This is a genomic window from Neoroseomonas marina (genome assembly GCF_012927745.1).
GTDB classification, from domain to species: domain Bacteria; phylum Pseudomonadota; class Alphaproteobacteria; order Acetobacterales; family Acetobacteraceae; genus Neoroseomonas; species Neoroseomonas marina.
In genome coordinates, this window is sequence record NZ_JABBKX010000002.1 from 1 (window position 1) to 445,339 (window position 445,339).

Annotated in this window: 431 protein-coding genes, 1 tRNA gene, 4 pseudogenes and 1 riboswitch (1 of these 437 cut by a window edge); of the genes and pseudogenes, 213 read left to right on the forward strand and 223 right to left on the reverse strand. The window is 71.5% G+C overall.

Annotated features, from left to right (window positions below; translation table 11 throughout):
• The 14 genes and pseudogenes from GWK16_RS05240 to bchF form a co-directional block, all read right to left on the reverse strand.
• A pseudogene (locus tag GWK16_RS05240) lies at positions 1–187 on the reverse strand (5-aminolevulinate synthase); the annotation flags it as partial.
• Positions 184–1,029, reverse strand: a complete 846-nt coding sequence (puhE, locus tag GWK16_RS05245; protein ID WP_170052916.1) for a putative photosynthetic complex assembly protein PuhE — start codon at positions 1,027–1,029, stop codon at positions 184–186. The gene puhE and the pseudogene GWK16_RS05240, both read right to left, overlap by 4 nt.
• A gap of 6 nt (positions 1,030–1,035) precedes the next feature.
• Entirely contained in the window at positions 1,036–2,109 is a 1,074-nt protein-coding gene (gene acsF / locus GWK16_RS05250) for a magnesium-protoporphyrin IX monomethyl ester (oxidative) cyclase (protein ID WP_170052917.1), read from the reverse strand.
• A complete protein-coding gene (locus GWK16_RS05255) occupies positions 2,106–2,426 on the reverse strand; it encodes a hypothetical protein (protein ID WP_168042781.1) in 321 nt (106 codons plus the stop codon). Before GWK16_RS05255 ends, acsF begins: the two co-directional genes overlap by 4 nt.
• The gene (puhC, locus tag GWK16_RS05260; RefSeq protein WP_170052918.1) at positions 2,423–2,866 is read right to left on the reverse strand and encodes a photosynthetic complex assembly protein PuhC; all 444 of its coding nucleotides are present in this window, start codon (positions 2,864–2,866) and stop codon (positions 2,423–2,425) included. Before puhC ends, GWK16_RS05255 begins: the two co-directional genes overlap by 4 nt.
• 12 nt (positions 2,867–2,878) lie before the next feature.
• Positions 2,879–3,529: a photosynthetic complex putative assembly protein PuhB gene (gene puhB, locus GWK16_RS25510; RefSeq protein WP_170052919.1), complete on the reverse strand. Its 651-nt coding sequence runs from the start codon at positions 3,527–3,529 to the stop codon at positions 2,879–2,881.
• Positions 3,526–4,287 (reverse strand): photosynthetic reaction center subunit H, encoded by a 762-nt coding sequence (gene puhA, locus GWK16_RS05270; RefSeq protein ID WP_170052920.1) that lies wholly within the window; start codon positions 4,285–4,287, stop codon positions 3,526–3,528. The genes puhB and puhA overlap by 4 nt, the downstream gene beginning before the upstream one ends.
• A 16-nt stretch (positions 4,288–4,303) precedes the next feature.
• The gene (locus tag GWK16_RS05275) at positions 4,304–5,743 is read right to left on the reverse strand and encodes a PucC family protein (RefSeq protein ID WP_170052921.1); all 1,440 of its coding nucleotides are present in this window, start codon (positions 5,741–5,743) and stop codon (positions 4,304–4,306) included.
• Positions 5,740–6,423: a magnesium protoporphyrin IX methyltransferase gene (gene bchM / locus GWK16_RS05280; protein ID WP_170052922.1), complete on the reverse strand. Its 684-nt coding sequence runs from the start codon at positions 6,421–6,423 to the stop codon at positions 5,740–5,742. Before bchM ends, GWK16_RS05275 begins: the two co-directional genes overlap by 4 nt.
• Entirely contained in the window at positions 6,423–7,316 is an 894-nt protein-coding gene (bchL, locus tag GWK16_RS05285; protein ID WP_170052923.1) for a ferredoxin:protochlorophyllide reductase (ATP-dependent) iron-sulfur ATP-binding protein, read from the reverse strand. The genes bchM and bchL overlap by 1 nt, the downstream gene beginning before the upstream one ends.
• Complete coding sequence (locus GWK16_RS05290) at positions 7,313–10,885, reverse strand: magnesium chelatase subunit H (RefSeq protein ID WP_170052924.1); 3,573 nt, start codon at positions 10,883–10,885, stop codon at positions 7,313–7,315. Before GWK16_RS05290 ends, bchL begins: the two co-directional genes overlap by 4 nt.
• Positions 10,860–12,374 carry a ferredoxin:protochlorophyllide reductase (ATP-dependent) subunit B gene (bchB, locus tag GWK16_RS05295; protein WP_170052925.1) on the reverse strand — a complete coding sequence of 505 codons (1,515 nt, stop codon included), beginning with the start codon at positions 12,372–12,374 and terminating at the stop codon, positions 10,860–10,862. Before bchB ends, GWK16_RS05290 begins: the two co-directional genes overlap by 26 nt.
• A gap of 3 nt (positions 12,375–12,377) precedes the next feature.
• Positions 12,378–13,667 carry a ferredoxin:protochlorophyllide reductase (ATP-dependent) subunit N gene (locus tag GWK16_RS05300; RefSeq protein WP_170052926.1) on the reverse strand — a complete coding sequence of 430 codons (1,290 nt, stop codon included), beginning with the start codon at positions 13,665–13,667 and terminating at the stop codon, positions 12,378–12,380.
• On the reverse strand, positions 13,664–14,194 hold the full coding sequence (gene bchF, locus GWK16_RS05305) for a 2-vinyl bacteriochlorophyllide hydratase (RefSeq protein WP_338144414.1): 531 nt from the start codon (positions 14,192–14,194) through the stop codon (positions 13,664–13,666). The genes GWK16_RS05300 and bchF overlap by 4 nt, the downstream gene beginning before the upstream one ends.
• A 364-nt stretch (positions 14,195–14,558) precedes the next feature.
• Here bchF and GWK16_RS05310 point away from each other — a divergent pair, with 364 nt between their 5' ends.
• The 6 genes from GWK16_RS05310 (at position 14,559) to hemC (ending at position 21,423) form a co-directional block, all read left to right on the forward strand.
• Positions 14,559–15,413 (forward strand): cobalamin B12-binding domain-containing protein, encoded by an 855-nt coding sequence (locus GWK16_RS05310; RefSeq protein WP_170052928.1) that lies wholly within the window; start codon positions 14,559–14,561, stop codon positions 15,411–15,413.
• A gap of 89 nt (positions 15,414–15,502) precedes the next feature.
• Positions 15,503–16,930: a transcriptional regulator PpsR gene (ppsR, locus tag GWK16_RS05315; RefSeq protein WP_170052929.1), complete on the forward strand. Its 1,428-nt coding sequence runs from the start codon at positions 15,503–15,505 to the stop codon at positions 16,928–16,930.
• A 2-nt stretch (positions 16,931–16,932) separates the two neighbouring features.
• Entirely contained in the window at positions 16,933–17,853 is a 921-nt protein-coding gene (gene chlG, locus GWK16_RS05320; protein WP_170052930.1) for a chlorophyll synthase ChlG, read from the forward strand.
• A complete protein-coding gene (locus tag GWK16_RS05325; RefSeq protein WP_170053755.1) occupies positions 17,853–19,154 on the forward strand; it encodes a BCD family MFS transporter in 1,302 nt (433 codons plus the stop codon). Before chlG ends, GWK16_RS05325 begins: the two co-directional genes overlap by 1 nt.
• A gap of 11 nt (positions 19,155–19,165) precedes the next feature.
• Positions 19,166–20,359 carry a geranylgeranyl diphosphate reductase gene (locus GWK16_RS05330; RefSeq protein ID WP_170052931.1) on the forward strand — a complete coding sequence of 398 codons (1,194 nt, stop codon included), beginning with the start codon at positions 19,166–19,168 and terminating at the stop codon, positions 20,357–20,359.
• A gap of 26 nt (positions 20,360–20,385) precedes the next feature.
• Complete coding sequence (gene hemC, locus GWK16_RS05335; RefSeq protein ID WP_170052932.1) at positions 20,386–21,423, forward strand: hydroxymethylbilane synthase; 1,038 nt, start codon at positions 20,386–20,388, stop codon at positions 21,421–21,423.
• Here hemC and ispH read toward each other — a convergent pair whose 3' ends face one another.
• The 3 genes from ispH to GWK16_RS05350 form a co-directional block, all read right to left on the reverse strand.
• Positions 21,424–22,407: a 4-hydroxy-3-methylbut-2-enyl diphosphate reductase gene (gene ispH / locus GWK16_RS05340; protein ID WP_211187148.1), complete on the reverse strand. Its 984-nt coding sequence runs from the start codon at positions 22,405–22,407 to the stop codon at positions 21,424–21,426.
• A gap of 12 nt (positions 22,408–22,419) precedes the next feature.
• Positions 22,420–22,809, reverse strand: coding sequence for a hypothetical protein (locus tag GWK16_RS05345; protein WP_170052933.1), 390 nt, complete (start codon positions 22,807–22,809; stop codon positions 22,420–22,422).
• Positions 22,810–22,969: 160 nt separating this feature from the next.
• A complete protein-coding gene (locus GWK16_RS05350) occupies positions 22,970–23,266 on the reverse strand; it encodes a hypothetical protein (protein WP_170052934.1) in 297 nt (98 codons plus the stop codon).
• A gap of 51 nt (positions 23,267–23,317) precedes the next feature.
• Between GWK16_RS05350 and GWK16_RS05355 the strand changes: the two genes are divergently transcribed.
• From GWK16_RS05355 to GWK16_RS05365, 3 genes are all read left to right on the forward strand, one after another.
• Positions 23,318–23,710, forward strand: coding sequence for a c-type cytochrome (locus tag GWK16_RS05355; protein WP_170052935.1), 393 nt, complete (start codon positions 23,318–23,320; stop codon positions 23,708–23,710).
• A 6-nt stretch (positions 23,711–23,716) separates the two neighbouring features.
• Positions 23,717–24,190, forward strand: coding sequence for a TspO/MBR family protein (locus GWK16_RS05360; protein WP_170052936.1), 474 nt, complete (start codon positions 23,717–23,719; stop codon positions 24,188–24,190).
• 67 nt (positions 24,191–24,257) lie between these two features.
• Entirely contained in the window at positions 24,258–25,193 is a 936-nt protein-coding gene (locus GWK16_RS05365; protein ID WP_170052937.1) for an NAD(P)H-dependent flavin oxidoreductase, read from the forward strand.
• On the opposite strand, the gene GWK16_RS05370 is transcribed toward GWK16_RS05365, so the two are convergent.
• Genes GWK16_RS05370 through GWK16_RS05380 form a run of 3 tightly spaced genes read right to left on the reverse strand, consistent with a single transcriptional unit; the run spans position 25,190 to position 27,847 of the window.
• Positions 25,190–25,684: a MarR family winged helix-turn-helix transcriptional regulator gene (locus GWK16_RS05370; RefSeq protein ID WP_170052938.1), complete on the reverse strand. Its 495-nt coding sequence runs from the start codon at positions 25,682–25,684 to the stop codon at positions 25,190–25,192. The genes GWK16_RS05365 and GWK16_RS05370 overlap by 4 nt on opposite strands.
• Positions 25,681–26,643: a Bug family tripartite tricarboxylate transporter substrate binding protein gene (locus tag GWK16_RS05375; protein ID WP_170052939.1), complete on the reverse strand. Its 963-nt coding sequence runs from the start codon at positions 26,641–26,643 to the stop codon at positions 25,681–25,683. Before GWK16_RS05375 ends, GWK16_RS05370 begins: the two co-directional genes overlap by 4 nt.
• Positions 26,644–26,656: 13 nt before the next feature.
• Entirely contained in the window at positions 26,657–27,847 is a 1,191-nt protein-coding gene (locus tag GWK16_RS05380; RefSeq protein ID WP_170052940.1) for a CoA transferase, read from the reverse strand.
• A gap of 135 nt (positions 27,848–27,982) precedes the next feature.
• Here GWK16_RS05380 and GWK16_RS05385 point away from each other — a divergent pair, with 135 nt between their 5' ends.
• Genes GWK16_RS05385 through GWK16_RS05430 form a run of 10 tightly spaced genes read left to right on the forward strand, consistent with a single transcriptional unit; the run spans position 27,983 to position 37,768 of the window.
• Positions 27,983–29,143 (forward strand): acyl-CoA dehydrogenase family protein, encoded by a 1,161-nt coding sequence (locus tag GWK16_RS05385; protein WP_170052941.1) that lies wholly within the window; start codon positions 27,983–27,985, stop codon positions 29,141–29,143.
• Positions 29,144–29,168: 25 nt separating this feature from the next.
• Complete coding sequence (locus tag GWK16_RS05390; protein WP_170052942.1) at positions 29,169–30,353, forward strand: thiolase C-terminal domain-containing protein; 1,185 nt, start codon at positions 29,169–29,171, stop codon at positions 30,351–30,353.
• The gene (locus GWK16_RS05395; protein ID WP_211187150.1) at positions 30,350–30,796 is read left to right on the forward strand and encodes a Zn-ribbon domain-containing OB-fold protein; all 447 of its coding nucleotides are present in this window, start codon (positions 30,350–30,352) and stop codon (positions 30,794–30,796) included. Before GWK16_RS05390 ends, GWK16_RS05395 begins: the two co-directional genes overlap by 4 nt.
• A gap of 5 nt (positions 30,797–30,801) precedes the next feature.
• A complete protein-coding gene (locus GWK16_RS05400) occupies positions 30,802–31,254 on the forward strand; it encodes a MaoC family dehydratase (protein WP_170052943.1) in 453 nt (150 codons plus the stop codon).
• A complete protein-coding gene (locus tag GWK16_RS05405; RefSeq protein WP_170052944.1) occupies positions 31,251–32,132 on the forward strand; it encodes an HpcH/HpaI aldolase/citrate lyase family protein in 882 nt (293 codons plus the stop codon). The genes GWK16_RS05400 and GWK16_RS05405 overlap by 4 nt, the downstream gene beginning before the upstream one ends.
• 14 nt (positions 32,133–32,146) lie before the next feature.
• Positions 32,147–33,010, forward strand: a complete 864-nt coding sequence (locus GWK16_RS05410; protein ID WP_170052945.1) for a MaoC/PaaZ C-terminal domain-containing protein — start codon at positions 32,147–32,149, stop codon at positions 33,008–33,010.
• Entirely contained in the window at positions 33,007–34,527 is a 1,521-nt protein-coding gene (locus GWK16_RS05415) for an acyl-CoA synthetase (RefSeq protein WP_170052946.1), read from the forward strand. Before GWK16_RS05410 ends, GWK16_RS05415 begins: the two co-directional genes overlap by 4 nt.
• A gap of 39 nt (positions 34,528–34,566) precedes the next feature.
• Positions 34,567–35,550: a Bug family tripartite tricarboxylate transporter substrate binding protein gene (locus GWK16_RS05420; RefSeq protein ID WP_170052947.1), complete on the forward strand. Its 984-nt coding sequence runs from the start codon at positions 34,567–34,569 to the stop codon at positions 35,548–35,550.
• A 54-nt stretch (positions 35,551–35,604) separates the two neighbouring features.
• The gene (locus GWK16_RS05425; RefSeq protein WP_170052948.1) at positions 35,605–36,570 is read left to right on the forward strand and encodes a tripartite tricarboxylate transporter substrate-binding protein; all 966 of its coding nucleotides are present in this window, start codon (positions 35,605–35,607) and stop codon (positions 36,568–36,570) included.
• Between the two features lie 7 nt (positions 36,571–36,577).
• A complete protein-coding gene (locus GWK16_RS05430; protein ID WP_170052949.1) occupies positions 36,578–37,768 on the forward strand; it encodes a CaiB/BaiF CoA transferase family protein in 1,191 nt (396 codons plus the stop codon).
• A 6-nt stretch (positions 37,769–37,774) separates the two neighbouring features.
• On the opposite strand, the gene GWK16_RS05435 is transcribed toward GWK16_RS05430, so the two are convergent.
• From GWK16_RS05435 to GWK16_RS05475, 9 genes are all read right to left on the reverse strand, one after another.
• Entirely contained in the window at positions 37,775–39,106 is a 1,332-nt protein-coding gene (locus GWK16_RS05435) for an NAD(P)/FAD-dependent oxidoreductase (RefSeq protein WP_170052950.1), read from the reverse strand.
• Positions 39,107–39,155: 49 nt separating this feature from the next.
• Positions 39,156–40,670, reverse strand: coding sequence for an ATP-binding protein (locus GWK16_RS05440; RefSeq protein ID WP_170052951.1), 1,515 nt, complete (start codon positions 40,668–40,670; stop codon positions 39,156–39,158).
• A gap of 135 nt (positions 40,671–40,805) precedes the next feature.
• Entirely contained in the window at positions 40,806–43,142 is a 2,337-nt protein-coding gene (locus GWK16_RS05445) for a penicillin acylase family protein (RefSeq protein ID WP_211187152.1), read from the reverse strand.
• A gap of 60 nt (positions 43,143–43,202) precedes the next feature.
• Entirely contained in the window at positions 43,203–44,384 is a 1,182-nt protein-coding gene (prpF, locus tag GWK16_RS05450; RefSeq protein ID WP_170052953.1) for a 2-methylaconitate cis-trans isomerase PrpF, read from the reverse strand.
• 30 nt (positions 44,385–44,414) lie between these two features.
• Positions 44,415–47,027, reverse strand: a complete 2,613-nt coding sequence (gene acnD, locus GWK16_RS05455) for a Fe/S-dependent 2-methylisocitrate dehydratase AcnD (protein WP_170052954.1) — start codon at positions 47,025–47,027, stop codon at positions 44,415–44,417.
• Complete coding sequence (locus GWK16_RS05460) at positions 47,024–47,734, reverse strand: GntR family transcriptional regulator (RefSeq protein WP_170052955.1); 711 nt, start codon at positions 47,732–47,734, stop codon at positions 47,024–47,026. The genes acnD and GWK16_RS05460 overlap by 4 nt, the downstream gene beginning before the upstream one ends.
• A gap of 94 nt (positions 47,735–47,828) precedes the next feature.
• Positions 47,829–49,406 (reverse strand): ABC transporter substrate-binding protein, encoded by a 1,578-nt coding sequence (locus GWK16_RS05465; RefSeq protein WP_170052956.1) that lies wholly within the window; start codon positions 49,404–49,406, stop codon positions 47,829–47,831.
• Positions 49,407–49,437: 31 nt separating this feature from the next.
• On the reverse strand, positions 49,438–50,856 hold the full coding sequence (locus GWK16_RS05470; protein WP_170052957.1) for an amidase: 1,419 nt from the start codon (positions 50,854–50,856) through the stop codon (positions 49,438–49,440).
• Between the two features lie 68 nt (positions 50,857–50,924).
• On the reverse strand, positions 50,925–52,496 hold the full coding sequence (locus GWK16_RS05475) for an ABC transporter substrate-binding protein (protein WP_170052958.1): 1,572 nt from the start codon (positions 52,494–52,496) through the stop codon (positions 50,925–50,927).
• Positions 52,497–52,600: 104 nt separating this feature from the next.
• On the opposite strand from GWK16_RS05475, the gene GWK16_RS05480 reads away from it, so the two are divergent.
• Positions 52,601–54,034, forward strand: coding sequence for an amidase (locus tag GWK16_RS05480; protein WP_170052959.1), 1,434 nt, complete (start codon positions 52,601–52,603; stop codon positions 54,032–54,034).
• Here GWK16_RS05480 and GWK16_RS05485 read toward each other — a convergent pair.
• Both GWK16_RS05485 and GWK16_RS05490 read right to left on the reverse strand, forming a co-directional pair.
• The gene (locus tag GWK16_RS05485; RefSeq protein WP_170052960.1) at positions 54,031–55,275 is read right to left on the reverse strand and encodes an aminotransferase class III-fold pyridoxal phosphate-dependent enzyme; all 1,245 of its coding nucleotides are present in this window, start codon (positions 55,273–55,275) and stop codon (positions 54,031–54,033) included. The two genes, GWK16_RS05480 and GWK16_RS05485, sit on opposite strands and share 4 nt — an antisense overlap.
• Positions 55,276–55,291: 16 nt before the next feature.
• Positions 55,292–56,038 carry a GntR family transcriptional regulator gene (locus tag GWK16_RS05490; RefSeq protein WP_170052961.1) on the reverse strand — a complete coding sequence of 249 codons (747 nt, stop codon included), beginning with the start codon at positions 56,036–56,038 and terminating at the stop codon, positions 55,292–55,294.
• Positions 56,039–56,118: 80 nt separating this feature from the next.
• Between GWK16_RS05490 and GWK16_RS05495 the strand changes: the two genes are divergently transcribed.
• From GWK16_RS05495 to GWK16_RS05510, 4 genes are read left to right on the forward strand one after another with little or no spacing between them, the layout of a single operon-like run.
• Positions 56,119–58,428, forward strand: a complete 2,310-nt coding sequence (locus tag GWK16_RS05495) for a penicillin acylase family protein (RefSeq protein ID WP_170052962.1) — start codon at positions 56,119–56,121, stop codon at positions 58,426–58,428.
• 30 nt (positions 58,429–58,458) lie between these two features.
• On the forward strand, positions 58,459–58,788 hold the full coding sequence (locus GWK16_RS25515) for a hypothetical protein (protein WP_170052963.1): 330 nt from the start codon (positions 58,459–58,461) through the stop codon (positions 58,786–58,788).
• Entirely contained in the window at positions 58,706–59,065 is a 360-nt protein-coding gene (locus GWK16_RS25845; protein WP_170052964.1) for a hypothetical protein, read from the forward strand. The genes GWK16_RS25515 and GWK16_RS25845 overlap by 83 nt, the downstream gene beginning before the upstream one ends.
• 15 nt (positions 59,066–59,080) lie before the next feature.
• A complete protein-coding gene (locus GWK16_RS05510; RefSeq protein ID WP_170052965.1) occupies positions 59,081–60,652 on the forward strand; it encodes a GMC family oxidoreductase in 1,572 nt (523 codons plus the stop codon).
• A gap of 3 nt (positions 60,653–60,655) precedes the next feature.
• Here GWK16_RS05510 and GWK16_RS05515 read toward each other — a convergent pair whose 3' ends face one another.
• Positions 60,656–61,558 (reverse strand): LysR substrate-binding domain-containing protein, encoded by a 903-nt coding sequence (locus GWK16_RS05515; RefSeq protein WP_170052966.1) that lies wholly within the window; start codon positions 61,556–61,558, stop codon positions 60,656–60,658.
• A 105-nt stretch (positions 61,559–61,663) separates the two neighbouring features.
• On the opposite strand from GWK16_RS05515, the gene GWK16_RS05520 reads away from it, so the two are divergent.
• Both GWK16_RS05520 and GWK16_RS05525 read left to right on the forward strand, forming a co-directional pair.
• Positions 61,664–63,319 carry a hydantoinase B/oxoprolinase family protein gene (locus tag GWK16_RS05520; RefSeq protein ID WP_170052967.1) on the forward strand — a complete coding sequence of 552 codons (1,656 nt, stop codon included), beginning with the start codon at positions 61,664–61,666 and terminating at the stop codon, positions 63,317–63,319.
• A gap of 5 nt (positions 63,320–63,324) precedes the next feature.
• The gene (locus GWK16_RS05525) at positions 63,325–65,424 is read left to right on the forward strand and encodes a hydantoinase/oxoprolinase family protein (protein WP_170052968.1); all 2,100 of its coding nucleotides are present in this window, start codon (positions 63,325–63,327) and stop codon (positions 65,422–65,424) included.
• 48 nt (positions 65,425–65,472) lie between these two features.
• Here GWK16_RS05525 and GWK16_RS05530 read toward each other — a convergent pair whose 3' ends face one another.
• The 4 genes from GWK16_RS05530 to GWK16_RS05545 are packed head-to-tail and all read right to left on the reverse strand — an operon-like array spanning position 65,473 to position 69,984.
• Complete coding sequence (locus tag GWK16_RS05530; RefSeq protein WP_170052969.1) at positions 65,473–66,435, reverse strand: tripartite tricarboxylate transporter substrate binding protein; 963 nt, start codon at positions 66,433–66,435, stop codon at positions 65,473–65,475.
• A 41-nt stretch (positions 66,436–66,476) separates the two neighbouring features.
• Positions 66,477–67,235 carry an SDR family NAD(P)-dependent oxidoreductase gene (locus GWK16_RS05535; RefSeq protein ID WP_170052970.1) on the reverse strand — a complete coding sequence of 253 codons (759 nt, stop codon included), beginning with the start codon at positions 67,233–67,235 and terminating at the stop codon, positions 66,477–66,479.
• Complete coding sequence (locus GWK16_RS05540; protein ID WP_170052971.1) at positions 67,232–68,263, reverse strand: zinc-dependent alcohol dehydrogenase; 1,032 nt, start codon at positions 68,261–68,263, stop codon at positions 67,232–67,234. Before GWK16_RS05540 ends, GWK16_RS05535 begins: the two co-directional genes overlap by 4 nt.
• Positions 68,264–68,265: 2 nt before the next feature.
• Positions 68,266–69,984 carry an acetolactate synthase catalytic subunit gene (locus GWK16_RS05545; protein WP_170052972.1) on the reverse strand — a complete coding sequence of 573 codons (1,719 nt, stop codon included), beginning with the start codon at positions 69,982–69,984 and terminating at the stop codon, positions 68,266–68,268.
• A gap of 87 nt (positions 69,985–70,071) precedes the next feature.
• On the opposite strand from GWK16_RS05545, the gene GWK16_RS05550 reads away from it, so the two are divergent.
• Positions 70,072–70,746: a GntR family transcriptional regulator gene (locus tag GWK16_RS05550; protein ID WP_170052973.1), complete on the forward strand. Its 675-nt coding sequence runs from the start codon at positions 70,072–70,074 to the stop codon at positions 70,744–70,746.
• On the opposite strand, the gene GWK16_RS05555 is transcribed toward GWK16_RS05550, so the two are convergent.
• The 4 genes from GWK16_RS05555 to GWK16_RS05570 all read right to left on the reverse strand — a co-directional run bounded on the left by GWK16_RS05555 (position 70,743) and on the right by GWK16_RS05570 (position 75,002).
• The gene (locus tag GWK16_RS05555) at positions 70,743–72,032 is read right to left on the reverse strand and encodes an NAD(P)/FAD-dependent oxidoreductase (protein WP_170052974.1); all 1,290 of its coding nucleotides are present in this window, start codon (positions 72,030–72,032) and stop codon (positions 70,743–70,745) included. The genes GWK16_RS05550 and GWK16_RS05555 overlap by 4 nt on opposite strands.
• 56 nt (positions 72,033–72,088) lie before the next feature.
• Entirely contained in the window at positions 72,089–73,132 is a 1,044-nt protein-coding gene (locus GWK16_RS05560; RefSeq protein WP_170052975.1) for an L-idonate 5-dehydrogenase, read from the reverse strand.
• Positions 73,133–73,236: 104 nt separating this feature from the next.
• The gene (locus tag GWK16_RS05565) at positions 73,237–74,022 is read right to left on the reverse strand and encodes an IclR family transcriptional regulator domain-containing protein (protein ID WP_170052976.1); all 786 of its coding nucleotides are present in this window, start codon (positions 74,020–74,022) and stop codon (positions 73,237–73,239) included.
• Positions 74,022–75,002: a Bug family tripartite tricarboxylate transporter substrate binding protein gene (locus GWK16_RS05570; RefSeq protein ID WP_170052977.1), complete on the reverse strand. Its 981-nt coding sequence runs from the start codon at positions 75,000–75,002 to the stop codon at positions 74,022–74,024. The genes GWK16_RS05565 and GWK16_RS05570 overlap by 1 nt, the downstream gene beginning before the upstream one ends.
• A 134-nt stretch (positions 75,003–75,136) precedes the next feature.
• Between GWK16_RS05570 and GWK16_RS05575 the strand changes: the two genes are divergently transcribed.
• From GWK16_RS05575 to GWK16_RS05590, 4 genes are read left to right on the forward strand one after another with little or no spacing between them, the layout of a single operon-like run.
• On the forward strand, positions 75,137–76,303 hold the full coding sequence (locus GWK16_RS05575) for an acyl-CoA dehydrogenase family protein (protein WP_170052978.1): 1,167 nt from the start codon (positions 75,137–75,139) through the stop codon (positions 76,301–76,303).
• Positions 76,304–77,569, forward strand: a complete 1,266-nt coding sequence (locus GWK16_RS05580; protein WP_338144416.1) for an acetyl-CoA hydrolase/transferase family protein — start codon at positions 76,304–76,306, stop codon at positions 77,567–77,569.
• Entirely contained in the window at positions 77,566–78,798 is a 1,233-nt protein-coding gene (locus GWK16_RS25170) for a CaiB/BaiF CoA transferase family protein (RefSeq protein WP_248291190.1), read from the forward strand. The genes GWK16_RS05580 and GWK16_RS25170 overlap by 4 nt, the downstream gene beginning before the upstream one ends.
• Positions 78,795–79,967: a CaiB/BaiF CoA transferase family protein gene (locus tag GWK16_RS05590; RefSeq protein WP_338144417.1), complete on the forward strand. Its 1,173-nt coding sequence runs from the start codon at positions 78,795–78,797 to the stop codon at positions 79,965–79,967. Before GWK16_RS25170 ends, GWK16_RS05590 begins: the two co-directional genes overlap by 4 nt.
• On the opposite strand, the gene GWK16_RS05595 is transcribed toward GWK16_RS05590, so the two are convergent.
• The 7 genes from GWK16_RS05595 to GWK16_RS05625 are packed head-to-tail and all read right to left on the reverse strand — an operon-like array spanning position 79,936 to position 88,181.
• Positions 79,936–80,883: a Bug family tripartite tricarboxylate transporter substrate binding protein gene (locus GWK16_RS05595; RefSeq protein ID WP_211187154.1), complete on the reverse strand. Its 948-nt coding sequence runs from the start codon at positions 80,881–80,883 to the stop codon at positions 79,936–79,938. The two genes, GWK16_RS05590 and GWK16_RS05595, sit on opposite strands and share 32 nt — an antisense overlap.
• 41 nt (positions 80,884–80,924) lie before the next feature.
• Positions 80,925–82,760 carry a CocE/NonD family hydrolase gene (locus GWK16_RS05600; RefSeq protein ID WP_170052979.1) on the reverse strand — a complete coding sequence of 612 codons (1,836 nt, stop codon included), beginning with the start codon at positions 82,758–82,760 and terminating at the stop codon, positions 80,925–80,927.
• A gap of 42 nt (positions 82,761–82,802) precedes the next feature.
• Positions 82,803–83,771 (reverse strand): ABC transporter ATP-binding protein, encoded by a 969-nt coding sequence (locus GWK16_RS05605; protein WP_170052980.1) that lies wholly within the window; start codon positions 83,769–83,771, stop codon positions 82,803–82,805.
• The gene (locus GWK16_RS05610) at positions 83,764–84,642 is read right to left on the reverse strand and encodes an ABC transporter permease (RefSeq protein ID WP_170052981.1); all 879 of its coding nucleotides are present in this window, start codon (positions 84,640–84,642) and stop codon (positions 83,764–83,766) included. The genes GWK16_RS05605 and GWK16_RS05610 overlap by 8 nt, the downstream gene beginning before the upstream one ends.
• Positions 84,639–85,580: an ABC transporter permease gene (locus GWK16_RS05615; RefSeq protein WP_170052982.1), complete on the reverse strand. Its 942-nt coding sequence runs from the start codon at positions 85,578–85,580 to the stop codon at positions 84,639–84,641. Before GWK16_RS05615 ends, GWK16_RS05610 begins: the two co-directional genes overlap by 4 nt.
• A gap of 19 nt (positions 85,581–85,599) precedes the next feature.
• Complete coding sequence (locus tag GWK16_RS05620; protein WP_170052983.1) at positions 85,600–87,141, reverse strand: ABC transporter substrate-binding protein; 1,542 nt, start codon at positions 87,139–87,141, stop codon at positions 85,600–85,602.
• Between the two features lie 20 nt (positions 87,142–87,161).
• Complete coding sequence (locus GWK16_RS05625) at positions 87,162–88,181, reverse strand: ABC transporter ATP-binding protein (RefSeq protein WP_248291191.1); 1,020 nt, start codon at positions 88,179–88,181, stop codon at positions 87,162–87,164.
• A 119-nt stretch (positions 88,182–88,300) separates the two neighbouring features.
• On the opposite strand from GWK16_RS05625, the gene GWK16_RS05630 reads away from it, so the two are divergent.
• The gene (locus tag GWK16_RS05630) at positions 88,301–89,650 is read left to right on the forward strand and encodes a formimidoylglutamate deiminase (RefSeq protein WP_170052984.1); all 1,350 of its coding nucleotides are present in this window, start codon (positions 88,301–88,303) and stop codon (positions 89,648–89,650) included.
• A 2-nt stretch (positions 89,651–89,652) separates the two neighbouring features.
• Here GWK16_RS05630 and GWK16_RS05635 read toward each other — a convergent pair whose 3' ends face one another.
• Positions 89,653–90,468: an IclR family transcriptional regulator gene (locus GWK16_RS05635; RefSeq protein WP_170052985.1), complete on the reverse strand. Its 816-nt coding sequence runs from the start codon at positions 90,466–90,468 to the stop codon at positions 89,653–89,655.
• Positions 90,469–90,626: 158 nt separating this feature from the next.
• Between GWK16_RS05635 and GWK16_RS05640 the strand changes: the two genes are divergently transcribed.
• The 24 genes from GWK16_RS05640 (at position 90,627) to GWK16_RS05755 (ending at position 116,023) form a co-directional block, all read left to right on the forward strand.
• Complete coding sequence (locus tag GWK16_RS05640) at positions 90,627–92,696, forward strand: hydantoinase/oxoprolinase family protein (protein WP_170052986.1); 2,070 nt, start codon at positions 90,627–90,629, stop codon at positions 92,694–92,696.
• Positions 92,693–94,342, forward strand: a complete 1,650-nt coding sequence (locus GWK16_RS05645; protein ID WP_170052987.1) for a hydantoinase B/oxoprolinase family protein — start codon at positions 92,693–92,695, stop codon at positions 94,340–94,342. Before GWK16_RS05640 ends, GWK16_RS05645 begins: the two co-directional genes overlap by 4 nt.
• 40 nt (positions 94,343–94,382) lie before the next feature.
• Positions 94,383–95,912, forward strand: a complete 1,530-nt coding sequence (locus GWK16_RS05650) for an ABC transporter substrate-binding protein (RefSeq protein WP_170052988.1) — start codon at positions 94,383–94,385, stop codon at positions 95,910–95,912.
• Positions 95,913–95,916: 4 nt separating this feature from the next.
• The gene (locus GWK16_RS05655; protein ID WP_170052989.1) at positions 95,917–96,870 is read left to right on the forward strand and encodes an ABC transporter permease; all 954 of its coding nucleotides are present in this window, start codon (positions 95,917–95,919) and stop codon (positions 96,868–96,870) included.
• Positions 96,870–98,723, forward strand: coding sequence for a dipeptide/oligopeptide/nickel ABC transporter permease/ATP-binding protein (locus tag GWK16_RS05660; protein ID WP_170052990.1), 1,854 nt, complete (start codon positions 96,870–96,872; stop codon positions 98,721–98,723). The genes GWK16_RS05655 and GWK16_RS05660 overlap by 1 nt, the downstream gene beginning before the upstream one ends.
• A complete protein-coding gene (locus GWK16_RS05665; RefSeq protein ID WP_170052991.1) occupies positions 98,720–99,706 on the forward strand; it encodes an ABC transporter ATP-binding protein in 987 nt (328 codons plus the stop codon). The genes GWK16_RS05660 and GWK16_RS05665 overlap by 4 nt, the downstream gene beginning before the upstream one ends.
• A gap of 22 nt (positions 99,707–99,728) precedes the next feature.
• A complete protein-coding gene (locus GWK16_RS05670; RefSeq protein ID WP_170052992.1) occupies positions 99,729–100,424 on the forward strand; it encodes an SDR family NAD(P)-dependent oxidoreductase in 696 nt (231 codons plus the stop codon).
• On the forward strand, positions 100,421–100,696 hold the full coding sequence (locus GWK16_RS05675; RefSeq protein WP_170052993.1) for a 2Fe-2S iron-sulfur cluster-binding protein: 276 nt from the start codon (positions 100,421–100,423) through the stop codon (positions 100,694–100,696). Before GWK16_RS05670 ends, GWK16_RS05675 begins: the two co-directional genes overlap by 4 nt.
• Positions 100,693–102,075, forward strand: a complete 1,383-nt coding sequence (locus GWK16_RS05680; protein ID WP_170052994.1) for an FAD-dependent oxidoreductase — start codon at positions 100,693–100,695, stop codon at positions 102,073–102,075. The genes GWK16_RS05675 and GWK16_RS05680 overlap by 4 nt, the downstream gene beginning before the upstream one ends.
• Entirely contained in the window at positions 102,072–103,190 is a 1,119-nt protein-coding gene (locus GWK16_RS05685) for an NAD(P)/FAD-dependent oxidoreductase (RefSeq protein ID WP_170052995.1), read from the forward strand. The genes GWK16_RS05680 and GWK16_RS05685 overlap by 4 nt, the downstream gene beginning before the upstream one ends.
• On the forward strand, positions 103,187–104,359 hold the full coding sequence (locus GWK16_RS05690) for a mandelate racemase/muconate lactonizing enzyme family protein (RefSeq protein ID WP_170052996.1): 1,173 nt from the start codon (positions 103,187–103,189) through the stop codon (positions 104,357–104,359). Before GWK16_RS05685 ends, GWK16_RS05690 begins: the two co-directional genes overlap by 4 nt.
• On the forward strand, positions 104,359–105,237 hold the full coding sequence (locus GWK16_RS05695) for an N-formylglutamate amidohydrolase (protein WP_211187156.1): 879 nt from the start codon (positions 104,359–104,361) through the stop codon (positions 105,235–105,237). The genes GWK16_RS05690 and GWK16_RS05695 overlap by 1 nt, the downstream gene beginning before the upstream one ends.
• 76 nt (positions 105,238–105,313) lie before the next feature.
• Positions 105,314–106,081, forward strand: coding sequence for an ABC transporter ATP-binding protein (locus GWK16_RS05700; RefSeq protein ID WP_170052997.1), 768 nt, complete (start codon positions 105,314–105,316; stop codon positions 106,079–106,081).
• The gene (locus tag GWK16_RS05705) at positions 106,078–106,836 is read left to right on the forward strand and encodes an ABC transporter ATP-binding protein (RefSeq protein WP_170052998.1); all 759 of its coding nucleotides are present in this window, start codon (positions 106,078–106,080) and stop codon (positions 106,834–106,836) included. The genes GWK16_RS05700 and GWK16_RS05705 overlap by 4 nt, the downstream gene beginning before the upstream one ends.
• Positions 106,833–108,020 carry an ABC transporter substrate-binding protein gene (locus GWK16_RS05710; protein ID WP_170052999.1) on the forward strand — a complete coding sequence of 396 codons (1,188 nt, stop codon included), beginning with the start codon at positions 106,833–106,835 and terminating at the stop codon, positions 108,018–108,020. The genes GWK16_RS05705 and GWK16_RS05710 overlap by 4 nt, the downstream gene beginning before the upstream one ends.
• Positions 108,020–108,886 carry a branched-chain amino acid ABC transporter permease gene (locus tag GWK16_RS05715; protein WP_170053000.1) on the forward strand — a complete coding sequence of 289 codons (867 nt, stop codon included), beginning with the start codon at positions 108,020–108,022 and terminating at the stop codon, positions 108,884–108,886. Before GWK16_RS05710 ends, GWK16_RS05715 begins: the two co-directional genes overlap by 1 nt.
• Positions 108,886–109,782: a branched-chain amino acid ABC transporter permease gene (locus GWK16_RS05720; protein ID WP_170053001.1), complete on the forward strand. Its 897-nt coding sequence runs from the start codon at positions 108,886–108,888 to the stop codon at positions 109,780–109,782. Before GWK16_RS05715 ends, GWK16_RS05720 begins: the two co-directional genes overlap by 1 nt.
• Complete coding sequence (locus tag GWK16_RS05725) at positions 109,779–110,294, forward strand: GAF domain-containing protein (RefSeq protein WP_170053002.1); 516 nt, start codon at positions 109,779–109,781, stop codon at positions 110,292–110,294. Before GWK16_RS05720 ends, GWK16_RS05725 begins: the two co-directional genes overlap by 4 nt.
• A 33-nt stretch (positions 110,295–110,327) precedes the next feature.
• Positions 110,328–111,566 (forward strand): metal-dependent hydrolase family protein, encoded by a 1,239-nt coding sequence (locus GWK16_RS05730; RefSeq protein WP_170053003.1) that lies wholly within the window; start codon positions 110,328–110,330, stop codon positions 111,564–111,566.
• A 25-nt stretch (positions 111,567–111,591) separates the two neighbouring features.
• Positions 111,592–112,803, forward strand: coding sequence for an ABC transporter substrate-binding protein (locus GWK16_RS05735; protein WP_170053004.1), 1,212 nt, complete (start codon positions 111,592–111,594; stop codon positions 112,801–112,803).
• A 4-nt stretch (positions 112,804–112,807) separates the two neighbouring features.
• Positions 112,808–113,668, forward strand: coding sequence for an ABC transporter permease subunit (locus tag GWK16_RS05740; protein WP_170053005.1), 861 nt, complete (start codon positions 112,808–112,810; stop codon positions 113,666–113,668).
• On the forward strand, positions 113,668–114,558 hold the full coding sequence (locus tag GWK16_RS05745; protein WP_170053006.1) for a branched-chain amino acid ABC transporter permease: 891 nt from the start codon (positions 113,668–113,670) through the stop codon (positions 114,556–114,558). Before GWK16_RS05740 ends, GWK16_RS05745 begins: the two co-directional genes overlap by 1 nt.
• Positions 114,555–115,316 (forward strand): ABC transporter ATP-binding protein, encoded by a 762-nt coding sequence (locus GWK16_RS05750; RefSeq protein WP_170053007.1) that lies wholly within the window; start codon positions 114,555–114,557, stop codon positions 115,314–115,316. Before GWK16_RS05745 ends, GWK16_RS05750 begins: the two co-directional genes overlap by 4 nt.
• Positions 115,313–116,023: an ABC transporter ATP-binding protein gene (locus GWK16_RS05755; protein ID WP_170053008.1), complete on the forward strand. Its 711-nt coding sequence runs from the start codon at positions 115,313–115,315 to the stop codon at positions 116,021–116,023. The genes GWK16_RS05750 and GWK16_RS05755 overlap by 4 nt, the downstream gene beginning before the upstream one ends.
• A gap of 3 nt (positions 116,024–116,026) precedes the next feature.
• Here GWK16_RS05755 and GWK16_RS05760 read toward each other — a convergent pair whose 3' ends face one another.
• Both GWK16_RS05760 and GWK16_RS05765 read right to left on the reverse strand, forming a co-directional pair.
• Entirely contained in the window at positions 116,027–116,809 is a 783-nt protein-coding gene (locus GWK16_RS05760; RefSeq protein WP_170053009.1) for a class II aldolase/adducin family protein, read from the reverse strand.
• 14 nt (positions 116,810–116,823) lie between these two features.
• Positions 116,824–117,597, reverse strand: coding sequence for an MBL fold metallo-hydrolase (locus tag GWK16_RS05765; RefSeq protein WP_170053010.1), 774 nt, complete (start codon positions 117,595–117,597; stop codon positions 116,824–116,826).
• A 115-nt stretch (positions 117,598–117,712) separates the two neighbouring features.
• Between GWK16_RS05765 and GWK16_RS05770 the strand changes: the two genes are divergently transcribed.
• The 3 genes from GWK16_RS05770 (at position 117,713) to GWK16_RS05780 (ending at position 121,121) form a co-directional block, all read left to right on the forward strand.
• Complete coding sequence (locus tag GWK16_RS05770) at positions 117,713–118,465, forward strand: SDR family NAD(P)-dependent oxidoreductase (RefSeq protein WP_170053011.1); 753 nt, start codon at positions 117,713–117,715, stop codon at positions 118,463–118,465.
• A 26-nt stretch (positions 118,466–118,491) separates the two neighbouring features.
• A complete protein-coding gene (locus GWK16_RS05775; RefSeq protein WP_170053012.1) occupies positions 118,492–119,643 on the forward strand; it encodes an MFS transporter in 1,152 nt (383 codons plus the stop codon).
• 77 nt (positions 119,644–119,720) lie between these two features.
• Complete coding sequence (locus GWK16_RS05780) at positions 119,721–121,121, forward strand: aminotransferase (RefSeq protein WP_170053013.1); 1,401 nt, start codon at positions 119,721–119,723, stop codon at positions 121,119–121,121.
• 141 nt (positions 121,122–121,262) lie between these two features.
• Here the strand turns inward: GWK16_RS05780 and nth are convergent, their stop codons facing one another.
• A complete protein-coding gene (gene nth, locus GWK16_RS05785) occupies positions 121,263–121,973 on the reverse strand; it encodes an endonuclease III (RefSeq protein ID WP_170053764.1) in 711 nt (236 codons plus the stop codon).
• Between the two features lie 39 nt (positions 121,974–122,012).
• On the opposite strand from nth, the gene GWK16_RS05790 reads away from it, so the two are divergent.
• Positions 122,013–122,522 (forward strand): DUF2244 domain-containing protein, encoded by a 510-nt coding sequence (locus GWK16_RS05790; protein WP_170053014.1) that lies wholly within the window; start codon positions 122,013–122,015, stop codon positions 122,520–122,522.
• Positions 122,523–122,633: 111 nt separating this feature from the next.
• Here GWK16_RS05790 and GWK16_RS05795 read toward each other — a convergent pair whose 3' ends face one another.
• The 6 genes from GWK16_RS05795 to GWK16_RS05820 form a co-directional block, all read right to left on the reverse strand.
• Positions 122,634–122,948, reverse strand: coding sequence for a phosphoribosylamine--glycine ligase (locus GWK16_RS05795; protein ID WP_170053015.1), 315 nt, complete (start codon positions 122,946–122,948; stop codon positions 122,634–122,636).
• Entirely contained in the window at positions 122,945–123,868 is a 924-nt protein-coding gene (gene nudC / locus GWK16_RS05800; RefSeq protein WP_170053765.1) for an NAD(+) diphosphatase, read from the reverse strand. Before nudC ends, GWK16_RS05795 begins: the two co-directional genes overlap by 4 nt.
• 164 nt (positions 123,869–124,032) lie before the next feature.
• The gene (locus GWK16_RS05805; RefSeq protein WP_170053016.1) at positions 124,033–125,289 is read right to left on the reverse strand and encodes an aminopeptidase; all 1,257 of its coding nucleotides are present in this window, start codon (positions 125,287–125,289) and stop codon (positions 124,033–124,035) included.
• Positions 125,286–126,941: a flavin-containing monooxygenase gene (locus GWK16_RS05810; RefSeq protein WP_170053017.1), complete on the reverse strand. Its 1,656-nt coding sequence runs from the start codon at positions 126,939–126,941 to the stop codon at positions 125,286–125,288. Before GWK16_RS05810 ends, GWK16_RS05805 begins: the two co-directional genes overlap by 4 nt.
• Positions 126,942–127,028: 87 nt before the next feature.
• The gene (locus tag GWK16_RS05815; RefSeq protein WP_170053018.1) at positions 127,029–127,250 is read right to left on the reverse strand and encodes a helix-turn-helix domain-containing protein; all 222 of its coding nucleotides are present in this window, start codon (positions 127,248–127,250) and stop codon (positions 127,029–127,031) included.
• Positions 127,251–127,253: 3 nt separating this feature from the next.
• Positions 127,254–127,766 carry a hypothetical protein gene (locus GWK16_RS05820; protein ID WP_170053019.1) on the reverse strand — a complete coding sequence of 171 codons (513 nt, stop codon included), beginning with the start codon at positions 127,764–127,766 and terminating at the stop codon, positions 127,254–127,256.
• Between the two features lie 66 nt (positions 127,767–127,832).
• Here GWK16_RS05820 and GWK16_RS05825 point away from each other — a divergent pair, with 66 nt between their 5' ends.
• Positions 127,833–128,378 (forward strand): hypothetical protein, encoded by a 546-nt coding sequence (locus GWK16_RS05825; RefSeq protein ID WP_170053020.1) that lies wholly within the window; start codon positions 127,833–127,835, stop codon positions 128,376–128,378.
• A gap of 12 nt (positions 128,379–128,390) precedes the next feature.
• Here the strand turns inward: GWK16_RS05825 and typA are convergent, their stop codons facing one another.
• The 8 genes from typA to GWK16_RS05865 form a co-directional block, all read right to left on the reverse strand.
• The gene (typA, locus tag GWK16_RS05830; protein ID WP_170053021.1) at positions 128,391–130,229 is read right to left on the reverse strand and encodes a translational GTPase TypA; all 1,839 of its coding nucleotides are present in this window, start codon (positions 130,227–130,229) and stop codon (positions 128,391–128,393) included.
• A gap of 193 nt (positions 130,230–130,422) precedes the next feature.
• Complete coding sequence (locus tag GWK16_RS05835; RefSeq protein WP_170053022.1) at positions 130,423–130,854, reverse strand: hypothetical protein; 432 nt, start codon at positions 130,852–130,854, stop codon at positions 130,423–130,425.
• A 240-nt stretch (positions 130,855–131,094) separates the two neighbouring features.
• On the reverse strand, positions 131,095–131,493 hold the full coding sequence (locus tag GWK16_RS05840) for a hypothetical protein (protein WP_170053023.1): 399 nt from the start codon (positions 131,491–131,493) through the stop codon (positions 131,095–131,097).
• A gap of 92 nt (positions 131,494–131,585) precedes the next feature.
• A complete protein-coding gene (locus GWK16_RS05845; protein ID WP_170053024.1) occupies positions 131,586–132,563 on the reverse strand; it encodes an adenosine kinase in 978 nt (325 codons plus the stop codon).
• A gap of 131 nt (positions 132,564–132,694) precedes the next feature.
• A complete protein-coding gene (locus GWK16_RS05850; protein ID WP_170053025.1) occupies positions 132,695–133,381 on the reverse strand; it encodes an ATP-binding cassette domain-containing protein in 687 nt (228 codons plus the stop codon).
• A 244-nt stretch (positions 133,382–133,625) separates the two neighbouring features.
• Entirely contained in the window at positions 133,626–134,897 is a 1,272-nt protein-coding gene (devC, locus tag GWK16_RS05855) for an ABC transporter permease DevC (RefSeq protein ID WP_170053026.1), read from the reverse strand.
• Positions 134,894–135,937 carry an HlyD family efflux transporter periplasmic adaptor subunit gene (locus GWK16_RS05860; protein ID WP_170053027.1) on the reverse strand — a complete coding sequence of 348 codons (1,044 nt, stop codon included), beginning with the start codon at positions 135,935–135,937 and terminating at the stop codon, positions 134,894–134,896. The genes devC and GWK16_RS05860 overlap by 4 nt, the downstream gene beginning before the upstream one ends.
• Positions 135,934–136,515, reverse strand: coding sequence for a TetR/AcrR family transcriptional regulator (locus tag GWK16_RS05865; RefSeq protein ID WP_170053028.1), 582 nt, complete (start codon positions 136,513–136,515; stop codon positions 135,934–135,936). Before GWK16_RS05865 ends, GWK16_RS05860 begins: the two co-directional genes overlap by 4 nt.
• Positions 136,516–136,647: 132 nt before the next feature.
• Here GWK16_RS05865 and GWK16_RS05870 point away from each other — a divergent pair, with 132 nt between their 5' ends.
• A complete protein-coding gene (locus GWK16_RS05870; protein WP_170053029.1) occupies positions 136,648–137,622 on the forward strand; it encodes a tripartite tricarboxylate transporter substrate-binding protein in 975 nt (324 codons plus the stop codon).
• Positions 137,623–137,629: 7 nt separating this feature from the next.
• Here the strand turns inward: GWK16_RS05870 and GWK16_RS05875 are convergent, their stop codons facing one another.
• The 6 genes from GWK16_RS05875 to GWK16_RS05900 all read right to left on the reverse strand — a co-directional run bounded on the left by GWK16_RS05875 (position 137,630) and on the right by GWK16_RS05900 (position 144,365).
• Positions 137,630–138,445 (reverse strand): TonB family protein, encoded by an 816-nt coding sequence (locus GWK16_RS05875; protein WP_170053030.1) that lies wholly within the window; start codon positions 138,443–138,445, stop codon positions 137,630–137,632.
• 63 nt (positions 138,446–138,508) lie between these two features.
• Positions 138,509–138,946: an ExbD/TolR family protein gene (locus GWK16_RS05880; protein ID WP_211187158.1), complete on the reverse strand. Its 438-nt coding sequence runs from the start codon at positions 138,944–138,946 to the stop codon at positions 138,509–138,511.
• 4 nt (positions 138,947–138,950) lie between these two features.
• Positions 138,951–139,721: a MotA/TolQ/ExbB proton channel family protein gene (locus GWK16_RS05885; RefSeq protein WP_170053031.1), complete on the reverse strand. Its 771-nt coding sequence runs from the start codon at positions 139,719–139,721 to the stop codon at positions 138,951–138,953.
• On the reverse strand, positions 139,718–140,404 hold the full coding sequence (locus tag GWK16_RS05890) for a Fe2+-dependent dioxygenase (protein WP_170053032.1): 687 nt from the start codon (positions 140,402–140,404) through the stop codon (positions 139,718–139,720). Before GWK16_RS05890 ends, GWK16_RS05885 begins: the two co-directional genes overlap by 4 nt.
• The gene (locus tag GWK16_RS05895; RefSeq protein ID WP_170053033.1) at positions 140,404–142,551 is read right to left on the reverse strand and encodes a TonB-dependent receptor; all 2,148 of its coding nucleotides are present in this window, start codon (positions 142,549–142,551) and stop codon (positions 140,404–140,406) included. The genes GWK16_RS05890 and GWK16_RS05895 overlap by 1 nt, the downstream gene beginning before the upstream one ends.
• 140 nt (positions 142,552–142,691) lie before the next feature.
• Positions 142,692–144,365: a M3 family oligoendopeptidase gene (locus tag GWK16_RS05900; RefSeq protein WP_170053034.1), complete on the reverse strand. Its 1,674-nt coding sequence runs from the start codon at positions 144,363–144,365 to the stop codon at positions 142,692–142,694.
• Positions 144,366–144,475: 110 nt separating this feature from the next.
• Here GWK16_RS05900 and GWK16_RS05905 point away from each other — a divergent pair, with 110 nt between their 5' ends.
• Complete coding sequence (locus tag GWK16_RS05905; protein ID WP_170053035.1) at positions 144,476–145,150, forward strand: substrate-binding domain-containing protein; 675 nt, start codon at positions 144,476–144,478, stop codon at positions 145,148–145,150.
• Between the two features lie 14 nt (positions 145,151–145,164).
• Here GWK16_RS05905 and GWK16_RS05910 read toward each other — a convergent pair whose 3' ends face one another.
• The gene (locus GWK16_RS05910) at positions 145,165–146,397 is read right to left on the reverse strand and encodes a type VI secretion system contractile sheath domain-containing protein (protein ID WP_170053036.1); all 1,233 of its coding nucleotides are present in this window, start codon (positions 146,395–146,397) and stop codon (positions 145,165–145,167) included.
• A gap of 100 nt (positions 146,398–146,497) precedes the next feature.
• Between GWK16_RS05910 and GWK16_RS05915 the strand changes: the two genes are divergently transcribed.
• Positions 146,498–147,649 carry an MFS transporter gene (locus GWK16_RS05915; RefSeq protein ID WP_170053037.1) on the forward strand — a complete coding sequence of 384 codons (1,152 nt, stop codon included), beginning with the start codon at positions 146,498–146,500 and terminating at the stop codon, positions 147,647–147,649.
• On the opposite strand, the gene GWK16_RS05920 is transcribed toward GWK16_RS05915, so the two are convergent.
• Positions 147,571–148,344 carry a hypothetical protein gene (locus tag GWK16_RS05920; RefSeq protein ID WP_170053038.1) on the reverse strand — a complete coding sequence of 258 codons (774 nt, stop codon included), beginning with the start codon at positions 148,342–148,344 and terminating at the stop codon, positions 147,571–147,573. The genes GWK16_RS05915 and GWK16_RS05920 overlap by 79 nt on opposite strands.
• A 12-nt stretch (positions 148,345–148,356) precedes the next feature.
• Here GWK16_RS05920 and GWK16_RS05925 point away from each other — a divergent pair, with 12 nt between their 5' ends.
• Entirely contained in the window at positions 148,357–149,751 is a 1,395-nt protein-coding gene (locus GWK16_RS05925) for a glycosyltransferase family 4 protein (RefSeq protein WP_170053039.1), read from the forward strand.
• Between the two features lie 33 nt (positions 149,752–149,784).
• Here GWK16_RS05925 and GWK16_RS05930 read toward each other — a convergent pair whose 3' ends face one another.
• Together GWK16_RS05930 and GWK16_RS05935 are read right to left on the reverse strand one after the other, a co-directional pair.
• Positions 149,785–151,182: a glycosyltransferase gene (locus GWK16_RS05930; protein ID WP_170053040.1), complete on the reverse strand. Its 1,398-nt coding sequence runs from the start codon at positions 151,180–151,182 to the stop codon at positions 149,785–149,787.
• Positions 151,183–151,342: 160 nt separating this feature from the next.
• The gene (locus GWK16_RS05935; RefSeq protein WP_170053041.1) at positions 151,343–151,561 is read right to left on the reverse strand and encodes a hypothetical protein; all 219 of its coding nucleotides are present in this window, start codon (positions 151,559–151,561) and stop codon (positions 151,343–151,345) included.
• Positions 151,562–151,709: 148 nt separating this feature from the next.
• Between GWK16_RS05935 and GWK16_RS05940 the strand changes: the two genes are divergently transcribed.
• From GWK16_RS05940 to GWK16_RS05955, 4 genes are all read left to right on the forward strand, one after another.
• Positions 151,710–152,831: a glycosyltransferase gene (locus tag GWK16_RS05940; protein ID WP_170053042.1), complete on the forward strand. Its 1,122-nt coding sequence runs from the start codon at positions 151,710–151,712 to the stop codon at positions 152,829–152,831.
• Entirely contained in the window at positions 152,819–154,075 is a 1,257-nt protein-coding gene (locus tag GWK16_RS05945) for a glycosyltransferase family 4 protein (RefSeq protein ID WP_170053043.1), read from the forward strand. The genes GWK16_RS05940 and GWK16_RS05945 overlap by 13 nt, the downstream gene beginning before the upstream one ends.
• A gap of 14 nt (positions 154,076–154,089) precedes the next feature.
• Complete coding sequence (locus GWK16_RS05950) at positions 154,090–155,028, forward strand: FkbM family methyltransferase (RefSeq protein ID WP_170053044.1); 939 nt, start codon at positions 154,090–154,092, stop codon at positions 155,026–155,028.
• A 63-nt stretch (positions 155,029–155,091) separates the two neighbouring features.
• Positions 155,092–155,841 (forward strand): SDR family NAD(P)-dependent oxidoreductase, encoded by a 750-nt coding sequence (locus tag GWK16_RS05955; protein ID WP_170053045.1) that lies wholly within the window; start codon positions 155,092–155,094, stop codon positions 155,839–155,841.
• Positions 155,842–155,941: 100 nt separating this feature from the next.
• Here the strand turns inward: GWK16_RS05955 and GWK16_RS05960 are convergent, their stop codons facing one another.
• Positions 155,942–156,481: a YIP1 family protein gene (locus tag GWK16_RS05960; protein ID WP_170053046.1), complete on the reverse strand. Its 540-nt coding sequence runs from the start codon at positions 156,479–156,481 to the stop codon at positions 155,942–155,944.
• Positions 156,482–156,589: 108 nt separating this feature from the next.
• On the opposite strand from GWK16_RS05960, the gene GWK16_RS05965 reads away from it, so the two are divergent.
• Positions 156,590–157,855, forward strand: a complete 1,266-nt coding sequence (locus tag GWK16_RS05965) for an AmpG family muropeptide MFS transporter (RefSeq protein ID WP_170053047.1) — start codon at positions 156,590–156,592, stop codon at positions 157,853–157,855.
• Positions 157,852–159,873 carry an FUSC family protein gene (locus GWK16_RS05970; protein WP_170053048.1) on the forward strand — a complete coding sequence of 674 codons (2,022 nt, stop codon included), beginning with the start codon at positions 157,852–157,854 and terminating at the stop codon, positions 159,871–159,873. The genes GWK16_RS05965 and GWK16_RS05970 overlap by 4 nt, the downstream gene beginning before the upstream one ends.
• Here GWK16_RS05970 and arsC read toward each other — a convergent pair.
• On the reverse strand, positions 159,865–160,293 hold the full coding sequence (arsC, locus tag GWK16_RS05975; RefSeq protein WP_170053049.1) for an arsenate reductase (glutaredoxin): 429 nt from the start codon (positions 160,291–160,293) through the stop codon (positions 159,865–159,867). The genes GWK16_RS05970 and arsC overlap by 9 nt on opposite strands.
• A gap of 134 nt (positions 160,294–160,427) precedes the next feature.
• On the opposite strand from arsC, the gene GWK16_RS05980 reads away from it, so the two are divergent.
• Positions 160,428–160,772: a DMT family protein gene (locus tag GWK16_RS05980; protein ID WP_338144419.1), complete on the forward strand. Its 345-nt coding sequence runs from the start codon at positions 160,428–160,430 to the stop codon at positions 160,770–160,772.
• Here GWK16_RS05980 and GWK16_RS05985 read toward each other — a convergent pair.
• Positions 160,769–161,839, reverse strand: coding sequence for an acyltransferase family protein (locus GWK16_RS05985; protein ID WP_170053051.1), 1,071 nt, complete (start codon positions 161,837–161,839; stop codon positions 160,769–160,771). The genes GWK16_RS05980 and GWK16_RS05985 overlap by 4 nt on opposite strands.
• A 137-nt stretch (positions 161,840–161,976) precedes the next feature.
• Between GWK16_RS05985 and ald the strand changes: the two genes are divergently transcribed.
• From ald to GWK16_RS06000, 3 genes are all read left to right on the forward strand, one after another.
• Positions 161,977–163,083: an alanine dehydrogenase gene (gene ald, locus GWK16_RS05990; protein ID WP_170053052.1), complete on the forward strand. Its 1,107-nt coding sequence runs from the start codon at positions 161,977–161,979 to the stop codon at positions 163,081–163,083.
• A 144-nt stretch (positions 163,084–163,227) separates the two neighbouring features.
• Entirely contained in the window at positions 163,228–163,506 is a 279-nt protein-coding gene (locus GWK16_RS05995) for a metal/formaldehyde-sensitive transcriptional repressor (protein WP_170053053.1), read from the forward strand.
• Between the two features lie 11 nt (positions 163,507–163,517).
• Positions 163,518–164,627 carry a nickel/cobalt efflux transporter gene (locus GWK16_RS06000; protein ID WP_170053054.1) on the forward strand — a complete coding sequence of 370 codons (1,110 nt, stop codon included), beginning with the start codon at positions 163,518–163,520 and terminating at the stop codon, positions 164,625–164,627.
• 40 nt (positions 164,628–164,667) lie between these two features.
• Here the strand turns inward: GWK16_RS06000 and rsmD are convergent.
• From rsmD to GWK16_RS06015, 3 genes and pseudogenes are all read right to left on the reverse strand, one after another.
• Positions 164,668–165,240 (reverse strand): annotated as a pseudogene (rsmD, locus tag GWK16_RS06005) (16S rRNA (guanine(966)-N(2))-methyltransferase RsmD); the annotation flags it as partial.
• A 114-nt stretch (positions 165,241–165,354) separates the two neighbouring features.
• Entirely contained in the window at positions 165,355–166,248 is an 894-nt protein-coding gene (locus GWK16_RS06010; RefSeq protein ID WP_170053056.1) for a pseudouridine synthase, read from the reverse strand.
• Positions 166,245–166,955 carry a gamma-glutamyl-gamma-aminobutyrate hydrolase family protein gene (locus GWK16_RS06015; protein WP_170053057.1) on the reverse strand — a complete coding sequence of 237 codons (711 nt, stop codon included), beginning with the start codon at positions 166,953–166,955 and terminating at the stop codon, positions 166,245–166,247. Before GWK16_RS06015 ends, GWK16_RS06010 begins: the two co-directional genes overlap by 4 nt.
• A 200-nt stretch (positions 166,956–167,155) precedes the next feature.
• Here GWK16_RS06015 and GWK16_RS06020 point away from each other — a divergent pair, with 200 nt between their 5' ends.
• From GWK16_RS06020 to GWK16_RS06045, 6 genes are all read left to right on the forward strand, one after another.
• The gene (locus GWK16_RS06020) at positions 167,156–167,788 is read left to right on the forward strand and encodes a TetR/AcrR family transcriptional regulator (RefSeq protein WP_170053058.1); all 633 of its coding nucleotides are present in this window, start codon (positions 167,156–167,158) and stop codon (positions 167,786–167,788) included.
• A 166-nt stretch (positions 167,789–167,954) separates the two neighbouring features.
• The gene (locus GWK16_RS06025) at positions 167,955–168,446 is read left to right on the forward strand and encodes a DUF2852 domain-containing protein (protein WP_170053059.1); all 492 of its coding nucleotides are present in this window, start codon (positions 167,955–167,957) and stop codon (positions 168,444–168,446) included.
• A gap of 141 nt (positions 168,447–168,587) precedes the next feature.
• A complete protein-coding gene (locus GWK16_RS06030; RefSeq protein WP_170053060.1) occupies positions 168,588–169,703 on the forward strand; it encodes a THUMP domain-containing class I SAM-dependent RNA methyltransferase in 1,116 nt (371 codons plus the stop codon).
• Between the two features lie 166 nt (positions 169,704–169,869).
• Positions 169,870–170,151, forward strand: coding sequence for a BrnT family toxin (locus GWK16_RS06035; protein WP_170053061.1), 282 nt, complete (start codon positions 169,870–169,872; stop codon positions 170,149–170,151).
• Positions 170,126–170,482 carry a helix-turn-helix domain-containing protein gene (locus GWK16_RS06040; RefSeq protein WP_170053062.1) on the forward strand — a complete coding sequence of 119 codons (357 nt, stop codon included), beginning with the start codon at positions 170,126–170,128 and terminating at the stop codon, positions 170,480–170,482. Before GWK16_RS06035 ends, GWK16_RS06040 begins: the two co-directional genes overlap by 26 nt.
• Positions 170,479–170,820, forward strand: coding sequence for a BrnA antitoxin family protein (locus GWK16_RS06045; RefSeq protein ID WP_170053063.1), 342 nt, complete (start codon positions 170,479–170,481; stop codon positions 170,818–170,820). Before GWK16_RS06040 ends, GWK16_RS06045 begins: the two co-directional genes overlap by 4 nt.
• Before the next feature lie 76 nt (positions 170,821–170,896).
• Here GWK16_RS06045 and tcmP read toward each other — a convergent pair whose 3' ends face one another.
• A complete protein-coding gene (gene tcmP / locus GWK16_RS06050) occupies positions 170,897–172,105 on the reverse strand; it encodes a three-Cys-motif partner protein TcmP (protein ID WP_170053064.1) in 1,209 nt (402 codons plus the stop codon).
• Entirely contained in the window at positions 172,089–172,883 is a 795-nt protein-coding gene (locus GWK16_RS06055; RefSeq protein ID WP_338144420.1) for a DUF5131 family protein, read from the reverse strand. Before GWK16_RS06055 ends, tcmP begins: the two co-directional genes overlap by 17 nt.
• Before the next feature lie 127 nt (positions 172,884–173,010).
• Between GWK16_RS06055 and GWK16_RS06060 the strand changes: the two genes are divergently transcribed.
• The 3 genes from GWK16_RS06060 to GWK16_RS06070 all read left to right on the forward strand — a co-directional run bounded on the left by GWK16_RS06060 (position 173,011) and on the right by GWK16_RS06070 (position 174,662).
• Positions 173,011–173,592 (forward strand): transposase, encoded by a 582-nt coding sequence (locus tag GWK16_RS06060; RefSeq protein WP_170053065.1) that lies wholly within the window; start codon positions 173,011–173,013, stop codon positions 173,590–173,592.
• A 107-nt stretch (positions 173,593–173,699) separates the two neighbouring features.
• The gene (locus GWK16_RS06065; RefSeq protein ID WP_211187160.1) at positions 173,700–174,140 is read left to right on the forward strand and encodes a nucleoside deaminase; all 441 of its coding nucleotides are present in this window, start codon (positions 173,700–173,702) and stop codon (positions 174,138–174,140) included.
• A 51-nt stretch (positions 174,141–174,191) separates the two neighbouring features.
• The gene (locus tag GWK16_RS06070; protein WP_170053066.1) at positions 174,192–174,662 is read left to right on the forward strand and encodes a DUF4214 domain-containing protein; all 471 of its coding nucleotides are present in this window, start codon (positions 174,192–174,194) and stop codon (positions 174,660–174,662) included.
• A gap of 147 nt (positions 174,663–174,809) precedes the next feature.
• On the opposite strand, the gene GWK16_RS06075 is transcribed toward GWK16_RS06070, so the two are convergent.
• Positions 174,810–176,393, reverse strand: a complete 1,584-nt coding sequence (locus GWK16_RS06075) for a bifunctional metallophosphatase/5'-nucleotidase (protein WP_170053067.1) — start codon at positions 176,391–176,393, stop codon at positions 174,810–174,812.
• A 130-nt stretch (positions 176,394–176,523) separates the two neighbouring features.
• Between GWK16_RS06075 and GWK16_RS06080 the strand changes: the two genes are divergently transcribed.
• From GWK16_RS06080 to GWK16_RS06090, 3 genes are read left to right on the forward strand one after another with little or no spacing between them, the layout of a single operon-like run.
• Positions 176,524–177,438 carry a sulfite exporter TauE/SafE family protein gene (locus GWK16_RS06080; RefSeq protein ID WP_170053068.1) on the forward strand — a complete coding sequence of 305 codons (915 nt, stop codon included), beginning with the start codon at positions 176,524–176,526 and terminating at the stop codon, positions 177,436–177,438.
• Entirely contained in the window at positions 177,435–178,181 is a 747-nt protein-coding gene (locus GWK16_RS06085) for a TIGR02186 family protein (protein WP_170053069.1), read from the forward strand. Before GWK16_RS06080 ends, GWK16_RS06085 begins: the two co-directional genes overlap by 4 nt.
• A 6-nt stretch (positions 178,182–178,187) precedes the next feature.
• Entirely contained in the window at positions 178,188–178,694 is a 507-nt protein-coding gene (locus GWK16_RS06090) for a universal stress protein (protein WP_170053070.1), read from the forward strand.
• Positions 178,695–178,756: 62 nt separating this feature from the next.
• On the opposite strand, the gene GWK16_RS06095 is transcribed toward GWK16_RS06090, so the two are convergent.
• The 3 genes from GWK16_RS06095 to GWK16_RS06105 form a co-directional block, all read right to left on the reverse strand.
• Positions 178,757–181,345 carry a TIGR02302 family protein gene (locus GWK16_RS06095; protein ID WP_170053071.1) on the reverse strand — a complete coding sequence of 863 codons (2,589 nt, stop codon included), beginning with the start codon at positions 181,343–181,345 and terminating at the stop codon, positions 178,757–178,759.
• A complete protein-coding gene (gene lysA / locus GWK16_RS06100; RefSeq protein WP_170053072.1) occupies positions 181,342–182,682 on the reverse strand; it encodes a diaminopimelate decarboxylase in 1,341 nt (446 codons plus the stop codon). The genes GWK16_RS06095 and lysA overlap by 4 nt, the downstream gene beginning before the upstream one ends.
• 121 nt (positions 182,683–182,803) lie before the next feature.
• On the reverse strand, positions 182,804–183,748 hold the full coding sequence (locus tag GWK16_RS06105) for a tripartite tricarboxylate transporter substrate binding protein (protein ID WP_170053073.1): 945 nt from the start codon (positions 183,746–183,748) through the stop codon (positions 182,804–182,806).
• Between the two features lie 536 nt (positions 183,749–184,284).
• On the opposite strand from GWK16_RS06105, the gene dnaK reads away from it, so the two are divergent.
• Both dnaK and dnaJ read left to right on the forward strand, forming a co-directional pair.
• The gene (dnaK, locus tag GWK16_RS06110; RefSeq protein WP_170053074.1) at positions 184,285–186,225 is read left to right on the forward strand and encodes a molecular chaperone DnaK; all 1,941 of its coding nucleotides are present in this window, start codon (positions 184,285–184,287) and stop codon (positions 186,223–186,225) included.
• Between the two features lie 212 nt (positions 186,226–186,437).
• A complete protein-coding gene (dnaJ, locus tag GWK16_RS06115; protein WP_170053075.1) occupies positions 186,438–187,586 on the forward strand; it encodes a molecular chaperone DnaJ in 1,149 nt (382 codons plus the stop codon).
• 42 nt (positions 187,587–187,628) lie between these two features.
• Here the strand turns inward: dnaJ and GWK16_RS06120 are convergent, their stop codons facing one another.
• A complete protein-coding gene (locus GWK16_RS06120; protein WP_248291194.1) occupies positions 187,629–188,015 on the reverse strand; it encodes a PRC-barrel domain-containing protein in 387 nt (128 codons plus the stop codon).
• Between the two features lie 190 nt (positions 188,016–188,205).
• On the opposite strand from GWK16_RS06120, the gene dapB reads away from it, so the two are divergent.
• Positions 188,206–188,973 carry a 4-hydroxy-tetrahydrodipicolinate reductase gene (gene dapB, locus GWK16_RS06125; RefSeq protein ID WP_170053076.1) on the forward strand — a complete coding sequence of 256 codons (768 nt, stop codon included), beginning with the start codon at positions 188,206–188,208 and terminating at the stop codon, positions 188,971–188,973.
• A 48-nt stretch (positions 188,974–189,021) separates the two neighbouring features.
• On the opposite strand, the gene GWK16_RS06130 is transcribed toward dapB, so the two are convergent.
• Complete coding sequence (locus GWK16_RS06130; protein ID WP_170053077.1) at positions 189,022–189,726, reverse strand: class I SAM-dependent methyltransferase; 705 nt, start codon at positions 189,724–189,726, stop codon at positions 189,022–189,024.
• A 69-nt stretch (positions 189,727–189,795) separates the two neighbouring features.
• Between GWK16_RS06130 and gloB the strand changes: the two genes are divergently transcribed.
• The 3 genes from gloB (at position 189,796) to GWK16_RS06145 (ending at position 191,733) form a co-directional block, all read left to right on the forward strand.
• Positions 189,796–190,521, forward strand: coding sequence for a hydroxyacylglutathione hydrolase (gene gloB / locus GWK16_RS06135; protein ID WP_170053078.1), 726 nt, complete (start codon positions 189,796–189,798; stop codon positions 190,519–190,521).
• Between the two features lie 145 nt (positions 190,522–190,666).
• Positions 190,667–191,266 (forward strand): glutathione S-transferase N-terminal domain-containing protein, encoded by a 600-nt coding sequence (locus GWK16_RS06140; RefSeq protein ID WP_170053079.1) that lies wholly within the window; start codon positions 190,667–190,669, stop codon positions 191,264–191,266.
• Positions 191,266–191,733 (forward strand): cupin domain-containing protein, encoded by a 468-nt coding sequence (locus GWK16_RS06145; protein ID WP_170053080.1) that lies wholly within the window; start codon positions 191,266–191,268, stop codon positions 191,731–191,733. The genes GWK16_RS06140 and GWK16_RS06145 overlap by 1 nt, the downstream gene beginning before the upstream one ends.
• A gap of 115 nt (positions 191,734–191,848) precedes the next feature.
• On the opposite strand, the gene GWK16_RS06150 is transcribed toward GWK16_RS06145, so the two are convergent.
• Entirely contained in the window at positions 191,849–192,889 is a 1,041-nt protein-coding gene (locus GWK16_RS06150; RefSeq protein ID WP_248291195.1) for an amino acid ABC transporter substrate-binding protein, read from the reverse strand.
• 142 nt (positions 192,890–193,031) lie between these two features.
• Here GWK16_RS06150 and GWK16_RS06155 point away from each other — a divergent pair, with 142 nt between their 5' ends.
• The 5 genes from GWK16_RS06155 to GWK16_RS06175 all read left to right on the forward strand — a co-directional run bounded on the left by GWK16_RS06155 (position 193,032) and on the right by GWK16_RS06175 (position 199,836).
• Positions 193,032–194,051 (forward strand): alpha/beta fold hydrolase, encoded by a 1,020-nt coding sequence (locus GWK16_RS06155; protein WP_211187163.1) that lies wholly within the window; start codon positions 193,032–193,034, stop codon positions 194,049–194,051.
• 1 nt (position 194,052) lies between these two features.
• Entirely contained in the window at positions 194,053–195,603 is a 1,551-nt protein-coding gene (locus GWK16_RS06160) for a D-aminopeptidase (protein ID WP_170053081.1), read from the forward strand.
• Positions 195,604–195,697: 94 nt separating this feature from the next.
• Positions 195,698–196,543 (forward strand): universal stress protein, encoded by an 846-nt coding sequence (locus tag GWK16_RS06165; RefSeq protein WP_170053082.1) that lies wholly within the window; start codon positions 195,698–195,700, stop codon positions 196,541–196,543.
• Between the two features lie 96 nt (positions 196,544–196,639).
• Positions 196,640–199,048, forward strand: coding sequence for an ATP-binding protein (locus GWK16_RS06170; protein ID WP_338144421.1), 2,409 nt, complete (start codon positions 196,640–196,642; stop codon positions 199,046–199,048).
• Entirely contained in the window at positions 199,045–199,836 is a 792-nt protein-coding gene (locus tag GWK16_RS06175; protein ID WP_170053084.1) for a hypothetical protein, read from the forward strand. Before GWK16_RS06170 ends, GWK16_RS06175 begins: the two co-directional genes overlap by 4 nt.
• A 5-nt stretch (positions 199,837–199,841) precedes the next feature.
• Here GWK16_RS06175 and GWK16_RS06180 read toward each other — a convergent pair whose 3' ends face one another.
• Together GWK16_RS06180 and GWK16_RS06185 are read right to left on the reverse strand one after the other, a co-directional pair.
• The gene (locus GWK16_RS06180) at positions 199,842–200,774 is read right to left on the reverse strand and encodes a polysaccharide deacetylase family protein (RefSeq protein ID WP_170053085.1); all 933 of its coding nucleotides are present in this window, start codon (positions 200,772–200,774) and stop codon (positions 199,842–199,844) included.
• On the reverse strand, positions 200,771–201,682 hold the full coding sequence (locus GWK16_RS06185) for a polysaccharide deacetylase family protein (RefSeq protein WP_170053086.1): 912 nt from the start codon (positions 201,680–201,682) through the stop codon (positions 200,771–200,773). Before GWK16_RS06185 ends, GWK16_RS06180 begins: the two co-directional genes overlap by 4 nt.
• 181 nt (positions 201,683–201,863) lie before the next feature.
• Here GWK16_RS06185 and GWK16_RS06190 point away from each other — a divergent pair, with 181 nt between their 5' ends.
• Both GWK16_RS06190 and GWK16_RS06195 read left to right on the forward strand, forming a co-directional pair.
• Positions 201,864–203,294: an ABC transporter substrate-binding protein gene (locus tag GWK16_RS06190; RefSeq protein ID WP_170053087.1), complete on the forward strand. Its 1,431-nt coding sequence runs from the start codon at positions 201,864–201,866 to the stop codon at positions 203,292–203,294.
• An 85-nt stretch (positions 203,295–203,379) separates the two neighbouring features.
• On the forward strand, positions 203,380–204,084 hold the full coding sequence (locus tag GWK16_RS06195; protein ID WP_170053088.1) for an ABC transporter permease: 705 nt from the start codon (positions 203,380–203,382) through the stop codon (positions 204,082–204,084).
• Positions 204,085–204,125: 41 nt separating this feature from the next.
• On the opposite strand, the gene GWK16_RS06200 is transcribed toward GWK16_RS06195, so the two are convergent.
• A complete protein-coding gene (locus tag GWK16_RS06200; RefSeq protein ID WP_170053089.1) occupies positions 204,126–204,956 on the reverse strand; it encodes a substrate-binding domain-containing protein in 831 nt (276 codons plus the stop codon).
• Between the two features lie 22 nt (positions 204,957–204,978).
• Positions 204,979–205,698, reverse strand: coding sequence for an ATP-binding cassette domain-containing protein (locus tag GWK16_RS06205; protein ID WP_170053090.1), 720 nt, complete (start codon positions 205,696–205,698; stop codon positions 204,979–204,981).
• A 148-nt stretch (positions 205,699–205,846) separates the two neighbouring features.
• Here GWK16_RS06205 and GWK16_RS06210 point away from each other — a divergent pair, with 148 nt between their 5' ends.
• Entirely contained in the window at positions 205,847–206,731 is an 885-nt protein-coding gene (locus tag GWK16_RS06210; protein WP_170053091.1) for a helix-turn-helix transcriptional regulator, read from the forward strand.
• Here GWK16_RS06210 and GWK16_RS06215 read toward each other — a convergent pair.
• Entirely contained in the window at positions 206,689–208,413 is a 1,725-nt protein-coding gene (locus GWK16_RS06215) for a glycerol-3-phosphate dehydrogenase/oxidase (protein ID WP_170053092.1), read from the reverse strand. The two genes, GWK16_RS06210 and GWK16_RS06215, sit on opposite strands and share 43 nt — an antisense overlap.
• Positions 208,414–208,504: 91 nt before the next feature.
• Between GWK16_RS06215 and GWK16_RS06220 the strand changes: the two genes are divergently transcribed.
• The 3 genes from GWK16_RS06220 to GWK16_RS06230 all read left to right on the forward strand — a co-directional run bounded on the left by GWK16_RS06220 (position 208,505) and on the right by GWK16_RS06230 (position 210,381).
• Entirely contained in the window at positions 208,505–209,602 is a 1,098-nt protein-coding gene (locus GWK16_RS06220) for a mandelate racemase/muconate lactonizing enzyme family protein (RefSeq protein WP_170053093.1), read from the forward strand.
• Between the two features lie 69 nt (positions 209,603–209,671).
• Complete coding sequence (locus GWK16_RS06225; RefSeq protein ID WP_170053094.1) at positions 209,672–210,142, forward strand: ureidoglycolate lyase; 471 nt, start codon at positions 209,672–209,674, stop codon at positions 210,140–210,142.
• 62 nt (positions 210,143–210,204) lie between these two features.
• The gene (locus GWK16_RS06230; RefSeq protein WP_170053095.1) at positions 210,205–210,381 is read left to right on the forward strand and encodes a M20/M25/M40 family metallo-hydrolase; all 177 of its coding nucleotides are present in this window, start codon (positions 210,205–210,207) and stop codon (positions 210,379–210,381) included.
• Between the two features lie 37 nt (positions 210,382–210,418).
• Here GWK16_RS06230 and GWK16_RS06235 read toward each other — a convergent pair whose 3' ends face one another.
• From GWK16_RS06235 to GWK16_RS06260, 7 genes are all read right to left on the reverse strand, one after another.
• Positions 210,419–211,303, reverse strand: a complete 885-nt coding sequence (locus GWK16_RS06235) for a polysaccharide deacetylase family protein (RefSeq protein ID WP_170053096.1) — start codon at positions 211,301–211,303, stop codon at positions 210,419–210,421.
• A complete protein-coding gene (locus tag GWK16_RS06240; protein WP_170053097.1) occupies positions 211,300–212,073 on the reverse strand; it encodes an ABC transporter ATP-binding protein in 774 nt (257 codons plus the stop codon). Before GWK16_RS06240 ends, GWK16_RS06235 begins: the two co-directional genes overlap by 4 nt.
• On the reverse strand, positions 212,066–212,914 hold the full coding sequence (locus GWK16_RS06245; protein ID WP_170053098.1) for an ABC transporter permease: 849 nt from the start codon (positions 212,912–212,914) through the stop codon (positions 212,066–212,068). Before GWK16_RS06245 ends, GWK16_RS06240 begins: the two co-directional genes overlap by 8 nt.
• 12 nt (positions 212,915–212,926) lie before the next feature.
• Complete coding sequence (locus GWK16_RS06250; RefSeq protein WP_170053099.1) at positions 212,927–213,880, reverse strand: ABC transporter substrate-binding protein; 954 nt, start codon at positions 213,878–213,880, stop codon at positions 212,927–212,929.
• Positions 213,881–213,906: 26 nt separating this feature from the next.
• A complete protein-coding gene (locus GWK16_RS25175; RefSeq protein ID WP_248291196.1) occupies positions 213,907–214,311 on the reverse strand; it encodes an allophanate hydrolase-related protein in 405 nt (134 codons plus the stop codon).
• The gene (gene atzF / locus GWK16_RS06255; protein WP_248291197.1) at positions 214,308–215,660 is read right to left on the reverse strand and encodes an allophanate hydrolase; all 1,353 of its coding nucleotides are present in this window, start codon (positions 215,658–215,660) and stop codon (positions 214,308–214,310) included. Before atzF ends, GWK16_RS25175 begins: the two co-directional genes overlap by 4 nt.
• Before the next feature lie 120 nt (positions 215,661–215,780).
• The gene (locus tag GWK16_RS06260) at positions 215,781–216,476 is read right to left on the reverse strand and encodes a GntR family transcriptional regulator (RefSeq protein ID WP_211187164.1); all 696 of its coding nucleotides are present in this window, start codon (positions 216,474–216,476) and stop codon (positions 215,781–215,783) included.
• A 164-nt stretch (positions 216,477–216,640) separates the two neighbouring features.
• On the opposite strand from GWK16_RS06260, the gene GWK16_RS06265 reads away from it, so the two are divergent.
• Together GWK16_RS06265 and GWK16_RS06270 are read left to right on the forward strand one after the other, a co-directional pair.
• On the forward strand, positions 216,641–216,991 hold the full coding sequence (locus GWK16_RS06265; protein WP_248291198.1) for an ArsR/SmtB family transcription factor: 351 nt from the start codon (positions 216,641–216,643) through the stop codon (positions 216,989–216,991).
• Positions 216,992–217,224: 233 nt separating this feature from the next.
• Positions 217,225–218,469 (forward strand): MFS transporter, encoded by a 1,245-nt coding sequence (locus tag GWK16_RS06270; protein WP_170053101.1) that lies wholly within the window; start codon positions 217,225–217,227, stop codon positions 218,467–218,469.
• Between the two features lie 39 nt (positions 218,470–218,508).
• Here the strand turns inward: GWK16_RS06270 and hslU are convergent, their stop codons facing one another.
• Together hslU and hslV are read right to left on the reverse strand one after the other, a co-directional pair.
• Positions 218,509–219,834 (reverse strand): ATP-dependent protease ATPase subunit HslU, encoded by a 1,326-nt coding sequence (hslU, locus tag GWK16_RS06275; RefSeq protein WP_170053102.1) that lies wholly within the window; start codon positions 219,832–219,834, stop codon positions 218,509–218,511.
• Positions 219,835–220,137: 303 nt separating this feature from the next.
• Positions 220,138–220,704 (reverse strand): ATP-dependent protease subunit HslV, encoded by a 567-nt coding sequence (gene hslV / locus GWK16_RS06280; RefSeq protein ID WP_170053103.1) that lies wholly within the window; start codon positions 220,702–220,704, stop codon positions 220,138–220,140.
• Between the two features lie 531 nt (positions 220,705–221,235).
• On the opposite strand from hslV, the gene GWK16_RS06285 reads away from it, so the two are divergent.
• Positions 221,236–222,447, forward strand: a complete 1,212-nt coding sequence (locus tag GWK16_RS06285) for a PQQ-dependent sugar dehydrogenase (RefSeq protein WP_248291199.1) — start codon at positions 221,236–221,238, stop codon at positions 222,445–222,447.
• A 2-nt stretch (positions 222,448–222,449) separates the two neighbouring features.
• Entirely contained in the window at positions 222,450–223,034 is a 585-nt protein-coding gene (locus GWK16_RS06290) for a c-type cytochrome (RefSeq protein WP_170053104.1), read from the forward strand.
• A 2-nt stretch (positions 223,035–223,036) separates the two neighbouring features.
• On the opposite strand, the gene pqqE is transcribed toward GWK16_RS06290, so the two are convergent.
• The 7 genes from pqqE to GWK16_RS06325 form a co-directional block, all read right to left on the reverse strand.
• The gene (pqqE, locus tag GWK16_RS06295) at positions 223,037–224,104 is read right to left on the reverse strand and encodes a pyrroloquinoline quinone biosynthesis protein PqqE (RefSeq protein ID WP_170053105.1); all 1,068 of its coding nucleotides are present in this window, start codon (positions 224,102–224,104) and stop codon (positions 223,037–223,039) included.
• A complete protein-coding gene (gene pqqD / locus GWK16_RS06300; RefSeq protein ID WP_170053106.1) occupies positions 224,101–224,358 on the reverse strand; it encodes a pyrroloquinoline quinone biosynthesis peptide chaperone PqqD in 258 nt (85 codons plus the stop codon). Before pqqD ends, pqqE begins: the two co-directional genes overlap by 4 nt.
• A complete protein-coding gene (gene pqqC, locus GWK16_RS06305; RefSeq protein ID WP_170053107.1) occupies positions 224,355–225,077 on the reverse strand; it encodes a pyrroloquinoline-quinone synthase PqqC in 723 nt (240 codons plus the stop codon). The genes pqqD and pqqC overlap by 4 nt, the downstream gene beginning before the upstream one ends.
• Positions 225,074–225,976 (reverse strand): pyrroloquinoline quinone biosynthesis protein PqqB, encoded by a 903-nt coding sequence (gene pqqB, locus GWK16_RS06310; RefSeq protein ID WP_170053108.1) that lies wholly within the window; start codon positions 225,974–225,976, stop codon positions 225,074–225,076. The genes pqqC and pqqB overlap by 4 nt, the downstream gene beginning before the upstream one ends.
• Before the next feature lie 25 nt (positions 225,977–226,001).
• Entirely contained in the window at positions 226,002–226,151 is a 150-nt protein-coding gene (gene pqqA / locus GWK16_RS24965) for a pyrroloquinoline quinone precursor peptide PqqA (RefSeq protein ID WP_211187165.1), read from the reverse strand.
• 235 nt (positions 226,152–226,386) lie between these two features.
• Positions 226,387–227,244 carry an alpha/beta fold hydrolase gene (locus tag GWK16_RS06320; RefSeq protein ID WP_170053109.1) on the reverse strand — a complete coding sequence of 286 codons (858 nt, stop codon included), beginning with the start codon at positions 227,242–227,244 and terminating at the stop codon, positions 226,387–226,389.
• 106 nt (positions 227,245–227,350) lie between these two features.
• Positions 227,351–228,244, reverse strand: a complete 894-nt coding sequence (locus tag GWK16_RS06325; RefSeq protein ID WP_170053110.1) for a 2-keto-4-pentenoate hydratase — start codon at positions 228,242–228,244, stop codon at positions 227,351–227,353.
• A 561-nt stretch (positions 228,245–228,805) separates the two neighbouring features.
• On the opposite strand from GWK16_RS06325, the gene GWK16_RS06330 reads away from it, so the two are divergent.
• Both GWK16_RS06330 and GWK16_RS06335 read left to right on the forward strand, forming a co-directional pair.
• Complete coding sequence (locus GWK16_RS06330) at positions 228,806–230,305, forward strand: tripartite tricarboxylate transporter permease (RefSeq protein ID WP_170053111.1); 1,500 nt, start codon at positions 228,806–228,808, stop codon at positions 230,303–230,305.
• Between the two features lie 190 nt (positions 230,306–230,495).
• Positions 230,496–231,242 (forward strand): hypothetical protein, encoded by a 747-nt coding sequence (locus GWK16_RS06335; protein ID WP_170053112.1) that lies wholly within the window; start codon positions 230,496–230,498, stop codon positions 231,240–231,242.
• Between the two features lie 19 nt (positions 231,243–231,261).
• Here the strand turns inward: GWK16_RS06335 and GWK16_RS06340 are convergent, their stop codons facing one another.
• Both GWK16_RS06340 and metE read right to left on the reverse strand, forming a co-directional pair.
• Entirely contained in the window at positions 231,262–232,383 is a 1,122-nt protein-coding gene (locus tag GWK16_RS06340) for a hypothetical protein (protein WP_170053113.1), read from the reverse strand.
• A gap of 145 nt (positions 232,384–232,528) precedes the next feature.
• On the reverse strand, positions 232,529–234,844 hold the full coding sequence (metE, locus tag GWK16_RS06345) for a 5-methyltetrahydropteroyltriglutamate--homocysteine S-methyltransferase (protein WP_170053114.1): 2,316 nt from the start codon (positions 234,842–234,844) through the stop codon (positions 232,529–232,531).
• A 62-nt stretch (positions 234,845–234,906) separates the two neighbouring features.
• A riboswitch (cobalamin riboswitch) is annotated at positions 234,907–235,144 on the reverse strand.
• Between the two features lie 280 nt (positions 235,145–235,424).
• On the opposite strand from metE, the gene GWK16_RS06350 reads away from it, so the two are divergent.
• Positions 235,425–235,838 carry a DUF6525 family protein gene (locus GWK16_RS06350; protein WP_170053115.1) on the forward strand — a complete coding sequence of 138 codons (414 nt, stop codon included), beginning with the start codon at positions 235,425–235,427 and terminating at the stop codon, positions 235,836–235,838.
• Positions 235,839–235,887: 49 nt separating this feature from the next.
• On the opposite strand, the gene GWK16_RS06355 is transcribed toward GWK16_RS06350, so the two are convergent.
• Entirely contained in the window at positions 235,888–236,058 is a 171-nt protein-coding gene (locus tag GWK16_RS06355) for a hypothetical protein (protein WP_170053116.1), read from the reverse strand.
• A 16-nt stretch (positions 236,059–236,074) separates the two neighbouring features.
• Complete coding sequence (locus GWK16_RS06360) at positions 236,075–236,377, reverse strand: PepSY domain-containing protein (protein ID WP_170053117.1); 303 nt, start codon at positions 236,375–236,377, stop codon at positions 236,075–236,077.
• Positions 236,378–236,505: 128 nt separating this feature from the next.
• Here GWK16_RS06360 and GWK16_RS06365 point away from each other — a divergent pair, with 128 nt between their 5' ends.
• The 8 genes from GWK16_RS06365 (at position 236,506) to GWK16_RS06400 (ending at position 247,605) form a co-directional block, all read left to right on the forward strand.
• Positions 236,506–236,820, forward strand: a complete 315-nt coding sequence (locus GWK16_RS06365; RefSeq protein ID WP_170053118.1) for a PepSY domain-containing protein — start codon at positions 236,506–236,508, stop codon at positions 236,818–236,820.
• Positions 236,820–237,479, forward strand: coding sequence for a response regulator (locus GWK16_RS06370; RefSeq protein WP_170053119.1), 660 nt, complete (start codon positions 236,820–236,822; stop codon positions 237,477–237,479). Before GWK16_RS06365 ends, GWK16_RS06370 begins: the two co-directional genes overlap by 1 nt.
• A complete protein-coding gene (locus GWK16_RS06375; protein WP_170053120.1) occupies positions 237,476–238,870 on the forward strand; it encodes a sensor histidine kinase in 1,395 nt (464 codons plus the stop codon). The genes GWK16_RS06370 and GWK16_RS06375 overlap by 4 nt, the downstream gene beginning before the upstream one ends.
• A gap of 137 nt (positions 238,871–239,007) precedes the next feature.
• The gene (locus GWK16_RS06380; protein WP_170053121.1) at positions 239,008–240,285 is read left to right on the forward strand and encodes a glycosyltransferase; all 1,278 of its coding nucleotides are present in this window, start codon (positions 239,008–239,010) and stop codon (positions 240,283–240,285) included.
• Positions 240,286–241,608: 1,323 nt separating this feature from the next.
• Positions 241,609–243,006 (forward strand): amidohydrolase family protein, encoded by a 1,398-nt coding sequence (locus GWK16_RS06385; protein WP_170053122.1) that lies wholly within the window; start codon positions 241,609–241,611, stop codon positions 243,004–243,006.
• Between the two features lie 65 nt (positions 243,007–243,071).
• Positions 243,072–244,598 carry an ABC transporter substrate-binding protein gene (locus GWK16_RS06390; protein ID WP_248291200.1) on the forward strand — a complete coding sequence of 509 codons (1,527 nt, stop codon included), beginning with the start codon at positions 243,072–243,074 and terminating at the stop codon, positions 244,596–244,598.
• Positions 244,598–245,986 (forward strand): amidohydrolase family protein, encoded by a 1,389-nt coding sequence (locus GWK16_RS06395; RefSeq protein WP_170053123.1) that lies wholly within the window; start codon positions 244,598–244,600, stop codon positions 245,984–245,986. Before GWK16_RS06390 ends, GWK16_RS06395 begins: the two co-directional genes overlap by 1 nt.
• 41 nt (positions 245,987–246,027) lie before the next feature.
• Complete coding sequence (locus GWK16_RS06400) at positions 246,028–247,605, forward strand: ABC transporter substrate-binding protein (RefSeq protein ID WP_170053124.1); 1,578 nt, start codon at positions 246,028–246,030, stop codon at positions 247,603–247,605.
• Positions 247,606–247,613: 8 nt separating this feature from the next.
• Here GWK16_RS06400 and GWK16_RS06405 read toward each other — a convergent pair whose 3' ends face one another.
• Positions 247,614–248,564, reverse strand: a complete 951-nt coding sequence (locus GWK16_RS06405; protein ID WP_170053125.1) for a LysR family transcriptional regulator — start codon at positions 248,562–248,564, stop codon at positions 247,614–247,616.
• A 30-nt stretch (positions 248,565–248,594) separates the two neighbouring features.
• On the opposite strand from GWK16_RS06405, the gene GWK16_RS06410 reads away from it, so the two are divergent.
• Complete coding sequence (locus GWK16_RS06410) at positions 248,595–248,963, forward strand: tripartite tricarboxylate transporter substrate-binding protein (RefSeq protein ID WP_170053126.1); 369 nt, start codon at positions 248,595–248,597, stop codon at positions 248,961–248,963.
• A gap of 150 nt (positions 248,964–249,113) precedes the next feature.
• A complete protein-coding gene (locus GWK16_RS06415) occupies positions 249,114–250,559 on the forward strand; it encodes an amidohydrolase family protein (RefSeq protein ID WP_170053127.1) in 1,446 nt (481 codons plus the stop codon).
• Between the two features lie 1,795 nt (positions 250,560–252,354).
• Here GWK16_RS06415 and GWK16_RS06420 read toward each other — a convergent pair.
• The 8 genes from GWK16_RS06420 to GWK16_RS06455 all read right to left on the reverse strand — a co-directional run bounded on the left by GWK16_RS06420 (position 252,355) and on the right by GWK16_RS06455 (position 260,714).
• A complete protein-coding gene (locus GWK16_RS06420; RefSeq protein WP_170053128.1) occupies positions 252,355–254,181 on the reverse strand; it encodes a hypothetical protein in 1,827 nt (608 codons plus the stop codon).
• A gap of 10 nt (positions 254,182–254,191) precedes the next feature.
• Complete coding sequence (locus GWK16_RS06425; protein WP_170053129.1) at positions 254,192–256,198, reverse strand: phage tail protein; 2,007 nt, start codon at positions 256,196–256,198, stop codon at positions 254,192–254,194.
• Positions 256,199–256,219: 21 nt separating this feature from the next.
• Positions 256,220–256,573, reverse strand: coding sequence for a DUF6950 family protein (locus GWK16_RS06430; RefSeq protein WP_170053130.1), 354 nt, complete (start codon positions 256,571–256,573; stop codon positions 256,220–256,222).
• Positions 256,573–257,151 carry a hypothetical protein gene (locus GWK16_RS06435; RefSeq protein ID WP_170053131.1) on the reverse strand — a complete coding sequence of 193 codons (579 nt, stop codon included), beginning with the start codon at positions 257,149–257,151 and terminating at the stop codon, positions 256,573–256,575. Before GWK16_RS06435 ends, GWK16_RS06430 begins: the two co-directional genes overlap by 1 nt.
• Entirely contained in the window at positions 257,148–257,837 is a 690-nt protein-coding gene (locus GWK16_RS06440; protein WP_170053132.1) for a hypothetical protein, read from the reverse strand. The genes GWK16_RS06435 and GWK16_RS06440 overlap by 4 nt, the downstream gene beginning before the upstream one ends.
• A gap of 15 nt (positions 257,838–257,852) precedes the next feature.
• Complete coding sequence (locus tag GWK16_RS06445) at positions 257,853–260,021, reverse strand: tape measure protein (RefSeq protein WP_170053133.1); 2,169 nt, start codon at positions 260,019–260,021, stop codon at positions 257,853–257,855.
• 1 nt (position 260,022) lies between these two features.
• A complete protein-coding gene (locus GWK16_RS06450) occupies positions 260,023–260,172 on the reverse strand; it encodes a hypothetical protein (protein WP_170053134.1) in 150 nt (49 codons plus the stop codon).
• A 164-nt stretch (positions 260,173–260,336) separates the two neighbouring features.
• A complete protein-coding gene (locus GWK16_RS06455) occupies positions 260,337–260,714 on the reverse strand; it encodes a hypothetical protein (RefSeq protein ID WP_170053135.1) in 378 nt (125 codons plus the stop codon).
• A 279-nt stretch (positions 260,715–260,993) separates the two neighbouring features.
• On the opposite strand from GWK16_RS06455, the gene GWK16_RS06460 reads away from it, so the two are divergent.
• Together GWK16_RS06460 and GWK16_RS06465 are read left to right on the forward strand one after the other, a co-directional pair.
• Positions 260,994–261,476: a helix-turn-helix domain-containing protein gene (locus GWK16_RS06460; RefSeq protein ID WP_170053136.1), complete on the forward strand. Its 483-nt coding sequence runs from the start codon at positions 260,994–260,996 to the stop codon at positions 261,474–261,476.
• 94 nt (positions 261,477–261,570) lie between these two features.
• Entirely contained in the window at positions 261,571–262,080 is a 510-nt protein-coding gene (locus GWK16_RS06465) for a hypothetical protein (RefSeq protein WP_211187166.1), read from the forward strand.
• 33 nt (positions 262,081–262,113) lie between these two features.
• Here GWK16_RS06465 and GWK16_RS06470 read toward each other — a convergent pair whose 3' ends face one another.
• Complete coding sequence (locus GWK16_RS06470) at positions 262,114–263,370, reverse strand: helix-turn-helix domain-containing protein (RefSeq protein ID WP_170053137.1); 1,257 nt, start codon at positions 263,368–263,370, stop codon at positions 262,114–262,116.
• A gap of 193 nt (positions 263,371–263,563) precedes the next feature.
• On the opposite strand from GWK16_RS06470, the gene GWK16_RS06475 reads away from it, so the two are divergent.
• From GWK16_RS06475 to GWK16_RS06490, 4 genes are read left to right on the forward strand one after another with little or no spacing between them, the layout of a single operon-like run.
• Positions 263,564–264,073, forward strand: coding sequence for a ubiquitin family protein (locus tag GWK16_RS06475; RefSeq protein ID WP_170053138.1), 510 nt, complete (start codon positions 263,564–263,566; stop codon positions 264,071–264,073).
• A 32-nt stretch (positions 264,074–264,105) separates the two neighbouring features.
• Entirely contained in the window at positions 264,106–264,543 is a 438-nt protein-coding gene (locus tag GWK16_RS06480; protein ID WP_211187167.1) for a DUF7665 family protein, read from the forward strand.
• Positions 264,491–265,009 carry a hypothetical protein gene (locus GWK16_RS06485; RefSeq protein ID WP_170053140.1) on the forward strand — a complete coding sequence of 173 codons (519 nt, stop codon included), beginning with the start codon at positions 264,491–264,493 and terminating at the stop codon, positions 265,007–265,009. The genes GWK16_RS06480 and GWK16_RS06485 overlap by 53 nt, the downstream gene beginning before the upstream one ends.
• 10 nt (positions 265,010–265,019) lie before the next feature.
• Positions 265,020–266,387 carry a thiamine biosynthesis protein ThiF gene (locus tag GWK16_RS06490; RefSeq protein WP_170053141.1) on the forward strand — a complete coding sequence of 456 codons (1,368 nt, stop codon included), beginning with the start codon at positions 265,020–265,022 and terminating at the stop codon, positions 266,385–266,387.
• Between the two features lie 144 nt (positions 266,388–266,531).
• Here GWK16_RS06490 and GWK16_RS06495 read toward each other — a convergent pair whose 3' ends face one another.
• From GWK16_RS06495 to GWK16_RS06535, 9 genes are all read right to left on the reverse strand, one after another.
• Entirely contained in the window at positions 266,532–267,494 is a 963-nt protein-coding gene (locus GWK16_RS06495; protein ID WP_170053142.1) for a phage tail tube protein, read from the reverse strand.
• Positions 267,495–267,529: 35 nt separating this feature from the next.
• On the reverse strand, positions 267,530–267,976 hold the full coding sequence (locus GWK16_RS06500; protein WP_170053143.1) for a hypothetical protein: 447 nt from the start codon (positions 267,974–267,976) through the stop codon (positions 267,530–267,532).
• Positions 267,973–268,701, reverse strand: coding sequence for a DUF6441 family protein (locus GWK16_RS06505; protein WP_170053144.1), 729 nt, complete (start codon positions 268,699–268,701; stop codon positions 267,973–267,975). Before GWK16_RS06505 ends, GWK16_RS06500 begins: the two co-directional genes overlap by 4 nt.
• Complete coding sequence (locus GWK16_RS06510) at positions 268,698–269,018, reverse strand: phage holin family protein (protein ID WP_170053145.1); 321 nt, start codon at positions 269,016–269,018, stop codon at positions 268,698–268,700. The genes GWK16_RS06505 and GWK16_RS06510 overlap by 4 nt, the downstream gene beginning before the upstream one ends.
• An 11-nt stretch (positions 269,019–269,029) precedes the next feature.
• Entirely contained in the window at positions 269,030–269,338 is a 309-nt protein-coding gene (locus GWK16_RS06515) for a head-tail joining protein (RefSeq protein ID WP_170053146.1), read from the reverse strand.
• A gap of 162 nt (positions 269,339–269,500) precedes the next feature.
• Entirely contained in the window at positions 269,501–269,884 is a 384-nt protein-coding gene (locus GWK16_RS06520) for a hypothetical protein (RefSeq protein WP_170053147.1), read from the reverse strand.
• 5 nt (positions 269,885–269,889) lie between these two features.
• Positions 269,890–270,288: a M15 family metallopeptidase gene (locus GWK16_RS06525; RefSeq protein ID WP_170053148.1), complete on the reverse strand. Its 399-nt coding sequence runs from the start codon at positions 270,286–270,288 to the stop codon at positions 269,890–269,892.
• Positions 270,288–270,638, reverse strand: a complete 351-nt coding sequence (locus tag GWK16_RS06530) for a DUF2190 family protein (RefSeq protein WP_170053149.1) — start codon at positions 270,636–270,638, stop codon at positions 270,288–270,290. Before GWK16_RS06530 ends, GWK16_RS06525 begins: the two co-directional genes overlap by 1 nt.
• A 73-nt stretch (positions 270,639–270,711) precedes the next feature.
• The gene (locus GWK16_RS06535) at positions 270,712–272,424 is read right to left on the reverse strand and encodes a phage major capsid protein (RefSeq protein ID WP_248291201.1); all 1,713 of its coding nucleotides are present in this window, start codon (positions 272,422–272,424) and stop codon (positions 270,712–270,714) included.
• A 92-nt stretch (positions 272,425–272,516) separates the two neighbouring features.
• Between GWK16_RS06535 and GWK16_RS06540 the strand changes: the two genes are divergently transcribed.
• The 4 genes from GWK16_RS06540 to GWK16_RS06555 all read left to right on the forward strand — a co-directional run bounded on the left by GWK16_RS06540 (position 272,517) and on the right by GWK16_RS06555 (position 275,663).
• Positions 272,517–273,095, forward strand: a complete 579-nt coding sequence (locus GWK16_RS06540; protein WP_170053150.1) for a hypothetical protein — start codon at positions 272,517–272,519, stop codon at positions 273,093–273,095.
• 284 nt (positions 273,096–273,379) lie between these two features.
• Positions 273,380–273,898: a DUF2924 domain-containing protein gene (locus GWK16_RS06545; RefSeq protein WP_170053151.1), complete on the forward strand. Its 519-nt coding sequence runs from the start codon at positions 273,380–273,382 to the stop codon at positions 273,896–273,898.
• Positions 273,895–275,247 carry a recombinase family protein gene (locus GWK16_RS06550; protein WP_170053152.1) on the forward strand — a complete coding sequence of 451 codons (1,353 nt, stop codon included), beginning with the start codon at positions 273,895–273,897 and terminating at the stop codon, positions 275,245–275,247. The genes GWK16_RS06545 and GWK16_RS06550 overlap by 4 nt, the downstream gene beginning before the upstream one ends.
• On the forward strand, positions 275,244–275,663 hold the full coding sequence (locus GWK16_RS06555) for a hypothetical protein (RefSeq protein WP_170053153.1): 420 nt from the start codon (positions 275,244–275,246) through the stop codon (positions 275,661–275,663). Before GWK16_RS06550 ends, GWK16_RS06555 begins: the two co-directional genes overlap by 4 nt.
• A gap of 32 nt (positions 275,664–275,695) precedes the next feature.
• On the opposite strand, the gene GWK16_RS06560 is transcribed toward GWK16_RS06555, so the two are convergent.
• The 7 genes from GWK16_RS06560 to GWK16_RS06590 form a co-directional block, all read right to left on the reverse strand.
• Positions 275,696–276,571, reverse strand: coding sequence for a DUF3037 domain-containing protein (locus GWK16_RS06560; RefSeq protein WP_170053154.1), 876 nt, complete (start codon positions 276,569–276,571; stop codon positions 275,696–275,698).
• Positions 276,568–277,359 carry a HipA family kinase gene (locus tag GWK16_RS06565; RefSeq protein WP_170053155.1) on the reverse strand — a complete coding sequence of 264 codons (792 nt, stop codon included), beginning with the start codon at positions 277,357–277,359 and terminating at the stop codon, positions 276,568–276,570. Before GWK16_RS06565 ends, GWK16_RS06560 begins: the two co-directional genes overlap by 4 nt.
• A 36-nt stretch (positions 277,360–277,395) precedes the next feature.
• Positions 277,396–278,412 carry a DUF3644 domain-containing protein gene (locus GWK16_RS06570; RefSeq protein WP_170053156.1) on the reverse strand — a complete coding sequence of 339 codons (1,017 nt, stop codon included), beginning with the start codon at positions 278,410–278,412 and terminating at the stop codon, positions 277,396–277,398.
• A gap of 14 nt (positions 278,413–278,426) precedes the next feature.
• The gene (locus tag GWK16_RS06575; RefSeq protein WP_170053157.1) at positions 278,427–279,005 is read right to left on the reverse strand and encodes a restriction endonuclease subunit S domain-containing protein; all 579 of its coding nucleotides are present in this window, start codon (positions 279,003–279,005) and stop codon (positions 278,427–278,429) included.
• Between the two features lie 2 nt (positions 279,006–279,007).
• Positions 279,008–280,672 carry a type I restriction-modification system subunit M gene (locus GWK16_RS06580; protein ID WP_211187168.1) on the reverse strand — a complete coding sequence of 555 codons (1,665 nt, stop codon included), beginning with the start codon at positions 280,670–280,672 and terminating at the stop codon, positions 279,008–279,010.
• Positions 280,578–282,941, reverse strand: a complete 2,364-nt coding sequence (gene hsdR, locus GWK16_RS06585) for an EcoAI/FtnUII family type I restriction enzme subunit R (RefSeq protein ID WP_170053777.1) — start codon at positions 282,939–282,941, stop codon at positions 280,578–280,580. The genes GWK16_RS06580 and hsdR overlap by 95 nt, the downstream gene beginning before the upstream one ends.
• Before the next feature lie 389 nt (positions 282,942–283,330).
• Positions 283,331–283,405: transfer RNA gene (locus tag GWK16_RS06590), tRNA-Gly, on the reverse strand.
• Between the two features lie 141 nt (positions 283,406–283,546).
• Between GWK16_RS06590 and GWK16_RS06595 the strand changes: the two genes are divergently transcribed.
• Together GWK16_RS06595 and GWK16_RS06600 are read left to right on the forward strand one after the other, a co-directional pair.
• Entirely contained in the window at positions 283,547–284,518 is a 972-nt protein-coding gene (locus GWK16_RS06595) for a Bug family tripartite tricarboxylate transporter substrate binding protein (protein ID WP_170053158.1), read from the forward strand.
• Positions 284,519–285,025, forward strand: coding sequence for a prolyl-tRNA synthetase associated domain-containing protein (locus tag GWK16_RS06600; RefSeq protein ID WP_170053159.1), 507 nt, complete (start codon positions 284,519–284,521; stop codon positions 285,023–285,025).
• An 11-nt stretch (positions 285,026–285,036) separates the two neighbouring features.
• Here the strand turns inward: GWK16_RS06600 and GWK16_RS06605 are convergent, their stop codons facing one another.
• The gene (locus GWK16_RS06605) at positions 285,037–285,615 is read right to left on the reverse strand and encodes a 2'-5' RNA ligase family protein (protein WP_170053160.1); all 579 of its coding nucleotides are present in this window, start codon (positions 285,613–285,615) and stop codon (positions 285,037–285,039) included.
• 113 nt (positions 285,616–285,728) lie between these two features.
• On the opposite strand from GWK16_RS06605, the gene GWK16_RS06610 reads away from it, so the two are divergent.
• The 4 genes from GWK16_RS06610 (at position 285,729) to GWK16_RS06625 (ending at position 288,003) form a co-directional block, all read left to right on the forward strand.
• Complete coding sequence (locus GWK16_RS06610; RefSeq protein WP_170053161.1) at positions 285,729–286,667, forward strand: tetratricopeptide repeat protein; 939 nt, start codon at positions 285,729–285,731, stop codon at positions 286,665–286,667.
• Between the two features lie 7 nt (positions 286,668–286,674).
• Positions 286,675–287,340 carry an LON peptidase substrate-binding domain-containing protein gene (locus GWK16_RS06615; RefSeq protein WP_170053162.1) on the forward strand — a complete coding sequence of 222 codons (666 nt, stop codon included), beginning with the start codon at positions 286,675–286,677 and terminating at the stop codon, positions 287,338–287,340.
• Positions 287,341–287,440: 100 nt separating this feature from the next.
• A complete protein-coding gene (locus GWK16_RS06620; protein ID WP_170053163.1) occupies positions 287,441–287,638 on the forward strand; it encodes a Trm112 family protein in 198 nt (65 codons plus the stop codon).
• Complete coding sequence (locus GWK16_RS06625) at positions 287,638–288,003, forward strand: gamma-butyrobetaine hydroxylase-like domain-containing protein (protein ID WP_170053164.1); 366 nt, start codon at positions 287,638–287,640, stop codon at positions 288,001–288,003. The genes GWK16_RS06620 and GWK16_RS06625 overlap by 1 nt, the downstream gene beginning before the upstream one ends.
• A gap of 107 nt (positions 288,004–288,110) precedes the next feature.
• Here GWK16_RS06625 and GWK16_RS06630 read toward each other — a convergent pair whose 3' ends face one another.
• Genes GWK16_RS06630 through GWK16_RS24970 form a run of 3 tightly spaced genes read right to left on the reverse strand, consistent with a single transcriptional unit; the run spans position 288,111 to position 294,115 of the window.
• The gene (locus GWK16_RS06630) at positions 288,111–289,769 is read right to left on the reverse strand and encodes a DEAD/DEAH box helicase (protein WP_170053165.1); all 1,659 of its coding nucleotides are present in this window, start codon (positions 289,767–289,769) and stop codon (positions 288,111–288,113) included.
• Between the two features lie 36 nt (positions 289,770–289,805).
• Positions 289,806–292,553, reverse strand: a complete 2,748-nt coding sequence (gene fdhF, locus GWK16_RS06635) for a formate dehydrogenase subunit alpha (protein WP_211187170.1) — start codon at positions 292,551–292,553, stop codon at positions 289,806–289,808.
• Positions 292,550–294,115: an NADH-ubiquinone oxidoreductase-F iron-sulfur binding region domain-containing protein gene (locus tag GWK16_RS24970; protein ID WP_211187171.1), complete on the reverse strand. Its 1,566-nt coding sequence runs from the start codon at positions 294,113–294,115 to the stop codon at positions 292,550–292,552. The genes fdhF and GWK16_RS24970 overlap by 4 nt, the downstream gene beginning before the upstream one ends.
• 110 nt (positions 294,116–294,225) lie before the next feature.
• Between GWK16_RS24970 and GWK16_RS06640 the strand changes: the two genes are divergently transcribed.
• Together GWK16_RS06640 and GWK16_RS06645 are read left to right on the forward strand one after the other, a co-directional pair.
• Positions 294,226–295,266, forward strand: coding sequence for a 5-methyltetrahydropteroyltriglutamate--homocysteine methyltransferase (locus tag GWK16_RS06640; protein ID WP_170053167.1), 1,041 nt, complete (start codon positions 294,226–294,228; stop codon positions 295,264–295,266).
• Complete coding sequence (locus GWK16_RS06645) at positions 295,266–296,123, forward strand: amidohydrolase family protein (protein ID WP_170053168.1); 858 nt, start codon at positions 295,266–295,268, stop codon at positions 296,121–296,123. The genes GWK16_RS06640 and GWK16_RS06645 overlap by 1 nt, the downstream gene beginning before the upstream one ends.
• Here the strand turns inward: GWK16_RS06645 and GWK16_RS06650 are convergent.
• A complete protein-coding gene (locus GWK16_RS06650) occupies positions 296,120–297,175 on the reverse strand; it encodes an SDR family oxidoreductase (protein ID WP_170053169.1) in 1,056 nt (351 codons plus the stop codon). The two genes, GWK16_RS06645 and GWK16_RS06650, sit on opposite strands and share 4 nt — an antisense overlap.
• A gap of 118 nt (positions 297,176–297,293) precedes the next feature.
• Here GWK16_RS06650 and GWK16_RS06655 point away from each other — a divergent pair, with 118 nt between their 5' ends.
• Positions 297,294–298,658: an MmgE/PrpD family protein gene (locus tag GWK16_RS06655; RefSeq protein WP_170053170.1), complete on the forward strand. Its 1,365-nt coding sequence runs from the start codon at positions 297,294–297,296 to the stop codon at positions 298,656–298,658.
• Here the strand turns inward: GWK16_RS06655 and GWK16_RS06660 are convergent.
• Positions 298,655–299,053 (reverse strand): nuclear transport factor 2 family protein, encoded by a 399-nt coding sequence (locus tag GWK16_RS06660; RefSeq protein ID WP_170053171.1) that lies wholly within the window; start codon positions 299,051–299,053, stop codon positions 298,655–298,657. The two genes, GWK16_RS06655 and GWK16_RS06660, sit on opposite strands and share 4 nt — an antisense overlap.
• An 85-nt stretch (positions 299,054–299,138) precedes the next feature.
• Between GWK16_RS06660 and GWK16_RS06665 the strand changes: the two genes are divergently transcribed.
• The gene (locus tag GWK16_RS06665) at positions 299,139–299,582 is read left to right on the forward strand and encodes a MarR family winged helix-turn-helix transcriptional regulator (RefSeq protein WP_211187173.1); all 444 of its coding nucleotides are present in this window, start codon (positions 299,139–299,141) and stop codon (positions 299,580–299,582) included.
• A 126-nt stretch (positions 299,583–299,708) separates the two neighbouring features.
• Positions 299,709–300,701 carry a lipid A deacylase LpxR family protein gene (locus tag GWK16_RS06670; RefSeq protein WP_248291202.1) on the forward strand — a complete coding sequence of 331 codons (993 nt, stop codon included), beginning with the start codon at positions 299,709–299,711 and terminating at the stop codon, positions 300,699–300,701.
• Positions 300,702–300,711: 10 nt separating this feature from the next.
• Here the strand turns inward: GWK16_RS06670 and GWK16_RS06675 are convergent, their stop codons facing one another.
• The 3 genes from GWK16_RS06675 to GWK16_RS06685 are packed head-to-tail and all read right to left on the reverse strand — an operon-like array spanning position 300,712 to position 303,516.
• Complete coding sequence (locus GWK16_RS06675) at positions 300,712–301,599, reverse strand: prephenate/arogenate dehydrogenase family protein (protein WP_170053174.1); 888 nt, start codon at positions 301,597–301,599, stop codon at positions 300,712–300,714.
• Positions 301,592–302,674 (reverse strand): histidinol-phosphate transaminase, encoded by a 1,083-nt coding sequence (gene hisC / locus GWK16_RS06680; protein WP_170053175.1) that lies wholly within the window; start codon positions 302,672–302,674, stop codon positions 301,592–301,594. The genes GWK16_RS06675 and hisC overlap by 8 nt, the downstream gene beginning before the upstream one ends.
• A complete protein-coding gene (locus GWK16_RS06685) occupies positions 302,671–303,516 on the reverse strand; it encodes a chorismate mutase (protein WP_170053176.1) in 846 nt (281 codons plus the stop codon). Before GWK16_RS06685 ends, hisC begins: the two co-directional genes overlap by 4 nt.
• 89 nt (positions 303,517–303,605) lie before the next feature.
• On the opposite strand from GWK16_RS06685, the gene metX (GWK16_RS06690) reads away from it, so the two are divergent.
• From metX (GWK16_RS06690) to metX (GWK16_RS06700), 3 genes and pseudogenes are all read left to right on the forward strand, one after another.
• A complete protein-coding gene (gene metX, locus GWK16_RS06690) occupies positions 303,606–304,760 on the forward strand; it encodes a homoserine O-acetyltransferase MetX (RefSeq protein ID WP_170053177.1) in 1,155 nt (384 codons plus the stop codon).
• Positions 304,732–305,430 carry a hypothetical protein gene (locus GWK16_RS06695; RefSeq protein WP_170053178.1) on the forward strand — a complete coding sequence of 233 codons (699 nt, stop codon included), beginning with the start codon at positions 304,732–304,734 and terminating at the stop codon, positions 305,428–305,430. Before metX (GWK16_RS06690) ends, GWK16_RS06695 begins: the two co-directional genes overlap by 29 nt.
• Before the next feature lie 30 nt (positions 305,431–305,460).
• Positions 305,461–305,700 (forward strand): annotated as a pseudogene (gene metX, locus GWK16_RS06700) (homoserine O-acetyltransferase); the annotation flags it as partial.
• Between the two features lie 131 nt (positions 305,701–305,831).
• Here the strand turns inward: metX (GWK16_RS06700) and GWK16_RS06705 are convergent.
• Positions 305,832–306,629 (reverse strand): hypothetical protein, encoded by a 798-nt coding sequence (locus GWK16_RS06705; protein WP_170053179.1) that lies wholly within the window; start codon positions 306,627–306,629, stop codon positions 305,832–305,834.
• A gap of 174 nt (positions 306,630–306,803) precedes the next feature.
• On the opposite strand from GWK16_RS06705, the gene metW reads away from it, so the two are divergent.
• On the forward strand, positions 306,804–307,406 hold the full coding sequence (metW, locus tag GWK16_RS06710; protein ID WP_170053779.1) for a methionine biosynthesis protein MetW: 603 nt from the start codon (positions 306,804–306,806) through the stop codon (positions 307,404–307,406).
• Between the two features lie 10 nt (positions 307,407–307,416).
• On the opposite strand, the gene GWK16_RS06715 is transcribed toward metW, so the two are convergent.
• On the reverse strand, positions 307,417–307,632 hold the full coding sequence (locus GWK16_RS06715; protein WP_170053180.1) for a hypothetical protein: 216 nt from the start codon (positions 307,630–307,632) through the stop codon (positions 307,417–307,419).
• A gap of 255 nt (positions 307,633–307,887) precedes the next feature.
• Positions 307,888–308,955: a DUF2125 domain-containing protein gene (locus tag GWK16_RS06720; protein WP_170053181.1), complete on the reverse strand. Its 1,068-nt coding sequence runs from the start codon at positions 308,953–308,955 to the stop codon at positions 307,888–307,890.
• Between the two features lie 35 nt (positions 308,956–308,990).
• Between GWK16_RS06720 and GWK16_RS06725 the strand changes: the two genes are divergently transcribed.
• Positions 308,991–309,602, forward strand: a complete 612-nt coding sequence (locus GWK16_RS06725) for a gamma-glutamylcyclotransferase (RefSeq protein WP_211187175.1) — start codon at positions 308,991–308,993, stop codon at positions 309,600–309,602.
• A 138-nt stretch (positions 309,603–309,740) separates the two neighbouring features.
• Here GWK16_RS06725 and GWK16_RS06730 read toward each other — a convergent pair whose 3' ends face one another.
• Genes GWK16_RS06730 through GWK16_RS06745 form a run of 4 tightly spaced genes read right to left on the reverse strand, consistent with a single transcriptional unit; the run spans position 309,741 to position 312,610 of the window.
• The gene (locus GWK16_RS06730; protein ID WP_170053182.1) at positions 309,741–310,463 is read right to left on the reverse strand and encodes a lysophospholipid acyltransferase family protein; all 723 of its coding nucleotides are present in this window, start codon (positions 310,461–310,463) and stop codon (positions 309,741–309,743) included.
• Positions 310,460–311,089 (reverse strand): YdcF family protein, encoded by a 630-nt coding sequence (locus GWK16_RS06735; RefSeq protein ID WP_248291203.1) that lies wholly within the window; start codon positions 311,087–311,089, stop codon positions 310,460–310,462. The genes GWK16_RS06730 and GWK16_RS06735 overlap by 4 nt, the downstream gene beginning before the upstream one ends.
• On the reverse strand, positions 311,086–311,943 hold the full coding sequence (locus GWK16_RS06740; protein WP_170053183.1) for a cell division protein FtsX: 858 nt from the start codon (positions 311,941–311,943) through the stop codon (positions 311,086–311,088). The genes GWK16_RS06735 and GWK16_RS06740 overlap by 4 nt, the downstream gene beginning before the upstream one ends.
• Positions 311,936–312,610, reverse strand: a complete 675-nt coding sequence (locus GWK16_RS06745; protein ID WP_170053184.1) for a cell division ATP-binding protein FtsE — start codon at positions 312,608–312,610, stop codon at positions 311,936–311,938. The genes GWK16_RS06740 and GWK16_RS06745 overlap by 8 nt, the downstream gene beginning before the upstream one ends.
• Positions 312,611–312,688: 78 nt before the next feature.
• Here GWK16_RS06745 and GWK16_RS06750 point away from each other — a divergent pair, with 78 nt between their 5' ends.
• Positions 312,689–313,072, forward strand: coding sequence for a zinc-ribbon domain-containing protein (locus GWK16_RS06750; protein ID WP_170053185.1), 384 nt, complete (start codon positions 312,689–312,691; stop codon positions 313,070–313,072).
• A gap of 101 nt (positions 313,073–313,173) precedes the next feature.
• Here GWK16_RS06750 and GWK16_RS06755 read toward each other — a convergent pair whose 3' ends face one another.
• Together GWK16_RS06755 and GWK16_RS06760 are read right to left on the reverse strand one after the other, a co-directional pair.
• A complete protein-coding gene (locus GWK16_RS06755) occupies positions 313,174–314,148 on the reverse strand; it encodes a quinone oxidoreductase family protein (RefSeq protein WP_170053186.1) in 975 nt (324 codons plus the stop codon).
• Entirely contained in the window at positions 314,145–314,657 is a 513-nt protein-coding gene (locus GWK16_RS06760) for a methylated-DNA--[protein]-cysteine S-methyltransferase (RefSeq protein WP_170053187.1), read from the reverse strand. The genes GWK16_RS06755 and GWK16_RS06760 overlap by 4 nt, the downstream gene beginning before the upstream one ends.
• Positions 314,658–314,775: 118 nt before the next feature.
• Here GWK16_RS06760 and GWK16_RS06765 point away from each other — a divergent pair, with 118 nt between their 5' ends.
• The 6 genes from GWK16_RS06765 to GWK16_RS06790 all read left to right on the forward strand — a co-directional run bounded on the left by GWK16_RS06765 (position 314,776) and on the right by GWK16_RS06790 (position 320,673).
• A complete protein-coding gene (locus GWK16_RS06765) occupies positions 314,776–315,129 on the forward strand; it encodes a (2Fe-2S) ferredoxin domain-containing protein (RefSeq protein ID WP_170053188.1) in 354 nt (117 codons plus the stop codon).
• Positions 315,130–315,157: 28 nt separating this feature from the next.
• A complete protein-coding gene (gene mnmE / locus GWK16_RS06770; RefSeq protein ID WP_170053189.1) occupies positions 315,158–316,477 on the forward strand; it encodes a tRNA uridine-5-carboxymethylaminomethyl(34) synthesis GTPase MnmE in 1,320 nt (439 codons plus the stop codon).
• A gap of 69 nt (positions 316,478–316,546) precedes the next feature.
• On the forward strand, positions 316,547–318,415 hold the full coding sequence (mnmG, locus tag GWK16_RS06775; protein ID WP_170053190.1) for a tRNA uridine-5-carboxymethylaminomethyl(34) synthesis enzyme MnmG: 1,869 nt from the start codon (positions 316,547–316,549) through the stop codon (positions 318,413–318,415).
• Positions 318,412–319,020 carry a 16S rRNA (guanine(527)-N(7))-methyltransferase RsmG gene (gene rsmG / locus GWK16_RS06780; protein WP_338144422.1) on the forward strand — a complete coding sequence of 203 codons (609 nt, stop codon included), beginning with the start codon at positions 318,412–318,414 and terminating at the stop codon, positions 319,018–319,020. The genes mnmG and rsmG overlap by 4 nt, the downstream gene beginning before the upstream one ends.
• Positions 319,013–319,819 carry an AAA family ATPase gene (locus tag GWK16_RS06785; RefSeq protein WP_170053191.1) on the forward strand — a complete coding sequence of 269 codons (807 nt, stop codon included), beginning with the start codon at positions 319,013–319,015 and terminating at the stop codon, positions 319,817–319,819. Before rsmG ends, GWK16_RS06785 begins: the two co-directional genes overlap by 8 nt.
• Positions 319,816–320,673: a ParB/RepB/Spo0J family partition protein gene (locus GWK16_RS06790; protein WP_248291204.1), complete on the forward strand. Its 858-nt coding sequence runs from the start codon at positions 319,816–319,818 to the stop codon at positions 320,671–320,673. The genes GWK16_RS06785 and GWK16_RS06790 overlap by 4 nt, the downstream gene beginning before the upstream one ends.
• 16 nt (positions 320,674–320,689) lie before the next feature.
• Here GWK16_RS06790 and GWK16_RS06795 read toward each other — a convergent pair whose 3' ends face one another.
• Genes GWK16_RS06795 through GWK16_RS06805 form a run of 3 tightly spaced genes read right to left on the reverse strand, consistent with a single transcriptional unit; the run spans position 320,690 to position 323,015 of the window.
• Complete coding sequence (locus tag GWK16_RS06795) at positions 320,690–321,400, reverse strand: lysophospholipid acyltransferase family protein (protein ID WP_170053192.1); 711 nt, start codon at positions 321,398–321,400, stop codon at positions 320,690–320,692.
• The gene (locus GWK16_RS06800; protein ID WP_170053193.1) at positions 321,400–322,377 is read right to left on the reverse strand and encodes a phosphatidate cytidylyltransferase; all 978 of its coding nucleotides are present in this window, start codon (positions 322,375–322,377) and stop codon (positions 321,400–321,402) included. The genes GWK16_RS06795 and GWK16_RS06800 overlap by 1 nt, the downstream gene beginning before the upstream one ends.
• Entirely contained in the window at positions 322,374–323,015 is a 642-nt protein-coding gene (locus GWK16_RS06805; protein ID WP_170053194.1) for a CDP-alcohol phosphatidyltransferase family protein, read from the reverse strand. The genes GWK16_RS06800 and GWK16_RS06805 overlap by 4 nt, the downstream gene beginning before the upstream one ends.
• A gap of 212 nt (positions 323,016–323,227) precedes the next feature.
• Here GWK16_RS06805 and mutL point away from each other — a divergent pair, with 212 nt between their 5' ends.
• On the forward strand, positions 323,228–325,015 hold the full coding sequence (gene mutL, locus GWK16_RS06810; RefSeq protein ID WP_170053195.1) for a DNA mismatch repair endonuclease MutL: 1,788 nt from the start codon (positions 323,228–323,230) through the stop codon (positions 325,013–325,015).
• Positions 325,016–325,482: 467 nt separating this feature from the next.
• On the opposite strand, the gene GWK16_RS06815 is transcribed toward mutL, so the two are convergent.
• Together GWK16_RS06815 and GWK16_RS06820 are read right to left on the reverse strand one after the other, a co-directional pair.
• Complete coding sequence (locus GWK16_RS06815; protein ID WP_338144423.1) at positions 325,483–326,913, reverse strand: ATP-binding protein; 1,431 nt, start codon at positions 326,911–326,913, stop codon at positions 325,483–325,485.
• A complete protein-coding gene (locus GWK16_RS06820) occupies positions 326,882–328,027 on the reverse strand; it encodes a penicillin-binding protein activator (protein ID WP_170053196.1) in 1,146 nt (381 codons plus the stop codon). Before GWK16_RS06820 ends, GWK16_RS06815 begins: the two co-directional genes overlap by 32 nt.
• A gap of 5 nt (positions 328,028–328,032) precedes the next feature.
• Here GWK16_RS06820 and rsmI point away from each other — a divergent pair, with 5 nt between their 5' ends.
• Together rsmI and GWK16_RS06830 are read left to right on the forward strand one after the other, a co-directional pair.
• The gene (gene rsmI / locus GWK16_RS06825; RefSeq protein ID WP_211187177.1) at positions 328,033–328,911 is read left to right on the forward strand and encodes a 16S rRNA (cytidine(1402)-2'-O)-methyltransferase; all 879 of its coding nucleotides are present in this window, start codon (positions 328,033–328,035) and stop codon (positions 328,909–328,911) included.
• 171 nt (positions 328,912–329,082) lie between these two features.
• Positions 329,083–329,466 (forward strand): hypothetical protein, encoded by a 384-nt coding sequence (locus GWK16_RS06830; protein WP_170053198.1) that lies wholly within the window; start codon positions 329,083–329,085, stop codon positions 329,464–329,466.
• 237 nt (positions 329,467–329,703) lie between these two features.
• Here the strand turns inward: GWK16_RS06830 and GWK16_RS06835 are convergent, their stop codons facing one another.
• A complete protein-coding gene (locus tag GWK16_RS06835) occupies positions 329,704–330,138 on the reverse strand; it encodes an anti-virulence regulator CigR family protein (RefSeq protein WP_170053199.1) in 435 nt (144 codons plus the stop codon).
• Positions 330,139–330,431: 293 nt separating this feature from the next.
• Here GWK16_RS06835 and GWK16_RS06840 point away from each other — a divergent pair, with 293 nt between their 5' ends.
• Positions 330,432–331,502, forward strand: a complete 1,071-nt coding sequence (locus GWK16_RS06840) for a methyltransferase domain-containing protein (RefSeq protein WP_170053200.1) — start codon at positions 330,432–330,434, stop codon at positions 331,500–331,502.
• A gap of 40 nt (positions 331,503–331,542) precedes the next feature.
• On the opposite strand, the gene GWK16_RS06845 is transcribed toward GWK16_RS06840, so the two are convergent.
• The 3 genes from GWK16_RS06845 to secB are packed head-to-tail and all read right to left on the reverse strand — an operon-like array spanning position 331,543 to position 333,842.
• A complete protein-coding gene (locus GWK16_RS06845) occupies positions 331,543–332,193 on the reverse strand; it encodes an HAD family hydrolase (protein WP_338144424.1) in 651 nt (216 codons plus the stop codon).
• Positions 332,190–333,287, reverse strand: a complete 1,098-nt coding sequence (hemH, locus tag GWK16_RS06850) for a ferrochelatase (RefSeq protein ID WP_170053202.1) — start codon at positions 333,285–333,287, stop codon at positions 332,190–332,192. The genes GWK16_RS06845 and hemH overlap by 4 nt, the downstream gene beginning before the upstream one ends.
• Positions 333,288–333,338: 51 nt before the next feature.
• Entirely contained in the window at positions 333,339–333,842 is a 504-nt protein-coding gene (gene secB / locus GWK16_RS06855) for a protein-export chaperone SecB (protein ID WP_170053203.1), read from the reverse strand.
• A gap of 195 nt (positions 333,843–334,037) precedes the next feature.
• On the opposite strand from secB, the gene GWK16_RS06860 reads away from it, so the two are divergent.
• Positions 334,038–335,021, forward strand: coding sequence for a Bug family tripartite tricarboxylate transporter substrate binding protein (locus GWK16_RS06860; protein WP_170053204.1), 984 nt, complete (start codon positions 334,038–334,040; stop codon positions 335,019–335,021).
• Here GWK16_RS06860 and GWK16_RS06865 read toward each other — a convergent pair.
• From GWK16_RS06865 to pnp, 3 genes are all read right to left on the reverse strand, one after another.
• Positions 334,990–335,955 carry a glycosyltransferase family 2 protein gene (locus tag GWK16_RS06865; protein WP_170053205.1) on the reverse strand — a complete coding sequence of 322 codons (966 nt, stop codon included), beginning with the start codon at positions 335,953–335,955 and terminating at the stop codon, positions 334,990–334,992. The two genes, GWK16_RS06860 and GWK16_RS06865, sit on opposite strands and share 32 nt — an antisense overlap.
• A gap of 11 nt (positions 335,956–335,966) precedes the next feature.
• Positions 335,967–337,367, reverse strand: a complete 1,401-nt coding sequence (locus GWK16_RS06870) for an NAD(P)H-dependent flavin oxidoreductase (RefSeq protein ID WP_170053206.1) — start codon at positions 337,365–337,367, stop codon at positions 335,967–335,969.
• 88 nt (positions 337,368–337,455) lie between these two features.
• Positions 337,456–339,687, reverse strand: a complete 2,232-nt coding sequence (gene pnp / locus GWK16_RS06875; RefSeq protein WP_170053207.1) for a polyribonucleotide nucleotidyltransferase — start codon at positions 339,685–339,687, stop codon at positions 337,456–337,458.
• 516 nt (positions 339,688–340,203) lie between these two features.
• Here pnp and GWK16_RS06880 point away from each other — a divergent pair.
• On the forward strand, positions 340,204–340,827 hold the full coding sequence (locus GWK16_RS06880; protein WP_170053208.1) for a hypothetical protein: 624 nt from the start codon (positions 340,204–340,206) through the stop codon (positions 340,825–340,827).
• A gap of 7 nt (positions 340,828–340,834) precedes the next feature.
• Here GWK16_RS06880 and GWK16_RS06885 read toward each other — a convergent pair whose 3' ends face one another.
• Positions 340,835–341,551, reverse strand: a complete 717-nt coding sequence (locus GWK16_RS06885; protein WP_248291205.1) for an AraC family transcriptional regulator — start codon at positions 341,549–341,551, stop codon at positions 340,835–340,837.
• Positions 341,552–341,696: 145 nt separating this feature from the next.
• Between GWK16_RS06885 and GWK16_RS06890 the strand changes: the two genes are divergently transcribed.
• The 4 genes from GWK16_RS06890 to dnaQ all read left to right on the forward strand — a co-directional run bounded on the left by GWK16_RS06890 (position 341,697) and on the right by dnaQ (position 345,200).
• Positions 341,697–342,947, forward strand: coding sequence for an MFS transporter (locus tag GWK16_RS06890; RefSeq protein WP_170053210.1), 1,251 nt, complete (start codon positions 341,697–341,699; stop codon positions 342,945–342,947).
• 68 nt (positions 342,948–343,015) lie between these two features.
• Positions 343,016–343,855: a shikimate dehydrogenase gene (locus GWK16_RS06895; RefSeq protein ID WP_170053211.1), complete on the forward strand. Its 840-nt coding sequence runs from the start codon at positions 343,016–343,018 to the stop codon at positions 343,853–343,855.
• Positions 343,852–344,439, forward strand: a complete 588-nt coding sequence (gene coaE / locus GWK16_RS06900; protein WP_170053212.1) for a dephospho-CoA kinase — start codon at positions 343,852–343,854, stop codon at positions 344,437–344,439. Before GWK16_RS06895 ends, coaE begins: the two co-directional genes overlap by 4 nt.
• 50 nt (positions 344,440–344,489) lie before the next feature.
• Complete coding sequence (gene dnaQ / locus GWK16_RS06905; protein ID WP_170053213.1) at positions 344,490–345,200, forward strand: DNA polymerase III subunit epsilon; 711 nt, start codon at positions 344,490–344,492, stop codon at positions 345,198–345,200.
• 12 nt (positions 345,201–345,212) lie between these two features.
• Here the strand turns inward: dnaQ and hemE are convergent, their stop codons facing one another.
• Positions 345,213–346,271 (reverse strand): uroporphyrinogen decarboxylase, encoded by a 1,059-nt coding sequence (hemE, locus tag GWK16_RS06910; RefSeq protein ID WP_170053214.1) that lies wholly within the window; start codon positions 346,269–346,271, stop codon positions 345,213–345,215.
• Positions 346,272–346,570: 299 nt separating this feature from the next.
• Here hemE and GWK16_RS06915 point away from each other — a divergent pair, with 299 nt between their 5' ends.
• Both GWK16_RS06915 and GWK16_RS06920 read left to right on the forward strand, forming a co-directional pair.
• Positions 346,571–347,467 (forward strand): pyruvate, water dikinase regulatory protein, encoded by an 897-nt coding sequence (locus GWK16_RS06915; RefSeq protein ID WP_170053215.1) that lies wholly within the window; start codon positions 346,571–346,573, stop codon positions 347,465–347,467.
• Positions 347,464–348,075, forward strand: coding sequence for a Maf family protein (locus GWK16_RS06920; RefSeq protein WP_170053216.1), 612 nt, complete (start codon positions 347,464–347,466; stop codon positions 348,073–348,075). The genes GWK16_RS06915 and GWK16_RS06920 overlap by 4 nt, the downstream gene beginning before the upstream one ends.
• A gap of 37 nt (positions 348,076–348,112) precedes the next feature.
• Here the strand turns inward: GWK16_RS06920 and GWK16_RS06925 are convergent, their stop codons facing one another.
• Entirely contained in the window at positions 348,113–348,433 is a 321-nt protein-coding gene (locus GWK16_RS06925) for an AzlD domain-containing protein (RefSeq protein ID WP_170053217.1), read from the reverse strand.
• On the reverse strand, positions 348,420–349,112 hold the full coding sequence (locus GWK16_RS06930) for an AzlC family ABC transporter permease (RefSeq protein WP_170053218.1): 693 nt from the start codon (positions 349,110–349,112) through the stop codon (positions 348,420–348,422). Before GWK16_RS06930 ends, GWK16_RS06925 begins: the two co-directional genes overlap by 14 nt.
• Positions 349,113–349,331: 219 nt before the next feature.
• Here GWK16_RS06930 and hisA point away from each other — a divergent pair, with 219 nt between their 5' ends.
• Positions 349,332–350,060 (forward strand): 1-(5-phosphoribosyl)-5-[(5-phosphoribosylamino)methylideneamino]imidazole-4-carboxamide isomerase, encoded by a 729-nt coding sequence (hisA, locus tag GWK16_RS06935; protein ID WP_338144425.1) that lies wholly within the window; start codon positions 349,332–349,334, stop codon positions 350,058–350,060.
• Between the two features lie 147 nt (positions 350,061–350,207).
• Positions 350,208–350,618: a DoxX family protein gene (locus GWK16_RS06940; protein ID WP_170053220.1), complete on the forward strand. Its 411-nt coding sequence runs from the start codon at positions 350,208–350,210 to the stop codon at positions 350,616–350,618.
• 10 nt (positions 350,619–350,628) lie between these two features.
• Here GWK16_RS06940 and GWK16_RS06945 read toward each other — a convergent pair whose 3' ends face one another.
• Positions 350,629–351,036, reverse strand: a complete 408-nt coding sequence (locus tag GWK16_RS06945) for a hypothetical protein (protein ID WP_170053221.1) — start codon at positions 351,034–351,036, stop codon at positions 350,629–350,631.
• Positions 351,037–351,163: 127 nt separating this feature from the next.
• On the opposite strand from GWK16_RS06945, the gene hisF reads away from it, so the two are divergent.
• From hisF to GWK16_RS06960, 3 genes are read left to right on the forward strand one after another with little or no spacing between them, the layout of a single operon-like run.
• Positions 351,164–351,940, forward strand: coding sequence for an imidazole glycerol phosphate synthase subunit HisF (gene hisF, locus GWK16_RS06950; protein WP_170053222.1), 777 nt, complete (start codon positions 351,164–351,166; stop codon positions 351,938–351,940).
• A 5-nt stretch (positions 351,941–351,945) separates the two neighbouring features.
• The gene (locus GWK16_RS06955) at positions 351,946–352,515 is read left to right on the forward strand and encodes a phosphoribosyl-ATP diphosphatase (protein ID WP_248291206.1); all 570 of its coding nucleotides are present in this window, start codon (positions 351,946–351,948) and stop codon (positions 352,513–352,515) included.
• Positions 352,512–353,012, forward strand: coding sequence for a GNAT family N-acetyltransferase (locus tag GWK16_RS06960; RefSeq protein ID WP_248291207.1), 501 nt, complete (start codon positions 352,512–352,514; stop codon positions 353,010–353,012). Before GWK16_RS06955 ends, GWK16_RS06960 begins: the two co-directional genes overlap by 4 nt.
• A gap of 41 nt (positions 353,013–353,053) precedes the next feature.
• On the opposite strand, the gene GWK16_RS06965 is transcribed toward GWK16_RS06960, so the two are convergent.
• Both GWK16_RS06965 and GWK16_RS06970 read right to left on the reverse strand, forming a co-directional pair.
• Positions 353,054–354,337: a glycosyltransferase gene (locus tag GWK16_RS06965; RefSeq protein WP_170053223.1), complete on the reverse strand. Its 1,284-nt coding sequence runs from the start codon at positions 354,335–354,337 to the stop codon at positions 353,054–353,056.
• The gene (locus GWK16_RS06970) at positions 354,330–354,941 is read right to left on the reverse strand and encodes a TetR/AcrR family transcriptional regulator (protein WP_170053224.1); all 612 of its coding nucleotides are present in this window, start codon (positions 354,939–354,941) and stop codon (positions 354,330–354,332) included. The genes GWK16_RS06965 and GWK16_RS06970 overlap by 8 nt, the downstream gene beginning before the upstream one ends.
• Before the next feature lie 133 nt (positions 354,942–355,074).
• Between GWK16_RS06970 and GWK16_RS06975 the strand changes: the two genes are divergently transcribed.
• A complete protein-coding gene (locus tag GWK16_RS06975; RefSeq protein WP_170053225.1) occupies positions 355,075–355,461 on the forward strand; it encodes a histidine triad nucleotide-binding protein in 387 nt (128 codons plus the stop codon).
• Between the two features lie 54 nt (positions 355,462–355,515).
• Here the strand turns inward: GWK16_RS06975 and trpS are convergent, their stop codons facing one another.
• Positions 355,516–356,517 (reverse strand): tryptophan--tRNA ligase, encoded by a 1,002-nt coding sequence (gene trpS / locus GWK16_RS06980; RefSeq protein WP_170053226.1) that lies wholly within the window; start codon positions 356,515–356,517, stop codon positions 355,516–355,518.
• Between the two features lie 154 nt (positions 356,518–356,671).
• On the opposite strand from trpS, the gene GWK16_RS06985 reads away from it, so the two are divergent.
• Genes GWK16_RS06985 through GWK16_RS06995 form a run of 3 tightly spaced genes read left to right on the forward strand, consistent with a single transcriptional unit; the run spans position 356,672 to position 358,983 of the window.
• A complete protein-coding gene (locus tag GWK16_RS06985; RefSeq protein WP_168041682.1) occupies positions 356,672–356,827 on the forward strand; it encodes a hypothetical protein in 156 nt (51 codons plus the stop codon).
• A 31-nt stretch (positions 356,828–356,858) separates the two neighbouring features.
• A complete protein-coding gene (locus GWK16_RS06990) occupies positions 356,859–357,302 on the forward strand; it encodes an Rrf2 family transcriptional regulator (protein ID WP_170053227.1) in 444 nt (147 codons plus the stop codon).
• A 16-nt stretch (positions 357,303–357,318) separates the two neighbouring features.
• Positions 357,319–358,983, forward strand: coding sequence for a SulP family inorganic anion transporter (locus GWK16_RS06995; protein WP_170053228.1), 1,665 nt, complete (start codon positions 357,319–357,321; stop codon positions 358,981–358,983).
• Position 358,984: 1 nt separating this feature from the next.
• Here GWK16_RS06995 and GWK16_RS07000 read toward each other — a convergent pair whose 3' ends face one another.
• Positions 358,985–359,659: a YggS family pyridoxal phosphate-dependent enzyme gene (locus tag GWK16_RS07000; RefSeq protein ID WP_170053229.1), complete on the reverse strand. Its 675-nt coding sequence runs from the start codon at positions 359,657–359,659 to the stop codon at positions 358,985–358,987.
• A gap of 209 nt (positions 359,660–359,868) precedes the next feature.
• Here GWK16_RS07000 and GWK16_RS07005 point away from each other — a divergent pair, with 209 nt between their 5' ends.
• From GWK16_RS07005 to GWK16_RS07020, 4 genes are all read left to right on the forward strand, one after another.
• Positions 359,869–361,905 (forward strand): tetratricopeptide repeat protein, encoded by a 2,037-nt coding sequence (locus GWK16_RS07005; protein ID WP_170053230.1) that lies wholly within the window; start codon positions 359,869–359,871, stop codon positions 361,903–361,905.
• 9 nt (positions 361,906–361,914) lie between these two features.
• Entirely contained in the window at positions 361,915–362,571 is a 657-nt protein-coding gene (locus tag GWK16_RS07010) for a thiamine phosphate synthase (protein WP_170053231.1), read from the forward strand.
• A gap of 172 nt (positions 362,572–362,743) precedes the next feature.
• Positions 362,744–364,180 (forward strand): porin, encoded by a 1,437-nt coding sequence (locus GWK16_RS07015; protein WP_170053232.1) that lies wholly within the window; start codon positions 362,744–362,746, stop codon positions 364,178–364,180.
• Positions 364,181–364,295: 115 nt separating this feature from the next.
• On the forward strand, positions 364,296–364,856 hold the full coding sequence (locus GWK16_RS07020) for a DUF3576 domain-containing protein (RefSeq protein WP_170053233.1): 561 nt from the start codon (positions 364,296–364,298) through the stop codon (positions 364,854–364,856).
• A 102-nt stretch (positions 364,857–364,958) separates the two neighbouring features.
• On the opposite strand, the gene GWK16_RS07025 is transcribed toward GWK16_RS07020, so the two are convergent.
• On the reverse strand, positions 364,959–366,080 hold the full coding sequence (locus tag GWK16_RS07025; protein ID WP_170053234.1) for an alpha/beta hydrolase: 1,122 nt from the start codon (positions 366,078–366,080) through the stop codon (positions 364,959–364,961).
• Between the two features lie 46 nt (positions 366,081–366,126).
• Here GWK16_RS07025 and leuS point away from each other — a divergent pair, with 46 nt between their 5' ends.
• Genes leuS through holA form a run of 3 tightly spaced genes read left to right on the forward strand, consistent with a single transcriptional unit; the run spans position 366,127 to position 370,265 of the window.
• Complete coding sequence (gene leuS, locus GWK16_RS07030; RefSeq protein ID WP_170053235.1) at positions 366,127–368,733, forward strand: leucine--tRNA ligase; 2,607 nt, start codon at positions 366,127–366,129, stop codon at positions 368,731–368,733.
• Positions 368,723–369,235 (forward strand): LPS assembly lipoprotein LptE, encoded by a 513-nt coding sequence (lptE, locus tag GWK16_RS07035; protein ID WP_170053236.1) that lies wholly within the window; start codon positions 368,723–368,725, stop codon positions 369,233–369,235. Before leuS ends, lptE begins: the two co-directional genes overlap by 11 nt.
• 4 nt (positions 369,236–369,239) lie before the next feature.
• Complete coding sequence (holA, locus tag GWK16_RS07040) at positions 369,240–370,265, forward strand: DNA polymerase III subunit delta (RefSeq protein ID WP_170053237.1); 1,026 nt, start codon at positions 369,240–369,242, stop codon at positions 370,263–370,265.
• Positions 370,266–370,280: 15 nt separating this feature from the next.
• Here the strand turns inward: holA and pgi are convergent, their stop codons facing one another.
• Complete coding sequence (gene pgi / locus GWK16_RS07045; RefSeq protein WP_170053238.1) at positions 370,281–371,906, reverse strand: glucose-6-phosphate isomerase; 1,626 nt, start codon at positions 371,904–371,906, stop codon at positions 370,281–370,283.
• Between the two features lie 192 nt (positions 371,907–372,098).
• On the opposite strand from pgi, the gene GWK16_RS07050 reads away from it, so the two are divergent.
• A complete protein-coding gene (locus GWK16_RS07050) occupies positions 372,099–372,956 on the forward strand; it encodes a hypothetical protein (protein ID WP_170053239.1) in 858 nt (285 codons plus the stop codon).
• A gap of 105 nt (positions 372,957–373,061) precedes the next feature.
• Here GWK16_RS07050 and GWK16_RS07055 read toward each other — a convergent pair whose 3' ends face one another.
• The 6 genes from GWK16_RS07055 to GWK16_RS07080 all read right to left on the reverse strand — a co-directional run bounded on the left by GWK16_RS07055 (position 373,062) and on the right by GWK16_RS07080 (position 380,262).
• Positions 373,062–374,315, reverse strand: a complete 1,254-nt coding sequence (locus tag GWK16_RS07055) for a M16 family metallopeptidase (RefSeq protein ID WP_170053240.1) — start codon at positions 374,313–374,315, stop codon at positions 373,062–373,064.
• Positions 374,316–374,319: 4 nt separating this feature from the next.
• On the reverse strand, positions 374,320–375,687 hold the full coding sequence (locus GWK16_RS07060; RefSeq protein ID WP_248291208.1) for a M16 family metallopeptidase: 1,368 nt from the start codon (positions 375,685–375,687) through the stop codon (positions 374,320–374,322).
• Positions 375,688–375,760: 73 nt separating this feature from the next.
• Positions 375,761–376,330 (reverse strand): DUF3035 domain-containing protein, encoded by a 570-nt coding sequence (locus GWK16_RS07065; RefSeq protein ID WP_170053242.1) that lies wholly within the window; start codon positions 376,328–376,330, stop codon positions 375,761–375,763.
• Positions 376,327–376,824 (reverse strand): signal peptidase II, encoded by a 498-nt coding sequence (gene lspA / locus GWK16_RS07070; RefSeq protein ID WP_170053243.1) that lies wholly within the window; start codon positions 376,822–376,824, stop codon positions 376,327–376,329. Before lspA ends, GWK16_RS07065 begins: the two co-directional genes overlap by 4 nt.
• Positions 376,825–376,908: 84 nt before the next feature.
• Positions 376,909–379,716: an isoleucine--tRNA ligase gene (gene ileS, locus GWK16_RS07075; RefSeq protein ID WP_170053244.1), complete on the reverse strand. Its 2,808-nt coding sequence runs from the start codon at positions 379,714–379,716 to the stop codon at positions 376,909–376,911.
• A 168-nt stretch (positions 379,717–379,884) separates the two neighbouring features.
• Positions 379,885–380,262, reverse strand: coding sequence for a winged helix-turn-helix transcriptional regulator (locus tag GWK16_RS07080; RefSeq protein ID WP_170053245.1), 378 nt, complete (start codon positions 380,260–380,262; stop codon positions 379,885–379,887).
• Positions 380,263–380,381: 119 nt separating this feature from the next.
• On the opposite strand from GWK16_RS07080, the gene GWK16_RS07085 reads away from it, so the two are divergent.
• Positions 380,382–381,401, forward strand: coding sequence for a zinc-binding alcohol dehydrogenase family protein (locus GWK16_RS07085; RefSeq protein WP_170053246.1), 1,020 nt, complete (start codon positions 380,382–380,384; stop codon positions 381,399–381,401).
• 4 nt (positions 381,402–381,405) lie between these two features.
• Here GWK16_RS07085 and GWK16_RS07090 read toward each other — a convergent pair whose 3' ends face one another.
• The 6 genes from GWK16_RS07090 to GWK16_RS07115 form a co-directional block, all read right to left on the reverse strand.
• Positions 381,406–382,104 carry a hypothetical protein gene (locus GWK16_RS07090; protein WP_170053247.1) on the reverse strand — a complete coding sequence of 233 codons (699 nt, stop codon included), beginning with the start codon at positions 382,102–382,104 and terminating at the stop codon, positions 381,406–381,408.
• 26 nt (positions 382,105–382,130) lie between these two features.
• Positions 382,131–382,322, reverse strand: coding sequence for a hypothetical protein (locus GWK16_RS07095; RefSeq protein ID WP_170053248.1), 192 nt, complete (start codon positions 382,320–382,322; stop codon positions 382,131–382,133).
• A gap of 30 nt (positions 382,323–382,352) precedes the next feature.
• Complete coding sequence (locus GWK16_RS07100; protein WP_170053249.1) at positions 382,353–383,033, reverse strand: hypothetical protein; 681 nt, start codon at positions 383,031–383,033, stop codon at positions 382,353–382,355.
• 193 nt (positions 383,034–383,226) lie between these two features.
• A complete protein-coding gene (locus tag GWK16_RS07105) occupies positions 383,227–384,156 on the reverse strand; it encodes a bifunctional riboflavin kinase/FAD synthetase (protein WP_170053250.1) in 930 nt (309 codons plus the stop codon).
• Between the two features lie 118 nt (positions 384,157–384,274).
• A complete protein-coding gene (locus GWK16_RS07110) occupies positions 384,275–384,856 on the reverse strand; it encodes an LOG family protein (protein WP_170053251.1) in 582 nt (193 codons plus the stop codon).
• 4 nt (positions 384,857–384,860) lie between these two features.
• Positions 384,861–385,304, reverse strand: a complete 444-nt coding sequence (locus GWK16_RS07115; RefSeq protein ID WP_168041556.1) for a MaoC family dehydratase — start codon at positions 385,302–385,304, stop codon at positions 384,861–384,863.
• A 115-nt stretch (positions 385,305–385,419) separates the two neighbouring features.
• Here GWK16_RS07115 and GWK16_RS07120 point away from each other — a divergent pair, with 115 nt between their 5' ends.
• Together GWK16_RS07120 and GWK16_RS07125 are read left to right on the forward strand one after the other, a co-directional pair.
• On the forward strand, positions 385,420–386,550 hold the full coding sequence (locus GWK16_RS07120; protein WP_170053252.1) for a M20 family metallopeptidase: 1,131 nt from the start codon (positions 385,420–385,422) through the stop codon (positions 386,548–386,550).
• A gap of 126 nt (positions 386,551–386,676) precedes the next feature.
• Positions 386,677–387,123 (forward strand): hypothetical protein, encoded by a 447-nt coding sequence (locus tag GWK16_RS07125; RefSeq protein ID WP_170053253.1) that lies wholly within the window; start codon positions 386,677–386,679, stop codon positions 387,121–387,123.
• Positions 387,124–387,132: 9 nt separating this feature from the next.
• Here the strand turns inward: GWK16_RS07125 and GWK16_RS07130 are convergent, their stop codons facing one another.
• Entirely contained in the window at positions 387,133–387,744 is a 612-nt protein-coding gene (locus tag GWK16_RS07130; RefSeq protein WP_170053254.1) for a hypothetical protein, read from the reverse strand.
• Positions 387,745–387,909: 165 nt separating this feature from the next.
• Here GWK16_RS07130 and GWK16_RS07135 point away from each other — a divergent pair, with 165 nt between their 5' ends.
• Both GWK16_RS07135 and GWK16_RS07140 read left to right on the forward strand, forming a co-directional pair.
• Positions 387,910–388,236: a YnfA family protein gene (locus tag GWK16_RS07135; RefSeq protein ID WP_170053255.1), complete on the forward strand. Its 327-nt coding sequence runs from the start codon at positions 387,910–387,912 to the stop codon at positions 388,234–388,236.
• Between the two features lie 55 nt (positions 388,237–388,291).
• Positions 388,292–388,960, forward strand: coding sequence for an SDR family NAD(P)-dependent oxidoreductase (locus GWK16_RS07140; protein ID WP_170053256.1), 669 nt, complete (start codon positions 388,292–388,294; stop codon positions 388,958–388,960).
• 15 nt (positions 388,961–388,975) lie between these two features.
• Here GWK16_RS07140 and GWK16_RS07145 read toward each other — a convergent pair whose 3' ends face one another.
• Positions 388,976–390,334 carry a vWA domain-containing protein gene (locus GWK16_RS07145; RefSeq protein ID WP_170053257.1) on the reverse strand — a complete coding sequence of 453 codons (1,359 nt, stop codon included), beginning with the start codon at positions 390,332–390,334 and terminating at the stop codon, positions 388,976–388,978.
• A 97-nt stretch (positions 390,335–390,431) separates the two neighbouring features.
• On the opposite strand from GWK16_RS07145, the gene GWK16_RS07150 reads away from it, so the two are divergent.
• Positions 390,432–391,319: an MBL fold metallo-hydrolase gene (locus GWK16_RS07150; RefSeq protein ID WP_170053258.1), complete on the forward strand. Its 888-nt coding sequence runs from the start codon at positions 390,432–390,434 to the stop codon at positions 391,317–391,319.
• Between the two features lie 52 nt (positions 391,320–391,371).
• Here the strand turns inward: GWK16_RS07150 and GWK16_RS07155 are convergent, their stop codons facing one another.
• The 4 genes from GWK16_RS07155 to aceA all read right to left on the reverse strand — a co-directional run bounded on the left by GWK16_RS07155 (position 391,372) and on the right by aceA (position 397,028).
• The gene (locus GWK16_RS07155; RefSeq protein WP_408903914.1) at positions 391,372–393,903 is read right to left on the reverse strand and encodes an autotransporter family protein; all 2,532 of its coding nucleotides are present in this window, start codon (positions 393,901–393,903) and stop codon (positions 391,372–391,374) included.
• A 787-nt stretch (positions 393,904–394,690) separates the two neighbouring features.
• Positions 394,691–395,413 carry a cytochrome b gene (locus GWK16_RS07160; RefSeq protein WP_170053260.1) on the reverse strand — a complete coding sequence of 241 codons (723 nt, stop codon included), beginning with the start codon at positions 395,411–395,413 and terminating at the stop codon, positions 394,691–394,693.
• A gap of 48 nt (positions 395,414–395,461) precedes the next feature.
• Entirely contained in the window at positions 395,462–395,638 is a 177-nt protein-coding gene (locus GWK16_RS07165) for a hypothetical protein (RefSeq protein WP_170053261.1), read from the reverse strand.
• 22 nt (positions 395,639–395,660) lie between these two features.
• The gene (gene aceA, locus GWK16_RS07170; RefSeq protein ID WP_170053262.1) at positions 395,661–397,028 is read right to left on the reverse strand and encodes an isocitrate lyase; all 1,368 of its coding nucleotides are present in this window, start codon (positions 397,026–397,028) and stop codon (positions 395,661–395,663) included.
• 153 nt (positions 397,029–397,181) lie between these two features.
• On the opposite strand from aceA, the gene GWK16_RS07175 reads away from it, so the two are divergent.
• The gene (locus tag GWK16_RS07175) at positions 397,182–398,666 is read left to right on the forward strand and encodes a helix-turn-helix domain-containing protein (protein ID WP_170053263.1); all 1,485 of its coding nucleotides are present in this window, start codon (positions 397,182–397,184) and stop codon (positions 398,664–398,666) included.
• Here GWK16_RS07175 and GWK16_RS07180 read toward each other — a convergent pair.
• Positions 398,581–398,982 carry a hypothetical protein gene (locus tag GWK16_RS07180; protein WP_170053264.1) on the reverse strand — a complete coding sequence of 134 codons (402 nt, stop codon included), beginning with the start codon at positions 398,980–398,982 and terminating at the stop codon, positions 398,581–398,583. The genes GWK16_RS07175 and GWK16_RS07180 overlap by 86 nt on opposite strands.
• Positions 398,983–399,213: 231 nt before the next feature.
• Here GWK16_RS07180 and gshB point away from each other — a divergent pair, with 231 nt between their 5' ends.
• A complete protein-coding gene (gene gshB / locus GWK16_RS07185) occupies positions 399,214–400,170 on the forward strand; it encodes a glutathione synthase (protein WP_170053265.1) in 957 nt (318 codons plus the stop codon).
• A gap of 181 nt (positions 400,171–400,351) precedes the next feature.
• Here gshB and GWK16_RS07190 read toward each other — a convergent pair whose 3' ends face one another.
• Together GWK16_RS07190 and GWK16_RS07195 are read right to left on the reverse strand one after the other, a co-directional pair.
• Positions 400,352–401,503 (reverse strand): recombinase family protein, encoded by a 1,152-nt coding sequence (locus GWK16_RS07190; RefSeq protein ID WP_170053266.1) that lies wholly within the window; start codon positions 401,501–401,503, stop codon positions 400,352–400,354.
• Between the two features lie 619 nt (positions 401,504–402,122).
• Positions 402,123–402,971 carry a class I SAM-dependent methyltransferase gene (locus GWK16_RS07195; protein WP_170053267.1) on the reverse strand — a complete coding sequence of 283 codons (849 nt, stop codon included), beginning with the start codon at positions 402,969–402,971 and terminating at the stop codon, positions 402,123–402,125.
• A gap of 268 nt (positions 402,972–403,239) precedes the next feature.
• On the opposite strand from GWK16_RS07195, the gene GWK16_RS24975 reads away from it, so the two are divergent.
• The 4 genes from GWK16_RS24975 to GWK16_RS07215 all read left to right on the forward strand — a co-directional run bounded on the left by GWK16_RS24975 (position 403,240) and on the right by GWK16_RS07215 (position 407,249).
• A complete protein-coding gene (locus GWK16_RS24975) occupies positions 403,240–404,625 on the forward strand; it encodes a glycosyltransferase (protein WP_211187178.1) in 1,386 nt (461 codons plus the stop codon).
• Between the two features lies 1 nt (position 404,626).
• The gene (locus GWK16_RS07205) at positions 404,627–405,892 is read left to right on the forward strand and encodes a glycosyltransferase (protein ID WP_170053268.1); all 1,266 of its coding nucleotides are present in this window, start codon (positions 404,627–404,629) and stop codon (positions 405,890–405,892) included.
• Between the two features lie 284 nt (positions 405,893–406,176).
• The gene (locus GWK16_RS07210; protein WP_170053269.1) at positions 406,177–406,809 is read left to right on the forward strand and encodes a glutathione S-transferase family protein; all 633 of its coding nucleotides are present in this window, start codon (positions 406,177–406,179) and stop codon (positions 406,807–406,809) included.
• Entirely contained in the window at positions 406,806–407,249 is a 444-nt protein-coding gene (locus GWK16_RS07215) for a hypothetical protein (protein ID WP_170053270.1), read from the forward strand. The genes GWK16_RS07210 and GWK16_RS07215 overlap by 4 nt, the downstream gene beginning before the upstream one ends.
• Before the next feature lie 30 nt (positions 407,250–407,279).
• Here the strand turns inward: GWK16_RS07215 and GWK16_RS07220 are convergent, their stop codons facing one another.
• Positions 407,280–408,191 carry an ABC transporter permease gene (locus GWK16_RS07220; RefSeq protein WP_248291209.1) on the reverse strand — a complete coding sequence of 304 codons (912 nt, stop codon included), beginning with the start codon at positions 408,189–408,191 and terminating at the stop codon, positions 407,280–407,282.
• 40 nt (positions 408,192–408,231) lie between these two features.
• On the reverse strand, positions 408,232–409,185 hold the full coding sequence (locus tag GWK16_RS07225; RefSeq protein WP_170053271.1) for an ABC transporter permease: 954 nt from the start codon (positions 409,183–409,185) through the stop codon (positions 408,232–408,234).
• A 162-nt stretch (positions 409,186–409,347) separates the two neighbouring features.
• Between GWK16_RS07225 and GWK16_RS07230 the strand changes: the two genes are divergently transcribed.
• Positions 409,348–410,094, forward strand: a complete 747-nt coding sequence (locus GWK16_RS07230) for an aspartate/glutamate racemase family protein (RefSeq protein WP_170053272.1) — start codon at positions 409,348–409,350, stop codon at positions 410,092–410,094.
• 92 nt (positions 410,095–410,186) lie between these two features.
• Complete coding sequence (locus GWK16_RS07235) at positions 410,187–410,726, forward strand: nucleotide exchange factor GrpE (RefSeq protein WP_170053273.1); 540 nt, start codon at positions 410,187–410,189, stop codon at positions 410,724–410,726.
• 63 nt (positions 410,727–410,789) lie between these two features.
• Here the strand turns inward: GWK16_RS07235 and GWK16_RS07240 are convergent, their stop codons facing one another.
• The 10 genes and pseudogenes from GWK16_RS07240 to GWK16_RS07285 all read right to left on the reverse strand — a co-directional run bounded on the left by GWK16_RS07240 (position 410,790) and on the right by GWK16_RS07285 (position 421,567).
• Entirely contained in the window at positions 410,790–412,118 is a 1,329-nt protein-coding gene (locus GWK16_RS07240; protein ID WP_170053274.1) for a BatD family protein, read from the reverse strand.
• A complete protein-coding gene (locus GWK16_RS07245) occupies positions 412,115–413,641 on the reverse strand; it encodes a VWA domain-containing protein (protein ID WP_170053275.1) in 1,527 nt (508 codons plus the stop codon). The genes GWK16_RS07240 and GWK16_RS07245 overlap by 4 nt, the downstream gene beginning before the upstream one ends.
• Entirely contained in the window at positions 413,638–414,612 is a 975-nt protein-coding gene (locus GWK16_RS07250) for a VWA domain-containing protein (protein ID WP_170053276.1), read from the reverse strand. The genes GWK16_RS07245 and GWK16_RS07250 overlap by 4 nt, the downstream gene beginning before the upstream one ends.
• Positions 414,596–415,036: a DUF4381 domain-containing protein gene (locus GWK16_RS07255; protein ID WP_211187179.1), complete on the reverse strand. Its 441-nt coding sequence runs from the start codon at positions 415,034–415,036 to the stop codon at positions 414,596–414,598. The genes GWK16_RS07250 and GWK16_RS07255 overlap by 17 nt, the downstream gene beginning before the upstream one ends.
• Positions 415,033–415,974, reverse strand: a complete 942-nt coding sequence (locus tag GWK16_RS07260; RefSeq protein ID WP_170053277.1) for a DUF58 domain-containing protein — start codon at positions 415,972–415,974, stop codon at positions 415,033–415,035. The genes GWK16_RS07255 and GWK16_RS07260 overlap by 4 nt, the downstream gene beginning before the upstream one ends.
• A gap of 7 nt (positions 415,975–415,981) precedes the next feature.
• Positions 415,982–416,968, reverse strand: a complete 987-nt coding sequence (locus GWK16_RS07265; RefSeq protein ID WP_170053278.1) for an AAA family ATPase — start codon at positions 416,966–416,968, stop codon at positions 415,982–415,984.
• The gene (locus tag GWK16_RS07270) at positions 416,968–418,590 is read right to left on the reverse strand and encodes an arylsulfatase (RefSeq protein ID WP_248291210.1); all 1,623 of its coding nucleotides are present in this window, start codon (positions 418,588–418,590) and stop codon (positions 416,968–416,970) included. The genes GWK16_RS07265 and GWK16_RS07270 overlap by 1 nt, the downstream gene beginning before the upstream one ends.
• On the reverse strand, positions 418,587–419,579 hold the full coding sequence (locus GWK16_RS07275; RefSeq protein ID WP_170053279.1) for a formylglycine-generating enzyme family protein: 993 nt from the start codon (positions 419,577–419,579) through the stop codon (positions 418,587–418,589). The genes GWK16_RS07270 and GWK16_RS07275 overlap by 4 nt, the downstream gene beginning before the upstream one ends.
• 215 nt (positions 419,580–419,794) lie before the next feature.
• A pseudogene (locus tag GWK16_RS25850) lies at positions 419,795–420,386 on the reverse strand (DUF2252 family protein).
• Complete coding sequence (locus tag GWK16_RS07285; protein WP_170053280.1) at positions 420,383–421,567, reverse strand: cation:proton antiporter domain-containing protein; 1,185 nt, start codon at positions 421,565–421,567, stop codon at positions 420,383–420,385. Before GWK16_RS07285 ends, GWK16_RS25850 begins: the two are co-directional and overlap by 4 nt.
• A 139-nt stretch (positions 421,568–421,706) precedes the next feature.
• On the opposite strand from GWK16_RS07285, the gene GWK16_RS07290 reads away from it, so the two are divergent.
• Positions 421,707–422,612, forward strand: coding sequence for a hypothetical protein (locus tag GWK16_RS07290; protein ID WP_338144426.1), 906 nt, complete (start codon positions 421,707–421,709; stop codon positions 422,610–422,612).
• A gap of 21 nt (positions 422,613–422,633) precedes the next feature.
• Here GWK16_RS07290 and GWK16_RS25185 read toward each other — a convergent pair whose 3' ends face one another.
• The 5 genes from GWK16_RS25185 to GWK16_RS07315 all read right to left on the reverse strand — a co-directional run bounded on the left by GWK16_RS25185 (position 422,634) and on the right by GWK16_RS07315 (position 427,321).
• Complete coding sequence (locus GWK16_RS25185; RefSeq protein WP_170053281.1) at positions 422,634–423,029, reverse strand: DUF2950 family protein; 396 nt, start codon at positions 423,027–423,029, stop codon at positions 422,634–422,636.
• Positions 423,026–423,814: a transporter gene (locus GWK16_RS25190; RefSeq protein ID WP_170053282.1), complete on the reverse strand. Its 789-nt coding sequence runs from the start codon at positions 423,812–423,814 to the stop codon at positions 423,026–423,028. Before GWK16_RS25190 ends, GWK16_RS25185 begins: the two co-directional genes overlap by 4 nt.
• An 11-nt stretch (positions 423,815–423,825) precedes the next feature.
• A complete protein-coding gene (locus GWK16_RS07305; protein ID WP_170053283.1) occupies positions 423,826–424,827 on the reverse strand; it encodes an HAD family hydrolase in 1,002 nt (333 codons plus the stop codon).
• A gap of 91 nt (positions 424,828–424,918) precedes the next feature.
• Positions 424,919–426,565, reverse strand: coding sequence for a sulfatase-like hydrolase/transferase (locus tag GWK16_RS07310; protein WP_211187182.1), 1,647 nt, complete (start codon positions 426,563–426,565; stop codon positions 424,919–424,921).
• Between the two features lie 165 nt (positions 426,566–426,730).
• Positions 426,731–427,321, reverse strand: a complete 591-nt coding sequence (locus GWK16_RS07315; RefSeq protein WP_170053284.1) for a DUF502 domain-containing protein — start codon at positions 427,319–427,321, stop codon at positions 426,731–426,733.
• A gap of 381 nt (positions 427,322–427,702) precedes the next feature.
• Here GWK16_RS07315 and GWK16_RS07320 point away from each other — a divergent pair, with 381 nt between their 5' ends.
• Positions 427,703–428,698 carry a LysR family transcriptional regulator gene (locus GWK16_RS07320; RefSeq protein ID WP_170053285.1) on the forward strand — a complete coding sequence of 332 codons (996 nt, stop codon included), beginning with the start codon at positions 427,703–427,705 and terminating at the stop codon, positions 428,696–428,698.
• A 157-nt stretch (positions 428,699–428,855) separates the two neighbouring features.
• Here the strand turns inward: GWK16_RS07320 and GWK16_RS07325 are convergent, their stop codons facing one another.
• The gene (locus GWK16_RS07325; protein WP_170053286.1) at positions 428,856–429,878 is read right to left on the reverse strand and encodes an enoyl-CoA hydratase/isomerase family protein; all 1,023 of its coding nucleotides are present in this window, start codon (positions 429,876–429,878) and stop codon (positions 428,856–428,858) included.
• 85 nt (positions 429,879–429,963) lie between these two features.
• On the opposite strand from GWK16_RS07325, the gene GWK16_RS07330 reads away from it, so the two are divergent.
• The 14 genes from GWK16_RS07330 to trpA all read left to right on the forward strand — a co-directional run bounded on the left by GWK16_RS07330 (position 429,964) and on the right by trpA (position 443,534).
• Positions 429,964–431,067, forward strand: coding sequence for an ABC transporter ATP-binding protein (locus GWK16_RS07330; protein WP_170053287.1), 1,104 nt, complete (start codon positions 429,964–429,966; stop codon positions 431,065–431,067).
• A gap of 34 nt (positions 431,068–431,101) precedes the next feature.
• Entirely contained in the window at positions 431,102–432,145 is a 1,044-nt protein-coding gene (locus GWK16_RS07335; RefSeq protein ID WP_170053288.1) for an ABC transporter substrate-binding protein, read from the forward strand.
• A gap of 160 nt (positions 432,146–432,305) precedes the next feature.
• Complete coding sequence (locus GWK16_RS07340) at positions 432,306–433,487, forward strand: ABC transporter permease subunit (RefSeq protein ID WP_170053289.1); 1,182 nt, start codon at positions 432,306–432,308, stop codon at positions 433,485–433,487.
• Positions 433,487–434,272, forward strand: coding sequence for an ABC transporter permease (locus GWK16_RS07345; RefSeq protein ID WP_170053290.1), 786 nt, complete (start codon positions 433,487–433,489; stop codon positions 434,270–434,272). Before GWK16_RS07340 ends, GWK16_RS07345 begins: the two co-directional genes overlap by 1 nt.
• Positions 434,273–434,541: 269 nt before the next feature.
• Positions 434,542–436,254 (forward strand): 30S ribosomal protein S1, encoded by a 1,713-nt coding sequence (gene rpsA, locus GWK16_RS07350; RefSeq protein ID WP_168041734.1) that lies wholly within the window; start codon positions 434,542–434,544, stop codon positions 436,252–436,254.
• A 123-nt stretch (positions 436,255–436,377) separates the two neighbouring features.
• Positions 436,378–437,025: a hypothetical protein gene (locus GWK16_RS07355; RefSeq protein ID WP_170053291.1), complete on the forward strand. Its 648-nt coding sequence runs from the start codon at positions 436,378–436,380 to the stop codon at positions 437,023–437,025.
• 190 nt (positions 437,026–437,215) lie between these two features.
• On the forward strand, positions 437,216–438,130 hold the full coding sequence (sppA, locus tag GWK16_RS07360) for a signal peptide peptidase SppA (RefSeq protein WP_170053292.1): 915 nt from the start codon (positions 437,216–437,218) through the stop codon (positions 438,128–438,130).
• A gap of 52 nt (positions 438,131–438,182) precedes the next feature.
• Positions 438,183–438,506, forward strand: a complete 324-nt coding sequence (gene ihfB, locus GWK16_RS07365) for an integration host factor subunit beta (protein WP_170053293.1) — start codon at positions 438,183–438,185, stop codon at positions 438,504–438,506.
• Entirely contained in the window at positions 438,506–438,814 is a 309-nt protein-coding gene (locus GWK16_RS07370) for a lipopolysaccharide assembly protein LapA domain-containing protein (protein WP_170053294.1), read from the forward strand. Before ihfB ends, GWK16_RS07370 begins: the two co-directional genes overlap by 1 nt.
• Positions 438,814–439,527 carry an orotidine-5'-phosphate decarboxylase gene (gene pyrF, locus GWK16_RS07375; RefSeq protein ID WP_170053295.1) on the forward strand — a complete coding sequence of 238 codons (714 nt, stop codon included), beginning with the start codon at positions 438,814–438,816 and terminating at the stop codon, positions 439,525–439,527. Before GWK16_RS07370 ends, pyrF begins: the two co-directional genes overlap by 1 nt.
• Before the next feature lie 5 nt (positions 439,528–439,532).
• Complete coding sequence (locus GWK16_RS07380; RefSeq protein ID WP_170053296.1) at positions 439,533–440,171, forward strand: phosphoribosylanthranilate isomerase; 639 nt, start codon at positions 439,533–439,535, stop codon at positions 440,169–440,171.
• 52 nt (positions 440,172–440,223) lie between these two features.
• Positions 440,224–441,195 (forward strand): dienelactone hydrolase family protein, encoded by a 972-nt coding sequence (locus GWK16_RS07385; protein WP_170053297.1) that lies wholly within the window; start codon positions 440,224–440,226, stop codon positions 441,193–441,195.
• A gap of 178 nt (positions 441,196–441,373) precedes the next feature.
• A complete protein-coding gene (trpB, locus tag GWK16_RS07390) occupies positions 441,374–442,612 on the forward strand; it encodes a tryptophan synthase subunit beta (protein ID WP_170053298.1) in 1,239 nt (412 codons plus the stop codon).
• Between the two features lie 91 nt (positions 442,613–442,703).
• Positions 442,704–443,534: a tryptophan synthase subunit alpha gene (gene trpA / locus GWK16_RS07395; RefSeq protein ID WP_170053299.1), complete on the forward strand. Its 831-nt coding sequence runs from the start codon at positions 442,704–442,706 to the stop codon at positions 443,532–443,534.
• Between the two features lie 29 nt (positions 443,535–443,563).
• Here trpA and GWK16_RS07400 read toward each other — a convergent pair whose 3' ends face one another.
• Together GWK16_RS07400 and GWK16_RS07405 are read right to left on the reverse strand one after the other, a co-directional pair.
• The gene (locus GWK16_RS07400) at positions 443,564–444,529 is read right to left on the reverse strand and encodes a patatin-like phospholipase family protein (RefSeq protein ID WP_170053300.1); all 966 of its coding nucleotides are present in this window, start codon (positions 444,527–444,529) and stop codon (positions 443,564–443,566) included.
• A gap of 53 nt (positions 444,530–444,582) precedes the next feature.
• Positions 444,583–445,339, reverse strand: the 3' portion of a protein-coding gene (locus GWK16_RS07405) for a DUF2950 domain-containing protein (protein ID WP_170053301.1). Its footprint extends 212 nt past the window's final position; the window shows 757 of its 969 coding nt (coding positions 213–969); the start codon falls outside the window, past its right edge; the stop codon is at positions 444,583–444,585.

Here is a 445,339-nt window from a genome sequence, read left to right on the forward strand (position 1 = left end):
TGGGGTGCTGGCCCATGCCGAGATAGTCGTTCGAGCACCAGACGGTGACCTCGCGCGCCGCGCCGGCATCGTGGCGGATCGCGCGCGGGTATTGGCCGGCCTGCCGCTCGATGTCGGCGAAGACGCGGTAGCGGCCCTCGCGGCGCAGGCCATCGAGCTGCGAACGAAAATAGGCTTCGTAGTTCATGGCCTGCTCCCGTGGGGCTTCGGAACTGCGGCGCGCGGCACGACGCCGCACGACGGCACATGGAGGTCATCCGGAAAGGCGACCGGCCTCGCCGGGAGGAGTCGTCGGTAGAGCGCCTCGGGCGGGATCGGCAGCACCATGAAGGCGTGCTCCAGCACCCCGAGCGCAATGAGGCTCGCGAGCAAGGTATGGGCGGTGGCGGTCACCATATCGCTCCCCGGTGCCGCCGCGGTGGCGACCAGGCCGACGCAGGCCGCGGTCCCACCCAGGACGGAGAACGGGAAGAGCGCGTTCATCCGGCGCCGCGCGAAATAGGTCTCGAGGTAGCGGAGATGCTCCGGCAGCATGGCCTCGCCGAAGTTGCGCACGCCGAGGAAGAGGTTGAGCTTCGCGCTCAGCCGCATCGCGGCCAGGGCGAGGAAGGCGATCCCGCCATACGGGTTGGGCGCGTCCAGCGTCAGCAGCGCGACGATCGCCGCCACGCCGAGGATCGCCAGCTCGTGCCACAGGATCACGGCGATGGCCGCACGCAGGCGGTCCAGGCCACGCGCGCCGGCAGGGCACGGCGCGCGGCGCGGCCCGGTGATGAATCCCGTCAGGAAGGCGATCTCGATCCAGCCCCACACCAGGATCGCCGAAACGACGCCGAGATAGACGGCCGCCAGCGTCCGTTGCCCGGCGGTCCACCAGAGCCCCGCCATGCCGGCCATCATCAGGGCCGTGGCGCCGAGCATCGTCCACCGGAAGGTCGCGCGCGGCAGCCGGTCGAGGCGCAGGATCAGGCCCGTGCTCCCCCACCAGAGGGCCACCGCGAACAGCACCGGCAGAAGGTGCTCGACCATCGCGCCCTACCAGGTCGGCGCCAGGCGCACATCGGCCGGCAGCGCCTTGTGCCGGCCCCGCATGACCAGCATGTGCAGGAACTGCGCCGCCGCGCGGACGCCTAGGCCGGCGCGCCGCACGGCGCCGCCGATGCCCTTCGCACTCTTCGCCTCGAGCATCAGGTCACTCGTCCGGCGCAGCCGCTCCATGCGCTTCAGGAAGGCCGGGTTGTCGACGTCGAGCGTGATGGGGAAGACCTGCTCGCAGATCTTCGCCGTCGTGCGGAAGACCCGCATATCGTAGTCGGTCGGATCCATCCCCAGCGCCTCGTGGAAGGCCGGGCGCTGGTGGTCGCGCACGAACATCGTCGCGAAGACCGCGAGCTGGAAGAACTTCGCCCAGTACTTGTTCACGCCCTTCAGCAGGGAAGGATTCGCGTGCATCAGCAGCGCGAAGGCCTCGCCGTGGCGGAACTCGTCGTTGCACCACTTCTCGAACCAATTGAAGATCGGGTGGAAGCGGCGTTCCGGATGGCGCTCGAACTGCCGGAAGATCGTGATGTAGCGCGCATAGCCGATCTTCTCGGACAGGTAGGTCGCGTAGAAGATGAACTTCGGCCGGAAGTAGTGGTACTTCTTCGCCTTCCTCAGGAAGCCGAGATCCACGCCGATCCCGATATCCTTCAGGCTGTCGTTGATGAAGCCTGCATGTCGCGCCTCGTCGCGACTCATGTAGCCGAACAGGTCCTTCATGTCCTGATTCGTCACGCGCTTGCGGATCTCGGCATACAGCACGCAGCCGGAGAATTCCGCGGTCACCGAGCTCACCAGGAACTCCAGCAGCTCCTTCTGCAGCGGCTCGGGCAGCGCCTTGAGGTCGAAGTCGTCGAAGGCCTCGGTGCGGACGAAATGGCCCTTGTTCGGATCGGAACGGAACTCCTCCATCAGCGCGTCCCATTGGGCGCGCACCGGGCCGACGTCGATCGCGTCCATCGCCTTGAAGTCGGTGGTGTAGAAGCGCGGGGAGAGGACCGTCTCGGTCAGCGCGTGCTGCGTCGCGGCGTTGACCGGCGCGCGCGGCGTGGGGGACACGGCGTTCATGTGGCCTCCTTGGGCTCGAAGCCGCAGTGATAGAGTTCGGTGAGCTCGAACAGCGCCTGGACCTCGGTCCACAGGCGCTCGAGTCCGTTCGCGCGGATCACGGTCGCGCGGCAGGTCAGGTGGCGCGTCTCGCCGAAGCCCACCTCGGTCGGGGCGCCGTGGACGATGACGCGGTCGCCGGGGCGCAGATCGATGCCCTCGGGGATGGCGTGGGCGTGCAGGCTGTCGAAGCTCTGCTCGATGTCCACGCTGCAGGTGATCTCGATCCGCCGGCGGCCGCCGAGGCCGAGCCGGGACAGGAGGCCCTCGCTGCTCATGGCTGGTTTCCTTCGCGGGTGAGAAGACGGGCAAAGGCCTCGGTCTGGCTCGGTCCGAAGGCCTTGATGTCGATGCGCCGGCCGGTGGCCGGATCATCCAGCGTCATCCGGCCGTCCTGCCAGGTGACCAGGCGGAAGGGGATCTCGGGGCCTTGCGCCTCGCGCAACCGTTCACGTGCCAGGCCACGCAGCGCGGCCCTCATGAAGCCGTTGGTGCCAGGCTCGAGCACGGCGAAGGGCGCGGTCGCCTGCGCATCGCGCACCGTCACCGCGCCGTCGGCACGATCCTCGAAGACCAGGTCGCGCTGCTGCAGGGCGATGCCGCGCTCGGGTGCGGGCGCGGCGCCGATGAACGCCACGCCGACGGTGACGCCCAGCAGGCCCGCCACGCCCAGCAGCGGGAGCCTGGGGAAGGTGCGGTCCGTGGCGTGGTGGGTCATGCTCGCCTCCGCCTAGGCTGCCGCGGCCGCTTCGGGCGCGGCCGCGCCGCCGGGGCTGTCGCTTGCGGCATGCAGCGCGCGGGCCGGCATCGCGGCCGAGGCCGAGAGCGCCCGCGACAGGGCCTGCGCCGCGGCCTCGGCATCCGGCAGCGCGCGCAGGACAGGTGCGGGCTGCCCGATCCGCCACATGCGCACATGCGGCCAGAGCGCGACGTAGGAGACGCGATGGCCCGGCAGCAGGCGCAGCAGGATGTCCCCGCTCCGGTCGCCCGCCAGGCGCAGGTCGGCGCTGCGGATCGCGGCGAACGGGATGTTCACCGTCATCGGCAGCGCGACGCCGACGCGCATCACGATGCGGCGGTTGGTGATTGTGTAGAGCGTCGTGCGGCAGATGAAGCGCGACAGCACCGCGAGCACGACGAGCGCCACCATCCCGAAGGCGAGGATCCGCGCCGCGCCGAAGGCGGCGAGGGTCGCATCGGCCCCCCACCCTTCCGCCAGGTGCCAGGCCGCGAGCAGCCCGAAGTAGAGCGCGAGCCAGGGCAGGCGGAAGGCGTGCAGCATGAAGCCGCGCCAGGCCGGTGCGCCCTGCCAGAGGATCGCCTCCCCCTCCGGCAGGAGCTCCGGCAGGCCGGGCACCGGCTCGTTGTCGTGCTCCCTCACAGCACCGGCCCCAGCCGCAGCGGCGTGGCGTAGAGATGGCCGGAGGCGAAGTAGGCCGAGATCCGGTCCTCCTCGCGCAGCGTGATCTGCTCGGGCTCGCGCGTCGTCGGCGCGGCGGCGAGCTGCGCGGCGGTCACCGAGGCGAGGTTCACGCGACCGCGGCGATGGTCGATGCGCGCGAGCGTCATGGGCACGAGGACACGGCGGCCGCCCTCCACCTCGACCTCGAGGTAGCGTAGCAGCATGTCCGACCGGTCGATCCAGGCATCGACGACCTTGCCGCCCGATTTCCGGTCGATGCCATGGACCGGCATGCCGCGCGGATCGGGATCCTCCGGCTCGAGCGAATAGGCCGGGGCGACGCGCAGCGGCACGATCTTCGGCACCGGATCGTCGAACATCAGGTCCGGATGGTCGTCGCGCATTGCATAGGCCGCGGGGCCGACCCCGTCCTGCATCGGATCGCCGGTCGGTTCGAGTGGCGCACCCGGAAAGCCCGCGACGGGCCGCGCGGCCGGCGCCGGCTCGGTTTCCGGCCGCGGCACCTGGATGCTGTGGCCATTCGCCAGCTTGAATGTCTTGGGTGGAGGCACGGCCGGGAAGCCCTGCACGGTCACGCGCGCGCCGCGGTCGGACTGCAGCGGGTAGCCTTCCCGCTTGTCCTCGCGCCGCAGATAGAAGATCAGCCCGGCAAAGAAGATCCAGAACGCGTAGAGCGTGATCTGGGCCAGGTCGATGGAGCCGACGACGTTCCGCATGGCGTCCTCCTCGGTGTCACGTGACCGTCGGCGACCCGGCGAGGCCGAGCCGTGACGGATGCCCCGACCGGTTCTCCCGTGCCCAGCGCACGAGCGGACCGACCGCGACCAGGGTTGCGAACAGAAGCACGATCTCGATCAGGTAGACGGCGCCGTAGCCCGTGGCTGGCGTGGCGAGCGCGTCGCCCAGCGTTCCGTTGCGCGCCAGCGCGCCGATGCCGTCCCGCAGTAGGCCGCCGAGCGCGACCGCTGCGCCCGCGGTGCTCGCCTGCACGGCGCCCCAGGCGCCGAGGGCCAGGCCAACCTGCCCCTGAGGCGCCGCTTCCATGCAGGCCGTCAGCGTCGCATGGGCGAACAGCCCCGCGCCCATGCCGATGCCGAGCGTCGCCACGCCGAAGACAGGCGCGCTGTCGAGCGGTGCGGCGAAGATCACGAGGGCGAAGGCGATCGCGCCGAGCAGCGCCCCGCTGCCCGCGACGCGATAGGCATCCGCCCCCTGCCCGAGCACGCGTGCGCCCCACAGGAACCCCACCACGCCGCCGAAGGCGAGCAGCGCCGTCAGCACCGTGGTGGCCGCGACGCCGAGGCCCAGCACCTCGCCGCCATAGGGTTCGAGCAGCACGTCCTGCATCGCGAAGCCCGCGGTGCCGAAGGCGACGGCGACCAGGCGGCGCACCCACGGGCCATTGCCCCGCAGGTGTCGCCAGCTCTCGCGGAAGCCCGGCGCATCACCCCGGCCGCGCGTGCGCGACGGATCCCGCGCTTCCTGCTTCCACAGCGCGACGATGTTCAGCGCCATGGACGCGACCGCCGCCCCCTGGATCACCTGGATCAGCCGCAGCTGGCTGAACTGCGCGAGCAGCGCGCCGAAGACCAGGCCCGCCGCCAGCATCCCGACCAGCAGCATCACCGACAGCAGTGCCACGACACGCGGCAGGCTGCGCGGCGGCGCAAGGTCGGCGGCCAGCGCCAGGCCGACCGTCTGCACCACGTGCATCCCCACGCCCACCAGCAGGAAGGCCAGCGCCGCCGCGACATGCCCGGCCCAGGCCGGCCCGTTGCTGTCGCCCGACAGGATGATCAGCGCGAAGGGCATGATGGCGAGCCCGCCGAACTGCAGCAGCGACCCGAACCAGAGGTAGGGCACACGCCGCCAGCCCAGCACAGAGCGATGCGTGTCGGAGCGGAAGCCGATCAAGGCGCGGAAAGGCGCGAAGAGCAACGGCAGCGCCACCATCGCCGCGACCAGCCCGGCCGGGACGTGCAGTTCCACGATCATCACGCGGTTCAGCGTGCCGATCAGCAGCGCCGCCGCGATCCCGACCGAGACCTGGAACAGCGACAGACGCAGCAGCCGCCCCGCCGGAAGCTCCGGCGTCACCGCATCGGCGAAGGGCAGGAACCGCGGGCCGAGCCGCGTCCAGGCCTGCGCGATGGCGATGCGCCGTCCGTTCATGCCGCCCGCACCTCCAGCCCTTGGGAGATGTAGAAGCCACGCGCCACGCGGTGGCTGCGCCCGAGGCGATGCTTCGTCAGCAGGCCGGACAACCGCGCGTGGGAGACGGGCTCGATCGCGGGGGCACGGTTGCCGCGCGGGAAGAGCCGGCCGGCGGCGTGCATCGCGCTCAGCAGCGGCGTGCGCGGCGCGAAGGTGAAGACCACCGATCCGTCGGCCCGCTCGGCGAGCTGCGCCACCGCCTCGGCCATATCCTTGGCGCGGTAATGGATTAGGCTGTCCATCGCGACCACGTGGTCGAAGCGACCGAGCGCGGGATCGAGCATGTCGCCCACCAGGAAGCACACGCTGCCCGCGCCATGCCGGCCGGCCGAACGTTCCTCGGCCAGCGCGACCAGCGTGGGCGAGATGTCCACCGCGACAACCGAAGCCCCGCGACGCGCGGCCTCCACCGCCAGCGCCCCGGTGCCGCAGCCGGCATCGAGCAGCCGCGCCCCGCGCAGGTCCTGCGGCAGCCAGGACAGCAGCGTGTCGCGCATCTCCGTCCGGCCGGCACGCACCGTGGCGCGGATGCCGTTCAGCGGCGCGTCGGAGGTCAGCCGCTTCCACGCCTCGGCCGCGGTGCGGTCGAAATAGGTCTCGAGCTCGCCGCGGCGGGCGGTGTAACTGGACGAGCGCATCAGTCGAACCCCAGCAGGTCGAAGATCTCGCGGTCCTTGAGGGAACTCGCCTCGACCGTCTCGGTGCCCTCCCACAGGGAGGTCGCGAGGCGGATGTATTCCGCCTGGGCGGCCAGCACCTCGGGCGTCTCCTCCATCTCGAACAGCGTGGCCTTCTTCAGCCGCGAGCGGCGGATGGCGTCGAGGTCGGGGAAATGCGCCAGCGTTTTCATCCCCGTGGCGCGGTTGAAGCGCTCCACCTGGTCGGTGCCGGCGCTGCGGTTGACGATCACGCCGCCAAGCCGCACCGGGTAGTTCTTCTCCTTCGTCTTGATGGCCGCGACGATGCGGTTCATCGCGAAAATCGAATCGAAGTCGTTGGCCGCGACGACCAGCCCGCGATCGGCGTGCAGCAGCGGGGAGGCGAAGCCGCCGCAGACCACGTCGCCCAGCACGTCGAAGATGACGATGTCGGTCTCGTCGAGGAGGTGATGCTCCTTCAGCAGCTTCACCGTCTGCCCAACGACGTAGCCGCCGCATCCCGTCCCCGCCGGCGGCCCGCCGGCCTCGACGCAGAGCACGCCGCCATAGCCCTCGAAGACGAAGTCCTCGCGGCGCAGCTCGTCCGCATGGAAGTCCACCGCCTCGAGCGCGTCGATCACCGTCGGCGCCAGGCGCTTGGTCAGCGTGAAGGTCGAATCGTGCTTGGGGTCGCAGCCGATCTGCAGCACGCGCTTGCCGATGCGGCTGAAGGCGACCGAGAGATTGGACGAGGTCGTGCTCTTGCCGATCCCGCCCTTGCCGTAGATCGCGAAGACCCGCGCGCCGTCGATCCGCGAGGCGGGGTCGAGATGGACCTGCAGGCTGCCCTCGCCATCGCCCATGCCGGGACGGGGCCGCATGACGACGCTCATGTGGCGGCTCCTTCGGCAATGCCTTCGAGGCGGTCCTCGATCTCGTCGCAGGCGCGGCGCAGCGTCTCCATCATGGAGGCGTCGGGCTGCCAGTAGCGGCGCTCATGCGCCTCGATCAGACGGTTGGCGATGCGCGCGGAGGCGGTCGGGTTCAGCGCGGCGAGGCGGCGGCGCATCTCCTCGTCGCACATGTAGGTCTGCGCCAGGTGCTGGTAGACCCAGGGTGCCACCGCGCCGGTCGTGGCCGACCAGCCCATGGTGTTCGTCACCTGCGCCTCGATGTGGCGCACGCCTTCGTGGCCATGGGCGAGCAGCGCCTCGAACCACTTGGGATTGAGCGCGCGGGTGCGGGTCTCGAGCGCAACCTGCTCGGCGACGGTGCGCACCTTGCCTTCGCCGCGGGTCTGGTCCCCGACATAGGCGCTGGCCGCCTGGCCACGGACCGACTGCACCGCGCGGCTGATGCCGCCCAGCGTGTCGAAGTAGTGATCGATGGTGGTGATGCCGAGCTCCACGGAATCGAGGTTCTGGTAGGTCGCCTCCACGGTGCCGAGCATGTGCGTCAGCACCGCGTCATGGCGCGCGGGACGGCCGTCGAGGCCATAGGCGAAGCCCTTGCGCCGCCGCCAGGCGTCGCCGAGCTCGGCCTCGTCGGACCACGATCCGTTCTCGAGGATCATGTTCACGTTGGCGCCATAGGCGCCCTCGGCATTGCCGAAGACGCGCAGGCTCGCTTCCTCGATCGTGCCGCCGTGCTGGGCCTGGAAGGCCAGCGCATGCTTGCGGACGAAGTTCATCGCGGCAGGCTCGTCGGCCGAGGCGGCGAGGAAGGCGGCCTCCGCCAGCAGCTTGGTCTGCAGCGGTAGCAGGTCGCGGAAGATGCCCGACAGCGTGACCATCACGTCGATGCGCGGCCGCCCCAGCCGTTCCAGCGGCACCAGTCGCGCGCCCGAGAGGCGTCCGTAGCTGTCATGCCGCGGCTCCGCGCCCATCAGCCACAGCGCCTGGGCGATCGGCCCGCCCTCGGTCTTGAGGTTGTCGGTGCCCCAGAGCACGACGGCGATGGTCTCTGGCAGCGCGCCGCCGTCCTCGCGATGCCGCGCCAGAAGCCGTTCGGCCTGACGGGCGCCGTCCTCGACCGCGAAGGCGGAAGGGATGCGGAAGGGATCGAAGCCGTGCAGGTTGCGCCCGGTCGGCAGCACATCGGTGTTGCGCAGCAGGTCGCCGCCCGGCGCCGGGCGCACATAGCCGCCGTCGAGCGCATGCAGCAGGCCCGGGATCTCGTGGTCCTCGGCCATCAGCCGGTCGAGCGCCGCACGCCGCTGCGGGTCGGTGACGCCGGCCGCGTCCAGCGTCTCGGCCCGCTGCGCTGCATCCGGCGGCGCGCCGACGACATGCAGCCCGTGCGGGATCAGCGCGTATTCCAGTTCCAGCAGCGTGTCGCCGAGGCGCTCGATGGCGGCCTCTGCCTCCTCGCCCCAGGGCGGTTCCGCCGTGGCGAGGTCCACCGCCGCGGCCTGCGCCTGGATGAGGCCGGCCAGCGCCACGCGGGCCATCGGGTCGGCGCCGGGATCCATCGCGCGCCACCGGTCGCGCGACGCCTTGAGTTCCATCAGCCCGCGATACAGCCCCGCCTGCGCCACCGGCGGCGTCAGGTAGCTGACCAGCGTCGCCCCGGCGCGCCGCTTCGCGAGCGAGCCCTCGGACGGGTTGTTCGACGCATAGAGATAGATGTTCGGCAGGTCGCCGATCAGGCGGTCGGGCCAGCAGGCGCCCGACAGGCCCGCCTGCTTGCCCGGCATGAATTCCAGCGCGCCATGCGTGCCGAAATGCAGCACCGCATGGGCGGCGAAATCCTCGCGGATCCAGCGGTAGAAGCTCGAGAACGCATGGGTCGGGGCGAAGCCGTGCTCGAACAGCAGGCGCATCGGGTCGCCTTCCCAGCCGAAGGCGGGCTGGATGCCGACGAAGACATTGCCGAAGCGCGCGCCGAGCACCATCAGCCCGCCGCCATCGCTGTCATGCCGGCCTGGGGCGGGGCCCCACTGGCGTTCGATCTCGGCGAGGTGCGGCTCGCGGCGCACGATGTCGTCGGCCGGGATGCGCGCGGCGACATTCGCCGCTGTGCCATGGCGCGCCGCATTGCCTTCCAGCACCGCGGCGCGCAGCATGTCCACGCTCTCGGGCACATCCACGGCATATCCGGCCTCGGCCATGCCGCGCAGCGTCCGGTGCAGGGATTCGAACACCGACAGATAGGCCGCCGTTCCCGTCGCCCCGGCATTGGGCGGGAAGTTGAACAGCACGATGGCGACGCGACGTTCCGCCCGCCGCGACCGCCGCAGCGCCACCAGGCGCGCGACCCGGCCCGCCAGGCGCGCGACGCGTTCCCCATGCGCCGCCATCTGCCCGTCCGCGCCCCGCCCACCGAAAGTGAGCGGCGAGGTCGCGCCGTCCAGCTCCGGGATCGCGACCATCATCGTGGCCTCAACCGGCGTCAGGCCGCGCGTGTCGGAATCCCATTGCTGCAGCGTCTGGAATTCCAGCGCATGCGCGGCGATGTAGGGCACGTCGAGCCGCGCCAGCAGTTCCTCCGCCGCCCGCGCATCGTTGTAGGCCGGCCCGCCGACCAGCGAGAACCCGGTCAGCGACACCACCGCGTCAACGCTGGGCCGGCCATCTCGCAAGAAGAAGCGTTCCACCGCGGGGCGGGCGTCGAGGCCGCTCGCGAAGGCCGGCACGACGCGCAGGCCCTTGGCCTCCAGCGCCGCGATCACCACGTCGTAATGCGCGACGTTCTCGGCGAGCACGTAGGAACGCATGACCAGCAGTCCGACGGTGCCCGTCGCGCCGGCCGTGGGCAGCGCCTCGACGCGTTCGGCGATGCGGCTCTTCGCGCGCGGGTGGTAGAGCCCGACATCCGGATACTGCACCGGCGCCGCCACCTTCAGCCGGCCGGCCGTGTCAGCGACGTAGCGGTTGGCCAGCATCCGGACCAGGTTCGCGATGTTGTCGGCGGTCCCGGCCAGCCAGTACTGCAGGGCCAGGAAATAGGCCCGCACGTCCTGCGCCGTGCCAGGGATGAAGCGCAGCAGGCGCGGGATCTCCCGCAGCATCCGCATCTGGTCGCGGCCGGAGGAATGCGCCCCCTCCTTCCGCTTGCCGCGCAGCCGCTTCAGCAGTCCGGCGATGCCGCGCGCCTCGGCCGACATGTCGAAGCGGCCGAGCCGCGTCAACCGCATCACCTCACCCGCCGACAGGCAGCACAGCATCGCGTCGCAGGCATCCCGCCGCGCGGTCAGCGCCGGCAGCACGGCCCGGATGTGGTCCTCGAGGAACATCATCGTCGCGATGACCAGGTCCGCGCGGCCGATATCGGCGATGCAGGCCTCGAGCGCCGCGTCGTCCGACGCCCAGCGGTCGGCCGCGTGCATCGTCAGCGTCAGCCCGGGCATGTCCCGCCGCAGCGCCGCCTCCGCGTCCTGCACGACGCGCGCGAGGTGGCTGTCCATCGTCACGAGGACGACGCGCAGCGGGCGGGGCTCAGCGAGCGAAATGCGCCTTGGCATCGTAGAGCGTCTCGAGGGTGATGGTCGCGAGGCCGCGTTCCGCGGCGAAGGCCTCCGTGTTGCGCCGCGCCTTGCCGCGGACGAAGAAGGGGATCTTGCGAAGCTCGCTCTCGGCGTCCTGCGCCCAGCGCACCGCCTCGACGGCGACCGGCACGGGCACCGGCGCGGGGGCCGCGCCGAGATGCGAGGCGCCGGCCTCGTCATGGAACTCGAAATCGTCGCGGAACATCCGCAGCAGGTGTTCCTCGAGGCCCATCATCAGCGGATGGACCCAGGTGTCGAACAGGACGTTCGCCCCCTCGAAGCCCATCTGCGGGGAATGGCGCGCCGGGAAGTCCTGCACATGCACCGGCGCCGAGATGACGGCGCAGGGAATGCCGAGCTTCTTCGCGATGTGGCGTTCCATCTGCGTGCCGAGCACGAGCTCGGGCTGCGCCGCGGCGATCGCCGCTTCCACCGCCAGGTAGTCGTCGCTGATCAGCGCCTCGAGCCCGAGGTCCCGCGCCGCCGCGCGCACGTCGCGCGCCTGCTCGCGGGAATAGGTGCCGAGGCCGACCACCTCGAAGGCGAGTTCCTTCGCCGCCACCCGCGCCGCGGCGATCGCATGCGTCGCATCGCCGAAGACGAAGACCCGCTTGCCCGTCAGGTAGTTCGAATCGACCGAGCGCGAATACCAGGGCAGGCGCGAGGTCTCGGCCGCGAGGATCGGTCTCGCATCGATGCTGGCCAGGCCCGCAACCTCAGCGATGAAGTCCCGTGTCGCGCCGACGCCGATCGGCACCACCGTCGTCGCCTTCTGGTCGAAGGTGCGCGCCAGCCATTCCGCGGCGACGCCGGCGGTCTCGGGATAGAGCACGACGTTGAAGTCGGCCTCGCCGAGCCGCGCGAGATCGGCCGGCGTCGCGCCCAGCGGCGCGACAACGTTCACGTCGACGCCGAGCCGCGCAAGCAGCCCGCGGATCTCGACCAGGTCGTCGCGATGGCGGAAGCCGAGCGCCGTCGGCCCGAGGATGTTGCAGGTCGGGCGATCGCCGCGCGGCGTGCTGCGCGGCTGCGCGAAGGCGCGGACCAGGCGGTACAGCGTCTCCGCCGCGCCCCAGTTCTCCTTGCGCTGGTAGGAGGGCAGTTCGATCGGCACCACCGGCACCGGCAGGCCGAGCGTGCGGGCGAGGCCGCCCGGATCGTCCTGGATCAGCTCCGCCGTGCAGGAAGCGCCGACCAGCAGCGCCTGCGGGCGGAACCGCGCGACCGCATCGAGTGCCGCCGCCTTCAGCAGTTCCGCCGTGTCCCCGCCCAGGTCGCGCGCCTGGAAGGTGGTGTAGGTGACGGGCGGGCGCCGGTGCCGCCGTTCGATCATGGTGAAGAGCAGATCCGCGTAAGTGTCGCCCTGCGGCGCGTGCAGGACGTAGTGCAGCCCCTCCATCGCGGTGGCGACGCGCATCGCCCCCACATGCGGCGGCCCCTCATACGTCCAGACCGCGAGCTGCATGGCCTAGACCTCCAGCCGCGCGCGGCGCGCGAGGGGGCGGACGAACAGCTCGGCCAGGTCGCCGGCCTGCTCGTAGCCCTGGATGGGGGAGAAGACGAGCTCGATCGACCACTTGGTCGCGAGCCCTTCGGCCTCCAGCGGATTGGCGAGGCCCAGGCCGCAGACCGTCAGGTCCGGCCGCTCGGCGCGGAAGCGGTCGAGCTGGTTCTCCACATGCTGTCCCTCGACGATGCGCGTGCCCGGCGGCAGCAGCGCGACCTCGGGCGCCATGTGGTCCCGATGGAGGTAGGGCGTGCCGATCTCGGTCGGCACCATGCCGAGTTCCCGCGCAAGAAAACGCGCGAGCGGCACCTCGAGCTGCGAGTCGGGGAAGAACCCCACTCGCAGCCCGTGGAGCCGCTCGCGCCGGGCAGACAGCGCGCGCCTGGCGCGTTGCTCCCCGAAGGCAGTGGCCTCGTGGAAGGCGCGGGGAGTTACGCCCCAGTCATCAGCCGCTGCGCGGAGCCAAAGCGTCGTCCCCTCGGCGCCGAGGGGGAAAGGTGCGGGGACAAGCCGGGCGCCGCGCGCTTCGAGCGCGCGGGCCGTCCCGGCGAGGAAGGGCTGGGCCATCAGGAAGCGCGTCCCGGGCCCGACCGCCGGCAGGTCCGTCGACAGGCGCGGTGGCAGGAAGCCGACCGGCCCGATGCCCATCGCGGCGAACAGGCGGCGAAACTGGTCCTCCACCACCTCGGCCAGCGCGCCGACCACCATCAGGGCGGGCGCGTCGTCCCGCGCGGCGGGCAGTTCCGGCACCAGGGCGGCGAGGCAGGCATCCTCGCCTTCCGTGAAGGTCGTCTCGATGCCGCTGCCGGAGTAGTGCAGCACGCGGACCTGCGGCAGGTGTCGCCGCGTCAGCCGGCGTGCCGCCTCGGCGAGATCGAGCTTGATCACCTCCGACGGACAGGACCCCACCAGGAACAGCATCCGGATGTCGGGCCGGCGCGCGAGCAGCGTCCCGACGATCTGCTCGAGCGCCTCGTTCGCGTCGGCGAGGCCGGCGAGGTCGCGTTCCTCGATGATCGCGGTGGCGAAGCGCGGCTCGGCGAAGATCATCACGCCGGCGGCCGATTGCAGCAGGTGCGCGCAGGTGCGGCTGCCGACGACGAGGAAGAAGGCGTCCTGGATCTTGCGATGCAGCCAGACGATGCCGGTCAGGCCGCAGAACACCTCGCGCTGGCCGCGTTCCTTCGCGACGGCGGGCTCGCCGCAGCCCGCGGCGCCTGGCGACGCGGGGGATGCGGCGGCGAGCGTCATGTGGCGTTGCCGAAGGAGGCGTGGCCCGGCGCCTCGCGCCGTGCCATGCGCATCTTCACCAGGAACTGCGCCGCGTTGATCGCGTAGGCGGCATAGGCGGCGAGCGCCAGCAGCATCTGCCCATGCGCCTCGCCCACCCCGCCCAGCACCGCGCCGAGATAGGCGGTGTGCAGCGCGATCACGAGCATGCTGAACATGTCTTCCCAGAAGAAGGCGCGGGCGAAGAGGTAGCGCCCGAAGACCTCCTTCTCCCAGATCGCGCCGGTCACCATGATCGCGTAGAGCGCGAAGGTCTTGATGCAGACCGACAGGGTTGCGGCGAGGAAGCCTTCCCCGGTCGCGAGGAAGCGCAGCACCAGCCCGAGGCTCACGAGGAACACCGCGAACTGGCCGATGGCCAGCACGCCCTGCACCCGCGTCCAGGGCGAGAGGTCCCGCCGGCGCCGCTGCTCGGGCGTGTAGACCGGCCGGCGCTCGCGGTGGCGGGCGTACCGGCCGCTGCTGCACGCCCAGGGACTGCTGTCCAAGGCGTTGATGATGGGGTCAAGGAACCGAGTTGTAAGCATTGCTTGACAATGCTCCGTCAAAGGCGTCCGCTCGGACCGAAACGACCGGACGGCTCCTCGGAGCGCCCGGCACGGGGGAAGAGATGCTCCGGGAGCTTGAAGTCTCCGCTGCGGCTCATTCCGCCCCTCCCCACGCTATCTGCGTTGAAACGACGCTAGGCCCCTCGGAAGCGAAGTGTCAAGCAAGATAGACGTTCGATTTTCTTGACACTGATCCGCGCCGGGTTTGAAGTCGCAACGGGAGGATGGAATGACCGAAAAGGCGTCAGCCGCGTTGCGGACCATCTCCACGGAGGATGGACCCCTGGAGGACCGCTCGCGCCCGATGGACTGGCCCACGGAGTCCGGCTTCGACGCCTTCCGTGCCTGCCTCACCCCCGATGCCGTCTCCCAGGCCCGCCGGTCACGCGGGGTCCTGGCCCTGGCGGACATCATCGAGCGCGAGGTCATTCCGCGCCTGGTGCTCGCGCACCGCACCGCCCCGGCCTATGTCGACCGCGCCCCCGCCGCGTTGCCGACCGAGGAGGAAGTCACGACGCTGACCTCGCTCGCGGTCGCCGGCAGCACGGTCGACATCGCGGCCTATGTCGACGGGATCCTCGGACGCGAGGTGCCGCTGGAACGCGTCTACCTCGACCTCCTGGCCCCCGTGGCGCGGCGGCTGGGCGCGATGTGGGAATCGGACGCCTGCGATTTCGCCACCGTGACCATGGGGCTCTGCGCGCTGCAGCAGATCGTGCTCGACACCGGGCGCCGCACCCGCGAGCCCTTCCATCGCCCGCGCCCGGACCGGCGCGCCGTCCTCGCCCCGGTGCCGGGGGAGCAACACAGCTTCGGCCTGCTCCTGGTCTCCGAGTTCTTCCGGCGGTCCGGCTGGGAGGTCTGGAGCGGCGCAGGCGCCGGCGAGCCCGAGATCGCCGCCAAGGTGCGGGACGAGCGCTTCGCGATCGCAGGCTTCACCCTGTCCAGCGAGGATCGGGTGGGTGCGCTGGCGCAGCTGATCCTGGTGGTGCGGCGGGTCTCGATGAACCGCCGGATCGGCATCCTGGTGGGCGGCACGATCTTCCAGGGCCGTCCGGGCCTGGTGGCCGATGTCGGGGCGGACGCCACGGCTGCCGACGGGGCGGAGGCGGCCCTCCAGGCCGAGACTCTGATCGCCATGCGGGGGCTGCGGACGTGAGTCCGTCAAGCAACCCGCACACATGGAGTTGACCTTTGGGAGGAACGGATCGTCTAAGGAGTCCTCTGGCATGAAGGACGGGACGCAGCGTGAAGTCGTTCAAGGCCCCGAAGACCGCCCTGGGTCCGCTCGACGCGGAGGCGACGGCTGCGCTGGTCGCCGCCGCCGCGGACGTCGCCATCGTGCTTGACGAGTCGGGCACCATCCGCGACGTCGCCTTCAGCAACGACGAGCTCTTCGGCGAGTTCGGCCGCGGCGAGCGATGGCTCGGCCGCCCCTGGATCGAGACGGTCGCCCGCGACAGCCGCCCCAAGGTCGAGGACATGCTGCGCGACGGGCACGACCCCGACCGGCCGCGCTGGCGCCACATCAACCAGCTCGGCGCCGGCGGTGTCTCGATCCCGCTGCTCTACGCCGCCTGCGCGCTGGGCCAGCCCGGCCGGCGTGTCGTCTTCGGCCGAGACCTGCGGCCGCTATCGCAATTGCAGCAGCGCCTGGTCGAGGTGCAGCAATCGGTCGAACGCGGCTATGCGCAGCTCCGCCAGGCCGAGACGCGCTATCGCCTGCTGTTCCAGACCGCGGAGGACGCGGTGCTGATCGTCGACGGCGACAGCGGCAAGGTGGCCGAGGCCAATCCCGCCGCCCAGCGCCTGTTCGGCCCCGCCGCCCGCCGCCTGATCGGCCGCCCGGTCGCGGATGCCTTCGCCGCCGCGAGCCGCGAGGCGATCCAGGCCATGCTCGCCGCGCTGCGCAGCCTCGGCCGGGTCGAGGAATTCGAGGCCAGCATCGCCGACGCCACCTCCCTGCGGGTCGCGGCCACGGCCTTCCGGCAGGAAAACGGCCTCGTCTGTCTGCTCCGCCTGTCGCCCTCGGGCGACGCCGCCGAGGTCGGCGGCCTGGCCCAGAGCGGCCGGATGCTGCTGCGCGTTGCGGAATCCGCGCCGGACGGCCTCGTCGTGACCGATCCCGACGGCGGCATCCTGACGGCCAACGCCGCTTTCCTCGACATGGCGCAGCTGCCGGCCGAGGACCAGCTGCGCGGGGAGACGCTGGAGCGCTTCCTCGGCCGCCAGGGGCTCGAAGCCGAGGTACTGCTGAGCAACCTGCGCAGCCGCGGCGCGGTGCGGCTGTATGAAACCACCCTGCGCGGCGCGCTCGGCGCCTCACTCGAGGTCGAGATCTCGGCCGTCACCGTCATGGATGGCGGGGAACGGCGCTTCGGCTTCTCCGTCCGCGACGTCAGCACCCGGTTGCGCCCGCCGCCCTCCGCGCCGGCCGTGCATGGCCGGACGGTCCAGGAATTGACGGACCTGATCGGCAAGGTGCCGCTCAAGGACCTGGTGCGCGAGGCCGCGGATGCGATCGAGCGGCTCTGCATCGAAGCCGCGCTCGAGATCACCCGCGACAACCGCGCCTCGGCGGCCGAGATGCTCGGGCTGAGCCGGCAGAGCCTCTACGCGAAACTCCACCGCTATGGCCTTGGCGACCTCGACGCCGAAGCCAAGGACCAAGGGTAGCGATGCCCGGCCCGGCTCCGGCCCCGGCGGCGTCCGCGCAGCGGCGCGCCCATTGGCCGGCGCCGGGGGCGGTGCTGGAACTGCTCAAGCCCATCACTTGGTTTCCGCCCATCTGGGCCTTCGCCTGCGGCATCGTCGCCTCCGGCGCCGCTCTCTCCGAGATGTGGCCGCGCGCCCTGCTCGGCCTGGTGCTCGCCGGCCCGCTGGTCTGCGGCATGAGCCAGGCGGTGAACGACTGGTTCGACCGCCATGTCGACGCGGTGAACGAACCGCAGCGGCCGATCCCCTCGGGCCGGCTGCCGGGGCGCTGGGGCCTGTGGATCGCGATCGCCTGGACGCTGCTGTCCCTGGGCGTGGGCTGGGCGCTCGGCTCCTGGGGCTTCGCGGCGACGGCGGTGGGCGTGGCGCTCGCCTGGGCCTACAGCGCGCCGCCGCTGCGGCTGAAGCGGGACGGCTGGCTGGGCAACGCCGCCTGTGCGCTCTGCTACGAGACCCTGCCCTGGATCACCGCCGCCGCGGTGCTGTCGGGCGGCGCGCCCGATCCGCGGGTGGTGCTGGTCGCGCTGCTCTACGGCGCCGGCGCGCATGGCATCATGACGCTGAACGACTTCAAGTCGGTCGAGGGCGACCTCCGCTTCGGCATCCGGTCCCTGCCGGTGCAACTCGGCCCGGATCGCGCCGCGCGGCTCGCCTGCGTGGTGATGGCGGTGCCGCAGGCGGTCGTCGTCGCGCTGCTAATCGCCTGGGGCGCGCCCTTCGCGGCGGCGGCGATCGGTGCCTCGCTGGCGGCGCAGGGCGCCTGCATGGCGCGGCTGCTGCGCGACCCGCGCGGCCTCGCGCCCTGGTACAACGCAACCGGCATCAGCCTCTACGTGCTCGGCATGATGGCGAGTGCCGTCGCGCTGCGCGGGGGCGCGCCGTGATGCTCGGCTGGTTCGGCATCGTCCGGCTCGGCCTGGTGCAGACCGCGCTGGGAGCGGTGGTGGTGCTGACCACCTCGGCGCTGAACCGCGTCATGGTGGTGGAATATGCGCTGCCGGCGACGCTGCCCGGCGTGCTGGTCGGGCTGCACTACGCGCTGCAGATGCTGCGGCCGCGCATGGGGCACGGGTCCGATGTCGGCGGGCGGCGCACGCCCTGGATCGTCGGCGGCATGGCGGTGCTCTGCCTCGGCGCCGTGCTCGCCGCCGTCGCGACGGGCATGATGGGCGGGGCCCTGGTCCCGGCGATCGGGCTCGCGACCCTCGCCTTCCTGCTGGTCGGTGCCGGCGTGGGCGCGGCGGGGACGAACCTGCTCGTGCTGCTCGCCGCGCGGGTGGCACCGGAACGGCGGCCGGCGGCGGCCTCGCTGGTCTGGATCATGATGATCGCCGGCTTCGTGCTGACCACCGCCATCGCGGGCCGCCTGCTCGATCCCTATTCGCCGGAGCGCCTGGTGGCAGTCTCGGCCGGCGTCGCCGGCATCGCCTTCCTGCTCGCTGCCGTCGCGGTGGCCGGCATCGAGGGCCGCGCCGCGGCGGCCGACGCAGCGCGCCGTCCCACCGCCTTCCGCGCCGCGTTGGCCGAGGTCTGGCAGGAGCGCGAGGCGCGGCACTTCACGCTGTTCGTCTTCGTCGCGATGCTCGCCTACAGCGCGCAGGACCTGGTGCTGGAACCCTTCGCCGGCACCGCCTTCGGCATGTCGCTCGGCGAGTCGACGCGGCTCGCCTCGCTGCAGCATGGCGGCGTGCTGGCGGGAATGGTGCTGATCGCGCTGCTCGGCTCCTGGTGCCATGGGCGGCTCGCGGTGCTGCGGGGCATGATCCTCGGCGGCTGCTCGCTGGCGGCGGTGGTGCTGGCGGTCCTGGCCGGCGCCGGCTTCGCGCCGGACGGCTTCCCGCTGCGCGCGGCCTATGCGGCGCTCGGCCTCGGCAACGGCATCTTCGCCGCTGCCGCCATCGCCGCGATGATGGTGCTCGCCTCGCGCGGCGCGCCGGGGCGGGACGGCGTGCGCATGGGCCTGTTCGGCGCGGCGCAGGCCATCGCCTTCGGACTCGGCGGGCTCGCCGGGACGGTGATGCTCGATCTCGGGCGGCTCGCCACCGGCAGCGCGATCGGTGGGTATGCCGCGGTGTTCCTCGCGGATGCCGCGTTGTTCGTCGCCGCGGCGGCCATGGCCCCGCGCATCGGCCGCGCGGAGGCGCCGGGCCGCGACGCCTGGCCCAGCGCCGCATCGGCCGCCTGAGGAACCCTGCCATGACCCCGACCGGACTCGATGCGGACATTGTCGTGGTGGGTGGCGGCCCCGCGGGCGCGACCGCCGCGGACGACCTGGCGCGCGCCGGGCGGTCCGTCGTGCTGCTCGACCGCGCGGGGCGCATCAAGCCCTGCGGCGGCGCCATCCCGCCGCGCCTCGTGCGCGACTTCGACATCCCCGCCGACCTGATGGTCGCGCGGATCAGCGCCGCGCGCATGGTCGCGCCCTCGGCCCGCACCGTCGACATGCCCATCACCGACGGCGGCTATGTCGGCATGGTGGACCGCGACGTCTTCGATGAATGGCTGCGCGACCGCGCCGCATCCCACGGCGCCGAGCGCCGCACCGGCACCTTCGAACGCATCCTGCACGACGCGGACGGCGCCACCGTCGTCGAGTACAGCACCAAGGAGGGCGAGACCGTCCGCCTGCGCACGCGCTGCGTGATCGGTGCCGACGGCGCCCGCAGCGCGGTCGGCCGCCAATCCGTGCCGGGCGCCGAGCGCGTCCCCTGCGTCTTCGCCTACCACGAGATCCTGCGCACGCCCGACAACGCGCCCGCGCCCTACGATCCGCAGCGCTGCGACGTCTATTACCAGGGGCATCTCTCGCCGGACTTCTACGCCTGGATCTTTCCCCACGGGGAGACGATGAGCATCGGCACCGGCAGCGCGCGGAAGGGCTTCTCGCTGCGCGGATCGGTCAGCGCGCTGCGCGCCGCGACCGGGCTCGAGACCGCCGAGACGATCCGCCGCGAAGGCGCGCCCATCCCGCTCAAGCCGCTGCGGCGCTGGGACAACGGGCGCGACGTGATCCTCGCCGGCGATGCCGCGGGCGTCGTCGCCCCGGCTTCCGGCGAAGGCATCTACTACGCCATGCTCTGCGGCCGCCTGGTCGCCGAGGCAGCCGAGGAATTCTGCCGCAGCGGCAACCCGCAGGCGCTGCGCAATGCGCGCAGGCGCTTCATGAAGGCGCATGGCCGCGTCTTCTGGGTGCTCGGGATGATGCAGTACTTCTGGTACGCGTCCGACCGGCGCCGCGAGCGCTTCGTCGCCATCTGCCAGGACAAGGACGTGCAGCGCCTGACCTGGCAGTCCTACATGAACAAGGAACTGGTGCGGCGCGACCCGCTCGCGCATGTCCGCATCTTCTTCAAGGACCTCGCCCACCTGTTCGGCCTTGTCCGGGCCTGAAGGGCGATGCAGGGGAACGCCACGCCATGATCGCCTTTCCCGCCGGCACGACCGAGGTCGCCGACCGTCCCCTCGCCCCGCCGCAGGACGGCGCCATGGTGCGCCCGCATGGGCGGCTGCTGCCGCTGCGCGTCGGCACGCGCGGATCGCCGCTCGCGCTGTGGCAGACGCGCGACTTCCTCGCGCGCATCACCTGCTTCTGCCCGGTGCTGCGCAACGCCCGCGCCTTCGAGGAACACGTCATCGCCACCTCCGGCGACCTCATCCAGGACCGGGCGCTGGCCGAGGTCGGCGGCAAGGGATTGTTCGCCAAGGAAATCCACGAGGCGCTGCTCGACCGCCGCATCGATTTCGCGGTGCATTCGCTCAAGGACCTCGAGACGGCACTGCCGCCCGGCATCGTGCTCGCCTGCACGCTGCGCCGGGAGGATCCGCGCGACGCGCTGCTGCTCGGCGCGGGGTTCGAGGCCGCGGTCGATCCCGCCCACCCCTTCGACGCGCTGCCGCATGGCGCGCTGATCGGCACCTCCTCCGCGCGCCGCCAGGCGCAGCTGCTGCATGCGCGGCCCGACCTGCGCGTCGCGCTGATGCGCGGCAATGTGCAGACGCGGCTCGGCAAGCTCGCGCGCGGGGAGGTCGCGGCGACGCTGCTCGCGCTCGCCGGGCTGAAGCGCCTGGGACTCGAGGCGGAGGCCGACATCGCCATCGACGCGGATTGCATGGTGCCCGCCGCCTGCCAGGGCATCGTCGGCGTCACCGTGCGGGAGGATGATGCGGAACTGCGCGAGCTCCTCGCCGCCATCGAGGACCCGGTGGCGCGCGCGGTCTCCTCGGCGGAACGCGCGCTGCTCGCCGCGCTGGACGGGTCGTGCCGCACGCCGATCGGGGGCCATGCGGTGCCGCTGCCGGGCGGGCGGCTGCGCCTGACCGGACTCGTCGCGCGCACCGACGGGTCGTTCCTGCTGCGCCGGACGGTCGAAGGCGGCTGGCGCGATGCCGCCGCCCTCGGCTGCGACCTCGGCGACAGCCTCCGGCGTGATTCCCCCGCCGACCTGTTCTGCTGATCAGGCGAGGCCGGCGGGCAGGCGGAAGCGGATATCCTCCGTCACGCCGGCCTGTTCCTCCAGGCTGACCTCGGCCCAGTGCGACAGCGCGGCCGCGACGTCCTGCACCAGGTGCTCGGGGGCGGAGGCGCCGGCCGTGATGCCCACGGACCCGATGCCGGCGAACCATTCGGCGCGCAGCGCGGAGGCATCGGGGATCAGCCGCGTCGGCACGCCGCAATCCTCGCCGATCTCGCGCAGGCGGTTGGAGTTGGAACTGTTCGCCGCCCCGATGACGAGCAGCATCTCGACCTCGGCGGCGAGCGCGCGCACCGCCGCCTGCCGGTTCTGCGTCGCGTAGCAGATGTCGCGCGTCTCGGGGCCGACCACGTCGTCGAACCGCGCGCGGATGGCGGCGATGGTCGCGCGGGTGTCGTCGACCGAGAGCGTCGTCTGCGTCACGAAGGCGACGCGCCGGTCGCGCGGCAGCGGCAGGCGCTCCACCGCGACGGCATCGGCGACGAGGTGTACCTCGCCCGGGATCTGGCCGACCGTGCCGATCACCTCCGGGTGCCCGGCATGGCCGATCAACAGGATCGCGCGGCCATCCGCGGCGTAGCGGCGCCCCTCGACATGCACGCGCGTCACCAGCGGGCAGGTGGCGTCGATCACCGGCAGGCCGCGACGCTGGGCGTCCTGCTCGACGTCGCGCGGCACGCCATGGGCGCTGAAGATGGTCACCCGTCCATCCGGCACCTCGTCCAGCGTCTCGACGAAGACGGCGCCCTGACGCGCGAGGCTGTCGACGACATGGCGGTTGTGGACGATCTCATGGCGCACATGCACGCCGGGACCGTGGCGGCGGATGGCGTGCTCGACGATGGCGATGGCGCGGTCCACGCCGGCGCAGAAGCCGCGGGGCCGGGCGAGCAGCACCCGCAGCCGCGGCCGCGTCCCGCGGGAGAGTTCCGCGTCCGCCACTCCGTCGCTGCGCAGATGTGTCATGCCGGTTGGACGTCAGTGCGCCAGGGAGGCGTTCCAGGCGCCGCGGACCGGCATCGCCGGCTGGCGCCGCTGCACCTCGTCGGCCAGGACCCGGCGCAGCATGGCGATCTGCCCGTCGCCGAGGCTCGCGAGCCACAGCCGGGTGAAGCTCGCGTCGTGCACCGGGTCGAGGACGCGGCGCGGCAGCCCCATGCGTTCGGCATGGTCGCGGATCTCGGCCGCGCAGGCGGGGCTGTCGGCTTCGACCGAGCGCAGCTTCCGCGGGTCGCAGGCGATGGTGGCGACGAAGGCGTCCAGCGCCTCGTGCGCACGCGCCAGGGCCTCGGTTCCCGGTGCCCGGGCGGCATCGTCGATCGCCGCCTTCAGGGCATCATAGGTCGAGCGGTAGCTGATCCTGCCCATGGCAGCGGCCCTCCCGTGCCGGGCGGGCCGACGGGCCTCGCCTGGTCCGAACGCGCATCCTCGTTGGGCTTATCGAGCGCTGCACATCCCGGAATGTCAATTCGAATTTACATGTTTGACGCGGATCATTGACAAACAGGCGCGAGCACCGAACTCCTGTTCAGTCCCGTGGCTGCGCGCTGGCGCCGGGAAGCGCGCGAAGCCTTTGATGGAGGTCCGCGACATGCGCGATCAGCGCACCGGCGAGCGCCAGTCCCACCCAGCCCCACCAGGCGTCCGTCAAGGCCGCGCGCAGCGCGAGCGCCAGCATCACGCCCGGCAGGATCAGCGCAGCCACCGTGGTCATCCCGAGGCCACGGCCCGTGCGCCACCGCCAGGCCGCCAGTCCGGCTGCCTCGAGCGCCAGGCAGAGCAGCACCAGATCGGCGACCTGCCCGCTTCGGATCAGTTCGGCCATCGGCGCTTCTTCCTCCTCACCTGACACGCAACGTCCACGGAAAAGAACATCATGCGCAACGTCACGTCAGCCCTTCTCGCCACCGTCCTCCTCGCCGCCGCGCCGGCGATCGCCCAGGCCCAGTCCACCGGCGATGCCGAAGCGGGCCGCCGCGTCTTCAACCAGTGCCGCGCCTGCCACATCATCGACAACAACGGCCGCAACGCCGTCGGCCCGAACCTGTTCGGCGTGGTGGGCCGTCGCGCCGCCTCGATCGAATCCTTCCGCTACTCGGCGAACATGCGCGAACTCGGCGCGTCGGGGCACGTCTGGACGGTCGACAACCTGCGCGCCTACATCACCAATCCCAAGGCCGTCGTGCCGCAGGGCATCATGTCCTTCCCCGGCCTTCGGAACGAGACGCAGCTGAATGACCTGCTCGCCTTCCTGCAGACGCAGCACTAGCCGCGCATGATGGAGATCGTCGCCCTGCTCGGCTTCATCGCCGCGGTCGCCGCGGTGGCGAGCACGGGCGCGCTCTTTCCCCCGGATGGCTGGTACCAGTCGCTGCGCAAGCCACGCTGGTGCCCGCCGAACTGGCTGTTCGGCCCGGCCTGGACGGTGCTCTACCTGATGATCGCCGTCTCGGGCTGGCTGGTGTGGCGGGAGGCCGGCCTTGCCGGCGCCGCCGGCGCCTTCGCGATCTATGCGCTTCAGCTCGTGCTGAACGGCGCCTGGTCCGGACTCTTCTTCGGCCTGCGGCGGATGGACCTCGCCCTGGCCGAGCTCGCCATACTGTGGCTCGCCATCCTCGCGACGATCGTCGCCTTCGCAGCGCACGACGCGCTCGCGGCGTGGCTGCTGGTGCCCTACCTCGCCTGGGTGACCTTCGCGGGCGCGCTGAATGCGGCCCTGCTCCGGGCGAATCCCGCGCCGACGCGCTAGACCGCCGCCGCCGGTTTTCGCGCGGCGCGCGCCGCCCTAGAGTTGGCGCGAGGAGACACAGCCAGCCATGCCCATTCCCGCGATCTTCCAGGGTCGTCTTTCGGTGCCCGTCGTCGCGTCGCCGCAGTTCCTCGTCTCGGGTCCCGATTACGTCGTCGAATCCTGCCGTGCCGGCGTGGTCGGCACCTTCCCCACGCTGAACCAGCGCACCACCGAAGGTTACGACGCCTGGCTCGCGCAGATCGGGGAACGCCTCGCGGCCATCCCCGGCGCCGCGCCCTTCGGCATCAACCTGATCGTCCACAGGTCCAACGCGCGCCTGAAGGACGACCTGGCGGCGACGGTGCGGCACAAGGTGCCGCTGGTCATCACCTCGCTCGGCATCGTGCCCGAGGTGATCGCCGCCGTGCAGTCCTATGGCGGCCTCGTCTTCCATGACGTGACCAACATGCGCCACGCGGTGAAGGCGATCGAAGGCGGGGTGGACGGGCTGATCGCGGTCTGCGCGGGTGCCGGCGGCCATGCCGGACGGCTCAGCCCCTTCGCGCTGCTGCCGGAACTGCGCGCGATCTACGCCGGCCCGCTGCTGATGGGCGGCGCGATCTCGACCGGGCGGCACATCGCCGCGGCGCTCATGCTCGGCGCCGACATGGCCTACATGGGGACACGCTTCATCGCGGTGCGCGAGAGCATGGCCGTGCAGGCGCACAAGGACATGGTGGTGCAGGCCAAGGCCGCGGACATCGTCTACACGCCGGCCATCAGCGGGGTGCATGCGAACTTCCTGCGCGCCAGCATCGCCGCCGCGGGGCTCGATCCCGACAACCTGCCCGAGGCCGCCGGCGCCCATGTCGGCGACCACGACAAGCGCCCCTGGAAGAACATCTGGTCGGCCGGGCAGGGCGTGGGCGCGATCGAGGACGTTCCCTCCATCGCCGAGCTCGTCGCGCGGCTCGGCGCGGAGTATCGCGCCGCGCTGCGCGAGGCCGCCGCCGCGGCCTAGAGGTCTTCGCCGCGCAGCCTCGCGCCAAGCCGACTGCGCAGCGCGGTCAGGACCCGATCGGCCGCCTCCACATCCTCGCGCGGCAGACCACGCAACAAGGTCTCGTTCAGCTCGCGCCCGACCGCGATCATGCGGTCGAGCACGCGCCCGCCCCGCGCGGTGAGATAGACGCGGTTCAGCCGGCGATCCGAGGCGTCCGGCCGGCGCGACACCAGGCCCGCAGCCTCGAGACGGGCCACCATCGCGCCGGCCGCCACCTTGCCGAGCCCCAGCACGCGCGCGAGTTCCGCCTGCGTCATGCCGCCCGCCGGGTCGTGCCGCGTCAGCTGCGCCAGCGCCCACCACTGCGCGCGCGTGACGCCATGCGGCTTCATCGCCTGGTCGAACACCGTCTGCCGCAGGCGGGAGACGTCATGCACCAGGAAGCCGATGCGGAACTCGCTGCTGCCACGCGTGGCGCGGGTCCGGGGCGCGTCGGCGGCGCGGCTCATTCGCGCGGCAGGCCCGCGGCCTGGGCGATGCGGCCCCACTGCTCGATCTCGCGGGCCTGGAAGCGCGCGAGATCCTCCGGCGTGCCGGTCGAGGCAACGAGACCCAGGCTGAGCGAGTACCGGCGGCCTTCCTCGCTGTCGAGCACGGCACGGATCTCGCGGTTCAGGCGGGCGACCGCCGCCTCGGGGCTGCGCGCCGGCAGGAAGACCGCGACCCAGGAGGCGAAGTCGTAGCCGGGCACGCCCGCTTCCTGCAGCGTCGGAACGTCAGGCAGCATCGGGATGCGCTGCGCCGGCGTGACGCCGAGCGCGCGCAGCGTGCCCGCGCGGACATGCTCGCCCGCCGAGGCCAGGTCGCTCACCATGAAGTGCACCCGACCGGCGAGCAGGTCGGTCACCGCCGCGGGCGTGCCGCGATAGGAGATGCGTTCCGCCGAGATGCCGGTGATGCTGATGAGCAGCTGCGCCGCAGCCAGGCTGCCGATGTTGCCGGTGCCGTAGTTGAGGCTGTTCCCGCGCGCCTTGGCCTCGGTGATGAAGCCCGCCACGTCGGCCGCCGGGAAATCGGAACGGACCATCAGCACCAGCGGCGCGATGCTCGTCAGGGTGACCGGGGCGAAGTCGCGCACCGGGTCGTAGCCGGGTTCGCGCATCAGGTGCACGGCCGCCGCGTGGGTCGAATTGGTGGCGAAGAGGAAGGCATGACCGTCCGGCGCGGCGCGCGCGGCCTGCCGCGCGGCGATGGCGCCGTTGCCGCCCGTGACGTTCTCGACGACGACCGGCTGGCCCAGGCTGCGCGAGATGCGCTCCGCGACGAAGCGCGCCACGCCATCCGTCGCGCTGCCGGGCGGAAAGGGGACGATGGCGCGCAGGGGTCGCGTGGGAAAGGCGTCGCTGCCCTGCGCCCGCGCGGCGAAGGGCAGGAACGGCGCAGCGAGGACGAGCCTGCGTCCGATCATCGGGACCTCCCTCTCACGATGCGCCGAGCGCGCCGGCGGCGCGCAGCCCGGCGATCTCGTCTGCGCCGAAACCATAGGATGCCAGGGCCTCGGCCGAATGCTGGCCGAGCATCGGCGGCGGCGATCCGACCGTCCGCTTCCTGCCATCGAACTGGATCGGCTGCGCCATCGTCTTCAGCGGACCGAGCTGCGGATGGTCGTAGTCCATGACCATGCCGCGCGCGGCCATGTGCGGATGCGCCAGCATGTCGGCGATGGTGTTCACCGCCGCACAGGGGATGCCGATGCGCAGGCAGAATTCCACCCAGTCATCGGCGCTGCGCGTGGCGACGATCGACTGCACGACGGCCACGGTCTCGGCGAAGTTGGCCACCCGGTCGGCATTGGTGCGGAAGCGGGGATCCTCGGCCAGTTCCGGACGCTCGACGCCGGCGGTGAAGCGGCGCCAGAGATTGTCGTTGGCGATGCCGATCAGCACCGGCCGGTCGGCCGCGTCGAAGGCCTGGTACGGGCAGAGGGATTCATGGCCGGACCCGCATTTCTCCGGCAGGTTGCCCTTCTCCCAGAAGATCTGGAAATTGTAGCCGAGCAACGCCGCCGCGGTCTCGAACAGCGAGACCTCGAGCCGGCATCCCTGTCCCGTGCGATGGCGTTCCAGCAGCGCGGCGAGGATGCCGGAGAAGGCATTCATCCCCGTCGACTGGTCGATCGGGGAGAAGGGGCTGCGCGCCGGGCCGCCGCCGCGCTCGCCCGTCATCGCCATGATGCCGCTGAAGGCCTGCAGGATGACGTCGTAGCCGAGCCCGTCCTTCAGCGGCCCGGTCCGCCCGAAGCCGGAGATGGAGCAGTAGACGAGACGCGGGTTCAGCGCGCGCGTCTCCTCCGCCCCGATGCCCAAACGCTCCGCGACGCCCGTCGCATAGGATTCGATCAGCACATCCGCCTGCGCGGCCATGCGGCGTGCGGCGTGGCGCCCCGCTTCGGTCTTGAGATCGAGCGCGAGCGATCTCTTGTTGCGGTTCGCGCTGAGGAACACCGCGCCGACACCACCGCGGAAGGGCGGCCAGCCCCGCGTGTCGTCGCCACCGCGCGGCGGTTCGATCTTCGTCACCTCGGCGCCGAGATCGCCCAGCCACTGCGCGCAGAGCGGCCCCGCCAGCACCTTGGAGAAATCCAGCACGCGGATCCCGGCGAGCGGCGTCACGCGCGACACCTTGCGGCAAGGGCTCGCCTGCCGAGCGAAAGGCCCAACTCCATGCGCTTCCCCCGCGACTGCTTGCGCGATGATCGTACGCATGCTTACCATTTGCAAGCGAACGAGAACGATCGAGGAAACGGCATGCTGGACCGGCCACGCACGGTGCTGAGCGCGGAGCACGAGATGTTCCGCACCTCCGTGCGTCGCTTCGTGGAGGCCGAGCTGGTTCCCCACGCCCTGGCCTGGGACGAGGCCGGCATCGTCCCGCGTGACGCCTGGCGCAAGGCCGGCGAGGCGGGACTGCTGTGCTGCGACGTCGCGCCCGACTATGGCGGTCCCGGCGGCGATTTCGGCCATTGCGCGGTGGTGACCGAGGAACTGGCGCGCGCGAACCTCTCCGGCCCCGGCTTCGTCGTGCATTCGGACATGGTCGCGACCTACCTCGCGAAGTTCGGGTCCGAGGCGCAGAAGCGCCGCTGGCTGCCGGGCATGGTCGATGGCTCGCTGATCGGCGCCATCGCGATGACCGAACCCGATGCGGGCAGCGACCTCAAGGGCATGCGCACGCGGGCGGTGGCGGATGGCGACCACTACGTCATTCGCGGGCAGAAGACCTACATCTCGAACGGCCAGAACGCCGACATCGTCATCACCGCCTGCAAGACGGACGCGAATGCCGGCGCGCATGGCGTCAGCCTGATCGTGATCGAGACGAAGACGCCCGGCTTCCGGCGTGGCCGCAACCTCGCCAAGATCGGCATGAAGGCGCAGGACACCTCGGAGCTGTTCTTCGATGAGGTGCGCGTGCCGATGGAGAACCGCCTCGGCGCCGAGGGCCAGGGCTTCGGCATGCTGATGACGAACCTCGCGCGCGAACGCCTGGTGCAGGCGGTGCGCGGCACGGTGCTGGCCGAGGAAGCGATCCGCTGGACCATCGATTACACCCGCGACCGCAAGGCCTTCGGCCGCACCATCGCCGACTTTCAGAACACCCGCTTCGTGCTGGCGGAACTCGCCACCAAGACCGCCGCCGCGCGCGCGCTGACCGACCGGCTGATCGCGCTGCAGATGGACGGCACGCTCGATCCGGTCGAGGCCGGCATGGCGAAGCTGTTCTGCACCGACCTGCAATGCGAGGTGCTGGACCGCTGCCTGCAACTGTTCGGCGGCGCCGGCTACATGGTGGAAACGCCGATCGCGCGCGCCTGGGCGGATGCGCGCGTGACGCGCATCGCCGGCGGCGCGGCGGAAGTGATGAAGGAGATCATCGGCCGGCGCCTGTTCCAGGACGCCGCCCGATGACGCAGGATCGGAGGACAGGGCGCCGATGAGCGAGCGCACATTGCGCGGCAAGGTGGCGATCGCCGGAATCGGCGAGACCACCTACTACAAGCACGGGCAATCCCCCGATGCGGAGTTCAAGCTGGCGCTGCAGGCGATCCTCGCCGCCTGCCACGACGCCGGCATCGACCCGAAGGAGGTCGACGGCTTCGCCTCCTATGGCGACGATCGCTCGGACGCGCCGCGACTGGCGGCCGCACTGGGCATCAAGGAACTGCGCTTCTCCAACATGCACTGGGGCGGCGGGGGCGGGGGCGTCGCGGCGTCGGTCGCCAATGCCGCGGCGGCGGTGCATTCGGGCATGGCGAATTGCGTCATCGCCTTCCGCTCGCTCGCGCAGGGGCAGTTCGCGCGCTACGGCCGCAGCCGGCTCGGCGCGGCGGCGATGGGGGACGATGCCTTCCTCGCGCCCTATGGCCTGATCTCCCCGGCGCAGCGTTTCGCCATGAAGATCACCCGCTTCATGAGCGACCGCGGCATCCGGCACGAGGCACTGCGCGCCATCGCCATGGCCTCCTACCACCACGCGCAGTCCAACCCGCGCGCGGTGATGTACGGGCGGCCGCTGACGGAGGAGAAGTACGACGCCTCCCGCTGGATCATCGAGCCCTTCCACCGCCTCTTCGACTGCTGCCAGGAGAATGACGGCGCGGGCGCGGTGCTGGTGGTGCCGGCCGATCGCGCGAAGGACCTGCCGCACAAGCCGACCTATCTGCTCGGCACCGCACAGGGTGGGCACCACCGCAGCGCGGCGCCGGTGCACAACGCGCCGGACTATGCGTCTGCGCACTTCCCCACCGTCGCGAAGAACATGTGGGCCATGGCGAAGCTCGGCCCGCAGGATGTCGACGTCGTGCAGGCCTATGAGAACTTCACCGGCGGCGTACTGCTCTCCCTGGTGGAGCACGGCTTCGTCGACCCGAAGACGGCGAACGAGTTCCTGGTGCTCGAGAACCTGCTCGCACCGAGCGGGAAGATGCCGATGAACACCAGCGGCGGGAATCTCGCCGAGTGCTACATGCACGGGCTCGAGATGGTGAACGAGGCCGTCCGCCAATTGCGCGGCACCGCCAACAACCAGGTCGCCGGCGCCGAGGTCGTCGCCGTCCTCGGCGGCCCGATGGTGACGCCCGTCAGCAGCCTGGTCCTCGGCACGGAGGCGACCCTGTGAGCACGACCATGAAGCGCGCCCTGCCCGATGGCCTGCCCGCGCCCGACCAGCCGCCGCTGACCAAGCCCTATTGGGACGGGACGCGCGCCGGCAAGCTGGTGATCCAGCGCTGCAAGGGGTGCGGCGCGCATCAATGGGGGCCCGAATGGGTCTGCCATCGCTGCCACTCCTTCGATCTGGGGTGGGAAGAAGTGGCCCCGACCGGCCGCATCTGGTCCTGGCAGCGGCCGCATCACCCCGTCCACCAGGCGCTGACCGGCTTCGGGCCCTACACCATCGTGCTGGTGGAACTGCCCCATGCCGGCAATGTCCGCATGGTCGGTAACCTGATCTGCGAACCCACCGCGCCCGTCGAGATCGGCGCGGAGGTTGAAGCGGTGTTCGAACCGCATGACGAGGCGGACCCGCCCTATACGCTGGTCCAGTGGCGCCTGAAGGGCTGAAGACGATGGCAGGACTGTATTTCGAGGAATTCGAAGTCGGGCAGGTGTTCCGGCATGCGATCCGCCGGACGATCACCGAGACCGACAATGTCTGGTTCTCGGCGATCACGCACAACCCGGCGGCGCTGCATCTCGACGAGGAGTATGCGAAGGGCACCGAGTTCGGCACGCGCATCGTCAATTCCTGCTTCACGCTGGGGCTGATGGTCGGCATCTCGGTGGGCGACACGACGCTCGGCACCACCGTCGCCAATCTCGGCTGGGACGAGGTGCGCTTCCCGAAGCCGCTGTTCCATGGCGACACCATCCGCGTGGAATCCGAAGTGCTGTCGAAGCGCCCGAGCAAGTCGCGTCCGGGCCAGGGCATCGTGGAGTTCATGCACCGCGCCTACAACCAGCATGACGTGCTGGTGGGCCGCTGCCGCCGCCAGGCGCTGATGCTGGGCAAGCCGGCATGATCCGCTCCTGGCTCTTCGTTCCGGCCGACAGCGAACGCAAGCTCGCCAGGGGCGGGGAGAGCGGCGCGGATGCGCTGATCCTTGATCTCGAGGATTCCGTCGCCGCCGCGCGGCGCCCCGTCGCGCGGGGCATGGTGGTGGACTACCTCGCGGCACATGCGGGTGCCGCGCGGCGGCCGCAGCTCTGGGTACGCATCAATCCCCTTGACGGCGAGGGCCTGACCGACGCCGCCGCGGTGGTGCGTGCGGCGCCGGATGGCCTCGTCGTGCCGAAGGTGAACGGGCCGGACGATCTGCTGCGGCTGTCGCATTGGCTGGATGCGCTGGAAGCGCGCGACGGCTTGCCCGCCGGCGGCATCAAGCTGCTGGCGGTGGCGACGGAGACCGCGGCCGCCGTGCTGCGCCTGTCCGAATACGCGAAGGTCGCGGTGCCGCGCCTCGCCGCGCTGACCTGGGGGGCGGAGGACCTGCCGGCCGCGCTCGGCGCCAGCACCAACCAGGATCCCGCGGGCGGCTATGCGCTGACCTATCGTCTCGCGCGCTCGGCCTGCCTGCTCGCGGCGGTGGCCGCCAATGTGCAGCCGATCGACACGCTCGAGGTGGACTTCCGCGACGAGGCCGCGCTGCGCGCCGCCTGCGCGGATGGCCGCAAGCAGGGCTTCACCGGCAAGATCGCGATCCATCCCGCCCAGGTCGCCGCGATCAACGAAGGATTCCGTCCGACCGCGGAGGAAGTCGCCCATGCCCACCGCGTCGTCGCGGCCTTCGCGGCGAATCCCGGCATCGGCACGGTGGGGCTCGACGGGAAGATGATCGACATGCCGCATCTGCGCCAGGCGCAGCGCGTGCTCGCCGCCGATGCGGCATTCCAGGCCTGACGGGGAAGCCACGCATGGCGATCGACTACGACACGCTGAAGAACCGCGGGTTCGCGGACATCGAGCAGGCCTACGGCGTCAAGGACACGATGCTCTACGCGCTCGGCCTCGGCCTCGGGCAGGACCCGATGGATCCGAAGCAGCTGCGCCATGTCTATGAGGAAGACCTCGTCGCCCTGCCGACCATGGGCGTGGTGCTCGCCACGCCCGGCTTCTGGGTGAAGGAACCTGACACCGGCGTGGACTGGCCCAAGGTGCTGCATGGCGAGCAGGGCCTGACCATCCACAAGCCACTGCCGCCGCAGGGCCGCGTCGTCAGCAGGTTCCGCATCGACGAGATCATCGACAAGGGCGCCGGCAAGGGCGCGCTGATGTACACGACGCGCGAGCTGCGTGATGCCGCGAATGGCGACCTGCTCTGCAGCCTGACCAGCACCTCCTTCCTGCGTGGCGATGGCGGCTTCGGCGGGCCGGCCGGCCCGATCCGCCAGCCGCATCCGGTGCCCGAGGGCACGCCGGACGCGGTCTTCGACTGGACGGTCGGCCGGCACGCCGCGCTGCTCTATCGCCTGAACGGCGACTACAACCCGGTCCATGCCGATCCGAAGGCGGCCGCGAAGGGCGGCTTCGCGCAGCCGATCCTGCATGGGCTGTGCTCCTACGGCGTTGCCGGCTGGGCGGTGATGAACCTGGTCTGCGACGGCGACGCATCGCGGTTGCGCCGCTTCGACCTGCGCTTCACCTCGCCGGTCTATCCCGGGGAGACGCTGCGCACCGAGGTCTGGAAGCAAGGCCCCGGTGTCGCCGCCTTCCGCGTGCGCGTCCCGGCGCGGGACGTCATCGCGCTCAACAATGGTCGGGCGGAATACCTGCCGTGACGGCGCCGGCGGTCATCGTCAGTGGTGACCGCCAGGTCACCCGCGACGCGCTGATGGCCCGTGTACGTCGCGCGGCGACGGGGTTCGCGGCGCTCGGCGTGGCACCCGGGGATTGCGTGGCGCTGCTGCTGCGCAACGACTTCTCGTTCCTCGAAGCCAGCCTCGCCGCGACGACGCTCGGCGGCTATGCGGTGCCGATCAACTGGCATTGGAAGCCGGATGAGGTCGCCTACCTCCTGCGCGACTGCGAGGCACGAATCGTCGTCGTGCACGCCGACCTCGCGCACCTGCTGTCGGAAGCACCGGAAGGGCTGACGATCCTCGTCGTCCCGACGCCGCCCGAGGCCGCCGCCGCCTACGGCATCCCGCCCGCGCAGGACGCCACGGCCGGCGAGAACTGGGATGCCTTCATCGCCCGCCATGCCGAATGGGACCGTCCCCCCCAGCCGGCGCGGGAGAGCATGATCTATACCTCCGGCACCACCGGCCGCCCGAAGGGCGTGCGCCGCCAGCCGCCGACGCCGGAACAGGCCGCCGCCACCGCGCGCAACCGCGCGCAGATCTACGGCCTGGTTCCCGGCATCCGCGCGCTGGTGCCGGGGCCCATGTACCACTCCGCCCCCAACGGCTTCGGCCTGCGTGCCGTGCCGCTGGCCGAAGTGCTGGTGCTGATGCCGCGCTTCGACCCGGAGGAGACGCTCGCGCTGATCGAGCGCCACCGCATCACCACCGTCTTCCTCGTCCCGACGATGATGGTGCGCCTGCTCCGCCTGCCGGAGGAGGTGAAGCGCCGCTACGACCTCTCCTCGCTGCGCCACGTCACCCATGCGGCCGCCCCCTGCCCGCCGGAGGTGAAGCAGGCGATGCTCGCCTGGTGGGGCCCGGTCATCCACGAGTTCTACGGCGCGACCGACCTCGGCGCGCCGACCGCCTGCACGCCGGAGCAATGGCTCGCCAAGCCCGGCACCGTCGGCACGCTGACCGAAGGCGCGATCGTGAAGATCCTCGACGCGAATGGCGAGGAATGCCCCGTCGGCGTGCCCGGCGAGATCTTCGCCAGCGTCGCCTACATGCCGGACTTCACCTACAACAAGCGCGATGGCGAACGGCGCGCGGTGGAACTCGGCGGGCTGATCACCGTGGGCGATGTCGGCTACTTCGACGCGGATGGCTACCTGTTCCTCTGCGACCGCAAGCGCGACATGGTCATTTCCGGCGGCGTGAACATCTACCCCGCCGAGATCGAGGCCGTGATGATCGGCATCCCCGGCGTGCTCGACTGCGCCGTCTTCGGCATCCCGGACGCCGAATATGGCGAGAGCCTCTGCGCCGCCGTGCGCGTCGCGCCGGGCACGACGGAAGCCGCGATCCGCGAGGCGCTGAAGGCGAAGCTCGCCAACTTCAAGGTGCCGCGCGTCATCGACTTCCACGAGGAACTGCCGCGCGACGATTCCGGCAAGCTGCTCAAGCGCAAGCTGCGCGAGCCCTACTGGCAGGGCGCCGGCCGCGCGATCTGACGACATCGCGCCGGGAGCGCGCGACCAGGGAGGTCCAGGATGAACCGCATCGCCACCCCACGCCGCGCCCTGCTTGCCGCAGGCCTCGCGCCGCTGGCCGCCCCGCGCCTCGGCCGTGCGCAATCCGCGTTTCCCGGCACGCGGCCGGTCAGCCTGATCATTCCCTACGCCGCCGGCGGCATCCCCGATGTCTTCGGCAATGCCGTCAACCAGGGGCTGCAGGAACGGCTCGGCGGCACCTTCGTCATGGATCACAAGCCGGGCGCGAGCACGACGCTCGGCACCCGCCAGGCCGCCCGCGCGCGGCCGGACGGCTACACCCTGGTCTTCGCGGGGAACGCCACCTTCACCATCACGCCCTTCGTGCTGCGCAGCGCCGGGTATGATTCCGCGAAGGACTTCACCTGGCTTGGCATGACCGGCATCGCCGTCTACCTGTTCGTCGCGCATCCGCGCTGGGAGAGCCTCGAGCAGTTGCTCGCCGCCGCGAAGCGCCGGCCGAACGAGATCTCCTACGCCACCTGGGGCGTCGGCTCCTCGGCGCATCTCGGCACCTTCGACCTCGCCCGCCGTGCGGGGGTGGAGATGATCCACGTCCCCTACAACGGCACCGCCGCCGCGCTGGTCGACGTCTCGAGCGGCCGGGTCGACTTCATGCTCAGCACCCTCGCCCCGGCGCGGCCGCACATGGAGGCGGGGCGCGTGCGCGCGCTCGGCATCGCGACGGCGCAGCGCTTCCGCCCCCTGCCCAGCCTGCCGACCGTCGCGGAGCAGGGATTCCCCGATTACGTCGTGCCGAACTGGACCGGCATCGCCGCGCCCGCGGGCCTGCCGGACGGCATCGCGACGCAGCTCGAAACGGCCCTCGCGCAGACCTTCTCGGACGAGGCGCTGCTCACGCGACTCGAACCGCTCGGCATCACCGCATCGCCGACCGGCGCGCGGGCCATGCGGGACCAGGTCGCGAAGGATCTCGCGGAGAATGCGGAGCTGGTGCGCCGCGCGGGCATCACCCCGGAATAGACGGATCGCGGCGGACGGACGTAGCCTGCGCGCGGTTTCCGGGGAGGACTCATCGTGAACATCACGCGACGCCACGCGCTCGCCGCCGCCACACTGGCCCTTCCCACCGCTGGGCTGGCGCAGCCGCGCACCTGGCCGAACCGCCCGGTGCGCATCATCATCCCCTACGCGCCCGGCGGCCCGGTCGAGATCCCCGGACGCTTCCTCGCCGAACATCTCTCCGCACGGCTCGGCCAGCCCTTCATCGTCGAGACGCGCCCTGGCGCCGGCGGTGCGGTCGGCACCAAGCAGGTCATCGCCACGACGGACCAGCACACCCTGGCCATGGTGACCGGCGCCGTCGCCATCCAGCCGGCCGTGCAGCCCGACATCGGCTACGACCCGGTGAACGACCTCCTGCCCATCTCCCTCGTCTCGGAAGCGAGCATGGGCTTCATGGTGCGCCCCAACGCCGCCTTCCGCGACCTGCCGGCCCTGGTCGCCGCGGCGAAGGCCGCGCCGGGGCGGATCACCTACGGTTCCTCGGGCAACGGCACCACGACGCACATGGCGGCGGCACTGTTCGGCGCGCGGGCGGGCATCAACTGGCAGCACGTGCCCTATCGCGGCGGCGGGCAGCTCATCAGCGGGTTCCTCGCCGGCGACGTGGATGTCATGAGCGGCGACCTCGCGACGCTGCTGCCGCATGTGCAGGAAGGCCGCGGCGTGCTGCTCGGCGTGACCTCGCCGGACCGCGTGCCCGTGGTGCCGAACGTGCCTTCGATCGCCGAGGTCGTGCCGGGCACCGGCATCACCATCTGGTTCGCGCTCTTCGCCCCGCGCAACTTCCCCGAGGAGGCGACGGCGCGCCTCGTCGCCGAATTCGCGCCGCTGCGCAGCGGTTCGCCGCTCGGCGAACGCATGGCCGCGACCGGCGGACGCCTGCTGCTGACCGGGCCCGCGGACCTCTCCGAACGCCTGCGTCGCGAATTGCCGCTCTGGCGTCACGTCGTCGCCGAGGCCGGCATCCGCCCCGAGTGATGCACACATGATTCCGCTTCTGCCGGGCCTGCGCGTCCTCGATCTCACCAGCGTCATCTACGGCCCCTTGATCGGGCAGGTGCTCGGCGACCTCGGCGCCGAGGTCATCAAGGTGGAAGGGCCGGAAGGCGACCTCGCGCGCGGCATCCAGCCCCGCGGCCCGCAGGGCGACAGCGCGATGTTCGTCTGCAACAACCGCAACAAGCGCAGCGTCGTGCTCGACCTCAAGACCCCCGCGGGATGCGAGGTCTTCACCCGTCTGCTGCGCTGGGCCGAGGTCTTCGTCCACAACATGCGCCCCGCCGCGATCGAAAGGCTGGGCTTCGGCTTCGACAAGGTCGCGGCGATCAACCCGCAGATCATCTACTGCGCCGCGGTCGGCTTCGGCAGCGGCGGGCGCTATGCCGGGCGCCCGGCCTTCGACGACGTGATCCAGGCGGCCGGCGGCATCGCCGCGCTGCCCTCCTATCGCGGGCAGGACCCCGCCTATGTGCCCGGCGTGATGGCGGACAAGGTCGCGGCGCTGACCGCGACCTATGGCGTGATGGCCGCGATCGCCGCGCGCGGCCGCGGCATGGCGGGTCCGATCGAGGTCGAGGCCGCGATGTTCGAATCCGTCGCCGCCTTCGTGCTGAACGAACACCTGGCCGCCGCCGCCTTCGGCGGCCCGCCCGAGGTCGCCGGCTACCATCGCATGTTCGCCGCCGACCGCCGGCCCTACCGCACGCAGGATGGCTGGATCGCGGCCCTTCCGTACACCGAGCAGCAATGGCGCCGCCTGCTGGACTTCACCGGCCGGCGCGACGTGCTCGAGGCGCCGTGGTTCGCCGATCCCGGCGAGCGCAGCGCCCATATCGCCGAGCTCTACACCGTGCTGGCCGAGGAGATGACCCGCCGCAGCACCGCCGACTGGCTCCAGGCGCTGCAGGACCTCGACATCCCGCATGCGCGCGTCAACCGGCTCGAGGACCTGCTGACCGATCCGCATCTCCAGGACGTGGATTTCTTCGCACCCAACGGCAGCGGCCTGGCCCGGTCGGCGCGGCAGCCGGTGTCCTATCCCGGCCTCGCCGCGCAGCCGGATCGTCCGGCGCCAGTGCTGGGCGCGGATACCGAGGAGGTCGCGCAGATGCTCGGCTACGACGCGTCCGCGCTTGCCGCGCTGCGCGCCGGCGGCGCTTTCGGGAAGGCAGGCTGAACGCGATCAGCCGACATCTTTCACCCGCCAGCCATCCAGGCGGTCGCGCAGCTGGTAGGCGGTGCCCACCAGCGGCATGAACCACGGATTGCCGGTGTAGAAGGGCCGCGTCGGGAAGGTCAGGCGGGTGAAGGCGGACACGCTGTTCCCGCCCCCCATGATCTGCTGCGCCGCGACGCGCCCGAAATGCGTCATCGCGACCACGCCGCTGCCGTTGCAGCCCATCGCGTAGTGGATGCCGTCATGCACGCCGACATGCGGCATCATGTCGAAGGCGAAGGCGACGTTGCCGAACCAGCCATGGGTGATGCGCACGCCGGCGAGGTCCGGGATGAGGTCCACCATGAAGCGGTGCAGCCGCACGGAGGCGCGGCGCGCGTCGTTGTCGACGAAGCTGGCGCGGCCACCGAACAGGATGCGCGTGTAATCCGGCGAGGGCCGGAAGTAGTAGAGGATCTTCTTGGTGTCGCCATAGACGCGCAGCTTCGGCAGCGCGGCGCGGACACGCTCCTCACCGATCGGCTCGCTGGCGATCATGTAGCTCGCGACCGGGATCAGGCGGCGGAGATGCCAGGGCGCGGCGGACCCGGTATAGCCGTTCGTCGCCATCATCAGGTGCCGCGCGCGCAGCCTGCCGCGATTGGTCTCGACCGCGAAGGCGCCATCCGCCTGCCGTGTGGCGCCGCGGTACTCCACGCCGCCGATCAGCGTCGCACCCGCCCGCGCCGCGGCCTGCGCGAGCGACCGCACATACTTCCCGGGATGTATCGAGGCCGCGCGGAGCAGCAGCATCCCGCCATGGTAACGATCGGTCGCGATCTCCTCGTGCACGCGCTCGCGCGGCAGCAGGAAGGCTTCCTCGCTGCCGGTCGCGTTGATCATCTCGGCGCGGCGCTGCAGCGCCTCCATCGCCTTGGGGGCGTGCGCGCCGACGAAGCGGCCGCAGCGCACGTATTGGCAGTCGAGGCCCTCGCGCGCGACCAGCGCCTCGAAATCCTCGAAGGCCTGCTCGCCCTCGGCCGCGAGCTCCGCGACGAAGGTCGCGCCGAAGGTCTCGACCAGGTCGGATCGGACCTTGCCCAGGCTGCCCGCGCCGCTCAGCGCCCCGCCATTGCGCGAGGACGCGCCCCAGCCGATCGCCTCGCGGTCGATCACCAGCGCCTTCACGCCGTTGCGCCCGAGCTCCAGTGCCGTCGCCAGCCCCGCGATGCCGCCGCCGACGACCAGGACTTCCACCTCGTCCGGCAGCGGCGCCTCGGCCGGCGCGGGCGGCGCCTCCTCCCACCAATAGGGGCGTTCGACGAAGCCGGGGGCGAAGGGATCGGATGCGGTGCTCATGCCGCCGCCAGCCTGCCACAGCCGGGCGGCCCTGCATCCTGTCTTTCGGTCAGGCGGCGCGGATGCCGTCGGACGGCGCGTTCGGATCGCCCGGCGCGGTCTCCCAGCCGAGGCCCACGATGGCCACCACACGCCGTCCGCCACGGTCCGCGCGACAGACGATGCAGGATTGCTCCTCGAGCCAGGTCAGCAGCCGCCGCGCCCGCCCGGCCGAGCGGCTGCCATAGGCGAGCGCGATGGCGCCGTCCGGCGGGCAGGGCTCGCCGGCCAGCGCCGTGCGCGCGAGCAGCAGGTACACACCCTGCGCGTCCTCGGGCAGCGCCTCGGCGCGCTCGACCGCCCGCGGCCAGTCGGTGCCGTCCATCGCACGCATGTCGACCCCGGCGCGCGCGATGGCCAGCATCCGGCGGAAGGCCGGCAGGTCCGGCGGCGGCCCGCCGATCTCCTGGATCCGGCAGCGCACCTGGAAATCCTGGTAGAGCACCGCCGAGGGGCGGAACGGCGCCTCGGGATCGGCGAGGATCTGCCGCAGCACCTCGGTCAGCACCTTCTCGCGTTCCGCCGCTTCCTCGGGCGTCGGGGGCGGCGCCTCCGGCGCCTTGGCGCCGCGCGCCTGCGGCGGCTGGAACTGCGCGAGCTGCTGCAGGATGTCCGGCGCGGGCGCCCGCGGCTGGCGGCGCGGGCGCGGCGGCAGCGCCGCCTCGGCCTCCGGCATCCGCAGGATCATGTCGCGCGCTTCCTCCAGCGCGGTCGCATCCGGCGGCGGCACCAGGCGCGGGCCGCCGCTGCGCGAACTGGTCTCGACGTCCCCGATCCGGACCGGCAGCGGCCGACGCGACACCGCCGGCCCGAGCGCGATGAAGTTCCCGCGCGGCAGGTCGCGGAACATCTCCGCCTGGCGCCGCTCCATGCCGAGCAGGTCGGCCGCGCGCGCCATGTCGATGTCGAGGAAGGTGCGCCCCATCATGAAGTTCGAGGCCTCGGCCGCCACGTTCTTCGCGAGCTTCGCCAGGCGCTGCGTCGCGATGACGCCCGCGAGGCCCCGCTTGCGGCCGCGGCACATCAGGTTCGTCATCGCACCGAGCGAGAGCCGCCGCGCCTCGTCCGACACGTCGCCGCCGGCGGCCGGCGCGAACAGTTGCGCCTCGTCCACCACCACCATCGCGGGTGTCCAGGCGTCACGTTCCGCGTTGAAAAGCCCGGACAGGAAGGCAGCCGCCGAACGCAGCTGCTCCTCCACCTCCACATGCTCGAGGTTGAGCACGACCGAGACGCGATGCTGGCGCACCACCTCGGCGGAACGCTGCAGGGAGGCCTCGGTATGCTCGGCGACGTCGACGACGAGATGGCCGAAACGCTCGGCGAGGGTAACGAAGTCGCCTTCCGGATCGACCACGACCTGCTGGACCCAGGGCGCGCTCTGTTCCAGCAGACGGCGAAGCAGATGCGACTTGCCCGACCCGGAATTGCCCTGCACCAGAAGGCGCGTGGAGAGCAGTTCCTCCAGGTCGACGACCACCGCCTCCCCGGCGGTGCCGAGTCCCATGTCGACACTGATCGTCATTCACCCACCCGGCGCGCCATTCGTCCCGACCCTCGCCGCCGCGCGGCGGGCGGCGATGGATGGTCCTATCGTCGTTTGAACGGCGGATAAAGCCGGCCGAGTCGCCAACGAGCCTCCGCGCCGGTCAAGGTGGCCTCAGCCCCCGGGCAGCAGCCTGATGCGCGACTCGGTCGCCGCTTCCACCGCCGCGCGGCTGTAGAGCATCGGCACGTAACGATCCTCCGCCCAGAGCGGGAAGAGGTCGCGGTAATGCGGGCTCGCGGGATCACCGGACTGGCCGGGGGCGTTGATCGTCCAGCTCGCATCCCAGTTGCCGACGTCGAGCACCATCCGCCAGGACACGCCCGACATGACCCGGAAGTCGCTGCCGCGATATCCGTTGTTGTTGATCGTCAGGTTCGACCCGCCCTTCGGCGCCGGCCCGACATCGAGCCGCGCCGCGAGGTCCGGCGGCGCCAGGCGCGACAGCGGATGGCTGAAATAGCCCTGATGGATGCGGCCCCAGCTCCAGCTTGCGGTGTCCTCGCCCATGCGCTGCCGCGCCTCGGCCCAGGCCGCATCGAGGGTGTCGAGCAGCAACGCATCGCGCGCCGCCTTGGGATCGGCGCCGAAGCCCGGATCCGTCGCGGCCTCGAGCAGTTCCAGATAGAACTGCGTGTCCGGCACGCTCACCAGCGGGGCGAGGCCCGCGGGCCCCAGCCGCTTCGGGATGCCGGGCATGAGGTGATTGGTGAACCAGATCTCGAACAGCGCCGCCGGACCGCTGCCGGCCGTGAGGCGATGGTCCCAGCCGGCGAGGAAGGCCCGCGCCTCCGCCGCCGCCTCCCCCCGCACCGCGGCGAGCAACGCGCAGAGCCGCCGCGCCGGCACGCTCAGCACGTCCGTCTGCAGCGCCAGCGTCTCCTCGACCGACCAGCGCTTCTCGCCCGCGAGCGACTCCGACAGGCGCGCATAGCGGGCGACGTCGGTCCATTCGAAGCCGGTCTTGTGCCGGCGATAATCGAAATCGGGCGGCAGGTTCATCTGATTGGCGGACCCGACCCAGCCGGCGGCCGGATCGTCGGTGCCCGGCAGCGTCGAGGCCTGGATCGTCCCGGACCATTCGTAGCGCCCGTCGCCCGGCACGGGCAGCAGCCCGTCCCAGTTCGGGCGCGCGGGAATCTTCGCCGCCGCCTGCCAGGCGATATGCCCGTCGACATCGGCGACGACATGGTTCGTCGAGGGCGCGCCCCAGCCTTCCAGGGCGTCGCGATACTCCGCGACGTCGCGCGCTGTGAGGTAGGCGAGGCTCGCCATGTAGGCCGCCGTGCCGGGTTCCCACCACACGCTGCGCAGCGCATAGGCGCGGCGCGCCGTGCGATCGACATGCAGCACCGGGCCGTGGCGCGTGAAGCGCAGCTCCGTCGCCACCGCGTCGCCGTCGCGTACCGGGATGTGCTCGGTGACCACGCGCATCCGCTCCCAGCCCTCGCCGTAGCGATAGAGGTCGGGATCTGCCTCGTTCAGCTCATAGACGTAGAGGTCTTCCTGGTCCGACGGATGGATGGTCAGCGAGAAGGCGAGGCGGTCATTGTGCCCGAGGCTGACGCCCGGGATCGCCGGTTCCCCCGCCCCGATCACGTCGAGCCCCGGTGCCGAGAGATGCGCGACATAGCGCAGCGAGGGCTGGTCATGGACGCGATGCGGGTCGCTCGCGAGGATGGCGCGGCCGGTCGTGGTGCGCGACGGCGCCAACGCCCAGTTGTTGCTGCCCCACTCCCCGGCCTCCGCCAGCGCCTGCGCCGGATCGGCGCCGTCCATCGGGTGCGGTTCGCAGCCGAGCAGATAGGTGCGCAGCACCTCGGGCGGAATGACATGCGCCTCGAAGCCGTCGGGAAGCTGCAGCCGCCATTCCGGCTGCAGCCCCTTGTGCAGGCGGTCGGCCTCGATGCCGAAGCGCGCGACGATGTTCGCGCGCGTCACCTCGGAATCGAGGTTGCGGACCCGGGCATGGGCGCGGCAGCGCACCACGTCCTCGGCTGCCCAGCGCGCCGGGCGCGTGCCGAGCAGGCGGAACTCCAGCGGCAGGCGCGAAGGCTCGCGCTCCACCAGGTCGACATAGGCGTTGATGCCGGCGACGAAGGCCGCGGTGCGCGCCTCCGCCTCGGCGCCATAGCAGGCCCATTCGGCCGCCATGTCGCCGCGATACAGCAGCAGCCGCGCGGCGCGGTCGCGCTCGACATAGGCCGGGCCGAGATCGCCCGCCATCAGCCCGAGCCCACGCTTGCGCCACACATCGATCTGCCACAGCCGGTCGCGCGCGGCGTTGAAGCCCTGCACGAAGAAGGCGTCGCGCTGGGACGCGGCATAGATGTGCGGGATGCCCCAGCGATCCACCAGGATCTCGGCTTCCGCGCCCAGGCCGGGCAGCGTCAGCGTCTCGTTCGCCGCGGGCCGCTGCCCATTCCCCAGGTCAGCGACGGATCCGGTCATGTCACGCATATCCCCTGCACGGCGATGCCCAGTCGTGCAGGGGCGGCGGCGCGGCGTCAATCACCCCGCGAAGGGCACGTGCACGCGGCCTTCCATCAGCACCCGCGCGCTGCGGCTCATGATCGCCTTGGTCACGGTCCATTGGCCGTTGACCCGCTGCGCCTTGGACCCCACGCGCAACGTTCCGGAAGGATGACCGAAGCGCACTGCCTCGCGCTCGCCGCCGCCGGCCGCGAGGTTCACCAGCGTGCCCGGCACGCAGCCCGCTGTCGCGATGGCAACCGACGCCGTACCCATCATCGCGTGGTGCAGCTTGCCCATCGACATCGCCCGCACCAGCAGGTCGACATCGCCCGCGCCGATCTTCTTGCCGCTGGAGGCGACGTAGTCCTTCGGCGGAGCGACCCAGGCGACCTTCGGCGTGTGCTGGCGCGCGGCGGCCTCCTCGACCGACTTGATCAGGCCCATGCGCACCGCGCCATGCGCGCGGATCGTCTCGAGCTTCGCGAGCAGCGCCGCGTCGCCGTTGATGTCGTCCTGCAGTTCCGTGCCGGTGAAGCCGAGCGCATCCGCGTTGAGGAAGATCGTCGGGATGCCGGAACTGATCATGGTCGCCTGGAAGGTCCCGACGCCCGGCACCTCCAGCGTGTCCACCAGGTTGCCGGTGGGGAACATCGACCCGCCGTCGCTGTCGTCGGCCGGGTCCATGAACTCCAGCTGGACCTCGGCGGCGGGGAAGGTCACGCCGTCGAGCTCGAAGTCGCCGGTCTCCTGCACCTCGCCATTGGTCATCGGCACGTGGGAGACGATGGTCTTGCCGATATTCGCCTGCCAGATGCGCACGATCGCGGTGCCGTCGCGCGGGATGCGCGCGGGATCGACCAGGCCGTTGCGGATCGCGAAGGGCCCGACCGCGGCCGAGAGATTCCCGCAATTGCCCGACCAGTCGACGAAGGGCTTGTCGATCGACACCTGGCCGAACAGGTAGTCGACGTCATGGTCCGGCCGCGTGCTGCGGCTGAGGATGACGGTCTTGCTCGTGCTCGACGTCGCCGCCCCCATGCCGTCGGTCTGCTTGCCATAGGGATCGGGGCTGCCGATCACGCGCAGCAGCAGACGGTCGCGTGCGGGACCGGGAACGCGCGCCACCTCGGGCAGGTCCTCGAGCACGAAGAACACGCCCTTGCTGGTGCCGCCGCGCATGTAGGTGGCAGGGATCTTGATCTGCGGTGTGAAGCCCATGGTCGTTTCCTGCGATCTCGGCGTTCGGGGTCAGCTCGCCTGGCGGCCCTGCGGCGCAGCCTCGGCTTCCAGGAAGTCCTGCGCGAAGCGCTGCAGAACGCCGCCGGCCTCGTAGATCGAAACCTCCTCGGCGGTGTCGAGCCGGCAGGTGACCGGCACCTGCGTCGTCGTGCCGTCACGGCGATGGATCACCAGCGTGAGCTCCGCGCGCGGCGTGCGCGCGCCCGTCACGTCATAGGTCTCGGTGCCGTCGAGGCCGAGCGTCAGGCGGGTGGTGCCCGGCTTGAACTCCAGCGGCAGCACCCCCATGCCGATGAGGTTGGTGCGATGGATGCGCTCGAAGCCCTCGGCCACGATGGCTTCCACGCCCGCGAGCCGCACGCCTTTCGCCGCCCAGTCGCGCGAGGAGCCCTGGCCGTAATCGGCCCCCGCCACGATGATCAGCGGCTGGCGGCGTTCCATGTAGGTCTCGATCGCTTCCCACATGCGCATGACCTTGCCGTCCGGCTCGACGCGCGCGAGGGATCCCTTGCGCACGCTACCATCCTCCTTGCGCACCATCTCGTTCATCAGCGTCGGGTTGGCGAAGGTCGCGCGCTGCGCCGTCAGGTGGTCGCCGCGATGGGTGGCGTAGGAATTGAAGTCCTCCTCCGGCAGGCCCATCCGCGCCAGGTATTCGCCCGCCGCGCTGTCCAGCAGGATGGCGTTGGACGGCGAGAGATGGTCGGTGGTGATGTTGTCGCCGAGCACCGCGAGCGGGCGCATGCCGCGCAGCGTGCGTTCCCCTGCCAGCGCGCCTTCCCAATAGGGCGGGCGGCGGATGTAGGTGCTCTGCGGCCGCCAGTCATAGAGCGGGCTGACCTTCCGCCGCGCACCCTTGTTGCCGAACATCGGGGCGTAGACCTTGCGGAACATCTCCGGCTTCACGGCCGCGGCGACGACGGCATCGATCTCCGCATCGCTCGGCCAGATGTCCTTCAGCCGGATCTCCTTGCCGGCTGCATCGACGCCGAGCACGTCGCGCTCGATGTCGAAGCGGATGGTCCCCGCGATGGCATAAGCCACGACCAGTGGCGGAGAGGCGAGGAAGGCCTGCTTCGCGTAGGGATGGATGCGCCCGTCGAAGTTGCGGTTCCCCGACAGCACGGCGGTCGCATAGAGATCGCGGTCGATGATCTCCTGCTGGATCTTCGGATCCAGCGCGCCCGACATGCCGTTGCAGGTGGTGCAGGCGAAGGCGACGACGCCGAAGCCCAGCGCTTCCAGGTCCTCGGTCAGCCCGGCCTCATCGAGGTACAGCGCCACCGCCTTGGACCCCGGCGCGAGCGAGGACTTCACCCAGGGCTTGCGTGCCAGCCCCGCGCGACGGGCGTTGCGCGCCAGCAGCCCGGCGGCGATCACGTTGCGCGGGTTGGACGTGTTGGTGCAGGAGGTGATGGCCGCGATGATCACCGCGCCATCCGGCATCAGGCTGCCTTCCTGCGTCACCGGCGCCGCGATTCCGCGCGCCGCGAGGTCCGAGACCGGCAGGCGGCGATGCGGATTGGACGGCCCGGCCAGCGTGCGCACGACGGTCGAGAGATCGAAGCGCAGCACGCGCTCGTACTGCGCCTTGGCCAACGTGTCCGACCACAACCCGGCGGCCTTGGCGTAGGTCTCCACCAGCTTCACCTGCGCGTCCTCGCGCCCGGTCAGGCGCAGGTAGTCGATGGTCTGCTGGTCGATCGAGAACATCGCCGCCGTCGCACCGTATTCCGGCGCCATGTTGGAAATGGTCGCGCGATCGCCGAGCGTCAGGCTCGACGCGCCCGGTCCATGGAATTCCAGGTAGGCGCCGACGACCTTCTCCTTGCGCAGGAACTCGGTCAGCGTCAGCACGATGTCCGTCGCCGTGATGCCCGGGCCTGCCTTGCCGGTCAGCTCCACGCCCACGATGTCCGGCAGCCGCATCCAGGACGCCCGGCCGAGCATGACGTTCTCGGCCTCCAGCCCGCCGACGCCGATGGCGATGACGCCGAGCGCATCGACATGCGGCGTATGGCTGTCGGTGCCGACCAGCGTATCGGGGAAGGCGACGCCGTCCTGCGTGTAGATGACCGGCGACATCCGCTCCAGGTTGATCTGGTGCATGATGCCGTTGCCGGGCGGGACGATCTCCATGTTCTCGAAGGCGTGGCGCGTCCACTCGATGAAGTGGAAGCGGTCCTCGTTGCGGCGATCCTCGATGGCGCGGTTCTTCGCGAAGGCGTCCTTCTCGAAGCCCGCGTGCTCGACGGCCAGCGAGTGGTCGACGATCAACTGCACCGGCACGACCGGGTTCACCTTGGACGGGTCGCCGCCCTTCTCCGCGATCGCATCGCGCAGGCCCGCCAGGTCCACCAGCGCCGTCTGGCCGAGGATGTCGTGGCAGACCACGCGCGCGGGATACCAGGGGAAGTCGACGTCGCGCTTGCGCTCGATCAGCTGCTTCAACGCATCGGTCAGCAGCCCCGGCTCGCAGCGCCGCACCAGGTTCTCCGCCAGCACGCGGGAGGTATAGGGCAGCCCATCATAGGCGCCGGGCGCGATCGCCTCGACGGCGGCGCGCGCGTCGAACCAGTCGAGGCCCGTGCCGGGCAGGGGCTTGCGGAATTGCGTGTTCATGGCTCGCTCCCCGCCGGGCTGGCCCCGGCGATCTGTCGTTCGATGTTGAGGCGGGATGCGCGGATGTGCCGGCGCATCAGCATCTCGGCCAGTTCGCCGTCGCGCTCGGCGATGGCGTCCAGGATGCGGTGGTGCTCGGCGAAGGCCTGGCGCGGCCGGTTCGGCGATGTCGAGTACTGGATGCGATACATGCGCGCGAGCTGGTAGAGCTCGTCGCACAGCAGGCGGATCAGCATCCCGTTCCCGCTGCCCTGCACGATGCGGTAGTGGAAGTCGTAGTCGCCTTCCTGCTGGTAGTAGCCGCGGCCGGCCTGGAAGGCCTCGTCCCGCTCATGCGCCTGCAGCACGTCGCGCAGATCCTGGATCTGCCCAGGGCGCATGCGTTCGGCCGCCAGGCGGCAGGCGCTGCCTTCCAGCGCCTCGCGGATCTCGTACAGCTCGCTCAGTTCCTGCAGGCTCAGCGAGACGACGCGCGCGCCCGCATGGGGCACCCGGACCAGCAGCTTCTGCCCTTCGAGGCGGTGCAACGCCTCCCGCAGCGGCCCGCGGCTGATGCCGTAGGCGCGCGCGAGCTCGGGCTCGGAGATCTTGCTGCCCGGGGCGATGTCGCCCCGGACGATGGCCGACTGGAGCTGGCGAAAGGCGTGGTCCGAGAGCGTCTCCCCCTCGGCCGCGGCCTCGATCGGCAGTGTCAGCGCCTTGTTCATGTGTCGACAATCCGGCGGGATCGACCCGAAACCCGGGCGCAGATGAGCCCTTCAGGGCCGGATTGTCAACAATGCGCCCTCAGGGCCCGCCGGCTCACCCCTTCCGGATGTTGTGGAACAGCGGGAAGCCGTTGAGCATCCCCGTGATGTTCCGCCGGAAGGCGAAGGGCTGCATCCAGGCGCCGGTCGGGATGTAGGGCACGTCCTCCCAGGCCTGGACCTGGATGTCGCGGGTGATGCGCTGCTGCGCTTCCAGCGTGTCGGCATCCATGAATTCGTCGCGCAGCGCCTCGATGCGCGTGGAGGTCGGCCAGCCGTAGGGCCCGTTGCGGCCCAGGCCGCGCACATAGGATTGCGTCGCCGGCGAGGTCGCGATGATGCCGGGGATGTAGTTGCACCAGACGCTCCAGCCACCGCGGTCCAGGCCCTCGCGGTTGTTCAGCCGCGGCAGCACCGTGCCCCAGTCGAGCGCCTGGTAGTCGAGGTTGATGCCGACCTTGCGGAACATGTCGGCGGCGAGCTGGCTCATCGCGTTCAGCGACGGCAGGTCGGTCGGCACGACGAAGACGACGCGTTCCCCCTTGTAGCCCGCGGCCTCGAGGTCCCGCTTCACCTTGTCGAAGCTGCGCGGGCCGGTCATCACCTCGAGCCCCGCCTCGGTCGCGAGCGGGCTGCCCGGCAGGAAGAAGCCGCAGCGGTCGTTCCACAGCGACCGCTCCTCCCCCATCACCGCCTGCATGTATTCGGTCTGGTTCACCCCGGCGAGGAAGGCGCGGCGGATCGCCGGATTGTCGAAGGGCGGCACCAGGTGGTTGAAGCGGATCATGCCCATCAGGCCGCCGCGTTCCTTCGCCTCGACCAGGATGCTGCGGTTGCGGCGAAGCAGCGGCAGCAGGTCGGGCTGCGGCTGCTCCCACCAGTCGACCTCGCCCGATTGCAGCGCGGCGGCCGCCGTCGCGGCGTCCGGCAGCGTCACCCATTCGACGCGGTCGATGTAGGCGATCTTGGGCCCGGCCGCGAAGCTGGGCGTGCCGGAGGATCGCGGAACGTAGCCGGTGAACTTCTCATAGACGTTGCGCGCGCCGGCGACGCGCTCGCCCGCGATGTAGCGGAACGGCCCGCTGCCCACCATCTCGGTGACCTGGACGTTGGCCGGCGTGGAGGCGAGGCGTTCCGGCATCACCGGACAGAAGGCGGACGGCTTGGCGAGCGCGGCCGGCAGCAGCGGGAAGGGCTTCTTCAGCCGGAACTGGATCACCTTGTCCGACGGCGCGCTCAGCTCCTCGGTCGCCGCGCGCAGCGTCTGCCCGAAGGCGTCGGTCTGCATCCATCGGTTGATGCTGGCCACCGCGTCGCGTGCCAGCACCGGCGTGCCGTCGTGGAAGCGCAGCCCCTCGCGCAGAGTCAGCTTCCAGGTCTTGCCGTCATTCTCGATGACATGGCCTTCGACCATCTGCGGCTGCGGCATGAAGCTCTCGTCGAGGCCGTAGAGCTGGTCGAAGACCAGGAAGCCATGGTTGCGCGTGACCAGGCCCGTCGTGAAGACCGGGTCGAGCAGCGCAAGATCCGCCTGCGGCACGAAGCGGACCGTGGTGCGCTGCTGCGCGCCCGCCGGGGCGGAGAGCGCGGCGGCACCGGCCGCGGCAGTGGCAAGGAAGTCGCGACGCTTCATGGCACTCACTCTCCGCTGAGGGCTGACGGGTCTATTGCGCGAGGGGCGGCCGGTGCTGCGCCCAGGGGCGGGCTTCCTCGAAGGCGGCGGAGGCCTGCAGCACGCCGAGGTCGTCGAAGCGCCGCCCGACGATCTGCAGGCCGACCGGCAGGCCCGCGGGCGTGAAGCCGCAGGGCACGCTCGCCGCGGGGCTGCCGGACCAGTTGAAGGGGTAGGAGAACTCCGCCCACATCAGCCAGTCCCATGCGTGCTGCGGCCAGTGCTCCGGCTGCAGACGGTCGGCGGGGAAGGCGGCCACGCTCACGGCCGGCGAGAGCAGGAAGTCATAGCCCTCCATGAATTCGTGGATCTTCTGGATGTAGTCGAAGCGGCGCAGGCGCATCTGCATGAACTGCGGCGCGGTGAAGCCGGCCGCATGCTTGATCATCGCGACGAAGCCCGGATCCATGCGGTTTTCGAATTCGGGCAGGCTGACGATGCGGCCGCTGAAGGTGGCGGGCCAGAAGAAGCGCACCAGCTCGGGGCCGAGCGGCCCCCAGGCGGGCGTCACCTCCTCGATCTCGGCGCCCATGTCTGCGAAGACCTTGACCGCCCGTTCGACGACCTCGGCGACCTCCGGGTCGACGCGCGCATGCCCGAGGTCGCGCGTATAGGCGATGCGCCTGCCCTTCATGCTCGTGGCTGTCAGCGCGCCTGCGTAATCCCGCGGCGGCGTCTCGAGCGAGGTGTAGTCCCAGGGATGCGGGCCAGCCATCGCCTGCAGCATCAGCGCCGCATCCTCGACCGTGCGTGTCAGCGGCCCGATATGGGTGGCGAGGTCGTTGTTCGACATCGGCCAGTTCGGCACGCGGCCATGCGTGGGCTTCAGCCCATAGACGCCGGAGAAATGCGCCGGCATCCGGATCGACCCCGCCCCATCGCCGCCCTGGTGCAGCGGCCCATAGCCGCACGCCGCGGCGACGCCCGCGCCGGACGACGAGGCCCCGGCATTGAGTCCGCGACCCCAGGGATTGTGCGTGATCCCCGAGATCTCCGCATGGCTGACGCCCTTCCAGCCCCATTCGCCGGCCGAGGTCGTCTTGCCCATCATCATGCCGCCGGCCGCGAGCAAGCGGCTGACGCAGGGTGCATCCACATCGGGAATGGTGCCCTGCAGGATGGCCGTGCCGAAATCGGTCTGCACGCCCTTGGTATGCTGCAGGTCCTTGATCGTCACCGGAACGCCTTCGAGCAGTCGCGGCGCATCGCACTGCAGGAAGACCTGCTCCGAACGGCGCGCCGCATCCAGCGCATGGTCCGGCGTCAGCCGCATCATGGCATTCACGCGGGTGTCGATGCGCTCGATGCGCGCGAGCACCGCCTTGGCCACCTCCACCGGCGACAGCTTGCGCGTCCGGTACAACGCCCCGAGCTGTCGCACGCCGAGATAGCCAATCTCATCCAGGTCCATGATCCGGTCCTTGCTGCGGATCGCGATACTCGGTCCGCCTCAGCGGCCCTGGCAACTCCCGGGCCGCATCACGCCTTCTCGACATTCCAGAAGATCGGGAAGGATGATTCCATCAGTCCGCGCAACGACGTCCTGTAGGCCGCCGGTATCGTGAACTGCCCCCACATCACCGAGGGCGTCAGCGCGTAGGACAGCCGCTGTATCTCCGCCGCGATGGTCCTGCGGTCGGCCTCGGCTTCGGTATCCACGAACTGCCGCATCAGCGCCGGGATGCGGTCGTCGCAGGACCAGCCCGGATAATCGGCACAGGTGTTCGCCGTGTAGAAATGCGTGAGCGGCGACATCATGTCGACGCCATTCGCATAGACCGAGAACATGCTCCAGCCGTCGCGCCGCGCGCGGCGGGCCAGCACGGTGCCCCAGTCCATGACCTGCTCATCCACCGTGAAGCCGGCCTGCTTCATGTTCTGGATGAGCACCGCCGCGGCGACCTGGGAAATCGACCCGCCGACGCCGAGGAAGATCACCGGCTGCCCGCGATAGGACGTCCGTGCGAGCTCCGCCTTCGCCTGTTCGACCGACAGCCGCGCGACCTCCGCCCCCGCATCGGTCGTCAGCGGCGTCCCGCACATCCAGAAGGAGTTGCACGCCGTGCGGAAGCGCGGCGGGATGCCGATCGCCTGCAGCGCGCCGTCCTGGTCCGCGAGCTTCCACAGCACCCGCCGCACCTCGGGATCGTCGAAGGGGGCGAAGGCGTGGTTGAGCCGGTAGTTCCCCTGGAACTGGTGCAGCCCGCCGAGCGAGAGCAGCCGCACGTTCCGCGCCCGCTCCAGCCGGTCGATCATGTCGAAGGGCACGTATTGCTGGTAGTCGATCTCGCCGGCGATCAGCGCGGTCGCCGCGGTCATCTGGTCCGGCATGGCGCGCAGGGCGATGCTGTCGACCTTCACGCGCTTGCCGCCGGCGAGGAAGTCGGGCGCTTCTTCCCGCGGCACGTAGCCCGCGAAGCGGTCGAGCACCATCACATTGCCCGGCAGCCAGAGATCCGGACGGAAACGGAAGGGCCCGGAGCCGATGATCTCGGTGATGCGCTGGTCGGCCGGGGTGCGCGCGATCCGCTCCGGCAGGATGAAGGGCACCGGCGCGTTCGGCTTGCCCAGGATCTCGAGCACCAGCGGGAAGGGGCGCTTCAGCGTCAGCTCGACCGTGCGCGCATCCTTCGCCACCAGCCCGGCCTGCGCATCGCGCAGCATGCGCCCCAGCGCGTCCTTCGGCATCCAGCGCTCGAGCGAGGCGACGACGTCGGTGGCCGTGACCGGGGCGTCGTCGTGGAACTTCAGGCCCGGGCGCAGCGTGAAGGTCCAGGTCAGGCGGTCGGCGGACACCGTGTGCCCCTCGGCCATCTGCGGCTGGATGCGACCCTGGCCGTCCATGGCGAACAGCGTGTCGAAGATGTGGAAGCCGAAGGTCCGCGTGATCGCCGCGGTCGTCATGTAGGGGTCGAGGATGACCACCTCGGATTCCAGCACCAGGTTGAGCTGGCGTTCCGCGCGCGCCTCGCGGGGGCGGAGGATGCCGGAGGCCGCGATCGCGGCGCCGCCTGCGAGGACTCCGCGGCGGCCGGTTTCCAAGATGGACATTCTTCCTTCCTCTCCCCCGGCGGCGGGTCGGTGCCTCGCCTTTCGATATATCCTATGCCAGCCTGCACCCTGACATTGGCACGGCGCAAGGAGGATTCGCGACCATGGCCGACACCGAACTGCTCTTCATGCCGGCCACGCGCGCGGCGGCGCTGATCCGCCGCAAGGCGCTTTCCCCGGTGGAGCTGACCCGCGCCGTGCTCGCCGCCATCGACCGCGAGCAGCCGCGGATCAACGCCTTCGTCACCGTGCTGCACGACCAGGCGATGGCCGCCGCCCGCACGGCGGAACAGGCGGTGATGGACGGCGCGCCGCTCGGCCCGCTGCACGGCGTGCCGGTGCATGTGAAGGATCAGGTCGACACCGCGGGCATCCGGACCACGCATGGTTCGGCGATCTTCGCCGACAACGTCCCGGCGCGCGACGACGTCACAGTGACCCGGCTGCGGGAGGCGGGATCGATCCTGCTCGGCAAGACCACCATGTCGGAGTTCGGCCACAAGGGCCTGACCGACGGGCCCGCCTTCGGCACCACGCGCAACCCCTGGGACCTGTCGCGGACCACCGGCGGCTCCTCGGGCGGCGCGGCGGCCGCGGTGGCGGCGGGGCTGGGGCCGCTCGGTCTCGGCACCGACGGGGCGGGATCGGTGCGCATCCCGGCAGCCTGCTGCGGCGTCGTCGGGCACAAGGCGACGCTCGGCAGCGTGCCGTGGGAAGCCTCGGCGGACACCTTCGCGAACAACGTCTATGCCGGGCCGCTGACGCGCACGGTGACGGATGCGGCGGTGATGCTCTCGGTCATCGCGGGGCCCAGCGGGCGCGACGCGCAGAGCCTCCGCGGGCCTGGCTTCGCGCCGGTCTCGCCATCGCTGATCGGCGGCGACCTGCACGGGCTGCGCATCGGCTACATCGCGCGCGCCTGCAATGCCCGCGTGCAGGCGGAGATGGCGGCGAACACCATCGCCTCGCTCGACGCCTTCGCCGCGCGCGGCGCGCTGATCGAGGACGTCGCCGACGCCATCGACTGGATGGAGTTCCCCGGCCGCATCATGTACCAGGCCGGCTTCGCGGTTTCCTGCGCGCAGTACCTGCCCGAATGGCACAACCGGATGGACCCGGTGCTGCTCGCCTTCATGGAGCGCGGCGGCACGTTCTCGCTCAAGGAATTCCGCGAGGCACAATTCGCCCGCACGCGCCTGTTCCGCGCCATCCAGTCCCTGTTCGACCGCTACGACGTCCTCGTCACGCCGACGCTGACGCGCACCGCCTTGCCCGCGGATTTCGATGCCGCCACTGACGAGGTGGTGGTCGAGGGCGAGACATGCGGCATCACCCGCCAGGGCTGGTCCAGCTACATGTATCCCTTCAACCTCACCGGCCATCCGGCGCTGTCGGTGCCCTCCGGCTTCGCCGCAGACGGCCTGCCGACCGCGGTGCAGATCGTCGGCCCCTGGGGGCGGGACATGGACGTGCTGCGCCTCGGCGCCCTGCTGGAACAGGACCGTCCCTGGGCGCAGCACCGCCCGCCGCTGGCCTAGCCGAGCCGCGCCACCGCCGCGAAGCCCGCATCGGCCGCCTGCAAGGCGCGGTCGATGTCGGCCTCGGTATGCGCGCAGGAGAGGAACATGTTGTGCCGCGGGTGGAAGTAGGCGCCCGCCTCCAGCGCCGCGGAGCAGAAGGCATTGCCGAGGCGGAAGCCCTCGTCGCCCTCGAACAGCACCAGCGGCATCTGCGCCGGGCCGGACTGGCGGATCGTCACGCCGTGCCGCGCCGAGAGCGCATCGAGCCCCTTGCGCAGCCGCTCCCCCATCGCGCGCATCCGCGCCGGGCCGTCGATGCGGTGCAGCTCCTGCAGCGTCGCGAGGGCGGCCGCCATCGGCACCGCCGCGCACCAGAAGGACCCGGTCGTGTAGACCTTGGTCACCGCCTCGCGGAACCGCTCCGCGCCGGTGACGGCCGCCAGCGCATGCCCGTTCGCGATCGCCTTGCTGTAGGCCGCGAGGTCCGGCCGCACGCCGACCGTCTCCCACGACCCGCCGAGATCCAGCCGGAAGCCCGCGCGCACGTCGTCCAGGATCAGCGCCGCGCCCTCGCGGTCGCAGATGTCGCGCAGGGCCTGCGCGAAGGCGGGATCGGGCAGTTCCAGCGCGCGCGCCATGTCGTGGCGGAAGGCGGTGACGATGATCGCCGCGAGGTCGCCCTTCGCCTGCTCCGCCGCCGCCTGCGCCGAGGCGACGTCGTTGTAGTCGTAATAGGCGATATGCGCGCGGTCCTCCGCCGTCACGCCGGCGAGCGACGGCGAGCACCACGGCACCGCCCCGTGATAGGATCCGCGCGCGACCAGCACCTTGCGCCGCCCCGTGCCGGCGCGCGCGATGGTCACGCAGGCGGTCGTCGCATCGGTGCCGTTCTTCTCCAGCAGGCACCAAGCGGCATGCGGGATGGTGGCGACCAGCATCTCGGCGAGGTCCACCAGCACCGGCGCCGGCCCGTTCATGCAGTCGCCGAGCGCCGCCTGGCGCCGCGCCGCCTCCTCTACCGCCGGATGGTGGTGGCCGAGCACCACCGGCCCCCAGGCGCACATGAAGTCCACCACCTCGCGCCCATCCACGTCCCACAGCCGGCAGCCCTCGGCGCGCGCGAAGTATTGCGGGTAGCCGGCCGGCAGGTTGGCGGCGTTGAGATGCCCCCAGAGCCCGCCCGGGATGACCTGGCGCGCGCGGTCCCGCAGCGCGGCATCACGATGGTTGCGCTGGGTCGGCGAGGCGGTGTCGTCCATGGGGCGTTCCAAGGGGTCAGCGGGGGCGGGGCGCGGCGGCCTCGAGCGCGGCGAGGTGCCGCACCAGCCCCTCCCCGCCCTCGATCATGTCGGCGACGACGGCGGCGCGCGTCGCCGCGGCATCGCGTGCGCGCAGCCCGTCGAGGATGTCGAGATGCCGATGCCGCCCCGGATAGGTCGGCCGCGCATGCGGGTAGAGATGGTTCAGCATCGGCCCGTTGCGCAGCCAGATGCCCTCGATGACGGCGAGCAGTTCCGGCATCGCCGCCGCGCGATACAGGCCGTGGTGGAAGCGCCAGTTGGCGCGGATCGCCGGCGCGGATTCGCCGGCCTCCTCCGCGCGCATCAGCTCGACATGCGCGCGTTCCAGGGCACGGATCTCGGCATCCGAGATGCGCTGCGCCGCGTGTTCCGCCGCCAGGCCCTCGAGCGCCGCGCGCACCTCCCGCAATTCGAGGTACTGCGCCAGGGTCAGCCCCGCGACGGTGATCGCCTTGGCCAGTTCCATGCGCAGCGCGCGTTCGCGCACCAGCTGCATCACCGCCTCGCGCACCGGCGTCTCGGACACGCCGAGCGCCTGCGCCAGGTCGCGGATCTTGAGGCGCTGCCCGGGCTGCATCCGCCCTTCCAGCAGTGCCATGCGCAATTCGCCATAGACGCGGCCCGTCAGGTTCTCCCGCCCGACGGGCGTGAGGAAGTCGAGCCCACCCTCGTCCTTCCCGCGGGAAGGCCGGGCGGCGCGGCGGGGGCGCTCGGCGGTCATGGCGGTTCATCGTATTTGATATATCGACGGCAACGCAATGCCGCGCGATGCTGCCCTGAACCACCAGGGAAACGCCTGCCATGCCGCCTGCCCCCGGCCCCGAGACGCTTCGCGCCGCCCTGCCCCCGCTCGACGGCCGTCTGCGCCTGCCGGGGCTGGCGGCACCGGTCGAGGTGCTGCGCGACCGCTGGGGCATCCCCCATATCCGCGCCGAGGGCGGTCAGGTCGACGCCTTCCGCGCCCAGGGCTTCGTTCATGCGCAGGACCGCCTGTTCCAGATGGAGCTCAACCGCCGCCGCGCCCTCGGCCGCGCGGCGGAATGGCTCGGCGCCGGCGCGGCGGAAGGCGACATCCTGGCCCGCCGCCTCGGCATGGAGGCTGCGAGCCGGCGCGACTACGCCGCCCTGGGCGACGAGGGGCGGGCGATGCTCGACGCCTATGCCGCCGGGGTGAATGCCTTCATCGGATCCGGCGCGCCGCCGGCCATCGAGTACGTGCTGCTCGACGCGACGCCGGAACCCTGGGAAGGCTGGCACTGCATCGCCGTGATGCGCCGCCTCGGCCTGCTGATGGGGTCGGTGTGGTTCAAGCTGTGGCGCGCCGCGGCGCTGCCCGTGGTGGGGCCCGAGAACGCGCTGAAGCTGCGCTACGACGATGGCGGGCGCGACCTGCTGCTCATCCCGCCCGGCGTCGAGGCGAAGCGCTGGACCGCGACTATCGCGGACCTCCAGCCCGCCATCGCCGCCCTGCTCGTCGCCGAGGCGATCGACGCCACCGGCGGCGGCAGCAACAACTGGGCGGTCGCCCCGGCCCTCAGCGCCACCGGCCGTCCCGTCGTCGCCGGCGACCCGCACCGCGTCTTCGAGATCCCGAACATGTACGCGCAGGGCCACCTCGCCTGCGCCGATTTCGACGTGATCGGCCTGACGGTCCCCGGCGTGCCGGGCTTCCCGCATTTCGCGCACAACGGCCGCGTCGCCTGGTGCGTCACGCATGCCTTCGTCGACATCCACGACCTGTTCGTCGAACGCTTCGACCCCGACGCGCGCCATGTCGCCTTCCGCGGCGGCTGGCTACCGGTCGCACGGCGCCAGGAGACCATCGCGATCCGCGGGGCCGAGCCGCGATCCTTCGAGGTGGTGGAAACCCACCACGGTCCGATCATCGCCGGCGATCCGGCCTCCGGCACCGCCATCGCGCTGCGCTCCGTGCAGTTCGCCGAGACCGACCTCTCCTTCGACTGCCTGCCGCGCATGCTGCGCGCCGACGGCGTGGAGACGTTGTTCGAGGCGACACGCGGCTGGGGCCTGATCGACCACAACCTGGTCGCCGGCGACACCGCGGGCCGCATCGGCCATCTGGTGCGCGCCCGCCTGCCGCGCCGCCCGCGCAGCAACGGATGGCTTCCCGTGCCCGGCTGGACCGGCGCGCATGAATGGGACGGCTGGATCCCGCATGAGGAGATGCCGCGCGTGATCGATCCGCCGCTCGGGCTGATCGTCACCGCGAACAACCGCGTCGCCGCCGATGACGGGCCGGACTACCTTTGCACCGATTGCCATCCGCCCTACCGCGCGCAGCGCGTCCTCGCGCGGCTGCAGGCCGCACCCGAGGCGCGCGGCGTCGAGGGCGCGGCGAGCGTGCATGCCGACACGCTCTCGCTCAACGCGCTGCTGATCCGCGACCGCCTCGCCGCGCTGCCCGCGCCGCGCGACGCTGCCGCCGCCGCATTGCGTGACCGCCTGCTCGCCTGGGACGGGCGGATGGAGGCCGGCAGCAGCGCGCCGACCGCCTATATCGCCCTCCGCCGCGCCCTGACCGCGATCCTCGCCGAGCGCAGCGGGCTCGCTGCGCTTGCCGGAACGCCGCTGCTCTCGGTCGCGCCGGGCGTGCCGCCGATGAACCAGCTCTGGTGGGCGCTGCCCAACCTGCTGCGGGATGGCGACGCGGCGCTGCTGCACGGCTGGGACTGGGCGCAGGCCATGCAGGAGGCCCTGGCGCGCGCGGCGCGCGAGGACACGTCGCACCCCTGGGGCGAGGTGCACCGCCCGCGCTTCACCCATCCGCTCTCGCCGATGTTCCCCGACTGGGCGCCGCTGCTCGACCCGCCGGCGCTGCCGTTGGGCGGGGATACGGATACCGTGCTCGCCAACGGCTTCATGGCGGCCGCCGGACCGGTCGCGGCCTATGGCGCGCTCGCGCGCTACGCCTTCGACGTCGGCGCCTGGGAGAACAACCGCTGGACCGTGTTCCACGGCGCCTCCGGCCATCCCGGCAGCCCTCATTATGCGGACCAGCACGCGGTCTGGGCCGGCACGGCGATGGTGCCCATGACCTATGGCTGGGACGCGCTGCGCCGCACCGCGCCATGGCGGCAGGAGCTCGCCTGAAGGCCGCGCGAGCCCGCGATCGACCCGCGCGTGCTGGCCGCGATGCGCCGCGTGCCGCGCCAGGCTTTCGTGCCGCCGGCGCTCGAGGCCAGCGCTCATGACGACCGCCCGCTGCCGATCGGCCACGGCCAGACCATCTCCCAGCCCTTCATCGTCGCGCTGATGACCGACATGCTGCGCACCGCGCCCGCGCAGACGGTGCTCGAGATCGGTACCGGGTCCGGCTACCAGGCCGCGATCCTCGCCGATCTGGTCGCGACGGCACAGCATCGAGATCGTGACGCCACTGGCCCACGAGGCCGAGCGCCGGCTCCGCCGGCAGCGCATCCGCAACGTCACCGTCCATCGCGGGGACGGTGAGTACGGCGTGCCCTCGGCCGCGCCCTTCGACGGCATCATGGTCACCGCCGCCGCGTCGGTCATCCCGGTCGGCGGCGCCTCCGCCCTGCAGCACCTCGTCGTCGTGGAGAAGCTGCCCGGCGGCCAGATCCGTCATCGCGACGAGCTTCGGCGCGCAGGTCCTGATGACCCTCGGCGTGGTGGCGTATCTGTTCGCGGGGCTCGCGCAGCGGCGCATCCCGTAGCGGCAGGTTGCGCGCGGCGGCACCATGCGCGATGCCTTCGCACCGGAACCTGATGGGACGATGGCCGCATGTATGACGTGATCGTGGTGGGCGCCGGATCGGCCGGCGCCCCGCTCGCCGCGCGGCTGTCGGAGGACCCGCGCCGCCGCGTCCTGCTGCTCGAGGCCGGGCGCGACTGGCGCGCCGCCGAGGCGCCGCACGCGCTGCGCAGCGCCAACATCATCCCCTTCATGCACCACCCCGCCCACCAGGCCGACTGGCAATGGCCGGGGCTGATGACGCGCCGCACCGCCGCGCAGGAGCCGAGATTCTACTGGCGCGGCAAGACCATGGGCGGCTGCTCCACGGTCAACGCCCAGATCGCGATCCGCGGCGTCCCCGCCGCCTTCGACGCCTGGGCCGAAGCAGGCTGCGAAGGGTGGTCGGCCGCCGACGTCCTGCCGGTCTTCGACGCCATCGAGGACGATAGCGAGACCGGCACTGCCCCGGGCACCCGCCAGGGTGGCCCGCTGCCCGTTTGGCGCATGCCGCCCGACCGCTGGGGCGCCGTGGACCGCGCCCTGCGCGACGCCGCGCTGGCCGACGGCTACCCCTGGAAGGCGGACCTGAACGCGCCGGAGGGCGAGGGCGTCTCCTGCTACCCGATCAACCTCCGCGACGGACAGCGCGTCACCACCAATGACGGCTACCTCGAGCCCGCCCGGGGCCGCGCCAACCTCGACATCCGCGGCGAGGCGATGGTCGACCGCGTGCTGTTCGACGGCCGCCGCGCGCGCGGCGTGCGCGTGCGCTTCGGCACCGGCGCGTGGGAGGAGATCGCGGCGCGCGAGGTGGTGCTCTGCGCCGGCGCCATCCACAGCCCGACCATCCTGATGCGTTCCGGCATCGGCGCCGGCGCGGACCTCGCAGCACTCGGCATCCCCGTGCTGCACGACCTGCCCGGGGTCGGGCGCAACCTGATGGACCACCCCATCATCCGCGCCACCATCGCGCTGAAGCCGGACCATCGTTCGCGCGGGCGCGACGCGCGCCACACCAATTGCTGCGTGACCTACAGCAGCGGCCTGGGCGGCGGCGGCGAGCGCGACATGATCATGATCGGCTTCAACCACCGCGGCCTGACGGAGGACGACGAGCCCGCCGCCTCCGGCGCCATCGGCCTGTCGGTCTACGACGCCTTCTCGCGCGGCTTCGTGCGGCTGACCTCGGCCGACCCGGAAGCCCAGCCGGCGGTCGAGGAGAACATGCTCGACCATGCCGCCGACCGGCTGCGCATGCGCGACGGCGTTCGGCGCCTCGCGCGCCTCGCCGCGCTGGACCCGCTGAAGGCCATCGCCGAGTGCATCACCTTCTGCGAGACCGCGCTCAGCCTGCCCGAAGCCGCCGCGCTGCCCGAGGCCGAACTGGACCGCCTGATGCTGCAGGAAGCGGCCGACATCCAGCACGCGGCGGGAACCTGCAGGATGACCGCGCATGAGGACCCGCGCGGTGTCGTCGACCCCGACCTGCGCGTGCGCGGCGTCGAGGGGCTGCGCGTCGCCGATGCCTCCGTCATGCCGACCGATTGCCGCGCCAACCTGCACTTCACCTGCGTGATGATCGGCGAGATGCTGGCGCGGCGGATGCAGCGCGGGGGCTAGGCGCTACCCCGGCACGCGGTGCTGCGCGGTCAGCGATGCCAGCGTCCGCGGCAGCGTCGCGCCGCCACGCCGCCGGTGCGCGAGCCAGATGCCCGACACCGCCGCGGGGCTCGCGATCGGCAGCACGCGCAGTTCCGGCAGGCTGAGCCGGCACAGGCAGCGCGGCAGGATCGAGACGCCCATCCCCGTGCCGATCAGCGCGAGGATGGAGCCGTTCTGGTTCGCCTCCTGCTCGATGCGCGGCTCGAATCCGGCCGTCGCGCAGATCGCCGCGACATGTTCGTGCAGCGCGCTGTCCGATCGCGGCGAGAAATGGATGAACGGCTCCTCGGCCAGTTCCTCGAGCGGCACGGGCTTGTCCCCGCGCGCGAGGCGATGGCTGCGGTGGACGACGAGCATCATCGGCTCCCGCATCACCTCCAGCAGCGCGATGCCGGGCGGCACCTCGGGCCGCGTGGCGTAGCGGAGATAGGCGATCTCGAGGCTGCCGGCCGCGAGTTCCCGTACCGCGGCGTAGACAGCGCGCTCCCGCAGCACCAGCCGCACCCGCGGATGCTGCCGGCGGAACCCCAGGACCGCCGCCGCCACCGGTTCGGCCAGCAGCGCCGAGGGAAACAGCCCGACGGTCAGTTCCCCGATCTCTCCGCGATGGGCACGCGCCGCGGTCTGGCGCGCGCGATCGGCCTGGTCGAGCGTGGCCCGCGCCTCGGCCAGGAACAGCCGCCCGGCCTCCGTCAGCGCGACGTTGCGGCTGCTGCGGTCGAACAGCCGGACCTGGAGGTCCTCCTCCAGGGCGCGGATCTGCTGGCTCAGCGGCGGCTGAGAAATGCCGAGGCGTTCCGCCGCACGGCTGAAATGCAGCTCCTCGGCGACGACGACGAAGTACCTGAGGTGCCGGAGTTCCATCCATCCATTCGTAGAAGATATGGATTTCAACTCAAGTCATATTGGATGCCTTGGCATGCCCCTTCCTAAACTCGTGGCGCTACCGCAACGCGCTGGACGGACAGGATGAGCGACGCCACTCCGGAGCCCTTCGACCCCATCACCCTCGAGATCTACTGGAACCGGCTGATCTCGGCCGCCGACGAGGCCGCGACCGGCCTGCTGCGGACCGCCTTCTCGACCATCGTGCGGGAGTCGAACGACTTCGCGACGGTGCTCATGGACCGCGACGGCAACTCCGTCTCGGAGAACACCGGCGGCCTCGCCTCCTTCTCCTGCATCCTGCCGCGCACGACGAAGGACTTCCTCGCCCGATTCCCGGCCGAGACGTGGAAGCCCGGCGACACCATCGTCACCAACGATCCCTGGCTTGCGACCGGTCACCTGCCGGACTTCACCGTGGTGACCGGCATCTTCCACCGCGGCAGGCTGGTCGGCTTCTCCGGCTCGATCTCCCACTCGCCCGATGTCGGCGGCGCGCTGTGGTCGGCCGATTGCCGCGAGATCTTCGAGGAAGGCATCCGCATCCCGCCCTCCCGCCTGCTGCGGGAAGGCGAGTGGAACCAGCAGCTGCTCGACATCCTGCTCGGCAATGTCCGCGTGCCGCGCCAGGTGCTGGGCGACCTGCAGGCGCAGGTGGTGGCGGCCGAGGTCGGCGCGCGCCGCGTCGCCGAGTTCCTCGAGGACACCGGCCTGCCCGATCTGCAGGGCCTCTCCGCCGCACTGAGCGAACGCGCCGACCGCGCCATGCGCCGCGCCATCGCCGAGGTCCCCGACGGCACCTGGCATTCCGAGATCACCGCTGACGGCTTCGACGACAAGCACACCCGCATCGTCTGCAAGGTGACGGTGCGGGGCGACACGATGCACATCGACTATGCGGGCACCTCCCCGCAGATCGATCGCGGCATCAACTGCGTGATGAACTACACGCACGCCTATTCGGTCTATCCGGTGAAGTGCGCGCTCGATCCCTTCACCCCGCGCAACGAGGGGTCCTACCAGGCGATCACCGTCGCCGCGCCGGAACGCAGCATCCTCAACCCGCTCTATCCCGCGCCGGTCAGCGCGCGGCAGTTGACCGGGCACCTGCTGGCGGGCGCGATCTACCAGGCGCTCGCACAGGTCGTCCCGAACAAGGTCATCGCCGATTGCGGCGGCGCGCCGACCATGCGCGCGCTGTTCAGCGGCACCCGGCCCGATGGCGACAGTTTCTCCCAGGTGCTTTTCGCCTCGGGCGGCATGGGCGCCTGCCCGCACAAGGACGGGATGTCCGCCACCGCCTTCCCGACCAATGTCGGCGCCGGGTCCATCGAGGCGTATGAAAGCGTCGCCCCGATCATCGTGCGCAGGAAGCGCCTGCGCGTGGATTCCGGCGGCCCCGGCACCTTCCGCGGCGGGCTGGGGCAGGAGATCGAGCTGCAGCTCGACACCGACGCGCCGGCGCGGCTGTCGCTGCTGTCCGACCGCCATCGGAACCCGGCCGGCGGCATCCTCGGCGGGCTGCCGGGCGGCCCGTCGGTCATCGCCTTCGGCGACGGGACCAAGCCGCACCCGAAGTCCCGCACCTCCATCGGTCCGCGCGAATCGGTGCTGCTGCTCTATGCGGGCGGCGGCGGCTATGGCGACCCGAGGAAGCGCGCGCGTGAGGCGGTGATGGAAGACCTCCGCCACGGCTACATCACGGCCGAAGCGGCCAAGACCATCTACGGCGTGGAGTGACGCGCATGACCACCACGGCTTCCGCGCGCGTCGGCGTCGATGTCGGCGGCACCTTCACCGACCTGGTGCTGCACGACCCGGTGCGCAACATCGTCCGCACGGGCAAGCTGCTGACCACGCCGGACGATCCCTCCGAGGCCATCCTCAACGGCATCGCGCGCATCCTGCGCGAAGCCGAGCTCAAGCCCGAGGACGTGCACAGCGTCATCCACGGCACGACGCTGGTGACCAACACCATCATCGAGCGTACCGGCGCCACGGTCGGCCTGCTGACCACCGAAGGCTTCCGCGACAGCATCGAGATCGGGCGCGAGACGCGCTACGACCTCTATGACCTCTTCCTCGAAACCCCGGCACTGCTGGTCCCACGCGCGCGGCGGCTCGAGATCCCCGAGCGCATCGCCTCGGACGGCCGCATCCTCCTGCCGCTGGACGAGGCCGCCGTCGCCGCCGCCACGAAGCAGCTGGTCGAGACCGAGGGTGCCGAGGCCATCGCCGTCGGCTTCCTCCATTCCTACCACAGCCCGCAGCACGAGAAGCGCGCTGGCGAGATCATCCGCGCGCTCTATCCGAACCTGCCGGTCTCCCTCTCGGCCGAGGTCGCGCCCGAGATCCGCGAGTTCGAGCGCATCTCCACCGCCTCGGCCAACGCCTATGTGCAGCCGCTGATGGCCCGCTACCTCGATCGCGTGCAGTCGACGCTGCACTCGACCGGCTTCCGCGGGCACCTCTACATCATGCTCTCGGGCGGCGGCATCACCACGGTGCGGGAGGCGAAGGACTTCCCGATCCGCCTGATCGAATCCGGCCCCGCCGCCGGCGCCATGGCGTCCGCCTTCATCTCGCGCCTCACGGGGCTCGAGCATGTCGTCTCCTTCGACATGGGCGGCACCACGGCGAAGATGTGCCTGGTCGACCACCATGAGCCGAACCACAAGTTCGACTTCGAGGCCGGCCGCGTCCGCCGCTTCCAGAAGGGCTCGGGCCTGCCGCTGAAGGTCTCGGTCGTCGACATGATCGAGATCGGCGCCGGTGGCGGCTCGCTCGCGCGCATCGACCCCGGCTCGGGGCTGATGAAGGTCGGGCCGCGCAGCGCGGGCGCCAAGCCCGGGCCCGTCTGCTACGGCCGCGGCGGCACCGAACCCGCCGTGACCGATGCCGACCTCGTGCTCGGTCGCCTCGACCCCGGCTACTTCCTCGGCGGCGAGATGGCGCTGAACCTCGACCCCGTCCGCCGCGCCTTCGAGACGCGCATCAGCGCCGAGACCGGCATCGCCGTGGAGCAGGCCGCGCTCGGCGTGCAGCGCATCGTCGACGAGACCATGGCCTCCGCGACGCGCATGCACCTGGCCGAGAAGGGCAAGGATCCGCGCCGCTACACCATGATCGCCTTCGGCGGCGCCGGGCCCGTGCATGCGTGGAACCTGGCGCGCCTGCTCAAGATCAAGCGCCTGGTCGTGCCGCTCGGCGCCGGCGTCGCCTCGGCGCTCGGCTTCCTCGTCGCCCCGCCGGCCACCGACATGGTGCGGTCCTATGTCGCGCGCCTGGAACGCATCGACTGGGCGCGCGTGAACGCGCTGATCGCCGAGATGAAGGCCGCCGGCAGCGCTCTGCTGACCGAGGCCGGCGCCACCCCCGGCAGCATCACCTTCAGGCCCGTCGCCGAGATGCGCCATGTCGGCCAGGGCTTCGAGATCCCGGTGCCGCTGCCGGGCCTCGAACTCTCCGACGCCGACCTGCCCACGATCCGGGAACGCTTCTTCGCGGCCTATCGCGACCGCTTCGAACGCGTGGTCGAGGAAAGCCCGATCGAGGCGCTGAGCTGGCGCCTGTCCTGCTCCGCGCCCGGCTGGACCATCGACCTCGCCGGCGCGGTGCCCCGCACGGCCGAGGCCGGCCCCGCCGCGCCGCGCACGCATCGCCGCGTGCTGTTCGAAGGCGCCGGCTGGCAGGACTGCCCGGTCTACGACCGCTACGCGCTGCGCGCCGGCGCGCGGATCGCCGGCCCGGCGCTGATCGAGGAACGCGAATCGACCTGCGTCGTCGGCCCGGACAGCGAGGTCGTCGTCGACGACTTCCTGAACCTGGTCATCGACGTCGGCTAGCGCCGCGCGCCGGGCGATGCGGGATCGCCCGGCGGTTCGCTGGAAGCGCTAGGGCTTCGCCATCCCGGCGCGGCGCAGGATCGGGCCCATCTGCTCCGCGCCGCGCGCCAGCAGCGCCTCGTACTCCTTCCCCGGCAGCGCCTGCGGGTCGACGCCGGTCGCACCGATCTGCTCGGCGACCGCGGGGTCGCGCAGCGCGGCGAGCGACGCGGCCTCGAGCCGCTCCAGCACCGGCCGCGGCGTGCCGCGCGGCACCGCAACGCCGAGCCAGGAATCGATCTCCACCTCGTAGCCCGCCTCGCGCATCGTCGGGACGTCCGGGAATTCCTGCCAGCGCATCGGGCTGGCCGAGGCCAGCAGCCGCAGCTGCCCCGCCCGGATCTGCGACACCACGTCGGAGGGGTTCTGCACGATCACGTCCACCTGGCCGCCGAGCAGCGCCGTCACCGTCTCCGCACCCGAGCGGTACTGCACCTGCTCGAACTTCCCGCCGGTCAGGCGCCCCAGCTCGAACATCGCGAGGTTGTTCGGCGCCGAGGGCGCGCCGACGAACAGCCCGTTGCCCTGCTTCGCCGCGCGCACCAGGTCATCGAGCGTCCGGTGCGGCGAATCCGCGCGCACCGTCACGCCGTAGCGGAAGCGCCCATAGCCCGCGACGAAATCGAAGCTGCCGATGGTGTAGGGCACGTCGCGCACATGCGGCTGGATCGCGACGGTCGAATAGGTGACGACGCCCATCGTGTAGCCATCCGGGCGCTGCGTCGCGACGAAGGCCGGCCCGATCGTGCCTTCCGCGCCGGGCCGGTTGACCACGACGACCGGCTTGCCGAGCTGCCGTTCCAGCCCGCGCGAGAAGGCGCGCGCCGAGACGTCGGTATTGCCGCCGGCGCCGTAGTTGACGACCAGCTGGATCTCGCGCTCCGGCCAGTCGGCGCGCGCGGCGCCGGCACCGGCCACGGCCATGCCGGCCGCGAGCGCCGGCAGGTGCCGGCGGCGCAGGGTGATGCTCATCTACGTTCTCTCCCGTGCTGCAGAACTCGAACTCGGCCGGCTCAGGGCATGTAGCTGCCGCCGCCGACGTCGATGGTGGTGCCGGTCAGGTAGGCCGCGGCGTCCGAGGCAAGGAACTGCACCACCTCCGCCACCTCCTCCGGCTCGCCGAGGCGCCCGAGCGGGATACGCTGCAGGAAGGCCTCGTTCATCCCGGGCGCGGCGCCGGCGACCATGTCGCTCATGATGCGGCCCGGCGCGACGCTGTTGACCGTGATGGCGAAAGGGCCCAGCTCCGCCGCCAGGTTGCGCGCGAAGCCCATCAGCCCGGCCTTGGAGGTGCCGTAATAGGCGCCGGTGATCGTGCTCGGCACATGCGCCGCCTGGCTCGTCATCATCACGATGCGGCCCCAGCCGCGGGCCTTCAGCACCGGGATCGCCTGGCGCGACAACAGGAACGGCCCGGTGAGGTTCACCGCCAGCACGCGCTGCCATTCCTCGAGCGGGATCTCCTCGACCATCCGCTTGCGGCCATCGACCTTGGGCGAAATGCCCGCGTTGTTCACGACGACGCCGAGCCGATCCCACCAGTCGCCCAGAACCTGCGGCAGCGCCGCGATCGCGGCCTCGTCCGCGACGTCGAGGCGGATGGCGCGCGCCTGATGCCCCTGCGCGACGATGGCAGCGGCCGTCTCCTCCACCCGGTCGAGCACATCGGCCAGCACGACCGGATGGCCGGCGGCGGCCAGGCGCTTCGCGATGGCCGCGCCCAGCCCGCGCGCGGCGCCGGTGACGATGGCGACACGGTCGGCATTGCTCATGGGATCAGGATCACCTTGCTGGCCGCGCGCTGCCGCGCGAGTTCGAACCCTTCGAGCCCGCGATCAAGCGGCAGGCGATGCGTGATCATCGGCCGATAGGCTTCCGGTTCGCGCGCGAGCAGCGCGATGACGCGCTCCCAGGTCCGCGGTTCCGACCCATGCGAGGCCCGCAACTGGTGCCGGTTGCGCACGAAGACGGTCAGCGGCAGCGACAGCGGCGCCGCATGGATGCCGGCGACCACCAGCACGCCCTCCCGTCTCAGCACCGGCAGCGCGTCGGTGATGGATGACGGATGGCCGGTCGCTTCCAGAACGAAGTCCACCGGCTTGCCGCCGGTCAGCGCCAGCACCTGGTCCGCGAGCGACCCCTCCGCGACATCCACGATGTCGTGGAAGCCAAGCTGCCGCAGCACGGCATAGCGCGGCTGGTCCGCGCGCCCCGCGACGATCACGCGCCCCGCGCCCGCCGCCCGCGCCATCAGCGCGAGTCCCTGCCCAATCGTGCCCGGCCCCAGCACCAGCACCGTGTCGCCGAGCCCGACCTCGCCCACCAGCACGGCCTCGCTCGCGACCGCCAGCGGTTCCACCAGCGCGCCGAGCTCCGCGTCCACCGCCTCGGGCAGCGGCAGCACGTTGCCCGCCGGGACATTCACCTGCGCCGCGAAGCCGCCATCCGTCGTCAGGCCGAGCGTCAGCCGCTCGCCCCGCGCGCGCGGATCGCCCGGCCAGGCGATGCTGCCGTCGCCGCGCACGACGCGCGGATGCACCGACACGCGGGTGCCCGTCGCGACCGCCGCACCCGGGCCCGCCGCCACCACGCGCCCGGCGAACTCGTGCCCCATCGTCAGCGGCAGGTAGGGCACCATATGCCCGTAGCCATCCGTCCATTCATAGGCGTGGACATCGCTGCCGCAGATGCCCACCGCCTCGACGCGCACCGTGACCTCGCCGGGGCCGGGGGCGCCGGGCTCGGGCACCTCCAGCGCCTCGAGCCCGAAGCCGGCCTGCGTCTTGCGCAGCGCGAGCATGATCAGAACGGCTCCGGATACCCGCCATACATGGTCAGCGGCGGCTTGCCGTCCGGGTCCGTCATCACCTCGATCAGCGTCGGCTTGCCGGAGGCGAAGGCGGCGTCGAGCGCCGGGCCGACCTCCTCGCCGCGCGCCACGCGAACCCCGGCGATGCCGCAGGCGCGCGCGATGGCGGCGTGGTCCACCTCGGCGAAGTCGCAGGCGACGGTGTGGTCGCCGAACTTGGTGTCCTCGGCATGCTTCTGGAAGCCGAGGATGCCGTTGTTCAGCACCACCACCGTGACCGGCAGATCGAGCCGACGCAGCGTCTCGAGCTCCGCCCAGGAATGCCCGAAGCCACCATCGCCGACGAGGCACACCACGCGGCTGCCGGGGGCCGCGACCTGCGCCCCGATCGCCATCGGCACGCCCCAGCCGAGGCCCGCGAGCCCGCGCGGCGTCAGGAAGCGCTGCCCCGCGCGCTTCGCCGTCATGTAGATGTTGATCCAGTTCGACGAATAGGACGCGTCCGCGACCATGATGCCGTCCGCGGGCATGCGCCTGTCGATCTCGGCCGCGACACGCTCGGGGCGTACCGGCCCGCCGTCGCGCGTCGTCACGCCGGCGACGAGCGTCCGCCAGCCCTCGACGGCCTTGGCGATCTGCGCTTCGACCTGCGGCCGCGCCGCAGCGCGCGCGGCAAGATCCTGCCGCAGCATCGCCTGGCGCAGCGCCGCCAAGGTCAGCTTCGCATCGCCGGCGAGGCGCAGCGCCTCGTAGTTGCGCCCGATCTCGGAGGAATCCGGATCGATGTGGATGTAGCGCGCATCGCGCGGATACAGCGTCCAGGAATCCGTGCCGTTCTGGTTGGTGCGGTTGCCGACCAGCAGCACGACATCGGCCTCGGCGACCATCGCGCGCAGCTCATGCGCCCGCGCGCCGCGCCCGAGCGTATTGCCCATCACGCCGATGGACAGCGGATGCGTCTCGTCGACGCTGCCCTTGCCCATGAAGGTGGTCGCGACCGGCAGGTGCGCGTCCTGCTGCAACGCCGCCAGCTCGTCGGCAGCGCCCGAGATGTGCACGCCGCCGCCCGCGATCACCACCGGGCGCGCCGCCGTGGCGAGCAGCGCCGCCGCCTCCTCGATGCGCGCCGGATCGGCCAGGGTGCGATCGAGCGGGAACTCGCCCAGGAAGGCGCGCCGGCGCGACGCCGCTGCGGCCTTCTCGATCAGCAGGTCCGCCGGCAGCAGCAGCACGGCCGGCCCGGGTCGCCCCGACGTCGCGGCCGTGAAGGCCATGTCGACATAATCCTCGAGCCGATCGGCCCGGTCGATGCGGCGAACGAACTTCGCCACGCCCTCGAACAGCTTGAAGTGGTCGAATTCCTGGAAGGCGTTCTTGTCGGTCGTGTCGCGCGTGACCTCCTGCACCAGCGCGAGGACCGGGATGCTCGCCTTCAGCGCCTCGGCCAGCGGCGGCACCAGCAGCGTCGCGGCGGGGCCGTTCTGCGCCGTCACCACGCCGACGCGGCGCGAGACGCGCGCATAGCCGTCGGCCATGGCGCCGCCCATGTTCTCCTGCCGGTAGACCGTCTGGCTGATGCCGGCATGCGGCGCGGCCAGGTGGAAGGCGGACGGCAGGCTCTGCCCGAAGGTGGTGACCACGCCGTGGCGGGCGAGCGCCTCGGCCAGGCGCAGCGCGACAGTCGCATTGGCGATGGGACCGGTATCCGGCATCTGGGCGTCTCCAGGAAACGAATGTTATTTGCTATAGCAAACGGCAAATCGCTTGACAGGTCAACCTCGCCGCCCGGAGAAGCACGGATGCCCCCCGACGCGACCTTCGCCCCGGTCGACCGCGACGAAACCCTCGCGGAGAAGGTCTATGCGCGCCTGCGCAGCGCCCTGGTTGGCGGTCGGCTGGTGCCGGGGCAGAAGCTCGTGCACCGGCAATTGGCGCAGGACCTCGGCGTCAGCCCGACCCCGGTGCGGGAAGCGCTGCTGCGCCTGGTCTCGGAAGGCGCGCTCGACCTCGATGCGCGGGGCATCGCCTGGGTGCCGCGCCTGCCGCGCGACCGCTACGCCGAGATCATGGAACTGCGCGAGGAACTCGAAGGCCGCGCCGCCGCCCGCGCCGCCACGCTGGCCACCCCCGCCGACATCGCCGCCCTGCGCGCCATCCATGCGCGGCTGATGAAGGGCCGGCGCGCGGAGGACGGCGCCGTCGTGCTGGCCGAGAACGAGCGCTTCCACTTCGGCGTCATCGCCATCGCGCGGATGCCGGTGCTGCAGCGGGTGGTGGAGAATCTCTGGACCCAGGTCGGCCCGACGATCAGCCTGCTGTCCTCGGTGCCGCGGAAGATCTCCCCCGCCGGCCACCCGCATGACGACCTGCTGCGCGCGCTCGAGACCCGCGACCCTGCCGCCGCCCGCGCGGCGGTGGAACGCGACCTGCGCGAGCATGCGGCGATCGTCGCGCCGCTGCTCGGAACAGCCTAGAGGCCGAGGCGGTCCCTGATCCGCCCTTCCATCACCTTCGCCATGACGCCGAGCCGCCAGAAGCCGTGGAAGGCCATGGGGCGGATCGGCGTGACGGGCATGGCGATGTCCCGCGCCGGCGTGCCCGTGGCGAGCTTCGCGATCTCCCCGCCCATCGCCGTCGACAGCGCCACGCCGCGGCCGTTGTAGCCGAGGCAGGCGTAGAGCCCTGGCGCTGGCTCGTGGATATGCGGGTAATGGTCCTCGGTCATGGCCAGCTGGCCGTTCCAGCCATGCGTCCATGCCGCGCCGGCCAGCACCGGCCACAGCCGTTCCGCGTAGCGCACCAGATAGCGGACCGGCCCGGGCCCATCGATCGGCCGCTGCGGCCCCCGCCCGCCGATGAGCAGCCGACCGGCCTGGTCGACGCGCAGATAGACGGTGATGTTCCCGCTCTCGTACAGCGACCCGCGCAGCGGCAGGATGCCGCGCGCCACCTCCGGCGCCAGCGGCGCCGTCGCGACGATGGAACTGAACACCGGCACGACGCTGCGCCGCAGCCCCGGCCAGAGGTCATCCGTATAGCCGTTGGTGCCGAGCACCACCATGTCGGCCCGCACGACGCCCGCCGGCGTCGTCGCGCACCAGGTGCCGCCCTCCCGCGCCAGGCGCGTCACCGGCGTCCCGCCATGGATGCGCGCCCCCGCGCGCAACGCGGCATCGGCAAGACCGCGCGCATAGTCGAGCGGCTGCACGTCCCCGCCACTCGCATCGAGCATGATCGCCCGGTAGCGCCGATGCCCCGTCGCCGCCCGCGCCGCATCCTCATCGAGCAGGCGCACCGGGAAGCCGCGCCGCATGCCCTGCTCGGCCGATCGCCGCAGGCCCTCGGCATGCCGCGGCTGGTAGGCCGCGCGCAGCGTGCCGCCCTGGCGCGCATCGCAGGCGATCTGCCAGCGGCGGATCAGGGCGAAGGTCGTCTCCGGCGCTCCCCAGGCGAAGCGCACCATGCGACCGCCCAGATCGGGTCCGAAATCGCGCTCCACCTCGTCCGGATCGGGCTTGAGGCCCGGATTGACCTGGCCCCCGTTGCGCCCGGACGCGCCCCAGCCCGGTTCGGCCGCATCGAGCACGACCACGCGCACGCCTCGCTCGGCGAGGTGCAGCGCCGTGGACAGGCCGGTGAAGCCGGCTCCGATGACGAGGACATCCGCCCGCACGTCGCCGTCGAGCGGCGGGGTGGGCGGTGCCGGCCGCGCGGTGGCGGCGTAGAGGCTGGGCGGAAGCGACGGCGCGGCGTTCGGCATGCGGCGCGAGCCTAGGAGGGGCCGGTCGTCACGTCACCTGCCCGCGGTGTGCGACGTCAGCCGAAGGCGAGCTGCACCTTCATCGAGGCGCGTCGATCGGCGGCGAGGTCGAAGGCCGCCTGGGCATCGGCCAGCGGCCGCGTCGCGGTGATCAGGGGCCGCACGTCGATCTCGCGTCGCGCGATCAGCCCGGCGGCATGCTCGAATTCCGGATGGAACCGGAAGGACCCCGCCAGGCGCAGCTCCTTCGCCACCACGACGTTCATCGGCACGTCGAAACTGCCGCCGATGCCGACCTGCACGATGGTCCCGCGCGGCCGCACGCAGGCGATCGCCTGGGCCAATGCGCGCGGATTGCCGCTGCATTCGATCGCGAGGTCGAAGCGACCCTTGTCCATCTCCTCCGCCGCCAGCGCATCCCTGTCTGCGGCGACGTTCACCGCCGCCGACGCGCCGAGCCGCCGCGCGAATGCGAGCGGTTCGTCCACCACATCCGTCACCGTGACCTCGGCCGCGCCGGCATGCTTCAACGCGAGCAGCACCACGCCGCCGATCGGCCCGAAGCCGGTGACCAGCGCGCGCTTGCCGCGCACCTCGCCCGCCTGACCGACGGCATGCAGCGCGACGGCGAGCGGCTCGCTCATCGCCGCCTCCCCGATCGAGACGACATCGCCCACCGGCACGCATTGCCGTGCCGCGACCACCAGCCGGCGCCGGAAGCCGCCCTGGACGTGCGGCATGCGCATCGCACTGCCCCAGAAGCGCATCTCGAGGCAGTGCTGCGGCTCGTCGCGCGCGCAGTATTCGCAGGCGCCGCACGGGTGGGAGGGATTCACCGCCACCCGGTCGCCCGGCTTCAGCCCGACCACGCCGGCGCCCAGCGCCGCGACGGTGCCGGCGACCTCGTGCCCCAGCACCATCGGCTCGCGCACCCGCACCGTGCCGAAGCCGCCATCGAGGTAGTAGTGCAGGTCCGACCCGCAGATCCCGCCGGCGCCGATATCGACCAGCACCTCCCCGGCGCCGGGCGCCGGCAGATCGACCATCTCGACCCGCAGGTCGCGCTGGCCGTGGATCACGCAGGCTTCGGTCGTCGTCATGGCGCTCCCCCAGGGTCCCGGCGGGCCGGCCCGTCGGCGCGCATGATCGTCCAGTCCGGCACCAAGATCGAGACCGTGCGCGCGCCCTCGTTGCCTGACCGCGTCTAGGCCCGGTGCCCGAGCTGGCGCGACAGGTCGCGCCCGGCCTGCCGCACCCGCCGCGCGAGGCCCGCGAGCTTCGGCTGCACCCGCGCCAGCGGGCCGGCCAGCACGATCGCCGCCACGACCTCGCCGCGCGCATCGAAGACCGGCGCGGCGATGCCGACGACCCCATCGGTCGATTCCCCGAGCGTCACCGCATAACCCTGCTCCCGCACTTCCGCGACGATGCGGCGAAGCGCGCGGCGATCGGTGACGCTGGTCGGCGTCTCCGCGGTCAGCCGGGCGCTGCGCAGGAAGGCCTCCGGCCAGGGCGGCGGCAGGTAGGCCAGCATGACCCGGCCCGAGGCCGTGCAGTGGATCGGCCGCAGGTCGCCGACCGTCGCGGCGAAGCGCAGCGCGGTGCGGCTCTCGACCTTGTCCGTGTAGACCATCGCGCTGCGATCGGGGGTGAGAACGGCGAGCATCGCCGTCTCCCCCGTGCCCTCGGCCAGCGCCTCCAGCGCCGCGCGCCCGGCGCTGCCGAAGCCCGGCGACTGCCCCGCGAGGATCGCGCGCGCCAGGCCGAAGGCCTCCGGCCCCAGCCGCCACGCGCCTTCGGCCTGCACCGCGTATCCCGCCGTGGCGAGCCCCCGCAGCAGCCCGAGCAGCGTCGTCTTCGGCGCCCCCATCGCCTGCGCGAGCGAAGCCAGCGTCGCGCCCTGCGGCGCCGCCGCCAGGCAGTCCAGCAACTGCACGACGCGCCCGACCGAGCGCGGGCCGCTCGCGGCCTCGGGCGCGGCGTCGGGCACTATTGCGGCTCGATGCCCGCGATGCGGACGTACTCGCCCCAGACGCGCATCTGGTCGCGGAGGTACTGCGCGAACTGCTCCGGCGTCTGCGCGAAGGGCAGGAAGCCGAGCTGGCGCAGCCGCTCCTCCGTCGTCGGCCGCCGCAGCACCGCGTTCAGCGCCTGGTTGGCCCGCGCGATGATCGGCGCCGGCGTCGCACGCGGCGCCGAAATGCCGAACCACACTGTGATGTCGAAGCCCGGCACCACCGTCGCGACCGGCGGCACGCCCGGGGCGAGCGGCGTCGGGTCCTTGCCCGACTGCGCCAGCGCCCGCACCCGCCCGGCCTGCGTCTGCACCAGGCCGTTCGCGAGATCCGTGAAGGTGCAGTCGATCCGGCCGGCGGATACGTCGGTCAGCGCCTCGGCGCCGCCGCGATAGGGCACGCCGGTCAGCCGCGCGCCGGCGGCGCGGGCCAGCACCTCGGTCATGATCTGGCTGCTGGCATTGCCGTAGCTGAAGGTCAGCCCGTCCGGCCGCTGCCGCGCGCGATCGAGGAAGCCGCGCAGGTCGGCATCCGGCGCATTCGGCCCGACGACGAACAGGTACGGCGCCTCGGCGATCGACCCGACATGGGCGAAGTCGTTGACCGGGTCGAAAGGCATCCGCTTCAGGATGTGCGGGTTCACCGACGCCGCGCTGGTGCTGATGATGACCAGCGTGTGCCCATCCGGCGCGGCCTGCGCCACCGCCTGCGTGCCGACGATGCCATTGCCGCCCGCGCGGTTGTCCACGATCACCGGATGACCGAGTTCCTGCGACAGCGGCTCCGCGAGCACGCGCGCCAGCACGTCCGTCAGGCTGCCCGCCGGGAAGGCGACCACCAGGCGCACCGGCCGGTCCGGCCATTGCGCACGCGCCCCGCGCGGCAGCAGCAGTGCCGGCGTGGCGAGCGCCGCGCGGCGCCCCATCCCGGTCGCAATGGTCCCGTGCTTCGTCATGCCCTGACCTTCCTCCAAGGTAGTGTTGTTCGTATATTCGAACACAGTGTGAAATTTTCGAACGTTGCCGTCAATCCCGGCATTGACAGGGCGGGGCGGTTCTGGCCCTTCTCGATCCATCTCGGGGAACGTCCATGGCATTCGAACTGACGGCCGAGCAGGCCGAGATCCGCGACCAGATGCTGAAGCTCTGCGCCTCCTTCGGCGACGAGTACTGGCTGCGCAAGGACCGCGAAGGCACCTTCCCCGAGGAATTCCACGCCGCCATGGCCAAGGGCGGCTGGCTCGGCATCGCGATGCCCGAACAGTATGGCGGCGGCGGCCTCGGCATCACCGAAGCCGCGGTGATGATGCAGGCGGTGGCCGAGAGCGGCGCCTGCATGACCGGCGCCTCCGCCATCCACATGAACATCTTCGGGCTCAACCCGGTCATCGTCTTCGGCACCGAGGACCAGAAGCAGCGCGCCCTGCCGCCGCTCATCGCCGGCACCGACAAGCCCTGCTTCGCGGTGACCGAACCCGATGTCGGCCTCAACACCACGCAGCTCAAGACGCGGGCCGAGCGCAACGGCGACCACTACGTCGTGCGCGGCCAGAAGATGTGGATCAGCACGGCGCAGGTCGCCAACAAGATGCTGCTGCTGGCGCGCACCACGCCGCTCGATGAGGTGAAGCGCAAGACCGACGGCCTGTCGCTCTTCTACACCGACATCGACCGCGCCAAGGTCGAGATCCGCCTGATCGAGAAGATGGGCCGCCACGCCGTCGATTCGAACATGGTCTTCTTCGACGGGCTCGAAGTGCCGGTCGCCGACCGCATCGGCGAGGAAGGCAAGGGCTTCCGCTACATCCTGCACGGCATGAACCCCGAGCGCATCCTGATCGCGGCCGAGGCCGTGGGCATCGGCCGGGCCGCGCTGCGCAAGGCGACGGATTACGCCAAGGAACGCCGCGTCTTCGGCCGCGCCATCGGGCAGAACCAGGGCATCCAGCATCCGCTCGCGCGCTGCTGGGCGCATCTCGAGGCCGCGAACCTGATGGTGATGAAGGCCGCCGCGCTCTACGACGAGGGCAAGGACTGCGGCGCGGAATCCAACGCCGCGAAGTACCTCGCCGCCGAAGCGGGTTTCTCCGCCGCCGAGACGGCGGTGATGACCCATGGCGGCATGGGCTACGCCCAGGAATACCACGTCGAGCGCTACCTGCGCGAAAGCCTGATCCCCCGCATCGCGCCGGTGAGCCGCGAGCTCATCCTGAGCCATATCGCCGAGCGCGTGCTCGGCCTGCCCAAGTCCTACTAGGTGCCGCGCCGGCTCGACCCGGCGGCGCCGGACCTGGCCGGCCTCATACGCCCCGGCGACCAGGTCCTCTGGGGCCAGGTGACGGCCGAACCTCCGACCCTCGTCGAGGCGATGGTCGCGCAGCGCGACGCCCTCGGCCCCTTCTCGGTGTTCCTCGGCACCGGCATGGGCCGAGCGCTGCGACCCGAACACGCCGACCACATCCGCATGACCGGCCTCGGCGGCCTTGGCACCGCGCGCGCGCTCGCGAGCGCCGGCGTGCTCGACGTCCTGCCCGTCCATGGCGGCCAGGCCGGCCGCCTGATCGCGCAGGGCCGCATCCGCTGCGACGTGGCGCTGCTGATGCTCTCCCCGCCCGGCCCGGATGGCCGGCACAGCCTCGGCTGCGTGGTGGACTACGTGGATGCCGCCATCGCCGCGGCGCGCACGGTGATCGCCGAAGTCAGCCCGCGCGTCCCCTACACCTTCGGCCATGACACGATCGGCCCGGACCGCATCGACGCGATCCTCGAGACCGACCGCGCGCCCTACGTCACCCCGCCGTCCCGCATCGGGGACACCGGCCGCGCCATCGCCGCCCATGTCGCCGCGCTGATCGAGGACGGCAGCACCATCCAAACCGGCCTCGGCGAATTGCCCGAAGCGATCCTCGAAGGTCTCTCCGGTCATCGCGACCTCGGCCTGCATTCGGGCATCCTCGGTGATGCCGGCATGGCGCTGATCCAGCGCGGCGTGTTGACCAATGCGCGCAAGCCGATCGACACCGGCCGCAGCGTCGCGACCACGCTGGTCGGCAGCGAGGCCCTCTACGCCTTCGCCCATCGCAACCCGGACGTGCTGGTGCGATCCTGCGGCTACACCCATGCGGATTCGGTGCTGGCGCAACTGCCGCGCCTCGTCGCCATCAACTCGGCGGTCGAGGTCGACCTCACCGGCCAGGTGAACGCCGAGCAGGCCGGCCGCGCGATCGTCGGCGGCATCGGCGGCCAGGCGGATTTCGCCCGCGCGGCATCGCGCTCGCCGGGCGGCTGTTCCATCATCGCGCTGCCGGCCCGCGCCTCGGGCGGGGCCAGCCGCATCGTCGCGCGGCTGTCCGGCCCCGTGACGACGCCGCGCGCCGATGTCGACGTGGTGGTGACGGAATTCGGTGCCGCGGACCTGCGCGGCTGCACGCTGTCGGAACGCCGCCGGCGCCTCCTCGCGATCGCCGCGCCCGAGGCGCGCGAGGGGCTGGACCGCGCGGTGCGGGAGGAAGGATCGGAATGACGCAGCAGACCAAGGACATGCCCGGCCGCGGCTTCGGCGCGCTGGCCGGCATCCGCGTGCTGGACCTGACGGCCGTGCTGATGGGCCCCTTCTGCACGCAGATCCTCGCCGACCACGGCGCCGAGGTGATCAAGGTCGAAAGCCCCGAAGGCGACACGACGCGCCAGTTGCCCGTCTCCCGCGCGCCGGGCCTGGGGGCGATGTTCTACAACCTCAACCGCGGCAAGCGCGGCCTGGCGCTCGACCTGAAGCGGTCGGAGGCGCGCGCCGCCCTGCTGCGCCTCGCGGAATCCGCCGACGTCTTCATCCACGCCATGCGCTCGGACGCGATCGCGCGCCTCGGCCTCACCTATGCCGACATCGCCGCGGTCAACCCGCGCATCGTCTACGCGAATGTCTACGGCTTCTCGCGCCGCGGGCCCTATGCCAAGGGCCCGGCCTATGACGACACCATCCAGGCGATGTCCGGCATGGCCGCGCTGCAGGGGCGCATGCTCGGCGCGCCGTCCTACTCGGCGACGCTGGTCGCGGACAAGGTCTCGGGCCTCACCGCGCTCTACGCCGTGCTGATGGCGCTGCTGCACCGCGCCCGCACCGGCGAGGGCCAGGAGATCGAGGTCGCGATGTTCGAGACCATGGCGAACTTCGTGCTGACCGATCACATCAACGGCGCGTTGTTCGATCCGCCGGAAGGCGAGCCCGTCTATTCGCGCGCCGCCTCCCCCAACCGCCGTCCCTACCGCACCTCGGATGGCTGGGTCGCGGCGCTGATCTACACCGACAAGCATTGGCGCGCCTTCCTCGACGTCGCGGGCCAGCCCGCCTGGGCGAAGGACCCGCGCTTCGCCACGCTGAAGGACCGCGCCAAGGTGATCGACGAGGTCTATGCACGCATTGGCGAGACCCTCGTCACGCGCAGCACCGCCGAATGGCTCGACGCCTTTGCCCGCGCCGAGATCCCGGCCGCCCCCGTCAACGAGACCTCCGCCCTGCTGCGCGACCCGCATCTCGAGGCCGTCGGCTTCTTCACCGCGCAGGAAACCCCGCTCGGCACCGTCCGCTTCCCGGGCATGCCGGCCTGGTTCTCCCGTACCCCCGGGCAGATCACCAACCCCGCACCGGCGCTCGGCGCCGACGGCCGCGCCGTGCTGGCCGAAGGCGGCTTCACCGAGGCCGAGATCGACGCCCTGCGCGCCTCCGGCGCCCTTGTCCTGCCGGAGGCGTCGTGAGCGCGCCGCGCCAGGGCCCGCTCGCCGGGATCAAGGTCGTGGAGCTCGCCGGCATCGGGCCGGCGCCGATGTGCGCCATGCTGCTCGCCGATCTCGGCGCGACGGTGCTGCGCATCGACCGGCCGGAACCGCCACAACTCGGCATCCCGCGCCCGCTGCGCCACAACCTGATCCTGCGCGGGCGGCCCTGCCTCGCCCTCGACCTCAAGCGTCCCGAATGCCGCGACCTGGCGCTGCGCCTGATCGAGGAAGCCGACGCGCTCATCGAAGGCTTCCGCCCCGGCGTGACCGAGCGCCTCGGCCTCGGTCCGGAGGACTGCCTCGCGCGCAATCCACGCCTCGTCTACGGCCGCATGACCGGCTGGGGCCAGCACGGGCCACTGGCCCAGGCGGCGGGCCACGACCTCAACTACATCGCGCTGACCGGCGCGCTCGATGCGATCGGCCGCGAGGGCCAGCCGCCGACCCCGCCGCTCAACCTCGTCGGCGATTTCGGTGGCGGGTCGATGTATCTCGCGGTCGGCATCCTGGCGGCGATCATCTCGGCGCGCGCGACCGGCCAGGGCCAGGTGGTCGACGCCGCCATCGTCGACGGCACCGCCCATCTGATGACCGGCTTCCACGGCCTGCTCGCCGCCGGGCTGTTCAACGCGCAGCGCGGCACCAACCTGCTCGATTCCGGCGCGCCCTTCTACGATTGCTACGAATGCGCCGATGGCCGCTGGGTCTCGGTCGCGCCCATCGAGGGCCGGTTCCATGCCGAACTGCTGCAACGCCTCGGCATCGATGCGGCGGACTTCCCCGCGCAATCCGACCGCGCCCGCTGGCCCGAGGCGCGCGCGCGCCTCGCCGCCGCGATCCGCACGCGCACGCGCGACGAATGGTCCGCGCTGCTCGAAGGCACTGACGCCTGCTTCGCGCCGGTGCTGAGCATGGCCGAGGCCGCGCAACACCCGCACATGCAGGCGCGCGGCACCTATCTGGAGGTCGAAGGCGTCGTCCAGCCCGCCCCGGCGCCGCGCTTCAGCCGCACACCGCCGGACGCGCCGATGCCGCCGCAACCGGCCGATCCGGCCTCGGCCGCCGCGGCGCTGGAAGGCTGGCTGCCGGCGGAGGAGATCGCTGCGCGGCTCGCCGCTATTCCAGCCGCAGCCCGCGCGCCTGGATGAAGGCGCCCCACACGCGGCTTTCCTCCTCCAGCCGCGCGCGCAGCTCGGCCGCCGTCGAGAACAACGGCTCGAGATCCGCGGCATCGAGCCGCGCCCGCACGCCCGGATCCATCAGCGCCGTGCGCGTCGCGGCGTTCAGCCGCTGCACCGCCGCGTCCGGCATCCCTGCCGGCCCGACCAGGGCGAACCAGCCCGGGCAGATCGGGCCCGGATAGCCGGCCTCGGCCTGGGTCGGCACATCGGGCAGCACCGGGGTCCGCGCCTCCCGCACCACCGCCAGCGGCACCACCTGTCCGCCGCGGATCAGCGGCAGCGCGATGCCCAGCACCGCCGTCATCGCATCCACCTGCCCCGAGGCCACCGCCGTCATCGCCTGCGGCGACCCGCCGAAGGGCACATGCGTCATCTTCACGCCGGCGCGTTCGGCGATCATCTCCATCGCGAGATGCGTCGTGTTCGCGATGCCGGCGGAGGAGAAGGTCAGCTTCTCCGGTTCCGCGCGCGCCTTGTCGATCATCTGGCGCAGCGTGGTGAAGCCGCTCTGCTTGCTCGCGATGACGACGAAGGCGGTGTTCGTCACCGGCGCGATGTAGGTGAAATCCTTGAGCGGATCGTAGGGCAGGTTGCGATAGAGATGCTGGTTGAACGCCACCATCGACACGCCCGGCAGCATCAGCGTCTGCCCGTCGGGCCGCTGCTGCTTCACATAGGTCGCGGCGATCGATCCGTTCGCGCCCGGACGGTTCTCCACCACGATCGGCTGGCCGAGCTCGCGCGCCATGATCTCGGCCATCGAGCGCAGGATGATGTCGCCCGAGGATCCCGCCGCCTGCGGCATCACCACGCGGATCGGCCCCGAGGGCGCCCAGGCCTGCGCCGAAGCCAGCCGCGGCGCCAGCAGCGGCAGGACGGGCAAGGCACGTCGTGTCAGTTTGATCATTGGTCAGCCCCCGGCAATCAGGCGGTCAGTCTGGACGGCGCGGCGGCGGGGCGCCAGGGCAGATGCAGGCGCGACGCGCCCTGCCCCGTCACCACCGTCAGCAATGGCGGGCGGCCATGCGGATGCTGCCCGATATGGTCGGCATCGGTGCCGCTGACCGACAGGCGGACGCGGCTGCCGCGCGCGAAGGTCCAGCCGGTCGGCAGCAACGGGACGCGGATCGTCTCCGCCACGCCCGGCACCATCGGCCGCACATCGGCGCGCGCGAAGCTGCGCCACGGCCAGGTGCAGACATACTCCGGGGGATGCGGTGTCTCGGCGCGATGGATCAGGCGCAGCAGGCCCTCGGTCACGTAGCGCACGGTGCCGTCGGCCTCGACTTCGCTCAGATAAACCATCAAGGAGGCATCGGGCTCGGAACTCGCGACGGTCAGCTCCGCGATGGCATGCCCGGTCAGCGCCATGGCATCGTCCAGCGGCGCGCTGGTCCAGCTCGTCAGCCGCGCTTCGCGCGCCTGCCAGTCGGTGTGGTAGGCGCGCGCATCGATGGCGGCGATGCGCTCGTACCGCGTGCCCGAGCCACTGCCCCAGCGCGGATCGGTGCGGTGCGCGACCTGGCCCGGCGCATCGTCGAAGCCGCCGCCGGCGCCGAGCGCGAGCGTCGCCGCCTCGCCATGCAGCGGCCATTGCGCCGCCGCCTCCCAGGTCTCGGCATGCTGGTGGAAGACATGCACCGGCGCCTCGGCCGCGAGGCCCGTCTCGCGCCCCATCAGGTACTCGTCGAAGAAGCGGATCAGTTCCGCGACGAGCGGGAAGTCCGGCGTCTCCCCCGCCCGCCAGGGCGAGGTGTTGATCCGCGCCCCATGGTCCCACGGCCCCAGCAGCAGGTGCCGCCGGTTCCCGGCCATGGTCAGGTAGCGCGCGATCGCCGCATTGGCGTAGCCGGCCCCGTCCATCCAGCCCGAGACGCAATAGATCGCGACCTCCGGCCGGATGCCCTCCCGGTAGTGGTAGGGCGAGATCTTCGCGACGGTGAAGGACGGATCGTAGGGCAGCGCCTCGTCGCGATAGGGGAAGCCACCGATGAAGGCCGGCTGGCGCACATTGCCCGCATGCTCCTCGAGCGCCGCGCGCAGCAGGCTGCCATCCGTGTCCTCGTCCACCGGGGCCGGGCCACACAGCGCCGGATCGGCGAAGTAGGACACACGGCGCAGCATGTCGCGCCGGTCCTGGTCCATCGCAACCATCAGGTCGTCGTAATCCTGCGCGAGCGCGGAGAGCAGGATGCCGCCCGGCCAGTAATGATCCGACCAGGTGTCCCACACCGCGAACAGCGGCGCGATCGCCTTGACGGAGGGATGCCCCGTCGAGGCCAGGAAGTCGCTCGCCGCGCCGGGATAGGAGATGCCCGTCGCGCCGAGCCGCCCGTCGCTCCAGGGTTGCGCCGCGATCCAGTCGGCGATCACCGCACTGTCCGCGCGTTCGCGCGGGGAGCGGAAACTGTCGCGCGTGCCGAAGCTCGCCCCCGTGCCGCGTGCATCGACGACGACGAGCGCATAGCCGCGCGGCACGAAGGCGTCGCGGAACTTCGCGGCGTTGGGGCAGGCTTCCGCCGTCGCGCCGGGCGCCAGCGCGAAGCGCCGGTAATAGGGCGTGTGGATCAGGATCGCCGGCAGCGGCCCCGTCGCACCTTCCGGCAACCAGACATCGACGGCGATGCGCACCCCGTCGGGCATCGGCACGTAGCAGGAAACCTGCGGGCGAGGCGGCAGCGCATACTCGGCGGGACGGTTCGCGAGATAGGCGCTCGGCGGCACGCGCCAGGCGCTGCCATTGGTGTCGGTATCGGCCATGGCGCGAGGGTGGCCTCGCACCCGCGCCGCGTCAAACGGCCATCAGCCGTGAAGGTGGCACGCCACGCCGCCGCCGCCCGTGGCGGAGGTCCAGCGCGGCGCCGTGGTCGAACACACCGGCATCGCCTGCGCGCAGCGCGGATGGAAGGGGCAGCCCGGCGGCGGATTCGCCGCGGAGGGGATCTCTCCCACGATACGTGGCAGCACCCCGCGCTGTGCCGGGTCCGGCACCGGCGAGGCCTCCCGCAGCATCTTCGCGTAGGGGTGCAGCGGATCGGCCAGCACCCGGCCCGACGGCCCTTCCTCCACGATGCGGCCGAGATACATCACCGCCACGCGGTCGCAGAACCAGCGCACCACGGACAGGTCGTGGCTGACGAACAGGAAGGACAGCCCGCGCCGTTCCCGCAACTGCTTCAGCAGCAGCAGCACCTGCGCCTGCACCGAGACGTCGAGCGCGCTGACCGGCTCATCCGCCACGATGAGCTCCGGTTCCAAGGTCAGCGCGCGCGCGATGCCGATGCGCTGCCGCTGCCCGCCCGAGAACTCATGCGGCAGCCGATCCAGCGCACCGGGCGGCAGCCCCACTTCCTCGAGCAGCGCGGCGGCACGGTCGCGCGCGTCGCGCCCGGTGGCGATGCCGTGCACGCGCATCGGTTCCATCAGCGCGGACCCGATGGTCTGCCGCGGATCGAGCGAGGAATAGGGATCCTGGAAGACGATCTGCATCTTCCGCCGCAGCGCCTTCAGCGCCGAACCGCGCGTCGAGCGCACATCCTGCCCGCGATAGGTGACCTGCCCTGCATCGGGTTCGATCAATCGGAGCAATGCGCGGGCCGCCGTGGACTTGCCGCAACCGGATTCGCCGACCAGGCCGAAGGCCTCGCCCGGCGCGATGGTGAAGGAAACATCCTCCACCGCGCGCACGATCACGGTGCGCGGGCGGGGAAACCCCTTGCGCTGCACGAAGTGCTTGCGCAGGCCCTGGACGGAGAGGAGCGGCTCACTCATTGCGCAGCTTCGGGTCGGTGGCGTCGCGCAGCCCGTCGCCCACCATATTGAGTCCGAGCACCAGGAGAAGGATCGCCATGCCGGGGAAGACCGCGAGCCAGGGGCTGTCGAGGATGTTCTCGAACCCGTCGCGCGTCATGCCGCCCCAGGTCGGCGTCGGCGGCTTCACGCCAAGGCCGATGAAGGACAGCGACGCCTCCACGCGCACCGCCGTCGCCATCCACAGGGAGGCCATGACCATCACCTCCGGCAGGATGTTCGGCAGGATGTGGCGGAAGATGATGCGCAGGTGGGAATAGCCGAGCGCGTGCCCTGCCTCGACGAAGGCGCGTTCCTTCAGCGCGAGCGTCGGCGCGCGGGCGATGCGCGCGAAGGGCGCGATGGCGGTCAGCGCGATCGCCACCACCAGGTTCACCAGGTCCGGCCCCAGCAGCGCCACCACGATCAGGCCGAGGATCAGAGAGGGGAAGGACAGCAACACGTCCATCACCTGCATCACGAACAGGTCGAACCGCCCGCCGATATACCCTGACACCATCCCGATCGACCCGCCGATGACGCAGGCGACCGCGATGGCCCCGAGCGAGACCGTCAGCGAGATCCGCGCCCCCCACAGCAGGCGCGAGAGGATGTCCCGCCCGAACTGGTCGGTGCCGAGCGGATAGTCGCCGCCCGGCGGCGCCAGCCGGCTGATGATGTCCTGTTCCGCCGGATCATGCGGCGCGATCCAGGGCGCGAGGATGGCCGCCGCGAGGATGACGAGGCAGATCACCGCCCCGACCAGCGTCGTCGGGTTGCTGCGCGCCTTCCCCAACGCCTTGCGCCAGCCGGGCACGCGCGGGGCGACGGGGGCTTCGGCGGTCGCGCTCATGCCTGTTTCACCCGCGGGTCCATCACGCCGTAGAGCAGGTCCGTGACGAGGTTCACCACCACGATCAGGAAGCAGTAGATCACCATCAGCCCCTGCAGCATGGCGTAGTCGCGCTGGTTCAGCGCGCCGACGATGATCTTCCCCAGGCCCGGCCGGTTGAAGACGATCTCGGTCAGCACCGAATTACCGATGAGGATGCCGACATAGAGCCCGACGACGGTGACCACCGGCAGCGAAGCGTTGCGAAGCCCGTGCACCCAGACCACGCGCCGCCACGGCACGCCCTTGGCGCGCGCGGTGCGGATGTAGTCCTCGCCCAGGGAGTGCAGCATCGCGCTGCGCGTCACGCGCGTGATGTAGGCCGCCATGGTCAGCCCCAGCGCCACCGCCGGGAGCACCACCTTGTGCAGCCGGTCGCCGAAGTCGGACAGGTCGGCATTCCCGATCACCGGGAACAGCCGCCAGTACAACCCGAACAGCAGCAGCAGGTAGATGCCCGACACGAAGACCGGGAAGGACAGGCCCAGCAGCGAGAGCAGCCGCGCCGCCACGTCGATCGCGCCGTTGCGGTGCAGCGCCGCCCAGATGCCGACCGGCACGCCGACCACGACACCCAGGACCATCGACGCCAGCGTCAGGTCGATGGTGTGCGGCAGCACCGCGCCCACTTCCTCGAGGATCGGCCGGCCGGTGACGAGCGAGGCGCCGAAATTCCCCGTCAGCGCGTTGCTGACGAAGGTCCAGTACTGCACCCACATCGGCTGATCGAGGCCGAGGCGCGTGCGCAGCGCGGCGGCGGCCTCGGCCGTCGCCTGGTCGCCCAGGATCACCAGCGCCGGGTCGCCGGGCACGATGCGGACGATGATGAAGACCACCGTCAGCACCGCGAGCAGCGTCGGCACGGCCGCGAGCAGCCGCTTGGCGACGAACCAGATCATCGGCCGCCCGCGCCGCCCCTCACCGCAGCCGCGAGGCTTCGGTGATCTGCGGGCCGAGGCTCAGCGAGCCACGGAGCTGGTAGCCGTAGTCGACATTGTCGCGTCGGGCGAAGACCAGCAGCGTCTCGATCAGCGGGATGCCGCAGACATTCTCCACCAGCTTGCGCTGCGCCGCGGCCCAGAGCCGGAGCTGTTCGGCCCGATCGGTCGAGACGCGCGCCGCGTCGATCTCGGCATCGGCCATGCCGCAATGGGAGAAGTTCGTCACCGCGGTCGGCGTGCCGACGATGCTGCGCGAATGGTAGAACTGCGTCAGGTAGATGTCCGCGATCGGGAAGCGCGCCGCCGAGTAGTAGACGAGCGGCGAGAGATTCTGCCGGATCTGCTGGTGGAAGGTCGCGTGCTCCACCACCTGCAGGTCGAGCGTGATGCCCGCGCGGCGCAGCTGCTGCTGGATCACCTGCATCGCCGCCAGCATCTCCGGCAGCTGAGTGTGCACCACGCGCACCGTCAGCCCGTTCGGATATCCGGCCTCGGCCAGCAGGGCGCGGGCGCGGTTCAGGTCATGGGGCAGCAGACCGTTGTCCGCCGTGAAGCCGAGATAGCCGCGCGGCACCAGCGACTGCCCCTCGCGGCTGGTGTCCTGGCCGCGCCAGCGCACCATCTCGGCGCGGTTCACCGCCATGGCGAGCGCCTGGCGCACGCGGATGTCGTTGAACGGCGGCTGGGTGACGTTGACGTTGATGATGGCGAGCTCGGCCGGCTCGAACACGTCGACCGTGACGCCCTGCTGCTGGCGCACCCGGTTCACCCAGGTCTGGTCCGACCGCCCGTAGTTCAGGTCGAGCTCGCGGTTCTGGAACGCGAGGTCGCGCGAGGCATCGGAGGGGATGAAGCGGTAGGAGATCCGCGCGATCTGCGGCGCGCCGCGGAAATAGGCCGGGTTGGCGACGAACTCCGCGCTCTGGTTCGGCGTCACGCGCTCCAGCGCGAAGGGCCCGGTGCCGATCGGCGCGCGGTTGAAGCCGTCGCCCCGCTCCTCGACCGCGCGGCGGGAGACGATGAAGCCGCCGGCATAGTTGGTGAGGATGCCGAGCAGGTTCGGCACGTTCTCCTTCAGCACGATCCGCACGGTGTAGGGATCGACCGCCTCGACCGTCTCGATGGCGCGCAGGTCGGCGCTGAAGGCGCTGGTCTGGGCATTCGCCGCCTTGCGCAGGCTGAACACCACGTCGTCCGCAGTCAGCTCGCCGTAATTGCCGTGGAAGCGCACACCGCGGCGCAGGTGGAAGGTCCAGGTGCGGCCATCGGCGCTGGTCTCCCAGCGCTCGGCCAGGTCGGGCTCGATCGCCGCGGCGTCGATCGACCCCGGCGGGAAGCGCACCAGCCCGTTGAACACCCAGGGCATCGGCACGCGATCGATGGTCGAGACGGCGAAATGCGGATCGAGCCGTCCCATGTCCTGCGCCGCCATGCCGACGCGCAGCGTGCCCTGCTGCGCCATCGCCGCCGGCGCGACCATGGCGAAGGCCGCCGCCAACACTCCCGCGCGAAGTTTCATGGCCCCAGTCTCCCTGTTCGTCATCGGGTATCCTGCACCGCGGCACCCGCGGCCTCGAAGGCGGTCGCGCCGGTGGCGACGTGGCAGCGCGCGCGATGCGCGGCGCCGACATGCGCCAGCACCTGCGGCGCCTCGCAGCCCGCGCGCTTCTCCGGACAACGGGAGGCGAAGGCGCAGCCGACCGGCATGGCATCCAGCGGCGGCACCCGGCCCGGGATCGCCGACAGCGCCTGGTGCGGCTGATCCAGACGCGGGATCGCCGCGAACAGCGCGCGCGTATAGGGATGCGCCGGCGCCGCGAAGATGTTCGCGACCGGCCCTTCCTCGACGATCTGGCCGGCATACATCACCGCGACCCGGTCCGCGATCTGCGCCACGACGCCAAGGTTGTGGGTGATGAACAGCACCGCCATGCCGTGCCGTTCCCGCAGGTCCGCGAGCAGCCCCAGCACCTGCGCCTGGATCGTCACGTCGAGCGCGGTCGTCGGCTCGTCCGCCAGCAGCACGGCGGGCTCGCAGGCCAGCGCCATGGCGATCATCACGCGCTGCCGCATCCCGCCCGAGAACTGGTGCGGATACTCCCGCAGCCGCGTCGCGGCCGAGGGGATCTTCACCTCCTCGAACAACGCGCGCGCCTTCTCCAGCGCGGCGGCGCGCGACAGACCCTTGTGGATGACGAGCGCCTCGGCGACCTGGTCGCCCACGGTCATCACCGGGTTCAAGGAGGTCATCGGCTCCTGGAAGATCATGCCGATGCGGTCGCCGCGCAGCTTTTCCCACTGCTTCTCCGGCAGGCCCGCCACCTCCTGCCCCTCGAGCAGGATCCTGCCGCCCGCCACCCGGCCGAGCGGCGGCTGCACAAGTCCCATGATCGACAGCGCGGTCACCGACTTCCCGCAGCCGCTCTCGCCGACCAGCGCCAGCGTCTCGTTGCGCGCGAGGCCGAAGGACACGCCGCGCACCGCCGATCGCCAGGTTCCCGCGATGCGGAACTCCGTGCGCAGATCCTCGACCGCGAGGGCAGCGGGCGCTGTCATCATCGCAGCGTGACTTCGCCACGCCGCGCTGTCCAGCATCGTCGTGCACCGTTGCGGCGGCGCCGCGCCGGGGCTAGCGATGCCGCGGGCGCCGACGCCCCGCCACCAGGAGGAATCGCGCGATGCGCAGCATGGTCTTCGCCGAGGCGCTGCTGCCCGAGGGCTGGCGCCGCGACGTGCACGTGGAAGTGGATGCGGACGGCCGCATCGCAACCGTCACGCCCGATGCGGCTCCCGGCCGCCTGGTCGCGCTGCCCGGCATGCCGGACCTGCATTCCCACGCCTTCCAGCGCGGCATGGCGGGCCTGACGGAACATGCCGGCGCCAGCGACGATTCCTTCTGGACCTGGCGCGAGCTCATGTACCGCTTCCTCGCGCACCTCACGCCCGAGGACGTCGAGGCCATCGCCACCCTCGCCTATGCCGAGATGCTGGAGGGCGGCTTCACCCGCGTCGGCGAATTCCACTACCTGCATCACGACCCCGACGGCACACCCTACGCCGACCGCGCCGAGATGGCCGCGCGCATCACCGCGGCGGCGCGGGCGACCGGCATCAACCTGACCCTGCTGCCCTCCTTCTACGCCCATGGCGAGATCGGCGGCGCACCGCCCGTGCCGGGCCAGCGGCGCTTCCTCAACGACCTCGACGGCTTCGCCGCGCTGGTGGAGGGCAGCCGCCGCGCCATCGCCGGCCTGCCCGGCGCCAATCTCGGCCTCGCCCCGCATTCCCTGCGCGCCGCGACGATCGAGGAGATCCGCGCCGTCGCCGCCATGGCGCGCCCCGGCGAAACGCTGCACATCCACGCCGCCGAGCAGGTGAAGGAAGTCGAGGCCGCGATCCGCATCCTCGGCCTGCCGCCGATCGCCGCCCTGCTCGAGGCCGGGCTGCTCTCCGAACGCTGGTGCCTGATCCATGCGACGCATGGCACGGCGGCGGAGCTCGCGCAGGCGGCGGGATGCGGCGTCGTCGCGGGCCTCTGCCCGGTGACCGAAAGCAACCTCGGCGACGGAATCTTTCCCGCGCCGGGCTTCCGCGAAGCCGGCGGCCTGTTCGGCGTCGGCACGGATTCCAACGTGCTGATCTCCGCCCCGCTGGAACTTCGCACGCTCGAGTATTCGCAGCGCCTCGCCCTGCGCTCGCGCAACGTGCTCGCGCCGCGCGGCGGCTCGACCGGGCAGGCGCTGTGGCAATCGGCCGTCGCGGGCGGCAGCCGCGCGCTCGCCGCCGGTCCCGCCGGCATCGCGCCTGGCGCCTGGGCGGACCTGGTGCTGCTGGATCCCGCCGCCCCTGCCTTCGCCGCGCGCTCCGGCGAGCGGATGCTCGACAGCCTGCTCTTCGCCGCGCGCGACGGCGCCATCCACGAGGTCTGGGTACGCGGCACGCGCGTCGTCGCGGACGGCGTCCATCCGCTCCGCGCCGAAGCGGAACGGCGCGTCGCCGCCATCCTCGCGCGCGTCCTCGCGGCGTAGGGTTATGACGCCGCGCTCATCGCCGCGGCGGCCCGGCGCAGCGTCGGGTCGAAGGGATTCACCTGGCGGCTGATCGCCGCGGCTTCCTGCCTCAGCATCTCCGCGATGATCGGCTTGCGTTCCGCCGACAGCCGGTCGGTGGTGGTGCCGATCGACAGCGCCGCGACCGCGCGCCCGTCGCTGTCCACGATCGGCACGCCGACGCCCGCCATGCCCGGGATCAACCCGCTGGCACCGCCGCAGAAGCCGTCGCGCTGCACCTGGATCAGCTCGGCGCGCAGCGAGGCCTCGTCCGGCCCGCCATAATCACGCATGCGCGGCAGGTTGTGGCGGATGATCTCGTCCTGCTCCGCCGGCGGCAGGAAGGCGAGGATCGCCACCGAGCCCTGCCCGATGCCCAGCGGCACCCGTCCGCCGATATCCCCCGTGAAGGACCGGATGGGCAGCGGCCCCGCGCTGCGCTCGATGCACACCGCGTCGTAGCCGTTGTGGACCAGCAGAAACAGCGTCTCGCCCAGCGACGCCGTCAACCGCAGCAACGTCGGCCGCGCCAGGTCGCGCAGCCCCATCACGTCCCCCGCCTTCGCGGCGAGCAGGAACAGGTCGAGCCCCAAGGTGTAGCGCTTGCTGCGCGCATCGAAGGCGACCATGCCCTCGGTGCCGAGCGCGCGCAGGATCCGGTGCACGGTCGGTCGCGGCAGCGCGGCCCGCTCGGCGAGGTCGGTCAGCCGAATGCCGCCACCGCCCGCCGCGCCAATCAGGCGCAGCAGGCTGAACACGCGCCCCACGCCGCCGGCGGCGCCCGCATCCTGTTCCATAAAATGCCTACTCGTCGTTCGTCGGACACGGCAAAATTCCGGAGAATGAAATTCTCCGGCAAAAATTGCCGTTGTATGAAATTGGCACTTGCCGCACGTCAAAATGCAACGGGATAGTCACGCCCGACCGAATTTTCTCCGCGAGAGGGGCGAGCAGCATGGCCCGTTGGCGTGTCGGCGTGGATTCCGGCGGAACCTTCACGGATGTCTGCCTCTTCGATGAGGAGGCAGGACGCGTGGAGGTCTGGAAGGTCTCCTCCACCCCCGACGATCCCTCGCGCGGCATCGCCCAGGGTGTCGAGGAAGGCATGCGCCGCGTGGCCCCCGACGCCGCGCAGCCCGGCGCCTCGGTCGCCTATTTCGGCCATGGCACCACCGTCGCGACGAACGCGCTGATCCAGCATCGCGGCGTGAAGACCGGCCTGGTGACCACGGACGGCTTCCGCGACCTGCTCGAGATCGGCCGCCAGAAGCGCCCCGACCTCTATGACATGCAGGCGGACAAGCCGCCGACCCTGGTCTCGCGCGACCTGCGGCACGAAGTGCCGGAACGCGTGCGCCATGACGGCCGCATCGACCTGGCACTGGATGAAGCGCGGATGCGCGCGGCCGCCAAGGCCCTGAAGGAGGCCGGGGTCAAGGCGATCGCCGTCTCCTTCCTCTACGGCTTCATCCGCCCCGAGCACGAGAAGCGCGCCGTCGAGATCCTCCGCGAGGAGATGCCCGACGTCTTCATCAGCGCCGGCCACGAGATCGCGCCCGAGTTCCGCGAGTTCGAGCGCCTGTCCACCGTGGTGCTGAACGCCTATCTCGGCCCGGTCATGCGCAACTACATCGAGCGCCTGACCCCGCGGCTGCGCGACATCGGCATGACCGCGACGCCGCACCTGACGCAGTCGAACGGCGGCGTCATCGGCTTCGGCACCGCGGCCGAGATGCCGGTCCGCGCCGTGCTCTCCGGCCCGTCGACCGGCGTCGTCGGCGCCCAGGCGATCGGTGCGCTGGCGGGTTACGAGGACCTGATCACCTTCGACATGGGCGGCACCTCGACGGACGTCGCGCTGCTCAACGGCGGGGCGTGCAAGCTGACGTCCGAGGCCATCGTGCACGGCTATCCGATCAAGGCGCCGATGCTCGACATCCACACGGTCGGCGCCGGCGGCGGGTCCATCGCCTGTATCGATGCCGGCGGCCTGCTGAAGGTCGGTCCGCGCTCCTGCGGCGCGGATCCCGGCCCGGTCTGCTACGGCCGCGGCAACACCGAGCCCGCCACCACCGACGCCAACGTGGTGCTGCAGACGCTGAACCCGCAGTACCTGCTCGCCGGCCGCATGAAGGTCGACCAGGGCCTGGCGAAGGAGGCCATCGGGCGGCTCGCCACCCAGCTCGGCCTCGGCGTGATGGAAACCGCCCAGGGCATCATCTCGGTCGTCACCGCCAACATGGCGCGCGCGATCCGCGTGATCTCGGTGCAGCGCGGCTACGACCCGCGCGACTACACGCTGATGGCCTTCGGCGGCGCCGGCCCGCTGCACGCGGCACGGCTCGCGCGCGAGCTCGACATGAAGCGCGTGCTGGTGCCGCCCTACCCCGGCATCCTGTGCGCCATGGGCCTGCTGCTGACCGACCTGCGCGCCGACTTCGCCGCGACCAAGCTGCTGCCGGCGACGGCGGAGTCGGTCGGCGAGGTGGCGGCGGCCTTCGACGGCCTCGCGACCCGCGCGACCGAGTGGTTCGCGCATGAGGAGATCGCCCCGGCCGACCGGCACCTCACCCGCACGGCCGACATGCGCTACGCCGGCCAGAACTACGAACTCGCCGTGCCGCTGCCCGAAGGCCCGATCACGGCGGCGACCATCGCCACCCTGGCCGAAGGCTTCGCCGAGGCGCACAAGCAGCGCTACGGCTTCGTCGCGGAAGGCGAGCCGGTGCAGCTCGTCACCCTGCGCCTCGAAGCGACCGGCCGCGTGAAGAAGGCCGAGCTGAAATCCTTCCCCGATGCCGGCCCCGACGCCTCCGGCGCCATCATCGGCAAGCGCGAGGTGTGGTTCCCCGAAGCCGGCGCCTTCGTCGCCACGCCGATCTACGCGCGCGAGAAGCTGAAGCCCGGCAATACCTTCACCGGCCCGGCCATCGTCGAGCAGATGGACACCACGACCGTCGTCCTGCCCGGCATGACCGCCCGCGTGGATGCATACCTCAACCTGATCCTGGAGGTGGCGGCATGAACGACGCGCCCGCGACGCACACCCCCGTGCTCGACCCCATCACCGTCGAGGTGATCGGCGCCTCCCTCTCCTCGATCGTCGAGGAGACGGGGGAAGCGCTGATCCGCGCCTCCTACTCCACCAACATCAAGGAACGGCGCGACTGCTCCACCGCGCTGTTCGACACGGACGGCAACACGCTCTGCCAGGCCGAGCACATCCCCATCCACCTCGGCAGCTTCATCGGCATCGTCCCGCACGTCCTGAAGCTCCATCGCGTCGAGGACATGCGGCCCGGCGACGTCTTCGTCGGCAACGACGCCTATGAGGGCGGCGGCACCCACCTGCCCGACATCGTGCTGGCCGAGCCGATCTTCGTCGACGGCGCGATCGTCGCCTGGACGGTGAACCTCGCCCACCACTCGGACTTCGCCGACCGCGGCCACGCCCACATCTACCAGGAAGGCCTGCGCATTCCGCCTGTGCGCCTCTACCGCGCCGGCGAACTGCAGAAGGACATCCTCGACCTCATCCTGCTGAACTGCCAGGTCCCGCGCGAACGCCTGTCCGACCTGCGCGCCCAGATGGCGGCAAACCGCGTCGGCGTGCAGCGCTTCCAGGCGCTGTGCGCGAAGTACGGCACGGCGACCGTGAAGGCCGCCGGCGCGGCGCTGCTCGACTACGCCGAGCGCAAGATGCGCGCCGGCATCGCGGCGATGCCCGACGGCTCCTGGATCTTCGAGGACGTCTTCGAAAGCACCGAGGTCACCGAACAGCTTCCCCTGAAGGTGAAGGTCACCATCCAGGGCGACGCGATGTCGCTGCACTTCGACAGCCCGAAGCAGCTCCGCGCCGGGCTGAACATGACCTGGACCGCGCTCGCCGCCACCGCCTACTACGTGGTGAAGTCGGTGGTCGATCCGACCATCCTGCCCAATGCCGGCCTCGCGCGGCCGCTCACCGTCACCGCGCCGAACGGCACCGTGCTGAACTGCAGCCACCCGGCCGCGGTGAACGGGCGCGTGCAGACCTGCCAGCGCGTCGCCGACCTCATCCTCGGGGCGCTCGCGCAGGCCGTGCCGGATCGCGTGACCGCCTGCTCCAACTCCGTCTGCACCGTCGCGAGCTTCATTGGCCAGCGCGAGGACGACGGCGCGCTCTGGGTCTACCTCGAAACCATGGGCGGCGGCGGTGGCGCCCGCGCGACCAAGGACGGCCTCGATGGCATCCATGTCCACGTCACCAACACCTCCAACCTCCCGGTCGAAGCGCTCGAGATCGAGTATCCGCTGACCCTGCTGCGCTACGAACTGGTCGACGGGTCCGGCGGCGCCGGCACCCATCGCGGCGGCATGGGCCTGCGGCGTGTCTACCGCGCGGATGCCGACTGCCGCGTGCGCGTCGACGTCTCGCGCCTGTCCTCCAGCTCCTGGGGCCTGCTCGGCGGTGGCGCCGGCGGCCATGGCGCGGTGGAATGCGGGCCCGGCGTGGTGTTCGACAAGGACAGCGCGGTGCTCGCCCCCGGCCAGTGGTTCGCCGTCGTGAGCCCCGGCGCCGGCGGCTACGGTCCGCCGGACAAGCGCGACCGCGCCGCCGTGGCACGTGACCTGGCGGAGGGCGTGATCAGCCCCGCGACCGCCCGGGAGGTCTACGGCTACACTGGCTGACACAGGGTTCCGTCTGGGCAAGAAGCAAGGAGAGTCCCGCATGCGTCCGACCGCCTCCCGCCGCGCCGTGCTGGCCGGTTCCGCCGCCGCCGCGATGCTGCCGTTCCTGCGTGTCCCCGGCGCCCGCGCCGGCACGCCGGGCGAGCTGACCTTCGGCCTCTCCTCCTTCCCGCCCAGCATCCAGCCCTGGGCGAACACCGGCACCGCCGCCGCGACGGTCAAGCTGATGATCTATCGCGGCCTGACCTCCTACGGTCCCGACGGCGCGCTGCGCGGCGAGCTCGCGGAATCCTGGCAGCCGATCGGCACCCAGGGATGGGAGTTCAAGCTGCGCGACGCCCGCTTCCAGAACGGGGAGAAGGTGACGGCCGCCGACGTGAAGTGGACGATCGAACAGATCGCTGCCGAGCGCTCCACCGCCTATTTCCGCGCCGAGATGCAGGGCGTCGAGCGCATCGAGACGCCCGACGACCGCACCATCCGCATCTTCCTCAAGGCCCCCGTGGCGACGCTGCCGATCATGATGGCGTCCTACCACCTGCCGATCATCTCGCGGAATTCGCCGCGCGGCAGCTTCGTCGGCGCCGGCCCCTTCATCATCAAGGCGCAGGAACGCGGCGTCTCGCTCGAGCTCGAGCCCTTCGCCGGCTTCTTCCGCCCCGGCCTGCCGAAGCTGAAGCGCATCCGCGCCGTCGCCTATGCGGATGAGAACCTGCGCGTCGCCGCGCTGCGTTCGGGCGATGTCGACCTGATCGAATACGTGCCCTGGCAGTCGATGGACGCCATCACCGCCGACCCGGCGCTGAAGCTCGACACCGTCGACGGCGCCTTCATGTTCCTGGTGTTCAACGGCACCCGCGCGCCGTTCAACGACCCCCGCGTCCGCCGCGCCGTGGCCCACGCCATCAAGCGCGACGAACTCGTGCGCGCCGCCTTCTTCGGCCGCGGCTCCGCGCTCATGCAGTTGCCCGTCGCGGAATCGAGCCTCTTCTACAACGCCGAGTTCAAGGAAGGCTGGAAGTACGACCCCGACCTGTCCAAGCGCCTCCTCGCGGAGGCCGGGCACGCCGGCGGCATCTCCTGCTCCCTGCTCTCGACCGCCCAGTACGGCATGCACAAGGACACCGCCGAGGTGGTGCAGCAGCACCTGGCCGCCGTCGGCATCCGCGCCGAGCTCAACCTGCCCGACTGGGCAACGCGCGTCGCGATCGGCAACCGCGGCCAGTACGACCTCGCGGTGATGGGCACGGCCGCCGATTCCAACGACCCGGACGGCATCGCGAACTTCATCGACGGTTCGCTCGCGCCCTCCTACGTGCGCTCCTTCGGCCTCAGGATCGACCGCATCACCGAACTGCTCGCGGCCGGCCGTGCCGAATTCGACCAGGCCAAGCGCCGCGATATCTATCGCGAGATGGAGCGCATCGCGATCGAGCAGGCGCCCATGGTCGGCCTCACCTGGCGCAGCCAGGGCTACGCCATGCGTCGCCAGGTCACCGGCTTCACCAACCTGCCGGGCGCCCTGACCTTCTATTCGGGCCTGACCTTCGAGACGACCGACGTCGCCTGATCCGATGCTCGCCTTCGCCGCACGCCGGCTGCTGGTCTCGCTCGGGCTCGTCTGGGTGGTGGCTTCGCTGGTCTTCCTGGTGATCCACCTCATCCCCGGCGATCCGGCGGAACTGCTGCTCTCCCAGGGCGGCATCGCGCCGGACCCGGCGGCGGTGGAGGAGCTGCGCGAGCGGCTCGGCCTCAACGAGCCGCTCTGGGCCCAGTACCTGACCTACATGGGCGGCCTGCTGCGCGGCGATTTCGGGCTCTCCCTGCAGGACGAACATCCGATCGCCGAGGAGATCGCGCTGCGCCTGCCGCGCACGCTCGAACTGGTCGGCATGGCGGGTCTGCTCGCGGTGATCTTCGGCGTGCCGCTCGGCATCGCCGCGGCGATGCGGGCCGGCGGCGCGCTGGACCGGATCCTGTCGGCCTGGGCGGGCTTCGCGCTCTCGGTGCCGGTCTTCGTCGTCGGCACCCTCGCGGTGCTGGTGCTGGCCCAGCAGTTGAAGCTGGTCTCCGCCGGCGGCTACGTGCCGCTGGCGCGTGACCCGGGCCGGCATCTCGCCCTGCTGATGATGCCGGCGGCGACCATCGCGGTCGGCCTCGGCGCCGTGGTCTTCCGCGTCATGCGCTCCTCCGTGCTGGAAGTGCTGGAACGCGAGCATGTCCGCGCCGCCCAGGCGCGCGGCCTGGCGCCGGCCGCCATCATCCGCCGCCACGTGCTGCGCAATGCGCTGACGCCCGTCGTCACGGTGGTGGCGCTGCATCTCGGCTCGCTGCTCGGCGGCACCGTGCTGGTCGAGTTCGTCTTCAACTGGCCCGGCCTCTCCGGCTACCTGGTCCGCGCCGTCGAGGCGCGCGACTACCCCGAGGTGCTGGGCATCGTCCTCGTCATCTCGACGCTCTTCGTGCTGCTGAACTTCCTCGTCGACCTGCTCTACGCGGTGATCGACCCGCGGGTCAGGCACGGCTGATGCGGCGGTCCCCCATCCGGGCACTCGTGATACCGGGCGCCCTCGTCCTGCTGGTCGTGCTGGTCGCACTCGCCGCGCCCATCCTGCCGCTCGCCGATCCGGTCCGGCAGGACGTGGCGAACCGCCTGGCCGGCCCCTCCGCGGCGCATTGGCTCGGGCAGGACGAATACGGGCGCGACGTGCTGTCGCGCATCATCTGGGGCGCGCGCGTCTCGCTGACCGTCGCCGCCCTCGCGGCGGCCCTCGCCGCGGTCGTCGGCACGCTGCTCGGCATCCTCGGCGGCTATTTCCGCGGCCTGGTGGAACTGGTCACGGTGCGCGTCGCGGAGATCGTGCTCTGCTTCCCGCCGCTGCTGCTCGCCCTTCTGGTCGTCACGCTGCTCGGCCCCGGCGCCGGGACGCTGGTCTTTTCGCTCGCCATCCTCTTCGCCCCCGGCTTCGCCCGCGTGGCCTACGCCGAAACGCTCTCCGCCCGCGCCCTGGACTACGTCACGGCGCAGCAGGCGCTCGGGGCGCGGACGCGGCGCATCCTGTTCCTCACCCTGCTGCCGAACATCGCGCCGCCGCTGATCGTGCAGTTCTCCCTCACCGTCGCCGCGGCGATGGTGCTGGAAAGCGGCCTGTCCTTCCTCGGCCTCGGCGTCGTGCCGCCGTCGCCCTCCTGGGGCCTGATGATCCGCGGCGCGCGGGCGAGCATGGAACAGGCGCCGCTCCTGCTCTTCTGGCCCTGCCTCGCACTGACCGGCACGGTGCTGCTGCTGAACCTGCTCTGCGATCGGCTGCGGGATGCGCTGGACCCGCGTGGCAAGGCCGCGGGCCGGCCGGGCTTCCTCGGCCGCCTCGTCGCCCTGCCGCCGGCGCCCGAACCCCGCCAGGCGCCCGGCCTGCTGACGGTGGACGGCCTCACCCTCTCCGTCCCCGGTCCCCAGGGCCCGATCGAGGTGGTGCGCGACGTCGGCTTCACCCTCGCCCCCGGCGAGACCCTCGCCATCGTCGGCGAAAGCGGGTCCGGCAAGACGCTGACCGGCCTCGCGGTGATGGGCCTGCTCCCCGCCGCGGTGAAGCCTGTCGCCGGCAGCATCCTCTTCACCGCCCGCGACGGCCGCGTACGCGACCTGCTGCGCCTGCCGGAAGCCGAGATGCGCGCCCTGCGCGGCCGCGACCTCGCGATGATCTTCCAGGATCCGTCCAGCAGCCTGAACCCACTGCTGCGCATCGGCTCCCAGCTGGCCGAGACGCTGCGCGCCCATGGCGTGCGCGACGGCGTGCGGGACCGCGTCGTCGGCCTGCTCCGCCAGGTCGGCCTGCCCGACCCCGAACGCGCCGCCGACGCCTATCCGCACGAGATCTCCGGCGGGCAGCGCCAGCGCGTGATGATCGCCGCCGCCATCGCCAACGGCCCGCGCCTGCTGCTCGCCGACGAGCCGACCACCGCCCTCGACGTGACGGTGCAGGCGCAGATCCTCGCCCTGCTGGCCGAGCTCAAGTGCGCCGAGGGCGGCATGGGCATGGCCTTCGTCACCCACAACCTCGCCGTGGTGGGCGAGATCGCCGACCGCGTGCTGGTGATGTACGCCGGCGAGGTGGTCGAGGAAGGCCCCGTCGCGGACGTCTTCGCCGCCCCGCGCCACCCCTACACGGCGGCCCTCATCGCCTCCATGCCGGAAGGCGATGCCGAACGCCTCACCGCCATTCCCGGCGCCGTGCCGCAGCCCTGGGCCATGCCGGCCGGCTGCCGCTTCGCCCCCCGCTGCACTCTCGCCGCCGACGCCTGCCGCGCCACGGCGCCGGCGCTGAGCGAGGTCGCACCCGGCCGGTCCTCCCGCTGCCTCCGCTGGGAGGAGGTCGCATGAACGCGCCGCAGGACGCCCTGGTCCGCGGCGAGGGCATCACCCGCGCCTTCCATCGCCGCGGCGGGTTGTTCTCGCGCGGCACGCCGATGCTGGCGCTGCGCGGTATCGACATCGCGGTGAATCGTGGCGAGGCCGTCGGCGTCGTCGGTGAATCCGGCTGCGGCAAGAGCACCCTCGGCCGCGTGATGCTGCGCCTGCTGCCCCTCACGGATGGCCGCGTGCTGTTCGAGGGCGAGGACCTCGCGACCCTTCCCGCCGCCAGGCTGCGCGCGCTGCGCCGGCGGATGCAGCTGGTCTTCCAGGACCCGTATGGCAGCCTCGATCCGCGCCGCACGGTCGGCGCGCAGATCGCCGACGGCATGGTGATCCACGGCCTCGCGACCGGCACCGAGGCCGCCGATCGCGTCGCCGCGCTGCTGCGCCAGGTTGGCCTCGATCCCGACCATGCGAAGCGCCTGCCGCATGAATTCTCCGGTGGGCAGCGCCAGCGCATCGCCGTCGCGCGCGCGTTGTCGACGCAGCCCGACTTCATCGTCGCGGACGAACCGGTCTCGGCACTCGACGTCTCGATCCAGGCGCAGGTGGTGAACCTGCTCGCCGATCTGCGGGCGGAACTCGGCCTCGCGCTGATGTTCATCAGCCACGACCTCCACGTCGTGCGGCACCTCTGCGACCGCGTGGTGGTGATGTATCTCGGCCGCGTCATGGAGGAAGGCAGCGCCGCGGAGATCTTCCGCGCCCCCGCGCACCCCTACACGCGCGCCTTGCTCGCCGCGACGCCCTCGCTCCGCCATCGCGGCGCGGCCGCCGCCCCGCTCGCCGGCGAGGTCCCGAGCATCGCCCGCCCGCCTTCCGGCTGCGTCTTCCGCACGCGCTGCGCCTTCGCCCAGCCCCGGTGCGCCGAGGCGGTGCCGACCCTCGAACCCCTGCCCGGCGCCGGCGCGCGCCGCATCGCCTGCCACCGCGCCGCCGAGCTTCCATGAACGAACGACAGGAGGACGCCCGATGATGGACCCGAAGGGCCGGGTGGCCATGATCTCGGGTGCAGCGCGCGGCATCGGGCGCGCGGTGACGGAACGCCTGCTCGCCGCCGGCTACACGGTCAGCGCCGGCGTGCGCGACCCGTCGCGCCTGCCCGCCCATCCCGCCCTGACCGGCCATCGCTTCGAAGCCACCGATCCCGCCAGCGCGGAATCCTGGGTCGCCGCCACCATCGCGCAGCACGGTCGCATCGACGCGCTGGTCAACGCCGCGGGCATCAACCCGAAGGCGCGAATGCTCGACACCGACGAGACGAATTTCGACGCCATGTGGACGGTCAACGCCAAGGGCCCGATGCGCGTCATCCGCGCCGCCTGGCCGCACCTCGTCGCCGCGGACGAAGGGCGCGTGGTGAACATCTCCTCGCTGTCCGGCAAGCGCGTGCGCAACGAGAATCTCGGCTACGCGATGAGCAAGTTCGCGGTCATGGCACTGACCCAGGAAGTGCGCCGCCAGGGCTGGGAGCACGGCATCCGCGCGACCGCCGTCTGCCCCGGCTTCGTCGACACCGACATGACGGCCCACGTCACCAAGGTCACCCGCGATTCCATGTCGCGCCCCGAGGATGTCGCCGCGCTGATCGAGGCGGTGCTGCGGCTGCCCAACACCGCGACCGTCGCGGAACTGCTGGTGAACTGCCGGCACGAGGACACGCTGTGAAACTCGTCCGCCTGCGCGATGCGTCCCGCCCCCGCATCACGCTGACGCTCGAGGGGCAGCCGATCGAGGCCCAGCAGGGCGACACGCTGCTGACGGCGCTGCTCGCCGCCGGCGCCGGCCATCTGCGGGAAAGCGAATTCGGCGACGGCCCCCGCGCGGGCTTCTGCCTGATGGGTGCCTGCCAGGATTGCTGGGTGGTGGTCGAGGGCATGGGCCGGGTGCGCGCCTGCGCGACGCTCGCTGCCCAAGGCATGGAGGTCCGGCGCGGATGAAGGTCGCGGTGGTCGGCGCCGGCCCCGCCGGGGTGCGCGCCGTGGAACGGTTGGTCGCGGCGGGGATCTCGCCTGTCTGGATCGACGAGGCCCCCGATGGCGGCGGCCGCATCTACCAGCGCCCGCCCGCGGGGCTAGCGCGCGATGCGCGCACGCTCTACGGCTTCGAGGCGAAGCGCGCGACATCGGTGCACGAAACGCTCGACGCGCTGAAGCCGAAGGTGGATTGGCGACCCGAGACGCTGGTCTGGCACATCCGCCCCGAGGCGCGGACGCTGAACACCCTCTCGCGCGGTCGCCAGGCCGAGGTCGCCTACGACGCCGCCATCCTCTGCACCGGCGCGATGGATCGCGTCATCCCGGTGCCGGGCTGGACGCGGCCGGGTGTGACGACGCTGGGCGCCGCGCAGATCGCGCTCAAGACGCAGGGCTGCGGCATCGGGCGGCGCGTCGCCTTCCTCGGCACCGGGCCGCTGCTCTGGCTCGTCGCCCACCAGTATGCGAAGGCGGGTGCTGAGGTTGTCGCGGTGCTCGACACCACCTCCTTCGCGACGAAGTTGCGCGCCGCACCCGGGTTGATGCTCGGCGGCATGACCTTCGCCAAGGGCCTCTACTACACCGCCTGGCTGCGGCGCCGCGGCATCCACATCGCCGAGGGCGTCACGCCGATCGCCATCGACGGCGACGACAACGGCGTCACCGCCATCGCCTGGCGCGACGCGGCAGGACGCGAACACCGCGCTGAGTGCGACGCCGCCGGCATCGGCTGGGGCCTGAAGCCCGAAGCGCAACTCGCCGACCTCGCCCGCGTGCCGTTCCGCCACGACCCCGTGCAGGCGAACTGGGTGCCGGTGCGCGACGAGGCCGGCCGCACGCCGGTCGCCGGCATCTACCTCGCTGGCGACGGCGCAGGCATCGGCGGCGCCGAGGTCGCGGAGATCGCCGGCGCCCGCGCCGCGCTGACGCTGCTGGCCGATGCGGGTCATCGCATCGACCCCATCGAGACCGTCACGCTCGACCGCCGCCTCGCTTCCCAGGCGCGTTTCCGCGCCGCGCTGGAACGCGCCTTCCCCTTCCCCACGCATCTCGCGCGCAGCATCGCCGACGACACGCTGCTCTGCCGCTGCGAAGGCCTGCGCGCCGGCGAACTCCGTGCCGCCGCGCGCGCGGAAGCCGCCACCGGCCCCGCCACCGAGGTGAACCGCGCGAAGTCCTTCACCCGCGTCGGCATGGGCCGCTGCCAGGGCCGCGTCTGCGGCGCCGCGGCGGCCGAGGTGCTGGCCGCCGAACTCGGTTGCGACGTGGCCGCGATCGGGCGCCTGCGCGGACAACCCCCGGTCAAGCCGATCCCCATTCCTGCCCCGGTGAGCGCGCCATGACGACCGATTGCGATGTGCTGATCCAGGGCGGCGGCGGGGCCGGCTGCTCGGCGGCGCTGCATCTCGCGCAGCGCGGCGTGCACGTCATCCTCCTCGAACGCGGCCTGGTCGGCAGCCAGGCCTCCGGCGTGAACTACGGCGGCGTGCGCCAGCAGGGCCGCAACCCCGCGGAACTGCCCATCGCGAAGCGCTCGCGCGAGCTCTGGGGACGGCTGAAGGACATCGCGGGCACGGACGCGGAATTCACCGTCACCGGCCACCTGAAGCTCGCCCGCAACGACGAGGAGGAGGCGGACCTCGTCGCCTATCTCGACGTCGCGAAGCAATACGACCTGCCGCTGCGCCTGGTCGGCCGTAATTCGATCCACCAGGAGTATCCCTGGCTCGGCCCCAAGGTCGTCGCCGGATCCTTCGCGCCGGAGGATGGTGCGGCCAATCCGCGCCTGCTCTCCCCCGCGCTCGCCAACGCCGCGCGCGCCGCCGGTGCCGACATCCGCGAACACGCCGAGGTCGTCGCCCACGCCCATGACGGCACGCGCTTCCACCTGCGCACCTCGGCGGGCGAGGAGTTCACCGCGCCCATCCTGCTCAACATGGCGGGCTTCTGGGGCGGCAAGGTCGCCGAAGCCTTCGGCGAGCCCGTGCCGATCGAACCGCTCAACCCCAACATGCTGGTGACCGAGCCGATCCGCTACTTCATCGAGCCCAACCTCGGCGTCGTCGGCGGCAATGTCTATCTGCGCCAGATTCCGCGCGGGAACGTCATCCTCGGCGGCGGGCACGGCGAATCCGACCCCTCGGTGCCCTGGTCCCGCCCGCTGCCGGACGTGTCGGTGCGGGCCATGGAACTGGCGGTCGAACTCGTGCCCGCCATCGCCGGCGCGCAGGTCATCCGCTCCTGGTCCGGCATCGACGGCCGCATGCCCGACCGCATCCCGGTGATCGGGCCGAGCCGCACCACGCCCGGCCTCTTCCACGCCTTCGGCTTCTCCGGCCACGGCTTCCAGCTCGGCCCGGCGATCGGCGCGATCATGACCGAGCTCGTGCTCGACGGCCGCACCGACATCCCGCTCGAGGCCTTCCGCATCGACCGTTTCGGGACCACCGCCGCATGAAGATCACCCGCGCGCAGATCTATCTCTGCGAGATCGACGGCCGCCGCCCGCTCATCCTCCGCCTGTGGACCGACGACGGCACCCAGGGCCTGGGCGAGGCCGCGCTCGCCTACGGCATCGGCGCGACCGGCGCCGTCGCGGTCATCGAGGAGATGCTGCGCAGGATCGTGCTAGGGCGGAACGCGCACGACGTCGAGCCGATCTGGTCCGACCTCTACGACCACACTTTCTGGGCCAAGGGCGGCGGGCCGATCATCTACGCCGCGATCAGCGCCATCGAGACCGCGCTGTGGGACATCAAGGGCCGCGCCCTCGGCGTGCCGGTCTACCAGCTGCTCGGCGGCGCCTACCGCCACGATGTCCGCTGCTACGCCAATGGCTGGTCCTTCCGCGCCGTCACGCCCGAGGAGACGGCGCGCGCGACCGAGATGCCGCTCAAGGCCGGCTATGACGCGCTGAAATTCTACCCGCTCGCGACACCGATCCGGAACCACCCGAACGGCATCTTCGCCCATGTCTCCCGCCGCGAATTCGACCGTGACTTCGAGGACCTGGCCGTCGCCCGCGTGAAGGCCGTGCGCGACGCCGTCGGCCCCAAGGTCGAGCTCATGGTCGACATGAGCGCGGAACTCACGACCGACGCCATCCTCCGCCTCGGCCGCCGGCTCGAGGAGTTCGACCTCACCTTCTTCGAGGAACCCGTCGATCCCTTCGATCCCGAAGGCATCAAGTCAGTCGCCGATGGGCTGCGCATCCCCATCGCGGCGGGCGAGCGTCTCTACACCCGCTACGGCTTCCGCCGCCTGTTCGAGCTGCGCGCGGTCGCCATCGTCCAGCCCGACATCGGCATCGTCGGCGGCATGATGGAGACCAAGAAGATCGCGGCCATCGCCGAGATGTACAACATGCGCGTCCAGCCGCATCTCTGCGCCGGCCCGGTCGCGACCGCCGCGGCGCTGCAGCTCGATGCCTGCATCCCGAACTTCCTGATCCAGGAACTCTACCCCTTCCGCGTGCCGGAGCATTTCGACCTGGTCGACGCGCCGCTCGAACCGCAGGTGCGCAACGGCCGCGTCGCCATCCCGCAGCGCCCCGGACTCGGCGTCGACCTGGTCGAGGACCGCGTCGCCCCCTTCCTGCGCGCCGACATCTCCCTCGGGGACCTCTGATGACCGATACCGCCCTGCCGATGCATGTCCGCCCCGGCGTCTTCCTCCGCCGCGATCCCGCAGGCGACGCCGTCCCCGTCATCTTCGACATCCCGCGCAGCGGCGCCGAATACCCACGGTCCTTCCGCCCGACCGCCCCCTTCGCCGACGTGCAGCGTTCCATCTCGATGTATGTCGAGGAAGCCTATGCCGGCGTGGTCGATGCCGGCGCGACCTGGCTCTACGCCTGCTTCCCCAACGTCTTCATCGATCCCAACCGCAACGAGCTCGACATCGACCCCGATGCGCTCGAGGGCGAGTGGCCCGAGCCGCTGAAGCCGGGCGAGAAGACCAAGATGGGCATCGGCCTGATCCCGATGGTCTGCGCCGGCACCACGCGGCTGTATCCCGGCAGGCTGCCGGTCGCCGACGTCCGCGCGCGCCTCGACGACTACTACTGGCCCTACCACCGCGAGCTCGGCCGCATCCTGCAAGGCTTCCGCGAACGCCACGGCATCGCGCTGCACATGAGCTGCCATTCCATGCCCGCCATCGCCGCCGCCGGCCAGGCCGATGCCGGCCAGCGCCGGTCGGACTTCGACCTCGGCGACCGCCACGGCACCACCTGCAGCGCCGAGGTGCGCGACCTCGTCGCCTCGGTCCTCAAGGGCTTCGGCTACAACGTCACCCACAACAAGCACTTCATCGGCGCCGAATGCGTTCGCAAGCATGGCGATCCGGCCAACGGCATCCACAGCCTGCAGATCGAGATGAACCGCGGCCTCTACATGGATGAAGCCGCGCGGACCCGCAGCGACGGCCTCGCCCGCGTCCGCGGCCACCTGGCCGAGCTCGCCCGGCAGCTCGCCGCCTACGCCCGGACGAAATCCCCCGCCTGACCGCGCGTCAGCCCTTGCCATCTCCGCCCGAATCCGTCGCCATGGCGGCCTCGGGCGGATGGGGCTGGCGGGGGCTATGCACCAGGGACTGATGGAGGTCGACGGGCTGCGCCTGTCCTTCGGCGGCCTGGCCGCCCTGGACGGCGTGACCTTCGCCGTCGCCCCGGGACGCATCACCGCGCTGATCGGCCCGAACGGCGCGGGCAAGACCACGCTGTTCAACGCCGTCTCGGGCCTCGTTCGCCCACACGCCGGCAGCGTCCGGCTGGAAGGGGAGGAGATCCTCGGCCTCAAGCCCGAGCAGATCACCGCCCGCGGCATGGTCCGTTCCTTCCAGATCGCCCGCGGCTTCCCCAAGCTCTCGGTCTTCGAGCATCTGATGCTCTACGGCCAGGACCAGCCCGGCGAGAACTGGACCGCCGCGCTGCTGGGCACCGCCGCCGCGCGCCGCCGCGAACAGGCGCTGGCCGAACAGGCGCTGGCCGTCGCGCGCCGCCTGAAGCTGTCCCATGTCATCGACAACCAGGTAACCGCGCTGTCCGGCGGCCAGAAGAAGCTGCTCGAGATCGGCCGCACCCTGATGGCCGAACCGCGCCTGATGCTGCTCGACGAACCCGCCGCCGGCGTGAACCCGACGCTCGCCGAGGAGATCGGCGACCTGCTGCGCGCCATCGTCGCCGAAGGCCGCACCATCCTCCTCGTCGAGCACGACATGGCGCTGATCGAGCGCATCTCCGACCACGTCGTCGTCATGGCCGCCGGCCGCACGCTGGCCGAAGGCTCCTTCGCCCAGGTCCGCGACAACGCGGCGGTGCAGGACGCCTATCTCGGGGGCGCCCGATGACCGCGCTCACGGTCGAGGGTCTCCTCGGCGGCTATGCCGCGGCGGACCACGTCGTGAAGGGCGTCTCGCTCGCCGTCGCCCCCGGCGAGCTGGTCTGCGTCATCGGCCCCAACGGCGCCGGCAAGTCGACCGTCCTGAAGCTGCTGACCGGCCTGCTGCGCCCGCGCGGCGGCCGCGTCGCGCTGGACGGGCGCGACGTCACCGGCCTGCCGCCCCGCGCGGTGCTCGAGGCCGGGATGGTCCTCGTCCCCCAGGAACGCAACGTCTTCGGCACCCTGACGGTCGAGGAGAACCTCGCCATGGGCTGCTTCCTCGACGCGCGCCGCGCGCGGTCGCGCATGGCCGCGGTGATGGACCGCTTCCCGCTGCTGGCCGAGCGCCGCCGCCAGCTCGCCCGCACCATGTCCGGCGGCCAGCGCCAGATCCTCGCCATGGGCCAGGCGCTGATGAGTGAGCCGCGCGTCCTGCTGCTCGACGAACCCACCGCCGGCCTCTCCCCCAAGGCCGCGACCGACCTGTTCGGCCTGGTGCGTGCCACCGCGGCATCGGGCGTCGCGGTGCTGATGGTCGAGCAGAACGCGCTGCAGGCCATGGAGATCTCCGACCGCGCCCTGGTGCTGGTGGACGGCCGGAACGCGCATGAAGGCCCGGCCCCCGCCCTGGCGCGGGACCCCGCGATACGCCGCCTGTTCCTTGGCGGCCGCGGCGAGGGCAGGATGGACGCCACAGGGACCGCAAGGGAGACATCCCCATGATCATCACGACCCGCCGCACGGCGTTGATCGCCGGCGCCTCGCTGCTGGCCGCCCCGGGCCTGGTCCGTGCCCAGGAAGGCCCGATCCGCCTCGGCACCCTGACGCCGCTGACGGGCGCAGGCGGCCCCTACGGCCCGGTGATGGCGAACGGCGTCCGCGCGGTCGTGAACGAGGTCAACGCCGCCGGCGGCGTACGCGGCCGGCAGGTCCAGCTGGTCAGCGAGGATGACCAGACCAACCCCGAAGCCGGCGTGCGCGCCGCCCGCAAGCTGATCGACGTCGATCGCGTCGCCACCATCATGGGCACCTGGGCCTCGGCCGTGACGACCGCCGTCGCGCCGCTGTGCTGGGAAAGCAGGACCTTCCTCGCCACCGTGTCCGGCGCCGATTCCATCACCGCCTTGCCGCACAATGGCTGGCTGATCCGCACCCAGCCCAACACCACGCTGCAGGGCCGCAAGTTCGGCGAGTACGTGGTCGAACTCGGCGCCCGCAAGGCCGTCTTCATGGCGCCGCAGACGCCCTTCACCCAGTCGCAGGTGACCAACATGAAGCCGCCGATCGAAGCCGCCGGCGGATCGATCGACCTGCTGATCTACGACGCCACCAAGCCCTCCCTGCGCACCGAGGTCGACCAGGTGCTGCGCGCGCGGCCGGACATCATCGTGCTCGGCGGCTACACCCCCGACACGACGGTGCTGCTGCGGGACATCTTCCGCGCCGGCTTCCGCGGCAAGCTGCTGGCCTACGCCTATTCGGTGAACCAGCAGATGATCTCCTCCCTGCCGAACGACGTGACCGAGGGCATCCACACCCTGGCGCCGTCGCCCGCCGAAGGCACCAGCGCCTTCGACCGCGTGAAGCGCATCGCCGGCACCGACAACCCCGACCCCTACACCTGCCAGATCTACGACCAGATCAACCTGGTCCTGATGGCGATGGCGGTCGGCAACGACGCCACGGGCCAGGGCATCCGCGACAACATCCGCAAGGTCAGCCAGGGCGGCGGGGATCGCGTCGACAACGCGGTGGACGGGCTGCGCGCCATCGCGGCGGGGCGGAAGGTGGACTACGACGGCGCCTCGGGCCCCTGCGACTTCACCGATGCCGGCGACATCACGGACTGCAAGTTCCGCTACGAGCAGGTGCGGGGCGGACGGCAGGTCCTGATCCGCATCGCCTGATGATCGAGGCGCTCCTCCAGGCGCTGATCAACGGCGTGATCGCCGGCACCATCCTCGCGGTGCCGGCGCTCGGCTTCACGGCGATCTTCGCGGTGCTGAACTATCCCAACTTCGCCATCGGCGCGCTGGCGACGGTCGGCGCCTATGCAGGCTGGGCCGGCAACACCGCGCTCGGCCTGCCGATGGTCGCGGCGCTGGCCCTCGCCTTCGCCGCGACGGCGGTCGCCGGGCTCGCGGTGCAATGGGTGGCGGTGAAGCCGCTCGAATCCGCGGGCGCGCTGATGATGGCGATCGCCTCCCTCGCCGCGGGCCTGGTGCTCGAGAACGCGTTGCGCTTCACCTTCGGCAACGACCTGCGCGGCTATGACCTGCCGCTGCTGCGAGACTGGCGCTTCGGCGAATTCCGCGTCGGCCCGCAGCAGGTGCAGAACTTCGCCCTGGCGCTGGCCGCCATGGCACTGCTCTGGGCCTTCCTGCGCTACAGCCGCACCGGGCGCGCGATGCGGGCGGTGGCCGACAACCGCGACCTCGCGCTGCTGCGCGGCGTCGATCCGGTCCGCGTCGCGGCGGTGACGGTCGCGGTCGGCGCCGGGCTCGCGGGCATGGGCGGCATGTTGATCGGCCTCGACACCTCGGTCGATCCGCTGGTGGGCAACCGGCTCATCCTGTCGATCTTCGCCGCCGCCGTCCTGGGCGGGCTGGGCTCCATCCCCGGCGCCGTCGCCGGGGCCATCGCCATCGGCGTCGCCGAGGAGCTCGCCGTCCTCGCCTTCAACCCCGCCTACCGCCTGGTGGTCGGCTTCGTCGTCATCCTCGCGGTGCTGACGCTACGCCCGGCGGGCCTCTTCGGCGCGCGGGCCTCCTGATGGTCTCCTACGTCGTCTTCCTGCTCGTGGTGGCCGGCATCTACGCCCTTCTGGCGCAGAGTCTCTGCCTCGCCTGGGGCGTGACGGGCCTCGTGAACCTTGGCCTGGCCGGCTTCTTCGCCATCGGCGCCTATGCCTCCGCGACGCTGACGAAATGGGGTGGGGCGCCAGTGCCGGTCGGGCTGCTGGCGGCGATGCTCGCCGGTGCCGTCGCGGGCTTCGTCGTCTGCGTCTCGACGCTGCGATTGCGCGACGACTACCTCGCCATCGTCACCCTCGGCTTCGCGGAAGCGGTGCGCGTCGTCGCCTCGAACGAGATCTGGCTGACCGGCGGCACCGACGGCATCTCGGGCATCCCCGCCGGCCTGCCGCGCGACTGGGGCCAGGGCTTCCATCTCGCCGCCCTCGGCATCGTCACGGCGATCCTCGGCCTCGTCTGGTTCGCCCTGCGCCGCCTCGTCGCCTCGCCCTGGGGCCGCGCGCTGCGCGCGGTGCGGGAAGACCAGATCGTCGCCGCCGTCGCCGGCAAGCGCGTGACGCGCCTGAAGGCCGAGGCCTTCGCGATCGCCGCGGCCATCGCCGCCCTCGCGGGCGCGCTCTACGGCCACTACACCTCCTACATCGCGCCCGAGATCTTCCAGCCGCTCATCACCATCTACGTGTTCCTCGCCGTCACCGCGGGCGGCAACGGGCGGCCCACGGGCGCGGCCATCGGCGCCTATCTGCTGATCGCCTTCCTCGAGGCCACGCGCTTCGCCGCCGAGATCCTTCCCGGCGTCTCCGCCGTCCAGGCCGCCGCGCTGCGCGAGGCCTCGGTCGGCGTGGTGCTGATCCTGCTTCTTCGCCTGAGGCCGCGCGGCCTCTTCCCCGAACGCAACCAGAAGGCGCCCGCATGACGACCGACTTGCCGCCGGCCCTGATCGCCCTCGCCCGCGCCGCCGCCTCCGAAGCCGACCCCCGCGCCGTCTTCCGCGCCGCCGAGGTCGCCAACGCAGCCCTGCTCGGCCACCGCCTCTTCACCATCCTCTTCGTCGTCCCCGGCGGCGCGGAGGTCGAGCGCATCCATTCCTCCGACCCCGTCGCCTATCCCCTGACCGGGCGCAAGCACATGGGCCCGACGCCCTGGGGCGACGTGGTGCTGAAGCAGGGCCGCACCTGGCTCGGCAACGGCATGGACGACATCCGCTGGGCCTTCTACGACCACGAACTGATCGCGCGCCTCGGCTGCGCCGCCTGCATCAACATCCCGGTGCGGGAGGGCGGCGAGGTGGTCGGCACGCTCAATATCCTCGACGCCGCCGATTCCTACACGGATCGGGACGTCGCCACCGCCGAGGTGATCGGCGGCTTCCTCCCCGGCGCGCTCCGCCGCGCCGCCACTCTGGCCGCCGCCACCACCCGGGACTAGTTTTCCCGCCTTCCGCGCAGAGAGATCCGACGCATGACCGACGCCGTCCTGTTCGAGAACGCCGCCATCCTGGACGGTACCGCCGAGGGCGCGGTCCCCGGCCATGTGCTGGTCGAATCCGGCACGATCAAGGACGTCAGCGACAAGCCGATCGCCGCCGCCGCGGCCCGCCGCATCGACCTCAAGGGCCGCACCCTGATGCCCGGGCTGATCGACGCGCATGTGCATGTCGTCGCGGGCGTGGTGAATCTCGGCCTCAACGCCATGCTGCCCGACGCCGTCGTCGCCTTCCGCGCAGCGAAGATCATGCACGGCATGCTGATGCGCGGCTTCACCACCGTGCGCGACCTCGGCGGCTGCACCCACGGCCTGCGCATGGCGCGCGACGAAGGGCATTTCGACGGGCCGCGGCTCAACATCTCCGGCAAGGCGCTGTCCCAGACCGGCGGGCATTGCGACTTCCGCGGCCGCCACGACACGCGCGACACCGCCTTCTTCGCCGCGCGCCTCGGCAGCCTCGGCCGCCTGGTCGACGGCGTCGCCGATGTCCGCCGCGCCTGCCGCGAGGAGATCAAGGCCGGCGCCGACTACATCAAGATCATGGCCAATGGCGGCGTCGCCTCGCCGACCGACCCCATCGCCTTCGTCGGCTTCTCGCGCGAGGAGGTGCTGGCCGCCGTCGAGGAAGCCGAGAACGCCGGCACCTACGTCGCCGCCCACCTCTACACCGACAGCGCCATCCACCGCGCCGTCGATTGCGGCGTCCGCAGCCTCGAGCATTGCAACCTGATCCAGGCCGACACCGCGCGCTTCGCCGCCAAGTCCGGCGCCATCGCCTGCCCGACCCTCGTCACCTACCAGGCGCTGAAGGACGAAGGTGCGACGCTCGGCCTGCCGGCGGAATCGGTCGCGAAGATCGACGACGTCCGCCTCGCCGGCCTGCGCTCCATCGAGATCATGCGCGAGGCCGGCCTGACCATGGCCTTCGGCACCGACCTGCTCGGCGACATGCACCGCCACCAGTCGGAGGAATTCGTCATCCGCGGCGAGATCCTGCCCGCCATCGAGGTGATCCGCAGCGCCACCATCAACGCGGCGAAGCTGCTGATGTCCGAAGGCAGGATCGGCTGCGTCGCCCCGGGCGCCCATGCCGACCTGATCGTGGTCGAAGGCGACCCGCTGAAGGATCTCTCGCTGCTGACCCGCCAGGGGCAGCACCTCTCCGCCATCATGCTCGGCGGCCGCTTCGTGAAGGACCAGCTGGCGGCCTGAACCGTCCAACAGGGAGACCGAACCGATGAGCCTCACCCGCCGCCTCGTGCTCGGCGCCGCAGCCGGCACGCTTGCCGTGCCGTACGTGGTGCGCGCCCAGGCCGAGACCTTCCGCATCGGCGCGCTGAACCCGATCACCGGCGCCGGCTCGCCCTACGGCACCGGCATGCAGCGCATGATCCAGGCGGCGGTCGAGGCCATCAACTCGGCCGGCGGCGTCAACGGCCGCCGCATCGAGGTCTTCGCCGAGGACACCCAGACCAGCCCGCAGGCCGCCGTGCTCGCGGCCAAGAAGCTGATCGAGGTGAATCGCGTGCGCGCCATCCTCGGCACCTGGTCCTCGGGCGTCTCGCTCGCGGTCATCCCGCTGACCAACGAGGCCGACATCCTCCTGATGCACACCTCGGGCGCGCCGGCGCTGTCGACGCCCCCGGCGAACGCGAAGAATCTCGGCTACCGCTACCAGGCGACGAACGACCGCTTCGGCCGCGCCTTCGCCGAGATCGCGGTGCGCGAGGGCTTCCGCCGCCCCGCGACCATGGCCTTCAACAACGCCTCGGGCATCGGCAACACCGACGGCTTCCGCCGCGCCTGGGCCGCCAAGGGCAACCAGAACGGCGAGCACGTCGTCTACGAGCCGAACCAACCCTCCTACCGCGCCGAGCTGCTGCGCGTGCTGAGCACGCGGCCCGACGTGATCGTCATGGGCTCCTTCCTGCCCGACACCACCATCATCCTGCGCGAATGGTTCCAGACCGGCACGCCGGTGAAGTGGATCATCCCGGCCTGGGCGGCGAACCCGCAGCTCGTGCAGGCGCTCGGCCCGGCGGTGACGAACGGCATCATCGCGGTCGATTCCGTCTCGAACGAGGGCGCCGAGGCCTTCACCGCCTACGACGCCGCCTATCGCCGCGCCATGAACCAGCCCGGGGCGTCGAACGTCTATGCGGCGATGACCTGGGACATGGCGAACACCCTGGCGCTCGCGATCGAGCAGGCGAAGTCCTTCGAGACGGCGGCCATCAACGCCGCCATCCGCCGGGTCGCGAACCCGCCGGGCGAGGCCGTCTCCGCCTTCGCCGCCGGCAAGGCCGCGATCGCGGCGGGGCGCAAGATCAACTACGAAGGCGCCTCCTCCGTCCTCGACTTCGACGAGTTCGGCGACGTCACGCCCGATTTCGGCGTCTTCTTCATCGAGAACGGCCAGTTCAACCGGCGCTACGTCGTGAAGATCTGAAACGGTGTTCGGCGCGCTCCTCGTCGCCGGCATCGTCCATGGGCTGATCATCGGCCTCGCCGCCCTGGCGGTGACGCTGGTCTTCGGCATCGCCCGCTTCCCCAACGCGGCGGCGGGCGACACCATGACGGCCGGGGCCTATGCCGGCCTGCTGGCGCACCAGGCGAGCGGCTCGCTCGCCCTCGCCGGCGGGGCCGCGGTCGCAGCGTCGGGGGCGGTGTCGCTGCTCGGCTACCTGCTGGTGTTCCGCCCGCTGGCGCGACGGCCCGTGGCCTCGCTGCTGGTCGCGGCGATCGGCGTCGCCTTCGTCATCCGCGCCGTGCTCGGCCTGATCTTCGGCCACCAGCAGCAGGTCTTCCAGGTGCCGCTCGCCTGGCCCATCGAATTCATGGGCCTGCGCATCCCGCCGATGGACCTGACGCTTGCCGCCGTCGCGGCCTGCGCGCTGGCCGCGGCCTTCGGCGTGCTGCACCTGACCTCGATCGGGCGGCAGATGCGGGCCGTGGCGGACGACCCGGACCTCGCGCGCGTCTCGGGCATCCGGCCGCTGCGCGTCATGGTTGCGCTCTGGCTGCTCGCCGGCGCCGCGGCAGGGATCGCGGGGCTGATGCTCGGCGTGAAGACGGTCGTCTCGCCCGAGATGGGCTGGGAAGGCCTGCTGACCGCCTTCGCGGCCGCGATTCTCGGCGGCATCGGCTCGCCTGCCGGCGCCGTGCTCGCGGGCCTGCTGCTCGGCATCGCGCAGGAGGTCTCCACCCCCTATGTCGGCTTCACCTACAAGATCGCGCTCGCTTTCGTGGTGATGCTGGCGGTGCTGCTGGTCCGCCCGCGCGGCCTGCTCGGCCGGGTCGAGGGCGTGCGCTGATGGAAGCCTACATCGTCGCCATCGCCATCGTCGGCGCCATCTACGTCCTGCTGACCCTCGGCCTCACGCTGCAATACGGGCTGACGGGCCTGGTGAATTTCGGCCATGTCGGCTTCTTCGCCATCGGCGCCTATGCCTCGGCGATCGTGTCCATGCAGGGCGTGCCGCTGGTTGCCTCCTTCGCCTTCGCCGCGCTGCTCGCGGCGCTGGCCGCCTGGCCCATCGGCCTCGTCGCGCTGCGCCTGCGCGACGACTACTTCGCCGTGGTGACGCTTGGCTTCGGCGAGACGGTGCGCCTCGCCATCACCTCGGAGAAATGGCTCACCAACGGCGTGCAGGGCATTCCCGGCATCCCCCGCACCTTCGCCGGCCTCGGCGTCGGCCTGCCCGGCGCGCTCGCGACGCTCGCCGCCATCACCCTGGTCTGCGTCGCCGCCGCGCTGGCGCTCCGCCGCATCACCCGCTCCCCCTTCGGCCGCGTCATCGAGGCGATCCGCGACAATGAGGAGGCGCTGAAGGCGCTCGGCAAGGATCCCGCGCGCTTCAAGATCCAGGTGCTCGCCCTCGGCGCGGCGCTCGCCGGCATCGCGGGGGCCTTCTACGCGCACTACATCACCTATCTCTCGCCGGACCAGTTCATCCCGCTCGTCACCTTCTATGTCTGGATGGCGATGATCATGGGCGGCGTCGGGCGCGTCTCGGGTGCCGTGGTCGGCGCGCTCCTGCTGATGCTGTTCCTCGAGGGCACGCGCTTCCTGCGCGACATCGCCCCCGACGCCATCTCCGGCGTCGCCATGGCGAGCCTGCGCTTCGGCGCCGTCGGCCTCGCGCTGATCCTCTTCACCCTGTTCCGCCCGCAGGGCCTGGTCGGGGACTACACCCGCCGATGAGCCTCGTCGTCCGCGACATCACCAAGGCCTGGGGCGGCTTCCGCGCCCTTGATGGCGTCTCCTTCGAGATGGAGAGCTCCGGCCTGCTCGGCATCATCGGCCCGAACGGCGCGGGCAAGTCGACGCTCTTCTCGGTCGTGTCGGGCTTCATCGCCGCCGATGCCGGCAGCGTCGCGCTGGACGGCACGCCGCTCGATCGCCTCGGCCCCGCCGCGCGCGCCCGCGCCGGCATGATCCGCACCTTCCAGGTCCCGCGCGAATTCCACCACCTGACGGTGCGCGAGAACCTGATGGCCGCCGCCCCCGGCCAGTCGGGCGAGGGCCTGCTCGGTCTCTTCCTCCGCCCCGGCCGCGTGCGCGCCGAGGAAGACGCGATCCGCGCCGAGGCCGACGCCACCATCGACTTCCTCCGCCTCGCCCGCGTCGCCGACACGCCCGCGGGCCGCCTGTCCGGCGGCCAGAAGAAGCTGGTGGAGCTCGGCCGCGCGCTGATGGCCAAGCCGCGCCTGATCCTGCTCGACGAGCCCTTCGCCGGCGTGAACCCGGTGCTGATCGAGGAGATCATGGCGCGCATCCGCGACCTCAACGGCCGCGGCATCGGCTTCCTCGTCATCGAGCACGATCTCGACGCCCTCTCGCGCCTCGTGCCGCGCCTGGTGGTGATGGACCGCGGCCGCGTGCTGGCCACCGGCACGCCGCAGGCGGTCCTCGCCGACGCGGCGGTGCGCGAGGCCTATCTCGGGGGTGCGCCGGCATGAGCCTGCTCGAGATCGCGCAGCTCACCGGCGGCTATGGCGAGACCGACATCCTCAACGGCATCGACCTGACGGTGGAACAGGGTGAGATCCTCACCGTCGCCGGCACCAACGGCGCCGGCAAGTCGACGCTGGCCAAGGCCGTGATGGGCCTGCTGCCGCGCGCATCGGGCCGCATCGCGCTCGACGGCACCGACATCCTGGCCGAGCCCGTCGAACGCCGTCTCGCCCTCGGCATCGCCTATGTCCCGCAGGTCGGCAACGTCTTCGCCTCGCTTTCGGTGCTCGAGAATCTGCAGGTCGTGCAGGGCGTGCGCGACGCCAAGGCCCGCATCGCCGAACTGCTGGACGCCTTCCCCGCGCTGTCCGAACGCCGCCGCGCCCGCGCCGGCAGCCTTTCGGGCGGCGAGCGCCAGCAGCTCGCCTTCGCCCGCGCGCTCATGGCCCGGCCGCGCCTGATGATCCTCGACGAACCCACCGCCGCCCTCGCCCCCGCGCGCGTCGCGGACTCCTTCGAGCGCATCCGCGCCCTGCCCGCGCTCGGCGTCTCGGTGCTGATGGTGGAACAACGCGCGCGCCAGGCGCTCTCGGTCTCCGACCGCGGCTGCATCCTGGACGGCGGCAAGGTCGCGATGCTCGGCGCCGCCGCCGGCCTGCTCGCGGATGAACGCGCCGCCGCCCTCTATCTCGGCCGGGCCGGCGGCGCGTAGCGCTCAGTCCCGGAAGCCGGGATCCGTCCGGTCGAGCTGCCGCAGCAGGCCCGGCCATTCCAGCAGCCCGTACTTCCGCGAATTGCCCGGCGCGTACATGGCGCAGGACTTCTCCACCACCTCCGGGCTCGGCATCTCGAGTTCGGTGTTGCAGGCCATCGCCTGCAGCTGCGCCTGGCAGGCGCGCTCCAGCCCCCACATCGCGATGAAGGCCTCCGCCACGCTCTCGCCCACCGTGAGCAGGCCGTGGTTGCGCAGGATGCAGTAGTTCAGCGAGCCCAGCGACTTCGCCAGCGCCTCGCGCTCCGACGGGTCGCGCTCCGGCCCGCGGAAATCGTGGTACGCGATGCGGCCATAGAAGCGCGTCGCCGTCTGCGTCAGCGGCAGCAGCCCGCATTTCAGCGCGCTGACCGCCATCCCGGCGATGGTGTGCGTGTGCATCGCCGCGCCCACGTCGGGCCGCGCGCGATAGATCGCGGAATGGATGGTGAAGCCCGCCGGATGCAGCCCATAGGGCAGGTCGGGGCGATACAGGATCTCGCCTTCCGTGTTCACCTTCAGCAGCGAGGACGCCGTGATCTCGCTGAACAGCATGCCGTTCGGATTGATCAGGAACTGCCCCGGCGCATCCGGCACGCGCGCCGTGATGTGAGTGTAGATCATGTCCGACATGCCGTAGCGGTCGCACAGCCGGTAGCAGGCCGCGAGGTCCACGCGCGCCTGCCACTCCGCCTCGCTGACCGACCCCTGGATCGGCGCGATCTCGAGCGCCTGCACCTTCGTCATCCTGCCCTCCTTCCTCAGACCGTCGGCCCCGGGGCCAGGTCGATGCTCGCGATGTCGTCGAGCGTCTCCCCGAACCAGGCGCGGATCGCCGCCCTGTGTTGCCCGATCGGCCGCGGCACACCGTTCTCCATCACCATCGGCAGGTCGTGCCCGGGGATCAGCAGGCAGCCCGGCCGCGACCGGCAGATCTCCCACACCATGTCGATCGTCGCGCGGCTCACCGCCGGGTCGTAGGTCATGTCGGTCTGCCGCGTGGTCAGCTCGACGCGGTTCTTCACCGCATCCTGCAGCAGCACGCAGTCCTGCCCGTCGCCGGCGATGAGGAAGATCAGGTGCCCCGGCGTATGCCCGGGCGCGAGCCGCGCCACGATGCCGGGCAGCACCTCCTCCCCCTCGTCGATCAGGTGCAGCGTCGGCCAGTGCGCCAGCGCCTCGACCGCATGCTCCGGCACCGAGGTCTCGCCCCAGGCGACGCCGCGCGCCCAGGCGAGCTCCTTCCGCCCGATCGCGATCCGCGCCTCGCGGAACATCGGCCAGTTCACGCAGTGATCGTGATGCGCGTGGCTCAGCAGCAGGTCGGTCACATCGCCGGGCCGGATGCCGCGCTCCTTCAGCGCCGCGGCGAGCGGCTTGCGCAGCCCGTAGCCGCCGCCGTCGAGCACCACGATGCGCCCGTGCCCGCGCAGCAGCACCACCGTGCTCCAGCCGAGCCCGCCATGCGGCACCACCTTGCCCGGATAGCCGTTGACCAGGACCTCGAGGTCCCAGCCGCCGCCGCTCCATTTCATGGACATCTTCTCCCTGAAGCGAAGCGTAGAACCGCGCGCGCCGCCCGGCCAGCCCGCCCCCTGGACCGCGCCGCGCCGACAGGACAGGCTGGCGCCGAGAACGGAGGACGTATCCATGAACCTCAAGGGCGCAGTGGCCCTCGTCACGGGCGGCAATGGCGGCCTCGGCCAGCGCATCTGCCACGCCCTCGCGCGCGAAGGCGCCCACATCGCCGTGATGTACGCGCAGAGCCGCGACCCGGCCGAGGCGGTGGCGCGCGATCTCGCCGCGACGCATGGCGTCCGTGCCCAGGCCTTCGGCTGCGACATCACCGACGGCGCGGCGGTGGCCGCGCTGGTCGATGCCGTGACGACATCCTTCGGCCGCCTCGACATCCTCGTGAACGACGCCGCCTACAACAAGTCGATCCCCTTCAACGACCTCGACGACCTGACCGAGGAGGTGTGGGAGAAGATCATGGCCGTGAACCTCACCGGCCCGATGCGCCTGACCAAGGCGGTCGCGCCGGTGATGAAGGCGCAGGGGCGCGGGCGGATCGTGAACATCGCCTCGGTCGCCGGCCTCGGCCCGACCGGATCCTCCATCGCGTATGCCGTCTCCAAGGCCGGGCTGATCCACCTGACCAAGTGCATGGCCGTCGCGCTCGCCCCCGAGGTCCTGGTGAACTGCGTCGCCCCCGGCCTGCTCGAGGGCACGCGCGCCACCGCGAACCTCCGCCCCGAACAGGTCGAGCGGTCCGCCGCCACCTCCCTGTTGCGGAAGGCGGCCGACAAGGACGATTGCGCCGACATGGTCATCACCATGTGCCGCACCGGGACGATGACCGGCCAGACCATCGTCATCGACGCCGGCCGCGTGTTCCACTGACACCAGGTCCCGCCTCGCTGCCGCGCATGCCCTGGGCGCTGCTGGCGGCGGCGTGCCTCGGCATGTTCGCCGCCTCCTCCTCCGGGACGACGCGCGCGCCCTTCCTGCTGGACATGTCGCGCGACCTCTCGGCGAGCCTCGGCATGGTCGCGAACCTGATGGCGCTGACCTCGATCGCCTGGGGCATCAGCTCGCTCTTCGCCGGCGCCTGGTCGGATCGCTGGGGCCGGCGGCCCTTCCTGATCGGCGGACCGATCGGCCTGGCCGCCACCCTGGTCGGCGTCGCCCTGTCCCCGAACTACTGGAGCGTCGCCGTCGCGGTCAGCGCGGCCGGCGCCTTCGCCGGAGGCTTCACCGGCGTCATCATGACCGAGGCATCCGCCCGCACCGTGGACCGGCAGCGTGGCCGGGCGCTGGGCTGGGTCATGGCCGGCCAGTCCTTCTCCCTGCTGCTCGGCGTCCCGCTCGCCGCCTGGGTCGGCACCTATATCGGCTGGCGGGGCGTCGCGCTGGGCGTCGGCGGCATCGCCGTGCTGGCGGCCCTCGGCCTCTTCCTCACCACCCTCACGCCCGCCGAGGCCCCGCGCCGCGGCTCCGCCGCGCGGCACTCCATGCGCGGCGCCATGAGCGGCCCGGTGCTGCGCCTGCTCGCCATGGGGGTCGCCGAGCGACTCTGCTACGGCATCGCCGTCGTCTATTTCGCGACCTTCCTGCAAACGACCTACGGCCTCACGCCCGCCGGGGTGGCGATCCCGCTTGCCGTCATCGCCCTGGGCAACATCCTCGGCACCGTGGTCGGCGGACAGATGGCCGACCGCATGCGCAACCGGCTGCATGTCTTCGCCGGGGCCATGGCCGGCTCCGCCGTCGTGGCGCTCGCGCTCTATGGCTGGACGCCGGGGCTGGTCACCACGGTCGCGCTCGGCTTCGCCTATGTCTTCGTCAACGCCGTCGCCCGGCCGAGCCTCATGGCCGCCCTGGCCAACGTGCCGGACGAGATCCGCGGCACCGTCCTCGGCCTCAACGTCACCTCGGCCTCCTTCGGCTGGCTCGGCGCCGCGGCGCTCGGAGGCTGGGTGATGGCGGCGGTCGGTTTCGGCGGTTTCGGGCCGCTGTCGGCCGTCGCGGCCGTCGCCGGCGCCGCGCTGGCGCTCGCGCGCCCGATCCCGCGGGGCTGAATCCGCCGCTTCCCGCTTTCCTTCGCCGCCGTCCCGCGCGACCATCGCCTCACCCAGCAGCCCGGGAGGCCCCGACCATGTCCGTCACGAACCAGCCCGATCCGGAAGAACGCCGCCGCGTCGTCGCCCAGGACCTCGAGAACGTGATGCACCCGATCGTGCAGCACCGCGCGCTCGAGAAGTCGCAGATGGTCGTCACCGGCGCCCAGGGCTCGACCATCGTGGACGCGGACGGCTCGACCTATCTCGACGCCATGGCCGGCCTGTGGTGCGTCAACATCGGCTATGGCCGCACCGAGCTCGCGCAGATCGCCGCCGAGCAGATGGAGCAGATGGCCTACTATCCGCACACGGCCATGAACCTGCCCGCCGCGCGTCTCGGCGAGCAGATCAACGCGCTGATGGGCGGCGGCTACCACACCTACTTCGTGAACTCGGGTTCCGAGGCGAACGAGGCGGGCTTCAAGGTGGCGCGGCAATACGCCAAGCACGAATTCCCCGGCCAGTTCCGCTTCAAGACCATCGCGCGCCACTACGCCTATCACGGCACGACGCTCGCGACGCTGGCCGCCGGCGGCATGGGCGAGCGCAAGATGAAGTTCGAGCCCTTCGCCGGCGAGTTCATCCACGTCCCGGCACCGACCTGCTACCGCTGCCCGCTCGGCCTCGAATACCCATCCTGCAAGACCGCCTGCGCAACGGCCTTCGAGGCGACGATCCAGGCCGAGGGTCCGCAGACGGTCGCCGAGGTGATCGTCGAGCCGATCATGTCCGGCGTCGGCGTCGCCGTGCCGCCCGACGACTACCTGCCGAAGGTCGAGGCGATCTGCCGCAAATACGACGTGCTGCTGCACGTCGATGAGGTGATCAACGGCTTCGGCCGCACGGGCAAGATGTTCGGCCACCAGCACTACGGCATCAGCCCGGACATCATGGCGGTCGCCAAGGGCATCGTCTCCGCCTACCTGCCCATCGCCGCGACCGTGGTGAAGAACCGCGTCTTCGACAGCTTCCTCGGCGAGGTCGCCGAGGCCCGCCAGGTGATGCAGGTGAACACCTATGGCGGCCACCCCGCCGCCGCCGCCGTCGCGGTGCGCAACATCGAGATCATGCTCGAGGAGAAGCTGCCCGAGCGCGCCGCGACCATGGGCGCCTACCTGATGGACGGCCTCAAGGCGACGCTGTTCAAGCACGGCATCTGCGGCGACGTGCGCGGCAAGGGCCTGCTGATCGGCATCGAGCTCGTCACCGACCGCGAGAGCAAGGTGCAGCTCGACGGCGCGCTGGTCGGCGGCGTGGTCGAGTTCTGCAAGGCGAACGGCGTGATCGTCGGCCGCTCTGGCGGCGGGTCGCGGCACTCCAACACCATCGTGCTGTCGCCGCCGCTCATCATCACCAAGACGGAATGCGACACGCTGATCGAGGTGCTCGACAAGGCGCTGGCGCACACCGTCGCGAAGATGGCCGGGAAAGCCTGACGGCCATCGAGAGGGGCCCTGCCCCTCTCGAACTCTCCCCGCCAAAGGCCGAAGGGCCTTTGGAAACCCATACCGGGTTCCGAGGGCCTTTCGGCCCTCGGCGGGGTGGTCCGGAGGGGCGGCGCCCCTCCGGCAGCACCCTCACTTCACCGGCGGCGCCAGCACCTTGTCGTTGTAGTTGCAATACGCCCGCGCGACGCAGCGCCAGCATTCCGGCGCCCGTGCCTTGCACACGTAGCGCCCGTGCAGGATCAGCCAGTGATGCGCGTCCCGCAGCAACTCGGGCGGGCAGCGCTTCACCAGCTTCTCCTCCACTTCCCGCGGCGTCTTGCCCGGCGCCAGGCCGCAGCGATTGCCCAGGCGGAAGATGTGCGTGTCGACCGCCATCGTCTCCTGCCCGAAGGCGACGTTCAGCACGACATTCGCGGTCTTGCGCCCGACGCCGGGCAGGGCCTCCAGCGCCTCGCGATCGCCCGGCACCTGGCCGCCATGCTTCTCCACCAGGTCGCGCGCCAGCGCCGCGACGTTCCTCGCCTTGCCCTGCCACAGCCCGATGGTGCGGATGTAGGGACCGATCCCCTCGGCGCCGAGCGCGGCCATCCTCTCGGGCGTCGGCGCCGCCGCGAACAGCGCCGGCGTGCATTTGTTCACCGCCGCATCCGTCGTCTGCGCCGACAGCACCACGGCGACGAGCAGCGTGAAGGGGTCGTGGTAGATCAGTTCCGTCTCGGGCGCCGGATTGGCGACGGCGAGGGCGCGGATGAAGGCCTCCGCCTGCGCGGGCGGCATCAGGCGGGCGCGGCGCGGCGCCGTGGCGGTTCCGTGGTTCGGCTTCTTCGGCTTGGTCGGCATGGCTGGCACGGGCGCGATCCTCGCCTATCTTGCGGTGGCATGGCACCCCCCGCCGAGCCCGTCCTGTTCCAGGCCATCTGCACCCCGCCGCGGTCGCTGACGCCGGTGGGCTACCGCGCGCTCGTCCTGCTGCTGTGCGCCTGCGCGGGGCTGACGGGCCTGTTGTTCGTCGCCCTGGGGGCGTGGCCGATCCTGCCCTTCCTGGGCGGCGAGGTGCTCTTCGCCCTCGGCCTCGTCGCGCTGCATGCGCGCCGCTCGGCCCGCTCGTCGGAAGTCCTGCTGCTGACGCCCGGTCGGCTCGCCATCATCCGCACCGACCAACGCGGCCGGCGCGAGGAAATGTCGCTCGATCCCTATTGGGCGCGCCTCACCTATCTCGAGGACCCGGGCCATGCGGGCGTGCTGCGGATCGACAGCCGCGGCCGCACCCTCGAGATCGGCCGCGACCTCGCGGCCGAGGAGAAGAAGTCGCTGCACGACGCGCTGCACGACGCGCTGTCCGCCGCGCGGCGCCCGACCTTCGACAATCCGCAGCTGCGCGACGATTGATCGCCGCGAACGTGGCCCGCCGCAGCAGCGGCGAGCCAAGGCCGGCGGATGCCGGCCGCCCCGCGTCCGAAGGCCCTTCGACAGCGCGAGGGCGATGCCCTCGCACACATCCTAGAACGTCGTCCGCCGCAGCGGCTCCACGCCGCCGCCGGGCATCGCGCCGCGTCGCGTCATGCATTCGCGCCAGGCCCTTGGCAGCGCGATCAGCATCTCCTGCCGCACCCGCTCGTTCCACGCCTCATTGCCCGAGGCGGTGAACTGCGACGCGATCCGCCGCACCTCGGGGTCCTGCTCGGCCTCGCGTCGGCAGGCCTGGCCGTCGGGCGTATTGTCGGTCGGCACATTCGCCCAGACGCCGCCCGTCTCGCAGGCGGCGAGGGCCAGGAGGGCAGCGGCCAGCGCCGCGCCACGCCAGCGCTCGCTCATGACTCCATCCAATCCTCGATGAGGCGCCGCGCGATCGAATCCGGCCGCGGCAGGGAAAACCCGAGCGCTTGGTGATTGCGGATCTCGTCGCGCGAGAACCACCGCGCATCCTTCAACTCGCCCGGATCGATCCGGATCTCCTCCGACAGGCCCTCGGCATGGAAGCCGAGCATGATCGAGGACGGAAAGGGCCAGGGCTGGGAGGAGTGATAGAGCACGCGCCCCACCTCGACTCCCGCTTCCTCCTTCACCTCGCGCCGCACCGCTTCCTCGAGGCTTTCGCCCGGTTCCACGAACCCGGCGAGCGTCGAATACATCGTCACGTTGGGGAAGCGGTGCGAGTGGCCCAGCAGGCAGGATCCGTTGCGCACCACCAGCATGATCACCGCGGGGTCGGTGCGCGGGAAATGCTGCGCGCCACAGCCGGTGCAGACCATCACGTTGCCGGCCGAACGCGGCTCGCAGCGCTGGCCGCAGATGCCGCAGAAGCGGTGCTTGGTCCGCCAGTGCATCAGCCCGCGGGCGTGGGCGAGGACGCTCGCCTCGCCGGGCGGCAGCAGTCCCGCGACCTGGCGCAGGTCGGTGAAGGCGCCCATCCCGTCGGGCAGCAGCGGCAGCGGGTCGTCGGCGTGGGAACAATCCACCGCGAAGACCGGCCGCCCGTCCCATAGGCCGAGGAACGCCCAGGGGCCATCGGCCATGCGCACCGCCTCGGCTGCGCCGCCGGTCAGCAGCACCGCCTCGGGATGCCCCTCGGCGACGCCCTTCATCAGGCTGCGGGCCCGCCAGACGGGGGCGAAGAGGCTATCGGGATGCAGCAGGGCGGCGCCGATGAACTCGGCGTCGTCGCGCTTCTCGGCAGCCCGGTCGAGCGGGCTGCCCGTATAGGCATTGGGGCGGCTGGCGGGGATCGAGAGCATGCGGCCCGGACCCTGCCAGAAGGCCGCGGCTGCGTCCATCCGAGCGGACTTTTGCGTGTCGAGAACGGCACCGGCCCACATCCCCACCCGGCCCCCCAACGACAGTATCCTGGATGGGTGGCCGGGCGGGGGTGTGGGCCGGTGCCGCGAACTGGTAGCGCGCCCTACCGGACCCAGGCCCCCTTGCGCATCACCGGCTCCTCGCGCCCTTCGGCATCGATGCCGTCCACGTCGGTCTCCGGCGATCCGATCATCCAGTCGACATGGATCAGGCTGCGGTTCGCCCCGCGCTGCGCAAGCTCGGCCTCGGTCAGGTCCTGGTCGACGAAGCACTTGGAATAGGCCTGGCCGAGCGCGATGTGGCTCGCCGCATTCTCGTCGAACAGCGTGTTGAGGAAGAGGATCCCGGTCGCCGCGATCGGGTTCGCCGCCGGCACCAGCGCGACCTCGCCGAGCCGCCGCGCGCCCTCGTCGGTGTCGATCATCCGCTGCAGCACGTCCTGCCCGGTGCTCGCCTGCGCCTCGACGATCACGCCGCCCTCGAAGCGGACGCGGATGTCGCGGATCAGCGTGCCCTGGTAGGACAACGGCTTGGTCGCCACCACCGTGCCCTGCGTCTTCGCGGCATGCGGCGTGGTGAACACCTCCTCGGTCGGGATGTTCGGATTGCCCGTCGCGCCGTTGCGCGCGGTCGTCACGCCGCCCGACCAGGCATGGCCGTCCGCGAGGCCCACCACCAGGTCCGTGCCCGGCCCGCGGAAGCGCAGCGCGGCATAGCGCCGCTCGTTCAGCATCGCGCGCCGCGCCACCAGCGACGCGTTGTGCGCCGCCCAGGCCGCCACCGGATCGGGCGCATCGGCGCGCGAGGCCGCGAGGATCGCATCCCACAGCCGCGCCAGCGCCGTCGCCTCGTCCAGGTCCGGGAAGACCGCTCGCGCCCAGGCCGGCGTCGCGCCCGCGACAAGCGTCCAGTTGATCGCCGAGGTGGTGATCAGCTCGAGCGCCGGCTGATACGCCTTCGACCGCGCCTTGTTCGCCCGCGCAACCTTCGCCGGGTCCTCGCCCGACAGCAGCGTCGGGTCGTCGCCGACGATCGCAAGCCGCGCCGCCCCGCCCCGGAAGGCCGCCGCCATGCCGTCGAACAGCCAGCCCGGCGCGACGTCGAAGGCGTCATCCGACGACAGCCGGTAGCGGGACAGCGCCGACTGCTCGTCATGGAACAGCGTCGTCACCAGGGACGCGCCGGCGCGATACGCCTGCTCGGTGATGCGCCGCGCGAGCGGCACATGCTCGAGCGAAGCGGTCATTACCAGCTGCTGCCCCTTCTGCAGCCCGAGCCCGACCTTCACGGCGAGTTCCGCCAGGCGGTCGAGCCGCGCCTCGAAGCTCAGCGGCGTGGCGACGGTGGTGTGGTCGTTCATGCGGTCACCCTTGTGCGCGCCCCGGTCGTCACGAAGCCTTCATAGCCCGCGGCGGCGACCTCGTCGCAGACCCGCCGATAGGCCGGCATGCCGCCGGCATAGGGCATGAAGACCCGCGGCTTGCCGGGGACATTCGCCCCCAGATACCAGGAATGCCCCGCCTGGGGCATCAGCGTCGCATTCGCGACGTCGTTCACATGCGCGACCCAGCGGTCGCAGGCCTCCTCGGTCGGCTCGATGGTCGCCACACCGCGCGCGCGCATCGCCGCGATGCAGTCGGTGATCCATTCGACATGCTGCTCGATGGCGACCGGCATGTTGGTCAGCACGGACGGGCTGCCAGGCCCCGTCACGGTGAACATGTTCGGGAAACCCGCCACCTGCAGGCCGAGCTGGGTGCGCGGCCCGGCCGCCCAGGCGTCGCTCAGCGTCAGCCCGTCGCGCCCGGTGATGCCCATGCGCAGCAGCGCGCCGGTCATGGCATCGAAGCCGGTCGCGAAGACGATGATGTCGAGCGCATGTTCCGCGCCGCTCTTCAGCCGGATGCCGGTGGGCGTGATGCGCTCGATCGGGTCGGCGCGCACATCGACCAGCGTGACGTTGTCGCGGTTGAAGGTCTCGAAATAGCCGGTGTCGATCGGCGGGCGCTTCGTCGCGAAGGGATGGTCGATGTCGGTCAGCATCGCCGCCGTCGTCGGGTCCTTCACCACTTCCCGGATGCGGGCGCGGATGAATTCGGCCGCGGTGTCGTTGGCGCGCCGGTCGGTCAGGATGTCGCGGAAGGTCGCGCGCAGGCGCAGCCCGCCCTTCTCCCAGGCGGCACGGAAGATCGCCTCGCGTTCGGCGTCATCGACCTCGAGGGCCGAGCGATCGCTGACCGGCCAGGGATGGCCGTTGCCGGTCGCGTGCATCGCTTCGCGGATCTCGGCCGCGTTCTCCTTCGCCCAGCGCTTGAACGCCGAGGTCAGCGGCGTGTTGCGCGCGGGAATGGAATAGTTCGCGGTGCGCTGGAAGACCGTGAGATGCGCCGCGCTCCCGGCGATCACCGGCGCGGCCTGGATGCCGGTCGACCCGGTGCCGATCATGCCGACGCGCAGGCCGGCGAAGTCCACGCCCTCATGCGGCCAATGCCCGGTATGGACCCAGCGGCCCGCAAAGTCGTCGCGCCCCGGAATGTCGGGAATGTTCGCCGAGGACAGGCACCCCACCGCCGTGATCAGCCAGGTCGCCGCCCAACGCTGCCCGTCCGCGGTCGTGACGTGCCAGAGATTGTCCTCGGCATCCCACCGCGCGGAGGTGACGCGCGCGTTGAAGGTGATGTCGCGCCGGAGGTCCAGCCGGTCCGCCACATGGTTCAGGTAGCGCAGGATTTCCGGCTGTTCGGGGTAGCGTTCCGACCACTCCCAGGACTGCAGCAGCTCCTCAGAGAAATAGAACGCATAGGCATGGCTTTCGGAATCGCAGCGCGCGCCGGGATAGCGGTTCCACCACCAGGTGCCGCCGACGCCGTCCGCCGCTTCCAGCACATGCGCCGAGAGCCCGAGCCGGTCCCGCAGCGCATGCAGCTGATAAAGGCCCGCGAACCCCGCGCCGACGATCAGCGCGTCATGGACCGGCACCTCGACGGCCTTGCGGCCCGCGCCTTCGGACATTCCGTTTCCCTCACGTCGTGACGTTGCTTGGGACGAAGTGTCGGGGTCCGGGGCGGGTCGCGCAAGGCGGTGCGCCGGCGGGTCCGCTCAATCCGGCGCGACGTCCTCGGCGCGGTATTCGAGCAGGTCCCCCGGCTGGCAGTCGAGCGCGGCGCAGAGCCGCTCCAGCGTCTCGAACCGCACGCCCTTCACCTTGCCGGATTTCAGCAGGGACAGGTTCTGCTCGGTGATGCCGATGCGCGCCGCGAGGTCGCGCCCGCGCATCTTCCGCCGCGCCATCATCACGTCGAGCTTCACGAGGATCGGCACGGGTCACACGAAGCCCTGGTTTTCCTCCAGCGCCGCCGCCGCGCCGCGCAGCACCGGCCCCAGCGCCATCAGCGTCGCCCCCAGCGCGACCAGCAGCACGGCATTGGTCGAGACGCCGATCTCGATCGCCAGCCGCCCCGGCGCCAGCGTCAGCGCGGCGAGCAGCACGGCCCGCCCGATCGGCTCATACAACCCGACCAGCAGCACCGACAGGCCGAGTCGGTGCAGCGCGGCGCCGACGCGCGGCACCACCTCCCCCCGCCCGATCGACCGCAGCGCCGGCATCACGCCGAGCAGCCCCCAGGCGAGGCACAGCGAGGGCAGCAGCGTCGTCACGATCCCGACCGCACGCAGCGACGGCGACAGCGACCCCAGCACCACCCCCTGCCCGAGCAGCGCGTGTGCAACGAGCCGATCGTCGAACCAGATCGCCACCGGCGCCACCACGCTGAAGGCGATGGCGGCGATCACCGCCACGCCGGCGCGGCGGGCGGCGGGAGTCGCGAGCGTTGGCATGTCGGCCCTCCATTGACAGGTCGAATTTTACTGTTTCACGATAAGAAATCAATATTGGAAACGAAGATGCGCCTGCCGACGCTCCTCCTCGCCCTCGCGGCCACCGCCTGTGCCGCCATCCCCCCCGCCAGCCAGCAAGCCCTGCGGACGACGGATCCGGCCACCACCGACCTCGCCGCCCTGCGCGCCGCGGTCGATATGCCCGACGCCTTGCGCCCCCGGCCAGGCACGGCGCGGCTGGCCGTCCAACTGGGCAGCCGGACCGGTCATTTCGCGTTGGAGGAAGACGAGGCCGCGTCCCGCGCGGCGCAGCAGGATGCGCCGCCCGCGCCGGGCCGTCGCATCGTGGCGTTCCGCCTGACCCCGGCGGCGCGCGAGGAGATGGAAGACTTCCGCCGCTCGGCGGCGCGACGCATGACCATCGGCATCGCCGCCGACGCCTGCCGCGCCGGCCCGATCGAGGCCGGGCCGCTCATCATCGGAACCTGGCTGAGCACGGCGCAGACCGGGCGCTTCGTCGCCCTCGCGCAATTCGACCTGCGCCGGCTGGCGGGCGAGGCCGCGATCGCCGCCCTGCCATCCTGCGTCCCGCCGGGCACGGACCCGGCGTGACGTCCGGCGTCGTTACGCCGCTTCGGATTCCGCCCGCCGCGCGTGCTTCTTGCGCTCATGCGGGTCGAGGAAGCGCTTGCGCAGGCGCACCGCCGACGGCGTCACCTCCACCAGCTCGTCGTCCTCGATGTAGGCGATCGCCTGCTCGAGCGACATCTTCCGCGGCGGGATCAGCAGCAGCGCCTCATCCTTGCCGGCGGCGCGGATGTTGGTGAGCTTCTTTTCCTTGATCGGATTCACGTCGAGGTCGTTGTCGCGTGAATTCTCGCCGAGGATCAGGCCGACATAGACCTTGTCGCCCGGGTTCACGAACAGCGTGCCGCGCTCCTGCAGGTAGAACAGCGCGTACTGGATCGCCTCGCCATCGGCGTTGCTGATCAGGGACCCGTTGCGACGGCCCTCGATGTGCCCGGCCCAGGGCTGATAGCCCAGGAACAGCCGGTTCATCATGCCGGTGCCGCGCGTATCCGTCAGGAACTCGCCGTGGTAGCCGATCAGCCCGCGCGACGGGATGTGGAAGGTCAGGCGCACCTTGCCGCCGCCCGACGGCCGCATGTCCTGCATCTGGCCCTTGCGCAGCGACATCTTCTCGACGACGACGCCCGAATAGGTCTCGTCGACGTCGATGAGGACCTCCTCGTAGGGCTCCTCGCGCTCGCCGGTCTCCTCGTTGTTGCGCGTCAGCACGCGCGGGCGGCCGATCGTCAGCTCGAAGCCCTCGCGGCGCATCTGCTCGATCAGCACGCCGAGCTGCAGTTCGCCGCGGCCGGCCACCTCGAAGGCGTCGACCTCGTCCGAGACCTTCACCTTGATGGCGACGTTGCCCTCGATCTCCTTCATCAGGCGATCGCGGATCTGGCGCGACGTGACCTTCTTGCCCTCGCGCCCGCCGAGCGGCCCGTCATTGATGCGGAAGGTCATGGCAAGCGTCGGCGGATCGACCGGGATCGCCGGCAGCGGCGCGGTCACTTCGGGCGCGGCGATGGTGTCCGGGATCGTCGCGTCGGACAGGCCGGCGATGGCGATGATGTCGCCCGCCTTCACCTCGTCGACCGGCACGCGGTCGAGGCCGGAGAAGGTCATCAGCTTGGTCAGGCGGCCGGATTCCACGACGGTGCCGTCCTGGCGCAGCACGCGCACCGGCATGTTCACCTTCGCCACACCCTGCGCCACGCGCCCGGTCAGGATGCGGCCGAGGAAGTTGTCGGATTCCAGGATCGAGGCGTTCATCGCGAAGGGCGCGTCGAAATCGACCTGCGGCGCCGGCACATGCGACAGGATCAGGTCGAACATCGCCGAGAGATCCTGGCGCGGCCCCTCCAGCGAGGTGTCCGCCCAACCCTGGCGGCCCGAGGCGAACAGCGTGTGGAAGTCGAGCTGCTCGTCCGTCGCGCCGAGCGCGGCGAACAGGTCGAACACCTCGTCATGCACCTCGTGCGCCCGCGCGTCCTGGCGGTCCACCTTGTTGATGACGACGATGGGCTTCAGCCCGCGCGCCAGCGCCTTGGTCAGCACGAACTTGGTCTGCGGCAGGGGGCCCTCGGCCGCGTCGCACAGCACGATCGCGCCGTCCACCATGGACAGGATGCGCTCCACCTCGCCGCCGAAATCGGCGTGGCCGGGCGTGTCCACGATGTTGATCTTCACGCCCTTCCACTCGACCGCGGTCGACTTGGCGAGGATGGTGATGCCGCGCTCGCGCTCGAGGTCGTTGCGGTCCAGCGCGCGCTCGGCGACTTGCTGGTTGGCGCGGAAGGCGCCGGCCTGCTTCAGCAGCTGGTCGACCAGCGTGGTCTTGCCATGGTCGACATGGGCGATGATCGCCACGTTGCGGATCTCAGCGGCGCTCATCGCGCACTCCTCTCGCCCCCCGGGGGGCCCTGCCATGAACACGGCCACCCGCCTGCCCCGGTCGTGGGCGGGCGGCGCGGCCTGATCTGTCGGATGTTGCGGCGCAACACATAGTCGCTCGGCCCCGCCATGGCGAGAAAAAAAGCCTGTGCCAGTCATGGCACAGGCGCATGGCGGCCTCCGGATGAGGCCGTCAGGCCGCCGGCGGCGCGAAAATCAGCGGGATGCTTCCGATGACGGCAGCCGCCTGGGCGGCGTTGTAGACGATCCCACCCAGCTGCAGTCGGCGCAGCCGTCCCGCCGCGCCCCGGTCGCCCGCGTCCCGCGCCCGGATCTGCTCGTCCAGCCGCTGGAGGAACCAGGGCCGTGCCGTCACCGCCCCCGCGACGAGGACCCCGAAGCCCAATGCCGCGAATGGCCGCCCGGCCATGAGGAAGACCGCCGCGCCGAGGGAGCAGCAGACGGCGACGGCCAGGAAATACGCGCCGAACAGCCCGCGCAGCATCCAGGTCACGATCGGGTCGTCGAAGCTCCGCAGGTAGAAGGTCAGCGACGCGATCGCGAAGTAGAGCATCGGGAACAGCAGGATCACGGTGACGAGCAACGGGATGTCGAACCTGGCCATGGCGCGCCCTGTCGCGCCTGGCCTGTCCGGTCCCGGCCACCGCCGGCAGGCGCCTCCCCGCCTCCATACCGCGCCGCCCCCGGCGATGCCATGGCGGAACGCGCACGAAAAAGCCTGCGCCAGGACTGGCGCAGGCGTGCGGCGGCCCGCGGCGTGGGGGGATGGGGGGGCATGCGCCGCGGGCCGCCTTCGGTGACGGCACCGCACGGGGTGAGGGGAGGCCGACCCGTGCGGCCGCCGTCACAGACCCTGGGCGCGCGCCAGGCTCGCCGCTTCGGCGATCAGCATGGCGGCCGTCGAGCTGTCCCGCCGGGCGATCGCGGCGCGGGCCTCGGCCATCCGGGCCACCGGGCCCGACGTCACCGGCTGGGTTTCGGTGCCGACGATGGTCGACCGGGTCAGGGCCAGCGCCTCGGCGCGTTCGACCAGCTCGTTGGCCAGCGGCAGACGGCCCTGACGGGCAGCCTGTTCGGCCTGCTGGAGCAGCGGTTCGACCTGCTGGGTCGCGATGGCATCGGCCTGGGCGGACACGCGATCCCCGCCATTCAGCGGCGAATCGCCCGCGACGCCCTGCGCGAGGGCCGGCATGGTCACCAGGCTCAGGCCGAGCATTCCGCAACGGATGGCATGGTGTCGCATGATTGCTCTCCTCTCATTGTCTGAGGAGACAACACCCCACCGCCCCGAAGGTTGCGCGCCCCCTCACACGCCTGCGTGAGGCGCCTGCGGCGTCAGCGCACGCCGACCAGCGCCTTGAGGTCCGCCTGCGGGCGGGCTCCGAAATGGGAGATCGCCTCCGCCGCCGCGATGCTGGCCCAGCGGCCGCATTCCGGCAGCGGCCGGCCCGAGGTGAGCCCCGCCAGGAAGCCCGCCGCATAGGCGTCGCCCGCGCCCGTCGTATCGACCACCGTCGCGGGCGCGGCAGCGACCTGATGCGTGGCCGCCGCGGCGACGATGACGCTGCCCAGCTCGCTGCGGGTCAGCGCCGCGAGGGCCACGTCCTCGCGCGCCGCCGCGGCCGCTTCCTCGAAGGAGGCCGCGTGATACAGCGCGCGGATCTCCGCCTCGTTGGCGAAGAGGATGTCCGCCTCGTCGCGCACGAAGGCGCGGAACGCATCGCGATGCCGCTCGACGCAGAAGGGATCCGACAGGGTGATCGCCACCTTCCGCCCGGCCGCATGCGCGATGCGCGCCGCAGCCCGGAAGGCCGCCTGCGCGGCCGGCGGATCGAACAGGTAGCCCTCGAGGTAGGTCACCTGCGCGCCCGCGATCGCCGCCGCATCCAGGTCCTGCTCCCCGAAGGTGACGCAGGCGCCAAGGTAGGTGTTCATCGTCCGCTGCCCGTCCGGCGTCACCAGGATCAGGCAGCGCGCCGTCGGCGCCCCGCCCTGCAGCGGCGCGGTCGGGAAATGCACGCCCGCGGCGGTGATGTCGTGGCGGAACACCTGCCCCAGCGCGTCGTCCGCGACCTTGCCGAGGTAGCCGACCTTCGCCCCCAGCGCCGCCGCCGCCGCGCAGGTGTTCGCCGCCGACCCGCCGCTGCTCTCAACGCCCGGCGCCATGTCGGCATAGATCGTCTCGGCCTGCTCGGTGCCGATCAGCGCCATGCCGCCCTTGGCCATGCCGTGGCGGACCAGCATGTCCTCCTCGGCGCGCGCCAGCACGTCCACGATGGCATTGCCGATGCCGAGGATGTCGAGGGTGGTCATGTCGCGAGGCCTTCCGGTCGGGTCGCCGCCGCATACCCGCCGCGCGGGCAGGCGGCAACCGCCTGGCCGGCCGGCGACGGCATCCCCGACGGGTGGCCGGGAGGCGGTGCGGGCCGGCGCCGCGCCAACGCCTACGCCACGGCCGCCTCGACGATCCGCCCATCCTCCATCGACACCACCCGGTCCGCGATATCCAGGATGCGCGGGTCGTGCGTCACCATCAGGATCGGCGTGCCTCGGGACTTCGCCATGTCGCGCAGCAGATGCGCGACCTCGCCGCCCGACACCTTGTCCAGCGCCGCCGTCGGCTCGTCCGCCAGCACCAGGCCCGGCGCCGCCACCAGCGCGCGCGCGATCGCGACCCTCTGCCGCTGCCCGCCCGACAGCTTCGCCGGCGGCTTGTCCTCATGCCCCGCCAGCCCGACCGCCGCGAGCATCGCCCCCGCGCGTTCCAGCCGCTCGCGCTCCGGCACCGCCGCATCGACCTCGAGCGCCATGGCGACATTCTGCCGTGCCGTCAGGAAGCCCAGCAGGTTGTGGTTCTGGAAGATGAAGCCGATCGACCGCCGCAACCGCACGCGCTCGCGCTCGCTCGCCCCCATCAGCTCCCGCCCGAGCACCCGGCAGGACCCTTCCTGCATCCCCCGCAAGGCGCCGATCAGCGTCAGCAACGTGGTCTTGCCCGACCCCGACGGGCCGGTCAGCAACACCACCTCGCCGGCATGCACGCGCAGGCCGACATCGCGCAGCACCGGCCGCCGCAACTCGCCCTCGCCATACGCGTAGTTCAGGCCGGAGATACTGATGGGGTCGGTCATCGCGACGCAGGCGGAGAGGGGCGCCGCCCCTCTCCGAACCTCTCCCCGCCAGAGGCCGAAAGGCCTCTGGACACCATGAATTGGGTGGTTGGGGGGAGGGGCGTTGCGGAACCGCCGCGGCCGGCGCGCGCGCAGTGCCCCTCCCCCCAACCACCCAAGTATCGGGTTCCGAGGGCCTTTCGGCCCTCGGCGGGTGGGGTTCCGGGGAGGGCGGAGCCCTCCCCGCTGCGCCCGACGCCGCCCATCAGAACATGTCCGCCGGACTGGCGTCGCGCAGCTTGCGCATGGCGAGCAGTCCGGCCGCCGCGCACATGCCAAAGATCAGCGCGAAGACCAGGCCTGCGCGTTCGAAGGTCATGGCCAGCGGCAGGAAGGTCGCGCCGGCGACCACGTCGTACAGCCACACGCACAGCGCCGCCCCGGGGAGGAAGCCGATGACCGCGAGGATCAGCGCCGCGGCCATGACCACGCGCGCGAGGTAGCCGTTGGAATACCCGATCGCCTTCAGCGTCGCGTATTCGCGCAGGTGGTTGGCGATGTCGGAGAACAGGATCTGGTAGACGATCACCATCCCGACGATCAGCCCCATGATCGACCCGAAGGCGAAGATGAAGCCGATCGGTGTGGCGGTTTCCCAATAGTGGCGTTCATGCGCGACGAGCTGCTCATGCGTCAGCACGAGGACGTCGGGCGGCAGGATCTCGCGCAGCCGGGCCTGGGCGGCGGCGATGTCCGCGCCGGGCTGCAGGCGGATGGCGACGAGGTCGGTGTTCGAGGCCTGTCGTTCCCGCACCATGCGGCGGAAGTTCACCTCGCTCATCACGAGGTTCCCGTCCGCGCCGAAGGACGGTCCGATGGACACGAGGCCCGCGACTTCCACCATGCGGTTGCCGACCTGGACCTCGAAGGGTCCGCGTTCGGCGAACAGCCGCCCGACATCGCCGAATTCGGGGCGGGATCGCGTGTCGAAGCCGACGGCGTCGACGCGCCGCAGCGCCGGCATGATGGCGTCGAGGCCTTCGAAATGCATCGCGCCGGCCTCGACGTCGAAGCCGATCATCTGGATGGCGCGGCGCGACCCGTCCTCGGGGTTCCGCCAGGTCGACTGCGCCAGATAGACCGGCACGGCCTGCGCGACCTCCGGCAAGGCGAGCGCCTGGTGCGCGCGCACGCGCGGCATCGGCTCCGGCCGGAAGGAGGCGACGGTCAGCGGGTTCATCAGGAACAGCTCGGCTTCCATGGCCGTGAGCAGCCGCGTCGCGCTGTCGAACAGCGCCGAACGGAAACCGAGCTGCATGAAGACCAGCACGGCGGCGAACATCACGCCGGCCATGGCGGAGAACAGCCGCGCCCGTTCCGCCCGCAACTGCCGCCACGCCAGCCGGGCCGGGAGGAAGATGTGCTCGAACAGCCCCGGACCCCGCGCGCGGGCGGGGGTCGCGGCCGGCGCGGCGTTGCTTTCGCCGGTGTTCTCCGGCGCCCAGGGCAGCAAAGTGGGTTTGGCGATGACGTTCATGGCCGGATCGCTACCTGCACCTGCATGTTGGATCGGCGCCGCAGCGCCTCGGCGCCCGCCTCGTCGAGGGCGAGGCGCACCTCCACGGTGCGCGCGTCCACCGCGGCGACCGGGTCGGTGTTGGCCTGGGTCTGCCGCCGCACGGTCCAGCCGATCTCGCGCACCGTCGCGGCGAAGCGGCGGCTTTCGCCGGGGACGACGATCTCGGCCGGCGCGCCCACGCGCAGCCGCGGCAGGTCGGTCTCGTAGACATCGGCGACGACGTCCATCCGCGTGACGTCGCCGATCTCGAGCAACCCGTCGCTGCCCACCTGGTCGCCCGGCCGGGCGATGATGCGCAGGATGGTCCCTGCGAAGGGCGCGCGCACGCGGGACAGTTCCGCATCCGCCCGCGCCTTGGCGAGCGCGGCCTCGGCCGCGGCGAGACGCGCCTCGGCCAGCGCGATGTCCTCGGGGCGCGAGGACAGCAGGCTTTCCAGCTCGGCTTCCGCCTGCCGCCGTTCCGCGGTCAGGCGCACCGCGGCGGCGCGGTTGCGGTCGGCCGCGGCGACGGCGCCCGCGCCGGTCGGCAGCAGGCGTTCGGCGCGCTCGGCCTCGCGGGCGGCAAGGTCCTCCTGCGCCACCAGCGCGGCGATGCGCGCGCGCTGCGCCCCGATCTCGGTCGGGCGGCCGGCGGCGCGCGTCCGCGCCAGGCTCGCCCGCGCCTCCGCCACCGCGGCCTCGGCCTGGGCGACGGAGGCATCCTTCTGCGCCGCATCGGCGAATTCGGCGAGCAAGGCCCCCTCCGCCACCACGTCGCCTTCCGTGACCAGCAGCCGGTCGAGCCGCGTGACGGCCATGCCGCCCGGCTGGTTCAGCCGGCGGATGCGGGAGGCCGGCTCGACGCGCCCCAGCGCGCCGACGCCGACCGGCGCGGCGGGCGTCGCGGCGACCGGCCGCTGCGGCGTGTCGCCGGCCGCGCCATGCTCCATCCAGGCGTAGCCCCCGGCCGCGAGGCCGAGCACCGCCAGCCCGGCGAGGATCCGCCCGCGCCGCGTCATGCGGAGGAAGCCAGCAGCGCCTCGAGCGTCGCGCGCAGCGCCGCGCGCTCGGCATCGGTGTGCCGGTACAGCTTGAAGATATGGGCCATGAACAGCCCGTCGGAGGCTGTCAGCACCGCGAGCGCCGCACCCGTCGGCGTCCCGTCCGCGAGCAGTTCCGCTTTCATCCGCGCCGCGACCGCGCGCATCGGGTCGAGCAGTGCGGGATCGTGGTGGAAGGCCGCGAGGCACACCGCGGCCAATCGATCCGTCTGTTCGGTCCCCGGCGAGGTATCCTCCTCGCCGAAGGCCCAGGCGATGAAAGCCCGGGCGACGCGGCCACGGCCCTCGCCCTGGCGCGCCACCGTGGCGTCGAAGCTCGCCGAGCAGAACTCGGCGTAGCGCTCGAGCATCCCGCCGATCAGCGCTTCCTTGGAGGCGAAGTGATAGAGCAGCCCGCCCTTCGACACCCCGGCCCCGCGCGCCGCGGCATCCAGCGTCAGCCCGCCCACCCCCTTCGCCTGCACGATGCGTTCGGCGGCGTCCAGGATGCGGGTGCGCGCGGAACCGGGCGCATTCGTTGCGGTAGCGTCCATCATGGCGCGCATCTATACCGTCCGGACGGACTGTCAACCGTCCGGACGGTACAGCCTCATCACGACTGCGCGTTGTTCCGCCTGCGGCCGGGCTCCTCTAGCCTGTCCGGGACGACGAATGGGAGGAACGATCCGGTGAACCGACCCACGACCCGCCGGGTGACGCTGCTCGCGGCCCCCGCCCTGCTCACGGCCGGGACGGCGCTCGCCCAGGCCTGGCCGACCCGGCCGGTCCGCATCGTGGTCGGCTTCGCCGCCGGCGGCGCCAACGACATCATGGCCCGCCTGCTGGCCCAGAAGCTGAACGAGCGCATCCCCGGCAGCAGCTTCTTCGTGGAAAACCGCCCGGGTGCCTCCACCCTCGTCGCCGCGGACCACGTCGCGCGCGCCGCGCCGGACGGGGCGACCTTCCTCTACACCTCGCCGTCCACGCTGATCGCGGTGCTGGTGAACCGCACCTCCACGCTCGACCCCGTGCAGGCCTTCGCGCCGGTCGTCCTGGCGCAGGCCGCCCCGCTGGCGCTGATCTCGCGGCCCGACTTCCCGGCCCGGACGGTGCCCGAATTCCTGGCGCTGGCGCGGGAACGGCCGGGCCGCCTGACGGTCTCGCATCCCGGCACGGGGGCGGTGAACCACCTCGCCATGGTGCTCTTCGCGAAGCAGACCGGCATCGAGGTCACCTATGTCCCCTACACCGGCAACCAGCCCTCCATCACCGCGCTGATGCGCGGGGAGGTCGACCTCGCCCATGACGGCCTCTTCACCCCCCGCGCGCAGCTCGAGGCCGGGACGCTGCGCGCCATCGCGGTGACCAGCGCGGAACGCTCGCCGCTCTACCCGAACGTGCCCGCCTTCGCCGAGACGCTGCCCGGCTACGAGGTCGGCTTCTGGGGCGGCCTGCTCGCCCCGCGGGCGACGCCCGAACCGATCCTCGACCGGCTGAACACGGAACTCGACGCCATCCTCCGCCAGCCCGACGTGATCGAGCGCGTGCGCGGCTTCGGCGCCGAGCCGGTCGGCGGCCCGCGCGACCGCTTCGGCCGCGCGCTCGCCGGGGACTGGGCGAAATGGGGCCAGGTCGTGCGCGAGAACGACATCCGCGCCGACTAGGCCCGCCCTACCGGATCTGGAATCGCACCGGCACGGTGACCGTCAGGCTGTCCCCCGGCATCTCGGCCGGCATCGCGGGCAGGCTCGCGCGCTGGATCATCTGCTCCACCGCGCGGTCGAGGTCGGCATCCCCGGCGCTGCGGTCCACGCGCCAGCGCAGCACCCGCCCGTCCCGCGCGACGGTGAACTGCAGCAGCGCGACACCCATGGCGCGGCGCGCCCGCGCCGCTTCCGGATACCGCTTCTGCCGTTCCAGCGCCGCCGCGACGGCCTGCAGGTAGGACGGCGGCGGTCCGGACGGCCGCGCGGCGGTCGCGGCCGGCGCAGCGGCGGCCGGGGCGGTCGTCGCGGCGGGCGCGGCCGGGCGCGGCGGTGCCGGCCGGGGCGCGGGGCGCGGGCGCGGCGCCGGCTGCGGATCGGGCCGCGGTGGCGGGGGCGGCTCGGGCGCAGGCTCCGGCACGGGTTCGGGCGGCGGCGGTTCCTCGGGCACCGGCTCCGGCGGCGGCGGCTCGACCGGCGGCGGGGGCTCCGGCACCGGCGGCGGGTCGGGCTCCGGCGGCGTCTTGGGCGGGACGGGTTCCGGCGGCGGCTCCACCGCGGGCGGGGCCTCCTCGGCCGGGGCCGCCGCCTGCTCGGCCGGCGCCTCGGCGGGCGCCGGCGACTCCTCCGCGACCGGTTCGGCCAGCGCGACCGAGATCGGCACCTCCTCCGGCGTCGCAGGGCTGGGGGGGATGGCGGGCGTGAGCAGGAGGAGGCCCGCCAGCCCGACATGCAACAGCACCGCGACGCCGGAGGCGACGAGCCACGGCCCGCGCGTGGACACCTCAGGATCCGGCGGCGCCGCTTCGGGTGGCGCCGGTAATTTCGGCTGGGGCACGGCCATCGGTCAGTGCGCGGCCCCGCCGCGCTCGACATCCGAGATCAGCGACACGCGCGGAATGCCCGCCGCCGTCACGCGCCCCATGATCCGCAGCACCTCGCCATAGGGCACCGCGCGGTCGCCGCGCACATGGACGACGATCTCCGGATTCTCCGTCTTCAGCGCCATCAGGCGCTGGGCCAGCACGGCCTCCTCGATCCGCTCCTCGCCGATATGGATCGCGCCCTCGCGCGTCACCGACAGCACAACGGGCGGCGAAGGGCTCGCCGCGCGCGGCGCGGCGGTGCGCGGCAGTTCGACCGGCACGCCCGCCGTCATCATCGGCGCGGCGACCATGAAGATGATCAGCAGCACGAGCATCACGTCGACCAGCGGGGTGACGTTGATCTCGCTCATCGGCGCGGCGTCGTCGTCGTCCTCGGACCCGCCCACGGACATCGCCATGGTGCTACTCCGCCGCGCGGGCCAGGCCGCCGCGCGGCGGCCGCGCCGACAGCCGCGCCCCGATGGAGGAAATCGCCGCCAGCCCCTCCGCCCGCAGCCCCGCGACGCGGCGCGCGATGCGGTTGTAGCCGATCACCGCCGGGATCGCGGCGACGAGCCCGATCGCCGTCGCCAGCAACGCCTCCGCGATGCCCGGCGCGACGACGGCGAGCGAGGTGTCGCGCATCTGCGCGATGCCCTGGAACGACCCCATGATGCCCCACACCGTGCCGAACAGCCCGACGAAGGGACCGACCGCGCCCGTGGTCGCGAGGAACGCCGTGCCCGCCTGCGCCCGCCGCAACCCGCCGGTCAGTGCCTCGCGCATCGCGCGCTCGATCCGCTCGCGGTAGTCGGCGCGGCTCTCGCCGACCTCGCGCCCCTCGGCCCATTCCCGCGCCGCGGCGCGCTGGATGCGGGCGGCGAGGCCCTCGCCATTCGGCGCCTCGCCCTCCGACGCCGCGCCGAGCCGGCGGATCTCGCGCTGCAGCCCGCCGAGCACGATCGCCTTCGCGATCATGATGGTCCAGCAGATGACGGAGGCGAGCACGAGCGCCCCCATCACCCCCTGCACCACCGGCCCGGCCTGCAGCACCAGCCCGAGCAGCGAATGGTCGGCCACCGGCGCGAGGTGTTCGACCGGCGCGGCCTGCGCCGCGGCCGCCGCGGCTTCGACGGCAGGGCTGGGCGGCACGGCCGGCGCATCGGCGACGGCGGCGGGAGTCTCGGGGTTCATGCGACCTCCGCCCATTGGCGCAGCAGGTTGTGATAGACGCCGGTCAGCGCGACCGGCGCGTCGTGCCCCTCGGGCAGGTCCGGCGTCGCGGCGTTGATCGCCATGTCGAGGTCGAACAGCAGCCGCCGCCGCGTGTCGTCGCGGACCATGCTCTGGATCCAGAAGAAGGAGGAGACGCGGCTGCCGCGCGTCACCGGCTCCACGCGATGCAGGCTGGTCGCCGGATAGACCACGGCATGGCCCGCGGGCAGCTTCACGCGCTGCTCGCCATAGGTGTCCTGCACCACCAGCTCGCCGCCGTCGTACTCGTCCGGCGGGGTGAGGAACAGCGTGCAGGACACGTCGGTGCGGATGCGATGCGGCGTGCCGCGGATCTGCCGGATCGCGTTGTCCACATGCGCGCCGAAGGTCATGCCCGGGTCGTAGCGGTTGAACAGCGGCGGGAAGACGCGCTGCGGCAGCACCGCCGAGATGAACAGCGACGACCGCCCCAGCGCGCCCAGCACCGCATCGCCCAGCGCCTGGTGCACCGGCGATCCCTCGGCGATCTGCAGGTTCTGCTTCACCTGCGCCGACTGGTGCCCGGCGGTGACGCGGCCATCCGTCCACTCGGCGGCCTGGAGCGCCCGCAGGGCGTCCGCCGCCTCCGCGGGTGTGAGCAGCGCGGGGATCTCGACCAGCATCAGAAGGTCGCCTGCACCGAGGCGACGAAGGTCCGCCCCACGCCGGGCACGACATGGCCGGTGTAGACCGTGTCGTAGGTCCGCGTGTCCCCGATGTTGAGCGCGTTGAGCTGGAAGCGCAGCCCGCGCATCGCGCCGTCCTGCGGCTGCCAGGCGATCGCCGCGTCGAAGCGCGTATAGGCCGGCACCATCACCGTATTCGACGTGTTGCCATACCGCCGGTCGACATAGGACAGGCCGCCGCCGAGCTGGATGCCCATCGGAAAATTGTAGGTTGTCCAGAGCGAGGCGGTGTTCGGCGCGACGTTGGCGAATTCCTTGCCGACCTCGTTCGCGTTGTTCGACTCCACGATCTCGGAGTTCAGCCGCGTATAGCCGACCATGATGTTCCATTCCGGCGTGATCTGGCCGGTCGCCGAGATCTCGAAGCCGTCCACCCGCACCACGCCGTCCAGCACCTGCAGCGTGTCGTTGGCGGGATCCGAGGTGCGGGCGTTGCGCTTCTCGATCCGGAAGACCGACCCCTGCAGCCGGAGCCCGTCCATCAGGTTCCACGATCCGCCGATCTCGTAGGTCGTCGCCGTCTCGGGCGGCAGCGCGGCGTTGTTCGCCGCGAGCGTCAGCGATTCGGCCGACGGGTTGAACGAGGTACCGCCCGAGATGTAGGTGCGGATCTCCGGCGTCGGCTTGAAGATGAAGGCGGCGCGCCAGGTGGCCTCGCGGTCGGTGCGGTCGTAGGTCAGGCCGGTCGCGCGGTTCTCCTGCTCGGCCTCGAAGCTGTCCCAGCGGCCGCCGAGCATGACCTCGAACATCTCGCCCATGCGGATGCGGTCGACCGCGTAGACCGAGAAGGTGTTCGCCACCGTCTTGATGTCGGAGGTGAAGGTCTGGCGGATGTTCCCCGTGTCGTAGAAATCCGGGAACAGCAGGCTGGCCTGCGGACGTCCGGTCTGGCCGTAGCGCACGATCTCGGAGGATTCGCGCCCCAGCTCGACGCCGGCGACGACGCTGTGCACCAGGCCGCCCCAGGTTTCGAAGGTGAACTGCCCTTCGGTCTGGTTCACCAGGATCGAATCGTAGCCATTGCGCACCTGCGGCTGGCGGTTGACCAGCGAGGCGCCGGTGATGCCGTTCGCGACCGTGCTCGCCACCAGTCGCGGCGCGGTGGCCGAGACCTGCCGCCCGTAATTCGCCCAGCGCGTGGTGTTGCTGACGCTGACGCCCTCCTGGAACTCGTGCCGCAGCGTCGCCGTGACGACGTCGGTCAGCGTGTGCTCGCGGTCGGTCTGGTTCAGACCGTAGAAGGTGTTCGTCGCGACGCGCAGCGGGCGGCCCTGGTAATAGGGCACGCCGAAATCGGGCACGTTCGTCTCTTCCTGGTGCAGCCAGGACAGGGTCAGCGTCGTCGGCGTGCCCATGCCGAAGGTGACCGAGGGAAAGACGCCCCAGCGGCTGTTGGAGACGTTGTCGCGGCCCGAGGCGTCGATATGCGTCGCCATCACCGCCATGCGCGCCGCCACCTCGCCGGCGCGGACGTTGACGTCGGCGGTGCCGCGCACGCCGCTCGGCGAATAGGCGGACAGCCAGACCTCGCCCTGCGTCGTCGGCAGCGGCAGGCGCGTGATCTGGTTGATCACGCCGCCGGTCGATCCGCGGCCGAACATGATGGAGGACGGGCCCTTCAGCACCTCGACGGATTCGAGGAAGAAGCTGTCGCGCGTGTACTGGCCGAAGTCGCGGATGCCGTCGATGAAGAAGTCGCTGCGCGCGGAGAAGCCGCGCAGCGTGAGGTTGTCGCCCGAGAAGCCGCCCTCCCCGGCCGCGAGGCTGATGCCGGTGACGTTGCGCAGCGCCTCCCGCACGGTCGTCGCGGCGCGCTCCTCCATCACGATGCGCGGCACGACATTGACGGTCTGCGGCGCGTCGGCGGCGGTGAAGGGCGACCGGGGCAGCGGCGTGGAATCGGCGCGATAGGGATTGGGCGCCGACCCCTGCACGCTCATCTCGGGCAGCTGCGCCGTACCGCCGCCGGCAGCGGCCGAGGGATCCTCCTGCGCGAAGGCGGCGGCGGAACCGCCCACCAGCCCGATACCGACGAGACCGATCGTTGGCGCGCGCAACGCGGGCGCCTGGAGACGCAGCGACATGGAAAATTCCCCGGACCTGACGAAGTCGGCCGGAGATTATGAGATTGCGAGTGATTCGCAATAGCAAATCTTCGCAACGCCGACTCACCGCCGCGCGAGGACCCGCCCCGCGCGGCGCCGAACCCCAGGATTTCCGCCGCCTACAGCCCGAGAACCGCGGCCGCCTCCGCCACCGCCGCCTCGAGCGCGCCAGTTGCGAATGGCGAGGTCAGCCCCGCCGAGGCCACCAGTCCCTGGAAGGGCATCGACCCGCCCCGCCCGCACAGCGCGACATAGGCGTCGAGCGCGCCCTTCGGATCGCGCCGCGACCACACCCAGAACTGCAGCGCGACGCACAGCGCGAGCGTGTAGTCGATGTAGTAGAAGGGCGAGTTGTAGATGTGCCCCTTGGCCTGCCACCGCCCGCCCATCGCGGGATAGGCAAGGTCGCCATAGTCGCTCCAGGGCATGTAGTGCCGTTCGAGCCGCTGCCAGATCGCATGCCGCTCCGCCGGCGTGGCGTCCGGATTGGCGTAGACCTCGTGCTGGAAGTGATCGACGCAGACGCCATAGGGCAGGAAGGCGAGCGCGCCGATCAGGTGCATCCGCCGGTACCGCTCCGCCACCGCATCGCCCACCAGCAGGCCCATATGCGGATGGGTGAGGTATTCGAGGCCCATGGAGTGGATCTCGGCCGCCTCCATCGTCGGCCACAGGTAATCCACGCCCGGCTGGTGGCGGCTTTCCCAGCACTGGAAGGCGTGGCCCATCTCGTGCGTGAAGACGCCGATGTCGTTATGCGTGCCGTTGAAGTTCGCGAAGATGAAGGGCGCGCCGACCGTCGGGAAGGCGGTGCAGAAACCCCCGCCCGCCTTGCCCGGCCGGTTGTTCAGGTCGAGGAACCCGCCCTGCCGCATCATGGCGTAGAACTCCGCCAGGCGCGGATCCATGCGCGCGAACATCTCCTGCGCCGCGCCCACCAGCATGTCGTGGTCGCCGGCCGGCTTGGGGTTGCCCTCCGGGTCGATCAGCGCCTCATCCCAGAACATCAGCCGGTCCCAGCCATGCTGCGCCCGCCGCTGTTCCAGGATGCGCGCGACCAGCGGCGTGACATGCGTCGCCACCGCCTCGCGATACCGCGCCACATCCGCCGGCCCGTAGTCGAGCCGCCGCATCCGCCGGTAGGCGAGCGGCGTGAAGTCGGGATAGCCCAGCTTGCGCGCCATCCCCGTGCGCAGCGTCACCAGCGCATCGTAGATGGAATCGAGCTCCGCCCCGTTCGCCGCGAAGAATCCCCAGCGCGCCTGTTCGGCCTCGTGCCGCGTCGCGCGATCCTCGTCCTCGGCGAAGGGCGCGAGGCCCGAGAGGTTCACCTCCCTGCCCTTCACGCTCACCCGCGCGCCGGCCATCAGCGCGGTGTAGCGCGCGGTCAGGCGGCTCTCCTCCTCGGTCTCCGCGGCGATCTTGGGATCGAAGGCGGTGATGTCGGTCTCCCACAACGCGACGGCATGCGTCCCCGCCAGCGCCTCGAGCCCCGCGCGATCCGCCTCGCCCAGCAGCCGCCGCTTCAGCGCGGTCTCATGCGTCGCGGCCTCGGGCGCGAGCGCATCGGCGTATTCGCGCGCCGCGACAGCGTCCTTGTCCGTGGTGTCCTGCGCGAAGCGCAGATGCACCAGCGCCGACCAGGTCTCGTAGCCCCGCCGCGCCTGGTCCCATTCGGCGAGCGCCCCGGCGCGGTCCCCGGCATCGAGCCGCGCATCCACCGCCGCGTGCTGCGCGGCGAGCGTCTCCTTGTCCGGGCGCGGGGCGACGATGTCGTCGAAGCGGAGGGTCATGGTCGGGTCCTCTGGCGTCCCGACCACCTCGCGCGGTGCGCGCCCGAGCGTCAAGCGCCCGATGGACGCCCCTGCCCGATCGCGCCACGTTGCGCGGCGGGAGAACGCCGATGCCACGCCTGATGTCCACCCTCGCCCTCGCCGGCCTGCTGCGCGAAGCGGCCCCTGCCCTCGATGCCGCGCTCGGCGGCCGCGTGCAGGTGGACCTCGCGCCCACCAGGACGCTCGAGGCCCGCATCCGCGCCGGCGAACGCGCCGACGCCGCGATCCTGACCGCCGAGGCGATCGCCGCCCTCTCCGCCGAGAACATCCTCGACGGCCTCACGGCGCGCCCGCTCGCGCATTCGCGCGTCGGCCTCGCGGTGAAGTCCGGCGCGCCGCACCCTGACATCTCGACCGTCGACGCGCTGCGCCGCCTGCTGCTCGACGTGCCGACCCTCTGCTATTCCCGCGCCGGGGCGAGCGGCATCTTCTTCGCCGGGCTGATCGAACGTCTCGGCATCGCCGCCGAGGTCAACGCCAAGGCCATCGTCATCCCGCAGGGCTTCACCGCGGAGAAACTCGTCAGCGGCGAGGCCGCCATCGCCTTCCAGCAGATCAGCGAACTGATGGAAGTCCCGGGCATCGAGGTCGTCGGGCCTCTGCCGGACGGCGCCCAGACGGTCGCGGTCTTCTCGGGCGCCGTCTTCGCCGGGGCCGCGGACGGCCCCGCGCTGCTCGACGCGGTCGCGCGGCTCTGCGCGCCCGCGGCGCTGGTCGCGAAAGGCCTCGACGCGCCCGGCTGATCCGGACGGTCCGCCTAGGGCAGGTTCAGCATCACCCTGTGCGCGGCGCCCGGCGTCCCCTGCGGCAGCCGCGGCCGCAGCTTCGCCGACAGCACATGCACCCCCGGATGCCCCTTCACCTCGGGCAATTCCGCGCTCGCTTCCGCCAGCGGCCCATCCTCGTCGCAGAACTGCGCCAGCCAGTCGTTCAGCGCCCGCGCCGACGCCTGCGCCCCGCGCCCGCGATGCAGTTCCCGCTGCCCGCGCAGCGCCAGCGCATGCAGGAAGCGCCCGACCCCGAGCACCCAGGGCAGCCGCGCCGCCAACGCCGCATCGGACGTCGCGCCGGACGCATGAAAGCGCGGCGGCTTGTGCAGCGTCGGCGCCAGCAGCACCGCGGCGCGCTCCGCCCCGCGCGGCACCAGCAGCGTCAGGCCGAGCAGCCCGAACGCCACCTCCTGCCCGTCCGCCGGGTCGCATTCCGTCGGCACGCCGCCCATCGCCGGCAGCCCGGATTCCGTGCCGTGCTCGCGCCCCTCCATCGCCGCCGCCCAGCCCTCGCGCCGGAAGGCGTCGGCGATGCGGGATGCCAGCACCCAGCCGCCGCCCACCCAGCGCGGCGCGCCTTCGCCGCCGCGCGCCAGCACGCGCGGCCCGACGAGCGCGAGGAACCGTGCGTCCTCGCTCTCCCGCAGCGCGCGCCAGGCGATGTGCCTCGGCCCCTCATGCACCCGCGCGATGTCCTTCTTCGCCGGCAGCGCCGACCACTCCGGCAGGTCGAGCAGCCCCGGCGCGGCATGCGCCACCACCGGCACGAAGGCCCCGGCACCCCCGGCCGCGAGGCCGCGCATCGCCTGCACCTCCTCCGGCTCCGCACCGAACTCGTAATCGGCCAGCAGCAGGGAGAACGGCTCCTCGCTCCCCATCCCCTCGTGCCACAGCAACGCGCACAGGTCGCTGTCCTCAGGGTCCTGCACCGCGCGCTGGTCGCGGACGATCTCGCGCTTCGTCGCCGGCAGGACCTTCACCACCACCGGCCCCTCGCCCGGCGCGAAGACCAGCCGCTGCACCGACCGCCACGCGGCCTCGAGCGCCACGAAGCGCGGATGGTTCAGGATCGCCGCCTGCATCAGCGCGATCATCGCCTCCACCTTCGCGAGCGCCTTCGCCTCCGACCCGCCGCCCACGGTGACCGCCGGGCGCTGCGCCTCGGTCGCGGCGAGCACGGCGGCCAGCGGATCCTCGGCGCTGTCCTCGGGGTCGGCCATGATCACCTCCATCGTTCCGGCATGGCACGGTAGCGCCGGGCGCGGGACCTGTCGCCCGCCGGGTTGACGCGCCGCGCCGCGCGTCGACCTATGCGCGTGCTTGCGCCCCGACCTCGCCCTCCTGCCGCTCCTCGCCCTCGCCGGTTTCGCCGCGGGCGGCGGCATGCGCCTGATGGACCCGCTGCTGCCGCTGCTCGCGCAGGATTTCGGCGTCGGCGTCCCCGCCGTCGCCCCCGTGGTCGCGGGCTTCACCCTGGCCTACGGCGCCGGGCAGCTGATCACCGGCCCGCTCGGCGACCGCTACGGCAAGCTGCAGGTCGCCGCCGTCGCGCTGGTGCTCTACGGCCTCGGCCTCGCCGTCTCGACCCTGGCCTGGGACCTCTCCTCCATGATCGTGCTGCGCACCGGCACGGGTCTCGTGGCGGGCGCGGTGATCCCGCTCGCCATGGCCTGGATCGGCGACGCCGTGCCCTATGAGGACCGCCAGGCGACGATCGGCCGCTTCCTCACCGGCATGGTGATGGCGCAGCTCCTGGTCGGCCCGGCCTCGGGCATCGTCGCGCAGTTCGCCGGCTGGCGGGCGTCCTTCCTGCTGCTTGCCGCGCTCGCACTGGTCGTGGGCGTGCTGCTGGTCCGCCGCACCGGCCGCGCGCCGCCGCCGGGGGCGGGCAGGGGCCTCGGCCTGATGCAGTACATCGTGCTGCTGCGCGCCCCGGCCGGCCGGCGCCTGATGGGCGCGGCAGCCCTCGACGGCGCGGCGCTGTTCGGCGGCGCCTTCCCCTTCGTCGGCTCCTTCCTGATCGAGCGCTTCGGCCTCTCGCCCGGCGCGGCGGGCCTCTGTGTCGCCGGCTTCGGCCTCGGCGCCTTCGTCTACACGCGCCTTGCCCGGCGCCTCGTCGCGCGGCTCGGCGAAAAGGGCCTGCTCGCCGCCGGCGGGGCGATGCTCGCCGCGGCCCTCCTCGGCACCTCGATGGCCTCTGCCTGGTGGGCCGTCGCGCTCCTGCAGGCCCCGCTGGGGATGGGCTTCTACATGTTCCACGGCGTGTTGCAGGCCCGCGCGACCGAGGCCCTGCCCGAATCCCGCGCCACCGCCGTCTCCGCCTTCGCCATGGCGCTCTTCCTCGGCCAGAGCGTCGGCGCCCTGGCCTTCGGCGCCGTGCTGCACGCCGCCGGCTACGGCGCGGTCTTCGCCGGCGCCGCGACGGTCACCGCCGGCCTCGCCGCCTGGGTGGCGCGCGTCCCGGCGCGCTGATCCCGCAGCGCCAGCGCGACCGGCCGGACATGGTCGGCGTAGCGGATCACCCGCCCATAGACGCCGGCCTGCGCCCGCTCGGCGCCGAAGCGCTCATAGGCCGGCAGCGGGTCCATCGCGGCCGGCCAACCGTGCGCGGCCGGCAGGATGCGTTCCTCCGCCAGCGCCTCCGGATCGGCCTTCAGCAGCGCCGCCGCCTCCGCCGCCAGCGGCGTATAGGCCGCGACCGCCGCCCGCTTGCGCGCGAGCGCCGCGGCATCCAGCCGCCAGGCCCGGCCGCCCCCCTGCGCCGCCGTCAGCGGATAGGTCAGCCGCGCTCCGCCCGTCACGGCGGCGACCGCATCGGCCAGCGCCGCCGCCAGGTCGTGCATCGGGTTGTAGCCCTCGACCGGGTCGGCCACGACCGGCGCCCCGGCCTGCGCCGCCGCCGCGATCGCCCCCGCCGCCGCGCGGAACGGCCCGAGGTCGCCGGCCAGGATCGCCGCATACCAGTCCCGGTCCGGCATCATCCCGAACACCGGCCCGCACGGCGCGCCGCAGCCCTCGGCGAGCGCCGCGGAATACCGCGTCCGCGCCGGCGCCACGCTGCCCGACCCGTCGGTCAGGATGCACAGCAGCGGCCGTTCGCGCTCCATCCAGCCATGCAGGCGGAGCTCGTGGCCCGGATGCGCGACGATGAGGAGGGGACGTGTCATGGTTCCCCGCCAATGGCACATGCGCCCCGCGCCGCCCAGGGAGTCCCGCGCCTGCCCCGCACCATCCTGCTGACCAACATCACGTTGTCCGGCCGCAGCGGGACCGAAGTCGTGACCGAGCAGCTCGCCGACGGCCTGCGCCGCCGCGGGCACACGGTGCTGGTCTTCACCCCGCAGATCGGCCCGCTCGGGGACGCGATGCGCGCCCGCGGCCACCGCGTCGCCGACCGGCCCGGCGCGCTGCCGCGCCCGGACATCATCCACGCCCACCACACCGGCCCGGCCATGGCGGCCCTCGCGGCCCATCCCGGCGTGCCGGGCGTCTTCGTCAGCCACGACGCCGCCGCGCCCTTCGACGCCGCCCCGCCGCACCCGGGCATCCGCCGCGTCCTCGCGGTGGACGAACGCTGCCGCGCCCGGCTGGTGGATGACGGCCTGGCGCCCGCCGCGGTCGGCCTGCTGCCCAATGCGGTGGACCTCTCGCGCATCCCGCCCCGCACGCGCCCCCTGCCGCCGCGCCCCACCCGCGCCGTGGTGCTGACCAAGCACGACGCGCACCTGCCCGCCATCCGTGCCGCCTGCGCCGCCGCCGGCATCGCGCTCGACGCCTATGGCAGCGGCCCCGGCCGCATGACCGAGGCGCCCGAGACCCTCTTCGCCGAGGCCGACCTGGTCTTCGCGACCGCCCGCTCCGCGCTCGAGGCCGCGGCGGCCGGCGCCGGCGTCGTGGTCTGCGACGCCCGCGGCTGCGCCGGCTTCCTCACCCGCGCGGCGGCCGAGGCCTGGCTGCCCTGGAACCTCGGCGCCGGCATCCTCGCCAAGCCGGCCGACCAGGCCGGGATCGCCGCCGCCATCGCCGCCTGGTCCGCGCCCGAGGCGGAGGCCGCCACCGCCCTGGTCCGCGCCCAACGCAGCCTCGACACGCTGCTGGACCGCATCGAGGCGCTGCACGAGGAGGTCCTGGCCGAATCCCTCGCGACCGACCCGGCCGCCGAGGCCGCCGCCACCGGCGCCTTCATCGCCGGCTGGGTGCCGAACTTCGACCGCAACGCGCCCTGGCACCGCCTCGCGCACGCGGTCGGCGGCCCGGCCGAGCCCAGGCCCTGGGACGCCCTGTCCGCCCAGCTTGCCGCCCTGGCCGAAGCCCAGCCCGCCCGGATGGCGGTGCTGCAGGCCGAGGCGACGGCGCTGCGCGCCGCCGTGGCGACCCTGCAGGCCGACATGGCCTCCCAGGCCGCGCGGACCGAGGCGCTGCTGCGTCGCGGCCCGTTGCGGCGGCTGCGGGACGACCTGGCCCATCTGTGGCGCGCGACGGTGCCGCTCGCCATCCGCGCGCCGCTCTGGCGATGGCGCGCGGGGCGGACCGCGGCGCCGGGCCAAGGCGGTTCCGGATCGGGCCCGCCCTGAGCGCGACGCGCCGCAGGCGCGCGCAACCCTGCGTCAGGCCCGGGACGGCGCCGATGCCGGGCAGTCGGGCGCCGCCATGCGGACCGCCGGACTGCGCCCGCGGCGCCCGAACCAGGCGGCCACGCCGCGCAGCGGCGCCGTCATCCGCCAGGAGGTCGAGGCATAGGTCGCCGCCTGCAGGGCCTCGAGCGCCGCGATACGGTCCCGGAGGGCCGTCATCTGGCCTTCCAGCGCCACGCGTTCCCCGCTCTCGGCCCAGTCGGCCACCTGCGGCTCCGGCGGCTCCGCCGCCGGGACCAGCTCGTCCTCGTCATAGGGCTGCCGCGCCGCCGCCAGCGCGGTCAGCGACGGCGGCAGCGCCTCGGGCGCGAAGTGGCGCGCCAGCACGCGCCAGCGGTCCCAGGCGAAGTTCGGGACATGGCTCTCGAGGAAGCTCGCGATCGCCTGCCCATGCCCCGCATTGGGCGCCGCCGCCGCGCGGATGTCGGCATAGATGCCGAGCAGCCGTTCCCCCTGGCTGTCCAGGCCGCAGCGCCGCCGCACGCGCCGCGCGACCTCGGCGGCGCCTGCCGGGTCATAGGCGGCGATCGCCGCCGCCAGGGATCGCACGGAGGCCCGGCGCGCGAGCAGATGGATCCCCCAGTTGTAGTCGATGACCCGGTCGACATCCTCGGGGCGGATCGTCCCATGCAATCCGCGCCCTTCCGTCAGCACCACCGCGCAGCCGGTCGCCGCGGCCTCCAGGGCGCTGCGGCCCGAGGCGAAGACGATGTCGGCATCCCGGTAGAGCGACGGCAGGTCGTCCGAGACGCGCCCCGTCGCCGGCCCCACCTCCTCGAGCTCCAGGCCAGCGCCGGCGCAGGCCTCCCGCACCATGGCGGCGTGCGACCCGTGCTTCGCGACCAGCACGGCCCGCCGGGGCGCGGCCGGCAGGGGCGGACGGCGGGCGAAGCGGTCCAGGTCGACGGCGTTGTACAACCGCTCGATCCGCGACCCCGGGATCGTCGGCGACGACCAGCGGGGCGCCACCAGGGAGGAGACGGCGAAGTACCGGCGGATGCCCGGATGGTCGGGCGGCCGGTCGAATTCGGCTTCGACGCTGTGGCTGACGAAGATGGCCGGGGCCGAGGGGAAGGCGGCGAGCGCCGTCATGGTCGGGCCGGCATGGTGGCCGTGGATCACGTCCGGCGGCACCTCGATCGCCGCGATGCGATCGAAGACATGGTGCCCGCGCGACCGCATCGCCTCGCCCAGGGGCCCGATCAGCGGCGCATAGACGATCGGCGTATGGCCGCGCTGCCGGAACCACTCGGCGAGCTGTTCGACGAAGATCTCGGTCCCGCTGCGGCCCGCCAGAACCAGATTGGTCAGCAGAATTCTCAATCCGCCCGACCGATCCGCAGCCATGTCGGCATCGAGAGTCCGCAACATGACCGTATTGTTATCAAGAGTTCAGATCATGACAACCATTGCGCGATTCGACGCCTGTGATCTGGCGTACGACGCGCTTTGCCGCCGTGCATACACCCCGTCCCGCGGCCGATGGCCCACGGGCACGTGCCGACGCGCCCGGGATAGCGGCGCGCGGTGCTCAGCCGGCGTCTTCCTCCTCGACCATGGCCGCCTTCAGCTGCTCGGTGCTGATGAGGAGGATCTTCCGGCTGTCGAGGATCTGCGGCGCCTGGTGCTGGAGCGTCTCCCAGCGTTCCTCCACCGCATCGAAGGCCGCGTCCAGATCCGGGAAGGTTTCGGTCTCGGGGGCGGCGCCGGAGGCGCGCCAGCGCAGGTGGACGGGGCCTTGGATGCTCATGATGGTCCTGCCGGGATCTTGATCGGCCCTAGGGATATGCGCTTCGCCGGCGCGGGACAACTTGCCCAGGATGCCCGCCGCGGGCGATAAGGAGGCACTATGTGCATGGCCACTGGCACGCCGGCGCAGCCCAGGTCAGGCCGGACGCGTGACTGACCCCCTGCGCATCGCGCATCTGACGCCCACCTACTTTTCCGATGCCTCGGTCATCGGCGGCGGCGAACGCTACGTCGACAACCTGGTGCGCGCCCTGGCGACGGCCGGCGGCTTCGTGCAGGAGGTCGTCTCCCTCGGCAGCGCCGCCGCGACGCGCGGCATGGACCAGGCGACGCTGCGCGTCCTGGCCAACGACGCCCCGGAGGCCGGCGCCATGGCGGGCGTCGCCGCATCGCTGCGCGACGCCGTGCACGACTACGACCTCGTGCATGTCCACCAGTCGCTGACCACCTTCGGAGCCTACTGCACCGCCCTCGCACGATCGGCCGGCGTCCCGGCGATCGGCACCGACCTCGGCGGCGGCGCGGACGAGCTGATGCTCCGCCGCGGCGGGATCGAGCTGCTGGACGGCGTGATCTCCATCTCGGCCTTCGCGCACCGCCTGCTCGGCGGCGCCTTCACTGGGCCCTCCGACGTGCTGATCGGCCCCGTCGATACCGACGCCTTCACGCCCGACCCCACGGTGGAACGGGACCCGCGCCTGGTTCTCTGCGTCGGGCGGATCCTGCCGCACAAGGGCGTCGACCGGATCATCGCGGCGCTGCCGCCCTCGCTCCGCCTCGTCGTGATCGGCCGCGTCTACGACGCCGACTACCACGCCCTGCTCCGCGATCGGGCGCAGGGGCGCGACGTGCACTTCGTGCACGACGCCGACGATGCCGCGCTGCTCGACCATTACCGGCGCGCGTCGGTCCTGGTGCAGGCCTCGACCGCCCGGGACGTCTACGGACGCATGATCGAGAAGCCCGAGCTCATGGGCCTCACGACGCTCGAGGCCATGGCCTGCGGCCTGCCGGCGATCGTCTCGGACGCCGGATCGCTGCCCGAGCTCGTCCCGGACCCGCGCTTCGGACGCGTCTTCTCGACGACGGACGACCTCGCGGCCCTTCTCGGGGACCTCGCCGCGGGCCGGTGGCCGGCGCCGGGCGCCGCCGGGCTCGCCCGACACCACGTCGTCGCGCACCACGGCATGGCCGCGATCGGCCGGCGGCTCGCCGCCTTCTACCGCGCCGTCCACGCGGCGCCGCGCTGGGGCCGGCCATGCGCATCCTGATCGTCAGCAACCTGTATCCGCCCGTCGTCATCGGGGGCTACGAGCTTGCCTGCGCGCGGGTCACCGAGGGCCTGCGCCGCCGCGGCCACGACGTCCGCGTGCTGACGACATGGTCGCACCTGCCCGTGGCCGGCGACGGCCCGCCCCTCGCGGCGCGGCGTCTCGACCTGCCCTGGCTCCTCCCCGAACGCCCCGCCGATCCCGGCGCGCAGCAATGGCTCGACCACGCGGCGATGTGTTCCTGCCTGCCGAACACGATGGCGCTGCTCGACGAACTCCGCGCCACCCGCCCCGACGTGGTCTATGCCTGGAACCTGGCCGGCATCGGCGGTGCCGCGCTCGTCGACCTGCTCAACCTCAGCGGCGCGCCCTGGGTGTGGCACCTGATGGACCGCGCCCCGGCGGACATCGCGTCCGGCGTCCCGGGCGGCATCGGCGGTCTCTTCGGCCAGCGGCTCGGCGCCCTGCGCGGCGGTCGCGTCCTCGCCATGAGCCACCACCTGATCGAGGAGATCGAGGCGGCCACGGGCGACCGCATCCCCGGCCCCGTCGAGATCGTCCCGGGCTGGGCCGATGCGGAGGACGCGCTGCCGCATCTTCCCTACCGCCGCGGCGGCGTCGCGCGCTTCGTCACCGCCGGCAGCGTGCACGCCCACAAGGGGATCGGACTGATCCTCGAGGCGAGCGCCCGGCTCGCCGCCGAGGGGCTGCGCTTCGTCGTCGACATCTACGGGGCGGGCGCGGTGTCGGAATTCATCGGCCTCGCCCAGGCGATGCAACTCCAGGACCGGGTCCGCTTCCACGGGCCGCGCAGCCAGCAGGCGCTGTTCGCGCTCTATCGCGGCTACGACGCCTTCCTCTTCCCGACGCATGAACGCGAACCGTTCGGCTTCGCGCCCGTCGAGGCCGCCGCCTGCGGCACGCCACCGATCATGACGGCCACCTGCGGCGCCGCCGAGCGCCTGGTCGGGGGCGTCCACTGCCTCAAGATCCCGCGCACGACCGACGCCCTGGCCGACGCGATGCGCCAGGTCGCGACCGGCGCGGTCGACCTCGCGCGGCTCGGCCGCGCCGGCCAGCGCCTGGTGGCGCAGGATCTGTCCTTCCGGCGCTGCCTCGACCGCATCGAGGCCGTGCTGCAGGACGCCGCGGCGGGGCCGGGAACCCCGCGGATCGACGATCCATCGCTCGCTGCCCTCGTCTTCCTGAAGCACAATCTCTCGCTGCGCCTCAGATTCGCCTGAGGATAGGACACACCATGGACCTCATCGATCTCCGGCGGCGGGGCCTCTCGCCAACCCTGCGCGGCCGCCTGACGAACCCGATCCGCCGCATCCTGTGGCGGCTCGAATCCCCCTACTTCGCCGCGCTGCTCGACGAGATCGGGACGCTGCGCGCCGAACTGCGGGCGCTGCCGCCGAGCCCGCCGCCACCGGCACCCCCCGGCCCCGACCCGGACGTCGACGGGCTGCGCAAGGACATGATGGCCGTCGCGCACCGACTGGCCTCGCTTGAGGACGGCCTGGCGCCGCCGCCCCCGGCGGAACCGCCCCGCCCCTCCTACGCCCAGTGCGGCGAGGACCGGATCATCGCCTACCTGCTGCGCATCACGGGCGCGCCGGCGGCGATCCGCTACATCGACCTCGGCGCCGCCGTCCCCGACGGCGACAACAACACCTATCTCGCCTACCGCGACGGCGGCAGCGGCGTGCTGGTCGAAGCCGACCCGGCCTACCTGCCCGCCTACGCCGCGCTGCGCCCGCGCGATGCGGTCGAGGCGGTGGCGGTGGTCCCCGCCGCGCGCCGCCCCGCGGGCGACACGGTCGAGGTGCTCCTCGCCGAGAATCCGGGCTGGACATCCGTGCTGCCCGAACGGATCGAGGAAGCCGCGCGCCGCGGCAAGGGCGGCCTGCGCGCGCGCATCACCGTGCCCGCGGCGACGATCGGCGAGATCCTCGACCGCCACTTCGACGGCCAGGACCTGCACCTGATGTCCCTCGACCTCGAGGGCATCGACGAGGAGGTGCTGCACGAGGTCGACTTCGCCCGCCACCGCCCCTGGGTCATCGTGATCGAGACGATGGGCGCGCCCGGCCCCGAAACCTTCCTCGCCGGCCAAGGCTACGCGCTCTACGCGGATACCCACGTGAACCGCATCTTCGTCCGCCGCGACGTGCTGGCGCGCGCGACGCACTGACCGCCGCCCCTCGACGCCCGCCCCCCATCCGCCATGATGGCGTCCTCATCCGGAGGAACACCCATGGCTGCCCATCGCAGGACCGCGCTCGTCACCGGCGCGGGCCGCAACATCGGCCGCGCGGTCGCGCTCGGCCTCGCCGAGGACGGCTTCGACATCGTCGTCAACGGCTCCGCCGACCGCGCCGCCTGCGAGGCCGTCGCCGCCGAGGCCGCCGCCCGCGGCGCCGCGACGCTCGTCGCCATGGGCGATGTCGGCACGCCGGAGGGCTGCGCCCGCATCGCCGCCGAGGCCATCGCCCGCTTCGGCGCCGTGGACGTGCTGGTGAACAACGCCGCCCTGCGCCCCGCCAGGCCCTTCCTCGAAACCCCCGAGGAGGACTGGCAGCGCGTCATCGCCGTCGACCTCGACGCCGCGGTCCGGCTCTCCCGCGCCTGCCTGCCGGGCATGCTCGCCGCCGGCTGGGGCCGCATCATCAACTTCACCGGCATGAACGCGATCCACGGCTATGGCGGCCGCGCGCCGGTCAGCGTCGCGAAGCACGGCGTCTGGGGCCTGACCAAGGCGCTCGCGAAGGAATTCGGGCCGCAGGGCATCACGGTGAACGCCATCTCGCCCGGCCCGATCGCCGCCGACGAGGCTCCGTCCGATCCCGCGGCGGCGGCCTATCGCGCCAAGGCCGTGGCGCGCGTGCCGGTAGGGCGCGAGGGCACGCCCGCCGAGGTGGCCGCCATCGCGCGGCTGCTCGCCTCGGATGGCGGCGCCTACGTCAACGGCCAGATGCTGCAGGTGAACGGCGGCGCCGAGACCTGATCCATCCCGGTGAACGGAACCGCCCCGCCACCCGTCTCCGGGACGGCGTGGCCGGGCGGCGGGGCGGACCGCGCCCCCGGGCGCCGTCCGCACCACGCCGTCAGATGAAGACGCCCGTCAGCAGCCGCACCGCGATGTTCACGACGATGGCCACGCCGATCACCGCCAGGGTGAAGGTCAGCGCCTTTTCCTGCGGCACGCGCATCACGATCGGCACGCCGAGGTAGAGCGTGTAGAGCGCGTAGAGCCCGCCGACGAGCGCGACGATGCCGCCCAGGATCGGGATGATGATCGCCGCCCCCGCGACCCAGGCCACGGTCGGGGAGAACACGGCGAGCTTCAACGCCGCATCCGCGTCCTGCGGGCCGCCGAACTTCGGCGCCAGGATCTCGACGATCTTCGCCATCACGAAGACGCCGACCACCGACAGGATGTAGCCCACGATCATGCTGCTCAGGCCGGTGAAGAAGAGCCCGACCATGGCCAGCAGCAGGAAGCCGGCGATCGCCGGGATGGCGGCGAGCGGCATGACGTAGCGGGTGAAGACCGGAACGAGCTCGATCGGCTCGCGCGCGATCGTCTGCCATTCCTGCGCGGGCGACAGCGCCATGCCCCTGATGCGCGCGATCAGCTGTTCCACGTGGCTCCCCTTCTGCCCTCGTTCCAGGCGCGATACTGCCCAGGCGCGCCGCGCCGGGGCAAGGCCCGGATGCTGGCCGCGCGACGGGGCTTCTGCCAGCCTGCGCCCATGTCCGATTCGGCCCTTCCGCGCTGGCGCGACCGGCGACACCTGGTGATGCTCGCGCTCGGCTTCTCCGCCGGCGTGCCGCTGCCCCTCGTCGCCGGCCAGGTGCTGCGCCAGTGGTTCGCCGAAAGCGAGCTTTCCCTCAGCGCCATCGGCATGACGGCGCTGATCGGCCTCGCCTACGCGAACAAGTTCCTGTGGTCGCCCGCGCTGGACGGGCTGCGCCCGCCGCTGCTGCGCGGCCTCGGCCAGCGGCGCGGCTGGCTGGTCTGCATCCAGCTCGCCCTCGTCGCGACGATCGCCGCCATCGCGCTGACCGATCCGCAGGCGAACCCGCTGCCGACCGTCGCGTTGGCGGTACTCGTCGCCTTCCTCTCGGCCAGCCAGGACATCGTCATCGACGCCTACCGCATCGAGATGCTGGGCGATGACGACGGCACGCAGGCCTATGGCCTCGCCGCCTATGTCTGGGGCTACCGCTTCGCGCTGCTCGCCTCGGGCGCCGGCACGCTGCTGCTGGTCCAGCACATCGGCTGGCAGGGCGCCTACCTCTACGGCGCGGCGCTGCTGGTCGTCGGCCTCGCCGCCACCCTCGCCGCACCCGACGCGCCGCACACCATTCCCAGGGTCTCGGGCTGGAAGGCGCGGCTGCGCGTCTCGGTGGTCGAACCCTTCCGCGAATTCACCACCCGTCCCCTGTGGTTCGCGATCCTCCTCTTCATCTCGCTCTACAAGCTGGGCGAGGCGCTGGCCGGCGTGATGACGACGCCCTTCTACCGCTCGCTCGGCTTCACCCGCGAAGACCTCGCCCTGGTCGCCACCGGCTTCGGCATGTTCGCAACCCTGGCGGGCGCGCTCGCCGGCGGCTGGCTGGTCGGGCGCATCGGCATGGGCCGCGCCCTCATCTGGACCGGCATCGGGCAGATGACCTCGAACCTGATGTACGTCGCCCTCGCCCAGGCCGGGCATTCCATGCCGATGCTCTGGGCGCAGGTCGGCGTCGAATCCTTCACCGACGGGCTGGCGGACGCCGCCTTCCTCACCTGGCTGTCGTCGCTCACCAGCCGCGCCTTCACCGCGACGCAATACGCGCTGCTCTCCTCGCTCGCCGCGCTGCCCCTGCGCACCCTCGCCGCCTCCGCCGGCCACCTCGCCGAGGCCCTGGGCTGGCCGGCCTTCTTCCTGCTGACCACCGCGGCGGCGCTGCCGGCCATGGGCATCATGCTGTTCCTGCTCGCCCGCCTGCCGCCCCCCAAGCCGGGGCCGTGAACGGCCCCCGCCGCGACGCGGGCCTGCCGGCGACCTTCGCCGTCGACCTGCGCGCGGCGAACCCCATGGAGGGCCTGCGCAGCGGCATCGCCATCGCGAGCCTCGTCGCGCTGGCCGAATGGATCCACGCGCCCTGGCTGATGGCGATCGCGCTCGCCGCCTGGCTCACCTGCCTCGCGGATCCGGGCGGGCCGCTGCCCAGCCGCCTGCGCGCCATGGCCGTCTTCGGCCTCGCGGGGGCGGTGATCGACGCCGGCTACGGCATCCTGCTCGGCCATGCCCCGGGCGTCGTGACGGCGGCGCTCGCCGGGCTCGGCATCTTCGCGCTGTCCATGCTGCGCGCCATCGGCGCGACGGGGCTGCAGCTCGGCACCGTGCTCTGCCTCGTCGTCGTGCTCGGCCTGCGGCGCATGCTCACCCCCGGCGACGCCGTGGCGGAGGTCGGCCTGCTCTTCCTCGCCGGCGCCGCCTGGGCGCTGTTGCTGACGGTGCTGCTGTGGCGTCTGCGCCCCTTCCAGACCGCCCGGGCCGCGGTGGGCCAGGCCTGGCGGGATCTCGCGCGCCTGTCCGCCGATCTCCGCGCCCTGCTGCGCCGCCCGGGCGAGGACGCCGAGGACTGGCTCCGCCACGCCCGCGCGCATCGCCGCCAGGTCCGCGCCTCGCTCGAGGTCGCGCGCGCCCGCGCCCTCGCGCATGCGGAGGCGCTGCGCGACGCCGCCGGCCGGCTCGATCCCGTCTGGGCCCGGCTCGACGCCGCCGAGCAGGTCTTCGACGCCCTCGTCGCCCTGCCCGACAGCCTCGGCCGCGATCCGGGCCCGCCGGTGCGCGCCGCCGCCGCACAGCTGCTCGACCGGCTCGGCCCCATGCTGGCAGGGCTCGCCACGGCAACGGCACGCGGGGCGCCGGCGGCGCCCGGCGGCGACCTCGACCGCATCGCCGAGATCCCCGGCGCCGAGCCGCTCCGACCGATCGTCGCCCGCCTGCGGCGCGCCTTCGCCCAGGCCGCCGCGCCCGCCATCGGGGACGGCGCGGCCCGCCCCGCGCCGCCCGCCCCGCCATCCCCCTGGACGACGCTGCGCGCCCAGCTCACGCCCCGGTCGGCGGTGGCGCGCCACGCCGCGCGGATCGGCCTCGCCGCCGGGCTCGCCACCGCCGCGACGCTCCCCTGGCCCGCCGGCCACGCCTATTGGATGACGATCTCCCTGATCCTCACCCTGCAGCCCGACGTCGCCCAGACCATGGCCCGCGCCGCCGAGCGCATGGGCGGCACCTTCGCCGGCGCGCTGCTCGGCGCCGGCCTCGCCCTGCTGCTGCCCTCGCCCATGGCGATGGCCGGCGTGCTCCTGCCGCTCGCCGCGACCACCGCGGCGCTGCGCCGCGTCTCCTATGGCGTCTATGTCGGCGGCGCGACGGCGGTGATCGTCGTGCTGCTCGAGGTCGACCACCCCGGCCAGGCCGAGGCCCTGCGCATCGGCCTCGAACGCGCCGCCTACACGCTGGCCGGCGGCGGCCTCGCGCTGCTCGCCGCCATCGCCCTCTGGCCCGACTGGGCGGGCGAGCGGCTCGACCCCGTGCTGCGCGCCGCCGTCGCGGCGCATCTGCGCTACGCCGCCCTCGGCCTCGCCGAGGGCCTCGGGGAGGCCGACGCCGCCACCTCTCTCGCCGTGCGGCGGGAGGTCGGCACGACCAGCGCGGACGCCGAGGCCCTGCTCCAGCGCGTGCTCATCGAACATGTCCGCGCGCGCAGCGGCGCCTTCCGCGCGGCCCTGGCCATCGATGCCGCGCTGCGCCGCGCCGGCGGGCAGGTCGCCGCGATGCGCCTCGCCGGCGGTGCGACGGATGAAGGCGCCGCGGCCTGGCGCGCCTGGTTCGACGCGGCCGCCACCGCGGTCGCCGCCAGCCGGCCCCTGCCGGCTCCGCCGCCGGGCCACGCCGACCCGGTCCTCGCCGACATCGCCGCGCAGCTCACCGAAGCCGGCGAAGCCCTCGCCGCGCTCGGCGCCGCCGGTTCAGCCTGACGAGCGGCGCCCCGCGGCATCGACGACCGGCGCGCCGTCCTCCTTCGCGAAGGCGCCGCGCTGCGGCTCCGGCAGGATGTCGAGCACCGTCTCCGACGGCCGGCACAGCCGCACGCCGAGGGGCGTGAACACCACCGGCCGATTGATCAGGATCGGGTGCGCCGCGATGGCATCGAGCAACTGGTCGTCCGTCAGCGCAGGATCGCCCAGCCCGAGCTCCGCGAAGGGCGTCCCCTTCTCCCGCAGCAGCGCCCGCAACGGGATGCCCATGCGCCCGACCGCGTCCAGGATGTCGGCGCGGGACGGCGGCGTCTTCAGGTACTCGACCACGCGCGGCTCGGCCCCGCTGTTGCGGATCAGCCCGAGTACGTTGCGCGACGTGCCGCAGGCCGGATTGTGCCAGATCGTGATGTCGCTCATGGGATGCTCCTCGCGGGCCCACGGCGAGCCCCATCATATCCACATGTCGACGATAATCGACATGTCTTCGCCGTCAAGACAACCGCCCCGATCGGGCCTAGATGCCGCGCGCAACCCGTGAGGACCATCTGCCCGTGAGCCCCTGGATCGCCACGCCCCTGCTGCTCGTCGCCTCCAACGTGCTGATGACCTTCGCCTGGTACGGCCATCTCAAGCAGCCCTCCTGGCCGATGTGGCTCGCGGTCCTGATCTCCTGGGGCATCGCCTTCTTCGAATACTGCCTCGCCGTCCCGGCCAACCGCATCGGCTACGGCACCTTCACCGGCCAGCAGCTGAAGGTGATGCAGGAGGTGATCACCCTGGCCGTGTTCGCGGTCTTCTCCGTCGCCTTCCTGGGCGAAACGATCCGCTGGAACTTCATCGCCGCGGGCCTCTGCCTGGTCGCGGCGGTGGTCTTCATCTTCCTGCCGGTGGATTAGGCGCGGGCCGGCCGCAGCCGGCGCAGCGCGGCCGTGACCGCGGCCGCCGCGCCGTCCCGCGCGCCCAGCGCGGGCCGCTCCACCCACCGCCAGGACAGCGCCGCCAGGCCCAGCACCAGCGGCAGGCTCGCCGCCGTCAGGGTCCAGCCGCCCCAGCCCTCGGGGTCGAGGCTCACCAGCCCCTGCTGCACCGGGAAGGCATAGAGGTAGGTCCCGTAGGACAGGTCCCCCCGCCGCGCCGGATCGAGCCAGCCCGGCAGCCGCGCCTGCCCCGCCCAGTGCACCGCGTAGACCACCACGGCCGCCGCCATGACCGCATGCACCGGCCCCGGGGCGACCAGCGACGCGGTGGCCGCCAGCGCCGCGAGGACCAGCAGCACATCACCCCGCAGCGGGATGCGGTCGCGGTTCACCGCCAGCGCCGCACCGCCCGCGAAATGCAGCCACAGCCGCCAGAAGGTCTCCCCGAAGGGCAGCAGCCCCGCCCCGGGCAGCAGGATATCGACCAGCATGACCCCCAGCAGCAGGGTGAAGGCCAGCCGTCGCGCCAGGATCCCCGCCACGCCCAGCAGCCCGACATAGGCGTAGCAGCGCAGCTCGTAGGGCAGGCTCCACAGCGACCCGTTCACCACCCGCGGATAGGGATTCGCCTCGAACACGCCGGGCAGCTCGAAGGCGATCTTCCGCAGCAGGGCATTGCGCAGCAGGAAGGTCCAGGTGCCCTCCGCCGCCGCGTACTCCGCCAGCGGCAGCGTCGTCAGCGCCGCGCCCGCCAGCACCGTGACGACGCAGGCCGCGACCGCCCCCGGCCAGATCCGCAGCCCCCGCGCCACCGCGAAGGACACCAGGTTGCCCCGCCGCAGCCAGGACAGGGTCACGAGATACCCGCTCAGCGCGAAGAAGACGTTGACCGCCAGGTCATGGACCTGCTCGCCCCAGCCCGCGAAGGCAGCGAGCAGCGGGCTCAGCGGATCGGTCCCGCGCGTCAGCACGAAGGCATGGCCGAACAGCACGGCGACGGCCGCGCCGATGCGGATCGCCGCGTAGCCGTCCGCGCGGCCCGCCATACCTGCCGCGTCTGTTCCCACCGCGCGCCCCACTCACGTGCCCGTGAGCATAAGTCCTCGCATAGGTTTCGGCCAGGGCCCGCATCCGCCGGCCTGGAAACGCGTTAGGCTCCCCGACAGGATCGAGGAGGACCGCGATGCGCGTCGGCGTCCCGAAGGAAGTGAAGGTCCACGAATACCGCGTCGGCCTGGTGCCCGGCTCCGTCCGCGAACTCGCGCTGCAGGGGCACGAGGTCCTGGTGGAGACCAACGCCGGCGCCGCCATCGGCTTCCCCGATGCGGCCTACGCCGCCGCCGGCGCCCGCATCGTCCCCGATGCCGCAACCGTCTTCGCCGAGGCCGAGCTCATCGTGAAGGTGAAGGAACCCCAGCCCGTCGAATGGGCCCAACTGCGCCCCGGCCAGGTCCTCTTCACCTACCTCCACCTCGCCCCCGACCCGGCCCAGACGAAGGGGCTGATGGACTCCGGCTGTACCGCCATCGCCTATGAGACGGTCACGGACGCCGCGGGCGGCCTGCCCCTCCTCGCGCCGATGAGCGAGGTCGCCGGCCGCATGGCCGTGCAGGTCGGCGCCCATTGCCTGGAAAAGGAAGCCGGCGGCGCCGGCATCCTGCTCTCCGGCGTGCCGGGCGTCCCGCCGGGCCGCGTGGCCATCATCGGCGGCGGCGTCGTCGGATCCAACGCCGCGCGCATCGCCAACGGCATGCGCGCCAACGTCACCGTGCTCGACCGCAGCGCGCGCGTGCTGCAGGCGCTCGACATCGAATTCAACGGCCTGGTCGATACCGTCTTCGCGACGCGCGACGCGATCGAACGCGCCGTGCTCGACGCCGACCTCGTGATCGGCGCCGTCCTCGTCCCCGGCGCCGCCGCCCCGCGGCTCGTCACCCGCGACACGGTCGCGCGCATGCGCCCCGGCAGCGTGATGGTCGACGTCGCCATCGACCAGGGCGGCTGCTTCGAGACCTCGCGCCCCACGACCCATGCCGAACCGACCTACGTCGTCGACGGGGTCGTGCATTACTGCGTGACGAACATGCCGGGTGCCGTCGCGCGCACCTCCGCCGTCGCGCTGAACAACGCGACGCTGCCCTTCACCCTGCAGATCGCCGACAAGGGCTGGCGGCGTGCCGCGGCGGACAACCCGCACCTCGCCGCCGGGGTGAACGTGCATGCCGGCGCGGTGACGCATCCGGCCGTGGCGCAGGCGCTGGGGCTGCCGCTGACAGCGTTGCCACGGTAGCGCGCCCCGGAAGGGCGTCGTCCCTCCAGACCACCCCGCCGGGGGCCGGAAGGCCCCCGGAACCCATCATCCGGAACCAACCGGACATCGGTGGACGACGACAGGCGTTGAAATAGGATTCCCCCCTATCCTATACGTCCACCCATGACCCATACCGTCCGCGACAAGCAGAAGCTGCTCGCCCGTGTCCGCCGCATTCGTGGCCAGGTCGAGGCGATCGAGAGGGCGCTCGAAAGCGAGGCCGATTGCGAACGCGTGATGCACCTTCTCGCCAGCACCCGCGCCGCGATGGGCGGCCTGATGGCCGAGGTGGTTGAGGACCATGTGCGGCATCACCTTGTGGACGCCGAGCGGCATCCCGGGGCGCTGGACGAGGACGCCGCCGAGCAACTGCTCGCAATCGTCCGGACCTACCTGAAGTAGGGGCCAGCGGCATGCCTTCCTTCGCGGATCTCCTCCAGCAGGGCGCGACGCACGCCTGGGTGTTCGTCCCCTCGGCCATCCTGCTCGGCGCTCTGCACGGACTCGAACCGGGCCATTCCAAGACCATGATGGCCGCCTTCATCGTCGCCATCCACGTGACCGTCAGGCAGGCGGTGCTGCTCGGCCTCGCCGCGGCCTTCTCGCACACGCTGGTGGTCTGGGCAGTGGCGCTGCTGGGGCTCCACTTCGCCGACCGCTTCGATGTCGGCACCACCGAGCCGTACTTCCAGCTCGCCTCCGCCGTCATCGTCGTCGGCATCGCGGCCTGGATGTTATGGCGCATCCGGCGCGACCGGCAGGACGGCCAACAGCACGATCACGAACACGACCACCACCGCCACGGCGACGAGGCGCGTCGGATCGACACCGGCCATGGCGTCCTCGCGCTCGAGGTGTTCGAGGACGGCGTGCCTCCGCGCTGGCGCATCCGCTTCGGGGGCGGTCACGGCTGGCACGCCGGGCAGGTCGCACTCGAGACGCGCCGGCCGGACGGAGCACTCCAGGCCTTCGCCTTCGTGGAGCGCGACGGCTACCTCGAATCCGTCGAGGAAATCCCGGAGCCGCACGCGTTCGACGTCCGGCTGCGCCTCGCGCATGGCGACCACGCGCACGACTACGAGGTCGCGTTCCATGAGCACGGCCATCACCATGAAGGTCTGGACGTCTCCGCGCCCGGATTCCAGGACGCGCATGAGCGCGCCCATGCCGAGGACATCCGCCGTCGCTTCGCGAACCGCCAGGTGACGACGGGCCAGATCGTCCTGTTCGGGCTGACCGGCGGGCTGATCCCGTGCCCCGCCGCCATCACGGTCCTGCTGCTCTGCCTTCAGCTCAAGCAGTTCACGCTCGGCGCGACACTCGTGCTGTGCTTCTCGGTCGGGCTTGCCGTGGTGATGGTCGGGGTCGGCGTCGCAGCCGCCCTCGGCATGCGCCACGCGACGCGCCGATGGTCAGGCGTGTTCGACACGGTGGCGCGCCGCGCGCCCTATGTCTCTGTCGTGTTGATCCTGCTGGTCGGGCTCTACATGGGCTGGCATGGATGGACCGGCCTGCCCGGCTGACCACCTGGTCCGACCGCCGCGGCAGCCGATCGGGGTACAGTCAGTTCCCCCCGCCCCCCGGCGCCCGCAGCACGTGCACCGTCGCCGCCCCGTGGCTGCGCGTCGCCAGCATCTCGTAGCCCGGCAGGTCGAGCGTCTCGCCTTCGCCCGTCTCCGCCACCACCAGCGCGCCCGGCGCGATCCAGCCCGCGGCCGCCAGCCCGTCCAGCGCCAGCGGCACCAGCCCCTTGCCATAGGGCGGATCGAGGAACACCAGCCCGCAGGGCACCCGCGCCGGCGGCGGCTTCGTCGCATCGGCGGCGAGCACCGCCGTCCGCGCCTCCTCCTTGCAGGCGCCGATATTCGCCCGCAGCACATTCAGCGCCGCGCGGTCGCGCTCGATGAAGGTGCAGTGGTCGGCGCCACGCGACAGCGCCTCGAGCCCCAGCGCGCCGGTGCCCGCGAAGGCATCGAGCACGAGCTGGTCGTGCACCGCCGTCCGCCCGCCCCAGGCGGCGTGCCACAGCATGTCGAACAGCGCCTGGCGGACCCGGTCCGCGGTGGGGCGCGTCGCCTCGCCATCCGGCGACCGCAGCACCCGCCCGCGATGGCGCCCGGCGATGATCCTCACGGCGCCGGAATCGCGGCGGCGAAGACCCGGACCCGAATGTCGCGCGCCGTCAGCTCCATGCCGAACCTATGGAGCCTGGGCGCGGCCGCTGTCGAGCGTCCTTGCCGCCCGCCGCCGTCACTCCTCGCGCCCACGCCGCCCGTCGCGCCCGCGCACCGCGCGCCGCGGCCCCGCCCCGGCATTGCGCGCCCGCGGCGGCCGGCGCGGCCCCTCGGGCGGCGTCTCCGGCAGCGGCGCCAGCGCCGCCTCCCGCAGCCGCTTCGGCGCATCGAGGCCCAACTGGTCCCGCAGCACCTTCGCATTCACTTCCTCGACCGCCCCGCGCGGCAGCACGCCGAGCTGGAACGGCCCATAGGCGGTGCGGATCAGCCGCGTCACCTCGAGCCCGAGATGCGACATCACGCGCCGCACCTCGCGGTTCTTGCCCTCGCGGATGGACACGGTCAGCCAGGCGTTGGTCCCCTGCCGGGCATCGAGCCCCGCCTCGATCGGCCCGTATTGCACGCCCTCGATGGTCACGCCGCGCGTCAGCGCCGCGAGCGCCTTCTCATCCACCCGCCCATGCACCCGCACGCGATACCGCCGCAACCACCCGTTCGAGGGCAGTTCCAGCTTCCGCGCCAGCGCCCCGTCATTGGTCAGCAGCAGCAGCCCCTCTGATGTCAGGTCGAGCCGCCCGACGCTGACCAGCCGCGGCAGCCCGGGCGGCAGCTTCTCGAACACCGTCGGCCGGCCTTCCGGGTCGCGATGCGTCGTCACCAGCCCGTCGGGCTTGTGGTAGCGGAACAGCCGCGTCCGCTCCGGCGCGGCGACCGGCTTCCCGTCCACCGTCACGTGGTCGCCCGGCGTGATGAAGGTCGCCGGTGTCTCCACCACCTTGCCGCCGAGCTTCACCCGCCCCTCGGCGATCATCTTCTCCGCATCGCGGCGCGACGCGACGCCGGCGCGCGCCAGCCACTTCGCGATGCGCTCGCCGCGCTTCGGATCCTCGCCCGCCTCGTCCTCGCTCACCGGCACGCCTCCACGAAGGCCGCGAAGATCGAAGGATCGCGCGGATCGACCGCATATTCCGGATGCCACTGCACGCCCAGGGCAAACCGATGCCCCGGATGCTCGACGCCCTCGACAACGCCGTCCGGCGCCACCGCGTTCACCACGCCGGCGCCCGCCGTCGCCACCGCCTGGTGATGCGCCGAGTTCACCGCCATGCGCGCGCTGCCCACGATGCGCGACAGCAGCGTCCCCGCCGCGATCGCGACCTCATGCCCCGGCTCCGTGCGCGGGTTCGGCTGCTCATGCGCCAGCGCCCCCGCGACCTCGTCCGGGATGTGCTGGATCAGCGTCCCGCCGAAGGCGACCGCGAGCAATTGCTGCCCGCCGCAGATCCCCAGCACCGGCATGTCGCGATCGAGCGCGGCCCGCGTCGCCGCCAGCTCGAAATCCGTCCGCCCCGGCTTCAGCGTCACCTTCGGATGCGGCGCCCCGCCGCCCCACAGCGCGGGGTCCACGTCGAAGGCCCCGCCCGTCACCAGCAGCCCGTCCACCTCGTCCATGTAGGCCGCGGCGAGCTCCGGATGGTGCGGCAGCGCCACCGGCAACCCCCCCGCCGCGATCACGGCCGAGAAGTAGTTCTGCCGCAGCGCATACCACGGCAGCTTCGACCAGCCGCCGGCCGGTTCGGAATCGAGGGTGACGCCAATCAGGGGTCGCGTGCGCATGCGCCTCTCGTAGCGACCCGCCCCGCGCCGCGTCCAGCGACAGGGCGCTTTGCCCGTTGGCCGGCACCGGCCCGCACCCCCACCCGGCCGCCCACGCCAGTATCCTGGAACGGGTGGCCGGCTGGGGGTGCGGGCCGGTGCCGCCAACACCAAGACTCCCCCCTTGGCGCGACGCCGCCCGCAATGCAAATGATCCTCACATGTCGAGATTCGGCGAGCGGCGCGGCTACCACCACGGCAACCTGCGCGAGGCGCTGGTCGAAGCCGCCGTCTCCCTCATCGCCCAGCACGGCCCCGCCGGCTTCACGGTCGCCGAGGCCGCCCGCCTCGCCGGCGTCTCCCCCGGCGCGCCCTACCGCCACTTCCGCGACGCCCAGGCCCTCCTCGCCGAGGTCGCCATCCGTGGCTACGAACGCTTCGCCGACCACCTCTCCCGCGCCTGGACCGCCGCCGGCCCCAACCTGCCCGCCGCCTTCGAGGCCCTCGGCCGCGCCTATCTGGACTTCGCCCGGCGCGAACCCGCCTTCTACGCCGCCATGTTCGAGACCCACCTGGCGCCCGAGGACCACCCCGGCCTCGCCGCCGCCGCCGACCGCGCCTTCTCCGTCCTGCGCGAGGCCACCGAGAAGCTCGTCTCCCGCCTGCCCGAGACCGGCCCCCGCCCGCCCGTCCTCATGGTCGCGCTCCACATCTGGTCGCTCTCCCACGGCATCGCCTCGCTCTTCTGCCGCCCCGACGCCTCCCGCCGGAAGCTCCCCATGTCGCCCGAGGAACTCCTCGAGGCCGGCATCCTCATCTACTTCCAGAGCCTCGGCCTCGCCGCCCCCCGCTGACCTCCGCCGCGTGGCGAGGCCAGGCGTGGCGCCCCGGACGCCGCCCGCCCCCACGTAACGAATCATCGCGCCCCACCGATTCCGCTTGACCCCACCCGTTCCGATCCCCAATGTAAATGTCGCTTGCATTTACATCCTGCAGGCCGAAACCCTCACGAGGAGCCCCATGTCCGCCACCGCCACCCCCGACGCCGCCGCCTACGCGAGCCGCCGCGAGCGCCGCTGGCGGGACGACCGCAGCCACGGCCCCGCCGGATGGACCCCCTGGAACGCCCCCAAGCCTATCCTCATCGCCGCCATGGTCATCGGCTTCATCGCCTTCTGGCCCATCGGCCTCGCGATCCTGTTCTTCATGATCGGCTCCGGCCGCATCGGCCGCCGCTGGGCCCAGCGCTTCGCCATGGCCCCCAACGGCACCTCGGCCGGCCCCTGCGCCTGGGCCCGCTGGGGCGAGGACTCCCAGCCCTCCTCCGGCAACGCCGCCTTCGACGAATACCGCCAGGACACGCTGCGCCGCCTGGAAGAGGAACAGAAGGACTTCGCCGCCTTCCTCGAACGCCTCCGCTTCGCCAAGGACCGCGCGGAATTCGAGCAGTTCATGACCGACCGCCGCACCCGCCCGCCCCAGCCCCCGGCGGACGACCAGCCCCGCGCCTGACCGGACCGGGGAGGGCCCAGGCCCTCCCCGAACCCCGCCCCGACCCCCATGCGCGACGCCCCCGGCGCTGCGCATGGGACCCGCCACCACCACCCGAAACCCCCTCGGAACCCACCCCCCGGCGCGCTACACCCCCGCCGGATGACCCACCACCCGGACTTCGAGATCTTCCTCGCCACCGCCCCGGGCCTCGAACCCACCCTGGCCGAGGAAGTCGGCCTCAAGGCCTTCAAGCGCCCGAAACCCGTCCCCGGCGGCGTCATCACCCGCGGCACCTGGCCCGACGTCTGGCGCGCCAACCTCTGGATCCGCGGCGCAACCCGCATCCTCGCCCGCCTCGACGCCTTCCACGTCACCCACCTCGCCCACCTCGACGCCCGCGCCCGCCGCACCCCCTGGGCCGAGATCCTCCGCCCCGACACCCCCTTCCGCGTCGAAGCCACCTGCCACAAGTCGCGCATCTACCACTCCAGCGCCGCGGCCGAGCGCATCGCCACCGCCATCCACGCCACCACCGGCGCCCCCCACGACCCCGACGCCGAGGTCACGGTCATGGCCCGCATCGACCACGACCTCTGCACCCTCAGCATCGACACCTCGGGCGAGCCCCTCCACAAGCGCGGCTTCAAGGCCGAGGTGAACGCCGCCCCCCTGCGCGAGACCCTCGCCGCCCTCTTCCTCCGCCAATGCGGCTTCGACGGCAGCGAACCGGTCCTCGACCCCATGTGCGGCTCCGGCACCTTCGTCATCGAGGCCGCCGAGATCGCCGCCCGCCTCAACCCCGGCCGCGCCCGCCACTTCGCCTTCGAACGCCTCGCCACCTTCGACGTTGAGGCCTGGGCCCGCCTGCGCGAACCCAAGCCCCGCCCCACCCCCACGACCCGCTTCCACGGCGCCGACCGCGACGCCGGCGCGGTCGCGATGTCCCGCGCCAACGCCGAACGCGCCGGCGTCGCCGCCATCACCGAATTCCACCAGGCCCCGATCAGCGAGGCCCGCCCCCCCGAAGGCCCGCCCGGCCTCGTCATCACCAACCCGCCCTACGGCACCCGCCTGGGCGAGGCGAAATCCCTCGCCCCCCTCTACCAGGCCCTCGGCCGGACGCTGGCGACGCACTTCAAGGGCTGGCGCGTCGGCCTGGTCGCCGCCGACCCGAAACTGGCCCACGCCACCGGGCTGCCCTTCCTGCCGAGCGGACCGCCGGTGCCGCACGGCGGGCTGCGGGTGACGCTGTTCAGGACTGCGACGCTGGCGTGAAGGCGGGGAGGGCTCTGCCCTCCCGCGAACTGGGGTGTGACTGGAAGCGGGGAGGGCTCTGCCCTCCCCGAAACCCCACCCGCCGAGGGCCGAAAGGCCCTCGGAACCCGGGACTTAAACCGCATCATCCTTGGCGCGACTCGTCCTCTGGCCTATATGATCGGGCGTGGAATTCGAATGGGACGAAGCGAAGGACGCCGCCTGCCTCGCCGCGCGCGGCTTCGATTTCGCCTTCACCCTGGGCGTCTTCCGCGACCCGGATCGCGTCATCACCCGCGACGACCGCTTCGACTACGGGGAAGCCCGCTACCGCGCCGCCGGATACATCGAAGGGCGCCTCTTCATCGTGGTCTTCACCCGCCGCGGCGAACGCATCCGCATCATCTCGGCCCGCAAGGCCAACCGGAAGGAGGTCGCCCGCCATGGCAACCCGGCGCGTCAGGCTTGAAGCCGACGGCACCATCCACACCACCGGCGCCAACCCGCTGCCCGTGAAGGGCCGCGTCGACTGGGCGCGCGTGGACGCCACCACCGAAGCCGAGATCGCCCGCCACGCCGCCGAGGACGACGAAGCCGCCGCCCAGGCCGCCGCCGCCCACGCCCGTCGCATCCGCCGCCGCACCGGTCTCACCCAGGCCGCCTTCGCCGCGCGCATCGGCGTGCCGGTGGACACCGTGCGGAACTGGGAACAGGGCAAGCGGCTGCCCGCCGGCCCGGCCAAGGCCCTGCTCCGCATCCTGGACCGCGCGCCGGAGGCGGCGCTGGCGGCGTTGGGATGAAGAACGCAAGCGACACCAGGCGTTACTCGGCTGAGGAACTGAAGGCACTCCGCGCCCGCGAACGCTCGCGCACCGACTGGGCGCGCGTGGACGCGATGACCGAGGCCGACCTCGACGCTGCCATCGCCGCCGACCCCGACTGGAAGGACATCCCGCGCGACTGGCACAAGGACGCGGTGCCCGTCACGCCCGGCGCGAAGCGCCTCGTCTCGCTCCGCCTCGACCCCGACGTGCTCGACTTCTTCCGCAGCCAGGGCAAGGGTTACCAGACGAGGATGAACGCCGTCCTGCGCGCTTACATGCGCGCGGCCCGCGCACGGGGCGGGAAGGCGTCCTGAGCGAATGGCGACGGGGGGCTCTACCCTCCGCGAAACCCCACCCGCCGAGGGCCGAAAGGCCCTCGGAACCCGCAGTTTAGTCGGCCGTCACAGGGCCGAGCGGATGCCAAATGCTTGTCGAAGCCGTCTCGCCCGAACGCGTCATGCGGCCAGCTTTTTCGGCTTCTTTGACCCAGCCATTCACAAGGGTGGCGGTCACGTATGGGTGTTGCATCAGCTCCGCTCGAAGGTGGTCCGCGCGACGTGGGATGCCTCCCGATAACCAATCATCAAACTGCGCCTTGGCTGCAGCGTGAGCAGCATCCTGCCATCGCCTGAAGGCATCGAGTCCCGCGTCCTGCTGACCTTGGAATAGGTCGCCCATCCCAAGTTCCCGCTCCTGCTTGGCTCGAAAGGAATCCAGGGCGACCTGCTCTTGCACCGCTACGCAACGTTCCTCGCTCCGCCGGAAAACCTCCATCCCAGCAGGATGGCGAGTGCCGTAAGCGAGGTGGAAGTAAGTGCGGTCCTTGTCGGGGTTTCGGATACGTGTCGAGCCTACGAAGGTGAAGCCGCCGACCTTCTTCAGGCGGCGCAGATACAATTCAATTATAGCTTCGTCCCGCGAGCCCAGCCGCCGCAGAGCGTCGGCGAACTCGCCACGCCATTCGCCATCCCCAAAAAGCTCGTCCACACTCTCCTGAACGATCTCGTTTTCCGCATGCCGCACGAGGCCGTTGGTCATGACATTCACCAAGACCTCGCCCGGGCGATGACGGAGGAGCGGAGCAATGCGGCGCAGGGCGATCCCCTTCCAGCCGATTGGATCGAGGAATCCGAAGAAGAAGGTGTCACGATTGAGAGTAGCGGCAGCCTGAGGAACGATTTCTTCGAATTCCCCGTTGAACGCTGTGACGTCGATACGTGGAAACTTCGTGATTTCCTGACAGAGCCGTTCGTAGGAGGCCTTCTTCTTCTCGACGAAGATGGCCCTCATTCGCGGGAAACGCCCACTTGCGGCCAACCTCTCTCGTACTTCAGTGAGCTGCCGCAGAGCGATGGCGAAGGAAGTGTCCTCGAACGTCTCACCCTGCGCTTGCCAGGGGCCGGAGAACGCATCGAGGTATAAGAAATCCGAGGGAGCATTCGGGGCCTGAAGCACTTTGAAGGCCAGTTCGGTAAGGTACTGCTTCAGAAGAACGTGTTTTGCGAAGTTTTGACCTCGTCCCGCGTAGAGTTCGGGCTTCAGGCCTACTGACGGGTCCTTAGTCTTTCGTTTTGGCGCCCCTTCAGGCTGCGATTTCATTGCGTTCTCCCGGAAACTCGTTCCACTCCCTGCCTTTGAGGAGTCGGCCATTAGCCTTAGGCCGTATGCCGCCCCATTGCTTGAAGAAGAATGCCACGCTCTGCTCGGCACACTGCTCCTGAACCTCGTCCACCCATTCGGGCAGCATGGGCCGATGGCCGGGGCCTGACTCGCCCCCGACGATGACCCAATCGATATTCGAAAGGTCGATCTCGCCCATCGGCCCGATGAGCGGTTCTACCGACAGGAAGCGCACGGCTGCCGCCGTGCGCCTGAGATGCGCGATGCGGCCCTTCCGAAGTCCATCCTCGACGCTTACCCCCAGCCACACGTTTGCAGGCGGGATGGCTTCCCCGTAGCGCCGACGCGTGAACGTGGCCATGCGGGAACTACGCTTGGTCAACACTTGGAACACGTGATGGCTAGCCTGCTCCATCACGTCGAAGACGCGACCCACGAACTCGTCCGGTACGCCCTTATGGAACAGGTCGCTCATCGAGTTGACGAAGATGCGGCGAGGCGCCTTCCACTTTAGGGGCTGATCCAACCGCTCGGGGCGTAGACGTAGATCGAATCCATGCTCGAAAGGATGCCCCGGCACGCCACGGAAGCGCTCAGAAAACCGTTCCGCATAGCACCGCAGGCACCCGGGGCTGATCTTGTCGCACCCTGTGACTGGGTTCCAGGTCGCGTCGGTCCACTCGATTGCAGTTTGCTCAGCCATGACCATGAACGGATACAGAACAACACGATGCTGTCTCCGGGCCAGCTTGTCCACCAATTCAAGATGCGCCCAACGCGGGCTCCCTGGCCTCAGGCGTAATGGACCCGCTCATCCCCGCGAAAGGATTGTTGACGGAGACGGGAAATTTTCCTATTGCGCGCTTTTCGGTGAGTCGCCCCCCATGCCCCTCCCCCGCCCCTACCGCCCCCGCCCCTGGACCCCGCTCACCGACGCCGAGTGGTCCATCCTCAAGCTCTACATCGAAAACACCGGCCCCGGCCGCCCCCTCCGCGACCCCCGCGGCCGCCTCGATGCCATCTTCCGCATCTGCCTCACCAACATCCCCTGGCGCCACGTCGGCACGGACCATGGTCCTACGGCCACCATCGCCCGCTGCTTCCGCCGCTGGGCGCATGATGGCCTCTGGTCCACCCTGCTGAAGCAATCCGCCCGCCGCCGCGCACCCCGCCCGCTCCGCGCCCTCAGGCCCTGGCTCGCCGCCATCTTCCGCCGCTGCCACCGCATCCTCGGCCTCCAGGCGGTCATCCTCGCCCGTCGCCTGCACGTCTCCCGCGCGCTCCCCGGCCCCTCCTGGTACTTCCCGGACCCGGATTTGTCCGAATCGATCGCGGACATCCAGCAGGACGCGCTCACCCGCCCCGACGACCCCGACCTGCCCGAAATCCTCGCCCTCTGCCGCCGCCTGCTCGGCTGGCTGGGCCGCCGCCGGCCCGTCCCGCGCTACCTGGTCCCGGTCGGCTGATGCCCCGCGCGGCGTCCCCGGCCCCGCCACCCGCCCATCGCCGCCCCGGCGCCCGCCGGCGCGCCGGAACGCTTGCGCCCGCCCCGCACCCCTGCGAATCCCTCCCCATGACGCCCATCGACCGCGCCCTCCGCGAAGCCCAGGCCGCCGCCGCGCGCGGGGAGGTGCCGGTCGGCGCCGTCGTCACCGACGAAGCCGGCACCCTCCTCGCCGCCGCGGGAAATGAGGTCGAGGCCCGCTGCGACCCCACCGCCCACGCCGAGATCCTGGCCCTGCGCGAAGCCGCCCACCGCCTGGGCTCCCCCCGCCTGCCCGGCTGCACGCTCACGGTCACGCTCGAACCCTGCCCGATGTGCGCCCAGGCCGCGTCCTTCTTCCGCGTGAAGCGCATCGTCTTCGGCGCCTACGACCCGAAAGGCGGCGGCGTGGACCACGGCGCGAGGATCTTCGCCGCCCCCTCCTGCCACCACGTCCCCGAGGTCATCGGCGGCGTCCGCGAAACCGACTGCGCGGCCCTGCTGCGCGGCTTCTTCGAAGCCCGGCGTTGACCATGCCCCCCTTATGCCCATTGATCCCGGCAGCGACGAACGGAGAGCGCGATGCGTGAGGTGAACGGCAGCGAACTGCTCGGCGGCAGCGACCACGAATTCGTCGTGAACCTCTACACGGTCATCCTCAACCGCTGGCCGGACGAGGACGGCTACCGCCACCACCTCCAGAAGATCGAGAACCACCCCGAACGCCGCCGCGAAACCCTCGTCGGCGTCGCCGGCAGCCAGGAAGCCCGCAACCTCGGCGTGGTCCTCCGCTTCGATTCCGACCCGCCTCCCCCGCCGCCCCCCGCCAAGCCCGCCGCGAACAGCCTCGCCGCCGCCCCGGCCGAACCCGCCCCTGCGACCGACCTGATCGGCGCCCTGGCGGACCTGCGCGACCGCCTCGGCACCATGTCCCCCGCCGAACTGGCCTCCGCGCAGCGCCTCCTGGCCGAGACCCTCGCCGCCGTCGCCGCCCACCAGGCCGACCGCGTCGAGGCCCGCCTCGCCCGCCTGGAATCCCGTGTCGGCGGCTGACCGCCCCCGCCGACCACCAACCCTGCACCAAGGCAGGCCCGCTACCGCACACCCACCCCGCGCCAGATCGGCCGATTCCGGCCCGCGCCGACGCGCCCCTCGTCCGAGGGCGACGAAGGCGCAGCCTTCGCCCGCGCGCAAAAACGCCTACCGCGCGACGATCCGCCCATCCTCCCGCAGGCTGGCGAACCGCCCCTCCTCGATCGCCTCGGCCACCACCTCGTCGAGGATCGGTCCCGTGTCATACGGATCGAGCGCCCGGTCGCGGAACATCACGTACCCGTCGCCCCCGCGCCGCATGAAGTCGTTGGTCAGCACCCGGTACACCCGGTTCGGATCGAGCGGCACGAACTGCCGCCCCTGCGCCACCTCCGCCTGCCGCACCCGGCTCCCCGCCGGCGCATCCGGTGTCCACACGAAGCGCACCCCCGCGACCTGCGGGAACCGCCCCGCATCCACCCCCTGCGCCACCCCGTTCTCCAACGCCGCGAGCACATCCGCCCCCCGCAGCCCCATCACCGCGACCGTGTTCCCGAAGGGCAGCACCGTCAGCACGTCGCCATACGTCACCTGCCCGCCCGGCAACCCCGCCCGCAACCCGCCGCCATTGGTGATGGCGATCTCCGCCCCCGGTATCCGGGCGAGCATCGCCTCCGTCACCAAATTCCCCAGCGCGCATTCCCCGCGCCGGCACTCGGTGTTGGACATCGCCGCCGGCAGCGTCCCCACCACCCGCCGCCGCGTTTCGGCGAGTGGCCTGGCGAAGTCCTCGACGATCGCCGCCACCCGCGCATCCTCCGGCACCGCAAGCCCGAGCGGCACCGGCGCACCCGCGTGCGCCGCGACGCGCCCATCGGCCGCGAGGTCGAGGTCGAGCCGCCCGAGGAACCGCCCGAAGGCCCCCGTCTGCACGATCCGCACCGTGCGGTCGCGCCCTTCGACCAGCAGCGGCGCCGGCCCCTCCGCCTCCGGCTCGGGCGCGAGCAGCGTGTGCGAATGCCCGCCGACGATGACGTCGACGCCCGCGACCTCGGCCGCCATGCGCCGATCCGCCCCGATGCCGAGATGCGACAGCAGGATGATCGTCGCCGGTCCGCGGCTGCGGATCTGTGCGACCGCGCGCGCCACCGCCTCGGCAGGGTCCCCGAAGCGCAGGTTCCGCCCCGGGGAGGAAAGCTGCGGCGTCTCGGGCGTCGTCACCCCGATCACCGCGATGCGCGCCCCGCCCTTCACCGTCTCCCACCAGGGCCGCAGCTTCCCTTCGAGCTCCGGCTCCGCCCGCGCGTCGATGTTGGCGGCGAGGATCGGGAAGTCCGCCCCCGTCACGAAGCGCGCGAGATTCGCCACCCCATTGTCGAACTCGTGGTTGCCGAGCGTCATCGCGTCGCAACCCCAGGCCTTCATCACCGCCAGCTCGGCCGCGCCGCGATGCTGCGTGTAGAACAGGCTGCCCATGAACTCGTCGCCGGCGTCGATCGCGAGCACCGCGCGCCCGGCGGCCGCGGCCTCGGCCCGCGCCGCACCGATGCCGCCGGCGAGTCGCGCCGACCCGCCGAGGCATTCCACGTTGGGCCGACACGCCGCCCCGGTCGCACGCGCCACCGGCTCGTGGCGGCTGTGGAAATCGTTCACGTGCAGCAGCGTGACGGCGCGCGCCGGCTGCGCCGCGGCGGGACGCAGGAAGGGCACGGCGAGGGCGCTGCCGAGGAGAAGACGGCGGGAGACGAGCATCGGGTCGGCCTTGGTCGGAGGGTTGCCGCAATCCTGCCGCGACGCGCGGCGATTGTCCCTTGCCGCATGCGGCGTGCGGGTCCAAACCGGGCTCGTTCGAGTTTCCCACCGCAACCGGGATCGGGGCGCGATGCAGGTCTACCTGCCCATCGCAGAGATGAGTGTCGATGCCCTGCTGCTGCTCGGCATCGGCTTTGGCGTGGGCTGGCTCTCGGGGCTGTTCGGCGTCGGCGGCGGATTCCTGCTGACGCCGATCCTGATCCTCATCGGCATTCCCTCCCCCGTCGCCGTCGCCTCCGGCGCGAACCAGACGCTCGGCGCCTCGGTCTCCGGCCTCATCGCGCAGTGGCGGCGCGGCAACGTCGATGCCCGCATGGGCTCGGTGCTGCTGGTCGGCGGTCTCGTCGGATCGGCACTCGGCGTGCAGCTGTTCGCGCTGCTGCGGCGGCTGGGCCAGGTCGACCTCGCGGTCGCGATCTTCTACGTCGTCGTCCTCGGCACCGTGGGCATGCTGATGGTGCGCGAGAGCGTGCGCGCCATCTGGCGCCGGCGCCGCTCGGGCGGCGTCGCGACCAAGGCGCACGAGCACACCTGGCTGCACGGGCTGCCCTTCAAGGTGCGCTTCCGCAAGTCGCGGCTCTACATCTCGGTCGTGCCGCCGCTGCTGGTGGGCTTCGGCATCGGCCTGCTCTCCGCGGTGATGGGCGTCGGCGGCGGCTTCATGCTGGTGCCGGCGATGATCTACCTGCTCGGCATGCCGACCTCGGTGGTCATCGGCACATCCCTGTTCCAGGTGGTGTTCGTCTCGGCCAACGTGACGCTGCTGCAGGCCTGGCAGGTGGGCAGCGTCGACATCGTGCTGACGCTGCTGCTGCTCGCCGGCGGGGTCGCCGGGGCTCAGTTCGGCGCCGCGATGGGCACCAAGCTGCGCGGGGAGGAAACCCGCGCGCTGCTTGGCCTGCTGGTGCTCGCCGTCGCCCTCAGCCTGGGGTGGGACCTGGTGCGGGTGCCGGAGAGCCTGTTCACCATCGGCCCGGCACGATGAGGCGCCTGCTCGCCGCGCTGCTGCTGCTCGCCCTGCCCGCCGCCGCGCAGCAGCCGACCACGCCGCAGCTCGCCGCGGACCTGTCGACCGACCGGGTCGAGATCTCGACCGGCTTCACCGGCTCCTCCGTCATGGTGTTCGGCGCGACCGAGCGCCTGATCGGCCCCGAGACCGGCGACGACGTCGTCGTCGTGGCCTGGGGCCCGCCGCAGCCGACGGTCGTGCGCCGGAAGGTCAACGTCCTCGGCTTCTGGGTGAACGGGCCGGCGGCGACCTTCCCCGAGATCCCGGGCTTCTACGCCATCGCCGCCACCCGGCCGGTCTGGCAGACCCTGCCCGAGGAGGTCCGCCACTCGGCCCGGCTCGGCCTCGCCTCGCTGCCGCTGCGCGCGACGGGCAGCCAGGGGCCGGCGTTCCGTGCCGCGCTGCTCGACCTCAAGCAGCAGGACGGGCGGTGGCAGGAATACGCCGCGCCGATCACGGTGGCCGGCGGCCGCCTGTTCAGCGCGCGCATCGCCTTCCCCGACACGGTGCAGACCGGGGCCTACCGCATCGAGGTGCTGCTGGTGCGTGAGCAGCGGATCGTCGCGCGGCAGGAACTGTTCCTCCGCGTCGAACGCGTCGGCAGCGCCGCGTCCATCGCCCAGGTCGCGCAGGTGCAGCCCCTGGTCTATGGTGTGGTCTGCATCCTGCTGGCCGCACTCGCCGGCTGGCTGGGCAGCGTCATCTTCCGCAGGAGCTGAGACCCGATGCCCGGAAGCGAGGAAGCCGCCGCCGCGAAATCGGCCGCCAAGCGGGACCGCATCTTCCTCGTCGTGGTGGACGACAGCGCCGAGCGCGCCGTCGCGCTGCGCTACGCCTGCCTGCGCGCGCGCAAAGGCGGCGGGCGCGTCGCCCTGCTGCGCGTGCTGGAACCGGTCGGCCTCGTGGAATGGGCCGGCGTCGGCGTGATGATGCAGGAGGAACGGCGGGAGGAGGCGGAGAAGATGCTCTCGGGCCTCGCCGCCGAGGTGAACGAGATCACCGGCGGCTTCCCGATCCTCATCATCCGCGAAGGCGATCCGCGCGACGAGCTGCTGAAGCTGCTGGAAGAGGACCCGCGGATTTCCATCCTGGTGCTGGCCATGGCGCCGGGCAGCGGCGGTCCCGGGCCGTTGATCACCGCGCTGACCGGCCGTTACGCGAGCCGCCTCACCGTGCCGATGACCCTGGTGCCGGGCACGCTCGAGGAAAAGGAACTTGACCGGATCACCTGACGCTCGCCCCGCCGGGGGCGGTCAGGTCACCGCGTCATCCTCGACGACGTGACGGCCGGCGATCAGAAGCGGCGCAGCAACCGGTCGATGTAGTCGAGTTCCGCCGGCGGACGTTCGCGGTCCGCACCGCGCCGGCGCAGTTCTTCCTGGATCCGGCGCGTCTTCAGCAATTCGGCCTCGTCCGGCACGCGCGTGTCGGAGGCATTGTCCTGCCCGCCCGGGGCCTCCCGCGTGCGGCGGCCGAGGGGGTCGCGGCCCTGGCCCTGTTCCTGCGCCTGGTCCTGGCCCTCGCCGCCCTGCTGACCGCCGGCCATGCCCTCGCCTTCGCCCTCTTCCTCCTCGCCCTCGCCGGACTGGCCCTGGCCGAACTGGCGCTGCATCTGCTGGGCCATCTGGCGGCCGCCTTCGGTCAGCGCGCGGATGGCGCGCTGCTGGGCGTCGCGGCTGTCGCGGCCTTCGCGCAGGGCCTCGGCGGAATCGCGCATGGCGCGGTCGGCCTCGCCGAGTTGCGGGGGCACGTCGCCGGTCAGGTCGCCGAACTGCTGCATGAGTTCCCCGAGGGCGCGGCGCATCGCCCGCTGCACGCGGGCGTCCTGCTGGCTCTGCTGGTTCCGCTGGTCCTGGGCGCGGCTGTCGGCCTGGGGCTGTTGCTGCGGGGGCTGCTGGAAGGGGCGGAAGGACTGGCGCGGCTGCTGGGCGCGCTCGCGTTCGGCCTCGGTGCCGCGCTGGTGGGCGCGGTCGAGCATCTCGGCCTGGCGGCGCACCATGTCCTGCACGGCGCCCATCTGCTGGTTGCCGCGCTGGCGCTGCTGCTGCCGCTGGCGGTCCTCGGCGCGCATGTTGCGCCCTTCCTCGAGGCCGCGGAGCATTTCCTCGAGTTCCGCCAATTCGCGCTCGGCGTCCTCGGGGCGGCCCTCGCGGGCGGCCTGTTCCATGCGGCGCGTGCGGCGGTCGAGCTCGCGCTGGTCCATCAGGCGCTGCTGCGGGTCGTAGGGCAGGGCCTCGGCGTTCTCGCGCTGCAGGCGCTCGGCCAGTGCCTCGAGGTGGCGGCGGATCGCCTCGCGCAGTTCCTCGATGCGGCGCTGCAGCTCGGCGCGCTGTTCCTCGGTGCGGTTCTGCGGGTCGCGGCGCGCTTCCTCGAGCGCGTCGCGCAGCGCCTGGCGCGCTTCGGCCAGCGCGCGCGCGGTGCGGTCGGTGCGCCCTTCCTCGAGCGCGAGGGCCACGGTCCAGAGGATCTCCTGCACCTCGGCGATGGCGGCGGGGCGGCGGTCGCGCTGCAGGCGGTGCCGCGCGCTGCGCAGCGCGAGGTAGGTGCCGGTGTCGTGCTCGAAGGCCTCGGGGCTGGCGGCGATGCGGTCGAGCTCGCGGCGGGCGGGCTCGCGCCCGGTGGGATCGACGGACAGCGCCTTGCGCAGCGCGATGAGCTGCTGGGAGACCGGATGCGTGAAGGAGCGCTCGGGCAGTTCGAGGAAGGCGCCCTCGCTGCGGCCTTCCTGGCCGGCATGGTCGCGGGCGACCAGGCGGGCTTCGACTTCCAGCCCGGCCCAGGGATGGGCGGAGAGGTCGGGCTGCGCGGCGCCGCGGGCGCTGCGCGGATTGCCCGAGGGGATGGGCAGGTCGAGCACCACGGGCTCGGCTTCGGGGCGCGGCTTCAGGCGGAGTTCGACGCGCAGGCCGGCGAGGCCCCAATCGTCCTCCGCCCGCCAGGGCAGGCGGATGGCGAGGCCGCGCGTGGCGCGGGCGGGGGGCTGGTCCCAGGCGGCGGTCGGCGGGGCGTCGGCGCGGACGGCGAGGGTCCAGGCGGCGACCTCGGTCCCGTCGCGGCGGACGGCGAGGCGGCCACCCTGTTCGAGCGGGACCTCGATGGCGAAGGAGCCGCGGTCGAGGCCGCGGAACGGCATGGCGGTGCCGTCGAGCATCAGGTCGGGCGTGCCGCCGGACCCGCCGGAGAGCGCGACCTGCAGCCGGCTGCCGGCCGGGGCGGTGACGGCGCCGCCGGCGGGGTCGAGGAAGAGCGGCGCGGCGCCGGTATAGGCCGGCGGGGTGATCCAGGCTTCCAGGCGGACGGAGGGCGCGCTCGGCAGGGCGGTGCCGCCGATATGCGGGGTCAGGGCGCGGCGCAGGCGCTCGGGGGCCTCGGGGCCCGCGACGACGAGGGCGGCGACGAGGGCGACAACGAGGCCACCGCGCAGCGCCAGCCGGTCGCGCCGGGCGAGGCCGGGATGCGGGGCTGCGACGCGCAGCCGGGCCAGGCGTTCGGCGGCGCGGCGGCGATGCGCCTCCCACAGCGCGAGCGCGACGGGGTCGTTGCCGGACGGGCGGTCGGCGAGCGTCGCGATGGGGCGATGGGCAAGGCCGGAATCGCGTTCGAGGCGACGCTCGGCGGCGTCGGTGCCGGGCAGGGCGAGGTGCCGCGCGGCGCGCCAGGCGGTCCAGCCCAGGGCGGCGGCGAAGGCGGCGAGGAGGAGCAGGTGCAGCGGCCAGGGCAGCACCAGCGGCAGGCCGGACAGCGCCACCACGCCGAACAGGCCGATGACGCCGAGCGGCGGCCAGAGCGCCACCCAGGCCGCTTCCCACCAGAGCGCAAGGCGCGCGAGCCGGGTCCGGCGGACGAGCCGCGTGGAGAGCCGGTCGGGCGCCCGGGGCGTCATGTCGCGAGCCAGTCCGGCACCCGCTGGCCGTGCAGCAGTTCCTCGTAGGTCTGGCGTTCGCGCACCACGGCGTAGCGGGTACCGTCGACCAGGACCTCGGGCGCCAGGGGGCGGGCGTTGTAGGTCGAGGACATCACCGCGCCATAGGCGCCGGCATCGAGGAAGGCGACCGCATCGCCGGTGGCGAGATGCGGCAGGAGGCGGCCGCGGGCGAAGGTGTCGCCGGTCTCGCAGACCGGGCCGACGACCTCGGCCGCCGAGAGCGGCGAGGCGGCGCGGGCGCCGGAGACCGGGACGATGCCGTGCCAGGCCTCGTACATGGCCGGGCGGACCAGGTCGTTCATGGCGGCGTCGACCACCACGAAGCGATGCGACGCGCCCTGCTTCTGCAGCACGACCGAGGCGAGCAGCACGCCGGCCGGACCGGCGATCCAGCGGCCGGGTTCGAGCATCACCGGCAGGCCGAGCTCGCCCAGCGTGGCGCGAATGGCGCCGGCGAGCGCTTCGGGGGAGGGTGCGGGTTCGTCGCGGTAGGGGATGCCGAGGCCGCCGCCGCAATCGACGCGCTCCACCGGCAGGCCCTGGGCGCGCAGCGCCTTCACCATCTCCGCGAGGCGGGCATAGGCAGCGCGGTAGGCGGCCATGCCGGCGGTGATCTGGCTGCCGATGTGGGTCGCGATGCCCATGGGCGCGATGCCGGGCAGGGCCGCCATGCGGGCGTAGATCGCGGGCGCGTCCTCGAAGGCGACGCCGAACTTGTTCTCGCTCTTGCCGGTGGTGATCTTGGCGTGGGTCTTGGCGTCCACGTCGGGGTTCACGCGCAGCGCGACGCGCGCGGTCCTGCCCAGGCCGTCGGCGATGGCGGAGATCATGGCGATCTCCTCCGCGCTCTCGGCGTTGATCTGGAAGATGTCCTGCTCGATGGCGTGGCGGATCTCGGAGGCGGTCTTGCCGACGCCGGAGAAGACGATGGCCGAGGCGGGGATCCCGGCGGCGCGGGCGATGCGCAGCTCGCCCTCGCTGACCACGTCGGCGCCGAGGCCTTCGGCGGCGAGGACCTTCAGCACGGCGAGGTTGTCGTTGCACTTCATGGCGAAGTGCACCGTCGCGGTCAGGCCGGCATGGGTCAGGGCCGACTTCAGCGACCGGGCGCGGTGGCGCAGCGCGCCGGCGGAATAGACCCAGGCCGGCGTGCCGACCTCCTGCGCGATGCGGGCGAGGGGCACGTCCTCCATCACCAGGCCGTCCATAGCGTGGAGGGAGAGGTGGGGGCGAAGGGCCAGCAGCTCCGCGAAGGAGGGGTCGGCGGCGTCGGTCAGGGCAAGGGGGGCGGCCATCCCGCTATTGTCGGGACGGGACGCGGCATCCGCAAGGCGGATCAAGGGCCGGAGCCGCCCCTTGCGTTCCAAGGAAGGTTGAAGGGGGCTCGGGGGGAAAAGTTCCCTTCTCCCCCCGTCTTCACCTCCGCAGCGCCGCCCTGAGTGCGTCGATGACCGCATCCGTCGCCGCCTGGTATCCCGGCCCGTCCAGGTATCCGGGGAAGGTGCCGGTCCGCTCGAGGAAGCCGGTCCAGGCCGGTTCGTTCATCGCCCGGCGGAAGCGGTCGTGCAGGGAGAGGTAGATCTCGTCCGGCAGGCCGGCCGGAGCGTTCAGGCCCTTCATGTTCTCGATCACCACATCCAGGCCCTGTTCGCGCAGGGTCGGCACCTGGGGCAGCACCGGGATGCGCTCGGCCGAGCAGACCGCCAGCGCGCGGATCTCGCCCGACTGGATCATGCCGCCGGTCTCCTCGGGGGCCAGGACCGCGAGGTCGACCGTGCCGGCGAGCAGAGCCTGGAGCGAGGGCGCGCCGCCGCTGAACGGGACGTGCAGCATCTCGACCCCCGCCTTGTTGGTCAGCAGCACGAAGACCGCGTGGTAGATCGACCCGATGCCGGAGGAGGCGTGGGAGACGGTGCCGGGGGCGCGCTTCGCGGCGTCGATGAACTGGGCCACGGTCTCGTACCGGCCGCCGCGCTTCGCCACGATCAGCAGGGGCTGGCGCGTCATGCGGATGACGGCGCGGAAGGACCGTTTGGGGTCGTAGGGCAGGTCGCGGAAGGCGGCCAGCGAGGTGCTCTCGGACCCGCCGCCGACCAGCAGGTTCAGCCCGTCCGGCGCCATGCCAGCGACCTGCTGGGCGGCGATCGCCCCGCCGGCGCCGGGGCGATTCAGGGCGATCAGCGGCACGGGGAAGTGGCGCGCGGCGGCCTCGGCAAGGGCGCGGGCCTGCAGGTCGGTCCCGCCACCGGGTGGGAAGCCGATGATGAGCTGCACGGGGCGCGTGGGTTCCCAGGCGCGGGCAAGGCCCGGCGCGGCGAGGAGCCCTGAGGCGGCGGCAAGAAGGGCCCGGCGGGGGGTCATGGACGTTGCTCCCTGTTTTGTATCGTTGCCGCCGAGGCTAGGACGCCGGCGCGCCGGGGGACAGTCCCGGCCGGCGGGCTTCATGCCGAGGGGGGGCGCGCTTCCGACCCGCGGAGCAGCGCCAAGGTTGGGGGGCGGGAAGGCGACGCCATCGTGGGCGCGGCATCATGCCGCGCTCGCCGACATCTCCCGCGGCGCGCGCCGACCAGGACGGGCCGACCGAGGTGGGCTGCAGGCCGACCAGGGCCGGGCCGGCAGCGTCGCGCAGGTCCGCCCACGCAACGAACGCGGACCGCGTCTTGCGCCGCCGCAAGGCAGCCCGCGGCCCGGCGGGGCAGAAAGCGTGCGTCGCAGCATGGATCCGGGACTTGTCCCCCGACGCGCGGATCAATACATGCGATCCGTCATGAGCCCTGCCGCGCGCAGGGATCCCCAACCACCCCATCCGCGGCGGCGCTCGCCGCCGGTTCAGCACAGGGGGCGGGCACGGTGCCACCTCTCGGGCCGACCCCGCCTGCCGCAGAGGAGAGTATCGGATGAGCAAGGTCATCGGCATCGACCTCGGCACCACCAACTCGTGCGTCGCCATCATGGAAGGCAAGGACGTCCGGGTCATCGAGAACGCCGAGGGTGCCCGCACCACCCCCTCCATGGTCGCCTTCGCCAAGAACGGCGAGCGCCTCGTCGGCCAGTCCGCCAAGCGCCAGGCGGTGACCAACCCGACCGGGACGCTGTTCGCCGTGAAGCGCCTGATCGGCCGTCGCTTCGACGACCCGATGGTGCAGAAGGACATCGGCCTCGCGCCGTTCAAGATCACCAAGGCCGGCAATGGCGACGCCTGGGTCGAGGTCGACGGCAAGGACTACGCGCCGCAGCAGATCAGCGCGATGATCCTGACCAAGATGAAGGAGACCGCCGAGGCCTATCTCGGCGAGACCGTCTCCCAGGCCGTCATCACCGTCCCGGCCTACTTCAACGACGCCCAGCGCCAGGCGACCAAGGAAGCCGGCGCGATCGCCGGCCTCGAGGTGCTGCGCATCATCAACGAGCCGACGGCGGCCGCGCTCGCCTACGGCATGGACCAGAAGAAGGGCGGTACCATCGCGGTCTATGACCTCGGCGGCGGCACCTTCGACGTGTCCGTGCTCGAGATCGGCGACGGCGTCTTCGAGGTGAAGTCGACCAACGGCGACACCTTCCTGGGCGGCGAGGACTTCGACCAGCGCATCATCGACTACCTGGCCGACGAGTTCCGCAAGGAGCAGGGCATCGACCTGCGCGGCGACAAGCTCGCGCTGCAGCGCCTGAAGGAAGCGGCCGAGAAGGCAAAGATCGAGCTCTCCTCCTCCAAGGAGACCGAGATCAACCTGCCCTTCATCACCGCCGACGCCTCCGGGCCGAAGCACCTGGTGATGAAGCTGACGCGCGCGAAGCTCGAGGCGCTGGTCGACGACCTGATCACCAAGACGCTCGAGCCCTGCAAGCAGGCGCTGAAGGATGCCGGGCTGACGGCGGGCGAGATCGACGAGGTCATCCTGGTCGGCGGCATGACGCGCATGCCGAAGGTGATCGACGCGGTGAAGGCCTTCTTCGGCAAGGAGCCCGCGCGCAACGTCAACCCGGACGAGGTCGTGGCCATCGGCGCGGCGATCCAGGGCGGCGTGCTCAAGGGCGACGTGAAGGACGTCCTGCTGCTCGACGTGACGCCGCTGTCGCTCGGCATCGAGACGCTGGGCGGCGTGTTCACGCGCCTGATCGACCGCAACACCACCATCCCGACCAAGAAGTCGCAGGTCTTCTCGACGGCCGACGACAACCAGACCGCGGTGACCATCAAGGTCTACCAGGGCGAGCGGGAAATGGCGGCCGACAACAAGATGCTCGGCACCTTCGACCTGACCGGGATCCCGGCGGCGCCGCGCGGCGTGCCGCAGATCGAGGTCACCTTCGACATCGACGCCAACGGCATCGTGTCCGTCAGCGCGAAGGACAAGGCGACCGGCAAGGAGCAGCAGATCAAGATCCAGGCCAAGTCGGGCCTGTCGGACGCCGACATCGAGCGGATGGTCAAGGACGCGGAAGCGAACTCCGAGGCCGACAAGAAGCGCCGCGAGGCGGTCGAGAACCGCAACCAGCTCGACGCGCTGGTGCACTCGACCGAGCGCACGCTGAAGGAGAACGCGGACAAGATCCCGGCCGGCGACAAGGCCGAGGTCGAATCCGCGCTCGCCGACGCGAAGGCGGCGATCGAGAAGCAGGACGCCGATGCGGTGGCCAAGGCGAATGACCGCCTGGGCCAGGCCGCGATGAAGATGGGCGAGGCGCTGTACAAGGCGCAGGCCGATCAGAAGGCGGCCGAGGGCGCTGCCGGTGCCGCCGGCGCCGCTGGCGGTCCGGGCGGTTCGGCTCCGGGCGGCGACAAGGTCGTCGACGCGGAGTTCGAGGAAGTCGACCCGAACAAGCGCAAGCCGTCCTGATCGGGCGGGTTGCGTCGCCGTGAGTCACGCCGCCCGGTTCCCCAAGGACCGGGCGGCATCCGTATGGGAGGCGGTTGGGATCGCGGCCCGCCGCGATCCGGGAGCGCCCGGCGCGACCGCGCACGGACCAACTGTTGTCGCCGGAGCGGCAGTGCAGGGCGCGAAGGCAAGCCGCGCGGATGCGCGGCGCCCGCCGTCTGAGGGCACGAGCTATGTCGAAGCGTGACTACTACGAGGTCCTTGGCGTCACCCGCGACGCCAATGAGGAGGCCCTGAAGAAGGCCTATCGCAAGCTGGCGATGAAGTACCACCCTGACCGCAACCAGGGGGACGCGGACGCCGAGGCCCGGTTCAAGGAGCTGAACGAGGCCTATGACGTCCTGAAGGACGGCGAGAAGCGCGCGGCCTACGACCGTTTCGGCCATGCCGCCTTCGAACAGGGCGGGCCCGGTGGCGGCGGCTTCGGCGGCGGTCCCTTCGGGGGCGCCTTCGAGGACATCTTCGAGGAGATGTTCGGCCGCTTCGGCGGCGGCGGGCGCGGGGCGCGCGGCGGTGCCACGGGCCGCGGGGCGGATCTGCGCACGCAGGTGGAGATCAGCCTCGAGGACGCCTTCGGCGGGACCAAGAGCAACATCCGCATTCCCACCTCGGTCTCCTGCGAGGCCTGCAAGGGAACCGGTGCGGAAGGCGGGTCGTCCGCCGGCGCGCAGACCTGCCCGGGCTGCAACGGCCAGGGGAAGATCCGCGCGCAGCAGGGTTTCTTCCTGATCGAGCGGACCTGCCCGACCTGCGGCGGATCCGGGCGCATCATCAAGAACCCCTGCAAGATCTGCCACGGCGCGGGGCGCGTGCAGCGGGAGCGCTCGCTGAACGTGACGATCCCGCCGGGGGTGGAGGACGGCACCCGCATCCGGCTCGCGGGCGAAGGCGAGGCAGGGCTGCGGGGGGCGCCGTCGGGCGATCTCTACGTCGACATCGCGGTGAAGCCGCACCCGATCTTCCAGCGGGACGGCGCGAACATCTTCATCCGCGTGCCGCTGCGCATGACGCAGGCGGCCCTTGGCGGACATGTCGAGGTGCCGAGCATCGACGGCGGGCGCGCGAAGGTGACGATCCCGTCCGGCACGCAGACGGGCGACCAGTTCCGCTTGCGGGGCAAGGGATTCTCGGTGCTGCGGTCCGCAGCGCGCGGGGACATGTATGTCCAGGTCAGCGTCGAGACGCCGCAGAACCTGACGCCCAGGCAGCGGGAACTGCTCGAGCAGTTCGAGGCCGATGCCGGGACGGGCGGCAAGACGCACCCGGAGAGCGAGGGCTTCTTCGCGAAGGTGAAGGAGTTCTGGGACGGGCTGGGGCGCTGACGGCGCCGGGGAGGGCGTCGCCCTCCCCGTTCCGTGCGCCGGCTACACCACCGGCATCGCCCAGTAGTCGTCGATCGTGCCGCGGCGGTCCTGCCAGCCTTCCTCGGCGACCGGCGCGCGTTCCAGCTGCGCCTTGTCCAGCTTCACGACATAGCCGCCGAGCGTCGTGTCGTAGCGCAGCATGTCCCACGGCAGAGGGTAGTGCTTCGAGCCCAGGCCCATGAAGCCGCCGAAGGACAGCACCGCATAGGCGACGCGGCCGGTCGGCTTGTCGAGCATCACGTCCTCGATGCGGCCGATGTGTTCCTGGTCGAAGGAATAGACGTCGGTGCCGGCGACCTTGCCGCCGGCGATGAGGTGCCCGGTGGTCGGCGCGGTCATGTCCTTGGTGGTCGGGTGCGCGTCGCGGCGCGGGTCGATCGCGGTCATTGCCATGCTCCTGTCGTGGCTGCGGGAGGAACGCGCCGGGCCGCGGGCGGTTCCATCCAACCCATGACAAACCCGTGTGCTCCCGGCGGGACCCCGGCGGACGATGCGGGAGCCAGGCGGTCGTCGCGGCCTTGACCGCGCCCTGCGGCGTCCGCACACGCTGGGCCTCGGCCTGAGGAGGAGCACCAGCATGACCACCCGTATCGGCATCGCCGGCATCGCCGGCCGCATGGGCCGCCTGCTGGCCGAGGAGGTGCCGACCGCCGGCGCCTCCGTCGCGGGGGGCACGCTGCGGTCGGGGACGGCGCCGGCCGGCATCCAGGTGCTGCCAGATTTCGGCGCGCTGTGCGGCGCATCCGAGGTCGTCATCGACTTCACCCATGCGGGCAATGCCCGCACCCACGCCGCGACGGCCGCCGAGACCGGCACGCCGCTGGTGCTGGGGTCGTCCGGCCTGTCGCTCGAGGACGAGGCGGCGGTGGCGGAAGCGGCGAAGCGCGTCGCCATCGTCTACGCGGCCAATTTCGCGCCGGGGGTGAACCTGTTCCTCGCCATCGCCGAGCGCATGGCCGCCGCCCTGCCGCCCGAACAGTACGACGCCGAGATCGTCGAGATGCATCACCGCCAGAAGGTCGATGCGCCGTCCGGCACGGCCATCGCGCTGGGGCGCGCCGTCGCCGCCGGGCGGGGCACGACGCTCGAGGCCGCGGGGATCGAATCGGGGCGCGACGGGCATTGCGGGGCGCGCGGGACCGGCACGATCGGCTTCGCCGCGCTGCGCGGCGGCCAGGTGGTTGGCGAGCACACGCTGGTCTTCGCCGCGGGCTCCGAGCACATCAGCCTCACGCACAAATCCTTCGACCGGCGCGTCTATGCGACCGGGGCGGTGCGCGCGGCGCTGTGGCTCAAGGGCCGGGCGCCGGGCCTCTACGGGATGAAGGATGTGCTCGGGATGTGACGCGGGGCCGGCACGGTCCGGCCTGCCACGACGGCCGCCGGCGCGACCTCAGGCCGGCAGCAGGACTCGCCGTGCCAGCGCCGGTTCGCCGGCCGGGGTCGCGGCGAGGAGATCCTTGCGCGCCTCGACGATGGCCAGGCCCGCATGCCGCGCCGGCCAGGCGGCCCGTCCGATCGCCTCCCAGGTGCCGCCCGCGCGTAGGAAGGGACCGTAGGGCGGGGTGTAGAGGGCGGAGGCGCGACGCTCCACGTGAAACAGGTGCCGCGTCAGCAGCCGCCCCACCTGGCCCGGCGAATAGGGCTGGCCGTGCCCGAACGGGGTGTGCTCGGCATGCGCCCACAGGCCCCGGCGGTTGGGCGCGACCACCAGCAGGCGACCGTCGTCCTTCAGCACCCGCCAGACCTCGCGCAGCAGGCGCCGGGCGTTCTCGGCCGTTTCGAGCCCGTGGACGAGCAGGATCCGGTCGAAGGTGAGATCGGGGAAGGGCAGGCCGTCTTCCTCGGCGACCAGCGCCGCCGAGGGGCCGCCGGACGGGTAGGTCGCGACGCCGAGCTGCGCGGGGGAGAGCGCGATGCACCGGGCCGCCTCGCGCCGCCACAGGTCGAGATAGGGTCCGGCATGGCCGATGCCGAGCACGGCGAGGCGCGGCAGCGCCGGCCACAGCGCACGCAGCCGCTGGGCGACCAGGCGCCCCGCAGCCGCCCCCGCCGGCGACGCATAGAATCGGCCGAGACCGTGGACCTCACCGCCCATGCGGACGATATAGGGGGACCGGGGGGCGGATGGGATGCCCCTTCGACATACCCAAGGAGACACCGCCCCATGCCACTCAAGGTGACGGCCGTGCCGTGTCTTTCGGACAACTATGCCTGGCTGCTGCGCGCCGCGGACGGGCGCTGCGCCGTCTGCGATCCGGGAGAGGCGGCGCCGGTGGCCGCAGCGGTGGCGGCGGTGGGCGGCACGCTCGATGTCATCCTGCTGACCCACCACCATGGCGATCATGTCGCGGGCGTCGCCGACCTCGTCGCGCAGACCGGCGCGAAGGTGATCGGCGCCGCCGCCGATGCGCATCGCCTGCCGAAGCTCGATGTCGCGGTGTCCCCGGGCCAGGTGATCGACGTTCTCGGCGTGCCGGTCGAAGTGCTGGCGAGCGATGGCCACACGCGGGGCCACATCGCCTTCCACCTTCCGGATTCGGCCATCCTGCTGTGCGGGGACACGCTGTTCTCGCTCGGCTGCGGACGGCTGCTCGAAGGGACGGCGGAGGAGATGTTCGGGAGCCTGCAGCGCCTGGCCGTGCTGCCGCCCGAGACGCTGGTCTGCTGCGGCCACGAGTACAGCGAGAGCAATGCGCGCTTCGCCCTGACCGTGGAACCGGAGAACCCGGCGCTGCGCGCGCGGGCGGACGAGATCGCGATGCAGCGCGCGGCGGGGCAGGCGACGGTGCCGACGACGATCGGGCAGGAACTTTCGGCCAATCCGTTCCTGCGCGCGAAGGACGTCGCGACGCTCGCGCGCATCCGGACCGCGAAGGACAATTTCAGATAACCTTGCCCTCAGACGCCGGGCGGGCCGCATCCGCGGCCCTTGGCTTCGCCGCACTGGCGGCGGCGCCCGTTCGGGCGCCCGGCCCTGCGGGCCGCAGGGGATTGCTGCGTAGCGCTGTTGGAACCCTCGGGAGGAACGACCAGGCATGAAGCTGCACTATTCGCCCGCCAGCCCCTATGTGCGGAAGGTGATGGCCTGCGCCTTCGCGCGCGGCCTCGATGGGCGCATCGAGAAGGTGGACACCAACCCGCATGTCTCGCCGGCCGGGCTGCTGGCGGACAATCCGCTGTCGAAGGTGCCCGCGCTCGTCGCCGACGACGGGACCGCGATCTACGACAGCCCGGTGATCTGCGAATACCTCGACACCATCGGCGATGCGCCGGCGCTGTTCCCGCCGACCGGCACGCCCGCGCGGCTCGCCGCGCAGATCATGCATGCGACGGCCGATGGCATCATGGATGCCGCGGTGGCGCGACGGATGCAGATGGCGCTGCCGCAGGACGATGGCCGCAAGGCCTTCGACGCGCGGCAGAAGGCGGCGATCGACCGCGCGCTCGGCGTGCTCGAGAAGACCCCGCCCAAGGGGCTCGCGCATATCGGGGAGATCGCGACGGCCTGCGCGCTCGGCTACCTCGACTTCCGCTTCGGGCAGGAGCCCTGGCGGGAGGCGCATCCGAAGCTCGCGGCCTGGTTCGCCGAGGTGTCGAAGGCCGCACCGATCGCGCAGACCGTGCCGGTCGGCTGATGCCGCCCGACCTGCGCGATCCGTCGGTCACGGCCGCGCAGGTCATCGCGGCGCTCGGCCTGCAGCCGCACCCCGAGGGCGGGCATTACCGCGAGACCTGGCGCGACGCGCCGGCGGACGGGTCGCGCGGGGCGGGGACGGCGATCTACTTCCTGCTCGCGGCCGACGAGTTCAGCCACTGGCACCGCGTCGACGCGGCCGAGGCCTGGCACTGGTATGCGGGCGGCCCGCTCGCGCTGAGCATGTCGCCCGACGGGCACGATGCGGAGGCGGTGCATCTCGGGCCCGACCTGTCGCGGCACCAGCGGCCCTTCGCGATCGTGCCGAAGGGATGGTGGCAGAGCGCAGTGTCGCTCGGGCGATGGACGCTGGTGGGATGCACGGTGAGCCCCGCCTTCGACTTCGCCGGGTTCGAGCTGGCGCCGCCGGACTGGCGGTCACGGCCGCGGGCAGGTCGGGGGGAGTGAACTCCCCCCGAGTCCCCCCTCCTTCCTTCGATACCTGGGGACTGACCGGGGCGGCCGGCGCCCGGAATCAAAGAAGGGAGGGGGTCTGGGGGAGGTTCACCTCCCCCATGCTTCATCACCGCATCGGCAGCGCGTAGAGCAGCCCGCCCTGCGTGTGCAGCCGGTTCGGCCCGCGCGGCAGCGAGACCGGCGTGTTCTCGCCCATCGTGCGTTCGTACAGCTCGCCGTAGTTCCCGATGGCGCGGATCGCGTTGTAGGCCCAGAGCGGGTCGAGCTTGATCGACTGGCCCAGTTCCGGCGTCACGCCGAGCAGGCGGCGCGTGTTCGGGTTGGCGGCGGTGCGGCGCATCTCCTCGGCATTCGCCTGGGTGATGCCCTGTTCCTCGGCCTCGATGATCGCGGTCGTGTACCAGCGGACGACGTCGTACCAGTTGTCGTCACCGCGGCGGACATAGGCGCCGTAAGGCTCCTTCGAGAAGCGCTCGGGCAGGATGGTCCATTCGCGCGGGTTGGGCATGGAGGAGCGCACGCCGGCGAGCTGCGAGGCGTCGGTGCCGAAGCTGTCGCAGCGCCCGGCGACGAGCGCGGCCTGGGCCTGGTCCGTGCGTTCGAACACCACGGGCTGGAAGGCCACGTTGACCGAGCGGAAGTAGTCCGCCGTCACCTGTTCGTTCGTCGTGCCCTGGATCAGGCAGATGGTCGCACCCGCCATGTCGCGCACGCGCTGCACGCCGGCATTGGCGCGTACCATGAAGCCGTGGCCGTCGTAGAAATAGGTGGTGACGTGCCGCAGGCCGAGCGTCGTGTCGCGCAGCATGGTCTGCGTCGAGGTGCGGAACAGCACGTCGACCTCGCCCGACCCTAGCGCGGTGAAGCGCGTCGAGGAGGAGAGCGGGATGAAGCGGACCTTGGCGGGGTCGTTGAAGATCGCCGCGGCGAGGCCGCGGCAGAGATCGGCATCGAGGCCCTGCCACACGCCGCGGCTGTCGGGCAGCGCGAAGCCGGCGACGCCGGTGCCGATGCCGCAGTTGAGCGATCCGCGCGCGCGGATCGCGTCGAGCGTCGGGCTCGGGATGGTGTTCTGCTGCGCCTGAACGGTGGCGCTGAAACCCGCGCACAGCATCAGCGCGGCGGCCATAAGGCCCCGGTACATCATGGCTCTCGCCTCTCCTGTTGAAGTCTCCCGCGCGCATCGTCGGCGGCGGGCGCGCGGCGTGTCAACCGTCCCGGCGAGCGCGATGGCCCCTCGGCCAGGCGAAGCGTGCGCTGTAGGCTGAGCCCGGAGACGGCGAGGGGGCATGCGGATGGACTGGCCGGTGCAGGAGGGCGTGTTCGAGCTGGGCGACCTGGCGCTGCGCAAGGGCGGCACGCTGCCCGGGGCGCGGATCGTGTGGAAGGCGCATGGGACGCTCTCGCCGGCGCGGGACAACCTGGTGCTCTATCCGACCAGCTACGGGGCGCAGCATCCGGACCTCGAATGGCTGATCGCGCGGGATGGCGTGCTGGATCCGACACGCTGGTGCGTGGTGATCCCGAACATGTTCGCGGGCGGACTGTCGTCCTCGCCGAGCAACACACCGTCCTGGCCACGCCTGGTGACGGCATGGGACAATGTCGGCGCGCAGCGGCGGCTGCTGGCCGAGGTGTTCGGCGTGACGCGCGTTCATGCGGTCTATGGCTGGTCGATGGGCGCACAGCAGGCCTATCACTGGGCTGCGGCCTTCCCGGATGCGGTGTCGCGCATCGTGGTGAATTGCGGCAGCGCGCGGACCGCCGTGCACAACCGTGTCTTCCTCAAGGGCATGATGGCGGTGCTGGAGGCGGCGCCGGAGTACGACGGCACCGCGCTGTTCTCGGCGCAGCCGGCCGCCGCGCTGCGGGCCTTCGGGCGACTCTATGCCGGCTGGGCGCTGAGCCAGGATTTCTATCGCGCGGGGCTGCACCTGTCGGCGCTGAAGGCGCCGGACCTCGACACCTTCCTGCGCACGGATTGGGAGGAACGCTTCGCGCGCCGCGCGGCGGCGGACCTGCTGGCGCAGATGCGCACCTGGGACGCGGGGGACATCGCGGACGACCCGCGCTACGGCGGCGACCTCGCGCGCGCGCTCGCGGCGATCGAGGCGCGGGTGCTGCTGATGCCCTCGGCGACCGACCTGTATTTCCGCGTCGCGGACAACGAGGCCGAGCTGCAGCATCTGCGGCATGGGACGCTCACGCCCATCCCGTCCATCTGGGGCCATCGTGCGGGGAATCCGATGGCCAATGCGGAGGATGCCGCCTTCCTCCGTCACCACGTGCGCGCCTTCCTGGAGGCTTGAGATGACCGACCGCATCGAACGTGCCGTCACGGCGCTGGCGCGCGACTATCCCGGGCCCGGCGGGGCCGTGGCGGTGGTCCGCGCGGGCGAGGTGCTGGTGCGCCATGCCTGGGGCTACGCCAATGCGGAGCGGCGGATTCCCTTCACGCCGCGGACGCTGTTCCGCATGTGCTCCATCACCAAGCAGTTCACCTGCGCGGTGCTGCTGGATGCCTTCGCGGATCCCTCGGTGCTCGATGGCGATGTGCGCGCGCGGCTGCCGCTGCTCGCGGAACCGGCGCCGGGCGTGCTGCACCTTTGCCACAACCAGTCGGGGCTGCGGGACTACTGGGCGGTGGCGATGCTGCATGGATCGCCGGTCGAGGCACCGTTCGGGGATGCGGAATCGGCGGCGGTGATCGGCGGCACGCGCAGCCTGCAGTTCTCGCCGGGCACGCGGTATTCCTACGTGAACCAGAACTTCCGCCTGCTGTCGGACATCCTCGAGGCGCGGACGGGCCGGAGCTTCGCGGAGCTGCTGCGCGCGCGGGTCTTCGATCGCGCGGGGATGGGGAGTGCCTTCCTCGCGGCGGATGCGCGCGCCATGCCGGACGGGACCGAGGGCTATGAGGGCAATGTCGCGAGCGGCTTCCGCGCCGCGGTGAACCGCATCCTGTGGACCGGCGATGCGGGGCTCGGCGCCTCGCTGGACGACATGATCGGCTGGGAACGGCACATCGATGCGACGCGGGAGGACGAGACGTCGCTCCATGCGCGGCTGACGCGGCCCGCGCGCTTCGCCGATGGCGCGCCGGCGCCCTATGCCTTCGGGCTGCGCAGCGCGACCGAGTTCAGGCGCACCGTCATCGGTCATGGCGGCGCCCTGCGCGGGTGGCGCAGCCATCGCTTCTACGTGCCGGAGGAACGCGTCTCGGTGGTGGTGATGTTCAACCACCTGTCGGACGCGCATGGCGCGGCGCTGGATGTGCTGGCGGCGGTGCTCGGTGTCGAGCGGCCGGCGGCGCCGGCGGACCGGCCCGTGCCGGACTGGGCCGGCGCCTGGGTGGAGCCGGAGACGGGCCTGTCGGCGCGGATCGACGGTCTCGGCGGGGGACGGATCCGGCTGCGCTACGGGCATTCGGCGGAACGGCTGGACCTGCGGGCGGATGGCAGTGCCGGGAATGCCGGCACGGTGCTGCGCATGACCGTCGACGGGCTGCGCATGGAACGGCCCGCCGAGAACCAGACGGCGCTGCTGGAACGGCGCGGCGGCGCGCCACGGCCCGACATCGCCGGGCGGTATCGCTGCGAGGAACTCGACGCCGTGCTGACGGTCGAGGATGCGGGCGGCGTGCTCTACGGCGCCTTCTCGGGCTTCCTCGGGCAGGGGCGGATGGAAGTGCTGGAACCGATCGCCGAGGACCTCTGGGCCCTGCCCTGCCCGCGCGCGCTGGACCACACGCCGCCGGGAGACTGGACGCTGTCGGTCCAGCGGAATGCGGATGGGCGCGTCGACGAGATCCTGCTCGGCTGCTGGCTGGCGCGGCGGCTGCGCTACGAGCGCGCCGCGTGACCCGTGCCGTGGGCGGGACTTGACGCCGATCAATCCAGGGGCGCCCCATGCCGCTAGTCTCGGATGGGACGGAACGAGGTCGGAGGACGACGCGATGGCGCTGAAGGACATCCTGGTGCATCTCGACGAGACCGCGGCATCGCCGGCGCGGCTGCGTCTGGCGGTCGAACTGGCGCGGCGGAACGGGGCGCATCTGGTCGGCCTCTTCGTGGTGGACGTGATGCTGCCGGTGCTCGCGGCCTCCGATGCGTCCAGCGGCGCCGTGCTGGCGGAGATGATCGACCGCATGCGCAACGACGCGCTGGGCGAAGCGGCGAAGGTCGAAGCCACCTTCAACGAGACCATCCGGCGCGAGGGGCTGTCCGGCGAATGGCGGCTCGCGGAAGGGTCCGGGGCGGAACTCGTCCCGCTGCATGCGCGTTATGCGGACCTCACCGTGCTCGGCCAGGCGAGCGCCGACGAAGGGCTGCCGACGGCGGGCGCCGTCCTGTCGGCGACGCTGTTCGATAGCGGGCGGCCGGTCCTCGTCGTGCCCTACACCGGCGACTTCACGACCATCGGCACGCGCGTGCTGGTCGGCTGGAACGCAAGCGCGCAGGCCACACGCGCGGTGAATGACGCGATCCCCGTGATCGCGCCGAACGCGAAGGTCGTCGTCTCCTCGGTCAATCCGCGCCGCGGCATCGATGGCCATGGCGAGGAGCCGGGCGCGGACATCGCGCGGCACCTGGCGCGGCATGGGCTGAAGGTCGAGGTCGAGCACAGCGTCGCACCCGAGGTCGGCGCCGGCGACCTGCTGCTCAACCGGGCCTCGGAAATCTCCGCCGACCTCATCGTGATGGGCGCCTACGGGCATTCGCGCCTGCGCGAGACCATATTGGGGGGCGTGACGCGGACGCTGATGAAGCAGATGACCGCGCCGGTGCTGATGGCCCACTGATTTCCGGGCCCGGAGGATGCCGTGACCAGGCGACCCGGGACTGCTCGACCTTCCAGCGCCCGCCGGGATGCGACCCCCGGCGGGGACATGGTGGCCGTGACGACCGCGCCCCTTCCGGTCGAACGGCTCCATCGCGCCGCGGATCTTTCGGCGCTGCCCTTCGCGACGACGGAAGACCTCGCCCCGCTGCCCGGGCTGCCCGGGCAGGAGCGGGCGCGGGAGGCGATCGGCCTCGGCGCCGCGATCGGCGCGCGGGGCTTCAACATCTTCGCCATCGGCCGGTCCGGCGCCCGCATCGGCGGATCGGTGCGCGCGCTGCTGGAGGAACGTGCGAAGAGCCAGCCGCCGCCGCCCGACTGGGTCTATGTCAATTGCTTCGCGGCGTCGCATCGGCCGCACGCGCTGTCCCTGCCCGCCGGGCGCGGCCCGGCGCTGCAGGCCGCCCTCGCCGGCATGATCGAGGAACTGCGCGCAGCCCTGCCCGCCATGTTCGAGGGCGAGGACTACCAGCGGCGGCGCAGCGCGATCGAAAGCTCCCTCCATGGCCAGGCGGAGCAAGCCTTCGCGGCGCTCGCCGAGAAGGCGTCGGCCGAGGGCATGGCGATCGTGCGCACGCCGATGGGCTTCGCCGTCGCGCCGGCCAGGGACGGCAAGGTGGTGCCGCCCGAGGAATTCTCCACCTGGCCCGAGGCGCAGCAGAAGGAAGCGCGCGGCCATATCGAGCGCATCGAGAAGGAACTCGAACAGACGCTGCGGGCGATACCGCGCATCGAGAAGCAGCGCCGCGACGCCGTGCGGGCGCTGGACCGCGAGACGGCGAAGTTCGTCATCGACGAGGCGGTGAGCGAGGCCGCCGCGCCTTTCGTCGACCTGCCCGAGGTGACGGCGCATCTCGAGGCCGTCCGCGCCGACCTCGTGGAGAACGTGCAGCTTTTCGTCGGCGAACCAAGCGAGGGCGCGGAAGCGTTGCCGCCCGGGCTGCGGGCGGGATCGCCGCTCGACCGCTATGCCGTCAACGTGCTCGTCACGCACAACGGGGCGCCGGCGGGCGCGCCGGTGGTCGAGGAGCTGCATCCCACGCTCGCCAACCTGGTCGGGCGCATCGAGCACCTGCCGGTGCAGGGCGCGCTGGTGACGAACTTCCGGATGATCCGCGCCGGCGCGCTGCACCGTGCGAATGGCGGGACCATCGTCATCGACGCGCGCGCGCTGCTGACGGAACCCTTCTCGTGGGAAGCGCTGAAGCGCACGCTGACGCGGGGCGAGATCGTCATCGAGGATCCCGCGCGCTTCATGGGTCTCGCCCAGACCGTTTCGCTCGAGCCCGACCCGATCCCCTTCGATGCCAAGGTCGTGCTGGTGGGCGAGCGGATGCTCTACTACATGCTCGCCGCCTATGACCCGGACCTTGCGCGCCACTTCAAGATCGTCGCGGATTTCGACGACGAAGCGGTGCGCAGCCCGGAGAGCGAGGCGATGCTGGCGCGGCTCATCGCGACACTGGCCCAGGAGGGTGGCGCACGGCCGCTGTCGCGCGATGCGGTGGCGCGCGCGATCGAGCACGCGGCGCGGCTCGCCGGCGATTCCGAGCGGCTGACGCTGCTGGTGGAGGATCTGCGCGACCTCGTCATCGAGGCTGCGCACTGGGCCGGGGCGGCCGGGCGCGCGGTGACGGAGCGCGAGGACGTCGAGCGCGCGATCGCCGAACAGCGGCGCCGGCTCGAGCGGCCGGTGCTGCTGACGCGCGAGTCCATCCTACGCGGCGTGGCGCTGATCGACACCGCCGGCGAACGGGTCGGGCAGGTGAATGGGCTGAGCGTGCTCGACCTCGGCGGCCTCGCCTTCGGCCGGCCGACCCGCATCACCGCGCGGGTGCGGCCGGGCAGCGGACGGATCGTCGACATCGAGCGGGAGGTGGAGCTCGGCGGGCCGATCCATTCCAAGGGGGTGATGATCCTCTCGGGCTTCCTCGCCGGGCGCTACGCGCAGAAAGGCGGGATGTCGTTGCAGGCGAGCCTGGTCTTCGAGCAGTCCTATGGCGGCGTTGAGGGGGACAGCGCCTCCGCGGCCGAGTTGCTGACGCTGCTCTCGGCGCTGTCGGGGCTGCCGATGCGCCAGGATTTCGCCATCACCGGATCGGTGAACCAGCATGGCGACATCCAGCCGATCGGCGGCGTGAACGAGAAGATCGAGGGCTTCTTCGAGATCTGCGCCGCGCGCGGGCTGACCGGGACGCAGGGCGTGATCATCCCCGCGTCGAACGTGCAGCATCTGATGCTGCGCGCGGATGTCGTGCAGGCCTGCGCCGCGGGGCGCTTCGCCGTGCATGCCGTCGGCGGCATCGATGAGGCGGCGCGGCTGCTGATGGGCCGCGAGCCGGGCGAGCGCGGTGCGGATGGACGCTTCCCCTATGGCAGCATCAACGGGCGCGTCGAAGCCACCTTGGCCCGCTTCGCCGCCATCCGCCGCGCCAGGACGGGCCGGGGCACGAAGGAGGAGGAATGAGCGCGCCTCCGCCGCGACATCGGATCCTGCTGGAGCTCGGCCTGGCTGGCGATGCGGCGGGCATCGAGGCGGCGGCGCTGCTGGCGCAGCATCTGGGACACGAGCTGCTCGGCGTCTTCGTCGAGGACGAGGCGTTGCTGGCGCTCGCCGGCCATGGCTTCGCGCGGGAGTTGCGCCTGCCCGATCATGGCTGGCGGCCGATCGCGGCGGCGGATGTCGCCGCGGGGCTGGAGGCCGCCGCCACCAGGCTGCGGCGGCGGCTCGAGGCGGAATGCGCGCGGCTCGGCGTGCCGGCGGGCTTCGAGGTGATGCGCGGGGAGGTCGGCGTCTGCGTCGCGGGGCTGTGCGGCGTCGCCGACATCCTGGTGATCGGCGCGCCGGAAAGCGCGGCCGGGCGGGCCTTCGGCGGCTTCCGGCGGGGCTGGCGCGCAGCGCTGGGGTCCGAGGCCGGGGTGCTGCTGGTGCCGCCGCGCCTGGCACGCCGGCATGGGCCGGTGGTGGGCCTCGCGACGGATGCCGAGGCGGAGGCGATGGCGCGACGGATTGCCGCGGCGGCGGGGGAGCGGCTGGTGCTGCTCGAACCGCCGGGCGTGCCGCACCCGGCGGGGCGCGAGGCCGGGGTGACGCGGCGGCGCCTGCGCGCGCTGACCGGTGCCGCCATCCTGGAAGCCTTGGGCGGCATCGCGGAGAGCCTGCTGGTGCTGCCGCGCGCGGCGGTGGCGGCGCAGGACGAGGAAGCGGCGCCGCGGCTCGCCGTGCTGCGGCGGGTGCCGGTGCTGGTGCGCTGACGTGGTCAGCCCGGCTGGGCGCGCCAGGCCTGCATGATCTCGCTGCCCGTCGCGGACCAGACGGCCCCGCGCGCGAGGATGGCGTCGAGCATCGCACCGAAGGCGCGGATCCGGTGCGGCTGGCCCATCAGCCAGGGCGTGACCGAGACCGTCAGGATGCGGCCTGAGCCCGTCGCCTTTGCCTCGGCGTCGAGGGCGGCATGGGCGGCGAGGACGGCGTTCACGAAATCCTCGGTCGCCATGTTCTGCTGGTGCAGCATGCGCTGGTCCGCGAGGTCCTGCGGCAGCGGCATGGCGGTCAGCGTGCCGGCCTCGGTCGCGAAGGCATAGGGCATGTCGTCGTTCAGCCAGCCGCTGGTCCAGGCGTAGCCGGCGCCGGCGACGATGTCCGGCGTGCGGTGGGATTCCGAATGGGCGGGGGAATGCCAGCCCTGCACGGCATCGCCGAAGCGGCCGCGCAGCAGGGAGGTGGCGAGCGCGACCCAGGCGCGTTCGTCCGCTTCCGCGACGCCGCCGTGATGCAGGTGCGCCATGTCGAGGCCCGCGCAGGCGGGCTCCCACCCGGCCTTGGCGATGTCGTCCATCAGCACCGGATATTCGCGCGCCAGCATGGCGCTGATCAGCGCCGTGCCCTTCACGCCGCGCGATCCCATCGCCTGCATCAGGCGGTAGATGCCGATGCGGCTGCCGTAGTCGCGCTGGGTGAAATCCCAGAAGGAGGGATAGGGCCGTTCCATGCCGCCCGGCGCGGTGAAGGGCTTGAGCGGCATGTCCATCGGGAAATGCCCGGCATGCACCGCGACCCAGAGCGCGATGCGCGCCCCGCCTGGCCATTGCACCGGGCTGGTGCGCGGCAGGATGCGGTAGGGGTAGCGCGCATGGTCCATGCCCCGCCGGCGATGCGGGTAGACGAAATAGTCTTCGGGGAGGCCGATCACGGCGTGCCCTCCGCGATCCAGGCGTCATGGGCGGCGAGGTGGTGGTCGATGTAGTGCCGCGCGATCTCGCGCCCCGTCGCCAGCCAGACCTTGTCGTGGCCGGTGACGTGGCGCAGCACCTCCTCCAGCGCGGCGATGCGGTGGGGCTGACCGATCAGATAGGGGTGGATGGGCAGGCACATCACCGTGCCGGAGTCCGCGCCTTCCTCGTACAGCAGGTCGAACTGCGCCTTGCAGATGGCGGCGTAGCGGTCGGGCGGCGTGTTGCGCATGACGAAGAGCGGGACGTCGTTCACTTCCAGCGAATAGGGGATCGAGACGAGGCGCTGCCCGCCGCGGGTGCGGATCGGCGTCGGCTGGTCGTCGTGCAGCAGGTCCAGCGTGTAGAGGATGCCTTCCTCGGCGAGGATGTGCTGCGTCGTCTCGTCGTTGGAGATCGCCGGCGTCAGCCAGCCGTCCATCGACTGGCCGGAGGCGCGCAGGATGGTCTCGCGGTTCTCGCGGATCACGGCGCGCTGCTGCTCCTCGGTCATGCCGTAGAAGTAGCGGGTGTTGTAGGTGCCGTGGCTGAACAGCTCCCAGCCCAGTTCGCAGCAGCGTTCGACGATCTCGGGGTAGTGGTCGCAGACCGCGACGTTGAGGGAGACGGAGCCACGCACGCCGTGCCGCGCCATGACGTCCGCCATGCGCCAGAAGCCCGCGCGGTTGCCGTAGTCGCGCCAGGAATAGCCCGCGACGTCGGGCACCGGCCGCGGCCAGGGCATGCGCCGCGCATTGGGCGGCGGGTCGTATTCGTAATGCTCGATGTTCGGGGCCACCCAGAAGGCGATGCGCGCGCCGTTCGGCCAGGTGATGCGCGGCCGTCGGCGCCAGGGCATGAAGTCGTAGTGGCCGGGGGTCTTGAGCATCGGCATCCGCTTCCCGCGTGACGGGTGGAAGGTTCCATGGCTTCGCGCAGGCGACAAGGTGGGCGCCCCGGCCGCCGTCCGCGGGTTGCGGCCGCCGCCATGCTGTGAATGATGGGGCGCGAGAGGCGGATCACCTTCTCGTTGGCGGCTGGCCGGACCGGCGCGCGCGCCTTAGGAGAAGGTGCCGGACAAGGGGCGCCGCCCCACCGAACAGGGGATGTCGATGGCGGATGCGCTGGTCCTGGCGCTCCCACGCGTGGAATTCCTGCCGCCAGGGCGTGTCACCGACGACACCTCCATCCTGACCCTGCGCAGCCTGGTCTTCGAGCCACTCTGCACCTGGCAGGACGGTCGCGTGCGGCCGGGGCTGCTCGGCGCCTGGCGGCACGAGGATGAGGGCCGGTCCTGGATCTTCGCCATCCGCCGCCGCGCCACCTATCACGACGACCGGCCGGTCACGGCCGAGGAGGTGGCGGAGACGATCCGCGCGCATCTCCAGGGCCTCGACATGTTCGGGATGCCCTGGGCCTATGCCCGCTACCTGCAGGGCGCGCGCATCACGGCCGAGGGGCCGGGGCTGCTGTCGATCTCCACACCCGAGCCGGTGGCCGACCTGCCCGAGATCCTGTCGGAATTCTACCACATGCGCCCCGGGACGGATGGCGGCGCGACGCTCGGGACCGGGCCCTATCGCGTGATGCGCCACGTCCCCGGCGCGAGCGCGGTGCTCGAGGCGGTGGAGCCCGACCGGACCCCACGGCGCATCGGCATCGTCGCGGAACCCGATGCCGACCTGCGCTATCGCATGGTGGCCGACGGATCGGTGGACGCGGCGACGCATCTCGAACGCATGACCGACCCGCGCAGCCATGCCGGCGGCCTGGCCTGGGGCGCCGCGGCGAATGCGATGTCGGTGATGTTCTACCTCGATTGCCGGCGCGGGCTGTTCTCGCACGACGCGGCGCGGCGCGCGGTCAACCTCGCGGTCGACGGGCAGGCGATCGTGGACGAGGTGTTCCACGGCATGGGGTTGCCGGCGGCGACGGCGGTAAGCCCCTTCCACCTCGGCTTCCGGCAGGCGCGGGTGTCGCCGGTGGCGCAGGACCTGGACGCTGCGAAGCGGCTGCTCGACGAGGCCGGGGGCGGCAGCGAGCTGCTGCTCCGCACCCCGTTGCGGATGCCGGAGAAGGCCCCCGACATCAGCGCCATGGTGGCGCAGCAGCTCTCGCGGGTCGGCATCCGGGCGCGCGTGGAGGAGGAGCACGACCGCCCCGACTACGCCCGCCAGGTCGGGCGCGGGAAGATCGGGGACATGGCGATCTTCGATTCCACCCCGGCCTCGACCTATCGGGTGCTGAGCGACAAGGTCTCGTCCCTGGTGAAGGGGCCGTGGTGGCAGGGCTATGACGACGCGGCCTTCGAGCGGATGTTCGCCGCGGCCGGCCGGACCATGGACGATGCGGAACGTGCGGCCGCCTATGGGCGCTGCCTGCGGCGGCTGCAGGAGAATCCGCCCTGGCTCTACCTGTTCCATCCGGTCGAGACCTTCGCCGCGCGGCCCGGCATGCCGCCCATGGCGCTCGACCATCGCGGCATCCTGCGCATCGTGTGAGAGAAGGCTTGCGTCGCCCGCCGCTTTGCCGCGATGACGGCAGGCGAGGAGGAGACGCCCGTGACCGGATGCCGCCGGATGCGCCATGGGTGACCTGGCCAGCGCCTTCGGGACCGCCGCGGCGCTGGTGCGCGGCGCCGATCCTGCGCTGGTGCGCATCGTGCTGCTGTCGCTCGAGGTGAGCCTCGCCGCGCTCGCCATCGCCGCACTGGTCGGGCTGCCGCTCGGGGCGCTGCTGGCGGTGGCGCGGTTTCCAGGGCGCGGGGCGGTGGTGGTCGCGCTGAACGCGCTGATGGGGCTGCCGCCGGTACTGTGCGGCCTGCTGATCTACCTGCTGCTGTCGCGATCGGGGCCCCTCGGGTCCTTCGGGCTGCTGTTCACGCCGGCGGCGATGATCGTCGCGCAGGCGGTGCTGATCGCACCGATCGTCGCCGCGCTGGCGCGCCAGGTGCTGGAAGGGATGTGGGAGGAATATGCGGAACAGTTCCGCTCCTTCCGCGTCTCGGCGCTGCAGGCGGTGCCGACGCTGCTGTGGGACGGGCGCTTCGCGCTGTCGACCGTGCTGCTCGCGGGCTTCGGGCGGGCGGCGGCGGAAGTGGGCGCGGTGATGATCGTGGGCGGCAACATCGAGGGCTATACGCGGGTGATGACGACCGCGATCGCGCTCGAGACCTCGAAGGGCGACCTGCCGCTGGCACTCGCGCTCGGCATGGTGCTGATGGCGATCGTGCTGACGGTGAACACGCTCGCGCAGGGGCTGCGCGGCGCGGCGGCGCGCTGGGCGGGGTGAAGGCGTGAGCGGAGGGGCCGAGGCCCCTCCGGGCACGTCGGCTACGAGGTCGGCTCGGGCTGGGTGGCGTTGGGGAAGAAGAGCTGCTCGCCGTTGATCCTGTAGGCGGCGATCGCGGCCTGGCCGGCGGGCGAGAGGATCCAGTCGATGAAGCGCTGGCCGTCCGCCGCCTTCACATGCGGGTGGCGCTGCGGGTTCACCAGCATCACGCCGTACTGGTTGAACAGGCGCGCATCGCCCTCGACCACGATCTTCAGGTCCTGGCGGTTGCGGAAGGACAGCCAGGTGCCGCGGTCCGCGAGGATATAGGCGTTCTGCGCGGCGGCGGTGTTCAGCGCCGGGCCCATGCCCTGGCCGACCTCCCGGTACCATTGCCCGCGGCCGCTGGCGGGATCGATGCCGGCCTGCTGCCACAGGCGCAGTTCCGCCGCATGGGTGCCGCTACGGTCGCCGCGCGAGACGAAGGGCGCGCGGGCCTCGGCGATGCGGCGCAGGGCGGCGACGGTGTCGGTGGTCCCCGCGATCCGCGCGGGGTCGGCGGCCGGGCCGACGATGACGAAGTCGTTGTACATCACGTGGTGGCGCGGGCCGCCGAAGCCCTCCTGCACGAAGCGCTGCTCGGCGGCGCGGTCGTGCACGAAGACGACGTCGGCATCGCCGCGACGCGCCACGTCGAGCGCCTGGCCCGTGCCCAGCGCCACGACACGCACCTGGATCCCGGTCTCTCGCGTGAAGATCGGCAGGATGTCGCCGAACAGGCCGGACTGCTCCGTGCTGGTGGTCGACGCGACCGTGATGCTGCGGTCCTGCGCCGCGGCCGGCAGCGCGAGGACGATGGCCAGGCCGAGGCCGAGGATGGTTCTGCGGAACATGGGTCTCTCCCGGGGAAGTCGGTCAGCGCGGCAGCAGGTCGCCGCGGAGGAAGGCGGCGGCCTCGGCGGTCAGGGGAGCGGCGAAGAAGGGCTCGGCCGGGCCCTGTTCGAGGACGCGGCCGCCATGGAGGAACACCACGTCCCCGGCGAGGCGGCGCGCCTGGCCGAGATGGTGCGTCGTCATGACGATCTTGGTGCCGCGGGCGGCGAGGGCGGCGATGATCTCCTCGACCGCGGCGGTGGCGCCCGGGTCGAGGCTCGCGCAGGGTTCGTCGAGGAAGAGGATCTCGGGCTGGGTCGCGGCGGCGCGGGCGAGGGCGAGGCGCTGCTGTTCCCCGCCCGACAGGCGGCGCGCGGGACGGTCGGCGAGGGCGGCGAGGCCGACCAGGTCCAGCGCCTGGGCGGCGCGGGCGGCGCGCTCGGCGGCCGGGACCCCGGCGAGGCGGAGCGGGTAGAGCACGTTCGCGAGCGCCGAGCGGCGCAGCAGCACCGGGCGCTGGAAGACCATGGCCTGGCGGCGGTGGCCGCCGGCGCCGGCCCAGCGGACCTCGCCCTCGGTCGGCGCCAGCAGGCCGTGCAGCAGGCGCAGCAGCACGGATTTCCCGGCGCCGTTGGGGCCGAGGATCACGGTCGGGGCGCCGCCCGCGATGGTCAGGTCGATGCCGGAGAGGATGCGCAGGGAGCCGGCCGCGAAGCCGAGGCCGCGGGCTTCGAGCGGCAGGATGGTGCCGGGCGCGCGCATCAGGCGCGGTCCCCCTGCCATCCCGTCCTGTTCCCCGATGCCCGCATCCCGCGCCGCGTCTCCCGTTCCTCTCAGTTGCGCATGGCAGGCGATGCCGTCAACGCAGGAGAGGCTTGACGCCGACGCGGCATTTGCCGGGAATTGCCGGATGTTGCCGGATGTCCTGACCCTGAAGGAGGCCGCCGCCTGGCTGCGGCTGTCCGAACGCGCGCTGTACGACCTCGCCCGGGCCCGGCAGGTGCCGGCGGCACTGCTGGGCGGGAAATGGGTGTTCCCGCGCGGGTTGCTGGAACGCTGGCTGGCCGCGAAGGCCGATGGCGGGGATGCGCCGCACCGGGTGCTGCCGCCGCCCGTGCTGGCGGGCAGCCACGATCCCTTGCTCGACTGGGCGGTGCGGCAATCGGGCTGCGGGCTGGCGCTGCGCGCGGGCGGCAGCCTGGAAGGGCTCGAGGTGCTGGCGGCGGGGCAGGCGCTGGCGGCGGCGGTGCATCTGCTCGACCCCGACAGCGGGGAGTGGAACGCGCCGGCGGTGCGGGAGGTGCTGGGGCCGGGCGGGCATGTCGGGATCACCTGGGCCTGGCGGGAGCAGGGGTTGCTGGTGGCGCCGGGCAATCCGCTGGGCCTCGGCAGCGTCGCGGACCTGGCGCGGCCAGGGCTGTGGGTGGCGGGGCGCCAGAATCGCGCCGGCAGCCACGTGCTGCTGGTGCATCTGCTGAACGAGGCGGGGCTCCGGCTCGATGCCATCGCCTTCCTGGCCGAACCGGCAATGGCCGAGGACGAAGTGGCCGCCGCGGTGGCCGAGGGCCGCGCGGGCGTCGGCTTCGGCATCCGCGCCGAGGCGGAGGCGCGGGGCCTCGGCTTCGTGCCGCTGGTGCGGGAACGCTTCGACCTGGCGATGCCGCGGCGGGCCTATTTCGAGCCGCCGCTGCAGGCATTGCTGGCCTTCGCGCGGGGGCCGGCCTTCGCCGCGCGCGCCGCGCGGATGGGCGGCTACGACGTGGCGGAGACGGGGCGCGTCGCCTTCAACGGATAGCCGGCGCCGTGGCGGTCCCGCAGCAGGGCGAGGGTCGCGTCCACATCCTCGGCCGTGCGGGCGGCGGACCAGCCGAGCGTGTCGGCCAGTACGGCGGCGATTGCGCGCACGGCCTCCTCGCTCGCCTCCCCGCGCAGCGCGACCAGGGTGCGGCGCAGGACCACGTCGGCGAGGTGGGCGACCATCTCCTCCCGCGCGATCCAGGCGATCTCGCCGGAGGAATGGCGGGGCAGGCCCTCGAGCGGCGCGTCGGGCCCGGCGGCGATGGCGCGCGCGGCGTCCCGCGCGCGGGTGCCGTAGCGGGCGAGCAAGTCGGCGATGCGCGTGTCGGGCAGGCCGGTCTCGCGCGCCAGGTCGCGGATCCAGCCGGCGCGGTCCGCGGGGAAGCCGGCGCCGCCGCCGATCGGGCGGGACTGCGTGCCGACGCTGCGCGGCTTGCCGAGGCGATGGAGCACCTCGTCGGCCGCCTGTTCCCCGAAGGCGCGGAAGGTCGTCCACTTGCCGCTGACCATCGACAGGACGGGAAAGGGGCGCTCGGGCGTCGGTTCGCTCGGGACGAGGGAATGGGTGCGCGGGATCAGGCTCGGCGTCGCGGCGTCGACATAGGGCAGCGGGCGCACGCCGGAATAGCGGTAGCGGATGTGCTCGCGCCCGATCGCGACGTCGGGCAGCACTTCCTTCAGCACGGCGAAGAGGTAGTCGATCTCGCTCTCCTCGCAGCGGACGCCGTCGGCGTCCTCCACGCGGATGTCGGTGGTGCCGAGCAGCACGTTGCCGAGGAAGGGGAAGACGATGCAGGTGCGCCCGTCCGGCGCCTCGAAATACAGCATCGCGTCGCCGAGCGCGGCGCGCAGCCCGTCATGGTCGATGACGAGGTGCGAGCCCTTCGTCCCGCCGATCATGCGGGTGTTGATGCCGAGCGGAGCGTTGACGCGATCGATCCAGGCCCCGGCGGCGTTGACGACGATGCGCGGGGCGAGCGTCAGCGTCTCGCCGGTCAGCGTGTCGCGGATGCGCACGCCCTCGGGGCCGAGGCCCTCGGCCGCGGCGTAGGTGAGCGCGTCGGCCTGGGGCGCGGCGGCAAGCGCATCGAGCACGAGTTCGAGGTTGATGCGCTCGGGGTGCGAGACCCAGCCGTCCCAGTATTCCGCGGCCGAGGCGATGCTGCGCGTCAGGCCCGGCATGGCGGTGAGCGCGGCGTCGCGCGACAGCATGCGGTGATGCGGCATGGTGCGTTCGCGGCTGCCGAGCCAGTCGTAGAGCATCAGACCGATGCGGATCAGCATCGCACCGCGCCGGCCGGAGGTGGTCGGCCGGCGGAACAGCTTCGCGATCGCGGCGAAGGTGCCGCCCCAGAGGTCGTAGAGCGGCACCATGGTGCGCAGCGGGCCGACCAGATGCGGGGCGTTGCGCAGCAGGCGGTTGCGCTCGGTGGCGCCTTCGCGGACCAAAGCGAGCTCGGCGGTCTCGAGGTAGCGCAGGCCGCCATGGACCATGCGCGACAGGGCCGAGGAGGCGCCCTCGGCGATGTCGCCGCGGTCGACGAGCACGGCGCGCACGCCGTTGAGCGCGAGTTCGCGGAAGACGGCCGCACCGTTGATGCCGGCGCCCACCACCAGCACCTCCGGCGCCGGGTCGCGGCGGAGGCGCTCGATCACCGCCTGGCGGGAGAGATCACGCATGACGTTTCACTAGCGAGGCCGCGCGCGGGGGGCAACGCCGTCTTGCCGGGGCGCCGGGCGGCGCGCAGGCTGCCGGCAACGGAGGGCCGTCATGACCAACCTGACCATCCGCGAGGTGCGGACGACGCTGCTGCGCATGCCCTGGGCCGATGATCCCTGGCTCGCCGGCCATGCGCTGGGGCCGATGCGCGACCTGGTGGTGGTGGAGGTGGTGACCGCGTCCGGCCTGACCGGCATGGGCTACCTGCACCTGCTGAACCTGCCGCTGCAGCGCACCATCGGTGCCTGCATCCAGGAGGCAATGGCGCCCCGCATCATCGGGCGTGACGCAACCGCGGTGGAAGCGATCTGGCGCGACCTGTGGCGCGCGACGCTGACCGGCGGGCGCGGCGGCGTCGCGATGATGGCGCAGTCGGCGATCGACATCGCGCTGTGGGACGTGGTGGGCAAGGCGGCGGGGCTGCCGCTGCACCGGCTGTGGGGGCATTGCCGCAGCGAGATCCCGATCTATGGCAGCGGCTGCTTCCGCGGATCGCGCGGAGACGGGATGGTCGCCAAGGCGCGGCACTTCGTCGCGCAGGGCTACAGGGCGATCAAGATGCAGGTCGCGCATATCGGCGACTGGCGCACCGATGTCGCGAATGTCCGCGCGATGCGCGACGCGGTCGGGCCCGATGTCGAGATCATGATCGACGTGAACATGGGCTGGACCGCCGACGAGGCGATCCATGCCGGGCGGCGCTTCGAGGAATTCGACGTCTACTGGCTCGAGGAGCCGGTGCTGGCCGACGATTATGCGGGCTACCTGCGCTGCGCGGAGATGCTCGACATGCGCGTGGTGGGCGGGGAGACGCATTTCGGGCGGGCGGACCTGAAGCCGTTCCTCGAAAACCCGCGCCTGCCGATCCTGCAGCCGGACCCGATGCGCGGGGGCATGACCGAGCTGCGCAAGATCGCCGCGGTGGCCGACACCTGGGGCATGACCATCGCGCCGCATCTGTTCCCGGAACTGAACGTGCATCTTCTGGCGTCCATCCCGAACGCGATCTGGGCGGAGCAGATGGGGCTGCTGGACGATGTCTTCGTCAGCCTGCCGAGGATCGCGAACGGGATGATCACGGCGCCGGAGACGCCGGGCCATGGGCTGGCGTTCAAGCCGGAGGTGATGACCGACTTCGTGCTGCGCTGAGGGAGGCGGACCCTGGACGCGGTGCGGCCGGCGGCCCGATCATCGGCGCAACATGGACGGAGTTGCCCGATGCGTCTGATCGCCGAACCGCTGACCGCCGAGGCCTTCGCGCCATTCGGGGAAGTGCTGGCGGCGCCCGACGCGCCGGGGCGCGTCTACATCGACGCAGCGCTGGCGAACCGGCGGGACCATGCGAAGGCGAGCCTGTCCTTCATCCACAAGATGCCGAACGCGCTGCCGATCACGTCCACGACGATGGAGCGGCACCTGCATTCCTCGCAGTCCTTCGTGCCGATGGAGGCGGTGCGGTGGCTTGCCATCGTCGCGCCGCATGGCGCGGACGGGAAGCCGGACATGGCGCGCGCGAAAGCCTTCCTGGCGCGGCCGGACCAGGGCGTGACCTATGGCGCCGATGTCTGGCACCACCCCTTCACCGTGATCGACCGGCCGGCGCGCTTCGCCATCTTCATGTGGAAGGACGGCAGCAGCGCGGATGACGAATTCGTCGAGGTCGCGCCCTTCGAGGTCCACATGCCCTAGGTCGCGGCCGACCAGGCGGCGGCGATCGCATCGCGCCGGGCGACCCAGAAGCGGCGCGTAAGATGGCCTCCGGTGCCGGGCATGACTGCGCGACCTTCGCGGGGATGGGCGTGCCGTCGGCGATGCTGTTCCTACGCAACGCGAAGGGCTGCCACAATCCGGACGAGGCGCTCGACATGGCCGACGTCGGCGCGGCGCTGGCAGTGCTGGTGCGAGCGGTCGGCGAACGGCTGGGCTAGCGACGAGGGAGGGCTCTGCCCTCCCCGCCACGACCTCCTACGCCGCGTCGCCGCTCGCCAGGTACCAGTCCGCGATGTTGTCGCCTTGCAGGAAGGCGATGCGGGGATCGCCGGCGAGGTCGGCGCAGAGGGATTCCAGGGCCGCGATGCGATGCGGCACGCCGGTGATGTAGGGGTGGATGGCGATGCACATCACCTTGCAGCCGGCGCCGGCCTCGGCTTCCTGCAGGAGGCGGGCGGCCTGCAGGCGGGCGCGGCGGGGAAGTTCCCGTTCGTCGTGGTGTTGGATCATCACGACGGGGATGTCGTTGAGCTCCACGCTGTAGGGCATGGCGAGCATGGTGCCGTGCGCGGTGGCGATGCGGGCGGGCAGGTCGTCGACGACGAAGTCGCCGGTCCAGCGGATGCCGGCCTCGGCAAGGAGGTCGGGGGTCTCGAGGGTCTCGGTCAGGCCGGGGCCGAGCCATCCGGTGCAGGGCTTGCTGGTGAAGGTGCGGATGGCCTCGGCGGTCTGCGCGATCATGGCGCGTTGGTCCTCGACGCGGTGGGTCGGGACCTGGAACCAGCCATGGCCCATGAACTCCCAGCCGGCATCCCGGGCGGCGGCGACGACGCGGGGATAGGCGCCGATGACCGAGCCGTTGACCGAGAGCGTCGGGCGGATGCGGAGGCGTTCGAACAGTGCATGGAAGCGCCAGAAGCCGACGCGCATCCCGTATTCGTGCCAGGCCCAGTTGGGTAGGTCCGGCTGCAGCGCGGCGCCGGTGGGCGCGACGAGGACCTGGCGCGGCATTGGATTGTCGATCAGCCAGTTCTCGACGTTCACGACAGGCCAGACGATCAGCTTCGCGCCGCCCGGGCCCGCGTGGCGCGGGCGGTCGGCGGGGGCGGCGTAGCGGAGGCGCTCGACGGGCCGGGTCATGCGGCCTTGCGGGCGTGGTGGCTGTGCAGGCGGGCGGAGAGCTCGCGCCGTACCTCGTTGAACTCGGGGGAGGCGACGTCGCGCGGGCGGGGCAGCTCGATGCGGTGCTCGCTGGCGATGCGCCCCGGGCCGGGTTCCATCACGACCACGCGGTCGGCGAGGAAGATCGCCTCCTCGATCGAATGGGTGACGAAGAGGACGGTCAGCTTGGTGCGCTGCCAGATGTCGAGCAGCTCGTCCTGCAGGCGTTCGCGCGTCATGGCGTCGAGCGCGCCGAAGGGTTCGTCCATCAGCACCATGTCGGCGTCGTTCGCCAGCACGCGGGCGATGGCGACGCGCTGCTTCATCCCGCCCGAGAGCTGGTGCGGATAGGCATCGGCGAAGCGCGTCAGGCCGACCATGTTGACGAAGCGCTCGGCGGTGTCGCGGACCTCCTGCTTCGGCAGGCCGCGCGACTGCGGGCCGAAGCCGATGTTCTGGCGCACCGTCAGCCAGGGGAACAGGCCGTAATCCTGGAAGACCATGCCGCGGTCGGGGGCGGGGCCGTCGACCGGCTTGTCCCACATCAGGGCCTGTCCGGCGGAAGGCGGCTCGAACCCGGCGACGATGCGCAGCAGGGTCGACTTGCCGCAGCCGGACGCGCCGATCAGGCAGACGAACTCGCCCTTCCTCACGGTCAGGTTGGCGTCGCGCAGGGCCTCGATCTTCTGGCCGTTCAACGCGTAGGTCTTGCCCACGCCGCGCACGTCGAGGATCGGCAGCTCAGCCATGGTGGGACGGGCTCCAGCGCAGCAGGCGGTTCATGACCATGACGACGACGCGGTCGGAGATGAAGCCGGCGATGCCGATGACGATCATGCCGCAGATGACGAGCTCGGTGCGGGACAGGGTGCGCCCGTCCATGATGACGGCGCCCAGACCCTGGGGCACGCCGGTCATCTCGCCGACCACGATGACGAACCAGGCGAGGCCGAGGCCGAGGCGCAGCCCGGTGAAGATCGACGGCAGGGCGGCGGGCAGCACCACCTTGAAGAACTGCGCCGAGGGCGAGCAGCCGAGCATCGAGGCGGCTTCGAACAGGCGCTTTTCCACCCCGCGCACGCCGAAGATCGTGTTCAGAAGAATGGGATAGAAGGCGCCGAGGAAGACCAGGAAGAAGGCCGATCTGGCGCCGAGGCCGAACAGGATCATCGACAGCGGCAGCCAGGCGGTGACCGGGATGGGGCGCATCAGCTGCAGGAAGGGATCGAGCAGCGCGCGCACCGTGTCGTTCCGCCCGATCAGGATGCCGAGCGGCACGGCGACCAGCGCGGCGAGGGCGAAGCCGCCATAGACGCGCGACATCGACGCGAGCAGGTGCGTGACCAGCGTGCCCGAGAAGGCATCGTCCCAGATGCCGCCCCAGGCGAAGTCGACCATGTATTCCGCGACATCGTAGGGCGACGGGATGAGCCGCGTCATCCCCGCCTTCACCGCGACATGCCAGAAGGCCAGCAGGATCAGCGGCACGATGAGCGCCAGCACCGTGCCGCGCATCCGCTGCCAGAGGCCGATGGACGGGCGTGCCGCGGCGGCCGCGGGCGGCGCGCCGGTCGTGGTGGTGACGCTCATCGCCGCGCTGCCTTACGAGGTCGCGATCTCGTTGGAGAAGCGCGGGTTGAGGAACTTCGCGAAGTCCGGCAGCTGGCGGATCTGCCGCAGGGACTGCATGTGCTCGGCATAGGTGCGAGCCTGGGTCAGCACGGTGTCGTCCAGCTTCCAGGTGTATTCGACGTTGTCGGCGCCGAGCGCCTGGTCGACCGCGGCGCGCGGGGCGCCGAGGATGCGGACGGTGGCCTCGGCGACCTCGGCCTTGTTCGCCATCATGTATTCGCTGGCGCGGCGGTGGATGCCGAGCATGGTGCGCACCAACGCCGGGTCCTGGGCGATCAGCGCCTCGGAGGTGCCCATGGTCATGTTCAGCCCGCCCATGGCGGTGCCGTAGGGGTATTCCACCAGCTCGCCGACGCCGGAGGAGATCGACAGGCCCGGGCCGGGCTCGGCGCCGACATAGGCGTCGATGTCGCCGCGGGAGAGCATGGCGTGCATCTCGCCGAAGGGGACGCGGATGGGCTGGATGTCGCGCACCGACATCCCCGTCATGCGCAGGCGCTCGAGGATGAAGACCTCCTGCGTCGAGCCCGGCCAGATGCCGACGCGCTTGCCGCGCAGCCCGGCGATGTCGGTGATGCCGGATCCCTTCTTGGCGACGATCGCCATGCCCTTGTTGCAGAATGCGCCGACCACGACGACGGGTTCGCCCGCCGCGGCGCCGAGCGTCGCGGCCGCGATGCCGAAGCCGCCGACATCGACGCTGCGCGTCACGACCGCGTTCTTGCCGTCGGTCGGGCTGTCGAAGGTGATGATCTCGATGGTCAGGCCGGCGGGGGCGAAGCGCTGGTAGAAATGCGGCGTCATCGAATGGATCAGGCGCAGCGAGCCGACCTTCACGGTGCGGGCGGCCTGGGCGTTGGCGACGTGCGGCGCGGCGGCGGGCGCCAGCGCGGCGGCGGCAAGGAGGTGGCGGCGACGGATCATGAGGCGGCGTCCTTCTCGATGGTGCGTCAGGCGGGGGTGGGCGCGGCGATGGCGGCGAGATAGGCGCGCCAGCCGCCGAAGCGGGTGATGTCCTCGGCGCCCGTCAGACCTTCGGGTTCCACGAGGAAGCCCTTGGGCATGGTGCCGTCGTTGAGGAGCAGCGTGCCGATGCACAGCGGCGCGGGGATGCCGGCGACGAAGCGACCGAAGCCGTCATCCGGCAGGCCCCAGACCTCGGCGGCGATGGACGCACCCTCGCGGCCCGGCACGCGCAGCAGGCCGGGGCGGCGCGGCGGGCCGCCGGCGAGGGCGAAGAGCCGGTAGCAGGGCGTCGTCCCGGTCGCGCGGATGAAGCTGCCGCCCTGGGCGATCAGTTCGTGGTTGAGCGGCAGCCCGGTGAGGTGGGCGCCGATGACGGCGATCTCGATCATGCGGCGCGGGGCTCCTGCCGGCGGGCCAGGCGGGCGGTGACGTCGCGGGCGAGGGCCATCAGCGCGGCGTCGCTGCCGCGCGGCCCGATCAGGGTGATGCCGGCGGGCAGACCGTCCGGGCGCGCGGGGCCCGGGACGGCGAGGGCTGCGAGGTCCAGCAGGTTGACGAAGTTGGTGTAGGTGCCGAGCCGCGCATTGGGACCGAAGGGATCGGCCTCGAGCTCCGCGAGCGTCGGGAAGTTCGGCGCCGAGGGCACCGCGAGGACCTCGAAGCGGGCGAAGAAGTCCTCGGCGATGCGGCGATGCTCGGCGAGGCGGTAGAGGCCGCGGAAGGCGTCGACGGCGCTGAAGCGCGCGGCGCCGGCGAGGATCGCCTCGGTCACCGGATGCAGCGCGCCGGGATTCGCGGCGGCGAAGTCGCCGAAGGCGGCGGCCCGCTCGGCGATCCAGGGGCCGTCGTAGAGCAGCTTCGCGGCGTCGAGCAGGCCGGTGATGGGCGCTTCCTCGGGGGCCGGCAGCAGTGCGCGGGCGGCATCCCAGGCGGCGCGGCCAGGCGCGTCGTCGATGTGAAGGTCCGCCGGCGCGGGGATGGCGATGCGCGTCGGCACGACGCCGGGCTCGGCCCAGGCGATCGGGCGGCTGAAGGGATCGGCGCGATCCTCGCCGGCGATGACGCGGTAGGTCGCCCAGGCGTCGTCGGGCGTCGTCGCGAAGACCGAGATGCAGTCGAGGCTGCGGCAGGCCGGCAGCATCCCGCGCGAGGACACCGCGCCGACCGAGGGCTTCAGCCCGACGATGCCGTTCAGCGCGGCGGGGATGCGCCCGGAGCCAGCCGTGTCGGTGCCGAGGGCGGCGGTGACGATGCCGCGCGCGACCGCGACCGCCGAGCCGGAGGAGGACCCGCCCGGCACGCGGTCCGGGGCGACGGCGTTGCGCGGCACCGGATAGGGCGTGCGCACGCCGACCAGGCCGGTGGCGAACTGGTCGAGGTTGGTCTTGCCGATGATCAGCGCGCCCGCGTCGCGCAGCCGGGCGACGGCGACGGCGTCCTCGGATGGGACATGGGCGAAGGCGGGGCAGGCGGCGGTCATCGGGCGGCCGGCGACGGCGATGTTGTCCTTCACCGCGACCGGGATGCCCCAGAGCGGGAAGCGGGCGGGGTCGAAGGCCGGGAGCGCGGCCGCCGCGGCGTCCAGGTCGGCAGTGGGGGCGATGTCGAGGAAGATGCCGGGATCGGCGGCAGCCTCGAGGCGGCGCAGGGCCTCGGCGATGGCAGCGCCCGGCGTCAGCCCGCCGGCATAGGCGGCGTGCAGGGCGGCGCGGGAGAAGGGCAGCGTGGACAGGTCCATGCCGCCCCTGCTGCAAGCCTCGTGCCGCGGCCAAACGCCCTACAGGCGGAATTTGTATACAGTATTGCATGCAAATAAGGCGGAGCGCCGAGGCGATTGCCTGCCGACGCGGCGGGCTGGTCAGTCCATCAGCATCGGTGGCTGCCCCGCCATCAGACCCCAGGCGCCTTCGGTGGCGGACAGGTGCAGGCGGACGGCGTGCGCCGCGCCGGCGGCATCCCCCGCCAGGATCGCGCCGACGATCGCACCGTGTTCCGCATGGGAGGCGCCAAGACGATCCGGGCCGCCCAGCTGGGCCGCCCTGAACGGCGCCAGGCGCAGCCGCGTCGCCTGGGCGAGCTCGGCCAGGTAGCCGTTGCCGGCGCCGGCGTAGAGGGCTTCATGGAAGGCGACGTTCGCCGCCTTGTAGGCGCGCAGGTCGCCCGCCGCCGCCATCGCCGCCATGGCCGCATGGCGCGCGGCGAGGCGGGAGCGGGCGCGGCGGTCCATCGCGCGGGCGCAGAGCGCGGCGCAGGCAGCCTCGAGCTCCGCCATGGCCTGGAACATCTCGGCCAGGCGCCGCGGATCGGGCCGGGAGACGACGGCGCCGCGGCGCGGGCGCTGCTCGACGAGGCCGGTGGCGGCGAGCAGTCGCAACGCCTCCCGCACCGGGGTCCGGGACACGCCATGCGCCGCGGCAAGCCGCTCCTCCTCCAACGGCGTGCCCGGCGGCAGGGCGCCGGAGGTGATGGAGTCCGCCAGGGCCGCCGCCAGGGCGTGCGCCCGGGTGGGTCGGATCTCCGCCGGCGGCGCGGGGGCATCGTGGTCGAGCGGCATGGGCGCAGTCATCTGTCCTGGGCAGTCCGGCGACCCGTCCCAGCACGTGGCGTGCCGCCGCGATGTCCGGGCTTCCCTGACAGCTCGGTTTGCAAAGCGTCAAGACCTCGATACATGTGATGGCTTGGCGCATAACTTCGATCCATCACATCCAGGAGGCCGGCTTGCCCGACACGCTTGTCACCCTGCCGGCCGGCGGCCCCGCCTCCACGGCGGCGTCCGAGATGGAGGCCCATGCGGCGGCAGCCGCCGCCATGCTGCGCCTGTTGGCGAGCGAGCGACGGCTGGTCGTCCTCTGCACCCTGATCGTGGAAGGCGAGGCGCCGGTGGGCCGTCTCGCCAGCCGCGCCGGGCTGTCGCAACCCGCGATGTCGCAGCATCTGGCGAAGCTGCGGGAAGACGGGCTGGTCACGACCCGGCGCGCCGGCACCACGATTCACTATCGCATCGCCGACCCTCGCGTCGCTCGCATCATGGCGACGCTGCAGGAGGTGTTCTGCCCGCCGGCGACGTAGATCGCCGCGGCGGCGTTCGGCGTCCCGCCGCGGACCAGTCGGCATGACGGTGAGTGTAAAGCCTGTCGTGCATCGGACCGCAGCCCAGGCGGAGCGCCGGATTCCGTGATGACTGCGCCGGGTTGGAGGCCTGCGCTCGTCGATCGGCGGCGCGTGCATGGCGGCATGGCGAGATGCCGTGTGGCCGGGCCGGTTGCTGCCTGCCATGGTGGCCAGGAGCCGGAGGAAACGACATGCATGGCATCGCAGGCGGCGCGGCCGACGGGCTGATCGATTCGCGCGCCGCGTGGATGCGCCTGTTCGCCGCGGTGATGCTGTCCACCCTCGGCAGCGCACCGATGTGGTCCGTGGTCGTCGTGCTGCCGGAGGTGCAGGCCGAGTTCGGCACCGCCCGCGCCGGCGCTTCCCTGCCCTACACCATGACCATGGTCGGCTTCGTCGTCGGCGGCGTGCTGATGGGTCGTCTCGCGGACCGCTTCGGCGTGATGGTGCCGGTGCTGATCGGCACGGCATCGCTCGGCCTGGGCGGGATCGCGGCGGCGATGGCGCCGAGCCTGGTCGTCTTCGGCCTCGCCTATGGCGTGCTGCTGGGCTGCTTCGGCGCCGCCGCGGTGTTCGGGCCGCTGATCGCCGACATCTCCCTGTGGTTCAACCGCCGGCGGGGCATCGCCGTCGCCCTCGCGGCGTCGGGCAACTACCTGTCGGGCACCATCTGGCCGCCGCTGCTGCAATGGGGCGTCGCGAGCTTCGGCTGGCGGCAGGCGCATCTGGCGATGGCGGCGGTGTGGATCGTGACCATGCTGCCGCTCGCCTTCGCGCTGCGGCGGCGGGCGCCGATGCCGCCGCCGCGGCCGGTCGCCGCGGGCAGCAGTGCGGCCCGGCCGCTGGGCCTGTCCCCCAACACCTTGCAGACGATCCTCGGCATCGCCGGGGTCGCCTGCTGCGTCGCCATGGCGATGCCCCAGGTGCATATCGTCGCCTACTGCGTCGACCTCGGCTACGGGGCGCGGCGGGGCGCGGAGATGCTGTCGGTGATGCTGGCCTGCGGCATCGTGTCGCGCCTGGCCTTCGGCATGATCATGGACCGCATCGGCGGGCTGGCGACGCTGGCCCTCGGGTCGGTGCTGCAGGGCCTCGCGCTGCTGCTCTTCCTGCCCGCGGACGGGATGGTGGCGCTGTTCGCCGTGAGCGCCGTGTTCGGCCTGTTCCAGGGCGGCATCGTGCCGTCCTACGCGATGATCGTGCGCGAGCACTTCCCGCCCGAGCAAGCCGGCACGCGCGTCGGCATCGCGCTGTCCTCGACGCTGGTCGGCATGGCGCTGGGCGGGTGGATGGCCGGCGCGATCTTCGACGCCACCGGGTCCTACCAGGCGGCGATGTGGAACGGCATCGGGTGGAACCTGCTCAACCTCGCCATCGCGATGTGGCTGCTGCGACGGGGCATGGGGCGCCGCCGCAGCAGCCTCGCGACCGCCTGACGGGCGACCGGGAGGAGCACAGCCCCTCCCGGTCCCACGTCAGAGGATGAAGCGCGACAGGTCGGCGCTGCCGGCGAGCGGCGCGACGCGCCCCTTCACCATGTCGAGGTCGACCTTCACCGTCTCGCCCCCGCGGTCGGAGGCCGTGAAGGACACTTCCTCGAGCAGGCGTTCGAGCACGGTCGCGAGCCGCCGCGCCCCGATGTTCTCCACCGTCGCGTTGATCTCGGCGGCGAGGTCGGCGAGCGCGTCCACCGCGTCCGGCGCGAAGTCGATGGTCACGCCTTCGGTGCCGAGCAGCGCCGTGTACTGCTTGAGCAGCGAGTGCTCCGGCTCGGTGAGGATGCGGCGGAAATCGTCGCGGGTCAGCGCGGAGAGTTCCACGCGGATCGGCAGACGGCCCTGGAGTTCGGGCAGCAGGTCCGAGGGCTTCGCCAGGTGGAAGGCGCCCGAGGCGATGAAGAGGATGTGGTCCGTCTTCACCGGGCCATGCTTCGTCGTGACGGTGGTCCCTTCGATCAGCGGCAGCAGGTCGCGCTGCACGCCTTCGCGCGAGACGTCGCCGCCGCGGAAGCCGCCCTCGCCGGTGCGGGCGCAGACCTTGTCGATCTCGTCGACGAAGACGATGCCGTTGTTCTCGGCGTTGGAGACGGCGTCGCGCACCAGCGCATCCTGGTCGAGAAGCTTGTCGGCTTCCTCCTTCGTCAGCGCGATGCGGGCCTCGGCCACCGTCATCTTCCGCGGCTTCTGGCGGCCGCCGAACATCTTGCCGAGCATCTCCTGCATGTTCTGCATCTGCGCGCCCTGCGCGCCGGGCAGGTCGATCATGCCGATCGGCATCCCGCCGCCGACGTCGGTCACCTGCACCTCGACCTCGCGGGATTCGATCTCCCCGGCGCGGAGCATGCGGCGGAACTTCATGCGGGTCTCGCCCGAGGCACCTTCGCCCACCAGCGCGGTGAGCAAGCGCTCCTCCGCGGCCAGCTCGGCCTTGGCCTGCACGCCGCGGCGGGCCTGTTCGCGGCCCATGGTGATGGCGGCCTCGACCAGGTCGCGCACGATGGATTCCACGTCGCGGCCGACATAGCCGACCTCGGTGAACTTGGTTGCCTCGACCTTGAGGAAGGGGGCATTGGCGAGCTTGGCGAGACGCCGGGCGATCTCGGTCTTCCCGACGCCGGTGGGGCCGATCATCAGGATATTCTTCGGTACGACCTCCTCGCGCAGGCCTTCCGGCAGCTGCTGGCGACGCCAGCGGTTGCGCAGCGCGATCGCAACGGCGCGCTTGGCGTCCTGCTGGCCGACGATGTGGCGGTCGAGCTCGGAGACGATCTCGCGGGGGGACAGGTTGATGGCTTCGGACATTGTTTTAGCCCTCAGACGGCGGGCGGCCCGCATCCGCGGGCCTTGCCTTCGTGCCGTGCGCTGGTGTGCTGGCGATCGATGTCGGTCCGGGCGCGGTCGCGCTTCGCGCTCGCGGATCGCGGCGGGCCGCGATCCGGGTATGTGTTGCGCCTTCAGGCTGGCGGCGGCCCGCATCCGCGGGCCTTGCCTTCGCGCCCTGCGCTGGCGTGCTGGCGATCGATGTCGGTCCGGGCGCGGTCGCGCTTCGCGCTCGCGGATCGCGGCGGGCCGCGATCCGCGGGAGGGACATGGGTGCGGCGGACCTCACGCCTGGGCGTCCAGGCTTTCGAGGATGAAATTGCCGTTCGTGTAGACGCAGATGTCGGCGGCGATCTTCATCGACCGGCGGCAGATCTCCTCGGCGTCGATGCCATCGATCGGCAGCAATGCGCGCGCGGCAGACAGCGCGTAGTTGCCGCCCGACCCGATGCCGATGATGCCGTCCTCGGGGTCCAGCACGTCGCCCTGGCCGGTGACGAGCAGGGAGCGCCTGGCGTCCGCGACCGCGAGCAGTGCCTCCAGCCGGCGGAGGTAGCGGTCGGTGCGCCAGTCCTTGGCGAGGTCGACGCAGGCGCGCTCGAGCTGGTCGGGGAAGCGTTCCAGCTTGGCTTCCAGGCGTTCGAGGAGGGTGAAGGCGTCGGCGGTCGCGCCCGCGAAGCCGGCCAGTACCTTGCCGCCGGCGATGCGGCGGACCTTGCGGGCATTGCCCTTCACCACCGTCTGGCCGAGCGAGACCTGGCCGTCGCCGGCCATGGCGACGCGCCCGCCCTTGCGCACGCAGAGGATGGTGGTGCCGTGCCACCCGAGGGGGTCGTGTTGTGGGGAGTTCATGGTGCCGCGAATGTGGGCAGTCCTCGCGAATGACTCAACGGGGGGGTCGGCGGGCGGCGCGAGGGCGGCCTCGGCGCCAGCGATCGAGGTGTCGAGGCCGTACCCCGGAGCGGAATCCGACCCAGGGCGTCCGTACCGGCACACCGCTCGTTACATTGCGCTGCCTTAATCTTCATCGCCGGGCGGATCGCCGATGACGGCAGGCCGTCGTCCTCGTCTCCCGGCAGGCATGCGGTCCCGTTGGTCGCGGAAGCGCGACGCCGCGGCTGCATGTCGGGGCGGACGTGCCGTCATCACAATGCGCGGATCGCCGCCGGGATCGCCGGCCACTCAATCGTTTGCGCCGCGAAGCGCGCATGACGCGGAAACGCCCGCGCGCCGCGGCGATACGGCGCGGCCGCGGCACAGGATCGAACCGGGATGCGTGGCAGCCTCCGTTCCTTCGCACGGGCAATCCAGTCTTGCGGCGCCGTAACCTTTCGTCGTTCCATCCTGCCATTCGCCCGGAACGGGCCGCAGGGAGAGAACGCCATGACAATGAGACGCCTTCTGCTGGGCCTGGCCGGGATGCTCACCGTCGCGCCGGCCTTCGCGCAGCAGCCTGCGGTGCCGGGATGGGCGGTCGGCCGCCCCGAAGGCTCCACCCTGGCACCCCACGCGCCGCGGCTGACGGCGACACCGCTGGAGCAGGTGCCCGTCGGCGCGCTGCGCCTGCCGCCGGGGTTTCACGCGGAAGTCTTCGCCCATGGCATTCCGGGCGCGCGCATGATGGCCGAAGGACCGAATGGCACCATCTTCGCCGGGACGCGGGCCATCGGGCGCGTCTACGCGATCTCCCGCAATCCGGACGGCACGACGCGCACGCGCGTCATCGCGCAGGGCCTGTCGCAGCCCAACGGCCTCGTGGTGATCGGCAACAACCTCTACGTCCTCGCGGTCAATCGCGTGCTTCGCTACGACAATATCGAAGCGAACCTCGACAACGTGCCGGCGCCGGTGGAACTGACCCAGGCCTTCGGCCTGCCGACGGATGCCGATCACGGCGGCAACCATTCCTGGAAGTTCGCGTCGCTCGGGCCCGATGGCCGGATCTATACGAACGTCGGCGTGAACTGCAACATCTGCGAGACCGACCGCGACCGCTTCGCGCTGCTCGTCTCCTTCCTGCCCGACGGAAGTGGCCGCCGCATCGAGGCGCGCGGCGTGCGCAACAGCGTCGGCATGGCGCACCACCCCGTGACGCGCGAATTGTGGGCGACCAACAACGGGCGCGACTGGGCCGGCAACGACTGGCCCGACGATACGCTGCACCGCGTCCGCCGCAGCGGCGAGGACCACGGATTTCCGTTCTGCTCGAGCGGATCGGCCGACCCGCAGTTCAACGCCGGGCGCAACTGCTCCGAATTCGTGCAGCCGGCGGCGCGCCTCGGCCCGCATGTCGCCGCACTCGGCATGCGCTTCTACACCGGGACCATGTTCCCCGAGGCGTACCGGAACCAAATCTTCATCGCGCGCCGTGGATCCTGGAACCGGGAACGGCTGACCGGCTACGACGTGGTCGTCGCGCATCTCGACGCCCAGGGGGCCGTCACGCGGATCGAGGAATTCATGACCGGGCTGCGCGACGACGCGAACCAGCGCTTCCTCGACCGACCCGTGGATGTGCATGTGATGCGGGACGGCTCGCTGCTCGTGTCGGGCGAGCAGATGGGTGCGATCTATCGCATCACTTACCGACAGTGAGGTTGCGTCGCCTGCTGGCGGCGGCCGTCCTGGCCGCCGCCTTTGCGCAGCCCGGGATGGCGCAGGATGCCGCGCGCGGCGCACCGATCGCCGCAGATCGGTGCGCGGCCTGCCATGGAGCCGACGGCCGCAGCCAGATGCCGGACATCCCGTCGCTCGCCGGCCAGCAGGCCGGCTTCGTGACGCTGCAGATGATCCTGATCCGGGAAGGCATTCGCCACGTTCCGGCGATGGCCGATGTCACGCGGGGCATGCCGGACCAGGATATCGAGGACCTCGCCGCCTATTTCGCCAGCCTGCCGCCGGCACCGCCCGAGGATCGCCGACCGCGCGACGCGACGCTCGCGGCGGCCGGGGAGGCGCTGATCGGGCCGCGCCGCTGCGGCGTGTGCCATCTGCCAGCCCTGACGGGGCGGGATCAGATTCCACGGATCGTCGCCCAGCATGAAACGTATCTGGCGCGAGCGATGATGGAGTATCGCGACGGACACCGGGTCGGCGCCGACACCCAGATGAACGGCGCGATGGTCGGGCTGTCGGATGCCGACATCGCCGCCCTGGCCCACTACCTCGCGCATCGCGACTGAGATCAGCCGAATTCCCGATAGCGGAAGGTCGTGGCGCCCGCCTCGGCGATCGCCTCGGCGAGCAGCCCGTGATGCGGCGACAGCGCGCAGGCGGGATCCGTCGCCGCGGCGTCCCCGGTGAGCGCGAAAGCCTGGCAGCGACAGCCGCCCCAGTCGCGTTCGGCATGCGCGCAGCCACGGCAGGGCGCCGGCATCCAATCGGTACCGCGGAAGCGGTTGAACGCCGCGCTGTCCTCCCAGGCCGCGCGAAGCGACGTGTCGCGCACATTCGGGAATACCAGGCCGTCGATCGATTCTGCCGCATGGCATGGCAGCACGTTCCCGGACGGGGAGACGGCGAGGAAGGCGCTGCCCCACCCGCCCATGCAGGCCTTGGGGCGCGCGGCGTGGTAGTCCGGGACGACGTAGTCGATCACGAGGCGACCGCGCAGCGCCTCGCGCGCCGCAATGACCACGCGCGTCGCCTCGTCGAGCTGCGCGCGCGTCGGGAGCAGCGCGTCCCGGTTCCTCAGCGCCCAGCCGTAGTACTGCACATGCGCGACCTCGAGCCGCGCCGCGCCCCAGGCCAGGGCGATGTCGACCAGGCGCGGCAGACTGGACAGGTTCTGCCGGTGGACCACGGCATTGAGGGTGAGGGGCAGGCCGGCTTCGCGCACGAACCGCGCGGCGGATTCCTTGCGCTCCTGTGCGCCCTTCATCCCGCCGATGCGCTCGGCGCCCGCGGGATCGGCATCCTGCACGGAGAGCTGGACGTGATCGAGACCGGCGGCCTTGAGACGGCCCAGCAGCGCCGCATCCAGCAGCACGCCGGCAGTGATGAGATTGGTGTAGAGTCCTGCGGCGTGGGCGGCGCCGACAATCTCGACGATGTCGCGCCGCGCGGTGGGCTCGCCGCCGGAGAGATGCACCTGCAGGCACCCGATGGCCGCCGCTTCGTCGAAGACGCGGGCCCATTCCTGCGTCGTCAGCTCGGCCGACCCGCGGGTCAGCGCCACCGGATTCGAACAATAGGGGCAGCGCAGCGGGCAGCGATGCGTGAGCTCGGCCAGCAGCGCGAGGGGCGGCTTCATCCGGTCAGCGCGCCGCGCGCCACGAGATCCTCGACCATGGCGCGGACGTCCGTTGCGATGACGTCGCGGGGCGCGGCGTATTGCTGCGCAAGGTCGTCGACGATGGCATCGACGTCACGCACGCCGTCGACCAGGCGGAGGATCGCCAGGGCCGTGTCGTCGGGCACGAACATGCGCTCCGGCGCCAGGACGATCCAGCGGGCGCGCGCCCGGTCGTGATGCAGGCGCACGCCCGGCGCGAAGCGCGGCGTCACGGCCGGAACGCCCCGGGCGGCGGCAGGCCGGGCGCCACATAGGCGAAGTGCAGCGCGTCCAGCTGCGCCCAGAGCAGGTCGCACTTGAAGCGCAGCGCGGCGAGCACCTGTTCCTGCCGCTCCGCCGTATCCGCGTGGTCCTTCACGTAGGCGAGGGCGAAGGCGACATCCTGCGGCGCCTGCGTCAGCCGCGGGGTGAAGTAGGCGAGGGTCTGCTCGGTGACGAAGTCGTAGTTCCGCAGCATGCCCGACACGCGCTGGGAGATGATGTTCGGCGAGAACATCTCGGTCAGCGAGGAGGCGATCGCCTCGAGCAGCGACTTCTCCCGCACGAAGCGCACATAGGCGTCCACGGCGAAGCGCGTCGCCGGCAGAAGCCCCTGGAGCGAGACGACGTAGTCGCGGTCGAGTCCGAGCCCGTCCGTCAGGGCCAGCCACCGCTCGATCCCGCCCGGATGCACGCCGTCCCCGTCGTGGTCGACCAGGCGGCGGCGCCATTCGCGGCGCAGTTCCGGCGTCGGGAGGCGCGCCACCAGGGATGCGTCCTTCGCCGGGATGGATGCCTGGTAGTAGTAGCGGTTCAACGCCCAGGCCTGGACCTGGCCCTTCGTCAACTGACCGCCATGCAGCAGGTGATGGAAGGGGTGATGGATGTGGTAGCGCTCCGCCCCGATCGCGCGCAGCGCGTCCTCCAGCGCGTCGGGCGACAGGATGCTCACAGGCGGATCTCCATCCCGTCCTCCGCGACCTCCCAGCCCGCGGCGGCGAGGTGCGCGCGCTCGGGACTGTCGGCCAGCAGGGCGGGGTTCGTGTTGTTGACGTGAACGAAGATGCGTCGGCCGACCGGGAAGGCGGCGAAGGCTTCGAGCGTCGAGCCCGGCCCGGTCATCGGCATGTGCCCCATGCGCCGGCCGGATTTCGGGCCGGCGCCGAGGCGGATCATCTCGTCATCCGTGTACAGGGTGCCGTCGAACAGGACGCAGTCCGCACCTGCCAGGCGCGCGCGAAGGGTCGGCGTCATCATCGCGCAGCCGGGAATGTAGTGCAGGGTGCCGCCGCCGGCCGACAGCGCGACGCCCATCGCTTCGCCGTCCTCCGCGATGCCGGGATCGGTGCCGCCTTCGGCGAAGAGCGGCACCTTGCCCGGCACGGCGTAGGGGGTGACCGTGATGCCCAGGACCTCGATGGCCTGCCCGGGCAGGATGGCCCGGCGCGTGACGAAGTCGGGGTTGAGGGCCCGGAAGATCGGATTGGCATCCAGCACCGCGAAGGTCGGCGGCGCGGCGAGAAGCGTGAAGGCCTGGCGCTCCCGCAGGTGGAGAAGGCCGGCGATGGTGTCCACCTCCGCCCCGGTCAGCAGAACGGCCCCGATCGGCGAGTTCCGCAGGATGCCCGGGCGCGGGTGCATCGCGGGCGTCGCGGCGATCTGCTGGCGCAGGTCCGGGCTGGCGTTGACGAGAAGCCAGTGCTCGCCATCCGCCGACACGGCGATGCTGGATTGGGTACGGGGCGCGGCTGCCGGGTCCGCGGCGCGCGCGCGCACGCATCCCGTGCCGGCCGAATTCCATTGCGGGAACCCGCCGCCGGCTGCGGCGCCAAGCACGATCGCCCGGAGCATGTGCAGCGCCCCGGGGGCGTGATGGTCAGTCGACGTCCGCGCAGGCGTAGCTGTTGATCTCGAGGGCGAGGGAGATCTCGACGATCTTGGGCGTCTTCCAGGCCATGCTTGCTTCCTCCGACAGGTGCCGGCGGACCGCCGACGGTCCGAGGATGGCGTCGGCCGGGCGGGACATCAAGCATCGATCAGACTGCGGCGCCCGCCGCACCGCTTGGCAATCCGCCGGTCCCGGCGGTGTCGCCCATGTCGCGGCGATCACATCGCCGATAGGCGACGATGCGCACGACCGCCGGCTTGTCGGGCCCCACGCCGTTCATCGGGTGCAGCGCGGTCGCGATCCCGGGACACCGGGGCGCGCCGGAGGATTCGCATCCACGCTCCGCGATGCGGCCGGGTCGGGCGGGGGGCGACTAGGCGGGATGCTGCCGCAGGTGGTCGATCAGCAGCGCGGCGACGCGTTCCGGCATCTGGTCCGGGGCATAGTGGCCCGCACCGGCCAGGACCTCGAACCGGTACGGGGCGTCGACGAAGTGGGCCGTGCCTTCGGCCGCCATGCGCCCGACGGTGTCGTCGGCATCGCCCCAGACGAAGAGCGTCGGCACCCTGATGGGCCCGATCTCGCGATAGACCTTCCCCCGCGCGCGATACCAGGCGAGCGCGGCTTCCATCGCCGACGGCGAACCCAGGACGGCGAGATGCCTGGCGGTCGCTTCAGGCGGAACGCCGTTGGCGGCGTGGCGCAGGCGGATCCATTCGACGTCGTTCGCGAGCAGCATTGCCGCCGCGCCCGGATCCTGGAAGGCCTTGTGGTGACGCGATCGGTGCGGCTGGTCCGGATCCTCCCGCAACGCCCGGGTAAAGGCGGCGGGGTGCGGTCGCGACAGCATGGTCAGCGATGCGAGCCGGTCGGGGATGCGCGCCGCGATGTCCCACGACAGGCTGCCGCCCCAGTCGTGGCCGACGAGATGGAAGCGTCGGTCGCCGTGGCCCAGCGCGGCGACCAGCGCCAGCGCATCGCCGACCAGGCGTTCGATATCGTAGGCCGCGAGATCGGACGGGTCGGGCCGCGCGCCGGGGGAGTAGCCGCGCTGGTTCGGCGCCGCCGCGAAGTAGCCGGCCGCGGCCAGGGCCGGCAGCTGCGCGTCGTAGAGATGGCGGGACACCGCGAAGCCGTGCAGCAGCAGGACCAGCGGCCGGTCGGCCGTGCCGGCGACGGACACGTCGAAGACGAGGCTGGGGTCTGTCTCGATCCGGCGATCCTCGATCATGCCGCGTCTCTCCCCGGGTTTCATCGTGCCGGATACAGCATCACGGCAAGCCGCCGCCGTCGACCATGCGCGTCGATTCCGTGATGCGGGAACGGCCGGCGACCGGTCAGGTGTCGAAGGCGATGCGCACCTCCGCCGCGTCGCCGAAGACGGCCCGCACGGCCTGCCCCGCTTTGACCGGAAACATCCCGGTGGTCGAACCGGTGCTGACCACCTCACCCGCCCGCAGCCCATCGCCCCAGCGGCGGCGTTCATTCGCCAACCACAGCAGCGGCGCGAGCGGGTCGCCCATCACATCCGCGCCGCGGCCCTGCCGGCGCCGTGCGCCGTCGACCTCGAGCACGACCTCCATCGTGGCGAGGCGACCGCGCCAATCCCCGATCGCGCCACCGAAGACATAGCGCCCGGAGGCGCTGCCATCGGCGAGGATCGCGGGCAGGGGCGGCAGGTTGTCCATGCGGAAGCGGCATTCCGCGACCTCGATCCCGGCATGGACCGTCGCGACCGCCCCGATGATCTCCTCCATCGTCCAGGCCCGATCGCGCGGCGGCAGGTCGCGCGCGAGGGTGACGAAGAACTCGCATTCCACCAGGGGATCGAGCAGGTCCGCATGCGCGAGCCGCACGGGGGACCGCACCGCGAAGCGACGATAGGTGCGCCCGTAGATGGGATCGGTCACCCGCAGCTTCTCACGCATGGCGGGCGTGGTGCCGGCGATCTTCCAACCCAGCGGATCCCAGCCGAGACGCTGCGCCACGCGCGTGTTGATCCCGTAGCCTTCATCCGTCGTGGCCGGCACCAGACCAGGAGCAAGACCATCCAACTGTCGTGCGTCCCGCCGCGCGGCGACCAGCATGTCGGCGAGCTTTTCCTGACTCGGAGCATCCATCTTCCATCGCCTCCCGGTGCGACTTTCGGCGGTCTGGCGCTCGCCCCTGCGCTCGATCCCGACCGGCAGCGCCCAGGCGCCGGCCACGGCCTCGATCGTCGCCGGAGTCATGCCGCCGGCCATCCAGTACCGCGCGTCGGCGCCGCCCGAAAGGAGCGCGGGCCGGCACGGGGAGGATGCGTGCCAGGTTGATCGACACGCCCGCGAAGAAGGAGGCCGAGGCGCCGATCCAGCCAGCACGGCGGCTGTCGCCGGACCTTCCGTGTGCCGGTGACGTCGAGGCGTGGTCGGCGACTGTGGCCCGGCAGCACCGTTGCCCCGGCAAAGATATCGGGTCCCGTTCCGCCGTGGAGGTGCGGGATTCGGAGAGAAGACGAAGATCAGACTCCGGGTCGGACCGGGTCATTGGAACATGAGAACAAGAATACTTACGGAACGAATCGATTCGGCGACTATGCCGATGACGCAATCAGTATTCTGCGCATCGCCTTACTCGTGCGTAATTTTGGGTTGATGAATCAGATTTGAGCGCATTAAACTCACCTCACATCCGAACAAGGTGGATGCCGGGCGCTGATCTACGATTGATTCGCCACAGAATGAGGCCTCAATCCAGGGCCGTATCTAGACGTTCCTGCCTCGGTCGCTGCCAGTCAGCCGGGAATATTATGCATGCTTGAGAATCTGGCCCTGGGGTTTGACGTTGCATTAAGTATCAAAAATCTCACCTTCGCTTTCCTCGGGGCCTTTATCGGCACGGCGATCGGCGTTCTCCCGGGCCTTGGGCCGACCGCCACGATTTCCCTGCTGTTGCCGCTGACCTTTGGCATCGAGCCCACGACGGCGATCATCATGCTCGCAGGGATCTACTACGGGTCCCAGTACGGCGGCTCGACGACCGCGATCCTGCTGAACCTCCCCGGCGAGGTCTCCGCCGTCGTCACCGCCATCGAAGGCCACAAGATGGCGAGGAACGGCCGGGCGGGCGCGGCGCTCGCGGCCGCGGCGCTCGGGTCCTTCTTCGCGGGAAGCGTGGCCACGATCGTCGTCGCGGCATCGGGACCGATGCTGACCTCGGTCGCCCTGTCCTTCGGTCCACCCGACTACTTCTCGCTGATGCTCCTCGGGCTCATCGTCGCCTGCGTCCTCGCCCGCGGCAGCGTCGTGAAGGCGGTCGCGATGGTGGTCGTCGGCGTCTGTCTCGGCATGGTCGGGACCGATGTGCAGACCGGGCAGCAGCGCTTCACCTTCGGCGTCCCCGAACTCTCGGACGGGCTGAATTTCGTGGCGCTCGCGATGGGGCTGTTCGGCATCGCGGAGATCATCCTCAACCTCGAGAAGCCCGAGATCCGCACCGGCACGGTGCCGGTGCGCGGATCCCTCTGGCTCACGAAGGAGGAATGGCGATACGCCATCCCGGCCAGCATCCGCGGCACGATCCTCGGCAGCCTGCTCGGGATCCTGCCGGGCGGCGGCGCGGCGCTTTCGTCCTTCGGTTCCTACATGCTCGAGCGGCGGCTGACGCGCCGGCCCGAGAAATTCGGCAACGGGGCGATCGAGGGCCTGGCCGGCCCGGAAAGCGCGAACAATGCCGGCGCCCAGACGGCCTTCATCCCGCTGCTCACGCTCGGCATCCCATCGAACTCGGTCATGGCGCTGATGGTCGGCGCGCTCATCATCCAGGGCATTCAGCCTGGCCCGCGGATGGTGACGGCGCAGCCCGAGCTGTTCTGGGGGCTCATCGCCTCGATGTGGATCGGCAACCTGATGCTGCTCGTGATCAACCTGCCGATGATCGGGCTCTGGGTGAAGCTCCTGCAGGTGCCGTACCGCTTCATGTACCCGTCGATCATGATCTTCTGCGCGATCGGCGCCTACAGCATCAACAACAACCTGTTCGACGTCTACGCGGTCGCGGTGTTCGGCGCGTTCGGCTACCTGCTCAGCAAGCTCGCGCTCGAAGGGGCGCCGCTGCTGCTCGGCTTCGTGCTCGGCCCGATGATGGAAGAACACCTGCGCCGGGCGATGCTGCTGTCGCGCGGGGATCCGATGGTGTTCCTCGAACGCCCGATCAGCGCGACGCTTCTCGCGCTGGCGGCGATCGCGCTCTTCCTGATGATGAGCCCCAGCCTGCGACGGGGGAAGAGCATCGCGGTGGCCGAAGGGGGCTAGGAACCACAGGCCGGCCGCGCTGCGCTGAAGGCGAGGCCAGCCCCGGCCATCCCGCAGGGGTCGGGGAGCCGGCTCCCGGCCCGGACAGGCCCGCGATCCCGGTTCGGAATTCCGGACCGGGAAGACGCTGGTCACGCTGCGGATCACGCCGGTCTTGCACGGCATCCTCGCACCGGGCGAGCATGCCGTCATGCGTCCATTCCGCCTTCTGCTCCTGGCCCAGCTCGCTGCTTGCGCCCCGGACTACACGGCGGTGCGCGACTGGGCGTCGCAGGCCCGCGACGCCATGCTCCCAATCGAGGCGCCGCGCGCGCCGCGCCCGCCCGTCGCCCCCGTCCCTGCGGCGCCGGTGACGCAGGATGGCCGGGCCGGCGCGGTGCTCGCCCTACAGGAAGGCGCCGCGGCATGGCTCGGGATGCTCGCTTTCCTGGCCGACGATGGCTGGCCCCGGCAGCGCGAGAACCCGCTGACCGATCTCGTCGCGAAGGTGCAGCCCTATGATCCGGAGGGCGCCGCGGGGCTGCACGAGCTGGGCGAGGTGATGGCCTACGCGGCGCGGCGCGATACCCGGGCGCCTTGGCTGTCGACGGCCGTCGAGCGGGGCGACCCTTCCTTCCAGAAGATCATCGGGGCGCTGCAGCGGCAGTCCGCCGCGATGGCGGCAGAGGGGCCGTCCCCATCCCGCGGCGACCCGCCCCGCGGCGTGCCGCCGGCCCGGAGGACATTGGCGCAGGAGGTGGCCGCCATGCGCCAGGCCGATGCCGATCGCCAGCGCATCGCGCAGGACGCCCGGGCCGCGGCCCTGGCCCGTGTCGGCGAAGGCCACGCCTTCCTGGCCGCGCACACCGACGAGCTGTCGAGGAGCGACACGGCGCGGCTGCTCCGCGTGCAGGAAATGGAACTGCGCCGCCTGGTGCTGCTGGGCGCCGCCGGCTGAACGACGGCGCCGCCGGTCCTCAGAAGCTGATGCCGAGCCCGAAGGACGCGCCGGTGATGTTCCGATCGGCGTAGAGGTAGTTCAGGGTGAACTGGACTCGGGAGACCTCCAGGCCCATGGCGCCGAACTGCAGGCGTCCGACGTCGAACTCGATCCCCCCGCCGACCGTGGTCGACCAGGCGAAGCCCGTGGTCTGGCGCTGGTCCCCGAAGTAGTAGGACGCCGCGCCGGTCAGCACCCAGCGCAGGGGCCGGCGGAACACCTCGAGGCCGGTCGGCCAGCGATACTGGCCCCAGACCCCGAAGGTCGACGACGTCGAGGTTCCGCGCGACGCCGGCAGCGAATCCCCGAAGGTCTGCAGCCGCAGTTGCGTGTAGCGGGCCTGGACGTCGATCTGCCGCTCCACGCTGTAGTCGAAGTAGGTCAGCATCAGCGATCCGCCGACGCCCCAGACATTGGCGTGGACGTCGGACAGCGCGGACGGTTCGCTCTTGTTCCGCCACCAGGCGAGGAAGCTGGAGGCCAGCGCGACGTCGGAAGCGGCATAGCCCCCGGCGACGTTCAGGATCGGCGTCACGTAGAGGCTGTCGGCGAGATAGAAATCCCAGCCGATGCCAAGCGTGGTGGTGAAGTTGTTCCAGCGCACGGAGATGTCGCGCGTCGCCTCTCCCAGCAGGACCGCGCGCGGATCGTAGCGCGTGTAGGACGCGTAGATCTCGAGCCAGAGCGGAAAGCTCTCGTCCACCTCGAAGCCGAAGCCGAGCTGGCTGAGGGTCAGCGTCGGGTCGCCGTCCTCCGCGCCGGCGGTGTTGCGGTTGACCTGCAGCGTGCTGGCTGATGCGGAAGGGATCGCCCCGTAGCCCATCAGCCCCAGCACACCGCCGCGGCGTGGCTGGACCGTCTCGCGGAGCTGCGCCAATCGATCCGAAAGGGCGGCGCCGGCCGCCGCGGCCGTGACCGGCGAGATCGTCTGCGCGCCGAGAGGGTGGGCGACGGCCAGGAGCAGCCACCACGCGCCGACCGCCACTGCCAGCGCGACGATCCCCCGAAGGCGGGGCGGGGCGGCGACACCGGCCGCCCGGCCGTTGCCAGCCGGGCAGCGCCTCCAGTTGCCGCGTGCGGGGTCGAGGACGGCCGGCATCTGCGGCCTGGATAACAGTCCGGGCCATTCCGTGTCGATACCGATCCGGGCCCGGCCGGGTGCATGCGACCATGATGCGCGCCGCGTCGGAACGGGCGGCGCGCATGGCCCGCGCCCCGGGATGACAGGGGCGCGGGATGCCGCGTCAGACCGCCTCGGCGCGCAGCCTCCGTGCCGCGGCGACGAGGTTCGCCATCGCCGGCTTCACCTCCGCCCAGCCGCGCGTCTTGCAGCCGCAATCGGGGTTGAGCCAGAGCCGGCGGCGCGGGATGCGGGCCGCGGCGCGTTCCGCCAGCCGTGCCATTTCCTCGGCCGGAGGGACGCGCGGCGAATGGATGTCCCACACGCCCGGCCCGATCTCGTTCGGGTAGTCGAAGACCGCGAAGGCCTGCAGCAGTTCCATGTCGGAGCGCGCGGTCTCGATCGAGATGACGTCGGCATCCATCGCCGCGATGCTCTCGATGATGTCGTTGAACTCCGCGTAGCACATGTGGGTGTGGATCTGCGTGTCGTCCCGCACCGCGCTGGCCGAGAGGCGGAAGCACGCCACCGCCCAGCGCAGGTAGTCGGCGCGGTCCGCCTCGCGCAGCGGAAGCCCTTCGCGGAAGGCCGGTTCGTCGATCTGGACGATCGGGATGCCGGCGGCCTCGAGGTCCGCCACCTCGTCGCGGATGGCGAGCGCGATCTGACGGCAGACGGTCTCGCGCGGGATGTCGGTGCGCACGAAGGACCATTGCAGCATGGTCACCGGGCCGGTCAGCATGCCCTTCATCGGCTTGTCGGTGAGGGACTGGGCGAAGGCCGACCAGCGCACCGTCATCGGCGCGGGGCGCGCGACATCCGCCCAGATGATCGGCGGGGCGACGCAGCGGCTGCCGTAGCTCTGCACCCAGCCCTGCTTGGTGAAGGCATAGCCCGCGAGCTGCTCGCCGAAGTACTTCACCATGTCGTTGCGTTCGAACTCGCCGTGGACGAGCACGTCCACGCCGATCTCGTCCTGCCAGCGCACCGCCTCCGCCGTCAGCCGCTCCATCTCCGCGTCGTAGGCGGCCCCGTCGATCTCGCCGCGGGCGCGGCGCGCGCGCAGGCTGCGCACCTCGGCGGTCTGCGGCCAGGAGCCGATCGAGGTCACCGGCAGGTCCGGCAGCCCCAGCCGCGCCGCCTGGACATCCGCGCGCCGGGGATAAGGGCTGGCGCGGCGTTCCATCGCCGGCGTGACCGCCGAGAGGCGCGCGGCGACGGCGGCGTCGTGCAGCCGCGCATCCGCTCGAGCCTCGGCCAGCGCACGGTCGCTGTCCTCGAAGACGGCGGCGACGGCGCGCTCGCCCTCGTCGACCGCGCGGGCGAGGGTCGCGACCTCCTTCAGCTTTTCGTTCGCGAAGGCGAGGCGCCGCTGCAGCGCGGGGTCGAGGGCCGTCTCCATCGCCACGCTGTGCGGGACGTGCAGCAGCGAGCAGGAGGGCGCCACCATCAGCCGCTTCGCGAAGCCGGCCGCCTCGGCCTGGCGGAGCTGCGCGAGCGCCGCACGCAGGTCGGTGCGCCAGACGTTGCGCCCGTCGACCACGCCGAGCGACAGCCAGCGGTCGCGCGGCAGCGCCGCCAGCACGTCCGGCAGCTGCGCGGGCGCGCGCACGAGGTCCACATGCAGCCCCGCGACGGGCAAGGACGCGGCCAGTGCGAGGTTGTCGCGCAGCCCCTCGAAATAGGTGGTCAGGAGCAGCTTCAGACCCGGCGCCGCCTCGGCGAGTGCGCGGAAGGCGATGCGGTAGGCGTCGGCGGCGCCGGGCGGGAGGTCGGTGACGAGGCAGGGCTCATCGATCTGCACCCAGGCGGCGCTGGCTTCGGCCAGGTACCGCAGCGCATCGGCATAGGCCGGCAGCAGCGCCGGCAGGAGGTCGAGCGGATGGGACCCGTCCTCCGTCTTCGACAGCAGCAGCAGCGACACCGGCCCGAGCAGCACGGGACGGGTACGCGTGCCGTGCTGCAACCCCTCGCGCAGCGCGCGCGCCCAGCGATTGTCGATGAGCCGCGGGCGCATCGCGGCCGACAGGCGCGGCACCATGTAGTGGTAGTTGGTGTCGAACCACTTGGTCATCTCGAGCGCGACGGCATCGCCGGGAATGCCGGCCGCGCGCTCCGCCGCGGTCCCGCGCGCGCCGCGCGCGAGTGCGAACATGGTCGCGAGCGAGACGGGCCCTTCGCCCGACCAGCCATACCCCGCGGGCACCAGGCCGAAGGCGCAGGCGGTTTCGAGCACGTGGTCGTAGAGGGCGAAGTCGCCCGACGGCACGTGGTTGATGCCGCTGCCCTGCTGCACGGCGCGGGCGCCGGCGCGCAGCGCAGCGGCGGTGGATTGCAATCCGGCCTGGTCGAGCCGGCCGGCCCAGAAAGCTTCGAGGGCCGTCTTCAGTTCGCGGCGTGGTCCGATACGCGGGTAGCCGAGCGTCGCGGCGATCGTCATCGCACTTGGTCTCCGTCGCCCGGGGCACCCAGCCCGGCCGTGGGGGTGGCGCGCCCCCGCTGGCGGGGTGCACGGCGCGGGCAGGTCTCCTGGCTCGCGGGGGCGGGGCTTGCGCCCCGCGCCGCCGGTCCTGCCTTCCCGCTTGCGCAGTGGCGCCGCCCGGAGGGGCGGCACGGACCGGCGGGCTTCCCGCCGACAGTTGCTGGGGCAGCGTCCGACTTGGGCGAGACGCTTGGCGTCCTGCCCGCACGGACTTCCCTTTTCACCCGCTCGCGCGGGACCAACGCATCATAAAGATATCTTTATGATAAGAAGTACTCAAGCGCATTCGCGGGAATGCGGTCCGGACCCTGCCCGGGCTGCCACCGGAGCACCCACACCACGCGTCGGACGGGGGACGCCAGCGGGCATCCGGCCTCCGCGCGGAGCCGCCCCGGTGACCGATGAACGGCGCCTGTGAAGCGACGTCAGGGTCAGCAGCCCCGTCGACAGGGACCGCATGGGTGCCCAGCGCCGCGCTCCTGGCGCTGCGGTTCCCGGAAGCCCTTCCCTTGGCTAGAAGCCGGCGATGGACAACAGCATGGCGACGCGCCCCTACAGCAGGCTGAAGGGCGACCCTTATCGCGCGTATGAGGAACTTCCCGCGGAGGTTCGCCAGGCCCTGCAGGAAGCGCTGGTGGATTGGTGCCCTCTGCGCGCGCGCGAATGGCACATTCGCCTGCTGCGTGAGCGGCAGCTGAGGCCGGCGCAGGTGGTGTCCTACCTCGTGCAGACGATCCGCAGGCATGACCAGGCCGAGGTCGCCGCCTTCGCGAAGACCTGGCCGAAAGGCCACAAGGCCTATCCGCATCTCGCGGCGGGCGCGACGTTGCAGCGTTATGCCGGAGGCGCCGGCATCCCAATGGCCGAGCCGGTTCCCGTCGCCCCGAAGGGCAAGCGCCCCAAGGCCCCAGGCAAGGGCAAGGGCAAGGCAGGGCGCCGTCGTCGGCGCTGATCGGGAAGACAGGCAACGCCGCGGCCGTCAGCGGCGTGGCGCGGGACCGTCAGGAGGCGAGGCTGTCATGGACCTGCGTGGCGAGGTCGCGGCCACCGCCACGCGGAAACGCCTCCATCGTGCGGCCGACCACCCAGGCCGCCGGCGCGACAAGGGCAGACGCCCCTTGGATGGCGCGCGCCGCCACGCCGTGAGGCTCGGTGTCGACGGGCGCGGCCATCCTCAGGGCGCTCCCGTCAGTGGCCGCGGCGGGCGACGGCGCCCGTGCTCGCGTCCACGTAGAGCCCGACGCGGCGGCCCTCGGCGTCGGTCGTCTTCACTTCCCAGCGGCCGTGATCCCATTCCAGGTCACGAACCGGGCCATAGCCGGCGGCACGGACGGCGGCGATCGCCGCGGCGGCGTCCACGCGCGCGGCGGCGACGGCGCGGCTCTCCTCGGCGCGACGGCTGTCGCGATCGGACGCCTGGGCCGGCGCGAAGGGCATCGCAGCGGCCAGGGCCAGCGCGAGGGCGGCAGCAGGGCGGACGAGACGGGTCATGGCAATCTCCTGATGGCGTTTCGGTTGCGGCATCCCCGCAACGGCGCGCACTCTGTCGCGGCCCACCTGAACCGCCGCTGATCCGGCCGTTCAGCGGCGGTTCAGCCAGGATCCTCCAGCCTCGCCTCATGCGCCGCGCCCTGCTTCTCCTTCCCGCCGTCCTGCTTGCCGCGCCTGTTGCTCGGGCGGACGACCGGCGCGACCACGAACGCGCGCGCGCCGCCCTCGCGGCCGGGGAGATCCGCCCGCTCGCCACGCTGCTGGCCGAAATCGAACGCCGCTATGTCGGCGTCGTCATCGAGACCGAGCTCGAGCGCGACGACGGGCGCTGGATCTACGAATTCAAGTTGCTGCCGCCCTCCGGCCGCGTCTTCGAGATCAAGCTCGACGCCGCGACCGGTGAGGTGATCCGCACCCGCGGCCCGGTGCAGGAACGGCGCTGATGCGCGCCCTGATCGTCGAGGATCATGCGCCGCTCGCCGCGCAGCTGCGCGATGCGCTGGCCGAGGCCGGCTTCGTCGCCGATCTCGCGGCGGATGGGGAGGAGGCGCAGTTCCTCGGCGAGACCGAACCCTACGACGTGGTGGTGCTCGACCTCGGCCTGCCGCGGCTCGACGGGCTGACGGTGCTGAAGCGCTGGCGCGCGGCGGGGCGCGCCATGCCGGTGCTGATCCTGACGGCGCGCGACGCCTGGTCCGAGAAGGTCGCGGGCCTCAATGCCGGGGCCGACGACTACCTGGCAAAGCCCTTCGTCATGCCGGAGCTGGTCGCGCGGCTGCAGGCGCTGGTGCGGCGCGCGCATGGGCATGTGTCGCCGGAGATCGCGCTCGGCCGCCTGGTGGTGGACACCGCGGCGCAGCGCGTGCTGCTGGAGGGCGTCCCGGTGCGCCTCACCGGCCTCGAATACCGGCTGCTCGCCTATCTCGCGCTGCGCGCCGGGCAGGTGGTGTCCAAGACGGAACTGACCGAGCATCTCTACGCGCAGGATTTCGACCGCGACAGCAACACGCTCGAGGTGATGGTGGGCCGGCTGCGGCGGAAGCTCGGGGACGGGATGATCGAGACGCTGCGCGGGCAGGGCTACCGGCTGGCCGCGGCATGAGATGGCCGCGCTCCCTCACGCTGCGCCTCGCGCTCGCGGCGGGGCTGTGGGTGGCGGCGGGCCTCGGCGCGGCGGCGTGGTTCGTCACCGATGTCGCGATCCGGCAGGTGGAGGCGGCCTTCGACGCGCGCCTCACGGCCCTGCTGGATGCCGCGGCCGCCGCCGTCGCTGTGGATGCGGACGGGCGCGTCGCCGTCGTCCGCGCGCCCTCGGGGGCCGATTTCGATCGACCCTTCTCCGGCGCCTACTGGCAGGTGGCGGCGCCGGGCGGCGCGCCGGCCACCTCGCGGTCCCTCTGGGATCAGACATTGCCGACCCTGCCCGCGGGTGCCGGACCTGGCATCCGGCTGCGCGACATCGCCGGCCCGCGCGGCGATCCGCTGCGCCTGGCAGAACGCGACGTCGTGCTGCCCGGCGCCGCGGCGCCGGCGCATCTCGCCGTGGCGTTGTCGCTGGCGCCCACGCTCGCGGAGATCGGCCGGCTCCGCACCGTGCTGGCGCTGGTCTTCGCGCTGCTGGGGACGGGATTGGTGGCCGGCGTGGTGGCCACCGTCATCACCGGCCTGGCGCCGCTGCGCCGCGTGCGTCGCGCGCTGGCCGAGGTGCGGGACGGGCGGCGCGAGCGGCTCGCCATCGCGGCCCCGGCCGAGATCGCGCCCCTGGTGGCCGAGGTGGATGCGCTGATCGCGGCGAACCGAACGACGGTGGAACGCGCGCGGGCGCATGTCGGCAATCTGGCCCATGCGCTGAAGACGCCGCTCGCGGTGTTGCGCAACGCGCTCGACGCGCCGCGCCCCGATGTCGCGCAGGCGCGGACGGAGGCGGCGGCGCTGGACCGGCTCGTGCAGCATCACCTGGCACGCGCCCGGACGGCGGCGCTGGCCGGCGCGGCGACCTCGACGAGCGTCGCGCCCCGTGCGGTCGCCGAGGAGGTGGCCTGCGCGCTCCGACGGCTCTTCGCCGATCGCGGCCTCGACATCTCCGTCGCCGGCGATGCGGGCGTACGCGTGCCGATGGACCCGCAGGACCTCACCGAGGTGCTCGGCAACCTGATGGAGAATGCCTGCAAATGGGCCGCGGCCCGCGTCGGGGTCGCGGTCGCCGCGGCGGGCAGCGAGGTCGTCATCACCGTCACCGACGATGGGCCGGGCCTCCCGGAGGCGGAGCGCGATGCCGTGGTCGGGCGCGGCGTCCGTCTCGACGAACGCACACCGGGCAGCGGGCTCGGCTTGAGCATCGCATCCGATCTCGCGGCGCTGCACGGAGGCGGGCTCCGGATCGGGCAGGCCCCAGGTGGGGGCGTGGCGGCGACCCTGCATCTTCCCCGCAGCACGGCGACGGGCGCCCGGTCGATCCCTCCGGCGACGACTCCACGGACAGGAACGACCTGACCCGGCGCACGACCTCGTCGGCGTCCGAGGGCCCATCAACCGCGCCACCATTCGAGCCGCGCCGCGAATCATCGGGGCGGCCTGGGCAGGTGAGATCCTGTAGACCTACCGGTCGACGGGATCCGGAGCCGACACCCATGCGCATCGCGATCCAGACGCTCGGCACGCGGGGCGACGTGCAGCCTTATGTCGCGCTTGCGCGTGGGCTGAGGCGCCGGGGGCACGACGTGCAGATCGCGGGGCCTGCCCAGTTCGAGACGATGGTCACGCGACATGGGCTGGCGTTCGCCCCGCTGCCGGCCGAACTCCTGGCGCTGATCGACACGCCTGCCGGCAAGGCGGCGATCGCCGGCGGCCACGGCGTCCTCACCCGCCTGAGGCTGTTGAGGCAGATCGTTCCGATGATGCGGCGCCTGCTGGACGCCGAATGGGCGGCCGTGATGGGGTTCGCCCCCGACGTCATCGTGCATCATCCGAAGTCGCTGGCTTCGCGGCACATGGCCGAGGCGCTGTCGTGCCCCCGCATCCTCGCCTCGCCGTTGCCAGGCCTCACCCCGACCGCCGCGTTTCCCAGCCCGCTGCTGCCTTTCGCCTCGCTCGGGCCGTTCAACCGCGCGAGCCATGCGCTGGTGATGGGGAGCGCCAACGTCGTCTTCGCCGGAACCATCCGGACCTGGAGGATGGAGGCCCTCAAACTACCCGCCCGCCCCCGCCCGCCGCCCGAGCCCTCCGGCACCCTTTACGCCTACAGCCGGCATGTCGTTCCCATCCCGCCGGATTGGGGCCGGGATGTGCGCGTCACCGGCTACTGGTTCCTCGACGATCCTGACTGGCGTCCACCTGAGGCCCTGGCCTCCTTCCTCGCCGACGGCGAGCCGCCGGTCTATGTCGGTTTCGGCAGCATGCCTGGCCTGGATCCGCAGCGGCTGACGGCCATCGTGCTGGAGGCGCTGGCCAGGACTGGAAAACGCGGCCTGCTCGCGAGCGGCGGCGGCGCCCTGGCGGCGGAGACGCTGCCGCCGCAGGCGCGGATGATCGATGCGGCGCCGCACGACAGGTTGTTCCCCTTCGTTTCGGGAACCATTCATCACGGCGGTGCCGGCACCACCGCGGCTTCGCTTCGGGCGGGCAAGCCTTGCGCGATCTGTCCCTTCTTCGGCGACCAGCCCTTCTGGGGAAGACGCGTCGCGGCCCTCGGTGTCGGCCCGCCCCCGCTCGACCGGAGGACGCTGTCGGCCGATCGGCTCGCCGCCGCCATCGCCGCGATGGAAGACCAGGCCATGCGGCACCGCGCCCGGTTGCTCGGCGATGCGATACGCGACGAAGACGGCGTCGAGGCAGCCGTGCGCTTCATCGAGGCCCGATACCAATCCTCCGGAGTCAACTCATCCAACTCGGCAAAAAAACATCGATGACGCCGTAGAGCCACGCGAACGCGCAACCGCCACCGATAAGGATGATAGGGCGTGGAGTTCTTTATATGTTCTGAATTGGGCGGTGCTGTCAGTTGCTGCGAAGTGCGAACCTCCTTGCGCCGCGCCGTAAGCCCGACCTTACCCGCACTCCGCACACGTCATTAGGCCCCGCTTCTCCCGCGCCGGCTCGACGGCGTAGCCGCAGCGCATGCAGTTCGCGCCGCAGTCCTCGATGTCGAACGGATCTGCGACGCGTCGCGTCGGCGGGCTGCCAGGCTGTTTGCGAGGCCGCCCTCGGCTACGGTGCGGCTCCGCGACAGGCTCTTCAGCGCTCGCTGTAGCAGGGAGTGTCGCTACGGGCTGCCCAACCGGATGCTTGCGAGGCCGCCCGCGACCGCGACGCGGCGCAGCGACAGGCTCTTCTGCACTGGCCGCACCAGCCTCCGCCGCCGCTGGCCCCCAGGCGGGCATGACGTGGCCAACGGGCTGAGCAACCTCCGGACCTGCCGGCTCGTTGGCCATCGAACCGCTCGACGTCTGCTTCGTCGGGAAACCACCGTCCCAGGATGCGGCGCGGACATAGGGATCCTGTCGCTTTGGCCTGTCTCTAACGGCGCCGCCGGACCGCACGCGGACCACCTCGACCACCCGGCTGCCCAATGCGCCGGCTCGCTTGCGAACGGTCAGCGTCTCGCGACGTCCAGTCGCCGCGGACTTCTCATCCTTGAAGCGGGCGAAGACACGGTCTTTGTCGTCCATCAGCAATCCAGGCTCGTGAATTCAGCGACGCCAACGCGTCGGCTCAAATGTTGGGACCGAATCAACGGTTTGCATCAATGAAGCATTGCTCAGGCGACTGAGTTACTGAATTTCCCGAGCACCATTGGAAAAATACCGTTCGCTCTCAACAGCCTAAGCTTGAGGGTAAAATCGGCCTACCCTCAAGGTCCGGAGACTCTCCGCTCTCTCCGGCCGAAAAAGCTCGGTAGTTGCGCCGTCGAACCATCAAGGTCCGCGCGCGAACCCTTGCCAAACCTGCGCCTCAGCGCGGTGTCCTGACCAGGAGAGAAAGGTTGTGAGAGAGAAGAATGGAGCAGCGATGGAAACCGGGAACTGAAAGTCTCTGGCGAAGTGGCCCAGGATTGCCCAGGTTCGGGCCCTGAGGCAATTCGTGTCGAGCCATGGTGCGCAGCATAGCCTGTTGCTATGTCCGGATCTCAAATTCGCATTGGACGAATTGCGGCACGCGATGAACACTTGTCATACGCGGCATAGACCTCGGCCGCTCTCGTCTTTGGTTAGCGTGATGGAGCGCCCCCAATTATGACCAGCATCCTGATTGCAGGTGCGGTGATCCTAACGTGCGACGACGATCGGAGCATCATCGAACATGCTGCCATCGCTGTCGCCGACAACCGCATTGTTGCCGTAGGCCCCAGCAGCGAGCTCGAGAAGACTTACGCCAATTTCGAGCGCTTCGACGCCCGAGGCCTTGCTGTGCTACCGGGGTTCATCAACGCGCACACGCACACGGCGCTGACCGTCTTGCGCGGTACCGTGGAGGATTGGGACGGCAACGCCGTCTACGGCTACATGTCCCCTGTCTCCTACGAGATGTCGGACGAAGAGCGCGCCATCATGGTGCAGCTCGGCTGCCTCGAAGCCATCCGAAGCGGCTGCGCGACGCTCGTCGATCCGTTCCGCCACGTGCCGTCCTATGTGGATGCCATGGCGGCGACCGGGCTCCGGCTTTGGGTTTCGGAAAACTGCGCCGACATCAACACGCTGAAGATCCGCCAGGGCGACTACTCGGTCGATCGTGAGTTCGGCCAGGTCTTCCTGGATCGCACCATCCGCGGCATCGAGGCCTATCACGGTACGCACAACGACCGTCTACGCATCCAGATCGCGGCGCATGCGCCGGACAATTGCTCGCCCTGGATGCTCGACCAACTCATGCAACTCGCGCGCAAGCACGACCTGACGCGGACCGTGCACCTCGCGCAGAGCGTCGAGGAGATCAACGCCGTGAAGGCGGCCTACGGCCTGACGCCCGCGGAATACCTGGATCGCGAGGGCTTCCTAGGCCCCGAGCTGGTGGGCGCCCACTGGACCTATTGCTCGGCCTCGGATGTCGAGCTCCTCGCTTCCCGCGGCACGCAGATGGTGCATTGCCCGGCAAACTCCTCGCGTCGTGGCCCGCACACGGCGCCGGTCGGGCTGATCCGCGATGCCGGCATCAACATCGCCATCGGCACGGACAACATGACCGAGGACATGTTCCACGCACTCAAGATCGGGCTCATCGTGCACCGCGGTGGCCGCGGTCGCGCCAGGGAAGGCGGCGTGAACCCGCAGCCTCAGGCATTGCTCGATGGCATAACGCGCAACGCGGCACGGTCTGTCGGTGCCTCAGCGGAGATCGGGTCGATCGAAGTCGGCAAGAAGGCGGATCTGACGATCATCGACCTAAACGTGCCCGCGATGCGTCCGATCATCCGCCTCGTGTCCAATATCGTCCATTACGGGCACCCGGGGATCGTCCACTCGGTGATGACCGACGGCGTTTTCCTGATGCGCGACCGCAAGGTGCTGGCGCTCGACGAGGCCTCGCTGCTGAAGGAATCGCAGAAGGTCACGGAACGCGTCTGGCAACGGATGATGGCGAAGAACCCCGACATTCCTCCGCCGCCCGGTGGGCTGCAGTGGCTCGACGCGTGAGTGGCAAGGTAGCAGACATGACCTGTACTTCGCTTCGCGTTGCCGCCCTGCTCTCCGCGGGCCTCATGGCGCTGCCGGCCGCCGCCAACGATGTGACGATCGCCGTCGGCGGTGCCTTCACCTCGCTGGATCCGCATTTCCACAACCTGACGCCGAACAGCGGACTGACCCAGCACATCTTCGATCGACTGGTGAATCCGGACGCCGATCTGCGGCCGGAACCGGCGCTCGCATTGTCGTGGTCCGCGATCTCGCCCACCACCTGGGAGTTCCGCCTGCGGGATGACGCCCGCTTCCCCGACGGCACGCCCTTCACGGCCGATGACGTCGCCTTCACCATCGCGCGGGTCTCGGCATTGCGTACCGGTCCCGGCGGCTACGCGATCTACACGCGCCCGGTGCAGGAAGTTGTGGTGGTTGACCCGCGCACCGTGCGGCTTGTCACCGCCGAACCGGCGCCCCTGATCCCGGCCTTTATGGCTGCTCTGCCGATGATCGGTCGCCGCGCCGGCGAGGGGGCCGCGACCGCCGACTACAACAGCGGGCGCGCCGCCATCGGCACCGGGCCCTACCGCCTCGTCTCCTATGTCGCCGGCGATCGCGCTGTGTTCCAGCGCAACGACCAGTGGTGGGGGCCTGCCCAACCCTGGAGCCGCGTCACCGTCCGCCTCATTGCGAATGACAGCACGCGTATTGCGGCGCTCAAGGCTGGCGACGTCGATCTGATCGACCAGGTGCCGACGCGCGACGCGCGCGACCTCGCGGCGGATTCCCGACTGACCGTGTTCAGCAAGCCGGGTGTGCGCAATATCTACCTTTACCTCGATCAGTTCCGCGACCAGACGCCCTTCGTTACCGACCTACGCGGCAATCGTCTCGCCACCAACCCGCTCCGCGATCCGCGTGTGCGGCAGGCGTTGTCCATGGCGATCAACCGCCCGGCGATCGTGGCGCAGGTCATGGATGGCCAGGCGTCGCCCTCCGGCCAGTTCCTGCCCGACGGCACGATGGGCAGCGACCCCGGCCTGAGGCCCGATGCCTACGACCCGGCGGCCGCGCAGCGCCTGCTGGCCGAAGCCGGGTTCCCGCAGGGCTTCGCCGTGACACTGCACGGTCCGAACGACCGCTACGTGAACGACGCGCAGATCCTGCAGGCCATCGCGCAGATGTGGACGCGCATCGGCGTTCGCACGCGCGTCGAGGCCCTGCCCACCAGCGCCTATTTCACCCGTTCGGCGCGCGACGAGTTCAGCATCGGACTGGCCGGCTGGGGCACCGGCACGGGTGAGCCGGACAGCCCCCTGGCCTCCCTCGTCGCGGCGCGCGATCCGGCGCGCGGCCGTGGCGCGTCCAATCGCTCGGGCTATAGCAATCCCGCGATGGATCGCCTGCTGGACCAGGCATTGGCCACGCTCGAGCCGCCTGCCCGAGAGGAGCTTTACCGCCAGGCGACGCGCCTCGCTATCGGGGATCGCGCCATTGTCCCGCTGCATCATCAGGTGAACATTTGGGCGGCCCGCTCCGGCCTGATCTACGAGGGCCGGAACGACGAGCGGACCATGGCGATGTCCCTTCGCCCGGCGACACGCTGATGCAGCCGGCCATCCTCATTGACGGCGCAACGATCGTCACGGGGGATGCGGCCGGCACCATCCACCATGGTAGCACCATCGCGATTGAAGCTGACCGGATCGCCGCCATCGGCACTTCGGCAGAGCTGCTGGCGCGATATCCGGCGGCCACGGTGATCAACGGGCGGAACCGGGCGGTGATGCCCGGCTTCGCCAATACTCACACTCATCTGCATCTCACCCTCGCGCGCGGCATCTTCGAGGACATGTCGTCGCCCAACGCGCCGCCCTTTGATGCGGTGAATCGCCTGCCGCTGCCGCGCCTCTCCGACGAAGAGCACACGGTGATGTGCCAGCTCGGGGCGTTGGAGGCGATCCGCAGCGGCACGACCGCGTTGCTCGAAGACAATATCGGCATCGCGCGCTACGCCCGGCAGCTCGCCGATACGGGGCTGCGCCTCGTGCTCGCCGAGCGCGCCTGGGACAAGGCGGTGGGCAATATTGGTGGGGTGGAGCCGTTCGAGGCCTCGGACGCGCTGGCCGACGCGGGGCTGGAGCGCATGGAGCGGTTGCATGCCGAATGGCATGGAGCACGCGGCGGCAGGATCGCCGTCGGCCTCGCCGCCTGGGCGCCGGACATGTGCTCGCCGCGGCTGCTGAACCGCATCTCCAGCCTGCGCGAGAAGCTCGACGCGGTGTGCACCATCCACCTCAACCAGCTCTGGGGCGAGGTCGCGGCGGTGCAGCGCGAGCGTGGCTGCCTGCCCACCGAATACCTCCATGCCGAGGGGTTCCTGAACGATCGCGTCATCGCCGCGCATTGCCGCTGCATGACGTGCAGCGAGGAGAACCTGCTCGGCCGCTCGGGCGCCTCGGTCGCCTTCAATTCCTGCATCGCCGCGCGGCGTGGTCTGAGCCCCCGCATAGCCGCGCTGCAGGCCGCCGGCTGCAATATCTCCATCGGCACCGACAATATGGCCGAGGACATGGTCGAGGCGACGCGTACCGCCATGTTCATGGAGCGCATCCGCCGCACTGACGGCCGCGAGCCAACGCCCGAGGAGGCCTTTGGCTGGGCCACGCGAAACGGTTACCGCGCCATGGGCACGACCGACGGCGGCGTACTTGCGCCAGGAATGAAGGCCGACCTCGTGGTGGTGCGCACGGATCGACCGCATCTCGTGCCGCGCATGCGGCTGGCTTCCACCTTCGTGCATCAGGGCCAGGCCGCGGACATCGAATCGGTGATGGTGGACGGAGCCTGGATCATGCGCGACGGCGCCGTCCTGACGATGGACGAGGCCGCCATCGTCGACGAAGCCGACCGCATCGCGCGTCGTGCATGGGCACGTCTGTTACAGGACCGCCCCGACCTGGAAGTTCCTCCCGGCTTCAGCCCGGCGCCATGACGCAGCGGGCCCAGTACCCGCCAACAGAAAGGTGATACAGGATGAGCATCGCGCGACGGGACCTGCTTCTCGGCACCATGGCGAGCCCGCTCGTGCTCAGCAGAGCAGCTTCGGCACAGAATCGCCGCGTGATCCGCGCAGTACCGATTGGCGACCTGCGCATCCTCGATCCGATCTGGACCACGGCCTACATCACGCGCAACCACGGCTACCTCGTCTGGGATACGCTCTTCGGTCTCGATGAGAACGATGTGCCGCAGCCCCAGATGGTCGAGAGCCATGACGTCGGCGCCGACGGGCTCACCTGGACTTTCACGCTACGGTCAGGCTTGCTTTGGCACGATGGCGCGCCGGTGCGGGCAGCCGACTGCGTTGCCTCGATCCGGCGCTGGGGCGCGCGCGACGGCATGGGCCAGGCGCTCATGTCCGTCACCGCTTCGCTCGACGCGCTGGATGAACGCAGTTTCCGCTTGGTGCTGCGGCGTCCCGTCGGGTTCGTGCTTGAGGCGCTGGGCAAGATCGACAGCAACGTGCCCTTTATGATGCCCGAGCGCCTCGCCAATACGTCGCCGAATACGCAGATACGGGAGATGGTTGGCTCCGGTCCGTTCCGCTTCATCGCCGGCGAATGGGTGCCAGGCGCTAAGGTCGTCTACGAGCGCTTCGATCGCTACGTACCGCGATCCGAACCCGCGAGCCGCGCTGCCGGCGGGAAGGTCGCGAAAGTCGATCGAGTCGAGCTGATATACACTCCCGACGCTGCGACGGCCGCCAATGGCCTCATCACCGGTGAGTTCGACATCCTCGAATCTCCGTCACCCGATCTGCTCGGCCTGCTGCGGCGATCGCGTGGCGTGACGGTGGGTACGAACGATCCGCTCGGCTATGGGCTCTTTGCCGTGCTGAATCACCTTCATCCGCCCTTCGACAAGATCGAGGCGCGGCGCGCGTTGATGACGGCGATCCGCCAGTCGGAGTTCATGCAGGCGACGGTCGGCGACGGCAGTCCCTGGCGCGAATGCGCGGCGGTCTTCGGCTGCAGACCGAACGAGGACGCGCGATGGCAGGAGCTCGGCTGGCCGGCCTATGACCTGGGCCGCGCTCGCGCCCTGCTGGCCTCCTCCGGCTACGACGGACGGCCGATCCTGGTCATGGATCCGGCCGACAACCCGACACTGCACCCCCCGGCTTTGATGCTGGCCGAGGCGCTGCGCAGCATTGGCGCCAACGTGAACCTGCTCGCAATGGATTGGAGCGCGCTGGTGGCGCGGCGATCCTCAAGGGCGCCGGTGGATCAGGGCGGGTGGAACATCTACGCCACCAACGCGACGATGACTGGCATCTCGACGCCGCTGACGAACAATTTCGTCCGAAACTGCGAGCGTGCCGGCTTCGGTTGGCCTTGTGACCGCCGCATCGACGCCAAGTCCGACGAATGGACCTTCGAGACTGACGCGACGCGCAGGGCTGCACTGCTAACGGAGCTGAACCGTCTACACATTGAGAACGTGACCTCCATCCCCCTCGGCCAGTACCGCAACGCCATTGCCTATCGCGAAGGGCTGAAGGGCCTCATTCCCGCGCCGGCCGTCCTCTACTGGAACATCGAGAAAGCCTGATGGGCACGCTATCGCGCACGGCGCCGGGCCACAGGTGCCTTGCGGGTCCGCGCCGCCTCCCTGGGCGACGCCTGGCTGGAGGCGTCGAGCAAGGGTTGCAGATCCTCGGCCAACAGCGCCAGGAAGGCGTCGCGGGCGGCGCTCGGTGCGGCGCCGACGTTCCAGAGTGCGTAGATGGCGTAGTCGGCGGCAGGCTCGATGGGCCGGATCGCGATGCCCGGACTCTTGCCCATGGCTGCAGTGGTCATCGGTCCCGCTATCGCCAGATGGCCGAAGGTACGCACGGCCTCGTAGCAGAACAGCGGCGAGCCGATGGTCAGCTTCACGTTGGGCTGGATGCCATGGCGGGCGAACAGGCTTTTTGCCAGCCCGCCGAGCGGATCCCGATCGGATCCCAGGATGCAGGGATAGCGTGCGTAGTCGTCGAGCATCACGACCTCTCGCGACGCCAGTGGGTGCGATGCCGGCAGCACCGCGACGAGGCGCGATCGCCCGAATACCCTCGACGCGAGACTCGGCGGCGGTTCCGGCCCGGTCGCGATGCCCACATCGGCGCCGCGGCTCAGAAGCAGGTTGACCTGCTCTGCCTGCCCCTTGGTGTCGAGTTCGATCTCGAGGCCGGGAAAGCGCCGATGCAGGCGGCCCATCACGCGAGGCAGCGACGATGTCGCCAGCATGTGCACGCAGACGACCGCGATGCGTTCGCCAGCGCCGCGCGCGAGGCGCCGGGCGACCGAGGCGGTCTGCTCGACGCGGAGGAAGACCGCGTCCACCTCCTGGATGAGGATCTGCGCTTCCTGCGTCGGGCGGATCCGACCTTCGCTTCGTTCGAAGAGCGTATAGCCGAGTTGCTGTTCCAGATGCCGCAGCATGCGGCTGGCGGAAGGCTGCGATACGCCCGTACGCGCCGCACCGCCAGTGATGCTGCCGGACCAGTAGATCTCCTTGAACAGGGCCAAGGCACGGAGATTCAAGGCCATCTTTCATCGTTGCTCAATGGCGGGTCGATCGCAAGCCGGGGCTGCCGCATCGCCACCGACACTGAAAACCGCGGCAGCCTCCGCCGTCATGATGCCGTCCGCTGCATTTGGCAGTGGCGACACGGCGTGCACCCCGCCGGCGCAGCGAACGCTCTTTCTCAGCGAGGGAAGCGCGGCGCGCATCGAAGCGTCCACGAGGCTGGCCAGGTCCGCATCCTGGCGATCTCCGGCACCGAGCGGCACCCGGGATTGCCCAATGTCCCAACGGTGCGCGAGCAAGGCTTCGACTGGTCCGTGATGAGTTTCAACGCGGTCACCGCGCCGGCCGGCATCCCGCCGGACCGACGGCAACTGCTCGAGACGCCTTCCGCGCGGTGATGGGCGAAGTCGAGATTCGCGATCGGCCGACGGGCATGGGCTCGGTCGTTTCCTTCACCCCGGGCGCCGAACTCGACGCGAGGATGCGCCGGGAGCGTGCTTCTTGGACTCAACTTGTGCGCGATGCCCACATCGAGGTGAACTGACGCCATGACCCTGCTCATTCGCAACACGACCATCGTGACCGGCGACGATGCCGACACGATCCACTACGGCGCCGCACTCGCGGTGTCGGGGAACCGCATCGTCGCCATCGGTCCCGACGCGGAGGTCGCGGCCCGCCATCCCGGCGCCGAGACGATCGACGCCACCGGGCGGGCCGTCTTCCCCGGCTTCGCCAACATCCACACGCATCTGGTGATGACGCTGGCGCGCGGCGTGTTCGAGGACCTGTCCCCGCCGCATGAGCCGCCCTTCTGCGGGGGTCTCTCGCCGATCCCGCTGCCGGCCCTAGCACCGGCCGAGCAGGCTGCGATGTGCCGCCTCGGCGCGCTGGAGGCGATCCGGTCAGGCACCACGGCGCTGCTCGAGGACGCGGTCAACATCGAGAACTATGCGCAGGACATGGTCGATACCGGGCTGCGCCTGGTGCTCGCCGAGCGCGCCTGGGACCGCGCCGGCGCGTCGATCGGCGACCCGTCCGAATTCCGTCGCGACGCCGCCCTCGGCGAGGCCGGGCTGCGGCGCATCGAGAAACTGCACGCACGTTGGGACGGCGCCGGCGAGGGGCGCGTGCGCGTCGGCGTCTCCGCCTGGGCGCCGGACATGTGTTCGCCCGAGCTGCTGCGCGAGGTGCGCGCGTTGCAGGACCGGCTGGATACGGTCGGAACGATCCACCTGAACCAGATCTGGGGCGAGGTCGCCGCCATCCAGGCGCATCACAACATGCTGCCAAGCCAGTTCCTCGAAAGCATCGGCTTCCTGAACGACCGGCTGGTCGCGGCGCATTGCCGCTGCATGACGAACGAGGAGGAACGCATCCTCGGGAAGCACCGCGTGCATGTCGCCTTCAATTCCGCCATCGCCGCGCGGCGCGGCCTCAGCCCGCGCGTCTGCGAGCTGGTCGAGGCCGGCTGCAATGTCGGCATGGGCAGCGACAACATGGCCGAGGACATGGTCGAGGTCATGCGCACCGGGCTCTTCATGGAGCGCATCCGGCGCCGCGACGGGCGCAACCCGACGCCGGAGGAAGCGCTGCGCTGGGCGACGCGCAACGGCTACACCGCCATGGGCGTGGCGGATGGCGGCTGGCTCGGCGAGGGCAGGCTCGCGGATTTCATCATGATCCGCACCGACCGGGCGCATCTCGCGCCGTTCCTGCGGGCTGTCTCCATCCTCGTGCACCAGGGCCAGGCGCGCGACGTCGAGGACGTGATGGTGGACGGGCGCTGGGTCATGCGGGAGGGGAAGGTGCTGACCCTCGACGAAGCCAAGGTGATCCGCGAGGCGGAGGCGGTCGCCGACCAAGCCTGGGCGCGACTGTTCGAGGCCAACCCGCAATACCTGCGTCCGGATGGGCTGCGGCCGCTGCCCAGTGTCAGGCGGGACGGCATTGAGCGTGGGACGCTGCAACCGGTCGCACCACCGAGGAACTGAGCGCGCGCGCCTACGGTCCGGATGCCGCAGCCGGCGTACGGGACAGCCCCCGAATTGATTGGGCACGATCATCCTCCAACCCCTGCGGAAGTCGGGGGCTGTTGTCCAATCAACTCGAGGGCTGATTCAGCGGCACTGAACTTCGACGCTTTCATCGGATCCCCTCCTCCCGGCCCAGGAGACTCCCGGCACCGAAAGCTCTACCTTCAATCGCTCCAGTTTCTCGGGCTCGTATCAACCTGAAGTTGGCCGCGGTCTCGTGGACACCCCGAGGCTTGAGATGGAGGTGTCCGAGGCCGGAAAATTTTGGGTGCCCTACCGACCAGCCGCGACCGAGAAGCAGCCGGACCCTCAAGCTGTCTGGATCGCTGGTCCGCATTCCGTCCCGTACGAGTGCAGCAATGCGGACAGTGCTGGGGTTCCCTCGGCCGCCCGAGATCATCGTCGCGGATCTGTCCCCCACCATTCGGCACGCCCCGCTGCTGAACCGGCAGGAGCTGCCTCTCACCGCTCCTACCGGCCGACGATTGAGGTCACGCGCCTACTCCCGGCGCAGACCGGTCGCAGCGATAATCCGCCGGTAGCGCTCGACGTCCGCGGCGACAGCCTGAGCCGTATCGGCAGGACTTCCCGGCAATGCGCGAAGCCCGAGTTCGTCGAACCGCTTCTGTACGTCAGGTCTTTCGGCGATCTCGTTTGGCCTCTTCGCGGGATGCGAGACGGAGGCCCAGAAGGCGCGGCACCTGGCGAGCCAGGTCCTCGTCCATTCGAAGCCTCTGCCCGGTGCCTGGAGGAATTGGCTGCGAGCCTACCGCCAGTCCACGGCTGATCCGGCGGTGGCTATCGGACTCGACGGGGTCGACCCTACCCGCGGACCGCAGTTTGAGACCCTGAATCTGAGTTTCCAGGCGGTGGTGGAAGGCATCGGTATCGCGATCGGCATCGCGGCGTTTCTTCGGGGATGACATCGCCAAGGGCGTTCTGCACAGCCCCATTGCCTTTCAGCGGTGCGGTACGCGCCATTTTCACGTCGTTGCAGGATCGGCGGACCGAAGGCCAGAGCCGTGGGGCTCTATAAGGAGTGGCTCGTCGAGGAGGCACAGCGGTCCGACTGAGATCCGGCGGGTAGGCCACGACGCGAGGAGCGCGCATCGGCTTCCAGGCGGAGCAACGCCGGGTCGTTGCTGTAGCGCTGGAACACCCACGCGGAGCGGAACACGCCGTTTCCCGAGATCATGCTCGCCACGAACGAAGCTACGGGCCCTTGCCGAGCCTGTCACTGGTCCCAGGCAAGCAGATTATCGCCTGCTTCGGCGCCGAGACGCTGTCGTCGGGCTGTAGACTGCTGCTGGCGTTGCACGAGGTTGAGGAACGCCGCAGCGTGGTCGCGGCGCCTTGCCGCCGGCAGCGACGATCCACGCGCCCCGGAGCTGCCCAGCAAAGCGTTGCCGACAGCTGCACTTCCACGTGCCGATAAGCACTGCTGACCATGAGGACGGCAATGGCGCCCACAGGCAGCGCCGTTATCCGGATCGGAATCGGCGTCCTTCAGCAAGAATCTCCCCGTTCTCCGCGAGGCGTGACCAATCGGCGGTGCCTCCACTACGGTCCTCATCGACGGGGACCCGGACCCGAAAGCGCGGGGACCGCCGGAGACGCCGCACGGTGAGGCGGATCGAGGGCGGTGGTGGGGATGGCGGCGAACCCGCTGGTGCCCACCAGGCCGGTCGCCATAGGGCCGGCTGCATGGTTGGAGGCGGGTGCGGACACGGCGGTGCCGCACCCGCCATCGCGCTTACGGCGCCCGCCGCTTGGTCACCTGCACCGACAGCGTTGCCGGGCCCAGATCGAAGGTGGCCGGCGAGATGTTCCTGGCCATCACACGCACGGTGTTGTTGGACCATGCGGTGGCGTCGAGTTCGATGAAGCGCGTCGAGGACGCCAGCGCCGCGTAGGCGAGGTCTCCCTGCCGCGCACCATTGACGGTGACGTCGAGCAGGCTGGTCGCCCCAGGTTCGAGGCTCGGCAGATCCCACGCCACCTCTGCCGCGAACTCCCGCAGCCCTACTGGAAGGGTTGGCGTGCCGCAGAGCAGGGCCGGCGCGGCCTCTGGCAGACCATACAGGCGCAGTGCCTCGACCTCGATCTGCCCGTCAAAGCCGACGATGCCGATCTGCGCGAACGCCACGCCGGGCCCGAGCCGCACCGTCATGCGCTTGTTCAGGGAGGCGTCGGCCATGGCGGCACCACCGGTCCAGGCTTTCGATGGGACGTTCCACAGCAACGTGGTGATGGAAGCCAGCGCGTCGCCGGCGATGTTCTCGCGCACATTCATCGCCGCATCGAAGCAGCGCACGAAGATCCGCCCCCCGTCGGCGCCACCGACGAGCGAATGCACCAGCGCGAACTCCTTCGCCTGCCCGCACTCCACCACGAAGGCCAGCCCCCGCTGCGCCGCGAGCAGCAGCCCGCGCGCGGTCGGCGTGATGTCGTCCAGGCCGTTGAAGGACAGCCCGGCCAGCGTCGTGGCGCTGGTGGTCGAGGTCGCGACCACCGCCAGCCCCTCGACGCCGATCTCCGTCGCACTGTGCCGAAAGGCCCTGGCCCGGACATTCGGCACGGAGCCGAGCAGCCGCAGATGTCGCGAGGCCGGGGCACGATGGCGGTTGATCACGGTGTTGCCGCAGCGCGTCGCGGTCGCGGCGTAGTCGATGCCGACCTGGTAGGTGTTGCTCCACGCCACCTCATACTCGCAATCCTGCGCCGCGGCGGTGTGCCGTGCGACGATCGGCGAGCAAGCCTCCATGCGCAGCGCCCGGCCGATGATCGCCGAGCCGCTGGTCTCGTTCAGGAAGGGAATGGCGACGTTCGGCTCGAGCTGGCGCAGCTCGAAGTTTGGCGCGTCGAAGACGTGCCGGTTGTGGTTGTTGTAGGCGCCGTCGGCCCTAGACAGCCGGATCCCAAAGCGGTCCAGGCTGGGGTTGATTCCGGTCGCGATGGCGAAGTGCCCGCCATAGTAGCGGATCGAGGTGTTCCAGGCGGTCGCCGTGGCGCAGCGGATGTCGAGGCCGATGCGGTTGTTGAGGATGCGGCCGAGGTGGAAGGTGCTGTCCTCGACGCCGCGGCCGTCGCCCAGGGTCCGCATGCCGATGGTGAAGCCCGACACCAGGCGGAGTTCGACCACCGAGGCGTCGATGTTGCGCACCAGGATGCCGATGTCGGCCTCGTCGAGCCAGTCGGACTGGGTCTGCCGGGTGACCTGCAGCCCGGCATAGTGCTTCTCGCCGTTGCGGACAGTGCCGCCATCGCCCAGCGTCAGCACGGTCGCCGGAGCGGTGCCGGTGTAGCGGATGATCCCGTGCATGATCAGCCCCCGCGCGCCGCCGCCGAGGGCGACGCCGGCGGAGACGTTCCAGGTGCCCGGCGGGATGACCGCGAACTTCTGGTCGGCCGCGGCGCGGTCGAAGGCCGCCTGGATGGCGGCGCGATCATCGGCGACACCGTCACCGAGGCCGCCGAAGTCGGACGGCAGCACCGTCTCGCGGTCGCGCAGGTATTTCGCCAGGTCGGTCTTGCTGACCGCGGTGTCGAGCACCAGCAGGTCGTCGATGCGGGCAGGCATGTGGATGTCCCTACAGCGCGGTCGCTGTCACCGGCCCGGCCAGGGTCGAGACGTTGCCCTCGGCGGAGACGGTGCGCAGCCAGTACCAGCGGGTGTCGCCGGCGCTGAGGCTCGTGCGGTCCCAGAAGAGCCCGGTCGGCTCCGCCGGCAGCTTCGTCGCCGCAGCGAGGCTGCTGGTCGTCGCCTCGAATACTTGCAACTTCACCGCGTCGGCCGGAAAGCCCCCGGAGAGCCGGATGCCGCCGGCAATACCCGCGGCGGTGGGCGCCGCGACCGCGGCGGGGACGAGGGCCTGCCGCCAGCCCGACACCGCGCCACTGCGCGCCACCGCGCGCACCCGGAAGCCGGTGGGCTCGGCGGTGGGGATGGCCGCGGCGGTGGCGCCCAGAGACCCGCCGTAGCCCTGCCAGGCCGCGACGGAAGCCGGCAGGAACTCGACCTGGTAGCCAGCGAGGTGCGAGGAGCCGACCGCGGCCCAGGAGACGGCCAGGACGGCAAAGGCGGTCACCTGCGGCGTCTCCACCGCGATGCTGGCCGGTGCGGCGATGACGCCCGGGTTCGGCAGCACCACGGCCGGGTTGCTCCCGGTGGCGCGTTCATCCACCGCCGGGTTCCAGTCCCACACCGCGGGGTCCTCCTCCTCCAGGGTAAGATCGACACCGCCCTCGGCGGCGAGCGACCAGGCGGTGACCCGCGCCGGGAAGGGCGTGAGGCGGTCGAGCGCGACCGTCGCCGCCTCCCACGGCCGCAGCCGCAACGCCGAGAGGTTCGCCGGAAAGGCCACGGTGCGCTGGCGGCGGTTGCGCTCCAGCTCGACCTTCATCAGCCGCTGGACGGTGCTGACCGAGGTGGTCAGCGGGAACTCGAGGTCGCGATAGATCATCTCGCCGCCGTCCTGGGCGACGTAGTTGCTGGCCAGCAGCGGCGGGGCGTCGGTCGGCTGCCAGTTGGCGGCGGGCTCGACGTAGACGGCGCGCACCCCGTTGAAGAGATCCCGCCGCGGCCGCGCACCCTGGATGGTGACGTCGCCGCGGAGATCGTCCGAGGTCAGGGTGGCGGCCGGCAGCGCCGGCGCCCCGGCATGGATGAAGAACCGTCCGCCGGAGACCACCAGCGCACCGGCCATGGCAGCGGCGAGCTTGCGGGTGATGGCAATCTTGCCTTCGGCGAGCGACAGCACGCCGTTGGCGGTGTAGCGGCGCTCGTAGATCCCGTCTCGGGTGCCAACCAGCTCGTCGCAGATGTTGGCGGCGGCCATCAGCGCCGGGATGTCGATGTCGGCCCAGGACGCCCGCCAGCCGAAGGGAGCGGTGAGGTACCAGGCGAGCAGCAGGGCCGGGTTATCGGACCAGCCCACCATCCCGGTGCGCGGGTCGAGGATGGTGTCGGCACCCTCGACGATGGCGGCGATGTTGGGCGGGCCGGCGGGGAAGGCCTCGGCGGTGAGCTTGAGGCGGACGGCGACATAGGCGCGGCCACGGCCGCGATGGTCGCTGGTCCACTGGCCGCCGGTCTCGGCGATCAGATTGGCGTCGGCCGCTTGGTCTGGCTCCCCCAGGTGCCGGTCGATGCGGACCAGCCCGGCGAGCGAGCCATCGCTCTCCACCTTGTCGCCGAGGAATACCTCGCCGATGGCACGGACGCGGTGCGCGGCGAGCACGACGACGGAATAGAAGTAGCCGTCCGCGCGACCCTCATCGTCGGTCGCCGAGTGCAGGAAGACGATCGGCCCGGACACCTTGCAGCGGCCGAGGACGAGCTGGTGCTCGGTGACCGGCTGGCGGAAGGCCTGGGTGCGGCCGGCGCCCGGCTGGCCGGCGTCGAAGCCGGCGATCGCTGCCGCCTGCGGGCTGAGGCTGGCCTGCTTTTTCTGCTTTTGCGGAAAGACCGACTGGCCGATGGCGGAGACGATGAAGGCAGCGCCAGCGCCGACCACGGCACCGATGATGCCACCGCCGACCGCAGCGGAGGCGACGCCGGCAGCGGCGACAGCAATGAGGGGGACGGCGGCAGGCATCGGGCGCAGTCCTCCGGGGCGTCAGGCGATGCGCCAGGCAGTGGTGCAGGTGGTGAGCGGGGCGCGGACCAGGCCCCGGGGGCCGACGAAGGCGGCGCGCCCGCCATCGACGACGACGCCGAGGCGGGGCGGGTCACCCGCCAGCACGACGTCCCCCGCCCGCGCGAAGGCCGGCGGGATGCGCGGGAAGCCGGCGCTATCGGCCGTGGCCTCCAACGAGGGCAGGCTGCGCCAGGCAGGGATCCGGCCCGTGCTGGCGCGCACTGCGGCCAAGGCAAACCGCCCGCAGTTCCAGCGATGGGCATCGAAGGGGCGCATCTCCGCCGCGGCCAGCAGGGCTGCCAGCCGCGCGTGCCAGTCCGGCTGCCGCGCCATCAGCTGGCCGGCAGCCGGATCTCCGCCTCCTGCAGGGCGGGGACGAACTCGAAGAAGCGGTCCCCCGGATACTCCGCCTGCTGGTCAGCGTCGGTGTAGCGCCGCACCTCGGCGCGCTCGAGGTCGACGAGGCGGCTCTCGCAGGTGAGCGAGATCCTGGGCTCGGCGCCGTCCACCACCTGCATGGTGTCCATCAGCCCGGCCCAGAGGGGGAACGGGTCGGCGACAAAGGCGCCCTCGGCATCGAGCAGCGCGCCCCATAGCCGCGCCGGGCGCAGCCGAAAGGACTGCTCGGCGAGCGCGATATCCACCACTTCCTGAGGGACTGGCGACAGCGTCAAGGTGATGCGCACGGCGCGCAACTCGGCGGTCTCCTCGATATCGGAGACGGCGCCGATGGTGCCCATGCCCTCGTAGGTGACGCCGGCCCACTGCAGCGGCCCAAGCCCGGTCCAGGCGCGGATGGGCCCGGAGGCGAAGTCGAGCTCGACCAGCACCACCGGCATCGCCACCGGCGCGGTCGCCGCCGCGGCGGCCTGGGGCGAGAGGCGCGGCGTGGCAGTGATGCCCTCCGTCATGGCAGCGCCTCCTCGAGGCGGATGGTGATGGCGGTGAAGCGGCCCGGCCGGGTGGGGTTTATCCCCTCGTCGTCACTGGCGAGCCGCATGGCGACAGTGGGCGTGGTCAGCACCAGCGGCTCGGCGAGCGACGCCGCGGCGCGCAGCGGCGGGGCGATCGAGATGGTTGCCGTACCGGTGCCGGAGGCGACCACCGTCTCGGTTGCCATGTAGAGCCGGCCAGCGAGGCCGATATGGTCGCCCGCCCCGACCGCCACCGCGTTCGGCCACCAGCCCTGGGTGGCGAGGGAGAGGGCGCCGCGCGCGGCACCGGCGGCGAGCGACGGCGTGCCCGAGCCCACGACCATGCCTGTGCCATCGGTGAAGATGGTGGCGTCGGAGAAGGAGTACGGCCCCGCGGGCACCTCGCCCTGGCTCCGTGTATCGCCGGTGCGGTACTCGCGCCGCCAGTCCCAGATGCGGACGGTGTTGGCGGAGCCCGCCAGGGCCGCGAGCAGCCCCTCCAGCACGCCGGCCTGGATGCGGTTGAGGGGATCGAAGCTGGCCTCGGCGATCCAGCGGGCGCCATCGCGGCGCAGCACCTGGGTGGCGCGGCTGACCGGCGAGACGAAGCGCAGCGTGTTGTGCTGGAGGTAGAAGCTCAGCCGCGACGGGCGCAGCGTGGCGGGCCAGGCGTATTCGGTCATGCCAACCTCTCCCCGCTATCCGCGCACCGTGTCGTAGGCCGCGCCACCGCGGCGGATGGCATCCAGCGTCATCGCCGAGGCCTGGCGGGCGATCTGCCCGGCGAGCAGCCGCAGCCGTGCCTCCACCCCGGCGTCCGCGCCGCGCGCATCGATCGTGATGCTGGTGTGGATGGTCGGGCCACCCGGCGCGGTGCCGTTCGGCAGCACCGTGCCGGCCTGGCGTGGCACGAACCACTCCGGGCCACGCTCGCCGACGACATAGGGCTGGCCAGCAGCGACCGGCCCACCCTTGGCGCGGAACAGGCCACCGAGCCAGGAGCCGACATCGGTGAACAGGCTGTCGAAGGAGATGCCCGACAGCCCGGCCGTGACGGCATTGCCCAATGGCTCGGTGATGACCTTGCGCGCCAGGATGCGGGTGATGTCCTGCAGCAGGCCCTCCAGCACGGAGGAGAACTTCTCGCCCTTGACGATCGCGTCCTCGAAGGCGCTGGAGAAGGTCAGGCCCAGCTCCCGCACCACGTCGGAGGTGCGCGCCGCGCCCTCCTCGACACGGCGCTCGGCGCGCTCCAGCTCCTCCATCGCCGCGACCGCCTCGCGCTGGATGGTCTCGTCGGGCACCGCCCGGCCGGCGCGCTCGGCTCGCTCCACCAAGCTGGACAGAGTGGCGAGACGGCGCTGGTAGCGTTCATAGGCGGTCTCGTTCTGCTGGATCAGCCGCTCGCGCTCGCGCAGCAGGTCGTTCAGCTCACGCTCGGCCTCGCGCGCCTCCCGCGCCCCCTCGGCACTGGCGCGGCGGACGGCAGCGACGCGCGGCTCCAGCCGGCGCAGCGCCTCGTCGCGCTCCTGGAGCGCCAGTGTCTCGAGGCGGGTGCGCTCGGCGGTGGTGACACCGCCGGCGGCCTCGGCCTCGCGCAGGCGCCGGACGCGCTCCTCGTACTCCCGGTTGATCCGGAAGCGGTCGTCGAGGTCGCGGGTGAGTTCCTGGACGTCCTGGGTTGCGCGGCGCCGACGGGCATCGGCCGCGGCGGTGGCCGCGCTCTCCTGCTCGCTGCGCTGGCGCTCGCCGGCGGCCTGCTCACCGCGGGTGATCTCGGCCTGGAGCTCCGTGTATTGCCGGCGCAGCTCCTCCAGCCGGGCCGCACGATCGACCCCGGCCTGCTGCTCGGCGGTGCCGACCAGGCCGGGGCGGATGCTGCCGCGGCGGACCGGGGCGGTGAGGCTGGCGCGGCCGTCCTGCTGGCTCTCCAGCCGGGCGATCTGCGCCGCCAGCGCCTCGGCCTGGCGGCGCATGCCGGCGAAGCGTTCCTCCTCGCTGAGCATGCCGGCGCCCTGGCGGACGCCGTCCACCGCGCGGGCCGCGGCCGACAGCGCGCGGGCCAGCGCATTGGACAGGCCGATGGCGCGATCGAGCTGGCCCAAGAAATTCTCGGTCGCCGCCGTCAGCTGCCCGAAGGCGCGGCCGAGGGAGAGGGGGGCGCGGTCGAGCTCGGAGCCGAGCCGTTCGGTCGCGCGCAGCAGCGCCGGGAACACCCGCTCGGCGGTGAGCTTGCCCTCGCTGCCGAGCTTGCGCAGTTCGCCGATGGAGACGCCGAGTTCCTTGGCCAGCCCCTCGGCCAGCAGCGGCATGGTCTCGAGGATGGAACGCAGCTCGTCGCCCTGCAGCACACCGGAGGCCAGCGCCTGGGCCAGCTGGAGCGCGGCCGAGGAGATCTCCTGGGTGGAGGCACCGGAGACGATGGCGACGCGCTGCAGGCCGCCGACCAGGCGGACCACCTGGTCGGAGGTGGCGCCGATCTCGCGGGCGGCGATCGAGAAGCGCTGGAAGGCGTCGACGCTCTCGGAGACGGCGACGCCGGTGGAGAGCGCGTTGCGGTACAGCGCCTCGTAAACCGAACTCGCCCGCTCGACCGAGCCGGTGGCGTTCTGCAGCCGGGAAAGGCTCTGGGTTAGCGCGTCACCGGCCTGGACCAGGGCGCGCGCGGCAACAGCGACGCCGGCGAGCTGGATGCCGCGCACGGCGACGTCGAGCAGTTCGAGCGAGCGCGAGGCGCGTTCGGCGCCACCCTTGATCTGGTCGAGGGAACGCCGGCCGGTCTCGCCGACCTCGCGCATCTCCTGCTTGACGCGCGCGGCATCGTCCAGCGAGAGGCGGACCGAGACGCGGCGGGTGGCGTCGGCCATGTCAGGTGCTCTCCCCCTCGCGTCGAGCGGCGGCCCCCTCGGCCATGCCGATGCGGAGGGCGAGCAGCAATTCGGCGGCGGCCCAGCCTGCCGCCCCCATCTCGCGCGCCGCGGCGAGTGCGGCAGCGGTATCGAGCCTCAGGCCGGCCATGGTCGCCTCAGCGCAGGCGGTGCCGGCGGCCCAGCAGGCGTGGCCTTCGAGGCTGGTGGGGGCGTGCACGGCGTAGGGGCAGGCGTTGGCGCAGTCGCGGTCGAGGGCGGCGCAGCCGCGGCAGTAGTCGGGCCCGCGGCCGAAGTGCCACGCGGCGCGGGCCCTTAGCCGTTTCCCTCGGCGACCACCACGGCGACCGGGGCGGTGGCGCGGTCCCAGAACGCCGCGGCGATATCGTCGAGGTCCATCAGGCGCTCGACCGCCTCGGGCGAGAGCGGCAAGGGCTTGCCAGCGGCATCGCCGATGCCGTCCCAGGCGGTGACGGCGTGGCGAGCGAGCGCCTTGACCAGGAAGGCGAAGGACAGGCCGCGCGACATGTCGGGATCGAGGTCCGGATCGGCGATGCGGATCGCGGCCAGTCGGCGCGCGGCGGCGGCCTGAGCCGCGGCCATGACGGCCGTCGTGACGGGCCGAATTTCCACGCGCACGCCGCGCGGCAGGTCGAGCCAGTACGGCTCGACCGGGAGGTCGAGGGTGAGCATAAGCTACTCCGCTGGGTTATGATGGGGTGCACAGGCCACGCCGGCAGTCAGGGCGCGCGTGGTAGGGAAATTTGATGGGGCACCAGTCGGGAAGCCTCCGGGGGGAGGTCGGTACCCATTCGGCCACCTAATCATCGATCATCGTAAATCGAGATTGCGGTCAATCAGCAGAAGCACGGTTAGTCGGGTGCCCCTGGAGATTTCCTCACCCTTCCGGGCACCGCCCATTGCTTGAGAGCACGTCAATCCTCAGTTTTTCGGGCGAAGGAGACAACCGCGATGCCCGACGCCGCGTCCAAGACTCAATTGCTACAAGACGCCCGAACCAAGCCGCCCTCGTCGACTGAGAGGATCTGGGGAGAGCAAGTTCTCGCGCACGGCTACACGGCCATCCCCTCAATTCTGATCCGCGCCCAAGCGAGGCTTGGGATCACACCCTTGCAAATGAACATCTTGGTGCAGTTACTGGACTACTGGCGTGATCCGAGTCGCCGGCCCTTTCCGACCAAGAAGGAGATTGCAAGCCGCATCAAGGTTACCGACAAGACCATTCAGACGAACATTCGGCAACTCGAAATCGCAGGGCTAATTCGTCGAGAACAACGCAAGACCGCCGCTGGCGACTGGGGCAGCAACATCTATCATCTCGATGGACTCGTGGATCGGGTTCGCAAGCTCGAGCCCGACTTTGCCGCGGCACGCGAGAGACGCCGAAAAGCGAAGGAATTGGCGGAGACCCCTGCTGGTCGCCGTGGCCGTTGAAACCGCTGATCACCAAAGTCGCGCTCGGTCGTGGCCTCGCTAGAACGACAAAGCCGCAGAGCCGCTGAATGCCCTTCGCGACCGGAGGCTGGTTGTGACGAACATCGTTGTGGCTGACACCTCTCTCGTCCTGAACTTCCTTCGCTTGGATCGCATGGCGCTTCTGGGCGCGTGGCGCTTCGATGTGTTGGCAACGGACCATGTGAGTCAGGAAATCACCGATCCTGTGCACCGGGCACGCTATGCGAAGGCCGAGGCTTCAGGGCACATTCGAGAGGAGGCGGTGACCGACCTCGCGGAGGTCGCGATCTTTCTGAAACTCGCCACCAACAGCCGTCTTGGCCCAGGTGAGCGCTCTGCCATCGCTGTCGCGTTGAATCGAGGCTATCCGCTGGCAATAGATGACAATAGGGCGCTGAAAAGAGCCGTCGCTGAAGCCGGCATCACAAGGCAGCGTCTTGTCATCTACCGTACCCAGGACATTGTCCTCGATCTGATCAAGAGCGGTGCACTCGATGTTGGAGTCGCGAACGCCATGAAGGCTGCGTGGGAGCGACAACATCGCTTCAAGCTGAAGTTTGGCAGCTTCGCGGACTTACTGTGAGCAATGACCGCCTCTGACTTATCGTCCCGCGCCTCAATCGTCGGAGCGTGCGGCCTCGGCCAGGTCCACTAGGTCCTCAACGTTCAGGAGCAGCTTTGCCGCAATCTCCCGAAGGCGGCCCACAGAGATCTCCTCCCGTCGGAAGGCCTCGATTGCCAAGTGCACGATCTGGCTTCGAAGCTCCTTCTCTCGCCCGACCTTGTTGCTCTCCTTTGGCGAACCGTTGTCCAGGAGTTCATCGAAGTCGAGCATCTTCAGGTACTGATTACCGACCTCCTTCTGCGCAACGAGGCTCTGCGCCTCTGACTGCGACAGCCGATTCAAGCTTCGAAGACGCCAAGCCGCTGCTTCGTAGCTCACTCGGAAATGCCGGGCGATTAACGCGACATCTTGGTAGGTGATGGTCTGTGAGCCGGCAGGCGGCCTGATCTCCGTATCAGACATCGCGTTGTTGGCCACATCGAAGATGGCCTGAGTCAATCGGCTTGGATTGCCCTTATTCAGCAACCTCAATTGCTCGAAGACGCCATCGGCCGGCATTAGGTAGGCGGCCGCGAAGGCGTTAGCGCGCTTCTCCATAAGCGCGGACGCATTGGCGCCCCTGGTTGCGGAGACAGTTTCACCGCGGTCGAACAACGCATGGGCGTACTCGTGCGCATACGAAAAGCGCCGCCGTACGTCCGAGTGCCCGGCATTCACCAGGATGGCGAGGCCAATGTCCGGGTGGTTCATGAAAAGGCCCGACATGTCGCTGTGAGGGCCAAACTCGGTCTCGGCTACCCAGACACCCTCCGCGCTGACAAGTTCGGCGAGGCTTCCCAGCGGAGCATTGCCCAACCCTAGGCGACGTCGTTCTTCCCCAGCGACCTCCTCTGCCTGCCGAATCGCGTCCGCCGCACTTCCGACCGGGGCCGCATAGTTCGGGATCTTCGGTTCACGTCGGAGTTCGAGCAGCGAACGTAGGCGTGCACCCTCTTGGCAAAGGTCGACCAGGCGCTCGACGTGAGCCTTGAAGGCCGGCGAGCCCGAAAATTCAGGAAGAGCTCTCGGAAGTACTACGGAAAGATCTTCCGTATTCGACTCCTTGTCGGAGAGCAGCGCAGCCGGCGCGAAGCCATAAAGATTTGCGAGTTGGGTGAGCTCCAGGGTGGATACGGACCGCGTGCCCGCCTCGATGTTCGTGAGCGCCGTACGTGGGATATGGAGCGTGTCCGCGGCGGCCTGTTGAGTAATGCTGCGGCTCTCGCGCGCGGCCCGAAGCCTTCGACCCAGCGCTGCCGCGTCAAGCATGGTGATCTCCCGTTGCGTTCGAATCGGCCCTGGCCGGCAGACACACGTCTGCCGGCTTGGCAAGCCAAGAAGTCACCCACCGGACGCTCTCTGTCAAGATCATCCAGCGACGTCCGAAATTTCCCTTGACCGGCCTTGATCGGACTTCATATGGATAATTCATCCGAAACCGTCCGATTCCGAGGTGTGTGCCGTGCCGAAGATTGATCTCTTCTACCAGGCTGAGGGTGTCGCCCAGATCGAGCACATCGAGGTCGAGCCCGACGCCACCGTCGCCGCCGTGAAGGCCCGCCTCGTCGGGCTGCAGGGGTTTGCCGCCGAGGCCCTGATCTTCGTCGAGGACGAGGAGGAGCCCCTCAGCGACACCATCTGCGTGAAGGACCGCGCCGACCCCACGGGCCTCAAGGTCCACATCGGTCGATGCCGCCATGTCGTGGTGGAAGTCACGTTCAACGGCGAGACCGTCGAGCGGCGCTTCCCGCCGAGCGCGACCATTGCGCGCGTCAAGCGTTGGGCTGCCGAGCGCGAGTTCGGCATGACCGATGATGAGGCCGGCGAGCACGTCCTGCAGCTCGCCGGCACGCACGACCGCCCGTCGCCGGGGGCGCACATCGGCACTCTGGTGGCCGGCAAGGCATGCGCGGCGGCATTCGATCTGGTCGCCAATGAGCGGGTCAACGGCGCCGATGGCGGCGCGCCGTGAGTGGTCCCGACCAGCGCGCCTTCGAGGCAGACATGACGAAGGCCGCGTTCCGCCTCGGCGCGGTCGAGGGACGCTGGCGGCATATCCGCACCGCGTGGCCGTATGCCCTGATCGGCGTCATGGCGAAGGACGGCCGCGAGTACGTGCTCCGCCTGAACTGCGCCGGCTACCCGCAGGCGCCGCCCACCGGCGGTCCCTGGGATCCGGCGCGGGACCGGGTGCTGTCACCCGATCTCTGGCCGCGCGGCCAGGGCGGGCGCGTGTCGGCGGTCTTCCGAACCGACTGGAAGGAAGGGACTGCCCTCTACCTCCCCTGCGACCGAGAGAGCATCGAGGGCCACGACACCTGGCGTCACGAGATGCCTTCGAAGATCTGGCGTCCGGCCGACGGCGTCGTCCAGTACTTGGAGCTCGTCTATGAACTTCTCCATAGTCGCGACTATTCGCCGCCGCTTCGCGCCGCGGCATGAGCTCTCCTGCTCTTGGTTCCTGTGGCGACGGCTCTGCCGGAAGCTGCGTGAGCGCGGGCACCGTAGGTCGCGGGAAAGCGGCGCGTTCCTGCTCGGCGTTCGTCGGGACGGACGTGCCCATATTGCCGACTTCGTGCTTTACGACGATCTCGATCCACGCTGCCTCGACAGCGGAATAGTGCGCTTCAATGGCAGGCACTTCGGCGAGTTGTGGGCACTCTGCAAGGCGCGAGGGCTCACCGTCGTGGCAGATGTCCATGTCCACCCGGGCGGTTCGGGTCAGAGTGCGTCCGACCGCGCGCATCCGATGATCTCGCGGGCAGGCCACATCGCGCTGATCCTGCCTCACTTCGCGGATCCACCGCAGCGACGCAGCGAGATCGGGATCTATCGATATGAGGGCGCCAAGCAGTGGCTTGCTGTTCCGCCCGCCGACCGCGCTGCCTTCTTCCACATCGGGCTCTAGGAGCGATCGCATGTCTGTCTTCACGCCGGCTGAATCGCTGCACCGCCTCGTCAAGCACGCGATCGACAGTGGTGCGGCCGAAAGCATTACCCAGGCCGAGGCGATGTTCCGGGGCTACCGCCTGAACATCGACATCGGCGCCTCCGCTGCCTCCGACCCAGTGCACCAGGCGGCGCTGCTCACCGCGGTGGCGGTTGGCCGAAGGGTGTTCCTCGGTGGTGTCACTGTCACTGGTGATCTCGCCGTGCCGCTCAGCGCACTGGCGCCACTCGGCCCCAACCTTGCTGCTGCGGTGGCGGCGCTCGGCGGCAAGCCTGGATGCTTCACGCAGGGCGCACCGGAGATCGCTATTGGCGGCGTTGTCGAAGAACGTCGCAATGGATTTCGAATCCGGACTGCTGCTGCGGGGTGGCGCGGTGGCGTTCTGCCGTCCTATTCGCCGCTGTCCCCCGAGCCGGGCCCCGCTATGCCGATAGCGGGGATGCTGTCCGGCGCCCTCGCAGTCAATGAGGCATTTCTGTCCGTGAGCGGCGGCGCGCCCGCCGCAGGGCGGCGCGTGCTCGGCCTCTCGCTCTGGCAGCCTGACGCGGCGATTGATTGGCTCAAGGCGGACCCGGCGGAACCGGTCCTGACCTACCTGCCCTCGAACCTCTGGCTGCTAGGCCTGGGACATCTCGGCCAGGCCTACCTGTGGGGTCTGAGTCTTCTGCCCTATCGAGACCCGGCAAAGGTCTCACTCGTACTCCAGGACATCGACATCATCACGCCATCCACGGAGAGCACCTCGATTCTGACGGATGCGACCATGGTCGGACTCAAAAAGACCAGGGCCATGGCGGCATGGACTGAGCGGCGCGGCTTCGCGACCACGATCCACGAGCGGCTATTCGATGCAGACTTTGCCTGTCAGCCATCAGAGCCTGCAATTGCGCTCTGCGGATTGGATAACGCGAGTGGTCGTCGTGCGCTGGATCAGGTTGGCTTCAAGATGGTGATAGAAGCCGGGCTCGGCCGAGGACACCGTGACTTCCGGACGATGCGGCTCCACACCCTGCCTGGACCGCGTCAGGCTGCCGAAATCTGGAAGGGGACGGCGGCCAAGGAGAATGTGGAAGAACAGCGGGCATACGCTCAGCTCCTCGCGCGGGGCACCCTCGACCGCTGCGGGGTGACTCTGCTGGCCGGCAAGGCCGTCGGGGCGCCATTCGTAGGCGCGGTAGCTGGCGCGCTCGCAATTTCGGAGGTTCTCCGTCATCTGCACGGAGGACCGGTGCACCAACTCATTGACCTTGACCTGCTGAGCCTAGAACACAGGATCACCTCTAGGCATCGGCATGATTTTGGCGACTTCAACCCTGGTTTCGTGCCCGCGCGTTGAACTCGTCCTGGTCTAAGCTGCGTTGCTTGCGCATCAGGAAGCAGTCGTCAATCAGTCAAGATCTACGAACCAACCGGCGGACGGCGACGAGATCGCGGGCTGCAACGTCTATCGCCAGGCTGGTCTTGGACTTTTGAATCACTGCTACGGTGACGCGTATTCACCCGCTGCCTGCTGATTCCTGAGCGCCGCCGTCATCATCCGCGTGGCCGTCGCATTAAAGGCCGCGCGGAACTCGAAGCTGGCCTCGACGCCGCCCGGCCCTTCGACCGGCGTCTTGGCCAACGCCAGGTAGACTTCGTGCAGCGTGAAGGTCAGGCTGCAGTTGGCGTCGATCGTGTAGCTGAAGGCGAACTCCGCGGGCGCGTTGGTCTGTGCCTGGGTCAGCAGCGTGGTGTCGGCGAAGCGCGCGGTGATCTGGCCGGTCGCGCGCGCGATGCCGGGATCCACGCCCTCCACCTTCCGGTCGGCGCGGATGGTGCGGACCATCTCCATGCCGTTCGCGTAGGTCAGCCTAGCCCCCGTCACCTGCGCCAGCGCGGAGCCGTCCCGGCTGATCGCCCCCTGCGCCTTGTGGAAGGCGGTGTAGGCGGCGCTGGTCGGCGTGCCGCCCGAGCTCGAGGCGCCGCGCGTCGAGCCCTGCCCGATCAGCCCGAAAGTCGCGGTGGCCGGGCCGCTCGGCGAGAAGTCGATTTCCAGCGTGTCGGCGCGAACCCCGGTGCAGAGGTCGTAGTTCGGCACGTCCGGGTAGCCGATTTCGATGCTGTTGGAGGGCAACGCCGCCGCGCCCGAGCCGAAGCTGTGGATGAAGTTCGGGCTGGTGCCGGTGGTGGTCGGCGGGCCGAGCAGCAGGCGCAGCCAGTGGCCGATGTTCACCAGGTCGACCGGCACCACCGCCTGCCCCTGCACGGTGACGGTGTCGAGGAAGGGTGCCGCCGGATCCCGGCTGCTGCCGACGCCAATGACGTCGGCATCGAGCAGCGGCTGCTCGGCACCGAGGTCGCAGGAGAGGAACGGCATGCGCATCCAGTCGCCCGCGGGCGCGGTGCCGTAGGTCGCCTCGGGGATCATGAGCAGACGGCAATTGGCGCCGATGGCACGGGGCATCGGAGGTCTCCGGGATCAGCGGGGAGGAAGAACCGTCAGGCCAGCGGCGAGCCGACGACGGTGAAGAACAGGGTGACGGAGACGGAGGCAGCGCGGGCCGCGGCAGCGCCCTCGAGCTCGACATCCTCGAAGTCGGGCGCGCCGGGCTGCGCCCATTCCACGGAGCCGCCGAGGGTGCGGTCAGCAGCGATGGCGGCGGCGATGTCCACCAGCAGCGTGTCGAGCAGCGCGGTCCGGGCCGGCGGCGTTGCACCGCTGACGGTGACCTCGACCTCGGCGCGGTGCTCGATGGCCCAGGCGAGCGGCGAGAGGATCGCCGTCTCCTCCACGGTCTCGCCATCGCGCAGGACGACGAGCCCGCCCGGCGGCAGACGTTGCGGCATCGTCTCGCCGCGCAGCACCAGGGGAGCGGGATTACGGGTGCCGAGCGCCGCCGCCAGACGGCCATGCAACGCCGCGATCGCGGCCTCGCGCATGCTCATGGCGCCGCCCTCCCGCTCTCGCGCTCCCAGGCCGCGACAAAGCGCCCGGGCAGCCGGCGCAGGCCGCGTTCAGCGGCACCCTTCACGTCCAGCCGCTTGGCGAGCTTCACCTGCGGCAGCAGCAGGAACATCGGCACCATGCCGCGCTGGAGCATGCCGCGCGCCCAGGCCTCGCGACCCTTGCGGTTGCCGGTGCCGACCTCCGCGACGCCGCCTGCGATGAGGCGCGTGCGGCGGCGGCGGCCGGTCTGCTCGCCCTGTCGCAGTGGCAGGCACCACACGAAGCCCCGTCCGGACTTGAAGGGGCGGAGAAAGCCCTGTCCGGAGGCGACCATCTGTGCCGGTGTGACGCGCATGCCCTTCTCGCCGCGGCCCCGCCGCCCCCGCGCCGCGTTGAAGCCGGTCGGGATGGCGAGGAACTTCCGGCCACCCTTGGCCCGGATCAGCGCACCGCGCTCGAAGGCGTCGATGACGTTTGGCACCTTGGTCCAGACCAGGCCAGCGGGACGGAGCGAGTGGCCCGCGCGGGGAAAGACCTGCGAGCGCCAGGCATTGGCGATCCCTCGCGCATTGCCGCCGAAGCTGCTGGTCACCTGCCGCCGCAGATCCTGCTTGACCTGCTCGGTCTCGGCGCGGATCGCCGTCATCGCCGCGCGCTCGCCGGCGCGCACCTCGGCGGCGAGCACCTGCCGCAGGTCGCCGACAATGCGGGCGGCGAGCCTCACGGCGAGCCGCCGCCCGGCGGCAAGCCGGTGCGGTGGCGGATGATGGCGACGGCGAGATCGTGCAGCGCCGCCTGGCCGAGGTAGCCAAACACGAAGGCGAACAGGAACCGGCCGTACTCGTTGAACTCGAGGAAGCCGCCGAGGGCGTAACCGGCGCTGCCGACCAGCGCGGCGGAGGGCACCTCCCAGGCCAGGCACCAGCCAAAGCGCCGGCGCTCGGGGTTGTTCCAGCGCACGAAGCCACCGGCGAGGCCGGCTGCGGCGCCGAGCAGCAGGTCGCGCAGGATCTCCAGCAGGGTCAGGGCGTTCTGCGGCATGGCGGGAACTCCTATCGCTGGCAGAGCACGCGCCATGCGGTGCCGGAGGCGTCGCGCTCGGCATGGGTGACGATGAGCAGGTCGGCGCCGAGGGCGAAGCTGTCGCCGGCGGCGAGGTCCGGCAGCGTGGCGATAGCGACCGAGAGGATGTCGGTGGCCGACAGAATCTCGGTGCCGAAGGCGTCGGCCACGCGATCGGGCGACGACCGGAGAACACGGACCGGAACTGCCGGGCCAGTACCGCCCTGCCGATAGACTGCCTCGGCGCCCAGGTTCGGATCGGCGACCAGCGCCCTCATCGCATCGGCGAAGGCGTTCACTGCTCGCCCCCATCGGCCGGGTTGAGCCGTCGCACTGCGGCAAGCCGAGCGGCGCAGTCGGCATGGGCGGCGTCGTAAGCCAGCAGCAGCTCCGCCACCTGCCCTTGGGTCAGCCGGTCTGCGTTCGGCAGCGTCGGCGCCGCAGCACAGACGAGGAGGGCGTCAGGGAGACGGAGCGGCAGCAGCCGGATCTCCGGCAGCGCGGTTGGCGCGCAGGCGCTCGACAACATCGCGCAGCACAGGGGCAGCGCCGGCAGCGTGGCTCGGATCACGGCGGAGGGCCTCCAGGTTGGCGCCGAGGCGTGCGGCCTGGATGCGGGCGCGCTCGGCCTCGCCGGTCAGCGCGGCGATGTGGCGCGCGTGTTCGGCGGTGGCGCGGGCCAGCGCGGCGGCATTCGCCTCCGCCGTGCGGCTGGCCATCGCCGCATCCATCCGTGCCGCATCGCGCTGCGATCGGAAGTGCCACGCGGACAGCGCCGTCATGGCGACGGCCGCTGCCAGACCGACCGGCACGGCGTGCCGGCCGAGCAGCGCGAGGATCGCCACGCCCATCAGGGATAGGCCTTGCGGTCGAGCTCGAAATGCGGCCCGTCCCGGAAGGACGCCCAGTCGCCGCCCCAGACGATCGGCACGCCGAGCTCCTTCGCCGCTGCCTTCATCGCCGCGCCGATCTGCTCATACAGCGGCCAGTCCCAGCGGATCTCGCTCTGCTCCACCGCGCCGTCGCCATCGTCGAGCCAGTAGGCCAGATCGACAGCATGGCCGGTGAGGTGCCGGCTGTTCATGGTGCGCGAGGCACCGATCGCGACCAGCTGGGCCTGGCGCTCGCGCGAGCGCAGCCCCTCCGTCACGATGAAGGGCACCGCCTGGCGGGCCCGTTCGACGACGCGCACCAGGTCGCGGTGCACGCCCTCAAGGCGCGCGCGGTCGCGCGGCAGCAGCTCGGCCATCACGCCCCCGAGGCCGGCACGCGGGCCAGCATCACCCGCACCGTGGCATCGGCCGCCAGCGCGGCGACGGTGCAGAGGCCGACCTGGAAGTTGCCGGTCGCGGTGGTGGTGATGCGCCGGTTCGTGTTGTCCCAGAACACCCGCGCGCCCTGGCTGATGGCGAGGGCGGGCTCCTTGGTGAGTTCGAACTCGCCGCGGGTCTCGCAGTCGACGCTGGCGTTCTGCGCGGCGTCGGACGCTGCCACCCCGAAGAAGGCGCCGACCAGCATGCCCTGGCCGGAGAGGATCCCGCCGGCATAGGGCACCACCATCGGGATGGAGCGCGCGTCGGGACGGATGCAGTTGCGCATGGAAGGGTCTCCTGAAACGCCGAAGGCGCCCGGTGGGGCGCCCTCGACGAAGCTGCTGTGGTGGTGGGAAGGATCAGGTCCCCGGGTTGAACCAGGCCCCGCGCCAGTCGATGGCGCCGACGCCGAAGTCGAAGATCACGCTGACCTCGACGCCGTCCGCGCCCTGCACGGGGCCGGTGGTGACCTGCGGTCCCTCGGCCCCGTTGAGGTAGCCGTAGACATAGACCGGCGCCGCGACCGGGTCGGAGAACAGGTACCAGCGGTTCGCCTGGATCAGCGGTTCGATCACCGGCTGCACGAAGCCGGCAAAGACGTTCGCCTTGCCGATCTCGCTCGCCTGCACGACCACCGTCGCCTGCCGCGCGGCGAGTTCGAGGTTCGGCCCGACCAGCAGGCGCATGGTCTGGCCCATGGAGATCGGCAGCCCGTCCAGCGTGCGCTGCTTCATGATGGCGGTGCGGCCGGCGCCGATGGTGGTGGTGTCGAGCACCGAGCCGGTGCTGGCCTTGTTGGCCCGCGCGGCACCGGTGGCGAACACCGCGGCGCTGCCGGTGGTCAGCGTCGGGCCGTCGCCATTGGCGCTGTTCAGCAGGTTGTAGGCGGTGGCGTTCTCGAACTCGGCGACGCGGCGACCGATGGCGGCGGCGAAGTCGGTGAAGGCGCCGAGATCGTCATTGACCAGCATCGGCCGCGTGACGCGGATGCGTCGCGCGAAGGTCTGCAGCAGCACGATCTCCTGGCTCTCGGACATGGTGCCGACCTGGATCTCGCCGTTCTCGGCGAGCGGCAGCAGGGTCGGGAAGTCGCCGACGCGGAGGTGCCGGTGCGGCTTGAAGTCGCGGAAGTCCCGCCGGAGGAAGATCTGCCGGTAGGTCGGCTGCGCCGGCTGGTAGGCGGCGAGCAGCATCTTGTTGGCGGCGGCCGCGAGCAGCAGCGGAAAGTCCGAGCTGGTGTGGAAGGCGCGCTCGGCGAGCAGCGTCGGGTTGCGCGGCACGCTCCGCTCGCCGCGGGCGCGCAGCAGCTCGCCGATCATGTCGGACGGGCGCCAGCCCATGAACTCGGCGTGGCGGCCCGCGCGACCATTCTCCCCCTGGGGCTGATAGCCGGGCATGGCGCGGGCGGCGAGGGCCTCGGCCATGGCGTCGAGGATCTGCGCCGGGTCGTCGTGGCTTGGGCCGGTCTCGGGACGCGCGGGAATCGACGGCCGCGGGCCCTGCGCCACCAGGGCATCGAACAGAGCGCGGCGGGCCTGGTCGCCGGTCCAGCCCTGGGCGATGGCCTCGGCACGGATCGGGGTGATGCGGTCGGCCGGCAGGAGGGCGCGGGCGGCCTCCACCGCGACGTCGATGCCGGCGATACGCTCGCGTTCGGCGCGCTGGGCCTCGGCGCGGACCGCGTCGAGATCGGGCGGAGCGGCGCGGGTCAGCTCGGGCGGTGCGACCGCTGCGGGCGGCGTGGCGGACGTGGACGGGGCGGCCGGTGCGGGGCTGGTGGTCACGGCGATCTCCTGGGGCGGGGTGGGCGGCGCAGACGGCGCGGGAATGTCCCTGGCGGCCGGCGCGGCCGGGGTCTCGGGCATGGGTGGATCCTCGTCAGGCAGAGCTGGTTCGATCGCGACGGCGGGCGCGCCCTGCGGCGCCTCGCCGCGCACCGCCGCATCGCGGTCCACCGGGACCGGCACGACGGAAATCTCGAAGGGCTCCCAATCCACCGCGCGGTGGACGGTCTCGCCGGTGGCGGCGTCGGGCCGCGGCTCGTAGCGGTGCACGCGGTAGCCGACGCTCACCGCGCGCAGCGTGCCGTCGGCAACACAAACGCTTCTTCAGCATCGACGACGTCGGCGCTCATTTCGGTCTGTCGCTCGTCGACATGGGGGTCATGGCGGCCGAGGGGCAACTGCGGCTCAGTGTCCCGGTTGCTGGCCTGCGCGTGGAAATCGGCGACTGGGAGGAAGACGGCGATGGGCGGGGGTTCAGGATCCCGGCTGGCTTTCGCATGCTGAATGGCCTGGTCGATCTCTACCCCGTCGACGGCTGGACCATCTTGCGCAACGGCACCGGTGTCGTGCACGCACTGCCGACAGAAGGTGCTGGGTATATGAGCATCGAAAGCGGCAATCCGGATCAGGCGGGCCTGCTGGTGACGCGCGATGAGCTCGGGGTGCGCCGTGAAGAATGGCGTCGTCTCGAATCGCAGGACGGTGATCACGAGGCGGATGCGCCTGTCCGTTCTCGCCGTGGGGTGCAGCCGACCCATGATTGGGATGCCGCAAGGCTGGAGGCGTGCCGGCTGTTCTATTTCGAAGGGGTGCCGGAATCCCAGGCAGTCCTGATCCGCCACATGCAGGCTTGGTTCGCGTCCAAGGGGCTCAAGGTGCCCGATGACAGCACCTTGAAGCGCCGCCTTCGCGATGTGTGGGCGATGTTCGGACCGGAAGCGAAGAAGCGCGCCGCCTGATCATCACGTGCTGCGCAATGCCGTGAGAACGTCGCCGCGCAGATCCGTAGATAAGGGGCAGGACGACAATGGATCGCGATGCCCCCGCCTCCTGCCAACCTTCATCTCCCGCCCCACCTCCGCGAGGTCTGCGACGTTCTCGCTCGCGGGATCCTGCGGCTGCGCAGCCGCGCTGCCGAGGATCTCGCGCGCGACGCGGAACAGGCCGGGGGGCGGGGAGAGGTTCGCCTACACTCGACCGCCTGGCAGCGCCGTCATGCGAACCCCAGGAGAAAGGGAGTCGCATGACCCGACGATCGACCACGAAGGCGAAGCAGCAGGATGCCGCGCCGCCGGCGCCCACCATCCCGACGATCCCGCCGGCGCAGGTGCTGCCGCGCCTTGCCGCGCTACAGGCAGCGCCAATCGCGCAACTGAAGCAGCAGTGGCGGGAGTTGTTCGGGAAGGAACCGCCCCCGTTCAGCCGCAGCTACATCACCAGCCGGCTCGCCTATCGCACCCAGGAACTCGCCTATGGCGGGTTGAAGCCCGAGACGCGGGCGCGGCTTGAGGCGCTGGGAGAGCAACTGGACGGCGGGAACATCGTGCTCCGGCGGATCCGCGCCGACAGCCGGCCGCTGCCAGGCACGCGGCTGCTCCGCGAGCACGACGGCGTGCAGCACGTCGTCACCGTCCGCGCCGACGACTTCGAATATGAGGGGCGGCCGTATCGGTCGCTGTCGGCCATCGCGCGCCACATCACTGGCACGCGCTGGAACGGCTGGGCGTTCTTTGGGCTGCGCCAGCCGGGCGGTGGGGCATGAGGCGGAAGGCGCCCGCCGGCGCGGTGATGCCGGCGACCACGAAGAAGCTGCGCTGCGCGGTCTACACCCGCAAGAGCACGGACGAGGGGCTCGACAAGGAGTTCAACACGCTCGACGCGCAGCGCGAGGCCTGCGAGGCGTATGTCGCCAGCCAGCGCGCCGAGGGCTGGATCCTGGTCAGGGACCGCTATGACGATGGCGGGTTCTCCGGCGGCACGCTGGAGCGCCCGGCCCTGAAGCGGCTGCTGGCTGACACTGAGCAGGACCTCGTCGACGTCATCGTGGTCTACAAGATCGACCGACTGTCCCGCTCCCTGATGGATTTCGCCAAGCTGGTGGAGACCATGGAAGCGCACGGCGTGACCTTCGTTTCCGTCACGCAGTCGTTTAACACCACCACCAGCATGGGCCGGCTGACGCTGAACATCTTGCTCAGCTTTGCCCAGTTCGAGCGCGAGGTGATCGGGGAGCGCATCCGGGACAAGGTCGCCGCGTCGAAAGCGCGCGGCATGTGGATGGGCGGCAAGGTGCCGCTCGGCTACGACGTGCAGAATCGGAAGCTGATCATCAACGAAGCGGAGGCCACGCGCGTGCGGCGGATCTTCGAGCTGTTCATCGAAACCGGCTCGGGTGTGGAGACGGTGCGCCGCCTGCAGGCCGAGAGCAGCGCCAGCAAGTCGGGCCGCCTGCTCAACAAGGGCGACGTCTACAAGGCGTTGAACCTGCGGACCTACATCGGCGAGGTGACCCACAAGAGGAACATCTACCGCGGCGAACATGAGGCGATCGTATCGCGCGACCTGTGGGACCGGGCGCATGCCATCCTGCAGGTCAGCCCACGCACCCGGGCGGCACAGAACCGGCAGCACGCGCCGGCGTTGCTGAAGGGGCTGATCTTTGGGCTGGACGGAAGGGCGCTATCGCCGACCCATGCTGTGAAGAATGGTAGGCTCTATCGCTATTACGTGGCGCAGCGGGTGCTGAAGAGCGACGCCCACAGCGACGACAGCATCGTGCGGCGCGTCTCGGCGGCGCAGATCGAGGGCGCGGTGATCAGCCAGGTCCGCGCCCTGCTTCGACAGCCGGAGATTGTGGTCGGCACCTGGCTAGCCGCTCGACGCGAGGCTCCGGACCTGACCGAGCGCGAGGTTCGGGACGCGCTGCATCGGCTCGACCCGCTGTGGGAGGAGCTATTTCCGGCGGAGCAGGCGAGGATCGTCAGGGCGCTGGTAGAGCGGGTGGTGGTCGGGCCTGCCGGCGCCGACATCCGGCTCCGGGTCGAGGGACTAGCCGGCCTGGTTCGCGACCTCACGGCGATCGCGCCCGAAGCGCTGAGGGCCGCCGCATGACTGCCGCCACCAGCATAACGGTCCGGGTGCCGCTGAAGATCCGGAGGCGGCCGGGGCGGAAGACGGTGGTGACGCCGCTTCAGGATTGCGTCGACGCGGCCATCCCAACGCGTGCTGATCCGGCGCTGGTGAAGGCGCTCGCGCGGGCGTTCCGGTACCAGCGACTGCTGGACGAGGACCGCTATGCCTCGATCACTGATATGGCGGCCGGCGAGAAGATCGACCGAGGATATCTCGGCCGGCTCCTCAGACTATCTGTCTTGGCTCCGGACATCATCGAAGCATTGCTCAATAGGTCGCTGTCGAAGGATGCATGCTTGGCCTGGCTTATGGAGCCGCAGTCCACGAATTGGGAAGAACAGCGCAATGCACTGCTCACCCCACTCCTTCCTGGCAGCCGCGCGCTGGAACTGTAGCGCGGACTCTTCTCGACGACTGCAGTGCGCGATCAGTGCCGCAGGTGGACGCGCGTATGCTCGCCTTGGTCAGCGTGCGCCCTCACATCGTCCTCGATGCGGGACACCAGGTCGTCAATCTCGGCTTCCTCGACCACCTCCGGCGCCAGCGGTGCCTTCCGGATCATCGCCACCGCCTTGTCATAGGCGGAGGCGAGCGTCGGGTCTTGCGGCGCGCCGACGATGAGGTGGAGCTTAAGTTCCTCCGTCACGCCGTCCTTCACCGTCGTCAGATGACCGACCCAGCGCCGCGCCTTCTCGATGATGCCGTCCTGGCTGGCGAGATCGAGAGACACGCCCTCGTAGGCGTGCCAGTGTCCGTTCTTCCAGGCGTGCTGGAAGGTTATGGCGTCGACCTCGCCTGCAAAGGTCTTTTCCTCGAATGGCACCGAGACGCCGCGCGCGACCAGCTTCTCGCGCACTGGACGCCAGACCTCCTCATCATCGCGACGCCGCGTCACGCGCTCGTCGTGGCGCCGCACGAAGCGGTCATACAGGCGGTCGAGCGTCGCAGCTCCGTCGTCCGTGAGGCCAGAACCGACGGGCGACCACTGCAGCGCGCTGTCATCCTCGGGCATGCCGCGCCGCGCGAACGCCGCCGCGTCGCCAGCGGCTGCAAGGAGGCCGCCCTTCTGCATCTCACGGGCCACACGTTCTATGCCGCGCTCGACATCTCGCAGCGCCTGGTTGAAGGCTTCGCCGTCGAGATCGGGAAACGCCCGCTTCACCCGGCCAAAGGTCGAGCGGACGCGAACCAGCAGTTTCTGCTCGGCCGCGACGTGAAGGACCACGCCGACGTTCAGCGCCTCGCCAGCGCGCGGATCATGCACGTAGCGCAGAATGGTGTAGGTGTAGGGCCGCTGCGTCATGCCAGAACCCTCCCGATTTCAGCCAGGCATTCCTCCATCCGGTCGCGGACGTCCTTGATCATCCGAACCGCGGCGGCGGCGTCCGCCGCCGCGCTGGCCCATTCGACCGGCAAGGCGGCGACATAGCCGTCCACCATGCCATCCGACAAGGCCGCCCAGGCGGTCCGGATCGGCGCGAAATCCAGCACCTGCCCGCGCAGCTTGTCACGGAATATGTGGCGACCGGGTGTCATCAGGTCCTGCAAGGCGCCGGGGCGCCAAGGCGTGAGCCGAGGAATCACCATATGGTGTGTGAACGCCATCTCGTGATCGAAGATCTTGATCTGCTCGCCCTTCACCAGGCAGTTCGGGTTCTCGACGCGGCGGTCAGGGTTGGCGGTCAGCGCATCGAAGACAAAGACAGCGAGCGCGACCGGCACCATGGCTGCGCTCAGCCGCGTCTCTGGCTTCCAGGTGGAAAACTGGCTGCCGACATGGCGCGATCCGAACGCGACCGACAGGCCGGCACGCAAGGCCCGCTGCACCTCGGCATCAGTCACACTGCCGACCCAGGCGGGTGACAATTCCACCAGGAGCGGTTCGGCCACTGGCAGACCAAGGTCACCGGCGAGGCAGGCGGCGATCACCTCGCGCGCGAGGTTGACCTCCTTCTGCTCGCAGCCAGCCGACAGCTTCGCGACCACCTCAACCTCCTCGCCGGTTGCGTCGATGCAGGTGAGAAAGAGGGGACGCGTCTTGCCGCTGCGCGCGGGACGGTCGAACTGCGCGGCGACGACGCGCCTCAGCATCCCTTCGCACCTCCCACCTTGCCAGGTCGAACGTCATCACGCATGGCCGCCGCCACCTGACCCACTGAGCCGCGCGACAAGCGCATCGACCATCGCCTGGCTGTAGTAGGTCTTCTTGAGGGTCGACTTCGGATTGCTCAGGTCGAGGCGACGATCCTTCGCGAATCGCTCCTCGGCACGCAGCGTCCGCACATGCGCGTGGAATGCGTTGTTGATGATCACGCCCGGCATGCGCTTCTTCACCAGGGCGACCAACTGCTTGTGGTCATGCGGCCAGCGCTTGAGGAACTCGGCGTCTGTCAGCTCGACCAGCACCGCTCCCGGTCCCTTGCCAAGCTTGATCGCCACCGCGTCCGGCGTGCCAGCGCCAACGATCTTCGTCTCGACCCGTAGCGACACGGCAAAACGCCCATCGCTCGATATCGGCGCTTCGGCGATCGCCCGCTCCATGTGCGCGAGGAGGTTCTGCGCTTGCTGACTACGCTTGGCGGCGGGGACGACCTGCGCGGCGATAGCGCCGTCGAAGGACAACGGCAGGATCGCGAAACGCAGGGCGGAGATGTCATGCTCGAACCAGTCGGCGAGCGCGGTGGCGTAGTTGCGCAGCGCGGCGACGCCGACTTCATGGACGCGAATGGCGAGGTCGCGATCCTCGTTCACGAAGTGCACCGCGTTGTTGCGGACCTCGACCAGCAGTTCGAGGTTCTCCTTGCACGCCGTGTCGAGAGATTTCGCGGGCAGTCCGCATGCGCGCTCAATGGCGGCGGAGATGCTGATGGTGATGGGGTTGCCGGCCTTGTTCCGTCGGATAGCCCTGCGCTTGCTCGGCTTACCGTCCTTCCGCTTCACCGCCTCCGTCTCGTAGATCGCCTTCAGCTGATTGCCGTTCTCCTGGATCAGGCGCGCCTTCAGCAGAAGCTCCCAGGCTGCTACGACCAGGATAGCGAACGTCTCCTCGCGGTGCGGAACGACGGGCTTGTTGTAGATCTCAATCGCGGCGCAGCAGGCGGCGATGCTCTTGTCGACGAGGGCCTTCCAGCGGGGTGGGCGCATCTGACGGGTGTCCCCTATGTCACCACGTCGCGGAAAATCTCCTCCACAAGCGCCGGCACTAACGCGTCGAGCTCCGTCTGTAGTGTGCGAATGCGTGCGATACGTGCCGCGACGCCGTCCAGCTTCTTGAGTAGTTGGCGCTGTACGCTGATGTCTGGCAGCCGGATACGATGCTCGAGAATGCGCTCAGGATGGACACGCTTTCGACGGTCGCCCATTCCCTTTCCGCCCTCAGCCAAACGCGCCCAAACGGCGGGCCGGGAGAAATACCAGCCAATGAAGCCGGGCAGGAGCCGCTCCGGCTTGCATTCGAAGGTTGGGAACTCATTCGATACGAAAGCGCCATCAAACTCTTTCGGTACAACGGCGTAGGCACCTTCGAACGCGAAGAGACGACTGTAAATGAAGTGGTCTGCGCGAACGCGGAACAACGTCGTTGCACTCGTGCTGCTACCGTTGATCGGTGGCTTTTCGAAGACTCCACGGCCGAAGCTGTAGATTCCGATGTTTGGGTAGCTGCTCTCCGGTTGGACCCGATGTGGCTCTCCTGCGGGCGTTAGCACATCGCCTAACGGCACGATCTGCGAATGCATGTCTACACCACCCGCTCAGCGACTAAAGCCTTGATCTCGTCGAGCAGCGCCAGGACCCGCCGCTCCTTCTCGATCACGCTTGCGATGATCTCGGCCGGCGCGCGGTGGTCCACCGCCTCCTTCGCCGCCGGGTTCTTCAGATCGAGGTTCACCGCGACAACGCGGCCCGCCTCGTCGCGCCGAATCAGGTCCGGCCCGTTCACCTTCCAGGTCCGCGAGCCTTCCTCGCGCTGGCCCCACCAGGCCATGCAATCCGCGAACTCCTCGAACTGGATCGGCCGCGTCTTGGAGTATTTCCGCCGCCCCTCCGGCATTGGTTGCTCGTAGAACCACACGTCCCGCGTCGGCCCCGCAGTGTCGAAGAAGATCACGTTGGTTGGGATGTCGGTGTACGGTGCGAACACGCCCTCCGGCAGGCGCAGCACGGTGTGCAGGTTGAACTGCTCTAGCATGTCCGCCTTGATGCGCGCGCAGACGCCATCGCCGAACAGCGTGCCGTTTGGGAGAACCACCGCGGCGCGCGCTGGTCGCCCCGCCGACGTCTGCGCCCGCTTCAGCCGGCGCATGATGAGCTGAAGGAACAGCAGCGCCGTCTCGGCTGACTGTCGGTCCTCCGGGAAGTTGCCTTGGATGCCTCGCTCTTCTTCACCCGCAAACGGCGGGTTGGTGAGGATTACGTCCACCCGGTCACGCTCGCCGATCTCGGTGAGGCGATGGCGCAGCGCGTTGCCGGGGTCGATGCGCGGCGCATCCAGCCCGTGCAGCAGCAGGTTCATCTGACAGAGCAGATAGGGCAGTGATTTCGGCTCGCAGCCCGTGAGCGAGGCGGATTGCAGCACGCGCCGGTCGGCCACCGTCTGCACCTGGCCGGCGAGATGCGCGAAGGCCTCGACCAGGAACCCGCCGGTGCCGGCGGCGGGGTCCAGCACCGTTTCGCCCAGGCGCGGGTCGGTCACCTGGACCATCAAGCGCACCACGGCGCGCGGCGTGTAGAACTCGCCCGAATCGCCAGCCGCGTCGCGCATCTCGCGCAGCATGGATTCGTAAAGCGCGCCGAGGGTGTGCAGCTCCTCCGACGAGGTGAAGTGGATGCCGTTCACCTTGTCGATCACGTCGCGCAGCAGGTAGCCGCTGCGCATGCGGTTATCGACGCCGCGGAAGACGGTGGCGATCACGTCCCGCCGGTCATCGCCATTCACGCTCGTCAGCCCGCGCAGATAGGCGAAGAGGCCAGGGCCGCGCGTGCCGTCCGGCCGCACGCCCTCATCGTTGTTGATGAAGGCCAGCAGCTCATCGCCGGTTATCCCCTGCGGGTTCGCTGCCCAATCACGCCAGCGATAGGGCGGCTCGATCGCCGGCCGGAAGCGCGTGCCGGCCAACGCCGCTTCCTGCTCCCGCTGCTGCTCGAGGTCATCGAGGAACTTCAGGAACATGATCCAGGTGAGGAGCGGCAGCCGGTCGAGGTCGCCGTTCAGCCCCTTGTCCTTGCGCATGATCTTGCGGGCGGACGTCAGCAAGGAGCCGAGCGTCTGCGCGGTGGTCAGTGCCGGCTTTGTGGGGGCGGCGCGGGGCTTACGCGGCATAGAGCTGTTCCTGCAGTTCGGCGACGGCGGCGCGCAGCTGGTCCGCCCCGCCGAACAGGCGGATGATGTCGGCGACCTGGCCATGGTTGGAGATGGGCGGCACCTTCAGCACGTCCGGCAGGACGAATTCGGCCTCGCCGTGGGCAGCGTACTTCTCCAACAGTTCCTCCAGGATCGCGCGGCCCTCGGGGCCGAATTTCGTGAACACGTCAGGCTGCCGCGTGCGCAGCTGCTGCGCCCGTTCCCGCCGCGTGCGCAGCGGTGCGTTGAAGGCCAGGTGGCAAAGCAGGTCGAAGGGGTCGGCCTCCGGCTGCTGCGCCGCCTCGGCCAGCTGGTCGAAGCTGATGCCGCGTTCTGCGAGGCGCTGCACGATGGCGGAGCGCTCCGCCGCGTCCATCCAGGCCGCACGCAGCTCCTTCGAGGTCGGATAGAGGGAGCGGACGCTCTCGGCGGCATAGTCGGTGTAGCGAACGACGCGGAGCTGCGCGCCGGATGGATCGAGCTCATAGACGAGGTGGGCGGCGACCGCGACCTGACCGCCATCGAAGTAGAATTTCTGGCGCCTCGCCTCGGGTGGTTCGATGACCTCGGGCCCACCGGGCTTCGGCTCGGATTCCGCGCCCTCGATCGGAATGTCGGTCTCGGAGACGGTGTCGCCGGCTTCGTTCAGCTCCTCCTCGGTCAGGCGGGCGGGATCGCCATCGAAGGCGGGGTCAGCAAAGAGGCGCGTGGCGGAGCCGGTGTAGTCGATGATGTTGAACCAGAGCTTCCCGTAATCGTCCCGCACCCGCGTGCCGCGTCCGATGATCTGCTTGAACTCGCTCATCGAGCCGACGATGCGCGCCAGTACGACGTTCTTGCAGGTCGGCGCGTCCACGCCGGTCGTCAGCAACTGGGAGGTGGTGAGGATCGTCGGCGTGCGCGTGTCCACGTCCTGGAAGCGACTGAGGTGGCCGCGGCCGATGTCGCCTTCATCGGCTGTGACACGGCACACATAGTCCGGGTGCTGCGCCATCATGTCCGCGTTCAGCGCGACCAGTGCCTGGCGCATTTCGGCTGCGTGTTCCTGGTCGACGCAGAAGACGATGGTCTTGGCGTAGCGATCCGTCTTGCGCAGAAAGCCGTCGAGGTGCTTCGCGATGGCCTGGGTGCGAGCGCGCAGGGCGATGACGCGCTCGAAGTCCTGCGTGCGATACTCGTCGTCGGGGATCTCACGACCGTAGCGGTCAAGGTCGCCCTGGCTCGGCCGCCATCCGGCGGCGTCCCATTCTGTGATGACCCGGTGCACCCGGTAGGGGGCGAGGAAGCCGTCATCGATTCCCTGGCGCAGGCTGTACTCGTAGATCGGATTGCCGAAATAGCGGTAGCTGTCGCGGTTGTCCTCGCGCAGCGGCGTGGCGGTCATGCCCAGTTGGAAGGCCGGCGCGAAGTGTTCGAGGATCACGCGCCAGGAGCTGTCATCGCGCGCGCTGCCGCGATGGCACTCGTCGACGATGACGAGGTCGAAGAAATCGGGCGGGTAGGCGCGGAATAGGCCTTCGCGGGAGGCGTCCTCGGCAAGCGCCTGGTAGATCGCGAAGTAGATCTCGCGCCCCATGACGACCTCGCCCGACTCGATCTTGCAGCGGGCGTCGCCGAAGGCGGCGAAGATCCCGTCCTTCGGCTGATCCACGAGAATGTTGCGGTCGGCCAAATAGAGGATCTTCGGGCGGCGGTGGGCGCCGCCACGGTTCCATCGGCTGTTCCAGAGCTTCCAGCAGATCTGGAAGGCGACCGTGGTCTTCCCCGTGCCCGTCGCCATGGTGACGAGCAAGCGACGCTGGCCCTGCAGGATGGCCTCGACGATGCGGTTAATCGCGCTCTGCTGGTAGTAGCGTTCGTTCTTGCCGACGGTGTGATTGAAGGGGGTCAGCAGGCGATCGGCTGCCTGATCGCTCCCGAGGCCCGCCCCCGCCCGATAGCGGGACCAGAGTTCCGCCGGGGTTGGATAGGACGGGCGGGCGGTCTCGGCGCCCGTGAAGTAGTCGATCTCGATGATTTCGGGACCGTTCGTCGCATAGGCGAATTTCAGCCCTAGCATCTCGGCGTACTGCCGCGCCTGCTGCACGGCATCGGTGGCACGTCTGTAGCTGGCCTTGGCCTCGACCACCGCCAGTGGGAAGTCGCGTCGGTAGCGGAGAAGGAAGTCTACCCGCTTCGGCGGCTTGCGGACGAAGCCACGGCCGACCGGAACGATTCGGCCGTCCGTGATCGTGCGCTGCTCGGCAATGGAGTGCGGATCTGCGTCCCAGCCGGCACCCAGGAGGGCAGGCACGACATGCCGACGGCAGGTATCGGCCTCCGTTTCGCTCAAGCTGGTCGCCCCGATACCGACAGGCCAATCCGAATTCGCGCCATGGTTGGAAGGTAACACCACCTTCCTGAATTCAGAATACGGAACGATCTGACCCTGGATCTTGGGGCTGCGCCCCATGAATTCGGGCTGTCTGATAGTTTGCCTGAGCAATGCTGTCGCTGAATTCTCGAGGCGTGCTCCGGCCGAAAGCTCTGGAAAAACAACGCCCTAAACCTTGTCGACTCAAGCGGCCAAGTCCCAAGGTCCGGAGAGAATTGGGAGGACGGAGACGCCCGCCGAGCCCCTGTTGCGCAGTCGAAGTATCAAGGTCTGCGGGCGAACCCCTCCCAAGCCTGCGCCTCAGCGCGGTGCACCGTCCAGGAGAGACAGGTTGTGAGAGAGAAGAATGGAGCGGGCGAAGGGATTCGAACCCTCGACCCCGACCTTGGCAAGGTCGTGCTCTACCCCTGAGCTACGCCCGCGCTCCGTGCGGAGGCCGGGCTTCTACCATGGTCTTCCGGGATTGCAAGCCACCTCGGGACGGATTTTCCGCAACCCCTCGACAGCCCAGGAAATCCCGCGCGATCCTGCCGCCAACGGCCCTCGCCGGGAGGACAACCACCATGAACCGCCGCCATCTGCTGGGCCTCACGGCCGGCGCCCTCGCCCTGCCTGCGCTGACCGGCGCCCGGGCCCAATCCTTCGACCGGCCGGTGCGCATCATCGTCCCCTTCGCCCCGGGCGGGACCTCGGACATCCTCGCCCGGCTGCTGGCGCCGGACCTCACGCGCGGCTTCGGCCAGAATGTGGTGGTGGAGAACCGCACCGGCGCGGGCGGCAACATCGGCGCCGACGTCGTGGCGAAATCGCCCCCGGACGGCCATGCGCTGCTGCTGATCGATGTCTCGACGCTGGCGACCGCGCCCTCCCTCTACACGCGCCTGCCCTTCGACCTGAAGCGCGACCTCGCCCCCGTCACCATGCTGATCTACGCGCCGTACATCCTTGCGGTGCACCCCTCGGTCCCCGCGCGCAACGCCGCGGAACTGGTCGCCTACGCCAAGGCGAACCCGCAGCGCGTGAATGTCGGCCATGCCGGAATCGGCGTCGGCAACCACCTCACCGGGCTGCTGGTCACGCAGCATTGGGGCGCGGACCTCACCCAGGTCCCCTATCGCGGCGGCGCGGCGGCACTCACGGCCGTCGCGGCCGGCGAATCGCAGATGATCATCAACGGCGCGACCGCGACCGCCCCCTTCTGCAAGCAGGGCACGCTGCGGCCGATCGCCGTCACCGGCCCGGCCCGCCTCGCCGACTTTCCCGATGTCCCGACCTTCCAGGAACTCGGCTGGCCGGCGGCGGACAGCGGCACCTGGCAGGGCATCCTCGCCCAGGGCGGGACGCCGGCGCCGATGGTCAACCGCCTCGCGGGCGAGATCCGCACCGCCATGGCCGTCCCCGCCACGGCCGAACGCATCACCGCGCTCGGCGCCGTGAACCGCGTGGAAGGCCCCGACAGCTTCAGGACGTGGCTCGACAACGAGATCGAGGTATGGGGGCGGGTCGTCCGCGCCAACAACATCAAACTGGACTGAATGCCCGAAACGCCCGAGGGCCTGCTCGCCCGCCTCGCCGCCGCCGGCATCGCCGCCGAGACCCGCCACCACCCGCCCGTCTTCACGGTCGCGGAAAGCCGGGACCTGCGCGGCGAACTGCCCGGCGGCCACACCAAGAACCTGTTCCTCAGGCCCGCCAAGGGGGAGGGCCCCTTTCTCCTCGCGACGCTCGAGGAGGAACGCCAGGTCTCGGTCAACGCCCTCGCGCGCATGGCCAACGCCGGCAAGGTCCGGATGGCGAGCGCCGAGGAACTCGTCGCGACCCTCGGCGTCCCTCCCGGCTCGGTCACGCCGTTGGGCCTGGTCAATGCGCGCCCGGATCAGGTCCGCTTCGTGATCGACCGCCACCTCGTCGACGGCTTCGATCGGATCTGGGTCCATCCGCTCACCAATGCGGCCAGCACGGGCCTCGCACCGGCCGATCTGCTCCGGTTCCTGGCCGGGCTGGGACACGCGGCGACCGTGATCGACTTCGACGCGGCCTGACCGCGCGGGGCCTAGAGCACGAACTCGGCGAGGATCTCGAAGGCGAGCGTCGGGAAAACCGTCTCCCGCACCAGCCGCAGCCGGGTGACCGGGATCTCCGCCGCCACCGTCGGCGGCCGGTCGGGCAACGGCGCGACGGACGCACGACGGGCACGCAGCAGCGTCACATGGGTGATGTCCGGCATGCGGACCGGCCGCTGCGGCAGGGCGCAGGCACCGGCCAGGTCGCGCCGCAATGCGGCGAACGGATTGGCCTCGTCCATGGCGATCACTGCCCGGGCATCGACGCGCAGCCGGGTGAAGCGCAGCCGAAAGGGCCTCAGGCGCATGCAGGCCAGGGCGATGGCCGCCTGCCAATCCGGCCCGTGCCGGTCCCACAGCAACGACTTCGCGGTGGGGAAGGTCTCAGCCGCGTCGATCAAGGGCAACACCGTGACGTGCAGGGCCGCGGCCGGAACGACATGGAATGCCGCCGCGTCGAACTGCGCCTGCGCGGCGATCAGGTCCGTCGCCCCGTCGAGCCCCACCTGCAGCTGCCAGGATTCGCAGGGCGTCCCGAAGCGCGCATCGCCATCAAGGCGGGTGGTCATGGTCGGTTCCTCCGCCGCTCTGCCGCACGATGCGGCTTGCGTCGCGCTGTGGACGGCGCATATGGAGCCGAAGAGCGCCCGGCCATGCCGGACAAGCCCGAGGAATGCCTGACATGGACGTGATCTTCGACCCCGCCCGCCAGGGCGCGACCGCCGCCGCCGAAGGCGTGATCAAGGACGGCGACCAGAAGACCTTCATGCAGGACGTGGTCGAGGCGTCGCGCCAGGTTCCCGTCCTGGTGGATTTCTGGGCCACCTGGTGCGGCCCCTGCAAGACGCTGACCCCGGCGCTCGAGAAGGTGGTGAACGCCGCCGGCGGCCGCGTGCGCCTGGTCAAGATCGACATCGACAAGAACCGCCAGCTGGTCGCGCAGCTGACCCAGATGGGCCTGCCGCTGCAATCCGTGCCGACGGTCGTCGCCTTCTGGCAGGGCCAGATCCTGGATCTGTTCCAGGGCGCGCTCCCGGAATCCGAGGTGAAGCGCTTCATCGAAGGCCTGCTGAAGGCCGCCGGCGGCCAGATGCCCACCGCGGACCTGCTGGCCGAGGCCGAGGCGGCCGTCGCCCAGGGTGACCATGCCGCGGCGCTCGAGCTCTTCGGCGCGCTGTCGCAGCAGGAACCGGAGAACGCCAAGGCACTCGCCGGCGTCGCCCGCGCCCTGCTCGCGCTCGGCGAGGAGGAGCAGGCGCTGGCGATCCTCGACAGCGCGCCGGCGAAGATCAAGGACGCCCCCGAGATCACTGCCGCCCGCAGCGCGATCGAGCTCGAGGTCGAGGGACGCCGGGCGCGCGAGATGCTCTCCCAGTTCGAGGAGCGGATCGCCGCCAACGCCGACGACCACGAGGCGCGCATCGAGCTCGCCGTCGCGCTCAACGCCGCGGGCAACCGCGAAGGCGCGGTGGACGCGCTGATCGAGGCGATCCGCCGCGACCGCACCTGGAACGAGGAAGCCGCCCGCAAGCAGCTGCTGAAGTTCTTCGAGGCCTGGGGCTTCGAGGAGCCGGCGACCAAGGCCGGACGGCGCAAGCTGTCGACCCTGCTGTTCCGCTGAGAGGCCCATGGCGCCTTTCCATCCGCGGCTGGCGGAGCTGCCGGAGGAGATCGGGATCTTCCCGCTCCCCGGCGCCCTGCTGTTGCCGCAGGGAAAGCTGCCGCTGAACATCTTCGAGCCGCGCTACCTCGCCATGACGCTCGACGCCCTGGCGAATGGCCGCATGTTCGGCATGATCCAACCCGACCTGCGCCTGCCGCGCACCGATGGCGGGCCGGGGCTGTACCGCATCGGCTGCCTCGGCCGTCTGTCTTCCTTCAGCGAGACGGATGACGGGCGGCTTCTCATCACGCTGACCGGCCTGGCGCGCTTCCGCATCCTGGAGGAACGGCCGCTCGACGAAAGTGGCTACCGCAGCGCGCGCGTCGACTACACCGAGTTCTCGCGCGACCTGGTGCTCGACGGCAATGCGCCGGTGCTGGATCGGGCCGCGCTGCTCGGCGCCTTGCGGCCCTATTTCCGCGCCCGCGGCATCGAGGCGAACTGGGACGCGATCGAGCAGATGCCCGATGCGACGCTGGTGACCACGCTCGCGATGGTCTGCCCGTTCGACGTCCCGGAGAAGCAGGCGCTGCTCGAAGCCGCGGATCCGACGGAACGCGCGCAGATCCTCGTTGCACTCATGCACATGGGTGCGGCGGCGAATGCGCCGGCCGAGGGGAGGCCGAGCTGACGCGCGCGCTCGCATGGCGCAGCGGCGTGCCGAGTGGACGACGCGCCGCGCGGCAGTGAAGCTGCGGCGCCCTGGGACATGATGACCGAAGGACACGACGATGAGTGACGCACAGCCGGCGGGCGGGGCCGTCGATCCGAAACTGCTCGAGATCCTGGTCTGCCCCGTGACCAAGGGGCCGCTGCGCTACGACCGCGAGAAGGGCGAGCTGATCAGCGAACGCGCAGGCCTCGCCTACCCGATCCGCGACGGCATCCCGATCATGCTGCCGGACGAGGCGCGCAAGCTCGCCGACTGATGCCCGCGCCCACCGAAATCCGCCTCAAGCGCGCCGAGCAGGTGCTGGAAGTCGCCTGGCCGGACGGCGCGCGCTTCCGCCTGCCGGCCGAATACCTGCGGGTCGAGAGCCCCAGCGCCGAGGTGCAGGGCCATTCGCCGGACCAGAAGGTGATCGTCGCGGGCCGCCGTCATGTCGGCATCATGCGCATCGAACCCGTGGGCAACTACGCGGTGCGGATCGTCTTCGACGACCTGCACGACACCGGGATCTTTTCCTGGGAGTACCTGCGTACGCTGGGTCAGGACCAGGAAGCGCGCTGGGCGACGTATCTCGCCGAACTCGGCGCCCGCGGGCTGTCGCGGGATCCGCCGAAGCGGAGCTGAAGACGGGGGAACGTCTCCCCCCGAAACCCCCCCTCAACCTCCTTTGGAACCAGGTGACCAAGGAAGGGAGGGGGGTTCGGGGGAGGTTCCCCTCCCCCGACCTTCGATTAGCGCCTTGGGCGCCGCGCCGGCCCCTTCACCGGCTGCATCGGGATGATGCGGATATGGGCGTCCTCGCCCTCCGCGCGCCGCGCCGCGGCGGCGAAGCGCTGGGCGGCGTAGGGCGCGACCTCGAACTGCGTCTCCCGGGCCAGGACGCGGATGCGCCCGATCTCCTGCCGCGTGACGTGCCCGCGCCGGCACAGGAAGGGCAGCAGCCACTTCGGATCGGCGCGGCCGTCGCGGCCGACATCCATGCGGAACCAGACGCCGCCTTCGTCGGCGCCGCCCGGCGCGGCCGGGGCTTCGCGCGGCGCGCGGGCGGGCGGGCGATCGGCGATCTCGGCGATCTCCTCCGGTGCGGGCAGCGGCGCGCGCAGCACGCGCACCAGCGCGGCCGCCAGGCCTTCGACACCGCGCCCGGCGATCGCCGGGTCGGCCAGCAGGCGGCGGGCGACCGCGACATCGTCGTCCGCCGGTTCCTCGGCGGCCAGGGCGAGCGCCTGTTCCACCAGGCGTTCGGCATCGCGTGCGCGCACCGCCTCGGCCGAGGGCGCCGGCCCCCAGGTCGCCTTGATCTTGGCCGCGGCGACGAGCCGCTCGCCCACGCGCCGCCGCGTATGCGGCACCAGCAGCACCGAGATGCCCTTGCGCCCCGCCCGGCCCGTGCGGCCGCTGCGATGGAGCAGCGTCTCCGGGTCGCGCGGCATCTCGGCATGGATCACGAGGCCGAGGTCCGGCAGGTCGATACCGCGCGCCGCGACGTCGGTCGCGACGCACACGCGCGCCCGCCCGTCGCGCAGGTTCTGCAGCGCGCGGTTCCGCTCGGCCTGGGAGAGTTCGCCCGACAGCGCGACGGTCGAGAAACCGCGCTCCGACAGGTTGCCCTGCAGCCGCGCCACGGCGGCGCGGGTGGCGCAGAACACCATCGCGATGCGCGGATCCTCGAGCCGCAGCAGGTTCACCACCGCGCGTTCGAGTTCATGCGGCGCAACCAGCAGGGCGCGATGCTCGATATCGCCATGCGAGACGTCGGCCGATGTGGCCTCGATGCGCAGCGCGTCGCGCTGGTAGCCCTTGGCCAGGGCGGCGATGCCCCGCGGCACGGTGGCCGAGAACATCAGCGTCCGGCGGCCTTCCGGCACTTCCTCGAGGATCGCCTCGAGCTCCTCCTGGAAGCCGAGGTCGAGCATCTCGTCCGCCTCGTCCAGCACGACCGCGCGCAGCGCGGAGGGATCGAGGTTGCCGCGTTCCAGGTGGTCGCGCAGCCGCCCCGGCGTGCCGACGACGATATGCGCCCCGTGGGAGAGCATCCGCCGCTCCGCCACCGGGTCCATGCCGCCGACGCAGGAGACGATCCGCCCGCCCGCCGGCGCGTAAAGCCAGGCGAGTTCCGCCTTCACCTGCAGCGCGAGTTCGCGCGTGGGCGCCACGATCAGCGCGAGCGGTGCGGCGGCCGGCGGCAGGCGCGGCGCATCGCCCATCAGTTCCGGTGCGAGGGCCAGGCCATAGGCCACGGTCTTGCCCGACCCGGTCTGGGCGGAGACGAGAAGGTCGCGCCCGGCCGTCTCCGGCTGGAGGACGGCGGACTGGACAGGGGTCGGCTCGGCATAGCCGCGCCCGGTGAGCGCGGCCTGCAGCGGCGCGGGAAGGTCTTGGAAGGACATGGTGTGGGCCTCCCTTGATCCTCGCGCCCGGCCCGGTCAAGCGCGCGTTCGGGCGGCTTCCACGCGCGCGGCGCAGAGCTTGAAGCCGGGAATGTGCCCGATCGGGTCCAGCCGCGGGTCCGTCAGCAGGTTCGCCGCGGCCTCGCGGAAGGCGAAGGGCAGGAAGACCATGCCGTCCGGCAGCGCCGGATCGGCGCGGGAGGCGCATTCCACCATCCCCCGCCGCGTCGTCACCCGCACCCGGTCCCCCGGCGCGACGCCCAGCCGTCGCAGTTCGGCGGGGGCGAGGGAGACGGTCGCCGCCGGCTCCAGCGCATCGAGCACCCCCGCCCGGCGGGTCATGGCGCCGGTGTGCCAGTGCTCCAGCGCGCGGCCGGTGGTGAGCATGAAGGGGTAGTCCGCATCCGGCGCCTCGGCGGGGTCCGAAACCCCGGCCGGCACCAGCCGTGCCCGGCCGTCGGGCGTGGGGAAACGGTCGGCGAAGACGATCTCGCGCCCCGGCGCATCCGGCGCGGGACTCGGGTAGGTGACGGCGTTCTGCCGCGCCAGCCGCTCCCAGGTGATGTTCGCGAGGCTCGGCATGGCCTGCGCCATCTCGGCGAAGACCTCCCGCGGATGGGCGTAGGTCCAGGGCAGGCCGAGCCGCCGCGCCAGGTCCACGATGATGGAGAGGTCCTGCCGCGCCCCGCCCGGCAGCGGCACGGCCGCGCGGCCCATCTGGACCGTGCGGTTGCTGTTGGTGACGGTGCCGTCCTTCTCCGGCCAGGCCGAGGCCGGCAGCACCACGTCGGCCAGCGCGGCCGTCTCGGTCAGGAAGAGGTCCTGCACCACCAGGTGATCCAGCCGCGCCAGCGCCGCGCGGGCATGGGCGAGGTCCGGATCCGACATCGCGGGGTTCTCGCCCATGATGAACATGCCCCGGATCTCCCCGCGGCCCGCGGCCTCGAGGATCTCGACCACCGTCAGCCCGGGGCGCGGATCGAGGGCCACGCCCCACAGCGCCTCCATCGCCGCATGGGCGGCGGGATCGTCGGTGCGGTGGTAGTCGGGCAGCATCATCGGGATCAGCCCGGCATCGGATGCGCCCTGCACGTTGTTCTGCCCGCGCAGGGGATGCAGCCCCGCGCCCGGCTTGCCGACATGCCCGCAGACCAGCGCGAGGGCGATGAGCGCCCGCGCATTGTCCGTCCCGTGCACGGATTGGGAGATGCCCATGCCCCACAGCGTCAGTGCGGCGGGCGAGGCCGCGTAGCGCCGCGCGACGCGGCGGATCTGGTCGGCCGGCACGCCGCAGCGCGCTTCCATCGCCTCCGGCGCATAGGCCGCGACATGGGAGCGCAGCCGCTCGATGCCGTCGACGCGCCCGGCGACGAAGGCCGCGTCGTGCAGGTTCTCGGCCAGGATGACGTGCAGCATGGCGTTGAGCAGCGCGACATCCTGCCCGGGCGCGAACCGCAGCACCTCGGTGGCGCAGCGATCCAGCGCGCTGCCGCGCGGATCGGCGGTGACGAGCATCGCCCCGCGCGCCACCGCGTCCTTCAGGAAGGTCGCGGCGACCGGGTGGTTCTCGGTCGGCCGCGCGCCGATCAGGAAGATCAGATCGGCATCCTTCACCGCGGTGAAGGGCGCCGTCACCGCGCCGCTGCCGATCCCTTCCAGCAGCGCGGCGACCGAGGAGGCGTGGCAGAGCCGCGTGCAGTGATCGACGTTGTTCGTCCCGAACCCCGTGCGCACGAGCTTCTGGAACAGATACGCCTCCTCGTTCGACCCCTTGGCGCTGCCGAAGCCGGCGAGCGCGCCAGGCCCGGCGCCGTCGCGGATGCGCAGCAGGCCGGAGGCGGCGCGGCCCATCGCTTCCTCCCACGTCGCCTCGCGGAACTTCGCCCGCGCCCGCGCCGGGTCGAGGCAATCCGCCGGATCCTTGGCCGCGCCGTCGATGCGGACCAGCGGCGTCGTCAGACGGTCGGGATGCGCGAGGTAGTCGAAGCCGAAGCGGCCCTTCACGCAGAGCCGTCCCTGGTTGGCCGGGCCGTCGCGGCCGACGACTTCCTCGATGCGGCCGTCGCGCACGCGGAAGCCGACCTGGCAGCCGACGCCGCAATAGGGGCAGACGCTTGCGACCTCCCGCACCGGCGCCGCTGCGCGATGGCCGTGGTCGTCGAGCACCGATTTCGGCAGTAACGCCCCGGTCGGACAGGCCTGTACGCATTCCCCGCAGCCGACGCAGGACGACGCGCCCATGGGATCGAGCAGGTCGAAGGCGACGGTCACCCCGGCGCCGCGATGCGCGAGGCCGATGACGTCGTTGTGCTGCACCTCGCGGCAGGCGCGCTCGCACAGCCCGCAGGCGATGCAGGCGTCGAGTGCGACGGCCATGGCCGGGTGCGAGAGATCCGGCGCCGGCCGCGCATCGGGCGTGAAGCGCGATCGCGTCACGCCGAGCGTCGCCGCCCAGCGCGCGAAGGTGCCGTGCGTGTCGCGCCCTTCCGGCCCGGGCATGTCGGTCATCAGCAGTTCGAAGACCATCCGCCGCGCGTGATCGGCGCGCGGCGTCGCGGTCTTCACCACCATGCCCTCGCGCGGCGTGCGGATGCAGGACGCCGCGAGGGTCCGCTCGCCGTCGATCTCGACCAGGCAGGCGCGGCAGTTCCCGTCCGGCCGGTAGCCCGGCGCGGGGCGATGGCAGAGATGCGGGATCGCCACGCCCTCGCGCTGCGCCACGGTCCAGATCGTCTCGCCCGGCGCCGCCGCGACCTCGCGCCCGTCGAGCAGAAAGCGCGTCATGGCGCGGCCTCCTTCGGGAAATGCCGCAGCAGCGCGCGCACCGGGTTCATCGCCGCCTGGCCGAGGCCGCAGATCGACCCATCCGCCATGGCCTGGGCAAGGTCCTCGAGCAGCGAGCGGTCCCAGCGCGGTGCTTCCAGCAGGTGCACCGCCTTCTGCGTGCCGACCCGGCAGGGCGTGCATTGCCCGCAGGATTCATCGCGGAAGAAGCGCAGCAGGTTGCGCGCCGCGTCCGCCAGATCGTCGCGGTCCGAGAGCACGACGACGGCGCCGGATCCGACGAAGCAGCCCAGCGGTTCCAGCACGCCGAAGGCGAGCGGCAGATCTGCCATCGTCGCCGGCAGGATGCCGCCCGAGGCGCCGCCGGGCAGGTAGGCCGCGAAGCGGTGCCCCTCCTCCATCCCGCCGCCCTGGGCCTCGATGAGGTCGCGCGCGGTGATGCCGATCGGCGCGCAATAGACGCCAGGGCGCTTCACGCGGCCGGACAGGCTGAACAGCCGCTCGCCCTTGTGCCCGTTGCGGCCGGCGGCGGCGAAGCGCGCCGGCGCGTCAGGTGTCGCGAGCAGTTCCGGCAGCCACCACAGCGTCTCGACGTTGTGGATCAGCGTCGGGCGACCGAACAGCCCGCGCTCGCCGGGGAAGGGTGGCTTGTGGCGGGGATAGCCGCGCTTGCCCTCGAGGCTTTCGAGCAGCGCCGTCTCGTCGCCACAGACATAGGCGCCTGCGCCGCGCCGCAGATGCACCGGGCGTCGCGCGGGCAGGGCGGGGATCATCTCCGCGAGGATGCGCCGCGCCTCGGGATACTCGTCGCGGATGTAGAGCCAGATGGCGTCGGCATCGATCGCCTCGGCAGCGATCAGCGCGCCTTCCAGCACGCGATGCGGTTCGCGTTCCAGGCACCAGCGATCCTTGAAGGTGCCGGGCTCGCCTTCGTCGGCATTCACCACGAGGTGGCGCGGACCAGGCTGCGCCAGCACGGCGCGCCACTTGCGCGCGACCGGGAAGCCGGCGCCGCCCATGCCGCGCAGCCCCGCGACGTCCAGGGCGTCGAGGATCGCATCGCGCGTCAATCGGCCCGCGCGCAGCGCATCGAGCACCGGCATCGGCCGTGGCGCGGGCGTGGCGATGTCGCGCGGCCGGGCGGTGCAGGCCGGGGCCTCGTCGCAGGCGCCCATGCAGGGGGCCTCGACGATCCGCGCGCCGGCCGGCAATGCCGGCCGCGGCCGCATCGCGCAGGGCAGTCCGCCGCAGACATGGATCGCGGGCCGCGGTGCTGCCTCGCCATCGGCCAGCACCTCGAAATGCGCGTAGAAGGTCGCGACCTCGAACACCTCGACGGGCGCGAGGCGCAGCGTCTCCGCCAGTGCGACGAGATGCGCGGGCAACAGCGCGCCGTGGCGTCCCTGCAAGGCATGAAGATGTTCGATGAGCATGTCGCGCCGCAGCGGCAGATCGCCCAGCGCCGCGCGCACCGCGGCGCGGGCGCCATCGTCCGCGCTGCGCCCGCGCGGAAAGGCGCGCGGTGTCCGCTGCCTGGCGCCCGACGGCTGTCCCGTTGCCATGCCGTGGCGTTCTCCGTTTCCCCGATCGCCATTAGACCGCGAATGCGACGCGAGGGCCACTGGCCGCGCGCAGGGCGCGACGATAGGCTCGCGCCAGGGAGAATGACGCCATGGTGAACACGCTGCTGCCGACCTCGCTGGTCGGCTCCTATCCGCAGCCGGATTGGCTGATCGACCGGTCGCGCCTCGACAGCCGGCTGCCGCCGCGGGTGCGCGCGACGGAATTGTGGCGCATCGCGCCCGAGCGGCTGGAAGCGGCGCAGGACGATGCGACGCTGCTCGCCATCCGCGCGCAGGAACGCGCCGGGCTCGACATCATCACCGATGGCGAGATGCGTCGCGAATCCTATTCCAACCGCTTCGCCACCGCGCTCGACGGCGTGGATCTCGACAATCCCGGCAGCGCGATGGACCGCACCGGCAAGCCGAATCCGGTGCCGCGCGTGACCGGCCGCATCCGGCGTCGTCATGCGGTGGAGGCGCGTGACGTCGCCTTCCTGCGCGCCAACACCGACCGGATGATCAAGATCACCGTGCCCGGCCCCTTCACCATGGCTCAGCAGGCGCAGAACGACTTCTACAGGCATGAGGCCGAGATGGCGCTCGACTACGCGGCCGCGGTGAACGAGGAGATCCGGGACCTGTTCGCCGCCGGCGCCGACTTCGTCCAGGTCGACGAGCCCTACATGCAGGCGCGCCCGGAGAAGGCGCGCGAGTATGGGCTCGAGGCGGTGAACCGCGCGCTGGAGGGCATCACCGGCACGACGGCGCTGCACATCTGCTTCGGCTATGCCGCCCACCAGCACAACCGGCCGAACGGCTATTCCTTCCTGCCCGAGCTCTGCCGCTGCAAGGTGCGCCAGATCTCGATCGAGACGGCGCAGGCGAACCTCGACACCTCGGTGCTGAAGGGCCTGCCGGACCAGACCATCATCCTCGGCGTCATCGACCTCAACGACCAGCGCGTGGAATCGCCCGAGACGGTCGCCGCGCGCATCCGCCGAGCGCTGCCGCATGTGAATCCGGAGCGCGTCATCGTCGCCCCCGATTGCGGCATGAAGTACCTCTCGCGGGAGGTCGCGGACGGCAAGATGCGCGCGATGGTCGAAGGGGCCGCGATCGTGCGGCGCGAGCTGACGGGGGCGGCGTGATGACGCCCTGCCTTCCGCCGCTCGATGTGACGCCGGCGCCGTCCTGGCGCGCGCCGCCGCTGTCCTGCGACTGCCATTTCCACATCTTCGGCCCCTATGACCGCTTCCCGCTCGACCCCGGGCGGCACTACGACCCGGCGGCGGCGCTGATCCCGGCTTATCTGCGGGTGGCGGAAGCGCTCGGCATCGGGCGCATGGTGGTGGTGCAGCCATCCGTCTATGGCACCGACAATGCCTGCACGCTGGATGCCGCGGCGCGCTTCGGCCTCGACCGCGCGCGCGTCGTCGCGGTGGTGGACGACAGCGTGGACGACGCCGCGCTGCGGGAGATGCACGCCAAGGGAACGCGTGGGGTGCGCTTCAACACCGTCTCGGGCAACGGGGCGCCGATCGAGCAGCTCGACGCGCTGGCGCGCCGCGTTGCGCCGTTGGGCTGGCACATCCAGATCTACGCGACCGGGGAATCGCTTGCCGAGCTCGGCCCGCGCCTCGCGGCCCTGCCGGTCGAGGTGGTGATCGACCACATGGGCGGCGTGCGCACGGCGGATGGCCTGAACGGGGCCGGCTTCCAGGCGCTGCTGCGGCTGATGGACAGCGGGCGCGCCTGGGTGAAGCTGTGCGGCTACCGCATCTCCTCCTCGGGCCCGCCCTTCCACGACGTCGCGCCGTTCGCGCGTGCGCTGCTGGATGCGGCGCCGGACCGCTGCCTGTGGGGCACCGACTGGCCGCATCCCTCGCTCACCGACTGGATGCCGGAGGACGGGATGCTGCTCGACCGGTTTGGCGAATGGGCGCCGGGAGCGAAGGAGCGGCAGCGGGTGCTGGTGGACAATCCCGCCGCGCTCTACGGCTTCTAGCGCGGCGGCAGGATGCGCGCCGCGCGGTAGCCTTCCACCTGGGCGGCGAACATCGCCCAGGAATCGACGAAGCCGGTGAAGCCCGCCGCGCGCGCCGCCGTCATGGACGCAATCACGTCGTAGTCCATGTTCAGGAAGAAGTCCGCGAATTCCCACGACGCGACCTGCGCGATGGGCAGCGCCAGGCCGTGCCGCGCGCGGATCGCTTCCCACACCGGCCCCTTGTCCGCCATCCAATGCGCCATGCGCATGAGCCGCGGCCGGCCGCAGGGCAGGCCGAACAGATCCGCGAGGTATGGCCACAGGTCGCACCAGCGGAAGGCGTCGCCGTTCGTGACGTTGAAGGCGCGGTTGGCGCAGCGCGGCTCGCGCAGCATCCACAGGATGCCGTCGGCGAGCAGCGTCGCATCCGTCACCTCGTGCAGCTTCTCCCACACGCCCGCCTTGCCCGGGAAGTCGAAGGGCACGCCCAGCTCCCGGCAGATCGCCGCATAGGCGCCGAGCGTCGAGACCATGTTCCGCGCGCGGCCCGGCGCGACGTCGAGCACGAAGTTCGGCCGGCTCGCCGACCAGGTCCATGCCTTGCCCACCTGGCGGGCCGCGACCAGGTCCTGCTGGTCGTAATAGAAGTTCGGCGGCATGTGCCGCGGGTCGTCCTCCCGCGCCGGCGTGCGGAAGGGCCCGATATGCAGCCCGTACCACTTGCCGCCATGGATCAGATGAATGTGCGCGATGCGCGGCAGCGACGCCTCCGCCGCATCGAGGAGGTTGCGCAGCATCGCGACATTCGCCGGCACGTCCTCCACGCCGCTTTCCCCATGCGGGGCGCGCGACGCATACACGATGTGGGTGATATCCGGACGTTCGGCGAGTGCGGCGACCAGTCCAGGCGGATCGGTCAGATCCGCGGTGATCCAATCCGCCGCACCCTCGGGCCGGTTGCGCGACAGGCCGACCACGGCAAGGTCCGGCGCCGCCGAGGCGCGTTCCAGCACGCGCGTCGCGGCGGCGCCGCTGGCGCCGGCGATGAGGACGGTGCTGGTCGCGGTCATGGCGTTCCTCCGTTCGGTGGATGCTCGCCGCGCGCGTGCGGGCTCGTCAACCGAGGCGGGGTTGCGCGGCGCGCATGGCCAGATCACGCTTCGCAGCAACGACACCGGAGGAAGTCCCATGGCCACGCGCGCGCTCGCGGAGTTCGTCGCCGGATTGCATCCCGGGAGCCTGCCCAAGGAGGTGGCGGCGCAGGCGGCGCGCGTGGTGCTCGACGCCGTGGGCTGCGCCGTCGCTGCCTGGACCGAGGATGCCGAGAAGTCCCGCATCGCGCGCGAGATCGCCGCGATGTACCCGGCCTGCCCCGGCGCCGGCGTGATCGGGGCGCGCGGCATTGCCGCGCAGCCGGCCTTCGCCGCGCTCGCCAACGGCATCCTGGTCAACGCCGCCGACAACGACGACACGCACAAGGTCGCGCTGCTGCATGTCGGGTCCTGCGTGGTGCCGGCCGCCCTCGCGCTGGCCGAGGCGCGCGGCCTCAGCGGACCCCGCCTGCTTGCCGCGGTCGTCGCGGGCTATGAGGTCGCGGTGCGCGTCGGCATGGCGGTGATGCCGACTCATTACCGCTTCTGGCATTCCACCGCGACCAACGGCACCTTCGGCGGCGCGGCGAGCGCGGCGAATGCCATCGGCCTCGACGCGGATGGCGCGCAGCGCGCGCTCGGCCTCGCCGGCACGCAGGCGGCGGGGCTCAACACCTTCTTCGAATCCGGCGACATGACGAAGAGCCTGCATCCCGGCAAGGCCGCGATGAACGGCGTGCTCTCGGCGCAGCTCGCGGCCCTCGGCATGACCTCGCCGCCCGGTATCCTCGAACACCCGAAGGGCTATCTCGCGGCCTATTCGCTGGAACCGAAGGCGGCCGCACTGACGGCGGGGCTCGGGTCGACCTGGGAGATCCTGAACAACGGCTTCAAGTTCTTCCCCTCGATCCTTGCGAGCCATTCACCGATCCAGGCGACGCTGGCCATCGTGGCGAAGCACCGTCCCGACCCCGCGCGCATCGCCCGCATCACCAACGAAACCTACAACACCGTCCTGTCGCACTTCTCGGCGAAGGAGGCGGCGACGGTCATGGCCGCGCGCGTCTCCGTGCCCTACTGCATCGCCGCGGCGGCGGTGGACGGGGTGTTGACCCAGGCGCAGTTCGCCGCGGCGCGGATCCATGATCCGCTGATCCGCCGCGTGCTCGATCGCACCGAGGTCATCGCCGACCCGCAGCTGAACACGCTCTACCCGGCGAACTTCCCCGCCCGGGTGACGATCACCATGGAGGATGGCCAGTCCTTCCAGGAAACGGTGATGCTGCCGAAGGGCGACCCCGGCAATCCGCTGAGCGACGCCGAGCTCGAGGGCAAGTTCCGCGGCAATGTCGAGCCGGTCTTCGGCGCCGCCCAGGCCACCCGCCTGCGCGACGCCATCCTGCGCCTGGCCGAAGGCGGTCCGGTCGGCGCGCTCTCGGCCGCGATGGTGCCTGGCGGCTAGTCGAGCCGGCGCCAGCCCTCGTAGACCGTCTCCCTCGCGATGCGCCCGTCGCGCATCGCAAAGAGGTGCATCAGCCGCAATTCGACCCGGCTGCCGACCGGCAGCGGCGCGTTCACGACGCCGTTCCCGGTCAGGCGGAAGCGGGCAGTGCAGTCGTCCACCACGTGATCCACGGTCGCGAAGCGGGTGCCGGGAATGATCTCGACCTCGACCATGGATCCGAACATGGCGCGGTAGTTCGCCTCGATCGCCACCTTGCCCGTCAGGGTCAGGTTCCGCGTCGGCATCTCGAGCACGATGTCGTCCGTGTAGAGGTCCATCACCGCGGCGGGATCGCGCGCCTCGTCGCGGATATGGGCGTCCACGACCGCGAGGTTGCGGGCAATCGGGTCCATGGCTCAGGTCTTTCGTCAGTCTTTCTGACGATCACTAGACAGATTATCTGACGAACTGTCAACTACGCCCATGGACAACCGCCCCGTGACCGAGCGCCGCCGCACTCTCGGTGCCCTGCTCCGCCTGCCCTACGAGGCCCTGCAGCGCGAGGTCTATGGCGGCCTCGCCGCCCGCGGCTTCCCGGAGATCCGCCCCGCCCATTCGGCCGTCTTCCGCCACATCGGCCCGGACGGTGCGCGGCTGACCGCGCTCGCCGAACGGGCGGGCATGACGAAGCAATCGATGGCGTACCTGGTCGATGGGCTGGAGGAAGCGGGGCACCTGCGCAGCGCACCCGACCCGAATGACGGGCGGGCACGCATCGTCAGGCTCACGGTCAGGGGCGAACGCGTTCTCGACGCCCTGCTGGACCTCAGCGCCGAGGCGGAAGCCCGGGTGGCGGACCGGATCGGCAAGCGTCGGGCGGCCAAGCTCCGGAAGGCGCTGGAGGAATGGGTGGACGCGATCACGGTCGCCTCACCTCGGTAGGACCGACGCAACCCGGGCCGGCTTCATGCGTTTTCGGCGATGGAGGCGCAGCCCGCGCCGCGCCGGGGAGACGCTGTCGCAATGCACACCTGCTTTCGAACCCGATGGCTGGCGGTCCCGCCCGCGTTGCTTCTCGCCGCCGCGGTCGCGGCCGGCGGCGCGGCCGCGCAAGCCCCCGGGACGGTAGCGCCGCCGCCACCGGACCCGGCCGGGACCCTCAGCTTCGGCATCGAGAACGACGTGCTCGGCGGCACGGACCGCTACTACACCAACGGCCTGCAGATCGCGTGGCGGTCGCCGTCGGCGGATCTTCCTGCGCCGCTCGCCTGGTTGAACCGGCAGCTGGATTTTCTCCAGGGTCCGGGCGAGCTCCGCTGGGGCATCGCGGTCGGGCAGTCGATCTTCACGCCCGAGAACACCGAGCTCACCAACCCCGACCCGACGGACCGGCCCTATGCGGGCTATCTGTACGGCGCATTGTCGCTGTCGCGCGTCACGGCGACCAGCCTGTCGGTGCTCGAGATCCAGGCCGGCATCGTCGGGCCCTCCGCGGGCGGGAAGTTCGTGCAGAACGGCTTCCATTCCCTCATCGGCGATGCGCCGGCCCGTGGCTGGTCCTATCAGCTCTCGGACGAGCCAGTGGCGGCCCTGATCCTGGAACGCAAGTGGCGCGTGCCACTGGCCGGGGACGAAGAGCTGGGCCTCGAATTGCTGCCGGCCGTGAGCGGCAGCGTCGGCAACCTGCAGACCTATGCGGCCGCCGGCGCCATCCTGCGCGTCGGGCGCAACCTCGCCGCCGACTTCGGCCCGCCGCGGATCCGCCCGGCGCTCGCCGGCAGCGCCTTCTTCCAGCCGCAGGGCGACGATTTCGGCTGGTATGTCTTCGGCGGGGCCGAAGGCCGCGCGGTGGCGCGCGACATCTTCCTCGACGGCAACACCTGGACGGACAGCCGCAGCGTGAACTCCAGGCCGCTGGTGGCCGATCTGCAGGCCGGCGTGGCCGTCATCTGGCGCGGCGTGCGCATCGCCTACACCCAGGTCTGGCGCACCGAGGAATTCTATGGCCAGCGCGGCGGCATGCAGCAGTACGGCTCGCTGAGCGTGTCCTTCCGGTTCTGAGGCGCGCGGCCTAGGCCTGCTTCCGCTCGATCAGCTCGTGCCGGATCTTCCGGCCGCGCCGGATGCGGTCCTCGATGAACTCCGCCTGGCCGTAGCGTACCGCGCGGCCCAGGGCGTGCGCATCCTCGCTGAACCGCGCCAGCATCTCGAGCAGCGCCTCGCGGTTGTTGAGGAAGATGTCGCGCCACATGTCGATGTCCGACGCCGCGATACGCGTGAAGTCGCGGAAGCCGGAGGCGGCGAACTTCAGGACCGCCTCCTTCGTCTCCTCCGCGAGGTCGTCGGCCGTGCCGCAGATCGTGAAGGCGATCAGGTGCGGCAGGTGGGAGACCACCGCGACGATCTTGTCATGCGTCGCCGGGTCCAGCGCCTCGATCATCGAGCCGCAGCGGCGCCACATCTCGCGCACCTTCTCGACCGCCGCCGGGTCGCTGTCCGGCAGCGGGGTCAGGATGCAGTAGCGGCCCTCGAACAGCTCGGCGAAGCCGGCATCGGGGCCGGAATACTCGGTGCCCGCCATCGGGTGCGCCGGCACCAGCTGGACGCCCGGCGGCACCAGCGGCGACAGGTCGCGCACGACGCTGCCCTTGGTCGATCCCACATCCGTCAGCACGCAGCCCGGTGCCAGGTGCGGCGCGATCCGCGCCATCACCCCGGCATAGGCGCCGACCGGCACGCAGAGCACGACGCAGTCGCAGCCCTCGACGGCCTTGCCCAGGTCGTCCTCGACCACGTCGACGATGCCGAGCTCGCGCACGCGCGCCAGCGTCTCCGCCCGCCGCGTCGTCGCGACCACCGTGCGCGCGATGTCCCCGCGCTTCTTCGCCACCCGCGCGATGGACGACCCGATCAGCCCGATGCCGACCAGGCAGAGCCGGTTGAAGACGGGCTCAGCCATGCATGAAGGCCGTCAGCGCGTCGACCACCATGGTGCATTCCTCGGCGGTGCCGATGGTGATGCGCAGGCAGTGCGGCAGGCCGTAGCCGCCCATGGCGCGCGCGATCAGGCCGCGCTGCTTCATGGCCTCGTCCGCCGCCTTCGCCTTCGCCGCGGTGCCGAAATCGGCGAGCACGAAGTTGCCCTCGCTCGGCCAGACCTTGATGCCCGCGGCGGTCAGCGCGGCGGCGACCTTCGCGCGCCATTCGGTGTTGTGCGCGACCGACTGCTCGACCCAGCCCTTCTCGGCCAGCGCCGCCACGCCCGCGGCCATCGCCGCGGCATTCACGTTGAACGGCCCGCGCACGCGCCCCAGCACGTCGACGATCGGCGCCGGCGCATAGGCCCAGCCGAGCCGCATCCCGCCCATGCCGAAGATCTTCGAGAAGGTGCGCGTCATCACCGTGGTGCCCGAGGCATCCACCAGCTTCGCGCCCGCGTCGTAGTCCGGCCGCGTGACGTATTCGGCATAGGCGCTGTCGAGCACCAGCAGCACGTCGTCACGCAGCCCCGCGCGCAGCCGCTCCACCTCGGATTGCGGCAGGATGGACCCGGTCGGGTTGTTCGGGTTGGCGAGGAACATCAGCCGCGTGCGCGGCCCCACCGCGGCGAGCATCCCGTCCACGTCGGCGGTCAGGTTCTTCTCCGGCACCTTGATGATGCGGCAGCCGGCCCAGCGCCCGGTGATGTCGTACATCATGAAGCCGTGCGCGCTCATCACCAGCTCGGTGCCCTCGCCGCCATAGGCGAGGATCAGCAGCGCGAGCAGCTCGTCGGACCCGTTGCCGACCACGATCCGCGCGGGATCGAGCCCGAAGCGCGCGCCGATCGCCTCGCGGATCGCCTTGCCGTTGCCGTCGGGGTAGCGATGCGCCTCGGCCGCCATGGCACGGATCGCCTCCACCGCGCCGGGCGGGGGGCCGAAGGCGCCCTCGTTCGACGACAGCTTGATGATCCGGTTCACGCCCGGGATCTTGGACTCGCCGCCGACATAGGGCTCGACCGCCAGGATCGAAGGGCGGGGCATCACGGTCATGGTGCGTCTCCGGGAACCGGCGCGGCATAGGCGCCGAGGATGATGCGCCGCGCCCAGGGCAACGACGCGAGGCGCGGGTCCTCCGCGCGCAGGAAACCTTCGACCTCGGCGAGCGCGAGCGTTGCCGCCGGCGCGCGCGACAGGATCAGCGAGGTCGCGGCGAAGCCGGCGCCGGCGAGGGCCTGGGCGATGCGCGACCGCTGCGCGCCGGCCTCGGCCTCGACCATCAGGAGGCTGCGGTCCTCCCCGCAGGGGTCGGGGGCGACCGGGGCGACCACCAGCGCGCCGGGATCCGCGGCCGGCCCGGCCAGGAAGGGCAGCCGCGCGACCACCTGCAGCCGCGGCGCGTCGAGCCGCGCCCACCAGGCATCCTCCGCGGGTTCGCCGTCCACCGGTGCCGGCAGGACGGCGACCGAGGCCTCGCCGCCGGTCATCGCGGCCAAGGCCCGTGCCGGCGTCGGGTGCACGCGGATCGGCGTCAGCGGCCCGAAATGCTCCCGCGCCAGGCGGGTATGGCCCGATTGCGGGCCGGGGGCGAAGACGGCGGCGGAAAACCCGCCCTGGATCGCCGTGTTCGCCATGAAGATCTCGCGCCAGATCCGCACGATGCGGGCCCGCGCGAGCGGCCCCGCGTGGCGCGCGAGCAGACGGCGCAGCACCGCCGCTTCCCGCCCGGCGCGGAGCGGCGTGGTGTTGCCCTTGGCGCGGCTGCCGGCCATCCGCGCGACCACCGCCGCACGCCGCATCAGCAGGTCGTGCATGGCGTCGTCGAGCGCGTCGATCTCGGCGCGCAAAGCGGCGATCTCGGCCTCGGCAGGAGCGGGCGGGGAACTGTCGGGCATGGGGAAGGATGCAATAGACGGCGCGGCCCGGCGCGCCAAGCGTCCCGCCCGTTGCGGCGGCGGCCCGCCGGCCCTAAGGATCGCCCCCCATGTCCCAGGCGATCGCCCCCCTGCCGGAGGTCGAGCACCAGCACGCCGTCTTCGCCGACGGCCTGCCGCTGGATTGCGGCGCCGTGATCGTCCCGCTGACCGTCGCCTACCGCACCTACGGCACGCTGAACGCGGCGAGGACGAACGCGGTGCTGGTCTGCCATGCGCTGACCGGCGACCAGTATCTGGCCGAGCCCCACCCCGTCACCGGCAAGCCCGGCTGGTGGGAGAGCATCGTCGGCCCGGGCAAGCCGCTCGACACCGACCGCTACTTCCTGGTCTGCGTGAACGTGCTGGGCGGCTGCATGGGCTCCTCCGGCCCGCGGTCGGAGATGACGGACGCGGAGGGCCGGGGGCTTGGCCGCCCCTGGGGCACCGATTTCCCGCAGGTGACGATCCGCGACATGGTCCGCGCCCAGAAGCGGCTGATGGACCACATGGGCATCGCGCGATGGCTCGCCGTGATCGGCGGGTCGATGGGCGGGATGCAGGTGCTGGAATGGGCGGCGACCTACCCGGACGCCGTCCTCGCCGCCGCGCCGATCGCCTGCGCCGCGCATCATTCGGCGCAGAACATCGCCTTCCACGAGGTCGGCCGGCAGGCGATCCATGGCGACCCCGACTGGAAGGGCGGCCGCTACTGGGAGGACGGGCGCATCCCGGCGCGCGGCCTCGCGGTCGCGCGGATGGTCGCGCACATCACCTACCTGTCCGAACAGGCGCTGACCCGGAAGTTCGGCCGGCGACTGCGCGGCGCCTCGGCGCTGACCTTCCTCGAGGACGTGTTCGAGGTGGAGAGCTACCTGCGCCACCAGGGCAGCACCTTCGTCCGCCGCTTCGATGCGAATTCCTACCTGACCATCACGCGGGCGATGGACTTCTTCGACCTCGCCTCCGAGCATGAGGGCGACCTGTCGGCCGCCTTCCGCGGCACGGCGACGCGCTTCTTCCTGGCGTCCTTCAGCAGCGACTGGCTGTTCCCGACCTCGGAGAGCCGCAACGTGGTGCGGGCGCTGAACATGGCGGGCGCGAGCGTGTCCTTCGTCGAGATCGCGTCCGACAAGGGGCACGACGCCTTCCTGCTGGAGGAACCGGAGTTCCATGCGGCGTTGGGGGGGTTCCTGCGTGGAGCGGCAGAGAAAGCTGGCGTCTGACGACGCTGCCGCGGCAGGGGAACTGCGCTGCGGCATCGCGGCCGCACCGGATGGGCGACGGTATGCGGCTGGCCTCTTTGGACTGTCATGGTTCGCTTGGCTTGTCTGGCTTGCGCTGCTGCTTTTCACTCCGGCCAGTCCGGATCCCCTGCGGCTCTGGATCTGGAGTTGGTTCGCCCCGCTGCCTTACGCCTTCGCCTGGGCGGTGCTGACCGTCGCCTCCGCGCGCGAGGCAGGCATCGCGCTGCTTGCTCTGGCATTGACCAATGCGGGCCTTGCCTCGGCGGGACTCGTAGCGGGCATCTTCTCGGGTGGCATTCTTGGTCTGCCGGCCTTTCTGGTCTGTGGTGCCCTGTTCGGACAGGTGGCTGGAGCACTGCATCGGGAGGTCGCGCCGCGACTCTCCGAGGATTGGCGATGGATCCATCGCAGAGGAGGTGCCGCGGCGGGTGCGGGATTGGCAGCGGCGATGCTGATCGGCGGCATCGACGCGCAGCACTGGCCGTCGCAGATCCTGCGCTTCACGGTCCTCGGCGCAGTCCTCTCGATAGGTTTCGCTTGGCACGCACGGGTCAGTTGGTGGCAGTTGCGCGAAGACGAATGGCAATGTCGCTCTGAGGAGAGGGAGCGCGCGGCGGAGCAGCAAGGGCTTCACGCAGGCAGCGTTTAGGGCTCGTCCGGAGTGCCTCAGGTTGGCGCGACTTCTCGCTTCCGCGGCACGGCGACGCGCTTCTTCCTGGCGAGTTTCAGCAGCGACTGGCTGTTCCCGACCTCCGAGAGCCGCAACGTGGTGCGCGCGCTGAACATGGCGGGCGCGAGCGTGTCCTTCGTCGAGATCGCGTCCGACAAGGGGCACGACGCCTTCCTGTTGGAGGAACCGGAGTTCCATGCGGCGCTGGGGGGGTTCCTGCGCGGGGCGGCGGAAACCGCAGGGGTCTGATCGCGCCGCGGCGCCGCTGCGCGCGGAAGGTGCCAAACCGGCTTTCAGGGCCGCCCTGCAAACCCGCCGCCCATTCCTGAAGGGTTTGCCGCAATCCGGGACCGTCCGGGCCGAGCTGCGGCTGGCAAGGATCAGTCCCTCGTGCCGGAAACCCCTGCCGGTACCGGTCTCGTCAGGTTCCTCTCGACCGCCGACACCGGCCAGGCGAGAGCGTCCCGCAGTTCTCCCTGGCTGGCGGAAGCCGCAGCCACAAGGACGTAGGGCCCGAGGATGACGAGGGCGGCCTGCCAACGGGACGGCGAAGCCCGGTGCTCCCGGCACAACTGCCGAAGACTCGCCCATGCATGCCAGCCAAACCCCGGCACGGCGCCGGCAAGGCTCAGCGCGACAAGAATCCAGCCTGGGCCAAGGGAGGAGAAGCGGTCCCACGCACTCGGCGGCGGCGCGGGATGGGGCGCCGTAGCGACGAGGAGGACAGTGGACAGGACCCAAATGCCCGGCACGCCCCACCCGGCAATCAGAAATCCGCGGCGATGGATCCGCCGCCAGGCATCGGCGTCGCCGCCCATTTGGATCCGTTCATGCTCCCTGGAGACGATGTTGCCGAACAGCGCGGCGGCAACGGGAACGGCGACAAGGGTGAACCCGCTGAGGATCAGGGTCAGCCCCGCGACGAAGGCGAGCGCAAAGATCGCAAGGCTGACGCCGGCCAGGACTGACGACAGCCACAGCGCGGAGCCCAAGCCGGCAGCCAGGGTCGGGGCCGCAAGGACGCTCCAGGAAACGAGATAGGGAAGCGTCATCATGCCGAAGGCCCAGGGAATGATCAGGAAGCCATTCGGCCGAGGCAGGGGCGCCACGAAGACGCCCCACCACGTTATCGCGCAGCACCCGACGATGCCGGACCACCAGATGATGCTCCGGCTCACGGCCAGGAACCGTGACGATCGGTGCGTGCCAACATCGCCATGCGCGATCCCTCCCGACACCCTGAACGCGGCAATCGCCTTGCCTTACCAGTACCATCCGCCTACGGCTTCAGCGCACCGAGACACCGCCCCATGCCCGAAGCTCCCGCCGACATCCGCTACGTCGCCAAGAACATGCGCCTCGACCTCCGCCTGATCGCGGAGATGATCCCCCATGGCGCCAAGGTCCTCGACATCGGCTGCGGCGACGGCGCGCTGATCGAGCACCTGACGCGCGAGAAGCAGGCCGATGCGCGGGGGATCGAGATCGACATGGCCGAGGTGACCAAGGCGGTCTCCTCCGGCCTCGCGGTCATCCATGGCGACGCCGACAACGACCTCGCCTTCTATCCGGATGGGGGCTTCGACTACGTCGTGCTCTCCCGCACCCTCCAGGCGGTGGAACGCCCGCGGGAGGTGCTGCGCCAGATGCTGCGCATCGGGCGGCACGCCATCGTCTCCTTCCCGAATTTCGGCCATTGGCAGCTGCGCTGGCGGCTGCTGGTGAACGGGCGGATGCCGGACACCGAGACCTGGAACCGCCCCTGGTACGAGACGCCCAACATCCACCCCTGCACCATCCTCGACTTCACCGCGCTCTGCGCGCTCGAGGGCTATGGGGTGGAACGCTGGCTGGCGGTGGATGAGCGCGGCCTGAAGGCGCCCTGGAGGCGTTCGCTGCGCCTGGCGAACCTGTTCGGGGAGCAGGCGCTCTTCCTGCTCCGGCGCGCGGGGTAGGCGCCGCTGCTCAGTGGAACGGCTGGCAGCGCACCACGCCGGCCTTGGTCGAGCACTCCGAGGTCTTGGTCATCTGCACCAGCGTCGCTGCCTGCGCCGCATGTCGCGCCGCATCATGCGAACCGATGCGCATGCATTCCGCCTCGACATAGGCGAGCATCATCAGGATGGCACTCCGATCCGTGCCTTCGTGATCCTGCTCCGGGTACAGAACTGCGTGATCCATGACTGTCTCTCGTTGCATCCCGCCCGGCGGGACCAGACCTTCACGCCGGGGTGAACGCTCGACTATCTAACGCTGCGTTTGCGCAGGCCGACAGAGCCATCACGCGGCGCCCACCAGCATTGACGTCGATTTCACGCGACCTTCGCGGGAATGGGCTGATCGAGGGCCTTTTCATCACGTACCGTTAAGTGGTCGTGCTGCGGCACACGCGGTTTTCACGCAATCCGGCGCGCTTGGGTCTTGACGCGGCGCAACTTACGGCCAAACCAGAGGTGGAATTGTTGCGACAACAATGCGCGCAATACTTAAGCGCCCCTCCGTGAGCGCAATGGGCAATTCGACCTGCGGCGGTCCGCCGCCCGGCGGCACGCGCGTCAGCAGCGCCACGACCCCCTGCGCCGCCCGGGCCGTGGCGCGGGGCAGCAGCCCGGCCCCCTCGAGTGCCTGGATCGCGGCCGGGGCACCGATGACGCGGACCTGACCCGAACCCTGCGGCTGCAGCGCGGCGTCCAGCGAAAGCCGGACATTCGCCTCGCTCGCGACCGGGCCCCACCGGAGCGCCATCGACCGGACGTCGAGCTGGCCGCCCGCATCCCGCCATGCGCGCGCCCGTTGGGCCGAAGGCGGCATGGGCGAAGGTCCGGTCAGTGCGGCGACGATGCCGACCGACTCCACCTCCTGCCCCAAGGCGGCGGCAACGGCCGGGGCCACGGCACCGGCCGGCATCCGTACCCCGTCGGCCCGCAGCTCCGCCAGCAGCGCGGGCTCGGCGCCGGACCATGCGGGACTCAGCAGCAGCCGCGCCTGACGGGCCTGCAGCAGGCCGGCTGGGGTCGCGGCCGTCAGGTCCTCCGCCAGCACCTCGACAGGCCGCAGCGGCGGCATCGGCTCGAGCGGCACCTCGGCCTCGAGCCGCCGCGCCGCGACCGGCACCGCGACGGCGCCCAGGCGCAGCACCTGCTGTCCCTCCCAGCGCAGCGCCAGGCGATCGAGCCGCCGCGGCCCGACGCGCAGCACCAGCCGCTCCGAATCATGGCCGACCGCCTCGGCGAAGCCGCGCCCGCGCGCTTCCACCCGCAGGTTCGGCACCACGAGCTCGGCGGCCAGCGGCCAGCCCGCCGGGCGCGGCGGATCATGCTCCACCGTCCAGCCCTCGGCCCGGCGCAGGGCCGTCCAGTCGGCGAAGCCCGCCGCCATCATACCCGTGACGCGCCACCAGGCGAGGCCATGGGCGCCGGCCAGCAACAGCAGCAGAACGACCAGGGTGGACAGGATGCGCCGCCGGCGGCGGGGCGGGGCGGGCTTCGGCTTGGCGGGGGTCACGCACAGAGGTATAGCGCCGCGCCCGCCGCGCCGCGATGCCGCCGGTCCGCCGGCCGGGCGCGGGCTTCGACATGCATCACGACCAGGCCGCGCTGCGCGACGTCCTCGACGCCGACGGCCACCTCTATGTCTTCGGCTATGGCTCGCTGATCTGGCGGCCGGGCTTCACCCATGCGGCCGCGCATCCGGCGCTGCTGCGCGGGTTCCACCGACGCTTCTGCCTGTGGTCGCACCGCTATCGCGGGACGCCCCAGCAGCCCGGCCTGGTGCTCGGGCTGGATCGCGGCGGAGCCTGCAGGGGCCTCGCCTTCCGCGTCGCGGCGGCCGAGGCGGCCGAGGTGCTCGCCTATCTCGACGACCGCGAGCTGCCCGACGGGGCCGAGGTCGTCTACCACCGCCGCCTGCTGCCGCTGCGGCTGCTGGATTCCGGGCGGATGGTCCGCGCGGTCGCCTATGTCGCGAACCGCGGTTGCCGGCTGTATGTCGGCCGTCTCTCGCCCGAACGCGCCGCGGCGGCGATCGCCGCCGGGCATGGCCAGATGGGCGCCAACCGCGACTACCTGCTGAACACGCTGCGCCACCTGCGGGAGATGGGCGTGCGCGACGCCGGCCTCGATCGCATCGCGGAACTGCTGCCCGCGACCTGACCGCGAACCGCGGGGGGACCGATTTTCATCCCCTTATCCACACCGCCGGACTCCCGGTGCAGAATCATGACCTTTCAACGTCTTGGGTGGTGAATCTGAGGGGGTGGCTGAATTGCTCCGGACTCCTCTTCCCCAGACTTATCCACACGCCTGGGGAAGACGTGCCAAGCGGTCGCTTTCGCCTTCGATCGCCTGTTCCAGCGCGGCCATCAGCGCGGGTCGCGGCAGCCCCTTCGGCAGCGGCGGCAGGATCGCGACATGGATGGTCCCGGGCCGCTTGTGGAACGACCGCCGGCCCCAGACCAATCCGCTGTCGGTGGCCACCGGCACCACCGGGGCCCCCGAGGCGACGGCCAGCGCCGCGATGCCCGGCTGGTACGGAACCCGTTCCCCGGGCGCGGTCCGCGTGCCCTCGGGGAAGATCACCACCGGCCGGCCCGCCGCCAGCACCGCCTGCGCCGCCCGCACCATCGCCTTCAGCGCCGAGGCACCGCCTTTCCGGTCCACCGGCACATGTCCGCACTTGCTGGCCAGCAGCCCCCAGACGGGGATCGACAGCAATTCCTTCTTCAGCACGTAGACCGGCGCCGGCAGCAGCATCAGCCAGACGACGGTGTCGAAGGCCGACTGGTGCTTGGCCGCGATCAGCGCGCCGCCGGGCGGCAGGTTCTCCCGGCCCGAGACCTCGAGCCGGATGCCGCAGACGATGCGCAGCGTCGCCACCACGGCGCGCGCCCAGGCGCGCACATAGGCGATCATCGCCGCGGGCGGCGCGGCCAGCAGCGGCAGGGCGAGGATCGCGGCGATCGCGCTGCCCCCCAGGAAGAGCGCGTTGAACAGCGCCGAACGCAGCAGGATCAACTCTCGCGGGGCTCCCGACCATTGACGAACAGGCCGGACAGCCCGGCCTGCGCCGCCACGTAGCGCGCATACTCGCCGATGAGGAGCGCCCACGATCCCGGCCGCCACAAGGATCCGGGCGCCCGCAGCGTCCCCGTGGCCACGGGATGCGCCACGAGCGTGCGGTCGGGCATGGCGCGGCGCAGTTCCAGCATGGCGCGCGGCATGTGGTAGGCGGCGGTGACGACGCGGATCGACTTCACCTCCTGCGCCCGCGCCCAGGCCGCCGTTTCCGCGGCATTGCCGCGCGTGGACGCCGCCGCGTGGCCCACGGTCACGCGCCCCTGCACCGCCGCCGGATCGACGCCCGCGGCCGCCGCGATCTCCGACAGCCCGGAGGCCTGATGCGCGCCCGAGATCAGCATTCGCTGCGCCCGCCCTTCACCCAGCAGGCGGAAGCCGGTCGCCACGCGCTCGCCGCCGCCGGTCAGCACCACGATGCCGTCGGTTTCACCCGATGGCGGATCGGCGGCGTCGAGCACGCCGACCACGAAGACGACGAAGCCCGCGATGAAGGCGAGCGCCGGCAGCAGCAGCACGAGCGCCGCGATGCGCCGCTTGCGGGTCAGCGCCGTTCCCTCGGTCATGGCAGGCGCCTCAGCCAGCGGCGGACGGTGCCCTGCGTCGTCAGCCAGCCCACCGCGGCCGCCGCGAAGGGCAGCATCAGCAGGTCGAACCAGGGCAGGGAGGTCCAGGAGGTCTCGCCGGCGAGCGGTCCCGCCATCCGCACCAGCCCGGCCAGCGCCGGAACGGCGGCGACGGTGCCGACCGCGGCGCCGAGCCCCGCCAGCCAGGCCACCCGGGCGGCGAACCGGCCCGCGACCTCGGAATCCGTCGCCCCCAGGCCGTGCAGCACGAGCACGGCATCCCGCCGCGCGGACAGCCCGGCGCGCACCGCCACGCCGACCACCGCCGCCGCGACGCCCGCCACCAGCGCGACCACGGCCAGGGCGACGCCCTGCACCGCGCCGGCCAGGGCCACCAGGTGGGCAACCCAGACGCCATGCGCTTCGGTGACCGCGCCGGGCACTTCGGCCGCCACGCGATCCCCGATCAGCACCGGATCGGCCGAGAGGTCGGCGAGGTGGATCTCGATCACCCCCGGCAACGGCACGTTGTGCGCGCCGCCCAGCCACGGGCGCAGCAACTCCGCCATGCGCGCGGGATCGACCGCCTCCGCGGCCGCGACCTCCGGCAGGTCGCGCAGCACGGCGAGCGCCTTGGCCATGCGCGCCGCATCGGGCTGCGGCACCTGCACCGTCACCGCCGCCTGCGCGCCTTCCCGCCAGCGCTGCGCCAGCCGGTCCGCCCCGTCCCGCCCCGCCAGCGCCAGCGCCGCCAGCAGCGCCATCGCCGCCACGAGGCCCATCAGGAGCCGGTCCGCCAGCGCCTTGCGCAGGCCGAGCGGGTCGCGGGCCAGGCGGCGGCGCGATTCAGCCATCCGCGACGATCCGCCCGCCCTCGAGCACCAGCGTCCGTGACGGATGGCGCTCCGGCAGGTCCTCCGAATGGGTCGCCACCACGACCGTCGTCCCCTGCCGGTTCATCTCCAGCAGCAGGGCCAGCGTGCGCCGCGCCTGGCGGGCGTCGAGCTCCGAGGTCGGCTCGTCGGCGACCAGCAGGGCAGGGCGGGTGACGATGGCGCGGGCCAGGGTCAGTCGCTGCTGCTCCCCGCCCGAGAGCTCCGCGGGCCTGCGTTCCGCCTTGTCGGCGAGGCCGATCCAGTCGAGCAGTTCCGCGACGTCGCTGCGGATCGTCGATTCCGCGACACCCGACAGGCGCAGCGGCAGGGCGACGTTGTCCCAGGCCGACAGGTGGTTCAGCAGTCGGAATTCCTGGTGCACCACGCCGACGCGCCGGCGCAGCGGCGGCAGGTCCGATCGCCGCGCGCGGGAGATCGGGACGCCCAGCAATTCCACCTCGCCCGCCGTCGGCCGCAGCGCCGCGTGCATCAGCCGCAGCACCGAGGTCTTCCCCGCGCCCGACGGCCCGATGATCCAGGTGAAGGAGCCTTCACCGAGCGTGAAGGAGATGTCGCGCAACACCTCCGCTCCGGGGCGCCCGCGCGGATCCGGATAGGCCAGGGCCACGCGGCTGAATCGGACCATGGACATGTTTTGCCCGTGCCGGGCCTGCGCCTCAACCGCTCCTTGCCGTAGGCGCGACCAAGGTGGGATATGGAATGCATGCGTATCGCCTGTCCGTCCTGCGCCGCGACGTACGAGGTGCCGGAGCACCTGCTCGCCGGAGGGCCGCGAAAGCTGCGCTGTTCGCGGTGCAGGACGGAGTTCGGCCTGCCGGACCGGGGCGCGCCGGAACCGCCGGCACCGGTCGCAGAGCGAGCGCAGCCGGTCCCGCCCGCGACGCCGCCGGCAGCCCCGGCGGTCCCCGAACCCATCCCCGTCAGCGGGGATGATGCCGCCGATCCGCCCGAGGGACTCGTTCGCGCCTGGATCCTGTCGGTCGCAGCGGTGGTGGTGGCGGGGCTCGCCCTGGTGGCGTTCCGCGCGGACGTCGTCGCGGCCTGGCCGCCGGCGGCACGACTGTTCACCGCGTTGGGGCTGGCGTAGTTCATTGCTAACAAGCAACGAACAGGCTGTCGGGCTACGCGCCCGGGGGCGCCGCCCCCGGACCCCCGCCGGGGAACAGGCGTGCTCCCCGGACCCCGCGATTACGGAAGAAGGACCGTGCTGCCGGTGGTCTGGCGGGCTTCGAGCGCGCGATGCGCGTCGGCCGCGTCCTTCAGCGCGAAGGTCTGGTTGACGCGGATCTTCACGGCACCGGACCCCACCACCTCGAACAGGTCATTGGCGCGGCCGATCAGGTCCTCGCGCTTCGCCGTATAGGTCGCGAGCGTCGGGCGCGTGACGAAGAGCGAACCCTTCGCCGCCAGGATGCCGAGATCCGGAATCGCCACCGGCCCCGAGGCGTTGCCGTAGGACACCATCATCCCGAAGGGGGCGAGGCAATCGAGCGAGACGTTGAAGCTGTCCCGGCCGACGCTGTCGAACACCACCGGCAGCATCGCCCCGCCGGTGATCTCCTTCACCCGCGCGGGCACGTCATCCTTGGTCAGCAGCGCATGCGTCGCGCCATGCGCGCGCGCCAGCGCCGCCTTCTCCTCGGTGCTGACGACGCCGATCACCGTTGCACCGAGGTGCTTCAGCCACTGGCACATGATGAGCCCGACGCCGCCCGCCGCAGCATGGACCAGCACGGTCTGGCCCGCCTGCACCGGGTAGCACTTCCTGATCAGGAAGGCCGCCGTCATGCCCTGCAGCATCATGCCCGCCGCCTGCTCGAACGAAATCCCGTCCGGCATCTTCACGAGGCGATCGGCCGTGATGCAGCGCGCTTCCGCATAGGCGCCGATGGGGGCCGTGGCGTAGGCGACGCGGTCGCCGACCGCGACCTCGGTCACGCCTTCGCCGACCGCCTCGACGACGCCCGCGCCCTCCATGCCGATGATCGCGGGCAGCGAGGGGGCCTTGTAGAGCCCGGTCCGGAAGTAGACGTCGATGAAGTTGAGCCCGACGGCCTTGTGGCGGACGAGTGCCTCGCCGGCCTTCGGGGCGGGGAGGGACACCGACTCCCAGATGAGTTTCTCGGGCCCGCCAGTCTCGTGGATACGGATCGCGTGGGTCATGAAGGACGTGTCCGTCGCTGGGCCGGCAAGGTCCCGGCCGTGAACAGGGTTGCGGTCCCCGGCGCCGCGCGCTCGAGGTCCAGGAGGTACCGCTTGGTAGCCGGTCCGTCGCCTCCCGAATAGCCGCCGAGCGACCCGCCCGCGCCCACCACCCTGTGGCACGGGATCAGGATCGGAATGGGGTTCGATCCATTGGCCTGGCCGATCGCCCGCGCCGCGCGGCAGCCGACCTGGCGGCCGATGTCGGCATAGGTCCGGGTTTCGCCGGCGGGGATGGTGCACAGCGCGTCCCACACCTTGCGCTGGAAGGCCGTCCCGTGCGGGGCGAGCGGCAGGTCGAAGTCGGTCCGCTTGCCGTCGAAATAGTCCTGCAGCTGGTCGCGCGCGCGCTTCAGCAGCGGGGTCTCCGCCTGGTCGCGCCCGCGCCCCCAGTCGAGGGCGACGATGGCGCCGTCCTCCTCGGACACGGTCAGTTCCCCGAGTGGGGTATGGAGCGAGAGTTGCGGCATGGCCGGCACCGACAGACACCCTCAGGGCAGGGGGCGTCAAGCGTCCCGCCGGACGGGTTGGAGGTCCGCTCGGGCGGCTCTACATCCCCCGCACGCCCTTCCTCCGGAGCACCCCCGCGTGACCGACGCCGACCCGCCGCCCTTCTACCAGGCGCATATCTTCGTCTGCACCAACCGCCGGCCCGAGGGCCACCCGCGCGGCTGCTGCGCGGCCCGCGGATCCGAGAAGCTGCGCGACTACATGAAGGCGCGCGCGAAGGAGCTGAAGATCCCCGACATCAGGGTGAACACCGCCGGCTGCCTCGAGCGCTGCGAGTTCGGCCCGGCCATGGTGATCTACCCCGAGGGCGTCTGGTACCGCCCGACCACGGTCGAGGACGTGGAGGAGATCCTGCAGGTGCACGTCATCGGCGGCGGGCGCGTCCGGCGGCTGATGCTGACGGACAAGGACGTGCCCCCGCCGAAGGGTTAGGGCGGGTGTTTCACGTGGAACATCGGCGGTGAGCGCGACCGACACGGTCTTCGCGCTGGCGAGCGGCGCAGGGCGCGGCGCCATCGCAGTGATGCGGCTGTCGGGGGCCGAGACCGGGGCCATCGTCGCCCGGCTCGCCGGTGGCCTCCCCCGCGCGCGGCACGCCAGCCTCCGTCCCCTGCGCGATCCCGCGGACGGCGAGGTCCTGGACGAGGCCCTCGTGCTCTGGTTCCCCGGCCCCGCGTCGTATACCGGGGAGGACAGCGCGGAGCTCCACCTCCATGGCGGTCCTGCGGTGATGACCGCGGTCGGCGGCGCGCTCGCCGCCCTCGGTGCCCGCCCAGCCGAGCCCGGCGAGTTCACCCGCCGTGCCTTCCTCAACGGCCGGATGGATCTCACCGCCGCCGAGGGCGTTGCCGACCTGATCGACGCCGAGACCGAGGCCCAGCGCCGCCAGGCCCTGCGCCAGGCAGACGGCGCGCTGGCGCGCCTCTATGGCGCCTGGGCGGACCGGTTGACGCGGCTCCTGGCTCACCAGGAAGCGGCCATCGAGTTCGCCGAGGATGACCTGCCGACCGACCTAGGCGACCGTGCGCGGGACGGAGCCGCGGCGCTGCGGGCGGAGATCGCCGCGCATCTCGCCGACGGGGGGCGCGGGGAGCGCCTGCGCGAAGGCCTGCTCGTCGCCATCCTCGGCGCGCCCAATGCCGGCAAATCCTCCCTGCTCAATGCCCTGGCGGGGCGGGAGGCGGCGATCGTCTCGGCCCGTGCCGGCACGACGCGGGACGTGGTGGAGGTGCGGCTCGCGCTCGTCGGCGTCCCTGTCACCCTCGCCGACACCGCGGGGCTGCGGGAGGCGGCGGACGAGATCGAGCAGGAGGGCATCCGCCGCGCCCGTCGGCGGGCGGAGGAGGCGGACCTGGTCCTCGCCGTCTTCGCCGCGGACGTTGCCCCGGATCCCGAGACCCTAGCCTGGGTGAGGCCGGGCGCGCTGGTGCTGGCGAACAAGGTGGACCTCGCCGCGGCGCCGGCCGTGATCGGCGGTGTCGCGCCGCTGGCGATCTCGGCCCGGACGGGGCAGGGGCTCGATGCCCTGCGCGCCCATCTGGCCGCGGCGGCAACCCGGCTCGCCGGCGCCGGCGACGCGGCGCTGTTGACCCGCCCGCGCCACCGTGCCGCGCTGACCGAAGCCGTCGCGTGGCTGGCCGAGGCCGAGGCCGCATCGCTCCCGGAACTGGTTTCCGAGACGCTGCGCGCCGCGCTGCGTTCCCTGGGCCGCCTCACCGGCCGCATCGGCGTCGAGGACATCCTCGACGTCGTCTTCCGCGACTTCTGCATCGGCAAGTGACCAAAGAAGGGAGGGGGGCCGGGGGAGGTTCTCCTCCCCCGCGCTGCCGGCTTGTCCTATATCGCCCCCATGGATGAGAATTTCGACGTCATCGTCATCGGCGGCGGCCATGCCGGCGCCGAGGCCGCGGCTGCCGCCGCGCGATGCGGCGCGCGCACCCTGCTGCTGACCCACAAGGTCGAAACGCTGGGCGAGATGTCCTGCAACCCCGCCATCGGCGGCGTGGGGAAGGGCCACCTGGTGCGCGAGGTCGATGCCCTGGACGGCATCATGGCCCGCGCAGCCGATGCGGCGGCCATCCATGTGAAGATGCTGAACCGGTCGAAGGGCCCGGCCGTGCGCGGCCCGCGGGTCCAGGCCGACCGGGCGCTCTATCGCAAAGCCGTCCGCGGCCTGCTGGAGGCCCAGCCCGGCCTGACCATCCTCGCCGCCGCCGCCGAGGGCCTCGAGACCGCCCCGGATGGCGGCATCGCCGCCGTGCTGACCGGCGACGGCCGCCGCTTCGCCTGCGGCGCCGTTGTGGTCACGACCGGCACCTTCCTGCGCGGCGAGATCCATATCGGGGAGAAGCGCATCCCCGCCGGCCGCGTCGGCGATGCGCCGGCGATCGGCCTAGCGCTGGCCTTCGAACGGCTCGGGCTGCCGCTCGCGCGGCTCAAGACCGGGACCCCGCCCCGCCTCGATGGCCGGACGATCGACTGGGACGCGCTCGAAGCCCAGCCCGGCGACGACGACCCTGAGCCGATGTCCTGGATGACCGAGCGGATCACCAACCGCCAGGTTGCCTGCGGCATCACCGCCACCACGCCCGAGACCCACGCGCTGATCCGGGCCAACCTGCACCAGAGCGCCGTCTATGGCGGCCGCATCCAGGGGGTCGGGCCGCGCTACTGTCCGTCCATCGAGGACAAGGTCGTCCGCTTCGCCGAGCGGGAGCGGCACCAGATCTTCCTCGAGCCCGAGGGGCTGGACGATGACACCGTCTATCCCAACGGCATCTCGACCAGCCTGCCCGAGGACGTGCAGGCGGCGATGATCGCCTCCATCCCGGGCCTGGGCCGGGCGTGCATCCTCCGCCCCGGCTACGCCATCGAGTACGACCATGTGGATCCGCGGGCGTTGACCCCGGCGCTTGAGGTCCGGGCCGTGCCGCGGCTTTTCCTCGCCGGCCAGATCAACGGGACCACGGGCTACGAGGAAGCCGCCGCCCAGGGGCTGATGGCCGGCCTCAATGCGGCCGCGCGGGCCGGGGGCGCGGCCCCGGACCGGGTGCTGACGCGCTCCGAGGCTTATGTCGGCGTCCTGGTGGACGATCTGGTCCTGCACGGCGTGTCCGAGCCCTACCGCATGCTGACCGCCCGCGCCGAGCACCGCCTCGTGCTGCGCGCCGACAATGCCGGGCTGCGCCTGACGGAGAAGGGCATTGCCTGGGGTTGCGTGGGCCCGGAGCGCGCCGCCCGTCACCGTGCCTTCGCCGCGGCGCTGACCGACGCCCTCGCCCGCGCCCGCGACGATGGCGCGACCCCGTCCGTGCTGGCCGCCGTCGGTGTCGCCGTGAATCAGGACGGCCGCCGCCGCAACGTGCTGGAGGTGCTGGCCCTGCCCGGCGCCGACCCGGCCCGCATCGACGCCGCCTTCCCCTGGCTGCGCGACCTTGCGCCCGCGTTGCGCGCTCAACTCGAGGCCGAGGCCCTCTACGCCCCCTATCTCCGCCGGCAGGAGGCCGAGATGCGCCTGCTGGAACGGGAGGAGCGCACCCGCATCCCAGACGACCTCGACTTCACCGCCGTCCCCGGCCTCTCCTCCGAGATGCGCCAGCGCCTGACCGCCGCCCGCCCCGCCACCCTCGGTTCCGCCGGCCGCCTGCCTGGCGTCACGCCGGCGGCCATCGCTGCTCTGGCCGTCGCCCTTCGGCGTGAGGCCGTGCGTTCCACGTGAAACATCCGGTCCCGCCCCTGGCACCCGACCCCGACCGGGACGCCCGCCTCGCCGCCTTTCGCGATCTGCTGTTGCGCTGGAACGCGACGATCAACCTCGTCAGTGCCCGCACGGCCGCCGAGGTCGACAGCCGCCACATCGCCGACAGCCTGCAGCTGGTCCCGCTGCTGCCCCCCGAAGGCCCGATCGCCGACCTCGGCTCCGGCGGGGGATTGCCCGGCATCGTCATCGCCGCCGCGCTGCCGGACCGCGAAATCCACCTGGTCGAATCCGACCGTCGCAAGGCCGCCTTCCTGATCGAGGCCGCCGGCACGCTCGGCCTGAAGGGGGTGAAGGTCCACGCCGCGCGAATCGAGTCCGCGACGCTCCCGCCGCTGCCCGCCGTCACCGCCCGCGCCCTCGCCCCGCTCGATGCGCTCCTCGCCCATGCGGCGCGATTCCTCGCCCCGGGCGGCATCGCCCTGTTTCCCAAGGGCCGAACCGCCGAGCAGGAGTTGACGACCGCCGCCGCACACTGGCACTTCACGGCGGAGCGGTTCAGAAGCCGCACGGACCCCGAGGCCACCATCCTTCGCCTGAGCGAGATCCGCCGTGCCGGTGACTGATCGTCCCAACCTTCGCATCATCGCCCTCGCGAACCAGAAGGGCGGCGTCGGCAAGACCACCACCGCCATCAACCTCGCCACGGCCCTCGCGACGAAGCGCAAGGTGCTGCTGATCGACATGGACCCGCAGGGCAACGCCTCGACGGGGCTCGGCGTGCCCCGCCAGGACCGCGGCGCCGGCTCCTACGCGCTGCTGACCGGCGAGAAGCCCCTGCACGACCTGCTGCGCCCGACCAAGATTCCGAATCTCACCCTGCTGCCCGCCGACCCCGAGCTCGCCGGCGCCGAGATCGAACTCGTCGGCCTCGAGAACCGCGAACGCCGTCTGCGGGACGCGCTCGAAGCCCAGGCCGAGGCCCTCGGCGGCACCGAGATCATCCTGATCGACTGCCCGCCCTCCCTCGGCCTGCTGACGCTCAACGCGCTCGTCGCCTCGCACTCGGTGCTGGTGCCGCTGCAGACGGAGTTCTTCGCCCTCGAAGGCGTCTCCCAGATCACGCGCACCGTCGAACGCGTCCGCCGCGGCCTGAACCCGGCGCTGGATCTCGAGGGCATCGTCCTGACGATGTTTGATAAGCGGAATAATCTCTCGGAACTCGTCGCCGCCGACGTGCGCGCCTTCTTCGGGGACAAGGTCTATTCGACCGTCATCCCCCGCAACGTCCGCATCAGCGAAGCGCCGTCCCACGGGCTGCCGGTCCTCCTCTACGATCACCGCTCGGCCGGGGCGCAGGCCTATGTCAGCCTCGCCGCCGAGCTCCTGAAGCGCGAACGCAAGGCGAGGAAGTCCGCCGCATGAAGAAGCCCGCGCGCCTCGGCATGGGGCTTTCCGCCCTGATGGGCGACGCCGCCGCCCCGCCGGCCGCCCCCTCCGGCGCGCCGCGCACCCTGCCGGTCGAATCCCTCGAACCGAGCCCCTTCCAGGCGCGCTCGACGCCCGACCCGTCCGCGCTCGCCGAGCTCGCCGCCTCGATCAAGGAACACGGCATCCTCCAGCCGATCCTGGTCCGCCCCAAGCCCGGCACCGCGGGCAAGTTCCAGATCCTCGGCGGCGAGCGCCGCTGGCGCGCCGCGCAGCAGGCGAAGCTGCACGACGTCCCGGTCGTGATCCGCGACCTCGACGACCGCGCCGCCATGGCCGCGGGGCTGGTCGAAAACCTCCAACGGGAGGACCTCAACGCGCTCGAGGAAGCCGAGGGCTACCAGCGCCTGATGGGCGAGTTCGGCCTCAAGCAGGAAAGCCTCGGCCAGGCGGTCGGCAAGTCGCGCAGCCATGTCGCGAACACGCTGCGCCTGCTGAACCTGCCGCCCAAGGTGCGCGACATGCTGCGCGGCGGCACGCTGTCGGCGGGCCACGCCCGCGCGTTGCTCGGCGCGCAGGACCCCGAACGCCTCGCCGCCCTGGTGGCGGTGAAGGGGCTGTCGGTTCGCCAGACCGAGGCGCTGGCCGCCGCCGCCCCCCGCGACCCCGCCGCCCGCCGCGGCGCGAAGCCCGATGCGGATACCGCCGCGCTGGAACGGCGCCTGACCGAGCGCCTGGGCCTGAAGGTCGGGATCAAGGCCGCGGGCAAGGGTGGGACCCTCGCGATCACCTACCGCGACCTCGACCAGCTCGACGGCCTTCTGCGTCTGCTCGATCCCGACATGGCGTAAGGCGAGCCCGCCGGCGTCACTGCCCCGACAGCGCCCGCACGGCGGTTTCGCAGCGCTGCGCGGTTTCCTCCCAGCCGGCGCGGGTCGATGGCAGGTCCTGCGCATGGACCGGGGCGCCGATCGTCAGCCGCAGCTTCCCAGGGCGCGGGTATTTCCGCGTCGGCGGCCAGGCGGCGAAGGCGCCGTCGAGGTAGCACGGCACGATCGGGACCTCGGTGCCCGCCACCAGCGCGCCGATGCCGGGCTGGAAGCCGGCCATCACGCCGTCGCGGCAGCGCGTGCCCTCGGGAAAGAGGATGTAGACGAGGCGGTCCTGCAGCAGGCGCTCGCGCAGCGTCGCGATCTCGCTGGGGCGGGTGCGCTTGCGCCAGATCGGCAGCGCGTTGACGGCATAGGCGGCGAAGGCAGAACCGAGCGTCGAGGTAAAGAAGGTGTCGCCGGCCGCGAGCGAATGGGCGCGGCGCGCGGCCTCGCCCCGCAGCACGGCGGACAGCGTCAGCGCGTCGAGGTGGCTCGAATGGTTCGCGACGATGACGAAGGGCGGGGGCGGAAGGTGCTCGCGCCCCGTGACCTCGAGCCGATGGAAGCCGCGCATGTAGCCGCGCAGCATGGTGCGCCAGGCGCGGCCGAGGATGAGGCTGCCGAGGCCGCGCTCGCGCGAGAGGCTCTTCAGGCGGTCGGCGCCCTCGAGCCCATGGTCGCGCGCGGGGCGGAGGTCGAATTCCATCAGGGACCCGTGATCAGCCGCGCCGGCTGGGCCAGGCCGAAGCCGACGAAGAACTGGATGAAGTGGAAGGCGGCCGGGGCGACCAGCAGCAGCGAGTTGAAGCGATCCAGCACGCCGCCATGGCCGGGCAGGATCGTGCCCATGTCCTTGATGCCGATGTCGCGCTTGATCGAGGACAGCATCAGGTCCCCCGCCTGCGCGCCGATGCCGACCATCAGGCCGAACAGGATCAGCCAATGCGGCTGCGCCATCGGCGTGCCGCGGAAGATGAAGGACGCGAGCGTCGCGACGAGGATGGTCGTGACCGTCAGCGCGCCGAGCGCGCCCGAGATCGACTTGTTCGGACTGGTCGCGGGGCAGAGCTTCGGCCCGCCGATCAGCTTGCCGAAGGTGAAGGCGGCGACGTCGGACAGCGCGACGGTGGTCAGCAGCATCAGCAGGATCGGCCGGTAGCCCGGCTCGTTGGTCATGAAGGACAGGTGCGCGAGGCCTGCGCCGAACAGCATGTAGGCGAGGATGCCGAGTGCCGTGCGCTGCACGTAGCCCGCCGGGCGGTCGAGCGGGATGGTGCCGATGGTGATGACGCCGACCGTCAAAGGCCACAGCGCGACGAAGAAGCCGTACCAATGGTCGAGTGCCGCGAAGTTCGCGGCCAGGATGCCGATCACCACGATGGCGGTGACCAGCGGTTCGCGGAACAGGCCGGTGGCGCGGTCGAATTCGCGCAGGCACGCGATGCCGAGCAGCGTCACCGCGCCGATCACCCATTCGCGGCCGAGCAGCACCGGGCCCATCATCAGCGGCAGCAGCAGGCACCAGGATCCGGTGCGCAGCCACAATTCGCGCCGCAGGTCCGGCGTGCCGCGGCCCAGCAGCGTCATCACGCCGATCACGAGGCCCGCGAAGGCGAGCACGCCCGCCGTCGCGCCGACGATGGCGACGGTGACGGGATGGTCGAAGGCGGCCTGGCGGATCATCGCTTCGCCTCCAGCGCGGCGGCGGCGGCGGCGAGGCGCCGCCAGGCGGTGAATACCGACCCCAGCGTGATGACGACCAGGACGGCCCAGACCGCCGCGGGGCCGCCGATCTCGCCGGGGATGACGGCGCACCAGACGGCAAGGCCCGTGGTCAGTGCCATGCGGTGCTGCTTGGCCATCGGGCCCGCGAAATCCATCGGCGCGCCGGCGGCCTTCGCGGTGGTGCGGATATAGGCCGTCAGCATGGCGGCGAGCGCGGCGCCGATGCCGAGCGCCAGCGACCCGGCCGCCACGCCGAGCCCCATCAGCACCGCGGTGTCAGAGACCCGGTCGGGGACCTCGTTGTAGAGCTCGCCGACCGGGGAAGCGACGCCGCGCCCGATCGCGACCATGCCGTCGAGCAGGTTCGCCATCAGCCGCGCCTGGACCAGCAGGGCGCCGAGCAGCCAGAGCGGGGTCGCGGCCCCCGGCCACCAGGCGACGGCGGCGAAGGCAAGGCCTGCGCCCATCCCGGCCACCATGCCGACGACCGAGATGCCGTTCGGCGAGGCCCCGCGCGCCACCAGCGCCGCGGCCATGCGTTGCGTCGCGCCGAGGTTGCGCGCCGCGATCGGCCGCCGGTCCGCTTCGTTCACCATGCCTCACCCCCAAGCTGCGCCCCGACGATGACGCGGCGCGCCCCCATGCCGGAAGGAAGCGCTGCAGGGCTGTAACATGGGCCACGCGGCGGTGGCGTGCGAAGGACAGGGTTGTCCGGGCGGGGTCGCCGGCCCGCACCCCCATCACGGACACCGCGGGGGAGAGCCGGTGCCGATTCCGGCGGGTCGGAAGATGCTCTAAGAACCGACCCATGGACTCCGTCCCCCCGGCCGAGTCGCGCCCCCGCCCGGCGATCCGCCGCCTGCCCGAGACCACCGCCAACCGCATCGCCGCCGGCGAGGTGGTCGAGCGCCCGGCCGCGGCGGTGAAGGAGATCGTGGAGAACGCCCTCGACGCCGGGGCGTCGCGCATCTCCGTGGTGCTCGAAGGCGGCGGCATGGACCGCATCCTGGTCGAGGATGACGGCTGCGGGATGTCGGCCGACGACCTCGCCCTGGCGGTGGAACGCCATGCGACGTCGAAGCTGCCCGAGGAAGCGACGCTGTTCCGCATCGCGACGCTGGGCTTCCGGGGGGAGGCGCTGCCCTCCATCGGCGCGGTGGCGCGGCTGACCATCACCTCGCGGCCGCAGGACGGCGCGGCGCATCGCATCGCGGTCGAGGGCGGCCGCGTCAGCGAGGTCGCCCCGGCCTCGGGCGCGCCGGGCACGCGGGTCGAGGTGCGCGACCTGTTCTTCGCCACCCCCGCGCGACGGAAGTTCCTCCGCCACCCGCGCACCGAGGCCGAGCACGCGGTCGAGGCGGTGCGGCGCCTCGCCCTCGCCTGGCCCGGCGTGAGCTTCCGCGTCGAGAATGATGGGCGGGAGGCGCTGAACCTGCCCGGCACCGATTGGGAGACCCGCATCCGCCAGGTGCTGGGGCCGGATTTCGCCGCCGCGGCGGTGCCGGTGGAGGCGGTGGGGATGTCGCTCGACCTGCGCGGCCTGGCGGCGCTGCCGTCCTACACGCGGCCGACGACCATGGCGCAGCATCTCGTGGTGAACCGCCGGCCGGTGCGCGACCCGCTGCTGCGCGTCGCGCTGCGCGTCGCCTATCGCGACGTGATCGAGGCGGGGCGACATCCGGCGGCGGCGCTGTTCCTCGACGTGCCGCCCGAGAGCGTGGACGTGAACGTCCACCCGATGAAGACGGAGCTCCGCTTCCGCGAGGGCGATGGCGTGCGCGGCACGCTGATCAATGCGCTGCGGCGGGCGCTGGCGGTGGGCGCCGGGGCGGCGGTCGCGATGCCGGCGCTCACGCCCGCGGTGCCGCCGGAACCGATGCCGTCCATGGGCTTCGCGGAATCCTTCGTCCCGCTGACCCCGCCGCCCGCGCCGGTGCCGGTGCAGCGCGCGCTGGGCCTCGCCCCGGTCGCGCCGCCGCGGCCGGTGCTGCTGACCGAACGCGCGCCCGAGGCGCATCCGCTCGGGCGCGCCATCGCGCAATTCCTCGACACCTATGTCGTCGCCGAGGCGCCGGACGGGGCGCTGGTGCTGGTCGACCAGCACGCGGCGCATGAACGGCTGACGCATGAGGCGCTGAGCGCGCAGTTGGTCGAAGGCGGCGTGCGGTCCCAGCCGCTGCTGCTGCCAGCGGTGGTGGACCTCGGCGCGCGGGAGGCGCAACGCCTTCTGGACCATGCGGAGGACCTCGCGCGGCTGGGGCTCGAGATCGAGGGCTTCGGGGCGGGGGCGGTGCTGGTGCGGGCGTTGCCGGCGCTGCTGGGCAATCCGGAACCGGGGCCGCTGCTGAAGGACCTCGCCGAGGAACTGGCGGAACTCGGGGAGGCGGCGTCGCTGCAGAAGCGGCTGGATGCGGCGGTGGCGCGGCTCGCCTGCCACGGCAGCGTGCGGGCGGGGCGGCGGCTGACGCCGGCGGAGATGGACGCGCTGCTGCGCGCTATGGAAGCGACGCCGCGGGCCGCGACCTGCAGCCATGGACGACCGACCGTGCTGCGGCTGGATGCGGCGGCGCTGGAGCGGATGTTCGGGCGGCGTTAGGCGGCCGGGCAGCTACCGGGAAGGCTGCGGTCGATCCGGACAGGGGCCGCAATAGCTTGGCTCCAGGCACCGCAGCCGCATCCATTCCTGGAAGTCGACGTTCGGCGGCGGCAGGCCCTGCGTGCATTGAGGGACTGCACTGCTGCCGGGAACCACGGGGGTTCCCTGGCTCCGGATGCCCTCTCTCGTGGCCGGGATACGTGATTCGAGGCTGCTGGTTGCGGGCGGATCCGGGGGCGGAGGCATGGGTGGCGACGGCGGATTCGGCGTCAGCGGCATTCCCGGTTGGGCGTGCGCCGATGGGGCGAAAGCGATCAGCACATCAGTCATGAGCCATCGCGCGACGCTGGCATGCGCCGGTCGTTCCGGATGCTTTGCGCGAAGCATGTCGTTGTCCCAGCCACGAGGCGTCCGAGGCTAGAAGCGGACGATGGCCGCGCGCACGCGCAAAGTGCGCCTCGGCGCACTCAGCCCCCCGGCAGCCACACCCGAAAGGTGGTGCCGGTGCCTTCCTCGCTTTCGATCGCCAGCGTGCCGCGGTGGCGGTTCACGATGTGCTTCACGATGGCGAGCCCCAGGCCGGTGCCTCCCGCGCTGCGGGCGCGGCCCTTGTCGACGCGGTAGAAGCGCTCGGTCAGGCGCGGGATGTGCTCGCGCGGGATGCCGGGGCCGTCGTCGGTCACCGCGATCGTCACGCCGCGGCGCCCGTCCGGCGCGGCGCCGGGCCCGACCGCGAGGCGGATCTGGCCGCGCTCCCGACCATGACGGATCGCGTTGTCGAGCAGGTTGCGGATCACCTGCGCGACCTGGTCGGCATCGGCGGGGGCGGCGGTGGCGTCAGTTATCTCGGCCAGCAGCTTCGCCTTCCGCATGGCGAGCAGCGGGGCCATCGCATCGGCCTCGGCCTGTGCCACGGCGGCGACGTCGGCGCGGCCGGCGGGGGCCTGGTGCTCGGCCATCTCGATGCGCGACAGGCCGAGCAGGTCGTCGATCAGGCGCCGCATGCGGTCGGACTGCTCCGCCATGATGCCGAGGAAGCGCTGCTGCGCCGCCGGGTCGTCGGCGGCGGGGCCGCGCAGCGTCTCGATGAAGCCGATCAGGCTGGCGAGCGGCGTGCGCAATTCGTGGCTCGCATTGGCGACGAAATCGGCGCGCATGCGCTCGATGGCGCGTTCGCGCGTGCGATCGGACAGCAGCACGATGACGCGCCCGCCATCGGCCAGCGGCGGGTCCATCGGGATGATATGCGCGGCGACGTCGCGCGCGACCGGCACCGGCAGCAGCACGTCGGCCGTCGCCGGCGTGCCGGCGGCGAGCGCCTTGTCCAGCGCTTCGGCCAGGGCAGGGTGGCGCAACAGGGCGGCGGCGTCGGCGGGCGCCGGGCCCGCGGGCGGCGGGCCTAGCATCTCCCGCGCGGCCCGGTTGGCGCGCAGCGGGACCCGCGCGGCGGACAGCACGAGCAGGGGATCCGGCAGCACCTCGATGATCGCGGCATCGGCCCGCCGCAGCAGGTCCACCTGGGCGTTGCGCTCGGCGAGGCTCCGGGCCAGGCGCGTCACGCCATCGGCCACCGCCTGGACCGAGGGCAGCAGCGGCGGGACCTGCAGGTCCGGCACGCCGTCCCCCGCCGCGGCGGCGCGGATCTGGCGCGCCAGGCCACCAAGCGCGCCGAGCCACACGCGCGCCACGGCGGCGCCCGCCAGCAGCGTCGCCACCAGAGCCGCGAGCCCGGCGCCCCATGGCAGCTCCCCGGCGGCCATCAGCAGAAGAAGCGCGGCGGACGGGACTCCCGAGACCGCCAGGGCGGCCCGCAGCCAGTGTCGGGCGCGCGGCGCCTCGCCGATCATGCGGCAGCCGAAGGCCGGATCAGGACCCGGCCGCCCCCGGCGTCGGCGCACGCTCGACCATGCGCGGCTCGCCCGAGGGTTCGACGGCGAACAGCGCGAGGCCGCGCTGGACCACACCATCGGGCTGCAGCCGCACCGGACCGTCGACGCCGTCGAACACCTCGCCGGTGCTCGGGCCGGCCTGACCACGCGGGGTCAGCACGACGCGCGCGGCCACGCCGGCCGCATCGTAGGCGACGCCGGCAAGGCGCGGCGGGCGCTCGCCGAAGGCGCCTTCGTACCGGGCATCGAAGCGCTGGCGGCTGGCCGGATCTGGCGCGGCGAAGATCGCGCCATGCAGCGCCGGTTCCTGGCCCAGGCCGGCATCATTGGCCCACAGCGCATGGCCCAGGATGCGCGGCGCCGGGCTGTTCAGCCCGGCCGGACCGAGGGCAGCGGCGATCTGGCGCGCCTGCTGCCCGGTGCTGCCGAGCATCACCGCATCGACGCCGTTCACGCCGCGATTGGCGAGTTCCTGCGCCGCCGCCGTCGGATTGGCCCGAATGGCGTGCAGCACGATCACCGGATCGGGCAAGCCCCATTCGGTCCCCATGCGCCGCATGGCGGCGCCCAGGGCGCGGCCGAAGGCGTCGTCGGGGGCCAGCAGGGCGAAGCGCTGCGCGCCATTGGCCATGGCGGCCCCCATGGCCCGGCGGACCTGCTGGGCCGGCGTCACGCCCATGGTCCAGACGCCCGGCCCGGACTGCGCCGAATCGTTCGTGAAGGCGATGATCGGGATCCGCGCGGCGCGGGCGGGCGCGGAGGCCGCGGAGGTCTCGGCGGCGGTGAGCGGCCCGACCATGATGCGGGCGCCCTGGCCCTGCGCGCGGCGCGCGGCGGCGGCGGCGCCCGAGGCCGTGCCGCCGGTGTCCATCGGCAGGAAGTCGACCTGCCGGTTGCCGCGTTCGAACAGGGCCAGTTCGGCGGCCTGCTGCATCGCCATCCCGAGCGGCGCCTGCGGCCCCGACAGGGGCAGCAGCAGCGCGATGCGGTTGCGCGGCGGTTCCTGCAGCGGACCGGTGACTGGCTGACGCCCTTGCTCCCCACAGGCCGCGAGGCCCACAAGGGCGAGGACGGCAAGCGTGGAGAGGCGGCGTGGGAGGCGAAGGCGAGGCAGCGAAGACACGGTCCTTGGATCCTCCCGGTGATCCGGCCGGCCGGCCGGGCCTGGTGCTCGTCGCGACGCCGATCGGCAACCTCGGCGACATCTCGCCACGGGCGCTCGCCGCACTGAAGAACGCCGACGCCGTCCTGTGCGAGGACAGCAGGGTGACCGGCGGCCTCCTCGCGCGGCAGGGCATCGCGGCGACCATGATCCCCTTGCACGAACACAACGAGGCCGCGCAAGCCCCCAAGCTGGTGGAACGCATGATCGCGGGCGAGGGTTTCGCCCTGGTCTCGGATGCCGGGACGCCGCTGGTGAGCGATCCCGGCTTCCGCCTGGTGCGCGCCGCCATCGCGGCGGGCGTGACGGTCTCGGCCGTGCCCGGGCCGAATGCGGCGGTCACGGCGCTCGCGCTGTCGGGCCTGCCGCCGCACCCCTTCCTGTTCCTGGGCTTCCTGCCCGCGAAGGCAGGGCCGCGATCGGCGGAGATCGCGCGGCTGCGCGGGATCGAGCGGGCGGGGCTGTCGGCGACGCTGGTCTTCTACGAGGCGCCGCACCGGCTGGGCGAGGCGCTGACCGCCATGGCCGGGGGCTTCGGCGCCGACCGCCCGGCCGCCGTGGCGCGGGAACTGACCAAGCGGTTCGAGGAGGTCCGGCGGGGAACGCTGGGGGATCTCGCCGCGCACTACGCCACCGCCGAGGCGCGGGGCGAGATCTGCGTCGTGGTGGGCCCGGCCCCGGAAGAGGCGGCGGCCGGGCCGGAGGATCTGGATGCGGCGCTGCGTGCGGCGCTCTCGACCGGCATGAGCCTGCGGGACGCCGCGGCGAGCGTCGCCGAGGCAACGGGGCTGAAGCGGCGGGAGGTCTACGCGCGGGCGCTACAATTATTCCGTGACGATGGCTGAATGCGCCCCTCTCACTTCTGAGTGCAGCAACTGCTTGCACAAGGGTCGACGAGTTTGCTTATCATTTACCTTTTAAACAGCAGAGACGACTTGCTGCACGTGTTAAAGTTATCTCCACGCCAGTTCATCCAGTTATTCGATGACCGTTACAGGACGGTTGCTGGAACGCACGTGAATTTTGCTTTCATTGCAATGTTACCATTGGATATTGGAGCACATATTCCCACGGTAGATCCAAATGTTCGACTGAATGTCGACTATGCGAAGAAAATTGTAATTAAACACAATCTTCGATACGAAGCATTTTTTGTAATTCCTGATTTAATATCAGATTCTTACATAATAAAAGAGAAGAAAAATCATCTATTATTCATGGGAGAAGATCCAAGAACTAATGAACAGTATAATATGGTTCTGAAATCAGCAAAATCCGCAACCGAAACTTGGCTCGTTACGCTTCACAGAACCAGAGAAGAACAGGTCCGCAGCCGTCTTCGGCGCGCTAAAACCCTAGGCACAATTCTTCGGGAGCCCGAGAGGCCTTTTGATGAATGAGAAGTAAATGGGGGACAACCACTAAAGGCTGCCCCCCAATTGCGGTCGAGGACTCCAGATCTCCTCAAATCCACGCGCCAGATAAACTGGCGCGGGCACGGCATGGAGATTCACCGTGTCTCCGCTCCACATTGAATACGAATCGTCGCTCGCGCCGCCAAAATCACAAAATGTTACTAATCGATCCTTGTTCTATCGGCCGAATCTAACCCGTTGATCCGACTCGATTGTCGGCTGTCAAAAAAGATTCGCGACGATGTCGACGACCAGGTTGTTGCTGCCGAGCAGCACCAGCGAGGTGCCGATCATCGCGTAGGAATACCCCGGGTGGACCGGCAGCTGCGACACCAGCCCGGGCGGCACCTGCTGCCGCGCGATGCCGGGCGGCAGCGGGCGGCCGCGCGCGAGTTGCCGCATCTGGCCCGGCGGCAGCGGTCGCGGCGACCAGCCGGGATTGGCCGCCTGCCAGTTGCGCACCAGGGAGGACGTGTCGGGCGCGAAGCCCGGCGGGCCCCCGCCCTGGTTGCCGCGCCCCTGTCCCTGGCCCTGTCCGCCACCCTGGTTGCCACCCTGGTTGCCCCGCCCCTGCCCGCGGCCAGGCGGTGGGTCGGCATAGGCGCGCCCGGCAAGGGGCAGCAGCGGCAGGGCGAGCAGCAGGCGGCGATCCATCATGCCCGCATGATCGCGCCGCGGCGGGTCGATCCGCAATGCCAAGCTGGTGCCGTGGCACGCATCGCCCGGTTGAAGGCCGCCCGCACCCATTCGCCGCGCCTTCGGGGCGCCTGCCGCGCTACGTTCCGCCTGCGCGACGGCTGGGGTGCGGGCACCCCGCCCGGCAGTTCCCGGACGGGACTTGCGCGCCCCTCCCGCACCGCGCGCCACCACAGGCGAACGGACATGGGAGACACGACCATGCGCGACCAGGCGCTGCGGCTTCACGGTCCCGGCGGCGGGAGTGGTGCGTCATGAGCGCCGCGGCCCCGGCGGAACCCACCGCCCTCGACCTCTTCATGGGCAAGATGCTCGCCGACATGGGCGCGGCCATGGCGGGGGCGACCATCATGATGGGCGACCGGCTCGGCCTCTACCGCGCAATGCGGGAGCTCGGGCCGACGGATGCCCAGCGGCTCGCCGCCGCGACCGGGTGTTCGGCCCGGCTGGTGGGCGAATGGCTCGCAGCCCAGGCGACGAGCGGCTACGTCACCTTCGACCCGTCGCGCGGGATGTTCTCGCTGTCCCCCGAGCAGGCGATGGTCTTCGCGGACGAGGACAGCCCGGTCTTCCTCGCCGGCGGCTACAACGTCGTCGCCAGCGCCTGGCGCGACGAACCGCGCATCGCCGAAGGCTTCCGCAGCGGGCGGGGCCTCGGCTGGCACGAGCGCGACACCTGCCTGTTCCACGGCACAGAGCGCTTCTTCCGCCCCGGCTACAGGCATCACCTGGTGCAGGAATGGCTGCCGGCGCTCGACGGCGTGACCGCGAAGCTCGAACGCGGCGCGGAGGTCGCCGATGTCGGCTGCGGGCACGGCGCCTCCACGCTGATCATGGCCCGCGCCTATCCGAAGTCGCGTTTCACGGGCTTCGACTACCACCCGGCCTCGGTCGCCACCGCGCGGGAACAGGCAGCGCGGGAGGGACTGTCGGACCGCGTGCGCTTCGAGGTCGCCTCGGCGCAGGACCTGCCGGCGAAGGGTTTCGACCTCGCCTGCATGTTCGACTGCCTGCACGACATGGGCGACCCGGCCGGCGCGGCACGCAGCCTGCGGGCCGCGGTCGCCGGGGACGGCACGCTGATGGTGGTCGAACCGCGCGCGGGGAACTCCCTGGCGGAGAACATGAACCCGGTCGGGCGCGTCTACTACGCGGCCTCCGCGATGATCTGCACGCCGGCCTCGCTGAACCAGCCGGGCCAGGCGGGGCTCGGGGCGCAGGCGGGGCCGCGCAGGATCTCGGAGGTGATCCGGGAGGGCGGGTTCGGCCAGGTGCGCGTAGCGGCAGAGACGCCGTTCAACATGGTGATCGAGGCGCGGGCCTGACCGACGCAGGCCATGGTGCGGAGGGGCGTCGCCCCTCCGGTCAGCGGAGGCCGAGAAGCCCCGCCAGCTCCGCCATGGCCGCGAATGGCTCCGCGCCGTGCGCGGCCAGCACGCCGGCCGGCGTCTCGTGCGCGAAGCCCAGCACGCGACAGCCGGCCGCGCGGCCGGCGCGCACGCCTGGGACGCTGTCCTCGATCACCACGCAATCCTGCGGGGCGGCACCGCAGGACGCCGCCGCGGCGATGTAGATGTCGGGCCACGGCTTGGGCCGCGGCACGTCCTCGAAGGAGAAGACACGCGCGCCGAAGGTCTCCGCCAGGCCCAGCGCCCGCAGCTTCGCCGCGAGTTCTGCCCGCGCCGAGTTCGACGCGACCGCCACGGGGATGCCCGCCGCGACGACCGCGCGGACCGCCGCGACCGCACCCGGCACTTCCGGCGTGTTGCGCGTCATCTCGAGCGCGAGGAGCTGCGAGATCTCGAGCGCCCAGCCGTCCGGCAACGGGCCGACCCGCGCCTCGATGCGCGGCACCATGTCGGGCAGCGAGAGGCCGAGGAACGCCTCCCGCGATTCCGACGGCGTCATCGGCCAGCCCAGCGCCGTCAGCTGGTCGGCGACGACGGTGTTCACCAGCATCTCGGAATCCGCGAGCACGCCGTCGCAGTCGAACAGGACGGCGGCCGGTGGCCTCACGCCACTTCCTTCACGCGGGCGCGGCGGTCGTCGGCGGCAAGGCGCGCATGCGGGCAATCGCCGTGCTGCTTCGGGCATTGCCGCCCGCCGGCGAAGGAGCACAGCGCACGGCCCGAGCCGAGCGCGCCGCGCACCAGCGCCGCCAGCGCGCCGATGAAGGCCGGGTCGCTGTTCTGCGCCGGGACGCGGAAATAGCCGGGCACGCCGAGCTTCTCCGCGACCTCGCGGTATTCGACGTCGAGCTCGACCAGCGTCTCGGAATGCTCGGACACGAAGGCGATCGGGCAGACCAGCAGGGCGACCTTGTCGTACGCCGCGCGTTCGAGCTCCTCCTCGGTCGAGGGGCCGATCCACTTCTGCGGCGTCACGCGCGACTGGTAGCAGACGGTGTGGTCGAGGCCCTCGATGTCGAGCCGTTCGACCACGGCGGCGACGCTGCGCTCGACCTGCCACTGATACGGGTCGCCGGCGGTGACGATGCTCTCGGGCAGGCCGTGCGCGGAGAACAGGATGCGCAGCGGCGTCCCGGCCGGCAGTTCCGCGCGCGCCTTGGCGTAGGCGTCGCGTACCAGGGCGGCGGTCGCCTCGGCGAAGCCGCCGTCGGAATGCCAGCAGCACAGGGTGGTGGTCGGCACCGACAGGCCGGCCTTGCGGCGGGCCTCGTCCCAGGCCGCAACGGAGCTGCCGGTCGTGGTGGTGGAATACTGCGGGTAGAGCGGCAGCAGCAGGATCTCGTCCGGCGCCCAGTCCTTCACCGCGCGCGCGGCGGCGTCGCTCATCGGATGCCAGTACCGCATGCAGACGAAGGAGCGGACCTCGACCCCCGGGTCATCCGCCAGGGCGGCGTCCAGCGAGCGGCCCTGTTCCTCGGTCAGTTCCAGCAGCGGGGACCGGCCGCCGAGGATGGCGTAGTTCTCCATCGCCGGCCTGGTGCGCCGCCATGCGATGATCCGCCCGAGCCAGGGCCGCACGAAGCTTGGCACGCGCAGGATCGCCGGGTCGGTGAAGAGATTGACCAGGAAGGGCCGCACGCTTTCCGGGCGGTCCGGGCCGCCCAGGTTGAACAGGACGATGGCGATGCGGCGCTTGGTCATGGATGTGGCGCAGATGACGGTTGGGGGCCGGGAATCAAGCCCCCGCCCGCCTCAGGCGTTCGCCACGGGCGCGCCCGAAGGCTGGCCCCGACGCTGCTGCCACAGCTGCACGAAGTCGATCGGCGCCAGCAGCACGGGCGGGAAGCCGCCGTCGCGGGTGACGTCGGCCAGGATGTTGCGCGCGAAGGGGAACAGCAGCCGCGGGCATTCCACGAGCAGGATCGGTTCCATCATCTCGGCCGGCACGCCGTTCAGCGTGAAGATGCCGCAGTAGACCAGCTCCGCGATGAAGGCGGTCTGCCCCGCGGCCTTGGCGTCGGCGCGGATGTTCAGGGAGATCTCGAAGGTGTCCTGGCCTTCCTGGAGCCGGCGGGCCTGGACGTCGAGGGCGATGTCGATCTGCGGGGCCTCGCGCAGCGTGAGGAAGATCTGCGGCGCGCCCGGCACCTCGAAGGAAAGGTCCTTGGTGAACTGGAGGTTCAGCACCACGGGCCCCGTGGCGATGTTGGCGCCACCATTGGCGCCCGGCGCGGGCGGAATCGGCTGGTCGGACATGTCGGGACCTTCTCGCTGCGGCGCGGCGCGGCGCCTGACGGGTGGCGCGGCGGTTAGAACCTTTTCCGCTGTCGCGCAATCGGCGGGGTGCCCGCCGGGGCGGCGCGGCGGGTTTGTCTCGCGTCCGGGCCGCGCCTCCGCCTAGGCTTCCAGGCCACGGCCCCCGTCAGAGGGGCCCCTTGGGAGGAACGCCGCATGAGAGGATTCACGCCCGGCCGCCGCGCCATGCTGGGGCTGGCCGCGACCGGGCTTGCCGCGCCACGCCTCGCGGGGGCCCAGGACGCCTGGCCGTCCAGGCCCGTGCGCTACATCTGCCCCTACGCGGCCGGCGGCCCGACCGACACGCTGTCGCGGCAGTTCTGCCAGAAGATGTCCGAGATCACGGGCCAGCAATTCGTGGTCGAGAACCGCACCGGATCCGGCGGCGTGGTCGGCAACCTCGCCATCGCGCAGTCGACACCGGACGGGTACACCATCGGCATGGGCGGCATCGCGACGCATGCGATCTCCCCCACGCTCTATGCCCGCCTGCCCTTCGACCCGCACAAGGACTTCACCTTCGTGACCGGGCTGTGGCAGCTGCCGAACCTGCTGGTGATCAACAACGACATCCCGGCCCGCAGCGTCGCCGAGCTGATCGCCGTGCTGAAGGCCAATCCGGGACGGTATTCGTACGGATCCGCCGGGCCGGGGACGACACTCCATATCTCGGGCGAGCTGTTCAAGATGAAGGCCGGCGTCGACATGGCCCATGTGCCCTATCGCGGCAGCGCGGCGGCCTATCCCGACATCATCGCCGGGCGCGTGCACATGATCTTCGACAACATCCCCGGCGCCCTGGCGCAGGCCCGCGAAGGCCGCGTCCGCGCGCTCGGCGTGACCTCGGCCGCGCGCAGCCCCGTGGTGCCGGACGTGCCGTCGATCGCGGAGACCTTGCCCGGCTACGACATGTCGTCCTGGACCTGCCTGTGCGGACCGGCCGGGGTGCCGCGCGCGGCGATCGAGCGGATGTCCGCCTTCGCCCGCCGCGCATTGGAGGCGGAGGACCTGAAGCGCCAATACCTCGACCAGGGGTCCACCGCCTGGTGGACGACGCCCGAGCAGGTGGCCGATTTCCGCGCCGCCGAGGAACAGCGGCTCGCGCCCATCATCCGGGCGTCGGGCGCGCGGGCGGAATAGCGGGCGGCTCCCAGGCCGGGATGGCGAGGTAGGCCATGCGCCGCGCCTCCTGCCGGCCGCGGGTGACGTTGTCGAGGATGAGCCCGCAGGTGAAGGCGAGGCTCGCGAGGATGCCGAGCCCGGTGGCGAGGATCGCCGTGGGGAAACGCGGCACGAGCCCGGTCTCGAGGTAGGTGGGGATCAGCGGCAGTGCGATGCCGACCGCCGCCGCGGCCAGGAGCGCGCCGATGATCGAGAAGAAGGCGAGCGGGCGTTCGCGCTGCACGAGCAACAGGATGGTGCGCAGGATGCGCATCCCGTCGCGCCAGGTGCTGAGCTTGCTGACCGACCCGTCGGGCCGTTCCTTGTAGCGCGTGCGGACCTCGCCCACCGGCAGGCGCAGTTCGAGGGCGTGGACGGTGAACTCGGTCTCCGTCTCGAAGCCGGAGGCGAGGGCAGGGAAGGACTTCACGAAGCGGCGGGAGAAGACGCGGTAGCCCGAAAGCATGTCCCCGGTGCGGTCGCCGAAGACCCAGCGGACCATCCCCGTCAGCGCGACATTGCCGAAGCGGTGGCCGGGACGGTACGCGGCGGTGGCCTCCGCATCCGTCACGCGCAGGCCCGTCACCATGTCGAGACGATCGGCCAGCAGGTGCTCGACCATGCCGGCCGCCGCCGCGGCTTCATAGGTATCGTCGCCGTCGACCAGGACGTAGGCGTCGGCTTCGATGTCGGCGAACATGCGGCGGATGACGTTGCCCTTGCCCTGCAGGGGCTCGCGGCGGACCACGGCGCCGGCGGCGGCCGCGACCTCCCGCGTCCGGTCGCGGGAGTTGTTGTCGTAGACATAGACGGTGGCGCCGGGCAGCGCGGCGCGGAAGTCGGCCACCACGCGCGGGATGGCGACTTCCTCGTTGTAGCAGGGGATGAGGACGGCGATGCGCGCAGGGGTCATCGCCGCGCGGCTCACCGACCGGTCATGATCCTCTCGACCAGCTGCTTCACCGTCGGCACGAAGCCGTTCGAGTAGAAGGGGTCCTGGCCGAAGCGGTAGGCGTTGTGCCCGGCGAACATCAGGTTCCGCTCGAGCGCGCCGTCATGGCTGATGTCCTGCAGCGTCTTCTGGATGCAGAAGGACCGCGGGTCCGCCTTCTTGCCGTTCGAGAACTCGGGTTCGTGCTGCGACCAGTTGCTGAACCGGCACTGCGAGAGGCAGCCCATGCAGTCGATCTGGTCCTGCACGATCTCCTGCGACTTCTCGGGCGTCACGAAGATCAGCGTGTTGTCGGGCGTGCGCATCGCCTCGACGAAGCCCTCGGCTTCCCACTGGTTCACGCGCGCGAGGTCGTGCGGCGCGAGCCACACCTTCCGCTTCCGCGGGCCGACGCCGTATTCGGCGATGTGCTCGCCGACCGGCTCGGTGGTGTAGGCGACCTGGCGCTCGTTGCGTTCCTCGAGCTCATGGAGGAAGTCGTTGCGCACGGCCGAGGAATAGAAGCCCGTGGGCGAGAAGGGCTGCAGCAGCACGTCGCCGGGCTGCAGCGTCATCAGCCGGTGCTTCCAGGCATCCGAGATCGGGCTTTCCTTCGTCACCAGCGGGCGGGTGCCGAACTGGAAGGCGACGGGCCCGAGGTCGGGGTTGTCGATCCAGTCCTCCCATTCCTCGAGCCACCAGACGCCGCCCGCCATGATGATGGGCGTGTCGTCCAGGCCGAATTCGCGCATCTGCTGGCGCAGCTTCAGCACGCGGGGGAAGGGATCCTCGGGCTTCTTCGGATCCTCGGAATTCGACAGGCCGTTGTGGCCGCCGGCCAGCCAGGGATCCTCGTAGACCACGCCGCCCAGCCATTCGCGCGTCTTGTGGTAGGCGCGCTTCCACAGCGCGTTGAAGGCGCGGGCCGAGGAGACGATGGGGTAGTAGTGCACCCCATAGTCGCGGGCGATGTCGGCCAGGCGATAGGGCATGCCCGCGCCGCAGGTGATGCCGTGGATCAGGCCCTTGGCCCCTTCCAGCATCCCGCGCGCGACACGCTCGGCGCCGCCCATCTCCCACAGGATGTTGGCGTGGATCCGCCCCTTGCCGCCGGCCACGTCCCAGGCGCGCTTGGCCTGGGTGATGGCGCCGTCGATGGCGTAGCGGACGAGTTCCTCGTGCCGGTCACGGCGGGTCTTGCCGTGGTAGACCTGCGGGATCGGATTGCCGTCCGCATCGTAGGAATCCGCATTGACCGCGGAGAAGGTGCCGACGCCGCCGGAGGCCGACCAGGCCCCGCAGGACGAACCATTGGACACCGAGACGCCCTTGCCGCCTTCCACCAGCGGCAGGACCTCCACACCACCCATCCGGATCGCGTTGATCGCCTTCAAGACCGGCCGCTCCCAAGCAACTACGTGACAGGAATATGGCACCGGCCGGCGCCCCTGTGCAGGGCCCCGGCCGGTCCGCTCCGGATGGTTACTCGGCGGCCTCGCCGCCGCGGTCGGACCGCTCGCCGCGATCGCGGCGCGGGCCGCGGTCGCCGCGGTCACGGCGCTCGCCGCGCTCCTCGCCCTCGGCGCGGGGGCGCCGCGCGCCGACCTGCTCGGTGATGTCCGCACCGGTGGCCTGGTCGACCACGCGCATGGACAGCTTCACCTTGCCGCGGTCGTCGAAGCCGATGACCTTCACCTTCACCTGGTCGCCTTCCTTGACGACGTCGGTGGTCTTCTGGACGCGCTCGTTCGCCAGCTCGGAGATGTGGACGAGGCCGTCCTTGGCGCCGAGGAAGTTCACGAAGGCGCCGAACTCGGCGGTCTTCACGACCTTGCCGTTGTAGATCACGCCGACCTCGGGTTCGGCCACGATGCCGCGGATCCAGTCGATCGCCTTCTGCGCCGCCTCGGTCGAGGTCGCCGCCACCTTGATCGTGCCGTCGTCCTCGATGTCGATCTTGGTGCCGGTCTGCTCGGTGATCTCGCGGATCACCTTGCCGCCCGAACCGATGACGTCGCGGATCTTGTCCTTCGGCACGTTGATGACGGTGATGCGCGGCGCCGTCGCGGCGACGTCCGTGCGGGCGCCCGTGAGGCCCTTCGCCATCTCGCCCAGGATGTGCAGGCGGCCTTCGCGGGCCTGCTCCAGGGCGATCTTCATGATCTCGAAGGTGATGGACGTGATCTTGATGTCCATCTGCAGGCTGGTCACGCCGGTCTCGGTACCCGCGACCTTGAAGTCCATGTCGCCGAGGTGGTCCTCGTCGCCCAGGATGTCGGACAGCACCGCGAAGCCGCGGTCTTCCTTGATCAGGCCCATGGCGATGCCGGCGCAGGGGCGCTTCAGCGGCACGCCGGCATCCATCAGCGACAGGGAGGTGCCGCAGACCGTCGCCATCGAGGAGGAGCCGTTGGATTCCGTGATCTCGGACACCACGCGGATGGTGTAGGGGAACTTCTCCTTCTCCGGCAGCAGCGGATGGATCGCGCGCCACGCCAGCTTGCCGTGGCCGACTTCGCGACGGCCCGGGGAGCCCATGCGGCCCGTCTCGTTCACCGAGTAGGGCGGGAAGTTGTAGTGCAGCATGAAGTCCTCACGGTACTCGCCCGTGAGGGCATCGATGATCTGCTCGTCCTGGCCGGTGCCGAGCGTCGCGACGCAGAGCGCCTGCGTCTCGCCACGGGTGAACAGCGCCGAGCCGTGCGCGCGCGGCAGCACGCCCACTTCCGCGACGATCGGGCGCACGGTGCGCGTGTCGCGGCCGTCGATGCGCTTGCCGGTGTCGAGGATGTTGTTGCGGACGACGTCGGCCTCGAGCTCCTTGAGCAGGCCCTTCGCCGCCGCGACGTCGGCGCCCTCGGCCTCGAGCGCCGCGACCACGGCCTTCTTCACCGCGCCGACCTTCTCCTGGCGGAGCAGCTTCTGTGTCTCTGTGTAGGCGATCGCCATGTCGGCGCGGCCGAGCTCGGCGATGCGGGCCTTCAGCGCCTTGGTCGCGTCGGATTCCTCGGGGAGCGCCCAGGGCTCCTTCGCGGCGACCTCGGCCAGTTCGATGATCGCCTGGATCACCGGCTGGAAGGATTTGTGGCCGAATTCGACGGCGCCGAGCATGACCTCCTCGGTCAGCTCGCTCGCCTCGGATTCCACCATCAGCACGCCTTCGGCCGTGCCGGCGAGGACGAGGTCGAGCGCGCTCGACTTCCGCTCCTCGGCGGTCGGGTTCAGCACGTACTGGCCGTTGACGTAGCCGACGCGCGCGCCGGCGATCGGGCCGAAGAAGGGAATGCCCGACAGCGTCAGCGCGGCGGAGCAGCCGACCATCGCGACGACGTCAGCCTCGTTCTCCATGTCATGCGACAGCACGGTCGCGACGACCTGGACCTCGTTGCGGAATCCATCGGGGAACAGCGGGCGGATCGGACGGTCGATCAGGCGCGAGACCAGGGTCTCGAACTCCGACGGACGGCCCTCGCGCTTGAAGAAGCCGCCGGGGATCTTGCCCGCGGCGAAGGCCTTCTCCTGGTAGTTCACGGTCAGCGGGAAGAAGTCCTGGCCGGGCTTCACGCTGCGCGCGCCGACCGCCGTGCAGAGCACGATGGTGTCGCCGAGGCGGGCCACGACGGCGCCGTCGGCCTGGCGGGCGATCTTGCCGGTTTCCAGCACCAGGGTCTTGCCACCCCAGGCGATTTCCTTGCGGAAGTACTTGTCGAACATCTGTCGTCCTCTCGTGCACGGCGTCGCTCGCGCCGGGCGAACCGCGCCCGCCCGTCCTTCGCGGGCAGCCACGCGGCATGTCAGGCCCCTTGGGACCCCGGAGTGCGACACGGAGGGCGGAACAGGTCGGGACCGAGGGGTCCAGGACAAGGGGCCGGTGTGCTCGGCGTCTCGGGCGGCATGGGGTGGGCCCATCGCGGATTGCGCGACGGGAAGGCCGCCCATGTGGCCGGAAACGCCGCGGCGGTCCGATCCCGGGTCCCGCGGCTTTCTCTGTCAGCCCGCCGCAGTCGCGGCGGTCGGCCACGCCCCTGGGGCGCAGCCAGGGCGGGTGTATGGCGCGGTTTCGGGGGAAACACCACAGGAAAGTCCCCGGGGGAGGGCGCCGCCCTCCGGGGGGCCACCCGGGCAAGGGAACAGAGCCCTCAGGAAGCCTGTCCCGGGCGGCGGCAAGCGCATTGCGAACGGTGCAGGAATGGTGATCCTGGGTCGCGCCGCGAAAGGGGGGAACCGCCAATGCCCATGACGCCGATCGCCAAGGCCGCCAAGGATCTCGGCTATCTCGTATACGGCTACTCGCAGGGCGATCCGGAGTACAACTACAAGGATATCGGCCCCTGGGGCGACGTGCGCAACGGCTACTGCGCGGCGCTGGGCTTCCTCTGGATCAAGGCGCGGCTGGCCGGGGGCGACCTCGCCTACGACAAGGGCACCATGATGGCCGAGAAGGCCGACTGGCGCGTCACCCGCCTGCACAACCTGACCAAGCAGCTCGGCTACGGACCGGTGATGACCGAGCTGGGGCTGAAGGGGCATGGTGCCGTCGCCATCGGCAGCAATGCCGAGGCCGCCACCGTCTTCGCCCATATCAGGGACGCCGATTACGGCTGCTACCGGCTCTCCTACAAGCGCGACGGCGGCGGGCACCTCGTGGTCATCCAGAAGGATGCGCGCGTGCACGGCAGCGGACCCTTCGCCTCGCTGGTGCCGAGCTACCGGTACTTCGATGCCAATCACGGCCATTTCCGCTTCCAGAGCGGCGGCGCCTTCCTGTCCTGGTACCGGGACTTCATGACCGCATCCGGCTACGCCGCGCGCTACACGAAGCCGATGATCGTCGAGTTCGTCACCCGCATCTGAACGCGAGTCAGAGCCCCGCGCCGGGCGTGGCACCGAAGGCAGCGCGGAAGGCGGCACCGAAAGCCGGCGCGCTGGCGTAGCCGACCGCCGCCGCCGCGCGGGCCGGTGGCGTGCCGTTGGCGAGCATCGCGGCGGCTTCCGCCAGGCGCAGGGTCTGGCGCCAGCGGGCGAAGCCCATGCCGGTCTCGGCGTGGAACAGGCGGCGCAGCGTTCGCGGCGAGGCCCCAATCTCGACGGCCCAGGTCTCCAGCGTCTGGGGGCTTGCCGGGTCGGTGGCCAGCGCCGCGACCAGCCGCCGCAGCCGCGGGTCGCGGGGCTGCGGCACGGCCAGGGGCAGGGTCGGTGCCCGGGCGATCTCCTCCAGGATCAGGGCGGCGAGGTGCCCGCCGCGGCCCTTCTCGTCCCATTCCATCGGTTCGGCGCAGGCCGCGAGGATCAATTCCCGCAGCAAGGCGGAGACCGACAGCACCGCCGGGTGGGCCGGTCCCGCATGGGCGGCGTCGGCGCGCAGGAACAAGGCCCGCATGGCGAGGCCCCGCGGCATCGCCACGGCATGCGGCAGGCCGGCCGGCAGCCAGAGCGCCCGTGCCGGCGGCAGGGTGAACAGCGCCGCATCCGTCGTCACGCGCATGATGCCGGTGATGGCATAGAGCAGCTGCGCCCGGTCATGCGTGTGCCGGGGGACCGTCTCCCCTTCGGCGTAGTCCCGGGCGAAGCCGGCCAAGGGCCGGTCGACCCGGTCCTGCGGAATGTCGCGTCGGGGCGCGGCCGGTTGGCCGTTTGCCGACAGGATTTGGCCTGACGTCGCCATGCGGCCGAGCGTAGCCTCCGGGCAGGAGGCGGCGCCAGCCGCCCGTAGAGGAACCGCCATGACGCCGGCGCAACGCCAGGTGGTGTTCATCAACGCCGCCCACACCTTCACCCATTACTGCCTGCTGATCCTGGCAACCGCCGTGCTGGCGATGGTCACCCAGGAACGCGACCGCTTCGGTGCGGATTACGGCCCGATCCTCTCGCTCGGCACGGCGATGTTCGTGACCTACGGGCTCGGTGCGCTCCCCATGGGCTGGCTCGCCGACCGGGTGGGCCGGCGGGCGCTGATGATCGCCTTCTTCCTCGGCACCGGCTTCTTCATGGCGGCCGCGGGCTTCATGGACAGCCCGATCGCGATCGGCATCGCGCTCGGACTGATGGGCTGCTTCGCGGCGATCTATCACCCGATCGGGACGGCGATGCTGGTGGAGGCGGCGGGCAGCCGGGTCGGCCGCGCGATGGGCATCAACGGCGTCTTCGGCAATTTCGGCGTCGCCACGGCGCCGATCGTGACCGCCTTCGTCGCGGCGGCGCTCGGCTGGCGCTGGGCCTTCATCCTGCCCGGCGTCGCCTGCATGGTCGTGGGGCTGTTCTATTCGCGCGAACCGGAATTCGATGCCGTGAAGGCCGGCGGCGGGGCGAAGCCCTTCCCCGAGATCCCGCGCAGCGTGGTCCGCCGGGCCGTGGTGATCCTGCTGTCGATCGCCGCCGTCTCGGGGCTGGTCTTCAACGCCTACACGCTGCTGATCCCGAAGCTGATGGAGGAACGCCTGGCCGGCAGCCCCGACCTCCTGCCCGTGGTGGGGCTGCTCGCCTTCCTCGCGACGATCTGCGGCGGGCTGACCCAGTTCACCGTGGGGCGGATGATCGACAGCCGCACGCTCAAGACCGTGTTCCTGCCGCTCGGCATCGCGGTGGTGCCGGGCCTTGCGGCGCTGGCCTTCCTCGACGGGTGGATGGTGCTGCCGGTGGCCGGGCTCGTCGCGGCCTGCGTCTTCGGCCAGGTCACGGTGAACGAGACGATGACCGCGCGCTACGTGGCTCCCGCGCTGCGGGCGAAGCTCTATTCCATCCGCTTCACCATCGGCTTCCTCGGTGCGGCGATCGCGTCGCCCCTGATCGGCATGCTGCACGAGGCAACCGGTTCGCTGTCGGTCGCGATGCTGGTGCTGGCCGGGGTGGCGACGATCACGCTGATCTGCGCCTTCGCCTTCCCGAACCGGCAGGAGGAGCTCGAGCCCGAGGCCTGGGCGCGGGCACCGGAGCTCCGCGAGGAGCGCGGCGCGGCGGCGATGCCGGCCGAGTAGACCGCGGGCACCGCCGCGGAGACGGCGCCGGGCTTGCATCCGACGCGACGGCGCGGCTTCCTGCGGCGATGCGCCTTCTCACCGGTCACGCGCGCCTTGCCGGGGTCCTCGGCTGGCCCGTCTCGCATTCCCGCTCGCCGCGCCTGCATGGGCAGTGGCTCGCCACGCTGGGCGTCGATGGCGCCTACCTGCCCTTGCCCGTGCACCCGGATCGCTTTCCCGGGGCGGTCCGCGCCCTGGCCGATCTCGGCTTCCGCGGCGCCAACGTCACCATTCCGCACAAGCAGGCAGCCTTCGAGGTCTGCGACGTGGTGGACGCAACCGCTCGCCGGGCCGGCGCCGTCAACACGCTCGTCTTCCGGGACGGACGGATCGAGGGTTCGAACACCGACGGCTACGGCTTCCTCGAAAGCGTGAAGGACCAGGCGCCGGGCTGGCAGCCGGCGTCCGGGCCGGCCGTCCTGCTCGGCGCCGGCGGCGCGGCACGGGCGATCGCGGCGGCGCTGCTCGACGCCGGCTGCCCGCGCGTCACCCTCGTCAACCGGTCCCGCGACAGGGCGGAGGCCCTGGCCCGCGACCTCGGCGGCGCGATCGACGTCGCGACCGCGCCGCCCCTGGACGGCGCTGCGCTGCTGGTGAATACGACGTCGCTCGGCATGCAGGGGCAGCCGCCGCTCGAACTCGACCTGGCGCCGCTGGGCGCGACGGCGGTGGTGGCGGACATCGTCTACGTGCCGCTCGAAACGCCGCTGCTTGCCGCGGCGCGGGCTCGCGGGCTGCGGGCGGTGGATGGACTCGGCATGCTGCTGCACCAGGCGCGGCCGGGCTTCGAGGCCTGGTTCGGCGTTGCCCCGACGGTCGATGCCACGCTGCGCGCGGTGGTGGCTGCGGACATCCCGCGGCGATGATCGTCCTCGGCCTGACCGGCGGGATCGGGATGGGAAAGTCGACCGCGACGGCGACGTTGCGGCGGCTCGGGGTCCGGGTGTTCGACGCGGATGCGGCGGTGCATCGCCTGCAGGGCCCGGGCGGTCGCGCCGTCCGCCCCATCGGTGCGGCCTTCCCCGGCACCGTCGCCGGCGGGCGGGTGGACCGCGAGGCGCTGCGCTGGGCCGTGCTCGGCCATCCCGAGGCCATGAAGCGCCTGGAAGGTATCGTCTGGCCGCTGGTCCGCGCCGAGGAGCGCCGTTTCCTGGACCGTGCCCGGCGCGATCGCCGGCGCATGGTGGCGCTCGACATTCCCCTGCTGTTCGAGACCGGCGGGCAGGGGCGTGTGGACAGGGTGGTGGTCGTTTCCGCGCCGGCCGCGGTCCAGCGCATGCGGGTCCTGCGCCGCCCCGGCATGACGGAGGAGCGCCTGGCCTCCATCCGGGCGCGCCAGATGCCCGACCGCGAGAAGCGCCGCCGCGCGGATCACGTCGTCTTCACCGGCCTCAGCCGCCACTTTGCCCAGGCGGCGATCCAGCGCCTGGTGAGGACCCTCCTCCGCTAGCGCCGCCCGAGGCGGGTGCAGGGTTGGCCGCCCTGCTCTATCCTTGGGCCATGCGCCAGATCGTCCTCGACACCGAAACCACCGGCCTCGACCCCGCCCTGGGCGACCGCGTCATCGAGGTCGCCGCGGTCGAGCTGGTCAATCTGCTGCCCACCGGCGCCACCTTCCATCGCCTCGTGGATCCCGAACGGGACATTCCCGCCGAGGCGACGCGCGTGCACGGCTTCACCAACGGCGACCTGGCCGGGAAGCCGAAATTCGCCGAGATCGCGGAAGAGATGCTCGCCTTCCTCGGCGACGCGCCGATCATTGCCCACAACGCGCCTTTCGACTTCGGCTTCCTGGATGCCGAGCTGAAGCGCTGCGGCCAGCCGGTGCTGGACCGCAGCCGCATGGTCGACAGCCTGATGCTCGCGAAGCAGCGCTATCCCGGCATGCCCAACAGCCTCGATGCGCTGTGCCGGCGGCTCGGCGTCGACAACTCCATGCGGTCCTCGCACAACGCCATCCTGGACTGCACGCTGCTGGCCCAGGTCTACCTCGAACTGATGGGCGGCAAGCAGCCGGGCTTCGAGCTCGCGGCGTCGCTCGCGGTCGGCCGCGCGGCGATGGGGGGCGAAGCGCAGGTGGAATGGGTTCCCTGCCCCATCGTCGTCCCCGCCGATCGCGCCGCCGCGCACGCGGCCTTCATCGCCGCCAAGGTGAAGGACGCCCTGTGGCTGAAGCCGCCCTTCGCGCCGGCGCCCGCCGAGCCCGGCTGACCGGGCCGCGCCTCAGGCGGATCGCAGGATCCGCATCAGCGCGGTGACATGTTCCGGCGGCGTCTGCGGGACGATGCCATGGCCGAGATTGAAGATGTAGGGCCGGCCGCGCATCGCCGCGAGGATGGAGCGGGTTTCCGCCTCGAGCGCCGCGCCGCCGGCGACCAGGGCCAGCGGATCGAGGTTGCCCTGCAGCGCCATGGTCGCCGGCACGGCCTGGGCGGCCCAGCGCGGATCCATCGAGGTGTCCATCGCCGTGGCGTCGACCCCGGCACGCGCGGCGTAATCCGCCAGCAGCGGTCCCGCGAGGCGCGGGAAGCCGATGATCGGGATCCCTGGGCAGCGACGCCGCAGGTTCCGCGTGATGGACGCCGTCGGTTCGATCACCCAGCGCCGGAACTGGCCCGGCGAGAGCATCCCGGCCCAGGAATCGAACAGCATCAGCGCCTCGGCGCCGGCTTCGACCTGCGCGACCAGGTATTCCGTCGTCGCATCCTGCAGCGTGCGGATCAGCCGGCCGAACAGCGCCGGATCGGCGTAGGCGAGTCCGCGGGCGGCCGGGAATTCCTTGCTGCCCTTTCCCTCGAGCATGTAGCAGGCGACCGTGAAGCAGCCGCCGGCGAAGCCGATGAGCGTGGTCCGGGGCGCCTCGGCCGCGAGCCCCGCCCGGACCCGGGAGACCGTCTCCATCACCGGCGCCGCACGCTCCACCACCAGCGAGGGATCGAGCGCGGCGATCGCCTCGGGCGTTCGCAGCGGTTCGAGCAACGGGCCTTCGCCCTCGGCGAAGCGCAGGGGCTGCCCCAGCGCCCAGGGGATCATCAGGATGTCCGAGAACAGGATGGCGGCTTCCATCCCGTAGCGCCGGATCGGCTGGAGCGTGACCTCGGCCGCGAGCTCGGGCGTGGTGCAGAGCGCGATGAAGTCGCCGGCCTGGGCCCTGACCTGGCGGTATTCCGGCAGGTAGCGCCCGGCCTGGCGCATCAGCCAGGCGGGGGGTGGCCAGACCGCCTCCCCGGCAAGGGTGCGCAGAAGGGGCTTGGCCGGCACGGCGGGACGTTCGCTCTCCATCGCCTACCCTTCGCAAAGAAATAGGATTCAAGGAAGTGATGGAGGCTTGTAGGGCCTGTGGATGACGGGGACGCAAGCTGTCCGCCGGCGCCCCACATGGCTGTCCACAGGGGCCGAGCTGCCCGGGTGGCAGGTCCGGCGGGGCCTGCGGCCCCTTGTCCACGATTCCGGCAACGTCGTCGGGGGAACCATCCGGGGTTGTCCGGAAGCGTGCGCGCCATGCCGGTCTTCCCCCGGAGGGCGCTCCAGGCTGGAATCCACCCCCGTTATCCACACGGATTCACGCTATTCTCCCCGCGATGCCCAAGCGAACCATCAACCTGCACCTCGTGTCGGACTCGACCGGGGACACGCTCAACTCGATCGCGCGGGCGACGCTCGCCCGTTTCGACGATCATCACGTCATCCATCACCGCTGGTCCCTGGTGCGATCGCGCCTCCAGCTCGACCGGGTCCTCGAGGGGATCGAGCACGACCCCGGGCCGGTGCTCTACACCCTGGTGGATTCCAGCCTGCGCCTCGCGCTCGAGGAAACCTGCGGGCGCCTCGGCGTGCAGAGCTTCTCGCCGCTCGACCCGGTGATGGACCTGCTCCAGGGGGCGATCGGGGCCCGGGCGAAGGAAAAGCGGGCGGCCCAACACGTCATGGACGCCGACTATTTCCGCCGCATCGACGCGATGCACTACGTGCTGTCCCACGACGACGGGCAGGGCACGCTCGGCATCAGGGATGCGGATGTGGTGTTGGTGGGCGTGTCGCGGTCGTCCAAGACTCCCACCTGCTTCTATCTGGCGAACCGCGGCATCAAGGCGGCGAACGTGCCGATCGTGCCGGGTGCGCCCTTGCCCGAAGCGCTCGAGAATCCGCCTTGTCCCGTGGTCGGCCTGCATATCGACGTGAACGCCCTGATCGACATCCGGCGGCATCGGCTGAAGATCATCGGCGCGGCTGGCGTCCGGCAGGACGCGACCGATTACGTGGACCCCGAGGCCGTGAAGGCGGAGATCGTCGCCGCCCGGCGGCTGTGCACCGCGCGCGGCTGGCCCGTCATCGACGTCACGCGCCGCAGCATCGAGGAGACGGCCGCGACCATCCTGCAGCTGATGGACGCCTGGCACGCCCGGCGGAAGGACAACGTCGCCCCGCATCTGCCGGAAGATCCGGCCGCGGCCGTGCTGGGCCAGCCGGGCACATGATGCAGGCGGCAGCGCCGCGGGTCGTCCTCGCTTCCGCATCCACCGCGAGGCGGGCGGTGCTGGACGGCGCCGGCCTGCGTTTCGAGGCCCAGCCGGCCGCCGTGGACGAGGCCGAGATCAAGGCCGCAGCGCAGGCGGAGGGCATCCCGCCGGCCGATGCCGCGCTGATGCTGGCCGACGCCAAGGCCGAGCGCATCGCCCGCCGCGACCCCGAGGCGCTGGTGATCGGTTGCGACCAGTTGCTCGTCTGCGAAGGCGCCTGGTTCGACAAGCCCGCCGATCTGGCGGCCGCGCGGGTGCAGCTTCAGGCCCTGCGCGGCAGGACGCACGACCTCGTCACGGCGATGGTCTGCCATCGCCACGGCGGGCGCATATGGCAGCACGTCGCGGTACCGCGCATGACGATGCGGGACTTCAGCGGCGCGTTCCTCGACGCCTACCTGGATGCCGAGGGCGAGGTGCTGACCCGATCGGTCGGCGCCTATCGGCTGGAAGGGCCCGGCGCACAGCTCTTCGCCCGCATCCAGGGCGACCACACGGCCATCCTGGGCCTGCCGCTGTTGCCTCTGCTCGGCTTCCTGCGTCAGCACGGCGTGCTGGGAGTCTGATCGTCGCGGTTCGGGGGCCGGCGCCGGACGATTTCCGTCAGAGCACCGCCCTGACCACCAGCATCGCGAGAAGCCCCGTCATCAGGGCGAGCAGAAGGCGTTGGCGCATCGCGAGGCAGGCGGCGACGCCGACCGCAAGCCCGGCCAGGCGCGCGACCAGCGGCACCTCGGCCATGGCACCGGCCGGCGCGACGATGGCAAGGGCGACGAAGGCCGCAAGCGTCGCCTGCGCGACCGCCGTCGCCCAGGCGATCAGCGGATGGTCCGCCGCGAGACCGCCGGCCAGCCACACGCCGGCGAGCCGCAGCCCCAGGCAGGCGGCGGCGGTCAGCAGGAGGGCGAGGTCAGCCTCGGCCACGGCGCCGCCCCAGCAGGAAGGCCGCGGTTCCGCCGACCAGCCCGGCGGCCAGCAGCGCCATCGAGGCCGGCAGCACCGCGGCGAGCGAGGCCGCGGCCGCGCCGCACAGCACCGCCCGTCGCGGCGCCGGCTTGTCGAGGTCGCCGGCCAGCAGCAGCGCGTAGTAGAGCGGATTGACGAAGATGAGTGCGGCCCTGGCCTCGGGCCCGAGCGCGCCGGCCACATAGTAGCCCGACAGCGCGGCGAAACCAGCCACCACCCAGGAGGTCAGGCCGAAACCGAGGAACCAGCCGACGCGGCCCGGCCGCTCGATGGCCGGCAGCGCCCGCATGGCGGCTGCCCAGGGCGTGATGGCGATGAAAGGCACCGCCGGCAGCAGCCGCAGTCGCGATCCGGATGACAGGACCGGCGCGATCGAGACGGCCATGGGCAGGAAGCGCGCATTCACCGCGACGGCGCCCATCACCGCCGTGCCGACGCCGCCGGCCCAGCCGAGGGTCGCCGCCTGCACCAGGATCAGCTGGCCCGGCATGCCATAGATCCCCCAGCAGGCCAGCACGGCCCAGGCGGGGGAAAGCCCGGCCTCGCGGACCGCGGCACCGAAGGCAAGAAAGGTCGCCGCCATGGCGACCCCGGCCGCGCCGAGGGCCTCGCGCAGGCCCGGAAGGAACGCCTTCATCGGCGTCCTGGCCCTGCCTGGCCCCGCGGGCCGCCGGGGCCCGGTTTCGCGGGGGGCATCGCGACGCCCATGCGGGCCTGCGGCCCTGCGGGCCGCCCGATCGTGTATCCGGGGAGGCAACTCACCGGACCATGCTGCCACGCCCATCCCGACGCGCCAGCCTTGACGGCACCCCGTCCGGCGCGTTTCTGCCCCGCGCGCATCGAGGGACCACCGGCCGTGACACTGACGCTCTATCCCGCCATCGACCTGAAGGGCGGTCAGGTCGTGCGTCTCAAGCGCGGGGAGATGGACCAGGCGACGGTCTATGCCGACGATCCCGGCGCGCAGGCGCGGTCCTTCGTCGAGGCCGGCTTCGCCTGGGTGCATGTCGTCGACTTGGACGGCGCATTCGCCGGCAAGCCTGCGAATGCCGAGGCGGTGCGCGGCATCCTCGCCGCCGTGCTGGGGGCCAAGGTGCAACTCGGCGGCGGCATCCGCACCATGGCGGTGGCCGAGGCCTGGCTCGCGGCCGGCGTGACGCGGATCATCCTCGGCAGCGCGGCGGTGAAGGATCCGGATTTCGCGCGGGCCGCCTGCAAGGCCTTTCCCGGCCGTGTCGCGCTCGGCATCGATGCACGGGACGGCATGGTCGCGACCGAAGGCTGGGCCGAGACCAGCGACGTCAGCGCGACCGAACTCGCCCGGCGGTTCGAGGACGCCGGCGCGGCGGCGGTGATCTACACCGACATCGCCCGCGACGGGATGCTCGGCGGCGTGAACGTCGCCGCGACGGCCGCGCTCGCCCGCGCCGTGGCCCTGCCGATCATCGCCTCGGGCGGCGTCGCCGGCGTCGAGGACCTGGTGGCCCTGCGCGAAGCCAAGGCCGGCATCGAGGGCGCGATCATCGGACGGGCGCTCTACGACGGGCGGATCGATCCGAGGGCTGCGCTGGCGGCGGCGGGCTGACGGACATTCGACGGCTGGCCATCACAGGTGCGGCATTGCCCCGCATCCGGCTGGCGGAACATTCCGACGCATGGTTCGCTTCTCGCGTCAGCCGTGGCATCGGCCTGACCGGTACCCCAGCGCATCGCACCCTGTCACGGAGCCTCCATGTCGCGTCTCGCCGCCTTCGTCCGGACCTTCCAGCCGCTCATGCTCAGCCTGCTCCGCATCATGGTCGGCCTGGTGCTGCTGCAATACGGGCTGAGCAAGCTGTTCGGCTTCCCCGCCGCCGCCCCAGGCGGGTCGGCCTTCCCCGGCCAGGTGGTCTTCTCCGGCGTGCTCGAGACGGTGGCGGGCGTGATGCTCGTGCTCGGCTTCTTCACCCGCCCGGCGGCCTTCATCATGGCCGGCTACATGGCCGTGGCCTATTTCTGGATCCACCAGCCGCGGGATTTCTTCCCCGCGCGCAACGGCGGCAACCTGTCGATCCTGTTCTGCTTCTGCTTCCTCTACCTGACCACGGCGGGGAGCGGCCCGCTCGGGCTCGACCGCATCCTCGGCCGCGGCGGAAAGGCCTGATCGTCGGTCGTCATTCCGAACTGCTGCTTCCGCCGGTGTCGGACGAACCGCCCCCGCTGTCCGAGGATCCGCTGCTGCTGCTGCCGTCGGACGACCCGCTTCCGCCGTCCGACCCGCCGCTGAACCAGGACGACCAGGCGGAGCCGCTTTCGGTCCGCTTCTCCTCCTGCGACATCACGACAAAGGCGGCCCCGGCCGCCGCCCCTGCGGACGCGTTGTTGCCCGAGGACGTGTCGCTCGACCCGTTGCTGTCCTCGCGGTCGTCGTCGCGCTCGTCCTGCCGCGACTGGCCGCGCCGGGCGAGCACCCGGTCATAGGCCGCGCGCTTGCGGGGGCCCCACCAGAAGCGGGGGCTGCCGCGCGCGATCTCCTCCTCGGTGAAGGTGAAGCCGTCCTCGACCACGCCATATCCGCGCATCTGACCCGCCCTCCGGGCACAAGGCTTTACTTGACCGGCGCATCATTCCGCCTCACTCGCTCCTGTTTCCAGTGTCGCGGCGCACATCGCGCCGAAGCGCGCACAAGCAGAAAGGTCATCCGGTCCGGTGCTCGCCCTCCGTGTCATCCCTTGCCTCGACGTGAAGGACGGCCGCGTCGTGAAGGGCGTGAACTTCGTCGAACTGCGCGATGCCGGCGACCCGGTGGAGCAGGCGCGCGCCTATGACGCCGAGGGCGCGGACGAGGTCACCTTCCTCGACATCACCGCCAGCCACGAGAACCGGGACACCATCCTCGACGTCGTCTCGCGCACGGCCGCCGAGGTCTTCATTCCGCTGACCGTCGGCGGCGGCGTGCGGAGCGTGGAGGATGCGCGGCGGCTGCTGCTGGCCGGCGCGGACAAGGTCTCGATCAATTCCGCCGCCGTCGCCGATCCCGACCTGGTGCGCCGCTGTGCCGAGGCCTTCGGCAGCCAGGCGATCGTCGTCGCCATCGACGCGCGGAAGAAGGCAACGGGCGAGGGCTGGGAAGTCTTCACCCATGGCGGCCGCCGCGGCACCGGCATCGACGCGGTGGAATGGGCGAAGCAGGTCCAGGCGCTCGGCGCCGGGGAGATCCTGCTGACCTCGATGGACCGCGACGGCACCAAGCAGGGCTTCGACCTGCCGCTGACGCGCGCGGTCCGCGCCGCGATCCGACTGCCCATCGTCGCCTCGGGCGGCGTTGGCGCACCGGGGCATTTCGTCGAAGGCGCGAAGGCCGGCGCGACCGGCCTGCTCGCCGCCAGCGTGTTCCATTACGGGGAATTCAGCATCGCCGACGCCAAGGCCGCGCTCGCCGCGGCGGGGCTGCCGGTGCGCCGGACCCTGAAGGCCGGGGAGTAGGGCGCATGGCCAAGGCAGAGAAGAAGAAGGTCGCCAAGAAGGCGCCGCCGAAGACGGCCGCGACCAAGAAGAAGGTCGCGGCCAAGAAGAAGGTGAAGGTGCCGGTGCCCGCGGTGGTGCGTGCCACCAAGGCCGCGGCCAAGGCAAAGCTGCCCAAGCCGGTGAAGAAGGCCGACAAGCGCCTGCTCGCCCCGCTGATGCCCTCGATCGAGGGCGCCGACGCCGCCATCCTCGATCGCCTGTGGCAGGTGGTGGAGGACCGGCGGAACGCGGGCGACACCATGGCCTCCCATTCGGCCCGCCTGATCGCCCGCGGCACCGCCAAGGTCGCGCAGAAGCTCGGCGAGGAAGCGGTAGAATGCGTGATCGAGGCCGCGACCGGCAATCGTTCGGCGACGGTGCTCGAGAGCGCGGACCTGCTCTATCACCTCGTCGTCGTCTGGGTGGATGCCGGCATCCGCCCGCTGGAGGTGTGGACTGAGCTCGCGCGGCGCCAGGGCATTTCCGGCATTGCCGAGAAGGCTGCCCGTCCGCAGGGCATCATCCGCGCGGCGGGGACCACGAAGCTGCCATGAGCATGGCGCTGCGTCCCGCGCGAGCGGAGGATGCGGCGGCGATCGACGCGCTGCTGCGCGCCGCCTTCGGCGGTGAGGCGGAAGCGCGTCTCGTGGGCCTGCTCCGTGCGGAAGGCGCGGTGGTCGCGGAACTCGTCGCGGAGCAGGCGGGCGTCATCCTCGGCCAGGTGATGTTCACCTGGGCGCCGGTCGGCGCGGCACGCGTGGCGGCACTGGCGCCACTGGCCGTCGCCGAGGTCGCGCGGCGCCAGGGCACCGGCGCTGCGCTGGTGCGCGAGGGGCTGGCGCGCTGTGCCGCGGCCGGGGCGACGGCGGCCCATGTGCTGGGTGAGCCCGCCTATTACGGCCGCTTCGGCTTCCGCGCCGCGCAAGGCATCACCGGCGCGCCATGGTGCGGCCACCCGGCCTTCCAGGTCCTGACGCTGGTCCCGGACGCACCGCCGCCGCAGGGTGAGGTGCGCTATGCGCAGGCCTTCGCCGCGCTGGGCGACGCGTAGGCCGAGCCCGGCCTCCGCGCCCAGGTCGGCGCCCCTTCCGGTCAGGCCGCGTGGCGGCAGGCCGGCCCGGTGACGAGTTCCTCGAGCGCCTCGACCAGCGCCGCTTCCCGCGTCGCGGCCGCGATGGCGGTGCCGAGGGCCGCGGCCGCCGCTGCGTAGCGCGGGTCGGCCAGCAGGACCGCGATCGCATCGCGCAGCGCCGGCACCGATGCATCCGACGCCAGGCGGATTCCGGCCCCGCGCGCAGCCACGCGGGCCGCGTTGTCATTCTGGTCGCGCCCCATCGGCAGGCAGAGCATCGGGCGGTGATGCGCCAGCGCGCGCAAGACGGTGCCGTGCCCGCAATGCGTCACGACCAGCGATGCCTCGCGCATCAGCGCATCGTGGGAAGCGCTGGCGACGACATGCGCATTGGCAGGGACACGCAGCGCGACGCCGTCCAGCGCCGGACCCAGGGTGACGACGGCGCGTACCGCCAGCGTTTCCGTCGCGTCGAGCAACCGCTGGATGGTCCCGACCTGGTCCTGGAAGGTCGTGCTCAACGCGACCAGCACCAGCGGCCGCGCGTCCGCCGCATCCCAGGGCGACGCCCATGCGGCCGCCCAGTCCGGCGCGTCGAGCAGCGGCCCGACATAGCGCAGCCCCTTCGGCAGCGCGGTCGCCGGAAAATCGAAGGCCGGGCTGGTGGCGAGCACGGTCATCCGCGCCCGCCGCATCTGGTCCGCGGCCTCGGCCAACGGGACGAGGCCATGGGTCGCGCGCGCGGCATTCAGCACCGGCAGCCGCTCATTCAGCATGTCGCGAAACCAGGCGGCGACGCCCGCGGCCATCGCATGCTCCTCGGGTGTCGTCGGCGGCAACAGGCCCGGCCCGAGAGGCGGGATGCCCTCGACCGGCAGGATGCTCACATTGCTGCCGAACATGGCGAAGGGCACGCCGGCTGCCTCCGCGCCGATCGGCGGGCCGTAGAGCAGGTCGCAGCAGAGCAGCGCATCGGCCGGCGCGCGGCGCAGTTCGGCGAGCGTATCCGCGGCATAGGCCGCGGCGGGGCCGATGGAGATGTGGTCGAGCAGCCGCAGCAGCCCGCCGCCGGGCTCGGTCGCCATCCAGTCCTGCATCGGGTCGCTCTCGGGCCGCCGGTCGGACCGGTTCGGCGCCGTGGTCCAGGGGCGGAAGGACGCGCCGGCGGCTTCCATCTCCGCGCGCAGGACCTCGTCGCCGAGGACGCGCACGGCGTGCCCGCGCGCGACCAGGCGCCTGATCATCCCGACGCAGGGCGGGACATTGCCGCCGCCTTCGAAGGTGGTGACGAGGAACTCAGCCATGGTGCTTGCTCCCTGCGGCGACGATCGCCGCGATGATGGCGGCGATCGCCGCTTCGGTGTCGGTGCGGCTGCGCCCGGCGTCGTGCCGGAGCAGCTTCCAGGCGTAGACGTCGGTGGCGACGACGAGCCGATCGGTCAGCGCCTCGCGCTCCGCCGGCGGGCAGGCGGCGAGCGTGTCCACGAAGGCGCGGCGGACCCAGTCGCGGTGCTCGCGCCGGCCGTAGTTGAGGAAGGGGACGAGGGCCGGGTGGCGGCCTTCCTGGGCGAGCAGCCGCAGGATCGTCTCCCCGCTTGCCTCGTAGTCGTCGGCCATGGCGCGGGCGATGGCCGCGGGCGTGGCCGGGCGCGGCAGCGCGCGGCGCAGCTCGACCTCCCGGCCGAAATGCTCGGACACCGCGGCGAGCAGGCCTTCCTTGCCACCGAACAGGCGGATCACGGTCTGGCGGGTGGTCCCGGCGGCGGCGGCGACGTCGTCGAGGGTGATCTCGTCCAGCCAGAGTCGTTCGAGCGCGGCCGCGAAGGCGGCGACGATGCGCCGCCGCGTCTCCTCGGTGGCGGCGGCGCGGGCGACCTGGCGATAGGGGCGGGCCGGGGTGGCGGGCATTCGTGCGACACGCTGTTATTCGAATAACGGAGAGTTATTCGAAAACAGGCGCCCGGTGCAAGCACCATCTTCATGGCCTTGCGCGTCGGCCGCGGAGGCGGAGGATGCGGGCCTCAACGCCCAGGAGACCGCCATGCCCGTGTCCGGCCTGCCCCCCTATGACGACGGCAACATCTTCGCGCGCATCCTGCGCGGCGAGATTCCGGCCAGGAAGGTCCATGAGGACGAGCACGCGCTCGCCTTCCACGACATCGCCCCTCAGGCGCCGGTGCATGTGCTGGTGATCCCGAAGGGGCGCTACGTCTCGGTCGCCGACTTCGCCGCGCAGGCGAGCCCGGAGGAGATCGCGGGCTTCTGGCGCGCGGTGGCCAAGGTGGCGAAGGACCTCGGGCTCGAGCAGCCGGGGTATCGCGTGCTGATGAACATGGGCGCGCATGGCGGGCAGGAAGTGCCGCACTACCATGTGCACCTGTTCGGTGGCCGGTCGCTCGGGCGGATGGTGCCGCAGGCCGGGGATTGACCGCCGGCGCCGTTCCCCGGTCGGGTCGGAGGAGGGGCCATGCCCCTCCCCGGCTCAGGCGCGGGGCAGGAAGCCCACGATCTCCCGCGCCTTCGTCACGATCGGTTCGGCCATCGCGTTCGCACGTTCTGCGCCGAGCCGCAGCGCGGCGTCCAGCGCGCCCTGATCCTCGAGCAGCCGCTTCAGTTCCGCCTGGATCGGAGCGAGGTGATCGACCAGCGCCTCGGTCAGCGTGTTCTTGAACTGGCCGAAGCCCTGCCCGCCATGCTCGCGCAGCACGTTCTCCGGCAGCGTGCCGGTGACGGCGGCGAGGATGCCGACCAGGTTGCGCGCCTCCGGCCGGCCTTCCAGGCCCGCCAGATGGTCCGGCAGCGGCTCGGGGTCGGTCTTGGCGCGCTTGATCTTCTGCGCGATCGAATCCGCATCGTCGTTCAGGTTGATGCGCGACTGGTCCGAGGGATCGGACTTCGACATCTTCTTCGTGCCGTCGCGCAGCGACATGACGCGCGCGGCGACGCCCTGGATCAGCGGCTCGATGTTGGGGAAGAAGTCCACGCCGTAGTCGTGGTTGAACTTCTGCGCGATGTCGTTCGCGAGCTCGAGGTGCTGCTTCTGATCCTCGCCCACCGGCACCTTGGTCGCGTGGTAGGCGTGGATGTCGGCCGCCATCAGGTTCGGATAGACGTAGAGGCCCGAGGACGCCGCCTCGCGGTCCTTGCCCGCCTTGTCCTTGAACTGCGTCATGCGGTTCAGCCAGCCGAGCCGCGCGACGCAGTTGAAGATCCAGGCGAGCTCCGCATGGGCGCGCACATGCGACTGCACGAACAGCGTGCAGCGCTTCGGATCGAGCCCGCAGGCGATCAGCGTCGCGGCCATTTCCCGCGTCTGCCGCCGCAGGTCGGCCGGGTCCTGCCAGACCGTGATCGCGTGCAGGTCGACGACGCAATAGATCGCCTCGTGCTGGTCCTGCAGCGGCACCCAGTTGCGGATGGCGCCGAGATAGTTGCCGAGGGTGGGCACGCCCGAGGGCTGGATGCCGGAAAAGACGCGGGTCATCGGGAAAGGCACCGTTTCAATGGCTGCTGCGCGTGATCCCGCCTGCGGGCGGGCGCGTCAAGGCGGCGGGTGACGTAAAAGAAAGATTCAAAATCTTGCTTTTACCACGCCGGAGGTCCAGGGTGCGCCCACACCCTGCATGGGAAGCACGGCGATGACGGCCCTGACCAAGGCGTTCCTCCTGCCCGGCGAGATCGTGAGCGACCTGCTCGGCGCGGGCGCGAGCGACGACCGGATGATGATCCGCACCCTGGTGAACATGCTGGTGTGGAACCTCGTCGTGGTGCTGATCGTGGTGATGGTCTACTGACCGCGCCTGCCCCGACCCCAGCCCGGCCGCGATGCAGCTCACCGCCTTCACCGACTACACGCTGCGCACGCTGATCTACCTCGCGATCGAGGAAGGCCGGCGCGCGACCATCGCCGAGATCGCGGACGCCTACGGCATCGCGGAGAACCACCTGACCAAGGTGGTGCTGCTGCTCGGCCAGGCCGGCGACGTCGAGACGCTGCGCGGCCGCAATGGCGGGCTGCGGCTGGCGCGGCCGGCGAGCGAGATCAGCATCGGCGTGGTGGTGCGGCGGACCGAACCGGGCCTCGCGCTCGCCCCCTGCCTCGGCACCGGGAACTGCGTCATCACCCCCGCCTGCGGCCTGCGCCCCGTGCTGGCCGAGGCGCTCGACGCCTTCCTCGCCGTGCTGGACCGATACACGCTGGCGGACCTGGTGGGCCGCTCGCGCGGCGGCCTCGCGCGGCTCCTGGGCCTGCCCGCCCCGGCGGCATAGCGGTCGCGATTTCTGCTTGGCCGACGCGGCGGCCCCGGCGGAGGATGCCGCCATGGTGCTGCCCGGCTGGATAAGGAGCGTCACCGGCGCCACGCTGCGCGCGGATCTCGTCGCGGGGCTGATGCTCGCGGCCTACATGGTGCCCGCGGCGCTGGCGGATGCGGCGATCGCCGGGTTGCCGCCGCAGGCCGGGCTGCATGCCTGCATCTTCGCCGGCGCCGTCTTCTGGCTGTTCAGCGGGTCGAGCCGCACGGTCGTCACGGTCACCACCGGATTGTCGCTGCTGCTCGGCCAGACGGTCGCGGAGATGTCCGGCGGCGATCCGGCGCGCCATGCCGCGCTGATCGCGGCGGCGACGCTCTGGGCCGGGGCCTTCGCCGCGCTGGGCTGGGCGCTGGGTGCGGGGGTGCTGGCGCGCTTCGTCTCCGATACGGTGATGCTCGGCTTCAAATGCGGCCTCGCGCTGCATCTGGCGGCGGCGCAGCTGCCGAAGCTGCTCGGCTTCGCCGGGCATGGCGAGGACTTCTTCGCCCGCGTCGTCCACCTCGTCCTGCATGTGGGGGAGACGAACCGCGCCTCGCTCCTGATCGGCTCCGTGGCGCTGGCGGGGCTGCTGGTCGGCAAGGCGCTGGCGCCGACGCGGCCGGTCGCGCTCATCGTGGTGGTGGCGGGGATCCTGGCGGGCGCGGTGCTCGACCTCGCGCCGCACGGGGTCAGCCTGGTGGGCACGGTGCCACGGGGGCTGCCGATGCCCGGGCTCCCCGATGTCTCGCGCGCGGACCTGCGGGACACGCTGCCGGTCGGCCTCGCCTGCTTCCTGCTCGCGATCGTCGAGACCTCGGCGGTGGCGCGGATGTTCGCGCGGCGGGAGGGGCAGCGCTACGACGCCGGGCGCGACATGCTGGCGCTGGCGGCGGCGAACCTCGCGGCCGGGCTCGGGCGCGGCCTCGCGGTCAGCGGCGGGTCCTCGCAATCGGTGGTGAACGAGGAGGCCGGAGCGCGCACGCCACTCTCGGGGCTCTTCGCCGCCGGCGCGCTGCTGGTGGTGGCGGTGTCGCTGACCGGGCTGCTCGCGACGCTGCCGCAGCCGGTGCTGGCGGCGATGGTCCTCGCCGCGGTGACGGGGCTGATCGACATCAAGGGGCTGGTGCGGGCCTGGCGGTTCCGGCACTCGGAAGGGCTGGTCGCGCTCGCCGCGCTCGGCGGCGTGCTGGCGGCGGGGCTGCTGCAGGGCGTGCTGATCGGCGCGACGCTGTCGGTGGTGCTGATGCTGCGCTCGGCGCTGCGCCCGGCGGTCGCCGAGCTCGGCCGCGTGCCGGGCACCGACGTCTTCGCCGACCTGGCGCACCGCCCGGATGCCCTCCGCCAGCCCGGCGTCCTCGTGCTGCGGTGTCGTTCCGCCGTGCTCTACATGAATGCCGAGCACGTCATGGACGCGACGCAGGCGCTGCTCGCCGCGCGGCCCGATCCGGTGCACCGCGTCGTCTTCGACATGACCGCGGTCACCGCGATCGATCTGCCGGGGGCGGAGATGTTCCTCGAATTGCGCCGCGCGCTGGCGGACCGCGGCATCGCGCTGGTCCTGGCCGGGCTGCGCGACACCGAGGCCGCGACACTCGCCCAGGCGGGCTACGATGGCGGGCTCGAACCCCATCGCGGGGTGGCGGAGGTCCTGGTCTGACTCAGGCCGGCGCGGGGCGGTGGCCGAAGATCGCGGTGCCGACGCGCACCAGCGTGGCACCTTCCTCGATGGCGATCTCGAAATCCGCGCTCATGCCCATCGAGACGACGGGCAGGCCGTGCTTCGCCGCGAGGTCGCGCAGCCAGGCGAAATGCGGCCGCGGGTCCTGGTCCACGGGCGGGATGCACATGAGCCCGGTGACCGGCAGGCCGTACTCGTCGCGCGCGGCGCGGATGAAGGCGTCAGCCTCGGCGCGGGAGACGCCGGATTTCTGGCTCTCGTCGCCGGTGTTGACCTGCACCAGGCAATCGGGGCGGCGGCCTTCCTTCGCCATGGCCTCGGCGATGGCGGCGGCGAGCTTCGGGCGGTCGATGGTCTCGATGACGTCGGCGACGCGCACGGCGTCGCGCGCCTTGTTGGTCTGCAGCCCGCCGATGATGTGCAGCCGCATCGCCGGATGCGCGGCGCGCAGGCCGGGGAACTTCGCCTGGGCTTCCTGGACGCGGTTTTCCCCGAAGACCAGCTGCCCGGCGGCCAGCGCCTCGACCACCGCCTCCTGCGGATGGGTCTTGGACACGGCGACGAGGGTGACGGAGCCGGCGGGACGCCCGGCGCGGGCGCAGGCGGCGTCGATGCGGGCACGGATGGCGGCGAGGTTGGCAACGATGTCGGACATGGCGCGGAAGGTAGTGGATTTCGTGACGGGCGGCACCGGCCCGCACCCCCACCCGGCCACCCATCCAGGATACTGTCGTTGGGTGGCCGGGTGGGGGTGCGGGCCGGTGCCGCCAACGCTAAAGCCTCCGCCTTGCCCGGCGCGGCGGCGCCACGCTAGAGCAACCGCCCCGAAGGCTGCGCCTTCCCCTCCGTTCCAGGATCAGACCGGTGAGCGAAGCCGCCGAACATCTCCGCGCCGCCGAGGCCGCCTTCCGCGCCGGCCGCGGCCCTGAGGCCGAGCAGGCGCTGCGCGCCGCGATGCGCGCCGCGCCGCTGGAACCCGCGGTCCAGCACATGGGCGGGATGGGGTTGCTGCGGCTCGGGCGCCTGCCCGAAGCGCTGGCGCCGCTCGCCAGCGCCGCCGCCGAACCCGGTGCGCCGACCGCCTGGATCGTCGCCCACGGCAATGCCGAAGCCATGGCGGGCCATGGCGCGGAGGCCGAAGCCGCCTTCCGCCGCGTGCTCGAGCGCGAGCCGGCCAATCCGGTGGTGCTCCTGAACCTCGGCATACTGTTGACCGGCCGCGGCGCCTTCGAGGAGGCCCGCCAGGCGATCGAGGCCTCGCTCGCCGCGCGCCCGGGGCATCCGACCGCGCTGCTGGCGCTGGGCAACGTGCACGACAAGGCCGGCGATCCCTTCGCCGCCGCCGCCGCCTGGCGACAGGCCGTGGCGGCGAAGCCGGATTTCGCCGAGGCGCATGCCAATCTCGGCGGCGCGCTCGCCACGCTCGGCCAGGCGGCAGAAGCCGAGGCCACGCTGCGCCAGGCGCTGGCGCTGAATCCGGGTCTTGGTCTGGCGCGCCAGCGGCTCGGGGAATTGCTGCTCGCCGCCGGTCGCGCGGCGGAGGCCGAGGCCGAGCTGAAGCAGGTCACGGCGCGCGACCCGAGGGCGGGCGGGGCGCTGAACAGCCTCGGCCTCGCGCAGCGCGCGCAGGGGCGCCTGCCCGATGCGCTGGTGTCCTTCCGGTCCGCCATCGCCGCACAGCCCGACCTGGCCGAGGGTCATACCAACCTCGCCCTGCTGCTCGCCTGGCTGGGCGAGGCGCCGGCCGCGACCCAGGCGGCGGAACGGGCCGTCGCCCTGGCCCCGGCGGACGACCGCCCGCGGATCGCCGCCGCGGTGGCCGCCGCCGCGCGGGGCGACGTCCCCGCCGCGCAGGCCGCGTCGCGCGAAGCAGTGCGGTTGCAGCCCTTCACCGTCGTCCCGTCCCATGGCGCGACGGAAGCGACGGTGCTGGTGCTGCAGGCCCTGGGCGAGGGCCATTTCCAGCCGGCCCCGGGGGGGGCGAAGCTGCCCGAGGGGCACAACAACGCCTCGGACCACCTCGATCCGGCGCGCTTCGCGCGCGTGCATCTCTATGTCGATGCGCTCGAGGCCGATCCCGGCGTGCTCGACCGGCTGCCGCCCTGCGACGTGATCTACAATGCGATCACCGAGCCCGAGGGCATGAAGCGCGGGCTCGAGCTCGCGGCGATGGCGGTCGCGCGGCTCGGCCTGCCCGTCATCAATCCCCCGGCCGAGGTGCCCCGCGTCGCCCGCGACCTCGCCCCCGAGCTCTTCGCCGGCATCGAGGGGCTGGTGGTGCCGCGCACCGCCCGCGTCGCCGCTGCGCCGGACACGGCGGCCGCGGTGCGGGCTGCGATGCCCGCGGGCGGGCTCGCCTTCCCGCTCATCTCCCGTCCGGCCGGGACGCATACCGGCGAGGGGATGCTGCTGCTGGAGAAGGAGGAGGACCTCGCGCAACTGCCGGCGTCGACCGACCTCTTCCTCACCGAGTTCATCGACTACCGCGATGCCGACGGGCTGTATCGCAAGACCCGTCTTCTGGTGATCGGCGGGCGGGTCATGCCCGAGCATTGGGCGACGGCCGACCACTGGAACATCCACCATCGCAACTCCCGCGCCTGGATGGGCGCGCACCCCGAGGACCAGGCGCGCGAGCGCGACTACCTCGAGAACTTCGAGAAGCGGATCGGCCTGCCGCGCCTCGTGGCGCTGGGGGAGATGGCCGATCGTCTCGGCCTCGATTTCTTCGGCGTCGACGCGGCGCTGCTGCCCGACGACCGGCTGCTGGTCTTCGAGGCCAACCCGTCGATGCGCGCCATGTTCGCCGAGGCGAAGGAAGGCTTCGACTACCTGCTGCCGAACCTGGGGCGGATCTCGGCCGCCTTCTGCGACCTGGTGCTGCGCCGCGCGGGGCGCTGAGGGCGGGCCATGGGCCTGCCCGCGCCCATCGCGGCCGCGGCGCGCGCCTGCCGGCCGCCCGTGCGGCGCGGGCGGCGCCTGCCCGCGCTGTGGCTGTTCTCCGACCCGGTCCGCCTGCCCGACCCGCGCGACGCGGCGGCGGCGCTTCCGCGTGGGTCGGGGGTGGTCGCGCGCGGGGCGACGCGCAACGTCCTGGTCGGGCTGGCGCAGGTCGCGCGGCGCCGCGGTCTGGTGGTGCTGGTCGGCGGGGACGGACGGGCGGCGCTGGCGGTCGGCGGCGGCCTGCACCTGCCGGACCGGCATGGGGCGGCCGGGATCCTTCCGGTCCTGGCGGCGCGGCGCGGCGGGCGGCCGGGCGCGGTGCTGACCCTGGCGGCCCATGGCAGCGCGAGGGCCGCGGCGCGGGTGCGGCGCCTGCGGCCCGATGTCGTATTCCTCTCTCCGCTGTTCCCGACCGCGAGCCATCCGGGCGCCCCGGCCCTCGGACCCTTGCGCTGGCTGCGCGCGGCGGCGGCGCTGCGCCGCGCCGCGACGGCCGGCGTGGTGGCGCTGGGCGGCATCGGGGCGCGGACGGCGCGGCGTGTCCCGCGGCGGGCCGCGGGGGTCGCCGCGATCGGCGGGCTGGCGCAACAGGCTGTGTCCGCCTCGCCACAGTGTCTCAGGTAAGTCGCGGCGGCGGTCTCTGCGCCGTTGCCCCCCGGGTGAAGGCCGGGACATATTCGGCGCAGGCCACGACGCCGTCCTTCCGTCTTTCGTGGGGGAAGCGGCGGCGGACCTTGTCCGGGGGGGCAGGGCGGCCCAGGGAACTGCCGGTTCGCCGGCGATGAGGAGGACTAGAATGCGCAAGATTCTGCTGGGGACGACCGCTGTTGCCGGCGCCGCCCTGCTGGCGCCGGCGGCTTTCGCCCAGGCACCGGTGACGACGGCCCCGGGCAGCCTGGCCGGCAACAACCAGGTTGGCACGCAGGGCGTGACGGCTCCCTCGCCCGCCATCGCGGCGGCGAGCGGCCTTGCCGTCCGCATCGGCGGCTACTTCGACTTCTCCGCCGCCATGATCTACGACGACTGGGATCAGGCCCGGTCGCGCGTGCAGGGCGGTGCGGCCAACGGTGGCGCGGCGAACGCCCAGCGCCGTTCGCGCTATGACTTCCGCAACGACCTCGAGCTGTACATCTTCGTCGATGGCCGCGCTGCCAACGGCATGACCTACGGCGCGAACTTCGAGTTCCAGATGGACAACATGGGCGGCGCCGGCGCCGCCGGGTCCAACGGCTCGGGCTCGGGCGTCGACCTCGACGAGGCGTGGGGCTACATCTCCTTCCCGAACCTCGGCACGCTGCAGTTCGGTCAGCAGGACAACGCGGCCTCCCAGCTGCAGGTCCGCGCTCCGTCGGCCGGCCTGGTCGGCACGGACGGCGACTGGTACGACTTCATCGTGACCGCCGGCCTGTTCTCGGGCGCGTACATCGCCTCGGGCATCAACGACGGCAACGACGCGACGAAGGTGATCTACCTCTCGCCGCAGTTCGCGGGCTTCGACTTCGGCCTGTCCTACGCGCAGAACTCCTACGAGGGCGAGCGCCAGGACCAGCCGACCTCGACCCTGGCGCAGCAGCGTGACCGCACCGCGCTCGAGAACGAGATGTCGGCGGCCCTGCGTTACCGCGGCACGTTCGGCCCGGTGGGCCTGAACGCCGGCCTCGGCGGCATGTGGGCCAACTCCGGCGCGCTGACCGGCACGGGCGCCCCGACGGGCGTTTCCCGCCAGCAGAACGTCACCGCCTACACGGCCGGCCTGACGGTGTCCGCCTACGGCTTCGCGGTCGGCGGCGAGTTCACCTGGGGCGCCTACAACGGTTCCTCGGTGGGCCGTGCGGCTCTGAACCCGGGCCTGGACGACAGCTACCACTGGGTTGTCGGCGCGACCTACACGATGGGCCCGCTGCTGATCGGTGCGAACTTCGCCCAGGGCGTGCAGGACAACGGCACCTGCCGCGTCGGCAGCGCCGGTCCGCTCTGCGCCGCTGGGGCCGCCGGTTCCATCCGCAGCCTGCCGGATCGTACGCACACCATCTGGGGCGTCGGCGCGGTCTACACGCTCGCTCCGGGCCTGGCGCTGTACACGATCTACCAGAACGTCAACGACGAGAACATTCCGACCTCCGCGCCGGGTGACGCTCGTTACGGCGGCAACGGGACCACGCTGGCGACCTTCAACGGCAGCAACACCCGTACGATCAACGTCGGCATGGTGGGCATCCGCCTCGCCTTCTGATCCTCGGATCGGTCGAGACTGCGGGGGCGGCAGGGGAAACCCTGCCGCCCTTCGCTTTTTCAGGGGCCACCCCCGGCTTTGCAGTGGCCCGCTTCCGGCGCTACAACCCGCGGCCATGACCGTTGCCCGCCCGCACCTCGCCCGGACCGCCCTGCTCGCCAGCGCCCTCATCGGGCTCCTCGCGGCCTGCAGTGGATCGGACAACATCCGAGACGTCGGACTGAACGAATACGCCGCCGGCAGCGGACGAGACCGCGTGCGCGGCCGTCTGACAGGGCAGGACGACGGCATCGTGCTGTTCGGCACCGCGCGCACGCCGCGCCCCGGCGAAGCCGATGCGGGCGGTGCCGGGCTCGGCGTCAACGCCTTCCTGTGGCGCGCGACGCTCGACACCCTGGCCTTCATGCCGCTCGCCTCGGCCGACCCCTTCGGTGGCGTCATCATCACCGACTGGTATTCGCCCCCGGGCGCCGGCAACGAGCGGTTCAAGGCGACCGCCTACGTCATGGGTCGCCAGCTGCGGTCCGACGGCGTACGCGTCTCGGTGTTCCGCCAGGTGCGGCAGGGCAACAACTGGGTCGACGCCATCGTCGCACCCTCGACCGGTGCCGAGCTCGAGGACCGTGTCCTGGTGCGGGCGCGCGAACTGCGCAGCCAGTCGGCCGGGGCGCGCTAAGCCCCCAGGCGCCTGGCCGGCCGGCGTCGCCGCCGGCCCAGCAATCCGATCCCTGCGTCCCCAGCGCGTCCGGTCCGAGGACGCGCCGCGACGGCGGGTGCCCTACCCCCCCGTGCAGGGCGCGCGGCGCAGGCCGCGGGCGGCGCCCGCCTCGGGGGCTTGGACCAGGGTCAGCAGGCAGGGGCCCTGGTTGCGCGTGAAGCGCCAGTCCGCGGCGCCGTTGTGGCCCTCCACGGGCAGGTCCGGGAACAGGGCCATGGTAGGCGCCCGCCGCGTGGCGGCGCGTTCCTCGATCAACCGGGCCCGTGCCGCCGGATCCGGGTCGAAGGGATCCTTCTCGAACAGCGCGACCGCGACCCGCGGCCCCTCGGCCGGCAGGGCGGCGAGGATGCGGCGGAAATCCTCGAGCGCGGCCGGCAGGTTGTTGGGCCGCGCGGCCTCCCCGTGCGAGCCGGGGGCGAAGGCCAGCACGGCATGGATGAGGTCCGGCCGCTCGGCCGCGGCCATGATCGACTGCCATCCGCCGCGCGACTGCCCCGCGAGCACGATGCGCCCGTAGCCGGCCTCCCGCAGCAGCGGCAGGGCCCGCAGCATGGCGGTCAGGGTGGTCGCGAGCGTGTCCTCCGCGGGATCGCGGTCGAAGCGGAACACGTCCCATCCGGCGTCGTTCAGCATGGCGATGGACCCGGGCACGGATGTGCCCCGCCGGTCCGCGGCGGGGCCGCCATAGCCGTGCGACCACAGCACCACGCCGGCCGCAGCGGCGGGACCGTGGCGGAACATCAGCGGCGCGGCGCGGAAGGGGCCGATCCGGGCCTCGACGGGGCGGAAGACGGCCCCGGGGTGTGTCGCGACCGCGCCGTCCAGCGCCAGGATGCGGCAGGTCGCGCCGGCACCGAGCGCGCGCGCCGCATCGGCGTCGCAGGCGGGCTGGAGGTCCCGGCGCGCCGCGGCGGCGTCGGCGCGCCCGGTGACGAAGCGCCAGGTCGATCGCCCGTCCGGCGTCGTCGCGAGGCCGAAGGCCGCGCCCGGCACGGCGCCGCGGTACTGCAGGGTGAAGCCCGTGACGGTGGACGCCCCGCGCGCCGGCCCGAGGCTCGCCACCGAGAACAGCGCGCGATAGGCCGCGAAGTCCGTGTTCGGGTCCTGCGCCCGGGCAGAGGCGGCCAGCGCGGTGAAAAGGGCCGCGAGACCTAGGAATCCGCCCCGCCAGCGCTTATGCATCCGTCTCTTCTCTCCGCTATGGCCAGGTACGAGACGCGCGCGCGCAATGAACGACATTCCCGCTACCCAGGACAAGGCTGCCCCCCGCTACGACTTCCGCGCCGCCGAGCCGCGCTGGCAGGCCGCGTGGGACGAACGCGCCTGCTTCGCGGTGCCCGACGTGCCGCCGGCCGAGGCGAAGAAATACTACGTGCTCGAGATGTTTCCCTACCCCTCGGGCAAGATCCACATGGGGCATGTGCGGAACTACACGCTGGGCGACGTGGTGGCGCGCTACAAGCGCGCCCGCGGGCACCTGGTGATGCACCCGATGGGCTGGGATGCCTTCGGCCTGCCGGCCGAGAACGCGGCGCGCGAGCGCGGCACGCATCCGGCCAAGTGGACCTACGCGAACATCGCCAACATGCGCGAGGAACTGAAGCGCATGGGCCTGTCGCTCGAATGGGCGCGGGAATTCGCCACCTGCGACCCGGAATACTACGGCCAGCAGCAGAAGCTGCTGCTCGACTTCTGGAAGGCGGGCCTGGTCGAGCGCAAGGAATCCTGGGTGAACTGGGACCCGGTGGACGGCACCGTGCTGGCGAACGAGCAGGTGATCGACGGGCGCGGCTGGCGCTCCGGCGCGCTGGTCGAGAAGAAGAAGCTCTCGCAGTGGTTCCTCGCCATCACGAAGTTCGCGCCCGACCTGCTGGACGCGCTGGGCGGCCTCGACCGCTGGCCCGAGCGCGTGAAGCTGATGCAGTCCAACTGGATCGGCCGCAGCGAGGGCGCACGGCTGAAGTTCGCGCTGACCGCGCCGGTCGACGGCATGGCGGATGTCGAGGTCTTCACGACGCGCCCGGACACGCTGTTCGGCATGTCCTTCCTCGCCGTCGCGGCGGAGCATCCGATCGCGGCCGCCGCGGCCGCGCGCGATGCCAAGGCGGCCGACTTCGTCGCCGAGTGCCGCAGCATGGGCACCTCGGAAGCCGTCATCGAGCAGGCCGAGAAGAAGGGCTTCGACACCGGCTTCCGCGTGAAGCATCCCTTCACCGGCCAGGAGTACCCGGTGTGGATCGCGAACTTCGTGCTGATGGAGTACGGCACGGGCGCGATCTTCGGCTGCCCGGCGCATGACCAGCGCGACCTCGACTTCGCGCGCAAGTATGGGCTGTCCGTAACGCCGGTGGTGCTGCCGAAGGGCGCCGATCCCGCGACCTTCGCCGTGGGCAACGAGGCCTTCACCGACGACGGCACGGCCTTCAACTCGGGCTTCCTCGACGGGCTCGACGTCGCGGCGTCGAAGCGGCGCGCGATCGAGGAACTGGAACGCCTCGGCGCCGGCACCGGCGTGGTGAACTGGCGCCTGCGCGACTGGGGCGTCTCCCGCCAGCGCTACTGGGGCTGCCCGATCCCCTTCATCCACTGCGACGATTGCGGCGTGCAGCCGGTCCCCGACGATCAGCTGCCGGTGCGCCTGCCGGACGACGTGGATTTCGCGAAGCCGGGCAACCCGCTCGACAATCATCCGACCTGGAAGCACGTCGCCTGCCCGAACTGCGCCAAGCCCGCGCGGCGCGAGACGGACACCTGCGACACCTTCGTGGATTCGTCCTGGTACTTCGCGCGCTTCTGCTCGCCGCGCGCCGCCGTGCCGGTGACGAAGGGCGCGGTCGATGCCTGGCTGCCGGTGGACCAGTACATCGGCGGCATCGAGCACGCGATCCTGCACCTGCTCTATTCGCGCTTCTTCTCCCGCGCGATGAAGGAGACGGGGCACCTGTCCGTCGAGGAACCCTTCGCCGGCCTCTTCACCCAGGGAATGGTGCAGCACGAATCCTACAAGGGCGCGGACGGCCGCTGGCTCTACCCCGAGGAGGTCGAGTTCTCCCTCGCCACGGACGGCACGCGCACGGCGCATGTGAAGGGCGGCAACGAGCCCGTCACGATCGGCCGCGTCGAGGCGATGTCGAAGTCCAAGCGCAACACCGTCGATCCCGGCGCGATCATCGCGAAGTACGGGGCGGACACGGCGCGCTGGTTCATCCTGTCGGACAACCCACCCGACCGCGACATGGAGTGGACGGAATCCGGCGTCGCCGGCGCCTACCGCTTCACCCAGCGCGTCTTCCGCATGGTGGAAACGGCGCTGCCGTCCCTGCCGCCCGCCGGCACCGCGCCGGAGGCCGAGGGCCGCGCGCTGCGCCGCGCGACGCATCGCTGCATCGCGACGGTGACCGAGGCGCTGGAAACCTTCGCATTCAACGTCGCCGTCGCGCGGCTCTATGAGTTCGCCAATGCGATCGAGGCGGCGAAGGACGCACCGGGCGGAGCGCGGCGCGAGGCGCTCGAGATGCTCGCGCGCCTGTCCGCGCCGATGATGCCGCACCTCGCGGAGGAAGCCTGGTCGATGCTGCGTCCCGGCGATGCCTCGCTGGTCGCGGAGATGGCCTGGCCCGAGGCCGACCCCGCGCTGCTGGTGGCGGAGAGCGTGACGCTCGCCGTGCAGGTGCTGGGCAAGCTGCGGGCGACCATCGAAGTGCCGGTGGGGGCGAGCGAGGAGACGATCTTCGCCGCGGCGGAGGCCGAGGAGAACGTGCAGCGTGCGATCGCCGGCAAGCCGATCCGAAAGCGCATCCACGTGCCCGGCCGGGTGGTGAACCTTGTCGTCTAGGCGCGCGATCCTCGGCCTGCCGCTGCTCGCGCTGGCGGGCTGCGGCTTCCGGCCGATGTACGGGGATTCGCCCCGGGCCCTCGCGACGACCCGCGGGCTGGAGACGGTGCGCGTCGGCCTGATCCCGGAGCGCAACGGCCAGCTCATGCGCCGCCGGCTGGAAGAACGCCTCGGCACGGGCGGCGCGCTGGCGCAGTACGACCTGCGCGTCGGGCTCGGCTACGGCATCGAGCAGCAGGGCTTCCGCCGCGACGGATCGCCGAGCCGCGTGCGCATCACGGCGACGGCGCAGTGGTATCTCTACGACACGAACGTGCCGCCGCGGCTGGTCATGGCCGGCACGGAGCGGACCTTCGACGCCTACAACATTCCCGAGAACCAGTTCTTCGCGGCCGACGCGTCGCGGCAGGCGACGGAGCGGCGGCTCGTCGAGCAGCTGTCCGAGGACATCGTGCGGCGGCTCGCCGTGCGCTTCGAAGCCGGTCCGCCGCAGGCCGGCTGACGCGATGGCGAAGGTCGACGCGCGCCGGATCGCCGCCGTCCTGGCCGATCCCGGGCCCGCGCGCCTCGTCCTGATCTTCGGCGAGGATGGCGGTTTGGTGCGGGAACGCGGCGAGGCGCTGAGCCGCGCCGTCGCCGGCGACGATCCCTTCCGCCTGGTCGATATCCCGCGCGAACAGGCGGCCAAGGATGCCACCTTGCTGGCCGCGGAGGCCGCGACGCCGGCGCTGACCGGCGGCCGCCGGCTGGTCCGCGTGCGCGATGCCACGGACGGCCTTGCCAATGCGGCGAAGGCGGTGCTGGCGGGCAACGGCCCCGGCGTCGTGCTGCTGGAAGCCGGCTCGCTCGACGGCCGCAAGGGGCTGCGCGCGGCGCTGGAAAAGGCCGGACCCGAGGCCGCGGTGATCGCCTGCTATGCCGAGACCGGCCCCGCGCTCGAGGCATCCATCACGTCCCTGCTGCGCGAATTCGGCGTCGGCGCCGATCCGGCGGCCGTGTCCTGGATGGCCCAGCGGCTCGGCGAGGACCGGCTGGTGATGCGGCGCGAATGCGAGAAGCTCGCGCTCTATGTCGGCGCCGGCGGGCGCGCGACCGAGGAGGATGTGCTCGCCTCGCTCGCGGAGGGGTCGTCGCTCGACCTCGACGCGGCGCTGCTGGCAGCGACCGAGGGCGATGCGGCCCGCGCCGACCGGGCGCTGGACGCGGCCTTCGCCGAAGGGGCGGCGGCCGTGCAGGTGGTGCGCGGCGCGCTGCGTCATGTCCAGCGGCTGGAGGTCGCGGCCCTCGCCGTGGCCGACGGGGCCAGCGTCGCCGATGCCGTTGGCGGCTTGCGGCCGATGGTGTTCTTCAAGGCCCGCCCGGCCTTCGAACGGGCCGTGCGGCTGTGGAAGCCGGACATGCTGGCACGCGCCGGCACCGCCCTGCTGGAGGCGGAGCGTGCGACCAAGACGACCGGGACACCTGACGAAGCGGTGGCCCGTTCGGCGATCCTGGGGTTGGCGCGGGAGGCCGTCCGGGCGCGACGGGGCTGAGGGCCGGCCGGCGCGTCAGCCGGGCTGCGCCTTCAGGATCTCCGCCACCATCGGCGCCGTCGCCGGATCCTGCGGCGCATCCTGGCCTTCGAGCGCCGGCAGGATGTGCCCCGCCAGCACCTTCCCCAGCTCGACGCCCCATTGGTCGAAGGGATTGATCCCCCACAGCGCGCCGAGGCTCGCCACCTTGTGCTCGTAGAGCGCCACCAGCTGCCCGAGCGTGAAGGCGTCCAGCCGCGGCAGCAGGATCAGCGTGCTCGGCCGGTCGCCGGGGAAGACCCGGTGCGGCTTCAGCCGCGCGATCTCCGCCGCGCTGCGCCCGGCCGCGCGCATCTCGGCCTCCACCGCCGCGGCGTCCTTCCCGCGCAGGAGCGCCTCGGCCTGCGCCAGCCCGTTCGCGAGCAGCTTGCGATGGCTGTCGGCGAAGGGATGGTCGGGGTTCGCGACCAGGATGATGTCCGCCGGCACCGGCGTCGTGCCCTGGTGGATCAGCTGCATGAAGGAATGCTGCGCGTTGGTGCCAGGCTCGCCGAAGACCACGGGCCCCGAGCCACGTACCAGCGCCGTCCCATCCACCGCGACGCGCTTGCCGAGGCTCTCCATCTCGAGCTGCTGCAGATGCGCCGGCAGCCGCGCGAGGCGCTCGTCATAGGGCAGCACGGCGCGCGTCGGATACCGCAGGCCGTTGACGTGCCAGACCTCGGCCAGCGCCATCAGCACCGGCAGGTTGTCCGCGAGCGGCGCCGACAGGAAGTGTTCGTCCATCGTCCGCGCGCCGGCGAGCAGCCGTTCGAAGGCGGGCCAGCCCAGCGCCAGCGCGAGCGACAGCCCGATCGCGCTCCACATGGAGAACCGCCCGCCCACCCAGTCGCGGAAGCCGAAGACGCGATCCGGGGCGATGCCGAAGGCGGCCGTCGCGGTCAGGTTGGTCGACAGCGCGGCGAGATGCGCCCCTGCCCCGCCCTCGCCCAGCGCCTCGACCAGCCAGTCGCGCACCAGCGCGGCATTGGTCATCGTCTCCTGCGTCGTGAAGGTCTTGGATGCGACCAGCACCAGCGTGCGCGCGGGATCGAGCCGCGCGCGCACCTCCTGCCACGCATGGGCGTCCACATTCGCGAGGTGATGCGCCCGCATCGGGCAGGCGGGCGTCCACAGCGCCCGCGCCGCCATGGCGGGCCCGAGATCCGACCCGCCGATGCCGATGTTCAGCACATCCGTGAAGCGCTGGCCGGTCGCGCCCTTCAGCGTGCCGTCATGCACGCGCCCGACGAAGCCGCGCATGGCCGCCAGCGTGGCCTGCACCTCGGCTGCCGCGTCCTCCTCCCCGGCCAGGAAGGCCACGCCGGGCGGGGCGCGCAGCGCCATGTGCAGGGCGGCGCGCCGTTCGGTGCCGTTCACCGGGGCGCCGGCCGCCATGCGGTCCCGAAAGCCTGCGACGTCCGTCGCATGGGCGAGGTCGAGCAGCGCACGCAGGATCCCGGGCGAGATCGCGGTGCGCGACAGATCGACGAGCACGTCCCCCGCGCGGCGCGACATGCGCGCGAAGCGACCGGGGTCGGCGTCGAAGAGCGGCCGTATGGCGGCGGCGCCGGGGCGTCGAGCAAGGGCATCGAGGGCGGACCAGGCGGCGTCGGGCGTCATGGCGGTTCCTTACGCGGTCATCCTGCCATGGGCTTCATGCCGCGCGCAGGTGCCACCACAGCAGGCGCATATGGCACCCCCGTGGCGGGTGAAGCACTTCCTGGCCCGCATCCCCTGCGACGCCGAGCATACCGGCATCCTCGCAGGGGCGTGGCTTGTCCATTCCCGCGGTCCATGATTCTCGGTGATGTGATGACCAAGCACCTCCCCCTCCTGCTCGCCGCCGCCCTGATCCCGCTGCTGGCCGCCGGGCCCGCGCCGGCGCAAGGGCCTGCGTCCACCACGATGCAATCCGGCGGCGTCGCGCTGCGATCCGACGTGGCGGCGCTGCGCATCGTGGCGGCGCAGCGCCTGCCGCGTTCGCCGGTCGGGGAACGGCCGGACTTCTGTCGCCACCTGTTTGCCACGACGCGGACGCCCGCCGGCGGCCAGGCGATCGCCGCCGGCTGGGCCGTGACGCGGGAAGCGACGCTGGGCCCCTACCAGGCCGTGTCCTTCGTGCGGCGCGCCGAGCCGGGGACCAGCGGCACCTGCCGCATGCTCGACGGCAATGTCGCGATCTTCCGCGGCACGGATCTCGTCGCGATCGTCTATGCGCCGGGCGGCGGCGACGCGATCGGCAGCGTCAGCGCCTTCGGCGGTGACGCCTTGCGGATCTGGAGCGGGGATTTCCTCGGCCGGCCGGTCGCGGACCTGCAGGTGGGCGCCGATGGCGCCATCGCCGTCCGTCCGCTCGCCGCGGAGGAACGCGTCTGCGGCGGTCGCGCCGTGGTGCCCAACGTCTATGGCCGCCCGATCAACGAGGCCCGGACGATCCTGCAGCGCAGCGGCTGGACGCCGGGGCCGCCGCAGACGCGCGACGGCAACGACAGCCGCGTCGCCGACCTGGTGCGCCGTGGCGTGCCGGAGGTCGAGGATTGCTCCGGCACCGGCTTCGGCTTCTGCGCCTATACCTATGACAACGCCGCCGGGACGCTCAGCGTCACCACGGCCGGGGACAACGATTTCCCCGAGGTCGCCGGGTACAGCGTGCGCTGCCGGCTCGGCTGAGGCCGTCGGAGGGGCCCTGCCCCTCCCATCCTCCCCGGTGTCGGTTCCCAAAGGCCTTCCGGCCCCTGGTGGGGTGGTCCGGCGGGGCAAGGCCCCTCCGGTGCGTCACATCCCGGTCGGCTGCCCCGCCACGGTCACCGCGATGGCGTCGGGCTTCAGCAGCGTGCCGGCGACGCGCGTCGCCTCGGCCTGGGTGATCGCGCGCAGCCGGGCGTTCCGCCCGTCCAGCCAGTCCACCGCCCGGTTGTTCCGCCGCATCGCGAGCAGCGTGCCGGCGATCCGCCGGCTGTCGGTGAACTGCAGCGGTAGGGAGCCGGTGAGGAAGGCGACGGCTTCCTCGACCTCCTGCGGCGTCGGACCGCGCTGCGCCATGTCCGACCAGACCTCCCGCGTCACGCCGATCGCCTCGGCGACGCGGGCATTCTCGGTGGCGAAGGAGCAGGTGACGATCCCGCCGCCGAACAGGCTGTCGAGCCCGGCCCCGATCCCGTAGGTCAGCCCGCGCTGGACGCGGACGGCCTCCATCAGGCGCGAGGAGAAGCCGCCGCCGCCCAGCACCCGCAGCACGACCTGCGCGGTTTCCCAGTCGGGGTCGGCCGCGCCGATGCCGGGCTGGCCGAGGATGATCTGCGACTGCGGGCTCGGCACCGGCAGCACCTGGCGGCCGAAGGAGGTGAAGGCCGGCAGGGCGGGCGGGGTGTCGGGCGCGCCGGCTGGCAGGGGGGCGAACAGTTCCTGCATCAGCGCGGCGAGTTCGGCCGGCTTGATCGCGCCGGAGGCCGCGACGAGCACGCCGTCGCGCCGCATCTGCGCGCCGAGCATCGCCCGCATCCCGTCCACCGTGACGGTCGCGAGGCTTTCCGCCGTGCCGCTGGACGGCCGCCCCGCCGGGTGGTTCGGGAAGGCCGCGGCCCAGAAGGCGCGGCCCGCCTGGCCGCGCGGGGTTTCCAGCGACTGCCGCGCCCCGGCGATCGCCCGCGCGCGCACGCGTTCCACCGCATCCGTGTCGAAGCGCGGCGCGGTCATGGCCAGGCGCGCGAGACGCACCGCCTCGGGCAGCGCATCGGTCAGGGCGCGGAAGCCCCCTTCCATGGCATCGCGCCCGGCGGAGAACGACAAGCCGATCGCCGCGTCGCGCAGCGCGTCCTGGAAGGCGACGGAGCGCATCTCGCCCGCGCCCTCGGTCAGCATCGCGGCCGCCATGGCGGCGGTGCCTTCGGCGCCCGCCGGGTCGCGCGCCGCGCCCCCGGGCCAGGACCAGGAGAGCGAGACGACCGGGACGGAATGGTCCTCGACCAGCCAGGCGGTGAAGCCGCCGGCCTCGACGACCTGGATCGGCAGGGTGAAGGAGGTGGTCATGGGATCACGCCGCCTCCGGCAGGAGCCATCCGGTGGTGTGCAGCGGGCGCGGCAGCACCGCGCGCGTGGCCTCGGCCGCCTGGGCCTGGGTCACGGCGCGCAGGCGCGCGGGCCAGAACTCCACCACCTCGGCCGGCAGGCCGATGGCGAGCGTCCCGCCCAGCATCCGCGGCGCCGCGCCGAAGCTGTCCAGCGCGAGCAGCGCGCCGGCCGAGAGCTGGCGCGTCGAGCGCGCCACCTCGGCCTCGGTCGGGCCTTCCTGGACCAGGCGCTCGACCACGGCGACGGCCTCGGCCTCGAGCCGTTCCGGCGTCACGCCGCGGCGGGGCATGGCCCAGACGGTGAATTCGGTCTCGCCCGCCGCCTCGCTGTCGTAGGAGGCGCCGGCGGAAACGGCGAGGCCGGTCTCGACCAGCGCCACATGCAGCCGGCTGCCCTGCCCGCTGCCGAGCAGGTGCGCGACGACCTCGAGCGGCAGGGCGTGGCGCGTCTCCCCGGCGGTCAGGCTCGGCGCCATCCAGGCGCGCATCATCACCGCTTCGCGGACCGCGGCCTCGCGGCGGACCAGCCGCGCCTCATGCGGGGCGGAGGGCGCGACCAGCCGGTCGCGGCCGGCGCCGGGGCGGGCGGCCACCGGGCCGTAATGCCGTTCGACCAGGTCGCGCACCGCGGCTTCCTCGACGGCGCCCGAGATCAGCAGCGTCGCATTGTGGGGCGCGTAGAAGCGGCCGTAGAAGCCGGCGAGATCCTCGCGCGTGATGGCGCGGATCTCGTCCTCCCAGCCGATGATCGGCCGGCCGGCCCAGGATTGCGGGCCCCAGAGCGCGGCGCGGAAGGCTTCCTGGAAGCGGGCGCGCGGGCTGGAATCGGTGCGCTGGCGGCGTTCCTCGAGCACGACGCTGCGCTCGCTCTCGAACTCCGCGGCCGGGATCAGGGCGGCGGCGAAGCGGTCGGCCTCCATCGCCATGATCATCGGCAGGCGGGACGCCTCGACCTGCTGGTAGTAGGCGGTGACGTCGCGGGAGGTGAAGGCGTTGTCGTTGCCGCCTTCGCGCGCCACGCGGCGCGACAGCTCGCCCGAGGGCACGTGCGGGCTGCCCTTGAACATCATGTGCTCGAGGAAGTGGGCGACGCCCGAGCGGCCCGCGGGATCCTCGGCGCCGCCGGCCGAATAATAGACGTATTGGGCGACGACCGGCGCGCGCCGGTTCTCGCTGAACACGACGCGAAGCCCGTTGGGCAGGCGCCATTCCTTGGCCCCGAAGAGGGGTCGGTCCTGGGCAGGCGGAGGGGCGCCCTGGGCGAGGACGCGGGCGGCGGGCGTGGCGGCGGCGAGCGCCGCGAGGGCGCCGAGGCTGGTGCGGCGGGTCATGACGGGCATGACCCGAAGATGGGGCAGGGTCCCGGCCGGGGGAAGAACTCTGACGAAGGCGTAACCCTTCGCGTCAGAGTCCGAGCCACTCCCAGAAGGACCGCTGGCGCGGCTGGACCACGGGGGTCTGGCCGACCTCGGTATCGCGGCCGAGCGCCGCATTCTCGCGCAGCCGCTGCGCCTCGCGCTGCGGGTCGACCGCGACGCCGGGCGGCGGCGGGTCGCGCCAGAAGATCAGCCGGTCCGTCAGCGTCCGGTTCGGCTGGTCGAGGCGCAGGCTCTCCTCGTCCACCCGGCGGCGGATGTCGTCCGGCGCCTCGGGGCCGGCGCGCTGCAGCAGCGCGGTCTCGCCCACCGTGGTCCGGGCGCCGGGGACCCGGCGGGGATCCTCGAGCGACAGGTTCGGCACCAGCACCTGTTCCGCGGCGGCGCGGGCGCTGCGTTCCTGCGGCCGGCTGGCGCCAGGGCGCGGGCTCGGCAGCGTCGTCATGTCCGGCGGCATGGACAGCGGCGCGCGGGTCGTGACCTGGAATTCGTCCGGCGCGTCGCGCACCAGGCCGAGCGAGCGGGTGGTGTTGTCCCCGCAGGCCGAGAGCAGGATCCCGGCCGCCAGGGCAGGGAACAGGGCAAGGCGCGTCGTCATGACCCCTCCTTAGGCCCGGCTTTCGGCCGGAACAAGGCGTCTGCGACCAGGGCGATCACGCCGCAGACGATCGCCGCATCCGCAATGTTGAACACATACCAGTGCCAGCCCCAGGCATGGGCGTCGACGAAATCGACAACGGCGCCGAAACGAATACGGTCGATCACGTTGCCGATCGCCCCGCCCACGACGGCGCCAAGGGCGACCGCGGTCAGCCTGTTCTCGGCCCGCGCCATCCAGCGGATCAGGAAGGCGGCGATCGCCACGGCCATGAGGGCGAGCAGGACGTGGTTCCAGGTCCCTTCCCCCGACAGCAGGCCGAAGGTCACGCCCCGGTTCCACACCATGGTGAGGTCGAGGCCGAAGGGCCCGGCCTCGAACAGCGGGATCTGGCCGACCTCGGGCAGGCGGAGGCCGTTCAGCATCCACCATTTCACGTTCTGGTCGGCGACCAGCACCACGGCCGCGACCGGAAGACCCAGGCGAAGGCTCATCGTGCGTGCATGAAGGCGGTGCCTTCATGCCCCTCGGGCCGCAGGTCGGCGTTCATGTGGCGGTCCGGCCCCCTGCCTGTTCGGTCACGACATCGCCTCCACCGCGTCCTCGCAGCGCAGGCACAGCGTCGGATGGCGGGCGGAAGCGCCGACCTCCGTCAGGACGCGCCAGCAACGGGCGCATTTGGCACCCGGCGCGGCGTGGAACACCGCCACCGGCTCCTCCGCCTGGCCCAGCGCGAAGCCCGAGGTGATGCACACCTCCGCCCAGCCCTCGGCGGGCAGCAGCCCGGCGTCGCCCGCCGGCACCGCCAGCGAGGGTGCGGCCTGCAGGCTCGACCCGATGGTGCCCGCGACGCGCGCCTTCTCGAGCTCCGCGGTCACGAGGCCGCGCAACTCGCGCACCCGCGCCCACTTCGCGGCCAGCGCCGCGTCCTTCCAGCCCTCCGGCACGAAGGGGAAGTCGAGCAGGTGGATGCTGCCCTCCTCGTCCGGGAAGCGGGCAAGCCAGGCTTCCTCGGCGGTGAAGACCAGCACCGGCGCCAGCCAGGCGCAGAGGCAGCGATGCAGGATGTCGAGCACCGTGCGCGCCGCGCGTCGGCGCAGGCTGTCCGGCCGGTCGCAGTAGAGCGCGTCCTTGCGGATGTCGAAGTAGAAGGCCGAGAGGTCGGCGGCGCAGAAGTTGTGGATCTCGGGGTAGACGCCGTTCCAGGCGAAGCGCGCATCCGAACGCGGGTCCGCCGCGGCGCGGATCTTCGCATCGAGCTCGGTCACGCGGTGCAGCACCCAGCGCTCGAGCTCGGGCAGTTCCGCGTAAGGTACCATCTCCGCGTCGGAGAAGCCCTCGAGGCTGCCGAGCAGCCAGCGCAGCGTGTTGCGGATGCGGCGGTAGAGTTCCGCCTGCTGCTTCAGGATCTCCGGCCCGATGCGCAGGTCGAGCGCGGTGTCGGAATTCATCACCCACAGGCGCAGGATGTCCGCGCCGTACTGCTTCATCACGTCCTGGGGCGCGGTGACGTTGCCCAGGGACTTCGACATCTTCCGCCCCTGCTCGTCGAGCACGAAGCCATGCGTCAGCACCGCCTTGAAGGGTGCGACGCCATTGGTGCCGACGGATTCCAGCAGCGAGGAATGGAACCAGCCGCGATGCTGGTCCGAGCCTTCCAGATACAGGTCCGCCGGGAAGGGCAGGCCGCGCGGCGGGAGGACGAAGGCGTGCGTGCTGCCGCTTTCGAACCACACGTCGACGATGTCCATCACCTGCTCATACAGCGCAGGGTCGCGGTCGGGGCCGAGGAAGCGCGCCGTCGCCCCCGGCTTGTACCAGGCGTCGGCACCTTCGGTGCGGAAGGCTTCGACCACGCGTTCGATGATGGCGGGATCGCGCAACGGCTCGCCGGACTGCTTGGACACGAAGACCGGGATCGGCACGCCCCAGGCGCGCTGGCGGGAGATGCACCAGTCCGGCCGCGCCGCGATCATGGACCCGAGCCGGTTACGCCCGGCATCGGGGACGAAATAGGTCGCGTCGATCGCCGCCAGCGCCTTGGTGCGGATCTCGTTGCCGTCGTCCATGGCGATGAACCACTGCGGCGTGGCGCGGAAGATCACCGGCTTCTTGGACCGCCAGGAATGCGGGTAGGAGTGCGTGAGCTTGCCCGTCGCCGCCAGCGTGCCGGCCGCGCGCATCGCGTCGTAGATGGCGGTGTGCGCCTTGAAGACGTGCAGCCCCTCGAAGCCCGGCGCGTGGTGGGTGAAGGTGCCGTCGTCGTTGACCGTCTCGGGGATCGGCAGGCCGAACTGGCGGCCGAGGTTGAAGTCGTCCTCGCCATGGCCGGGCGCGATGTGCACGAAGCCGGTGCCGGCTTCGGTGGTGACGAAGTCGCCGGGCAGCAGCGGCACCTCGAAATCGTAGCCATGGCCGTGCAGCGGATGGACCGCGATCGCGCCGGCGAGCTCCGCGCCCTTCAGCAGGCGCTTGACGGTGTGTGCGCCGATGCCGGCGTCCTTCTCGAAGCCCGGCAGCAGCGGCAGGGCGACGAGCAGCCGGTCGCCGACCTCGAGCAGCGAGGTCTCGCTCACGCCCTCGACATGCACCAGCGCGTAGTCGATCTCCGGGCCGTAGGCGACGGCGCGGTTGCCCGGCATGGTCCAGGGCGTGGTGGTCCAGATCACCACATCGGCGCCGACCAGGTCCTCGGCCCCCGCCGACAGCAGGCGGAACTTCGCGTGCAGCGTCGGGCTGACATGGTCGTGGTATTCGATCTCGGCCTCGGCCAGCGCGGTCTTCTCGACCGGGGACCACATGACCGGGCGCAGGCCGCGATAGAGCGAGCCGTTCAGCAGGAACTTGCCGATCTCGCCGGCGATCTTCGCCTCGCTCTCGAAATCCATCGTCGCGTAGCGGTCCGTCCAGTCGCCGGCCACGCCGAGGCGCTGGAACTCGTCCGACTGCACGCCGAGCCAATGCGCCGCATAGGCGCGGCACTCGGCGCGGAAGTCGAGGACCGGGACGGCGTCCTTGTCCTTGCCCTTGGCGCGGTATTCCTCCTCGACCTTCCATTCGATCGGCAGGCCGTGGCAGTCCCATCCCGGGACGTAGTTGGCATCGAAGCCCGCCATCTGCCCCGCGCGGTTGATGACGTCCTTCAGGATCTTGTTCAGCGCGTGCCCGATATGGAGGTTGCCGTTCGCATAGGGTGGGCCGTCATGCAGGACGAAGGTCTCGCGGCCCTTCGACTGTTCGCGCAGCCGGTCCCAGATCCTCAGCCGCGCCCAGCGCTCGAGCATGGCGGGCTCGCGCTTCGGCAGGTCGCCGCGCATCGGGAAGGGCGTCTTGGGCAGGAAGACGGTGCCGCGGTAGTCGCGGGCCTCGGCGGGGCTGTCGGTCATCGGTGCCTGTCTCGGGCCGCCGGCCGCGGGTCGTGGCGGTCAGGGCGGCGGTTCATCGGTTGCGCGCGCGGACGGGGTTACCCGGCCCTCACCCGAGGGCCGGGACGGTAATTCGCCGAGGCGCAATCCGGACCATGGCAGGCTTATGGGGAGGGGGGGTGCCCAGCGTCAAGCGGCTGCGGCCCCGCTGTCCCCGGCCGTCGGCGCCGCGAACAGGGCCGCGTTCGCGTCGCCCCAGTCCTTCAGCGCCAGGATCACCGGCCGCAGGCTGCGGCCCCGGTCGGTCAGGCTGTATTCCACCCGCGGCGGCACCTCGGCGAAGACCTTGCGGGCGACGAGCCCGTCGGCCTCGAGTTCCCGCAGCTGATTGGTCAGCATGCGCTGGGTGACGGAGGGCAGCTTCCGGCGGATCTCGTTGAAGCGCAGCGTGCCGTCCAGCAGGTGGTAGAGCACCACCCCCTTCCACTTGCCGTCGATGAGGCCGAGCGTCGCCTCGACCGCGCAGCCCGGGCTGCAATCCAGCCGGCTGTGACGCATCCGCGGCATGGTCGGTATCCTTTTCGACACTATGGGCTGCAAATGTGCATTCTTGCGGCCCCAGGACGTAGCCCTCAGTTTCGCGCCACGCAACCGCATCCGCGCCAAGCGCGACCAGGAGACATCCCATGCGTGCCGTCGGCTACCGCCAGTCCCTGCCCATCACCGACGATGCCGCCCTGCAGGACATCGACCTGCCGCGCCCCGTCGCGGCGGGGCGCGACCTGCTGGTGCAGGTCAAGGCCGTCTCGGTGAACCCGGTCGACACCAAGGTCCGCAAGCGCGCCCAGCCCGAGGGCGACGCCTGGGCCGTGCTCGGCTGGGATGCCTCCGGCGTGGTGGTCGAGGTCGGGCCCGAGGCGACCCGCTTCCGCCCCGGCGACGACGTCTTCTACGCCGGCGCCCTGAACCGCCCCGGCACCAATGCCGAGTTCCACCTGGTCGATGAACGCATCGTCGGCCACAAGCCGAAGACGCTCGGCCACGCCGCCGCGGCGGCGATCCCGCTGACGGCGATCACGGCATGGGAGACGCTGTTCGACCGGCTCGACGTCCGCCGCCCGGTCCCAGGCGCGCCGCGCGCGGTGCTCATCATCGGCGGCGCCGGCGGGGTCGGGTCGATCGCGATCCAACTCGCGCGGCAGCTGACCGATCTCACGGTCATCGCCACGGCCTCCCGGCCCGAGACGCGGCAATGGGCGCTCGACCTCGGCGCGCACCATGTGGTGGACCACCGCAAGCCGCTCGCGGCCGAGGTCGCGGCCCTGGGCCTCGGCGCGCCGGGCTTCGTCTTCTCGACCACGAACACGGACCAGCACTTCGCCGAGATCGCGGCGCTGATCGCTCCGCAGGGCCGCTTCGCCCTGATCGACGACCCCGCGTCGCTCGACATCCTGCCGCTCAAGCGCAAGAGCGTGTCGACGCATTGGGAATTCATGTTCACCCGGCCCGTCTTCGGCACCGCGGACATCGCCGAGCAGGGCGCGCTGCTGGACGAGGTCTCCCGCCTGATCGACGCCGGCACGCTGCGCAGCACGCTCGCCGCGGAATTCGGGCCGGTCTCCGCCGCGAACCTGCGCCGCGCCCATGCGCTGATCGAAAGCGGCACGGCCAAGGGCAAGATCGTGCTCGAGGGCTTCGGCGCCTGACGGTTCAGGGCGGCGGGCGCAGGCTGGCCTGCGCCTGCGGGGGCGTGAGCGCCGCGATGCAATCCGCCGGGCCCTCGAGCCCCGCGGCGCCGGCGATGGCGGCGCAGAGCAGCGGCGCGCGCGCGGGCCAGTCCTCGACGGCATGCGGCAGGCGCCCCATCGCGAAGCGGGCGCGCCCTGGCGCATCGATGGCGATCGCCGCGGCCATGCGCGGGCCGCGCGGGCCCAGGACGGCCGCGGCGGCCGCCTCTTCCGCCGCCGCGAGCACGGCATCGCCATAGGATCCGAGACCGATCGCGACGATCAGCCCGGCTCCGGCCTGCACGGCCAGCGCGTCGATCGCGCCGAAGACTTCCGCGAGCGGTGGCGCCGCGCGACCGGGGCACTCGGCGTCCGATCGGCCGGCGGGAAAGTCCAGCACGGCCGCCTCCTCCTGGAGCAGGGCCTCGAGCAGCCTCGGCTGAAGCCGGTCGCGCAACGGGCCCGCCGAAGGGCCCATCAGCACGGCCGCGGCGTCGCCCGTCAGCCAGTACGGCGGCAGATCGGCCAGGACCAGCCGGGAACACCCCGGCGTGCCGCCGGCCTGTTCGGCCGGCTGCACCCAGAGCGTGTCGATGCTGCCGAAACCCTGGGCCGTGGCGTTCCCGGCCGCACCGACGGCGGCCGCCAGAACCAGCGCGATGCTGCGCGTGAACCGCTGCATGACAGGTCTCCCTTCCCCGATGATGGTCAGCGCGTCGCGCCGCACAGCACCGGCGCGGTGTCGGACAAGGGATCGCCGATGCAGGGCGGCCGGGGCGCCGTCCGGCTGGGCGGGTCCTCGGGTGTCGTCGCCTGCAGGGCGACGGAGACGAAGGCCGACAGGGTCGCGACCGCGGCGATGTCGGCGATGCGCAGAAGAAGCGTGCGGCGATGGGGCATGTGCTGCACTCCCTTGGGCGGGCTGGCGTGTCAGCGAGGCGCTTCGGCGATCTCGGGCGAACGGGCGAAGGCGGCGAGGCACTGCGCGGCGACCGGCGTTCCTTCGGCCCCCCCGAGGGCGCCGCAGAGTCGCTGGAAGCGGCTCGGCGCGCCGTCGCGCCGTTCGGCGGGCGGCCCGAGGAGGAAGGCCGCCTGCGGGCCGGCCACGGCTGCCGCCGCCGCGAAGCGCGGTGCGCCCTGTGGCAGGTACCGGGCGGCGACGTCTTCCCGCGCCGCGTCGGCGACGACGCCGGCGCCCGGCCCGACGCCGATCGCGACCACCGGCCCGGCACCTGCCCGCCGGGCGGCCCCGAGCAGCGCGAAGACGACCCCGAGTGGGTCCTCGGGCGGCGCCAGGTCGAGAAGCGCGTCCCGCTCGCCGTCGCAGGCGGCATGTGCGCCCAGGGCGACCTCCACCACCGCGGCGCCGTCCTGCAGCAGCAGCGCCAGCAGCGCGTCGCGCTGCGCGTCGGGCCGCGTCGTGTCGGCCAGCAGCAGGGCCGCGAGATGGCCCGGTTGCCAGCCCTGCGGGACGTTCATCAGCGCCACGCCGGCGCAGCCGGTGAGCGTGGTGACGTAGGGGATCGGCTGGAAGCGCGTGTACTCGGTCGCCGCGGCGGGAACGGCAGCGAGGCAACCGGCGGCGAGGGCGGCGCGAAGCAGGCGCGGCATGGCGAGCTCCTTTCGGGCCTGGACGGGGTGGCGGTGCGGACCCTGGTCCCGAGCCGGGTCTTCCCCGCCGGATGGATCGAACGCCCGCAGCCCCCGCCGAGTCCCGAAGGCGGGCCGAAATTTCCGTGAAGTCGTTGTCCGCGAAGGCCCCGCTGCGGCGCGCGTTCAGCCGCGCGCCGTGGCTGTTAGGCCGTCAGCAGGCGCGTCGGCCCAGCACGGCCCTGGCGTCCTCGACGTCCTGCGCGATCGCGGCCTTGAGGTCCTCGAGCCCCGCGAACTTCGCGTCGGGTCGCAGGAAGCGGACGAGCCGCACCCCGATCTCCTGCCCGTAGAGATCGCCGGCATAGTCGAAGATGAAGGTCTCGAGCCGCGTCTCGGGGTCGCCGCCCAGCGTGGGGCGACGGCCGACATTGGCGACGCCCTTGGCGACGCTGCCATCGGGCAGCGCCACGGTGACGGCATAGACGCCGCGTGCCGGTTCCAGGTGCCGGCCGATCCACATGTTGGCGGTCGGCCAGCCCAGCACGCGGCCGAGCTTGTCGCCATGCACAACCGTGCCGCGGATCTCCCACGGCCGGCCGAGCCGTTCCGCGGCATGGTCCGGATACCCGTCCTGCAGCAGCCGGCGGATGCGGGTGGAGGAGATCGCCTCCCCGCCGAAATGCACCGGCGGGACGATCGACAGCCCCATGCCGCGTGCCTCGGCCTCCCGCGCCAGGAAGCCGACATCCCCGCCGCGCCGGTGGCCGAAGGCGAAGTCCGGTCCGCAGGCCAGATGCTTCGCGCCGAGGCCGCGATGCAGCACCTGCTCGACGAAATCCTCGGCCGACATCGCGGCGAAGCCATCGTCGAAGGGCAGGGCGAAGACATGCGCCGCGCCGGCCGCCTGCAGCGCTGCGGCCTTGGCCGGGAGCAGCGTCAGCCGGAAGGGCGGGTCGTCGGGGCGGAAATGTTCGCGCGGGTGCGGCTCGAAGGTCAGCGCGGCGAGCGGCAGGTCGGGCCGCGCGGCATGCGCCGCCCGCAGCACGGCGACATGGCCGAGATGGACGCCGTCGAAATTGCCCAGCGCGACGGTGGCGCCTCGGGCCTCGCGCGGGACGTCGCGCCAGGAAGCGATGATCATGCGGCGGCTTTACCTGAAGCGCGGGGGAGGATGAACCTCCCTCACGCGGGATACGACGCGCGGCGTGGGCCGGATCTCGAGGGCCGCCGGGGGAGACGGTGCCGTCTCCCCTCGCCCCTCACGCCTCGCCCGGCCGCAGCCAGCGCGGCACGTCGAGCGGGACGAAGGTTTCGAGCGCGTCGAGCGCCGCGTCCGCATCGGGCGCCAGCATCGCCATCGGCCGCATCTCGGGCCGCAGCAGGCCTTCGGCCATCATGTGGTCGAACATCGCCATCTGGCGCCGCCAGAACCCCAGCGTGTCGACGAAGACCACGCCCTTGCGCTGGATGCCGAGCTGCAGCCAGGTCAGCGCCTCGACCGCTTCCTCGAGCGTGCCGTAGCCGCCGGGCAGCACGATGAAGCCGTCCGACATCTCGGCCATCATCGCCTTGCGTTCGTGCATCGAGGCGACGACGCGCAGGTCCGGCAGGTCGCCGTTGCCGGCCTCGCGCATCACCAGCCCATGCGGGATGATCCCCGTCACCGCCGCCCCGGCCGCAAGCGCGGCGCGCGAGACGATCCCCATCAGCCCGACGGCGCCGCCACCGAACACCAGGCCCAGGCCGCGCGCGGCGATGGCGCGACCGAGCGCTTCGGCCGCCGCGGCGTATTCCGGCCGCGCGCCGGCGGCCGACCCACAGAAGACGCAGACGCGACGCATCGGCTTATTCCGCAGCCTTCACGACATGCGCGCGCGACGGCACCGAGACATACGCCTCGCCTTCCAGCACCGGCTCGCCCTTCACGGTGCAGACGGTGCGCAGCGTGGCGCGGTGCTTTTCCGGGTGCAGGGCGGCGACCTCGACGGTCGCGGTCACCGTCTCCCCGATGCGGACCGGCGCGCGGAACTTCAGCGACTGGGACATGTAGATCGTGCCCGGCCCGGGAAGCTGCGTGCCGAGCACCTTGGTGATCAGCCCCGCCGCCAGCATGCCGTGCGCGATGCGTTCCTTGAAGATCGAGGTCGCGGCGTATTCCGCGTCGAGGTGCATCGGGTTGGTGTCGCCGGTGACCGCGGCGAAGAGAACGATGTCGGCCTCGGTGATGGTCTTGGAGAACTTCGCGGTGAGGCCGACGGTCAGGTCCTCGAAGAAGTAGCTTTCGGGCATGGGCTGGGGGGTCCCGTTGTGCGCTGCGGCAAGGTCGTTAACGGCCCCGCCGAGGATGGACAAGCGAAAACCCGCCTGCCAGAAGCCCGGGACCACCGCACCAGGACCCAGCACCATGCCGCAGACCGAGATCGGCTCCTCCGAACGCCTGCTCGAGGAACTCAAGGGCTGGGTGCTGCACGAGACGCCGACGACGGACGCGGCCGCCGTGAACGGGCTGATCGGCAAGGCGGAAGGGGAACTGCGCGCGGTCGGCGCGGCGCTGGAACGGATTCCCGGCCGCGACGGCTACGGGGACACGCTGATCGCCCGCACGCCGGGCGAAGGCGCCCCGGTGGTGGTCGCCGGCCACCTCGACACGGTGTGGGACATCGGCACGCTCGCATCCTCGATGCCGTGGACGATCGACGGCGCCAAGGCGCATGGCCCGGGCATCTACGACATGAAGGCCGGGTCTTTCTTCGCCTTCCATTCCGTGCGCGAGATCCTGCGCCAGAAGGTGAAGACGAAGCGCCCGATCATCCTGCTGCTCACGCCCGACGAGGAAGTCGGCAGCCCGACCTCCCGCGCGCCGATCGAACAGGCCGCGACCGGGGCGCGCGCCGTGCTGATCCCGGAACCCGCCGGCGGGCCGAACGGCGCCTGCGTCACCGCGCGCAAGGGTGTCGGCCGCTTCGTGATGAAGGTCCACGGCGTCTCGGCCCATGCCGGCGGCAACTGGCAGGACGGGCGCAGCGCGGTGGTCGCGCTGGCGAAGAAGATCCTCGAGGTCCATGCGCTGACCGACCTCGCCGGCGGCACCACGACGAATGTCGCGCCGATCTGGGGCGGCACGCGCCCGAACGTCGTCCCGCCGGAGGCGGGCTGCGAGATCGACTGCCGCGTCACCTCCATCCCGGAAGGCGAGCGTATCGAGCGCCTGATCCATGCCATGGCCGGCGAGGCCGACGGCATCCGCATCGAGGTGGAGGGCGGCATGAACCGCCCGCCGATGGTCGAGACCCCGGCGATCGCCGCGCTGTACGACATGGCGCGCGGCATCGCGGCGAAGCACGGCTACGACCTGCCGAAGCAGCATCGCGGCGGCGGGTCGGACGGCAACTTCACCGCGGCGATCGGCGTGCCGACGCTGGATGGCCTCGGCTGCACGGGCGCCGGCGCCCATGCGCCCTTCGAGCACATCCTGTGGACCGACCTCGCGCCGCGCTGCGCGACCCTGTGCGAGTTGCTCGAGACCATCGACTGAGGCGCGGTGTGCGCCCGGCGCCGATTGCACGTCGTGGTTGACGCCGGAATCGCGAGTTCAATTTGACTTGCCACCCTCCCGGCCGCTCGCCTGAAATGTGCCGGGGCGCGGATGAGGGAGTGTGGCATGTCAGGTTGGGGTCGGCCCGGCGGTCTTGCGGCGGTGATGGCGCCGCCGACCGCGCAGCAGCAGCAGGCGCAGGCGGATGCCGACGCGAAACGGAAGGCCGATGAGGCCGCCCGCGCCTTGCGCGCCCGCGCGGAAGCCCTGCGCGACAAGGTCGAGGATTGCATCAAGACCGGCGGCGGCATCAGCGGCAACTACGTCCAGGACGACCAGTACACCGCGCCCGGCTATTGGACGACGACCGAGACCACCATGGCCTTCGAGCTCTGGAAGCAGTTGTACGAGGCACGGACGCCCGGCAGCATCATCGCGCTGAATATCCACATGATGGGTCCGTCGGCGAAGTATACCGGCGACCGCAACGGCGCGATCCAGGCGAACTTCATCCGCTTCAAGCAGGCGGGCAAGGTGGGCCGCTACAACATCCACATCGACGTCCGCGACTGATCCGCCGGGCTAGGCGGTGGCGACCCGCAGCAGGCAGGCCAGCCCCGCCGCCGCGATCGCCGCCCCTGCCGCGCCGCGCATGGCGATGCGCCACCGCCGCGCATCGCGCGCCGCGGCCAGGCGCGCGGCCGCCAGCGCGTAGCCGCCATAGATGACGAGGCCCGTCCCGGCATAGGCGGCGGCGAGCACGCCGACCTCCGGCCAGGAGGGCGACGCGCCGTTCGACGCCGCCACGCCGATCGCGGCGAGGAACGGCAGCGACACCGGATTGGCCGCGACGATGCCGAAGCCCGCGAGGCCTGCCCCGATACGGCCGCCGGCGATGCGCGGCGGGGCCGCGCTGTCCGCCGCGCGCAGCAGGGCGCGCAGCCCGATCAGCAGCAACACCACGCCCGCCACGGCCTGCGCGACCAGGAGCCGGCCGGCCGGGGGCCGGAGCATGGCGCCGGCCGAAAGGCTCGTCGCAAGCAGCGTCGCCTGGCCAAGGACCTGCCCGAGGATCGCAGCCCCGGCCAGGCGCAGCCCGCCGACCAGAGCGCAGCCGACCACATGCGCCACGGCGGGTCCTGGCGCCGCCACCACCACGATCGCCATCCCGAGGAAGGCCAGCGGATCGATCATGCGGATCTCCCTTCGTCGGCGCGGCCGTCGCGCCGTGACGGGGAGGGATGGACACCGCGGGCGGCGCCGAAGTCCCGAGAGCGGGCTGAAGATCAGGCGAAATTCCGCCGAGGCGACCCCGTGCGGTAGGATGCCGGCGCGAAGCCACGGACGGGGCAGGCTGCGGTGCGGATCTGGGGTGTCTATGCGGCGGCCGCGGCGGCCGAGATCGGCGGCTGCTTCGCCGTCTGGGCGGTGCTGCGCCTCGGCCGCAGCGCGTGGTGGCTCGCGGCGGCCGTCCTGTTGCTGCTGCTGTTCGCCTGGCTGCTGACGCGCGTCGATACCGAGGCCGCCGGGCGCGCCTTCGCGGCCTATGGCGGCATCTACATCGCGGCATCCCTGGCCTGGATGTGGGCCGTCGAGGGATTGCGCCCGGACCGCTGGGACCTCGCCGGCGCGGCGCTCTGCCTGGCCGGCGCGGGGGTTATCCTGCTCGCCCCGCGGGGGGCGTGACGCGGCGCGTCCGCCGCCCCACATCCGCAACACGCTTCGACGAGGAACGCAGGCAATGCCGAAGGCCCTGATCATCGGCGCGGGGGACGGGCTCTCGGCCTCCCTCGCGCGGCTCCTGGCGCGGGAGGGCTACGCCGTCGCGCTGGCCGCCCGGAACGTCGCGAAGCTGGATGCCCTCGTGGCGGAAACCGAGGCCGTCGCCCATGCCTGCGACGCGGCGTCCGAACCCGACATCGCCCGCCTCTTCGACGCCGAGGGCGATGCCGAGGTCGTGGTCTACAATCCCTCCTTCCGCACCCGCGGCCCGATCGCGGACCTGGTGCCGGCGGATGTGCAGAAATCGCTGCAGGTCTGCGCCTTCGGCGCCTTCCTCGCGGCGCAGCAGGCCGCGCGGCGGATGATCCCGCGCAGGGCCGGCACCATCCTGCTGACCGGCGCCTCGGCCGGCGTGAAGGGCTATCCGCGATCGGCACCCTTCGCGATGGGGAAGTTCGCGCTGCGCGGCCTCGCGCAGTCCCTCGCGCGTGAACTGCATCCGCAGGGCGTGCATGTCGCGCACATCGTCATCGACGGCGGCATCCGCAGCGCGCGCCGGCCGGAATCCGGCGACGACACGCTGCTCGATCCCGACGCGATCGCCGAGACCTACCTCCAGCTCATCCGCCAGCCGCGCTCGGCCTGGTCGTGGGAGATCGAGGTCAGGCCGTGGGTGGAGACGTTCTGACCCGGCGGTTCGAGTTCAGTCCTCCGCCCGCAACACGACCACGACCACCTGCTCGCTGCGCACCTCGACATCGGCGGCGCTGCGCCCGTCGCGCCCTTCCCGCACGACGCGGTAGCGGCCGGGCGCGAGGGTGACGACGCCGGCCTCGGCGCGCGTCTCCTCGAGCACGGGGTCGCGCGATCCTTCCGGGGTGATCGTCAGCCGCGCCGGCGCCTTGGCGAAATCCTCGCTCCGCAGGGCGAGCATCCCGAAGCCGAGCGGCAGGCGCAGCAGCGCCACGTCCCCGGCTGCCACGGTCGCCGCGCCGCGCGCCTCGATCGCGCCCATATGCGCGACCATTTCGTGCGGCCCGGCGGGCACGAGGAAAGCGGGTCCGCCCTCGGTGATCTCCTCCTCGCCCTGCAGGAGCGCGACGCGCACCTCGCGACCGACACGCCGGCCCGAAGGGACGCTGCGGGCATCGCCCACCACCCAGCCGGCATCGAGCACGATCTCGACACGCCCCGGCCCGCTCGGCGGCACCGTCACTGGCACCGGGCCGCGACGGATCAGGGGCGTCTCGACCGTCACCTCGTAGTCGCCGGCGCGCAGGTCGAGGAACCGGCCGAACGGCTCGCCATCCATCGCGACCTGCGCGCCGCCGCGCAGCACGCGGATCCGCGCATCGCCCGTCATGGGGTCGCATTCGGCGCACAGCCGCACCGTGACGATCAGCCGGGGCTGCGGCACCTGTTCGGCCCGCGGGGAGTCCGCCCGCGATCCCGGCACCGGCTGCGCCGCCGCGCGGTCGAGCGCCTGGGCCAGTTGCGCCGCATCCCGCGCCACCATCGCGCGCCCGCCCGTGACGTCGGCCATGCAGCGCAGCTGCGCGACCGCCGCCGGTTCCGCAACCGCGAAGGCGACGGTGTGCACCACCAGGCGCGGCGTGGTGCGCACCAGCTGCTGCGCCACGGCGCAGGGGTCGGGATGGCAGGTCTCCACCCCGTCCGAGACCAGGATGACGCTGCCCCCGGCGGGGCCCAGCGCCTCGGCCGCCTGGCGCAGCGATTCCGCGATCGGCGTGCGGCCGCGCGGCATGATCCGCCCGGCCTGGGCCGCAACCGCGGCGGCGCCGGGCGTCGGGGCGCGCAGGACCTCGACGTCGCCGCAATCCCGCGCCCGCCGGTGGCCATAGGCGACGAGGCCCACCGGCCGCCCGGCCGGCCAGCGGCCCATCAGCGCTTCCACGGCCTCCCGCAGGATGTCGGTCTTGGTCCGCCCGTCCAGGCGCCCCCACATGGAGGAGGATCCGTCGAGCACGAGGACCGCCGGCTGCGCCGCGGCGCCCCCGGCGGTGAGAAGCAGGAATGCGAGGATCAGGCCCGCGCGGCGCATCGGGAAGTCTTCCGTCCTTGATGAAGGGACCGCCCTTGCCGCGGCGGTTCCCCGGAGATGATCATTCTGCGAGACTGCGTCCCGGGAGGTGAAAACCATGACCCAGGCCCGCGCCGCCATACGCGCCTTCTTCGATGAGCCGACCAACACCGTCTCCTACCTGGTGTGGGACCCCGCGACGAAGCGCGGCGCCATCATCGACCCGGTGCTCGACTGGGACAACCGCTCGGGGACTGCCGACGTCGCCTTCGCCGACCGCATCCTCGCCGCCGCGGGGGAGGAAGGCGTTGCCATCGACTGGGTGCTCGAGACCCACGCCCATGCGGACCACCTGACGGCGGCACCCTACATCAAGGCCAGGACCGGCGCGCCCATCGGCATCGGCGAGCACATCAAGGACGTCCAGGCGATCTTCCGCCCGGTCTTCCACGCCGACGACGTGAAGCCCGAAGGCGGCGATTTCGACCGCTTGTTCAAGGACGGGGAGCGGTTTCCTCTCGGCAGCCTCGAATTCGAGGTGTTGCACACGCCGGGCCACACGCCGGCCTGCATCTCCTACAGGATCGGCGACGACGTCTTCGTCGGCGACACGCTGTTCATGCACGACTACGGCACGGCGCGGGCCGACTTTCCCGGCGGCGACGCCCGCCAGCTGTTCCGCTCGATGAAGCGCATCCTTGCCCTGCCGCCCGAGACGCGCCTGTGGATCTGCCACGACTACAAGGCGCCGGGCCGCGACACCTTTGCCTGGGAATCCACCGTCGCCGAGCAGCGCGCGATGAACCCCCATGTGAAGGATGGCGTCACCGAGGAGGAGTTCGTCGCCTTCCGCACGGCGCGCGACGCGAAGCTCGCCGCGCCGCTGCTGCTGCTGCCGTCCATCCAGGTGAACATCCGCGCCGGCCGGTTCCCGCCGGCGGAAAGCAACGGCGTGCGCTACCTGCTGGTGCCGGTCACGCCCCGCACATCCACGGCGCTGGCCTGAGGACCGGCCCGGACCGCGACGTCCGGGCCGGTGCGACGCTTCCGGTCTTCCGTCACCAGTTGACCCGCAGGCCGGCGACGCCCTGCAGCGTATCCTGGCTGCTGTTGACGTCGTCGAGGGTCCAGCGATAGTCGGCGAGCGCGTAGAGGCTGACATTGCGCCCCACCCGCGCGGTGAGGCCGATGCCCGCCTGCAGCGCCGTATCCCCGATGCGCATGCCGATCGGTTCCGACCCGCCGAGCGCGACGCGGTCGCTGTCGGAATTGCCGTGCCACAGGTTCACCCTGGCGAAGGGCTGCCACAGCGTGTTGCCCGACTGCGCCGTGTACTGCACGCGTGCACCGACGCGGCCCAGGATTGCGCTTCCCGGCGACCAGCGCACCGACGAATAGGCGTCGGTCGTGTTGGCCACGTCGACGGTCTGCCAGATCATCTGCGCCTGCGGCTCGAGCTGCCAGCCGCCGCCGAGCGCCACCGGGTACCCGGCTTCCAGCGACGCCGCATAGGCCTGCCCGTCGGTATCGAGGCGCGTGCCGTCGCGCCCGGTCGCCCGCGCATCGATGAAGCTCGCCTGCAGCACGGCGTCGACGTACCAGCCCGTCGGCCCGAAATGCGTCCAGTAGGCGCCGACCGCGGGGCCATCCAGCGCGAGCTTGCCGACCGCGCTGTCCGCCACGCCGAGCGCCGTGCCGGAGATGTCGGCATTGTAGCGTGCCTGGGCGACGTAGATGCCGACATGGTCGCGATGTCCGTCCGAACCCGTGCGCCGGAAGAGATCGAGGCCCGCCTGGAAGCCGACCAGGTCGCCTTCGGCCGACGGCGCCGCACCGCCGTTCCAGCGGCTGTCGCTGCGTTCCCCGAAGCTGCGCGCCCAGGCGCCGTTGACGTAGGGGCTGCCGCTCTCGAGGCCGCGGATGTTCTCCTCCTCGCCGACGCGCGCATGCAGCGTGCCGAGCGTCGCCATCCCCATCTGGCGCATCAGCGCCGGGATCGGGGCGTAGAGGGCGACCTCCGGCCGGTAGAGCGGCACCGAATCCTGTCCCGGCCCGGCCGGGAGGGCGGAGCGCAGGAACCAGTCCTCCCCGGAGGTGCTGCCGCCGCGGAACAGCTGGTATTCGTAGGCGCCCGCGACGACACGGCTTTCGAGGCGGAAGGCGCCGGGCGCGGTGGTCGCGCCGGAGGCCGTCTCGAGCACGCGGATGCCGTCGCCGAGCGTCAGCGCGCCGGGCCCGCCGGCATTGGCGACGCGCAGCAGCGAGATGCCGCCCGCCGTGCCGCCGACCAGGCGGATGCGGTCCGTCGGACTGTTGTCGCCGCCGAGATAGGTGGTCAGCCCGATCACGCCGCCCTGGCCCACGACGCTGCCGTTCACCGTCAGCACCGTGCCGGGAACGTGGCCGAGGGTGGTGAAGCCGGCATTGACCAGCCCGCCGATCGTCTGGTCGCGATCGGCGAGGTCGAGCACGCCGCCGGCGCCCACGACATGCACCGAGGAGGCGCTGAACACGCCGGGTGCCCCGGCGCGCAGCGTGCCGGCATTGACGCGCGTCTCGCCCGTGTAGGACGCCGGCCCGTTCAGCACCGTCGTGCCCGGGCCGTTCTGCTCGACGCTGCCCTGGCCGGCGATGGCGCCGTCGAATCCGAGCGTTCCGGCACGGTCGAAGACCAGCGTGCCGTCATTGCGCACCGGGCCGAGCAGGCTGCCGTTCATGCCGCCGGCGCCGATGCGCAGCCGCGCGCCCGGCGCGATGGTGGTCCCGCCGGCATAGGCGTTCGCCCCCGTCAGCGTCAGCATGCCGGCGCCCGTCACCGTCAGCCCGCCGGCGCCGGTGATGCCCTGCACGATGGTGGGCGTGAAGCCGTTGGTGTCGATCGTGCCGCCCGGCGCGAGCAGGCTGATCGGCCGGGTCGCCGCCGGATCGAAGGCGGCGTCGAAGCGCAGCGTGCCGCCGTTGAAGACGATCGCCGCGGTCGGCGCGCCCAGCGCGTTGTCGGCCGCGACGGCGAGCACGCCGCCGGTCAGCCGCGTGCCGCCGGTGAAGCCGTTGCCCCCCGGATCCGCCGGCAGCAGCCGCAGCACGCCGGCGCCGGTCTTCTCGATCCAGCCGGTCCCCGTGATCAGGCCCGCATAGACGCCGGCATCCGGCTGCGCGAACCGCACCAGGCCGTCATCGGTGATGACGAGCGGCAGGTCCTGGCCCCGCCCCTGCAGGATACCCGGCGCATCGACGGTCACCGCGCCAGTGAAGCCCGCATTGTTCGCCGCGAGGATGAGCGTGCCTTCCTGCACGCGGATCAGCCCGACATCCGTCACCGGGCTGGTCAGCGTCCAGGTCCCGGTCCCGTTCTTGTAGAGCTCCTCGAAGGTGGTGAAGGTGCCGGCCATGCTGTCGGTGCCGGAGCCGCTCAGATAGACGAGGTCGTGTCCTTCCCCGCCGGAGAAGGTCCCGGTGATCACCGAGCCCGTGTAGATGCGCAGGATGTCGTCGCCGCGCAGCAGGTGCAGCCCGCCCAGGATGGTGCCCTGGTTGGCGAAGTCGACGCTGGCGAAGGCCGAACCGCCGAGCACGCTGCCCGGTGCCATGGACCCGCCGGGCGCTTCGATCACGCCGGTCGGACCGTTGATGATGGTGTTGCGGCTGTAGTCGGCCTGCAGCCAGATGGCGGTGGTGTACGGCGCCTGGATCAGCCCGTTGTTGATGACGGTGCTGCCGGTGCCCTGCAGGTTCACGGCCTCGCCCCGGTCCTGCGTGCCGAGGGCGAGCACCCGCCCGCCCTGGGTGACGGTCAGTACGCCGTTGTCGCGGAACTCGATGGTGTTGCCGCCGGTCTCGTAGGCACCCTCGCTCACGACCGCGGTGGTCGTGATCGTCCCGCCGACCGTGACGTTCGCGCCGTCGCGCAGGCTGATGCCCGGCGCATCCCCGACCGTGACCTCGGCCCCGGCATCCAAGCGGACGGTCTGGTTGTCGCCGGCGGGCGTGTTGCCGGCGCCGATGGTCGCGGTAACGGGATTGGGCGCATCGGCGGTGCAGGTCGTAGAACTGCCGACCGTCGTGCAGGCCGCGGAGACCGGGGCCGACCCGAGCGCCAGTGCCAGCGGCAGCGAGAATATCGACAGGCCAAGCCAGAAACGCCGATGGCAGGGCGCGGGGACGGGGGGATGGCGAGACATGACCGGCGGCTCCTCGTTCGTGGCGGCCGGACGTGGGCGGGCCGCGTCTGCGGCGCCTCGTTCTCACAAAAACGCGAGATAGAGATCGGAAAAGAGACGACGCACCCGATCGGTCTCACGGGCCCCTGCTCCGCGGCAGTCATGAATCGTTAAAACTCTTGCCGTGATTCGGCGCTGCGGCGGCCGTCGCCTCGGTTCAGGCCGGGCGGCCGGGCGTGGATCCGCTGCCGGCGGCCGGCCGCGCGCCGATCCCCATGCGCCAGGCCACGTCGTCCCGTCGCACGAAGGCGTGCCACAACACGGCGCCGACATGCAGCGCCACGGCGGCGAGCATGCCGTTCGCCAGCAGCTCGTGGACGTCCTTCACCGTGCGCCGCCATCCCGTGGAGGCCAGGCTGTTCGGCAGCGTGGCGACCCCGGCGAGGTCGAACGGCACGCGGCCCGACAGGGCCGTGAGGAGCCCGCTGAGCGGCAGCGCCAGCATCAGGACGTAGAGCAGCAGGTGCGCGGCATGGGCGAGGCGCACCTCCCACACCGGCGCGCCGGGTGCCGGCCCCGGCGCGCCGCCGGTCCAGCGCGCCAGCAGCCGGGGCAGCAGCAGGGCCAGCACGGCGAGCCCGAGCAACGCATGCCCGCCCACCACGAAGGTCCTGCTCGGGCCGCGGCCGAAGACTTCGGCCAGCTGGGCGCCGAGCCAGGCGAACGCGATCGCCAAGGCCATGGTCCAGTGCAGGACGATGGAAGGAATGGAATACCGCTGGCCGGTCACGGGCAGATCCTCGCTGGTCGGGGCGCAGGTCGCTGGCGCCTGCGACCGCAGCACATGGCGCCGTGGCGCCGAGGTGTCCTTGATGTGACGCAGCCCGAGGTCGAGGAACCACGACGCGATGCCGCCGCCCGGCGGACCGGGCGGCGGCATGCTCCTGCGGAACGGGCGGGGAGACGGGACCTGCCCCGCCCGGTCCGCTCAGTGCGACGGGCGGCCGCGTTCCCCGCAGGCCCAGCCATGGCTGTGGACCAGGCCGTCGTCGCGATCCTCGGTCGGCGCCGGGATCACGCGGGGGCGCTGCTGGGCCGGGCGGGGGGGCTCCGTGGCCCAGCCGTGGGAATGCACCAGGCCGTCGTCGTGGCGGTCGTTGCTCATGGATCGTCTCCTCGTTCTGGGGTCAGTGCGCCGGTTGCGGCTGCTTGGCGTTGCCCGTCCCGCGCGCCTCCGGCGCGACGAACTGCGCGGTCTCGGTGGAATGCGCCATCGCCGTGGTGGAGGACTGGCCGCCCGAGGCCGCCATCGCCACCGCGTCGAAGTAGCCGACGCCGACCTCGCGCTGGTGGCGCACGGCGGTGAAGCCGTTCTGCTCCTCGGCGAACTCGGCCTGCTGCAGCTCGCTGTAGGCGCCCATGCCGCGCTCGGCGTAGCCGCGTGCCAGCTTGAACATCGACAGGTTCAGGCTGTGGAAGCCGGCGAGCGTGACGAACTGGAACTTGTAGCCCATCGCGCCGATCTCGCGCTGGAAGCGCGCCGCGGCCTCCACGCCCATCTTCCGCTGCCAGTTGAAGGACGGCGAGCAGTTGTAGGCGAGCATCTTGCCGGGGAACTCGCGGTGGATTGCTTCCGCGAATTCGCGTGCATCGTCGAGGTCGGGGTCCGAGGTCTCCCACCACAGCAGGTCGGCATAGGGCGCGTAGGCCAGGCTGCGCGCGATGGCGTACTGCTTGCCGACGCCCGGCTTGATGCGGAAGAAGCCTTCCGGCGTGCGCTCGCCGCTGATGAAGGGCCGGTCGCGCTCATCCACATCGGCGGTCAGCAGCTGTGCGGATTCCGCATCGGTGCGGCAGAGCAGCACGGTGGGGACGCCTTCCACATCGGCGGCGAGCCGCGCGGCGTTCAGCGTGCGGATGTGCTGGCTGATCGGCACCAGCACCTTGCCGCCGAGATGGCCGCACTTCTTCTCGGATGCCAGCTGGTCCTCGAAATGCACGCCGGCGGCACCGGCCTCGATCATGGCGCGCATGAGCTCGTAGGCGTTGAGCGCACCGCCGAAGCCGGCCTCGGCGTCGGCGATGATCGGCGCCATGTAGTGGGTGCGGTCATCGGCCTTGCCGTCGAGCCGTTCCATCGTCGCGATCTGGTCCGCGCGGCGCAGCGAGGCGTTGATGCGGCTGATCACCTTCGGCACGGAGTCCACGGGATAGAGCGACTGGTCGGGGTACATCTGCCCGGCGCTGTTCGCATCCGCGGCCACCTGCCACCCCGAGAGGTAGATCGCCTTCAGCCCGGCCTTCACCTGCTGCAGCGCCTGCATGCCGGTCAGCGCGCCGAGCGTGTTCACGAAGGGCTCGTTGCGCAGCAGCTCCCACAGGCGGCGGGCGCCGTTCTCGGCCAGCGTGTGCCTCACGCGGAAGGACCCGGCGATGCGCGCGACATCGGCATCCGTGTAGTCGCGGCGGATGCCGGCGAAGCGGTTCGGATCCTGCGGCGGCAAGCCGCTGCCGGAACCGTCGGGGGCGAAGCAGGGCGTCGTGGTCGGGCGCATGGTCATCCTCGGGAAACACTCGGCCGGTGCATCCGGCGCCCGTGAATAATTCACATTGCACTGCCGAGAATCACCAGCGATCTTGGGTGCGGCGCAGCAAGAATGTGGATGTTTTCACATCTAGCGCCCCGAAATTGTGAAGGGTGTAAATTCATGGCACGCCCCCTGATCGGCCGGACCGTGCGACGCCTGCGCGCCGAGCGCGGCCTCACGCAGCAGGCGCTCGCCACGCGCCTCGGCATCTCCGCGAGCTACCTGAACCTCATCGAGCACGACCAGCGCGCGGTCACCGCCTCGCTGCTGATCAAGCTGACCGAGACGCTCGGCGTCGAGCTCGCCGCGTTGTCGGGGAGCGCCGAACGGCAACTGGAAGCGGGCCTGCGCGAGGTGCTGTCCGACCCGATGCTCGGCCTCGACGAAGTGCCGGAACCCGAGGTCGCGACGCTCGCTGCCTCCGCGCCCAACGCCGCGCGCGCCGTGCTGGCGCTCTATCGCGCCTGGCGCGTCGCGCGGGAGGATTCCTCCGGCCTCGCCCTGCCCACCGGCCGACGCATCCTGCTGCCGAACGAGGAGACGCGGGACTTCTTCCACGACCGCGCCAACCACTTCCCCGCGCTGGAATCCGCCGCCGAGGCGATCGGCCGCGAGCTTGGCGCCCGTCCCGCCGAGATGAACCACGCCATCGCCGAGCGCCTGCGCCGCGTGCATGGCCTGACGGTACTGGTCGGCCCGATGGACGGCGCGCTGCGCCGGCACGACGCGGCAGCGCGCGTGCTGCACCTGTCGGAATCCCTGCCGCGCGAATCCCGCGGCTTCCAGATGGCCTTCACGCTGATGCTGATCGAGGCGCGCGAGGCCGTCGACCAGACGCTCGCCGGTGCGGAGCCCTCGACGCCCGAGGCGGGGCAGATGATCCGCATCGGCCTGCTGAACTACGCCGCGGGCGCGCTGCTGATGCCCTATGCGCCCTACCTCGCCGCCGCGCGCGAGCTGCGCCACGACATCGAGGCCCTGGCCGCGCGCTTCGGCGTGTCCTTCGAACAGGCGGCGCAACGCCTGTCCACGCTGCAACGCGACGGCGCGCGCGGCGTGCCCTTCTTCTTCCTGCGCGTCGATCCGGCGGGCAATGTGGGCAAGCGTTTCTCCGCCGCCGGCTTCCCCTTCGCGCGCTTCGGCGGGTCCTGCCCGCGCTGGGTGGTGCACGAGGCCTTCGCGACGCCGGGGCGCATCCGCGTGCAGGTGGCGCGCCTGCCCGATGGAGCGACCTTCCTCACGGTCGCGCGCACCGTGCAGGGACCGGCGGCGCATTGGGGCGAACCCCCGCCCGTGCATGTCGTCGCCATGGGCTGCGACATCGCCCGCGCGCCGGACCTGGTCTATGCGGACGGCCTCGACCTCGACACCGCCGCGGTCGGCATCGGCCTGTCCTGCCGGCTCTGCGACCGCGCCGAGTGCCGGTCCCGCGCCTTCCCGCCGCTCGAGCATCGCCTGGTGCTCGACCCGTCCGTCGAGGGCGCCTCACCCTATGCCTTCGAGGCGTCCTCCCCCCGAGTCAGCCCAGGATCCAGCCCCGCGACAGATCGCCCCAGTCCCGGCTCATCGCCTCCCAATCCACCGCGGGGGCGGGGGCGTCGCTGACCGGGTCGGGGGCGGGTTCCGGCGCCAGCGCGGCCAACGCCGCGTCATAGGCTGCTGGATCCTCGGCGACCGCCGCATCGAGGCCGAGCAGGGCCGCGACCTCCTGCCGCAGTGCGAGGTCGGGACCGGGCGGCGGCGCCGAGGCCTTGGCGAAGATCGCGTCGAGTTCCGCCGCGGTGGGGAAGGCATCCTCCGGCACCACGGACGGCGCGGGCGCGGGCGCCGGATCGGCCGACGGCACCCAGACCTCGGTCGGCATCACCGGGTCGTCGGCCAGGATGAGGGGGACGTCGGACAGCGACAGCCAGGGGAACATGCGCGCGCCTCGGCAGGGAGGGATGGCGCGGCGTCCTGCCGCTGATTAACGACACCTTCACCAATGCCACGGGCGCGGGCAGGACTTAAGCGGAAATCGTGTGACGTTAACCATAAACAATCATGGGTTGAGAGAGCTGCCCGGGGCGCTCCCCACTGGCGCAATCCGCCCGGCAATGGCACGACCTCATCCCAAGCGGTCCGTCCCGGACCAGGATCAGGAAGTGCGCCCATGACCCGCAGCCTCCGCGTCGCGGTCCAGATGGACCCGGTCGAATCCATCAACATCGACGCCGATTCCACCTTCGCCCTGATGCTCGAAGCGCAGGCGCGCGGCCATGCGCTGTGGCACTACCACGTGCGCGACCTGGCGCTCCGCGGCGGCCGCGTCACCGCCTGGGCCAAGCCGATCACGGTCCGCCGCGAATACGGCAACCACTTCACCTTCGGCGCGGAGGAGGAGCTCGACCTCGGCTCCGGCGCGGACGTGGTGCTGATGCGCCAGGATCCGCCCTTCGACATGGCCTACATCACGGCCACGCACATCCTCGAGCACATCCACCCGAAGACGCTCGTGGTCAACGACCCCGCCGAGGTGCGCAACGCGCCGGAGAAGCTGTTCGTCACGCACTTCCCCGACCTGATGCCGATCACCATGGTCACCGCCGACCGGCGCCGCATCGCGGCGTTCCGGGAGCAGCACGGGGACATCATCATCAAGCCGCTGTTCGGCAATGGCGGCGCCGGCGTGTTCCACCTGCGCCCCGACGATCCGAACATGAACGCGCTGGTCGAGATGTTCACCGAGCGCTCGCGCGAACCGCTGGTGATCCAGAAATACGTCCCCGCCGTGCGGCTGGGCGACAAGCGCATCATCCTGGTGGACGGCGTCGCGATGGGCGCCATCAACCGCGTTCCCGCCATGGGCGAAGCGCGGTCGAACATGCATGTCGGCGGCCGTCCGGAACCGACCAAGCTGACCGAGCGCGAAAAGGAGATCTGCGCGGCGATCGGCCCCGAGCTGAAGAAGCGCGGCATGATCTTCGTGGGCATCGACGTGATCGGCGGGTTCCTTACCGAGATCAACGTGACCTCGCCGACCGGACTGCAGGAGATCGCGCGCTTCGACGGCGTGCATCTGGAAAAGGCGATCTGGGACGCGATCGAGGGGAAGGTCGGGGGAGGGTGAACCTCCCCCATACCCACCTTTGTCGAACCTGAGGCCAAGTCTGTTACGAGCCGGCACGCTGTGGCGTCCTCCTGGCGGGGAAAGGCCCCGCCAGCCTTGAGCATGGCCATGAGGTGGCCGACGAGTTCGATCTCTGGTGGCTCACCGGGGTCCTTGTTGGGGCTGATCACAACCTTATCGATCAGCGCACGGGCTGCCTCCAAGACCTCCGGTGCGTTGTCGCCCTCAATGGCCTGACGCAGCAACGCGACGCGCTTGGCGTAGACCTCGGCAAGGTTCGGGTGCAGGGCCGGCGCGGCAGCGGGTTCCTCTGCGAGCACGGTATCAACTGCTCCTTCCGCGCTTCCAGCTCCTCGAGCTTGCGCTGCATCCCGGGCGCGCGCACCCCATCGGCGATGGCCTCGACGAGGTTCTCCAGCTTCCGCTCCACCGCCTGAAGCTCCCGCCTGCCGGCTTCAGCGGTGGCCGAGGCCTCGGCCAGGCCCTTGTTCCACTCCTCGATAAAGGCCCTGCAGAATGCCGCCACATGCTCAGGCCGCATCAGCCGCGTCCCGAGCGCCTCCAGCACCATGGTCTCGAGCCTTGGCCGCCGGACGCGCCGGGTATTGGAGCAGACCCAGCCGCTCCGCACCGCGGCGCAGGCGAGGTAGTCCTTGCCAACGGAGCGAAACCCGTGCCCGCAAACGCCGCACACCACCTTGCCGGAGAGCAGGTCGCGCGGCCGCCGCCGGTCCCAGAACGCCGCCTCACCATTTTCGCTGCCAGGTGCAGCCTCGGCAGTGAGTCGAGCCTGCACACGCTCCCAGAGCTCGTCGTCGATGATCCGCAGCTCAGGGACGGGGACCTCGACGATCTCCTCCCGCGCGCGGGCACGGACAACCTGGGCCCCCGTCAGTGGGTCGCGCAGGCGCGCGTGGCGATTCCAGCGCAGCACGCCGACATAGGCGGGGTTGCGGAGGATGCCATCGCCGAGCCTCGGCCGGCCGCGGATGCTGGCATCATAGCAGGGCGCGCCTGTGGGACCGCGGATGCACTCCGCGTTCAGGGCCGCGGCGATGGCCCTCGGGCTGCGGCCCTCGGCGTAGTCCACAAATATCCGCCGGACGATTGCCGCCTCCCGCGGCTCGATCTCGCGCAGCCCGCGCTCCGGTTCTCCGTCAGCACCGAGGCGGCGGAGGAGACTATAACCGTAGGGCGTCCGCCTGCAGGCGCGCCCCTTGCGGAGGGGAGGGTTCCCTTCGGTCATGATGATGTCTTGATTGTGGGGAGTGATCATGCTTTGGCCAGTATGTGCCTGGCCGCGCCAGTCTCCTATATTGAGATTGGCGAACATTATATAATAATATAATCGAATATTTCAATATCTGTCGAAATTATGACATATTATCAGCCAAATATACTTGATTCTATTTTTCTCTGGCGTGCTCCGGGTCGTCGCAAAAGCGCTGCCCGGCCCTGCGTGCAAATCCATCGGAACCTGCCCGGCGTCAGCACCCTTGAGACAGAGCGGTGTGGTTTGGGAACGGAGGATTTCTGGCTCATCTTCACTCCATCGACCGTTACGACGAGCCAGAGATCCTCCGCTCCTCAACTCTGCCGATCTGTCTCATGGGCGCCGACGCCAGACATTGGGCTCCGTCAAGAGTGTTTTGGTGGCGGGGCTCCGGCCAAGGGCATAGTAGGACCGGCCCCGCGGCTAGCGCGGAGTGGCCTGCCTGCCCACGGAGATGTCACGGCGGAGCCGGCCCCTCGCGTCGGATCAGCTATCGGGTTCAGGACCACCCTTAACGCCTGCATTCCGAGAGCCAAATCCTCCAGCCGATCCAGCACCGCCGCGTCGAGACCGATGCCGCACCATGCGAATCCCTCTGCGCCGCGCCGAGATCGTCCAGGTGCTGACGCTGGATGGCGAAGAAGGTTCGGTGGTGGACGAATGCTCTGGTGGGGCGCGCTCAGCGGCGCAACAGACTGCCGATGCTGCGCAGCGGCGCCGTGACCCGCCAGGAAGTGGAGGCGCGCAGCGCCGCGTTCTCCGCGCGCAGGCGCGCGACCTCCTGCCGCAGGGCATCGGCCGCCTGCGTGGGCACGACATCGCTGTTCTGGCCGAGCAGCGGCGCTGGAGGCGGCGGCATCAATGCGCGCCAGCCCGGCGCGTAGATGTCCATCACCTCGGGCTGCGCGAAGTGGCGCTGGTTGAACTGCTGTCGCTCCCAGCCATCGCCAAAGGGGTCGAAGACCGGCGCTTCGGTGCGCCGAAAGAAGGCGGTGGTCAGCACGTCCTCGACATGCTCCCACATCCTGTCGTCGCGCAGCACGTCATAGAGCTGCCGGATCGTCGGGATGTGAATGTCGTCTACTACAAGGATGCCGCCGCTGCGGACGCGCGGGTAGAAAAAGTAGTATTCGAGATGCGCGAAGGGAAAGCCGTGCGGTCCGTCGATCAGCACCAGGTCAAGCGGGCGCGGGAAGTCGAAGGACGGCAACGTGCGCTGCGAGGGTCCGATCACGAAGTCCACGCGCTCGGCCTGCAGGTGCGGCACCGCGCGCACCTTCTCTAGCGAATCTCCTTCGGCGATGGTGAAGCATGTGTGGCGCTCGGCAATGGTGGAGAGCACGACCGTGCTAAGCCCGCAGCCGGTCTCCGCACTCTCGCGCAGTCCAATCCCCTGCCCATGGCGCGCGACAGCGTCGAGCACGCGGATGTTGAGGTTACCGGAATCGTGCCACCATGCCGGCTGGCGGCTCGCCCAGTCTAGCGCCTCCGCGGCGCTACCGCTAGGTGAAGAGGTCTCGCGATCCATGCGTCATGTCCCACACGCCGCCCGGCCCGGAGCGGTGCGCTCCGCGGCCTTATGTGCCCGTGATGTACCCTCCGAGCGCTTATGGCAAGCGGTGGACGGGCGGCCCGCCGCTGGCGCGGCCATGTTGCTTGCCTCGCCTGCGGACACTGCGTAGACATTGCCTATGAGTGGAGCTCACTCTGTAATAATGAGCCAAGCATCAAGTAATCGCCGCGCCGGGCGTCGGTTAGCCGCCAGTGGGCGGCTTCTCGTCGACCTGACCGGGCCGATGCGCCGCACGCATGGCAGCGCCATTCGGGCCGAGGCGGCGATCGCCCGCGTCCTGCTTGCGCGCGACGATTTGCGTGCGCTGCCGGTCGCCTTCGACGAGACCGGCGCGATCTGCGCCCTGGACGAAGACGCGGTCGCCGCGATACTCAGCCCGCCGACGCCTCGGACGCGCTGGCGCGCTGCCGCGCCGCAGCCGGCGCCCGAGCCGGCGCCCGAGCCGACGCCCGAGCCGACGCCGCCGCGTTCGAGGCTGGCGCCACTACGAATGGCGACCGCGGCAGCCCGGGCGGTGGCGCGCAACGCCATCCGCATGCTGCCGGAACCGATCCGCGAGGACAGCCGCGCTGTTCTCATCCATGGTCGTGCGATCGTGCGGACCGTGCTGCGTGGCCGCACCCCGCCGGAACCACGTCCAGCCGCCGCGCTCGGGGCCACCGGCGAGCAGGCACCGCCGGCGGCATCACCGCCGCGCCTAACACGGCTGCGCGCGATCGTGCATCCTCGGGCCGGCGATCTGCTCTGGACAGTCGGCGCGCAAGGCGGCACGGCGCCGCTGCGCAGGCTTCGCGAGGATGACCGCTACAGTGGCCTGCGCGTTGCGGCGCTCGCACCTGCTGTGCCAGGCCGCCTCCCTGTAGCCGGCGCACTGGCCGACCTGCCGGCGACAGCGCTCGAGGCCACGACCCTCGATCTGCTGGCTGTGGCGAGCCTTTTAGTGGTACTTTCCGCGAGCGATCGCGACGGGCTGCTGGCCTTCGCCGCGGATCACGCTCTACCCGCACCGGAGGTCGCGGCGGTCCCCTCTGGATCAACCCTGGTGGACCTGTCCGAGGCGCACGCGCGGGTCCCAGACCCAGCCGGGCTGACCGGTCCGCGCCGCTTCGCGCTGTTCGAGGCGCCACCACGGGGGTGCGCCGGCCTGGAGCGGCTCGTGCGCAGTTGGGAGGTCGCCGCGCAGCAGCCCGGCTTCGACCTCGACCTGGTGGTGACCGGCGGCGAGGAGCCCGGATCGCACGCCGCGGCGGCGCTCGAAGCGACTTCGCTGCTCGGCGAGCGCATCCATTGGATCGATCGCTGCCCGGACGAGTTCCTGGCCGCGCTCTACCGGTCCGCCGAGGCCGTGCTCGTGCCCAACGACCCCGTGCTCGCCGCCTTCGCTCTGGCCGAGGCGCGAGCCTTCGGCTGCCCGGTGGCCACGCTACCGGGTGCCGACGCCGCGGCGTTGCTGGTGGCAGACGCGGAAGCTTGGCTGGAGGGGCTGCGCCGCATCGCCACGGCGCCGCGCGGCGATGCTGGGCTGGTCGATGCCGAAAGTTGGGGGGGCTCGGCCGCGGCGATTGCGCCGCTGCTCGCGGCGCTACTCTCGGCGCGCGCGGACGGCTAGCGTGCGCATCCTGCAGTTCAGCACACACACGACGCTGCGCCCGCGCCATGGCGGGCAACTGCGCAGCCATCACATCGCGCGGGTGATCGAGGAGGCCGGCTTTTCCGTGTCGCGGCTGGCGATCGGCTTCCGCCCACCCGATCACCGCGAGGACAAGCGCGAGCCGCTGATCGACATCGCGCCGACCAGCTTCTGGACACGCCCTGACTATGTCGCGCAGCCGGCCTGCCTGTCGGTCATCGGCGACTTCGCCTCGGTCACCGGCGTGCTTGACTGCCCGCCTGTCCTCGCGGAATGCGACCGGCTGGTGGCGCAGGCGGAGGCGGACGTCATTCTGCTCGAGCACCCCTGGACCTGGCCGCTGGTGGCTCGGCTGCCGCAGGTCGCCTCCGGAACCGTGCCAGTGGTCTACAGCAGCCAGAACGTTGAGACGCAGCTCAAGCGCCGCATTGCGCGGGACACCGGCATCTCGGTACCGGAGCATCTCCTCGCGGCGATCGAGGCGCTGGAAACCGATCTCGTACGCAGTGCCGCGGCGGTTGTGGCCTGCACGGCGGCGGACGGCGCGGCCTTCACGGCTTGGGGCGCGCGCGAGGTCGTCATCGCGCCGAATGGCGGGATGCGGCGGGACCGCAACCACTTGCTGGACGTGCTGCCGGCGCCGCTTGTGCCTGGGCAGCGCTACGCGCTGGTGGTCGGAAGCGAACACCCGCCGAACGTCTCCGGATTCCTCGAACTAGTAGCGCCGGCGCTGGCCGGGCTGCGTCCGCACCATCGGATCGTGGTGGCGGGCCGCATGGGCGCGCCGGTGCTCGAGGAGATGCAGCGCGTCGGCGCCGCCGGCCACCTGTCTGGCCGGCTCGAAGTGATGGGCGAGGTGGACACGATTACGCTCGATGCGCTGATCGCGAACGCGCATGTGCTGCTGGTGCCCATCCTCTACGGGGGCGGGTCAAACGTGAAGACTGCCGAGGCGCTGCTATCGGGCCGCGCGGTGGTGGCGAGCGCAACGGCGCTCCGCGGCTTCGACGGATTCGAGGATCTTGCCGGCCTCACCGTCGCGGGCGATGCCCCGGCGTCCTTCCGCGAAGCGGTGCTCGCGGCGCTCGAGCGCGCGCCCGAACGCCCCGATGCGGATCACCCGGCGTTGCGCTCGCTCCTGTGGGATTCGACGGTACAGCCGATCGTGGAGCTGCTGCGCCGGATTGGCAGCCGGGCCGGCGCCGGGGAGCCCGGCGAAGCCAGGAGCGCGGTGGCGCGACCGTGACGCGTGTCCCGTCGGATCAGTTTACGATGCCCGCGCCTATCTACTTGCAATCATACATGGGTTGTCCCCGATTTGAACCTGTTAAGCGGCCCATCATGGGTTAGGGTCAGCCGGGCGGCATGCGAGTTCGGTAGAAGCGGCTCCGTGCCCCCGAACCCCCTCCCTTTTCTGGTCACCTGGCGCCGCCCGCGGCGGTCAGTCCCCAGGTGTCAAGGAAGGTTGAGGGGGGGCTCCGGGGGGAGAAGTTCCCTTCTCCCCCCGCACTTTGCTGCGCGGGGGAACGGATGCTGAAGCTCTGGGGCCGGGTAAACTCGGTCAACGTCAAGAAGGTGCTGTGGATGCTCGACGAGCTCGGGCTTCCCTATGACCGCGTCGATGCCGGCATGGAGCATGGCGTGGTCGACACGCCGGCCTATCGCGCGATGAATCCCAACAGCCGCGTGCCGACCATCGAGGATGGCGGCGTCGTGCTGTGGGAATCGAATTCGATCCTGCGCTACCTCGCGATGAAGCACGGCAGCGCCCTCTACCCCGCCGATCCGGCGGCGCGCGCGAGTGCCGACCGCTGGATGGACTGGCAGCTCTCCACGCTCTCGCCGGCCGAGCGCAACCTCTTCTGGGGCCTGGTGCGCACGCCCGCCGACAAGCGCGACATGAATGCGGTGATGGCCGCGGCGAAGGCGGCGGGCGACTGCTGGGCGATGCTCGACGCGCATGTCGCGCGGAACGGTGGCCCCTACATCGACGGCGCGGCGATGACGGTCGCGGACATCGTGCTCGGCTGCTACGCGCGGCGCTGGTTCGGCGAGGAAGTGCGCGTCGAGGGCATGCCGCACTTCCCCGCCCTCGCGGCCTGGTATGCCAAGGTGGGCGAGCGCCCCGGCTTCCAGCGCCGGGTCGCCGTGCCGATGACATGAGCGACCCGCCGGACGACCACGACGCCTATCTGCGGGCCTACTACGAGTCCAATCGCGCGGAGCGCGAGCGCCTCGCCGCCAGGCTCGACCGAACGCCCTTCGGGGAGAGGCTGGCGTCGCGGCTCTGGCGTGAGCTCAGCTGGTGCCGGGACGGCGAAGGCCTGATCCACGCCCACCACCGCGACTATTGCGGCCATGGCCTGATCCGCACCGCGACCGGCGTGATGCTGTGCGAGATCCAGGACGGGCACCAGCCGGGGCCGCCGATCGCCCAATGGCCGGACCGCGATGCGTTCGTCGCCTTCTTCGCGCGCCAGTCCGACTGGACCTGCTCCGGCTGGGAACCGGCCGAGCCGGTCTTCTACACGGACGACCCGTGGGCGCGGTCGAACCAACGGCTGACGCGCGCGATCATCGAGGGGTTCCTGCCCTTCTGGTAGTGAGGTCCGCAGCCCGGAATGCGAAGGGCGTCAGCCCTTCACGTCCATCGCCTGCCGCAGCCCGTCGCTCAGCAGGTTGAAGCAGATGCTCGTCACGAAGATGCACGCCCCCGGCAGCACCGCGACCCAGGGCTGCACGTAGATCGCCGTGCGCAGCGTGTTCAGCATCAGCCCCCATTCCGGCTCCGGCGGCTTGGTGCCGAGACCCAGGAACGACAGCCCCGACGCCAGGATCATGCACACGCTGATCAACGAGGTCGCATAGACGAAGATCGGCCCCAGCACGTTCCCCAGCACATGCACCCGCACGATGGTGAAGGCGCTCGCCCCCGACGCCCGGGCCGCATCCACGAAGTCGAGGTTCCGCACGCCCGTCGTAACACTCTCCGCCACGCGGATGATCGGTGGGATGAACACCAGCGTCAGCGCCAGGATCGCGTTCACGATGCCGGCCCCGAGCGCGCCCGAGATCGCCACCGCCAGCAGCACGGATGGGAAGGCGTAGAAGATGTCGGTGGTCCGCATGATCGCCATGTTGACCTTCCCGCCCGCGAAGCCCGCGAGCACGCCGAGGAACGTCCCGATCACGAAGGCGAGCAGCACCGGCGTGATCCCCATGAACCAGGACAGCCGCCCGCCGTAGAGCAGTCGCGTCAGCATGTCGCGGCCGAGCTCGTCGGTGCCGAGCGGATAGTTCGTCGTCCCGATTGCCCGCAGCCGGCGGATCATCGACCCCTGGTAGGGATCTTGCGGCGCGATCAGCGGCGCGAAGACGATGGCGAGGAACATCACCAGCAGCACCGCCGCACAGGCGATGGTCAGCGGATCGCGCCGCAGCCGCTTCCACACGCCGGCCCAATAGCCCTGGCTCTTCGCGACGGACTGCTTCGCCTGGACCGCCAGCTCGGCCTCGGCGGCGGAGGGTGTCGTGGACATGCTCATCGACCGTCTCTCCTCACGCCCCGCTTGATCCGTCGCGCGGTCATGCGCGCTTGATCCTGGGATCGAGCGCCGTCTGCACCAGGTCCACCGCCAGGTTCAGCGCCACGAAGAACATCGCGAGCACGAGGATCGTCCCCTGCAGCACCGGCAGGTCGCGCTGGAAGATCGCGTTGTTCAGCAGCAGCCCGGTGCCGGGCCAGGAGAACACCGTCTCCACCAGGATCGACCCGCCCATCAGGTAGCCGAGCTGCAGCCCCATGACCGCGAGCGCGTTCGGCGCCGCGTTCTTCACGACATGCAGGAAGATCCCCCCGCGCGTGAGGCCCTTGCCCCGCAGCGCAGTGACGAATTCCTGGTTCATGATCTCGGCGATGATGCCGCGCACCGTGCGCGTGACGATGCCCATCGGGATGACGGCGAGGGTCACCGCCGGCAGCACCAGGTGCTTCACATGCTCCCAGTCCCAGGCCCAGTCGCCCGACCCGCCCGGCCCCGCGCCCATCGCGGGCAGCCAGTTCAGCTGCACCGAGAAGATCACCACCAGTACCATGCCGAGCCAGTAATGCGGCACCGACACGCCCGCGACCGCGACCGATACCGCCGCGCGGTCGACGAAGGACCCGCGGAAGGTCCCCGCCAGCCCGCCCAGCACGCAGCCCAGCGTGAAGCCGATGAGCGACGCCGCGATCGCCAGCATCAGCGTGTTCTGGATCGCCCCCGACAGGTCGGACCACACGCTGCGCCCGGTCGCCAGCGACCGTCCCAGATCCCCCTGCGCCACCTTGGACAGCCAGATCCCGAACTGCACCGGCAACGGCTTGTCGAGCCCGTAGTCGCGCCGCACCTGTTCCACCACGTCGCCTGGCGCATCCGCCGGCACGATGGCGTTGATCGGATCGCCCGGCGCGATCTGCACCAGCATGAAGCAGACGAACCCGACCGCGAGAGCGATCGGGATCGCGTAGATGATCCGGCGGATCAGGTAGAACAGCATGCGGTCATCCCATGGGACTGCCGGGATGCAGCAAGGGTCGTGCCACCTCCCCCCGGGGGGCGACGGCGCCCCGCATCGGCCCAGCCCTGCCCAGAGCTGCGCCATCCTGCCCGCCGTGCGGGCGGGGTTGCGCCCTGCCTGCCCGCGTGCTGATCGATCCGGATGCGCCTGCTGCTGCTGAACGGGAACACCGATCCCGCCATCACCGACCTGGTCGCCACCCGCGCCGCCGAGGCCCTGCCCCGCCTCGGCCTGCCGCCCGCCGAGCTGGTGCCGGCCACGGCGCCCTTCGGCGCCCGCTACATCGCGACGCGCGCCGCCGTCGCCATCGCCGGCCACGCCGTCCTCGCCGCGCTGGCCGAGCAGATCGGCCCCGACAATCCCCGCGGCTTCGACGCCGCCATCATCGCCTGCTTCGGCGAACCGGGCATCGAGGCCGCGCGCGAGCTGCTGCCGATCCCGGTCCACGGCATGGCGGATGCCTCGCTGGCCGCCGCCTTCGCCATCGCCCCGCGCATCGCGCTGCTGACCGGCGGCGCCGCCTGGATCCCGATGCTCGAGGAATTCGCCCTCATCCGCGGCCACGGGCCCGACCGCGTTCTGGTGCGCGGGGTCGCCCCCACCGGGGACATGATCGCCCGCGACCCCGAAGGCGCCGTCGCCCTCCTCGCCGGGGCCGCGACCCAGGCCGCTGCCGACGGCGCCGGCGCGGTGGTCTTGGGCGGCGCGGGTCTCGCGGGCCTCGCGCAGCGCGTGGCGCCGCTCGTGCGGGTCCCGGTGCTCGACAGCCTCGACTGCGCGCTGGTCGCCGCGCTGGGCACCCCGCCAGCCGTGCCGCAACGGGTGCCCCAGGCGCCGCAACAGGGCCTTTCCCCGGCGCTCGCACGGCTCATGGCCGGCCCGGCCTGACCCGCGGCTTGCCCCTGGCCCCCGGGCCGCCTAGGTGAAGGGCAACCCGGCGGCCGCCTGGCCGCCCCCCGTAGTACGAGACGCCATTCAGAATGACCGACAAGCCGGAACCGCAGCCCGAAGAGGCCGCCATCACCCCCGAAACCGCCCCCGAACCGACCCCGGAGGAGCGGATCGCCGCGCTCGAAGCCGAGGTCGCGACGCTGAAGGACAAGTGGCTGCGCGCCGAGGCCGAGATGCAGAACCTGCGCGCCCGCACGGCGCGCGAGGTGCAGGAAGCCCGCGCCTACGCCACCCAGAAATTCGCCCGCGACGTCGTCGAGGCGGCCGAGAACCTGCGCCGCGGCATCGAGGCCCTGCCCGGGAAGCAGGCCAACGAGCCCGAGGTGCTCACCAAGATCCGCGACGGCATCGAAGGGGTGGAACGTTCCTTCCTCGGGATCCTCGAGCGGAACGGCGTGAAGTCCGAAAACCCGACCGGCAAGCCCTTCGACCCCGAGATGCACCAGGCGATGGCCGAACAGCCGGCACCCGAGGGCACGCTGTCCGGCACCGTGACGGCGTGCTGGACCCCGGCCTGGACGCTGAACGGGCGGCTGCTCAAGCCGGCGATGGTCGTCGTCGCCAAATGAAAGGACGCGGGGGAGAAGGACACTTCTCCCCTCGGCTTGCCGCGCAGGATCCTGTCGGCGGCGTCATCGCACCCAGCGTGGTTGGGACATGCGCGGCGCGGGACGCGGTGCGGCCGCCGGATTGAGCGCGGGCAACGCCGGCGTGGACACCTGTCCAGCCCGGTTGCGCAGGGCGCGTTCCGTTCGGCGGGCGGCATCGAGCAGCGCAGAGCCGGTCCAACGTGAATCTCGCGCGCCGAAGGCGCGATCCTCCAGGGCCTGCGCTTCGCGCGCGAGCGCGGGCACCCCGGCCTGCCGCGCCAGGGCAGCGATGGTCCGCTCTCCGCCGGGCGGGCGCACGGCATCGCTCCAGCGATACAGGGCGCGCACAGCCGCCTGGGCGTCGCCGCTCCGGCAGGCGCGCGCCAGCGCCGTGATCGGAGGTGCTTCGCAGCGATGCGGCCCCGAGCGGCGTCGCCAACCCCAGGCGATCCCCCCGACGATCAGCAAGCCCATTCCGGCGGCACCGAGCAGCGCAGCCCACCGGCCGGCCGTCGTTCCCGTCTCCGTGCCCGGCGCGTCCGCCGGCAGCACGTCGAGCCTTACGGCATCGGCCCTCACCTCCCGCGATCGGCCGCTGCGCGGATCGAACCACGTCACGGCGAAGCCCGGCAGTTCGAGGGGCCCCGCGCGCTCCGGCACGAAGGCGACGCGCTCGCTGCGGGACGCGTGGAAGATGCCGCGCTCGCTGCGGTCCTGGAGGACGGGCGGGTCGGGATAGACGCGCACGCCTTCCGGGCTGCCCCAGGCACCGGCCGGCAGCAGCATCGACGTGGTGTCGTCCGCCTGCATGCGCAGCGTCCGCACCACGGCCTGGCCTGCGCGAAGCTGGCCCACGTCGCCCTCGATCGCCGCCGTCATGCGGAAGGACGGCGCGACGACAAGCCGCGTCACGTCCGATACCCCGGGCGGCAGTCGCGCGGTGATCCGGCTTTCCGTCGTGGTGGCGTGCGCCTCCACCGGCTGGCCGTTCGGACCGCCGACGCGCAGCGCCATCGCGACGGGCGCGATGACGAGTGGACCGGCCTCCGCGGCGAAGACCGAATAGGTGTGCTGCAACGCCACGTAGTCCTTGCCATCCACGCGATCCACGCCAGGCACGGTGCCGCCCTCGGGCAGCAGGATCATCCGGCCCTGCGTGGCGGCAAGATCGGGCCAGGACGGCGGGTCCGCGAAGCGCAGGGGGGTCAGCGCGGTCAGCGTCACCGCGATGCGCTGGCCCACCCAGACCGGCCCGGCAGGTGCGACGGCGAGGCGCAGCACGAGGGGAGGCCCGTCGTGAGCCGGATCGGGCGCCTGCGCCCGAAGCGGTGTCGCGAGGAGCATCAGCGCCAGGGTGGGACGCCACCTCATCGCGCCGCCTCCGCCTGGCGCGCGAAGCGCTGACGCAGGAAATCGGCCGGCGTGCCGCCCACGCGGCGCATCCACATCTGTTGGATCTGGTCGTCCGACAGGCCTTGCTGCGGACCTTGCGGCGGCTCCTCGCCCTGCTGCTGGTCCTGCTGCGGCGTCTGGTCCGCGACAATCTGGCTCGGGTCGGGCGGGTGCGTCTCGGGCTCGTCGGTCTGGTTGGCGGCGCGCTGCGCCTCGGCCTCCTGCTGCTGGCGGCGGAAGGCCTCGGCGACGGCGCGATTCTGCTCCGCCTCCTGAAAGTCCGGGCGAAGCCGCAACGCCCTGTCATAGGCCGGGATGGCTTCGTTCCAGCCCTGCGGGCGCATCATCAGCGCATTGCCGCGGTTGTAGGCGGCGACCGCGCCGGGCGCCTGGGCGAAGGCGGCCGCGGCCCCGTCGTAGTCGCCCGCGGCGAACAGCGCCGCGCCGCGGCGCATCGGGTCGGTGAACAGCGCCGCCGCACGCGCCGGCTCGCCGCGGTCGAGCAGCATCTGCGCCCGCTGGTCCGGGGTGAGCCACAGTCGCCAGAACCAGTCGGCGCCGCCATCCGCCGCCTGCGCCGGACGTCCGGCCAGCAGCATCGCGACCAGCATCGCCGCGAGGAAGCCCCGGCGCGCGAAGACCGCCGCGACGGGGACCAGCAACAGCGCCAGCCACGGCCCGGCATCGCGCCATCGCATGGTCGGATCGTCGGAGGGTGCCAGCGCGAAATGGCGCTGCGCGCGCGCCGCGATCGCAATCACATCCGCGGTGTCCGGCGTGGGCGCGACGACCGCGGCACCGGGCGCGCCGTCGAACGGCCCGCCACCGGTGGCAAGCAGCAGCACGCCGTGGCGCGTCGCCCGTGCCGCGGCGGCGAAGGCTGCCGCCTCCGTCGCCGGCACCGAAGGTGTGACGAAGACCACCGTCCCCGCGCCCGGTTCGGCGTCGAGCATGCCGGTGGCCACGCCGAGGGCCGCCGCGGCGGCCGCGCCGTCCCGCGGCATCACATCCGGTGTCAGCGCGGCGAGGTAGGTCTCCATCAGCCTGGCATCGTCGGTCGGCGGCAGCACGCGGTGCGCCGTGCCGGCATAGGCGACGAGGCCGGTCCGCGCCCCCGCCCGCAGCGCCACCAGGTCGCGGATCCTGCGCTTGCCGGCATCGAGGACGGGGTTCGCCGCGCGCGAAAGATCGAGCGCCACGACCATCGTCGCGCGGTCGGTGACGAAGGGGTTCGGTTCGCGCTGCCAGCTCGGTCCTGCCAGCGCCAGCGCGGCCAGCGGAAACAGCAGCGCCGCCAGCACGGCCGGGCGGAGGCGCGCGCGCGGGCCCTCGGTGACCAGCAGCGCGGCCAACAGATGGGGGGCCACCACGCCGCGCCAGCCGCCCGCTTCCTGCCGCCGCGCGCGGTCCAGCAGCAATGCCGCGGGCCCGGCCAGCGCCAGCAGCAGCCACCAGGGCCGCAGGACGTGGAAGGCCCCCAGAAAGTCCGCCCATGCGCTCATGCCGGCCGCCGCCCCAGCGCGCGCAGGTCAGGCACCAGCAGCAGCAGCGCCGCGAGGATCGCGAAGGCGCCGAGCGGCCAGGCGAAGAGCGGCGTGCGCGGCCGCCAGGACTGCGCCTGCGCCGGTGTCGGTTCCATCTGGTCGATGCGCCGGTAGATCCCGGCCAGCGCGGCCGGGTCGGTGGCGTGGAAATACGCGCCGCCGGTGGCCTGGGCGATCCCCTCCAGCGTCGGGATGTCGAGCGCGGCCTCGCCCGCCGCCGCCGGGTCGCCGAGCGAGACGGCGTAGATCCGCACGCCGAGCCGCGCCGCGATCTCCGCCGCGCGGCGGGGCGGCACGCGGCTGCCGGTATCGTTGCCGTCGGTCAGCAGGATCAGCAGCCGGCCCTGCACCTGCGCATGCTCGAAGGTCCGGGCGGCGAGGCCGATGGCGTCCCCGATCATGGTCTGCGGCCCGGCCATGCGGGGGAAGGTCTCGTCCAGCAGCCCGGTCAGCACAGCGTGGTCGCGGGTGAAGGGCGCGAGCACGAAGGCCGCCGAGCCGAAGACGATCAGCCCCAGTCGGTCGTCCTTGCGGCGCGCGATGAAGGTCTTCAGCACCGCGCGGGCGGCGTCGACGCGGCTGATGCTGCTGCCGTCCGGCCCGGGCATGTCGGGCGTGTCCATCGACCCCGAGAGGTCGAGGGCCAGCAGCACGTCGCGCCCGCCGGTGTCGCGCGTCACGGGGGGTTCGATGCGGACCGGCGCGGCGGTGGCCGTCACGAGCAGCAGCCAGGCGAGGCCGGCCAGCACCAGCCGAGGAGCCCCGGCGCGCGGCGCTTCCGGCGGCGGCGCGCCCGGTCCTGCCAGGCGCTCGAGGAACGGCATGCGCAGCGCGACGCTCTGGTCGCGGTAGGCGGGCAGCAGGAACCACGCCAGCAGGGGCAGCGGCAGCAGCGCGAAAGCCCAGGGATGGTCAAAGGCGAGCGTCATGGAACCGGACCCAACGCTCGGCATCGCGGCGCGCATCGGACGGCGCGGGGGCATAGGCGAGCCGCGCCAGCCGCTCCGCCGCCGCGGTGTCGAGGCGCGCGCGCGGCGCCGTGCGGCGCAGGAACGCGGCCCAGTCCGGGCCCGAGAGCGACGCGACCGCCGCCCTCGGCCAGGCCGCGAGGGCCGTGCGCTTGAGGATGGCGGCGATCTCGGCGCCCTTCGCATCGCGCAGTGCGGCCAGAGCCTCCCGCCGATAGGCGTCGGCCCGCCACCGCCGCCAGGCGCGCCATCCCAGCCACAGCAGGAGCAGCGCCATGACCGCGAAGAGTGCGTACCAGGCAGGCGTGGACGGCCAGAAGGTCACGGGCGGCGGCAGGATCAGCCCGTGCATCGCCGCCCGCGACGGACCTGCGCCGGGGTTCACCGGCGCACCTGCCGCGGTGACGCGGCGGCGCCGAGCATCCGGCGCAACTGCGGGGCGGCCGGCTCCTCGGTGCCGATCGGCAGCACGGGGATCTGCAGGCTGAGGCCGGAGTCCCGCAGCCAGGCGATGCGTTCGGCATGGCTGCGCGGCACCTTTTCGCCGAGACCGTCGCGCGCCGGATCCAGCACGCCGACCCGTGCACCGTCCGTCGCGACGCCGCGCCAGGGCGCCGCCGGCAAGGCGCGCTCCAGCGGATCGGAGACGACGATCCCCACCACGTCGTTGTGCCGTGCCATGCGGCCGAGGATCTCGCGGCTCGTCTCGTCGGCCGCCTGGGCGTCGCCGACGACCAGGACCAGCCAGTCATGCGTCACCATCGCCTCGGCGGCGCGGAGCGCGGCGTTCAACGCCCCGGGCAGCGCGGGGCGCGACGGCGCGGCGGCGAGCCGCTCCGCCCGCGCCGACATCGCGCCGAGGATGCGCATGACCGCGGCGCGGCTGCGATGGGGGCGGTGTTCCTCGATGCCGTCGTCGCCGAACAGCACCGCGCCGACGCGGTCGCCGGACTGCAGGCTGCGCCAGGCCGCGAGTGCGGCGGATTGGGCGATGATCGCGGTCTTGGTCGCGTGCTTCGTGCCGAAGAAGGTCGCGGTGGTGAGGTTGACCACCAGCAGCGCCGGGCGGTCGCGTTCCTCGGTGTAGACGCGGGTCTGGGTGCGGCCGGTGCGCGCGCTGGCGCGCCAGTCGATCAGGCGGATGTCGTCGCCCGGGCGGTAGCCGCGGATCTCCTCGAAGGACAGTCCGCGGCCCCGGATGCGCGAGGCGCGGCGGCCGGCGAGCAGGCTCGTCACCGGCTGGCCATGCAGGAAGGAGAAGCCGCGCGCCTCGTGCTGCAGGCCGATCAGGCTTTCCAGCGTCGGGACGATGCGCGGGTCCATGGCGCGGTCACGCCACGGCGACGACGGAGATCAGCCGCTCCACCGCCGCTTCGGCGGTCACGCGCGCGGCGGTCGCCTCGTAGCTGAGGATCAGGCGGTGGCGCAGCACGTCCGGCGCGATGGCGCGGACATTCTCCGGCGTCACGTGGTCCTGCCCGGCGAGCCAGGCGTGGGCGCGTGAGGCGCGGTCCAGCGCAATCGAGGCGCGCGGGCTGGCACCCACCTCGATCCAGCCCGCGAGTTCGCCGTCGAGAGCCGACGCATCGCGCGTGCCGCAGACGAGGGCGACGATGTAGTCCTCGATCGCCGGCGCGACGGTCAGGTGCGACATCGCGGCACGGGCATCGAACACCGCCTGCTGCGGGATGGGCGCCGGTGCCGCGGCGGCGGGGCCGTGCTTCGCCTGTTCCTCCCCGCGGACGAGGCGGAGGATGGCGCCTTCATCCGCGGCGGGCGGGTAGTCCACCGCAACCTTCATGAGGAAGCGGTCGAGCTGCGCCTCGGGCAGCGGGTAGGTGCCTTCCTGCTCGATCGGATTCTGCGTCGCCATCACCAGGAACAGCGGCGGCAGCGGATGGGTGGCGCCGCCCACCGTGACCTGGCGTTCCTCCATCGCTTCGAGAAGCGCCGACTGCACCTTGGCCGGTGCGCGGTTGATCTCGTCCACCAGGATGATGTTGCCGAAGACGGGGCCTGCCTCGAAGCGGAACTCGCCCGTCTTCTGTTCGTAGATGGTGCTGCCCACCACGTCGGCGGGCAGCAGGTCGGGGGTGAACTGGATGCGCCGGAACGTCGCATCCAGGTTCTTCGCGAGCGCCTTGACCGAGCGCGTCTTGGCCACGCCCGGCAGGCCCTCCACCAGCACATTGCCATCGGCCAGGAGCGCGATGAGCAGGCGCTCGATCACATTCTCCTGGCCGATGATGGCCTGCGCCATGCGCGCACGCAGGTCCGTGAAGGCCGTGCGCGCATCGGTCGGCACCGCGTCGGGCATCACTGCGTCGCTGACTGTTCCATCTGGCGCATGACGCCGTCGAGATTGAAGGAGTCCGGCCGTTGCCGCGGCGGGAACTCCCTGAAGGTCTCGAGGAACTGCCGCGCCATCGCCTGCGCCGGAACAACCAGGAACGCGCGGCTGAAGAACCAATCCTGGTAGGTATTGCTGTTGTGCTGCGCGAGCTCGTAGGGGTCCATCCTGAGGTCGAACAGCAGGGGCACGCGCAGCGGGACGAACGGTTCGCGCCAAAGCTGCATCGTGTGAGCGCGCTGTTCCAGGAAGACGAGCTTCCACCTCTCGTAGCGCATGGCGACCAACTGGCCGTCATCGTTGAAGTAGAAGAACTCCTTGCGCCCGCCTTCCTGGGTCTGCCCCGTGAGCAGCGGCAGCTGGTTGTAGCCGTCCAGGTGCACCTTGTAGGTTCGCCCACCCACGGTGAAGCCGGCCAGCAGCTTCGCCTTGATGTCGGCGTCGCCTGCCGCGGCGATCAACGTCGGGAACCAGTCCAGGCCGGAGAAGATCTGGTTGGTCACGCCCGGCTGGATCCTGCCGGGCCAGCGGATCGCCGCCGGTACGCGGTAAGCGCCTTCCCAGTTCGAGTTCTTTTCGCTGCGGAACGGCGTCACCGCCGCATCGGGCCAGGTGTTGTAGTGCGGGCCGTTGTCGGTCGAGTAGATGACGATGGTGTTGTCGGCGATGCCGAGGTCGTCGATCTTCTTCAGGATCTTGCCGACCCAATCGTCGTGCTGGAGCATGCCGTCGGCGTATTCGTTCAGGCCTGACCGGCCGCGGAAGGTCGGCGGGACGTGGGTGCGGGCATGCATGCGCGTCGAGTTCAGCCAGACGAACATCGGCTTGTTCGCGGCCTTCTGGCGATCCATGAAGTCCAGGCCGGCGGCGAGGAATTCATCGTCCACCGTCTCCATGCGCTGGCGCGTCAGCGGGCCGGTGTTCTCGATGCGGCCGTCGGCATAGCTGCGGATCACGCCGCGCGGACCATAGCGGCGGCGGAATTCCGGATCGCGCGGATAATCCTCGTTCTCCGGCTCTTCCTCGGCATTGAGGTGATACAGATTGCCGAAGAACTCGTCGAAGCCGTGCGCGGTCGGCAGATGCTCGTCGCGATCGCCGAGATGGTTCTTGCCGAACTGCCCGGTCGCGTAGCCCATGCCCTTGAGGATGGTCGCGATGGTCGGGTCTTCGGCCTGCATGCCCGCGGAGGCGCCCGGCAGGCCGACCTTGGACAGTCCGGTGCGCAGCGTGCACTGGCCGGTGATGAAGGTGGACCGGCCGGCGGTGCAGGACTGCTCGGCGTAGTAGTCGGTGAAGGTCATGCCTTCATTGTGGATGCGGTCGATGTTGGGCGTGCGGTATCCCATCAGGCCGCGCGTCCAGTAGCTGATGTTGGACTGGCCGACGTCGTCGCCGAAGATCACCACGATGTTGGGCCTGGTCGGGGCGGCGGCCGGTGCCGGCGCCTGTGCGGGGCGCGGCGCCTGCGCAGGCGTGGCAGGGCGTTGCTGCGCCTGCGCCAGCTGAGGGGCGACGCCCAACGTCGCCGCCCCGCCGAGCAACATGCTGCGCCGGTTCATCCGACCCGATGTGTCCTGCTCGTTCATGCCTGTCCTCCGATTTTGGCCGAGTCCCGTATGACGCAGCGGAAGCCGATGTGGCTCATCCCGCTGTCGATCATCTGTGCGTGGCGCGCGGCCGGCCGGTAGCGCCGGCAATAGGACGGCGCACACAGGAACGAACCGCCCTTCACGACCTTGCGCGGGATCCGGATTGCCGGCTGGCCCGGATCGTAGGAGCCTTCGATCGAGGGCCCGCGCGGATTGACCGGCGCGCAGCAGGGCTTGTTCGGGTCGGCGGCGTGCTTCGCGCCCCACCAGTCGGTGGTCCATTCCCAGACATTGCCGCAGACTTCGTAGAGGCCGTACCCGTTGGGCGCGAAGGAGCGAACCGGGCAGGTGCGTTCGAAGCCATCGGCGGCGAAGTTCCGCCAGGGGAAGGGGCCCTGCCAGGTATTCGCGACATGTTCCCCGTTCGGCGCGAGTTCATCGCCCCAGGCGTATTCCGCCCCGTCGAGCCCGCCGCGTGCGGCACATTCCCACTCGGCTTCTGTCGGGAGGTCCTTGCCCGCCCAGCGCGCATAGGCTTCCGCATCCTCGTAGGCGACCTGAACCACCGGATGCTCCCCGCGGCCCGCAAGGTCGCTTCCCGGACCTTCGGGCGCTCGCCAGAAGGCGCCCGGCGTCCAATGCCACCAGTTCGACACGTCGCGCGTGTCCACGGGCCCTTGCGTCATGCGGAACACCAGCCCGCCCGGCGCGAGCATCGCCGGGTCGGCGCCAGGATACATGGCGGGATCGAGCGGCCGCTCCGCCACGGTAACGTAGCCGGTCGCCTCGACGAAGGCCGCGAAGGTAGCATTGGTGACGGCGGTCTCGTCGATCCAGAAGCCGGCGACGGTTGCCGCGTGCTGCGGCCGTTCCTCCGGATAATGATGATCGGAACCCATGAGGAAGGTGCCGCCGGGCACATGCGTCATCCCGTGATGGCGCGCCGTGGCGGCGTGTGCATGACGCTGTCGCGGTACGGGCGACATCCTTCACTCCCCGTCGATGTGCGCCCTGGCGCCGAGTGCCAGCATGGCCGCGTCGTCGCCACAGGCCAGTATGAAAGCCGAACTTTCGCATCCTGGTCCATGTTGAACCATCGGATGCCCTGAACCTCGGGCCCGCGCGATCTCCGGACCGGCACACGGCCTCGGGAGCGAGATGCATCCCTTCCGGCGGCGGGGCGCACGCAGCATGCGGGGTCTCACTCTTCCTCGGAGACCGTCACGGCACCTCGTCGCACGGCGGACTTGAGCTGATCATGGTCGCGTTCCGCCTGGTCGGCATAGGCCAGGCCAAAGCGACCGATGGCCTCGTCGAACCGATCGCTCGCACCGAGGTCGCCGGCGATCTCCGCCACCTCCGAACTCTTTGGCGTGCGCGCGTGCGAGGGACCAGCCGCAAAGCTCGGCGTGGATCAGCAGCGTGTCCGTGTCGAAGCTCTCGACCAGAGGTTTGATCTTCGCGTCACGCAACCGGCGGCCGTAGAAGTGTCGCCCCTCGAGGCCCGTCGTCCAGCCGAGGAAGATGTCGGAGACGGGCTGCATCAGGCGCTGTCCCACGACGACGCGCTGGCCGTGATGCGGGTGCGTGCTGGCGCCCGCGAAGGGCTCCAGGACGGACGCAACCGCCTCCTTGAACTGCAGGACGAGCGGCGCAGTGTCGGCCGACGCTGCCGCGTCCGCGCCGCGGACCCTGGCTGGCTTCTTGCCCATGGGAGAGACCTCCGCACCGTGGACGGGCCGAGAAGGCGAAAGGACGGGACGCGCCGGTTCCCCGCGGCCGGGCGGCATCATGGCGGGGGGATCCTGGCCGAACGCCGCAGCAATCGGCCGGCAAGCATGGGATAGATCAGGATGGTCAGGATCCCGCCGCCGACCAGGGCCGTGCCCTGCCAGGCCGGCATGGCGCCCTGCCGCACCGCCAGGCTGGCAATGGCGACGACCAGCGGCAGCTGCGTACCGAGATGCAGCGCGAGTGCGGCACGCTGCCCGCGGTCGAGGTCGCCGCGATAGAGCAGCATCGCGGGAACCCCTCGCGCCGCGAGCATGATGGCCGCGAACAGCGGCATCAGTGCGATCGCGAGCGGCTCCGCCAGTATCGCGCCGACCTCAAGGCGTGCGCCCGAGGCGATGAAGAAGCAAGGGACCAGCAGCCCGTAGCCGACCCCGTCAAGGCGCGCCATCAGCGACTCATGGAGATCATGCGGCATCGCGGCGCGACCGATCGCGCCGGCGACAAAGGCCCCGAGGACGAGATCGACGCCGGCGGTCTCGCTCAGCACCACGAGCACGACGGTCAGCAGCAGCGCGAGGCGCAGCGGCAACTGGCCTGCGCCGCCCATGGTGCGCGCCATCAACGCCGCGAAGCGGCCTTCGCTGAAGCGCGCCGCGCCGATCACCGCGGCGAGGGAAGCCAACGCACCCAGCAGCAGGATGGCCGACTGCGAGGCGATACTGGCGGCGCCGGCCAGAAGGAGAGAGAGCCCGATGATCGGCGCGGCCTCCCCCACGGCGCCCGCGGCGAGCACCAATGGGCCATAGGGCGGACCGAGCTGGCCGGCGTCCCGCAGGATCGGCATCAGCGCACCGATCGCGGTCGTCGTGACGGCCAGTGCGACGAAGCCAGGGCCCTCGATGATGCCGAAGCCGTGCAAGGCGAAGGCGACGGCCCCCCCGATGACGGCCGAGGCGACCCAGCCGCCGACGGCGAGACGCATCGGCCTGCCGCGCAGGACCGCGGGGTCGACCTCGAAGCCCGCCATGAAGAACAGGAGAGCCAGGCCAAGATCCGCCAGCAGCGAGACGATCGGGCCGACCTGGAGCAACCCCAGGCCAGGGGGACCCAGAAGCGAACCGAGCAGGATCTCGAGGACCACGCCCGGCACCGCGAGGCGCGGCAGCAGGGCGGGGACGGCCGCAGCAACGGCGATCGCAACGAAGAATGCGATCAGACCGAGATGGTCAGCATCATGCACGCCGTCGGTTCCTCGCCCAATGGGGGCGCGACGCGATCAAGACGCCGCTCGCGACCGCCCGCGCCCTCATAGGTGGAAGGGCAGGTTATTCCGATCCAGAACTCTTTCGCCAGGAGCAAACCCAGCGCGTCCGCAAGGCGTGCCGATCCGGCGCCGGGGCCCGGATCGTTGCCGCCCCGCCGCATCTCCGGCACGGTTCCGGGGGCCGACGAACAGCGAGGGTCCCGTGCTTACCACCGTCTCGATCGCCGTTGCGAGCCTCGGAAGCCTGGCCTTCGGCGCGGCGCTGTTCGTCGTCCTGATCGCCGCCTTCGAAGGCGGCAGGCGCACCGGCCTGCGGCGCGCATCCGAGGAAGCCGCCCGGGAGGGCGGTGGCGTCATCATCGGCAGCATGCTGGGCTTGCTGGGATTCGTCCTGGCCTTGACCTTGTCGTACGCCAGCGCGCGCTTCGAGGAACGCCGCCAGGGGACCCTGGCCGAAGCCAACGCGATAGGCACCGCCTGGCTGCGCGCCATGGCTGTCGGTCACCCGAAGGGCCCGGAGATCGCCGCGCAGATTCGCGAGTATGCGGATCTGCGGCTGGCCTTCGTCCAGGCGGAGGCGCGTTCGCCGGAACTCGCGGAGATCAATCGGCGCACGGCGACGTTGCAGACGGGGATCTGGCGGAACCTGACGGTCATCACGCAGGAACGGACCGACGCCGTGGCCGGCTATCTGATGGCGTCGCTGAACGAAGCGTTCGACCGCGCCACCGCGTCGCGCTTCGGCTTCGCGCTGGGGGTACCGCCGCAAATCCTGTTGCTGATCACCAGCATGCCGACCATCGCCCTTGCGGCGCTCGGCTTCCACCTCGGGCTACGACGGGATACGGAGCGATTGCTGCCGGCCGTCCTGAGCCTGATGCTCACCGCCGTCGTGACGCTGGTGCTGGACCTGGGTGCGCCACGGTTCGGCGACCTCCGTCCGAGCGCGCGCGCCTATGAGTGGACGATCGGCGGCTTCGCACCCGGTCCCGGCGGCCCGCCCACGCAGGCCCCGCGCTAGAACCCGGCGGGCGACGGTCGATCACTCGGCCACGCGTGGCCAATCCTGATCGGGATCGAAGGCTTCGATGGCGGCCGCCTCGCGCTCGGTCCCGGGGCCGAGGTCCTGCTCCCACACCATGCCGTCATGGCTGATCATGAACGTCTTGATGCCGGTGGACCCGCAGCGGGCGGGCGAGGCGATGATGGCGAAGCCCCCGGTCATGTGGCCGTTGACGACATAGTCCATCGCCCCGCCGGGCGCCGCAGGCCCCTGGCGCTCGCCCTCGGGTCCGCGGAAGTCCGTGCGGCAATCCCCAAGGACTTGGCACCGATGCCCCGCACGGGCCAACGACATGCCGACACGGCCCGCGAGGGGATCTCGTCCCACCCGTCGCGGCGCGCACGAGGTCACGGTCACGGCGGATCGGGTGCTCATCGCGGGAACACGAACACCAGGTTGAGGCGGATGCCCCAATCCGGCCCGCCATCCGGCTTCTCCGCGTAGTAGCGGACGCCGGCGCCGACCTGCACGCGCTGCTCGCCGATGGTGACGAGCTGGTTGACGCCCGCATTGATCGGAACCGTCCATTGCTGGCGCGACCAATCGTAGGTGGTCTCGGTATTGAGGAAGAAGGTCGTCTGCGACGGCGTCACGTAGTTGATGAAGGGCTGGAGGAAGCTCGAATTGGCGGACTGCGTGCCATCCGGCGCGCCGCCGAGACCCCAGATGTGATTGACCAGGGCGCCGTAGATCCATGGGCCGCTTTGCCGCAGCACGACGCCGGTCGGCCCCGCGCCCCACTGCCGCTGGCCGAGCCCGTCCGTCCCCGTCGGATAGAGGAAGGCCGGCCCGACGCCCCAGGTGATCCCGTTCACCGGCCGGGCGGGCGAGAAGAAGAAGCTCTGCGTGATGTCGCCGAGTCCGGCGCGGTGGTCGGGGTAGACACGCTCATTGTACAGCACCGGCAGGATCGTGCGGACGATCAGGTTCCAGTCCGAGGTGAGCGTGACCGGCACGACCGGCTGGATGTTGAGCGTGTAGCGGAAGGCGTCGCCGGTGCCGCCGCCGAAATCGAGGTTGTTCTGGAACGGCACGCTGACCAGGGCGGCGACCGGGTTGGCGAGCTGGGCGGCGAGATCGGCATCGTTCGGTTGCGCCAGCGCCGGTGCTGCGAGAAGCGTTGCACAGCATGCGATGCGGAACGGCGTCACCCTCGGCATCGACGGGTTCCTCAGCCAGGGAAGATGCGCGACCAGTCGTCGCGCATGGAGACGAGCTGCCAGCCGCGATCCGGCGCCTCGTCCATGGCGCGGGAAAGACGGCCGACATGGCTGTCGCGGTCATAGGCGTATTCGCGTTCAGCATCGTCATGGTGGACGATCATCCCGAAGCGCGGGCCGGGCCCCTCGGTGACGAAGCGCAGCATCTCATAGTCGCCGTCGGAATTGCCGAAGGCCGCGATCGGCCGCCGCCCGATGTGCCGCGAGATGCCGACCGGCTTGCCCGCGCCGTCGTCCACGAAGTCGATCTGCGGCTCGCGCGTCAGGGTGACGCGCCCGTCCTGGTCCCCGGTGCGCAGGGCGAATGTCGTGCCGATCACCTGGTGGGGCGGGACGCCGTAGACTGGTTCGGCGAAGGCCCGGATGAAGTCGACGCCGCCGCCCGAGACGATGAAGGTCGTGAAGCCGTTGGCGCGCAGGAAGGCCAGAAGCTCGAGCATCGGCTGGTAGACGAGCGCCGTGTAGGGGCGCCCCCAGCGCCGGTCGCGCGCGCCGGCGAGCCATTCGGCGACCACGCCCTGGAACGCTTCGGGCGAAAGGCCGGACTGCGCCGCGCCGGCGAGGCGCAGCAGCCCCGCGGTGCCGCCGGCGGTCGCGGCCCGCAGGTCGCCATCGATCGCGGCGCGGAAGACAGGATCGTCGCGCCAGGCGGGGTTCCGTGGCGCCAGCGCGCGGACGCGGTCGAGGATGAAGATGAACTGGACGTAGAGCGGCTGCTCGACCCAAAGCGTGCCGTCATTGTCGAAGGCGGCGATGCGTTCGGCCGGCGGGACGAAGCCGGGCCCGCCGTCGCGCGTCACCTCGGCGACGAAACGCAGGATGGCGTCGCGACGCGCGCCCGGACGCCAGGAGGGCAGAGGGTCACCGCCGCCTTGCGCCAAGGTGCGTCCGGCGAAGGCGGCGGCACCGATGACGCCAAGGGTCAGGCGCCGGGAAACGGGATGTCCGGTCATGCCACCTTGCCCTATCGCGCGGGCCCCGACGGTGCACCCGGCGACATCGCCGGGCGCCTCCGTGGCGGTATCCGAACCCGGCCCCATTCGCCTATTGCCGCGTTCGCAGCGTCTGGTTGATCACATCGGACATGTCGAAGGACTTGCCGCCCTGCACCGGCGGGTAGTCCTGCAGCGTCTTGATGTGGTTCGCGACCAGTTCGCCCATCGGCGCCATCAGCCAGGACATCTTCTGCAGGAGATGCCCGTAGCTGTCCTTGCTGGTGTAGCTCTCCATCGGGTCCATGCGGATGTTGACGAGGATCGGCACGGTGCGCGGGACCACATCGGCGTAATAGTCCTCCTTGGTCGAGTAATGCCACTTCCACGGCCCCATCCGCAGGGCCATCAACGTGCTCTCGTAATAGTGAAAGATGTGGTCGCGCGCGCTGTCCTGCCGCTCGCCGAGCCAGTAGGGCAGGTTGTTCACGCCATCGATGTACTGCCGCTTCTCGCGCATCATCCTGCCGGCCGCGTCAGCCTCCCCCGCAGCGGCGGAGAGGGTCGTGAACAGGTCCTGGTGGCACTGGATGCCGTTCAGCACCTGGCCGGGGCGGATGCGCGCCGGCCAGCGCACCATGCAGATCACGCGCACGCCGCCTTCCCAGGTGGTCATCTTCTCGCCGCGGAAGGGCGTCGTCGCGCCGTGCGGCCAGGACGAATGCTCCGGGCCGTTGTCGGTGCTGTAGAGCACGATGGTGTCACGGGCGACGCCCATCTCCTCGAGCGCCTGCAGCACCGTGCCGACGTCGTTGTCATGCTGCATCAGGCCCGAGCCGTGCAGATCGGCCTCGCTCGTGATGTTCTCGACCGCGTAGCGCCACTGGTCCGGCAGGTGCGTGTAGACGTGCATGCGGCTGGAATTCAGCCAGACGAAGAAGTTCTGGTTCGCCTGGACGGCGTTGCGCATGAAGGCGATGGCGCGCGGGATCACCTCCCCGCCGTCGAAGTTCCGCATGCGGTCGATGGGAAGCGGACCGGTGTCGGTGATGCGCTGGCGGCCGACGCGGCCGAAGCGCGGGTCCTCCGTCGGGTCATCGGTATCCGTCGAGACGCTGTGGATGACGCCGCGGATGCCGAACTTCCGTTCCCAGTTGGGATCGCGCTTCGACCAGTTCTCGTAGTCGCGCTGCTGGAACTGCTCCGAGACGTTGAGGTGGTAGAGGTTGCCGTAGAATTCGTGAAAGCCGTGGTTGGTCGGCAGGTGCTCGTTGCGGTCTCCGAGGTGGCTCTTGCCGAAATGGCCGCAGCGATAGCCCTGCGCGCGCATGATCTCGGCGATGCAAGGGCTCTCGACCTTGAGGCCGAGGCTGTCGCCTGGCTGACCGACGGTCGTCATGCCCGAGCGGATCGGGTACTGCCCGGTGACGAAGGCTGCGCGCCCGGCGGTGCAGGACGGCTGGGCGTAGTGGTCGACGAACTTGATGCCTTCGTTGGCGATGCGGTCGATGTTGGGCGTCCGGTACCCCATGGTGGCGAGGCCATAGGACGAGACGTTCTGCCAACCGATGTCGTCCCCCCAGATCACCAGGATGTTCGGGCGGCGGCCCTGCGCCGCCGCCTGCGCCTGGACCTGTTGGGCTGCCTGGGCGAGCTGGACGTTGGCCGGTGTCGCGGCGACGCCGGCGGGCAGCGTGCCCGCCGCCGCCGAGGCCGCGCCGGCGAGCAGCATGTCACGACGTGTGGATTGTTCAGCCATCGGGGCGTTCCTTTCAGGTTCAACCAGCGTGAATGGTCCTCGGTCCGGTCGGGGCGCGCAGTGCGGACCTGTCGCGCCGAGACTTGGCCGTGCCGCGCGCGGCCCGCGACAAGCCCCGGTTCGATGTCGTCGCGGGACCGGTCGGATGAGGGGACGCCATGTCGTTCATGCGCCGCCGGGCGGGTTGCCCCGCTCGGCCGGCGCTGATTCGATCAGCGCCGCCAGCCCGACCCCCCAGGACGAGATCGCCTTGAGGAAGGGCAGCAGCGGCACGTCGAGAAGCGTCACGCGATCCGGGGCGAAGACGTGCAGCGCACCGGACATCGATGTCGGCGAACCCGGCAGGAAGACGACAAACCGGCCGTCGGCCAGGCTGTCCATCACCAGCGCCGGACATTGCGCGTCGTCGAAAGCGACGAGCGCCGGCCGCATCGGCCTATCGTCGCCGCCGCCAAGCGGCCCTTCCGCGGTGAAGGCCCTGGCGAGGCGGTAGCCCGGAATCTTCTCGAACAGGGTGGCCTCGAGCGCACGGCGCGCGGTCCGCCCGATCGCCGAACGCACGATGAATCCGACGAGGAGGCAAAGGGCGACGAACAATACGATGCCCATCACCATCGGATGCACGAACTCCCCGGCGAGCGGGGCCGTCGCGTCGCGCAGCGAATGCAGGATCCCCAGCACCAGCAACACGACGGCGCCGATCGGCACGACGACCATCAGGCCTTCCAGCGCAGCCCGCAGAAAGGGCATGCGCATCCGGGATTCCTGGTGTGCCATGGCTTGTCAGCCCTCCGCCCAACTGTTGCCACTCACGCCCTTCGCGGAGGGCATCACGCCCCATGAGACGAGCGACGCTCGTGCCGCCGCGGTGCCTCGCGGCTTCCGCCACGCAGCGGCTGCCCGAACCCATGCGGAACGGGGCGCCCGGGATCCAGACCCTCTCCCCGGGGCGGTCGTCCGTGCTCGCTGCGGTCCATGGCGGCGCGACCCAACCCTCTCCACGGCGTTGCGGTTCCGGCGTTCGTTGCGCTCGTGGAGGATAGCGCGGCTTGTCGGCTACTGTGAGCGCCCTGCGGGTTTCCTGAACCGCAAACTGATCTTGCGTGGGTGGTCATGATCGATACGAGGCACATCAGGTTGATCGTCGCGCTGGCCGAGCACAGGAGCCTCGTGCGTGCGGGCCGGGTGCTCGGCCTGTCCCCGTCGGCGCTGACGCGCGCCGTCACGGCGATCGAGGCCAGGGTTGGCGGTCAGCTCTTCGACCGTTCCCGGCGTGGCTTCGAGCCGACGCCGGTCTGTCGCGCGATCATCCTCAAGGGAGCAGAAGTGCTGGCGAAGGCTGACGAATTGGCAGCCATCGTAACCCAGCTTCGGGGCTCGCAGACCGACAGGCTGGTCCTCAGCGCCGGCCCTTTTGCGCTGGAAGCGGTCGGCAGCACGGCCATGGCCCTGCTGCTCGCGCGGCACCCTGGCGTCCAGGTGCAGATCCTCGGCGGGTCAGCCGGGGATGCGGTCCGCGCTCTGGTCGAGCGGCGAGCCTCCATTGCGATCGCCGAGGTCTCCGACCTCGACAGCCCTGAAGAGCTGGCGATCACGCCACTCCGCCGGCATCCGATCTTCGTGTTCGCCCGGGCGGGCCATCCTCTCGTCGCGCTCGGAAATGCGCTGACGGAGACGGATCTCTTCCGCTACCCCTTCATCGTCCCCTCCTACGTGCCGGCGCGCTTCGCGCAGCGCGTGTCGTCGGCCCTGGCGGCTGCGCGCGTCGACGGCGCCGGCCCTCATTTTCCCGCCATCGTCTCCGATGACCTCGCGGCATCCCGTGATGCCGCCGCGCAATCGGACGCCGTCGTCGCCTGCACTGCCCGTGGGGCGCTTCCGCATCTTCGCGCGGGGGCGCTGGTGCGCCTGCCGTGGCGGCCCGAGTGGCTCGAAACCAATTTCGGCGTGATGCGGCTGCGCGGTGCGCGGACCGGCGCGGCGATCGAGCCGTTCCTCAACTGTGTGCAGGAGGCGGATCAGGCATCGCTCTCGATTGCGCAGGCGCTCTTGGGACCAGGCATGGAACCCATCTCCGGCGCATTTGCGGTCGCCGGCCGACGTACGGAACCCGCACTGCCGGCGGCTCCGTAGCCGATCCGGCCGTGGTTTGGCGGCGACGACGACCTCGACGCCCGATGCCCCGCCTTCCGCGCCGGAGGGGGCTTCGACCGGCCCGAAGCGACGGGACGGGCGGGAGGCGCGGCGGGAACACCGTCTTGGGGAGGACGGGGCCAATCGGGTCGGGCGGTCAGCGCCCGCCGAACATCGCGGCGATCGCGGCGGGATCCACGTCCTCCACGCGGGCCGGTTGCCACTTCGGTGCGCCGTCCTTGTCCACCAGCACCGACCGCACCCCCTCCACGAAGTCCGGGTGCTCGTTCACCACGACCCGGGTCAGCGCGAGCTCCATCGCGAGGCAGCCCGCCAGATCCTCCGCCGCGCCACGGCGCAGCAGCTCCAGCGACACGCACATCGAGGTCGGGGACATCCGCCGCAGGATCTTCGCCTGCGCCGCCGCCCATTCGGTGCCCTCCGCATCCAGCGCGGCAAGGATCGCGAGCACGCTGTCCTGGCCGAAGCAGCGGTCGATCGCCGCGCGATGCGGCGCGAAGGACGCCTCGGGCGGCGTCAGGGCGAAGCGCGGCAGGGCGTCCACGCCCTCGGCCACCAGGGCCGCGCGCAGCTCATGCAGCCGTTCGCGCGGGACGAAATGCGTCGCGAGACCCGCATGGACCGCATCCGCCCCGGTCAGCCGGGCGCCGGTCAGCGCCAGCCAGGTCCCGATCGCGCCCGGCAGCCGCGGCAGCACGTAGGAGGTCCCGACATCGGGGAACAGCGCGATGGCCGTTTCCGGCATCGCGATCAGCGCGTGCTCGGTGACGACCTGCGGCCCCTGGTGCACCGACACGCCGATGCCGCCGCCCATGCAGACGCCGTCGATCAGGCTGACCCAGGGCTTGGGGAAGGTCGCGATGCCCGAATTGACCTCGTATTCCTCGGAAAAGAAGGCTTCGACCGTCGCGCGGTCCCCCGCCATCGCCGCGGTGCGCAGCGCGCGGACGTCCCCGCCGGCGCAAAAGGCCCGGCCGCCGGCGCCTTCCAGGACCACCAGCTTCACCGACGCATCGTCCTTCCACGCCGCGATGGCGGCGGAAAAGGCGCGGATCATCGGCTGGTCCAGGGCGTTGAGGGCCTTCGGCCGGTTCATGAGCAGCGTGCCGGCCACCCCCTCCTTCTTGGCGATCAGGCTGGGCTCGGCGGTCTCGCTCATGGCGCGTCTCCTCTTTGGCTGCGAGGGCGTTACCGGCGGCGCAGGGCGTTGACAAGCGCCCCGCCCGCGCCGGAGGTATCGCCCCATGGCCGATCCGCTGGTCCGCTTCGAACGCGTCCGCAAGACCTACGGCACGGCCGGCACCACCGCCGTGCAATCCCTCGACCTCGACATCGCGCGCGGGGAGCTGATGACGCTGCTCGGCCCCTCGGGTTCGGGCAAGACCACCACCCTGATGATGCTGGCCGGCTTCGAGCTGCCGACCGAAGGCCGCATCCTGCTGGAAGGCCGCGACATCGCGCAGACGGCGCCGCACCGGCGTGGGATCGGCGTGGTCTTCCAGTCCTACGCCCTGTTCCCGCACATGACGGTCGCCGAGAACGTCGCCTTCCCGCTGTCGGTCCGCGGCATCGGCCGGTCGGAGCGCCAGGCGCGCGTGACGAGGGCGCTCGACATGGTCCGCCTCGGCGGCTTCGGGGAGCGGCGTCCGGCGCAGCTCTCGGGCGGCCAGCAGCAGCGCGTGGCACTCGCCCGCGCGATGGTCTTCGAACCGCCGATCGTGCTGCTCGACGAACCGCTCGGCGCGCTCGACAAGGCGCTGCGAGAGGAGATGCAGCTCGAGATCCGCCACATCCACCAGCGGCTGGGCGTGACGATGATGTACGTGACCCACGACCAGGCGGAAGCCCTCACGCTGTCCGACCGCATCGCGGTGTTCGAGGGCGGGCGCATCCGGCAATGCGCCGATCCGAAGGCACTCTACGACCGCCCCGCCGATGCCTTCGTCGCGGGCTTCGTCGGCGAGAACAACCTGCTGCCTGGCGTCATCGAGGCCCGTGACGGGGAGGATTGCACGGTGCGCCTGCGCTGCGGCCCCGTGGTGCAGGCCACGGCGGCCGATTGCGGCGGCCGCGGGGAATCCTGCGTTGTCGCGGTCCGTCCCGAACGGATCGCGGTCGCCGGCGTGACGGCATCGGACCTCGGGGAACGCGCGCTGCCGGCGACGGTGCTCGAGGCGATCTTCCTCGGCGACCATGTCCGCCTGCGCCTGGGTGTCGGCGATGGCGGGGAGATCCTGGCCAAGCGCCCGGCGGGCGTCGGCAGCCTGCCCGAACCCGGCGGGCCGGCCGCGATCGCCTGGCCGGAAGGTGCGGCCTTCGCCTTCCGCGAGACCGCGCCGCGGGTCTAGTCTGCCGCCCTGCAGCGACTGAAGGAGACGCAAGATGGACCGCCGCACGATCCTCAAGGGCGCACTCGCCGCCGCAGCGCTGCCCGCCGCCGCCAGGGCGCAGGGCCGCGACCTGACGGTGGTCTCCTGGGGCGGCGCCTACCAGGACGCGCAGCGCGAGGTCTATTTCCGTCCCTTCCAGCAGCAGACGCGCAACCGCCTGCTCGAGGAGACCTGGGACGGCGGCATCGGCGTCCTGCGGTCGCGCATCGCCTCGGGCGCCAATACCTGGGACGTGGTGCAGGTCGAATCCGAGGAACTGCTGATCGGCGCCGATGAGGGCCTGTTCGAGCCGCTCGACTGGGCCGCGATCGGCGGTAAGGACGCCTACATCGCGGAAGCGGTGAACGACTATGGCGTCGGCGCGATCCTCTATTCCTTCATCATCGCCTATGACCGTGCGCGCATGGCGCAGGGCCCTGCGAACTGGGCGGATTTCTTCGACACCGCGCGCTTCCCCGGCAAGCGCGGCATGCGCAAGGGCCCCAAGACGACGCTGGAAATGGCGCTGATGGCCGACGGCGTGGCCCCGGCGCAGGTCTATGAGGTGCTCGGCACCCCCGCCGGCGTGGACCGCGCCTTCCGCAAGCTCGATTCGATCAAGGCCGACATCGCCTGGTTCGAGCGCGGATCCCAGCCGCCGCAGTGGCTCGCGGCCGGGGAGGTCACGCTGACCGTCGCCTACAACGGGCGGATCTCGGCCGCCAACGCGACCGATGGGCGCAACTTCGCGATCGTCTGGACCAACAACATCTTCACCCTGGATTCCTGGGTGATCATGAAGGGCAGCCCGAACAAGGCGAAGGCGGTCGAGTTCCTGAAGTTCGTCGGCCAGCCCGCCGTGCAGGCCGGCCTGCCGCCCAAGATCCCCTATGGCGTGACGGCGAAGGGCGTGAACGAGCGCCTGCCCGCCGAGGTGCTCGCGAACCTGCCGACCGCGCCGCAGAACATCGCCAACGCGCTGCAGCTCAGCGACCGGTTCTGGCTCGACAACCTCGACCGGCTGACGCAGCGGTTCAATACGTGGGTGTCGCGCTGATCCGGAGGGGCTCTGCCCCTCCGGGCCACCCCGCCAAAGGCCGAAAGGCCTTTGGAAACCGATACCCGGCGCCTGGACCCCGTGATTGGTTTCCAAAGGCCCTTAGGCCTTTGGCGGGGAGAGGTCCGGAGAGGGGCAGCGCCCCTCTCCGGGACGCCCCGTGAGGCGCCCTGTCGGCGCGGCCCTGCTCACCGCGCCCCTGCTGCTGTTCCTGCTGGTGACCTTCGTCGCCCCGATCGGTGCGTTCCTGTGGCGCGGCGTGACGGATGACGAGGTCCGCCCGGTCCTGCCGCGCACCGTCGTCGCGCTGGCGTCGTGGAACGGCACCGGCACGCCCGGGGAGGAAGCCTTCGCCGCCCTGGTCGAAGACCTGCGCGCCGCGCGCAGCGGCGACCGCGGCGCCATCCCCCGCGCCGCCGCGCGGCTGAACGCCGACCGCCCCGGCTTCCGCGGCCTGCTGCCGATGACCGCCCGCCGCGTTGAAGCGCCCTTCGAGGGCAGCGCGCGCGCCGCCGTGCTCGCCATCAGCGCCGAGTGGGGCCAGCCCGAGACCTGGGGTGCCATCGCGCGCGCCGGCGGGCCGATGTCGTCCTTCCATGTGCTCGCCGCGCTCGACCTGCGCCGCGATGCGACCGGGGCGGTCCGGCAGGCGCCGGAGGACACCCGCGTCTTCCGCACCGTGCTGCTGCGCAGCCTGTGGATCTCCCTGCTGGTCACGGCGGTCTGCCTGGCGCTGGGCTGGCCGCTCGCCTGGCTGATCGCGACGTCACGGGGCCTGGCGGCGACGCTGCTGCTGGCGGCGGTGATGCTGCCCTTCTGGATCTCGCTGGTGGTGCGCACGGCGGCCTGGATGGTGCTGCTGCAGCGGGAAGGGATCGTGAACGCGGCGCTGCAGGCGGGCGGCATCATCGAGACGCCGTTGCCGCTGTTGATGAACCGCTTCGCCGTGGTGCTCGGGATGGTGCACATCCTGCTGCCCTTCATGGTGCTGCCGCTGGTCGCGGCCTTCCGGGGGCTCGACCCGCGGCTGCCGCGGGCGGCGGCCTCGCTGGGCGCCGCGCCTTGGCGGGTGTTCCTGCGGGTGACGCTGCCGCTGTCGCTCCCCGGGGTCGGGGCGGGGTGCATCCTGGTCTTCATCCAGGCCCTGGGCTTCTACGTGACGCCGGCGCTGCTGGGCGGACCGAACGACCAGATGCTGGCCTGGTTCGTGGGCTTCTATGCGACGCGCAGCGTGAACTGGGGCCTGGCGGCCGCGCTGTCGATCGTGCTGCTGGTCGCGGTCGGGCTGTGCGTGGCGCTGTACGGGCGGCTGGCCGGGTTCCGCCGGCCGGGGGCGGCGTGATGGCCCGCGGCATCCTCTGGGCACTGGGCGTGCTTGTGGCGGTGTTCCTGGTCGCGCCGATCGTGGCGATCCTGCCGCTGTCCTTCTCGGCCGGGTCCTTCCTGTTCTACCCGCTGCCGGGGCTGTCGCTGCGCTGGTACGAGGATTTCTTCGCCTCCCCCTTCTGGCTGCCGGCGTTCTGGAACTCGATGGGGATCGGCACGGCGGCGGCGGCGCTGGCGACGCTGCTCGGCACGCCGGCGGCCTTCGGGCTGTGGCGCATGACGGGCGCCTTCCGGGCGGTGGCGATGGGCGTCGTGCTGGCGCCGATGGTGGTGCCGGTCATCGTCGTGGCGGTCGCGCTGCTGCTGGCCTTCGGCCCGCTGGGGCTGGTCGCGACCCATACGGGGCTGGTCATCGCCCATGCCATGCTGGGCGTGCCCTTCGTGGTGGTGACGGTGCTGGCGTCGCTCGAGGCCTTCGACCCCGTGCAGCTGCGGGCCGCGGCGGCCTGCGGGGCGGGGCCGATGCGGGCCTTCTTCCGCGTCTGCCTGCCGCAGATCGCCCCCGGGGTGGCGGCGGGGGCGGTCTTCGCCTTCGCGACCTCGCTCGATGAGGTGGTGGTCGCCCTGTTCGTCGCCGGCCCGGCGCAGCGGACGCTGCCGCGGCAGATGTTCTCCGGCCTCAACGATCAGATCAGCCTGACGACGACGGCGGCGGCGGCGATGCTCGTGGTGATGTCGGTGCTGCTGCTGCTGGCGGTTGCCTGGCTGCAGGCCCGCGGCCGGCGGCGCCTTTCGGGCTGACCCCGGCCTCCTGCGGGCCGGGGCGGAGCCCGTTCTTCTTGACTCTTCGTCACCAGAAGCCTAAGCGCGGCGCGATCTTTCCGTATTGGAAAGGCATGCTCCCATCCGTGGGGGCCGGAACCGGGCGAACCGTGACGCGCCCACCCATCCGGGTCCGGATCTGCTGCCGCTGAAGGCGCGCCGGGCCAAGTCGTTCCCGCGACAGGCGGGCGCGCAAGCCGCATCCCCCGCCGCGCTGTGGCGGGAGACACCGGAAAGCACAGGACTGCATGGCCACCATTACCGCCGACCGCGCGGGCAGCGAGGATTTCGCCGCCCTTCTCGATGCCACGCTTGGCCCCGACACCGGCTTCGCCGGCTCCGTCGTCACGGGCCGCGTCGTCCGGGTGGACGATGATGTCGCGGTCGTCGACGTCGGCCTCAAGAGCGAGGGGCGCGTGCCCCTCAAGGAATTCGCCGCCCCCGGCGCCAAGCCCGAGGTGAAGCCCGGCGACCTGATCGAGCTCTTCGTCGAGCGCTACGAGGACCGCGACGGTTCCATCGTCCTGTCGCGCGAGAAGGCGCGGCGCGAGGAAGCCTGGACGAACCTCGAGAAGTCCTTCACCGCGAACCAGCGCGTGAACGGCGTGATCTTCGGCCGCGTGAAGGGCGGCTTCACCGTCGACCTCGGCGGTGCGGTGGCCTTCCTTCCGGGCTCGCAGGTCGACATCCGCCCGGTGCGCGACGTCGGCCCGCTGATGGGTTCGCCCCAGCCCTTCCAGATCCTCAAGATGGATCGCGCCCGCGGCAACATCGTCGTCTCGCGCCGTGCGGTGCTCGAGGAGACCCGTGCGGAGCAGCGCAGCGAGCTGATCCAGGGCCTCAAGGAAGGCATGATCCTCGACGGCGTGGTGAAGAACATCACCGACTACGGCGCCTTCGTGGACCTGGGCGGCGTGGACGGCCTGCTGCACGTCACGGACATCGCCTGGCGCCGCATCAACCACCCCTCCGAGGCCCTGACCATCGGCCAGCCGGTGAAGGTGCAGGTCATCCGCTTCAACCCGGAGACGCAGCGCATCAGCCTCGGCATGAAGCAGCTGATGTCGGATCCGTGGGACGGCGTGGCGCTGAAGTACCCGGTGAACGCGAAGTTCTCCGGCCGCGTCACCAACATCACCGACTACGGCGCCTTCGTGGAGCTGGAGCCGGGCGTCGAGGGCCTCGTGCACGTGTCCGAGATGTCCTGGACGAAGAAGAACGTCCATCCGGGCAAGATCGTCGCGACCTCCGAGCAGGTGGACGTGATGATCCTCGACGTGGACGAGCCGAAGCGCCGCATCTCGCTCGGCCTCAAGCAGGCCCAGGGCAACCCCTGGGAGCTGTTCCTCGAGGCGCACCCGCCGGGGAACATCATCGAGGGCGAGATCCGCAACATCACCGAGTTCGGCCTGTTCATCGGCGTCGGCCCGGACATCGACGGCATGGTCCACATGTCCGACCTGTCCTGGGACCAGCCCGGCGAAGTGGCGATGCAGGCCTACACCAAGGGCCAGATCGTCAAGGCGAAGGTGCTCGACGTGGACGTCGAGAAGGAGCGCATCTCCCTCGGCATCAAGCAGCTCGAGGCCGACCCGGCCGCCGAGGTGCTGGACCGCGTCCGCAAGGGCGACATCGTCACCTGCGTGGTGACGAAGGTCGAGGCGAACGGCATCGAGGTGAAGGTCGACGACGTGCTGACCGGCTTCATCCGCCGGGCCGAGCTCGCGCGTGACCGTGCCGACCAGCGTCCGGACAAGTTCGCGATCGGCGAGAAGGTCGACGCGAAGGTGACCGCCGTGGACCGCGCCGCCCGCCGCCTGGCCCTGACCATCAAGGGCAAGGAAGTCGAGGAGGAGCGCGAGGCGATGAAGGAGTACGGTTCGGCCGACTCCGGCGCGTCGCTGGGCGACATCCTCGGCGCGGCGATCCGCCGCCGTCGCGAGATGGCCGGCGAGGAGTGATCCCGAAACGCCTCACGGCGTGACGGCTTGGACCCCCGGGGCGGCGACGCTCCGGGGGTTTCTTTTTGACCGGCGCGGGAGGGGGGCACACACGCGCGCTTGAGGCGCCTTCGACGCTGCAGCATGATCGCCAATCCGTTGCGTCGGCGGAACTGGAGCTTCCCCGTTGATGCCGCCACGGATTCCGCTGAGGAAGGCGCGCCAAGAATGCTGATGGATCCGCAGAGAAAAATTGATCAGGAAAGCGAGCTGTGGTGTGGCGCCGCCTGCACGCAGTACATTCTGCGGGCTCTACAGCGATACAAGAAAGAACGTCATTCACAACAACTCATCATGAGCGAGATACAGACGCTCGGAATAGTGGATTGGTGCGGTAGCACCCCTGCCGCTATTGCTAGATATTTATTGCAGGAATGTACGGGCAGAAAAGAACCGATCCAGATCTTTCGATTGAAAAACGAGAATAAATATGCTGGCCGCCTTCACATATGGGCGTTGAAGCATGACCTGAAGGGTGTCTATCAGAAATGGAATCAGGCGGTCCCGTTCACATCGGATGAAGTCATCCTTCGGTTCGTGACACCGAAGGAGTCCGGGCTGTCCAGCCATTTTGTCGTGGAAACCCATTTCGAGAACTACAGCTCCCCGTTTCAGTTGATGGATCCCGCCCCGGGCGAGGATGTCTATGTCGGGCGCGATTTCGACGAGTGGCTGGCCACCAAGGGCGCCGACTACCAGCCGACATCCCTGGATCTCGTCATCCACGGCTGAGGGATCGTGCGGGCGTGCGGGCGCCGACCCGCGGCCGCCTGCGCGAAGGGCGAGCAAACGTCCAGCCCTCCGGACACGCGGGATCCCGTCCGCCGCGGGGCGCGACCCGGATCGGGGAGCCGCGGGTTGGGGCGGAACGGACTGCGCTGCACCCCTTGCCCCGTCCGCCGCGCATCGCCATTCAGGCGACATGTCCCTCGAAGCCGACCTCCTCGCCGACCGTCGCCGTCTTCGCCGGCGCCTGACCTTCTGGCGGCTGGTCGCGATCGCCGTCTTCTTCGGCGCCCTCGGCGTTGCCGCGGCCATGCGGGCGCCCGGCGCGCTGCCCGGCGCGCAGCACGTCCTGCGCCTGCCGGTCTCGGGCACGATCACCGAGGATCGCCGCATCGTGCAGGCGCTCGACCGCGCCGCGACGGACAACGCGGTGCGCGCCGTGGTCGTCGCCATCGACAGCCCCGGCGGCACGATGGCGGGCGGTGAGGCGCTGCACGCCGCGCTGCGCCGCATCGCCGAGCGCAAGCCGGTCGTCGCCGTGATGGGCGCAACGGCGGCCTCCGCCGGCTACATGATCGCGATGCCGGCCCAGCGCGTCTTCGCCCGGGAAGCGACCGTCACCGGGTCGATCGGCGTGCTGCTGCAGTCCTTCGACATCTCGGAACTCATGGAACGCGCCGGCATCCGCCCGCTGACCATCGCCTCCGGTCCGCTCAAGGACCAGCCGAGCCTGTTCCGGCCGCTCACCGAGGAAGGCCGCGCCGCGCTCGACCGCGTGATCCAGGATCTCCATTCACAATTCGTCGACATGGTCGCCGCCGGGCGGCACATGGAGGCCGCGCGCGTGCGGACCTACGCCGATGGCCGCGTCTTCACCGGGCGCCAGGCGCTCGAGGCGGGGCTGGTCGACGCCATCGGCGGGGAACGCGAAGCCCGCGCCTGGCTTGCCGCCGAACGCCAGGTGCCGGAATCCCTGCCGATCCGCGACGTGCAGACCCGCGGCACGGCGGAACGCCTGGTCTCCCAGGTGACCGAGAGCATGATGAAAACCCTTTTGTCGGAATGGCTTGGCGTTGACGCCCCTCGCGCCCTTTGGCAGCCTCGGCCCTGACGCGGGAAGCGCAGCGCGGCACAGCGACGCCGCGACCGAGGGAAGGCCACGCATGACCAAATCCGAGCTGATCGCGCACCTCGCAGGTGCCAATCCCCACCTGCGCCAGCCGGACGTGGAGCTGATCGTCAGCACCATCTTCGAGGAGATCACCGCCGCCCTCGCGCGCGGGGACCGGGTGGAGCTGCGCGGCTTCGGCGCCTTCTCGACCAAGGCGCGCGACCCGCGCACCGGGCGGAACCCCCGCACCGGGGAGACGGTGGAGGTCTCCGCCAAGTCGGTTCCCTATTTCAAGCCGGGCAAGGAACTGCGGGAACGCATCAACAAGGGCGCGACGTCCCCGGCGCGGCGCGCGCCGGCGCGTGCGACGGCCTGATGCGCCTGCTCCTCTTCATCCCGCTGGCCGCGCTGGTGGTGCTCTTCGCCCTGTCGAACCGGCAGCCGGTGGAACTGCGCCTGTGGCCCTTCGACGTGACCTGGACGGCGCCGGTCTCGCTCGCCGTGCTGCTGCCCGCGGCGGTGGCCTTCCTGATGGGCGCCCTGATCGTCTGGCTGGCGGATTTGCCGGCGCGCCGGCGCGGCTGGTCGGCGCAGCGCCGCGCCACCGCCCTGCAAAGCGAGATCGACCGCATCCACGCCGCCGAGAAGGCCGCGGCGGCCGATCGCCTGGCAGGACCGGCCTGATGCTCGCGAAACCGACGGGCGGCGCGGCGCGGATCATCCCGGCGCTCGACACCGGCGACCTCGCGCGCGCCGAAGCGCTGGCGGCCGCGCTGGCCGGGCGTTGCGGCGTGCTGAAGGTCGGGCTCGAGCTGTTCTGCGCGGCCGGCGGGCCGGCGGTCGCGGCGATCGCCCGGCATGCGCCGGTCTTCCTCGACCTCAAGCTGCACGACATCCCCAATACGGTCGCTGGCGCGTTGCGGTCGCTGCTGCCGCTGCGCCCCGCGATGGTCACGCTGCATGCCGGCGGCGGCCCGGCCATGATCGCCGCCGCACGCGCGGAAGCCGAGAAGGCCGGCGCCGACCGCCCGATCCTGCTCGCCGTCACGGTGCTGACCAGCATGGATGCCGCAGCACTTGCCGCGACCGGCGTCGCGGACACGCCGGCCGAGCAGGTGCGGCGGCTCGCGAAGATGGCCGTCGCGGCGGGTGCGGACGGGCTGGTGTGCAGCCCGCGGGAAGCCGCGCTGCTGCGCGCCGACCTCGGCCCCGGCCCGGCCCTGGTGGTCCCGGGCGTGCGCCCCCCTGGCAGCGATGCCGGCGACCAGGCCCGCATCGCCACCCCGGCCGAGGCGGTCGCCGCCGGTGCCGACTGGATCGTCGTCGGCCGCCCCATCACCGGCGCGCCGGACCCGGCCGCCGCGGCCGCCGCCATCGCCGCCGGCATCCCCGACTGACCGCGATGCCCGTCGAGGTGAAGATTTGCGGCATCCGCGATGCCGAGGGCTTCGACGCCGCCATCGGCGCCGGCGCCGACCTGATCGGCTTCGTCTTCTTCCCGCCCTCCCCGCGCGCGGTCACGCCCGGCCAGGCCCGCGCGCTCTCGGCACGCCATGCCGGCGGGCCGATCCGCACGGGGCTTTTCGTCGACCCGACCGACGACCAGATCGCCGCGGTGCTGGCGGAACTGCCCCTCGGCCTGATCCAGCTGCACGGCACCGAGACGCCCGAACGTGCCGCCGCCATCCGCGCGCGCTTCGCGACGCCAGTGATGAAGGCGCTCGGCGTCGGCACCGCGGCCGACCTCGACGTCGTTCCCGCCTATGCCGACGTTGTCGACCGCTTCCTGTTCGACGCGCACCCGCCGCCCGGCGGCCCGCTCCCCGGCGGCAACGCCCAGCCCTTCGAATGGCGCCTGATGGCCGGGCGGACGATCCCGAAGCCCTGGCTGCTCGCCGGCGGCCTGACGCCCGGCAACGTCGCCGAGGCGATCCGCACCGCGCAGGCGCCGGGCGTCGACGTCTCCTCCGGCGTCGAGCGCGCCCGCGGCGTGAAGGACGCCGCGCTGATCCGCGCCTTCATCACCGCCGCCAAGGGTTGACGCGGCCCGCGCCGCTGGAGGACCGTTCCGCCGACCAACGGAGGAACGACCGATGCGCGTGCTGACGCTTCTCGTGGCCCTGCTGGCCGCGGCCTGCTCGAGCGGCCCGCGTCCCGATCCGTTCCTCTATACGGGCTCCAACCAGCAGGCGATGGCCGGCGAGCTCTGGCTGCCCGAGGGCACCGAGCGCGTGCCCGTCGTCGTCCTGTCCCATGACGTGCGCGGCAAGCGCGACGCCCATCTGCAGGACTACATCAACGCGCTGAAGGGCTCGGGCGCGGCGGTGCTGGTGCTCGACCATTACGGGCCGCGCAGCGTGGATCCGTCGTCGGGCCCGCCGGCCAACCGCGCCTGGGTGACCGCGGTGGACTTCGCCTTCGATGCGCTCGGCGCGCTCGATCGCCTGGCGGACCATCCGCGCATCGATCGCCGCCGCGCCGGCCTGGTCGGCTTCGGCGAGGGCGGCGGGGCGGGCGTGCTGCTCGCCGCGCACCAGGCGGTGCAGGCCGGCCGGCCGGCCAATGCGCCGCGCTACCTCGCCTATGCCGCGGTGACGCCCGAATGCGCCTACCGGCTCGGCAACCGGGCCATCGGCCGCACGCCGATCCTGATGATCGTGGGCGATCGCGACAACCGCACCGGCAAGCCGGCCTGCGAGGACCTCGCCTCCTACCTCCGCGCCGCCGGCGCCAACGTGACGGTCAACACCTACCAGAACGCCCGCCACGGCTTCGACGACCCGGCCGGCCCGGTCCGCGCCGACCCGCAGGGCGAGAACATCACCCGCTGCGTCTGGCAGCAGGGCTCCGACGGGCTGTGGCGCGAACGCGCCTCGGGCATCTCGGGCATTTCGCTGTTCCGCGTCGGCGCCAACGACCAGACGATCGGCGCCTACAACCGGTCCCGCGCCGCCTGCCGGACGCTCGGCACCGAGACCCAGGGCGACGCCGCGCTGCGCGGCCGCGCGGTGGGCGAGGTGACGGGGTTCATGAAGACCCACGTCATCGATATCCGCGTGCGGTGAAGGCCCGGCCTGCGGGCGCCGCGCGGCGCCCGGGCAGGGAGCGTCCGGCGAGAATGTCCGAACCACGCGATCCGTGGCATCGGCCCCTCTTTCCAGACTCCGTTCCCCCTCCACCTATGGCCGGCCTCCAGCGGTTCCGCTAAAGGGACCGCTTTCCCGGGAACGCCGAGAGATCCCCTTGAACAAGCCGCTCCCCAATTCGATGCGCCAGGGCCCGGACGCCCGCGGCCGGTTCGGTCCCTTCGGGGGCCGCTTCGTCGCCGAGACGCTGATGCCGCTGATCCTCGAGGTCGAGAAGGCCTATGAGGAAGCCAAGAACGACGCGGCCTTCATGGCCGAGTGGCGGCGGCTGCTGACGCATTACGTCGGCCGGCCGAGCCCGCTCTGGTACGCCGGGCGCATGACCGACCACCTGCGCGCCGCGGCCGGCGCCGGGCAGGGCGCGAAGGTCTACTTCAAGCGGGAAGAGCTCAACCACACCGGCGCGCACAAGATCAACGCCGTGCTCGGGCAGATCCTGCTCGCGAAGAAGATGGGCAAGACGCGCGTCATCGCGGAGACCGGCGCCGGCCAGCACGGCGTGGCGACCGCCACGGCCTGCGCCCTGTTCGACCTGCCGTGCACGGTCTTCATGGGCGCGACCGACGTTGCCCGCCAGCAGCCCAACGTCTTCCGCATGAAGCTGCTGGGAGCGGAGGTCCATCCCGTCACCTCCGGCGCCGCGACGCTGAAGGACGCGATGAACGAGGCGCTGCGCCACTGGGTCGCGAATGTCGAGGATACCTACTACTGCATCGGCACCGTCGCGGGCCCGCACCCCTATCCGCAGATGGTGCGCGACTTCCAGTGCGTGATCGGGGACGAGACGAAGCAGCAGATGCTCGCCACCGAAGGCCGCCTGCCCGATGCGCTGGTCTGCGCCGTCGGCGGGGGATCCTCGGCCATGGGCCTGTTCCATCCGTTCCTCGATGACGAGGGCGTCGCGATGTATGGCGTCGAGGCCGCCGGCCGCGGCGTCGACACCGAGGAACACGCGGCGTCGATCACCCGCGGCCGTCCGGGCGTGCTGCACGGCAACCGGACCTATCTGCTGCAGGACGACCACGGCCAGATCCTGGAGGCGCATTCGATCAGCGCGGGGCTCGACTATCCGGGCATCGGCCCCGAGCATTCCTGGCTGCACGAGACGGGCCGCGTGAACTACGTCACCGCCACGGACGACGAGGCGCTCGAGGCCTTCCAGCTCTGCTCGCGGCTCGAGGGCATCATCCCCGCGCTCGAGAGTGCGCACGGCCTGGCCTACGTGATGAAGCTCGCGCCCACGATGAAGCAGGACGACATCGTGGTGCTGAACCTCTCGGGCCGTGGCGACAAGGACATCTTCACCGTGGCGCACCACCTTGGGGTGAAGCTGTGACGGCCCCGACCACCAGCCGCCACGTGCACGACAGCGCACGACGCGACAGCCAGGCGGCCCGAGGCCGCGCCCGGCGTCTGAGGGCATCCACATGAGCCGTATCGCTGCGCGCTTCGCCGCGCTGAAGGCCGAAGGGCGCGGGGCGCTCATTCCCTTCCTCGAGGCCTATGACCCCGATCCCGCCACCTCCATGGCGATCCTGCGCGGCTTCCCCCGCGCCGGCGCGGACCTGATCGAGATCGGCGTGCCCTTCACCGACCCGATGGCCGATGGCCCGACCATCCAGCGGGCCGGCCAGCGCGGGCTGAAGGCGGGCGCGACGCTCTCCGCCACCCTCGCCATGGTGCGCGACTTCCGGCGCGAGGACGACGCCACGCCGGTCATCCTGATGGGCTACTTCAACCCGATCCTGTCCTATGGCGTCGAGCGCTTCTGCACCGACGCGGCGGCATCGGGCGTGGACGGGCTGATCGTCGTCGACGTCCCGCCCGAGGAAGCGGACGAGATCGAGCCCCATGCGCGCGCGAACGGGCTCGACCTCATTCGCCTGGTGGCGCCGACCACGGACGAGGCGCGGCTGCCGCGGGTGCTCGCGGCCACCTCGGGCTTCGTCTACTACGTCGCGATCACCGGCATCACCGGGACGCGCAGCGCGACGAGCGAGGCGCTGGCCGCCGCCATCCCGCGCATCCGCCGCCACACCGACCTGCCGATCGCCATCGGCTTCGGCGTCCGCAGCCCCGAGCAGGCGGCCGAGGCCGCGCGCATCGCGGACGGCGCCGTGGTGGCCTCCGCGCTGATCGACACGCTGGCCGAGAACCTCGATGCGCAGGGCCGCGCGAAGCCCGACGCGGTGCGCAAGGTGCTCGACCAGGTCCGCGCGCTGGCCGAGGCGATCCGCGCCACGCCCAAGGCGGCATGATGCGAGCGGCGGGCGGCTCGGCCCCCCGCCTACGCCGCGCGCCCGTCGGGAAGCACGGTGATCGACCTGTCCTCGAAGAAGTGCGCGGCGCGCCGCGCCCCATGGGCGCGCAGCGTTTCCAGCAGCGCGGGCGACCGGTCGAGCTTCGACTGGTAGTCGAGGTGCAGGTCGAGTTCGATCTCCCGCACGGTGATCGCCGCGTAGCGGTCCGCGACGTCGGGTGAGGTCAGCCGCAGCCGGTTGAAGCGGCGGATCATGTCGAGCTCCTGGTCGAGCGGCACGTTGCCCGCCATCTCGTTCCGCCGGTCGTCGATCTCGGCGACGGTCATCGGCTCCTCGGCCCGCCGCCGCGGATTGAGCCGGATGACCCAGAGCTCGCGCGGCTTGGGGTCGAGGTCGAGCAGGTCGCGCAGCGGCGGGTTCTGGCTGAACATCCCGTCCCACCACAGCCCACCGCGGGTCCGGACCGCGCGGAAGATGGGTGGCACGGCGGCCGAGGCGACCACGTCGTCCAGCGTCAGGTCCTCGCCGCCGAAGATGCCGGCCTCACCCGTCAGGACGTTCGCGGCCGCGATCCGCAGCGCCGGGCCCGCACGGCCGGCGGGCAGCGCGTCGAGCCGCAGATACGCGCCGAGCAATTCGCGCAGCCGCGGCTCGGCCAGCGCGCAATAGGCATAGGGGCTGAGCTGCGCCGTCACCGGCAGCCGCGCGAAGGCGAGCGACCAGTCGTTGACCACCCGCTCGATCGGGTCCGAGGCGGCGACATGCGTCCAGAAGGCCTCGAGCCGCCGGCGCGCATCCGCGAAGCCGCCGGTCAGCAGCCCCGCCCAGGCCAGCGCCGCGCAGACCGCCCCGCCCGAGGTCCCCGACAACCCGCGCAGCGTGAAGCGTTCCGCGTGATGCGGCCCGAACAGCGCGTGCAGCGCCCCGGCGGTGAAGGCGGCATGGCTGCCCCCGCCCTGGCAGGCGATGGCGACGAGCGGCGGCTGGGTCATGGCAGGCTCCCTGCGGGGATGGGGGGACACCTGGGTTGCGCGCCGCCGCGCTTCTACTCCGCGACGCGGCTCCAGCCCGGCCCGGGATCGAAGGCCGTGATCTCGCGCGCCTCGCGGGCCGTGTCGGGGCCCAGGTCCTGTTCGTAGACCACGCCCGTGTGGCTCACCATGAAGGTCTTGATGCCGGAATTGCCGTAGACGGCCGGCCACGCGACGACCGCGAAGCCGCCGATCATCCGCCCGTTCACGACGAAGTCCGCCGCGCCGCCCGGCGCATTCGGCCCCTGGGCTTCGAGGATGCGGAAGAAGTAGCCGTGATAGGGCTGCGGCCGGTCGCCCGGCGTGCGCGCGTAGCCGCCCGCGCTCGCCGCCGCCATGAAGGGTCCGAGCGGGCTGTCCGCCTCGCCCGGCTGGGTCGGCCAATAGAGCCCGTCGCGCTGCCCGGGCGAGGAGAAGAAGCGCCGCGCATAGGCCTGGAAGGCGCCCTGGCGCCCGACGGTGCTCGCGAAGTCGCGCTGCGCGTCGACCACGGCGCGCAGCGTCTCGATGGTGTCGAGCTCGTTGCGGCCGATCCGGCGGTTGGCGATCTCCTGCCCGCCGGCGACGGCGTCGAAGCGCCAGGTCCCGCCGCGCTGGATCATCGGGATCGGCAGCGGCCAGCCATCGTCGCCGACCTGCAGGACGGCGCGGTCGGCGGACGGCCGGACGATCTCGTTCTTCCGGTCATAGGCGGCGAGGAAGCGCTCGCGCGCCGTGCGGTCGGCCACCGGATCGCCGGAGCGGATGTAGCGGGCGCCCGCGCTGCCCAGG

Bases quoted from the DNA above. Each gene is read 5' to 3' on its own strand.
- GWK16_RS07270 (WP_248291210.1), bottom strand. From the start codon at position 418,590: ATGAACGAGCAGGACACATCGGGTCGGATGAACCGGCGCAGCATGTTG.
- GWK16_RS06625 (WP_170053164.1), top strand. From the start codon at position 287,638: ATGCCCGCGCCCACCGAAATCCGCCTCAAGCGCGCCGAGCAGGTGCTG.
- GWK16_RS06415 (WP_170053127.1), top strand. From the start codon at position 249,114: ATGACCCTGCTCATTCGCAACACGACCATCGTGACCGGCGACGATGCC.
- GWK16_RS05375 (WP_170052939.1), bottom strand. From the start codon at position 26,643: ATGATCGGACGCAGGCTCGTCCTCGCTGCGCCGTTCCTGCCCTTCGCC.
- GWK16_RS05755 (WP_170053008.1), top strand. From the start codon at position 115,313: ATGAGCCTGCTCGAGATCGCGCAGCTCACCGGCGGCTATGGCGAGACC.
- GWK16_RS06235 (WP_170053096.1), bottom strand. From the start codon at position 211,303: ATGACCCGGCCCGTCGAGCGCCTCCGCTACGCCGCCCCCGCCGACCGC.
- GWK16_RS06165 (WP_170053082.1), top strand. From the start codon at position 195,698: ATGGCGCTGAAGGACATCCTGGTGCATCTCGACGAGACCGCGGCATCG.
- ihfB (WP_170053293.1), top strand. From the start codon at position 438,183: ATGACCAAATCCGAGCTGATCGCGCACCTCGCAGGTGCCAATCCCCAC.
- GWK16_RS06065 (WP_211187160.1), top strand. From the start codon at position 173,700: ATGACGCCCATCGACCGCGCCCTCCGCGAAGCCCAGGCCGCCGCCGCG.
- GWK16_RS06470 (WP_170053137.1), bottom strand. From the start codon at position 263,370: ATGCTTGACGCGGCAGCGCTGGGTCGAAGGCTTCGGGCCGCGCGCGAG.
- GWK16_RS06570 (WP_170053156.1), bottom strand. From the start codon at position 278,412: ATGCGCCCACCCCGCTGGAAGGCCCTCGTCGACAAGAGCATCGCCGCC.
- GWK16_RS05345 (WP_170052933.1), bottom strand. From the start codon at position 22,809: ATGGGCAGGATCAGCTACCGCTCGACCTATGATGCCCTGAAGGCGGCG.
- GWK16_RS06960 (WP_248291207.1), top strand. From the start codon at position 352,512: ATGAGCATGGCGCTGCGTCCCGCGCGAGCGGAGGATGCGGCGGCGATC.
- GWK16_RS05965 (WP_170053047.1), top strand. From the start codon at position 156,590: ATGTCCGATTCGGCCCTTCCGCGCTGGCGCGACCGGCGACACCTGGTG.
- GWK16_RS06360 (WP_170053117.1), bottom strand. From the start codon at position 236,377: ATGACCCGTCTCGTCCGCCCTGCTGCCGCCCTCGCGCTGGCCCTGGCC.
- GWK16_RS06015 (WP_170053057.1), bottom strand. From the start codon at position 166,955: ATGCGCACGCGACCCCTGATTGGCGTCACCCTCGATTCCGAACCGGCC.
- GWK16_RS07100 (WP_170053249.1), bottom strand. From the start codon at position 383,033: ATGCCGCGCCTGCTTCGCGCCGCCCTCGCCGCCGGTTGCCTCGCTGCC.
- GWK16_RS05710 (WP_170052999.1), top strand. From the start codon at position 106,833: ATGATCATCACGACCCGCCGCACGGCGTTGATCGCCGGCGCCTCGCTG.
- GWK16_RS05445 (WP_211187152.1), bottom strand. From the start codon at position 43,142: ATGACCGGATCCGTCGCTGACCTGGGGAATGGGCAGCGGCCCGCGGCG.
- GWK16_RS06630 (WP_170053165.1), bottom strand. From the start codon at position 289,769: ATGTCCTTCCAAGACCTTCCCGCGCCGCTGCAGGCCGCGCTCACCGGG.
- GWK16_RS07125 (WP_170053253.1), top strand. From the start codon at position 386,677: ATGTCAGGTTGGGGTCGGCCCGGCGGTCTTGCGGCGGTGATGGCGCCG.
- bchL (WP_170052923.1), bottom strand. From the start codon at position 7,316: ATGAGCGTCGTCATGCGGCCCCGTCCCGGCATGGGCGATGGCGAGGGC.
- GWK16_RS05290 (WP_170052924.1), bottom strand. From the start codon at position 10,885: ATGCCAAGGCGCATTTCGCTCGCTGAGCCCCGCCCGCTGCGCGTCGTC.
- GWK16_RS05805 (WP_170053016.1), bottom strand. From the start codon at position 125,289: ATGAACGACCACACCACCGTCGCCACGCCGCTGAGCTTCGAGGCGCGG.
- GWK16_RS06430 (WP_170053130.1), bottom strand. From the start codon at position 256,573: ATGGCGCGGCAGCCGGACTGGCACGCGCGGCTGGCAGCCCTGCTGGCC.
- GWK16_RS07240 (WP_170053274.1), bottom strand. From the start codon at position 412,118: ATGAGGTGGCGTCCCACCCTGGCGCTGATGCTCCTCGCGACACCGCTT.
- GWK16_RS06865 (WP_170053205.1), bottom strand. From the start codon at position 335,955: ATGACCCCTGCGCGCATCGCCGTCCTCATCCCCTGCTACAACGAGGAA.
- nudC (WP_170053765.1), bottom strand. From the start codon at position 123,868: ATGCTCTCGATCCCCGCCAGCCGCCCCAATGCCTATACGGGCAGCCCG.
- GWK16_RS06210 (WP_170053091.1), top strand. From the start codon at position 205,847: ATGTTGCCGGATGTCCTGACCCTGAAGGAGGCCGCCGCCTGGCTGCGG.
- GWK16_RS05930 (WP_170053040.1), bottom strand. From the start codon at position 151,182: ATGTTGCGGACTCTCGATGCCGACATGGCTGCGGATCGGTCGGGCGGA.
- GWK16_RS06040 (WP_170053062.1), top strand. From the start codon at position 170,126: ATGGCAACCCGGCGCGTCAGGCTTGAAGCCGACGGCACCATCCACACC.
- GWK16_RS06230 (WP_170053095.1), top strand. From the start codon at position 210,205: ATGGCCTCCGGTGCCGGGCATGACTGCGCGACCTTCGCGGGGATGGGC.
- GWK16_RS06365 (WP_170053118.1), top strand. From the start codon at position 236,506: ATGCGCCGCGCCCTGCTTCTCCTTCCCGCCGTCCTGCTTGCCGCGCCT.
- GWK16_RS05310 (WP_170052928.1), top strand. From the start codon at position 14,559: ATGGACTGGCCCACGGAGTCCGGCTTCGACGCCTTCCGTGCCTGCCTC.
- prpF (WP_170052953.1), bottom strand. From the start codon at position 44,384: ATGGGCTTCACACCGCAGATCAAGATCCCTGCCACCTACATGCGCGGC.
- GWK16_RS07090 (WP_170053247.1), bottom strand. From the start codon at position 382,104: ATGCAGCGGTTCACGCGCAGCATCGCGCTGGTTCTGGCGGCCGCCGTC.
- GWK16_RS06575 (WP_170053157.1), bottom strand. From the start codon at position 279,005: ATGCATTCGCAGATCGTGCCGTTAGGCGATGTGCTAACGCCCGCAGGA.
- tcmP (WP_170053064.1), bottom strand. From the start codon at position 172,105: ATGAAATCGCAGCCTGAAGGGGCGCCAAAACGAAAGACTAAGGACCCG.
- GWK16_RS07120 (WP_170053252.1), top strand. From the start codon at position 385,420: ATGCCGCAGACCGAGATCGGCTCCTCCGAACGCCTGCTCGAGGAACTC.
- GWK16_RS07150 (WP_170053258.1), top strand. From the start codon at position 390,432: ATGACCCAGGCCCGCGCCGCCATACGCGCCTTCTTCGATGAGCCGACC.
- GWK16_RS07065 (WP_170053242.1), bottom strand. From the start codon at position 376,330: ATGACGACGCGCCTTGCCCTGTTCCCTGCCCTGGCGGCCGGGATCCTG.
- GWK16_RS06485 (WP_170053140.1), top strand. From the start codon at position 264,491: ATGAACTTCTCCATAGTCGCGACTATTCGCCGCCGCTTCGCGCCGCGG.
- GWK16_RS06455 (WP_170053135.1), bottom strand. From the start codon at position 260,714: ATGCTCACCCTCGACCTCCCGGTCGAGCCGTACTGGCTCGACCTGCCG.
- GWK16_RS07370 (WP_170053294.1), top strand. From the start codon at position 438,506: ATGCGCCTGCTCCTCTTCATCCCGCTGGCCGCGCTGGTGGTGCTCTTC.
- puhA (WP_170052920.1), bottom strand. From the start codon at position 4,287: ATGCGGAACGTCGTCGGCTCCATCGACCTGGCCCAGATCACGCTCTAC.
- GWK16_RS05635 (WP_170052985.1), bottom strand. From the start codon at position 90,468: ATGGAACAGGATGCGGGCGCCGCCGGCGGCGTGGGGCGCGTGTTCAGC.
- GWK16_RS06095 (WP_170053071.1), bottom strand. From the start codon at position 181,345: ATGACGCCCCGGGCGCCCGACCGGCTCTCCACGCGGCTCGTCCGCCGG.
- GWK16_RS05925 (WP_170053039.1), top strand. From the start codon at position 148,357: ATGGCACATGCGCCCCGCGCCGCCCAGGGAGTCCCGCGCCTGCCCCGC.
- GWK16_RS06565 (WP_170053155.1), bottom strand. From the start codon at position 277,359: ATGCTGAGGCGCGTCGTCGCCGCGCAGTTCGACCGTCCCGCGCGCAGC.
- GWK16_RS06795 (WP_170053192.1), bottom strand. From the start codon at position 321,400: ATGGAATTCGACCTCCGCCCCGCGCGCGACCATGGGCTCGAGGGCGCC.
- GWK16_RS05900 (WP_170053034.1), bottom strand. From the start codon at position 144,365: ATGACCCTCCGCTTCGACGACATCGTCGCCCCGCGCCCGGACAAGGAG.
- GWK16_RS05660 (WP_170052990.1), top strand. From the start codon at position 96,870: ATGCGGCGGTCCCCCATCCGGGCACTCGTGATACCGGGCGCCCTCGTC.
- GWK16_RS07380 (WP_170053296.1), top strand. From the start codon at position 439,533: ATGCCCGTCGAGGTGAAGATTTGCGGCATCCGCGATGCCGAGGGCTTC.
- GWK16_RS05525 (WP_170052968.1), top strand. From the start codon at position 63,325: ATGACCACCACGGCTTCCGCGCGCGTCGGCGTCGATGTCGGCGGCACC.
- GWK16_RS07385 (WP_170053297.1), top strand. From the start codon at position 440,224: ATGCGCGTGCTGACGCTTCTCGTGGCCCTGCTGGCCGCGGCCTGCTCG.
- GWK16_RS07000 (WP_170053229.1), bottom strand. From the start codon at position 359,659: ATGTCCGACATCGTTGCCAACCTCGCCGCCATCCGTGCCCGCATCGAC.
- leuS (WP_170053235.1), top strand. From the start codon at position 366,127: ATGAACGACATTCCCGCTACCCAGGACAAGGCTGCCCCCCGCTACGAC.
- mnmG (WP_170053190.1), top strand. From the start codon at position 316,547: ATGGATGAGAATTTCGACGTCATCGTCATCGGCGGCGGCCATGCCGGC.
- GWK16_RS05890 (WP_170053032.1), bottom strand. From the start codon at position 140,404: ATGCTGGTCGAGATCCCCGCGCTGCTCACACCCGCGGAGGCGGCGGAC.
- GWK16_RS06840 (WP_170053200.1), top strand. From the start codon at position 330,432: ATGAGCGCCGCGGCCCCGGCGGAACCCACCGCCCTCGACCTCTTCATG.
- GWK16_RS05955 (WP_170053045.1), top strand. From the start codon at position 155,092: ATGGCTGCCCATCGCAGGACCGCGCTCGTCACCGGCGCGGGCCGCAAC.
- GWK16_RS05840 (WP_170053023.1), bottom strand. From the start codon at position 131,493: ATGCGACACCATGCCATCCGTTGCGGAATGCTCGGCCTGAGCCTGGTG.
- GWK16_RS06750 (WP_170053185.1), top strand. From the start codon at position 312,689: ATGCGTATCGCCTGTCCGTCCTGCGCCGCGACGTACGAGGTGCCGGAG.
- puhC (WP_170052918.1), bottom strand. From the start codon at position 2,866: ATGACCCACCACGCCACGGACCGCACCTTCCCCAGGCTCCCGCTGCTG.
- GWK16_RS06545 (WP_170053151.1), top strand. From the start codon at position 273,380: ATGACCCGACGATCGACCACGAAGGCGAAGCAGCAGGATGCCGCGCCG.
- GWK16_RS06205 (WP_170053090.1), bottom strand. From the start codon at position 205,698: ATGCGCGCGCCCGGCACCATCCTGCCGCTCGAAGCCCGCGGCCTCGGC.
- GWK16_RS05645 (WP_170052987.1), top strand. From the start codon at position 92,693: ATGAACGACGCGCCCGCGACGCACACCCCCGTGCTCGACCCCATCACC.
- arsC (WP_170053049.1), bottom strand. From the start codon at position 160,293: ATGAGCGACATCACGATCTGGCACAATCCGGCCTGCGGCACGTCGCGC.
- GWK16_RS06540 (WP_170053150.1), top strand. From the start codon at position 272,517: ATGGCGGCCGAGGGGCAACTGCGGCTCAGTGTCCCGGTTGCTGGCCTG.
- GWK16_RS06985 (WP_168041682.1), top strand. From the start codon at position 356,672: ATGACGGCCCTGACCAAGGCGTTCCTCCTGCCCGGCGAGATCGTGAGC.
- GWK16_RS05255 (WP_168042781.1), bottom strand. From the start codon at position 2,426: ATGAGCAGCGAGGGCCTCCTGTCCCGGCTCGGCCTCGGCGGCCGCCGG.
- GWK16_RS07105 (WP_170053250.1), bottom strand. From the start codon at position 384,156: ATGATCATCGCTTCCTGGCGCGACGTCCCGCGCGAGGCCCGAGGCGCC.
- GWK16_RS06120 (WP_248291194.1), bottom strand. From the start codon at position 188,015: ATGACCGCGATCGACCCGCGCCGCGACGCGCACCCGACCACCAAGGAC.
- GWK16_RS06370 (WP_170053119.1), top strand. From the start codon at position 236,820: ATGCGCGCCCTGATCGTCGAGGATCATGCGCCGCTCGCCGCGCAGCTG.
- GWK16_RS06600 (WP_170053159.1), top strand. From the start codon at position 284,519: ATGCCCGAAACGCCCGAGGGCCTGCTCGCCCGCCTCGCCGCCGCCGGC.
- GWK16_RS07010 (WP_170053231.1), top strand. From the start codon at position 361,915: ATGGGCCTGCCCGCGCCCATCGCGGCCGCGGCGCGCGCCTGCCGGCCG.
- GWK16_RS07225 (WP_170053271.1), bottom strand. From the start codon at position 409,185: ATGCTGTTCTACCTGATCCGCCGGATCATCTACGCGATCCCGATCGCT.
- dnaQ (WP_170053213.1), top strand. From the start codon at position 344,490: ATGCGCCAGATCGTCCTCGACACCGAAACCACCGGCCTCGACCCCGCC.
- GWK16_RS05620 (WP_170052983.1), bottom strand. From the start codon at position 87,141: ATGAAACTTCGCGCGGGAGTGTTGGCGGCGGCCTTCGCCATGGTCGCG.
- GWK16_RS06250 (WP_170053099.1), bottom strand. From the start codon at position 213,880: ATGATCCGTCGCCGCCACCTCCTTGCCGCCGCCGCGCTGGCGCCCGCC.
- GWK16_RS05770 (WP_170053011.1), top strand. From the start codon at position 117,713: ATGAACCTCAAGGGCGCAGTGGCCCTCGTCACGGGCGGCAATGGCGGC.
- GWK16_RS06215 (WP_170053092.1), bottom strand. From the start codon at position 208,413: ATGCGTGATCTCTCCCGCCAGGCGGTGATCGAGCGCCTCCGCCGCGAC.
- ald (WP_170053052.1), top strand. From the start codon at position 161,977: ATGCGCGTCGGCGTCCCGAAGGAAGTGAAGGTCCACGAATACCGCGTC.
- GWK16_RS07180 (WP_170053264.1), bottom strand. From the start codon at position 398,982: ATGTTCCCCTGGCTGTCGCTGTCCGACGTCCCCCTCATCCTGGCCGAC.
- GWK16_RS05275 (WP_170052921.1), bottom strand. From the start codon at position 5,743: ATGAACGGACGGCGCATCGCCATCGCGCAGGCCTGGACGCGGCTCGGC.
- GWK16_RS06330 (WP_170053111.1), top strand. From the start codon at position 228,806: ATGCTTGAGAATCTGGCCCTGGGGTTTGACGTTGCATTAAGTATCAAA.
- GWK16_RS06525 (WP_170053148.1), bottom strand. From the start codon at position 270,288: ATGGCCGAGCTGCTGCCGCGCGACCGCGCGCGCCTTGAGGGCGTGCAC.
- GWK16_RS05910 (WP_170053036.1), bottom strand. From the start codon at position 146,397: ATGGCCGACCCCGAGGACAGCGCCGAGGATCCGCTGGCCGCCGTGCTC.
- GWK16_RS06145 (WP_170053080.1), top strand. From the start codon at position 191,266: ATGCCGCCCGACCTGCGCGATCCGTCGGTCACGGCCGCGCAGGTCATC.
- GWK16_RS06550 (WP_170053152.1), top strand. From the start codon at position 273,895: ATGAGGCGGAAGGCGCCCGCCGGCGCGGTGATGCCGGCGACCACGAAG.
- dnaJ (WP_170053075.1), top strand. From the start codon at position 186,438: ATGTCGAAGCGTGACTACTACGAGGTCCTTGGCGTCACCCGCGACGCC.
- GWK16_RS07245 (WP_170053275.1), bottom strand. From the start codon at position 413,641: ATGAGCGCATGGGCGGACTTTCTGGGGGCCTTCCACGTCCTGCGGCCC.
- GWK16_RS06350 (WP_170053115.1), top strand. From the start codon at position 235,425: ATGGCGACGCGCCCCTACAGCAGGCTGAAGGGCGACCCTTATCGCGCG.
- GWK16_RS05360 (WP_170052936.1), top strand. From the start codon at position 23,717: ATGATGGAGATCGTCGCCCTGCTCGGCTTCATCGCCGCGGTCGCCGCG.
- GWK16_RS05560 (WP_170052975.1), bottom strand. From the start codon at position 73,132: ATGACGACGACCGAAGCCTGCGTGATCCACGGCCAGCGCGACCTGCGG.
- GWK16_RS06790 (WP_248291204.1), top strand. From the start codon at position 319,816: ATGAAGAAGCCCGCGCGCCTCGGCATGGGGCTTTCCGCCCTGATGGGC.
- lspA (WP_170053243.1), bottom strand. From the start codon at position 376,824: ATGAGCCTTCGCCTGGGTCTTCCGGTCGCGGCCGTGGTGCTGGTCGCC.
- GWK16_RS06045 (WP_170053063.1), top strand. From the start codon at position 170,479: ATGAAGAACGCAAGCGACACCAGGCGTTACTCGGCTGAGGAACTGAAG.
- GWK16_RS05700 (WP_170052997.1), top strand. From the start codon at position 105,314: ATGCACCAGGGACTGATGGAGGTCGACGGGCTGCGCCTGTCCTTCGGC.
- GWK16_RS05825 (WP_170053020.1), top strand. From the start codon at position 127,833: ATGCGCCTGCCGACGCTCCTCCTCGCCCTCGCGGCCACCGCCTGTGCC.
- secB (WP_170053203.1), bottom strand. From the start codon at position 333,842: ATGTCCGACCAGCCGATTCCGCCCGCGCCGGGCGCCAATGGTGGCGCC.
- GWK16_RS07015 (WP_170053232.1), top strand. From the start codon at position 362,744: ATGCGCAAGATTCTGCTGGGGACGACCGCTGTTGCCGGCGCCGCCCTG.
- GWK16_RS05350 (WP_170052934.1), bottom strand. From the start codon at position 23,266: ATGGCCGAACTGATCCGAAGCGGGCAGGTCGCCGATCTGGTGCTGCTC.
- GWK16_RS05715 (WP_170053000.1), top strand. From the start codon at position 108,020: ATGATCGAGGCGCTCCTCCAGGCGCTGATCAACGGCGTGATCGCCGGC.
- GWK16_RS07345 (WP_170053290.1), top strand. From the start codon at position 433,487: ATGGCCCGCGGCATCCTCTGGGCACTGGGCGTGCTTGTGGCGGTGTTC.
- GWK16_RS06020 (WP_170053058.1), top strand. From the start codon at position 167,156: ATGTCGAGATTCGGCGAGCGGCGCGGCTACCACCACGGCAACCTGCGC.
- metX (WP_170053177.1), top strand. From the start codon at position 303,606: ATGTCCCAGGCGATCGCCCCCCTGCCGGAGGTCGAGCACCAGCACGCC.
- GWK16_RS06800 (WP_170053193.1), bottom strand. From the start codon at position 322,377: ATGATCCGCCAGGCCGCCTTCGACCATCCCGTCACCGTCGCCATCGTC.
- GWK16_RS06390 (WP_248291200.1), top strand. From the start codon at position 243,072: ATGGCGCTGCCGGCCGCCGCCAACGATGTGACGATCGCCGTCGGCGGT.
- GWK16_RS06685 (WP_170053176.1), bottom strand. From the start codon at position 303,516: ATGCCCGACAGTTCCCCGCCCGCTCCTGCCGAGGCCGAGATCGCCGCT.
- bchM (WP_170052922.1), bottom strand. From the start codon at position 6,423: ATGCGCTCGTCCAGTTACACCGCCCGCCGCGGCGAGCTCGAGACCTAT.
- holA (WP_170053237.1), top strand. From the start codon at position 369,240: ATGGCGAAGGTCGACGCGCGCCGGATCGCCGCCGTCCTGGCCGATCCC.
- GWK16_RS06620 (WP_170053163.1), top strand. From the start codon at position 287,441: ATGAGTGACGCACAGCCGGCGGGCGGGGCCGTCGATCCGAAACTGCTC.
- GWK16_RS06395 (WP_170053123.1), top strand. From the start codon at position 244,598: ATGCAGCCGGCCATCCTCATTGACGGCGCAACGATCGTCACGGGGGAT.
- GWK16_RS07400 (WP_170053300.1), bottom strand. From the start codon at position 444,529: ATGACCCAGCCGCCGCTCGTCGCCATCGCCTGCCAGGGCGGGGGCAGC.
- GWK16_RS06880 (WP_170053208.1), top strand. From the start codon at position 340,204: ATGCCCATGACGCCGATCGCCAAGGCCGCCAAGGATCTCGGCTATCTC.
- GWK16_RS07080 (WP_170053245.1), bottom strand. From the start codon at position 380,262: ATGCCGCGGATGCGTCACAGCCGGCTGGATTGCAGCCCGGGCTGCGCG.
- GWK16_RS05460 (WP_170052955.1), bottom strand. From the start codon at position 47,734: ATGAACAAGGCGCTGACACTGCCGATCGAGGCCGCGGCCGAGGGGGAG.
- GWK16_RS05615 (WP_170052982.1), bottom strand. From the start codon at position 85,580: ATGATCTGGTTCGTCGCCAAGCGGCTGCTCGCGGCCGTGCCGACGCTG.
- GWK16_RS07310 (WP_211187182.1), bottom strand. From the start codon at position 426,565: ATGGCTGAACAATCCACACGTCGTGACATGCTGCTCGCCGGCGCGGCC.
- GWK16_RS05765 (WP_170053010.1), bottom strand. From the start codon at position 117,597: ATGAAATGGAGCGGCGGCGGCTGGGACCTCGAGGTCCTGGTCAACGGC.
- GWK16_RS07190 (WP_170053266.1), bottom strand. From the start codon at position 401,503: ATGTTCGCCAATCTCAATATAGGAGACTGGCGCGGCCAGGCACATACT.
- fdhF (WP_211187170.1), bottom strand. From the start codon at position 292,553: ATGACGCGCTTTCTGCTCGACGGGCGCGAGGTCGCGGCGGCGCCGGGC.
- GWK16_RS06655 (WP_170053170.1), top strand. From the start codon at position 297,294: ATGGCCACGCGCGCGCTCGCGGAGTTCGTCGCCGGATTGCATCCCGGG.
- GWK16_RS05650 (WP_170052988.1), top strand. From the start codon at position 94,383: ATGCGTCCGACCGCCTCCCGCCGCGCCGTGCTGGCCGGTTCCGCCGCC.
- GWK16_RS06610 (WP_170053161.1), top strand. From the start codon at position 285,729: ATGGACGTGATCTTCGACCCCGCCCGCCAGGGCGCGACCGCCGCCGCC.
- GWK16_RS24975 (WP_211187178.1), top strand. From the start codon at position 403,240: ATGCGCCGCACGCATGGCAGCGCCATTCGGGCCGAGGCGGCGATCGCC.
- pnp (WP_170053207.1), bottom strand. From the start codon at position 339,687: ATGTTCGACAAGTACTTCCGCAAGGAAATCGCCTGGGGTGGCAAGACC.
- GWK16_RS07115 (WP_168041556.1), bottom strand. From the start codon at position 385,304: ATGCCCGAAAGCTACTTCTTCGAGGACCTGACCGTCGGCCTCACCGCG.
- GWK16_RS07355 (WP_170053291.1), top strand. From the start codon at position 436,378: ATGATCGCCAATCCGTTGCGTCGGCGGAACTGGAGCTTCCCCGTTGAT.
- GWK16_RS06380 (WP_170053121.1), top strand. From the start codon at position 239,008: ATGCGCATCGCGATCCAGACGCTCGGCACGCGGGGCGACGTGCAGCCT.
- GWK16_RS06285 (WP_248291199.1), top strand. From the start codon at position 221,236: ATGACAATGAGACGCCTTCTGCTGGGCCTGGCCGGGATGCTCACCGTC.
- GWK16_RS06555 (WP_170053153.1), top strand. From the start codon at position 275,244: ATGACTGCCGCCACCAGCATAACGGTCCGGGTGCCGCTGAAGATCCGG.
- GWK16_RS05760 (WP_170053009.1), bottom strand. From the start codon at position 116,809: ATGACGAAGGTGCAGGCGCTCGAGATCGCGCCGATCCAGGGGTCGGTC.
- GWK16_RS06340 (WP_170053113.1), bottom strand. From the start codon at position 232,383: ATGCCGGCCGTCCTCGACCCCGCACGCGGCAACTGGAGGCGCTGCCCG.
- GWK16_RS07220 (WP_248291209.1), bottom strand. From the start codon at position 408,191: ATGAGCATGTCCACGACACCCTCCGCCGCCGAGGCCGAGCTGGCGGTC.
- GWK16_RS06760 (WP_170053187.1), bottom strand. From the start codon at position 314,657: ATGCCGCAACTCTCGCTCCATACCCCACTCGGGGAACTGACCGTGTCC.
- GWK16_RS05555 (WP_170052974.1), bottom strand. From the start codon at position 72,032: ATGCCGAACGCCGCGCCGTCGCTTCCGCCCAGCCTCTACGCCGCCACC.
- GWK16_RS07275 (WP_170053279.1), bottom strand. From the start codon at position 419,579: ATGTCGCCCGTACCGCGACAGCGTCATGCACACGCCGCCACGGCGCGC.
- GWK16_RS05535 (WP_170052970.1), bottom strand. From the start codon at position 67,235: ATGAGCAATGCCGACCGTGTCGCCATCGTCACCGGCGCCGCGCGCGGG.
- GWK16_RS07315 (WP_170053284.1), bottom strand. From the start codon at position 427,321: ATGCGCATGCCCTTTCTGCGGGCTGCGCTGGAAGGCCTGATGGTCGTC.
- GWK16_RS05410 (WP_170052945.1), top strand. From the start codon at position 32,147: ATGGCGATCGACTACGACACGCTGAAGAACCGCGGGTTCGCGGACATC.
- GWK16_RS06075 (WP_170053067.1), bottom strand. From the start codon at position 176,393: ATGCTCGTCTCCCGCCGTCTTCTCCTCGGCAGCGCCCTCGCCGTGCCC.
- GWK16_RS07110 (WP_170053251.1), bottom strand. From the start codon at position 384,856: ATGCGTCGCGTCTGCGTCTTCTGTGGGTCGGCCGCCGGCGCGCGGCCG.
- GWK16_RS06975 (WP_170053225.1), top strand. From the start codon at position 355,075: ATGCCCGTGTCCGGCCTGCCCCCCTATGACGACGGCAACATCTTCGCG.
- GWK16_RS25175 (WP_248291196.1), bottom strand. From the start codon at position 214,311: ATGATCGAGATCGCCGTCATCGGCGCCCACCTCACCGGGCTGCCGCTC.
- GWK16_RS05920 (WP_170053038.1), bottom strand. From the start codon at position 148,344: ATGACACGTCCCCTCCTCATCGTCGCGCATCCGGGCCACGAGCTCCGC.
- GWK16_RS05490 (WP_170052961.1), bottom strand. From the start codon at position 56,038: ATGACCGCCGAGCGCCCCCGCCGCGCCGCCCGGCCTTCCCGCGGGAAG.
- GWK16_RS05820 (WP_170053019.1), bottom strand. From the start codon at position 127,766: ATGCCAACGCTCGCGACTCCCGCCGCCCGCCGCGCCGGCGTGGCGGTG.
- GWK16_RS06835 (WP_170053199.1), bottom strand. From the start codon at position 330,138: ATGATGGATCGCCGCCTGCTGCTCGCCCTGCCGCTGCTGCCCCTTGCC.
- nth (WP_170053764.1), bottom strand. From the start codon at position 121,973: ATGCCGACCAAGCCGAAGAAGCCGAACCACGGAACCGCCACGGCGCCG.
- GWK16_RS06965 (WP_170053223.1), bottom strand. From the start codon at position 354,337: ATGGCTGAGTTCCTCGTCACCACCTTCGAAGGCGGCGGCAATGTCCCG.
- GWK16_RS05390 (WP_170052942.1), top strand. From the start codon at position 29,169: ATGAGCGAGCGCACATTGCGCGGCAAGGTGGCGATCGCCGGAATCGGC.
- GWK16_RS05795 (WP_170053015.1), bottom strand. From the start codon at position 122,948: ATGAGCGAGCGCTGGCGTGGCGCGGCGCTGGCCGCTGCCCTCCTGGCC.
- GWK16_RS06605 (WP_170053160.1), bottom strand. From the start codon at position 285,615: ATGACCACCCGCCTTGATGGCGATGCGCGCTTCGGGACGCCCTGCGAA.
- GWK16_RS06480 (WP_211187167.1), top strand. From the start codon at position 264,106: ATGACGAAGGCCGCGTTCCGCCTCGGCGCGGTCGAGGGACGCTGGCGG.
- GWK16_RS06450 (WP_170053134.1), bottom strand. From the start codon at position 260,172: ATGGCCGGCCTGAGGCTCGATACCGCTGCCGCACTCGCCGCGGCGCGC.
- GWK16_RS06445 (WP_170053133.1), bottom strand. From the start codon at position 260,021: ATGGCCGACGCCACCCGCCGCGTCTCGGTCCGCCTCTCGCTGGACGAT.
- devC (WP_170053026.1), bottom strand. From the start codon at position 134,897: ATGAACGTCATCGCCAAACCCACTTTGCTGCCCTGGGCGCCGGAGAAC.
- GWK16_RS06420 (WP_170053128.1), bottom strand. From the start codon at position 254,181: ATGCCTGCCCGCATCGACGACCTGCTGGTGCTCGACACCGCGGTCAGC.
- GWK16_RS05400 (WP_170052943.1), top strand. From the start codon at position 30,802: ATGGCAGGACTGTATTTCGAGGAATTCGAAGTCGGGCAGGTGTTCCGG.
- GWK16_RS06495 (WP_170053142.1), bottom strand. From the start codon at position 267,494: ATGCCCCGTGCCATCGGCGCCAATTGCCGTCTGCTCATGATCCCCGAG.
- GWK16_RS07155 (WP_408903914.1), bottom strand. From the start codon at position 393,903: ATGGCACCGGGCAGCGTGCTCGGCGGTTCGGCCTTCGCCAGCGTCGAC.
- GWK16_RS06920 (WP_170053216.1), top strand. From the start codon at position 347,464: ATGATGCAGGCGGCAGCGCCGCGGGTCGTCCTCGCTTCCGCATCCACC.
- GWK16_RS05625 (WP_248291191.1), bottom strand. From the start codon at position 88,181: ATGATGACAGCGCCCGCTGCCCTCGCGGTCGAGGATCTGCGCACGGAG.
- acnD (WP_170052954.1), bottom strand. From the start codon at position 47,027: ATGAACACGCAATTCCGCAAGCCCCTGCCCGGCACGGGCCTCGACTGG.
- GWK16_RS06510 (WP_170053145.1), bottom strand. From the start codon at position 269,018: ATGCCGCAGAACGCCCTGACCCTGCTGGAGATCCTGCGCGACCTGCTG.
- GWK16_RS07165 (WP_170053261.1), bottom strand. From the start codon at position 395,638: ATGAGCAACGACCGCCACGACGACGGCCTGGTGCATTCCCACGGCTGG.
- GWK16_RS06160 (WP_170053081.1), top strand. From the start codon at position 194,053: ATGACCGACCGCATCGAACGTGCCGTCACGGCGCTGGCGCGCGACTAT.
- GWK16_RS05385 (WP_170052941.1), top strand. From the start codon at position 27,983: ATGCTGGACCGGCCACGCACGGTGCTGAGCGCGGAGCACGAGATGTTC.
- GWK16_RS07160 (WP_170053260.1), bottom strand. From the start codon at position 395,413: ATGCCGCCGCCCGGTCCGCCGGGCGGCGGCATCGCGTCGTGGTTCCTC.
- GWK16_RS06225 (WP_170053094.1), top strand. From the start codon at position 209,672: ATGCGTCTGATCGCCGAACCGCTGACCGCCGAGGCCTTCGCGCCATTC.
- GWK16_RS07215 (WP_170053270.1), top strand. From the start codon at position 406,806: ATGAGCGACCCGCCGGACGACCACGACGCCTATCTGCGGGCCTACTAC.
- GWK16_RS05905 (WP_170053035.1), top strand. From the start codon at position 144,476: ATGCCACGCCTGATGTCCACCCTCGCCCTCGCCGGCCTGCTGCGCGAA.
- coaE (WP_170053212.1), top strand. From the start codon at position 343,852: ATGATCGTCCTCGGCCTGACCGGCGGGATCGGGATGGGAAAGTCGACC.
- GWK16_RS07175 (WP_170053263.1), top strand. From the start codon at position 397,182: ATGGCACGCCCCCTGATCGGCCGGACCGTGCGACGCCTGCGCGCCGAG.
- GWK16_RS05465 (WP_170052956.1), bottom strand. From the start codon at position 49,406: ATGAAGCGTCGCGACTTCCTTGCCACTGCCGCGGCCGGTGCCGCCGCG.
- GWK16_RS06645 (WP_170053168.1), top strand. From the start codon at position 295,266: ATGACGCCCTGCCTTCCGCCGCTCGATGTGACGCCGGCGCCGTCCTGG.
- GWK16_RS05695 (WP_211187156.1), top strand. From the start codon at position 104,359: ATGACCGATACCGCCCTGCCGATGCATGTCCGCCCCGGCGTCTTCCTC.
- GWK16_RS05810 (WP_170053017.1), bottom strand. From the start codon at position 126,941: ATGTCCGAAGGCGCGGGCCGCAAGGCCGTCGAGGTGCCGGTCCATGAC.
- GWK16_RS07020 (WP_170053233.1), top strand. From the start codon at position 364,296: ATGACCGTTGCCCGCCCGCACCTCGCCCGGACCGCCCTGCTCGCCAGC.
- GWK16_RS05780 (WP_170053013.1), top strand. From the start codon at position 119,721: ATGTCCGTCACGAACCAGCCCGATCCGGAAGAACGCCGCCGCGTCGTC.
- GWK16_RS07025 (WP_170053234.1), bottom strand. From the start codon at position 366,080: ATGCATAAGCGCTGGCGGGGCGGATTCCTAGGTCTCGCGGCCCTTTTC.
- GWK16_RS06325 (WP_170053110.1), bottom strand. From the start codon at position 228,244: ATGACTCCGGCGACGATCGAGGCCGTGGCCGGCGCCTGGGCGCTGCCG.
- GWK16_RS07130 (WP_170053254.1), bottom strand. From the start codon at position 387,744: ATGATCGATCCGCTGGCCTTCCTCGGGATGGCGATCGTGGTGGTGGCG.
- GWK16_RS06130 (WP_170053077.1), bottom strand. From the start codon at position 189,726: ATGGGCGGTGAGGTCCACGGTCTCGGCCGATTCTATGCGTCGCCGGCG.
- GWK16_RS05880 (WP_211187158.1), bottom strand. From the start codon at position 138,946: ATGGCGATGTCCGTGGGCGGGTCCGAGGACGACGACGACGCCGCGCCG.
- GWK16_RS06490 (WP_170053141.1), top strand. From the start codon at position 265,020: ATGTCTGTCTTCACGCCGGCTGAATCGCTGCACCGCCTCGTCAAGCAC.
- hslU (WP_170053102.1), bottom strand. From the start codon at position 219,834: ATGTCCGAAGCCATCAACCTGTCCCCCCGCGAGATCGTCTCCGAGCTC.
- GWK16_RS06155 (WP_211187163.1), top strand. From the start codon at position 193,032: ATGCGGATGGACTGGCCGGTGCAGGAGGGCGTGTTCGAGCTGGGCGAC.
- GWK16_RS07260 (WP_170053277.1), bottom strand. From the start codon at position 415,974: ATGGACCCGCGCATCGTCCCGACGCTGGAAAGCCTGATCGGCCTGCAG.
- GWK16_RS05985 (WP_170053051.1), bottom strand. From the start codon at position 161,839: ATGGCGGGCCGCGCGGACGGCTACGCGGCGATCCGCATCGGCGCGGCC.
- GWK16_RS06640 (WP_170053167.1), top strand. From the start codon at position 294,226: ATGGTGAACACGCTGCTGCCGACCTCGCTGGTCGGCTCCTATCCGCAG.
- GWK16_RS05950 (WP_170053044.1), top strand. From the start codon at position 154,090: ATGGACCTCATCGATCTCCGGCGGCGGGGCCTCTCGCCAACCCTGCGC.
- GWK16_RS05540 (WP_170052971.1), bottom strand. From the start codon at position 68,263: ATGCTCGCGCTGCGCAAGACGCAGGCCGGCTTCGGGCTCGAGGCGCTG.
- GWK16_RS05520 (WP_170052967.1), top strand. From the start codon at position 61,664: ATGAGCGACGCCACTCCGGAGCCCTTCGACCCCATCACCCTCGAGATC.
- GWK16_RS06580 (WP_211187168.1), bottom strand. From the start codon at position 280,672: ATGGCCAGGTCGCCGACATCATCCGCCTGTTCGGCGGGGCGGACCAGC.
- GWK16_RS07060 (WP_248291208.1), bottom strand. From the start codon at position 375,687: ATGACCCGCCGCACCAGCCTCGGCGCCCTCGCGGCGCTCGCCGCCGCC.
- GWK16_RS06220 (WP_170053093.1), top strand. From the start codon at position 208,505: ATGACCAACCTGACCATCCGCGAGGTGCGGACGACGCTGCTGCGCATG.
- GWK16_RS05885 (WP_170053031.1), bottom strand. From the start codon at position 139,721: ATGAACCCCGAGACTCCCGCCGCCGTCGCCGATGCGCCGGCCGTGCCG.
- dapB (WP_170053076.1), top strand. From the start codon at position 188,206: ATGACCACCCGTATCGGCATCGCCGGCATCGCCGGCCGCATGGGCCGC.
- GWK16_RS07095 (WP_170053248.1), bottom strand. From the start codon at position 382,322: ATGCCCCATCGCCGCACGCTTCTTCTGCGCATCGCCGACATCGCCGCG.
- pqqB (WP_170053108.1), bottom strand. From the start codon at position 225,976: ATGCTCCGGGCGATCGTGCTTGGCGCCGCAGCCGGCGGCGGGTTCCCG.
- hslV (WP_170053103.1), bottom strand. From the start codon at position 220,704: ATGAACTCCCCACAACACGACCCCCTCGGGTGGCACGGCACCACCATC.
- GWK16_RS07050 (WP_170053239.1), top strand. From the start codon at position 372,099: ATGACCAAGCACCTCCCCCTCCTGCTCGCCGCCGCCCTGATCCCGCTG.
- GWK16_RS05440 (WP_170052951.1), bottom strand. From the start codon at position 40,670: ATGACGATCAGTGTCGACATGGGACTCGGCACCGCCGGGGAGGCGGTG.
- GWK16_RS06025 (WP_170053059.1), top strand. From the start codon at position 167,955: ATGTCCGCCACCGCCACCCCCGACGCCGCCGCCTACGCGAGCCGCCGC.
- GWK16_RS05610 (WP_170052981.1), bottom strand. From the start codon at position 84,642: ATGAGCGCGACCGCCGAAGCCCCCGTCGCCCCGCGCGTGCCCGGCTGG.
- GWK16_RS06245 (WP_170053098.1), bottom strand. From the start codon at position 212,914: ATGAGCGTCACCACCACGACCGGCGCGCCGCCCGCGGCCGCCGCGGCA.
- GWK16_RS05365 (WP_170052937.1), top strand. From the start codon at position 24,258: ATGCCCATTCCCGCGATCTTCCAGGGTCGTCTTTCGGTGCCCGTCGTC.
- GWK16_RS25190 (WP_170053282.1), bottom strand. From the start codon at position 423,814: ATGCCGAGGGTGACGCCGTTCCGCATCGCATGCTGTGCAACGCTTCTC.
- GWK16_RS05735 (WP_170053004.1), top strand. From the start codon at position 111,592: ATGAGCCTCACCCGCCGCCTCGTGCTCGGCGCCGCAGCCGGCACGCTT.
- GWK16_RS05935 (WP_170053041.1), bottom strand. From the start codon at position 151,561: ATGAGCATCCAAGGCCCCGTCCACCTGCGCTGGCGCGCCTCCGGCGCC.
- dnaK (WP_170053074.1), top strand. From the start codon at position 184,285: ATGAGCAAGGTCATCGGCATCGACCTCGGCACCACCAACTCGTGCGTC.
- lysA (WP_170053072.1), bottom strand. From the start codon at position 182,682: ATGGCCGCCCCCCTTGCCCTGACCGACGCCGCCGACCCCTCCTTCGCG.
- GWK16_RS05775 (WP_170053012.1), top strand. From the start codon at position 118,492: ATGCCCTGGGCGCTGCTGGCGGCGGCGTGCCTCGGCATGTTCGCCGCC.
- GWK16_RS05495 (WP_170052962.1), top strand. From the start codon at position 56,119: ATGCCGCCTGCCCCCGGCCCCGAGACGCTTCGCGCCGCCCTGCCCCCG.
- GWK16_RS06675 (WP_170053174.1), bottom strand. From the start codon at position 301,599: ATGGCTGAGCCCGTCTTCAACCGGCTCTGCCTGGTCGGCATCGGGCTG.
- GWK16_RS06060 (WP_170053065.1), top strand. From the start codon at position 173,011: ATGCCCCTCCCCCGCCCCTACCGCCCCCGCCCCTGGACCCCGCTCACC.
- GWK16_RS05665 (WP_170052991.1), top strand. From the start codon at position 98,720: ATGAACGCGCCGCAGGACGCCCTGGTCCGCGGCGAGGGCATCACCCGC.
- GWK16_RS06240 (WP_170053097.1), bottom strand. From the start codon at position 212,073: ATGGCTGAGCTGCCGATCCTCGACGTGCGCGGCGTGGGCAAGACCTAC.
- typA (WP_170053021.1), bottom strand. From the start codon at position 130,229: ATGAGCGCCGCTGAGATCCGCAACGTGGCGATCATCGCCCATGTCGAC.
- puhE (WP_170052916.1), bottom strand. From the start codon at position 1,029: ATGGTCGAGCACCTTCTGCCGGTGCTGTTCGCGGTGGCCCTCTGGTGG.
- GWK16_RS06615 (WP_170053162.1), top strand. From the start codon at position 286,675: ATGGCGCCTTTCCATCCGCGGCTGGCGGAGCTGCCGGAGGAGATCGGG.
- GWK16_RS05325 (WP_170053755.1), top strand. From the start codon at position 17,853: ATGCTCGGCTGGTTCGGCATCGTCCGGCTCGGCCTGGTGCAGACCGCG.
- GWK16_RS05405 (WP_170052944.1), top strand. From the start codon at position 31,251: ATGATCCGCTCCTGGCTCTTCGTTCCGGCCGACAGCGAACGCAAGCTC.
- GWK16_RS07335 (WP_170053288.1), top strand. From the start codon at position 431,102: ATGGACCGCCGCACGATCCTCAAGGGCGCACTCGCCGCCGCAGCGCTG.
- GWK16_RS06355 (WP_170053116.1), bottom strand. From the start codon at position 236,058: ATGGCCGCGCCCGTCGACACCGAGCCTCACGGCGTGGCGGCGCGCGCC.
- GWK16_RS05725 (WP_170053002.1), top strand. From the start codon at position 109,779: ATGACGACCGACTTGCCGCCGGCCCTGATCGCCCTCGCCCGCGCCGCC.
- GWK16_RS06745 (WP_170053184.1), bottom strand. From the start codon at position 312,610: ATGGTCCGATTCAGCCGCGTGGCCCTGGCCTATCCGGATCCGCGCGGG.
- acsF (WP_170052917.1), bottom strand. From the start codon at position 2,109: ATGAACGCCGTGTCCCCCACGCCGCGCGCGCCGGTCAACGCCGCGACG.
- GWK16_RS06460 (WP_170053136.1), top strand. From the start codon at position 260,994: ATGCCCGACGCCGCGTCCAAGACTCAATTGCTACAAGACGCCCGAACC.
- GWK16_RS05680 (WP_170052994.1), top strand. From the start codon at position 100,693: ATGAAGGTCGCGGTGGTCGGCGCCGGCCCCGCCGGGGTGCGCGCCGTG.
- GWK16_RS05730 (WP_170053003.1), top strand. From the start codon at position 110,328: ATGACCGACGCCGTCCTGTTCGAGAACGCCGCCATCCTGGACGGTACC.
- GWK16_RS07145 (WP_170053257.1), bottom strand. From the start codon at position 390,334: ATGCGCCGCGCGGGCCTGATCCTCGCATTCCTGCTTCTCACCGCCGGG.
- GWK16_RS07195 (WP_170053267.1), bottom strand. From the start codon at position 402,971: ATGGATCGCGAGACCTCTTCACCTAGCGGTAGCGCCGCGGAGGCGCTA.
- GWK16_RS05430 (WP_170052949.1), top strand. From the start codon at position 36,578: ATGATTCCGCTTCTGCCGGGCCTGCGCGTCCTCGATCTCACCAGCGTC.
- GWK16_RS05370 (WP_170052938.1), bottom strand. From the start codon at position 25,684: ATGAGCCGCGCCGCCGACGCGCCCCGGACCCGCGCCACGCGTGGCAGC.
- GWK16_RS05745 (WP_170053006.1), top strand. From the start codon at position 113,668: ATGGAAGCCTACATCGTCGCCATCGCCATCGTCGGCGCCATCTACGTC.
- GWK16_RS06650 (WP_170053169.1), bottom strand. From the start codon at position 297,175: ATGACCGCGACCAGCACCGTCCTCATCGCCGGCGCCAGCGGCGCCGCC.
- GWK16_RS05510 (WP_170052965.1), top strand. From the start codon at position 59,081: ATGTATGACGTGATCGTGGTGGGCGCCGGATCGGCCGGCGCCCCGCTC.
- GWK16_RS07085 (WP_170053246.1), top strand. From the start codon at position 380,382: ATGCGTGCCGTCGGCTACCGCCAGTCCCTGCCCATCACCGACGATGCC.
- GWK16_RS06185 (WP_170053086.1), bottom strand. From the start codon at position 201,682: ATGCTCAAGACCCCCGGCCACTACGACTTCATGCCCTGGCGCCGACGG.
- GWK16_RS06425 (WP_170053129.1), bottom strand. From the start codon at position 256,198: ATGCCTGCCGCCGTCCCCCTCATTGCTGTCGCCGCTGCCGGCGTCGCC.
- GWK16_RS05720 (WP_170053001.1), top strand. From the start codon at position 108,886: ATGGTCTCCTACGTCGTCTTCCTGCTCGTGGTGGCCGGCATCTACGCC.
- GWK16_RS05570 (WP_170052977.1), bottom strand. From the start codon at position 75,002: ATGACGAAGCACGGGACCATTGCGACCGGGATGGGGCGCCGCGCGGCG.
- GWK16_RS05865 (WP_170053028.1), bottom strand. From the start codon at position 136,515: ATGATGGACGCTACCGCAACGAATGCGCCCGGTTCCGCGCGCACCCGC.
- gshB (WP_170053265.1), top strand. From the start codon at position 399,214: ATGACCCGCAGCCTCCGCGTCGCGGTCCAGATGGACCCGGTCGAATCC.
- GWK16_RS05470 (WP_170052957.1), bottom strand. From the start codon at position 50,856: ATGGACCTGGATGAGATTGGCTATCTCGGCGTGCGACAGCTCGGGGCG.
- ileS (WP_170053244.1), bottom strand. From the start codon at position 379,716: ATGACCGACAGCCCCGCCGAGGCCCGCGACTACCGCGGCACCGTCTTC.
- GWK16_RS05420 (WP_170052947.1), top strand. From the start codon at position 34,567: ATGAACCGCATCGCCACCCCACGCCGCGCCCTGCTTGCCGCAGGCCTC.
- GWK16_RS07305 (WP_170053283.1), bottom strand. From the start codon at position 424,827: ATGACCGGACATCCCGTTTCCCGGCGCCTGACCCTTGGCGTCATCGGT.
- GWK16_RS25185 (WP_170053281.1), bottom strand. From the start codon at position 423,029: ATGAGCACCCGATCCGCCGTGACCGTGACCTCGTGCGCGCCGCGACGG.
- GWK16_RS05790 (WP_170053014.1), top strand. From the start codon at position 122,013: ATGGCACCCCCCGCCGAGCCCGTCCTGTTCCAGGCCATCTGCACCCCG.
- GWK16_RS05605 (WP_170052980.1), bottom strand. From the start codon at position 83,771: ATGAGTGAGCCGCTCCTCTCCGTCCAGGGCCTGCGCAAGCACTTCGTG.
- GWK16_RS05545 (WP_170052972.1), bottom strand. From the start codon at position 69,984: ATGCCGGATACCGGTCCCATCGCCAATGCGACTGTCGCGCTGCGCCTG.
- hisC (WP_170053175.1), bottom strand. From the start codon at position 302,674: ATGACCGTGATGCCCCGCCCTTCGATCCTGGCGGTCGAGCCCTATGTC.
- GWK16_RS05670 (WP_170052992.1), top strand. From the start codon at position 99,729: ATGATGGACCCGAAGGGCCGGGTGGCCATGATCTCGGGTGCAGCGCGC.
- GWK16_RS06530 (WP_170053149.1), bottom strand. From the start codon at position 270,638: ATGCGCAACTGCATCCGTCCCGACGCGCGCTCCATCCCGATGGTGGTG.
- GWK16_RS07330 (WP_170053287.1), top strand. From the start codon at position 429,964: ATGGCCGATCCGCTGGTCCGCTTCGAACGCGTCCGCAAGACCTACGGC.
- GWK16_RS07325 (WP_170053286.1), bottom strand. From the start codon at position 429,878: ATGAGCGAGACCGCCGAGCCCAGCCTGATCGCCAAGAAGGAGGGGGTG.
- pgi (WP_170053238.1), bottom strand. From the start codon at position 371,906: ATGACGCCCGACGCCGCCTGGTCCGCCCTCGATGCCCTTGCTCGACGC.
- GWK16_RS06660 (WP_170053171.1), bottom strand. From the start codon at position 299,053: ATGGACCCGATTGCCCGCAACCTCGCGGTCGTGGACGCCCATATCCGC.
- aceA (WP_170053262.1), bottom strand. From the start codon at position 397,028: ATGCGCCCGACCACGACGCCCTGCTTCGCCCCCGACGGTTCCGGCAGC.
- hemC (WP_170052932.1), top strand. From the start codon at position 20,386: ATGATCGCCTTTCCCGCCGGCACGACCGAGGTCGCCGACCGTCCCCTC.
- hemH (WP_170053202.1), bottom strand. From the start codon at position 333,287: ATGACCAAGCGCCGCATCGCCATCGTCCTGTTCAACCTGGGCGGCCCG.
- GWK16_RS05485 (WP_170052960.1), bottom strand. From the start codon at position 55,275: ATGGACGACACCGCCTCGCCGACCCAGCGCAACCATCGTGATGCCGCG.
- hemE (WP_170053214.1), bottom strand. From the start codon at position 346,271: ATGGAGAGCGAACGTCCCGCCGTGCCGGCCAAGCCCCTTCTGCGCACC.
- GWK16_RS06000 (WP_170053054.1), top strand. From the start codon at position 163,518: ATGCCTTCCTTCGCGGATCTCCTCCAGCAGGGCGCGACGCACGCCTGG.
- metW (WP_170053779.1), top strand. From the start codon at position 306,804: ATGCGCCTCGACCTCCGCCTGATCGCGGAGATGATCCCCCATGGCGCC.
- GWK16_RS05475 (WP_170052958.1), bottom strand. From the start codon at position 52,496: ATGTCCATCTTGGAAACCGGCCGCCGCGGAGTCCTCGCAGGCGGCGCC.
- GWK16_RS25170 (WP_248291190.1), top strand. From the start codon at position 77,566: ATGACGCAGCAGACCAAGGACATGCCCGGCCGCGGCTTCGGCGCGCTG.
- GWK16_RS06335 (WP_170053112.1), top strand. From the start codon at position 230,496: ATGCGTCCATTCCGCCTTCTGCTCCTGGCCCAGCTCGCTGCTTGCGCC.
- GWK16_RS05640 (WP_170052986.1), top strand. From the start codon at position 90,627: ATGGCCCGTTGGCGTGTCGGCGTGGATTCCGGCGGAACCTTCACGGAT.
- GWK16_RS06195 (WP_170053088.1), top strand. From the start codon at position 203,380: ATGGGTGACCTGGCCAGCGCCTTCGGGACCGCCGCGGCGCTGGTGCGC.
- GWK16_RS05895 (WP_170053033.1), bottom strand. From the start codon at position 142,551: ATGTCGCTGCGTCTCCAGGCGCCCGCGTTGCGCGCGCCAACGATCGGT.
- GWK16_RS06080 (WP_170053068.1), top strand. From the start codon at position 176,524: ATGCAGGTCTACCTGCCCATCGCAGAGATGAGTGTCGATGCCCTGCTG.
- GWK16_RS05750 (WP_170053007.1), top strand. From the start codon at position 114,555: ATGAGCCTCGTCGTCCGCGACATCACCAAGGCCTGGGGCGGCTTCCGC.
- GWK16_RS05630 (WP_170052984.1), top strand. From the start codon at position 88,301: ATGCGCAGCATGGTCTTCGCCGAGGCGCTGCTGCCCGAGGGCTGGCGC.
- GWK16_RS05705 (WP_170052998.1), top strand. From the start codon at position 106,078: ATGACCGCGCTCACGGTCGAGGGTCTCCTCGGCGGCTATGCCGCGGCG.
- GWK16_RS07265 (WP_170053278.1), bottom strand. From the start codon at position 416,968: ATGCCCGACGCGGTGCCGACCGATGCGCGCACGGCCTTCACGGACCTG.
- GWK16_RS05995 (WP_170053053.1), top strand. From the start codon at position 163,228: ATGACCCATACCGTCCGCGACAAGCAGAAGCTGCTCGCCCGTGTCCGC.
- GWK16_RS06400 (WP_170053124.1), top strand. From the start codon at position 246,028: ATGAGCATCGCGCGACGGGACCTGCTTCTCGGCACCATGGCGAGCCCG.
- GWK16_RS06260 (WP_211187164.1), bottom strand. From the start codon at position 216,476: ATGCCGCTCGACCACGATGCCCCCGCGCCGCCGGCGGAGATCCGACCC.
- mutL (WP_170053195.1), top strand. From the start codon at position 323,228: ATGGACTCCGTCCCCCCGGCCGAGTCGCGCCCCCGCCCGGCGATCCGC.
- GWK16_RS06560 (WP_170053154.1), bottom strand. From the start codon at position 276,571: ATGACGCAGCGGCCCTACACCTACACCATTCTGCGCTACGTGCATGAT.
- GWK16_RS06435 (WP_170053131.1), bottom strand. From the start codon at position 257,151: ATGACGGAGGGCATCACTGCCACGCCGCGCCTCTCGCCCCAGGCCGCC.
- GWK16_RS05945 (WP_170053043.1), top strand. From the start codon at position 152,819: ATGCGCATCCTGATCGTCAGCAACCTGTATCCGCCCGTCGTCATCGGG.
- GWK16_RS24970 (WP_211187171.1), bottom strand. From the start codon at position 294,115: ATGGCAACGGGACAGCCGTCGGGCGCCAGGCAGCGGACACCGCGCGCC.
- pqqA (WP_211187165.1), bottom strand. From the start codon at position 226,151: ATGTCCCGCCCGGCCGACGCCATCCTCGGACCGTCGGCGGTCCGCCGG.
- GWK16_RS05600 (WP_170052979.1), bottom strand. From the start codon at position 82,760: ATGGCCGATACCGACACCAATGGCAGCGCCTGGCGCGTGCCGCCGAGC.
- GWK16_RS06930 (WP_170053218.1), bottom strand. From the start codon at position 349,112: ATGAAGGCGTTCCTTCCGGGCCTGCGCGAGGCCCTCGGCGCGGCCGGG.
- GWK16_RS05575 (WP_170052978.1), top strand. From the start codon at position 75,137: ATGGCATTCGAACTGACGGCCGAGCAGGCCGAGATCCGCGACCAGATG.
- GWK16_RS05515 (WP_170052966.1), bottom strand. From the start codon at position 61,558: ATGGAACTCCGGCACCTCAGGTACTTCGTCGTCGTCGCCGAGGAGCTG.
- GWK16_RS06715 (WP_170053180.1), bottom strand. From the start codon at position 307,632: ATGGATCACGCAGTTCTGTACCCGGAGCAGGATCACGAAGGCACGGAT.
- rpsA (WP_168041734.1), top strand. From the start codon at position 434,542: ATGGCCACCATTACCGCCGACCGCGCGGGCAGCGAGGATTTCGCCGCC.
- GWK16_RS06805 (WP_170053194.1), bottom strand. From the start codon at position 323,015: ATGGTGAACGAAGCGGACCGGCGGCCGATCGCGGCGCGCAACCTCGGC.
- GWK16_RS06140 (WP_170053079.1), top strand. From the start codon at position 190,667: ATGAAGCTGCACTATTCGCCCGCCAGCCCCTATGTGCGGAAGGTGATG.
- GWK16_RS06175 (WP_170053084.1), top strand. From the start codon at position 199,045: ATGAGCGCGCCTCCGCCGCGACATCGGATCCTGCTGGAGCTCGGCCTG.
- GWK16_RS06735 (WP_248291203.1), bottom strand. From the start codon at position 311,089: ATGACCGAGGGAACGGCGCTGACCCGCAAGCGGCGCATCGCGGCGCTC.
- GWK16_RS05550 (WP_170052973.1), top strand. From the start codon at position 70,072: ATGCCCCCCGACGCGACCTTCGCCCCGGTCGACCGCGACGAAACCCTC.
- GWK16_RS06860 (WP_170053204.1), top strand. From the start codon at position 334,038: ATGAGAGGATTCACGCCCGGCCGCCGCGCCATGCTGGGGCTGGCCGCG.
- GWK16_RS05355 (WP_170052935.1), top strand. From the start codon at position 23,318: ATGCGCAACGTCACGTCAGCCCTTCTCGCCACCGTCCTCCTCGCCGCC.
- GWK16_RS07140 (WP_170053256.1), top strand. From the start codon at position 388,292: ATGCCGAAGGCCCTGATCATCGGCGCGGGGGACGGGCTCTCGGCCTCC.
- atzF (WP_248291197.1), bottom strand. From the start codon at position 215,660: ATGGACCTGTCCACGCTGCCCTTCTCCCGCGCCGCCCTGCACGCCGCC.
- GWK16_RS06085 (WP_170053069.1), top strand. From the start codon at position 177,435: ATGAGGCGCCTGCTCGCCGCGCTGCTGCTGCTCGCCCTGCCCGCCGCC.
- GWK16_RS05850 (WP_170053025.1), bottom strand. From the start codon at position 133,381: ATGACCGACCCCATCAGTATCTCCGGCCTGAACTACGCGTATGGCGAG.
- GWK16_RS06500 (WP_170053143.1), bottom strand. From the start codon at position 267,976: ATGAGCATGCGCGAGGCCGCGATCGCGGCGTTGCATGGCCGTCTGGCG.
- GWK16_RS05845 (WP_170053024.1), bottom strand. From the start codon at position 132,563: ATGACCACCCTCGACATCCTCGGCATCGGCAATGCCATCGTGGACGTG.
- trpA (WP_170053299.1), top strand. From the start codon at position 442,704: ATGAGCCGTATCGCTGCGCGCTTCGCCGCGCTGAAGGCCGAAGGGCGC.
- GWK16_RS05835 (WP_170053022.1), bottom strand. From the start codon at position 130,854: ATGGCCAGGTTCGACATCCCGTTGCTCGTCACCGTGATCCTGCTGTTC.
- GWK16_RS05480 (WP_170052959.1), top strand. From the start codon at position 52,601: ATGGCCGACACCGAACTGCTCTTCATGCCGGCCACGCGCGCGGCGGCG.
- GWK16_RS06150 (WP_248291195.1), bottom strand. From the start codon at position 192,889: ATGATGTACCGGGGCCTTATGGCCGCCGCGCTGATGCTGTGCGCGGGT.
- GWK16_RS06030 (WP_170053060.1), top strand. From the start codon at position 168,588: ATGACCCACCACCCGGACTTCGAGATCTTCCTCGCCACCGCCCCGGGC.
- GWK16_RS06970 (WP_170053224.1), bottom strand. From the start codon at position 354,941: ATGCCCGCCACCCCGGCCCGCCCCTATCGCCAGGTCGCCCGCGCCGCC.
- GWK16_RS05860 (WP_170053027.1), bottom strand. From the start codon at position 135,937: ATGACGCGGCGCGGGCGGATCCTCGCCGGGCTGGCGGTGCTCGGCCTC.
- bchB (WP_170052925.1), bottom strand. From the start codon at position 12,374: ATGCAGCTCGCGGTCTGGACGTATGAGGGGCCGCCGCATGTGGGGGCG.
- GWK16_RS06955 (WP_248291206.1), top strand. From the start codon at position 351,946: ATGGCCAAGGCAGAGAAGAAGAAGGTCGCCAAGAAGGCGCCGCCGAAG.
- trpS (WP_170053226.1), bottom strand. From the start codon at position 356,517: ATGACCCGCGTCTTTTCCGGCATCCAGCCCTCGGGCGTGCCCACCCTC.
- GWK16_RS05435 (WP_170052950.1), bottom strand. From the start codon at position 39,106: ATGAGCACCGCATCCGATCCCTTCGCCCCCGGCTTCGTCGAACGCCCC.
- GWK16_RS06440 (WP_170053132.1), bottom strand. From the start codon at position 257,837: ATGACCGAATACGCCTGGCCCGCCACGCTGCGCCCGTCGCGGCTGAGC.
- sppA (WP_170053292.1), top strand. From the start codon at position 437,216: ATGTCCCTCGAAGCCGACCTCCTCGCCGACCGTCGCCGTCTTCGCCGG.
- GWK16_RS06375 (WP_170053120.1), top strand. From the start codon at position 237,476: ATGAGATGGCCGCGCTCCCTCACGCTGCGCCTCGCGCTCGCGGCGGGG.
- GWK16_RS06755 (WP_170053186.1), bottom strand. From the start codon at position 314,148: ATGACCCACGCGATCCGTATCCACGAGACTGGCGGGCCCGAGAAACTC.
- GWK16_RS05685 (WP_170052995.1), top strand. From the start codon at position 102,072: ATGACGACCGATTGCGATGTGCTGATCCAGGGCGGCGGCGGGGCCGGC.
- GWK16_RS07230 (WP_170053272.1), top strand. From the start codon at position 409,348: ATGCGCCTGCTGCTGCTGAACGGGAACACCGATCCCGCCATCACCGAC.
- GWK16_RS06070 (WP_170053066.1), top strand. From the start codon at position 174,192: ATGCGTGAGGTGAACGGCAGCGAACTGCTCGGCGGCAGCGACCACGAA.
- GWK16_RS06890 (WP_170053210.1), top strand. From the start codon at position 341,697: ATGACGCCGGCGCAACGCCAGGTGGTGTTCATCAACGCCGCCCACACC.
- GWK16_RS07055 (WP_170053240.1), bottom strand. From the start codon at position 374,315: ATGACCACCTCCTTCACCCTGCCGATCCAGGTCGTCGAGGCCGGCGGC.
- GWK16_RS06200 (WP_170053089.1), bottom strand. From the start codon at position 204,956: ATGTTCCGCAGAACCATCCTCGGCCTCGGCCTGGCCATCGTCCTCGCG.
- GWK16_RS06740 (WP_170053183.1), bottom strand. From the start codon at position 311,943: ATGGCTGAATCGCGCCGCCGCCTGGCCCGCGACCCGCTCGGCCTGCGC.
- GWK16_RS06090 (WP_170053070.1), top strand. From the start codon at position 178,188: ATGCCCGGAAGCGAGGAAGCCGCCGCCGCGAAATCGGCCGCCAAGCGG.
- pyrF (WP_170053295.1), top strand. From the start codon at position 438,814: ATGCTCGCGAAACCGACGGGCGGCGCGGCGCGGATCATCCCGGCGCTC.
- GWK16_RS06940 (WP_170053220.1), top strand. From the start codon at position 350,208: ATGTCGCGTCTCGCCGCCTTCGTCCGGACCTTCCAGCCGCTCATGCTC.
- GWK16_RS05655 (WP_170052989.1), top strand. From the start codon at position 95,917: ATGCTCGCCTTCGCCGCACGCCGGCTGCTGGTCTCGCTCGGGCTCGTC.
- GWK16_RS07250 (WP_170053276.1), bottom strand. From the start codon at position 414,612: ATGACGCTCGCCTTTGACCATCCCTGGGCTTTCGCGCTGCTGCCGCTG.
- GWK16_RS06385 (WP_170053122.1), top strand. From the start codon at position 241,609: ATGACCAGCATCCTGATTGCAGGTGCGGTGATCCTAACGTGCGACGAC.
- GWK16_RS06990 (WP_170053227.1), top strand. From the start codon at position 356,859: ATGCAGCTCACCGCCTTCACCGACTACACGCTGCGCACGCTGATCTAC.
- GWK16_RS06915 (WP_170053215.1), top strand. From the start codon at position 346,571: ATGCCCAAGCGAACCATCAACCTGCACCTCGTGTCGGACTCGACCGGG.
- GWK16_RS05300 (WP_170052926.1), bottom strand. From the start codon at position 13,667: ATGACGCTCGCCGCCGCATCCCCCGCGTCGCCAGGCGCCGCGGGCTGC.
- GWK16_RS05330 (WP_170052931.1), top strand. From the start codon at position 19,166: ATGACCCCGACCGGACTCGATGCGGACATTGTCGTGGTGGGTGGCGGC.
- gloB (WP_170053078.1), top strand. From the start codon at position 189,796: ATGCCACTCAAGGTGACGGCCGTGCCGTGTCTTTCGGACAACTATGCC.
- pqqE (WP_170053105.1), bottom strand. From the start codon at position 224,104: ATGAAGCCGCCCCTCGCGCTGCTGGCCGAGCTCACGCATCGCTGCCCG.
- ispH (WP_211187148.1), bottom strand. From the start codon at position 22,407: ATGACACATCTGCGCAGCGACGGAGTGGCGGACGCGGAACTCTCCCGC.
- GWK16_RS06945 (WP_170053221.1), bottom strand. From the start codon at position 351,036: ATGCGCGGATATGGCGTGGTCGAGGACGGCTTCACCTTCACCGAGGAG.
- GWK16_RS06895 (WP_170053211.1), top strand. From the start codon at position 343,016: ATGCGCCTTCTCACCGGTCACGCGCGCCTTGCCGGGGTCCTCGGCTGG.
- GWK16_RS07235 (WP_170053273.1), top strand. From the start codon at position 410,187: ATGACCGACAAGCCGGAACCGCAGCCCGAAGAGGCCGCCATCACCCCC.
- GWK16_RS06270 (WP_170053101.1), top strand. From the start codon at position 217,225: ATGCATGGCATCGCAGGCGGCGCGGCCGACGGGCTGATCGATTCGCGC.
- GWK16_RS06105 (WP_170053073.1), bottom strand. From the start codon at position 183,748: ATGACCCCCCGCCGGGCCCTTCTTGCCGCCGCCTCAGGGCTCCTCGCC.
- GWK16_RS06725 (WP_211187175.1), top strand. From the start codon at position 308,991: ATGCCGCCGGTCCGCCGGCCGGGCGCGGGCTTCGACATGCATCACGAC.
- chlG (WP_170052930.1), top strand. From the start codon at position 16,933: ATGCCCGGCCCGGCTCCGGCCCCGGCGGCGTCCGCGCAGCGGCGCGCC.
- GWK16_RS05690 (WP_170052996.1), top strand. From the start codon at position 103,187: ATGAAGATCACCCGCGCGCAGATCTATCTCTGCGAGATCGACGGCCGC.
- GWK16_RS06320 (WP_170053109.1), bottom strand. From the start codon at position 227,244: ATGATCGAGGATCGCCGGATCGAGACAGACCCCAGCCTCGTCTTCGAC.
- GWK16_RS07210 (WP_170053269.1), top strand. From the start codon at position 406,177: ATGCTGAAGCTCTGGGGCCGGGTAAACTCGGTCAACGTCAAGAAGGTG.
- metE (WP_170053114.1), bottom strand. From the start codon at position 234,844: ATGACGATCGCCGCGACGCTCGGCTACCCGCGTATCGGACCACGCCGC.
- GWK16_RS05530 (WP_170052969.1), bottom strand. From the start codon at position 66,435: ATGAGCATCACCCTGCGCCGCCGGCACCTGCCGGCGCTCGCGGCCGGC.
- GWK16_RS06595 (WP_170053158.1), top strand. From the start codon at position 283,547: ATGAACCGCCGCCATCTGCTGGGCCTCACGGCCGGCGCCCTCGCCCTG.